This is a genomic window from Neoroseomonas alkaliterrae, from assembly GCF_014199195.1.
GTDB classification, from domain to species: domain Bacteria; phylum Pseudomonadota; class Alphaproteobacteria; order Acetobacterales; family Acetobacteraceae; genus Neoroseomonas; species Neoroseomonas alkaliterrae.
This window is the reverse complement of sequence record NZ_JACIJE010000003.1, coordinates 1-441923: the sequence shown is the minus strand read 5'-3', so window position 1 is coordinate 441923 and position 441923 is coordinate 1. Positions and strand designations below refer to the sequence as shown.

At 73.2% G+C, this 441923-nt stretch carries 421 protein-coding genes, 3 pseudogenes and 3 riboswitches (1 of these 427 running past the window's edge); of the genes and pseudogenes, 221 read left to right on the top strand and 203 right to left on the bottom strand.

The features are described from left to right. Positions 1-140, bottom strand: partial view of an arylesterase gene (locus FHS88_RS08100; protein WP_338146466.1) — the start only. Its footprint begins 463 nt before the window's first position; only the first 140 of its 603 coding nucleotides appear in the window; its start codon is at positions 138-140; its stop codon lies off the left edge, out of view. A gap of 76 nt (positions 141-216) precedes the next feature. Here FHS88_RS08100 and FHS88_RS08095 point away from each other — a divergent pair, with 76 nt between their 5' ends. Next, complete coding sequence (locus FHS88_RS08095; protein ID WP_184483351.1) at positions 217-945, top strand: ABC transporter ATP-binding protein; 729 nt, start codon at positions 217-219, stop codon at positions 943-945. Between the two features lies 1 nt (position 946). Next, entirely contained in the window at positions 947-3445 is a 2499-nt protein-coding gene (locus tag FHS88_RS08090) for an ABC transporter permease (protein ID WP_184483349.1), read from the top strand. A gap of 37 nt (positions 3446-3482) precedes the next feature. On the opposite strand, the gene FHS88_RS08085 is transcribed toward FHS88_RS08090, so the two are convergent. After that, positions 3483-4022 carry a DUF4329 domain-containing protein gene (locus FHS88_RS08085; protein WP_184483347.1) on the bottom strand — a complete coding sequence of 180 codons (540 nt, stop codon included), beginning with the start codon at positions 4020-4022 and terminating at the stop codon, positions 3483-3485. A gap of 202 nt (positions 4023-4224) precedes the next feature. On the opposite strand from FHS88_RS08085, the gene FHS88_RS08080 reads away from it, so the two are divergent. The 3 genes from FHS88_RS08080 (at position 4225) to FHS88_RS08070 (ending at position 6835) form a co-directional block, all read left to right on the top strand. Next, positions 4225-4827: a hypothetical protein gene (locus FHS88_RS08080; protein ID WP_184483345.1), complete on the top strand. Its 603-nt coding sequence runs from the start codon at positions 4225-4227 to the stop codon at positions 4825-4827. Between the two features lie 226 nt (positions 4828-5053). Next, on the top strand, positions 5054-5842 hold the full coding sequence (locus tag FHS88_RS08075) for a Bax inhibitor-1/YccA family protein (protein WP_184483343.1): 789 nt from the start codon (positions 5054-5056) through the stop codon (positions 5840-5842). A 177-nt stretch (positions 5843-6019) separates the two neighbouring features. Further along, complete coding sequence (locus tag FHS88_RS08070; RefSeq protein ID WP_184483341.1) at positions 6020-6835, top strand: hypothetical protein; 816 nt, start codon at positions 6020-6022, stop codon at positions 6833-6835. 169 nt (positions 6836-7004) lie between these two features. Here FHS88_RS08070 and FHS88_RS20545 read toward each other — a convergent pair whose 3' ends face one another. Further along, a complete protein-coding gene (locus FHS88_RS20545) occupies positions 7005-7634 on the bottom strand; it encodes a CarD family transcriptional regulator (RefSeq protein WP_246419615.1) in 630 nt (209 codons plus the stop codon). Positions 7635-7716: 82 nt separating this feature from the next. On the opposite strand from FHS88_RS20545, the gene FHS88_RS20540 reads away from it, so the two are divergent. Next, positions 7717-8403, top strand: coding sequence for a hypothetical protein (locus FHS88_RS20540; protein ID WP_221244360.1), 687 nt, complete (start codon positions 7717-7719; stop codon positions 8401-8403). 50 nt (positions 8404-8453) lie between these two features. Here FHS88_RS20540 and fdxA read toward each other — a convergent pair whose 3' ends face one another. The 3 genes from fdxA to FHS88_RS08050 form a co-directional block, all read right to left on the bottom strand. Then, the gene (gene fdxA / locus FHS88_RS08060; RefSeq protein ID WP_184483339.1) at positions 8454-8780 is read right to left on the bottom strand and encodes a ferredoxin FdxA; all 327 of its coding nucleotides are present in this window, start codon (positions 8778-8780) and stop codon (positions 8454-8456) included. An 86-nt stretch (positions 8781-8866) separates the two neighbouring features. Next, positions 8867-9163, bottom strand: a complete 297-nt coding sequence (locus FHS88_RS08055) for an RNA-binding S4 domain-containing protein (protein WP_184483337.1) — start codon at positions 9161-9163, stop codon at positions 8867-8869. A 138-nt stretch (positions 9164-9301) separates the two neighbouring features. Beyond that, the gene (locus FHS88_RS08050; RefSeq protein ID WP_184483335.1) at positions 9302-12106 is read right to left on the bottom strand and encodes a helicase-related protein; all 2805 of its coding nucleotides are present in this window, start codon (positions 12104-12106) and stop codon (positions 9302-9304) included. Positions 12107-12195: 89 nt separating this feature from the next. Here FHS88_RS08050 and FHS88_RS08045 point away from each other — a divergent pair, with 89 nt between their 5' ends. After that, on the top strand, positions 12196-13323 hold the full coding sequence (locus FHS88_RS08045; protein WP_184483333.1) for an MFS transporter: 1128 nt from the start codon (positions 12196-12198) through the stop codon (positions 13321-13323). Between the two features lie 109 nt (positions 13324-13432). On the opposite strand, the gene FHS88_RS08040 is transcribed toward FHS88_RS08045, so the two are convergent. Continuing rightward, a complete protein-coding gene (locus FHS88_RS08040; RefSeq protein ID WP_184483331.1) occupies positions 13433-13942 on the bottom strand; it encodes a hypothetical protein in 510 nt (169 codons plus the stop codon). 172 nt (positions 13943-14114) lie between these two features. Beyond that, the gene (gene acnA / locus FHS88_RS08035) at positions 14115-16811 is read right to left on the bottom strand and encodes an aconitate hydratase AcnA (protein ID WP_184483329.1); all 2697 of its coding nucleotides are present in this window, start codon (positions 16809-16811) and stop codon (positions 14115-14117) included. A 120-nt stretch (positions 16812-16931) separates the two neighbouring features. On the opposite strand from acnA, the gene ccmA reads away from it, so the two are divergent. From ccmA to FHS88_RS08015, 4 genes are all read left to right on the top strand, one after another. After that, positions 16932-17525: a heme ABC exporter ATP-binding protein CcmA gene (gene ccmA, locus FHS88_RS20790; protein WP_338146465.1), complete on the top strand. Its 594-nt coding sequence runs from the start codon at positions 16932-16934 to the stop codon at positions 17523-17525. After that, positions 17522-18181, top strand: a complete 660-nt coding sequence (gene ccmB / locus FHS88_RS20785) for a heme exporter protein CcmB (RefSeq protein WP_184483327.1) — start codon at positions 17522-17524, stop codon at positions 18179-18181. The genes ccmA and ccmB overlap by 4 nt, the downstream gene beginning before the upstream one ends. Before the next feature lie 441 nt (positions 18182-18622). After that, positions 18623-21664 carry a Hint domain-containing protein gene (locus FHS88_RS08020; RefSeq protein ID WP_184483325.1) on the top strand — a complete coding sequence of 1014 codons (3042 nt, stop codon included), beginning with the start codon at positions 18623-18625 and terminating at the stop codon, positions 21662-21664. Positions 21665-22035: 371 nt separating this feature from the next. Beyond that, complete coding sequence (locus tag FHS88_RS08015) at positions 22036-22311, top strand: hypothetical protein (protein ID WP_184483323.1); 276 nt, start codon at positions 22036-22038, stop codon at positions 22309-22311. 9 nt (positions 22312-22320) lie between these two features. Here the strand turns inward: FHS88_RS08015 and FHS88_RS08010 are convergent, their stop codons facing one another. From FHS88_RS08010 to tsaD, 3 genes are all read right to left on the bottom strand, one after another. Beyond that, positions 22321-23301 (bottom strand): NAD(P)H-dependent glycerol-3-phosphate dehydrogenase, encoded by a 981-nt coding sequence (locus FHS88_RS08010; RefSeq protein ID WP_184483321.1) that lies wholly within the window; start codon positions 23299-23301, stop codon positions 22321-22323. A gap of 61 nt (positions 23302-23362) precedes the next feature. Continuing rightward, complete coding sequence (locus tag FHS88_RS08005) at positions 23363-24187, bottom strand: 23S rRNA (adenine(2030)-N(6))-methyltransferase RlmJ (protein ID WP_184483319.1); 825 nt, start codon at positions 24185-24187, stop codon at positions 23363-23365. A gap of 111 nt (positions 24188-24298) precedes the next feature. After that, entirely contained in the window at positions 24299-25348 is a 1050-nt protein-coding gene (tsaD, locus tag FHS88_RS08000) for a tRNA (adenosine(37)-N6)-threonylcarbamoyltransferase complex transferase subunit TsaD (RefSeq protein ID WP_184483316.1), read from the bottom strand. 23 nt (positions 25349-25371) lie between these two features. On the opposite strand from tsaD, the gene hemC reads away from it, so the two are divergent. The 7 genes from hemC (at position 25372) to FHS88_RS07965 (ending at position 32782) form a co-directional block, all read left to right on the top strand. Beyond that, positions 25372-26358 (top strand): hydroxymethylbilane synthase, encoded by a 987-nt coding sequence (gene hemC / locus FHS88_RS07995; RefSeq protein ID WP_184483314.1) that lies wholly within the window; start codon positions 25372-25374, stop codon positions 26356-26358. Between the two features lie 32 nt (positions 26359-26390). Continuing rightward, the gene (locus FHS88_RS07990) at positions 26391-27128 is read left to right on the top strand and encodes a uroporphyrinogen-III synthase (protein WP_184483312.1); all 738 of its coding nucleotides are present in this window, start codon (positions 26391-26393) and stop codon (positions 27126-27128) included. Between the two features lie 76 nt (positions 27129-27204). Continuing rightward, positions 27205-28395: a hypothetical protein gene (locus FHS88_RS07985; RefSeq protein WP_184483310.1), complete on the top strand. Its 1191-nt coding sequence runs from the start codon at positions 27205-27207 to the stop codon at positions 28393-28395. 9 nt (positions 28396-28404) lie between these two features. Next, entirely contained in the window at positions 28405-29697 is a 1293-nt protein-coding gene (locus FHS88_RS07980; protein WP_184483308.1) for a heme biosynthesis HemY N-terminal domain-containing protein, read from the top strand. Between the two features lie 406 nt (positions 29698-30103). Then, entirely contained in the window at positions 30104-30616 is a 513-nt protein-coding gene (locus FHS88_RS07975; RefSeq protein ID WP_184483306.1) for a hypothetical protein, read from the top strand. Then, complete coding sequence (locus FHS88_RS07970) at positions 30609-31619, top strand: glycosyltransferase (protein ID WP_184483304.1); 1011 nt, start codon at positions 30609-30611, stop codon at positions 31617-31619. The genes FHS88_RS07975 and FHS88_RS07970 overlap by 8 nt, the downstream gene beginning before the upstream one ends. Next, entirely contained in the window at positions 31616-32782 is a 1167-nt protein-coding gene (locus FHS88_RS07965; protein ID WP_184483302.1) for a glycosyltransferase, read from the top strand. The genes FHS88_RS07970 and FHS88_RS07965 overlap by 4 nt, the downstream gene beginning before the upstream one ends. 273 nt (positions 32783-33055) lie before the next feature. On the opposite strand, the gene FHS88_RS07960 is transcribed toward FHS88_RS07965, so the two are convergent. Together FHS88_RS07960 and katG are read right to left on the bottom strand one after the other, a co-directional pair. Beyond that, positions 33056-33439 carry a hypothetical protein gene (locus tag FHS88_RS07960; RefSeq protein ID WP_184483300.1) on the bottom strand — a complete coding sequence of 128 codons (384 nt, stop codon included), beginning with the start codon at positions 33437-33439 and terminating at the stop codon, positions 33056-33058. 176 nt (positions 33440-33615) lie between these two features. Next, entirely contained in the window at positions 33616-35826 is a 2211-nt protein-coding gene (gene katG, locus FHS88_RS07955) for a catalase/peroxidase HPI (RefSeq protein ID WP_184483299.1), read from the bottom strand. 551 nt (positions 35827-36377) lie between these two features. Between katG and FHS88_RS07950 the strand changes: the two genes are divergently transcribed. From FHS88_RS07950 to FHS88_RS07920, 7 genes are all read left to right on the top strand, one after another. Then, a complete protein-coding gene (locus FHS88_RS07950) occupies positions 36378-37679 on the top strand; it encodes an ABC transporter substrate-binding protein (RefSeq protein ID WP_338146464.1) in 1302 nt (433 codons plus the stop codon). Between the two features lie 60 nt (positions 37680-37739). Further along, complete coding sequence (locus FHS88_RS07945) at positions 37740-38489, top strand: ABC transporter ATP-binding protein (RefSeq protein ID WP_184483297.1); 750 nt, start codon at positions 37740-37742, stop codon at positions 38487-38489. Next, positions 38486-39205, top strand: a complete 720-nt coding sequence (locus tag FHS88_RS07940) for an ABC transporter ATP-binding protein (RefSeq protein WP_246419610.1) — start codon at positions 38486-38488, stop codon at positions 39203-39205. The genes FHS88_RS07945 and FHS88_RS07940 overlap by 4 nt, the downstream gene beginning before the upstream one ends. A gap of 9 nt (positions 39206-39214) precedes the next feature. After that, positions 39215-40072: a branched-chain amino acid ABC transporter permease gene (locus FHS88_RS07935; protein ID WP_184483295.1), complete on the top strand. Its 858-nt coding sequence runs from the start codon at positions 39215-39217 to the stop codon at positions 40070-40072. 11 nt (positions 40073-40083) lie between these two features. Beyond that, positions 40084-41085 carry a branched-chain amino acid ABC transporter permease gene (locus FHS88_RS07930; RefSeq protein ID WP_184483293.1) on the top strand — a complete coding sequence of 334 codons (1002 nt, stop codon included), beginning with the start codon at positions 40084-40086 and terminating at the stop codon, positions 41083-41085. 12 nt (positions 41086-41097) lie between these two features. After that, entirely contained in the window at positions 41098-41853 is a 756-nt protein-coding gene (locus tag FHS88_RS07925; RefSeq protein WP_184483291.1) for an SDR family NAD(P)-dependent oxidoreductase, read from the top strand. A 193-nt stretch (positions 41854-42046) separates the two neighbouring features. Next, on the top strand, positions 42047-43288 hold the full coding sequence (locus FHS88_RS07920) for an MFS transporter (protein WP_184483289.1): 1242 nt from the start codon (positions 42047-42049) through the stop codon (positions 43286-43288). Positions 43289-43443: 155 nt separating this feature from the next. Here FHS88_RS07920 and FHS88_RS07915 read toward each other — a convergent pair whose 3' ends face one another. Beyond that, complete coding sequence (locus tag FHS88_RS07915) at positions 43444-43908, bottom strand: group III truncated hemoglobin (protein ID WP_184483287.1); 465 nt, start codon at positions 43906-43908, stop codon at positions 43444-43446. 73 nt (positions 43909-43981) lie between these two features. Between FHS88_RS07915 and FHS88_RS07910 the strand changes: the two genes are divergently transcribed. From FHS88_RS07910 to FHS88_RS07900, 3 genes and pseudogenes are all read left to right on the top strand, one after another. Continuing rightward, positions 43982-44392: an RrF2 family transcriptional regulator gene (locus FHS88_RS07910; protein WP_184483285.1), complete on the top strand. Its 411-nt coding sequence runs from the start codon at positions 43982-43984 to the stop codon at positions 44390-44392. A 41-nt stretch (positions 44393-44433) separates the two neighbouring features. Further along, the gene (locus FHS88_RS07905; protein ID WP_184483283.1) at positions 44434-45189 is read left to right on the top strand and encodes an SDR family NAD(P)-dependent oxidoreductase; all 756 of its coding nucleotides are present in this window, start codon (positions 44434-44436) and stop codon (positions 45187-45189) included. A 130-nt stretch (positions 45190-45319) separates the two neighbouring features. After that, positions 45320-47083: pseudogene (locus FHS88_RS07900) on the top strand (trigger factor); the annotation flags it as partial. Positions 47084-47224: 141 nt separating this feature from the next. On the opposite strand, the gene FHS88_RS21275 reads toward FHS88_RS07900, so the two are convergent. Both FHS88_RS21275 and FHS88_RS07895 read right to left on the bottom strand, forming a co-directional pair. Beyond that, entirely contained in the window at positions 47225-47734 is a 510-nt protein-coding gene (locus FHS88_RS21275) for a VOC family protein (RefSeq protein WP_408902356.1), read from the bottom strand. Between the two features lie 362 nt (positions 47735-48096). Next, positions 48097-49962 carry a ribonucleoside-diphosphate reductase subunit alpha gene (locus tag FHS88_RS07895; protein WP_184483278.1) on the bottom strand — a complete coding sequence of 622 codons (1866 nt, stop codon included), beginning with the start codon at positions 49960-49962 and terminating at the stop codon, positions 48097-48099. Between the two features lie 333 nt (positions 49963-50295). Here FHS88_RS07895 and FHS88_RS07890 point away from each other — a divergent pair, with 333 nt between their 5' ends. Beyond that, the gene (locus FHS88_RS07890) at positions 50296-51144 is read left to right on the top strand and encodes a universal stress protein (protein WP_184483276.1); all 849 of its coding nucleotides are present in this window, start codon (positions 50296-50298) and stop codon (positions 51142-51144) included. Positions 51145-51263: 119 nt separating this feature from the next. Here FHS88_RS07890 and FHS88_RS07885 read toward each other — a convergent pair whose 3' ends face one another. Further along, positions 51264-52868: an FAD-dependent oxidoreductase gene (locus FHS88_RS07885; protein WP_184483274.1), complete on the bottom strand. Its 1605-nt coding sequence runs from the start codon at positions 52866-52868 to the stop codon at positions 51264-51266. Between the two features lie 149 nt (positions 52869-53017). Here FHS88_RS07885 and FHS88_RS07880 point away from each other — a divergent pair, with 149 nt between their 5' ends. From FHS88_RS07880 to FHS88_RS07865, 4 genes are all read left to right on the top strand, one after another. Then, complete coding sequence (locus tag FHS88_RS07880; protein WP_184483272.1) at positions 53018-53983, top strand: Bug family tripartite tricarboxylate transporter substrate binding protein; 966 nt, start codon at positions 53018-53020, stop codon at positions 53981-53983. A 310-nt stretch (positions 53984-54293) separates the two neighbouring features. Continuing rightward, complete coding sequence (locus tag FHS88_RS07875; protein WP_184483270.1) at positions 54294-55346, top strand: ribonucleotide-diphosphate reductase subunit beta; 1053 nt, start codon at positions 54294-54296, stop codon at positions 55344-55346. 372 nt (positions 55347-55718) lie between these two features. Beyond that, entirely contained in the window at positions 55719-56393 is a 675-nt protein-coding gene (locus tag FHS88_RS07870; RefSeq protein WP_184483268.1) for an SCO family protein, read from the top strand. Positions 56394-56492: 99 nt separating this feature from the next. Continuing rightward, positions 56493-56774: a hypothetical protein gene (locus FHS88_RS07865; RefSeq protein ID WP_184483266.1), complete on the top strand. Its 282-nt coding sequence runs from the start codon at positions 56493-56495 to the stop codon at positions 56772-56774. A gap of 397 nt (positions 56775-57171) precedes the next feature. Here FHS88_RS07865 and FHS88_RS07860 read toward each other — a convergent pair whose 3' ends face one another. Continuing rightward, the gene (locus FHS88_RS07860; RefSeq protein WP_184483264.1) at positions 57172-57921 is read right to left on the bottom strand and encodes a tRNA1(Val) (adenine(37)-N6)-methyltransferase; all 750 of its coding nucleotides are present in this window, start codon (positions 57919-57921) and stop codon (positions 57172-57174) included. Positions 57922-58027: 106 nt separating this feature from the next. Then, a complete protein-coding gene (locus FHS88_RS07855; protein ID WP_184483262.1) occupies positions 58028-58240 on the bottom strand; it encodes a putative signal transducing protein in 213 nt (70 codons plus the stop codon). A gap of 78 nt (positions 58241-58318) precedes the next feature. Between FHS88_RS07855 and FHS88_RS07850 the strand changes: the two genes are divergently transcribed. Beyond that, positions 58319-59341, top strand: coding sequence for a polyprenyl synthetase family protein (locus FHS88_RS07850; RefSeq protein ID WP_338146463.1), 1023 nt, complete (start codon positions 58319-58321; stop codon positions 59339-59341). 20 nt (positions 59342-59361) lie between these two features. Here FHS88_RS07850 and FHS88_RS07845 read toward each other — a convergent pair whose 3' ends face one another. From FHS88_RS07845 to FHS88_RS07820, 6 genes are all read right to left on the bottom strand, one after another. Beyond that, the gene (locus FHS88_RS07845) at positions 59362-60216 is read right to left on the bottom strand and encodes a metallophosphoesterase (RefSeq protein ID WP_211842646.1); all 855 of its coding nucleotides are present in this window, start codon (positions 60214-60216) and stop codon (positions 59362-59364) included. 73 nt (positions 60217-60289) lie between these two features. Next, on the bottom strand, positions 60290-60937 hold the full coding sequence (locus FHS88_RS07840) for a DNA-3-methyladenine glycosylase family protein (RefSeq protein ID WP_184483258.1): 648 nt from the start codon (positions 60935-60937) through the stop codon (positions 60290-60292). After that, a complete protein-coding gene (locus FHS88_RS07835) occupies positions 60934-62211 on the bottom strand; it encodes a TRAP transporter large permease (protein WP_184483256.1) in 1278 nt (425 codons plus the stop codon). Before FHS88_RS07835 ends, FHS88_RS07840 begins: the two co-directional genes overlap by 4 nt. Then, a complete protein-coding gene (locus FHS88_RS07830; RefSeq protein ID WP_184483254.1) occupies positions 62208-62795 on the bottom strand; it encodes a TRAP transporter small permease in 588 nt (195 codons plus the stop codon). The genes FHS88_RS07835 and FHS88_RS07830 overlap by 4 nt, the downstream gene beginning before the upstream one ends. A 69-nt stretch (positions 62796-62864) precedes the next feature. Then, positions 62865-63839 (bottom strand): DctP family TRAP transporter solute-binding subunit, encoded by a 975-nt coding sequence (locus tag FHS88_RS07825; protein ID WP_184483252.1) that lies wholly within the window; start codon positions 63837-63839, stop codon positions 62865-62867. A gap of 138 nt (positions 63840-63977) precedes the next feature. Next, on the bottom strand, positions 63978-64952 hold the full coding sequence (locus FHS88_RS07820; RefSeq protein ID WP_184483250.1) for a DctP family TRAP transporter solute-binding subunit: 975 nt from the start codon (positions 64950-64952) through the stop codon (positions 63978-63980). A 163-nt stretch (positions 64953-65115) separates the two neighbouring features. On the opposite strand from FHS88_RS07820, the pseudogene FHS88_RS07815 reads away from it, so the two are divergent. Beyond that, positions 65116-65730, top strand: a pseudogene (locus FHS88_RS07815) (TerC family protein); the annotation flags it as partial. 323 nt (positions 65731-66053) lie between these two features. On the opposite strand, the gene FHS88_RS21195 reads toward FHS88_RS07815, so the two are convergent. Both FHS88_RS21195 and FHS88_RS07805 read right to left on the bottom strand, forming a co-directional pair. After that, a complete protein-coding gene (locus FHS88_RS21195; protein ID WP_184483245.1) occupies positions 66054-67457 on the bottom strand; it encodes an L-lactate permease in 1404 nt (467 codons plus the stop codon). Next, positions 67454-68437 carry an MBL fold metallo-hydrolase gene (locus tag FHS88_RS07805; protein WP_184483243.1) on the bottom strand — a complete coding sequence of 328 codons (984 nt, stop codon included), beginning with the start codon at positions 68435-68437 and terminating at the stop codon, positions 67454-67456. The genes FHS88_RS21195 and FHS88_RS07805 overlap by 4 nt, the downstream gene beginning before the upstream one ends. Here FHS88_RS07805 and FHS88_RS07800 point away from each other — a divergent pair. After that, positions 68436-68876, top strand: a complete 441-nt coding sequence (locus tag FHS88_RS07800) for a gamma-glutamylcyclotransferase family protein (RefSeq protein ID WP_184483242.1) — start codon at positions 68436-68438, stop codon at positions 68874-68876. The genes FHS88_RS07805 and FHS88_RS07800 overlap by 2 nt on opposite strands. On the opposite strand, the gene FHS88_RS07795 is transcribed toward FHS88_RS07800, so the two are convergent. After that, positions 68848-69714 (bottom strand): DMT family transporter, encoded by an 867-nt coding sequence (locus FHS88_RS07795; RefSeq protein WP_246419608.1) that lies wholly within the window; start codon positions 69712-69714, stop codon positions 68848-68850. The two genes, FHS88_RS07800 and FHS88_RS07795, sit on opposite strands and share 29 nt — an antisense overlap. Before the next feature lie 79 nt (positions 69715-69793). On the opposite strand from FHS88_RS07795, the gene FHS88_RS07790 reads away from it, so the two are divergent. Genes FHS88_RS07790 through FHS88_RS07780 form a run of 3 tightly spaced genes read left to right on the top strand, consistent with a single transcriptional unit; the run spans position 69794 to position 72332 of the window. Continuing rightward, positions 69794-70846, top strand: coding sequence for a ketopantoate reductase family protein (locus FHS88_RS07790; RefSeq protein WP_211842784.1), 1053 nt, complete (start codon positions 69794-69796; stop codon positions 70844-70846). Further along, a complete protein-coding gene (locus FHS88_RS07785; protein WP_184483240.1) occupies positions 70843-71604 on the top strand; it encodes an SDR family NAD(P)-dependent oxidoreductase in 762 nt (253 codons plus the stop codon). The genes FHS88_RS07790 and FHS88_RS07785 overlap by 4 nt, the downstream gene beginning before the upstream one ends. Positions 71605-71645: 41 nt before the next feature. Beyond that, positions 71646-72332 carry a tellurite resistance TerB family protein gene (locus FHS88_RS07780; RefSeq protein ID WP_184483238.1) on the top strand — a complete coding sequence of 229 codons (687 nt, stop codon included), beginning with the start codon at positions 71646-71648 and terminating at the stop codon, positions 72330-72332. Here FHS88_RS07780 and FHS88_RS07775 read toward each other — a convergent pair. Both FHS88_RS07775 and FHS88_RS07770 read right to left on the bottom strand, forming a co-directional pair. Next, positions 72326-72604 carry a hypothetical protein gene (locus FHS88_RS07775; RefSeq protein WP_184483236.1) on the bottom strand — a complete coding sequence of 93 codons (279 nt, stop codon included), beginning with the start codon at positions 72602-72604 and terminating at the stop codon, positions 72326-72328. The genes FHS88_RS07780 and FHS88_RS07775 overlap by 7 nt on opposite strands. Before the next feature lie 120 nt (positions 72605-72724). Beyond that, entirely contained in the window at positions 72725-73870 is a 1146-nt protein-coding gene (locus tag FHS88_RS07770) for a M20/M25/M40 family metallo-hydrolase (RefSeq protein ID WP_184483234.1), read from the bottom strand. A 162-nt stretch (positions 73871-74032) separates the two neighbouring features. On the opposite strand from FHS88_RS07770, the gene FHS88_RS07765 reads away from it, so the two are divergent. The 3 genes from FHS88_RS07765 to FHS88_RS07755 are packed head-to-tail and all read left to right on the top strand — an operon-like array spanning position 74033 to position 77152. Continuing rightward, positions 74033-74914 (top strand): TauD/TfdA family dioxygenase, encoded by an 882-nt coding sequence (locus FHS88_RS07765; protein ID WP_184483232.1) that lies wholly within the window; start codon positions 74033-74035, stop codon positions 74912-74914. Then, positions 74914-75645, top strand: a complete 732-nt coding sequence (locus tag FHS88_RS07760; protein WP_184483230.1) for an aspartate/glutamate racemase family protein — start codon at positions 74914-74916, stop codon at positions 75643-75645. Before FHS88_RS07765 ends, FHS88_RS07760 begins: the two co-directional genes overlap by 1 nt. Positions 75646-75697: 52 nt before the next feature. Beyond that, a complete protein-coding gene (locus FHS88_RS07755; RefSeq protein ID WP_184483228.1) occupies positions 75698-77152 on the top strand; it encodes a M81 family metallopeptidase in 1455 nt (484 codons plus the stop codon). Between the two features lie 78 nt (positions 77153-77230). On the opposite strand, the gene FHS88_RS07750 is transcribed toward FHS88_RS07755, so the two are convergent. Next, entirely contained in the window at positions 77231-78223 is a 993-nt protein-coding gene (locus FHS88_RS07750; protein WP_184483226.1) for a Bug family tripartite tricarboxylate transporter substrate binding protein, read from the bottom strand. A 111-nt stretch (positions 78224-78334) separates the two neighbouring features. Here FHS88_RS07750 and FHS88_RS07745 point away from each other — a divergent pair, with 111 nt between their 5' ends. Next, positions 78335-78691, top strand: a complete 357-nt coding sequence (locus tag FHS88_RS07745; protein ID WP_184483224.1) for a hypothetical protein — start codon at positions 78335-78337, stop codon at positions 78689-78691. A 9-nt stretch (positions 78692-78700) separates the two neighbouring features. On the opposite strand, the gene FHS88_RS07740 is transcribed toward FHS88_RS07745, so the two are convergent. Both FHS88_RS07740 and FHS88_RS07735 read right to left on the bottom strand, forming a co-directional pair. Further along, positions 78701-79693: a Bug family tripartite tricarboxylate transporter substrate binding protein gene (locus FHS88_RS07740; protein ID WP_184483222.1), complete on the bottom strand. Its 993-nt coding sequence runs from the start codon at positions 79691-79693 to the stop codon at positions 78701-78703. A 400-nt stretch (positions 79694-80093) separates the two neighbouring features. Further along, complete coding sequence (locus FHS88_RS07735) at positions 80094-81083, bottom strand: Bug family tripartite tricarboxylate transporter substrate binding protein (protein ID WP_184483220.1); 990 nt, start codon at positions 81081-81083, stop codon at positions 80094-80096. Positions 81084-81238: 155 nt separating this feature from the next. Here FHS88_RS07735 and FHS88_RS07730 point away from each other — a divergent pair, with 155 nt between their 5' ends. The 6 genes from FHS88_RS07730 (at position 81239) to FHS88_RS07705 (ending at position 90368) form a co-directional block, all read left to right on the top strand. After that, positions 81239-83005, top strand: a complete 1767-nt coding sequence (locus FHS88_RS07730) for a glucan ABC transporter ATP-binding protein/ permease (protein ID WP_184483218.1) — start codon at positions 81239-81241, stop codon at positions 83003-83005. 183 nt (positions 83006-83188) lie between these two features. Then, positions 83189-83620, top strand: coding sequence for a CBS domain-containing protein (locus FHS88_RS07725; protein WP_184483216.1), 432 nt, complete (start codon positions 83189-83191; stop codon positions 83618-83620). An 89-nt stretch (positions 83621-83709) separates the two neighbouring features. Continuing rightward, positions 83710-84462: an SDR family oxidoreductase gene (locus FHS88_RS07720; protein WP_184483214.1), complete on the top strand. Its 753-nt coding sequence runs from the start codon at positions 83710-83712 to the stop codon at positions 84460-84462. A 64-nt stretch (positions 84463-84526) separates the two neighbouring features. Beyond that, a complete protein-coding gene (locus FHS88_RS07715) occupies positions 84527-84697 on the top strand; it encodes a hypothetical protein (protein WP_184483211.1) in 171 nt (56 codons plus the stop codon). A gap of 71 nt (positions 84698-84768) precedes the next feature. After that, complete coding sequence (locus tag FHS88_RS07710) at positions 84769-89277, top strand: DUF3320 domain-containing protein (RefSeq protein WP_184483210.1); 4509 nt, start codon at positions 84769-84771, stop codon at positions 89275-89277. Beyond that, a complete protein-coding gene (locus FHS88_RS07705; protein ID WP_184483208.1) occupies positions 89274-90368 on the top strand; it encodes an alpha/beta hydrolase in 1095 nt (364 codons plus the stop codon). Before FHS88_RS07710 ends, FHS88_RS07705 begins: the two co-directional genes overlap by 4 nt. 10 nt (positions 90369-90378) lie before the next feature. Here the strand turns inward: FHS88_RS07705 and mscL are convergent, their stop codons facing one another. Together mscL and FHS88_RS07695 are read right to left on the bottom strand one after the other, a co-directional pair. Beyond that, positions 90379-90879: a large conductance mechanosensitive channel protein MscL gene (gene mscL / locus FHS88_RS07700; protein WP_184483206.1), complete on the bottom strand. Its 501-nt coding sequence runs from the start codon at positions 90877-90879 to the stop codon at positions 90379-90381. A 98-nt stretch (positions 90880-90977) separates the two neighbouring features. Then, on the bottom strand, positions 90978-92312 hold the full coding sequence (locus FHS88_RS07695; protein ID WP_184483204.1) for a TAXI family TRAP transporter solute-binding subunit: 1335 nt from the start codon (positions 92310-92312) through the stop codon (positions 90978-90980). A gap of 78 nt (positions 92313-92390) precedes the next feature. Here FHS88_RS07695 and FHS88_RS07690 point away from each other — a divergent pair, with 78 nt between their 5' ends. Next, positions 92391-92795 (top strand): VOC family protein, encoded by a 405-nt coding sequence (locus tag FHS88_RS07690; RefSeq protein WP_184483202.1) that lies wholly within the window; start codon positions 92391-92393, stop codon positions 92793-92795. A gap of 11 nt (positions 92796-92806) precedes the next feature. On the opposite strand, the gene FHS88_RS07685 is transcribed toward FHS88_RS07690, so the two are convergent. The 6 genes from FHS88_RS07685 to FHS88_RS07660 all read right to left on the bottom strand — a co-directional run bounded on the left by FHS88_RS07685 (position 92807) and on the right by FHS88_RS07660 (position 98797). Then, entirely contained in the window at positions 92807-94138 is a 1332-nt protein-coding gene (locus FHS88_RS07685; RefSeq protein WP_184483200.1) for a TRAP transporter large permease, read from the bottom strand. Continuing rightward, positions 94139-94678, bottom strand: coding sequence for a TRAP transporter small permease (locus tag FHS88_RS07680; protein ID WP_184483198.1), 540 nt, complete (start codon positions 94676-94678; stop codon positions 94139-94141). It abuts the gene before it with no gap. 76 nt (positions 94679-94754) lie between these two features. After that, the gene (locus FHS88_RS07675) at positions 94755-95753 is read right to left on the bottom strand and encodes a TRAP transporter substrate-binding protein (RefSeq protein WP_184483196.1); all 999 of its coding nucleotides are present in this window, start codon (positions 95751-95753) and stop codon (positions 94755-94757) included. 175 nt (positions 95754-95928) lie between these two features. Further along, positions 95929-96912 carry a TRAP transporter substrate-binding protein gene (locus FHS88_RS07670; RefSeq protein ID WP_184483194.1) on the bottom strand — a complete coding sequence of 328 codons (984 nt, stop codon included), beginning with the start codon at positions 96910-96912 and terminating at the stop codon, positions 95929-95931. 105 nt (positions 96913-97017) lie between these two features. Continuing rightward, complete coding sequence (locus FHS88_RS07665; RefSeq protein WP_184483192.1) at positions 97018-97281, bottom strand: hypothetical protein; 264 nt, start codon at positions 97279-97281, stop codon at positions 97018-97020. 94 nt (positions 97282-97375) lie between these two features. After that, positions 97376-98797, bottom strand: a complete 1422-nt coding sequence (locus FHS88_RS07660; RefSeq protein ID WP_184483190.1) for a mannose-1-phosphate guanylyltransferase/mannose-6-phosphate isomerase — start codon at positions 98795-98797, stop codon at positions 97376-97378. A 159-nt stretch (positions 98798-98956) separates the two neighbouring features. Between FHS88_RS07660 and FHS88_RS07655 the strand changes: the two genes are divergently transcribed. Further along, on the top strand, positions 98957-101245 hold the full coding sequence (locus FHS88_RS07655) for a cache domain-containing protein (protein WP_184483188.1): 2289 nt from the start codon (positions 98957-98959) through the stop codon (positions 101243-101245). Positions 101246-101384: 139 nt separating this feature from the next. Here FHS88_RS07655 and FHS88_RS07650 read toward each other — a convergent pair whose 3' ends face one another. Beyond that, positions 101385-101717: a DUF1491 family protein gene (locus tag FHS88_RS07650; protein ID WP_184483186.1), complete on the bottom strand. Its 333-nt coding sequence runs from the start codon at positions 101715-101717 to the stop codon at positions 101385-101387. Positions 101718-101795: 78 nt separating this feature from the next. Here FHS88_RS07650 and FHS88_RS07645 point away from each other — a divergent pair, with 78 nt between their 5' ends. Both FHS88_RS07645 and FHS88_RS07640 read left to right on the top strand, forming a co-directional pair. Beyond that, positions 101796-102011, top strand: coding sequence for a hypothetical protein (locus tag FHS88_RS07645; RefSeq protein WP_184483184.1), 216 nt, complete (start codon positions 101796-101798; stop codon positions 102009-102011). A gap of 451 nt (positions 102012-102462) precedes the next feature. After that, positions 102463-102981, top strand: coding sequence for an OmpA family protein (locus FHS88_RS07640; protein ID WP_184483182.1), 519 nt, complete (start codon positions 102463-102465; stop codon positions 102979-102981). A gap of 144 nt (positions 102982-103125) precedes the next feature. On the opposite strand, the gene galU is transcribed toward FHS88_RS07640, so the two are convergent. After that, on the bottom strand, positions 103126-103998 hold the full coding sequence (galU, locus tag FHS88_RS07635) for a UTP--glucose-1-phosphate uridylyltransferase GalU (protein WP_338146462.1): 873 nt from the start codon (positions 103996-103998) through the stop codon (positions 103126-103128). Between the two features lie 146 nt (positions 103999-104144). Here galU and FHS88_RS07630 point away from each other — a divergent pair, with 146 nt between their 5' ends. From FHS88_RS07630 to FHS88_RS07615, 4 genes are read left to right on the top strand one after another with little or no spacing between them, the layout of a single operon-like run. Next, entirely contained in the window at positions 104145-104849 is a 705-nt protein-coding gene (locus FHS88_RS07630) for an ABC transporter permease (RefSeq protein ID WP_184483178.1), read from the top strand. A 1-nt stretch (position 104850) separates the two neighbouring features. Further along, positions 104851-105576 (top strand): ATP-binding cassette domain-containing protein, encoded by a 726-nt coding sequence (locus FHS88_RS07625; RefSeq protein WP_184483176.1) that lies wholly within the window; start codon positions 104851-104853, stop codon positions 105574-105576. Further along, positions 105573-106421 carry a substrate-binding domain-containing protein gene (locus tag FHS88_RS07620; protein WP_338146461.1) on the top strand — a complete coding sequence of 283 codons (849 nt, stop codon included), beginning with the start codon at positions 105573-105575 and terminating at the stop codon, positions 106419-106421. The genes FHS88_RS07625 and FHS88_RS07620 overlap by 4 nt, the downstream gene beginning before the upstream one ends. Before the next feature lie 42 nt (positions 106422-106463). Further along, positions 106464-108068, top strand: coding sequence for a peptide chain release factor 3 (locus FHS88_RS07615; RefSeq protein WP_184483174.1), 1605 nt, complete (start codon positions 106464-106466; stop codon positions 108066-108068). An 81-nt stretch (positions 108069-108149) separates the two neighbouring features. Here FHS88_RS07615 and FHS88_RS07610 read toward each other — a convergent pair whose 3' ends face one another. Further along, on the bottom strand, positions 108150-109106 hold the full coding sequence (locus FHS88_RS07610; RefSeq protein ID WP_184483172.1) for a LysR family transcriptional regulator: 957 nt from the start codon (positions 109104-109106) through the stop codon (positions 108150-108152). 142 nt (positions 109107-109248) lie between these two features. Here FHS88_RS07610 and FHS88_RS07605 point away from each other — a divergent pair, with 142 nt between their 5' ends. After that, a complete protein-coding gene (locus tag FHS88_RS07605) occupies positions 109249-109623 on the top strand; it encodes a hypothetical protein (protein ID WP_184483170.1) in 375 nt (124 codons plus the stop codon). A gap of 22 nt (positions 109624-109645) precedes the next feature. On the opposite strand, the gene FHS88_RS07600 is transcribed toward FHS88_RS07605, so the two are convergent. From FHS88_RS07600 to FHS88_RS07570, 7 genes are read right to left on the bottom strand one after another with little or no spacing between them, the layout of a single operon-like run. Next, positions 109646-111037 (bottom strand): bifunctional serine/threonine-protein kinase/universal stress protein, encoded by a 1392-nt coding sequence (locus FHS88_RS07600; RefSeq protein ID WP_184483168.1) that lies wholly within the window; start codon positions 111035-111037, stop codon positions 109646-109648. Positions 111038-111040: 3 nt separating this feature from the next. Beyond that, positions 111041-111784, bottom strand: a complete 744-nt coding sequence (locus tag FHS88_RS07595) for a metallophosphoesterase family protein (protein ID WP_184483166.1) — start codon at positions 111782-111784, stop codon at positions 111041-111043. Between the two features lie 4 nt (positions 111785-111788). After that, a complete protein-coding gene (locus FHS88_RS07590; protein ID WP_246419606.1) occupies positions 111789-113621 on the bottom strand; it encodes a polysaccharide biosynthesis/export family protein in 1833 nt (610 codons plus the stop codon). Beyond that, positions 113611-114795 carry a capsule biosynthesis protein gene (locus FHS88_RS07585; protein ID WP_184483164.1) on the bottom strand — a complete coding sequence of 395 codons (1185 nt, stop codon included), beginning with the start codon at positions 114793-114795 and terminating at the stop codon, positions 113611-113613. The genes FHS88_RS07590 and FHS88_RS07585 overlap by 11 nt, the downstream gene beginning before the upstream one ends. After that, positions 114764-115399: an ABC transporter ATP-binding protein gene (locus FHS88_RS07580; protein ID WP_184483162.1), complete on the bottom strand. Its 636-nt coding sequence runs from the start codon at positions 115397-115399 to the stop codon at positions 114764-114766. Before FHS88_RS07580 ends, FHS88_RS07585 begins: the two co-directional genes overlap by 32 nt. 5 nt (positions 115400-115404) lie before the next feature. Next, positions 115405-116205 (bottom strand): ABC transporter permease, encoded by an 801-nt coding sequence (locus FHS88_RS07575; protein ID WP_184483160.1) that lies wholly within the window; start codon positions 116203-116205, stop codon positions 115405-115407. Next, positions 116202-116390 (bottom strand): DVU3141 family protein, encoded by a 189-nt coding sequence (locus tag FHS88_RS07570; protein ID WP_184483158.1) that lies wholly within the window; start codon positions 116388-116390, stop codon positions 116202-116204. Before FHS88_RS07570 ends, FHS88_RS07575 begins: the two co-directional genes overlap by 4 nt. A 1013-nt stretch (positions 116391-117403) precedes the next feature. On the opposite strand from FHS88_RS07570, the pseudogene FHS88_RS07565 reads away from it, so the two are divergent. The 3 genes and pseudogenes from FHS88_RS07565 to FHS88_RS07555 form a co-directional block, all read left to right on the top strand. Next, positions 117404-118108, top strand: a pseudogene (locus tag FHS88_RS07565) (capsular polysaccharide export protein, LipB/KpsS family); the annotation flags it as partial. A gap of 4 nt (positions 118109-118112) precedes the next feature. Continuing rightward, complete coding sequence (locus tag FHS88_RS07560) at positions 118113-118892, top strand: SDR family NAD(P)-dependent oxidoreductase (protein ID WP_338146460.1); 780 nt, start codon at positions 118113-118115, stop codon at positions 118890-118892. Continuing rightward, a complete protein-coding gene (locus FHS88_RS07555) occupies positions 118889-120280 on the top strand; it encodes a sulfatase-like hydrolase/transferase (RefSeq protein WP_184483154.1) in 1392 nt (463 codons plus the stop codon). The genes FHS88_RS07560 and FHS88_RS07555 overlap by 4 nt, the downstream gene beginning before the upstream one ends. Before the next feature lie 26 nt (positions 120281-120306). Here the strand turns inward: FHS88_RS07555 and FHS88_RS07550 are convergent, their stop codons facing one another. The 4 genes from FHS88_RS07550 to FHS88_RS07535 form a co-directional block, all read right to left on the bottom strand. Beyond that, complete coding sequence (locus FHS88_RS07550) at positions 120307-121041, bottom strand: formyltransferase family protein (protein WP_184483152.1); 735 nt, start codon at positions 121039-121041, stop codon at positions 120307-120309. A 68-nt stretch (positions 121042-121109) separates the two neighbouring features. Next, positions 121110-122423 (bottom strand): aminotransferase class I/II-fold pyridoxal phosphate-dependent enzyme, encoded by a 1314-nt coding sequence (locus tag FHS88_RS07545; RefSeq protein WP_184483150.1) that lies wholly within the window; start codon positions 122421-122423, stop codon positions 121110-121112. Further along, positions 122420-129595, bottom strand: a complete 7176-nt coding sequence (locus FHS88_RS07540) for a type I polyketide synthase (RefSeq protein ID WP_184483148.1) — start codon at positions 129593-129595, stop codon at positions 122420-122422. Before FHS88_RS07540 ends, FHS88_RS07545 begins: the two co-directional genes overlap by 4 nt. Before the next feature lie 31 nt (positions 129596-129626). Beyond that, complete coding sequence (locus FHS88_RS07535) at positions 129627-130922, bottom strand: glycosyltransferase (protein WP_184483146.1); 1296 nt, start codon at positions 130920-130922, stop codon at positions 129627-129629. Between the two features lie 230 nt (positions 130923-131152). Here FHS88_RS07535 and FHS88_RS07530 point away from each other — a divergent pair, with 230 nt between their 5' ends. From FHS88_RS07530 to FHS88_RS07480, 11 genes are all read left to right on the top strand, one after another. Further along, entirely contained in the window at positions 131153-131581 is a 429-nt protein-coding gene (locus tag FHS88_RS07530; RefSeq protein WP_184483144.1) for a hotdog fold thioesterase, read from the top strand. A 99-nt stretch (positions 131582-131680) separates the two neighbouring features. Then, the gene (locus FHS88_RS07525; protein WP_184483142.1) at positions 131681-132385 is read left to right on the top strand and encodes a cysteine hydrolase; all 705 of its coding nucleotides are present in this window, start codon (positions 131681-131683) and stop codon (positions 132383-132385) included. Beyond that, complete coding sequence (locus FHS88_RS07520) at positions 132382-133377, top strand: asparaginase (protein WP_184483140.1); 996 nt, start codon at positions 132382-132384, stop codon at positions 133375-133377. The genes FHS88_RS07525 and FHS88_RS07520 overlap by 4 nt, the downstream gene beginning before the upstream one ends. 11 nt (positions 133378-133388) lie before the next feature. Further along, on the top strand, positions 133389-134012 hold the full coding sequence (locus FHS88_RS07515) for a phosphohydrolase (RefSeq protein ID WP_184483138.1): 624 nt from the start codon (positions 133389-133391) through the stop codon (positions 134010-134012). A 50-nt stretch (positions 134013-134062) separates the two neighbouring features. Further along, positions 134063-135247, top strand: a complete 1185-nt coding sequence (locus FHS88_RS07510) for an acyl-CoA dehydrogenase family protein (RefSeq protein WP_338146459.1) — start codon at positions 134063-134065, stop codon at positions 135245-135247. A gap of 16 nt (positions 135248-135263) precedes the next feature. Further along, a complete protein-coding gene (locus tag FHS88_RS07505) occupies positions 135264-136199 on the top strand; it encodes a tripartite tricarboxylate transporter substrate-binding protein (protein WP_184483136.1) in 936 nt (311 codons plus the stop codon). 75 nt (positions 136200-136274) lie between these two features. Continuing rightward, positions 136275-137288, top strand: coding sequence for an NAD-dependent epimerase/dehydratase family protein (locus tag FHS88_RS07500; RefSeq protein ID WP_184483134.1), 1014 nt, complete (start codon positions 136275-136277; stop codon positions 137286-137288). Beyond that, a complete protein-coding gene (locus tag FHS88_RS07495; RefSeq protein WP_184483132.1) occupies positions 137285-138241 on the top strand; it encodes a tripartite tricarboxylate transporter substrate binding protein in 957 nt (318 codons plus the stop codon). The genes FHS88_RS07500 and FHS88_RS07495 overlap by 4 nt, the downstream gene beginning before the upstream one ends. Positions 138242-138249: 8 nt before the next feature. After that, the gene (locus FHS88_RS07490; protein ID WP_184483130.1) at positions 138250-139698 is read left to right on the top strand and encodes a class I adenylate-forming enzyme family protein; all 1449 of its coding nucleotides are present in this window, start codon (positions 138250-138252) and stop codon (positions 139696-139698) included. Between the two features lie 167 nt (positions 139699-139865). Beyond that, positions 139866-140156 carry an acyl carrier protein gene (locus FHS88_RS07485; protein WP_184483128.1) on the top strand — a complete coding sequence of 97 codons (291 nt, stop codon included), beginning with the start codon at positions 139866-139868 and terminating at the stop codon, positions 140154-140156. Next, positions 140156-141037, top strand: a complete 882-nt coding sequence (locus FHS88_RS07480) for a hypothetical protein (protein ID WP_184483126.1) — start codon at positions 140156-140158, stop codon at positions 141035-141037. Before FHS88_RS07485 ends, FHS88_RS07480 begins: the two co-directional genes overlap by 1 nt. Before the next feature lie 15 nt (positions 141038-141052). On the opposite strand, the gene FHS88_RS07475 is transcribed toward FHS88_RS07480, so the two are convergent. The 5 genes from FHS88_RS07475 to FHS88_RS07455 all read right to left on the bottom strand — a co-directional run bounded on the left by FHS88_RS07475 (position 141053) and on the right by FHS88_RS07455 (position 144555). After that, positions 141053-141910: a LysR family transcriptional regulator gene (locus FHS88_RS07475; protein WP_184483124.1), complete on the bottom strand. Its 858-nt coding sequence runs from the start codon at positions 141908-141910 to the stop codon at positions 141053-141055. 122 nt (positions 141911-142032) lie between these two features. After that, on the bottom strand, positions 142033-142755 hold the full coding sequence (locus tag FHS88_RS07470; RefSeq protein ID WP_184483122.1) for a DUF2076 domain-containing protein: 723 nt from the start codon (positions 142753-142755) through the stop codon (positions 142033-142035). Positions 142756-142871: 116 nt separating this feature from the next. Next, the gene (locus FHS88_RS07465) at positions 142872-143300 is read right to left on the bottom strand and encodes a CoA-binding protein (RefSeq protein ID WP_184483120.1); all 429 of its coding nucleotides are present in this window, start codon (positions 143298-143300) and stop codon (positions 142872-142874) included. Then, on the bottom strand, positions 143297-143806 hold the full coding sequence (locus FHS88_RS07460; protein WP_184483118.1) for a GNAT family N-acetyltransferase: 510 nt from the start codon (positions 143804-143806) through the stop codon (positions 143297-143299). The genes FHS88_RS07465 and FHS88_RS07460 overlap by 4 nt, the downstream gene beginning before the upstream one ends. Next, positions 143806-144555 (bottom strand): maleate cis-trans isomerase family protein, encoded by a 750-nt coding sequence (locus FHS88_RS07455; RefSeq protein WP_184483116.1) that lies wholly within the window; start codon positions 144553-144555, stop codon positions 143806-143808. The genes FHS88_RS07460 and FHS88_RS07455 overlap by 1 nt, the downstream gene beginning before the upstream one ends. 125 nt (positions 144556-144680) lie before the next feature. Here FHS88_RS07455 and FHS88_RS07450 point away from each other — a divergent pair, with 125 nt between their 5' ends. Continuing rightward, on the top strand, positions 144681-145655 hold the full coding sequence (locus FHS88_RS07450; protein WP_184483114.1) for a Bug family tripartite tricarboxylate transporter substrate binding protein: 975 nt from the start codon (positions 144681-144683) through the stop codon (positions 145653-145655). Positions 145656-145685: 30 nt separating this feature from the next. Here FHS88_RS07450 and FHS88_RS07445 read toward each other — a convergent pair whose 3' ends face one another. Next, a complete protein-coding gene (locus FHS88_RS07445; RefSeq protein ID WP_184483112.1) occupies positions 145686-146318 on the bottom strand; it encodes an isochorismatase family protein in 633 nt (210 codons plus the stop codon). Then, complete coding sequence (locus tag FHS88_RS07440) at positions 146315-147511, bottom strand: FAD-dependent oxidoreductase (RefSeq protein ID WP_184483110.1); 1197 nt, start codon at positions 147509-147511, stop codon at positions 146315-146317. The genes FHS88_RS07445 and FHS88_RS07440 overlap by 4 nt, the downstream gene beginning before the upstream one ends. A gap of 76 nt (positions 147512-147587) precedes the next feature. On the opposite strand from FHS88_RS07440, the gene FHS88_RS07435 reads away from it, so the two are divergent. Further along, positions 147588-148403 carry a S49 family peptidase gene (locus tag FHS88_RS07435; RefSeq protein WP_184483108.1) on the top strand — a complete coding sequence of 272 codons (816 nt, stop codon included), beginning with the start codon at positions 147588-147590 and terminating at the stop codon, positions 148401-148403. Here FHS88_RS07435 and FHS88_RS07430 read toward each other — a convergent pair. Beyond that, the gene (locus FHS88_RS07430) at positions 148398-149531 is read right to left on the bottom strand and encodes a M20 family metallopeptidase (RefSeq protein ID WP_184483106.1); all 1134 of its coding nucleotides are present in this window, start codon (positions 149529-149531) and stop codon (positions 148398-148400) included. The genes FHS88_RS07435 and FHS88_RS07430 overlap by 6 nt on opposite strands. 2 nt (positions 149532-149533) lie before the next feature. Continuing rightward, the gene (locus FHS88_RS07425) at positions 149534-150316 is read right to left on the bottom strand and encodes an SDR family NAD(P)-dependent oxidoreductase (protein WP_184483104.1); all 783 of its coding nucleotides are present in this window, start codon (positions 150314-150316) and stop codon (positions 149534-149536) included. Positions 150317-150346: 30 nt separating this feature from the next. Between FHS88_RS07425 and FHS88_RS07420 the strand changes: the two genes are divergently transcribed. From FHS88_RS07420 to FHS88_RS21190, 3 genes are read left to right on the top strand one after another with little or no spacing between them, the layout of a single operon-like run. Beyond that, entirely contained in the window at positions 150347-151252 is a 906-nt protein-coding gene (locus FHS88_RS07420; RefSeq protein ID WP_246419602.1) for a YicC/YloC family endoribonuclease, read from the top strand. Further along, positions 151242-151877 carry a guanylate kinase gene (gene gmk, locus FHS88_RS07415; RefSeq protein ID WP_184483102.1) on the top strand — a complete coding sequence of 212 codons (636 nt, stop codon included), beginning with the start codon at positions 151242-151244 and terminating at the stop codon, positions 151875-151877. Before FHS88_RS07420 ends, gmk begins: the two co-directional genes overlap by 11 nt. A 31-nt stretch (positions 151878-151908) precedes the next feature. Next, positions 151909-152832: an AEC family transporter gene (locus FHS88_RS21190; RefSeq protein WP_184483100.1), complete on the top strand. Its 924-nt coding sequence runs from the start codon at positions 151909-151911 to the stop codon at positions 152830-152832. Between the two features lie 60 nt (positions 152833-152892). Here the strand turns inward: FHS88_RS21190 and rsmA are convergent, their stop codons facing one another. The 11 genes from rsmA to FHS88_RS07355 form a co-directional block, all read right to left on the bottom strand. After that, the gene (gene rsmA / locus FHS88_RS07405; RefSeq protein ID WP_184483098.1) at positions 152893-153759 is read right to left on the bottom strand and encodes a 16S rRNA (adenine(1518)-N(6)/adenine(1519)-N(6))-dimethyltransferase RsmA; all 867 of its coding nucleotides are present in this window, start codon (positions 153757-153759) and stop codon (positions 152893-152895) included. 10 nt (positions 153760-153769) lie between these two features. Next, positions 153770-155122 carry a peptidylprolyl isomerase gene (locus FHS88_RS07400; RefSeq protein WP_184483096.1) on the bottom strand — a complete coding sequence of 451 codons (1353 nt, stop codon included), beginning with the start codon at positions 155120-155122 and terminating at the stop codon, positions 153770-153772. Between the two features lie 46 nt (positions 155123-155168). Then, positions 155169-157430, bottom strand: a complete 2262-nt coding sequence (locus FHS88_RS07395; RefSeq protein ID WP_184483094.1) for an LPS-assembly protein LptD — start codon at positions 157428-157430, stop codon at positions 155169-155171. A gap of 6 nt (positions 157431-157436) precedes the next feature. Continuing rightward, on the bottom strand, positions 157437-158561 hold the full coding sequence (lptG, locus tag FHS88_RS07390) for an LPS export ABC transporter permease LptG (protein ID WP_184483092.1): 1125 nt from the start codon (positions 158559-158561) through the stop codon (positions 157437-157439). Further along, complete coding sequence (gene lptF, locus FHS88_RS07385) at positions 158558-159706, bottom strand: LPS export ABC transporter permease LptF (protein ID WP_184483090.1); 1149 nt, start codon at positions 159704-159706, stop codon at positions 158558-158560. Before lptF ends, lptG begins: the two co-directional genes overlap by 4 nt. Positions 159707-159759: 53 nt before the next feature. Next, positions 159760-160629 (bottom strand): glycosyltransferase, encoded by an 870-nt coding sequence (locus FHS88_RS07380; RefSeq protein ID WP_184483088.1) that lies wholly within the window; start codon positions 160627-160629, stop codon positions 159760-159762. An 8-nt stretch (positions 160630-160637) separates the two neighbouring features. After that, positions 160638-162047, bottom strand: a complete 1410-nt coding sequence (locus FHS88_RS07375; protein WP_184483086.1) for an FAD-binding oxidoreductase — start codon at positions 162045-162047, stop codon at positions 160638-160640. A 73-nt stretch (positions 162048-162120) separates the two neighbouring features. Then, positions 162121-163326 (bottom strand): Coenzyme F420 hydrogenase/dehydrogenase, beta subunit C-terminal domain, encoded by a 1206-nt coding sequence (locus FHS88_RS07370; protein WP_338146458.1) that lies wholly within the window; start codon positions 163324-163326, stop codon positions 162121-162123. Beyond that, positions 163323-163847, bottom strand: a complete 525-nt coding sequence (locus FHS88_RS07365; RefSeq protein WP_184483083.1) for a chromate transporter — start codon at positions 163845-163847, stop codon at positions 163323-163325. Before FHS88_RS07365 ends, FHS88_RS07370 begins: the two co-directional genes overlap by 4 nt. Then, a complete protein-coding gene (locus FHS88_RS07360) occupies positions 163844-164404 on the bottom strand; it encodes a chromate transporter (protein ID WP_184483081.1) in 561 nt (186 codons plus the stop codon). Before FHS88_RS07360 ends, FHS88_RS07365 begins: the two co-directional genes overlap by 4 nt. 88 nt (positions 164405-164492) lie before the next feature. Beyond that, positions 164493-166076: an ABC transporter substrate-binding protein gene (locus FHS88_RS07355; protein WP_184483079.1), complete on the bottom strand. Its 1584-nt coding sequence runs from the start codon at positions 166074-166076 to the stop codon at positions 164493-164495. 258 nt (positions 166077-166334) lie between these two features. On the opposite strand from FHS88_RS07355, the gene FHS88_RS07350 reads away from it, so the two are divergent. The 3 genes from FHS88_RS07350 to mltG are packed head-to-tail and all read left to right on the top strand — an operon-like array spanning position 166335 to position 168955. Then, positions 166335-166574, top strand: coding sequence for an acyl carrier protein (locus FHS88_RS07350; RefSeq protein WP_184483077.1), 240 nt, complete (start codon positions 166335-166337; stop codon positions 166572-166574). A gap of 31 nt (positions 166575-166605) precedes the next feature. Next, complete coding sequence (gene fabF / locus FHS88_RS07345; RefSeq protein ID WP_338146457.1) at positions 166606-167889, top strand: beta-ketoacyl-ACP synthase II; 1284 nt, start codon at positions 166606-166608, stop codon at positions 167887-167889. A gap of 13 nt (positions 167890-167902) precedes the next feature. Then, positions 167903-168955, top strand: a complete 1053-nt coding sequence (gene mltG / locus FHS88_RS07340) for an endolytic transglycosylase MltG (protein WP_184483075.1) — start codon at positions 167903-167905, stop codon at positions 168953-168955. On the opposite strand, the gene FHS88_RS07335 is transcribed toward mltG, so the two are convergent. Beyond that, a complete protein-coding gene (locus tag FHS88_RS07335; protein ID WP_184483073.1) occupies positions 168903-169703 on the bottom strand; it encodes a YdcF family protein in 801 nt (266 codons plus the stop codon). The two genes, mltG and FHS88_RS07335, sit on opposite strands and share 53 nt — an antisense overlap. An 83-nt stretch (positions 169704-169786) precedes the next feature. Here FHS88_RS07335 and FHS88_RS07330 point away from each other — a divergent pair, with 83 nt between their 5' ends. Further along, entirely contained in the window at positions 169787-171115 is a 1329-nt protein-coding gene (locus FHS88_RS07330; protein ID WP_184483071.1) for a class I SAM-dependent methyltransferase, read from the top strand. 33 nt (positions 171116-171148) lie between these two features. Here the strand turns inward: FHS88_RS07330 and FHS88_RS07325 are convergent, their stop codons facing one another. From FHS88_RS07325 to FHS88_RS07305, 5 genes are all read right to left on the bottom strand, one after another. Beyond that, on the bottom strand, positions 171149-172411 hold the full coding sequence (locus tag FHS88_RS07325) for a hypothetical protein (protein WP_184483069.1): 1263 nt from the start codon (positions 172409-172411) through the stop codon (positions 171149-171151). Continuing rightward, positions 172408-173349 (bottom strand): FkbM family methyltransferase, encoded by a 942-nt coding sequence (locus tag FHS88_RS07320; RefSeq protein WP_184483067.1) that lies wholly within the window; start codon positions 173347-173349, stop codon positions 172408-172410. Before FHS88_RS07320 ends, FHS88_RS07325 begins: the two co-directional genes overlap by 4 nt. A gap of 84 nt (positions 173350-173433) precedes the next feature. Next, positions 173434-174789 carry a ribosome biogenesis GTPase Der gene (der, locus tag FHS88_RS07315; RefSeq protein ID WP_184483065.1) on the bottom strand — a complete coding sequence of 452 codons (1356 nt, stop codon included), beginning with the start codon at positions 174787-174789 and terminating at the stop codon, positions 173434-173436. Positions 174790-174797: 8 nt separating this feature from the next. Next, a complete protein-coding gene (locus FHS88_RS07310; RefSeq protein WP_246419599.1) occupies positions 174798-176123 on the bottom strand; it encodes an outer membrane protein assembly factor BamB family protein in 1326 nt (441 codons plus the stop codon). 11 nt (positions 176124-176134) lie between these two features. Beyond that, on the bottom strand, positions 176135-176794 hold the full coding sequence (locus FHS88_RS07305) for a tetratricopeptide repeat protein (RefSeq protein ID WP_338146456.1): 660 nt from the start codon (positions 176792-176794) through the stop codon (positions 176135-176137). 98 nt (positions 176795-176892) lie between these two features. On the opposite strand from FHS88_RS07305, the gene FHS88_RS07300 reads away from it, so the two are divergent. Beyond that, positions 176893-177546 carry a hypothetical protein gene (locus FHS88_RS07300; protein WP_184483060.1) on the top strand — a complete coding sequence of 218 codons (654 nt, stop codon included), beginning with the start codon at positions 176893-176895 and terminating at the stop codon, positions 177544-177546. Here the strand turns inward: FHS88_RS07300 and FHS88_RS07295 are convergent. The 4 genes from FHS88_RS07295 to radA all read right to left on the bottom strand — a co-directional run bounded on the left by FHS88_RS07295 (position 177442) and on the right by radA (position 181786). Further along, positions 177442-178158: an SDR family NAD(P)-dependent oxidoreductase gene (locus FHS88_RS07295; protein WP_184483058.1), complete on the bottom strand. Its 717-nt coding sequence runs from the start codon at positions 178156-178158 to the stop codon at positions 177442-177444. The genes FHS88_RS07300 and FHS88_RS07295 overlap by 105 nt on opposite strands. A gap of 155 nt (positions 178159-178313) precedes the next feature. Next, positions 178314-179774, bottom strand: coding sequence for an amidophosphoribosyltransferase (purF, locus tag FHS88_RS07290; RefSeq protein WP_184483056.1), 1461 nt, complete (start codon positions 179772-179774; stop codon positions 178314-178316). An 11-nt stretch (positions 179775-179785) separates the two neighbouring features. After that, positions 179786-180346 (bottom strand): CvpA family protein, encoded by a 561-nt coding sequence (locus FHS88_RS07285; RefSeq protein WP_184483054.1) that lies wholly within the window; start codon positions 180344-180346, stop codon positions 179786-179788. A 33-nt stretch (positions 180347-180379) separates the two neighbouring features. Then, on the bottom strand, positions 180380-181786 hold the full coding sequence (gene radA / locus FHS88_RS07280; RefSeq protein ID WP_184483052.1) for a DNA repair protein RadA: 1407 nt from the start codon (positions 181784-181786) through the stop codon (positions 180380-180382). Between the two features lie 89 nt (positions 181787-181875). Here radA and FHS88_RS07275 point away from each other — a divergent pair, with 89 nt between their 5' ends. Next, positions 181876-182670: a tetratricopeptide repeat protein gene (locus FHS88_RS07275; protein WP_184483050.1), complete on the top strand. Its 795-nt coding sequence runs from the start codon at positions 181876-181878 to the stop codon at positions 182668-182670. 20 nt (positions 182671-182690) lie between these two features. Here the strand turns inward: FHS88_RS07275 and FHS88_RS07270 are convergent, their stop codons facing one another. The 5 genes from FHS88_RS07270 to FHS88_RS07250 all read right to left on the bottom strand — a co-directional run bounded on the left by FHS88_RS07270 (position 182691) and on the right by FHS88_RS07250 (position 187601). Then, entirely contained in the window at positions 182691-182963 is a 273-nt protein-coding gene (locus FHS88_RS07270; RefSeq protein ID WP_184483048.1) for a hypothetical protein, read from the bottom strand. After that, a complete protein-coding gene (asnB, locus tag FHS88_RS07265; protein ID WP_184483046.1) occupies positions 182963-184720 on the bottom strand; it encodes an asparagine synthase (glutamine-hydrolyzing) in 1758 nt (585 codons plus the stop codon). Before asnB ends, FHS88_RS07270 begins: the two co-directional genes overlap by 1 nt. A 4-nt stretch (positions 184721-184724) precedes the next feature. After that, on the bottom strand, positions 184725-185750 hold the full coding sequence (locus tag FHS88_RS07260; protein WP_184483044.1) for a glycosyltransferase: 1026 nt from the start codon (positions 185748-185750) through the stop codon (positions 184725-184727). Further along, positions 185747-186526: a glycosyltransferase family 2 protein gene (locus FHS88_RS07255; protein ID WP_184483041.1), complete on the bottom strand. Its 780-nt coding sequence runs from the start codon at positions 186524-186526 to the stop codon at positions 185747-185749. The genes FHS88_RS07260 and FHS88_RS07255 overlap by 4 nt, the downstream gene beginning before the upstream one ends. A gap of 145 nt (positions 186527-186671) precedes the next feature. After that, positions 186672-187601: a glycosyltransferase family 9 protein gene (locus tag FHS88_RS07250; protein ID WP_184483038.1), complete on the bottom strand. Its 930-nt coding sequence runs from the start codon at positions 187599-187601 to the stop codon at positions 186672-186674. 73 nt (positions 187602-187674) lie between these two features. On the opposite strand from FHS88_RS07250, the gene ygfZ reads away from it, so the two are divergent. The 3 genes from ygfZ to FHS88_RS07235 all read left to right on the top strand — a co-directional run bounded on the left by ygfZ (position 187675) and on the right by FHS88_RS07235 (position 189916). Then, positions 187675-188499 (top strand): CAF17-like 4Fe-4S cluster assembly/insertion protein YgfZ, encoded by an 825-nt coding sequence (gene ygfZ, locus FHS88_RS07245; RefSeq protein ID WP_184483035.1) that lies wholly within the window; start codon positions 187675-187677, stop codon positions 188497-188499. After that, entirely contained in the window at positions 188496-188960 is a 465-nt protein-coding gene (locus tag FHS88_RS07240; protein ID WP_184483031.1) for a methyltransferase family protein, read from the top strand. Before ygfZ ends, FHS88_RS07240 begins: the two co-directional genes overlap by 4 nt. Positions 188961-189103: 143 nt before the next feature. Next, positions 189104-189916, top strand: a complete 813-nt coding sequence (locus FHS88_RS07235) for a hypothetical protein (RefSeq protein ID WP_184483028.1) — start codon at positions 189104-189106, stop codon at positions 189914-189916. Between the two features lie 402 nt (positions 189917-190318). Here the strand turns inward: FHS88_RS07235 and FHS88_RS07230 are convergent, their stop codons facing one another. The 4 genes from FHS88_RS07230 to FHS88_RS07215 all read right to left on the bottom strand — a co-directional run bounded on the left by FHS88_RS07230 (position 190319) and on the right by FHS88_RS07215 (position 191524). Beyond that, positions 190319-190504, bottom strand: a complete 186-nt coding sequence (locus FHS88_RS07230) for a hypothetical protein (RefSeq protein WP_184483026.1) — start codon at positions 190502-190504, stop codon at positions 190319-190321. 56 nt (positions 190505-190560) lie between these two features. Continuing rightward, positions 190561-191028, bottom strand: a complete 468-nt coding sequence (locus tag FHS88_RS07225) for a DUF6481 family protein (RefSeq protein ID WP_184483023.1) — start codon at positions 191026-191028, stop codon at positions 190561-190563. Positions 191029-191076: 48 nt separating this feature from the next. Beyond that, positions 191077-191214: a hypothetical protein gene (locus tag FHS88_RS07220; RefSeq protein ID WP_184483021.1), complete on the bottom strand. Its 138-nt coding sequence runs from the start codon at positions 191212-191214 to the stop codon at positions 191077-191079. A 103-nt stretch (positions 191215-191317) separates the two neighbouring features. Then, entirely contained in the window at positions 191318-191524 is a 207-nt protein-coding gene (locus tag FHS88_RS07215; RefSeq protein ID WP_184483018.1) for a cold-shock protein, read from the bottom strand. Between the two features lie 248 nt (positions 191525-191772). Between FHS88_RS07215 and FHS88_RS07210 the strand changes: the two genes are divergently transcribed. Then, positions 191773-192444 carry an SLOG cluster 4 domain-containing protein gene (locus FHS88_RS07210; RefSeq protein ID WP_184483015.1) on the top strand — a complete coding sequence of 224 codons (672 nt, stop codon included), beginning with the start codon at positions 191773-191775 and terminating at the stop codon, positions 192442-192444. A 396-nt stretch (positions 192445-192840) separates the two neighbouring features. Then, positions 192841-195138 carry a glycosyltransferase gene (locus FHS88_RS07205; protein ID WP_184483012.1) on the top strand — a complete coding sequence of 766 codons (2298 nt, stop codon included), beginning with the start codon at positions 192841-192843 and terminating at the stop codon, positions 195136-195138. Here the strand turns inward: FHS88_RS07205 and FHS88_RS07200 are convergent, their stop codons facing one another. The 3 genes from FHS88_RS07200 to FHS88_RS07190 all read right to left on the bottom strand — a co-directional run bounded on the left by FHS88_RS07200 (position 195139) and on the right by FHS88_RS07190 (position 200261). Further along, positions 195139-196359, bottom strand: a complete 1221-nt coding sequence (locus tag FHS88_RS07200) for a class I SAM-dependent methyltransferase (RefSeq protein ID WP_184483009.1) — start codon at positions 196357-196359, stop codon at positions 195139-195141. Then, the gene (locus tag FHS88_RS07195) at positions 196356-198479 is read right to left on the bottom strand and encodes a glycosyltransferase (protein ID WP_184483007.1); all 2124 of its coding nucleotides are present in this window, start codon (positions 198477-198479) and stop codon (positions 196356-196358) included. The genes FHS88_RS07200 and FHS88_RS07195 overlap by 4 nt, the downstream gene beginning before the upstream one ends. A gap of 219 nt (positions 198480-198698) precedes the next feature. Continuing rightward, on the bottom strand, positions 198699-200261 hold the full coding sequence (locus FHS88_RS07190) for an outer membrane beta-barrel protein (RefSeq protein ID WP_184483003.1): 1563 nt from the start codon (positions 200259-200261) through the stop codon (positions 198699-198701). A gap of 134 nt (positions 200262-200395) precedes the next feature. Here FHS88_RS07190 and FHS88_RS07185 point away from each other — a divergent pair, with 134 nt between their 5' ends. From FHS88_RS07185 to FHS88_RS20530, 6 genes are all read left to right on the top strand, one after another. Further along, the gene (locus tag FHS88_RS07185; protein ID WP_184483000.1) at positions 200396-201184 is read left to right on the top strand and encodes a Crp/Fnr family transcriptional regulator; all 789 of its coding nucleotides are present in this window, start codon (positions 200396-200398) and stop codon (positions 201182-201184) included. 60 nt (positions 201185-201244) lie between these two features. After that, positions 201245-201820, top strand: coding sequence for a hypothetical protein (locus FHS88_RS07180; protein ID WP_184482995.1), 576 nt, complete (start codon positions 201245-201247; stop codon positions 201818-201820). Between the two features lie 29 nt (positions 201821-201849). Further along, positions 201850-202386: a hypothetical protein gene (locus tag FHS88_RS07175; protein WP_184482992.1), complete on the top strand. Its 537-nt coding sequence runs from the start codon at positions 201850-201852 to the stop codon at positions 202384-202386. Between the two features lie 56 nt (positions 202387-202442). Further along, entirely contained in the window at positions 202443-203294 is an 852-nt protein-coding gene (locus FHS88_RS07170) for a hypothetical protein (protein ID WP_184482989.1), read from the top strand. A 195-nt stretch (positions 203295-203489) separates the two neighbouring features. Then, positions 203490-205874, top strand: coding sequence for a glycosyltransferase (locus FHS88_RS07165; RefSeq protein WP_184482986.1), 2385 nt, complete (start codon positions 203490-203492; stop codon positions 205872-205874). A 5-nt stretch (positions 205875-205879) separates the two neighbouring features. Beyond that, positions 205880-206692 (top strand): class I SAM-dependent methyltransferase, encoded by an 813-nt coding sequence (locus tag FHS88_RS20530; protein ID WP_211842389.1) that lies wholly within the window; start codon positions 205880-205882, stop codon positions 206690-206692. Between the two features lie 313 nt (positions 206693-207005). Here the strand turns inward: FHS88_RS20530 and FHS88_RS07155 are convergent, their stop codons facing one another. From FHS88_RS07155 to FHS88_RS07140, 4 genes are read right to left on the bottom strand one after another with little or no spacing between them, the layout of a single operon-like run. Next, positions 207006-208286, bottom strand: a complete 1281-nt coding sequence (locus FHS88_RS07155; protein ID WP_184482984.1) for an extracellular solute-binding protein — start codon at positions 208284-208286, stop codon at positions 207006-207008. 24 nt (positions 208287-208310) lie between these two features. After that, the gene (locus FHS88_RS07150) at positions 208311-209138 is read right to left on the bottom strand and encodes a carbohydrate ABC transporter permease (protein WP_184482981.1); all 828 of its coding nucleotides are present in this window, start codon (positions 209136-209138) and stop codon (positions 208311-208313) included. Then, positions 209135-210022 carry a carbohydrate ABC transporter permease gene (locus tag FHS88_RS07145; RefSeq protein ID WP_184482978.1) on the bottom strand — a complete coding sequence of 296 codons (888 nt, stop codon included), beginning with the start codon at positions 210020-210022 and terminating at the stop codon, positions 209135-209137. Before FHS88_RS07145 ends, FHS88_RS07150 begins: the two co-directional genes overlap by 4 nt. Further along, positions 210019-211194 carry an ATP-binding cassette domain-containing protein gene (locus tag FHS88_RS07140; RefSeq protein ID WP_211842388.1) on the bottom strand — a complete coding sequence of 392 codons (1176 nt, stop codon included), beginning with the start codon at positions 211192-211194 and terminating at the stop codon, positions 210019-210021. Before FHS88_RS07140 ends, FHS88_RS07145 begins: the two co-directional genes overlap by 4 nt. Positions 211195-211340: 146 nt before the next feature. On the opposite strand from FHS88_RS07140, the gene FHS88_RS07135 reads away from it, so the two are divergent. Beyond that, positions 211341-212153 (top strand): DeoR/GlpR family DNA-binding transcription regulator, encoded by an 813-nt coding sequence (locus FHS88_RS07135; protein WP_184482976.1) that lies wholly within the window; start codon positions 211341-211343, stop codon positions 212151-212153. A 6-nt stretch (positions 212154-212159) separates the two neighbouring features. Here FHS88_RS07135 and ppdK read toward each other — a convergent pair whose 3' ends face one another. Genes ppdK through FHS88_RS07120 form a run of 3 tightly spaced genes read right to left on the bottom strand, consistent with a single transcriptional unit; the run spans position 212160 to position 217831 of the window. Next, positions 212160-214832 carry a pyruvate, phosphate dikinase gene (gene ppdK / locus FHS88_RS07130; RefSeq protein ID WP_184482973.1) on the bottom strand — a complete coding sequence of 891 codons (2673 nt, stop codon included), beginning with the start codon at positions 214830-214832 and terminating at the stop codon, positions 212160-212162. A gap of 13 nt (positions 214833-214845) precedes the next feature. Next, entirely contained in the window at positions 214846-216969 is a 2124-nt protein-coding gene (glyS, locus tag FHS88_RS07125) for a glycine--tRNA ligase subunit beta (protein ID WP_184482970.1), read from the bottom strand. After that, positions 216962-217831, bottom strand: a complete 870-nt coding sequence (locus FHS88_RS07120; RefSeq protein WP_184482967.1) for a glycine--tRNA ligase subunit alpha — start codon at positions 217829-217831, stop codon at positions 216962-216964. The genes glyS and FHS88_RS07120 overlap by 8 nt, the downstream gene beginning before the upstream one ends. 78 nt (positions 217832-217909) lie before the next feature. On the opposite strand from FHS88_RS07120, the gene FHS88_RS07115 reads away from it, so the two are divergent. Continuing rightward, positions 217910-218317: a ketosteroid isomerase-related protein gene (locus tag FHS88_RS07115; RefSeq protein ID WP_184482964.1), complete on the top strand. Its 408-nt coding sequence runs from the start codon at positions 217910-217912 to the stop codon at positions 218315-218317. Here the strand turns inward: FHS88_RS07115 and FHS88_RS07110 are convergent. From FHS88_RS07110 to rpsF, 15 genes are all read right to left on the bottom strand, one after another. Continuing rightward, positions 218301-219173 (bottom strand): DMT family transporter, encoded by an 873-nt coding sequence (locus tag FHS88_RS07110; RefSeq protein ID WP_184482961.1) that lies wholly within the window; start codon positions 219171-219173, stop codon positions 218301-218303. The two genes, FHS88_RS07115 and FHS88_RS07110, sit on opposite strands and share 17 nt — an antisense overlap. Positions 219174-219177: 4 nt before the next feature. Beyond that, entirely contained in the window at positions 219178-219864 is a 687-nt protein-coding gene (locus FHS88_RS07105) for a nitroreductase (RefSeq protein ID WP_184482958.1), read from the bottom strand. Beyond that, entirely contained in the window at positions 219864-221195 is a 1332-nt protein-coding gene (locus FHS88_RS07100; RefSeq protein WP_184482954.1) for a dihydroorotase, read from the bottom strand. Before FHS88_RS07100 ends, FHS88_RS07105 begins: the two co-directional genes overlap by 1 nt. Positions 221196-221292: 97 nt before the next feature. Continuing rightward, on the bottom strand, positions 221293-222177 hold the full coding sequence (locus FHS88_RS07095; RefSeq protein ID WP_184482951.1) for a TauD/TfdA dioxygenase family protein: 885 nt from the start codon (positions 222175-222177) through the stop codon (positions 221293-221295). A gap of 82 nt (positions 222178-222259) precedes the next feature. Beyond that, a complete protein-coding gene (locus FHS88_RS07090) occupies positions 222260-223654 on the bottom strand; it encodes an amidase (RefSeq protein ID WP_184482948.1) in 1395 nt (464 codons plus the stop codon). Continuing rightward, entirely contained in the window at positions 223654-223851 is a 198-nt protein-coding gene (locus tag FHS88_RS07085; protein WP_184482946.1) for a hypothetical protein, read from the bottom strand. The genes FHS88_RS07090 and FHS88_RS07085 overlap by 1 nt, the downstream gene beginning before the upstream one ends. Before the next feature lie 94 nt (positions 223852-223945). Continuing rightward, positions 223946-224722 carry an ABC transporter ATP-binding protein gene (locus tag FHS88_RS07080; RefSeq protein WP_184482943.1) on the bottom strand — a complete coding sequence of 259 codons (777 nt, stop codon included), beginning with the start codon at positions 224720-224722 and terminating at the stop codon, positions 223946-223948. Next, on the bottom strand, positions 224719-225504 hold the full coding sequence (locus FHS88_RS07075) for an MlaE family ABC transporter permease (RefSeq protein WP_184482940.1): 786 nt from the start codon (positions 225502-225504) through the stop codon (positions 224719-224721). Before FHS88_RS07075 ends, FHS88_RS07080 begins: the two co-directional genes overlap by 4 nt. Before the next feature lie 5 nt (positions 225505-225509). Beyond that, the gene (gene alr / locus FHS88_RS07070; protein WP_338146455.1) at positions 225510-226601 is read right to left on the bottom strand and encodes an alanine racemase; all 1092 of its coding nucleotides are present in this window, start codon (positions 226599-226601) and stop codon (positions 225510-225512) included. After that, complete coding sequence (locus tag FHS88_RS07065) at positions 226594-228105, bottom strand: replicative DNA helicase (RefSeq protein ID WP_184482937.1); 1512 nt, start codon at positions 228103-228105, stop codon at positions 226594-226596. The genes alr and FHS88_RS07065 overlap by 8 nt, the downstream gene beginning before the upstream one ends. Positions 228106-228226: 121 nt before the next feature. Further along, a complete protein-coding gene (locus FHS88_RS07060) occupies positions 228227-229450 on the bottom strand; it encodes an SAM-dependent methyltransferase (RefSeq protein ID WP_184482934.1) in 1224 nt (407 codons plus the stop codon). Positions 229451-229597: 147 nt separating this feature from the next. Further along, the gene (rplI, locus tag FHS88_RS07055) at positions 229598-230167 is read right to left on the bottom strand and encodes a 50S ribosomal protein L9 (protein ID WP_184482932.1); all 570 of its coding nucleotides are present in this window, start codon (positions 230165-230167) and stop codon (positions 229598-229600) included. Continuing rightward, on the bottom strand, positions 230164-231069 hold the full coding sequence (locus FHS88_RS07050) for a DUF2232 domain-containing protein (RefSeq protein ID WP_184482929.1): 906 nt from the start codon (positions 231067-231069) through the stop codon (positions 230164-230166). Before FHS88_RS07050 ends, rplI begins: the two co-directional genes overlap by 4 nt. A 7-nt stretch (positions 231070-231076) precedes the next feature. Next, positions 231077-231355: a 30S ribosomal protein S18 gene (rpsR, locus tag FHS88_RS07045; RefSeq protein WP_184482926.1), complete on the bottom strand. Its 279-nt coding sequence runs from the start codon at positions 231353-231355 to the stop codon at positions 231077-231079. A gap of 6 nt (positions 231356-231361) precedes the next feature. After that, a complete protein-coding gene (gene rpsF, locus FHS88_RS07040) occupies positions 231362-231829 on the bottom strand; it encodes a 30S ribosomal protein S6 (protein WP_184482923.1) in 468 nt (155 codons plus the stop codon). A gap of 215 nt (positions 231830-232044) precedes the next feature. Between rpsF and fabD the strand changes: the two genes are divergently transcribed. From fabD to FHS88_RS07025, 3 genes are all read left to right on the top strand, one after another. Then, positions 232045-233004, top strand: a complete 960-nt coding sequence (fabD, locus tag FHS88_RS07035; RefSeq protein WP_184482920.1) for an ACP S-malonyltransferase — start codon at positions 232045-232047, stop codon at positions 233002-233004. 12 nt (positions 233005-233016) lie between these two features. Next, a complete protein-coding gene (fabG, locus tag FHS88_RS07030; protein WP_184482917.1) occupies positions 233017-233757 on the top strand; it encodes a 3-oxoacyl-[acyl-carrier-protein] reductase in 741 nt (246 codons plus the stop codon). Between the two features lie 63 nt (positions 233758-233820). Next, positions 233821-234783, top strand: a complete 963-nt coding sequence (locus tag FHS88_RS07025; RefSeq protein ID WP_184482912.1) for an alpha/beta fold hydrolase — start codon at positions 233821-233823, stop codon at positions 234781-234783. 48 nt (positions 234784-234831) lie between these two features. Here FHS88_RS07025 and FHS88_RS07020 read toward each other — a convergent pair whose 3' ends face one another. After that, positions 234832-235803 (bottom strand): L-threonylcarbamoyladenylate synthase, encoded by a 972-nt coding sequence (locus tag FHS88_RS07020; RefSeq protein WP_184482909.1) that lies wholly within the window; start codon positions 235801-235803, stop codon positions 234832-234834. Continuing rightward, the gene (gene cysQ, locus FHS88_RS07015) at positions 235800-236570 is read right to left on the bottom strand and encodes a 3'(2'),5'-bisphosphate nucleotidase CysQ (protein ID WP_184482906.1); all 771 of its coding nucleotides are present in this window, start codon (positions 236568-236570) and stop codon (positions 235800-235802) included. Before cysQ ends, FHS88_RS07020 begins: the two co-directional genes overlap by 4 nt. A 109-nt stretch (positions 236571-236679) precedes the next feature. Between cysQ and FHS88_RS07010 the strand changes: the two genes are divergently transcribed. The 4 genes from FHS88_RS07010 to FHS88_RS06995 all read left to right on the top strand — a co-directional run bounded on the left by FHS88_RS07010 (position 236680) and on the right by FHS88_RS06995 (position 241517). Beyond that, positions 236680-238152: a leucyl aminopeptidase gene (locus FHS88_RS07010; RefSeq protein WP_184482903.1), complete on the top strand. Its 1473-nt coding sequence runs from the start codon at positions 236680-236682 to the stop codon at positions 238150-238152. Between the two features lie 25 nt (positions 238153-238177). Further along, positions 238178-239611, top strand: a complete 1434-nt coding sequence (locus tag FHS88_RS07005; RefSeq protein WP_184482900.1) for a leucyl aminopeptidase family protein — start codon at positions 238178-238180, stop codon at positions 239609-239611. After that, complete coding sequence (locus tag FHS88_RS07000) at positions 239608-240057, top strand: DNA polymerase III subunit chi (protein WP_184482897.1); 450 nt, start codon at positions 239608-239610, stop codon at positions 240055-240057. Before FHS88_RS07005 ends, FHS88_RS07000 begins: the two co-directional genes overlap by 4 nt. A gap of 140 nt (positions 240058-240197) precedes the next feature. Next, positions 240198-241517, top strand: a complete 1320-nt coding sequence (locus FHS88_RS06995) for a Hint domain-containing protein (protein ID WP_184482894.1) — start codon at positions 240198-240200, stop codon at positions 241515-241517. A 250-nt stretch (positions 241518-241767) separates the two neighbouring features. On the opposite strand, the gene FHS88_RS06990 is transcribed toward FHS88_RS06995, so the two are convergent. After that, positions 241768-242733, bottom strand: coding sequence for a Bug family tripartite tricarboxylate transporter substrate binding protein (locus FHS88_RS06990; RefSeq protein ID WP_184482891.1), 966 nt, complete (start codon positions 242731-242733; stop codon positions 241768-241770). A 380-nt stretch (positions 242734-243113) separates the two neighbouring features. Then, on the bottom strand, positions 243114-244979 hold the full coding sequence (locus FHS88_RS06985) for an ABC-F family ATP-binding cassette domain-containing protein (protein WP_184482888.1): 1866 nt from the start codon (positions 244977-244979) through the stop codon (positions 243114-243116). A 121-nt stretch (positions 244980-245100) separates the two neighbouring features. On the opposite strand from FHS88_RS06985, the gene ndk reads away from it, so the two are divergent. Further along, on the top strand, positions 245101-245523 hold the full coding sequence (ndk, locus tag FHS88_RS06980; protein WP_184482885.1) for a nucleoside-diphosphate kinase: 423 nt from the start codon (positions 245101-245103) through the stop codon (positions 245521-245523). A 251-nt stretch (positions 245524-245774) separates the two neighbouring features. Continuing rightward, positions 245775-246572, top strand: coding sequence for an EAL domain-containing protein (locus FHS88_RS06975; RefSeq protein WP_184482882.1), 798 nt, complete (start codon positions 245775-245777; stop codon positions 246570-246572). On the opposite strand, the gene FHS88_RS06970 is transcribed toward FHS88_RS06975, so the two are convergent. The 3 genes from FHS88_RS06970 to purM are packed head-to-tail and all read right to left on the bottom strand — an operon-like array spanning position 246554 to position 248486. Beyond that, positions 246554-246709 carry an aa3-type cytochrome c oxidase subunit IV gene (locus FHS88_RS06970; RefSeq protein WP_184482879.1) on the bottom strand — a complete coding sequence of 52 codons (156 nt, stop codon included), beginning with the start codon at positions 246707-246709 and terminating at the stop codon, positions 246554-246556. The two genes, FHS88_RS06975 and FHS88_RS06970, sit on opposite strands and share 19 nt — an antisense overlap. A gap of 50 nt (positions 246710-246759) precedes the next feature. Continuing rightward, on the bottom strand, positions 246760-247413 hold the full coding sequence (gene purN / locus FHS88_RS06965; protein ID WP_184482875.1) for a phosphoribosylglycinamide formyltransferase: 654 nt from the start codon (positions 247411-247413) through the stop codon (positions 246760-246762). Continuing rightward, positions 247410-248486: a phosphoribosylformylglycinamidine cyclo-ligase gene (gene purM / locus FHS88_RS06960; RefSeq protein WP_408902354.1), complete on the bottom strand. Its 1077-nt coding sequence runs from the start codon at positions 248484-248486 to the stop codon at positions 247410-247412. Before purM ends, purN begins: the two co-directional genes overlap by 4 nt. Before the next feature lie 97 nt (positions 248487-248583). Between purM and FHS88_RS06955 the strand changes: the two genes are divergently transcribed. The 6 genes from FHS88_RS06955 to FHS88_RS06930 are packed head-to-tail and all read left to right on the top strand — an operon-like array spanning position 248584 to position 255528. Continuing rightward, entirely contained in the window at positions 248584-249312 is a 729-nt protein-coding gene (locus FHS88_RS06955; RefSeq protein ID WP_184482869.1) for a hypothetical protein, read from the top strand. Further along, on the top strand, positions 249296-249901 hold the full coding sequence (locus FHS88_RS06950) for a CDP-alcohol phosphatidyltransferase family protein (protein WP_246419591.1): 606 nt from the start codon (positions 249296-249298) through the stop codon (positions 249899-249901). The genes FHS88_RS06955 and FHS88_RS06950 overlap by 17 nt, the downstream gene beginning before the upstream one ends. Next, positions 249898-251076, top strand: a complete 1179-nt coding sequence (locus FHS88_RS06945; RefSeq protein WP_338146454.1) for an AI-2E family transporter — start codon at positions 249898-249900, stop codon at positions 251074-251076. The genes FHS88_RS06950 and FHS88_RS06945 overlap by 4 nt, the downstream gene beginning before the upstream one ends. Positions 251077-251078: 2 nt before the next feature. Beyond that, complete coding sequence (locus FHS88_RS06940; RefSeq protein WP_184482863.1) at positions 251079-251828, top strand: HdaA/DnaA family protein; 750 nt, start codon at positions 251079-251081, stop codon at positions 251826-251828. Positions 251829-251837: 9 nt separating this feature from the next. Then, positions 251838-254003, top strand: a complete 2166-nt coding sequence (locus FHS88_RS06935; RefSeq protein ID WP_184482860.1) for an RNA degradosome polyphosphate kinase — start codon at positions 251838-251840, stop codon at positions 254001-254003. Between the two features lie 4 nt (positions 254004-254007). Continuing rightward, entirely contained in the window at positions 254008-255528 is a 1521-nt protein-coding gene (locus FHS88_RS06930; protein WP_246419589.1) for a Ppx/GppA phosphatase family protein, read from the top strand. Positions 255529-255693: 165 nt separating this feature from the next. On the opposite strand, the gene rnd is transcribed toward FHS88_RS06930, so the two are convergent. Then, positions 255694-256881, bottom strand: coding sequence for a ribonuclease D (rnd, locus tag FHS88_RS06925; RefSeq protein ID WP_184482856.1), 1188 nt, complete (start codon positions 256879-256881; stop codon positions 255694-255696). Between the two features lie 100 nt (positions 256882-256981). On the opposite strand from rnd, the gene FHS88_RS06920 reads away from it, so the two are divergent. The 4 genes from FHS88_RS06920 to FHS88_RS06905 all read left to right on the top strand — a co-directional run bounded on the left by FHS88_RS06920 (position 256982) and on the right by FHS88_RS06905 (position 261018). After that, a complete protein-coding gene (locus FHS88_RS06920; RefSeq protein WP_184482854.1) occupies positions 256982-257932 on the top strand; it encodes an aldo/keto reductase in 951 nt (316 codons plus the stop codon). A gap of 179 nt (positions 257933-258111) precedes the next feature. After that, positions 258112-259914: an aspartate--tRNA ligase gene (gene aspS, locus FHS88_RS06915; protein ID WP_184482851.1), complete on the top strand. Its 1803-nt coding sequence runs from the start codon at positions 258112-258114 to the stop codon at positions 259912-259914. Positions 259915-259945: 31 nt separating this feature from the next. Continuing rightward, positions 259946-260806 carry an EipB family protein gene (locus FHS88_RS06910; protein ID WP_184482848.1) on the top strand — a complete coding sequence of 287 codons (861 nt, stop codon included), beginning with the start codon at positions 259946-259948 and terminating at the stop codon, positions 260804-260806. 11 nt (positions 260807-260817) lie between these two features. Then, positions 260818-261018 (top strand): hypothetical protein, encoded by a 201-nt coding sequence (locus FHS88_RS06905; RefSeq protein ID WP_184482845.1) that lies wholly within the window; start codon positions 260818-260820, stop codon positions 261016-261018. Between the two features lie 17 nt (positions 261019-261035). Here the strand turns inward: FHS88_RS06905 and FHS88_RS06900 are convergent, their stop codons facing one another. Continuing rightward, a complete protein-coding gene (locus FHS88_RS06900; protein ID WP_184482842.1) occupies positions 261036-262616 on the bottom strand; it encodes an ABC transporter substrate-binding protein in 1581 nt (526 codons plus the stop codon). A gap of 81 nt (positions 262617-262697) precedes the next feature. Then, positions 262698-262805: riboswitch (TPP riboswitch) on the bottom strand. A 95-nt stretch (positions 262806-262900) separates the two neighbouring features. Here FHS88_RS06900 and FHS88_RS06895 point away from each other — a divergent pair. Together FHS88_RS06895 and FHS88_RS06890 are read left to right on the top strand one after the other, a co-directional pair. Continuing rightward, complete coding sequence (locus FHS88_RS06895; protein ID WP_184482839.1) at positions 262901-264436, top strand: UxaA family hydrolase; 1536 nt, start codon at positions 262901-262903, stop codon at positions 264434-264436. A 100-nt stretch (positions 264437-264536) separates the two neighbouring features. Continuing rightward, positions 264537-265433, top strand: coding sequence for an FkbM family methyltransferase (locus tag FHS88_RS06890; protein WP_184482836.1), 897 nt, complete (start codon positions 264537-264539; stop codon positions 265431-265433). A gap of 130 nt (positions 265434-265563) precedes the next feature. Here the strand turns inward: FHS88_RS06890 and FHS88_RS06885 are convergent, their stop codons facing one another. The 7 genes from FHS88_RS06885 to FHS88_RS06855 form a co-directional block, all read right to left on the bottom strand. Continuing rightward, the gene (locus FHS88_RS06885; RefSeq protein ID WP_184482833.1) at positions 265564-265878 is read right to left on the bottom strand and encodes a monooxygenase; all 315 of its coding nucleotides are present in this window, start codon (positions 265876-265878) and stop codon (positions 265564-265566) included. Next, entirely contained in the window at positions 265875-266330 is a 456-nt protein-coding gene (locus FHS88_RS06880) for a lysozyme inhibitor LprI family protein (protein WP_184482830.1), read from the bottom strand. Before FHS88_RS06880 ends, FHS88_RS06885 begins: the two co-directional genes overlap by 4 nt. Next, positions 266330-267178, bottom strand: coding sequence for a fumarylacetoacetate hydrolase family protein (locus FHS88_RS06875; protein ID WP_184482827.1), 849 nt, complete (start codon positions 267176-267178; stop codon positions 266330-266332). The genes FHS88_RS06880 and FHS88_RS06875 overlap by 1 nt, the downstream gene beginning before the upstream one ends. An 81-nt stretch (positions 267179-267259) precedes the next feature. After that, the gene (locus FHS88_RS06870; RefSeq protein WP_184482824.1) at positions 267260-267499 is read right to left on the bottom strand and encodes a hypothetical protein; all 240 of its coding nucleotides are present in this window, start codon (positions 267497-267499) and stop codon (positions 267260-267262) included. A gap of 33 nt (positions 267500-267532) precedes the next feature. After that, a complete protein-coding gene (locus tag FHS88_RS06865; RefSeq protein WP_184482822.1) occupies positions 267533-268282 on the bottom strand; it encodes an SDR family oxidoreductase in 750 nt (249 codons plus the stop codon). A 1-nt stretch (position 268283) separates the two neighbouring features. Next, a complete protein-coding gene (locus FHS88_RS06860; RefSeq protein WP_184482819.1) occupies positions 268284-270074 on the bottom strand; it encodes an IlvD/Edd family dehydratase in 1791 nt (596 codons plus the stop codon). Positions 270075-270354: 280 nt separating this feature from the next. Then, complete coding sequence (locus tag FHS88_RS06855) at positions 270355-271398, bottom strand: alpha/beta hydrolase (protein WP_184482816.1); 1044 nt, start codon at positions 271396-271398, stop codon at positions 270355-270357. Positions 271399-271476: 78 nt separating this feature from the next. Here FHS88_RS06855 and FHS88_RS06850 point away from each other — a divergent pair, with 78 nt between their 5' ends. After that, the gene (locus tag FHS88_RS06850; protein WP_184482813.1) at positions 271477-272856 is read left to right on the top strand and encodes an MATE family efflux transporter; all 1380 of its coding nucleotides are present in this window, start codon (positions 271477-271479) and stop codon (positions 272854-272856) included. On the opposite strand, the gene FHS88_RS06845 is transcribed toward FHS88_RS06850, so the two are convergent. Further along, a complete protein-coding gene (locus FHS88_RS06845; RefSeq protein ID WP_211842825.1) occupies positions 272848-274038 on the bottom strand; it encodes an acyl-CoA dehydrogenase family protein in 1191 nt (396 codons plus the stop codon). The two genes, FHS88_RS06850 and FHS88_RS06845, sit on opposite strands and share 9 nt — an antisense overlap. A gap of 75 nt (positions 274039-274113) precedes the next feature. Beyond that, the gene (locus FHS88_RS06840; RefSeq protein WP_338146453.1) at positions 274114-275124 is read right to left on the bottom strand and encodes a C-terminal binding protein; all 1011 of its coding nucleotides are present in this window, start codon (positions 275122-275124) and stop codon (positions 274114-274116) included. Positions 275125-275228: 104 nt separating this feature from the next. Between FHS88_RS06840 and FHS88_RS06835 the strand changes: the two genes are divergently transcribed. Both FHS88_RS06835 and FHS88_RS06830 read left to right on the top strand, forming a co-directional pair. Next, a complete protein-coding gene (locus FHS88_RS06835; RefSeq protein WP_184482811.1) occupies positions 275229-275978 on the top strand; it encodes an SDR family NAD(P)-dependent oxidoreductase in 750 nt (249 codons plus the stop codon). Beyond that, positions 275975-277237 (top strand): c-type cytochrome, encoded by a 1263-nt coding sequence (locus tag FHS88_RS06830; RefSeq protein WP_184482808.1) that lies wholly within the window; start codon positions 275975-275977, stop codon positions 277235-277237. The genes FHS88_RS06835 and FHS88_RS06830 overlap by 4 nt, the downstream gene beginning before the upstream one ends. Here FHS88_RS06830 and FHS88_RS06825 read toward each other — a convergent pair. Continuing rightward, a complete protein-coding gene (locus FHS88_RS06825; protein ID WP_184482805.1) occupies positions 277234-277875 on the bottom strand; it encodes a 50S ribosomal protein L11 methyltransferase in 642 nt (213 codons plus the stop codon). The genes FHS88_RS06830 and FHS88_RS06825 overlap by 4 nt on opposite strands. Then, positions 277872-278771 carry a 4-hydroxybenzoate octaprenyltransferase gene (gene ubiA, locus FHS88_RS06820; protein WP_408902345.1) on the bottom strand — a complete coding sequence of 300 codons (900 nt, stop codon included), beginning with the start codon at positions 278769-278771 and terminating at the stop codon, positions 277872-277874. The genes FHS88_RS06825 and ubiA overlap by 4 nt, the downstream gene beginning before the upstream one ends. Positions 278772-278800: 29 nt before the next feature. Here ubiA and FHS88_RS06815 point away from each other — a divergent pair, with 29 nt between their 5' ends. The 3 genes from FHS88_RS06815 (at position 278801) to FHS88_RS06805 (ending at position 282029) form a co-directional block, all read left to right on the top strand. Beyond that, the gene (locus FHS88_RS06815; protein ID WP_184482798.1) at positions 278801-279526 is read left to right on the top strand and encodes a 16S rRNA (uracil(1498)-N(3))-methyltransferase; all 726 of its coding nucleotides are present in this window, start codon (positions 278801-278803) and stop codon (positions 279524-279526) included. A gap of 36 nt (positions 279527-279562) precedes the next feature. Next, positions 279563-280906, top strand: a complete 1344-nt coding sequence (locus FHS88_RS06810; RefSeq protein ID WP_184482795.1) for a glutamate--cysteine ligase — start codon at positions 279563-279565, stop codon at positions 280904-280906. A 139-nt stretch (positions 280907-281045) separates the two neighbouring features. After that, complete coding sequence (locus FHS88_RS06805) at positions 281046-282029, top strand: cyclase family protein (RefSeq protein ID WP_211842544.1); 984 nt, start codon at positions 281046-281048, stop codon at positions 282027-282029. A gap of 161 nt (positions 282030-282190) precedes the next feature. On the opposite strand, the gene FHS88_RS06800 is transcribed toward FHS88_RS06805, so the two are convergent. From FHS88_RS06800 to FHS88_RS06785, 4 genes are all read right to left on the bottom strand, one after another. Further along, on the bottom strand, positions 282191-282466 hold the full coding sequence (locus tag FHS88_RS06800) for a hypothetical protein (protein ID WP_184482792.1): 276 nt from the start codon (positions 282464-282466) through the stop codon (positions 282191-282193). Positions 282467-282695: 229 nt separating this feature from the next. Continuing rightward, the gene (gene tldD / locus FHS88_RS06795; RefSeq protein WP_184482789.1) at positions 282696-284126 is read right to left on the bottom strand and encodes a metalloprotease TldD; all 1431 of its coding nucleotides are present in this window, start codon (positions 284124-284126) and stop codon (positions 282696-282698) included. Beyond that, positions 284123-286765: a PAS-domain containing protein gene (locus FHS88_RS06790; protein WP_184482786.1), complete on the bottom strand. Its 2643-nt coding sequence runs from the start codon at positions 286763-286765 to the stop codon at positions 284123-284125. Before FHS88_RS06790 ends, tldD begins: the two co-directional genes overlap by 4 nt. Beyond that, the gene (locus FHS88_RS06785; protein WP_184482783.1) at positions 286762-287862 is read right to left on the bottom strand and encodes a COX15/CtaA family protein; all 1101 of its coding nucleotides are present in this window, start codon (positions 287860-287862) and stop codon (positions 286762-286764) included. Before FHS88_RS06785 ends, FHS88_RS06790 begins: the two co-directional genes overlap by 4 nt. A gap of 275 nt (positions 287863-288137) precedes the next feature. Between FHS88_RS06785 and FHS88_RS06780 the strand changes: the two genes are divergently transcribed. From FHS88_RS06780 to ubiM, 3 genes are all read left to right on the top strand, one after another. After that, a complete protein-coding gene (locus tag FHS88_RS06780) occupies positions 288138-288926 on the top strand; it encodes a glycosyltransferase family 2 protein (protein ID WP_184482781.1) in 789 nt (262 codons plus the stop codon). Next, the gene (locus FHS88_RS06775; protein WP_184482778.1) at positions 288923-289630 is read left to right on the top strand and encodes a TVP38/TMEM64 family protein; all 708 of its coding nucleotides are present in this window, start codon (positions 288923-288925) and stop codon (positions 289628-289630) included. The genes FHS88_RS06780 and FHS88_RS06775 overlap by 4 nt, the downstream gene beginning before the upstream one ends. A gap of 125 nt (positions 289631-289755) precedes the next feature. Next, entirely contained in the window at positions 289756-290946 is a 1191-nt protein-coding gene (gene ubiM, locus FHS88_RS06770) for a 5-demethoxyubiquinol-8 5-hydroxylase UbiM (RefSeq protein ID WP_184482776.1), read from the top strand. 80 nt (positions 290947-291026) lie between these two features. Here ubiM and FHS88_RS06765 read toward each other — a convergent pair whose 3' ends face one another. Continuing rightward, positions 291027-291305: an usg protein gene (locus FHS88_RS06765; RefSeq protein ID WP_184482773.1), complete on the bottom strand. Its 279-nt coding sequence runs from the start codon at positions 291303-291305 to the stop codon at positions 291027-291029. Positions 291306-291607: 302 nt separating this feature from the next. On the opposite strand from FHS88_RS06765, the gene groES reads away from it, so the two are divergent. The 6 genes from groES (at position 291608) to FHS88_RS06735 (ending at position 297003) form a co-directional block, all read left to right on the top strand. Beyond that, on the top strand, positions 291608-291922 hold the full coding sequence (groES, locus tag FHS88_RS06760) for a co-chaperone GroES (protein ID WP_184482770.1): 315 nt from the start codon (positions 291608-291610) through the stop codon (positions 291920-291922). 54 nt (positions 291923-291976) lie between these two features. After that, positions 291977-293611, top strand: a complete 1635-nt coding sequence (gene groL / locus FHS88_RS06755) for a chaperonin GroEL (protein WP_184482767.1) — start codon at positions 291977-291979, stop codon at positions 293609-293611. Between the two features lie 252 nt (positions 293612-293863). Further along, on the top strand, positions 293864-294067 hold the full coding sequence (locus tag FHS88_RS06750) for a cold-shock protein (RefSeq protein WP_184482764.1): 204 nt from the start codon (positions 293864-293866) through the stop codon (positions 294065-294067). A 20-nt stretch (positions 294068-294087) separates the two neighbouring features. Then, positions 294088-295047, top strand: coding sequence for a threonine dehydratase (locus tag FHS88_RS06745; protein ID WP_184482761.1), 960 nt, complete (start codon positions 294088-294090; stop codon positions 295045-295047). 34 nt (positions 295048-295081) lie between these two features. Continuing rightward, a complete protein-coding gene (locus FHS88_RS06740; RefSeq protein ID WP_184482758.1) occupies positions 295082-296269 on the top strand; it encodes an amidohydrolase family protein in 1188 nt (395 codons plus the stop codon). 11 nt (positions 296270-296280) lie between these two features. After that, a complete protein-coding gene (locus tag FHS88_RS06735) occupies positions 296281-297003 on the top strand; it encodes an enoyl-CoA hydratase/isomerase family protein (RefSeq protein WP_221244356.1) in 723 nt (240 codons plus the stop codon). 84 nt (positions 297004-297087) lie between these two features. Here the strand turns inward: FHS88_RS06735 and FHS88_RS06730 are convergent, their stop codons facing one another. The 3 genes from FHS88_RS06730 to FHS88_RS06720 all read right to left on the bottom strand — a co-directional run bounded on the left by FHS88_RS06730 (position 297088) and on the right by FHS88_RS06720 (position 301658). Further along, on the bottom strand, positions 297088-297600 hold the full coding sequence (locus tag FHS88_RS06730; RefSeq protein WP_184482753.1) for a cupin domain-containing protein: 513 nt from the start codon (positions 297598-297600) through the stop codon (positions 297088-297090). Positions 297601-297665: 65 nt separating this feature from the next. Next, positions 297666-300449 (bottom strand): ATP-dependent DNA helicase, encoded by a 2784-nt coding sequence (locus FHS88_RS06725; RefSeq protein WP_184482751.1) that lies wholly within the window; start codon positions 300447-300449, stop codon positions 297666-297668. Positions 300450-300644: 195 nt separating this feature from the next. Continuing rightward, positions 300645-301658: an aspartate-semialdehyde dehydrogenase gene (locus FHS88_RS06720; RefSeq protein WP_184482748.1), complete on the bottom strand. Its 1014-nt coding sequence runs from the start codon at positions 301656-301658 to the stop codon at positions 300645-300647. Positions 301659-301838: 180 nt separating this feature from the next. On the opposite strand from FHS88_RS06720, the gene FHS88_RS06715 reads away from it, so the two are divergent. From FHS88_RS06715 to FHS88_RS06690, 6 genes are all read left to right on the top strand, one after another. Then, positions 301839-303464 carry a lysine--tRNA ligase gene (locus FHS88_RS06715; RefSeq protein ID WP_338146451.1) on the top strand — a complete coding sequence of 542 codons (1626 nt, stop codon included), beginning with the start codon at positions 301839-301841 and terminating at the stop codon, positions 303462-303464. Continuing rightward, on the top strand, positions 303461-305419 hold the full coding sequence (locus tag FHS88_RS06710) for a lysylphosphatidylglycerol synthase domain-containing protein (RefSeq protein WP_184482743.1): 1959 nt from the start codon (positions 303461-303463) through the stop codon (positions 305417-305419). Before FHS88_RS06715 ends, FHS88_RS06710 begins: the two co-directional genes overlap by 4 nt. A 66-nt stretch (positions 305420-305485) precedes the next feature. Next, positions 305486-306790 (top strand): UDP-glucose dehydrogenase family protein, encoded by a 1305-nt coding sequence (locus tag FHS88_RS06705; RefSeq protein WP_184482740.1) that lies wholly within the window; start codon positions 305486-305488, stop codon positions 306788-306790. Positions 306791-306800: 10 nt separating this feature from the next. Beyond that, a complete protein-coding gene (pgmG, locus tag FHS88_RS06700) occupies positions 306801-308213 on the top strand; it encodes a phosphoglucomutase/phosphomannomutase PgmG (RefSeq protein WP_184482737.1) in 1413 nt (470 codons plus the stop codon). A 205-nt stretch (positions 308214-308418) separates the two neighbouring features. Beyond that, positions 308419-309399: a Bug family tripartite tricarboxylate transporter substrate binding protein gene (locus tag FHS88_RS06695; RefSeq protein WP_184482734.1), complete on the top strand. Its 981-nt coding sequence runs from the start codon at positions 308419-308421 to the stop codon at positions 309397-309399. Beyond that, positions 309396-309815 carry a gamma-glutamylcyclotransferase gene (locus tag FHS88_RS06690; RefSeq protein WP_184482732.1) on the top strand — a complete coding sequence of 140 codons (420 nt, stop codon included), beginning with the start codon at positions 309396-309398 and terminating at the stop codon, positions 309813-309815. Before FHS88_RS06695 ends, FHS88_RS06690 begins: the two co-directional genes overlap by 4 nt. Here FHS88_RS06690 and FHS88_RS06685 read toward each other — a convergent pair. Then, positions 309781-311031 (bottom strand): flavin monoamine oxidase family protein, encoded by a 1251-nt coding sequence (locus FHS88_RS06685; protein WP_184482729.1) that lies wholly within the window; start codon positions 311029-311031, stop codon positions 309781-309783. The genes FHS88_RS06690 and FHS88_RS06685 overlap by 35 nt on opposite strands. Before the next feature lie 37 nt (positions 311032-311068). Here FHS88_RS06685 and FHS88_RS06680 point away from each other — a divergent pair, with 37 nt between their 5' ends. Beyond that, a complete protein-coding gene (locus FHS88_RS06680; protein WP_184482727.1) occupies positions 311069-312175 on the top strand; it encodes a DSD1 family PLP-dependent enzyme in 1107 nt (368 codons plus the stop codon). A 7-nt stretch (positions 312176-312182) separates the two neighbouring features. On the opposite strand, the gene FHS88_RS06675 is transcribed toward FHS88_RS06680, so the two are convergent. Next, positions 312183-312833: a S24 family peptidase gene (locus FHS88_RS06675; protein ID WP_184482724.1), complete on the bottom strand. Its 651-nt coding sequence runs from the start codon at positions 312831-312833 to the stop codon at positions 312183-312185. A gap of 180 nt (positions 312834-313013) precedes the next feature. On the opposite strand from FHS88_RS06675, the gene FHS88_RS06670 reads away from it, so the two are divergent. From FHS88_RS06670 to terL, 12 genes are all read left to right on the top strand, one after another. After that, entirely contained in the window at positions 313014-313388 is a 375-nt protein-coding gene (locus tag FHS88_RS06670) for a hypothetical protein (protein ID WP_184482721.1), read from the top strand. Continuing rightward, the gene (locus tag FHS88_RS06665; protein ID WP_338146450.1) at positions 313385-313819 is read left to right on the top strand and encodes a hypothetical protein; all 435 of its coding nucleotides are present in this window, start codon (positions 313385-313387) and stop codon (positions 313817-313819) included. Before FHS88_RS06670 ends, FHS88_RS06665 begins: the two co-directional genes overlap by 4 nt. A gap of 175 nt (positions 313820-313994) precedes the next feature. Continuing rightward, a complete protein-coding gene (locus tag FHS88_RS06660) occupies positions 313995-314231 on the top strand; it encodes a hypothetical protein (RefSeq protein WP_184482715.1) in 237 nt (78 codons plus the stop codon). A 4-nt stretch (positions 314232-314235) separates the two neighbouring features. Further along, the gene (locus tag FHS88_RS06655; protein ID WP_184482712.1) at positions 314236-315639 is read left to right on the top strand and encodes a portal protein; all 1404 of its coding nucleotides are present in this window, start codon (positions 314236-314238) and stop codon (positions 315637-315639) included. 7 nt (positions 315640-315646) lie between these two features. Then, complete coding sequence (locus tag FHS88_RS06650; RefSeq protein WP_184482710.1) at positions 315647-316384, top strand: capsid assembly protein; 738 nt, start codon at positions 315647-315649, stop codon at positions 316382-316384. Between the two features lie 243 nt (positions 316385-316627). Then, entirely contained in the window at positions 316628-317461 is an 834-nt protein-coding gene (locus FHS88_RS06645; protein WP_184482707.1) for a phage capsid protein, read from the top strand. Between the two features lie 75 nt (positions 317462-317536). Next, positions 317537-318106 (top strand): hypothetical protein, encoded by a 570-nt coding sequence (locus tag FHS88_RS06640; RefSeq protein ID WP_184482704.1) that lies wholly within the window; start codon positions 317537-317539, stop codon positions 318104-318106. A gap of 3 nt (positions 318107-318109) precedes the next feature. Further along, complete coding sequence (locus FHS88_RS06635) at positions 318110-319987, top strand: hypothetical protein (protein ID WP_184482701.1); 1878 nt, start codon at positions 318110-318112, stop codon at positions 319985-319987. After that, the gene (locus tag FHS88_RS06630) at positions 319987-320427 is read left to right on the top strand and encodes a hypothetical protein (RefSeq protein WP_184482698.1); all 441 of its coding nucleotides are present in this window, start codon (positions 319987-319989) and stop codon (positions 320425-320427) included. Before FHS88_RS06635 ends, FHS88_RS06630 begins: the two co-directional genes overlap by 1 nt. A gap of 43 nt (positions 320428-320470) precedes the next feature. Further along, positions 320471-322750, top strand: a complete 2280-nt coding sequence (locus tag FHS88_RS06625; protein ID WP_184482695.1) for a glycosyl hydrolase family 28-related protein — start codon at positions 320471-320473, stop codon at positions 322748-322750. Continuing rightward, positions 322747-323061, top strand: coding sequence for a hypothetical protein (locus tag FHS88_RS06620; protein WP_338146449.1), 315 nt, complete (start codon positions 322747-322749; stop codon positions 323059-323061). Before FHS88_RS06625 ends, FHS88_RS06620 begins: the two co-directional genes overlap by 4 nt. Next, complete coding sequence (terL, locus tag FHS88_RS06615) at positions 323039-324481, top strand: phage terminase large subunit (RefSeq protein WP_184482692.1); 1443 nt, start codon at positions 323039-323041, stop codon at positions 324479-324481. Before FHS88_RS06620 ends, terL begins: the two co-directional genes overlap by 23 nt. Here the strand turns inward: terL and FHS88_RS06610 are convergent. Next, entirely contained in the window at positions 324478-324699 is a 222-nt protein-coding gene (locus FHS88_RS06610; protein WP_184482690.1) for a hypothetical protein, read from the bottom strand. The genes terL and FHS88_RS06610 overlap by 4 nt on opposite strands. Before the next feature lie 88 nt (positions 324700-324787). Here FHS88_RS06610 and FHS88_RS06605 point away from each other — a divergent pair, with 88 nt between their 5' ends. Genes FHS88_RS06605 through FHS88_RS06595 form a run of 3 tightly spaced genes read left to right on the top strand, consistent with a single transcriptional unit; the run spans position 324788 to position 325937 of the window. Then, a complete protein-coding gene (locus FHS88_RS06605) occupies positions 324788-325123 on the top strand; it encodes a hypothetical protein (RefSeq protein WP_184482688.1) in 336 nt (111 codons plus the stop codon). Next, a complete protein-coding gene (locus tag FHS88_RS06600) occupies positions 325120-325554 on the top strand; it encodes a cell wall hydrolase (RefSeq protein WP_184482685.1) in 435 nt (144 codons plus the stop codon). Before FHS88_RS06605 ends, FHS88_RS06600 begins: the two co-directional genes overlap by 4 nt. A 26-nt stretch (positions 325555-325580) precedes the next feature. After that, positions 325581-325937 carry a DUF952 domain-containing protein gene (locus FHS88_RS06595; protein WP_184482682.1) on the top strand — a complete coding sequence of 119 codons (357 nt, stop codon included), beginning with the start codon at positions 325581-325583 and terminating at the stop codon, positions 325935-325937. Here FHS88_RS06595 and FHS88_RS06590 read toward each other — a convergent pair. Beyond that, entirely contained in the window at positions 325910-326782 is an 873-nt protein-coding gene (locus FHS88_RS06590) for a DMT family transporter (RefSeq protein WP_338146448.1), read from the bottom strand. The two genes, FHS88_RS06595 and FHS88_RS06590, sit on opposite strands and share 28 nt — an antisense overlap. 104 nt (positions 326783-326886) lie before the next feature. Here FHS88_RS06590 and FHS88_RS06585 point away from each other — a divergent pair, with 104 nt between their 5' ends. From FHS88_RS06585 to FHS88_RS06575, 3 genes are read left to right on the top strand one after another with little or no spacing between them, the layout of a single operon-like run. Beyond that, positions 326887-327942 (top strand): quinone-dependent dihydroorotate dehydrogenase, encoded by a 1056-nt coding sequence (locus FHS88_RS06585; protein WP_184482679.1) that lies wholly within the window; start codon positions 326887-326889, stop codon positions 327940-327942. Continuing rightward, positions 327942-328802 (top strand): TIGR01459 family HAD-type hydrolase, encoded by an 861-nt coding sequence (locus tag FHS88_RS06580; protein ID WP_184482676.1) that lies wholly within the window; start codon positions 327942-327944, stop codon positions 328800-328802. The genes FHS88_RS06585 and FHS88_RS06580 overlap by 1 nt, the downstream gene beginning before the upstream one ends. A gap of 46 nt (positions 328803-328848) precedes the next feature. Beyond that, the gene (locus tag FHS88_RS06575) at positions 328849-329646 is read left to right on the top strand and encodes a putative nucleotide-diphospho-sugar transferase (RefSeq protein ID WP_184482672.1); all 798 of its coding nucleotides are present in this window, start codon (positions 328849-328851) and stop codon (positions 329644-329646) included. 90 nt (positions 329647-329736) lie between these two features. Here the strand turns inward: FHS88_RS06575 and FHS88_RS06570 are convergent, their stop codons facing one another. Then, positions 329737-330324 carry a YqgE/AlgH family protein gene (locus tag FHS88_RS06570; RefSeq protein WP_184483406.1) on the bottom strand — a complete coding sequence of 196 codons (588 nt, stop codon included), beginning with the start codon at positions 330322-330324 and terminating at the stop codon, positions 329737-329739. 99 nt (positions 330325-330423) lie between these two features. On the opposite strand from FHS88_RS06570, the gene FHS88_RS06565 reads away from it, so the two are divergent. Then, positions 330424-330906 carry a peroxiredoxin gene (locus FHS88_RS06565; RefSeq protein ID WP_184482669.1) on the top strand — a complete coding sequence of 161 codons (483 nt, stop codon included), beginning with the start codon at positions 330424-330426 and terminating at the stop codon, positions 330904-330906. 46 nt (positions 330907-330952) lie between these two features. Here FHS88_RS06565 and FHS88_RS06560 read toward each other — a convergent pair whose 3' ends face one another. Next, positions 330953-332932, bottom strand: a complete 1980-nt coding sequence (locus tag FHS88_RS06560; protein ID WP_184482666.1) for a VWA domain-containing protein — start codon at positions 332930-332932, stop codon at positions 330953-330955. Positions 332933-333095: 163 nt separating this feature from the next. Between FHS88_RS06560 and FHS88_RS06555 the strand changes: the two genes are divergently transcribed. From FHS88_RS06555 to FHS88_RS06545, 3 genes are read left to right on the top strand one after another with little or no spacing between them, the layout of a single operon-like run. After that, positions 333096-333659 carry a GbsR/MarR family transcriptional regulator gene (locus FHS88_RS06555; protein ID WP_184482663.1) on the top strand — a complete coding sequence of 188 codons (564 nt, stop codon included), beginning with the start codon at positions 333096-333098 and terminating at the stop codon, positions 333657-333659. Between the two features lie 4 nt (positions 333660-333663). Further along, positions 333664-335010: a cytochrome ubiquinol oxidase subunit I gene (locus tag FHS88_RS06550; protein ID WP_184482660.1), complete on the top strand. Its 1347-nt coding sequence runs from the start codon at positions 333664-333666 to the stop codon at positions 335008-335010. Further along, a complete protein-coding gene (locus FHS88_RS06545; RefSeq protein ID WP_184482657.1) occupies positions 335007-336020 on the top strand; it encodes a cytochrome d ubiquinol oxidase subunit II in 1014 nt (337 codons plus the stop codon). The genes FHS88_RS06550 and FHS88_RS06545 overlap by 4 nt, the downstream gene beginning before the upstream one ends. Before the next feature lie 178 nt (positions 336021-336198). On the opposite strand, the gene rnhA is transcribed toward FHS88_RS06545, so the two are convergent. From rnhA to ispH, 3 genes are read right to left on the bottom strand one after another with little or no spacing between them, the layout of a single operon-like run. After that, positions 336199-336654: a ribonuclease HI gene (rnhA, locus tag FHS88_RS06540; RefSeq protein WP_184482654.1), complete on the bottom strand. Its 456-nt coding sequence runs from the start codon at positions 336652-336654 to the stop codon at positions 336199-336201. Next, positions 336651-337631, bottom strand: a complete 981-nt coding sequence (locus tag FHS88_RS06535) for a homoserine kinase (protein WP_184482651.1) — start codon at positions 337629-337631, stop codon at positions 336651-336653. The genes rnhA and FHS88_RS06535 overlap by 4 nt, the downstream gene beginning before the upstream one ends. Continuing rightward, complete coding sequence (gene ispH, locus FHS88_RS06530; protein ID WP_184482648.1) at positions 337631-338587, bottom strand: 4-hydroxy-3-methylbut-2-enyl diphosphate reductase; 957 nt, start codon at positions 338585-338587, stop codon at positions 337631-337633. The genes FHS88_RS06535 and ispH overlap by 1 nt, the downstream gene beginning before the upstream one ends. 109 nt (positions 338588-338696) lie before the next feature. On the opposite strand from ispH, the gene FHS88_RS06525 reads away from it, so the two are divergent. The 5 genes from FHS88_RS06525 (at position 338697) to FHS88_RS06505 (ending at position 344492) form a co-directional block, all read left to right on the top strand. Then, positions 338697-339236, top strand: a complete 540-nt coding sequence (locus FHS88_RS06525) for a hypothetical protein (RefSeq protein WP_184482645.1) — start codon at positions 338697-338699, stop codon at positions 339234-339236. A gap of 65 nt (positions 339237-339301) precedes the next feature. Further along, positions 339302-339393, top strand: a riboswitch (glycine riboswitch). A 3-nt stretch (positions 339394-339396) separates the two neighbouring features. Continuing rightward, a riboswitch (glycine riboswitch) is annotated at positions 339397-339488 on the top strand. Between the two features lie 47 nt (positions 339489-339535). Beyond that, entirely contained in the window at positions 339536-340645 is a 1110-nt protein-coding gene (gcvT, locus tag FHS88_RS06520; protein WP_338146445.1) for a glycine cleavage system aminomethyltransferase GcvT, read from the top strand. Positions 340646-340657: 12 nt separating this feature from the next. Continuing rightward, a complete protein-coding gene (gcvH, locus tag FHS88_RS06515) occupies positions 340658-341035 on the top strand; it encodes a glycine cleavage system protein GcvH (RefSeq protein ID WP_184482642.1) in 378 nt (125 codons plus the stop codon). After that, positions 341032-343932 carry an aminomethyl-transferring glycine dehydrogenase gene (gene gcvP, locus FHS88_RS06510; RefSeq protein ID WP_184482639.1) on the top strand — a complete coding sequence of 967 codons (2901 nt, stop codon included), beginning with the start codon at positions 341032-341034 and terminating at the stop codon, positions 343930-343932. The genes gcvH and gcvP overlap by 4 nt, the downstream gene beginning before the upstream one ends. Further along, complete coding sequence (locus tag FHS88_RS06505) at positions 343929-344492, top strand: NUDIX hydrolase (RefSeq protein ID WP_184482636.1); 564 nt, start codon at positions 343929-343931, stop codon at positions 344490-344492. The genes gcvP and FHS88_RS06505 overlap by 4 nt, the downstream gene beginning before the upstream one ends. 74 nt (positions 344493-344566) lie before the next feature. Here the strand turns inward: FHS88_RS06505 and fliP are convergent, their stop codons facing one another. The 3 genes from fliP to FHS88_RS06490 are packed head-to-tail and all read right to left on the bottom strand — an operon-like array spanning position 344567 to position 345891. Then, positions 344567-345301, bottom strand: coding sequence for a flagellar type III secretion system pore protein FliP (gene fliP, locus FHS88_RS06500; protein WP_408902342.1), 735 nt, complete (start codon positions 345299-345301; stop codon positions 344567-344569). Next, positions 345298-345564, bottom strand: a complete 267-nt coding sequence (locus tag FHS88_RS06495) for a flagellar biosynthetic protein FliO (protein ID WP_184482630.1) — start codon at positions 345562-345564, stop codon at positions 345298-345300. Before FHS88_RS06495 ends, fliP begins: the two co-directional genes overlap by 4 nt. A 36-nt stretch (positions 345565-345600) precedes the next feature. After that, positions 345601-345891: a hypothetical protein gene (locus FHS88_RS06490; RefSeq protein WP_184482627.1), complete on the bottom strand. Its 291-nt coding sequence runs from the start codon at positions 345889-345891 to the stop codon at positions 345601-345603. A 72-nt stretch (positions 345892-345963) separates the two neighbouring features. On the opposite strand from FHS88_RS06490, the gene FHS88_RS06485 reads away from it, so the two are divergent. The 8 genes from FHS88_RS06485 to recA all read left to right on the top strand — a co-directional run bounded on the left by FHS88_RS06485 (position 345964) and on the right by recA (position 352017). Then, the gene (locus tag FHS88_RS06485) at positions 345964-346347 is read left to right on the top strand and encodes a flagellar basal body rod protein FlgB (protein WP_184482624.1); all 384 of its coding nucleotides are present in this window, start codon (positions 345964-345966) and stop codon (positions 346345-346347) included. A gap of 13 nt (positions 346348-346360) precedes the next feature. After that, complete coding sequence (gene flgC / locus FHS88_RS06480) at positions 346361-346768, top strand: flagellar basal body rod protein FlgC (RefSeq protein WP_184482620.1); 408 nt, start codon at positions 346361-346363, stop codon at positions 346766-346768. Further along, on the top strand, positions 346768-347076 hold the full coding sequence (locus tag FHS88_RS06475) for a flagellar hook-basal body complex protein FliE (RefSeq protein ID WP_184482616.1): 309 nt from the start codon (positions 346768-346770) through the stop codon (positions 347074-347076). The genes flgC and FHS88_RS06475 overlap by 1 nt, the downstream gene beginning before the upstream one ends. Positions 347077-347124: 48 nt before the next feature. Then, positions 347125-347394 (top strand): flagellar biosynthetic protein FliQ, encoded by a 270-nt coding sequence (locus tag FHS88_RS06470; protein ID WP_184482613.1) that lies wholly within the window; start codon positions 347125-347127, stop codon positions 347392-347394. Further along, on the top strand, positions 347394-348170 hold the full coding sequence (locus FHS88_RS06465; protein WP_184482610.1) for a flagellar biosynthetic protein FliR: 777 nt from the start codon (positions 347394-347396) through the stop codon (positions 348168-348170). Before FHS88_RS06470 ends, FHS88_RS06465 begins: the two co-directional genes overlap by 1 nt. Positions 348171-348173: 3 nt before the next feature. Beyond that, entirely contained in the window at positions 348174-349232 is a 1059-nt protein-coding gene (locus tag FHS88_RS06460; RefSeq protein ID WP_184482607.1) for an EscU/YscU/HrcU family type III secretion system export apparatus switch protein, read from the top strand. Continuing rightward, complete coding sequence (locus tag FHS88_RS06455) at positions 349229-350758, top strand: ATP-binding protein (RefSeq protein WP_184482604.1); 1530 nt, start codon at positions 349229-349231, stop codon at positions 350756-350758. Before FHS88_RS06460 ends, FHS88_RS06455 begins: the two co-directional genes overlap by 4 nt. 209 nt (positions 350759-350967) lie before the next feature. Then, the gene (recA, locus tag FHS88_RS06450) at positions 350968-352017 is read left to right on the top strand and encodes a recombinase RecA (protein ID WP_184482601.1); all 1050 of its coding nucleotides are present in this window, start codon (positions 350968-350970) and stop codon (positions 352015-352017) included. 157 nt (positions 352018-352174) lie between these two features. Here recA and FHS88_RS06445 read toward each other — a convergent pair whose 3' ends face one another. Both FHS88_RS06445 and FHS88_RS06440 read right to left on the bottom strand, forming a co-directional pair. Continuing rightward, positions 352175-352450 carry a PepSY domain-containing protein gene (locus tag FHS88_RS06445; RefSeq protein ID WP_184482599.1) on the bottom strand — a complete coding sequence of 92 codons (276 nt, stop codon included), beginning with the start codon at positions 352448-352450 and terminating at the stop codon, positions 352175-352177. A gap of 74 nt (positions 352451-352524) precedes the next feature. Continuing rightward, positions 352525-352662 (bottom strand): hypothetical protein, encoded by a 138-nt coding sequence (locus tag FHS88_RS06440; RefSeq protein WP_184482596.1) that lies wholly within the window; start codon positions 352660-352662, stop codon positions 352525-352527. Positions 352663-352902: 240 nt separating this feature from the next. Here FHS88_RS06440 and alaS point away from each other — a divergent pair, with 240 nt between their 5' ends. The 3 genes from alaS to FHS88_RS06425 are packed head-to-tail and all read left to right on the top strand — an operon-like array spanning position 352903 to position 357271. After that, entirely contained in the window at positions 352903-355563 is a 2661-nt protein-coding gene (alaS, locus tag FHS88_RS06435) for an alanine--tRNA ligase (RefSeq protein ID WP_184482593.1), read from the top strand. Next, positions 355560-356660, top strand: coding sequence for a DmpA family aminopeptidase (locus FHS88_RS06430; protein WP_184482590.1), 1101 nt, complete (start codon positions 355560-355562; stop codon positions 356658-356660). The genes alaS and FHS88_RS06430 overlap by 4 nt, the downstream gene beginning before the upstream one ends. Continuing rightward, the gene (locus tag FHS88_RS06425; RefSeq protein ID WP_184482588.1) at positions 356657-357271 is read left to right on the top strand and encodes a hypothetical protein; all 615 of its coding nucleotides are present in this window, start codon (positions 356657-356659) and stop codon (positions 357269-357271) included. Before FHS88_RS06430 ends, FHS88_RS06425 begins: the two co-directional genes overlap by 4 nt. Before the next feature lie 4 nt (positions 357272-357275). On the opposite strand, the gene FHS88_RS06420 is transcribed toward FHS88_RS06425, so the two are convergent. The 3 genes from FHS88_RS06420 to FHS88_RS06410 all read right to left on the bottom strand — a co-directional run bounded on the left by FHS88_RS06420 (position 357276) and on the right by FHS88_RS06410 (position 360138). After that, entirely contained in the window at positions 357276-357947 is a 672-nt protein-coding gene (locus FHS88_RS06420; RefSeq protein ID WP_184482586.1) for a DUF599 domain-containing protein, read from the bottom strand. A gap of 108 nt (positions 357948-358055) precedes the next feature. Continuing rightward, positions 358056-358748: a hypothetical protein gene (locus tag FHS88_RS06415; RefSeq protein WP_184482584.1), complete on the bottom strand. Its 693-nt coding sequence runs from the start codon at positions 358746-358748 to the stop codon at positions 358056-358058. A 172-nt stretch (positions 358749-358920) separates the two neighbouring features. Continuing rightward, positions 358921-360138 carry an NADP-dependent isocitrate dehydrogenase gene (locus FHS88_RS06410; protein ID WP_184482582.1) on the bottom strand — a complete coding sequence of 406 codons (1218 nt, stop codon included), beginning with the start codon at positions 360136-360138 and terminating at the stop codon, positions 358921-358923. 150 nt (positions 360139-360288) lie between these two features. Here FHS88_RS06410 and FHS88_RS06405 point away from each other — a divergent pair, with 150 nt between their 5' ends. Next, positions 360289-360489, top strand: coding sequence for a hypothetical protein (locus FHS88_RS06405; protein ID WP_184482580.1), 201 nt, complete (start codon positions 360289-360291; stop codon positions 360487-360489). A gap of 48 nt (positions 360490-360537) precedes the next feature. Here the strand turns inward: FHS88_RS06405 and FHS88_RS06400 are convergent, their stop codons facing one another. After that, positions 360538-361527, bottom strand: coding sequence for an MBL fold metallo-hydrolase (locus tag FHS88_RS06400; RefSeq protein ID WP_184482578.1), 990 nt, complete (start codon positions 361525-361527; stop codon positions 360538-360540). Positions 361528-361660: 133 nt separating this feature from the next. On the opposite strand from FHS88_RS06400, the gene FHS88_RS06395 reads away from it, so the two are divergent. Next, entirely contained in the window at positions 361661-361834 is a 174-nt protein-coding gene (locus FHS88_RS06395; protein ID WP_184482576.1) for a hypothetical protein, read from the top strand. A gap of 12 nt (positions 361835-361846) precedes the next feature. Next, entirely contained in the window at positions 361847-363058 is a 1212-nt protein-coding gene (locus tag FHS88_RS06390) for a flavin-dependent oxidoreductase (protein ID WP_184482574.1), read from the top strand. Between the two features lie 6 nt (positions 363059-363064). Here the strand turns inward: FHS88_RS06390 and FHS88_RS06385 are convergent, their stop codons facing one another. After that, positions 363065-364345, bottom strand: coding sequence for a zinc metalloprotease (locus FHS88_RS06385; protein ID WP_184482572.1), 1281 nt, complete (start codon positions 364343-364345; stop codon positions 363065-363067). 124 nt (positions 364346-364469) lie between these two features. Here FHS88_RS06385 and FHS88_RS06380 point away from each other — a divergent pair, with 124 nt between their 5' ends. After that, complete coding sequence (locus tag FHS88_RS06380; protein ID WP_184482570.1) at positions 364470-365246, top strand: enoyl-CoA hydratase; 777 nt, start codon at positions 364470-364472, stop codon at positions 365244-365246. Between the two features lie 18 nt (positions 365247-365264). On the opposite strand, the gene FHS88_RS06375 is transcribed toward FHS88_RS06380, so the two are convergent. Genes FHS88_RS06375 through FHS88_RS06345 form a run of 7 tightly spaced genes read right to left on the bottom strand, consistent with a single transcriptional unit; the run spans position 365265 to position 371075 of the window. Next, positions 365265-365708 (bottom strand): cupin domain-containing protein, encoded by a 444-nt coding sequence (locus FHS88_RS06375; RefSeq protein ID WP_184482568.1) that lies wholly within the window; start codon positions 365706-365708, stop codon positions 365265-365267. A 15-nt stretch (positions 365709-365723) separates the two neighbouring features. Continuing rightward, positions 365724-366425 carry an ABC transporter ATP-binding protein gene (locus FHS88_RS06370; protein ID WP_184482566.1) on the bottom strand — a complete coding sequence of 234 codons (702 nt, stop codon included), beginning with the start codon at positions 366423-366425 and terminating at the stop codon, positions 365724-365726. Then, entirely contained in the window at positions 366425-367177 is a 753-nt protein-coding gene (locus FHS88_RS06365; protein ID WP_184482564.1) for an ABC transporter ATP-binding protein, read from the bottom strand. The genes FHS88_RS06370 and FHS88_RS06365 overlap by 1 nt, the downstream gene beginning before the upstream one ends. After that, the gene (locus tag FHS88_RS06360; RefSeq protein WP_184482562.1) at positions 367170-368093 is read right to left on the bottom strand and encodes a branched-chain amino acid ABC transporter permease; all 924 of its coding nucleotides are present in this window, start codon (positions 368091-368093) and stop codon (positions 367170-367172) included. Before FHS88_RS06360 ends, FHS88_RS06365 begins: the two co-directional genes overlap by 8 nt. A 5-nt stretch (positions 368094-368098) precedes the next feature. Beyond that, the gene (locus tag FHS88_RS06355; protein WP_184482560.1) at positions 368099-369022 is read right to left on the bottom strand and encodes an ABC transporter permease subunit; all 924 of its coding nucleotides are present in this window, start codon (positions 369020-369022) and stop codon (positions 368099-368101) included. A gap of 7 nt (positions 369023-369029) precedes the next feature. Continuing rightward, positions 369030-370211 (bottom strand): ABC transporter substrate-binding protein, encoded by a 1182-nt coding sequence (locus tag FHS88_RS06350; RefSeq protein WP_184482558.1) that lies wholly within the window; start codon positions 370209-370211, stop codon positions 369030-369032. Positions 370212-370259: 48 nt separating this feature from the next. Beyond that, on the bottom strand, positions 370260-371075 hold the full coding sequence (locus FHS88_RS06345; RefSeq protein ID WP_184482556.1) for an alpha/beta hydrolase: 816 nt from the start codon (positions 371073-371075) through the stop codon (positions 370260-370262). Between the two features lie 52 nt (positions 371076-371127). Between FHS88_RS06345 and FHS88_RS06340 the strand changes: the two genes are divergently transcribed. Then, positions 371128-371688, top strand: a complete 561-nt coding sequence (locus FHS88_RS06340; protein ID WP_184482554.1) for a nucleoside 2-deoxyribosyltransferase — start codon at positions 371128-371130, stop codon at positions 371686-371688. 6 nt (positions 371689-371694) lie between these two features. Continuing rightward, positions 371695-373305: a Na/Pi symporter gene (locus FHS88_RS06335; RefSeq protein WP_184482553.1), complete on the top strand. Its 1611-nt coding sequence runs from the start codon at positions 371695-371697 to the stop codon at positions 373303-373305. On the opposite strand, the gene phoB is transcribed toward FHS88_RS06335, so the two are convergent. The 7 genes from phoB to FHS88_RS06300 form a co-directional block, all read right to left on the bottom strand. Continuing rightward, positions 373299-374015 carry a phosphate regulon transcriptional regulator PhoB gene (gene phoB / locus FHS88_RS06330; RefSeq protein WP_184482551.1) on the bottom strand — a complete coding sequence of 239 codons (717 nt, stop codon included), beginning with the start codon at positions 374013-374015 and terminating at the stop codon, positions 373299-373301. The genes FHS88_RS06335 and phoB overlap by 7 nt on opposite strands. 17 nt (positions 374016-374032) lie before the next feature. Further along, on the bottom strand, positions 374033-374761 hold the full coding sequence (phoU, locus tag FHS88_RS06325) for a phosphate signaling complex protein PhoU (protein WP_184482548.1): 729 nt from the start codon (positions 374759-374761) through the stop codon (positions 374033-374035). Between the two features lie 19 nt (positions 374762-374780). Beyond that, complete coding sequence (gene pstB / locus FHS88_RS06320; protein ID WP_184482545.1) at positions 374781-375614, bottom strand: phosphate ABC transporter ATP-binding protein PstB; 834 nt, start codon at positions 375612-375614, stop codon at positions 374781-374783. 17 nt (positions 375615-375631) lie between these two features. Next, complete coding sequence (gene pstA / locus FHS88_RS06315; protein WP_184482542.1) at positions 375632-376525, bottom strand: phosphate ABC transporter permease PstA; 894 nt, start codon at positions 376523-376525, stop codon at positions 375632-375634. A 4-nt stretch (positions 376526-376529) separates the two neighbouring features. Beyond that, a complete protein-coding gene (gene pstC, locus FHS88_RS06310; RefSeq protein WP_184482539.1) occupies positions 376530-377501 on the bottom strand; it encodes a phosphate ABC transporter permease subunit PstC in 972 nt (323 codons plus the stop codon). A 71-nt stretch (positions 377502-377572) separates the two neighbouring features. Then, complete coding sequence (gene pstS, locus FHS88_RS06305; protein ID WP_184482536.1) at positions 377573-378604, bottom strand: phosphate ABC transporter substrate-binding protein PstS; 1032 nt, start codon at positions 378602-378604, stop codon at positions 377573-377575. Positions 378605-378779: 175 nt separating this feature from the next. Further along, positions 378780-379565, bottom strand: a complete 786-nt coding sequence (locus FHS88_RS06300; RefSeq protein ID WP_184482533.1) for an enoyl-CoA hydratase-related protein — start codon at positions 379563-379565, stop codon at positions 378780-378782. Positions 379566-379682: 117 nt separating this feature from the next. On the opposite strand from FHS88_RS06300, the gene FHS88_RS06295 reads away from it, so the two are divergent. The 3 genes from FHS88_RS06295 (at position 379683) to FHS88_RS06285 (ending at position 382781) form a co-directional block, all read left to right on the top strand. After that, complete coding sequence (locus tag FHS88_RS06295; protein ID WP_184482530.1) at positions 379683-381386, top strand: gamma-glutamyltransferase family protein; 1704 nt, start codon at positions 379683-379685, stop codon at positions 381384-381386. Positions 381387-381495: 109 nt separating this feature from the next. Next, positions 381496-382188 (top strand): DUF1194 domain-containing protein, encoded by a 693-nt coding sequence (locus tag FHS88_RS06290; protein ID WP_184482528.1) that lies wholly within the window; start codon positions 381496-381498, stop codon positions 382186-382188. Further along, positions 382185-382781, top strand: a complete 597-nt coding sequence (locus FHS88_RS06285) for a histidine phosphatase family protein (RefSeq protein ID WP_184482525.1) — start codon at positions 382185-382187, stop codon at positions 382779-382781. The genes FHS88_RS06290 and FHS88_RS06285 overlap by 4 nt, the downstream gene beginning before the upstream one ends. Here the strand turns inward: FHS88_RS06285 and FHS88_RS06280 are convergent. Then, positions 382772-383908 (bottom strand): mandelate racemase/muconate lactonizing enzyme family protein, encoded by a 1137-nt coding sequence (locus tag FHS88_RS06280; RefSeq protein WP_184482522.1) that lies wholly within the window; start codon positions 383906-383908, stop codon positions 382772-382774. The genes FHS88_RS06285 and FHS88_RS06280 overlap by 10 nt on opposite strands. 103 nt (positions 383909-384011) lie before the next feature. Here FHS88_RS06280 and FHS88_RS06275 point away from each other — a divergent pair, with 103 nt between their 5' ends. Continuing rightward, complete coding sequence (locus FHS88_RS06275; RefSeq protein WP_184482519.1) at positions 384012-384218, top strand: hypothetical protein; 207 nt, start codon at positions 384012-384014, stop codon at positions 384216-384218. Continuing rightward, positions 384215-385624: an amidase gene (locus FHS88_RS06270; protein ID WP_184482516.1), complete on the top strand. Its 1410-nt coding sequence runs from the start codon at positions 384215-384217 to the stop codon at positions 385622-385624. The genes FHS88_RS06275 and FHS88_RS06270 overlap by 4 nt, the downstream gene beginning before the upstream one ends. On the opposite strand, the gene FHS88_RS06265 is transcribed toward FHS88_RS06270, so the two are convergent. Then, entirely contained in the window at positions 385625-387253 is a 1629-nt protein-coding gene (locus FHS88_RS06265) for a thiamine pyrophosphate-dependent enzyme (protein WP_184482513.1), read from the bottom strand. It abuts the gene before it with no gap. Positions 387254-387473: 220 nt separating this feature from the next. On the opposite strand from FHS88_RS06265, the gene FHS88_RS06260 reads away from it, so the two are divergent. The 4 genes from FHS88_RS06260 to FHS88_RS06245 all read left to right on the top strand — a co-directional run bounded on the left by FHS88_RS06260 (position 387474) and on the right by FHS88_RS06245 (position 391649). Beyond that, positions 387474-388916: a circularly permuted type 2 ATP-grasp protein gene (locus FHS88_RS06260; protein ID WP_184482510.1), complete on the top strand. Its 1443-nt coding sequence runs from the start codon at positions 387474-387476 to the stop codon at positions 388914-388916. Continuing rightward, entirely contained in the window at positions 388910-389851 is a 942-nt protein-coding gene (locus FHS88_RS06255; RefSeq protein ID WP_184482507.1) for an alpha-E domain-containing protein, read from the top strand. The genes FHS88_RS06260 and FHS88_RS06255 overlap by 7 nt, the downstream gene beginning before the upstream one ends. Before the next feature lie 21 nt (positions 389852-389872). After that, positions 389873-390610 carry a proteasome-type protease gene (locus FHS88_RS06250; RefSeq protein ID WP_184482504.1) on the top strand — a complete coding sequence of 246 codons (738 nt, stop codon included), beginning with the start codon at positions 389873-389875 and terminating at the stop codon, positions 390608-390610. A 73-nt stretch (positions 390611-390683) separates the two neighbouring features. After that, positions 390684-391649 (top strand): tripartite tricarboxylate transporter substrate binding protein, encoded by a 966-nt coding sequence (locus FHS88_RS06245; RefSeq protein WP_184482501.1) that lies wholly within the window; start codon positions 390684-390686, stop codon positions 391647-391649. 25 nt (positions 391650-391674) lie between these two features. On the opposite strand, the gene FHS88_RS06240 is transcribed toward FHS88_RS06245, so the two are convergent. From FHS88_RS06240 to FHS88_RS06205, 8 genes are read right to left on the bottom strand one after another with little or no spacing between them, the layout of a single operon-like run. Further along, the gene (locus FHS88_RS06240) at positions 391675-392334 is read right to left on the bottom strand and encodes a type 1 glutamine amidotransferase (protein WP_184482498.1); all 660 of its coding nucleotides are present in this window, start codon (positions 392332-392334) and stop codon (positions 391675-391677) included. Next, positions 392331-392888: a VUT family protein gene (locus tag FHS88_RS06235; RefSeq protein ID WP_184482495.1), complete on the bottom strand. Its 558-nt coding sequence runs from the start codon at positions 392886-392888 to the stop codon at positions 392331-392333. The genes FHS88_RS06240 and FHS88_RS06235 overlap by 4 nt, the downstream gene beginning before the upstream one ends. Beyond that, positions 392885-393589 (bottom strand): 7-cyano-7-deazaguanine synthase QueC, encoded by a 705-nt coding sequence (gene queC, locus FHS88_RS06230; RefSeq protein WP_184482492.1) that lies wholly within the window; start codon positions 393587-393589, stop codon positions 392885-392887. The genes FHS88_RS06235 and queC overlap by 4 nt, the downstream gene beginning before the upstream one ends. Then, positions 393586-394701, bottom strand: coding sequence for a tRNA epoxyqueuosine(34) reductase QueG (gene queG / locus FHS88_RS06225; protein ID WP_408902339.1), 1116 nt, complete (start codon positions 394699-394701; stop codon positions 393586-393588). Before queG ends, queC begins: the two co-directional genes overlap by 4 nt. After that, a complete protein-coding gene (queF, locus tag FHS88_RS06220) occupies positions 394688-395161 on the bottom strand; it encodes a preQ(1) synthase (protein WP_184482486.1) in 474 nt (157 codons plus the stop codon). The genes queG and queF overlap by 14 nt, the downstream gene beginning before the upstream one ends. Next, complete coding sequence (gene tgt / locus FHS88_RS06215; RefSeq protein WP_184482483.1) at positions 395158-396285, bottom strand: tRNA guanosine(34) transglycosylase Tgt; 1128 nt, start codon at positions 396283-396285, stop codon at positions 395158-395160. The genes queF and tgt overlap by 4 nt, the downstream gene beginning before the upstream one ends. Further along, positions 396282-397343: a tRNA preQ1(34) S-adenosylmethionine ribosyltransferase-isomerase QueA gene (gene queA, locus FHS88_RS06210; RefSeq protein WP_184482480.1), complete on the bottom strand. Its 1062-nt coding sequence runs from the start codon at positions 397341-397343 to the stop codon at positions 396282-396284. Before queA ends, tgt begins: the two co-directional genes overlap by 4 nt. Before the next feature lie 50 nt (positions 397344-397393). Next, on the bottom strand, positions 397394-397756 hold the full coding sequence (locus FHS88_RS06205; protein ID WP_184482477.1) for a hypothetical protein: 363 nt from the start codon (positions 397754-397756) through the stop codon (positions 397394-397396). Between the two features lie 348 nt (positions 397757-398104). Between FHS88_RS06205 and FHS88_RS06200 the strand changes: the two genes are divergently transcribed. Beyond that, the gene (locus FHS88_RS06200; protein WP_184482474.1) at positions 398105-398584 is read left to right on the top strand and encodes a MaoC family dehydratase; all 480 of its coding nucleotides are present in this window, start codon (positions 398105-398107) and stop codon (positions 398582-398584) included. A gap of 25 nt (positions 398585-398609) precedes the next feature. After that, positions 398610-399143 (top strand): carboxymuconolactone decarboxylase family protein, encoded by a 534-nt coding sequence (locus tag FHS88_RS06195; protein ID WP_184482471.1) that lies wholly within the window; start codon positions 398610-398612, stop codon positions 399141-399143. Between the two features lie 2 nt (positions 399144-399145). On the opposite strand, the gene FHS88_RS06190 is transcribed toward FHS88_RS06195, so the two are convergent. Together FHS88_RS06190 and FHS88_RS06185 are read right to left on the bottom strand one after the other, a co-directional pair. Further along, on the bottom strand, positions 399146-400078 hold the full coding sequence (locus FHS88_RS06190) for a Bug family tripartite tricarboxylate transporter substrate binding protein (protein WP_184482468.1): 933 nt from the start codon (positions 400076-400078) through the stop codon (positions 399146-399148). Between the two features lie 130 nt (positions 400079-400208). Beyond that, positions 400209-400418, bottom strand: coding sequence for a hypothetical protein (locus FHS88_RS06185; RefSeq protein WP_184482465.1), 210 nt, complete (start codon positions 400416-400418; stop codon positions 400209-400211). Positions 400419-400558: 140 nt separating this feature from the next. On the opposite strand from FHS88_RS06185, the gene FHS88_RS06180 reads away from it, so the two are divergent. After that, the gene (locus FHS88_RS06180; protein ID WP_184482461.1) at positions 400559-401761 is read left to right on the top strand and encodes a Zn-dependent hydrolase; all 1203 of its coding nucleotides are present in this window, start codon (positions 400559-400561) and stop codon (positions 401759-401761) included. 14 nt (positions 401762-401775) lie between these two features. Here FHS88_RS06180 and pdeM read toward each other — a convergent pair whose 3' ends face one another. Both pdeM and FHS88_RS06170 read right to left on the bottom strand, forming a co-directional pair. Next, positions 401776-402465, bottom strand: coding sequence for a ligase-associated DNA damage response endonuclease PdeM (gene pdeM, locus FHS88_RS06175; RefSeq protein WP_184482458.1), 690 nt, complete (start codon positions 402463-402465; stop codon positions 401776-401778). After that, positions 402462-405005 (bottom strand): ligase-associated DNA damage response DEXH box helicase, encoded by a 2544-nt coding sequence (locus FHS88_RS06170; RefSeq protein WP_184482455.1) that lies wholly within the window; start codon positions 405003-405005, stop codon positions 402462-402464. Before FHS88_RS06170 ends, pdeM begins: the two co-directional genes overlap by 4 nt. 56 nt (positions 405006-405061) lie before the next feature. Between FHS88_RS06170 and FHS88_RS06165 the strand changes: the two genes are divergently transcribed. The 7 genes from FHS88_RS06165 (at position 405062) to bfr (ending at position 411018) form a co-directional block, all read left to right on the top strand. Continuing rightward, the gene (locus tag FHS88_RS06165; protein WP_338146439.1) at positions 405062-406105 is read left to right on the top strand and encodes a ligase-associated DNA damage response exonuclease; all 1044 of its coding nucleotides are present in this window, start codon (positions 405062-405064) and stop codon (positions 406103-406105) included. Next, positions 406102-407709 (top strand): cisplatin damage response ATP-dependent DNA ligase, encoded by a 1608-nt coding sequence (locus FHS88_RS06160; RefSeq protein WP_184482449.1) that lies wholly within the window; start codon positions 406102-406104, stop codon positions 407707-407709. The genes FHS88_RS06165 and FHS88_RS06160 overlap by 4 nt, the downstream gene beginning before the upstream one ends. 35 nt (positions 407710-407744) lie before the next feature. Then, positions 407745-408185, top strand: coding sequence for a RidA family protein (locus FHS88_RS06155; protein ID WP_184482446.1), 441 nt, complete (start codon positions 407745-407747; stop codon positions 408183-408185). An 82-nt stretch (positions 408186-408267) separates the two neighbouring features. Further along, positions 408268-409053: an HpcH/HpaI aldolase family protein gene (locus FHS88_RS06150; protein WP_184482443.1), complete on the top strand. Its 786-nt coding sequence runs from the start codon at positions 408268-408270 to the stop codon at positions 409051-409053. Between the two features lie 129 nt (positions 409054-409182). Further along, positions 409183-410217: an extracellular solute-binding protein gene (locus FHS88_RS06145; protein ID WP_184483402.1), complete on the top strand. Its 1035-nt coding sequence runs from the start codon at positions 409183-409185 to the stop codon at positions 410215-410217. A gap of 11 nt (positions 410218-410228) precedes the next feature. After that, positions 410229-410408: a (2Fe-2S)-binding protein gene (locus FHS88_RS06140; protein ID WP_184482440.1), complete on the top strand. Its 180-nt coding sequence runs from the start codon at positions 410229-410231 to the stop codon at positions 410406-410408. A gap of 121 nt (positions 410409-410529) precedes the next feature. After that, positions 410530-411018, top strand: coding sequence for a bacterioferritin (bfr, locus tag FHS88_RS06135; RefSeq protein WP_184482437.1), 489 nt, complete (start codon positions 410530-410532; stop codon positions 411016-411018). Here bfr and FHS88_RS06130 read toward each other — a convergent pair. From FHS88_RS06130 to FHS88_RS06120, 3 genes are all read right to left on the bottom strand, one after another. Beyond that, positions 410984-412516, bottom strand: a complete 1533-nt coding sequence (locus FHS88_RS06130) for a GH3 family domain-containing protein (RefSeq protein WP_211842323.1) — start codon at positions 412514-412516, stop codon at positions 410984-410986. The genes bfr and FHS88_RS06130 overlap by 35 nt on opposite strands. Next, entirely contained in the window at positions 412513-414771 is a 2259-nt protein-coding gene (locus tag FHS88_RS06125; RefSeq protein WP_184482434.1) for a penicillin acylase family protein, read from the bottom strand. Before FHS88_RS06125 ends, FHS88_RS06130 begins: the two co-directional genes overlap by 4 nt. A 175-nt stretch (positions 414772-414946) precedes the next feature. After that, positions 414947-416608, bottom strand: a complete 1662-nt coding sequence (locus FHS88_RS06120) for an ABC transporter permease (RefSeq protein ID WP_184482431.1) — start codon at positions 416606-416608, stop codon at positions 414947-414949. 101 nt (positions 416609-416709) lie between these two features. Between FHS88_RS06120 and glcF the strand changes: the two genes are divergently transcribed. From glcF to FHS88_RS06090, 6 genes are all read left to right on the top strand, one after another. After that, entirely contained in the window at positions 416710-418026 is a 1317-nt protein-coding gene (gene glcF / locus FHS88_RS06115; RefSeq protein ID WP_184482428.1) for a glycolate oxidase subunit GlcF, read from the top strand. Next, the gene (locus tag FHS88_RS06110) at positions 418023-418319 is read left to right on the top strand and encodes a hypothetical protein (RefSeq protein ID WP_184482426.1); all 297 of its coding nucleotides are present in this window, start codon (positions 418023-418025) and stop codon (positions 418317-418319) included. Before glcF ends, FHS88_RS06110 begins: the two co-directional genes overlap by 4 nt. A gap of 47 nt (positions 418320-418366) precedes the next feature. Beyond that, the gene (locus FHS88_RS06105) at positions 418367-418942 is read left to right on the top strand and encodes a tetratricopeptide repeat protein (RefSeq protein WP_184482424.1); all 576 of its coding nucleotides are present in this window, start codon (positions 418367-418369) and stop codon (positions 418940-418942) included. 89 nt (positions 418943-419031) lie between these two features. Further along, entirely contained in the window at positions 419032-420099 is a 1068-nt protein-coding gene (gene ada / locus FHS88_RS06100; protein ID WP_184482421.1) for a bifunctional DNA-binding transcriptional regulator/O6-methylguanine-DNA methyltransferase Ada, read from the top strand. Positions 420100-420251: 152 nt separating this feature from the next. Next, positions 420252-420983: an Npun_F0296 family exosortase-dependent surface protein gene (locus FHS88_RS06095; RefSeq protein WP_184482418.1), complete on the top strand. Its 732-nt coding sequence runs from the start codon at positions 420252-420254 to the stop codon at positions 420981-420983. Between the two features lie 167 nt (positions 420984-421150). Further along, positions 421151-422134, top strand: a complete 984-nt coding sequence (locus FHS88_RS06090; protein WP_184482415.1) for a Bug family tripartite tricarboxylate transporter substrate binding protein — start codon at positions 421151-421153, stop codon at positions 422132-422134. Positions 422135-422182: 48 nt separating this feature from the next. On the opposite strand, the gene pyk is transcribed toward FHS88_RS06090, so the two are convergent. Next, positions 422183-423616 carry a pyruvate kinase gene (gene pyk, locus FHS88_RS06085; RefSeq protein WP_184483398.1) on the bottom strand — a complete coding sequence of 478 codons (1434 nt, stop codon included), beginning with the start codon at positions 423614-423616 and terminating at the stop codon, positions 422183-422185. A gap of 287 nt (positions 423617-423903) precedes the next feature. Further along, complete coding sequence (locus tag FHS88_RS06080) at positions 423904-425184, bottom strand: glycerate kinase type-2 family protein (RefSeq protein ID WP_184482412.1); 1281 nt, start codon at positions 425182-425184, stop codon at positions 423904-423906. 147 nt (positions 425185-425331) lie between these two features. On the opposite strand from FHS88_RS06080, the gene FHS88_RS06075 reads away from it, so the two are divergent. The 3 genes from FHS88_RS06075 (at position 425332) to FHS88_RS06065 (ending at position 427121) form a co-directional block, all read left to right on the top strand. Further along, entirely contained in the window at positions 425332-425679 is a 348-nt protein-coding gene (locus FHS88_RS06075) for a DUF1244 domain-containing protein (protein ID WP_184482409.1), read from the top strand. Between the two features lie 64 nt (positions 425680-425743). Further along, positions 425744-426013: a DUF2312 domain-containing protein gene (locus tag FHS88_RS06070; protein ID WP_184483396.1), complete on the top strand. Its 270-nt coding sequence runs from the start codon at positions 425744-425746 to the stop codon at positions 426011-426013. A 142-nt stretch (positions 426014-426155) separates the two neighbouring features. After that, positions 426156-427121: an endonuclease/exonuclease/phosphatase family protein gene (locus FHS88_RS06065; RefSeq protein WP_184482407.1), complete on the top strand. Its 966-nt coding sequence runs from the start codon at positions 426156-426158 to the stop codon at positions 427119-427121. Between the two features lie 56 nt (positions 427122-427177). Here FHS88_RS06065 and FHS88_RS06060 read toward each other — a convergent pair whose 3' ends face one another. Both FHS88_RS06060 and FHS88_RS06055 read right to left on the bottom strand, forming a co-directional pair. Beyond that, the gene (locus tag FHS88_RS06060; protein WP_184482404.1) at positions 427178-428569 is read right to left on the bottom strand and encodes a CoA transferase; all 1392 of its coding nucleotides are present in this window, start codon (positions 428567-428569) and stop codon (positions 427178-427180) included. 271 nt (positions 428570-428840) lie between these two features. Next, entirely contained in the window at positions 428841-430565 is a 1725-nt protein-coding gene (locus FHS88_RS06055) for an AMP-dependent synthetase/ligase (protein ID WP_184482401.1), read from the bottom strand. 77 nt (positions 430566-430642) lie between these two features. On the opposite strand from FHS88_RS06055, the gene FHS88_RS06050 reads away from it, so the two are divergent. The 7 genes from FHS88_RS06050 (at position 430643) to FHS88_RS06020 (ending at position 437871) form a co-directional block, all read left to right on the top strand. Continuing rightward, positions 430643-432478, top strand: a complete 1836-nt coding sequence (locus tag FHS88_RS06050; protein ID WP_184482398.1) for a M3 family oligoendopeptidase — start codon at positions 430643-430645, stop codon at positions 432476-432478. Continuing rightward, positions 432471-433853: an ABC1 kinase family protein gene (locus tag FHS88_RS06045; RefSeq protein WP_184482395.1), complete on the top strand. Its 1383-nt coding sequence runs from the start codon at positions 432471-432473 to the stop codon at positions 433851-433853. Before FHS88_RS06050 ends, FHS88_RS06045 begins: the two co-directional genes overlap by 8 nt. Before the next feature lie 141 nt (positions 433854-433994). Continuing rightward, the gene (locus tag FHS88_RS06040; protein WP_184482392.1) at positions 433995-435128 is read left to right on the top strand and encodes a Re/Si-specific NAD(P)(+) transhydrogenase subunit alpha; all 1134 of its coding nucleotides are present in this window, start codon (positions 433995-433997) and stop codon (positions 435126-435128) included. A gap of 13 nt (positions 435129-435141) precedes the next feature. Next, entirely contained in the window at positions 435142-435579 is a 438-nt protein-coding gene (locus tag FHS88_RS06035; protein WP_184482389.1) for an NAD(P) transhydrogenase subunit alpha, read from the top strand. A gap of 4 nt (positions 435580-435583) precedes the next feature. Further along, positions 435584-436987, top strand: coding sequence for an NAD(P)(+) transhydrogenase (Re/Si-specific) subunit beta (locus tag FHS88_RS06030; RefSeq protein ID WP_184482386.1), 1404 nt, complete (start codon positions 435584-435586; stop codon positions 436985-436987). A 177-nt stretch (positions 436988-437164) separates the two neighbouring features. Next, positions 437165-437587, top strand: coding sequence for a TSUP family transporter (locus FHS88_RS06025; RefSeq protein WP_184482383.1), 423 nt, complete (start codon positions 437165-437167; stop codon positions 437585-437587). Then, entirely contained in the window at positions 437584-437871 is a 288-nt protein-coding gene (locus FHS88_RS06020) for a hypothetical protein (protein WP_184482381.1), read from the top strand. The genes FHS88_RS06025 and FHS88_RS06020 overlap by 4 nt, the downstream gene beginning before the upstream one ends. 105 nt (positions 437872-437976) lie before the next feature. Here the strand turns inward: FHS88_RS06020 and rpsU are convergent, their stop codons facing one another. After that, positions 437977-438180, bottom strand: a complete 204-nt coding sequence (gene rpsU / locus FHS88_RS06015) for a 30S ribosomal protein S21 (protein WP_019459559.1) — start codon at positions 438178-438180, stop codon at positions 437977-437979. 181 nt (positions 438181-438361) lie between these two features. Between rpsU and def the strand changes: the two genes are divergently transcribed. From def to FHS88_RS06000, 3 genes are all read left to right on the top strand, one after another. Further along, positions 438362-438880: a peptide deformylase gene (gene def / locus FHS88_RS06010; RefSeq protein ID WP_184482377.1), complete on the top strand. Its 519-nt coding sequence runs from the start codon at positions 438362-438364 to the stop codon at positions 438878-438880. Then, positions 438877-439479, top strand: a complete 603-nt coding sequence (locus FHS88_RS06005) for a COQ9 family protein (RefSeq protein WP_184482374.1) — start codon at positions 438877-438879, stop codon at positions 439477-439479. Before def ends, FHS88_RS06005 begins: the two co-directional genes overlap by 4 nt. Positions 439480-439666: 187 nt before the next feature. Continuing rightward, positions 439667-440182, top strand: a complete 516-nt coding sequence (locus FHS88_RS06000) for a hypothetical protein (protein ID WP_184482371.1) — start codon at positions 439667-439669, stop codon at positions 440180-440182. A gap of 368 nt (positions 440183-440550) precedes the next feature. Here FHS88_RS06000 and FHS88_RS05995 read toward each other — a convergent pair whose 3' ends face one another. After that, positions 440551-441690 carry an OmpA family protein gene (locus FHS88_RS05995; protein WP_338146436.1) on the bottom strand — a complete coding sequence of 380 codons (1140 nt, stop codon included), beginning with the start codon at positions 441688-441690 and terminating at the stop codon, positions 440551-440553. Positions 441691-441923 lie beyond the last annotated feature (233 nt).

Genomic DNA, 441923 nt, shown 5'->3' with positions numbered 1-441923 from the left:
CGCGCGCGCAGCGCGGCCTCGAGGCGCACGGGCAGCGCCTCGCCGCGCGGCAGGCCGTAGCCGGCGGTGATGGAATCGCCCAGCATCATCAGCCGGATCTCGCGCGCGCGCGCCGGACCGGCGGCGAGCAGCGGCAACACTCCGAAACAGCCCGGGAGTTTGCGGATCAGGCTGCGGCGCCCATATCGGGCCGGAAGCCGCGGACACGAAAACGACATGGATGCCCTTCCACAGCCCGCCCCGCCTGCCGCGGGACGAGACGCCGGGACGAAGCTGATCCTCGCCACCGACCTGCACTTCAAGGTGAGGGCCGATGCCGGCGAGATCAATATCCTGCACGGCGTGGACCTCGCGGTCGGCGCGGGCGAGGCGGTGGGCATCGTCGGCCCCTCTGGCTCGGGCAAGACCTCGCTGCTGATGCTGCTCGCCGGGCTCGACCGGCCCACCGGCGGGACGCTCAGCGTCGCCGGGCACGACCTGACGCGCATGGACGAGGACGCGCTCGCGGTGTTCCGGCGCGAGCATGTCGGCATCGTCTTCCAGGCCTTCCATCTGGTGCCGACCATGACGGCGATGGAGAACGTGGCGGTGCCGCTCGAGTTCGCCGGCCGCGCCGACGCCTTCGACCGCGCCGAGGCCGCGCTGCGCAGCGTCGGCCTCGGGCACCGGCTGCGGCATTATCCGGGGCAGCTCTCGGGCGGGGAGCAGCAGCGCGTGGCGCTCGCGCGCGCCTTCGTCGCCGGGCCGAAGCTGCTGCTGGCCGACGAGCCGACCGGCAATCTCGACCGCGCCACCGGCGCGCAGGTGATGGACCTGCTGTTCGGCCTGCGCGAGCAATTCGGCACGACGCTGCTGCTCATCACCCACGATCCGCTGCTGGCCGAGCGCTGCGGCCGGCAGGTGCGGATCGAGGACGGGCGCATCGTCTCGGACGGCAAGCGCTGAGATGCGGACGCTGCTGCTCGCGTTGCGCTTCGCGCGGCGGGACCTGCGCGGGGGCGTGAAGGGCCTGCGTATCGTGCTCGCCTGCCTCGCGCTCGGCGTCGCGGCCATCACCGCGGTGGGGACGCTGCGCGCGGGCATCGAGGCGGGAATCCGCGCCGATGGCGCGCGCATCCTCGGCGGCGACATCGAGGTGGCCTCGCAGAACGGCCCGCTGCCGCAGGCGGCGCAGGAATGGATGGCCGCGCGCAGCGCGCGCCTCTCGCGCGTCACCGCGATGCGCGCCATGGCCGTGGCGCCCGATGGCGAGCGGACGCTCGTGGAACTGAAGGCGGTGGACGAGGCCTATCCGCTGTTCGGCGAACTGGTGCTCGACCCGCCCGGCCGGCTTGCGCCAGGCGAGATCGTGGTGGAGCGCGTGGTGGCCGACCGGCTCGGCCTGCGGCCGGGGGACGGGATCCGCATCGGCGATGCGCGCTTCACCCTGCGCGGCGTCATCCTCGCCGAACCCGACAAGGTGACGAGCCCTGCCATCCTCGGCCCGCGCGCGATGATCGCGTTGGCCGACCTGCCGGCGACCGGGCTGGTGCAGCCGGGAAGCCTCGTCACCTGGGAATACCGCATGGCGCTGCCCGAGGGCGCGGACCGCCGCGCGGTGGCGGCCGCGCTGCGCGAGGCCTTCCCGCAGAACGGCTGGCGCATCCGCACCTCGGACGCGGCGGCGCCCGCGGTCAACCGCTTCGTGGACCGCGCCGCCTTCTTCCTCACCCTCGCGAGCCTGACGGCGCTGCTCGTCGGCGGCATCGGCGTCGCGACGGGCGTGCGCTCCTGGCTCGACCAGCGGGCGCGGACCATCGCGACGCTGCGCTGCCTCGGCGCCGCGCCGGGGGTGATCTTCGCGACCTATCTCGTGCAGGTGGTCGCGCTGGCGCTGGCCGGCATCGTGGCCGGGCTGGCGGCGGGCTACGGGCTGACGGTGGCCGGCGCGGCGGCGCTCGCGGATGCGCTGCCGGTGCCGCCGCGCATCGGCCTCTACCCCGAGGTGCTGGGGCTTGCCTCGCTCTACGGGCTGCTGACGGCGCTCGCCTTCGCGCTCTGGCCGCTCGGCCGCGCGATGGAGATCCCCGGCGCGGCGCTGTTCCGCGACGCGCTGCAGCCTTCGGGCGCGCGCCCGCGGGCGATGCTGGTGGCCGCGACCGTCGCGGCCGGCGCGGCGCTGGCGGCGCTGATCGTCGGCACGGCGGAGAACCGCGCCTTCGCGCTCGTCTTCGTCGGCGGGGCGCTCGTCACGCTCTCGCTGTTCCGCTTCGGCGCCTTCGGGCTGATGGCGGTGGCGCGGCGCTTCCGCGGGGTGCGGCGGCCGGCGCTGCGGCTGGGGCTTGCCAACCTGCACCGGCCGGGCGCGCCGACGCCGCTGATCCTCGTCTCGCTCGGCATCGGGCTGACCACGCTCGCCGCCGTCGCGCTGATCGAGGGCAACCTGCGGCGGCAGATCTCGGAGCAACTGCCGGAGGCGGCGCCGAACTTCTACTTCATCGACATCCAGTCCGACCAGGCGCGCGACTTCGACCGCGTGGCGGCGGCGCAGCCGACGGTGAGCGAGGTCAAGCGCGTGCCCTCGCTGCGCGCGCGCATCGTCGCGGTGAACGGCGTGCCGGCCGAACAGGTCCGCACCACGCCCGAGACCGCCTGGGCGCTGCGCGGCGACCGCGGCCTGACCTATGCCGCGAGCCCGCCCGAAGGCACCCGCGTGGTCGAGGGCGCATGGTGGCCGGCGGATCACCGCGGCGAGCAGCTCGTCTCCTTCGACGCCAACCTCGCGCGCGGCTGGGGGATCGGCGTGGGGGACACGCTCAAGGTCAACGTGCTCGGGCGCGACATCCCGATGCGCATCGCGAACCTGCGCGACATCGAGTGGCGCGGGCTCGGCATGAACTTCGTGCTGGTCGCCTCCCCGGGCATGCTGGAGGCCGCGCCGCACACCCACATCGCCACCGTCCGCTCCGAGGCGGCGCAGGAGGGGGCGGTGCTGCGCGCGATCAGCGAGGCCTTCCCGAATGTCTCGGGCATCCGGGTGCGCGATGCGCTGGAGCAGGTGGCCGCACTGCTCTCGCGCATCGGCGCGGCGCTGTCGGCCACGGCCTCGCTCACGCTGGCCGCCGGTGCGCTGGTGCTCGCCGGCGCGGTGGCGGCGGGGCAGCGGCGGCGGGTGCGCGATGCGGTGGTGCTCAAGACCGTGGGTGCGACGCGCGCGCAGATCCGCCGCGCCTTCCTGGTGGAGTTCGGGCTGCTCGGCGCCACCGCCGGCGTCATCGCCGCCGCGGCGGGCACGGCGGCGGCCTGGGGCGTGGTGCGATTCATCATGCGCGCCGACTGGGTCTTCCTGCCGGGCACGCTGGCGCTGACGGTGCTCGCCTGCACGGCGCTGACGCTCGCCTTCGGCTATGCGGGCACGGCGCTGGCGCTGCGCGCGCGGGCCGCACCGCTGCTCCGCAACGAGTGAGGGCCGGCGCGACGCCGCGCGAGGGATCGGTGGCGGGCTATCGCTTCGCCTTGGTCGCCACCTTGAGGTTGAGCAGCACCGGCTCCTTTGCCTGCCTCGCGTCGGATTCGTCCTGCAGGGTGCGCACGCCATTGAGGAAGAACACGCGGACCGGCGGGCTGTAGCGCCACATGCTCCCGTCGCGCTGCGCGATGTAGGCGATCAGCCCGTAGTCGCGCGCGATGTCCTTGTCGTCGTCGCTGAAGTCGCTCGCCACGCGCGCTCCCGGGACGGCCGTCTGGCCGCCGGCCTCGGAGGGGTGGGTGTGGTAGTAGGCGACGGGGACGGTGCGTTCCGGGCAGCCGCAATTGGGTTCGTAGGTCGGCACCGCGACGGTGTGCTTCGTCTCGCCGGTCCGGACCGGCGTGGTGGAGAGTTTGCCGGAACAGGGGTCGCGGCAGATCACCGCGCCCTTCTCCATGCCGGTGGCGATGGATTCGGGCAGGATCTCGTCGAGCCGCGCCTTGGCGTAACGGTCGAGCGTCGCGAGCTCGAAGTCGGAGGCCTTGTCGAGGCAGAGGTCCGCGTCGTCGGGCATGGCGCCCCCCTGGCATGATGATCGCGCCCGGCGGCCCAGCATGGCGGGACCGCGCCGGGCGGCGTCAAGCGCCGCATCGGGCGCGGCGGGGCATCCGGGGGCTGTGCGGGGCGTGCCGCGCCCGGCGCGCGCCGTTCCGTGCCGGGCCGATCCGGCCTAACCTCCGTGAGCCCGGGCGCCACCACCCCACGAGGAAACCGCCATGCCGTCATCCACCCGCTCGCATCTCCTGCGGGCTGCCTGCGTCGCCCTGCCGCTTTTCGCCCTCGGCGCCTGCGCCTCGGCGCCGCCGGAGCCCGTGGCGCCGCCGGCACCGACCGTCGTCTCGACGGCGAAGGAGGCGGTCGGCGTGGTGCAGCGGGTGAACCCGCGCACGCGCCAGGTGACGATCCGCACGCCGAGCGAGGGCCTGGTGACCGTGACGGTCGGGCCCGAGGTGCAGAACTTCTCCCGGATCCGCCGAGGCGACCGGGTTCGCGTCCGCTTCGAGGAGGCGGTCGCGGTCCAGATCGCGCCCCGCGGCACGCGCCTGCCGGCCGAACTCGACATCGGCGCGGCGCGGGCCCCGGCGGGCGAGCGCCCGGCCGGCGCAATGGTGGCCACGGTGCGCGACACCGTGACGGTGAACGCGGTGGACACCGCGAACAACACCGTGACCTTCACCACCAGCCGCGGCGTGCGCCGGATGCTGCCCGTCCGCACGCCGGAGATGCAGGCCTTCATCCGCTCCATCCGCCCGGGCCAGCGGGTGAATGTGGCGATTGCCGAGGCCATGGCCATTTCGGTCGAGCCGGCCGAACGCTGATTGCCGTCCGGGGATGCGCCCGGTGGCCCATCCCCGGGTCCCCAGGCGGCGCTCCCCGCCGCGACGGAATCCGGGACCTGGCGCGATCGCCGGACATCCCGGGCCCGGCCTCGGCCGGCCCCGCTTTCGCCCGTCGGCCGAGGCACCCCCGTTGATCCGCATGAAGAAATCTCCATATTTGCGGCCGACGGGGGAATCACCCCCCGCTGGAGGAGTCTTCAACGTCATGGCCTTTGGTCCCGACACTCGATTCACGACGGGTGCGCCAGGCTGGGGTCGCACTGCGGCCGCCGACGCGGCCGCCGTCGATGCCGGGCTGCGGTCCTACATGCTCCGGGTCTACAACTGGATGGCCTCGGGGCTGCTGCTGACGGGCATCGTCGCCTACGTCATCGCCTCCACGCCGGAGCTGATGAACCTGTTCTGGCAGGTGGGCCGCACGCCGTCGGGCGCGCGGGTGGTCACGCCGACCATCCTCGGCTGGGCCGCGATGCTCTCCCCGCTCGCCTTCGTGCTGGTGCTGTCCTTCGGCATCAACCGCATGAGCAAGGGCACGGCGCAGCTCCTGTTCTGGCTGTTCGCCGCGGCGATGGGCGCGAGCCTTTCCAACATCTTCATGCGCTACACCGGCCAGTCCATCGCCAGCACCTTCTTCGTCTGCTCGGCGATGTTCGCGGGCATCAGCCTCTACGGCTACACCACGAAGGCCGACCTGACGCGCATGGGCTCGTTCATGATGATGGGCCTGATCGGCATCATCATCGCGATGCTGGTGAACCTGTTCCTGCAGTCGCCGGCGATGATGTTCGCCATCGCCGTCATCGGCGTGGTGGTGTTCGTCGGCCTGACCGCCTGGGACACCCAGCGCATCAAGAACGACTACATCCAGTACGCCTATGCCGAGGGCACGGAGATCGCCGGCAAGCGGAGCGTGATGGACGCGCTGGCGCTCTACCTGAACTTCATCAACCTGTTCCAGCTGCTCCTGTACTTCATGGGCAACCGGCAGGAGTGATGCGCCGCCGCCCGCGGGCGGGACGGCCGGGGCCCCGGGGATCGCTCCCCGGGGCCTTTCATTTGCGCGCGTGCCGGGCCGCGGGACGGCTTCCGCCGCCGACCGGCGCGCCGCCTCCGCGCGCCGTGGCCGGGGGGCGGCAGGGCAGGGCCTTCGTCCGCTGATAGGATCGGCGCCATGGCCGCACCCCTGCTCGTCACCATCGCCACCCAGCGCAGCGGCACGAAGTTCCTCGCCGCCTGCCTGAACGGCGGCGCGGCCGTCCGTTCCTTCGGCGAGCCCTTCAAGCCGGGGCCGCCGGACAGCCCCTTCCCGGCCTTCGCGATCGGCTGGATGGGCGCGCGGCCGGGCTTCGCCTTCCGCAATGCCGAGATGGCCGCGCTGCTGGAGGCCTTCCTCGACAGCCTCGCGGCGCGCGCGGCGGCGGAGGGGCGCATCGCGCATCTCGACGTGATGTACAACAACCTCGGCGCCTTCACCGGGGCCTGGACCCTGCCGGTGAACCCGGAGGGCGAGAGCCCGCTCTGCCGCGTGCTGCGCGCCCGCGGCGCCGGGGTGATCCACCTGGTGCGGGAGAGCCTCGCGGCCTGCGTCGCGAGCACGCTGATCGCCGGGCGGAGGGGCTATCACCGCACGACGCCGCTCGGCGCGGACGAGGCCGGGCTGCGGCTCAGCGCCGACCTCGCGGCGGCGGAGCGACAGATGCGCGGGATCCTGGCAGCGAGGGCCTTCGTGCGTCGGGCCTTCCGGCGCCACCCGGCCTATGCCGAGCTCACATATCCGGACTTCATCGAAGGCCAGGGGCTGGCGCCGGCCGCGCTCGCGGCGCTGCGGCGCCTGCCGGGTCTCGATGGCGCCGCGACGCTGGCCGGCGCCGCCGCGCTGCGCCCGACCGCGCCCGACCGGGAGGCGGTGGTGACGAACTGGACGGCGCTGGTGGCGCTCGAGGCGCGGGTCAGGGCTGAGACGGAGGCGGCGGGCGGCAGCCCTTGATCGCCCGCGCGGCCGCTCCTGCGGCGCGCGCGAAACCGTCGGGTAAGCCTTGCCCTTTCGCCCGCTGCCCTGCGGTCCGTCGGTGGTGGGCCGCGCCATGACCGGCTGGCAGGCAGCCCTGGCGGGCCGGCGGCGCCGGCCCGGGCGAAAGCCGCGTCCTCGGCGCGGCCTATTCGGCCGCCGCCTCGATCGCGTCGGCCTTGTCCTCCTTCGCGCCCTTCTCGGCCTTGCCGAGATAGGTCATCAGCTTCTCGACGGCCTTGGCCTTGTCGGTGCCGTCGATCGCCGCGACCTCGGCTGCCAGGCGGTCGAGTGCCTGTTCGTAGATCTGGCGCTCGGAGAAGGACTGGTCGGGCTGGCCCGCGTTGCGGTGCAGGTCGCGCACCACCTCGGCGATCTGGATCGGATCGCCGGAGTTGATCTTGGCCTCGTATTCCTGGGCGCGGCGGGACCACATGGTGCGCTTGATGCGCGCCCGGCCCTTCAGCGTGTCGAGCGCCTGCTGCATCATCGCCCCGGCGGCGAGCTTGCGCAGCCCCGAGGAGGCGGCCTTGTTGACCGGGACGCGCAGCGTCATCCGGTTCTCCTCGAAGGTCACGACGATGACCTGCAGCGCGTAGCCCGCGGCCTCGATCGTCTCGATGCCCTGCACCTGCCCCACGCCATGGGTCGGATACACGACGTAGTCGCCGGCCTTGAACTCCTCCTTGGGCCGCGGCGCGGCCTTCGAGGCGGCGGCGACGGTCGCCGGCGCGGCGGAGGGTCGGTGCGGCGGGCGCTGCGGCGGTCCTGGCATCATGCGCGGGGGTGGCGGGGAGACGGGGCGGCCCGCGGCGGGCGCGGGCGGTGGCGGAGGCTGAGGCTGCGCCGGCCGTGCGACGGTGGCGGCGGGCGCGGGCGGCGGCACCGGGGCCGGGGCGGGTGGCGGGCTCGCTGCCACCGCGGGGGGCGGCGCTGCGGGCTTCGGGGCCGGCGGCTTCTGCGGCGCGGCGGCCTTCGGTGCGGCGGCGGGCTTGGCCGCCTCGGCCGGCCGGGGCGCGGCCGGCTTCGCGGGCGCGTGCGCGGGCGGCTTCGGCGGGGTGGCGGCCTTGGCCGTCGCGGTCTGCTTCGGCGCAGGCGCCTTGGCCGGCGCGGCGGGCTTGGCCGCCTTGACCGCCGGCTTCGCGGCGGGCCTGGCGGCGGGCTTCGCCGCGGCCTTCGGGGCGGGCTTGGGCACCGCCTTGGCGGCGGGCTTCGCCGCGGCCTTCACCGGCGCCTTCACCGCCTTGGCCTTCGCCGTGGCTTTGGCGGGGGCCGGCTTCTTCGCCGTCTTGACGGCCACCTTCACCGCCTTGGCCGCGGCCTTGGGCTTGGAGGCCGGCTTGGCCTTCGCGGCCGGCTTCGCCTTCGCGGCAGCACGGGACTTGGTCGGCGCCTTGGCGCGGGCCGATGATTTCATCCGGGAAACGCTCCTGTCCCCGCGGCCCCTGCGGGCATCGCGATCATCCCCAAGCGTGGCGGGCGCCCGGGCCGGGGCGCCCCTGGCAGGTTCCGCCGCCTGTCCGGGCGCGGAAACGCCATCCATTTGAAACCATAGCAGAAAATTCGCGGGGCGTCACCCCGCCCCGCCGGCCGCCCCTCAGCCGGGGTTCGGGCTGAACAGGGCCTTCTTGCCGGGCTTGTCCTTCCATTCGTCGGCATCGGCCGGCGCCTCGCCCTTGCGGGTGATGTTGGGCCATTGCGCCGCATAGGTGCGGTTCAGCTCCAGCCAGTCGGCGGCCTTGTCGTCGCTGTCCGGGACGATCGCCTCGGCCGGGCATTCCGGTTCGCAGACGCCGCAGTCGATGCATTCATCCGGATGGATGACCAGCATGTTCTCGCCCACGTAGAAGCAGTCCACCGGACAGACCTCCACGCAGTCCATGTACTTGCACTTGATGCAGTTCTCGGTGACGACATAGGTCACGGGCGGCGCGCCCCCGGGCAGGATGTTGCAGCGCCCGCAACATGGCCAAGCCATGCCGCCGCCGCAAGCCGCGTGCAGCACATGGCTCAGTCGCCCGCCATGCCGTCCGGGAGTTCCTCGTAGAGCCGCCGCGCCTCGGCCGGCGGGCCGCGGCGCTCGGCCAGGGCGAGCACGCGCCAGACCGCGATGCGCCCGTGTTCCCCGCTGCCCTGCGCGATGGTCAGGACATCGCCGGGCCGTACGCGCGCATGGGGCTTGTCGGTGGGCTGGCGGTTGATACGCACGGCCCCCGTCGCGACGAGGGCGGCGCAATCGGCGCGGGTCCGCCGCAGGCGGGCGCACCAGAGCCAGGCATCGAGGCGCTGGGCCGTCTCAGCCGCCATGGCAGGGGTTGGACCGGCCGGCGCCCTTCCCGCTCACCCTGTCAGGGGCGGAAGGGGCATCGCAAGGCGCCTGCCGGCGAGCGGAAGCCGAACGGCCCGGGGGCGGCGGCGCAAGGGAGCAGGCGGGACGGGCCCGCATCAGCCCTTCTTGAGCAGGTTCGCCAGCACCGCGAAGGGGCTGTCCGGTCGCGGCATGGGGGGCAGCGACACGCGCTCCTCGCGCGGGCGGCGCGGGCCGCGGTCCCGGTCGCCACCCGGCGGGCCGCCCTTGCCGCCCTGGCCGTGGCGCGGGCGCTGGTCGCGGTGCGGGCGCTGGTCCTGGCGCGGCGGGCGGGGCGCATCCGTGCCGGCGGGCGGCTGCTCGCCTGCGGCGGCGGGGGCATCGGCCGGGCGGTCCTGGCGCGGCGGGCGGCGATCCTCCCGCCGCGGGCCGCGATTCTGGTCCTGGCGCGGGCCGTCGCGGCGCGGGCCGCGATGGTGCTCCTGGCGCGGCGGGCGGGCATGGGCGATGCGGGCCGGGCATGGCGGGCCGAAGACGCCCTCCTCCAGCGTCTCGGCGGGCACGAGGCGGAAGCCCATGGCGTCCAGCACCTGGCCGAGCACCTCCGCCTTCACGCCGAGGCGGCTCGCGAGGTCGCCCGGCAGCATCGCCGGCGCCTTGCGGGTCAGATGGCCGAGCTCCCCGGCGATGCGCTCCGCGACATCGAGGCGCAGCAGCACGGCGCCCGCGGGCAGCCAGCCCATGGTCTCGGCGAAGCCGCGCGGCCAGTCCTCGGGCGGCGGGATGGCGATCAGGCCGCCGCCGGGCAGTTTCGGCGTCTCGATGCCGCGCAGCAGGGACCAGAGCTGGGCGCGCAGCGCCATCGCGCGCGGCTTCATCGCCTCGGGCACGAAGAGGGCGTAGCGCCCGGCGCGGATGCCGATGCCCTTGAGCTTCTGCCGCAGGTCGGGGCGGATCTCGGGAACGGTGCGGCCCATCGCGAGGCCGAGTTCCTCGCGCAGCCGGAAGGCCGGGCCGCGCAGGGTGTTGTCCTCGGCGGCCTTGGCCTCGGCGGCGAAGACGGCGCCGAGCTCGCGCTTGATGTGGTTCTCGAGCCAGGTCGCCAGCCGCTCGCGGATGCGCTCACGCTGCGCGCCGTCGAGGAACTCGGAGGGCAGCACCTCGACCTGCGGCTTCGCGGGCTCGGGGCCGGGCTTGAGACGCGCCACCTCGGCGATGTCGCCGAGGCCCGCGGGCATGTTGGGCGCGTGGGAATAGGCCCAGGTGATCCTGTGGTTCGGCGTCAGGGCGAAGGCCTCGTCCTTCGCCGCTTCCAGCATCGCCACGCGGCGCGGAATCTCGGCGCCCAGCGCCCGGCGGGCGGCGCGCAGCACGACGCGGCGCTCCTCCTCCTCCACCGCGCCGGGGTCGGGCTCGAAGCTGAAGCCCTTCACATGGCCGACGGGGTGGCCTTCGACCACCACCTCGCCCCGGCGGGTGACGGCGGAGAGCAGTTCCTCCTCGCTCTCGTCCATCTTGCGGATGAGATGCGCGGCGCGGCGGTCCACGAAGCGGGCGGTCAGCGTCTCGTGCAGCGCGTCGGAGATCAGGTCCTCGACGCGGCGCGCCTCGGCCTGCAGGGAGGCGGCGTCCTCCAGCCAGTCGGCGCGCGCGGCGATGTAGGCCCAGACGCGGATCGCCGTGATGCGCGCCATCAGCGTGTCGAGGTCGCCATCCGTGCGTTCCAGCACGGTGATGGCATTCGCCACCCAGTCGCGCGGCAGCCGGCCTTCGCGGGCCAGATGGGTGAAGATCTTGGCGCAGAGCTTGGTGTGGCTGTCGTCCGCGAGCTTGCGGAAATCCGGCACCTGGCAGGATTCCCACAGCAGCCGCACGCGCGACATCGTGTCCGCGAGGCCGCGCACCTCCGGATCGCGCGAGAGCGCTTCCAGCGTGATGTGGTCCACCGCGTCATGGCCCTTGGCGAGGCCGGGGGCGGGCGGAGGCGCGGCGAGGCTGCCGAGCAGCGCATCAACGCTGGTGAAGTCGAGGTCCGAATTGCGCCAGGCGAGCGCCTGCAGGGGTTCGAAGGCGTGGGTCTCGACCGCCTCGACGATCTCCTCCGGCATGGGCGGGCATTCGGCGGTGGTGCCGAAGGAGCCGTCCTTCATGCCGCGCCCGGCGCGGCCGGCGATCTGCGCCACCTCCTGTGCCGTCAGGGGCCGCGCGTGCTGGCCGTCGAACTTGGACAGCGCGGCGAAGGCGACATGGTCCACATCCATGTTCAGGCCCATGCCGATCGCGTCGGTGGCGACGAGGAAATCCACCTCGCGGTTCTGGTAGAGCGCGACCTGCGCGTTGCGCGTGCGCGGGGAGAGGCGCCCCATCACCACCGCGCAGCCGCCGCGGCGCCGGCGCACGGCTTCCGCGATCGCATAGACCTCCTGCGCCGAGAAGGCGACGATGGCCGAGCGCGGGGGCAGGCGCGTGAGCTTCGCCGGCCCGGCATAGGTGAGCTGGGAGAGGCGCGGGCGCGTCTCGATCTCGGCGCGCGGCACCAGGCGGCGCAGCAGCGGCGCGATGGTCTCCGCGCCGAGGAACATCGTCTCGACCATGCCGCGCGCATGCAGCAGGCGGTCGGTGAAGACGTGGCCGCGGTCGGGGTCGGCGCAGAGCTGGATCTCATCGACCGCCAGGAACTCGACCGGGCGGTCGAGCGGCATGGCTTCCACCGTGCAGGCGAACCACTTGGCCTCGGCCGGGACGATCTTCTCCTCGCCGGTGATCAGCGCGACCTGGCGCTCGCCCTTGATCGCCACCATGCGGTCGTAGTTCTCGCGCGCGAGCAGGCGCAGCGGGAAGCCGATGATGCCGGAGGCATGCGCGAGCAGGCGCTCAATCGCGAGATGCGTCTTGCCGGTGTTGGTGGGGCCGAGGACGGCGCGGACCCGGGGTTCGAACATGCGCGCGGACGTTCCAAGGTGGCGGGCGCGCTTCCGTGGCACGCGGCGCGGCACTTGTCCATGGCGGGGGGCTTCGGCATGGCTGTCGCGTGACATCTTCCGCGCTTCGTTTCGCCCTGCTCTTCGCCGCCCAATTCGCGGCGGTGGGGGTGATGCTGCCCTTCATCCCGCCGCTGATGGCGGCCGCCGGGCTGAGCGCGGCCGAGGTCGGCACCATCCTGACCATCGGCGCGGCGCTGCGGCTCGTTTCCGGTCCGCTGGGCGGGCGGGCGGCGGATGCGCTGGGCCGGCCGAGGGCGGTGATGGCGGCGGGCGCGGCGGTCGCGGCGGTGGCGGCGTGCCTCTACGGCCTCGCGCAGGGCTTCGCGGGGCTGCTGGCGGCGAACCTGCTCTTCGCGCTGGCATTCGCCTGCGTCGTGCCGCTCGGCGATGCCATGGCGCTGCGCGCGGCGCGGGCCGAGGGCTGGGATTACGGGCGCGTGCGCGCGGTGGGCTCGGCGGCCTTCATCCTCGCCGCCGGGATCGCGGGCTGGGTGGCGGATCGCGCGGGGGCCGCCAGCATCGCCTGGCTGCTGGCCGGCGCGCTGGCGGCGGCCGGCCTCGCGGCGCTGGCGCTGCCGCCGGGCGAGGCGGTGGCGCGGCGCGCGGGCGGCGGCTTCCGCGCGGTGCTCGCGATGCCCGCCTTCCGGCGGCTGCTGGCGGTGGCCGCGCTGGTGCAGGGCAGCCACGCCGCCTACTACGCCTTCGGCTCCATCCACTGGGCGGCCTCGGGCGTGGCCTCGAGCGTGATCGGGCTGCTCTGGGCCTGGTCGGTGGTGGCGGAGGTGGCGCTCTTCGCCTGGGGCAAGGGTGTCGCGGACAGGCTCGGCGCGCGCGGGCTGGTGCTGGTCGCGGCCGGGGCGGGGATGCTGCGCTGGGGAATCACGGCCGGGACGGTGGCGCTGCCGGCGCTGGTGCTGGCGCAGGCGCTGCACGCGCTGACCTTCGGGGCGATGCATCTCGCCACCATGCGGGTGATGCAGCAGACGGTGCCGGCGGCGGTGGCGGGGACGGCGCAGACCCTGCTCGCGGCCGGGATCGGCGCGGCGATGATGGCCGGGACGCTGGCCGCGGGGTGGTTCTACGCGGCGCTCGGCGGGGCGGTGTTCTGGGGGATGGCCGCGACGTGCGCGCTGGCGCTGGCCCTTGTGCTCGGCCGCCGCGCGGGCGGAGGCTGACAGCCTGAGGGCATGGGTTCCGGCTGGCCGTCAGCCCCGGCCCGTGCGCGATGCCGCCCAACCGGATGGGCGGAGCGTGGCGGCGAGGGCGGCGGCAGGGCGCTGCTGATCACGGGCCGACATCGGGCGGCGGGCCCATCGGCACGAGGCGCTGGGCCCCGCGGCCGCGTATGGAGATGTTGCGCATCAGCTCGTAGAGCCGGCCGGGCGTCCAGGGAACGAGCGGGGCGAAGAACTCGGTCTGGAAGCGGGCGCCGCCGCCATCCTCGCGGACCAGGCCGGCGATGACGTCGCAGCAATTGTGCCGCAGCGCGGCGTAGCGCGGCTGCTCGCGCTTGATGCGCGCCCAGCCGGCGAGGATGCCCGCCTCGTCCAGCTCGTCCGTGCGGCCGAAGTTGAAGATGAAGTCGTGGTTGGGCTCGCGCCCCTCGAGGTCGCAGTCGCTGCGCCAGGTGTTCGCCCCCGGGGCGCATCCGGCGAACGGGTTCTGCCCCGCGCAGGCGATGACGCGCGGCCAGAAGGAGATGTAGCGCCGCTCGCCCGTCGCCTCGTTGTGGACGTACATCGCCGCGTGGCCCCAGGCGCCCTCGCGCGCCGTCCAGATGTAGATGTCGATCATCGTCGCCGCTTTCGTTCAGGCCGGGCCGGGAGACTACAGCAGGCCCCGGCTGACCCGGGAGCCTCGCGTGGCGCCGCGTCGCGCGCGCTGCAATGCTTCAGGCCATGAAGAAGGGCGCGGCCCCTTCGCGGAACCGCGCCCTTGCCTCGAAACTCCGGTGTTGCCGGCCTGCTTACGCCGCCTTGGCCATCCCGCGCAGCACGTAGTGCAGGATGCCGCCGTTGCGGTAGTACTCGACCTCGTCGGCGGTATCGACGCGGCAGAGCACCTGCGTCTTGACCTGGCTGCCGTCGGCGCGGGTGATGACGAGGTCCATCATCATGCGCGGCGAGAGGTTCTCCACGCCCAGGATGTCGATGGTCTCGTCGCCCTTCAGGCCGAGGGTGTGGCGGTTCTCGCCTTCCTTGAACACCAGCGGCAGCACGCCCATGCCGACCAGGTTCGAGCGGTGGATGCGCTCGAAGGATTCCGCGATGACCGCCTTCACGCCGAGCAGGAAGGTTCCCTTCGCCGCCCAGTCGCGGGAGGAGCCGGTGCCGTATTCCTTGCCGCCGATGACGACGAGCGGCACGCCTTCGCGCTTGTAGCGCATCGCCACGTCGTAGATCGGCGCCACCTCGCCCGAGGGGTAGTGCTTCGAGATGCCGCCTTCGACGCCGGGCACCATCTCGTTCTTGATGCGGATGTTGGCGAAGGTGCCGCGCATCATGACTTCATGGTTGCCGCGGCGCGCGCCGTAGGAGTTGAAGTCCGCCTGCCGAACCTGGTGCTGCAGCAGGTATTCGCCCGCGGGCGAGGCCTTCTTGATCGAGCCGGCCGGGGAGATGTGGTCGGTCGTGATCGAATCCCCGAGCTGGGCGAGGATGCGCGCGCCCTTGATCGAGGAGACGGCGCCCGGCTCCATCGTCATGCCCTCGAAATAGGGCGGGTTCTGCACGTAGGTGGAGCCCGAGTTCCAGCGATAGGTGTCGCTGTCCGCATCCACGCGGATGGCCTGCCACTGCGGCGGGCCCTTGAACACGTCGCCGTATTTCGCGCGGAACATCTCGCGCGTCACGACGCCATGCACCGTGTCCGAGACTTCCTTCTGGGTCGGCCAGATGTCCTTCAGGAACACCGGCTGGCCGTCCTTGCCGGTGCCGATCGGCTCCTTCGTCAGGTCCTTCTTCACCGTGCCGGCGAGCGCATAGGCGACCACCAGCGGCGGGGAGGCGAGGTAGTTCGCGCGCACATTGGCATGCACGCGCCCTTCGAAGTTGCGGTTGCCCGAGAGCACCGAGGTCACGACGAGCTTGTTGTTCTCGATCGCATCCACGATGGGATCGGCGAGCGGGCCGGAATTGCCGATGCAGGTGGTGCAGCCATAGCCGACGGTCTGGAAGCCCAGGGCGTCGAGATGCGCCTGCAGCCCCGACTTCGTCAGGTATTCCGTGACCACCTGGGAGCCCGGGGCGAGCGAGGTCTTGACCCAGGGCTTGGCCGTCAGCCCCTTCTCGACCGCCTTCTTCGCCACGAGGCCGGCGGCGACCAGCACATAGGGGTTGGAGGTGTTGGTGCAGGAGGTGATGGCCGCGATCACCACATCCCCGTGCCCGAGGTCGTAGTTGGCACCCGCCACCGGCACGCGCAGATCGGCCTTGTCGCCCGGCACGCCCATGGTGCCCGCCGCGAGGTCCTTGGCGAAGGCGGAGGCGACATTGCCCAGCGCCACCCGGTCCTGCGGACGCTTCGGCCCGGCCATGGAGGGCTCGACGGAGGAGAGGTCCAGTTCCAGCGTGTCGGTGAAGACCGGGTCGGGGCTGCCGGCCTCGCGGAACATGCCCTGCGCCTTGAGGTACTCGCGCGTCAGGTTGATGCGGTGCTCGTCGCGGCCCGAGAGGCGCAGGTAGTCGAGCGTCGTCTCGTCCACCGGGAAGAAGCCGCAGGTCGCGCCGTATTCGGGGGCCATGTTGCCGATGGTCGCGCGGTCGGCGAGCGGCAGGTGGGCAAGGCCGGGGCCGAAGAACTCCACGAACTTGCCGACCACGCCCTTCTTGCGGAGCATCTGCGTCACCGTCAGCACGAGGTCGGTCGCGGTGACGCCCTCGCGCAGCGAGCCGGTCAGCCGGAAGCCGATCACGTCCGGGATCAGCATGGCGATGGGCTGGCCGAGCATCGCCGCCTCGGCCTCGATGCCGCCCACGCCCCAGCCGAGCACGCCGAGGCCGTTGACCATGGTGGTGTGGCTGTCGGTGCCGTAGCAGGAATCGGGGAAGGCGAAGGTGTCGCCCGCGTCGGTCGAGGTCCAGACCACCTGCGCGAGGTATTCGAGGTTCACCTGGTGGCAGATGCCCGTGCCGGGGGGCACGACGCGGAAGTTGTTGAACGCCTCCTGGCCCCAGCGGAGGAACTCGTAGCGCTCGCCGTTGCGCTCGAACTCGATGTCCACGTTCTTCTTGAGCGCATCCGGCGTGCCGGAGACATCAACCATCACCGAGTGGTCGATCACGAGGTCCACCGGCACCAGCGGGTTCACCTTGCGCGGATCGCCGCCCAGGCGCAGCAGCGCGTCGCGCATCGCCGCGAGGTCCACCACCGCGGGCACGCCGGTGAAGTCCTGCAGCAGGATGCGGGCGGGGCGGAACGGCACTTCCTTGGTCGAGCGGCCCTCCTTCACCCATTCGGCGATCTTCTTCGCGTCGTCCACGGTGTAGGAGCGCCCGTCCTCGAAGCGCAGCACGTTCTCGAGCAGCACCTTGAGGCTGTAGGGCAGGCGGGAGATGTCGCCGATGCTCTTGGCCGCCTCGGGCAGGCTGAAGTAGTGATAGGTCTTGCCGTCCACGCTGAGGGTACGGCGGGTCTTCAGGCTGTCCTGCCCGATCATCCGCATTGCTGGGTGCCCTTCCTTGCTTCAAGGGCGGCCTTGCGCGGCCGCGGTTCGCGGCGCCTTTAAGCATGGCGGCCGGCGGCGGTCCATGGAGCGGGGGCGGGTTTGGCGGGTTCCGGCGGAGTGGTGCTCGAGGCGCGCGACCTCGCCTGCCTGCGCGGCGAGCGGGCGGTCTTCGCCGGGCTGTCCTTCGGCCTGCCCGCCGGTGCGGCGCTGCTGCTGACCGGCGCCAATGGCGCGGGCAAGTCCACCCTGCTGCGCATCCTGGCCGGGCTGCTGCCCCCGGCCGAGGGCGCGGTGCTGTGGCGGGGCGAGGATGTCGGCGCCGAGCCCTCCGCCCATGCCGCGCGGCTACGCTACGTCTCGCACCAGGATGCGCTGAAGCCGGCGCTGACGGTGGCCGAAAATCTCGCCCTCTTCGCCCGGCTGTGGGGCGGGGCGGTGATGCCCGCGCTCGAGGCGCTGGCGCTCGCGCCGCTGGCCGACCTGCCGGCGCGGGTGCTGTCGGCGGGGCAGCGGCGGCGGCTCGCCCTCGCGCGGCTCGTGCTGGCCCCGGTGCCGCTCTGGCTGCTCGACGAGCCGACCACGGGGCTCGATGCCGCCTCGGTCGAGCGGCTCGGGCCGATCCTTGCGGACCATCGCGCGCGCGGCGGCATCGTGGTGGCGGCGACGCATCTGCCGCTGCCGCTGCCCGATGCGCGGGAACTGCGGCTGTGAGCGGCTTCCTGGCGCTGCTCGGGCGCGAGGTGCGGCTCGCGCTGCGCCACAAGGCGGACACTCTGGCGGCGGTGATGTTCTTCGTCCTGGTCTGCGCGCTGTTCCCCTTCGGCGTGGGGCCGGCGCCGGAACTGCTCGCGCGGATCGCCCCGGGGGCGCTCTTGGCCGCCGCACTGCTCGCCGCGCTGCTGCCGCTCGACCGGCTGTTCGGCGCCGATGCCGAGGACGGGACGCTCGATCAGCTCCTGCTCTCGGGCCTGCCGCGCGGCGTGATCGCGGCGGCCAAGGCGCTCGGGCACTGGATCACCACCGGCCTGCCGCTGATCGCCGCGAGCCCGGTGGCCGCGGCGCTGCTCAACCTGCCGGTCGAGGCCTGGGGCGCGGCGGTGGCGGCGCTCGCCCTCGCCACCGCGCTGCTCTCGCTGCTCGGCACGGTGGGGGCGGCGCTGACGCTGGGCGCGCGGCGGGGCGGCGTGCTGCTGCCGCTGCTGGTGCTGCCGCTTGCCATCCCGGCGGTGATCTTCGGCGCGGCGGCGATCGAGGCGGCCGCCTCGGGCCTCTCGCCGGCGCCCTTCCTGCTGCTGCTCGGGGCCGGACTCGCGCTCGCCGCCCCGCTGGCGCCGGTCGCGGCCGGCGCGGCGCTGACGGCGGAATAGGGTCAGGGCGCGGACGCGGCGCCGGCACGATCGGGCGCGCGGGAATGGGGGCGGCAGCGGTGCGAGCGAAGGGCGGTGCGCACGCCGCGCCTTCGCCCGACAGATGCAACCGGCGGGGCGTCCGGCGCGCATGAATTGCAATACGAAAGATTAATATTCTCGAGGGCCTTGCACCGAGGAAAACTCCTGGCGAGCATTCGTTCCGGGCGGTAATTGGCAACGCTCATCGTTCGAATCGTTGGATCTTTTCACGAATTCGAGAGGTTGCGTTGCCGTCCCGAGTCTGCCCGTTCCCGCCAGCCCTGACGGAGCCCCGGGTCATGCCGGGCGTGGAAGGCTGCGACCGCGGCATCACGACGACCCCGCCTGCGCGGCGTGCCGCGAACCTCTCCGCCACCCCTTCCCGCCGCCGCGCGGCGCACGACGCCTGAGGAGAACGCCATGTCCTGGTCTGCTGGCGGTCCGAGCAACAACGCAGACACCTTCATCGGCGGAGCGGGCGGCGATTCGCCCGCCGGCGCCCAAGGCGGCAACGACTCGCTCGTCGGCAATGCGGGCAATGATTCGCTGCGTGGCGAGAGCGGCAACGACACCATCCGCGGCGGCGACGACAACGACACGCTGATCGGCGGCAGCGGCCTCGACTGGCTGTTCGGCGATACCGGCGATGACAGCCTGGTCGGCGCCACCATCGGCAGCACCAACACCAACCCCGATACGCTCGACGGCGGCGAGGGGAACGACACCATCGTCGGCGCCGGCGGTGCCGATTCGATCCTGGGCGGCGGCGGCAACGACAGCATCCTCGCCGGCGGCGGCAACGACACGGTGGATGCCGGGGCCGGGACCGACTTCGTCAATGCGGGGGCGGGCAATGACTCCGTCCTTGGCGGCGAAGGCGCCGACACGCTGCTCGGCGATGCCGGCAACGACACCCTGCTCGGCGGCGCCGGCAATGATTCGCTGAGCGGCGGCGCGGACAACGACTGGATCGAGGGCGGCGCGGGCGCGGACACCTTCGTCGATTCCGGCGGCACCGACACCCTCTCCTACGCCTCGGACACCGTGGGCGTGACGGTGGACCTCGCGACCGGCTTCGTCGCGGGCGGGCATGCGCAGGGGGACAGTTTCGGCGCCAACGTGTTCGAGCACCTGATCGGCGGCGCGGGCAACGACTCGCTGCTGGGGAGCTCGAACTTCGACAACTCGATCCTCGGCGGCGAGGGCAACGACACCATCGTCACCACGCTCGGCGACAGCGCCTTCGGGCAGGGCGGTGACGACCTCATCATCGGGAGCAGCGGCACCGCCGCGAGCGACGCCGACTTCCTCGATGGCGGCGACGGCAACGACACGATCGACGGCTCGGGCGGCATCGACACGATCCTGGGCGGCGCGGGCAATGACAGCCTGCTCGGCGGCGCGCAGAACGAGACGATCGACGCCGGCGCCGGCGACGACACGGTGGTTGGCACGGCGGGCAACGACAGCCTGGCCGGCGGCGGCGGAACCGACTGGCTCGACTATCGCACCGTCACCGCCGGGGTGACGGCCAACCTCGCGGCCGAGACGGCGAGCGGCGGCGCGGGCACGGACACGATCCGCGCCTTCGAGAACGTGCTCGGCACCGCGGCCAATGATTCCGTGCTCGGCAGCGCGGCCGACAACTTCATCGACGGCGGTGCCGGCAACGACACCCTGACCGGCGCGACGGGCAACGACACGCTGATCGGCGGCGCGGGAGCGGACAGCCTTTCGGGCGGCGCGGACAGCGACACGATCTCGGGCGGCGATGGCAACGACACGCTCGACGGCGGCGACGGCAACGACACGCTGTCCGGCGGGGCGGGCAATGACAGCCTGATCGGCGGCACGGGCACCGATGTCGCCGACTATCGCGACGCGACCAGCAACCTCACCGTCGCGCTCAACGATGCGGGCAATGGCACCGGCGCCGGGGGCGCCGATGCCGGCAATGACAGCCTGGTCAGCATCGAGAACGTGCTGGGCGGTTCGGGCAACGACCTCATCACCGGCGGGCCGGGCGGCGGACCCAACCTGTTCGACGGCGGCGCGGGCGACGACACGCTCAATGGCGGCGGCGGCAACGACACGCTGATCGGCGGGGTGGGGAGCGACTGGGCCTCCTACGCGGGTGCGGCGTCGGGTGTGACGGTGGCGCTGGATGCGGCGGGCAACGGCACGGCGGGCGGCGGGGCGGGCAATGACAGCCTGGTCAGCGTCGAGAACGTGCTGGGCAGCGCGAACGCGGATTCGCTGGTGGGTGGGGCCGGGGCGAATGTCCTCGACGGTGGTGCGGGCAACGACACGATCGTCGGCGGTGGCGGTGCGGACACGCTGCTGGGCGGGGACGGCAACGACAGCCTGATCGGCAGCGCCGATGCCGAGACGATCAACGGCGGGGACGGCAACGACACCGTCATCGGCTCGGCCGGCAATGACAGCCTCGCCGGCGGCGCGGGGGTGGACAGCCTCGACTACAGCGGTTCGCCCGGCCCCGTCTTCCTGAACCTCGACGACGACACCGTCGCCGACGGCCATGGCGGCACGGACACGATCAGCGGCTTCGAGTCCTACGTCCTGACCTCGGGCGCGGACACCGTCGTCTCGGGTGCGGGGGCGGACAGCATCGACCTCGGCGGCGGCGACGACAGCTTCGTCTGGAACGACGGCGACGGGAACGACACCATCAATCTCGGCCCGGGCGCCGACACGCTCGACCTGCAGGGATGGAACCCGGGCAACAACCCCTGGACCGTGATCCCGCCGGGCGTGCCGGGCGGGCCGACGCTGTTCGTGCGCGGCGCCGACACGCTGACCGTCTTCGGCTACGACCCGGCCGATGACAACGTGGTCTGCTTCGCGGAAGGCACGCGCATCGCGACCGCGTGGGGGGAGGTGCCGGTCGAGCGGCTGCGCGCCGGCGACCTGGTCGTCACCCTGCATGGCGGCGCGCCGCTGCGGCCGCTGCGCTGGGTCGGCCACACGCGCATCGACCTGACCCGCCAGCGCGACCCGGCCCGGGTGGCGCCGGTCTGCATCCGGGCCGGTGCGCTCGGGGACGGCATGCCGCACCGCGACCTGCGCGTCAGCCCGGACCACGCGCTGTTCCTCGATGGGCGGCTGGTGCCTGCGAAGCTGCTGGTGAACGGCACGACCATCGTGCAGGAGATCTGGGCGCGCAGCGTCACCTATTGGCATGTCGAGCTCGAGGAGCACGGCCTGCTGCTGTCCGAGGGCGCGGTGACCGAGAGCTACCTCGACGACGGCAACCGGCACCTCTTCGGCAATGGCGCGGTCACGGCGCTGACCGCGGATTTCGCGGCGTACAGGAGCAACGGAATTTACGCCGCCCGCGCCTGCGCACCGGTGGTTGCGGAAGGCGATGCCGCCCTGGCCCGGATTCGCGCGCGGATCGCCGCGCGCGCGGGCATGCAACCCCTTTCAATCCGGGCGCGATGAGAAGCGTGGGCGCGAAAAAATAATGCGGGCGCGCGATGTCTCGAAATGCGAGACAGCGCATCCTTTCCGTGGTTTCCCGCTCACGCGACAACTGAGCCAAACCACGCCAACCATCTGAAAAACAGCCAGAATTTATCGGCTCCCGGGATCGTGAACCCTTCCCTGACGCGCCATCGCCCCCGGACCGCGCTGCCTGGGCCGGAACGACGCTACCGCTGGTCGCTGGCCCGGCCCGGGCGCGGAGATATTGTGTGAGTCGGTTCGATGACCGCCATGCCGCAGTGATGCGCCGCGGCGGCCGGAGAGCCAGCGGTGGCCGCCAGGAAGGCGGCGCCGTGTCCTGACCCCCCACTGCGAGGACACGACGCCCAATGGCTGAGACGCAGGACCATCCGCAGCCGGATGACGTGATCATCACGCTCCGCCCTGTGGCCGGTGGTGCCAGCACGATCGAGATCGACCGTCTGAGCGACGGTTCCTATCGCGCGACCCAGCGCGGCGGGCCGCTGTCGCTCGAACTGTGCCGCACCGACGACCTCGAACGCCTGCTGCGCCAATTGAACGAGGCGCTGATCAGCGGGACGCAATCCGCCTATGTCGCGGCGGTGCGGAACCTGCACGACCAGGAACTCGCGCGCAGCGCCTGATCCGGCCCGCTACTCGCTGCGCTGCGGCCGCGCGAGCAGCCGCGCCATCGCATCCGCCACCGTGATCCGCCCGGCGAGCAGTTCCGCGACCGCGGCGCAGATCGGCAGTTCCACGGCGACCGATGCGGCGCGGGCGACGAGGGCCGGCGCGGTCGCCACGCCCTCGGTCACGCCGGCGCGGCCGGCCAGCGCGCCGTCCAGCGTCTCACCCCGCCCCAGCGCCAGCCCGAGCGACATGTTGCGGCTGCCCGGCCCCGCGCAGGTCAGAACCAGGTCCCCGAGGCCCGAGAGGCCGGCCGCCGTCTCCGCCCGCCCGCCCAGCGCGACGGCAAGCCGCGAGAGTTCCGCAAGCCCGCGCGTGACGAGGGCGGCGCGCGCATTCTCCCCAAGGCCCGCGCCGATCACCGCCCCGGCGGCGATGGCGATCACGTTCTTCGCCGCGCCGCCGACCTGCGCGCCGACCGGATCCTCCCCCGCATAGAGCCGGAAGCCGGGCGAGCCGAGCAGCGCCAGCCCCGCCTCGCGCAGCGCCGGGTCGGCCGCCGCCACCACCGCCGCGGCGGGAAGGCCCCGCGCGACCTCATGCGCGAAATTCGGGCCCGAGAGCACCCCCGCAACCGTGCCTGGGCGGACGGCCTCGACCACCTCCAGAGGCAGGCGCAGCGTCCCGGCCTCGACACCCTTGGCGCAGACGAGCAGCGGCGCATCGAGCCGCGGCAGACCGGCCAGCACCGGCCCCAGCCCCTGGGCGGGCACCACGGCGAGCACCAGCGCCGCGCCGGCCAGGGCTTCCTCGGCATCCGCGGTGATCCGCAGCCCCTCGGGCAGCACGGCGCCGGGCAGGTAGCGCTCATTCGCCCGCGCCGCGGCCATCGCGGCGGCGCGCGCCGCATCGCGCGCCCAGAGCGCCACCTCCCGCCCGGCGCGATGCGCCTGGATGGCGAGCGCCGTGCCCCAGGCGCCGGCGCCGAGAACCGCGACGCGGCTCATGCCCGCCGCGCCCGGCGCGCGCGGCACCCCGCGCCCGGTCCCGGTCCCTTCGCGCCGGGCCTCATTCGGGCACCACGGTCGTGACGGCCGAGCCCGCGCCGGGCTCGCTCGCCAGCGCGCGCGTCAGCGCCGCGAGGACATCGGCCGCCGCCGCCGCGAAGCCGAAGGGCGGGTTGACGACGAGCAGCCCGCTGCCGTTCAGGCGGCGCGGGTCGGTCGGCTCCCGCAGCCACATCTCGGCGGCCAGCACGTCGCGCAGGCCGGAGGCGCGCAGCGCATCGTGGAAGTCGCGCACCGGCGCGCGGTGCTTCACCGGATACCAGGCCGCGACGATCGCGGCGCGGAAGCGGCGGTTCAGGCCGGCGATTGCGGCGACGAGGCGCGCGAACTCCTCCTCCTGCTCGAAGGGCGGGTCCATGAGGACGAGGCCCCGCTTCTCGGGGAAGGGCGTCAGCGCGCGGATCGCCTCCCAGGCGTCCCGGCGATGCACGGCCACCTGCGGGTCGCGCGCGAACAGGGCGCGCAGCGCGGCATGGTCCTCGGGGTGCAACTCGCAGCAGAGGAGCCGGTCGCCCGGGCGCAGCGCGGCGCGGATGAGCATGGGCGAGCCTGGATAGCGCGCCGGGAAGCCCTGCGCGCGCAGCGCCTCGATGAAGGGCAGCAGCGGGCCGTCCCGCAGATCGGCAAGACGCAGCGCGCCGCGCGCGGCCTCCCCCGTGCGCGCGGCCTCGCTGGCCGACAGGTCGTAGAGGCCGCGCCCGGCATGGGTGTCGAGCACGGCGAAGGGCGCCTCCTTGCGGCGCAGCGCGCCGAGGAGCAGCAGCAGCAGGGCGTGCTTCAGGCAATCGGCGTGATTGCCGGCATGGAAGGCGTGGCGGTAGTTCATCCGCGGCGGTCATGGCGCGGGGCGCGGCGTGGCGCAACCGGGAGGGCGCCGCCCTCCCGGAGCCTCCGGCCAAAGGCCGAAAGGCCTTTGGGAACCGATACGAAAGGATGGTCATGCACCGGCGAGGTCCGCGAGCGGCCAGCGCGGGCGCGGGGCGTGGTCGAGCCCGTCGCTCAGCCCGGCACGCAGGCGCTCGATGCCGGCCCAGGCCACCATCACGGCATTGTCGGTGCACAGCCGCAGCGGCGGCGCCAGCATCGGCACGCCGGCCATCCCCGCCACACCGGACAGCGCGGCGCGCACCGCCTGGTTCGCGGCAACACCGCCGGCGACGACGAGCGCCGTCGCCTCCGGCAGCATCGCGAGCGCGTTGCGCGCGCGGTCGGCCAGCACCGCGGCGACGGCGGCCTGGAAGCCGGCGGCGATGTCGGCATGCGATGCGGCGCCCTGCGCCACCGCGCGCGCGACCGCGGTCTTGAGGCCGGAGAAGGAGAAGTCGCAGCCCGGCCGGCCGAGCAGCGGACGCGGCAGCGGCACGGCGCCCGGATCGCCCTGCGAAGCCAGGCGTTCGAGATGCGGCCCGCCAGGCCAGGGCAGGCCCATCAGCTTCGCCGCCTTGTCGAAGGCCTCGCCCACCGCGTCGTCGAGCGTGGTGCCGAGCCGCCGGTAGCGCCCGAGCCCCTCCACCGCCACGCATTGGCAATGCCCGCCCGAGACCAGCAGCAGCAGATAGGGGAAGGACGGCGCGCCCCGCTCCAGCAGCCCCGGCAGCCGCGCCGTCAGCGCATGGGCCTCGAGGTGGTTCACCGCCACGAAGGGCAGGCCATGGGCGATGGCCACGCCCTTGCCGAAGCAGGCGCCGACGATCAGCCCGCCGATCAGCCCGGGGCCGGAGGTGGCGGCCACCGCGCCGAGATCCGCGAAGCCGATGCCGGCACGGGCGAGCACCCTCTCCGCCAGCCCCGGCAGGGCGGCGAGATGCGCGCGGGCGGCGATCTCGGGCACCACGCCGCCGAAGGCCGCGTGTTCCCTCTCCTGGCTCAGCACGCCCTCGGCCAGGATGCGCCCGTCCGCGGCGAGCACGGCGGCGGCCGTCTCGTCGCAGCTCGATTCCAGCCCCAGCACGGGGCCGCGCAGCGTGATGCCACCTTCCGCGTCCATGGGCGCGGTTCTATGACGCCGCGATGCCGCCTGCCCACCCCGCTTCCGTGCCGCAGCACCGCCGGCCCCTGCCGCTGCGCGTCGGCACCCGCGCCTCGCCGCTCGCGCTCTGGCAGACGCGGGACTTCCTGGCGCGGGTGACGCGCTTCTGCCCCGTGCTGCGCGACGCCAAGGCCTTCGAGGAGCACCAGCTCCTGACCTCCGGCGACCGCATCCAGGACCGGCGCCTCGCCGAGATCGGCGGCAAGGGGCTCTTCGCGAAGGAGATCCACGAGGCGCTGCTCGACCGGCGCATCGACTTCGCGGTGCATTCGCTCAAGGATCTCGAGACCGAGATGCCGCCCGGCATCGTGCTCGCCTGCACGCTGAAGCGGGAGGATGCGCGGGACGTGCTGGTCCCGGGCCCCGCGCTCGCTGCGCCGGACCCCGCCGATCCGCTGGCCGCGCTGCCGCGCGGGGCGGTGATCGGCACCTCCTCGGTGCGGCGGCAGTCGCAACTGCTGCACCGCCGCCCCGACCTCTCGGTCGTCATGTTCCGCGGCAATGTGCAGACGCGGCTGCGCAAGCTGGCCGAGGGCGAGGCGGCGGCGACCATGCTCGCGCTCGCCGGGCTGAAGCGCCTCGCCCTCGCCCCGCCCGGCGCGGTGGCCCTCGACCCCGAGGTGATGGTGCCGGCCGCCGGGCAGGGCATCGTCGGGGTCACGGTGCGCGCGGACGACACCGAACTGCGCGAGCTGCTGGCCGCGATCGAGGACCCCGAGGCGCGGGCCGTCTCCGCGGCCGAGCGCGCGCTGCTCGCCGCGCTGGACGGGTCCTGCCGCACGCCGATCGGCGGCCATGCGCGGCTGCTCGCCGATGGCAGGCTGCGCCTGACCGGCCTCGTCGCCCGTGCCGATGGCGGCTTCCTGCTGCGCCGCACACTGGAGGGCGATGCCGCCGAGGCGGCGCGCCTCGGCGCGGAACTCGGCGCCTCGCTGCGCCGCGACGCGCCGGCGGACCTTTTCGCATGACGGATGGGCGCGCGCCGCGCCGGCGCGCCCTGGTGACGGCCAGGAAAGGGAAGGGCGCCGGTGCGTCCCGACCCCGGCATGTCCTGGTCACCCGCCCCGAGCCCGGCGCCGCCGAGACCGCCGCCGCGGTCGCCGCCCTGGGCTGGCGGCCCGTGCTTGCCCCCGCCCTGGTCCTGCGCGGCTGCGCCCCGCCGCGCCTGCCGCGCGCCCAGGCGCTGCTGCTGCCCTCCCGCGCCGCCGCGCGGGCGCTGGCGCCGATGGGCCTGCCCGTGCTCGCCGTGGGCGAGGGCACGGCGGCGGAGGCGCGGGCGCGCGGCTTCGCCGATGTGCGCGCGGCGGCCGGGGATGCCGCCTCGCTCGCCGCCTTCGCGGCGGGCAGCCTCGATCCGGCGGCGGGGCCGCTGCTGCTCGCGGCGGGGCGGGGATACGGGGCGGACCTCGCGGCGGCGCTGCGCGCCCGGGGCTTCCGGGTGCTCCGCCGCGTTGTCTATCGCGCCGTGCCCGCCGCCGCGCTGCCGCCCGACGCCGAAGCCGCGCTGCGCGGCGGCCGCGTCGCCGCGGCGCTGTTCACGTCGCCGCGGGGGGTGCGGACGGTGCTCGCGCTGATGCGGCGCGCGGGCCTCGAAGGCGCCGCGCCGGGCATCCGCGCGCTCGCGATCAGCCCGCGCATCGCCGAGGCGCTGCGCGCGCTGCCCTGGGCCGGGATCGCGGTGACGGAGCGGCCCGATCCGGCGCTGCTGCCCGCGCTGCTCGGCCCGGCGGCGGATTGACGCCCACGCGGGGGCGCGCCGCGCGCGGCCGGTGCTATACAGCGCCCCGCCCTTGCGGCGCAGCACGAGGATTGGAATGCCCGAGACACCGACGCCCCCCCTTCGCCGCTTCCTCGACCCGGCGGCGCTGCCGCTGCTGGTGGGCGGGCTGGTGCTGGTGCTGGCGGCGGCCTGGCTGTGGGTGACGCCGCGCCCGGCGCGGGCGCCGCATCCGGCCGCGGCGGCGCTCGCCGAGATGGAGGGGCGCGTGGCCGCGCTCGAGGCGCTGCAGGCGCGGCTCGCCGCGCTGGAGGCGCGCCCCGCGCCCGACCTCGCGCCGCTCGACCGCCGCATCGCCGCGCTCGAGGGCAGGCCGCCGCCGGACCTCTCGGGCCTCGTGCGACGGATCGAGTCGCTGCCGCCGCCGCCCGACCTGCAGCCGCTCGAGGCGCGGATCGCGGCGGCCGAGGCGCGGCTCGCGGAGGTGGCGGGCCGGCCGGTGCTCGACCCCGCCGCGGTGGCGCCGCGCGCCGCGCTCGAGACCTTGGCCACGCGGGCGGACCGGCTCTCGGAGCGGCTGGACGCGGTGGCGGCGCGGCAGCAGGCCGGCGATGCCGAGGCGATCCGCCGCACCGAGGATCTCGCGCGCAGCATGGGCGAGCGGCTCGCCGCCGCCGATCGCGCGCAGGCCGATCGCATCGCCGCCGCCGGCGCGGCGCTGGAGCGGCGGCTGCTCGGGGCGGAATCCGCGCTGGTCGCGCGCATCGCGGCGCTCGAGCAGGCGCAGGCACGCGTCGCCGCGCTGGAGGCGCGCGCCACGCGCCTTGCCGCCTTCGACGCGCTGCGGCTGCGGCTGGAGGCGGGGCTGCCGCTCGGCCCCGCGCTGGCCGCGCTGCCCGATGCCCAGCCCGCGCTGACCCGCTACGCCGCCAGCCCGCCGCCGACCGAGGCGGCGCTGCGCCTCGCCTTCGAGCCGGCGGCGCGCGCCGCCGCCGCCGCCGCGGCGAGCGAGCCCGCCCAGGCCGGGCAGGGGGTGCTGCAGGGCGCGGCGGCGCGGCTTTCGGGCCTCGTGACCGTGCGCCGGGGCGAGGAGGTGGTCTGGGGCGATGCCGCCGCGGGCGAGATCGAGCGTGCCCGCCGCGCGCTCGCCGCCGGGGACTTCGAGGCGGCGCTGGCGCGGCTCGAGCGCCTGCCGCCGGCCGCGCGCGCGGCCATGGCCGAATGGGTGGCCGAAGCGCGCGCGCTGCTCGAGGCTCGCGCCGCGCTCGCCGCGCTGCTGGCCGGCTGAGGCGCCGCGATGCGTCGCGCATTGGTGCTGCTGGCCGCGCTCGCGGCCGTCACCGCCCTGGCCTACTGGCTGGCCGATACGGGCGGCATGATCGAGGTGCAGGTCGGGGAGACCTGGATCGGCATCGGCGTGCCGGTCGCCGTGGTGCTCGCGGTGGCCGGCTTCCTTCTGCTGCATGGGCTGCTGAACGGCATCGCCTGGCTGCTCGGCATACCGGCGCGGCGGCGCGCGGCGCGCGCGGCGCGGCGGCGGGCCGAGGGCGACACGGCGGTGACACGCGCGCTGGTCGCGCTGGCGGCGGGCACCGCGGACCAGGCGCGGATCGAGGCGCGGCGCGCGCGCGCGCTGCTTGGCGACACGCCGCAGACGCTGCTGCTGGCCGCCGAGGCCGAGCGCGCGGCCGGGCGCGAGGACGGCGCGGCGGCGGTGTTCAAGGCGCTGGCCGAGCGCGAGGATGCGCGCTTCCTCGGCCTGCGCGGGCTGCTGCGCCAGGCGATCCAGCGCCAGGACTGGGCGGCGGCGCAGCGTCTGGCCCGGGAGGCCGAGGCGCTGCAGCCCGGCGCCGCCTGGCTGCGCGAGGAGCGCCAGGTGGTCGCGGTGCGGATGCGTGACTGGCGCGAGGCCTTCGCGCTGGCCCCGCCCGGCGCGCCGCGCGCGGCGCTGGCGCTCGCCGCCGCCGAGCAGGAACCCGACCCCGCGCGCGCGGCCGAATACGAGAAGCAGGCGGTCGCGGCCGATCCCGCCTTCGTCCCGGCGGCGCTGGCCTATGCGCGGCGGCTGGCCGAGGCGGGCAGCACGCGGCGGGCGCGCGGCGTGCTCGAGCAATGCTGGATCGCCGCGCCGCATCCCGATGTGGGCCAGGCCTGGATCGCGGGCACGCCGGACCGACTGGCCCGGGTGAAGGCCGTGGAGGACCTGATCCACCGCAATCCCGACCACCCGGAAAGCCGGCTGCTGATGGCGCGCGTGGCGCTGGATGCGGGGCTGACCGGGCGCGCGCGCACGGAACTCGAGGCGCTGGTCGGATCGGGCGCGGCGGATCGCCGGGCCTATCTGCTGCTCGCGGAACTGGAACAGGCCGAGCATGGGGACACCGCCGACGCCCGCGCGGCGCAGGCGCGCTGGCTGCGCGGGGCGGCGAACGCGCCGGGCGCGCCGCGCTGGCGCTGCGCCGCCTGCGGGGCGGAACATGCGGCCTGGAAGGCGGTCTGCGCGGGCTGCGACAGCGTCGGCCGGATCGGCTGGTCGGCGCCGGGTTCGGTGCCGGCGCGGGCCTCGGGGCCGGGCGCGGGCGGCGCATAGGCGGCCGGGAGGTCCGTTGCGTCGCGCGGTTTCCGGCCGCGCGGCGGGCCGCGATCGGCTCGCCGGCATCGGCCTTTCGCGTCGGGCCGTGGCGCCGGGGGCCAGCGGTTGAAGGATGGCGGCATCCTTGGCCTCCGGGGCGACTTTCCGAGGCGTGCGTGGGCGAGCGAATGCGGGCAGTGCCCGGCGGTGTTCCCGCGCCGGACGCGCGACGCCGTTGCGGATATCGACAGGCGCGCCCGGCGCCTTCTATAGACCCGCCCGGCTACCGGGCAGGTGCGAGGGGAGCGTCGGTGCGCGGCGATTCTGTGGGGTCCCTTGGCATGCGCGCGGGTCGCCTCGCCGTATCCGCCTTGCCACAGCCCATCTCGACGCCATGCGGTACGAGCCCGCCGCGGAACCGGCCATGACCACCATCATCGCCCCCCGCGGCCCGCAGCCCATGGTGGACATCGCCTGGCGCGAGCCGGGCGGCGGGCCGGAGGGGGCGGCCGTCGCCTTCCGCCTCGTCGGCTCGGGCCAGGACGTGCTGCTCTGCCTGCGTCCGGCCAGCCTGCCCTGGCTGCCGCGCGCCGCGATCGCCGCGGCGGACGGGGAGGGGATGGTGATCCTGCGCCTTGGCGAATTCGCCAAGGGCCTCGCCGCGCTGCTGCCGGACAGCGCCGACCGGCATCGGCTGCTCGATGCCCTGCGGCGGAGCCTCGAGGACTGGCCGCCGCCCCCGGCCGCCTCGCCGCCGGGAAGGCTGCGGGCCGCCCTGCAGCGCGCCCTGGCCGAGACTTCCCCCGCAGGCGCACCGCCCCCGCCGGCTCGGCACGCGCCGCGCGGCGCGACCGGCACGCGCGCGGACGAGACATCCCTCGAGGCGCTCTACCGCGCGCTGCATTTCTGCCGCCAGCGGGCCGACGGCCATGCGTGAGCGCGTCGCCTTCATCGACCACGGCTACCACAGCCGGACGCTCTCCTCCCGCTTCATGATCGAGCATATCGGCCGCACGCGGGAGGTCGCGCTGCATCTGGACGAAAGCTGGGTGGACAAGGCGGCCGCACTCGACATCGAGGCGCTTGCGGCCGGCGGCTATGCCGAGATCCATGTCTGGCAGCTCGAGCGCGTCGCGCGCCGCCTTGCCGCCATGGATCTGCCTTGCCCGGTCTTCTTCTACCCCATGTACGACAGTTGCCGGGCGCTCGGGGACGAGTACTGGCTCGCGCTCAAGGGCCGCATCCTCGTCGTCTGCTTCTGCCGCCACCTGCATGAGCGCCTGCGCCGGCTCGGCCTCACGAGCCTCTGGCTCCAGTACTGGCCGGAGGTGGCGGAGGAGGAGGCCGCCCACGACGCGCTGCGCGTCTTCTGGTGGCGCCGCCGCCGCGACCTCGCCTGGGAGACGCTGAAGGCGCTGATCGGCGACTGGCCCGTGGCGCGGCTGCATCTGCACGAGGCGCCGGACCCGACCTACGCCGACCCGGAGCGGCTGCCGCCGGCCGATGCCGCGCGCTTCAACCTCACCCGCTCGGGCTGGTTCGAGGACCGCGCGGCCTTCGAGCGCATGGCCGCGGGCTTCAACGTCTTCGTCGCCCCGCGCCGCTTCGAGGGGATCGGCCTCTCCTTCCTCGAGGCCATGGCGCGCGGCCAGGTGGTGATCGCCGAGAACAACCCGACGATGAACGAATACATCGTCCATGAGGTGAACGGCCTGCTCTACGAGCCCGACCGCCCCGCCCTGTGGCGGAGCGCGCTGACGCCCGCGCGGGCCGGGGCGATCGGCCGGCGCGCGCGGCTTTCCTGCGCCGCGGGCCGGGCGCGATGGCAGCGCGACCTCGCGCGGCTCGATGCCTATGTCCGCGCGCGCGGCGCGGTGCCGGAGGCGCTGCTGGAGCCCGCGGGCGCGGCGGCGCGCGACTGGATCCCGGCGCGCGCATGAGCCCGCGCATCTCGGTCGCGGTCGTCACGCGCAATGCCGAGGCCTCCGTCGCGGGCACGCTGCGCTCGATCCTCGCGCAGACCGTGCCCGTCGAGCTGGTGGTGGTGGATGGTGCTTCCACCGACGGCACGCTCGCCGCCTGCGCGCCCTTCCGCGCGCGCATCGCCACGCTGGTCTCCGAGCCCGATGCCGGGCCCTATGACGCGATGAACAAGGCGGCGCGGCTCGCGACCGGCGAGTTCATCCTCTACATGAACGCGGGCGACTGCTTCGTCTCGGAGGAGGCGCTGGCCGACCTGTTCCGCCATGCGCCGCCGGGGGCGGATTTCGTCTACGGCCACCATTTCTACCTGCGCGACGACGGCTCGCTCGAATGGCACCGCGCGGCGGATCTGGGCTTCATTCGCCGGCAGGCGCTCTCGGGGCAGGTGGATTTCCACACCATCGCGGGCATGCCCTGCCACCAGGCCTCGGCCACGCGGCGCGCCATCCTGGCCGCGCAGGGCTACGACCTCTCCTACCGGATCGCGGCCGACCACGCGCGCATCCACCGCATGCTCGCCGAGGGGCTCGACTACCACCACGCGGATGTGGATGTCGCGGTCTATGTGCAGGGCGGCCTCTCGGCGCGGCAGGAGGCGCTGTGCTTCCACGAATGGTACCGGATGCTCGCCGCGGTGGCGGGCGAGAACGCGCCCGCGGTCCATCGCTTCTTCGCCGAGCATGTCCGGCCTGGCATCGCCGACCCGCCCGAGGCCATCGCGCGCCAGGTCGCGCTGCTCCGCGAGAGCGGGCTGTTCATGGAAGGCTGGTACCGCAGCGTCTATCGCATCCCCGAGCGGGTGGACCCGATCGAGCACTATCTCTATGGCGGCGCGCGGGCGCTCGCCTGGCCCAATCCCTTCTTCGACACTGCCCATTACCTGGAGCGCAACGCCGATGTCCGGCGCGCCGGGATGAACCCGCTGCTGCACTACGTGCTGCATGGCGCGAAGCAGCGCCGCATCACCTACCCGTGGGAATCCTCGCGCGGCTGGGTGCGCGGCCTGCTCGCGATATTCGACCCGCATCGCGAGGCGCTGGACGTGCTGCTCGACCGCGTGGCGCGGCTGACGCCGGCGGAGGTCGCGGAGCTGGAACGCCGGGCCATTGCCGAAGGCTGACGCGCGAGGCCTGCCGGCCTGTGCTGCGATCGGGCATGCGTGACACGCGCGGCCTCGCTCATGGTCTCAGTGGAACCGGGTCGAAGCGATGGTGCGGGAACGCGGACGGCTCCGGGTGCAGCCGCGCGAATTGAGCATGCTGGCGCAAGATACCGCCTCCGTTGCCGGGCGGCTTTCGTGGAAACCTCGTGCGCCGGACGACCGTGCCTCACGCGTTGCGGGCGGCGAGGGCGCCAGGACGCCTCCGCAATGGTGCGGCCGGCAGCAGCCCCGTCAGTCCCGGGCCGGCTTCGGCCGCGTCGGGGGCGGGAGGTCGGCGCTGCCCGAGACCTCCGTGCTGCGCCCGTGCAGCATCCGGTCCTCCTCGAGGTAGCGGCGATAGGCGTCGTTGGTCGCCGCGATCACCTTCCGCAGCTCGGGCAGGTGATGCGCCACCACGTCGTCGATGGAGCTGACCATCTCCATCGTCGCGAGCAGGAAGTGCACATCGCGCTTGCGCCGGTAGGAATGCACCCGCCAGGCATTGGCGAACATCTCCTTCCACTGCGGCGTCGGCGTGCCGGAGAGGCGCAGGACCACAAGATGCCGTTCGCCGGTCCCGACGGGGCGGGATGCCTCGGCGTCGATCTCGACGATCCTGATGTCCTCGAACCTCACGCGGCAGTCGCTCCGTCCCGGCTATCCATCTCCGCCTTCTTCATCGTGTGCGGCGGGGCGCAAGACAAGATGGATGCCGGACGAAAACGAAAGGCCGGCCACGGGCGTCCCCCGCGACCGGCCTCGCGCCGTGCCGGGCCGCATCGCGGCCCGGCTGTGTCGCCATCGCCTCGCGATCAGGCGAGGTCGAAGCGGTCCAGCTCCATCACCTTCGCCCAGGCCTTCACGAAGTCCTTCACGAACTTCCCCTGGTTGTCGGACTGGGCATAGACCTCGGAGAGCGCGCGCAGCTCGGAGTTCGAGCCGAACACGAGGTCCACCCGCGTCGCCGTCCACTTCACCGTGCCGGTGGCGCGGTCGCGGCCCTGGAACTCCTCCTCGGTCTCGTCGGTCGGCGCCCAGGCGGTGGCCATGTCGAGCAGGTTGACGAAGAAGTCGTTCGTCAGCTTGCCCGGGCGGCTGGTCAGCACGCCATGCGGCGAACCGGCGTAGTTGGCGCCGAGTGCGCGCATGCCGCCGACCAGCACGGTCATCTCCGGCGCGGTCAGGGTCAGCAGCTGCGCCTTGTCCACGAGCTGCTCCTCGGCCGAGACGGTGTAGCGGGCCTTGCGGTAGTTGCGGAACCCGTCCGCCTCCGGCTCCAGCACGGCGAAGGAGGCCGCGTCGGTCTGCTCGGCGGTGGCATCCGTCCGCCCCGGCCGGAAGGGCACCGTCACGTCATGGCCGGCATCCTTCGCCGCCTTCTCGATGGCCGCGCAGCCGCCGAGCACGATCAGATCGGCGAGCGAGACCTGCTTGCCGTCCTTCGCCGCGGCGTTGAACGCCTTCTGCACGCCCTCGAGCTTGCCGAGCACCTCGGCGAGCTGCGCGGGCTGGTTCACCTCCCAGTCCTTCTGCGGCGCGAGGCGGATGCGCGCGCCATTGGCCCCGCCGCGGCGGTCGGAGCCGCGGAAGGTCGAGGCCGCGGACCAGGCGGTGTAGACGAGCTGCTGCACCGTCAGGCCGGTGGCCAGGATCTGCGCCTTGAGCGCGGCGATGTCGGCCGCGTCCACCAGCTTGTGCGTGACCGGCGGGACGGGATCCTGCCAGATCAGGTCCTCCTTGGGCACCAGCGGGCCGCGGTAGCGCGCCTTCGGGCCCATGTCGCGATGCGTCAGCTTGAACCAGGCGCGGGCGAAGGCGTCCTGGAAGGCGGCCGGATCCTTGTGGAAGCGCTCCGAGATCTTGCGGTACTCGGGGTCCATCTTCATCGCCATGTCCGCCGTGGTCATCATCGGCGGATGGCGCTTGGTCGGGTCGTGCGCGTCCGGCACGAGCGTCCAGGCGGAGCGGTCCTTCGGGTGCCACTGATGCGCGCCGGCGGGCGACTTGTGCAGCTCCCATTCGTAGCCGAGCAGCATGTCGAAATAGCCCATGTCCCACTTGGTGGGGTTGGGCTTCCAGGCGCCCTCGATGCCGGAGGTGATGGCGTCGCCCGCCTTGCCCGACTTCCAGGTGCTGATCCAGCCGAGGCCCATCTGGTGCATCGGCGCGCCCTCGGGCTCGCGGCCGACATGCTCGGCCGGGCCTGCGCCATGGGCCTTGCCGAAGGTGTGGCCGCCGGCGGTCAGCGCCACCGTCTCCTCGTCGTTCATGGCCATCCGCGCGAAGGTCTCGCGGATGTCGCGGGCCGAGGCGACGGGGTCCGGGTTGCCGTTCGGCCCTTCCGGGTTGACGTAGATGAGGCCCATCTGAACGGCGGCCAGCGGGTTCTCGAGCTGGCGGTCGCCGCTGTAGCGCCTGTCGCCGAGCCAGGTGTCCTCAGAGCCCCAGTAGATGTCCTGCTCGGGCTCCCAGATGTCCTCGCGGCCGAAGGCGAAGCCGAAGGTCTTGAGGCCCATCGACTCCATCGCGACGGTGCCGGCATAGACCATCAGGTCGGCCCAGGAGAGGCGGTTGCCGTATTTCTGCTTGATCGGCCAGAGCAGGCGGCGCGCCTTGTCGAGATTGGCGTTGTCGGGCCAGGAGTTCTCGGGCGCGAAGCGATGCGCGCCGGTGGAGGCGCCGCCGCGGCCGTCAGCGGTGCGGTAGGTGCCCGCCGCATGCCAGGACATGCGCACGAAGAGCGGGCCGTAATGCCCGTAGTCGGCCGGCCACCAGTCCTGGCTGACCGTCATCAGCGCGATGAGGTCCTTGCGCAGCGCCTCGACGTCGAGCTTCTCGACCTCCTTGGCGTAGTTGAAGTCCGGATCCATCGGGTTGGACTTCGCGGATTGCTGGCTGAGGATGCGCAGGTTCAGCGCATTGGGCCACCAGTCGCGGTTCGACCGCGTCGAGAAGCGCGCGGCGGTGGGCCTGCCGTGCATCACCGGGCACTTGCCGGCGCTGGCGCCAGTGTTTCCGTCCATTGTCCTTCTCCGTCCTTCGCTATGGTTTCCGGCCCGTCCGCAGCGTCTCGCGCAGGGCAGGGCCGGGTGGCTTGGCCCGACGGCGCCGAGCGGGATGGACCCGGGCGCCGGTCAGGCCGTCGTGGCGCCGCGCCCGGCCGCAAGTGGCCTGCACGCCGCGCCGTCGAACCCGATGCGTGCCGAGCGGGCTTGCTGGTCGCTCCCTCGGCCCTTCCTTTGGCGCGGCACGCTAGCGGCATCGGCGCGATGAAAGAAGCCCCCGAGGTCAAAGGCTCCGATAGATGCGGACTATCATGCCTGCCGAGCCCGGTGCATGTCGCGTCCCGCCGGTGGCCCGCCAGCCGGGAGCGGATGAAACGCGTCGCTCCGGTCCCTTGCGGGGTAGCGATGCGGCTGCCTCCAGGCGTCGCCATCGGGCGGTGCGATCCGCTGCGTGTCTGCGCCAACCCCAAGGGGCGTCGCGAGGCTTGGCGGTTGACAGGCGCATGATGCGCCTTCTCAATCGCCGCAAGCGGTCCAGAGGGCCGCGCGCAAACCGGAGGGAGGTCGTCGTGAGCCTGACTGCCACGCGTCGCGCAATCCTGGGCGGCGCCGGTGCGCTGCCCTTCGCCACCGGCGCCTTCGCGCAGCAGCGCGAGATCCGCATCGGCGTCATCTACGACTACACGGGCCCCTTCGCCGCGGGCGGATCGCTCGCCGCGGCGCTCGGCACCAAGCACGCGATCGAGCTGATGAACGAGCGTGGCGGGGTCGAAGGGCATCGCATCCACGCGATCTATGCCGACGCCCAGTCGCGCACGGAAGTGGCCATCAACGAGATGACCCGCCTGCTCGAGCAGGAGCGGGTGGATCTCATCATGGGCGTCTTCTCCAGCGCGCATTGCGTGCCGATGGCCCAGCGCGTCAACCAGCAGCGGCGCTTCATGTGGGCCAATGTCTGCGTCGCCTCCTCGGTGTTCAAGGACCGCAACCTCGAATACGTCTTCCGCGCCCAGGTCCACAGCGACCAGTTCGGCGAGGCCTCCTGCCGCTTCGTCCACGAGGTGGCCGAGGAGCGGCTGCGCAAGCGCCCGGCCGATGTGCGCATCGCCATCATCTACGAGGACGGCCCTTACGGCGCAGGCGTGGCGGCGGGCAACGAGGCGATGACGCGCGAGCTCGGCATGCGGCTCGTGCTCAAGGAAGGCTACGCCGCCACCGCGCCGGACCTGTCCTCGCTGGTCACGAAACTGCGGCGCGAGAGGCCGGATGTCATCCTGCACACCGGCTACAATCCCGACATCACGCTCTTCCTGCGCCAGTCGCGCGAGCTTGGGCTGCGCTGGCGCGCGCTGATCGGTCACGGGGCGGGCTACGGGCAGATCGACCGCCTCAACCAGACCTTCGGCCGCGACGCGAACTTCATCTTCAACGTGGACCCGGTCGCGGCGCAGCTTCTCAACCCGGCCTCGCTCGCGCCCGGCATGGGCGAGCTGACGAACGAGATGGTCCGCCGCTACCGCGCCGAGACCAACGCCCAGGAGGTGCCGCCGCACACCTCGATGGGCTTCAACCAGACCTGGATCTTCCTCAGCGACGTGCTGCCGCGCGCCATCCGCAACCACGGCGGCTTCACGCCCGATGCGCTGCGCCAGGCGGCACTCGCCACCGACATCCCCGATGGCGGCACGATCCAGGGCTACGGCGTGCGCTTCAACCCGCCGGGCCACCCGATGGCGGGGCAGAATTCTCGCTCGACGCCGGTGGTGATGCAGTATGTGGACGCGCAGACCAAGATCGTCTGGCCGCGCGCCATCAAGACCGCCGATCCGGTCATCCCGCTGCCGCCCGACCATCCGTATGCCGCCCGCTGAGGCCGGCGCGACCCCCGGCGCATCGGCGCCGGGGGCTCAGGGGGGAATGCCGGGCATCGCATGCTGAAAGTCACTGACCTGACCAAGCGGTTCGGCGGCTTCACCGCCGTCAACCGGGTGTCCTTCTCGCTCGAGAAGGGCGAGATCCTCGGCCTGATCGGGCCCAACGGGTCGGGCAAGAGCACGACCTTCAACATGATCGCCGGCATGCTGCGCCCGACCAGCGGCTCGATCGAGTTCGACGGGCGGGAGATCGGCGGCCTCCCGCCGATCGAGATCTGCCACCGCGGGATCGGCCGCACCTTCCAGATCCCGCGACCCTTCCGCAACCTGACGATCCTCGAGAACGTCGTCACCGCCGCCTTCTTCGGCCAGAGCGGGCACGTCAGCCGGAGCAAGGCCCATGCCCAGGCGGAGGAGGCGCTCGCGCTGGTCGGGCTGCCCACGGACCCGCGGGCCGAGGTGGCCTCGCTCGGCGCGGCCGGGCTCAAGAAGCTCGAGCTCGCCCGCGCCATCGCGACGCAGCCGCGCCTGCTGCTGGCCGATGAGAGCCTCGGCGGCCTCGACGAGACGGAGATGAACCAGGCCGCCGACATGCTCGATCACATCAGGCGCGAGAAGGACATCACCATCATCTGGGTCGAGCACATCATGGGCGTGCTGATGCGCGTCGTGGACCGCGCCATCGTGCTCGACCACGGCGAGAAGATCTTCGAGGGCCTGCCGCGCGAGGTCGCGAAGGACCCCAAGGTGATCGAGATCTACCTCGGCACGGAGAAGATCAGCTTCGACGAGGCCCCCGCGACATGAGCGCCGCACCGATGCTGGAGGTGCGCGGCGTCTCGGCCGGCTACGGAACCTTCCGCGCCCTGTTCGACGTCAGCCTCGAGGTCCGCGCCGGCGAGGCGGTGGCGGTGATCGGGCCGAACGGCGCGGGCAAGACCACGCTGCTGCGCGTGATCTCGAAGATCATCGCCCCGACCGCGGGCGATGTCGTGATGGAGGGCACACCGCTCGGCCCCGTGCCCGCGCATCGCGTGGTCGAGCTCGGCATCGCGCATGTCCCCGAGCACCGCCGCCTCTTCCCCCGCCTGACGGTGGAGGAGAACCTCCGCATGGGCGCCTTCCACCCCGCGGCGCGGGCGAAGTTCCGCGAGAGGCTCGACTTCGTCTACGAGCTGTTCCCCCGCATGAAGGAGCGGCGCAACCAGGCCGCGGGCACCATGTCGGGCGGCGAGCAGCAGATGTGCGCCATCGGCCGCGCGCTGATGAGCGGGCCGAAGCTGCTGCTGATGGACGAGCCCTCGGCGGGCCTCGCCCCGGTCATCGTCCAGCAGGTCTTCAACCTCGTGAAGCGCATCCGCGCCGAGGGCTACACCGTGCTGATCGTCGAGCAGAACATCCAGCAGGTGCTGCAGGTCGTGGACCGCGCCTACCTGCTCGAGGTCGGCACCATCAAGCAGTCCGGCAGCTCGGCCGAGCTGCTCGCCTCGCCGGAGATCCGGCGCGCCTATCTCGGCCTCTGAGGGGCACGCATGTTCGACACCTTCCTGCTCGAATCCGTCATCAACGGGATCCTGCTCGGCGGCGTGCTGGCGCTGCTGGCGCTCGGGCTGAACCTGATCTTCGGCGTCATCGACGTGGTCTGGATCTGCTATGCCGAGCTCGTGATGATCGGCATGTACGCGATCTGGTGGCTGCATGTGTATTACGGCGTGCCGCTGCCGGGCGCGATCGTCTCCGCCGTCATGGTCGTCGCGCTGATGGGCGTGCTGCTCCACCGCCTGGTGATCGAGCCCGTGCTCGGCAAGCCGCCGATCAACCAGCTCCTGGTCACCGGCGGCGTGCTGTTCTTCCTGCAGGCCGCGGCGACGCTCGCCTTCGGCATCGAGTTCCGCAACCTCGGCCTGCGGATGCCGGTGGTCGAGTTCGGCGACATGTTCTTCTCCTTCGCGCGGCTGCTCGCCTTCGGCACGGCGCTGGCGGGGGTGCTGCTGCTGTGGCTGTTCCTCACGCGCAGCTACCTCGGCACGGCGATCCGGGCCATCAGCCAGGACCGCGAGATCATGCCGCTGATGGGCGTCGATCCGCGACGGATCTACCTCATCACCTCGGCGATCGGCGGCGGCATGGCCGGCGTGGCGGCAAGCCTGCTGGTGCTGCAATACGACGTGCATCCGGCGATCGGCCTCTCCTTCGGCCCGATCACCTTCATGATCTGCGTCATGGGCGGGCTCGGGAACATGCTGGGCGGCTTCCTCGCCGCCTTCGTCTTCGCGCAGTTCATCTCGGTCGGCGGCTACTTCTTCCAGATCGAGTGGGGCTACGTGATCGCCTTCGCCTTCTTCATCGCGATGATGTTCATCAGGCCCAAGGGCCTGTTCAGCCGCTGAGGAGGCGGGGCATGGACAAGCGCATCCCCGCGGTGATCGGCATCGCCGCCCTTGCCGCGGTGCCGCAGCTCGGCCTCGGCAACTACCACCTGCACTTGCTGATCACCGTGCTGATCTGGGGCTTCGTCTACACGAGCTGGTCGGTCATGGGCCGCTTCGGCATGGTCTCGCTCGGCCACGGCGCGTTCCTCGGCGTCGGCGCCTATGTCGTGACCATGCTGTGGAACAGCTACGGCCTCACGCCATGGCTCGGCATCCCGGCCGCGGTCGCGATGTCCATGGTGATGGCGCTGCTGGTCGGCTATCCCTGCTTCCGCTTCCGCATCGTCGGCCACTATTTCGCGCTGGTCACGCTCGCGCTGGGCGAGGTCGTGCGCCTGACCATCGTCGGCCTGCGCGACCAGACGGGCGGCTCGCTCGGCATGACCGTCACCGCGGTGCCCGACGGGACCTCGCTCCTCGCGCTGCAGTTCGGCGAGCGCACCGTGTTCTTCTATGTCGCGCTTCTCGTCTGGCTGTTCGGCCTCTGGGTCTGGCGGGTCGTGGACCGGTCCATGCTCCGCTACGCGCTGGAGGCCTCCTCGGAGGATGAGGACGCCGCCGCCTCGGTCGGCGTCAACGTCACCCGCGCCAAGCTCGCGATCACCATGCTGAGTGCGGCGATGACGACGCTCGGCGGCGCGCTCTACGCGCAGTACCAGATGTACATCAACCCCGAGACGGTCTCGGGCATCGGCATATCGCTGCAGATCGTCTTCGCCGTCATCGCGGGCGGTCTGTTCACGCAGCTGGGGCCGACGGTGGGGGCGATGTTCACCCTGCTTCTGGCCGAGACGCTGCGCGTCTCCTTCGGCCATGACATCCACGGGCTGGACGGCACGGTCTATGGGCTGCTGCTCGTGCTTTTCATCATCTACATGCCGAAGGGGATCACCGGCTCGCTGGCGGCGCTGCTCACGCGGGGCCGCGCCGAGCCGGGCGCGCCTGCCGCCGGCCTCGCGCCGTCCCGCTGAGGGCGCGCGGCGATGGGCGCGCTGACGGGACGGCTGGCGCTGGTCACCGGCGGCAATGGCGGGCTCGGGCAGCGCATCTGCCATGCGCTCGCGCGCGAGGGCGCCGACATCGCCGTGATGTGCGCGCGCAGCCGCGACCAGGCCGAAGCCGTCGCCCGCGACCTTGCCGGTGCGCACGGCGTCCAGGCCGCGGCCTTCGCCTGCGACATCACCGACGGCGCGGCGGTCGAGGCTCTGGTCCGCGACGTGACGGCCCGCTTCGGCCGCCTCGACATCCTGGTGAACGACGCCGCCACGAATGTCGCGATCCCCTTCCAGGACCTCGACAGCCTGACGATGGAGGTCTGGGACCGCATCCTGGCGGTGAACCTGACCGGGCCGATGCGGCTGACCAAGGCCGTGGCGCCGCTCATGAAGGCCGGGGGCTGGGGGCGGATCGTGAACATCGCCTCGGTCGCCGGTCTCGGCCCCAGCGGCTCCTCCATCGCCTATGCCGTGTCCAAGGCGGGGCTGATCCATCTGACGCGCTGCATGGCGGTCGCGCTCGCGCCCGAGGTGCTGGTGAACTGCGTCGCGCCCGGCCTGCTCGAGGGCACGCGCGCCACCGCCAATCTCCGCCCCGAGCAGATCGAGCGTTCCGCCGCGACCGCGCTGCTCAAGAAGCCCGCCGACAAGGACGACTGCGCGGAGATGGTCGCGACCATGTGCCGGACCTCCACCATGACCGGGCAGACGGTGGTGATCGACGCCGGCCGCGTCTTCCACTGAAGCCCGCCTCGGCAGGGTCTCCGCGCGGCGGGCCGACCATGGCCACGCCACCCACGGGGCAGACGGGCGGCATGCCCCGCCCTTCGCCCGCGGCGATGGCCTGCGTCCGACCGGCGATTCCCGTCCGGCGCATGCCTGCCCCTGCGCGGCAGCCCCTTTCCCTGGCGCGCGTCCGGCGGCATGGATTTTCTCCATGACCCACGCATCCGAGCAGGATCAGCGCCTCGACCGCCGCGCCAGGGCGAACCTGCTGCTCCTGGCTGCCTGCCAGGCGCTCGGCCAGGCGTGCAACACCATGATGTTCGCGGCGACGGCGCTCTCGATCATCACCTTCTACCCGGACCGGCACCTCGCCACCCTGCCGGTCACGCTGCAGCACCTCGGCATCATGCTCTGGGTCTTTCCCGCCGCGCTGCTGATGCAGCGCCAGGGGCGGCGTTTCGGCTTCCGCGTCGGCTCCGTCTTCGGCATGGCGGGCGCGGCCATCGTCGGCAGCGGGCTCTACTTCGCGAGCTTCATCACCATGTGCCTGGGCGGGCTCGTGCTCGGCTATGCGGTCGCCTGTCTCCACCAGTATCGCTTCGCGGCGGTGGAGCTGGTCCCGGCGCCCTACCGGGCCAAGGCCATCTCCTGGGTCACCGCGGGCGGCGTCGTCGCGGGCATCATCGGCCCGAGCCTCGTGCGCTGGACGCACGACCAATGGGTGCCGATCTACCTCGCGACCTATGCGGCGATGTTCCTGCTGCACGCGGCGGTCTTCGTGCTGCTCTCCTTCATCCGCTTCCCCGCCGCCAGCGCCGCCGCCGCCACCGCAGCGGGCGCCGCGAAGCCGCCGGAGCCGCCGCGCCCGCTGCTGCGCATCGCCGCCCAGCCGCGTTTCGTCGCCGCGGTGGTCTCGGGCATGCTGGCCTTCGGCGTCATGTCCTTCCTGATGAGCGCCTCGCCGCTCGCCATCGTCGCCTGCGGCCTGCCGCATACCGAGGCGCACTGGGTCATCTTCATGCATGTGATGGGCATGTTCGTGCCCGCCTTCTTCACCGGCAACCTGATCGCGCGCTACGGCACGACGCCGGTGATGACGGCCGGCATCGCGCTGCTGCTGGGCGGCGTCGCGGCGGGGCTGTCCGGCCTCACGGACTGGCATTTCCGTATTGCGCTGACGCTGAACGGCATCGGCTGGAACTTCCTCTTCGTCGGCGCGACGACGCTGGTGACCACCTGCTACCGCCCGAACGAGCGCGGCAAGGTGCAGGCGCTGAACGACTTCCTGGTCTTCGGCACCACCGCGGCGGCGAGCTTCCTCGCCGGCTACCTGCAGGCCCGCCTGGGCTGGTTCATGCTGAACTGGTTCTCGCTGGTGCTGCTCGCCGTCGCCGCGGCCGCCGTGGCGTGGCTGTGGCAGCAGGACCGCGGGGCGCGCGCCGCGCAGGCCTGACGGGTCCGTCCTACGGCTTGGGAGACGCGGCCCGCCCGAAGCCGCCCCGCGACGGCGGCGCGTTCGCGCGATGTCAGCGCCCCGCGACCGTGCCTGAGAACCGCGACGGCGAGGCGGATGCGACGCGGGCCTTGCCGTCGCCGAACGCAGCGGCGTCAGGGATGGGCGATCTCCTCCGCGTGCCCCCGCCTGGCGGGGAGCGGCAGCGGCGTCAGGCCCATCTCCAGGCTGCGGGCGATGCGGCGGGCGCGTTCGAGCATGTGCTCGGCCCCCTCGGGCGGGAAATGCGCGCGCGCGGTGCGCTCGAACAGCGCGAGCCAGGCCGCGAAATGCTCCGGCCCGAGCCTGAGCGGCATGTGCGCGCGCATCGGCTGGCCGTGATAGCGCCCGGTCATCAACGCCACCGAGGACCAGAACTCCGTCAAGGTGGCGATGTGGCGCTCCCAGTCCGCAACACCCGCGAAGGCGGGACCAAGGACCGGATCCCGCCGGGCGGCGCCGTAGAAGGCGCGCAGGAACCGCTCCAGCGCGGCCTCCGTCAGGCCGGTGCGCTCCATGATCGCCGCGGTGATGGCTGCGCGGCGCTCGGGGCCTTCGGGGATGGCGGGGGAGGGCTGCATTCTGGTATCTCCCATACGAATTCGATAATCCCGCGAATTCGCATCGTCAATACCAATTGAGCGGAGGTCCGCCTTGCGCCTCCTCGCCGCCACCGACTTCGCCCTGCGCGTGCTGATGCGCCTCGGCGCCGAACCGGACCGCCGCCGCAGCACGGAGGACCTCGCGCGCGATGTCGGCGTGCCGCGCAACCACCTCCACAAGATCGTGCAGGACATGGCGGAGGCCGGCTTCGTGCGGACCTGGCGCGGTGCGGGCGGCGGCGTCGCGCTGGCGATGCCGCCCGGCGCGATCAGCATCGGCGCGGTGGTGCGCCGCTTCGAGGCGGGGCAGGCGCTCGTCGAATGCTTCCGCCCCGATGGCGGCGCCTGCTGCCTCTCGCCCGAATGCCGGCTGCGCGGCGTGCTCGCGCAGGCGCGCGAAGCCTTCCTCGCGCGCCTCGACGCCACCACCCTCGCGGATTGCGTGGCGGTGCCTGCCGCCTGAGCGCGGCCCGTGCTATCGCCCGGCGAGGCTGGAGGACAGGAATGGCCGGGACACTCGCAGGCAAGGTCGCGCTCGTGACGGGCGCGGGGAAGAACATCGGGCGCGCCATCGCGCTCACCCTGGCGCGGGACGGGGCGAAGGTCGTCGTCAACGGGCGCTCGGATACGGAGGCGCTCGAGGCCGTGGCGGCCGAGATCCGCGCCGGCGGCGGCGAGGCCCTGGTGCAGCGCGCCGATGTCTCGGAGGAGACGGCGGTCGCGGCGATGGCGGCCGAGGTGGCGGCGCGGCTCGGCGGCGTGGACATCCTGGTCTGCAATGCGGGGCTGCGGCGACAGACGCCGTTCCTCGAGATGTCCTTCGCCGAATGGCGGGAGATCCTCTCCGTCGCGCTCGACGGCGCCTTCCTCCTCGCGCGCGCCTTCGCGCCGCAGATGGCCGCGCGGGGCGGCGGGGCGATCGTCGCGCTCTCGGGCATCTCGACGCATCTCGGCACGCCCAACCGCGCCCATGTCTCGGCCTCGAAATCGGGCCTCGAGGGGCTGATCCGCGCGCTTGCCGTGGAACTCGCCCCGCTCGGCATCCGCGCCAACTGCGTCGCGCCCGGCGCGGTGGACACCGCGCGCGGCGCGAGCGCCGGCGCCATGCCGCAGAGCCTCGGCCGCGACGAGGGCATCCCGCTCCGCCGCAAGGCGAGCGTGCAGGAGATCGCCGACGTGGTGCGCCTGCTCGCCGGCCCCGAGGGCGGCTACGTGACCGGCCAGACCATCCATGTGAATGGCGGGGCCTTCCTGACCTGACCTCCGCGCGCTTGGATTGTCCGGATCGCTGGGCTACACGCGGTCACCGGCCGCGCGTGGCGCCGCAGCGCCGGGCATCCTGCTCCCGGCGCCGTCGGGCGCGCCGGTGCAGCCGCAGCAATCCTCCGCGATGGACGTGACCGAGGCTGTCGAGGACGGGCTGCTCCGCAGCTACCGCGTCCGCATTCCCGCCGCGCAGGTCATCGCCTTGCGCGACCGGCGCCTCGCCGAGATCGCCGGGACCGTTCCCATGCCGGGCTTCCGCCCGGGCGAGGCGCCCTGGCCGGCGGTGCTGCAGCGCTACGGCGCGTCGGTCCTGTCCGAGGTGATCGAGCAGCAGGTCGCCGAGGCCGCCGCGCGCCTGATCGCCGAGCGCGGCCTGACGCCCGCCCAGCAGCCGCGCATCGCCGTCGAATCCTTCGCCGAGGATCGCGGCCTCCTCTTCCGCGTGACCTTCGAGGCGCTTCCCGCGATCAGCCTGCCCGAACTGCCGCGCCTGAGCCTCGAACGCCTGCGCGCCGAGCCTGGCGAGGCCGACATCGCCGCCGCGCTCGCGGCGCTCGCCGCCGAGCATGGCACCTTCGAGGAGGTGGCGCCGCGACCCGCCGCCCCGGGCGATACGCTGCTGTGCGACATCGTCGGCCGGCTGCCGCCGGACCTGCTGCCGAACGGTCCGGGCCGCGGCGCCCAGGCCGGCATGCCCGGCCTGCCGCCCACGACATGGACGCTCGACTGCTCGGCCGGGCTGGTGCGGGAGATCCTCTCCACCGGGGCCGAGGATGGCCGCCCCTTCTTCGACCTTGCGCTGCGCGGCACCGCGCAGGCGGGCGGGCATCTGCGCGTGTTCTTCGCGCCGGCGGATGCGGTGCGGGCCGGGCCGGGCGAGGCGATGTCGGTCTGCGTCCATGCGCGCGCCATCGCCGGCGCGCTGCCGGCGGGCGCCTCGCTCCGCCTCGGCTTCAACGAGCGCTCGGCGACCGGCCTCCTGCGCGCCTCGCGCGCCATGCTGGCCTTCGGCACGGCGGAACTGTGCGCGAGCCTGAGGCTGTGCGACGACCCCGCACTCGCCCATGCGCGCCCGCTGCTCGAGATCGCCTTCGCCGCGGCCGCGCCGGTGGATCTCGTGCTGCGGATCGGGCCCGCGCGCGTCTTCGGCGGCGCCGAGGAGCCCGATGCGCCCGTCTTTCCGGGCGGCACCTTCCAGCGCCTCGACGTGCCCGTCGGGGGCGAGGCCATCGCCCCCGGCTTCACCCGGCAGCTCGTCGGCATCACGCCCGGGGAGACGCGCGAGCTCGATCTCGTCTATCCCGCCGAGCACCCCGCGCCGGAACTCGCCGGGCAGCGCGCGCGCTTTGCCGTCACCGCGCTCGCCATCCGGCAGCGCCGCCCGCGGCCGGTGGATGACGCGCTGGCCCGCAGCCTCGGCCATGCCGACCGCGCCGCGCTGGAGGCGGCGGTGCTCGCGCGCCTGCGCCGGGACTGCGAGGCGCGCGCGCGCGCCCTGCTCAGGCGAGCGGTGCTCGATGCGCTGGCTTCGATCGCGCGCTTCGCCGTGCCGTCGGGACTGGTGGAGGCGGAGTTCCGCCGCATCTGGTCGCGACGGGACGCCGAGCGCCGCGCCGGCCGCGAAGCGCCCGGCGAAGCGGGCAGGCCCGAGGCCGCGCTGCGCGCCGAGTATCGCGCCGTCGCGGAGCGCCGCGTGCGCCTGCGCCTGCTGCTGGCCGAGATCGCGCGCGCCGAAGGTCTCACGGTCAGCGAGGAGGAACTCGCCCGCGCCATCCGCCGGGAGGCGGCGCGCCATCCCGGCCAGGAGGACCGGGTGCTCGAGCACTTCCGCCGCACGCCGGCGGCGGTGGATGCGCTGCGCGCCCCGCTGCTGGAGCAGAAGGTGGTGGAGCTGATGCTCGCGCGCGCGCCGCAATCTCCGAGCGCCTCGTCAGCCCGGCCGAGCTGCTGCGCGGCTGATGCCGCGCGATCGCGCCATTGTCCGGCACGCGACGCGGCAGGCGGAGGGTGGCCCCCGCGCGTGGCTCCGTCAGCCGGCCTCGGCGAGGAGCGCGCCGAGGTCCAGCCGCTTGGTGTGCATCGCGAGCCTGCCCGCGGCGTCGCGCGGCCATTCGGCCTCGGGGCGGTCGCGGTAGAGTTCCACCCCGTTGCCGTCCGGGTCGCGGAGATAGAGCGCCTCAGACACCCCGTGGTCCGAGGCGCCTTCCAGCGGCCAGCCGGCATCGAGCAGGCGCTTCAGCGCCGCGGCCAGCGCCGCGCGGCTGGGGTAGAGGAGCGCCACGTGGAACAGCCCGGTCGTGCCCGGCGGCGGCCAGGCCCCGCCCTTGCTCTCCCATGTGTTGAGCGCGATGTGGTGGTGGTAGCCGCCGGCCGAGAGGAACACCGCCTGATCGCCGTAGCGCTGCTGCTCCTCGAGGCCGATCACGTCGCGCCAGAAGCCGAGCGCGCGCTCGATATCCGCCACCTTGAGGTGGACATGGCCGATGCGGGTGCCGGGGTGGATCGCGGCGGCGGTGCGTTCGGGGCTGGTGTCGGGCATGGCTGGGACCTCCATGCCGGCTGATGTGCGCGCAAGCGCGCGGCGGCGCCAATGGGTTCGCGGCATCATCGTCATTCGCCGCGCCCATGCCCGGCGCCGTCCGCGAGGCCGCGCCATGGGCCACCGCGATCGCGCACCGGGCCCGGCGGCCGGGCCGCGCGCGAAGGCGAGGCACCGCGCATGGCGGGCACGGACTGATCCCCTTTCCGTCGCGCCTCTCACCGACGGGAGGGGCGGGCCGGGCGGCCGCGCGACGTCAAAGGCTGATGCCCCGCCGACAAGGGCCTCGCCCATGTCCGCCGGGCGTCAGCGCATGACAGAGGCTCGCGCTCGGTGCGGGCGGGGCGCGGCCTCGCCGCGCCTCACTGGCAGGCGAGGCATTCCTCGTAGTTGTTGGCGTTGCCGGCCGGCTGCGCCGCCGCGGCGAGCGGGATCTGCACCGGGGCCGCGTCGTTCGCGGCGGCGCCGAGCGCGACCTGCGGGGCGACCTTCTCGCTGATCGTGTCGGCGCGCTGGATCGAGAGCGAGCGGCAGTAGTAGAGCGACTTCACGCCCTTCTTCCACGCCATCATGTGGATCTGGTGCAGGTCGCGCTTGTGGACGTTGGCCGGCAGGAAGAGGTTCACCGACTGCGACTGGCAGATATAGGGCGTGCGGTCGGCCGCGTGCTCGATCACCCAGCGCTGGTCGAGCTCGAAGGCGGTCTTGAACACGGCCTTCTCCTGCTCGGTCAGGAAGTCGAGGTGCTGCACCGAGCCCTTGGTCACGGTGATCGAGGTCCAGGTCTCCTCGTCGTCGCGCCCGTGCTTCTCCAGCACCTTCTGCAGATACGGGTTGCGCACGATGAACGAGCCCGAGAGCGTCTTGTGGTTGTAGACATTGGCCGCGATCGGCTCGATTCCCGGGCTCGCGCCGCCGCAGATGATGGAGATCGAGGCCGTCGGCGCGATCGCCATCTTGTTGGAGAAGCGCTCCATGATGCCGTACTCGGCGGCATCGGGGCACGGGCCCCGCTCCTCGGCCAGCATCCGGGAGGCCGCGTCGGCCTGCTCGCGGATGTGCTTGAACATCCGCTTGTTCCACACCTTCGCGACGACGGACTCGAAGGGCACGTTCATCTTCTGCAGGAAGGAGTGGAAGCCCATCACGCCGAGGCCGACCGAGCGCTCGCGCATGGCGGAATACTTCGCCCGCGCCATCGAATCGGGGGCGGTGTCGATGAAGGACTGCAGCACGTTGTCGAGGAAGCGCATGACATCCGGGATGAAGTCCGGATTGTCCTTCCACTCGAACCAGGTCTCGCAGTTGAGCGAGGAGAGGCAGCACACCGCCGTCCGCTCCTGCCCGTGGTGGTCGAGGCCGGTGGGCAGCGTGATCTCGGAGCAGAGGTTGGAGGTCTTGACCTCGAGCCCGGCGAGCTTGTGGTGCTCGGGCTGCGCGCGGTTCACGTGGTCGGAGAAGATGATGTAGGGCTCGCCGGTCTCGATCCGCGCCGTCAGGATGCGGATCCAGAGGCTGCGCGCGGAGACCTTGCGCATCACCGCCCCGTCCTTGGGCGAGAGCAGGGCCCATTCCTCGTCGTTCTCCACCGCGCGCATGAAGGCGTCGGGGATCAGGATGCCGTGATGGAGGTTGAGCGCCTTGCGGTTCGGGTCGCCGCCCGTGGGGCGGCGCATCTCGAGGAACTCCTCGATCTCCGGATGGTGCACCGGCAGGTAGCAGGCCGCCGAGCCGCGCCGCAGCGAGCCCTGGGAGATGGCGAGCGTCAGGCTGTCCATCACCCGGATGAAGGGGATGACGCCCGAGGTCTTGCCGTTCTTGCCGACCTTCTCGCCGATGCCGCGCAGGTTGCCCCAGTAGGAGCCGATGCCGCCCCCCTTGGCCGCGAGCCAGACATTCTCGTTCCACAGCCCGACGATCCCCTCGAGGCTGTCGGAGGCCTCGTTCAGGAAGCAGGAGATGGGCAGGCCGCGGGTCGTGCCGCCATTGGAGAGCACGGGCGTCGCCGGCATGAACCACAGGCGGGAGATGTAATCGTAGATTCTCTGGGCATGGGCGGCGTCGTCGCCGTAGGCCGAGGCCACCCGGGCGAAGAGGTCCTGATACGATTCGCCGGGCAGCAGGTAGCGGTCGTCGAGCGTCGCCTTGCCGAAATCGGTCAGCAGCGCGTCGCGCGAGCGGTCCACGCGGACCTGGCCATGGCCTTCAAGCTGAACGGCATCGAACACGGTCAACCACCCCCCGGAACTGCAAAATCCCCTGAGCCCGCATCCTGCCGTCGCCCGGGCATGGATCACAAGATGTAGTCTTGCCACACTCGGCGCAACACCAGATCAGGTGGGCAAGAGACCTCTTGCCAAGACCCGCCCGGCCGTTTCAGCCGGCCTCAAGTTCCCGTTTCGTTCATGATTCCGCGACCCGCCGCGCCGGGCAAGCCCGCGGTTTTCCACAGCCCGCGGGCCCGCCGGGCGCCGCCCATCCGTCTTGCGCCCCATCAAGATGCGGGGGCAGGGTCGGGCGCTAAGGTTTTTCATCACAGCGCCAAACACGGGAGTCGGGCGATGCCGTTCAAGGACATCCTGGTCCATCTCGATGCCACGCCCCAGTCGGGCAGCCGGCTCGATGTCGCCGTCAGCCTCGCGCAGCGCCACGGGGCGCATCTGAGCGCGCTGCATGTCGTGGACCTCGCCATCCCGCTCTTCGCCAGCGGCGATCCCGGCGGCGGCGCGGCGATGGCGCAGATCATGACCCAGGTGCGGAACGAGGCCCTGGCAAGCGCCGCCGCCATCGAGGCCGGCTTCCGCGACCGCATGCGGCGCGAGGGGATCGCGGGCGAATGGCGCCAGGCCGAGGGGCCGCTCGCCGAAACCATCGCGCTGCACGCCCGCTACGCCGACCTCGCCATCATCGGCCAGGACGATCCCGACGCGGCGCAGCCCGGCGCGACGGGGCTCGCGGGCGATGTGCTCTTCGCTGCCGGGCGGCCGGTGCTCGTCGTGCCCTATGCCGGGCATTTCGCCGAGATCGGTAGGCGCGTCCTGGTCGGCTGGAATGCCAGCCGCGAGGCCGCGCGCGCGGTCAACGACGCGCTGCCGCTGCTCACCGCGGCCGAGACGGTGCATGTGCTCGCCGCCAATCCGCACCGCGGGCCGGACGGGCATGGCGACGTGCCCGGGGCGGACATCGCGCTGCATCTCGCCCGCCACGGGGTGAAGGTCACGGCCGAGCATCGCGTTGCGCCCGACATCCCGAACGCCGCCGACCTGCTGCTGAACGAGGCGGCGGACATGTCGGCGGACCTGCTCGTGGTCGGCGCCTATGGCCATTCGCGGCTGCGCGAGTTCATTCTCGGCGGTGTGACCCGCACGCTGATGCAGCAGATGACCGTGCCGGTGCTGATGTCCCACTGAATCGCCGCGGGCGGAGGCTCGGCCCGTTCGCGGCTCCGGGCCCGCGACCTGTGGCGGTCCGCCGCCATGCCCGCCCGCATGGCATCCGACCGATGCGGGCCGCGCCGGTCGGGGGCGGCTCAGTTCCGCTGCGCCAGCCGCCGCCCCGCGATGTAGCCCCAGGTCATGTTCGGCCCGATCGTGGTGCCGGTGCCCACATTGCGGGTGCCGATCGGGTTCGCCATCGCAAGGCCCGCGGCGAAGAGGCCGGGGATGACGCTGCCGTCCGGGCGCAGAACCTCGGCATGCTCGTTGGTCCGCGCGCCGCCCTTGGTGCCGAGGATCGAGCGGCTGAAGGGCATGGCGAGGAAGGGCGGCGTCGCGATCGGCTCGATGCCCGCGCGGCGGCGGCGGTCGGCCGCAGCGGCGGGGTCGGGCCGGGCGGGGCGGCCGAAATCCGCGTCGTGGCCCGCCTCCGCCGCGGCGTTGAAACGGGCGAGGCTCGCCGCCAGCGCCACGGCCGGCACCCCGATCAGCCCGGCCAGCGCCGCGATGTCCGGGGCCCGGCGCAGCCAGGACGGGTCGGCCTTCGCCGCCCAGCGCACCGGCGGGACGCGATCGAGCATCCGCGCATCGGTGATGATCCAGGCGGGAAGATGCAGCGGCTCGCCGCTGGCCGGGTTCCGCGCGTCCAGCGCCTCGCCGATGTTGAAGGTGAGTTCGTTGACGAAGCGCAGCCCGTGACGGTTCACCAGCATGGCGTTGGGCTCGGTGTGGAAGGGCACCGGCTGAGCCAGGATACGGCCCTCGTAGCGCGTCGGGACCGAGGGCGTGATGGTCGCCTGGTCCATGCGCTCGAGCGCGGCGCCGGCGGCGGCGGCCATGCGCTGGCCGTCCCCCTCATGCGCCGCCGGGCTGCCGCGGTAGTCGAGCGGGCCGGGGAAATGGCGCGCCATCAGCGCGGCATCCCATTCGAAGCCGCCGGTCGCGAGCACCACGCCGCGCCGCGCCGTCCAGGCCTCGCGTGCGCCGTTGCGTTCGACGGTCGCGCCCGTCACCGCGCCGTCGGCATCCTGCGTGAGCGCCACGGCGCGGGCGTTCAGCAGCACCTCGACCCCGGCATCGAGGCAGCCGCGCAGCAGGCCCGTGACCAGCGCCGTGCCCTTGCCTCGGGTGTTGGTGAGCAGCCGCCAGAGCAGCCGCGGCCAGAGCGCCAGCGCCGTCCGGTAGGGGCGGTGATAGAGGTCGGTCGTCACCGCCTCGTGGTAGGTGAAGATCTCGGGGATGGTGGAGCGGCGGATGCGGAAGGCGAAGCGCCCGGCCCGCCAGCGGCTGAGCGGCAGGGGCGAGAGCATCCGCCCGCGCGCCTTGGCCCCGGGCAGGTCGCGCAGCGGGTCGGGCTCGGGCGTCAGCGCGAAGCGCAGCGGCGTCTCGGCCTCGACGAAGCGCAGCATCTCGGGGGCGGCGGCGACGAAGGCGCGCCACAGCGCGTCCTCGGCCTCGGCCCAGCCCTCTGGCGCGGCGGCGCGGATATAGGCGAGCGCCTCCTCCGCGCTGTCGGCGATGCCGGCGGCGGCGGCGTGGTGGTTGGCGGGGATCCAGGTGCCGGCCCCGGACATCGCCGTGGTGCCGCCCAGGCGGTCGGTCTTCTCCAGCACCGTGACCGAGAGGCCGCGCCGCGCCGCCGTCAGCGCCGCCACCAGCCCGGCCGAGCCCGAGCCCAGCACCAGCACATCCGTCCGCATGGCGGCCTCATGCCGCGCGGCGGCGGGCCGGGCAAGCGGCCGGGTGCCACGGCTTGCGTCGCGCAGGCTGCGCCTCGACGCCCGCGCGCGCGGCAGGCTAGCCTCGCGCGAGGCCCGGCAAGGAGATCAGGGCCGCGGGAGGATGGTTCATGCTGAAGCGAAGGCACCTTGCCCTTCTGGGGGCGTCCTCGGTCATCGCGAGCGGCGCGCGCGCCCAGTCGAACTGGCCGGAGCGGCCGGTCCGCGTCATCATCGGCTATCCCGCCGGCGGCCCGACGGATTTCGGCGGCCGGCTGCTGCAGGACCCGCTGAGCCGCCTCTGGGGCCAGCCCATCGTCATCGAGAACCGCGCAGGGGCGAGCCAGATCATCGCCTCCGAGGTGGTCGCGCGCGCCCCGGCCGACGGCTACACGCTGTTCCTCGCCGCCAGCACGCATGCGAGCAACGCGGCCGTCCATGCGCGGCTGCCCTACGACACGCTCAACGACTTCACGCCCATCGTGAACCTCTATGCCTCGCCGACCGTGCTGTTCGTCGGGCGGAACTCGCCCTTCCGCAGCGCGGAGGAGCTGGTGGCGGCGGCGCGGCGGCAGCCGGGGATGAGCTTCGCGACCTCGGGCAATGGCGCCTCCGGGCACTTCGCCACCGAGATGTTCCGCCGCAAGGTCGGCATCGAGGTCACCGTCGTCGCCTTCCGCGGCGCCGCCCCGGCGCTGCAGGAGGTCGTCGCCGGGCGGGTGGAGGCGACCTTCAGCACGCTCTCGGGCGCGATCGGGCTCGCGCGGGACGGGCAGTTGCGCCCGCTCGCCATCGGCGGGCCGCGCCGGGCCGAGGTGCTGCCCGGCGTGCCCACGCTCGACGAACTCGGCATGGGCATACCGGACACCAGCCCCTGGTACGGCTTCATCGGGCCGAAGGGCCTGCCGCGGCCGATCGTGGAGCGCGTCGCGCGCGACGTGATCGGGCTGCTGCAGGACCCGGCCATCGCCCGGCGGATCGTGGACACCGGCGGCGTCATCCTGGCCGAGGGGCCCGAGGCCTTCGACCGGCGCATCCGCGCAGAGCTCGCGGAGAACATGGTGGTTGCGCGCGAGGCGGGCATCCGCGTGGAGTAATACCAGCGGGCGAAGGGTTTGACCTTTCGCCCGCTGGTATGGCGCGCGGGGCTGGTGGGGCGGCCGCGCGCGGAACCAAAACCTAATGCCCTGCGGACAAAGGTCGATCTTTTGTCCGCAGGGCATAAGGCCGGCGGGCGACGGTTCCGACCGTCCGCCCGCTGCGCTCGCGCGCGCGGCCTGGCCGCGAGTCGCCGCGCGCCCCTTGCGGCCTTGCCATGCCCCACAAGATCTAGCGGCGGATGATTGCCGGGGCCACCAGACATGGTAGGTTCCGCGTCCAGCAGCACCGATCCTGGGGGAGTGGCTCATGGCCGATGGCATCGCGACCGACGAACTGCCGGTGAAGTTCGACCTTCTCACCTCCAACCCGGTCTACAAGCCCTTCCGCTACCCCTGGGCCTATGACGCCTGGCTGACCCAGCAGCGCCTGCACTGGCTGCCGGAAGAAGTGCCGATGGCCGATGACGTGAAGGACTGGCAGAAGAACCTGACCGAGGCCGAGCGGAACCTGCTGACGCAGATCTTCCGTTTCTTCACCCAGGCCGATGTCGAGGTGAACAACTGCTACATGAAGCACTATTCCCAGGTGTTCAAGCCGACGGAAGTGCTCATGATGCTGTCGGCCTTCAGCAACATCGAGACGGTGCACATCGCGGCCTACTCCCACCTCCTTGATACCATCGGGATGCCGGAGATCGAGTACACGGCGTTCCTGAAGTACAAGGAGATGAAGGACAAGTACGACTACATGCAGACCTTCTCGGTCGATTCCAAGACCGAGATCGCCAAGACGCTCGCCGCCTTCGGCGCCTTCACCGAGGGGCTGCAGCTCTTCGCCTCCTTCGCGATCCTGATGAACTTCCCGCGCTTCAACAAGATGAAGGGCATGGGGCAGATCGTTTCCTGGTCGGTGCGCGACGAGACGCTGCACTGCCTCTCCGTCATCCGGCTCTTCCGCACCTTCGTGCAGGAGAACCCGGAGATCTGGACCGAGGAGCTGCGCCGCGACCTCTACCTGATCTGCGCGACCATCGTGGAGCACGAGGACGCGTTCATCGACCTCGCCTTCGAGCTCGGCGGCGTGCAGGGCCTCGATGCGGAGCAGACCAAGCGCTACATCCGCTTCATCGCCGACCGGCGGCTGCAGCAGCTCGGCCTCGAGCCGCTCTACCACATCGAGAAGAATCCGCTGCCCTGGCTCGACGAGATGCTGAACGCGGTCGAGCACACCAACTTCTTCGAGAACCGCGCGACCGAATACTCCAAGGCCAGCACCTCCGGCACCTGGGAGGAGGCCTTCGCCGATTCCGTCTTCACCTCGCCCCAGCCCGAGGGCGCGATCGAGGGCGTGCGCCACTGATCCGGCGCGGGCGAAGGGTCTGACCTTTCGCCCCTTCGTCCCGCGGGCGGGGCCGGAGCGGCCGCCATCCGCGGCATGAAGGGCTGATGCCCGCCGCGCGCGGGCTGTCCCGGGCCCGGCTGTTCTCCGCTCCCGGTCCGCCGGACGGCGGCGCCGCCAGACCCGCGCGAACGACCCGGCGCTTAGCCTGCCGGTGCGGTTCGCCGCCGATCCCGGCGGCCGGGGGGCCGCTGCCTTGGGCTGCCGGGTCGGTTCCCGCGCCGCCGCCTCCCTTCACCCCGCCTCGACGACAAGCCGGGGCCGCCGGTCGTGCCAGCCATGCGCCGGGCAGCCTTGCGCGCCGTATCGGGCGGCCCGTATCTGCGCCGCACCATGACCCGCGCCATCCGCATCGTCTCCCTCGTCCTCGTCCTGCTGCTCGGCGGGGTCTGGGCCACGGCCTGGTTCGGCCGCGCGCCGGGAGAATCCGTCGCCGACGCCTTCCTGCGCCGCATCGCCGCGCTGACCGGGGCGGAGATGCCCGCGCCCTCGGCCGGCGGCGTCCAGCTCGCGCAGGGCGTGATGCTCGGCGGGCCCTTCACGCTCGTGGACCATACCGGCCGCACGGTCACCGAGCGCGACTTCGCCGGCCGCCCGCTGCTGGTCTATTTCGGCTTCACCTATTGCCCCGATGTCTGCCCGACCGAGCTCGGGACCATTGCCGCCGCCCTCGACGCCATGGGCCCGGCGGGGGAGCGCGTCACCCCGGTCTTCATCAGCATCGACCCCGAGCGCGACACGCCGGAGGCGATGGCGGACTATGTCTCCCGCTTCCACCCGCGCATGATCGGCCTGACCGGCAGCGCCGAGCAGGTCGCGGCCGCCGCGCGCGCCTATCGCGTGTATTACGCCAAGGTCAGGCCGCGCGATTCGACCGACTACCTGATGGATCACTCCTCATTCATCTATTTCGTGGGACCTGACGGTCGCGTGAGGAGCCTTTTTCGCCCCGAGACCACGCCTGAGGCGATTGCCGCCGCGGTCAGCGCGCAACTTCGCGCTTTATGAGACACGGGGTTCCGCAACCGGCGCCGGATCGGTATTCTCTGCATCGTCCGATCGCGCCGGCCCGGGCGGCCGCGGCGGTCTGGACCGTGGAGGTGGACCATGGCGTTCGATGACCAGGGCAGCGCCGGCGAGAACGGGCGCGGTGCGGCGACCGCGCCGCGCCACACCCGCCGCCTGTCCGACAAGATCCTGATCGCCTTCCACCACGCCTGCGACCAGTCGGATTTCGAGGTGGCCGAGGAACTGCTGCGCATCCTCGAGATGATGCTGACGCGCCGCCCGTCCTCGCCCGACGCCAATCGCCGCAAGAACCTCGAGAGCCTGGTTGCGGCGCATGAGCGGCTGTGGCTGCTGCGCCATCCCGAGGTGAAGGACCAGTAGCGGCGCCTTCGCCGGGATCGGTCTCGGCGGGCTTGGCCGGCCCGATGGTTCGCGCTGCTGCTCCGGTGCGCTGTTCCGATCCGGTCGCGGAGGCCGAGCCATCCGTGTGCCTTGTCGTGCTGGCGCGCGTCCCGCCCTGCCCGCGCATGAGGGCGCGCCGGCGACGATCCCCGCCCAACCATACGTGCCGTCCTCTCCCGGCGGATGGGCGGCCGTGGATGCTGGCAAGCCCCAGGCGACGCCGCCCAGGCCCCGTTCCATGGGCGGCCTGCACCTTGCGCGATGTCGGGGTCCATCGCCTTAGCGCGCCATTCCCGGCGCACTCCGTGGGGTCACGCCTCGCAAGGCCCGGGCCTGACGCTCTATGGAGCAGGGATCGTCTCGCGCCCGCCGGGCATCAGCCGGCCGCCAGCCCCGCGGCGTCCCGCAGGACGGCCTCGGCCTCCGGGGTGAACCCGCCATCCTCCCGATGCAGCACGAAGGCCGGCAGGATCCGCCCGGGTCCCCGCCCGCCCTTGCGGGCGCGCAGCAGGACCCGCTTCGCCTCGGCCCCCGCGCGCGGCGCGAGCGGCAGCAGCACCATGCTGCCGCAGCCCGCCTCCCGCAGCGCCGCGGCGCCGGCATCGAAGCGCGCGGCGGGCAGCACGAGGCTCACCGTGCCGCCCGGCTTCACCCGTGACGCCAGGAAGCGCGCCCAGGCCGCAAGCGCTGCGCCGCCCTCATGGGTTGCGGCCCGGCGCAGGCCCCCCGGCGGCGGCGTGCCGCCCGGCCAGTAGGGCGGGTTGGCGAAGCCGTGGTCGCAGGGCGGCAGGCCGGCCGCCGCGGCCGGGTCGGCGATGTCCGCCTCGACCACATTCGCCGCGCAGCCATTCGCCGCGGCATTGCCGCGGGCGAGCGCCGCCATCGCCGCCTCGCGCTCGACCGCGGTGACCGCAAGCCCCGGCACGCGCGCGGCGAGGCAGAGGAAGGCCGCGCCGCTCCCGCAGCCGGCCTCGATCACCCGCTGACCCTCACGGGCGGGAACGAAGGCGGCGAGCAGCACCGCGTCGAGCCCGGCGCGGAAGCCCCGCTTCGGCTGCCGCAGCAGGACGCGCCCGCCGAGCAGCCGGTCCTCGGTGGTCGCGTCGCTGCCGGGTCCATCCGCCATGGCAACGGGGCCGCTCCCTTGCGGGATGCTCATGCCAAGCGCGCCGCCGGGAAGCGCGCGGCGGCGCGATCGCGCCGCCCGTGCGCGCCGGGGATGCGCCGCGGCATCATGCCTCCGCCTCGCCCGCCTCGGCGAGCACCGCGCGCGCCCGCGCCTCGTCCTCGGTCGCGACGGCGAGGCGCCGGGGGAAGGCGCCGATGCCGCCCTCCACCGCGCTGATATGCGCGTCCAGCACGACCGTCTCGATCCGCGCATCGGCCAGCAGCGCGCGCAGGAAGGACAGCCTGACCGGGTCCGTGGTGATCGCGATGACGCGCATGATTCCCTTGATTTTCCTGCACTTGCCGCCCTGGCGGGCGGTCATTATGGTGCGCGCCGCAAGAGGAGAAGAGCAAGCGTGAGCGCATCGGCCAGGCCGCGCGACACCGCCCCGGGAAAGGCCGAGGACGCGCTCTCCGCGCTCACGGCGCTGGTGCGCGACGACCTGGAGGCCTGCAACCGCGTCATCATCGAGCGGATGCAGAGCGAGGTCGCGCTGATCCCGCAACTCGCCGCGCATATCGTGGCCGCGGGCGGCAAGCGGCTGCGGCCGCTGCTGACGCTCGCCGCCGCGCGGCTCTGCGGCTATCGCGGCCAGCGGCACATCGGGCTCGCCGCCTGCGTCGAGTTCATCCACACCGCGACGCTGCTGCACGACGACGTGGTGGACGAGAGCGCGCTGCGCCGCGGCCAGGCCAGCGCCAACGCGCTGTTCGGCAACAAGCCATCGGTGCTTGTCGGGGACTTCCTGTTCTCCCGCGCCTTCCAGCTCATGACCGCCGATGGCAGCCTCGAGGTGCTGCGCATCCTCTCCGACGCCTCCGCCATCATCGCGGAGGGCGAGGTGCTGCAGCTGATGACGCAGAACGACACCTCGACCACCGAGGCACAGTATCTGCAGGTCATCGAGGGCAAGACCGCAGCGCTCTTCGCCGCCGCGACCGAGGTCGGCGCCGTCGTCGCCGAGCAGCCGCCCGCCGCGCAGGCGCGGCTGCGGGCGTTCGGCATGGCCCTCGGCGTCGCCTTCCAGCTGGTGGACGACGCGCTCGACTACAGCGCCGACCAGGCCGCGCTGGGCAAGACGGTCGGGGACGATTTCCGCGAGGGCAAGATCACGCTGCCCGTCCTGCTCGCCTTCGCGCGCGGCGACGAGGCCGAGCGCGCCTTCTGGCGACGTACGCTCGAGGAGCGGGAGCAGACCGAGGCCGATCTCGCCGAGGCGCAGGCGCTGATGCGGCGGCACGGCGCGCTTGCCGACACCATCGCCCGTGCGCGGCTCTATGGCGACCAGGCGCAGGCGGCGCTCGCCCCCTTCCCGGACGGGCCGGAGAAGCGCGCCCTCTCGGCGGTGGTGGAATTCTGCATCGAGCGCGCGCGCTGACGCGCCCGCGGCGCCGCGCGTCAGGCGCCGAGTTCGACCAGCGTGATCTCGGGCGGCACGCCGAACCGCACCGGCAGCGTCGAGATGCCGAGCCCGCCCGAGACCACGAGATCGCGCCCGCCTTCGCGCACATGGCCCCAGGCATAGCGGTTGCCGTGGCGCGAGGGCACGCGCGGCGACCAGCCGAGGATCCGCACCTGCCCGCCATGGGTGTGCCCCGCCAGCGTGAGCGCCGCGCGCGGGATGCCGGCGGCGAAGATGTCGGGCTCGTGCGTGAGGAGGATGAGCGGCGCATCCCCCGTGACCTGCCCGAGCAGGCGCGGCAGGTCCGCCGCACCGCGCCCGACGCCGAGGGCCCAGGAACTCTCGAGCCCGCCGAGGATCACCGGCCCCGCGCGCAGCACGGTGTTGCGCAGCACCGGGATGCCGGCCGCCTCCAGCGCCCGCGTGACCGCCGGCACGGCGCCGCGGCCGCGCATCATCGCCTCGCCGTCCTCCCACCAGTCGTGGTTGCCGTTGACCGCGAAGACGCCGAGGCGCGCGCGCAGCGCGCCGAGCCGGCGCGCGACATCGGCATGCGGCAGCACGCGCGCGACGAAGCGCGAGGACGGCCCGAGATCCCCGAGCACCACGGCGATGTCCGGCGCCAGCGCATTGGCGGCCGCGACGATGCGTTCGATCCGCGCCTCGTCCATCAGCGGCGCGCCCGCGTGCAGGTCGGCCAGCGCCACGATCCTGAGCAGCAGCCCGGCGGGCCAGCCCGCAGGCGTGAGGCGATGGCGCTGGACCACGAGGCGCCAATGCGGCTCGATGCCGAAGCCCCAGGCGGCAAGCCCCGCCCCGCCCGCGGCCATCGCCCCGGCCCCGATCAGCATGCCGCGCCGCCCGATCATGGGCGGAAGGCAGCACGCCATCGTGGCGCGAGGGCGGCGCGATGCGGCGCGGCCCTCACAGCGCCTGCGGTGGCCTGAAGCGGCCTTCCTTCGCGAGGTCCGCCGCCCGCCAAAGATACCAGGCGGCGGTGGTGCGGTAGGGGGCCCAGGCGAGGCCGATCTCCGCCAGCGCCTTCGGCCGCGGCTGTTCCGGCAGGCCGGCGGCGAGGCGATAGCCCTCCCGCACGCCGAAATCGTCCACCGGCAGCACGTCCGGCCGCCCCAGGGTGAAGATCAGCAGCATCTCGACCGTCCAGCGCCCGACGCCGCGCAACGGCAGGAGGCGCTCGATCAGCGCCTCGTCGCTCAGCCGCCGTGCGGCCGCACGGCTGGGCACGATGCCGGCGGCCGCCTTCTCGGCGATGTCGCGGATGGCGAGCACCTTGTTGGCCGAGAGCCCGCAGCCGCGCATCGTCTCGGGGCTGAGGGCGAGAACGGCCTCCGGCGCGGGGAAGCCGGGGCCGGGGCAGCAGGCGAGGAAGCGGCCGAGGATGGCCTCCGCAGCGCGGCCATGGACCTGCTGGTGGGCGATGGCGCGCACCAGCGCCTCGTAGGGCTGGCGGCGCGCCGGCTTCAGCGTGCAAGGGCCGACCTGCCGGATCACGCGCTTCAGCGCCGGGTCCCGGCGCAGGTGGCTGAGCGCCTCCGGCGTGCCGAGGCTCATCGGAACACGAGGTGCGGCAGCGTCAGCGAGATCGCCGGCACATAGGTGATGGTCAGCAGGCAGGCGATGATGACGAGGATGAAGACGCCGAGGTAGCGCATCATCGCCTCCACCCCGCAGCCCGCGACCTGCGCCGCGGCGAAGAGGTTCACGCCAAAGGGCGGCGTGATCATGCCGAGGGCGAGGTTCACCACCATGATCGTGCCGAAATGCACCCCGTCCACGCCGACGCGCTGGGCGGCCTCCTGCAGGATCGGCGCGAGCACGATGATCGAGGCCGAGGTCTCGACGAACATGCCGACGACGAAGAGGAAGGCGTTGACCACGAGCAGGTAGAGCCCGGCGCTGTCGAAGGAGGTGGCGAGCCAGGCGGCGGCGGCGTCCGGCACGCCTTGGCGGTTCAGCAGCCAGGAGAACACCGCCGCGCAGGCGATGATGAACAGGATCACCGCGCTGCTGATGACCGACTTGCGGAAGATGGGCAGCAGGTCGCGCAGCCCGATCTCGCGGTGGATGAAGATGCCGACGATCAGGGCATAGACCACGGCGACGACCGAGGCCTCGGTCGGCGTGGTGATGCCGCCGTAGATGCCGCCGAGCACGACCACCGGCATCACCAGCGCGAAGCCGGCCTGCCGCGTCGCGGCCAGGAAGCCGAGGCGCCCGACCCCGTCCTGCTTGCCCCAGCCCTTGATGCGGCACCAGACGAGCACGGTCGCGATCAGCGCGCCGCCGATCAGGATGCCGGGCCCGAAGCCCGCGATGAACATCTCCGGGATCGAGACCTGCGTCGTCACGCCGTAGAGGATCATCGGGATCGAGGGCGGGATGACGACGCCGAGCTCGGCCGAGGTGGCCTGCAGCGCCGCCGCGAAGCCCACCGGGTAGCCCGCGCGCACCAGCGCGGGGATCATGATGGCGCCGATCGCGAAGGTGGTGGCGACGGAGCTGCCGCTGATGGCCGCGAAGATCATGCAGGTGACCACGCAGGTCGCGGGCAGCCCGCCCTGGATGCCGCCGACGATCGAGCGCGCGAACTCCACGAGGCGGCGGGAGATGCCGCCCACCTCCATCAGGTTGCCCGCGAGGATGAAGAAGGGGATGGCCGCGAGCGGGAACTTGTCCAGCGCGACGAAGAGCTGCTGCGCGGCGACGATCAGCGGGAAGTTCGTGTAGCCGGCGATGCCGACGATCGCGGCGATGCCGATGCCGATGGCGACCGGGACGCTGATGGCGAAGAGCACCAGCATCACCGTGAGCATGGTCCCGCTCATGTCGCGTTCTCCAGCTCGGACACACGCCGGTCGAGGAAATGCGCGACCGCGCCGATCATCGCGAAGACCGCGCCGACCGGAATGGCGGCGTAGCCCCAGGACATCGAGACCTCGAGTCCCGCCATCTCCTGGAACTTCACCCGCTCGGCCATCATCCAGCCGAACCAGAACATCACCCCCAGCATGGAGAGCACGGCGGCGAGGGAGGCCGCCTCCAGCGCGCGCCGCAGCGCGCCGCTCGTGTAGCGGTGGGCGACGTCGATCGAGACGAGCGCGCCCGCGCGCAGCGCGACCGCGACGCCGATGAAGGCCATCCAGATCAGCGCCGTGCGCACCAGCGCCTCGGACCAGATGGAGGGGGTGTTGGTGGCGAAGCGCGCGACGACCTGCCAGGCGCCGGCCGCGACCGCGAGGATCAGGGCGAAGCTCGCGACCAGCGTCGCGACGCCGGTCGCGTAGCGGTCGAGCACCAGCACGGCGCGCCGGATCGCGGCCCGCGCGCCATCGCCCGAGCCCGCCCAGAGCGCGAGGCCGACCGTGGCGAGCGTGGCCGCCCCGGTGACCTGCAGCGGCAGCAGGTTCATCGCATTCATCGCATCCCCCAGGGATTCGCGCGGCGCGGCTGCCAGCCCCGCCGCGCGGTCAGGCCGGCCTCAGTTCGGCCGCCAGTCGCGGATGCGCCGCAGCAGGGCGGCATCCATGGTGCGCTCCCACTCGGCGAAGGCCGGCGCCAGAGCCTGCTGGAAGGCGGCGGTGTCCACCTGCGTGACCACCGTCATGCCGCGGCGACGCAGTTCCTCGACGCCGTTCGTGTCGTCCGCGGTGACGCGCGCGCGGTTCGCCTGCTGCGCGGCCCGCGCCGCCTCCATGAACAGCGCCCGGTCGGCCGCGGAGAGGCGCTGCACCGTGGCCGGATTGCAGATCATGACCGAGGGCGAATAGACGTGGTTGGTCAGCGTCATGAAGCGCTGCACCTGGTTCAGGTTGTTGCCCAGGATGACCGAGATCGGATTCTCCTGCCCGTCCACCGTGCCCTGCTGCAGCGCCGGAACCAGTTCGCTGAAGGCCATCGGTGTGGGCAGCGCGCCCAGTTCGCGGAAGGCGCGCATGTGCACCTGGTTCTCCATGGTGCGCAGCTTGAGGCCGCGCACATCGGCGGGGTTGTTCACCTCGCGCCGCGAGTTGGTCAGGTGGCGGAAGCCGTTCTCGGTCCAGATCACGCCGTAGAGGCCGCGCGCCTGGAAGCGGGCGAGGACCTGCTGGCCGATCTCGGAATCGAGCACGCCGCGCGCATGGGCGGCGTCGCGGAAGAGGAAGGGCACGTCGAAGATGCGGACTTCCGGCACGAAGTTGCCGACCGGTCCGGTGGAGGTGAAGGTGCAGTCGATGGTGCCGATCTGCACGCTCTCGATCATCTCGCGCTCGTTGTCGTTGCGCTGCGTGACGACCCGGTAGCGCCCGCCGGTCAGCCGCTCGAAGGCTTCCTTGAAGGCCGCCGCGCCGGCGCCGGTGTGGCTGTTGACCGGCAGCGCGTGCTGGACGGTGATGGTGGGCTGCGCCAGGGCGGGTGCTGCGGCAAGCGGCGCCGCGAAAGCAGCGGCGAGCGCCAGCCGTCGGGTCATGGTCATGGTGTCGTGTTCCCTCCGTGTTGATTGGGGGGCGCAGTTAGCCGGGCGCCGGCGCCGCTGGCAATCGTGCCTGCGGTGCCGGGCCCTCTGTGCCTCGTTGTTGTGCGGAACGCCGCGATTATGGCCAGGAAGCCGGGATCAGTTCGGCCGCCAGTCGCGGATGCGGCGCAGCAGGGCGCCGTCGAGCTCGCGCTCATACTGCTGGAAGGCGGCGGCGAGGGCGGTCTGGAAGGCGGCGGTGTCCACCTGCGTCACCACCTGCATGCCGCGGCGGCGCAGCTCCTCGACGCCCGAGGCCTCGTCGGCGCTCACCTTCTCGCGGTTGGCGCGCTGCGCGGCGCGGGCGGCTTCCTGGAAATGCGCGCGGTCGGCGGCCGAGAGGCGGCCGAGCGTGCCCGGGTTGCAGATCAGCACGGCCGGCGAATAGACGTGGCCGGTCAGCGTCAGGAAGCGCTGCACCTGGTTGAGGTTGTTGGCCACGATCACCGGGATCGGGTTCTCCTGCCCGTCCACCGTGCCCTGCTGCAGCGCCGGGACCAGTTCGCTGAAGGCCATCGGCGTCGGCAGCGCGCCGAGCGTCTGGAAGGCGCGCATGTGCACCTGGTTCTCCATCGTGCGCACCTTCAGCCCGCGCACATCGGCGGGGCTGTTCACCTCCCGCCGCGAGTTGGTGAGGTGGCGGAAGCCGTTCTCCATCCAGATCACGCCGGCGAGGCCGCGGGCGCTGAACTGCTGGAGGAGCCCCTGGCCGATCTCGCTGTCGAGAACGCCGCGGGCATGGGGGTAGTCGCGGAACAGGAAGGGCACGTCCACCACGCGCACGGCGGGAACGAAGTTGCCCACCGGCCCGGTCGAGGTGATGGTGCAGTCGATCGTGCCGATCTGCACGCTCTCGATCATCTCGCGCTCGTTGTCGTTGCGCTGCACGGTCACGCGCAGGCGGTTGTTCGTCAGCCGCTCGAGCGTTTCCTTGAACGCGGCCGCGCCGGCACCGTAATGGCTGGTGGCGGGCAGCGCGTGCTGGAGCGTGATCGTGGTCTGCGCGAGCGCGGGCCCCGCCGCCAGCGGGGCGGCGAGCGCGGCGGCGAGGGCAAGCCGGCGGGTCATGGTCATGGGCGTTGATCCTCCGTTCGGGGGTTGCGCGGGAGATAGCGGCCCCTTGCGCGGACGGCAACGCCGCCGGCATCGGGGTGGGGTTGCCTGCCCGCCCTCCCGCCTGATATCCCCACCACAAAAGAAAGCCGGGCAAGCCAGCCGCTGACGAGGCCGCCGCCCGATGCTCGAACTCCTGCCCGAATGGCTCCAGCCGCTTGCGATGGTGCTGTTCATCGATGTCGTCCTGGCCGGCGACAATGCCGTGGTGGTCGGAATGGCTGCGGCGGGCCTGCCGGATGACCAGCGGCGCCGGGCCATCATCTGGGGCATCGGCGCGGCCACCGTCCTGCGCATCGCCTTCGCTTCCGTCACCGTCCAGCTGCTCCAGGTCGTCGGCATCGTGCTCGCGGGCGGCGTGCTGCTGCTCTGGGTCTGCTGGAAGATGTACCGCGAACTGCGAGAGGGCGGCGGCCACGACGAGGCGGAGGCCGCCGCGCCGGATGGCGAGGCGGATGCGGCGGCCGCGCCGCGCAAGACCCTGCGGCAGGCCATCACGCAGATCGTGGTCGCCGATGTCTCCATGAGCCTCGACAACGTGCTCGCGGTGGCCGGCGCGGCGAAGGAGCATCCGATCATCCTCGCCATCGGCCTTGCCATCTCGGTGGTGCTGATGGGCGTGGCGGCGAGCTTCATCGCCCGGCTGCTCGACCAGCACCGCTGGATCGGCTGGTTCGGGCTGCTCATCATCCTCTATGTCGCTCTGAAGATGATCTACGAGGGCACGCATCAGGTCGCCCATGCGGTGCCGGAGGCCTATGCCTACCTGTTCCTGCCCCTCGGCTTCCTGGTGCCGGCGATCGCGGGCGTCTTCCCGGTCTGGCTCTGGGTGCTCGCGAGCGTCCTGCAGGTGGCGCTCTATTCCGCCATAGCCGCGGCGGTCGGTGGGGCGGTGCGCGACGCCACGCGGCGGGGCGCGGCCTGACGCGCCGCCGCATGCCAGCGGGCGAAAGGTTCGGCCTTTCACCCGCCGGTATGGCGCGCGGGGCTCGTGGGGCGGCCGCGCGCGGAAGCAGATCCTGACACCCTGCGCACCAAGGATCGACCTTTGTCCGCCGGGTATCAGCGCAGCAGCAGCACCGCCGCCCAGCCCAGGGCGAGCACCGCCGCCATGGAGGGCAGCAGCAGCCTCCAGACCTGCGGCGGCCGCGTGCCATCGGCGAGCAGCCCGCAGACCAGCGCCGTAACGCCGAAGGACATGCCGGCCCCGGCCGCGCCTGCGAAATTGTGCACCGACGGCGCGAGAAGCGCCGGCATCCCCGCCGCCAGCCCGAGCGCCTGCTGTACCGGCATCATCGCGGCGTTGGAGCCGACATTGCTGCCGGTCACCATGCCCGCGACGAGCCCGAGCACCGGCACCGCATAGGGCGCCGCGCCGCCCAGCGCCGCCGCGAAGGCGTGGGCCAGCGCCGCCGTCGCGCCGCTGCCCGCCATGACGCGCGCCAGCAGCACGTAGAGCAGCAGCACCAGCGCCGGCCGCCCGGCGCGCGCGAGCGCCCCGCGCGTGCGCGCGAGCGCGTCGGCGCGGAGCAGCATCAGCCCCGCCGAGACCGCCGCCAGCACCACCGCGACATGCGTGAGCGGGAAGGGCGGCAGGTTGGCGTAGGGTGCGAAGGCGGGCGGATCGGGCACTGCGCGGGCGGCGAGCAGCGCGGCGGTGAGCAGGAGGTAGGGCGCCATCGCCCGCCCCGCCCGGCGCCAGCCACCCGCGTCGCGCGGCGGATCGGCGCGCCACAGCGCATAGAGCAGCGGCGCGCCCGCGGCGAGGATGCCGAGGATCTCGAAGGGCAGCACGCGGTGGCCCAGCACCAGGATCCCCGCCATCGCCCCGAGCATCGCCGCCTGCGCGAGCCGCTCCGCCGGCGGGACAGGCACGCCCGCCGCGGCGCAGAGGCGCCAGCAGACCGGCCCGAGCAGCATGACCCAGGCGGCATTGGGCAGCGCCGTCATCGCCGCGATCTCCTGCGCCGGCAGCCCGACCAGCGCGGCGCCGAGCGCGGTTCCGGGGCCGAGCCCGCCCCAGGGGATCAGGCACAGCGAGAGCAGCGCCAGCGCCGCCGCCGGCGGCCCGCCGAGGCCCATGCCGCGCAGCGCCGCGAGCGCGAAGACCGCGCCGACGGCGAAGCCCGTCACGCTCTCCATGAAGACGCCCATCAGCAGCGTCGCGGTGAAGATGGCGCGCGGCTCGGGCGTGCGCGGCGCGGCATCCGCGCGGCGATCCTCGACCGCGGCGTGGAACAGCAGGCCGCCGAGCACGACGGCCGCGGGCTGGCTGGCGAGGAAGGCGCCGCGCAGCGCCTCCGCCGCGACGAAGCCGCCCAAGCCCGTCCCGGCGGGCAGCGAGACGAAGGCCGCGACGAGCGAGGCCGCGAGCGCGGCCAGCACCGCCCCGAGCGGCCCCGCGCGCCCCGTGAGCAGCAGGCCGAGCAGCACCAGCAGCGGTGCCGCCTGGAGAAGGAGAGTCACGCCTCGAGCAGGAAGGTCTTGCCGACCGCGCCGGGCACCACCACCGCCTCCCCATAGGCGCGCTCGAGCGCGTTCAGCGCGCGCCAGCCCGTGCAATGGGAGGGGAACATCCAGGTCAGCCCGAAGCCGCCGAGATCGGCGACGGTCTCGGGGATGATGCGTTCATTGGCGCCCGAGAGATGGAAGCCGCCCATCACCGCGAGCAGCGGGATGCCGGGCATCAGCCGCCGCGCCTCGTGCAGCACGTTGACGATGCCGCAATGCGAGCAGGCGGAGAACACCACGAGCCCCTTGCCGCGCAGGTGCACGGCGATGAAGCGCTCGTCCTCCAGCCATTCGTCCGCGGTCCAGGGCGCCTCCTCGGCGCTGCGCGTCACCTGGCCCGGCAGGCCCGTCTCGTAGGCCGTCACGCGCGGGATCTCGCCGCTGACCAGCACATGCCCGGCGATGACGAGCGGCTGGGTGGTGACGATCGGCTCCGCCCCCATCGCGGCCCAGCCCTCGGGCGCGGGCACGCGGTCCATCGGCAGCACGCCGCCATCGGGCTGGCGCGAGCCGCGCTCGCGCGGCATCCCGGGATGCAGGCAGAGCGGCACTGCGCGCCCGCCATTGGCCGCGCGCACCATCTCGATCGCCTTGGGCAGCCCGCCGGCGTGGTCCCAGTGGCCGTGCGAGAGCACCATCGCCTCGATGGCGCCGAACGGCACGCCGAGCCGCGTGCCGTTGCGCTCCACCGCGTAGTCCACCGGCCCGCCGTCGAAGAGGATGGTGCGGCGCTCGCCGCCCGCCTCCACCGCGATGACGAGCGAGAGCCCGTGATTGGCGCAGCAGATCGCCCCGCCCGAGCTGCGCTTCATCCCCATGCGCTGCAGCCGCGTCCATTCCCGCGTCACGAAGGGCGGCGTGGAGGAGAGCGTGTCCGTGACGTTGTCCACGAGGACGGTTATCTCGATCCGGTCCACCGGCGGGGGCGCCTGCATGCCTGAGTATCTCCCTGAACCCTACGCAGCCTATGGCAGCAACCTCTGGCACGACCAGATGCGACGGCGCTGCCCCGATGCGGTGGTCGCGGGCAGCCTGCTCCTGCCCGGCTGGCGCCTCGTGCTGCGGCGCTTCGCCCTGATCGAGCGCGCCGCCGACGCCGCCTGCCCGGTCGGGCTCTGGCGCGTCACGGCGGCCGACCTCGCGGCGCTGGACGGCCATGAGGGGCCGCACACCTACGAGCGCACGCGCATCGCGCTGCCCGATGGCCGCATGGCCTGGACCTACATGGAGATCCGCCGCCGCCCCGGCCCGCCCGCGGCCGAATACGTGCAGCGCCTGCGCGACGGCTATCGCGACTTCGCCTTCGACCTCGCGCCGCTCGAGGCGGCCATCGCGGCCTCGGGCTTCAGCGGCGGCGCGCCTCCGCGATCGTGACCACCACGGCGCCGCCGAGGATCACCGCCGCGCCGAGCCAAGTCCAGCCATCCGGCACCTCGTGGAACACCGCCCAGCCGAAGAGCGCGACCACGATCAGCCGCAGATACTGGAAGGGCGCGATGGCCGAGGCCTCGCCGTGCCGGTAGGCGCTCGTGATCAGCCAGATGATGCCCGGCGCGAAGCCAGCGACCGCGAGCAGCATCGCGATCTCCGGCAGGCCGAGCGGCACCCAGGCCGCGATGGCGAAGGGCAGGGAGCCGGCGGTCGTCACCAGCCCCACCCAGGCCATGATGGTCGTGTTGCGGTCGATCTGCGCCAGCACGCGCGAGGAGAGGGTGATGCCGCACCAGGTGATCGCCGAGGCGAGCGCGAGCGCGACGCCGAAGGCCGAGACCGTGGTGCCCGGCCGCAGCATCACCGCGACCCCGATGAAGCCCGCGATGGTGCCGGCCCAGCGCCAGCGGTCCACCCGCTCGCCCAGCACGGGCCCCGCGAGCAGTGTGGTGAACATTACGTTGGTGAAGGAGAGCACCGTCGCGGTGGCGAGGTCGAGCGGCCCGAAGGAGGCGTAGTAGAACCCCCAGGTCAGCAGCGAGGAGGCGCCGCGCAGCAGGTGCAGCCCAGGCCGCGCCGTGCGGAACACGGCAAGCCCGCTCGCCGCGATCATCGGCGCCACCCAGAACAACTGGCCGAGGGAGCGGAAGAAGACCTGCACCTCGACCGGCACGCCGCGCGCGGTCATCCAGCGGATCGCCAGCGCCTCGGCGGCGAAGAGCACCGCCGCGGCCGCCATCAGCGCGCCGCCGCGGAGATTGCCGGACAGTCCCGAGAGCATTGACGAAAGGTGCCTCCGGCGTAGCGTGCGCCGATGGTGCGGCGGGGCGGCCGCGCCGTCCAGGCGGGAAGGGCGGGCGATGGAGCGGACGGATCATGCGGCGGCGGTGGACCGCGGCCCCATCCTGGTCTGGGGCGCGGGGGCGATCGGCGGCACGATCGGCGCCGCGCTGGTGCGCGCGCGGCACGCGGTGGTCTTCGTGGACATCGAGGCCGATCACGTCGCCGCCATCGCCGACCCGGCGCGCGGGCTCGTTATCGAAGGCCCGGTGGACCCGCACCGCATCGTCGCACCCGCCTTCACGCCGGCGACGGTGAAGGGCACCTACCGCCGGATCTTCCTCTGCGTGAAGGCGCACCATACGGAGGAGGCGTGCCGCGCCCTGCTGCCGCACCTCGCCGGCGACGGCTATGTGCTCTCGCTGCAGAACGGTCTGTGCGAGAGCATCATCGCCCCCATCGTCGGGCGCGAGCGCACCATGGGCTGCTTCGTGAACTTCTCCGCCGACTGGCACGGGCCCGGGCGGATCATGTATGGCGGGCGCGGCGCTCTGGTGCTGGGCGAACTCGACGGCGCCACCACGCCGCGCCTTGCCGCGCTGCAAACGCTGCTGCGCGACGCCTTCGAGCCGAACGCCATCGTCACCGACAACATCTGGGGCTATCTCTGGGGCAAGCTCGGCTACGGGGCGATGCTCTTCGCCCAGGCGCTGGGGGAAAAGGGCATCGCGGACTGCCTCGCGCGCCCGGAACTGCTCCCGCTGTGGCGCGCCCTGGGCGGGGAGGCGATCGCGGTCGCGCGCGCGGAAGGCGTGACGCCGCTCGGCTTCAACGGCTTCGACCCCGCGGCCTTCTCGCCCGGCGCGACCGAGGCGCAGGCGGCGGCCTCCGTCGCCGCCATGGTCGCGTTCAACCGCCCCAACGCCAAGACGCATTCCGGCGTGTGGCGGGATCTCTGGGTGCGCAGGCGCCGCACCGAGGTGGATGTGCAGATCGCGCCCATCGCGGCGATCGGCGCGAGGCGCGGCATCGCCTGCCCGGCGACGGCGCGCCTCGTCGCCATGATCCACGAATGCGAGGCCGGCACGCGCCCGATGTCGGACGCCAACCTGACGGAGCTGATGGCGCCATGAGGGATTACGACTTCACCGGCACGACGGTTGCCGTGACCGGGGCGGGCCACGGCTTCGGCCGCGCCATCGCGCAGTCCTTCGCCGCGCTCGGCGCGCAGGTCTTCGCCTGCGACCTCTCGGCCGCGGAGCTCGAGGAGACCGCGGACCATCCCGGCGCCATCCACACCAGCGCCTTCGACCTGACCGCGCCCGGCGCGGCGAGGGGCTGGATCAGGGAGATCGAGGCGAAGGCCGAGGGCCCCGTCGGCGTGCTGGTCTGCAATGCCGGCGGCGTGCGCGGGCAGGTCGGCCGGCCCATCGAGGAGGTGCCCGAGGCCGACTGGCACGCCATCCTCGACATCAACCTCCATGCCGCCTTCGCGCTGTGCCAGGCGGTGGTGCCGGGCATGAAGCGCGCGGGCGCGGGGCGGATCGTGACCATCAGCAGCGGCGCGGGGCTGCAGCCCTCGCGCACCGGCATCCAGGCCTATGCCAGCGCCAAGCACGGCCTGATCGGCCTGACGCGGCAACTCGGCCACGAGCTCGGCCAGTTCGGCATCACCGTGAACAGCGTCGCGCCGGGCTTCGTCCTGTCGAATCCGGCGACGGAGCGGCAATGGGCCGCCTATGGTCCGGAGGGCCAGGCGCGCCTGCTCGCCTCGATCGCGCTGCGCCGGCTGGGCGAGGTGCAGGACATCGCCAATGCCGTGCTGTTCCTCGCCTCGCCGATGGCGAGCTACATCAACGGGCAGGTGATCAGCGTGGACGGCGGCAAGTAGCCGGCCTTGAAGCGGGCGCGGCGCGTCACGACCTGCCGCGCATGGATCCGAAAGCCCTTCTCGACCGCTTCCTCGGCCCCGATGCGGCCGCCGGCGCGGGCAACCTCGCCGATCGCGCGCGCGGCGCGCTCGGCGGCAGTACCGGCGCCATGCTCGGCGGCGCGGCCGCGGGCGGGCTGCTCGCGCTGCTGCTCGGGAGCAAGAAGGTCCGCAGGATGGCCGGCGGCGCCATCGGCTATGGCGGCGCGGCCGCGCTCGGCGCGCTGGCCTACCGGGCCTGGCAGGGCTGGCAGCAGGGCACGCCGCCCGCCGCGGCGCCCGCGGCCGCCGGGCCGCCCGCGCTGCCGCCGCCCGCCTTCGCCGCGACGGCGCCCGAGTTCCAGCTCGCGCTGATCCGCGCCATGGCCGGCGCCGCGATGGCGGATGGCCATGTGGATGCGGCCGAGCGCGCGACGATCTTCGCGCAGGTGGACCGCCTCGGCCTCGATGCCGAGGCGAAGGGCTTCATCTTCGAGCTGCTGCAGCGCCCGCCGAGCTTCGACGAGATCGCCGCCGGCGCCGCCACGCAGGAACAGGCGGCGGAGCTCTACCTCGCCGCGCGCCTCGCCATCGACCCCGACCACCCGGCCGAGCGCGCCTGGCTCGAGGCGCTGGCGCACCGGCTGCGGCTGCCGTCGGGGCTGGTGGCGCAACTCGACGAGCAGGCCGCGGCGGCGCTCGGTCAGTAGTACTGCCAGCGGCAGACGCGCTGCGGCACGTAGCGGTAGACCGCCCGGCCGTAGCGGTCGTAGCCGACGAAGGCGCGGCTCTGCTGCGTCCAGCACACCTGCCGCCGGCGCGGCGGCGGCCTTCCGTAATGCGGTCGCGGCGCATAATGGGGGCGCTCCGGCACGAATTGCGCCAGCGTCAACCCGGCTTCCGCCCGCGCGGCGGGCGCGCCCGTGATGCAGGCCCCGAGGGCCGCGAGCGCGCCCAGCAGGATGGTCCGGCGTGGTGCCATCTCGGCATTCTCCCGTTGTTGCACCGCGCCTTCGTCGCGGCTTGGCCAGCCTCCAGCCATTCGATGGCGCGGGCAAGGCAGGGTTTCACACCTCGGCCCCTTCCATCGCCGCGCCGCCGCTCAATCGAGCGTGCTGAGCAGCCCCGCCATCAGCTTCGCGCGCGGCACCAGGCTGTCGATCAGCACATGCTCCTCGAGCGTATGCGCCATGCCGCCCTGCACGCCGAGCCCGTCAAGCGTCGTGACGCCCATCGCGCCGGTGAAGTTGCCGTCCGATCCGCCGCCGCTCGATTGCGGGTTGATGTCGAAGCCGATGCTGTTCGCGATTCGCCGCGCGCGCTCGAACAGCGCCATGCCGTTCGCATCCGGCTCCCACACCGGCCGCGTCACGCCCCGCGTCACCTCGAATTGCACGTCGTTGGAGGTGGAGCGCAGCGCGAGCATCTTCGCAACCCCCGCATCGAGATCCTCCTGCCGCTTGGCCATGGACAGCGCCTCGGCCTCGCAGGTCGTGGTGACGCAGTTCACCCATTGCCCGCCATGGATGACGCCGACCGAGAAGGTGCAGTCCTCCGTCGTCATCTCCTCGATGGCGAGGATCTGCTTCGCCATTTCGCGGATCGCGCTGCGGCCTTCCGACAGCCGCGATCCGGCGTGGGACGGCCGCCCGGTCGTGCGGAGGTTGAAGCGGGCGATGGCGTAGCGCCCCGTCACGACGCCGCCATCGGGGCGCGCGGGTTCGGGCACCAGCACGTATCGGCTGCGCGCCGCCTCGGCCTCGATGAGGTCGCGCGTCGAGGGGCTGCCGATCTCCTCGTCGCTGGTGAGCAGGAAGGTGACGGGCAGCTTCGTGCGGATGCCGGCGGCGAGGATCTGCCGCATCGCCTCGAGGCTCGTCACCGTGCCGCCCTTCATGTCGAAGATGCCCGGCCCGTAGCACCGGTTGCCCTCGCGCCGGATCGGCAGCTTCGCCAGCGTGCCGACCGGATGCACGGTGTCGAGATGCGCCATGACGCAGATGCCCGGGGCGTCATCGCCCATCGGATGGGCGAAGCGCGCGCGCACGCAGTCCCCGAGGCCCATCCGCCCCGGAATGCGGTCTATGCGCGCGCCGAGCAGCGCGAAATCCCGCGAGGCGAGGTCCATCATCCGGTTCACCGCCGCCGCGTCGAAGGTCGGGCTCTCGCAGGCGGCCCAGCGCATCAGCCGCGCGAGGATCTCCTCGGCGTCGAAGGGCAGGGCGGTGGCGGGGAACTCCGTGCTCATGGGCGCGTCTCCGGCATGGCTGGAGGGCCAGCCTCGCCCCGCCCCGGGCATCCGGCAAGCCCGCCACGCGCAAACGGCATGGGAGCCCCGCTTCCGCCCCACCGGCCGCGCCGTGCTACCGTGGCGTGCATGACCATACCGACACGCCCGCGCCCCAGGCCCGTGCCGCAGACCGGCCCCGCCGTCTGGACCGCGGCCGACCTCACCGCCGCCGACTGGATGATCCCGGTCGGCGCGGAGGAGGCGGCGGAGCTCGACGCCGTGCTGACGGCGACCGAGGCCGCCGCGCCCGCGCCGCCGCTGAGCCGCCTCGCGCCCATCCTCTCCGCCGTGACGGCGCGGCTCGACACCGGCCACGGCTTCTGCCTGCTGCGCGGCCTGCCCTTCGACCGCCACGGCGCGGAGGCGGCCGAGGCGGTGCTGGTCGCGCTCGGCGCGCAGCTCGGCAAGCGGCTCTCGGGCGAGGGCGCGCCGGTCGCGCGCCTGATCGGCCCGCCGCCGGAGGGTCCGGCCTCCGGCCCGCCGCGCTTCCACAGCGAGGCCTGCGATGCCATCGCGCTGCTCTGCCTTGCCAATGCGCCCGACGCGCCGCCGCATGTGCTCGTCTCGGCCGGCGCCGTGCACAACGAGGTGATGCGGCGCGACCGCGCGCTGCTCGCCGTGCTCTACGAGCCCGCGCCGCTGATCGAGGATGGCGCGGAGACCGAGCGGGCCGTCTTCACGATGACCGGCGGCGCCTTCGCCGCGCGCTACACCCGCCCCGCGGTGGAGGCCGCGGCCAGCACGCCCCGCCCCGGCGCCGCGCCCCCCCCGCCCGAGCAGCGCGCCGCCTTCGACCTGCTGGACGCGGTCTGCGCCGAGCCGACCCTCGCGCTGAAGATCGAGCCGCGCCCCGGCGACCTGCTGCTGTTCAATCCGCAGCTCGTGTGGAAGCGCCGCACCCTGGCCGAGGTGCCGCCGGACGCGCCCCCGGCGCCGCAGGAATTCCTGCGCCTGCGCCTGACCATGGCGCATTCGCGCCGCACCGTGGCGGAGCCCGCCTGATGCGCCTGCTCGTCGCCAACGCCAACACCACCCAGGCGATCACCGATGCCTGCGCGGCCGCCGCGCGCGCCGCCGCCTCGGCGGGGACCGAGATCATCGCCGCGACGCCGCGCTTCGGCCCGGCGGTGATCGCCTCCCGCGCCGAGAACGTCATCGCGGGGCATGCGCTGCTCGAACTGCTGGCCGGGCATGCGGGCCGCGTGGATGCCTGCCTGCTCGCCGTCAGCCACGACACCGCGCTCGAGGCGGCGAAGCAGATGATGCCCTGCCCGGTGATCGGCATGACCGAGGCGGCCTGCCTGACGGCCTGCCTGCATGGCGGGCGCTTCGGCCTCGTCACCTTCGGCGGGGTCGAGACCTATCGCGAGCTGGTGGCCCGCCATGGCCTGTCGGCGCGCCTCGCGGCGCTGGCCGGGGTGGATGCGACACCGCCCGAGGCGGTGGCCGACCCGGAAGGCGTCGGCGCGAAGGTGCTCGCCGCGGTCGAGGGGCTCGCCGCGCAAGGGGCGGAGTCCGTCGTGCTCGCCGGGGCGGCGCTCGCCGGCTTCGACCGCCGCCTGCAGGCCCGCGCGCCGGTCGCGCTGCTCGACGGCATGGCCTGCGGCGTGCGCATGGCCGAGATGATGGTCGCACTCGGGCTGCCCCGGCCGCGTGCCGGCTCCTACGCGCCCTGCTCGGGGCGCGCGAGCCTCGGCCTCTCGCCCGCGCTCGCGGCGCTGCTCGCGCGCTGAGGCGGCCGCGCCTCCCCTGGCGAGGCGCAGGGCACGCGGCTAGCCTCCCGCCATGCCGCACATCGCCGTCGCCCGCCTGTGGTTCGAAGGCAATTCCTTCACACCGGTCCCAACGCCCCGCAGCGCCTTCGAATCGCGCGAATGGGGCAGCGGGGAGGGACACCTCGCGCGCTATGGCGGCACCGCGACGGAACTCGGCGCGCTGCACGCCTTCCTCGCCGCGCGACCGGACTGGCGGGCCACCATCCTGCCCTGCATCGCCGCCCAGCCGGGCGGGCCGATGGCCGACGAGGCGATGCGCGCCTGGCGCGGCGAGGTCGAGGCGGCGCTGAAGGCCGGCCGCTTCGACGGCGTCTATCTCTCGCTGCACGGCGCCTGCGTCACCGAATCCGACCCCGAGGCGGATGCCACCACGCTGCACCGCCTGCGCGCCATCATCGGGCCGGAGGTGCCGATGACCGCTTCCTTCGACTTCCACGCCAACATGGCGCCCGAGATCGCCGGGCTGCTCGACGGCGCCTCGGCCTATCGCACCTACCCGCATGTGGACATGGACGCCGCCGCGATGCGCGCGCTGGCCCAGCTCGAACGCCGCATCGGCGGCGCGCCGCGCGCGCATGGCCACATCGCGAAGCGGCCGATGGTGCTGCACAGCTTCCACATGCGCCACGAGCAGGGCCCCATGGCCGAGGTCTGGGCGGAGGCCGCGGCGGCGGAGCGCGCGCCGGTCCTCGACGCCTCGATCTTCGGCGGCTTCGCCTGGGGCGACAGCCCCCATGCCGGCCCCTCCGCGATGGTCTATGCCGAGGATGCCGGCATGGCGCGCGACCTCGCGGAGCGGCTCGCCGGCGCCATCGCCGCGCGCCGCGCCCGCTTCGCCGTGAGCCTGCCCGACCCCGCCACCGCGCTGCGCCAGGCGCTCGCCGCGCCGCCCGGGCTGGTCGCGCTGCTCGACCCGGCGGACAATCCGCTCTCGGGCGGCATCGCGGACACGCCGGAGCTGCTCCGCACGCTGCTCGCGGCCCGGCTCGATGTGCCCGCCGTCTTCGCCTTCCTGCACGACCCCGATTCCGTCGCGGCGGCGCAGGAGGCCGGCATCGGCGCGACCCTCACGCGGCATCTCGGCGCGCGGATCACCGAGGCCTTCGGCCCGCCGGTCATCGCCGAGGTGGTGGTGGAGCGCCTGACCGAGGGCCGCTTCGTCAACGAGGGGCCGATGGAGCGCGGCGCGCCGGTCGATCTCGGCCCGACCTGCGTGCTGCGCGCGGGAAGCCTGCGCGTGATCTGCACGAGCCGGAAGGAATCCGCGGTGGATCCCGCCTTCTTCGCGCTGCATGGCGTGGATCTCGGGCGGACGCGGCTGCTCGCGAACAAGGGCAAGAACCACTTCCGCGCAGCCTTCCGGGAGCGATGCAGCGCGATCGTCGAATGCGACGCGCCGGGACCGGCGGCGCTCGACCTCGCGGGCCTGCCCTGGCGGCATGTGCCGATGGAATGGCTCGGCTGAGAACGGGCGCCCGCGGCGCCTCCCGCCACCGGAGGCCGCAAGGGCCCTCCGGACAGCGGGGCCGCGCGGCGCCGCCGCTCAGTCTATGCGGGCGCCCGAGGCGCGCACGACCTCGGCCCATTTCTCGATCTCGGCCTTGATGAAGGCCTCGAAGGCGGCGGGCGAGGTCCCGCCATCGGGCGTGAGGTTCGGCGGGTCGGCGCCGAGGGCGGCAAGGCGCGCGCGCACCTCCGGCTCCTTGCCGATGGCGTCGATCTCCGCGCCCAGCCGCTCGATGATGGCGCGCGGCGTGCGCGCGGGCGCCTGCATGCCGAACCAGGCCGTCGCCTCGAAGCCGGGCAGCACCGTCTCGGCGAGCGTCGGCACATCGGGCAGCACCGCGCTGCGCACATGGCCGGTGACGGCGAGCGCGCGCAGGCGCCCCTCGCGGATATGCCCGAGGCTCGAGGGGATGTTGTCCACCGAGACCTCGAGCCGCCCGCCCACCGCCTCGATCAGCATCGGCCCGGCGCCGCGGAAGGGCACATGCGTGATCTGCAGCCCGCCCGCGCGCAGCTTGAACATCTCCATGGACATGTGCGGCGAGCCGCCGCTGCCCGCACTCCCGTAGTTCAGCGCGCCGGGCCGCGCCCTCGCCGCCTCCACAAGGTCCTGGATGGTCCGCATCGGCTGGGCGGGATGGACCATGATCACGTTCGGGACGCGCAGATAGAGCCCGACCGCCGCAAGATCCTCGGGCCTGTAGGGCATGCGCGCGCCGAACAGCGCGTAGTTGATCGCCGCGGGCGAAACCGCGGTGGTCAGCACCGTGTAGCCGTCGGGTGCGGCGCGCGCGACCGCCTCGGCGCCGATATTGCCCGTGGCGCCGGCGCGGTTCTCGACCGGCACCGGCTGGCCGAGGCGCGCCTGCAGGCGCTCGGCGAAGATGCGACCGGCGATGTCGGTGGTGCCGCCGGGCGGGAAGTTCACGATCATGCGGATCGGCCGCGTGGGCCAGGGCGCGTCCTGCGCGCGGGCGATCGCCGGCAGCGCGAGCAGGCCGGCGACGAGGGGACGACGCGGGAGTGTCATGGGTGAACGCCTCCTCCGGGTTGTGAAGTCCTTCGCTGCCGCATCGCGGGGCATGGGCCAGACCTGCCGTCGCGCCGGCGCGTTGCCGCCGCATGACGAAGGGGGGATCCGATGGGCGTGCTGGCGTATGCGGCGGCCATCGCGGTGGCGCTGGCGGGCATCGCGCTCGCCCTCTGGTTCGGCGCGGTCGCGAAGGGGCTTTCCACCGTGCGGGGCGTGTTCGAGGGATTCCTCGCCGACGACAGCCCGCGCGGCGCGCGGGAGCTCAGCGCCGCCGCGGCGGAGCGCATCCGCAACCCGCTGCTGCGGCGCATCGTCACGCGGCGCGTCGCGCAGATGGCCGGGACCATGCTCGTCCGGCAGGTCGTGACCCGGCTGGAGGAGCAGATCCGCGCCGCCTGGATCACCGCGGCTGCAGGGGTCGCGCTGGTCGTCTTCGCCTTCTTCGTGCCGGGGCTTCTGCGGTAGCGGGCCGCGCTATTCGACGCGGACATTGGCGCGCGTCACCACATCGGCCCATCTGGCGATCTCGGCGCGCAGGAAGGCGGCGAAGGTCTCCGGGCTCGATCCGCCATCGGGCGTGAGCCCGGCCGGATCCGCGCCGACGGCCGCGAGCCTCTCGCGGAACACCGGATCCTTGCCCACCGCGTCGAGCTCGCGGCCCAGCAGCGCGATGACTGGCGCGGGTGTGGCCGCCGGGGCCAGCACGCCGAACCAGGCCGTTGCCTCGAAATCCGGCAGCCCCTGCTCGGCGATGGTCGGCACGTCGGGCAGGGAGGCGTTGCGCCGCGCGCTGGTGACGCCGAGGGCGCGGATCCGGCCGTCGCGGATGAAGGGCAGGGCGGAGGGGATGTTGTCCATGCCGAGCTCGATCCGCTCGGCCACCAGCTCGGTCAGCATCGGCCCCGAGCCGCGATAGGGGACATGCGTGATGTCGATGCCGGTCGCGAGGCGGAGCTGCTCGATCACCACATGCGGCGAGGTCGCGATGCCCGCCGTGCCGTAGTTCAGCCGCCCCGGCGCGGCCCGCGCCTCGCGCACCATGTCCGCGAGGCTGCGGATGTTGGTGCGGTTCGCGGCCATCAGCACGTTCGGCACGCGCGTCATCAGCGCGACCGCGGCGAGGTCCTCCGGCCGGTAGGGCATGCGCTCGCGGAAGACGGCGAAGTTGATCGCGCCGGTGCCGATGGTGGTCAGCAGCAGCGTGTGCCCGTCGGGCTCGCTGCGCGCGACGAACTCCGCGCCGACATTGCCCGAGGCCCCGGGGCGGTTGTCCACCACGACCTGGTGGTTCAGCCGCCGGCCGAGGATCTCGGCGGTCAGCCGCGCCACGAGGTCGGTGGTGCCGGCGGGCGTGAAGGGCACGACGATGCGGATGGGGCGGGTCGGATAGGCCTGGCCCCACGCGATGCGCGGCGCGGCAAGGGCGGCGGTCAGGGCAGCGAGCACGCCGCGGCGGGCGATGGTCATGCGTGTTTCCTTCCCTGGCGTCTTTCCTTCCCTGGCGTCCGGCAGGTCGTGCCTGCCCTTGTTGTCGTCAGGGCATGAGAGCCCAGGCCCGCGGCAGCGGCAAGCGCAGAGTCGCGCGCCTCACGGAGCCGGCGCCCGATGCCGGGACGGACCCTCAGCGATCGAGAATGCCCGCATGAGCATGGAAGCGATCCGGCGGTTCGCGGCCGCGCGCAGTGTCGAAGGGATGCAGCGGTAGCCGGGGCCGCGAGCGCGGCGACGCCGGCACGCCAAGACCGCCGCAGGCCGCGGGCAGGCATCCGGCGGAACCCCCGCGCGCCGCGCGCGGCCCCGCCGGCTCACCGCGTCAGCAGCCGCCCGTGACGGCATGCATCGCGGGCGGCGCAGGACGTTCGTGCTCTCAGTCCACCGTGATGTTGCCGCGGCGGACCACCTCGGTCCATTTCGCGATCTCGGCATCGATGAAGCGCTGGAAGGTTTCGGGCGAGGACAGGCCATCCGGCGTCAGCCCCGGCTTCATGCCGCCGAGATCCTCGAAGCGCCGCCACACGGCCGGGTTGGCGAGCACCGCGTTGATCTCGGTGTTCAGCCGCGTGACGATCTCGCGCGGCGTGCGCGCCGGGGCGGTGACGCCGAACCAGGCCGTCGCCTCCACGGTCGGGAAGCCGGCCTCGGCCGTGGTCGGCACGTCGGGCAGCGCGGGCGTGCGCGTGTCCACGGTCACCGCAAGCGGCCGCAGCCGCCCCTCGCGCAGATGCCCGATGACGGAGGGCAGGTTGTCCACCGCCACCTCGATGCGCCCGGCGATCACCTCCTGCAGCATCGGACCCGCGCCGCGGAAGGGCACGTGCGTCATCTCGAGGCCCGCGGCCTGCTTGAGCAGCTCGCCCGTCATGTGCAGCGAAGTGCCGACGCCGGAGGAGCCGATGTTCAGCCGGCCCGGCCGCGCCTTCACGTAGTCCACCAGCTCGCGCAGCGTGCGCACCGGCAGGGCGTTGGTGACGAAGATGGCGTTGGGCACCTTCACCACCAGCGCCACCGCGGTCATGGCATCCGGGCGGTGCGGCATGCGCGCGCCATAGAGGCCGTGGTTGATCGCCCCCGAGGAGACGGTCTGCATCAGGATCGTGTAGCCGTCCGGGTCCGCCTTCGCGACCACGTCGGCCCCGATGTTGCCGCCCGCGCCGCCCGGCCGGTTCTCGACCACCACGTTCTGGCCGAGGCGCTGGCTCAGCGGCTCGATCAGGATGCGCGCCGCGATGTCCGTGGTGCCGCCCGGCGGGAAGCCGACCACGAGGCGGATGGGCCGCGCGGGCCAGGCCTGCGCGTAGGCGGGGGCGGCAAGCGTGCCGGCGGCGATGCCGCCCAAAAGGGCGCGGCGTTCGATCATTCCAGGGTCCTCCTCCCGGCTGCCCCTGTGCGGGGCGTTGACGACACGGCCCGCAAACTGGGTGATGATCGCTCCGGGATCAACCTCGCGCGGCCGAAGGGGCCGGACGGATGCCGCGCAGGCCCGACGGGACGAGTCAGGGGGTTCGCTGCGCGATGGGTTTCCTCACGCTCTATGGCCGCGTGCTGTGGCTGCTCGGCGCCGACCGGCCGATGGCCGCGGGCCTCGCCGTCGCGGCGCTGGCGCTGGCTGGCCTGCAGTTCCTCGAACCCGTGCTGTTCGGCCGGGTGGTGGACCTGCTTGCGCGTTCCGACCGGCTGGAGCAGGGCGCGCTCTGGGCTGAGGCGACGGTGCTGCTCGGCATCTGGGGCCTGGTCGGGGCCGCGGGCATCGCCGCCAATGTCGCCGTCGGCCTCTTCGCCGACCGGATGGCCCACCGCAACCGCCTCAAGGTGATGCACGACTATTTCCAGCACGTGCTCGCGCTGCCGCTCTCCTTCCACGGGGACACGCAGTCGGGCCGGCTGATGAAGATCATGCTGGTCGGCACCGACAACCTGTTCGGCCTCTGGCTCGGCTTCTTCCGCGAGCACATCGTCACCTTCGTCTCGCTGGTGGTGCTGCTGCCCCTCACGCTGGTCATGAACTGGCGGCTCGGGCTCCTGCTGATCCTGCTGGTGGCGGTCTTCGCCGTCGTCTCGGCCTTCGTCATCCGCCGCACGCAGGACGCGCAGGCGAAGGTCGAGCAGTTCCATTCCGCGCTCGCGGGCAGCGCGCAGGATGCGCTGTCCAACGTGGTCGTGGTGCAGTCCTTCACGCGGCTGTCCTCCGAGGCGCGGCTGTTCGGCGACATCGTGCGCCAGGTGCTCGACCACCAGTTCCCGGTGCTGAACTGGTGGGCGATCGTCGCGGTGCTGACGCGCGCGGCCTCGACCATCTGCGTCATCGCGATCTTCGTCTTCGGCACCGTGCTGCATGTGCGCGGCCAGGCGAGCGTGGGCGAGATCGTCTCCTTCATGGGTTTCGCGACGCTGCTGATCGGCCGGCTCGAGAGCGCGGTCGCCTTCGTCTCCCACATGGTCTTCGTCAAGCCGCGCATCGAGGAGCTCTTCGCGGTGCTCGACGCGCGCTCGAGCGTGCCGGAGGCCCCGGATGCGGTGGATATCGGCCGCGCCGAGGGCCATGTCGCCTTCGAGGGCGTCGGCTTCGCCTATCCCGGCGGGCCGCCCATCCTGCGCGACGTCTCCTTCAGCGCCTCGCCCGGGCGGACCATCGCCCTGGTCGGGCAGACGGGCGCGGGCAAATCCACCGCCATGGCGCTGCTGCAGCGCCTGTGGGACCCCTCGGAGGGGCGCATCACCCTGGACGGGCACGACCTGCGCTCCATCACGCTGGAATCCCTTCGCCGGAACATCGGCGTGGTGTTCCAGGAATCCATGCTGTTCAGCCGCACCATCCGCGAGAACCTGCTGGTGGGCCGCCCCGACGCCACGCAGGAGGAGATCGAGGCCGCCTGCCGCCAGGCCGAGGCGCACGACTTCATCCTGCGCCAGCCCCAGGGCTACGACACGATGGTGGGCGAGCGCGGCGCGAACCTCTCGGGTGGCCAGCGCCAGCGCCTCGCCATCGCGCGCGCGCTCATCAAGAACCCGCCGGTGCTGATCCTGGACGAGGCCACCTCGGCGCTCGACGCGGCGACGGAGGCGCGCGTGCAGAAGGCGCTCGCCGCGCTGATGGCCGGGCGCACCACCTTCATCATCGCCCATCGCCTGTCCACGGTGCGCGAGGCGGACGAGATCCTGGTCTTTGATGCCGGCCGCATCGTCGAGCGCGGGCCCTTCGCCGCGCTCGTCGCCATGGATGGGCGCTTCGCGGAACTGGTGCGCACGCAGCTCGCCGGGGGTGCGGCGGCGCAGCATTGAGCGCATGCCGCGCACAACCGCGCGCGCGGGTGCGGTTCCTGCTTGCATCGCGACGCCCCGCTTTGGCACGCTCCACTCACGGTTGCGCGGACAGGGCGCCGGTCCCTCGCCTCGCCACACATCCGGCGCCCCCGCCGCGTTCCGCCGGCCCTCCGGCCGGCGAGGAAACGGGAGGGATCGCACGTGACAATCGAGAGCATCCTGCGCGGCAAGGGCAGCGACGTGTTCTCCGTCGGCCCCGGCATGGACGCGATCGCGATCGCCGAGGCGCTCGCGCAGCACCGCATCGGCGCCGTGCTGGTCCGCGATGCGGACGGCGCGGTGCTCGGCATCGTCAGCGAGCGCGACATCGTGCGCGCCATCGCCCGGTCGCAGACCGCCGCGCTCGCGCAGACCGCGCGCGAACTGATGACCGCCGAGCTCGTCACCGTCTCGCCTGCGACCACGGTGGCCGAGGCCTTCGCGCTCATGACCAACCACCGCTGCCGTCACCTGCCGGTGATGCAGGATGGCCGCCTGCTGGGCATGGTCTCGATCGGGGATCTCGTGAAGGCCCGCATCGCGGAGGCGGAGCAGGAGGCGGAATCGCTGCGCGCCTTCGTCACCGCGGCCTGAAGCCCCCCGGGCCGTGCTGCGCCCGAGCATCGCGGCGCGCGGCCGGCCGTGCCAGACTCCGCCCGAGCGGAAGCATCGGAGCGCGGAGCATGGATCTGCAACTGACCGGCAAGGTCGCCCTCGTCACCGGCGCCTCGGCCGGCATCGGCCGCGCCATCGCCAGGGTCCTGGCGGCCGAGGGCTGCCGTCTGGCCATCCTCGCGCGCCGGCGGGCCCTGCTCGAGGAACTCGCGGCCGAACTGCCGGCCTCGGCGGCGCCGCTCGTCATCGAGCAGGACATCACCGCCGCGGACGCCGCCCCGCGCATCCGCGACGCGGTGCTCGGGCATTTCGGCCATTGCGACATCCTGGTGAACAATGCCGGCGGGTCCCGCCCGCAGGCCGATCTCGGCAGCGACGAGGTCTGGGCCGAGGCGATGCTGCTCAACTTCGAGGCCGGCCGCCGCATCACCCACGCGCTGATCCCCGCCATGCGGGCGCGGAAATGGGGGCGCATCGTCAGCCTCACCGGCACGGACGAGCCCTTCTCGATCAACCCTGCCAATGCGCCGAACGGCGCGGTCCATATCTGGTCCAAGGCGCTCTCGCGCGTGCTCGGGCGGGATGGCATCACGGTGAACTGCGTCCCGCCCGGGCGGATCCATTCCGAGCAGATCGACACCCGCATCCTGCCCACGAAGGAGGCGCAGGAGGACTGGGCCGCCCGCGAGGTCCCGGTCGGCTACATCGGGGAGCCGGAGGACCTCGCCGTGCTCGTCGCCTTCCTCTGCTCCCCGCTCGCTCGCTACATCACCGGCCAGGTGATCCATGTGGACGGCGGCACGCTGCGGTCGAGCCATTGAGCCGCCGCGCGGGCCGCGCCACCCTGGTGCGATCCGCCCTGGCCAGAGAAAGCCCAACCCGCCCATGATCAACCTCGCCGTGCGCATCGTGCTGGCCGCCGGCGGCGCCCTCGCCGCCCTGTTCGTCGCGCGCGACAGCCCGAATTTCGGCGTCGTGCAGGGCATGCTCTCGACCGTCGTGCTGGTCTGCGTCATCGGCCTGATCGTGCTCTGGCGCTGGAGGAAGGACGAGTAGCAGCGCCCGCCGCGCCGCTCTGGTATCCCTCGGACCGCATTCGCCCCGCCCGCCACGCACCAGGACCGGACATGACGGATCTTCGCCAGGCCCTCGAGGATGCCCGACGCGCGCTGCTCGACCTCTCCACGCGCAACCGCCTGCTCTCCCTGCCGAAGCCCGGGCGTTCGCGCGGAGTCCTCATCCTGGACGACGAGGATGCGGATTTCGTCCTCGGCGCGCTCGCCGCCGGCCGCGCCTTCGGCTTCGAGGCGGCCGGGGAGGAGGCGCCGCCCGCCGGTCCGGCCGCGCCCGCGCGGCCGCGCCGCTCCACCCGCGCCGCCAAGGCCGATGGCGTCGCCCGCGCCGACGGCACGGCGAGCCGCGAGCAGTGGCAGCGCGACGACCGGCTGCGCGTGCGCTTGCCCGCCGCCGACCTCGCCCGCCGCCTGCGCGACCTGATGACCGATGCACGCACCGCGCGCGAGGAAACCGGCGTGCCGACGCTCTACCTCGCCCTTGGCGCGCTGTCCTGGCGCGACCCCGCCACGCCCGAGACCGAGCGCCGCGCGCCGCTCGCGCTGCTGCCGGTCGTGCTCGAACGCGAGGGCGTCTCCCAGACCTTCCGCCTGCGCGCGGGCAATGACGAGCCGGCCGAGAACCTCTCCCTGCGCGAGATGCTGAAGGTCAATTTCGGCACCGCGCTGCCCGATTTCGACGCGGAGGCCTACAACCCGACCGCCTGGGCGGATGCGGTCGCGGCCGCGGTCAAGGACCGCCCGGACTGGACGGTGGAGGCGGACGCGCTCGCCCTCGGCCTGTTCTCCTTCGCCAAGTTCCTGATGTGGCGCGACCTGGGGCCGGAGGAGAATCCGGGCCTTGCCGACCATCCCCTGGTCCGCGCCCTGGTCGGCGGGGAGGCGCTGGCTACGCAGCCCACATTCCCCGACGACGCCGACGTGGATGCCGAGATTCCGGTCGAGCGTCTCGATCACGTCGTGGACATGGACGGATCCCAGGCGCTGGCGGCCGAATCGGTGCGGCGCGGCGGTCATGTGGTGATCCAGGGGCCGCCGGGCACCGGCAAGTCGCAGACCATCGCGACCATCCTCGCCCAGGCCATCCTCGATGGCCGCACCGTGCTGTTCGTGGCCGAGAAGCTGGCCGCGCTGGAGGTGGTCAAGCGGCGGCTCGAGAATATCGGCCTCGGCGCCGCCTGCCTCGAACTGCATTCCGAGAAGCAGTCCAAGCGCGCGGTGCTCGACGAGCTGCGCGCGACGCTCGCCTTGCCGCCGCCGCCCCGGCCCAACCGCGCCGCGGTCATCGAGCGCCTGGCGACGATACGCTCGCGCCTCAACCGCCATGCCGCGGCGATGCGCGCGCCCGCCGGCGCCTCCGGCATCCCGCTGCATGACGTGATCGGCACGCTGGTTGGCTTGCGCCGGCGCGGCGTGCCCGTGCCCGACTTCTCCCTCGACGCAGCCGGCTGGGACGGCGCAATGATCGCGGCGAAGCGCGACGCGGTGCGCGACCTCGCCGCCCGCGCCGCGGAGGCGAATGGCGCGGCGAATCCGTGGCGCGGCGTGACGGCCGATCTCGGCCCGGCCGATGCCGACCGGCTGATGGCCCGCCTGCCCGGCTGGATCCGCGCCTTCGCCGCCGCCGGCGCGGCCGCAGGCGGCACGGCGGGCCCGGCCGGGATCGCCGCGCGGCTGCGCGCCGCCCAGGCGCTGCGCGAGGCCCCCCCGCACGACAAGGAGGCGATGCGCAGCGCCGCCTGGCGCGCCGACCCCGCGCCGCTGGTCGCGCTGACCGAGGCGGTGGCCAAGCTCGCCATCGCCAAGCGGGATGCCCGACTGAAGCCAGGCGCGCTCGACGTGCCGGGGCTGCAGGAGGCGCGGGCCGCGCTCGCCGCATCGGGCGGCTTCTTCGGCTTCCTCAATGCCGGCCGCCGCGCGGCGCAGGAGGTTGCCGCGCGGGTCGCGCGCGACGGGGCGGATCCGCTCGCGGCACTCGATGCCGCCATCGCCGGGCAGGCGGCGCGCGAGCGCGTGCGCGCAGGCCATGCGCTGGGCTCGGCCGCCTTCGGGCGCCTGTGGCGCGGCGAGGAAACCGACCCCTCCGCCATGTCGGCGCTGATCCTCTGGCGCCAGAAGCACGGCGCCGAGGCCGCCGCCGCGCTCGCCGCCGAGGAGCCGGCCGGCGACGGCGCGGTGCTCGAAGCCGGCGCGGCCGCCTGGGCCGAGTTGCAGCAGGCGACCGGCCTCGATCCCGTCGCCGCCTTCGGCTCGCGCGAGCCGAGCTTCGCCATGCTCGCCGATCGCCTGGGTGAATGGGCCGCTCATCCCGAGGCGCTTCCGCTCTGGCAGGGCTGGCGCCGAGCGCTGGCCGAGGCACGCGGCATCGAGCCGATTATCGAGCGCCTGCAGGACGGGCGCCTCGCGCCCGAGGCGGCCGAGGACGCCTTCACCCACGCCCTGCACGAGGGGCTGCTGCGCGCGGCGAGTGCCGCGCATCCCGACCTCGCCGCCTTCGACGCCGCCGCCTATGACCGGCTGGTGGCCGAGTTCCGCGAGGCCGACGCGGCGCGCATCGCGCTGACCCGGGCCGAGGCCGCGCGCATCCATGCCGACCGCGTGAAGCAGGTGCGCGACGGCGCGCCGGGGATGCAGGTGATCCGCGGCGAGATGGAGAAGAAGCGCGGCCACCTGCCGGTGCGCGAGTTGCTGCTGCGCGCCGCATCCGCTGTGCAACAGATCAAGCCGGTCTTCATGATGAGCCCGCTGTCGGTCGCGCAATTCCTCGCGCCCCCGCACGGGCTGCGTCCGGGCCTCTCCTTCGACCTGCTGGTGATCGACGAGGCCTCGCAGGTCGAGCCCGTGGACGCGCTCGGCGCCATCGCGCGCTGCCGCCAGGTGGTGGTGGTCGGCGACGACCGGCAGATGCCGCCCACCCGCTTCTTCCAGCGCATGACCGGCGAGGAGGAGGAGACGGCGCCCGAGGATGCGCCGGATGCGGTGGCGGCGCGCGACGTCGAATCCATCCTCGGCCTGTGCAATGCGCGCGGCGTGCCCCGCGCGATGCTGCGCTGGCACTACCGCTCGCGGCACGAGAGCCTGATCGCCACCTCCAACGCCGAGTTCTACGAGAACCGGCTGCTGGTGCTGCCCTCGCCGCGCCCGCGCTCGGCGGAACTCGGCCTGTCGCTCGTGCGCGTGGACGGCGCCTGGGAGACGGGGGAGGGCGTCAACCGCGCCGAGGCCGAGGCCGTCGCGCAGGCGGTGATGCGCCACGCGAAGGAGACGCCCGGCGACACGCTCGGCGTCGCCGCCTTCTCCATCCGCCAGCGCGACGCGATCATGGACGCGATCGAGGCCGCGCGCCGCGCCGACCCCTCCGCCGACGCCTTCTTCGGCGCGCATCCGGACGAGCCCTTCTTCGTCAAGAACCTCGAGAACGTGCAGGGCGACGAGCGGGACGCGATCCTGATCTCGGTCGGCTACGGGCGCGACAGGAACGGGCGGCTGGCCATGCGCTTCGGCCCGCTCTCCGCCGAGGGCGGGGAGCGCCGGCTCAACGTGCTGATCACGCGGGCGAAGAAGCGCTGCATCGTCTTCTCGGGCATCGGGGCCGAGGACATCGACCTCGCCCGCGCCTCGGGCCGGGGCGTGGCCGCGCTCAAGGCCTTCCTCGCCTTCGCCGCCGCGCCGCCCGATGCGCCGCGCGCCGGCGGCGGCGCGACCGGGAGCCCGATCGCCGAGGCCATCGCCGAGGCGGTGCGCGCCGCCGGCAAGGAGCCCGTGCCGCATGTCGGCCTCGCGGGCCTCTTCCTCGATGTCGCCGCGCGCGGCGAGCAGGGCTACGAACTCGGCATCGAGGCCGATGCCGGGGACTGGGCGGCGCTGCGCTGCGCGCGGGACCGCGAGCGCGGCCGCCCCGCCGCCTTGCAGATGATGGGCTGGAAACTGGTTCGCGCCTGGTCGCTCGCCTGGTATGCGCGCCCCGAGGCCGAGGCCGCGCGCATCGCCGCCGCCCTCGGCGCCGCGCCGGCCGCCGCACCAGCCCCCGCCGCGCCCCCGCCGCCCGAGCCCGGCCTCGCCGAGGCCTACCGCGAGGCCGCGCCCGACCTGCCGCGCGGCGCGCTCGACGCCCTGCCCCGCGCCAGCCTCGCCGCCGCGATCGCCGAGGTGGTGGCGACCGAGGCGCCGATCACCGCGGACAGCCTGCACGAGCGCCTGCGCCTCGCCGCCGGCCGCGACGCGCTGAGCACGGCCGAGCGCAACGCGATCCGCGAGGCGCTCGCCATCGCCCGCGCGCAGCACGGCGTCCTGGAGGCTTCGGGCCTTCTCACCACCGCCGATGCGAAGCCGGTGCCGCGCGACCGCCGCGCCGCCGCGGCGCATCTGCGGCGCGCCGCCGCCGTGCCGCCGGCCGAGATCGCCGCCGCCGCCGAGGCGCTGCTCGCGCGCCGGCCGGCGATGACCGAGGCGGAACTGGCCAAGGGCGTGCACGCCCTGCTCGGCCTGGATGCGGCGGCGGAGGTCGCCATCGCCGCGCGCATCGCCGCGCTGGTCGGCGCCGGCACGATCCGCCTGTCATGAGCGGCGACGGGCAGGCCATGGCCGGCCTGCTCGCGGCGCTGCTGCCGGCGCTCGATGCGCTGGGCCATGCGGCGCGGCATGCCGCGCCGGGCACGATCGAGGCGCTTGCCGCGGCAGCCATGCCGCTGGCCGCGACGCTCGAGGCGGCGCGTGCGGACTTCGCCGCCCATTCCTGGCCGGAGCGCCTGCTGCCGGTGCGCGACTGCCTCGATGCCTCCGCCGGGCTCGCGTGCGATGCCTTCGCCGCGCTCGGCGCGGCGGCCGAGGCGCCGCATCCGATGCGCGGCGCCTTCGCCGCGCTGCGCGCCCTGCCGCGCGCCGAGGATGCGCTCTACCCGCTCGCCACCTTCCTGCCTGCGGTCAGCCGGCATTTCCTCGACGGCGCGGAGCGGATGGACGAGGGGCTGATCGCGCGCCTCGCCGCCGCGCCGCCGGGGCGCGAGGGGCGCGGCGTGATGCATCTCGGCGGCCCGCCCGGCACGCGCGGCGGGGCGAGCCTCTATGTCCCGGAAACGCTCGACGGCACGGAAGCGGCGCCGCTCGCCGTCGCGCTGCATGGCGGCGGCGGCACCGGCGCGCATTTCCTGTGGTCCATGCTGCGCGCGGCGCGGGCGCGCGGGGTGGTGCTGCTCGCGCCGACCTCGCGCGGCCGCACCTGGGACCTGCACGCGCCGGAGGCGGACCTCGCCGCCATCGCGGATGCGCTGGCCGTGGCGGACGGGATCCATCCCCTCGCGCCGGATCGCCGCCTGCTGCTCGGCATGAGCGATGGCGGCACCTTCGCCACCATCGCCGCGCTGCGCGGCGCGCCGGGCTTCACGCACGCCGCGCCGGTCGCCGCCTCCTTCAGCCCGCTGATGATCGCGCTCGCCGATCCCGCCGCGCTGCGCGGCCTGCCGGTCCGCCTCACCCACGGCGGGCGCGACTGGATGTTCCCGGTCGAGACGGCGCGCGAGGCCGCCGCCGCCCTGCGCGCGGCCGGCGCGGCGCTGGCCTGGCGCGAGATCCCCGACCTCGCCCATGCCTGGCCGCGCGAGGAGGCGGGTGCGATCCTCGACTGGTTCCTCTCTACGCCGCCTCGGGCGGCGTGACGCGCCCGGCCTATTCGGTCTTCGGTGCGGGGGCGGGCGCGCCGCCGCGCTGGGCGCGCAGCTCGTCGCGGATCTCGGCCAGCAGCGCCTCGGTCGGCGTGGGCCCGGCCGGCTTCGGCGCCTCCTTCGGCCCGTGCAGGCGGTTGATGATCTTGACCAGCCAGAACACCGCGAAGCCGACGATCAGGAACTTGATCACCGCATTGAGGAAGGCGCCGATGGCCAGCACCGAGGCCCCGCCCTGGCGCGTCGCCTCGAGCGAGGCGCGCCGCTCGCCGAACAGGACGAGGAACAGGTTCGAGAAGTCGATCCCGCCCATCAGGATGCCGATGATGGGGTTGATCAGGTCGGTCACGACCGAGTTCACGATCGCCGTGAAGGCGGCGCCGATCACCACGCCGACGGCGAGGTCGATCACGTTGCCGCGCATGATGAAGGCCTTGAACTCCTTCATCCAGGCCGGTTCCTTGATCGGGATCTGGCTGCCGATCTTGTTCGCGAGGTCGCTCATGGGCGGTGGGCTCCGTTCGGCGCAGGCGCGAATCGCCTGCGTGACCGGGGCCGATCATCCGGCGAAACGATCCGCCGTTCCAGCATGACGGAGCGCCATCAGCCCGCGGCGGTTGCGTCCGCGGGCGCGTAGCCATCCTCGCCCGGGGCAGCGGCGAGCTTGGCCCGGACATAGGCGATGTCGCGCCGCAGGGCGAAGATGTGCCGCCGGTAGCTCGCCGGCAGGGCCAGCCGGGCGACCAGCCCCTCGAGCGTCTCAAGCCTGTCGCGCAGCGCCTGGCGCGCCGCGCCGTCGGGTGCGGCCGCGGCCTCGGCCTCGATGCGCCGGAGCGTGTCGTAGTGCCGCCACACCCGTGTCTCCATGTGGCGCGCATAGATCGCCGGGCCGAAGCGAATCAGCGGCAGCGCGATGCCGAGCACGGGCAGCAGGATGGTGAACAGCCGCTCGGCCCAGACCGCCACCCAGAACGGCAGCCAGCGCTGCAGCACGGTCTGGCCGTGCGCGTAGTAGCGCTCGGCATCCGCGTTCACCCGCAGGTCTTGCGTCAGCGTGTTCGGGAAGCTGGCCTCGGGGGCGAAGGGCGTCCGCGCGCGATGGACCTCGCGCATGATGGAGACGAGCAGGCTGACCACCTGCGGATGCGTCCCTTCGCGCACCACCACCGAGGCCACCGGGGCGAGCAGCGTCATCGGCCGCGGCGGCAGGTCGTCCGCGAGCGAAAGCCCGCCGCGCGGCAGCCGCACCGGCACCAGGAAGGGCAGCTGCGCCGCATAGGCATCGGCGTGGTCGGTCAGGTCCGCGAGCGCCACCTCGGGCCCGGCGCGCATCAGCGCGGCGATCGTGCCCTCGACCCGCGCCGAGACCAGGATGGCCGCATCGGCCGTTCCCGCCCGCAGCGCCGCGGCCGCCTCCGGCCCGCCGAGGGGCAGGGCCTCGAAGCCCTCGGGGCCGATGCCGTTGGCGGCGAGCATGGCGAGTGCGAGCACCCGCGTGCCGCTGCCTTCGGGTCCGATGGCCACCCGCTTCCCGCGCAGGTCAGCCAGCCGCGCGAGGCCGCGATCGGCGCGCAGGAAGGCCCAGACCGGCTCGTGGAACACCGCGCCGAGGGATTCGAGCCCGGCATCGCGGTCGCGCCCGGCGATGCCGCCCTGCACCAGCGCGACATCCACCGCCCCTTCGCGCAGCAGTCGCAGATTCTCGACCGAGCCGGCCGTCGGCACCTTGCTCACGCGGAAGCGCGTGGCCTCGAGCCGTGCCGCATAGGCTTCGGCGGCGAGGGTGTAGGCGGAATCCGGGGCCGCGCCCACGGCGAGCCGGATCTCCCGCGGCGGGGCCGGCGCGGCGAGCGAATAGCCGAGCGCCGCGCACGCGATCAGCAGCGCCGCGGTGGTCAGGACCCAGTGGCGGATGGCCCAGGCGAGAAGTCCCTGCATCGCCGCCGACCATGCGACGGCGCGCGCGCCGCGGCAATCGCCCTGGCCTGCCGGCGCGCCGCCTGCGATGATCGCGCCATGTCCGCGCCCTTCGACCAGCACGTCACCTTCCTCTATGCCGAGGATCCGGCCCCCTCATGGCGCTTCTACGAGGAGGTGCTCGGCCTGCCGCTGGCGCAGGACCAGGGCACCTGCCGCATCTACGCGGTCGCGCCCGGGGCGCGCGCCTTCCTCGGCGTGTGCCGCGCGCGCGGACCGCGCGTGACCGATAACCCGCGCGTCCAGGGCGGTGCGGTCATCACCTTCGTCGCGCAGGATGTCGAAGGCTGGCATGCGCGCCTGAAGGCCGCGGGCGTCGAGATCGCCGCCGCACCGGCCTTCTCGGAGACCTACCGCGTCACCTCCTTCTTCTTCCGCGACCCGGCGGGCTACACGCTCGAGATCCAGCGCTTCGAGCGCCCCGACTGGCCCGCCCCGGTCTGAGCCCGCGCGCCCTATCGCGCGAGCATCGTCTGCGGCAGCCAGGTGACGATCTGCGGGAAGACCGTCACGATCGCGACCGCCGTCACCATCAGCAGGAAGAAGGGCAGGGTGTAGCGCGCCACCTCGAAGATGCTGCGCCCGGTCAGGCCCTGCAGAACGAAGAGGTTGAAGCCGACGGGCGGCGTGATCTGCGCCATCTCCACCACCAGCACGATGAAGATGCCGAACCAGAGCAGGTCGAAGCCCGTCGCCTGGATGATCGGCAGCACGACCGAGGCGGTCAGCACGATCATGCTGATCCCGTCGATGAAGCAGCCGAGAACGAGGTAGATCAGCGTCAGGCAGGCGATGATGACATAGGGGCTGAAGCCCTGGCTGCCGACCCAGGCCGCCATCGCCGCCGGGATGCCGGAATAGGCCATGGCCTGCGTGAGGAAGGCCGCGCCGGCGAGGATCAGGTTGATCATGCAGGACAGGCGCACCGCGCCCATCAGGCTGTCCACGAAGGATTTTCGCGTGAGCGTGCCGCCCCAGGCCGAGAGCGCGAGCGCGCCCGCCACGCCGAACACCGCCGCCTCCGTCGCGGTGGCCCAGCCGAAGTAGATGCTGCCCATCACGAACAGGATCAGCCCGACGATGGGCAGCAGGCTCGCGCTCTCCCGCAGGCGCTGGCGCAGCGGCACGGGCGGGTCGCGCGGCGGCGTGCGCGAGGGATTGAGCAGCGACCACGCCGCGATGTAGCCCGAGAACAGCACCATCAGCAGCAGCCCCGGCAGCACGCCGGCGATGAACAGCCGCACGATCGAGACCTCGGCCGCCACGCCATAGACGATCATCACGATCGAGGGCGGGATCAGCAGCCCGAGCGTGCCCGCGCCGGCGAGGCTGCCGATCGCCATCGGCACGTGGTAGCCGCGCTGCGTCAGCGCGGGCAGCGACATCTTGCCCACCGTCGCCGTCGTGGCGGCGGAGGAGCCGGACACCGCGGCGAAGATGCCGCAACCGATCACGTTCACATGCATCAGCCGCCCCGGCAGCCGCTGCACCCAGGGGGCGAGGCCCTTGAACATGTCCTCGCTCAGCCTGGTGCGGAACAGGATCTCCCCCATCCAGATGAAGAGCGGCAGCGCGGCGAGCGTCCAGGAGGCGAGCGACTGCCAGATCGCCGTGCCCATCACCTTCTCGGGCGGCATGGAGGGCATGGAGGGGATGAGCATCGGCAGCACCACCACGCCGGTCAGCCCGACCAGGGCGAGCGCGAGGCCGATCCACACCCCGAGGCCGAGGAAGACGAAGAGCAGGCCGAGCATGAGCAGCCCGGCCTCGGTCTGGGCGAGTTCCATCTAGAGTTCCTCCGCCGCGCGTTCGAGCGCCGAGGCTTCCGCCGCGCGCCGGTAGGACGGCGTGCCGCCCGCCAGATGCACCACGAGGTCGTCGATCAGGCAGAGGGCGAAGAGCGCCGTGCCGAGGCCCACCAGCCCCTGCGGCACCCAGAGCTTCCAGGCGACCGAGCCCTGCGCCACGTCGTCGAACTCGAAACTGTCGGTGGCGAGGTCGATCATGGAATAGGCGAAGACGGCGCAGAGCCCCGCCGCGAGCAGCAGCGCCACCGCCTCCACGGCGAAGCGCGGCGCCCCGCGCAGCCGGCCGACGATCAGGTCCACGCGGATATGCGCGCCGTGGCGGAAGGCGTGGGCGAGCGGCAGCGTCGCCGAGGCCGCGACCGAGAAGGCCGTCAGGTCGTCCGCGCCGAGCACGGTGGCGCCGAACTGCCGCCCGATCACCTGTGCCGCGATGATGCAGCCGATCGCGGCGAGCGCGACCGCGCCGAGGATGCCGCCGGCGAGATAGAGCGCGTCGAGCGCACGTCGAAGAAGGGTCATGTCATCCGGAGCGTCATGCGGCGTTCGTCTCTCCCGCTCGTGGAAGGGCCCGCCCTGCGGCGGGCCCCGGTGCCGCTCACGCGACGGCGGCGCGATAGGCGTCGATCAGGCGCCTGCCTTCGTCCCCGGCCTTGGCCACCCATTCATCGGCCTGGATGCGCCCGATGCGCGCGAGCCCCTCCATCAGCGCGGGCGTCGGCGTGCCGATGGTCATGCCGCGCTGCTGGAGCACGTTCTGCTGGTTCACCGTCTCGGTGTCCGAAGCGGCCCAGCCGCGCGCCTCGGCCGCCGCGGCGGCGGCGCGGATCGCGGCCTGGGCCTCGGCGGGCAGGGCGGCGAGGTCGCGCTGGCGGACGAAGATCGCGTTCTTGGTCCGCGTGAAGCCGATCGGCGTGAAATGGCGGCAGAAATCCCAGGCCTGCACGTCCACCCCGGTCGCCGCCGAGGTCACCATGGCGTTGACCACGCCGGTGGCGAAGGCCTGCGGCACCTCGGCCTGCTGCACGAGGGTCGGCGTCGCGCCGGCCAGCGTCGCGAAGCGGTTGGTCAGCGCGTTGAAGGTGCGCATTTTCAGCCCGCGCAGCGTCTCCACGCTCTCGACCGGGACATTGGTGTAGAGGCCCGAGGGCGGCCAGGGCACCCAGTAGAGCAGCGAGAGGCCCTGGCGGTTGAAGCGCGCCTCGACATAGGGCCGCTGCAGCTCGGCGAGCTTGCGCGCCTGTGCCGTCGAGGTGACGAGCTGCGGCACGCTGTCCACCTCGAAGAACGGATCCTCGTTGCCGTAGGCCGAGAGCAGGATCTCGCCCATCTGCACCTGGCCGGTCTGCACGCCGCGCTTGATCTCGGGCATGCGCAGCAGCGAGGCGTTGGAATGCAGCTGGATCTGCAGCCGCCCGCCCGAGGCCTGCTGCGCCTCCTCGACGAAGGCGCGCAGGTTGCGGGTGTGGAAATTGCCGTCCGGATAGGCGGTGGCGACCTGCCAGCGCGTCTGCGCTTCGGCTGCGCGCGGGGCGAGTGCCGCGGCGGCAAGCCCGCCGGAAGCCGCGAGAAGACCGCGGCGACGGATCGAGGTCATGCTGAAGCCCCCTTTCTCGTTCTTGGCGGGGCGCATCTTCGGCGCGCCTCCCCCGGACCGGCAAGGGGGATGCGCCGCGCCATCGCGCACCCCCGGCCATGGCTGCCCGCCGGTTGGGCGCGCCCGCCGCGCGCTGCGCGCATCGCGTGCAGGGCGCGGCGTGGCCCCTGCGGCGTCAGCCCGCCGCGCGATACTGCTCGAGAAGCCGGCGCCCGTCCTCGCCCGCGCGCTGGACCCATTCATCGGCCATGGTCCGGCCGACGCGCGCGAGGTCGTCGAGCAGCTGCTGCGAGGCGGGCGCGACCTGCATGCCGCGGGCGGCGAGCGTCGCCTCGGTCTCGCGCATCGCGGCCTCGGAGAGCTCGTAGCCGCGCTGCTCGGCGCGCTGCGCGGCGGCGCGGATCGCCTCCTGCAGGTCGCGCGGCAGGCCCTCGAGGGCGCGGCGGGAGACCAGCACGGCGTTCTTCGTCATGGAGAAGCCTAGCGGCGTGAAGTGTCGCGCATAGTCCCAGGCCTGGGTGTCCACGCCGGTCGCGGCGGAGGTGATCTGCGCCTGCACCACCCCGGTGGCGAAGGCCTGCGCGAGTTCGGCCGACTGCACCAGCGTCGGCTGCGCCCCGATGAGCTGCGCGAAGCGGTTCGTCATCGGCGAGAAGGTGCGGAAGCGGCTGCCGCGGAGCTGCTCGAGGCTCGTCACCGGCTGCTGCGAATAGAGCCCGGCGGGCGGCCAGGGCACCATGTAGAGCAGGCTGAGCCCCTGCCGGCCGAGCCGCGCCTCGATGAAGGGCCTCTGCAGGTCGGCCAGCCGCTTCGCCTGCTGGTAGTTCGTCACGAGCTGCGGCAGCGCGTCGGCGTCGAAGAGCGGGTCCTCGTTGGCATAGGCGGTGAGCAGGATCTCGCCCATCTGCACCTGGCCGGTCTGCACGCCGCGCTTGATCTCGGGCATGCGCAGCAGCGAGCCGTTGGAATGGATCTGGATCGAGAGGCGCCCGCCCGCGGCCTGCTCGATCTCCTGCACGAAGCTGCGGATGTTGCGGGTGTGGAAGTTGCCGTCGGCGTAGGGTGTCGCCATCTGCCAGCGCGTCTGGGCGCGCGCCCCGGCAGGCGCGAGTGCGGCGAGGCTGGCGGCACCCAGAAGGGCGCGGCGCGGGAAGCTCATGGCGTCATCCTCTCGATCGGCGGGGCGGGGTGCCGCCCGGCATGGCTGATCGAGGATACTGCCTGGACGGCGCCGGCAATCAAGCCGCCCGGCGCCGCCGCCGGCTCAGGCCGGATACTGCGCCGGGTCCACACCCGCCGCGGCGAGGAAGTTGCGGATCTGCACGACCTCGTCCTTGGAGAGGCTGTGCCGCGCATCGTGGAATGCATGGGCCTGGCCGTTCAGCTTCACCGCGACGCGGCCCGAGCCGTTGTGCGACACCTCGGCCCCGAGTTCCTCGAGGACGGCATGCACGGCCTTGGGGTCGATGTTCGCGCTGACGGGATGGGCGAAGAGCGCCTGCAGGACCTTGCGGTGGCGGTGGTTCATCGTCTGGCCTTTCGTGCCGTGATGGCTTGAAGGCCATTCTCCGCCGCGGGCGGCGCGGCGCCTTGACCAGGATCAAGGCGCCGCCGTGCCGGCTTCAGGCCCGCCCGTAGGTGTCCTCGAAGCGCACGATGTCGTCCTCGCCGAGATAGGAGCCGGACTGCACTTCGATCAGCACCAGCGGGATGATCCCGGGGTTCTCCATCCGGTGCACGCAACCGAGCGGCAGATAGACGCTCTCGTTCTCGCGCAGCAGGATCTCCTCGGCGTCGCGCCGCACGATGGCGGTGCCCGAGACGACGACCCAGTGCTCGGCGCGGTGGAAGTGCTTCTGCAGGGACAGTTTCGCGCCCGGCCGCACCAGGATCTTCTTCACCTGGAAGCGGTCGCCCATGATCAGGCCCTCGTAATGGCCCCAGGGGCGATAGGCGCGGCGGTGCTCGGTCGCCTCCTTGCGGCCCTTGGCCTTGAGCGCGTCCACGAGCGTCTTCACATCCTGTGCGCGGTCGCGGTGCATCGCGAGCACCGCGTCGTCGGTCACCACCACCACCGCATCCTGAAGGCCGATCACGCCGGTGAGGATGCCCTCGCTGCGCACGTAGCAGTTGCGGCTGTCGATGATCTCGGCCGGGCCGGCCGCGACATTGCCCTGCGCGTCCTTGCCGCTGATCTCCCACAACGCGGCCCAGGAGCCGATGTCGGACCAGCCGATCGCCGCCGGCACCACCGCGGCGTGCTGCGTCCGCTCCATCACGGCGTAGTCGATGCTGATCGAGGGCGCCGCGGCGAAGGCGGCGGCGTCGAGGCGCACGAAATCCATGTCGCGCTTCGCACCCGCCACCGCGGCGCGCACCTGCGCGAGCAGCGCCGGCTCGTGCCGCTCGAACTCGGCAAGCAGCGTCGCGGCGGTGGCGACGAACATCCCCGAGTTCCACAGATGCCGCCCGCCGGCGACGAATTCCGCCGCGCGCGCCGCGTCCGGCTTCTCGACGAAGCGCGCGATGGCCCGCACGCCGTCGAGCCCGGGCAGCGCCTCGCCGGCCTCGATGTAGCCGTAGCCCGTCTCGGGCGCGGTCGGCTTCATGCCGAAGGTGACGATCCGCCCGGCCCGCGCCGCCGCCGCCGCGCGCGCGAGCGCGGCATGCAGCGCCGGCACGTCCTGCACCGCCGAATCGGCGGCCATGATCCACATCACGGTCCCCGGGGCCGCTTCCTCGGCCAGCAGGGCGGCGGCCGCGATCGCCGGGCCGCTGTTGCGCCCGGCCGGCTCCAGCACGATGCGCGCCCCGCGCCCGCGGAGCTGCTCCGCGACGAGGAAGCGGTGCGCCTCGTTGCAGACCACGGTCGGCGGCAGGAAGCCCGGCCCCTCGGCCCGCGCGGCGGTCTCCTCGAGCATCGGCCGGGCCGAGGCCAGCGGCCAGAACTGCTTCGGATAGCCCTCGCGCGAGAGCGGCCACAGGCGCGTGCCGGTCCCGCCGCTGAGGATGACGGGAAGGATGTCGGTCGGTGTCGTGCTCATGGCGTCCGGGGCAAGGGTCTCGGGTGCGGGCGGTCATGCAACGCAATGGCGGCAAATGGAAGGCGGCCCCCGGCGGCCGAGCCATCCGCGAAGCGCGGGGCGGCGAAAGGCTTCCGTAAGGATGCCCCTTCATCCTCCGCCCCCGAGGAGGATTCGCCGATGCCCCTGTCCCATGCCCTGCGCCGTGCGCGCGGGGCTTCCCTGCGCACGAGCCTCGCGCTCGCCTTCGTCTCCCTCGTTCTCGTCGCGGGCCTCGCCGCCTTCGGCGCGGCGGAGTTCGCGCAGGGCCGCCTCGCGGAGGAGACGGTGCGGCGCGAGAGCGCCAGCCTGCGCCAGGCCGTGACCCTCATGGTCGAGGCCGAATCCGCCCGTGCGGCGGGTCTGGCCGCCGCCGTCGCCGCCGCGCCCGAGGTGGTCGAGGCCTTCGGCCGTGGCGACCGCGCGCGGCTGCTCGCCCTCACCGCGCCGGTGCAGGAGGCGCTGCGGCGCGAGAGCGTGGCGGTGGAGCAGTTCCAGTTCCACACCCCGCCCGCGACCTCCTTCCTGCGCGTCCATCAGCCCGGCCGGTTCGGGGACGATCTTTCGGGCTTCCGCGCCACGGTGGTGGCGGCCAATGCCGGGCCGCGGCCGATCCGCGGCCTGGAAGGGGGCGTGGCCGGGCTCGGCTTCCGCGGCGTGCAGCCCATCGCGCGGGAGGGGCGGCATCTCGGCACGGTGGAGTTCGGCCTCTCCCTCGGCAGGCCCTTCCTCGAGGCCATGCAGGCGCGGCTGCAGGTGCAGGCGGCGCTCTACGCCCCCCGGCGGGATGGGACGATGGCCCGGCTGGCCACCACCGCCGAGACGCTGCCGGCGCCCCCGCAATCCGCCCTGACCGCCCCGGCCGAGGGCGCGATCCGCCCCTGGTCCGGCCGCCCGCATCTGATGCTCGAGGTGCCGCTGGCCGATTTCTCGGGCCGCCCGGTGGCGGTGCTGCTGGTCGCCTCCGATGCCTCTGGCATCGTGGCGCTGCGGAGCGAGGCGCGGCTGCTGATGGCCGGGCTGCTGCTCGCGCTGCTCCTGGCCGCGGGTGGGGCGGGGCTTCTGCTGGCGCGGCGGCTGGCAGCGCCCATCACCGGCCTTGCCGCGGCCACCGCACGGATCGCCGAGGGCCGGTTCGACACCGCGGTCGCGGGCGGGGAGCGGAGGGACGAGGTCGGCGCGCTCGCCCGGGCGCTGGACGGCTTCCGCCGCGCCCTGGCCGAGAAGGCCGCGCAGGAGGCCGAGCTGGCGGAGGAGCGCGCGCGGCGCGAACGCCGCCAGGCCGGGCTGCTCGCCGCGATCGGGGAGTTCGGCGGCTCGGTCAGCGGCCTGCTGCACGAATTGCGCGGCGCCTCGGAGGGGATGCAGGCGACCTCGGCCACGATGCGCCGCGTCGCCGAGGCGGTGAAGGCCGAGGCCGAGGGCACCCATCGCGCCTCGGGCGAGGCGGCGCAGGAGCTCGGCGCCGCGGCCGCGGCCACCGAGCAGCTCTCCGCCGCCGCGCGCGAGGTCGGCCGCCAGGCCGAGGAGGCCGCCGCCACGACCCGCGGCGCGGTGGCAAGGGCCGAGGCGGTGGACCGCGTGGTCGCGAGCCTCGCCGCCACGGCGGGCGAGATCGGTTCGGTGGTGCGGGTGATCGAGGGCATCGCCGGGCAGACCAACCTGCTCGCCCTCAACGCCACCATCGAGGCGGCGCGCGCCGGGGAGGCCGGCAAGGGCTTCGCCGTGGTGGCGCAGGAGGTGAAGTCGCTCGCCCAGCAGACGACGAGCGGCACCGCCGAGATCGCCGAGCGGATCGAGGCGGTGCGCCGCGCCACCGCCGAGGCGGTCGAGGGCCTGCGCGAGATGCTCGCCGTGGTGCAGGCGATGGACACGGTCGCGGCCGGCATCACCGAGGCGGTCGAGCAGCAGGGCGCGGCGACGCAGGAGATCACCGGCGTGATCGGCCGGGTCGCGGCCCATATGCGCCAGGTGGCCGAGCGCGCCGGGGCGCTCTCCGCCCAGGCCCAGGAGGCCGGCGGCGCGGCGGAGTCGGTGCAGGCGGCTTCGAACACGCTGGCCGGCGATGCCGCGGCGATCGACCGGGAGGTGGCGCAGTTCCTCGCCTCGCTGCGCCGCGACGGGGATGCGCGCCGGTTCGAGCGCATCCCGGCCGACCTCGCCGTGACGGTCGAGGCCGGGCAGCGCCGGCTCGCGGGGCGGAGCCTCGATCTCTGCGAGGGCGGGATCGGCCTCAGCCTGCCGCCGCCCATCGCGCTGCGCGCGGGCGAGGCGGTGACGATCCTGGTCGGCGGCCACCGCCTGTCCGGCCGCGTGGCGCATGTGGAGGCCGAGCGGGTCGGCGTGGCGCTGAGCACGGAAGCCGCCACCGCCGATGCGGTGCGCGCGCTGCTGGCCGGGCTCGCCGCGCCGGCGCGGCGGGCCGCCTGACGCCAGCGGGCCGGGACCGCCGGTCCTGGCGCGTGGCCGGCGCGCGCCGCCTGGGGCGACATGGCCGGCCGCAGCGTTGTGGCGGCCGCGAACGGCCGTGGCAGCGCCGCCTCCCGGCCGGGCCGGGCGCGGCGCGCCATCAGAGGATCCGCGCCTCGAAGGGCGGCATCAGGTCGGGGGCTTCGAACTCGACCACCCAGAGGTCGGGGTCGCGCTTCACCTGGCGCTCCACATAGGCGGTCGCCGTCTCCTCGGGCACCGGGGCGGGGCCGGTGCCGCGGATCCAGGCTGGCCGGCCCTCGGCATCGCGCGCCTGGGACAGCACGACCCAGCCCTCCCGCCCGCGCAGCACCGCGAGGATGCCGCCCGAATCGGGGTCGCCCTTCCGCAGCACGGCGGCCGGCCGGCCGGCCATGTCGGACAGGCGGATCGCCATCGAGACCCAGATGCCGGCCTTCACTTTCGCTTCCATGCCGCGACCCTGGCATGGGCGGCCCCTTGCCGGAAGCCGCGCGGCGCGCCATTCACCCGCCACCCCGGAGGTCGTGGCATGAGCGAGCGGAAGATGACGGAGGCGCAGCGCGCCTATGAGGCGAAGCGCGCGGCCAAGGCAGGCATGAGCCTCGAGAAGTGGCTTGCGAGCAAGGAGCGCCGCGCCGCCGAGGAGGCCCGCGCCGCCGCGCAGGCCGCGCCCAAGCCCCCGGCGCCGGCGAAGAAGCCCGGCTTCTTCGGCCGCCTGCTGGAGAAGGCGCAGAAGCCGCTTTGATACCCTGCGGACAAAGGATCGACCTTTGTCCGCAGGGTATCAGGATCTCGGTTCCGCGCGCGGCCGCCCCACCAGCCCCGCGCGCCATGCCAGCGGGGGAAAGGTCAATCCTTTCGCCCGCTGGTATGACACCTGGCGGCATCGGCGCGCCGGATGCGGGACCGGTTTCCGCGCGCGACCGCCCGCCCGGCCCGCGCGCTCGCAGCGGACGACTTCTGCGGTGATCTTTTCAGGCCATCCTGACGACCGCGTGCTCGCAGCGGACCAAAGATCAAACCCTTCCTTCCCTGGATCGCCTTTCGGCGGACGCAAGCGCCGCCCCTTGCGCCGCGGCGGGCTTTCGCGCGCTGTCGTCCCGCCAGCCCATTCGGGATGCGGGGCAGTCCAGGCTCCGGCCCTGCCGGCCACCGCCACGCCTGACCGCCGGCCGGCCCGGGTGTAGCATCCGGGCATGTGGCGCCTGCCGGCCGGGATGCTGGGCGTGGTCGCGCTTGCCCCCCTGGCCGGCGCGCAGGGCCTCGTGCCCGAACGCACCACCGTCCTCTTCGCCCCCGGCAGCGCCGAGGTCAGCGTCGAGGCGCGCGAGGTCGTGCTCGCCTTCCTGCGCCAGCCGCGCCCGCCCGGCCTCGCCGGGCATTGCCTGCGCGGCCATGCCGACCGCGGCCCGGCGGCGGAGGCGCTGGCCCTTGCCCGGGTGCGTGCCGTCGCCGCGGTGCTGGCGCGGCAGGGGGTTGATCCGGCGGATGTCGAGGTGGAGGCGGCGGGGGACAGCCTGCCGGTGCGGCTCGCGCCGCCCGGTCAGCCGGAGCCGATGAACGACCGCGTGGAGATGATCCCGTGTCCCGGGCCGCGCGGGCGGACGCGCGACCGGCGCGGGCGCCTCATGCCGGCGGGAGAAGGTTCTGACCTTTCACCCGCAGGCATGGCGCGCGGGGCTGGCGGGGCGACCGCGCGGGAAACCAAATCCTGATACGCTGCGAACAAAGGCCGATCCGTTGTTCGAAGGGTATCATGGCCGGCGGGCGGGAAGCCTGACGCTTCGCCCGGCCGCATCGCGCGGGAAGCCGGCAGGCGAGACGCGGCCGGCGGGAGGTGATCCTCTGCCCGGCGGGTATCAGGCGTAGGCCTTGAGGATGGCGCGCATCGCGGGGGCGAGGTCCGGCCGGCGCAGCGCGAAGGCCACCTGCGCCTCCAGGAAGCCCGCCTTGTCGCCGCAATCGAAGCGCTTGCCCTCGTAGCGCAGGCCGTGGAAGGGCTGCATGCCGATCAGCTTCGCCATGGAATCGGTGAGCTGCACCTCGCCCCCCGCGCCCTTCTCGAGCCGGTTGAGGAAGCCCATCACCTCCGGCATCAGCACGTAGCGGCCGATGATGGTCAGGTTCGAGGGCGCCTTCTCGACCGGCGGCTTCTCGACCAGGCCCTTCACCGAGACCAGCCGTCCCTTGTCCTCGGCCACGTCGAGCACGCCATAGCGGTTGACGCGCTCCATCGGCACTTCCTCGATGGCGACGACATTGCCCTCGGTCTCGCGATAGGCGTCCGCGAGCTGCCGCATGCAGGGCGTGTCGCACAGCATCAGGTCGTCGGGCAGCAGGATGGCGAAGGGGTCGTCGCCGACGAAGGCGCGGGCGCACCAGATGGCGTGGCCGAGGCCCATCGGCACCTGCTGGCGCACCGTCACGATGGCGCCCGGCGTCATCGCCTGCGCGCGCAGCGCCTCGAGCTCGGCGGTCTTGTTGCGCTCGGCGAGCGTGCGCTCGAGCTCGTAGGCCACGTCGAAATGCTCGACGATGGCGGTCTTGCCGCGGCCGGTGATGAAGCAGAACTGCTCGATGCCGGCCGCGCGCGCCTCCTCGACCGCGTACTGGATCAGGGGCTTGTCCACCACCGGCAGCATCTCCTTGGCCATCGCCTTGGTGGCGGGCAGGAAGCGGGTGCCGAGGCCGGCGACGGGCAGGACGGCCTTCTTGAGTGGCTTCAGGGGCACGAGCGGCGATTCCTTGTCCTGTCCGGCTGCGAATCCAGGAGCATAGGATCGCAGCAAGGCGGCCGGGCGGGAATAGGCCCGATCGGCGTCGTGACCGGTCCCCGCTTGCCGCCGGACGCAGGCCCGACGCATGGTCTGCCCCGCCGATGTCCGACTTCCAAGACGCCCTGTCCGCCGCCTTCGCGCTGGTCGCCGGCCAGGATCCGGCGCTGGCGGAGATCGTGGGGCTGAGCCTGCGCGTCTCGCTCATGGCGCTGGCCCTGGCCGCGCTTGTCGGCTTGCCGCTTGGCGCGCTGCTGGCGGTGGCGCGCTTCCCGGGGCGGCACCTCATCATCGTCGGGATGAACGCGCTGATGGGGCTGCCGCCGGTGGTTGCGGGACTGGTCATCTATCTGCTGCTCTCGCGGGCCGGACCGTTCGGGCATTTCGGCCTGCTGTTCACGCCCTCGGCCATGGTCATCGCGCAGGCCGTGCTGATCGCCCCGATCCTCGCCGCGCTGACCCGCGAAGTGCTGGAGGGGATGTGGGAGGAATACCGCGAGCAGCTTCACTCCTTCGGCGTTTCCTCCTGGCGGGCGGTGCCGACCCTGCTGCGCGACGGCCGCCTCGCGCTGGTCACCGTGCTGCTGGCCGGCTTCGGTCGGGCCAGCGCCGAGGTCGGGGCCGTCATGGTGGTTGGCGGCAACATCGAGGGCTTCACGCGTGTCATGACCACCGCCATCGCGCTCGAAACCAGCAAGGGCGACCTGCCGCTCGCGCTCGGGCTCGGCATGGTGCTGATGGCGATCGTCCTGGCGGTGAACGGCGCGGCCCACCTGCTGCGGGAGCGCGTGGCGCGGATGTCCGGCTGAGATGCGAGCGGGATCCGGCCTCCTGCCGCTGCAGGTCGAAGGGCTCGGCTTCGTCGCCGGCGGCGTGCCAATCCTTCAGGATGTCAGCTTCCGCCTCGAGGCCGGCCCGCCGAGCGTGCTGATCGGCCCCAACGGCGCAGGCAAATCGACGCTGCTGCGGCTGTTGCACGGCCTTCTCCCGCCGAGCGGCGGTGTCATCCGGTGGGCGCTGCTGCCGGCAGAGGTCGCCCGCCGCCGCCAGGCCATGGTGTTCCAGCGCCCGGTGATGCTTCGCCGCAGCGCGCTGGCCAATGTGGAGTACCCGCTGCGGCTCGCCGGCCTGCCCGGGCCCGAGCGCCGGGCACGGGCGCAGGCGGTGCTTGGCGAATTCGGCCTCGGCGATCTCGCCCACCGACCGGCGCGGCGGCTCTCGGGCGGGGAGCAGCAGCGCATCGCGCTGGCCCGGGCCGCGGCGATGGACCCGGCGATGCTGTTCCTCGACGAGCCCTCCGCCAATCTCGACCCGGCCGCCACCCGCGCGGTGGAGGAGATCGTCACCGCCATTGCGGCACGGGGAACGAAGGTGCTGATGACGACGCACGACCTCGGCCAGGCGAGGCGCCTGGCAGGGGACATCCTGTTCCTCCATCGCGGCAGGGTGGTCGAGCATGCGCCGGCGGCGCGGTTCTTCGCCGCGCCCGCGGCGCCGGAGGCTGCTGCATTCCTCAAGGGTGAGCTCCTGTGGTGAACGCCCCGTTGCGGGCGTTGCGCTCAGGCCGGCGCGCCCTGCCGGCCGCGCTGGCGGCCCTTCTTTCGCCGCCGGTGGCGGCGCAGCGGCGCGCGATCATCCTGGCCTCCACCACCTCGACCGAACAGACGGGATTGTTCGGCCACATCCTGCCGATCTTCACGCGGCAGGCCGGCATCGTGGTGCGCGTCGTCGCGCTCGGAACAGGCCAGGCGCTGGATGTCGGGCGGCGCGGCGATGCGGACGTGGTCCTCGTGCATGACCGCGCCGCGGAGGAACGTTTCGTGGCGGAAGGCTTCGGAGGCCCGCGCCGGCCGGTGATGTACAACGATTTCGTCCTCGTCGGCCCAGCCGACGACCCGGCCGGGATCGGCGGCAACGCGGATATCGCCTTCGCCCTCGCGCAGATCGCCGCGGCGCGGGCGCGCTTCGTCTCGCGCGGGGACCGCAGCGGCACCCATGCCGCCGAGTTGCGGCTGTGGCTGGCCGCCGGCGTCGATCCCGCGCGGGGGCGCGGAACCTGGTATCGCGAAGTCGGCCAGGGCATGGGCCCCGCGCTGAACACGGCAGCGGCGCAGAATGCCTATCTGATTGCAGATCGGGGGAGTTGGATCGCCTTCCGGAACCGGCAAGGCATGCGCGTCCTGGTCGAGGGTGACCGGCGCCTGCTCAACCAGTATGGGGTCATGCTCGTGAGTCCGCAGCGCCATCCGCATGTGCGGGCGGCGGATGGCCAGAGGTTCGTGGACTGGATCACCTCGGCGGAGGGCCAGGGAGCGATCGCGGGCTTCAGGATCGGCGGCGAGCAGCTCTTCTTCCCCAACGCGACGGAACCGGGGGCCTGACGGCTGGCGCCGCGGACCGCGCGCCACTAGGTTCCCCCCGCCATGGACATGCCCCTTCCCGCGGACCCCCGCGTGGCCGCCGAGGCCGCGCGGCGCCGCTCCTTCGCCATCATCGCCCACCCCGACGCCGGCAAGACGACGCTGACGGAAAAGCTGCTGCTGAAAGGCGGCGCCATCCAGCTCGCGGGCCAGGTGCGCGCCAAGGGCAATGCGCGCCGCACGCGATCCGACTGGATGAAGATCGAGCAGGAGCGCGGCATCTCCGTCGCCACCTCGGTCATGACCTTCGAGAAGGACGGCGTGGTCTTCAACCTGCTGGATACGCCGGGCCATGAGGATTTCTCCGAGGACACCTACCGCACGCTGACCGCCGTGGACGCCGCGGTGATGGTGCTCGACGCCGCCAAGGGCATCGAGAGCCAGACGCGCAAGCTGTTCGAGGTCTGCCGCCTGCGCGACATCCCGATCATCACCTTCGTCAACAAGATGGACCGCGAGGGGCGCGACCCCTTCGACCTGCTGGACGAGATCGAGAAGACGCTCGCGCTCGAAGCCAGCCCGGTCGCCTGGCCGGTGGGGCAGGGGGCGGACCTGCGCGGGGTCTATGACATCCTCCATCCCTCCCTGCGCATGGTGGATTCGGATGAGGTCATTCCCCTGACCGGCCTTGACGACCCCGCGATCGAGGCCCGCGTGCCGGGCGACCGCGCGGCCACGCTGCGCGAGCAGGCCGAGCTCGCGGCCGGCGCCTGCGCAACCTTCGACCTCGCGAAGTTCCTCGAAGGCTCGCTGACGCCGGTCTATTTCGGCTCGGCGCTGCGTGATTTCGGCGTGGCCCATCTGCTCGAAGGGCTCGCGCGCTTCGCGCCCCCGCCGCGCCCGCGCCCGGCGGATGCGCGCATCGTGCGGCCGGAGGAGCCGAAGCTCTCGGGCTTCGTGTTCAAGATCCAGGCGAACATGGACCCGCAGCACCGCGACCGCGTGGCCTTCCTGCGCATCTGCTCGGGCCGGCTCGAGAAGGGCATGCGGCTGCGCCAGGTCCGCACCGGCCGCCAGGTGCCGGTCAACGCGCCGCTCTTCTTCTTCGCCAAGGACCGCCAGGTGGCCGAGGAGGCCTGGCCGGGCGACGTGGTCGGCATCGCGACGCATGGCGGCATCCGCATCGGCGACACGCTGACGGAGGGCGATGCACTCAACTTCCAGGGCGTCCCGTCCTTCGCGCCGGAGCACCTGCGGCGGGTGCGGCTCGACGACCCGATGCTCGCCAAGAAGCTGCGCAAGGCGCTGGACGAGCTGGCGGACGAGGGCGTGGTGCAGCTCTTCCGCCCGCTCGACGGCTCGCAGCCGATCGTGGGCGTGGTGGGGCTGCTGCAGCTCGACGTGCTGCAGTCCCGCCTGCGCGCGGAATACGGCGTGCCGGCCTCCTTCGAGGCCGCGCCCTGGACCACGATGCGCTGGATGGCGAGCGAGGACCGCGGTGCGATCGAACGCTTCGCCGCGGCCAACCGCATGGACATGGCCGAGGACCATGACGGCGAGCAGGTCGCCTTCTTCACCTCCGACTGGCGCCGCCGGCGTGCCGAGGAGGAGTTCCCGATGATCCGCTTCCTGCCGGTGCGCGAGCAGCACGGGCTTGCGCCGGCCTGATACCCTGCGGGCAAAGGACCGACCTTTGTCCGCAAGGTAGCAGATTTGGTTTCGCGCGCGGCCGCGCCACCAGCCCCGCGCCTACTGCGCGGCGGCGGCCAGCGGCGGCACGAGGCCCTGTTCGGCGGCGGCCTGCACCATCTCCCGCGCCACCAGCCCGCGCAGCCAGGCATGGCCCGCATCGCGCCGCCGCGCCTCGTGCCAGACGAGCCAGATCGGGATGCGGATGGGCGGGCCGGGCACGTCCATCACGATCATGCGGAACTCCCTCTCCGCCACCTGGGCCATGCTGCGCGGCAGGACGCCGAGATAGTCGGTGCGGGAGATGACATAGGGCACTTCGAGGTATTCGCTGACCGTCAGGCGGCTCTCGGCCATCAGGTCCCACAGCTTGCCCTGGAGCGCGCGGGGGCGGCGTTCCGGCGCGCGGCGGTGGCAGCGCACGAACTCCTCCTGCGCGAGGTCGCGCCAGCCCATGCCCTTGCGCGCGCGCGGATGGCCGCCGCGCGCGGCGATCACGAGCCCGTCCTCGAACAGGCGGCGATTCACGAAACGGTCGTCCTCGGCGGGGATCCAGTCCACCGCGAGGTCGAGCAGCCCCTCGCGCATCAGCGCGGGCGCGTCGTCGGCGAGGGTGCGCGTGTCGAAGCGCAGCCGCACGCCCGGCGCCTCGGCGGCCGCGGCGTCGCGCAGGCGCAGCGCGTAGTCCGGGCCCATCGGGTGGGGCATGGCGATCTCGAAGCGCCGCGTGCTGGTCGCGGGGTCGAAGCCGCGCGCCTCCTCGACCGAATGGCGCAGCGAATCGAGGGCCTGGTGGATCTCGGGGTAGATGCGGTTGGCGACAGGGGTGGGCGTCATGCCCGTGGCCCCGCGCAGGAACAGCTCGTCCCGGCAGGCCTCGCGCAGCCGCCCGAGCGCATGGCTCGTCGCCGACTGGCTGAGGCCGAGCCTCGCCCCGGCGCGGCTGACCGAGCGCGTCTCGTAGAGCGCCTCGAAGACCAGCAGCAGGTTCAGGTCCATGCCCCGGAGGCTGTTCATCGGCTGCTTTCCCGAAACCCGGGGGCGGCGCGTGCCGGATGCACCGCCTCGATCCGGGACATGCAATCCCTTCGCTCGGTCTGCCGGCGCGGAGGGCCTATGGCACCGCTCCCGAACAGGAATGATTTGGAGCCAGACCATCATGTTCTTCAAGACCAGGATGCGGCGCGTGCTGCGCCGCATCCTCGCCGCCGCGCGGGCCGAAGGGGGCGACCCGGTGAGCCTGCCGCCCACAGCCGCCTATCTCGAAGGGCAGGCGGCGGCGCGCGGCCTCTCCTGGCGCGGGCTGTCGCCGGCCGAGGCCGCGCTGCTCATCGCCCATGAGGCGCGTCTCGCGATGGGCGCGGGCAGCGCGGGCGCGGCCCGGCTCGAACGGGCCGCGCGCCGCGAGGCCGAGGCGCGCGGCCTCGGGCCGTTCTGGGCGACGCTCGAACACGAGGCCTGGCGCGCCGCCCGCGAGGCCGCGCTGCGCCGCGACGGCCATCCGCCGGCGAGCGCGGCCTTCGCCGTCCTGTAGCCGTGCAAGCCCCGCCCCGGGCTCAGCCCGCCGCCGCCCCGCCGCGCCGGCGCACCACCGTCACGCTGCACGGCGCCTCGGCCGCCACCTTGCCCGAGACGCTGCCGAGCAGCCGGCGCGAGAGCGAATTCGCCCGCGCCCCGAGCACGATGTGGTCCACCCGGTTCGCCCGCGCATAGGCGAGCAGGGCCTCCGCGACATCCGCCCCCTCCAGCACGTGGAAGGTGACGCGCCCTTCTGCGAGGCGGAGCGGCCGCGCCCAGTGGCGCAGTTCCACCAGCCGCTGGACATGGCGGTTCAGCCCCTGCTCGTCATGCGCCGCCCCGCCGCCGAGCCGCCCGGCGCCCATCACGTTGAGGCAGGCGAGGCGCGCATCCGGCCGGCCCGCGAGCAGCTTCTGCATCTGGTTGCGCAGCATCGCCTCGAGCGCGGGATCGGTGCGGCCGAGGTCGATCGCGACCGCGAAGATGGGCGCGGTGCGGAGCTGGGCGAAGGCGCCGGCCGCGGGCGGCGGCGGCTCGGCGCGGCGCAGGCGGCGGCGCAGCACGGCGAGCGGCCCGTCGCGCCGCCGCCGCTCGGCCCGTGCGGTCAGCGCCACCTGGTCGGGGTGGCGCAGGTCGAAGGCGAGTTGCGCGGCGGTGGGGTAGCGGCGGGCCGGCTCGACCTCGAGGCAGCGCAGGATCGCCTCCTGCAGCCAGGGCGGGATGTCGGGGCGGCGGCGGCGCGGCGGCACCGGATCGCGCCACAGCCGGCGCTTCACGCCGGCGAGGTGCTGCGGCTCGCCGAAGGGCAGGTCGCCGGTCGCGAGCTGGTAGAGCACCGCGCCGAGGGCGAAGATGTCGCTGCGCGGGTCGCTGCGCCGGCCGAGCGCCTGCTCGGGCGCCATGTAGGCGGTGGTGCCGTAGGGCAGGCGGAACTCCTCGGCGATCAGGTCCGGCAACTGCTCGTGGTGGGCGAGGCCGAAATCGAGCAGCACCGCCTCTCCATCCGGGCGGAAGCGGATGTTGCCCGGCTTCACGTCGAGATGGACGACATGCTGGTTGTGCAGGTCGTCCAGCGCATCGGCGATGGCCGCGCCGACCGCCGCGACCTCCTCGGCCGGCAACGGCACCTCGCGCAGCCGGTCGGACAGCGCGGGGCCCTCGATGCGCTCCATCACGATGTAGGGCTGGGCCTCGAGCCCGCCCATCGCGATCACGCGCGGCACATGCGGCCCGGACAGGCGCGGCATGATCATCTGCTCCATCTCGAAGGAGACGATCGCCGCCGGGTCCTCGCCCGGGCGCAGGCGCGGCACCTTCATCAGCAGGGGCGGATCCCCGGGGCCGCCCTCGCGGGTGACGCGGTAGAGAACGGCCATGCCGCCCTCGTGCAGGACCTCGCCGACGGTGAAGCCGTCGATCCGCCCGCGCATGGCTCAGCGGCCGAGGAAGAGGCGGTCGGCGAGGCGCGGCGGCAGCCCGGCCTCGCGGATCTTCCGCGCGGCGGTGGCGATGTCGTAGGGCACGCGCTGCCAGGTCGCGGTCAGCGGCTGGGTGTCGAGCAGCAGGTAGCTCGCGGCCGGGTTGCCGTCGCGCGGCTGGCCCACCGCGCCGAGCACGCAGAGCCAGGAGCGCCCCTGCGCGAGCGGCACCGGCGCGCCGGCGACGGGGGTGAAGGCGACGAGCGTGCCGCTCGGGCTGAGGCTGTAGAGGGCTGGGCGATGGACATGGCCGCAGAAGGTGACATGCGCCTCGCTCGCCTCGAGGCAGCGGCGCGCGGCCTCGGCATCGCTGACGTAGCGCCAGCGCCCGGGCGCGGAGGCCTCGGCATGGACATAGAGGCGCCCCTCCTCCCGCGCGGTCAGGGGCAAGGCGGCGAGGAAGGCGCGGTCCTCGGCATCGAGGCGCGCGCGCGTCCAGGCGATGGCGGCCGCGGCGGCGTCGGTCATGCCGGTCGGGCCGCCGAGGGCGGCCGCCTCGTCGTGGTTGCCGAGCACGGCGAGCGCGCCCTCGGCGGCGAGGCCGCGCACGATCCGCAGCACCGCCACCGGATCCGCCCCGTAACCCACGAGATCGCCGAGCAGGATGTAGCGCACCGCGCCCTGCGCCCTCGCGTGCTCCAGGCAGGCCTGGAAGGCTTCCAGGTTGCCGTGGATGTCCGCGAGCAGCGCGATCAGCACCGCCTCAGTCCCGGAACACGCGGGCGGCGAGGGCGACCTGGAACAGCGCGGTCACGAGGTCGGTCGCGAACTGCCAGACCTTCGGGTCGAGATAGGGCAGCACGATCAGCTCGTCGCCGGGGCGCGGCGCCTGCTGCGGGTTGAGGATGGCCTGCCCCGAGGGGCGGCGCAGCATCAGCGTGGACATCCGCCCGCGCGGGGTCAGGCCGCCCGCGGCCTCGATGAACTGGGCGGCGGACCAGCCCTCACGCCAGACCACGGCCTGCGGGAAGTTCACCTCGCCCTGCACGAAGACGGTCTGCGAGCGTTCGGGGATGACGATGATGTCCCCGTTCTCGAGCCTGAGCGGGCTGCAGCGGCCATCGGGGCCCATCACCACGAGCCGGCCCTCGGGCTGGGTGCGGCGGGCGCGCGAGATGTACTGCGTGATCATCTGCGCTTCCTGCGCACGCGCATCGGCCACCCGCGTGGTCGCCGCCGGGGCGAGGAAGAGCTGGCGTTCGAGCCGGTCGAGCGCCTCGTCGATCGCGCGCTTCTGGCTCTGCGCGAGGGAGGGGCGGAGCAGGAAGACGCCCTCGGTGTCCGCAAGCGCGGGGTCCACCGCGATGTGGTCGAGGATCTGGCACAGCGTCATGTCGCGGTCGGCCACCAGCACCGAGGGGTAGAGGCGGCTGCCCTCGACCGTGACGCGCATGGTCCGCGCGGCGACGTCGGCGACGAAGGTGACGGTGTCCTGGTCGAGCAGCGTCTGGGAGGCGAGCTCGGCCACCGACATGTAGCGCGAGAAGGGCTGCGCGTTGCGCACGCCGCGCACCACGGCATTGGTCGCGGCGGGCAGCGGGCGGGCGAGCTCGATCAGCTCGCGCCCGGTCAGCGAGGCGCGGGAGGTGCTCTCGAACAGGTAGTTGTTCCGTACCGCACCGTCGGCGCCGACCATGGCGCGCTGGCGCCCGACCACGATGGTGTCGCCCTCCTGCAGGCGGAGCTGCGGCAGCGTGCCGTCGAGGAGGAAGCGGTAGAGGTCCACCGAGGCGACGGTCGCATTGCCCCGGCGCAGCGTGATCTCCCGGTGCGAGCCGCGGCCCGGATCCACACCGCCCGCGCGCACCAGGAAATCGAGGATCGAATCCGAGGCCACGCCCGCATAGCGCCCGGGCTGGCGGACGAAGCCGGTGACGAAGACGCCGATGCGCTGCGTCGAGAGCGTGGTCGCATAGACCTGCACCTGCGCCGTGTAGACCTTGCGGATCTCGGCCTCGACCACCGATTGCAGGTCGCCCACGCGCACCCCGGCGAGCGGGATCGGCCCGATATTGGGCAGGAACAGGTTCCCCGCCGGGTCGATGACGCCGACGATCTCCGATTCCACCGCCCCCCAGGCGCGCACCGAGACGCGGTCCCCCGGCGCCAGCACGTAGTTCGGGTTGGGCGCATCGGAGGAGGATTGCGGCTGGCCGGTGAAGAGCGAGGCGCCGAACACCGCCGTCGCCGGCCCCGAGACGCGCGCCTGGTCGCCGAGCGGGGCGACGAGGGAGGGCCCGCCCTCGGCCTGGGTGGGGCTGCCCAGCCGCTCGATCCCGCGCTGCTGGCCCGGGATGTCGGCGAGGCTGCGGCGGTCGAAGACCGGCGGCGGCTGCGTCGCGGGCGTGCCCACGGGCGGCGCGCCGCCCATTGTGCCGGGGCCCGGCGGGGCGCTGGTGAAGCCGGGCAGCCCGCCCGGCACGCCGCCGATCCCCGGCGGCAGCCCCCCGCGATTGGCCTGCGCCAGCGCACCGCCCGCGGCCAGCAGCAGCATCGCCCCGGCCAGCGCGACCACGCGCCGGAAGTCAGGCCGCATGTTCGCGCATGCCCGCGACGAGCAGCCAGCCGATGCCGAAGGCGACCGAGAGACCGAGGAAGATGCTGCCGACACTGATCAGTTTCCGTGGATAGAGCGGGTGGACGGCGAGGTTGGGCGCGACCACGCGCGCGAGGTAGAGCTGCTGGCGCTGCGCCTCCATCCGCGCCGTCTCGAGGCTCGCCGTCGCTGAGGCGAGCTGGCGGTCGGCGAATTCGCGCTCGAGCATCAGGCGCTCGAAGGCCGCGAGCTGCTGGGAGAGCGCGCCGTCGCCCTGGGTGCGGCGGGCGCGTTCGGCCGCGATCTGGCGTTCGAGGGCGGCGATGCGGTTGCGTGTGGACTGCAGCGCCGGGTTGTCTGGGCGCATGAAGGCCATGCGCTCGCGCAGCTCGGCCTGGGCGGCGGTGAGCGCGCCCTCGAGCTGCGCGATGGTCTGCACCGCGGCCTGGGCGGAGCCGGCGCTGTCGAGGTCCTGCTGCTGCTCGCGGAAACGCGTCAGCGCCTCGCGGCTCGCGACGACGCGGCGCTCGGCGATCGCCACCTCCTCGCGCGCGACGCGCAGCGCATCCTCGCGCGCGCGCTCCGAGAGGCTGTTCACGAGCGTCTCGGAGAGGGCGAGCAGCGTGTCCGCGATGGCCTTGGAATCCTCGGGGCGGAAGCTGCGCACGCGCAGCGTCACCACCGCGGTGGTGCTGTCGTAGGAGGCCGAGACCATGCCGTTGTAGTAGCGGGTCAGGCGCTCGGGGTCGTCGTGGCGCAGGCGCGCGACGAAATCCGCCTCCTCCCGCTGCCAGATCTCGACGAGGTTCAGCCTTTCATGCGTGCGCATCACCGCGTCGTGGGAGGTGAGGAAGTCGCGCACGCTGTGGCCTTCGTTGGACGCGCTGCCGCCCACCGCGCCCGTGAGCACGGCGCCAAGCGAGAGCTGCGGCGCATCGGCGCGCGAGCGCACCACGAAGCGCGCCTCGCTGACATATTGCGGGCTCGCGATGCCGTAGAAATAGGTCGCGGCGATCAGCGTCGGCAGCAGCACCCACCAGGTGTAGGGGTGGCGCAGGAAGCGCCGCAGACGGGATCGCGGCCGGGGCGGCGGCTCGGGCGGGGCCGGGCTCCAGGCGGGGACCGCCTCGGCGGCCGGGCCGTCAAAGGCTGTTGTAGGTGGCGAGAGCTTCATCGAGGTCTTCGTAGAAGGTGAGGGTGCCCTGATCCAGCACCGCGGCCCGGGTGCAGAGCTGGCGGACGAGGGAGGGCTGGTGCGTGACGAGGATGAGGCCCGCACGCTGCAGCCGCGCGCCGAAGGCCCGGCCGAACCTGGTGTCGCCGACGGCCAGCGCCTCGTCCACCAGGAAGCAGTCGAACTCGACCGCGAGCGAGATGGCGAGGCCGAGCCGCGAGCGCATGCCCGAGGAATAGGTGTGGACCGGCATGCGCAGGTATTCGCCGAGCTCGGCGAAGCTCTCGACGAATTCGACCGTCTCCTTCACCGGGCGGTCGTAGATGCGCGCGATGAAGCGGGTATTGTCCGCCCCGGAGAGCGCGGTCTGGAAGCCCGCCGCCATGCCGATCGGCCAGGAGACGGACATCGAGCGCCGCACCGTGCCCCGCGTCGGCGCCTCGACCCCGCCGAGGATGCGCACCAGGGTGGACTTGCCCGAGCCGTTGCGGCCGAGCACGCCGACGCGCTCGCCCTTGCGGAAGGTGGCGTTGACGCCGCGCAGCACATGCTTGCGCCCGGCCAGCATGCGGTAGGATTTGTGGACGTCGAGCAGTTCGAGCATGGCGCCTACTCGAGCCCGATGCGCTGGCGCGCGAGCCTCAGCCCCGCGAGGCCGAGCAGATGCGGCACCAGGATCCAGCCGGCGACGTAGCCGAGGTCGTAGGTCGCCTTCACCTTGTCCCCGAACTGGCCCTCGCGCAGGAACTCGAAGATGTGCACGGTCGGGATCCAGAGCACGATCTCGCGCATCCATTCGGGCAGCCACTCGACCATGAAGAAGACGCCGCAGAAGGGCAGCATCACGTAGGAGAAGGCGTGGACGAAGCGGTCCAGCCCCTCCCATTCCGTGGTCGCCGCGCCGATCATCAGCGCGAGCCCCTGCGAGAGCAGCAGCATCAGCCCGAGTGCGACGATCATCTGCATGGGCGAATCCGGCGCATCGCCACCAAGCGCCACCGCGGCGATGACGAAGACGATCAGCACGCCCGTGCACGCCACCGCCTCGATGATGTGGCGGGCGTAGAACAGGTCCGGCAGCGTCACCTGCCGGTGGTAGAGCAGGCCGCGATTGGCGCTGATGGTCGTGGCCGCGCGGTTGATGATGCCGCGGAACTTGAAGAACAGGATGTAGCCGATGGCGAAGAACTCGAAGGTCGCGCGCATCGTCTCGCCGCTGAAGCGCCCGCGCGAGCCGTGGATCAGCGCGATCATCGCCCCGAGCAGCAGGGGTTCGAGGAACACCCAGAGATAGCCCAGGCGCCGCCGCCCGAAGCGCGTGTGCATCTCGCGGATGATGAGCGCGCCGATGACGCGCAGCTGCTGCCGCGCGCAGTCGATGAGCAGGGGGCGGGCCGAGGCCCCGCTCACGGCCTGCCCGTGCCGGCGGTGATGAGCGGCCGCGCCTCGCGCCAGCCCTCGCCCGCGCGGCAGAGCAGGCGGGAGGTGCCGCCGCCGCCGGTGCCGACCAGCACCTCGCGGCATTCGCGGCCGCTCGCCGCGGCGTAGGCGCGCACGAGGCGCACCCGCGCGGTCTGGCCGGTGGCGGGCAGCACGACCGTGTCATCGGCGCCGGGGGAGGGATGCCAAGGCGAATCTGAAGACTGATTATCAACCCGGGCGTCAGGCGCGCGATCGCAGCGATCCACGGGCCTACACCGCGGGGCAGAACATCAGGCGCTGCGAACGGCACGCGATGATAGGCGCGGATGGGCTTTGTCTGACGCTTCCACACCATTCCGCCCAAATCCATGGCCGGGGCAGCGCGCTGTCACCAATGAGCACCTCGCGTCGCGGTGAGCGATTCATGCCGTTCGCACTCATCGAAAGCGGCCATCCTCGATCCCACTCTACTAGCGCCACCGCGACGCGCGCTAGGATCATACACAAGTCAAGAAATAAGTTGGCATTGCCGTTCGCGCCCGCTGCTGGGCATTTGCGTCCGCTTTCGCCTCGCTCGCCCGCAAACGCTTTCTCGGTAGGGATTTTTTTAGACCTCGCCCGCTTCTGCCAACCTCGTCTCACGTCGCAGCACTTTCTGGAATGCTCCTGCGCCTCGCGGCTACCATTAGGGCTTCATCAAGCCGACCTGAAAGCAAACGCTCTCAGCATGCCAGCGGTTGCAATCAAGACTTGGACGGCCTCGTGGTGCCCTTCCTCGTGAGCGAAGGCAGAGTGCTCCTCAAGGCTTCGGATGGCGTTCATGAGGTGTTTGTAGTGCTCCGGCAACTTGGCGTGATCGGCGAACGTGATGCCGACCGATGGGGTATGACCCAAAAATGCGCAATTCATGCGGAACGATCTCCTTTCTGGGATATGCGCATGGCAAACGATACGCGAAACGCGTGCGCGTGCCTAGCGCAATAAAACCCCTGATTGATAACGTCGGCAGGCAGAAAAATCCAACAACTAATTGATAGAAAACGAAAAACTTGCATCATGAGTATATCCGAAACCACGTAATAACGCAGAAATAACGCATTCGGGAGGTCGCTTTTTTGAGACTATTCGATCCATTATCGCTTATCGATAAGCGCATAAGCATCAGGCCGGCTACGTCTCGCACTGGCGCACGCACCGCGCCTGGAACCCGTTCCACGAATATGCCGGCTGGCTCGGGCGGGGCGCGCTGCGGCCGCTCAGGCGCAGCCTCGCCTGGCGGCGCGTCGGCATCCTGCGCGCCTGGCCGGGGCCGGTCTTCGTGATGCCGCTGCAACTGGAGGGCGACTTCCAATTGCGGCTGCATTCCGACTTCGCCGGGCTGGGGGAGGCGATCCGCCTCGTGCTGCGCTCCTTCGCCGCGCATGCGCCGGCCGAGGCGCTGCTCGCGCTGAAGGGCCACCCGCTCGACAACGGTCTGACCGACTGGGGGCGCCTCGCGCGGCGCGAGGCCGAGGCGCTCGGCGTGGCGGGGCGGCTGCTCTGGCTGCCCGAACTGCCCTTCGGCCCGGTGCTGGCGCCGGCGGCGGGCGTGGTGACCATCAACAGCACCGCCGGGCTGCAGGCGCTGCGCGAGGGCAAGCCCGTCGTGGTGCTCGGCCGCGCGCACTACGACATGCCGGGGCTCACCTTCCAGGGCGGGCTCGATCGCTTCTGGACCGCCGCCGCGCCGCCCGACCCGGCGCTGGTGGACGCGCTGCGCCGCGTGCTCGCCGCGCATTGCCTGATCCGCGGCGGCTTCTTCAGCGAGGCCGGCATCGCCGAGGCGGTGGCCAATGCCGTGGCGCGGCTCGAGGCGGCGGCGCCGGATCTCGCGCGCCTCGCCGCGGAATAGCGCCGTGCAGCCGCCGCGCCGCATCGTGATCTCGGGCGCCTCGCGCGGGCTCGGCGCGGCGCTGGCCGGGCGCTTCGCAGGCCCGGGCGTCTCGCTCTGCCTGCTCGCGCGCGGGGCTGAGGGCCTCGCGCGCACCGCCGCATCCTGCGCCGCGCGCGGGGCGGCGGTGGAGACGGCCGTGCTCGACGTGCGCGACGCGGCCGCGCTCGCCGCCCGCCTCGCCGCCTGGGATGCCGAGCGCGCGGTGGATTGCGTGGTGGCCAATGCCGGCATCTCGCGCGGCGTGACCCCCGACGGCGCCTGGGAAGGCCTGGCCGGCGCGACCGATCAGGTGGCGGTGAACCTCGCCGGCGCGATGCACCTGATCGAGCCGCTGCTGCCTGCGATGCGCGCGCGGGGCGCGGGGCGGATCGCGCTGATCGCCTCGCTCGCCGCCTATCGCGGCCTGCCGGATGCGCCGGGCTACGCGGCCTCCAAGGCCGGGCTGCGCGCCTATGGGGAAGGGCTGCGCGCGGCGCTGGCCGGGCAGGGAATCGCGGTGACGGTGGCGCTGCCGGGCTTCTTCGACAGCGCGATGGGGCAGCGCTGGATCGGGCCGCGGCCGCTCGCGCTCGGGCTGGAAGCGGCGGCGGCGCGCATCCATGCGGCGATCCTGCGCGGGCGCGGGCGCTGCGCCTTCCCGCTGCCGCTCGCCGCGCTGCTGCGCCTGCTCGATGCGCTGCCCGCCGGCGTCTCGGACTGGGCGGTGCGGCGGATGCGCTTCCGCATCGCGCCCGAGGCGTGAGCGCGGCGGCGCATCTGCTCGCCGGCCTCGCGCCGGCGCTGGCGGCATGGCTGTGGCTGCGGCGCGGCGCGCGGGCGGACCGCTTCCTCCTGCTGGACGCGCTGCCCGTCGCGGCGGGTTTCCTCGCGCTGCTCGCGCTGACGGCGCGGCCGCTGCTGGCGGGCGGTATCGTCGCCGCCGCCGGCGTGTTCCTCGGCGTCGCCGACCGCGCCAAGCGCGCGACGCTGAACGAGCCGCTGGTCTTCACCGATGGCGGCCTGCTCTGGCAGGTCTTCGCCCATCCGCGCTTCTACCTGCCCTTCGTGCCGAGGCCCGTGCTCGCGGGCGGGATCGGCGCCGGCGCTGCGGCCCTTGCCGCGGCCCTGGCCTTCGAGCCTGCCCTGGCGATCGGGGCCGCGGCGCGGGGCGCGATGCTGGCGGCGGCGGCGGGCTGCGTCCTCGTGCTGCTGCGCCCGCTCGCGCTGCTGGGCGGCGCCGCGGTCGCGCGCGATCCGGTGGCCGATGCGGCGCGCTTCGGGCCGCTCGCGACCTTCGCCATCCATGCGCGCCTCGCCGCCACCGAGCGGGGCGCGCGCCGCGCCGCGCATCCGCCCGAGGCGGCGCGCCTGCCCCAAGACGCGGTGCCGCCGCATCTCGTGCTGCTGCAGCTCGAGAGTTTCTGCGACCCGCGCCGCTTCGGGCTCGCGGCCGCGCTGCCGCATTGGGACGCGCTGGCGGCGGAGGCGCTGCTGCATGGCCGGCTCCATGTGCCCGGCTTCGGCGCCAACACCATGCGCACCGAATGCGCCGTGCTGACGGGCCTGACGGACGAGGCGATGGGGCTCGACCGGCTGAACCCCTATTTCCGCTTCGCGCGCGCGCCCGTCGCCTCGCTCGCCTGGGCGCTGCGCGGCGCGGGCTACGACACCGCCTGCCTGCATCCGCATGACCGGCGCTTCTTCGGCCGCGACCGCGTGCTGCCCGCGCTCGGCTTCCGTCGCTTCCTCGGCGCGGAGGCTTTCGCCGATGCGCCGCGCGAGCGCGGCCTGGTCACCGACGCCGCGCTCGGTGCGCGCGTGGTCGCGGACCTCGCCGCCGCGCAGGGGCCCGCCTTCCTCTACGCGATCACTGTCGCGGCGCATGGCCCGTGGGCGGATGCGGCGGACTGGGCGGCGCGCATGGTGGCGACGGATGGGATGCTCGGCGCCGTCGCCGCGGCGGCGCGTGGCTGCACCCGCCCGGTGGTGATCGCCGCCTTCGGGGACCACCGCCCGGCGCTGCCGGAGGCGCGCGGCGGGACGGACACGGACATGCTGGTCTGGCGCAGCGACAGGCCCGGTGGCGGCCCGCCCTGCACGCTCGACGCGGCGGGGCTGCACCGGGCGCTGCGCGCGGCGGTCGCGGGCTGACGCGCGGCGCCCGGGCGGGGCCCGCCCTATGCCAGCGTGCCGCCGAGCGACCGTGCCGCGAGGAAATCCCGCCAGCCGGTCAGGCGCACGCCGCGCCGCGCGGCGGCGGCGAGGCTCGCGCGGTCGGGAAAGCCGCGATAGGGCAGGGGCGGCGTCTCCACGCCGCGGTCGCGGTCGGCGGCGATGTCGTCCAGCACCTGCAGCAGCAGCTCCGCCCCGGCATCGTGCAGCGCGCGCGCGATGGCCGAGACGCTCGCGCGCGGGGGCGGCGAGACCGCGCGCTGCGCCAGCACCGCGCCGGCGTCTATGCGCGGCACCAGCCGGTGCACCGAGACGCCGAAGGCGCCATTGCCCTCGAAGGCCGCCCAGAAGCAGGGCATCGGCCCGCGATGCAGCGGCAGCAGCGATGGATGCAGGTTGACGCCGCCGAGCCGCGCCGTCGCGATCGTCGCGGGCTCGAGGATCTGGTCGAAATGGCAGGTCACGATGAGGTCGGGCGCGAGTTGCTTGAGCCTTTCCTGCATCAGCGTCGCGTTGATGTCGGCAACGCGCGTCGCCGCGATGCCGTGCGCGAGCGCGGCCGCGCCGACCGGCCCGACGCGGCCGCGGCGCAGCAGGCGCGGCGCGGCGAACTCGACGAAGAGCCACGGCATCAGGCGCGGGCCGGACTGCCGCCAGTGGCGCCCGAGCCGCGACCGCCATGCGGCGAAGGCGTCCGAGACGCCGAGGAACACCACGTCGTGCCGCGTCTCGCGCAACACGCGCGCGGCGGCGGCGGCGCTGGCGGTGCTTTCCAGCGTCAGCAGCGCGATGCGGAGCCGCGGCGCGCTCAGCCTGCGGCCTCCGCGGCGCGCGCGCCGGCCACGGCCTCGGCGAGTGCTGCGACGGCGGCGCGGATCTGCCCCTCCTCATGCGCGGCGGAGAGGAAGAAGCGCAGCCGGGCCGAGGAGTCCGGCACCGCCGGGTAGAGGATGGGCTGCACGTTGACGCCGCGCTCGAACAGCGCCTGCGAAAGACGCGCGGCGGCGACCGAGGAGCCGACGATCACCGGCACGATCGCGAGCCCCGCCGAGGCGCCCGTATCGAGCCCCGCCTCCTTCGCCAGCCGCAGGAACAGCGAGGCATTCTGCCGCAGGCGGTGCACGCGCTCCGGCTCGGCATGCAGGATGCGCAGTGCCTCGGCCGAGGCGGCGGCGAGCGCGGGGGGCATGCCGACCGAATAGACGAAGCCCGGGGCGGAATGGCGCAGCCAGGCGATGAGGTCCGCATTGCCCGCGATGATGCCGCCGCAGCCGCACAGCGCCTTGGACAGCGTGCCCATCCAGATGTCCACCTCGCGCGCATCCACGCCCCAATGTTCGTGGATGCCGCGCCCCGTGGGGCCGAGGACGCCCATCGCATGCGCCTCGTCCACCATCAGCCAGGCATCGTGGCGGCGGGCGATGGCGATGAAGCGCGGCAGGTCCGGGATGTCGCCGTCCATCGAGTAGTGGCCCTCGATGACGATGAGCGCGCGGCGCGCGCCGCGGCGATGGGCGGCGAGTTCCCGCTCCGCCGCCTGCCAGTCGTTGTGGGGGAAGGCGATGCGCCGCGCGCCGGACAGGCGCGCCCCCTCGGCGCAGGAATTGTGGATCGCGGCGTCGTGCAGGATGAGGTCGCGCGGCCCCATCAGGTGGCCGAGCACGGTGACGTTGGTTGCATGGCCCGAGACGAAGGCGAGCGCCGCATCCACCCCGTAATGCGCGGCGATCGCCGCCTCCAGCGCGGCATGGACGGGCCGCTCGCCGGAGACCATGCGCGAGGCGGAGGCCGAGACGCCATGGCGGCGCAGCGCCGCCTCGGCCGCGGCGATGACGCGCGGGTCGCCGTTCAGGCCGAGATAGTCGTAGGAGCCGAAATTCAGCACCTCCCGCCCGCCGATCACCGTGGTGGCGCCGGCGATGCCCTCATGGGCGCGGAAGAAGGGGTTCTCGAGGCCGAGCGCGCCCGCCGCCTCGCGGATGAGATCCATGTCGCGCTGGCCGGGCAGTTCGCGGAAGGCGCGCGCGGCGGCCTCGGGCGGCGCGCGGTCCTCCTTCCGCTGCGCGAGGCGGCGCAGCAGCGCGAGCCGGGCCGCGGCGGAAAGGCCGAAGCCCTGCGTCACCCCGCCGGCTCCGCGGCCGGTTCATAGGCCTGCATCAGCACCTCCAGGGCCTGCTCCTCGCGCTCCTCCAGCACCACGCCTGCGATGCGCGCGGCGAGGATGGCAAGGGTGAGGTCCTCCGTCACCGCCGCGAGCGGCACCTGCACGCCGAGCCGGCGTTCCAGCGCCATGCGCAGTTCGAGCCCGCCGAGGGAATCGAGGCCGAGCCCGGCGACCGGCGCCTCGGCCGGGACGGCATCGGCCGGCAGGCGGAGGATCCGCCCGGCCTCCTCCTGCGCCAGCCGCGTCAGCCGCGCCCGCGCCTCGTGCGGCGGCAGGGCGCGCAGGGCGGCGCGCAGTTCCGCGCCCTCGGCGCCGTCCTGCCGCGCGGTGCGCACCGCGGCATAGGCGGGCTCGGCGAGGATGGGCAGGCCGGCGGTCAGCTGCGCCCAGCCGATGCGCGCGAGATGCACCACCGGAACGCCCGCCGCGAGCAGCGCGGGCAGGGCGGCGAGCGCCTCGGCCGCCGGCATGGGCGCGACGCCGGTGCGGCGTTCCAGCGCCTCGGCGGTCGCGGCCTCGCGCGCGAGCAGGCCGGCATCGGCGATCGGCCCCCATCCCACCGCGAGCGCCGGGCGCCCTTCGGCGTGGCGCCGCCGCGCGATCGCCTCGATCGCCGCATTGGCCGCGACGTAGTTGGCCTGGCCCGGATTGCCGAAGGCCGTGGTGGCCGAGGAGAAGAGCAGGAAGAGATGCAGCGGGTCTTCCGCGGTGAGCCGGTCGAGCGCCTCGGCCGCGGCGAGTTTCGGCCCGAGCGCGGCGGCGAAGCGCGCGGCGTCCATTCCCGATGCCGCGCCGTCGGCATAGGCGGCGGCGGCGTGGACGACGCCGCGGAGGGGCGGGCCCTCGCGCCGCAGCCGCGCGAGCAGGGCGGCGAGCGCGTCCTCCTCCGCCGCGTCGCACGCGTGGATGCGGGTGCGCGCGCCGAGGGCGGCGAGGGTGCGCAGCGCCGCCTCCGCCCCCGGCGCCTCGCCGCCGCGGCGCGAGACCAGCACGAGATGCGCCGCGCCCTCCGCCGCGAGCCACTTCGCGCATTCCAGGCCGAAGCCCTGGGTGCCGCCCACCACGAGATAGGTCCCGCCGGGATCGGGCCTCCAGGCCTCGGGCGCTGCCTGCGCGTCCGCGGGCGGGCGGATGACGAGCTTGCCGATATGGCCCGAGGCCTGCAGCGTGCGGAAGGCGGTCTCGGCCTCCTCGGCGGCGAAGACGGCGTGCGGCAGCGGCAGCAGCGCGCCCTCGGCGAGCCGCGCGGCGAGGTCGGCCAGCAGCGCCTGGGCGAGGTCCGGCTTCGCGCGCGGCAGCGCATCCGCATCCACCGCGAAATACGAGGCGTTGCGCCGCAAGGGGCGCAGCGGCGCGCGGCGGTTCTCCACGAAGTCGCGCTTGCCCAGCTCGACGAACCGCCCGAAGGGCGCGAGCAGGCCGAGGCTGCGCTCCATCGCCTCGCCCGCGAGCGAATTCAGCACCACCTCCACGCCCCCGGGCCAGGCGGCGCGCAGCGCGTCAGCGAAGCCGGCGTCGCGGCTGTCGAGCACGAGCTCCGCGCCGGCGAGGCGGAGGAAGGCGCGCTTCGCCTCGCTCCCGGCAGTGGCCGCGACCCGCGCCCCCGCCGCGCGCGCGACCTGCAGGGCGGCGAGCCCCACGCCGCCCGCCCCGCCATGGATCAGCACCCGCTCGCCGGGGCGGATGCGCGCGAGCGTCTCCAGCGCATAGGCGGCGGTCAGGAAGGCGACCGGGATGGTCGCTGCGGCCTCGGGCGCGAGGCCCGGGGGCAGGGGAACGAGGGCCTCGGCGCGCGTCAGCGCATGGGTGGCAAGGGCCGCCGGGGCGAAGCCGAACACCGCCTGGCCGGGGCGCAGCGCGACGCCGGGGCCGGCCTCCTCGACCACGCCTGCGCATTCCATGCCGAGGCCGGGGCCGGCGAAGCCGTCGAGCAGCGCCTCCTCCGGCAGCAGGCCCTGGGCCCACAGGAGGTCGCGGAAATTGAGCCCGGCGGCGGTGACGCGCAGCCGCACCTCGCCCGGGCCGGGCGCGGGCAGGCCGGAGAGCCCGGTCCAGCCGAGGCTGCCGATCTGCCCCGGCTGGCCGGTGACGAGCCGGCGCGGGCCGCCCCGCGGCGCCGGCAGGCCCGGCAGCAGCGCCGGCACGCGCCGGCCATCCGGGCCGAGCGTGACCTCCGGCGCATCCCCGGCGAGCTCGGCGGCGAGGCGGCGCGCGGCGGCCTCGGGCGCGAGGCCGGCGGCGAGGGTGATGCGGCGCGTCCGCAGCCCCGGCGCCTCGTTCGCGAGCACGCGGCCGAGGCCGGCCAGCGCGGCCGCCGGCGCCGCGCCGCCGGCGCCGACCAGGACGAGGCCCTCGGCCGCGCCCTCGGCGGCGCGGGCGAGCGCGGTGGCGGCGGCGAGGCTCCCGGCGAGCCCGCCCGCGCCATCGGCGAGCAGCACCAAGCCGGCGCCGCGCATCGCGCGCGGGGAGGGGGGATCCGCACCGCCGCGCGCGGCCTCGTGGCCCTCCGCCCGCAGCGCGGCCTCCAGCAGGGCGGCGAGGCGCGCGCAGCCCGGCTCGGCGAGGAGCAGGAAGCGCCGCCGCGCCGCCGGGCGGGGCAGCGCCACCGCCGGGGCGCGCGCGGCGAGCAGCAGGGCGGGCCAGGGCGCGGCGGCAAGGGGCAGCGCCTCCGGCGTCTCGAACCCCGCGGCGGCGAGCGCGGCGCGCCAGGCGGCAGCGCCGGGCAGCGCGGCTTCGCCGCCCTCCCACCAGGCGGGGTCCTGGCCGCAGGCGAAATCCCACAGCCGGCCGGGCGCGGGCTCGGCGAGCAGCAGCACCGCCCCCGGCGCGCAGGCCGGGCGCAGCGCCGCCGCGAGCGCCGTGCCCGACCGCCCCCGCGCCGCCGCGCCGAGGCCGATCACGAGATCCGCCGGTTCCGGCACCGCCCCGGCGGCGAGCGGGTCCGGGCCCGTGAAGGCGAAGGCGATGCGCTCGGCGGCGGGCGGGGCGGCGCCGGGCCGGGCCTCGCCCGCCGCGCGATACGCGACATGGCGGCCACTCGCGGCGAGGGTGGCGACCGCGCGCCGGGTCAGCGGGCCGCCGCCCGAGAGATCGAGCACGCGCAGCAGCCGCCCCTCGGGCCAGGCGGCCGCAAGCGCGGCGATGGCCGCTTCGAGCACGGCGGCGAGGCGGGCGAAGCCGCCGCTCTCGGGCGGGGGTGGCGGGGCGGGGCAGGCCTCGCCCGCGAGCGCGGCGGGCAGGCGCTCGGCGGCTTCGGCGATCCAGGCGAGGTCGAGCGCGAGGCCGGGCTGTTCGGCCAGCACCTCGCGCCAGATTTCGGACGCGGGCGGCAGGGCGGCATCCTCGGCGACGCGCCAGCCGGCGGCGGTCTCCTCGGCGAGGCCGGAATCCGCCAGCTCCTGCCACAGCGCGCGGCGATAGGGCGTGGCGAGCGGCGGGGCGGCAGGCAGGGCGGCGAGCGCGGCGGCGGCGGCGAAGCCTTCCAGCAGCAGCGCCGGTTCCGCGAGGCTGGCCGCGGCATCGGCGGCGCGCAGGGCCGCGAGCGCCGCCTCGAGGGGCAGCGGCGCGGGCTCGGCCGGCAGCGGTGCCGCGGGCAGGGGATCGAGGCGGAAGGCATGCGCCTCCGCCTTCTGCCGCCCGGGCAGCGGGACGCGCTGCAGCCAGACATCGGAGCCGATGGCGACGGCGGCACCGGCGGCATCGCGCAGTACGAGATCGGCGGCGAGGAAGCGCTCGCCACGGCGGGTCGGGCGGATCTCCGCGATCACGGGCTGGCCCGCGCCGCGCCGCCAGGCCAGCCGGCCGATGCGCACCGGCACCAGGGACTGCCCCTCCGCCCGCCCGGCCAGCAGCGCCACCAGCCCCTGCAGGGCGCCGTCGAGCAGCACGGGATGGAGGTGGAACCCCTCGGCGGGCGGGGCCTCGCCGGGCAGGGCGAGGCTGACCCGCGCCCCCTCCGCGCCGAGCGTCACCTCCCGCACCGGGCGGAAGGCGGGCCCGTAGTCGAGGCCGGCGCGGGCGGCGAGCGCCACGACCTCCGCCCCGCCCATGCGGCGCCCATCCGCGGGCATGGGCGGCGGTGCGGCGGGCAGGCGCGGCAGCGCGGCGGCGCGGCCCCGGGCGGCGAGCGCCCAGGGCTCCTCGGCGAGGCGCCGCCGGCTTTCGAGGACGAAGGCGCCGTCGCCGGCAAGGCTCGCGCGCAGGCTGCGCGCCCGCCCGGCCTCGAAGGAGATGGCGCGGAGGATGTCGAGATCCGTCACCTCCAGCGCCGCCGCCTCGGGGTGGCGGGCGGCGGCGGCGGCGAGCGCCATCTCCGCCATCGCCGCGGCCGGCAGCACCGCCTCGCCGAACAGGCGGTGGTCGGCGAGCCAGGGCGCGATGTCGGTGTCGAGCCACGCTGACCAGGCGACGGGCTCCTCGGTGCTGCGCGCGCCGAGCAGCGGGTGGTCGCGCGGCGGGCTGACGAGCGGCACCGCCTCGTTCGAGCGCCCGAACCAGATGCGGCGGCGCGCGAAGGGGGTGCGCGGCAGGCCGGCGCGCTCGGCGCGGCCCTGGAAGGCCGGGGCGCCGCGCGGGTCGGCACCGCGTGCGACGGCGCGGTCGGCGATGGCGGGGAAGGGGTCGCCGGCCGGGTCGCGGCGCGTCAGGCTGGGCAGGATGGCGGCCTCGGCGCCGTCCTCGCGCAGGCTCTCGCGCAGGTAGGATTGCAGCACGGGGGCGGGGCCGATCTCGAGGAAGACCCGGGCGCCGAGCCGCCCGGCCTCCCGCGCCGCGTCGCGGAAGCGGACGGGTTCGCGGAGGTTCCGCCACCAGTATTCCGGGCCGGCCGCCTCCCCCGGCAGCACCGCGCCGGTCACGCTGGACACCAACGGGATGCCGCCCGGCCGCGGCGCCAGCGCCGCGAGGTCGGCAAGCAGCCCCTCGCGCACCGGCTCCATCGCCGCGGCGTGGAAGGCGTAGTCGAGGTCGAGCGGCACGGCGGGGATGCGCGCACCCTCGGCCGCCGCGCAGAGGCGCGCCACCGCCTCGGCCGGCCCGGCGACGGTGATCGCGGCCGGCCCGTTGAACGCGGCGATCTCGAGCCCCGGCCCGCAGGCTTCGAGCAGCGGGGCGGCGGCCTCCGGCGCGCAGCCGATCGCCGCCATGCGGCCTGCGCCCCTGGTCCGGTGCTGGTGGCGGGAGCGGGCGACGATCAGCCGCGCCGCCTCATCGAGCGGGAGCACGCCCGCGCACCAGGCCGCCGCCACCTCCCCCACCGAATGGCCGAGCACCAGCGCGGGACGGATGCCCTGCGCGGCGAGCGCGCCGACGATGCCGACCTGCACGGCGAAGAGCAGCGGCTGGGCGATGTCGGTGCCGGCCAGTTCATCGGCCCCGACGCCGCGGCGCAGCAGCGCGAGCGGCGAGAAGCCGGCCAGCGGCGCGAGCACGGCATCGGCCTCGGCGAGGGCGCGGCGGAAAGGCGCGGAGCGGCGCAGCGCCTCGCGCGCCATGCCCTCGTGCTGGGCGCCGTTGCCGGAGAAGACGAAGGCGAGCCCGCCATGCGCCGCGATGCCGGCCTCGCCCCCCGCGCCGCCGCCCTCCCAGGAGGCGATGGCGGTGGCGAGCGCATTGCCATCGGCCCCGCGCAGCACGAGCCGGTGCTGCGCGAGCGTGCGGTGCCGCGCGACGCCGCGGGCGAGTGCCGCGGCCTCCTCCGCGCCCGTGCCGCGCAGCCTTTCGCGCCAGCGCGCGGCGAGCAGGCGCAGCCCCGCCTCGGACCGCGCCGAGAGCACGAGCGGCGGCATGGCGCGGCCGCGCGCGGCGGGGGCCGCACGCGCGGGCGGGGCGCGGCCGAGCAGCGCCGTCGCATTGGTGCCGCCGAAGCCGAAGGAATTGACGCCCACCACCGCATCCGCGCCGGCCGCCACCGGCAACAGGCGCGACGGCACCTGCAGGTTCAGCCCGGCGAAGTCGATCTCGGGATTGGGCTCGGCGCAATGCAGCGAGGCCGGGACGGCGCCGGTCTCGAGCATCAGCATCGCCTTGAGCAGCCCGGCCATGCCGGAGGCGGGCTCGAGATGCCCGACATTGGTCTTGACCGAGCCGATGGGCAGCGGCGCGGCGCGCGCCTGCGCGATGGCGGTGCCGATCGCCCAGGCCTCGGCCGGGTCGCCCACGCGGGTGCCGGTGCCATGCGCCTCGAAGGCGAGGAAGCGGTCGGGCGCGACGCCGGCGCGGGCGATGACGCGCGCGATCAGCGCCGCCTGCGCCTCGCGGTCGGGGAGCGAGAGGCCGATCGTCCGCCCCGCCGCGTTCACGCCCGAGCCGAGCAGCAGCGCGCGCACCCGATCGCCCGCGGCGCGCGCGTCGGCCAGGCGCCTGAGCACCACCACCCCCGCGCCCTCGGCCCGCACATAGCCGTCCGCCGCCGCGGCGAAGGCGCGGCAGCGGCCGGTGGGCGAGAGCATCCCCGCGCGCGAGAAGCCGAGGAAGGCGAAGGGCGAGAGCAGCATGTTCACGCCGCCCACCACCGCCGCCTCCAGCCCGGGGTCGTCCTGCAGCGCGCGTGCGGCGAGGTGCAGCGCGACGAGGGAGGAGGAGCAGGCCGTGTCCACCGTCTGCGCCGCGCCCCGCAGGTCGAAGACGTTGCCGATGCGGTTGGCGAGGATCGAAAGCGCGTTGCCGGTCATGAAGTAGCGGTCGCCCGCCGCCGGGTCCTCGAGGCGCAGCTCCGCGTAATCGGTCGAGGAGCCGCCGACGAAGACGGCGACGGCGCGGCCGGCGAGGCGGTCGGCGGGCCAGCCGGCATCCTCGAAGGCATGGGCGGCGACTTCGAGCAGCAGGCGCTGCTGCGGGTCCATCTCCGCCGCCTCGCGCGGGGAGAGGCCGAAGGCCTGGGGGTCGAAGCCGGCGGCGTCGCCGATGGTGCCGGCGGCGAAGGTGTAGCTGCGGCCCGGCTCGCCGCGGCGCGGATGCAGCCAGCGCGCCTGGTCGAAGCGCTCGGCGGGGACGGTGCCGACGGCGTCGCCGCCTTCCTCGAGCAGCCGGCGGAAGGCGTCGAGGTCGGGCGCGCCGGGCAGGCGGCAGGCCGCACCGACGATGGCGAGCGGGGCCTCGGCGCCGCGGCGCGGGCCGGGCTTCAGGCGCATCGGCGTTCGGCGCCCCCGGCCTGCCGGCGCATCAGCGCAGGCCCTCCCGCGCATCGGCCAGGACGGCCGCGGCGGAGAGGGGCGGGTTCTCGGCGGGCGCTGCGGCGCGGTGGCGCGCGGCGACCCTGGCCAGCAGCCCGTCCACCGCCGCGAAATGCGCATCCCAGCGCGGCGCGGACCAGCCGCGCAGGCGCGCGATCTGCGCGGCGCGGTTGCGGCTCTCCGGCGCGGCGTAGTCGAGGATCATCCGCCGCCAGCCCGCGCCATCCACCGGGTCGAGGTATTCCGGCACCTGGCCGCCGACCTCGCGCAGCGCCGGCAGGTCCGAGCAGATGGCGGGCGTGCCGCAGGCCAGCGCCTCGGCGAGCGGCAGGCCGTAGCCCTCGGCGAAGGAGGGGAAGAGCAGCGCGCGGGCGCCGCGCAGCAGTGCCGCGACATCCGCATCCGGCAGCGCGCCGGCCTCGGTGACGAGGCCGCGCAGCAGGGCGCAGCGTTCGAGCAGGTCCACGACGTTCTCGTTCTCCCACCCGCGGCGGCCGACCAGCACCAGGCGCGGCGCCGCGGGCCCCCAGCGCGCGGCGAAGTCGCGCCAGAGATGGAGCAGCAGCAGGTGGTTCTTGCGCGGCTCGATGGTGCCGATGGCGACGAAGTAGGGATCGGTGGGCAGGGGACGGCGGCCCGCCGGCGCATCGGCGAGCTCGATGCCGAGGGGCGCGACGACGAGCGGCGGCGCGCCGTCCTGCGCGACGAGATGCGGGCGCAGCACCGCGGCCGTCGCGGCCGAGTTCACGATCACGCCATCGGCCATGGAGGCCACGGTGTCGAGCCGCCGCAGGTGCTGCATCGCCACGCCGGGACGCGCGTATTCGGGATGCGTCACCGGGATCAGGTCGTGGACGAGCGGGACGAAGGCCGCGCCCGCGGCGCGAAGTGCCGCGATCGGCTCGGGCCTTTCCATCAGCCGGTGCGAGACGAGCAGGAACAGCGCGCGGCCTTCGCGCGCCAGCACCTCGCGCAGCCGCTGCCGGCCGCGGCCGACGGCGAGGCGGAGGTCGGACAGCCGGCCGATGCGCAGCGCGGCGCGGCGCGCGGCCTCGGCCCCGGTCCCGCCGGCCCAGGCGGCGGCCAGCGCGGCGGCCGCATCGGCCACCATGCCGCGCGGCACGGCGGCATAGCCGCCCCAGGGCGCGCGGGCGCAGAAGGTCACGGAAGCGGCCGGCGCGGCGAGCCATCGGGCGACATAGGCGGCCTCGACGCGGTCGATGCCCGATGGCGCGCGACGGCGCGCGCAGGCGAGGAACCGGGACACGTCCAGGACCACGTGCACGGCTGCTGCTCGCCTCCTCCGCTCAGGCTGGTGGATCCGCGGTCCGCACCCGGGCGACGGCTCTTCGCCGCGATCCCCGGGGGCGCATGACGCGGCCCCGGGGCGGCATCCGCGGGTGGCGCTCCTATCCCGCGCGGGCGGGGCATCGTCAACCGTCGTGTGCCGGCCCTGGCCGCGCCGGGGCTTCCGCGCCAGGATCGGCCGGACCGCTGACGGAGACGTGAAGGACCATGGCCATCTGGAAGCGCCGCGCCGATGCGGCGGAGATGCAGGCGCGGTTCGAGGGCAGCCTGCCCGGCCTGTTCGGCATCCGCATCATCGAGGTGGGCGAGGACTTCATCCGCGCCGAGATGCCGGTGGACGAGCGCCATGTGCAGCCCTTCGGCATCCTGCATGGCGGCGCCTCCGTCGTGCTCGCCGAGACGATCGGCAGCATGGCGAGCACCCTGACGCTCGAGGAGGGGCGCCGCGCCGTCGGGCTCGAGATCAACGCCAACCACATGGCCGGCGTGCCGAAGGGCGAGGTGGTGACGGCGACCTGCCGGCCGCTGCATCTCGGCCGCACCACCCAGGTCTGGCAGACCGAGATCCGCCGCTCCGACGGGCGGCTCGCCTGCGTCTCGCGCCTGACCACGGCGGTGGTCGAGCCGCGCGGCTGAGCGCCGGGTTGCCGCCCCCCGGGGCCGCCGCTAGCCTCGCGGCCGAGGAAACGCGGAGCGTCGCCGGCGCCATCGCCAGCCGCCGAGGAGACCGCCCTGATGCACCCCCTCTCCATCCCGCCCGAGATCGTGGAGCGCGTGATCGCGCGCTGCGGCCGCGCCCATCCCTTCGAGGAGCTGGTGCCGGAGCGGACCGCCTTCGTCGTGATCGACCTCCAGGTCGGCTTCATGGACCCCGCGATCAGCCATGCCTATTGCCCGATGGCCGAGCGCATCGTGCCCGCGGTGAACCGGCTCGCCGCGGCGGTGCGCGAGACCGGCGGGGGCGTGTTCTGGGTGCAGAACACGCATGACGAATCCTGCGACACGGAGTGGTCGGTGATGCAGCGCATGGCAACGCCCGAGGCCCGCGCGCGCCGCGTCGCGGCGATGAGCGAGGGCGCGCCCGGCCATGCGCTGTGGCCGGGTCTCGATGTGCGGGCGGAGGATGAGCGCGTGCTCAAGCGCCGCTTCAGCGCCTTCATCCAGGGATCCTCCGACCTCGCGGAAAGGCTGCGCGCGCGCGGCTTCGACACGGTGCTGATCGGCGGCACGGTGACCAATGTGTGCTGCGAGAGCAGCGCACGCGATGCGATGATGCTCGATTTCCGCGCCGTCATGGTCGCGGACTGCAACGCGGCGAACACGGACGCCGAGCACAACGCCTCGCTCGCCGCCTTCTGGAACATCTTCGGCGATGTCATGACGAGCGGGCACGTGATCGAAAGGCTGCGCGCGGGCGCGGCGGGGCGGCAGGCGGCATGAGCGGCAAGCCGAAGGTGGCCGTCATCGGGACGGGCGGCACCATCTCCTCCATGGGCCGCGGGCCGCTCGAACTGATCGACTACGGCGCGGCGGGGCGGGTTCTCGACGTGCATGGCGTGCTCGCGCGCGTGCCGGAACTGGCGGAGGTGGCGGAGGTGGTCCCGGTGCCCTTCCGCGCCATCCCCTCCACCGCGCTCGCCTGGCCCGAGTGGAAGGAATTGCTGCTGATCTGCGACCGTCTGGCGGGCGAGCATCCCGACCTCGCCGGCATCGTCGTCACCCATGGCACGGCGACGCTGGAGGAGACGGCCTATTTCCTCTCCCTCACGCTGAAGGTCGCGCTGCCGGTGGTGGTGGTGGGCGCGCAGCGGCCGGCCTCGGCGCTGGCCGCCGACGGGCCGATGAACCTGCTCAATGCCTGCCGCGTGGCGGCCGATCCGGGCGCGCGCGGCCTCGGCGCGCTGGTGCTGCTGAACGACGAGATCCAGGCGGCGCGCGAGGTGACCAAGACCTCGACCCTGCGGCTGCAGACCTTCCGCACGCCGGATTTCGGCTGCCTCGGCCATGCCGATGCGGATGCCATCGCCTGGTATCGCCGCCCGCTGCGCCGCATGGCGCCCGACACCGAGTTCGACATGCGCGGGATGGAGGCGCTGCCGCGGGTGGACATCGCCTATGCCTATGCCGGGGCCGATGGCGCGGCGATCGAGGCCTTCGTCGCCGCCGGGGCGAAGGGCATCGTCGTCGCCGGCTTCGCGCCGGGCTACGTGACGCCGGCGATGTCGGAGGCGATGGCGGCGGCGGTGAAGCAGGGGGTGGCGGTGGTGACCTCCTCGCGCGCCGGGTCGGGGCGGGCGGCGCGCACCACGAAGAACGCCGCGCTCGGCTTCGTCACCGCCGACAACCTGACGCCGCAGAAGGCGCGCGTGCTGCTCGCGCCCGCGCTCGCGCACGGCATCACCGACCTGGAGCGCGTGTTTGCCACCTACTAGGGCCGCGCGGCATGGCTGAGCGCGCCTGGGTGCGGCTGCCCTCGGGGCGGAGGCTCGACCTGCTGGCGCCGACGCCGCTCGACTGGACCGATGCCGACCTCGCGACGGGGCTCGCGCGCACCTTCCGCTGGGGCGGGCATTCCGCCTGGCCTGAGCCGCTCTCGGTCGCGCAGCATTCGCTCGCGGTGCTCGCGCTGCGCCGCGCGCGCACGCGCCATCGCCTGACGCCAGCGCAGGAACTGCGCGAACTGCTGCACGACGCCGACGAAGGCCTGATCAATTTCGACTGCATCTCGCCGCTCAAGCCCTTCCTCGGCCCTGCCTTCGCGGAGCTGCAGGCGCGGCTGCTCGCGGTCGTCGCCGCGCGCTACCGCCTGCCGCCCTGGACCGCCGAGGAGAAGCGCGCACACAAGGCGGCCGATGTCGCGGTGGCGGCGGCCGAGGCGGTGCATGTCGTCGGCTGGACGGCGCAGGAGGTGCGCGAGACGCTCGGCATCCGCGCCGCCGTGCTGGAGAAGGATCCCCTTGCTGTGCGTTATGGCGAGCGGCCCTGGATGCCCTGGGCGCCGGACGTGGCGGCGCAGCGCTTCCTCGATGAACTGACCTCGCTCCAGGCGCGCGCCGAGCGCGATTGACAGCGCCGCGACCGCGCACCTAGCGTCGCCGGAAAGGGAGGAGGCGGCGGGTGGACGACGTGCTGACGCCGTCGGCGGCGGAGTTCGAATCCTATCTCGACTCGGTGCGCCGCCTGGTGCGCGAGGTGCTGATCCCCGCCGAGCCCCGGCTCGAGGGCCAGGAGACCCTGCCCGAGGACCTGACCGACCGGCTGCGCGCCATCGGCCTGTTCGGCATCTCGATCCCGACCGCCCATGGCGGGCTCGGCCTGAGCATGGAACAGCAGGTGCGGGTGATGTTCGAGGTGACGCGCGCCTCGGCGGTCTATCGCGCGCGCTTCTCGACCACCATCGGGCTCGGCAGCCAGCCCATCCTCTACAACGGCACCGAGGCGCAGCGGCGCGAATGGCTGCCGCGCATGGCCTCTGGCGCCTGCACCGCCGCCTTCGCCCTGACCGAGCCCGAGGCCGGCAGCGACGCCGGCGGGCTGCGCACGACGGCGCGGCGCGAGGGCGAGGCGTACGTCATCAACGGCACCAAGCGCTACATCACCAACGCCCGCCAGGCGGATGTGTTCATCGTCATGGCGCGCACCGCCGCCGGCACGCGCGACGCCGCGGGCATCTCGGCCTTCATCGTGCCGGCCGGCAGCCCGGGCCTCGCCTGCGGCCCGGCCGACCGCAAGATGGGCCAGGACGGCTCTGCCACCAGCGAGGTGTTCTTCGACGATGTCCGCATCCCCGCCGCCAACCTGATCGGCGGGCGGGAGGGCGGCGGCTTCAAGACCGCCATGCGCGGCATCAACCATGCCCGGCTGCATGTCGCCGTCACCTGCGTGGGCCAGGCGCAGCGGCTGATCGAGGAGAGCCTCGCGCATGTGAAGGCGCGCCGGCAGTTCGGCCAGGCGCTGGCCGAGTTCCAGCTCGTGCAGGCGCATCTGGCCGATGCCCGCGCCGAGCTGCTGGCCGCGCGCAGCATGATCCTCGAGACCGCGCGCGCCTTCGACGCGGCGGGAGAGGCGCAGGGCGGCATCATCGCCGACATCGCCTGCTGCAAGCTCTTCGCCTCCGAGATGCTCGGCCGCGTCGCGGACCGCGCGGTGCAGCTCCATGGCGGGGCGGGCTACATGCGCGGCACCGTCGTCGAGCAGTTCTTCCGCGACGCGCGCCTGTTCCGCATCTTCGAGGGCGCCTCGGACATCCAGCGCCTGCTGATCGGCCGCTCCATGCTGCGCGAGGCCGCCGACACCACCTGAGCACGGGAGGTTGACCATGCGCCGACGCCTTCTCCTCGCCGGTCTCGCGCTGCCCGCGCTGGCGCGGGCGCAGCCGCAGCAGATGCGCATCGTCAGCCCCTATACGCCGGGCGGCGCCTCCGACCTGCTCTCGCGCTTCGCCGCTCAGGCGCTGACCGAGGCGCTGGGTGGCACCGTGGTGGTCGAGAACCGCCCCGGCGCGGGCGGCAACATCGGCGCGGAATACGTGGCGCGCGCGCCGGCCGACGGTTCGGTCTGGCTGACCGCGGCGGCGGCCCATGCGGCCAATGCCACGCTCTATCCCCGCCTGCCCTTCGACATCCTGCGCGACTTCGTCCCGGTCTGCGTGATCGGGCTGGTGCCCAACCTTCTCAGCGTCCATCCCGCGGTGCCGGTGCGCGACTTCCCGGGCTTCCTGGCCTGGGCGCGGGCGCAGCCGCAGGGCGTGAGCTACGGCAGCGCGGGCATCGGCACGCTGCCGCACCTCGTGATGGAACTCATCCGGCACCGCGCCGGCTTCCAGGCGGTGCATGTGCCCTTCCGCGGCAGCGCGCCGACCATCACGGAACTGGTCGCCGGGCGCATCCAGGCGGCCTTCGAGAACCTGCCCCCCAGCGCGGCGCAGGCGCGCGCGGGCGCGATCCGGCCCATCGCCATGTCCACCGCCCAGCGCCTGCCCGACTGGCCCGAGGTGCCGACCGTCGCCGAGACCTGGCCCGGCTTCGAGGCGGTGGCCTGGCAGGCGCTGCTCGCCCCCGCGGGCACGCCGATGCCCGTGGTGCGCCGGGTGGCCGAGGTGGTGCTGGCCGCCGTGCAAGCGCAGGCCGCGCGGCTGCGCGGCATGGGCGTGGAGCCGGGGGCCATCGGCCCCGACGCCTTCCCGGCCTTCCTGCAGGCCGAGGTGGCGAAATGGGCCGAGGCGGTGCGCCTCTCGGGCGCGCGCGTCGAATAGCGCGCCGGCCGGTCTTTGCCGGCGCGGCCGGACGGGTGATCATGTGCGCGGGAAACGCCAGGGGAAGATCCGCGCATGTCCGCATCCGTGCCGATTGCCGGCAACAGGTTCATCATCGTGGGCGGGGCGAGCCTGGTCGGCTCCGCCACCGCCGCCGGGCTGCTCGATGCCGGCGCATCGGAAGTCGTGCTGTTCGACAATTTCTCGATGGGCTCCGAGGCCGCCGTCGCGCATCTGAAGGACAACCCCCGCCTGCGCCTGGTGCGCGGCGACGTGATGCGCCTGCCGGACCTGCTGCGCGCCATGGAGGGCTGCCAGGGCGCGCTGCTGCTCGCCGCCTACATGACGCTGAACATGGACCGCGACCCCTGGGGCGGGCTCGACGTCAACATCCGCGGCGTGCAGAACGCGCTGGAGGCCGCGCGCGCCACGGGGGTGCGGAAGGTGGTCTTCGCCTCCTCCAACGCCGTCTATGGCTACGGCCCCGGCGTGAAGGGCGAGCTGGTGGAGGACACGCCCTTCCATTCGGCGGGCGCGCCGCCGGCCGCCATCCTCTACGGCGCGACCAAGATCATCGGCGAGCAGCTCTGCCGCGACTACAAGCGGCGCTTCGGCCTCGACTACGTGGTGCTGCGCTATTCCACCGTCTATGGCGAGCGGCAGCACTATCGCGCGGCGAATGCGCTCTACATCATCGAGACCTGGGACAGGGTGAAGCGCGGCGAGCGCCCGCAGGTCTATGGCGACGGCAGCGAGACCAAGCACTTCGTCTATGTCGGCGACCTCGCCCGCGCCAACCGCATGGCCTTCGAGGCGGAGGCGACCGATGTCGCGGTGAACACCTCCGGCCCCGCGCCGGTGACCACGCTCGAGCTGGTGCGGATGGTCACGAAGCTCGCCGGCTCCGACATCGAGCCCGAATTCGTCGGCGACACGCCGGGCAAGGTGCGGCTGACCTCCGGCGGCGCCTTCCGCATCGCGCATGAGGAAGCGTTCCGCGCGATCGGTTGGAAGCCGCAGGTCGGCATGGAGGAAGGCCTGCGCCGCCTTATGGCCTGGATCGAAAGCAACGAGGGAAGGACGTCATGACACTCACGCGAAGGACGCTGCTCGGCGCCGCCGGCGCCACCATCGCGGCCCCGGCGCTGGCGCAGCCGCGCTGGCCCGAGCGGCCGATCGAGATCGTCGTCGGCTTCGTGCCCGGCGGCGCGACCGACCTCGACGCGCGCGCCGTCGCGCCGCTGCTGGAAAAGCGCATCGGCGGCTCGGTGGTGGTGGTGAACCGGCCCGGCGCGGGGGGCGAGGTGGCGCTCGCCTCGGTGGCGCGCGCGCGGCCTGACGGGCATGTGCTCGGCACCACCAACATGCCCGGCCTGCTCACCATCCCGATCGAGCGGCGCGCGCAGTTCAGGCTCGAGGACTTCGCCGGCATCGCCAACATGGTCACCGACCCGACCGCGATCACGGTGCACGAGGACAGCCCCTTCAAGACGCTGGACGACCTGCTGGCCGCTGCCCGGGCGCGGCCGGAGACCATCACCTATGCCTCGCCCGGCACGGGCACGGACGATCACCTGCAACTCGTGCTGCTGCAGGCGCATACCGGCACCCGCTTCGTGCATGTGGTGTTCCAGGGCGACCCGCAGCTGCGTGCGGCGGTGCTCGCCCGGCAGGTGGATTCGACGGGCCTCAACCTCGGCCCCGTCTCGGCCAACCGGGAGAAGCTGCGGACGCTCGCCATGGCGGGGGCCGAGCGCAGCCCCTTCCGCCCCGACGTGCCGACGCTCAAGGAACTCGGGCATCCCGTGGAGATGGCCTCCGAGCGCGGCCTCGTCGCCCCCGCCGGCACGCCGCCCGCCATCCTTCAGCGCCTGCGCGAGGCGATGGCCGATGTCATCCAGGACCCGGAATTCGTCCGCGTGATGCGCGGCCGCTTCACCGAACCGCGCTACGAGGAAGGTGCGGCCTGGTTCACGCGCCTCGCCGGGCTGCAGGACCGCTACCGCGAGCTCTGGCAGCGCACGCCCTGGTCGCAGCGCTAGGCGCGGGCATGACCGCCTCCGTCGTCGGCGGCATCGCGGCGGTGGCGGCCCGCGATCCGGCGCGCGTCGCGGTGGTGGATGCCGGCCGCGGCATCGCCTATGCCACGCTCGCCGCGCATGCACGGCGCCTGGCCGGCTGGCTGCGGCGGCAGGGGATCGGGCCCGGGGACACGGTCGGGCTGACGCTGCGCGAGGAGTATCCGCATCTGCTCGCGACGCTCGCGCTGCTCGCGCTCGGCTGCCGGCAGGTGACGCTCGGCAGCCGGGATCCGCCGGCGATGCGCGCGGATCTCGCGGCGCGGCTTCGCGTCGCCGCCGTGCTCGGCGAGCGGGAGGCGGATGCGCTGCCCGGCATGCCGCTTCTGCGCCCCGATATCCGCGCCATCGCGGCGGAGGGGGCGGAGGATGCGCCTGCGCCGCCCCTGGCCGGCGGCGGGACGCTGGTGATCACCAGTTCCGGCACCACCGGCAAGCCCAAGCTCATCGCGCTGCCGGAAGCCGCGCTGGCGATGCAGGGGATGATGACGGCCGATCTCGGCACCGTGCGCTTCCGCAGCATCGGCAATGAGTTCAACAACGCCAAGCGGCTGCAGCTGCACACCCTCGCCGCCGGCGGGACGGAGGTGCTCGCCAACAACGGCGCCGGCGCCGAGGTGGCGGAGGTCTGCGCGCGCCACGGCGTGACGCGGCTCAACATCGCGCCGGTGAAGGCGGAGGCGCTGCTCGCGGCGATGGCGCGGCCGGGCGCGCCGCCCTGGCCGCCGCAGACCGGCATCACGCTGGCGGGCGGGCCGGTATCGGCCTCGCTGCGCCGGCGGCTGATGGCGGCGCTGACGCCCGATGTCTGCGTGCTCTACGGCACGAGCGAGACCGGCCCCGTCACCATCGCCCGGCCCGCGCATCACGACGAGCACCCCGACACGGTGGGCCCACCCGTGCCGGGCGTCATGGTCGAGGTGGTGGACGAGGATGGGCGCGTCCTGCCACCGGGCGAGCGCGGCCTCGTGCGCATACGCAGTGCCGCGGCGGCGACGGCCTATCTCGACGACCCGGAGGCGACGGCGCGCGCCTTCCGCGACGGATGGTTCCACCCCGGCGATGCCGGGTGGCTGACGCAAGGCGGGGCGCTGGTGCTCGCCGGCCGCGCGGACGACATGATGAACCTCGGCACCATCAAGATCTTTCCTGCCGAGATCGAGGCCGCCGCGGCGGGCTTCCCCGGCCTCGTGGAATGCGCGGCCTTCGCGCTGCGCTCGGCCGAGCATGGCGACATCCCGCTGCTCGCCGTGGTCGCGCGGGAGGGGATGGACACCGCCGCGCTGCTCGCGGCCTGCCGGGAGAGGCTCGGGCTGCGCGCGCCGCGGCGGATCGTCGCGCTCGATGCGCTGCCGCGCAACGCCGCGGGCAAGGTTCTGCGGCGGGACCTCGCGCGCCTCGCGGGACTGTCCCGGGACTGATCTCCGGCGGCGATGGATCAGGCCCTTGACGGCCGGGCGTCAGCGCTTGATCCCGCGCGCGGTGCCATCGGGCGAAACCTCGGCCGTCTCGCCTGCTGGCATGCGGCGGCGCTTGCCCCTGGGGCCTCGCCTCGTCAGATTGCCCATAAAGGAAGCCTGCCAGACCGATGGACCTGCCGCCCGCCCCATCCACGCGCGATCGTGCCGCGCTGCGCGCCCTGATCGCCGAGGGCGTGCGTCAGAACCCGGTCGTCACCGTGACCGATCCGGACCTGCGCGCGCTGCTCGACGACCCGGCGGCGGAATGCAGCTTCGAGGCGCTGGGTTTCGATTCCCTCGCCCGCATGGAGCTGTGCATCTGGCTGCAGCTCGAAGCCGGCATCGAGGTGAGCGAGGCGGCGCTGCTCGACCATCCCGGCGTGGCCGCGCTCGCCGCGCATCTGGCCGTGCGCGGCTGATGGATGCCCTCGCGGCGCTGGCCGCCTCGGCGACGACCGCCGATCTCTACCGCGCGCAGATCGAGGCGGAGAACCGCCTGACGCCCGCCGAGGTGACGGCGCTCGCCGCCGGCGCCGATGCGCTGCCCGAGGCGGCGCGGCCCTGGATCGCGCGGCTCGATGGACTCGTGCGGCGCGTGCGGCCCGAGCCCGAGCCCTTCCGCCGCCGCGACATCGCCCCGGGCGTGACGCTGTTCGAGGCCGAGGGCGCGCCCGGTTCGCGGCGCGAGCTCGTCATCGGCTTCTGCGGCGTGGCGCACCGGCTGATGATGCCCGTCGCGCCTGTCCTGCAGGCCTTTCCCGCCGCGCGATGCGACGTGCTGGTGCTCGCCGACGCCTCGCAGGCGAGTTTCCTGCGCGGCATTCCGGGCTACGCGGCCGATCCGGTCGCGCTCGCGACGCGGCTCGGGCGGGATCTGCCGCTGTCGCGCTATGCCGCGCTGCGCTGCTTCGGCACCAGCGCGGGCGGGGCGGCGGCGCTCGCCTATGGCGCCGGGCTCGGCGCGCGCGTGGCGATGAGCCTCGGCGGCGCGCATCCGCTGGCCATGAGCGGGCGGCGCAGCGAGGGGCGGGAGCTCGACCGCCGCGCCTTCGACCGCATCATCGCGGCGGCGCCGGGCCGCACGCGCCTGCTCTGCGTGCATGGGCGCGGGCATGCGCGGGACGCGGTGCGCACGCGGCTGCACAGCATCGCGCTGCCGGGCAGCCGCGCCATCGCGGTGGAGGGCGTCGCGCATCACGGCGTCATCGCCGGGCTGTTCCTGCGCGATGCGATGGTGCGCTTCTTCGAGGAGCTGCTGCTCTCGGACACGCCGCCCGAAGGCTCGGTCTGGTTGCCTTAGCGCGCGCCGTCCGGATCATCCGGCGGGCGCGGCGACGCTGTCGCGGATGAAGCCGATCAGCGGCTCGACCAGCGCGGAACGGCCCTCGGCGTCGCCGAAGAGGCACATCTCCGCCGTGCCGCAGCCTGGCAGGTCGGGCAGTTCCAGAAGGCCCGGCGGCAGTCCCGTGCGGCCGAGCACCGTCACCGCGAAGCCGGCCTGCGCGGCGGCCGCGACGCCGGTGAGGGAGGCCGAGGTGAAGACCACCTCGAAGGCGATCCCCGCCCGCGCCAGGGCGGCGAGCGCCCGGTCGCGGAACATGCAGCCCTGCGGCAGCATCGCGATGGGCAGCGGGCGGCCTTCGGGGGGTTCCCAGCCGGGGGCGGCGACCCAGACGATGGTCTCGGTGAAGATCGGCCGGCCTTCCGTCTCGCCGTCGCGCCGCTTGCCGAGCACGAGGTCGAGCGCGCCGTCGGCCATCGCCGCGCGCAACTCGTGGCTGCGGCCGACCTCCACCTCGAGATGCACGTCCGGGTAGGTGCGGGCGAAGCGCGCCAGGACGGGCGCGAGGTTGCGCGGGATGAAGTGGTCCGCGACGCCGAGGCGCAGCCGCCCGGCCACCGGGGGTGCGACCATGCGCCGCACCGCCTCGTCGTTCAGCGCGAGGATGCGGCGGGCATAGGCGAGCAGCGTCTCGCCCTCCCGCGTCAGCGCCACGCCGCGGCCGCCGCGCTCCAGCACGCGCTTGCCGAGGATGTCCTCGAGCCGCTTCACCTTCAGGCTGATCGCCGATTGCGTCAGGCCGAGCGCGACGCCGGCGGCGGTGAAGCCGCCGCGCTCGGCGACCGTCACGAAGCCGCGCAGCAGGTCGAGGTCGAGGTCGGGAACGCGCATGACGGATGAGAAATCATCATGCGGCGAGGGCAGTCAATCACGAAGCGAAATGCGAACGGGGAGGGCGCCGCCCTCCCCGGACCCCTCCCGCCAAAGGCCGAAGGGCCTTCGGGAACCGGGATTCAGAATTCCTCGTCGCCGCCCCAGTCGCCGCCGTCATCGGCCGCGGCGGCGTCCTCGCCCCAGTCGGAGGCCGCGGGGGCCTTCTCCCCGCCCCAGCCGCCGGCCGAGGCCGGGTCCGTCCAGGGGGAGGAGACCGGCGAGGCATCCGCGCCGAAGGGGCTCGCCGCCTGCGCCGCACCGCCGCCGAAGGCGCTCATCAGCATGTTCCCGAGCAGCATGCCGCCGGCCACACCGGCCGCTGCGGCGGCCGCGGTGCCGAGGAAGCCCATCCCGCCGCGCGACTGCTGCGCCAGCGCCTGCGGGTTGTAGCCGGGCGGATACTGCGGCTGCGGCCGGGGCGGCATGGGCGGGGGCATCTGCGCCGCCTGGCGGCCGCCGAACAGACCGCCGAACATCCCGCCCCCCCCGGCCTGCGCGGCCTGGGCCTGGGCCTGGCGGCGGGCGTTCTCCACCTCCCACTCCAGCTGCTGGATGCGGTTGTTCGCCTCGATCAGCGCCGCCTCCTGCACGAAGGCGGCCTGGGTGATGCGGTAGCGCGCCTCGGGGTGGCGGGCGAACAGATCCGCGATGAGGCGGTCGGCCTCCGGATCCACCGGCGGCAGGTTCGGCTTCTGGGCCGGCGCCGTCGCGCCCCAGGGGCCGCTCGGGGGGCCAGCCACCGGCACCGCGCCGCTCATGCGCTCGACGAAGGCGGTGATGATGCGCCGTTCCTCGTCCGTCATCCCTCGATCATCCTCTCCCGACATGGGCCGGGGGCGCAGCCGTGCGGCGGCCCGCTGTCCCGACCGCGGGCGACATGGCCCAGGGCCGCGGCGCTTTCAAGCCGCGGCGGGCGGAGTCACGGGACTGTCGCGATCCGCGGCGGCAGGCCGAGCCGGCGCCATTCGATCGCCGGGCAGCGGTCCATCACGAAGGCGATGCCCGCCTCGCGCGCGCGCCTCGCCGCCGCCTCGTCCACCACGCCGAGCTGGAGCCAGACCGAGCGCGCGCCGAGCCGGATCGCCTCCTCCACCACGGCGCCGGCCTCGGCACTGCGGCGGAACACGTCCACCATGTCGAGCGGCCGGGCCTCGGCCAGCGTCGCGACCGCGCGGACGCCATGCACCGCGCGGCCCGCCAGCGCCGGGTTCACGGGCATGGCGTCGTAGCCGCGGTCGAGCAGGAAGCGGAAGACGCCGTTGCTCGGCCGGTCGGGACGGTCCGAGGCGCCGACCACGGCGATGCGGCGCGTGCGCAGCAGCAGGGCGCGGATCTCCTCATCCGTCATCGCGGCGCTCCCGGTGCGTCGAGGAATTTCTGCATCAGTTCGAGATCCAGCCACCGGCCGAACTTGCGCCCGACCTCCCGCAGCACCGCGCCGCGCGCGAAGCCGAGCCGCTCATGCATGCGGATCGAGCCCGCATTCGCCGCGTCGACGCCCGCGATCATCACATGCTTGCCCAGCGCGCGGGCGGGCTCGAACAGCGCGGCGACGAGTGCGGTGCCGATGCCGCGCCCGCGCGCCCCGTCGCGCACATGCACCGAATGCTCGACCGTGTGGCGGAAGCCCGGCCAGGCGCGGAATTCCCCGAAGGACGCCAGGCCGAGCACCTCGCCATCCTCCTCAGCCACCAGCACCGGATAGCCCGCGGCGCGGCGCTGCGCGAACCAGGCGCGGCGGTCCTCCTCGGTGAAGGGATCATCGGCGTAGATCGCGGTGGAGGTCGCGATGACCTCGTTGAAGATGGCGGTGATGGCGGGGATGTCGGCCTCGGTGGCGGGGCGGATCGGCATCAGAATTCCTCGAGCAGCCGCCCGCATCCGGCGACCTTGTCCATGATCCCGTTGGCGCGCAGCGCGTGCCAGTAGGTGGCGGCGTTGATGGCGATGACCGGCTTGCCGAGCCACAGCTCCGCCATCGCCGCGAGGCGCACCATGGAAAGGTTGGTGCCGACCTGCACGATCGCGTCCACGTCGTCGCCATCGAGCTTCTTCAGCGCCGCGACGCATTCAGCCGGCGTGACCTGCGCGATGCCGGTCCAGGAGCGGCATTGCAGGGCGATGTCGCGCACCACGGTGAAGCCCATGTCGCCGAAATAGCGCGCCACTTCGGTGTTCATCGCCGGCCAGTAGGGCGAGAGCACCGCGAGCCGCTTCACCCCGCCATAGGCGTTCAGCGCCGCCGTGCAGGCATGGCTGCCGACCGAGATGTCGAGGCCCGACACCTCCTTCACCTGCGCGATGAAGCGGTCCGCACCCTTCGCGCCATCGAAGAAGGTGACGGCCGACATGCCCATGACCAGGTAGTCCGGGTTGCAGGTCATGACCGAGCGCACGGCGTCGAGCGTGTTCGCCCCGATCAGTTCCGCGCCGGCGCGGAAGGTCTCGTTGGAGACGGCGTCGGCATTGGGCGTGAAGATGCGCGAATAGTGGTTGGTGACGCCGGCCGGGCGCATCATGTCGAAATCCGGCTGCACGACGGTGTTGGTGGACGGCCCCATCACGCCGAACAGCCTCCGCCAGCCCAGAACGTCCCTGCCCATCGCAACCCTCCTTCACGCCGGCCCCGGCGTCCCGAGCCTGCCACAGGCGCGCGGGCGCGCCAGCCCTTGCATGCGGCGCGCGCAGGCGGAAGGATCGCGGGTCTTCACGTCGGAGAACCAGGACCATGATCCGGACCAGCCGCCGCCCGCTGTTGCTCGCCGCCCCCGCGCTGCTGCTGCCGCGCGCGGCCGGCGCGCAGGGCTCATGGCCCGACCGTCCGATCCGCTGGATCAATCCCGGCCCGGCCGGCGGGGCGGGGGATGTGATCTCGCGTCTGGTCGGCGACCGGCTCTCGGCGCGGCTCGGCCAGCCGGTGGTGGTGGAGAACCGGCCGGGGGCCGGGACGAATATCGGCATGACCGCGCTCGCGCGCAGTGCGCCGGACGGCTACACGGTCGGCCTCGCCTCCATCGCCTCCCACGCCGCGAACCGCTGGCTGCACGACACCATGCCCTTCGATGCCGAGCGCGACTTCGCCGCCGTCGGGCTGATCGCGCTGGTGCCGAACATCGTGGTGGTGCCGCCGCAGAACCCGCCGCGCGACCTGCAATCCTTCATCGCCTGGGCGCGCGGGCTCGGGCGGCCGCTGAATTTCGGCTCGGTGGGCATCGGCTCCTCGCAGCATCTCGCCGCCGCGCAGTTCGGGCAGATCACGGGCATCGAGATCACCCACGCGCCCTACAACCAGGCCGGGCAGATGAACACGGACCTGATCGAGGGGCGGCTCGACGTGCTGTTCCAGTCCATCTCCGCCGTCGCGGCGATGGCGCAGGGCGGACGGATGCGCCCGATCGCCGTCAGCGGCCCGGAGCGCGTGCCCGCCTTCCCCGACCTGCCCACCATGCGCGAGCAGGGCGTGGACGTGACCACCACGGGCTGGTTCGGCCTCGCCACGCCCGCGGGCGTACCGGAGCCGATCCTCGCGCGGCTCGACGAGGCGCTTGCCGCGTCCTTGCAGGAGCCGGACCTGCGCGAGCGCATCATCGCCGGCGGCTCGGTGCCGCGGGTGATGCGCCGCGCGGAGTTCGCCGCCTTCATGCGGGCCGAGAGCGAGAAGGTGGGCGCGATCGTGCGCGCGACCGGCGCGCGCCGCGGATAGCCGCGCCGACATGCGGCTGCGGGTGCTGTGCTATCCCGGCGCCCTCCAGGCGGCCTCGAGTTCCGCGCGCGTCATCAGGTCGGCGTATTTCTGGCCGATGTCGAAGAGGTTCGCCTCGTGCGGCCCGATCGCGCGGTCGCCGACGCAGTCCGTCACGCAGATGGTGCGGAGATTGTGCTGCATCGCGTCCACCACGGTCGCGCGCACGCAACCCGATGTGGTGCAGCCCGCCACCGCCACCGTGTCCACGCGCCGGAAGGCGAGCCATCCGGCGAGGTTGGTCTCGAAGAAGCCCGAGGCGCCCTGCTTGCGCACCACCAGCTCGCCCGGCAGTGGCGCGAGTTCCGGGACGATCTGCGACAGCGGGCTGGTTTCCGTCAGCTTGCGCAGCGAGGGCGCCTTCAGCGTGAAGACGCCGGCATCCGAGCCGTCCTCGGCATAGACGACGCGGGTATGCGCGACGGGCCAGCCGTGCCGGCGCGCGAAGGCGAGGAGATGCACCGTCTGCGCGATCGCCGGGGCGATGTTGCCGCCGCCGAAATGCGCCGGGTCTGCGAAGCCCACGACGAAATCCACGATGACCAGCGCCGGCGCCTGCCCGAGCCCGGCGCGGTTGCCCATGCCCTGGCGGTGGTAGATGTCGGCCTCGGGGTGTCCGCTCATGCCACCTGCTCCAGATCCCGCAGCGACTGGATCATCGAGGTGCGCAGCAGGAAGGCGCGGTGCTTCGCCGGGTCGGCGGCGGTCGCGCGCAGCTCGTCGTGGTAGGCGCGCCGCACCTCGGGGTCGCGCTGGTTCAGGATCTGGCGGTTGCGCAGCGCCGTCGCCTGCACCGTCTCGAGCGCGACCTTCCGCCGCTGGCGCGAGTAGCGTTCCATCAGCGCCGGATCGGCCCCGCGCCAGACCTCAGCGAGCTTCTCCGCGAGGTTGAAGGCGTCGTGCACGCCCCCGTTCATGCCCATGCCGCCGAGCGGATTGTTGATGTGCGCCGCATCGCCGGCGAGGAAGCAGCGGCCCTTCGCATAGGTGTCCGCCACGCGCTCATGCACGCGATAGGCGGTGCGATGGCGCAGCTCGTAGCCGGCGGGGTTAGGCGCCACCGCCTGCAGCCGTTGCTCGATGCGCGCCGGGTCCATCATGCGCGCCTCCGTCTCCTCGGGGTCGGTCGGGAAGAGCACGCGCCAGAGGGATGCGGTGCGCAGCAGCACGAACCATTCCTCGGGGTCCGAGATGTAGGCGATGTTGGCGAGGTCCTCGATCGCCTCGTGGAAGGGAAACGGGGTTGAGAGGGTGAGGAAGATCTCGGGGATGGTCATGCCCTCGAAGCCGATGCCGAGCGACTTGCGCACCGCCGAGGAGGCGCCGTCCGCGCCGATCAGGAAGCGGCCGCGCAGCGGCTCCCGCGAGCCGTCGGGCCGCTCGATGGTCAGCGTCACGCCGTCGGCGTCCTGCGCCACCTCCACCGCCTTCGCATCGTAGAGGAAGGCGACGGCGGGATTGGCCGCGAGGCGGTCGCGCAGCATGCGCGTCAGGCGCCACTGCTCGCATTGCAGCCGGTAGGGGTGGCGCGTGTCGTCCTTCAGATGGCCGAGGTCGAAGGTCGCGATCACGCCGGCATGCCGGTCGCGGAACTGCCAGGTCGGGCAGATAAGGCCCTGCGCGATCATCGCCTCCGTCACGCCGAAGCGGTCGAGCATGTCGAGGGTCGGCGGGTGGAAGGTGGAGGCGCGCAGGTCGTCCGGCAGGTCGCGCGCCTGCTCGACGATCAGGACGGGGATGCCTTCCTCGGCCAGGGCGGCGGCGGCGACGAGGCCGGCAGGGCCGGCGCCGGCGATCAGGACGCGGTTCTCGGTCATCCGGCGATTGCAGCGCGGCGCGTCGCGCCCTGCAAGGGCGCTTGATGCCGGCCGCGCGGGCCGCATCTACTGGGCCATGGTGTTCTCCTTCCTCGACCGCGCGCCGCGCGTCGCGCTGCTGCGTTTGACCGGCCTGATCGCGGCGCGTCCCGACCCTTTCGGCGGTGGGCTCTCGGCGGCGGGGATCGGCCCGCTGCTCGAGCGCGCCTTCTCCATCCGCCGGCTCGCGGCGGTGATGCTGGTGATCAACTCGCCCGGCGGCTCGCCGGTGCAGTCCTCGCTGATCGCCGCGCGCATCCGCCGGCTCGCCGAGGAGAAGAAGGTGCCGACCATCGCCGTGGTCGAGGATGCCGCGGCCTCGGGCGGCTACTGGGTCGCCACGGCGGCGGACGAGATCGTGGCCGACCCGGCCTCCATCCTGGGTTCGATCGGCGTCATCAGCGCAGGCTTCGGCTTCACCGAGGCGATCGCGCGGCTCGGCATCGAGCGCCGGCTGCGCACGGCGGGGGAGGAGAAGTCCTTCCTCGACCCCTTCCGCCCCGAGCGCGGCGAGGATGTGGCGCGCCTCGAGGAACTCCTCGCTCGGCTGCACGAGGAGTTCAAGGACTGGGTGCGGATGCGGCGTGGCGCGCGGCTCAAGGCGCCGGAGGAGACGCTCTTCAGCGGCCGCTTCTGGCTGGGGCGAGAGGCGCTCGCCCTCGGCCTCGCCGACGCGCTCGGCGATGCGGAAGGCGAGGCGAAGCGCCGCTTCGGGGAGAAGGTGCGGATCATCCGCCTTGGCCAGCGGCGCCGGCCCTTCCCCTGGCGCCTGATCCCGGGGGCGCGGGAGGGCGTCGAGGCGCTGACCCATGCGCTGGAGGAACGCGCGGCCTGGGCGCGGCTCGGCCTATAGGCCGGCCACACCGGCCCCCAGCGTCTCGAACAGCCGCGCGAGCATCCGCGTGCGTGGCAGCAGGCAGCGCAACTCGACATATTCCTCCCGCGTATGCGGCCCGCCGCCGATCACGCCGAGGCCATCGAGCGTCGGCACGCCGAGCGCGCCGGTGAAGTTGCCGTCCGAGCCGCCGCCGGCGACGCGCTCCCCGGCCGAGGGCAGGCCGCATTCCGCGGCCAGCATCGCCGCATGGTCGTAGAGCGCCTGGATGGCCGGCGTCTTGACGAAGGGCGGGCGGCCGAGGCCGGGCGAGACCTCGGTGCGCACATCCGCATCATGCCGCGGCAGCGCCTGCACGGCGGCGCGCAGTTCCGCCTCCTCGGCCGCGGTCGGCACCAGCGCGTAGCAGATCGCGTTGCATTCGGCGGGCACCATGTTTTCATGCGTGCCGCCCTGCACGATGCCGATGTTGACGAAGAAGTTGCGGGGATGGTCGGTCAGCGCCTCGAGCGCGAGGATGTGGTGCGCCATTTCCCGCACCGCGGAGCGGCCCTCGGCGTGATAGGCCCCGGCATGGGCGGGCCGGCCGATGGTGCGGATGTGCCAGCGCGCGATGCCGTGCCGCGCGACGGTGAACTTCCCGCCCTCGCCGGAGGGTTCCACCACCAGCGCGGCGCGATGCCTCAAGGCTTCTGCCTCGATGGCGGCGCGCGAGGACGGGCTGCCCACTTCCTCGTCCGGGATCATCATCACGCTGACCGGCAGGCGCGGGCGGCGGCCCTGCGCGTGCAGGTGCTGCAGCGCCGCGACCGCCATCGCATTGCCGCCCTTCATGTCGTAGATGCCCGGGCCGTAGGCGCGCTCGCCCTCGGCGCGGAAGCCGAAGGTCCCGCGCTGATGCACCGTGTCCATGTGGCCGAGCAGCAGCAGGCCTGGGCCGTCCTCGGTGCCCTGCACGCGGCCGATCAGGATGTCGCCGTAGCCGTCGCGGCCCGGCGTGCGCTCGATGGCGGCGCCGATCCCGCGCAGCAGGCCTTCCGCGTGGTCGGCCACGCGGTTGACGCCGGCGGCGTCGTTGGTCGGGCTCTCGATCTCCACCCAGGCCCGCACGGCATCGAGCAGCCCCTCGGTCGTCAGGTCGCGCATGCTCATCCTCCCGCGGGCTTGTCCGGCATCCGCGCGAAGATCCGCGCGATCAGGCCGGGCGGCAAGGCGCCGAGAAGGCGCGCCATGGCGTAGGTCGGCCAGGGATAGGCGATGCGCGTGCGCCCGCGCGCGATGCCGGCGAGCGTCCGCCGCGCCGCCTCCCCGGCATCCATCAGCAGGGGCATGGGGAAGGGGTTGCGCGCGGTCATCGGCGTGCGGACATAGCCGGGGCAGACGGCATGCAGGCGGATGCCGCGCCGGCGCTCGCTCGCGTCCAGAGCCTCGGCCCAGCGCTGCACCGCCGCCTTGGTCGCGCAATAGGCCGGCGCACCGGGGGCGGCGAGGAAGGCGGCGAGGGAGGCGATCACCGCGACCCGCCCGCGGATGCCGTCCGGCCCCGGCGCCTGTTCCGCCATGGCGGCGATGGCGGGCAGGGCGGTGTTGAGCACGCCGGTCACGTTGGTCTCGAAGATCCGTCGCGCCTGCCCGGCCGGTTCCGTCGCCCCGCCGGTGCCCGCCGAGACGCCCGCATTGGCGATGACGAGATCGAGCCGCCCCGCGCCGCCGATCCAGGCCTCCATCGCCGCGGCGTCGCGCACGTCCAGCACGCGGGCGCGGACCTCGGCGCCACGGGCGGCGCAGGCTGCGGCGGCGGCATCGAGCCGCGCCGCGTCGCGCCCGGAGAGGTGCAGCATCGCCCCGGGCCGCGCGCAGGCCTCGGCGAGCGCGCGCCCCAGCCCCGAGGAGGCGCCGGTGATCAGCACATGGTTCCAGCCCGCTTGCATCCGGCCCCTCCGCGGGGGAGAAGCGGCGCCATGGCCGCACACTCCCTTTCCTCGATGACCGGCTTCGCCCGCGAGGGCGGCGCGCTGCCGGACGGTTCCTCCTTCCAGTGGGAATTGCGCAGCGTCAACGGCCGCGGCCTCGATGTACGGCTGCGCCTGCCCGGCGGCTACGACGCGCTGGAAGCCCCGCTGAAGGAGATGGCGGGCCGCGTTCTCAAGCGCGGCAATGTCTCGGCGACGCTGAGCGTGAAGCGGGAGGACCGCCCCGCCGCGCGGCTCACGCCCGACCCCGTCGCGCTCGAGCAGGCGCTGCGCATCGCGCTCGACCTCGCCGCGCGCATCCCCGGCGCGCCGCCGCCGCGCGCCGAGGCGCTGCTCGCCCTGCCCGGCGTGCTGCGCGCCGAGGCGCGCGAGCCCGACGAGGCCGAGGAGGAGGCCGCGCGCGCGGCCATCGCGGCAGCCTTCGCGCGGGCGCTGGAGGGCCTCGTCGCCTCGCGCCGCGCCGAGGGCGCGAAGCTCGCGGAGATCCTGGGCGTGCTGCTCGACGAGATCGCCGCCCTGCGCGACCTCGCGGAGAGGGAGGCCGCGGACCAGCCCGCGCTGCACATGGCGCGGCTGCGCGAGAGCCTCGCCGCGCTGCTCGAGGGCGAGCGCCGCGTCCCCGAGGACCGGCTCGCCGTCGAGGTCGCGCTGCTCGCCGGCAAGTCCGACGTGCGCGAGGAGCTCGACCGCCTCTCCGCCCATATCGCCGAGGCGCGGCGGATGCTCGGCAGCGGCGAGGCGATCGGGCGCAAGCTCGACTTCCTCACGCAGGAATTCGTGCGCGAGGCGAACACGCTGTGCAGCAAGTCCGCGAGCACGGCGCTGACGCGCATCGGCCTGGAACTGAAGGCGGCGATCGAGCGGCTGAAGGAGCAATCGGCCAATGTCGAATGAGGGCATCGCCCGGCGCGGCCTGTGCCTCGTGCTCGCGGCCGCGCCCGGTGCGGGCAAGACCTCCGTCTCGCGCGCGCTGCTCGCCACCGAGCCCGCGCTGTCGCTTTCCGTCAGCGCCACCACCCGCGCGCCGCGCCCGGCCGAGCAGGAGGGCGTGCACTACTTCTTCAAGACCGAGGCCGAGTTCGACGCCATGGCCGCGCGCGGCGAGTTCCTCGAACATGCGCGCTTCCTCGGCCGCGCCTACGGCACGCCGCGCGGGCCGGTGGAGGCGGCGCTGGCGGCCGGGCGCGACGTGCTGTTCGACATCGAATGGCAGGGCCATCGCCAGATGAAGGCGGCGTTGCCGGAGGACGTGGTCGGCGTCTTCCTCCTGCCGCCCTCGCTGCCCGACCTCGAGGCGCGGCTGCGCGGCCGCGGGCAGGACAGCGAGGTCGAGATCGCCCGCCGCATGGCCGCCGCGCGCGAGGAGATCGCGCACTGGGACGAGTTCGACCACGTCGTGGTCAACCGCGACTTCGACGCGACGGTGGCGCAGGTGCGCGCCATCCTGCACGCCGCGCGCAGCGAGCGGCGGCGGCAGACCGGCATGTCGGCCTTCATCGCGGCGCTGCTCGCCGGATGAGCGGGCGCGGCGCGGCTTCCGGGATGCGCGCGTGACCGCCATCCTCGACATCGTCGCGCCGGTCTTCCTCATCGTCGCGCTGGGCTGGGGTGCGGCGGTGCGCGGCTTCGTGGATGAGGCCGGCTTCCGCGTCCTGATCGGGTTCACCTTCGGCGTCGCCTCGCCGGCGCTGCTCTTCGCCGGCGGCACCTCGGGCCATGGCGGGGGCGGGCCGGCGGCCTTCGCCTTCTTCCTCGCCGCGCTCGTCGTCTATGCGTTCGCGATGTGGCTCGGCGCGCGGCGGCTCGGCATGCCGCTCGGCGAGGCCGGGCTGTTCGGACTGAACGCCACCTTCGGCAACACGGTGATGATGGGCATTCCCCTCGTCGCCGCCGCCTATGAGGAGGCGGGGCTCGCGGTGCTGCTCGCCATCATCGCGCTGCATTCGATGGTGCTGCTGAGCCTCGGGACGGTGGTGGTGGAGATCGGGCTGCACCGGCACGCGCCGCCGCTCCGCGTGCTGCGCGCCACGCTCGGGGGCGTGGTGCGCAACCCGATCGTGATGGCGGTGCTGCTCGCGCTGGTGTGGAACGCGCTGCACCTGCCGGTGCCGGGCGCGGCGCGGCGGACGCTCGAACTGCTCGGCGCGGCGAGCCCGCCGCTCGCGCTGTTCTGCCTCGGCGGCTCGCTCGCCTCCTTCCGGGTGGCGGGCGCGATGGGGGAGGTGGCCTGGAGCCTCGCGCTCAAGCTCGCAGTGCTGCCGCTGCTGGTCTGGGGCATCTGCCTCGCGATGGGGCTCGGCGCGCTGGAGACGGCGGTCGCCGTGACCTCGGCCGCGCTGCCGACCGGCGCCAATGCCTTCATGCTGGCGCGGCGCTACCGCACGGGGGCGGAGCGGTCCGGGGCGACGGTGCTGGTCTCGACCGTGATCTCGGTGTTCACCCTGGCGGCGGTCCTGGCCTGGTTCCGCCCCTAAAGCGGATCCCGACCGGATGGGATCATCGGGTCGGGTGAAGATGCTCGCGAAAACAATGGGCTAGATTCGTTTCGGTGAGCCAATGCGATCGGAAACGGCTCTCGTCTCGCGCGCCAGCAGGCAGGAAGCGAGGCGGTGGAACTCGGCAATGCCCAGCGTCTCGGCACGGCGGGCGCCGTCTATGCCGGCGGCGGCGAGCAGCGCCTCCGCCTCGCCGAGCGGCCTCAGCGCGCCGCGCAGCATCTTCCGCCGCTGGCCGAACGCCGCCGCGGTGACGCGCTCCATGGCGGCGAACAGCGCGGGGCCGGGATCCTCGGCGTGCGGCGTGAAGCCGACCACGGCCGAGAAGACCTTGGGGGGGGGGCTGAAGGCGCCGGGCGGCAGGCGCAGCAGCATCGCGCAGCGGCAGCGCCACTGCGCGAGCACGGAGAGCCGCCCATAGGCCTCGGTGTCCGGCGCGGCGCAGATGCGTTCGGCGACCTCCTGCTGGAACATCAGCGTCATGCCCTCGAGGCTGGCGGCGCCGCGCAGCCAGCGCACCAGCAGCGGCGAGGCGACGTTGTAGGGCAGGTTGGCGACGATGCGCCGCGGCGCGGGAACCAGCGCCGCCGGGTCGGCCTTCAGCGCATCCCCCTCGATCACGCGCAGCCGGCCGGGATGGGCGGCGGCGAGTTCGGCCAGCGCGGCGACCGCGCGGCGGTCGAGTTCCAGCGCCACCACCTCCGCCGCTTCCGTGGCGAGCAGCGCGCGGGTCAGCCCGCCGGGGCCGGGCCCGACCTCGATGACATGCCGCCCCGCGAGGTCGCCCGCCAGCGCGGCGATGCGCGCGCAGAGCGCGGGGTCGAGCAGGAAATGCTGGCCGAGCGACTTGCGCGCATCGAGCCCGTGCCGCGCGACCGTCTCGCGCAGGCTCGGCAGGTCTGCCATGCCGGGCGCGTCAGCCGCCGCGCCGGGCGGGTGCCTGGCCGGCGGCGGGGGTCGCGCCGGCGCCGATCCGGATTTCGATCTGCGCGCGCCGCTGCAGGTCGCGCAGCACCTGGCGGGAGACGAGCTCCACCCGCTCCCGCAGCAGGCTGTCGCGCGCCATCTCGGGCGTGATCTCGGCGAGGTTGCGCGTCTCGCGCGAGCAGACCGCAATCACCATCACGCCATCGGGGGTGACGATGGGCTGCGACGGCCGTCCGACCGGCAGGCTGCCGAGCAGCTCGCGCAGTTCCGGCGGGTTGATGCTGTCCAGGCGCAGCGGGCCCGGATCGGCGACGCGCGCGCCGGTGCGCGCCGCGGCCTCCAGCCCCTCGCAGGAGCGGGCGGATTCCGAAAGCCGCTGGGCCGCCTCCACCTGGCGGAGCTGCTGCAGCGTCGGCGCGGCGGGGTTCACCTGTCCCTCGAAGGGCAGCACGGCCTGGCGCAGCGTCAGCATGGTCGCCATGTCCCGCCCCGCTGTGCGCTTCTGGCGCAGGGTGACGATCTGGAAGCCGCCCGGCACGCGGATCGGGTTGGAGACCGCGCCCTCGGGCATCTGGCGGACGACGGCCGCCACTTCGGGATCGAGGCGCTCGGTCTGGATCCAGCCGAGATCGCCGCCGAGCAGGGCCGACTGCGCCTGGCTGAACTGCGTCGCCACCATCGGGAAGGGCGCGCCCTGGCGCAGGCGCGCGATGATGTCGGCGACGAAGCGCTGCACCTCGGCCTCCTGGGCCGGGTTGGTGAGCGGGATGAAGATCTCGGAAACGAGGTATTCGGGCTGGCCGATGCGCGCGCGCGCGGCGGCGAGGTATTCGTTGATCTCGGCCTCGGAGATGCTCGCCTGCTGGCCGAGCAGCGCCCGCAGCAGCCGGTTCCAGCCGAGCTGCGCGCGGATCTGGTCGTAGAGCACGCGCGGGTCTATGCCGCCGCGGCGGAGGTTCTCCCTGAGGCCGCCGGGGGGCAGGCCGTTGCGGCTCTCGATCTCGGCGACCGCGTCGGCGATGTCCTGGTCGGTGACGGGTATGCGGCGGCGCGCGACCTCCTGCATGCGCAGGCGCTCGTCGATCAGCAGGCGCAGGATCTGGTCGTTGGCGCGGCCCGCGCTTTCGCCGGTGATGCCGGCGGAGAGCGCCAGCAGCCGCCGGCGGCTCTCGACCTCGGCGAGCGTCACCACGTCGCCGTTCACCACCGCGGCGATGCGGTTCACGCGGGGCGCCTGCGCCGTGGCGGGGCTGGCGAAGGCGATGGCGCCGGCGATCGCCGCGACGGCGCAGAGCGCGAAGCGGAAGCGGCGCCGGGCGGGGGTTTGCGTCGCGGCTGTCATGGCGGGGTCTTCATAGAGCCTCGGGCCGGTCGGGGCTACCGTCGCGTCAGATCGCGCGGAAACCGATGTCGCCGATCGTCTTGAGGCCGATCCGGAACAGCAGGATGGTGTTCGCCGGATACTGCGCCCCGGTCGCGGGGTCTTCGGCAAAGCGGCGCAGGAAGCGGGCCTCGAGCAGGAAGCATTCATCCTCATAGGCGGCGGAGGCGCTGAGCGTCACGCCGCGGTTGAGGTCGAGGTCGTAGCGCCCATAGGCTGCGAAGCGCCAGTGGCCGATCTGCTGGGTGATTCCGAGCGCCACCTCGTCCCGGTTGCGCACCGGCGTCAGGTAGGGTGCGGCGGGGGTGTAGAGATAGCCGGCGGTGATCGTCGTGCGGGTGGGCAGGCTGACCGAGGTCGAGAGGTCGAGGAAGCGCATGTTCCCGTCCTCCTGGTCGAAGCGCCCGCGGCCGAGGAATTCGAGCCAGGAGACCGGCATGATCCGCGCCCGCGCCACATAGTCCGAGGCGCGGTTCTCGAGCCCGCTGCCCGCGAAGAAGGGCCCGCCGTCGCGCTGGAAGCGGTAGGAGGCCCCGGCCAGCCCCTCGATCATCCCGCCGTTCGGGAAGTGCCAGGCGGCGCGCAGCGCATAGTCCACGCGGGTGCCGCCCTCCTGCCGGTCGCGGCCCGAGAAGCGGTTCAGCCGGAACAGGTTGGCATCGGTGAATTCGAGGTCGATGCTGTCCTCGTTCGGGATGCGCGCCTGCGCGCCCGTCACCGGGCCGGTCACGATCTGCACCCGCGGCTCGACGATCTGGTGGCCGTATTCTCCGGCCTGGCGGATGAAGGGCATCCGCCAGTCGAGGCCGGCGCGGATATTGGCCTGGACCGCGCTGCCGTTGTCGGCCGCGGTCGAGAAGTTCGGCGGACCGGCGAGGTCGGTGTAGCCATAGGCCGCGAGATCGGCCTGCGCGCGCAGCGTCCAGAGCCCGCCGATGGCGTCGGTTGCCGGCAGCACGTAGCCGATGCGGCTCGATGCCCGCTGGGTGCTGGTGCCGGTGCGGCGGAACACCGCGAAGTTCCAGGTGTCGATGGTGAAGGTGCCGCCGAGGGGATCGACCGGCGAGCGCCAGTCCCAGTAGATGTTCGGCAGCACCACCGGGATGCGGGAATTGTCGTCCGTCCGGCGCAGGCCCTGGAAGCCGCGCCCGTCCACCCGCGCGTAGGAATCCGGGCCCCAGAAGCCCTCGGTGAAGACCTGCGTGGAGAGCAGGCGCCGCGCGCCGTAGCGGTATATGCGGAGGTAGTCCTCCGAGGTCGCGAGGTTGAGGTCGAAGCCGGCGCGCCAGGTTTCGTCCAGGCTGAAGCGCCCGCGCGAGAAGATGTGGCCGCCGAAGCCGCGCTCGGTGTTGTCCGAGCCGTCGAGATAGCCGAGCGAGCCCTCCGCCTCGATCTCGCCGAAGTTGAAGCGGCGACGGTATTCGAGGCCCAGATTGGGCACCGCGCTGGTGGCGATCTGCGGGCGCAGCACCAGTTCCTGGCTCTCGTCGATCGCCCAGTAGTAGGGCGCCTCCACGAAGGCGCCGAGGAAGCGCGTGATGCCGAAGGTGGGGCTGAGGAAGCCCGACTGGCGCGGCGCGTCGCCCGCCGGATGCTGCAGGTAGGGCGTCCAGAACAGCGGCACGCCGCCGAACTCCACCACCGCGTCGCGGTAGCGCGCCTGGCGCGCCTGCTGGTCGAGCGTCGCCGTGCGCGCGCGCAGCTGCCAGATCGGCGGGGCGAGCGGGTCGTCGCGGCAGGGATCGCAGGCCGAATAGACGACGCGCGAGAGGTCGAAGACGGTCCCGCCCGTGCGCCGCGCCCCGGCGGCCGCGACGCGCCCATTCTGCGCGAGCAGCCCGCGCAGCCCCTCGAGCACGCCGTCGCGGAACTGGTTCTCGAGCACCACGCTGTCGGCGAAGACGACCTGCCCATCCCCCTCGATCAGTTGGACATTGCCGCGCGCGGTGGCGACGCCGGTGTTGCGGTCGTAGGTGAACTCGTCCGCGCGGAGCACGCGATTGCCCTGCCACGCCTCGACCCGGCCGCGGGCCACGACCAGGGCGCGGTTCTGGTCGTATTCCACCTCCTCGGCGGTGAAGGTGACGGGCTGGTCTTCTCCGCGCGCGGGGGCAGCCGGCGCGGGGGCGGGCGCCGGCGCGCCGGGCAGCACGGGGGCGATGGGCGTGGGCGCGACGATCGGCGGCTGCACCACGGCCTGCCCGAAGGCGGGCGCGGCGAGCAGCGCGAGCAGGGCGGCGAGCGGCGCCTCGCGTGAGGTTCGGGCCATCGGGTCTCAGCCGTCCTCGAGATGCAGCAGCAGCGCGGTCGCGAGCAGGAAGCCCGCGCCCGCCGGCGCCCAGGCGGCGAAGGCGACCGGCAGCGTGCCGGCCTCCCCGAATTCGCCGGTCACCTTGTCGATCACGAACAGGGCGAAGCCTGCGGCGACGCCGCCGCCGATCATCTGCGCGACGCCGCCGCGGCGGGAGGAGCGCATCGAGAACCCGGCGGCGAGCAGCGCCATCGCCGCGGCGAGCAGCGGCAGCGCCAGCAGCGACTGGAAGTGCAGCCGGTGCCGCACCGCCGAGAAGCCCGCATTCTCCAGCACCTGGATGAAGCCGGGCAGCGCCCAGAAGGAGAGGGTGTCGGGGCTCGCGAAGGAATCCTGGATGCGCTCCGGTGTGAGTTCCGTCGGCAGCACCAGCCGCTGCGCGGGGGAGGGCTGGCGGTCATTGCCGAAGGAGATGGCGCCCTCGATCACCCAGCGCCCCGGCGTGAGCACGGCCGAGGGGGCCTCGACCCGCGCAAGCGGGCGGTCCTCGGCCGAGAGGCGCCAGATGGTCACCGCGTCGAGGCGGAAGGCCTCCCCCGGGCGGAGGTCGCGCAACGGCACCGGCCGGCCGGACAGGATGGCGACCCCGCGCGGGTCGAGCCCGGGGTCCGACTGGCGCAGCCACAGCCGCCCGCCGGCCAGCGCGGTGATGCCCGAGACGTTGCGCAGGTATTGCGCGTCCAGCCGCTCCGCGCGCGCGAGCATGGCCGAGGAGATCGGCGAGACCATCGTCGTCGCCAGCGCGCCGAGCAGCACCGCGACCGCGACCGGGCCGCTGAGGAAGCCCCAGGCCGAGACGCCGGCCGCCCGCGCCACCACCAGTTCGGAGGAGCGCGTCAGGCGCCAGAAGGCTGCGATGCCGCCGAGCAGGATGGCGAAGGGCAGGATCTGCATCGCGACGAAGGGCAGGCGCAGCGCGGCGATCTGCGAGACGAGGCCGAAGGTCGCTTCCTGGCGCGTCGCCGCGCGGCGCAGCAGCTCGATCAGGTCGAACAGCGCCACGAGGCCCGCCAGCGCGGCGAGCATCGCGAGCGTCATGGCGGCGAAGCGCCGCGAGACGTAGAGCGTGAGGGTCTTGGCGATCGTCATGGCGCGGCCACCGCGGGCGGCGCCTGTCTCGGCCAGCCCGGCGCGCCGCCGAGCCACCAGGCCGCGATCATGCCCGGCAGCACCGCCTGCAGCCAGATCAGCGGCACCCAGCCATTGTCGCGCGCCGCGAGATTGCCGCCCGTCAGGCCGAAGGCGAGCAGGCCGACCACGATGCCGATGCCGATCGCGATCCTGAGCCCGCCGCCATGGCGCCGGAACTCCCCGGTCAGCGCCACCGCGAGCCCGACCAGGGCGAAGCTGAGCGTGGTCAGCGGGCCGGCCAGGCGCTGATGCGCCTCGGCGTAGTAGCGGCGGATCTCGCGCTCGCGCAGCCCCTCGGCCGGGTCGGGGTAGAGCAGCTCGGCCACCGTGCGTTCGCGCGCATCGCGCGAGCGGGCCTCGTCGCCGCGCGTCGCGCGGGCGAGGTCGATGCTGTTCTCGCTGAAGGTCAGCACATTGAGGCGCAGCGGCGGCAGGCCCGGCGCGGCATTGGCAGGCGCGCGCTCGACCTGCTGGCGCACGCCGTTGAGCAGCGTGACGCGCGGCCCGGTCGGCGTGGTGGTGATGCGGCCCTGCTCGGCGAGGATGGTCACCGGCGCGCCCGGGTCGCGCTGGTCATGCACCAGGATGCCGCGCAGCGTGCCATCCGGGTCGCGGTAGCGGGCATAGACCGTGAGATCCTCGCCCACCTGGCTGAACACGCCCTCCTGCAGGAGCACGCCGACGAGCTGGTTGCGGATCTCGAACTGCCACTGGCGGAAGGCCGCATGGCTCAGCGGCACGAGCCACAGGTTGAGCAGCACGCAGAGCGCCGTCGCGATCATGGCGAGCAGGATGGCGGGCCGCGCCAGGCGCCATTGCGATAGCCCCGCCGCGCGCATCACCACCAGCTCGCGGTCGCTCGCGAGCCGGACATAGACGAACAGCACCACGATGAAGGTCGTGATCGGCAGGATGACGGCGAAGAAGGAGGGCAGCATCAGGCTCGTCAGCTCGACGAAGACGAGCAGGGAGAGGCCGCGGTCGAGCACCAGCTCGATGAAGCGCAGCGACTGCGTGAGCCAGACAAGCGCAGCCAGCCCGACCGTCACGGCGATCAGGGCGAGCGAGAGCTGACGGAACAGGTAGCGGTCGATGCGGGTCATGGGGAAGAGGACAACCTAGAGGTTTGCCGCCCCCGCCGGAAGCCTCGCAGCCATCACCGCCCCGTGCGGCGCCGCCGCAGCCAGGCCAGCGTGCCGGCGAATCCGGCCGCATCCTCGATCAGCCGGCCCCAGCGCAGGCCGAGTGCATGGCCGAGCGCCTTGCCCGCATGGTGGGCGAGCCGCGCCCCGGCATCCCCGCCACCATGCCGGGCGCGGAAGATCTGGCGCGACAGGGCCATGTGGAAGGCCTTGCGCCAGCGGATCCGCGCCGACGGCGCCGAGGAGCGCCCCCCGGCATGGGTCACCACCGCCGAGGGCACATAGACCACGGCCTTGCCGCGGGCGCGCGCGGCGGCGCAGATCTCGTCATCCTCGTAGAAGAGGAACAGCGATTCGTCGAAGCGCAGGCCATCGGCGCTGCGCAGCAGCATCGCCGCGCCGGAGACGAACTCCACGCAGGCCGGCCCCTCGGGCCAGGGCTCGGCGCCGCGCCGCCGCGGCAGCAGGCGCCGGCGCTGCTGGGCGGCGTCGTAGGAGCGCACCGGCGCCCCGTCCTCGCCCCGGATCGCCGGGGCGATGATGGCGGCATCGGGCCAGGCATCGGCGGCGGCGACCAGCGCCTCGACCGCGCCGGGCGCCAGCCGCGCGTCGGGGTTGAGAAGCAGGGCGAATTCGCTGCCCACGAGGTCGAGCCCCGCATTGCACCCCGCGCCGAAGCCGCGGTTCTCCGGATTGCGGACCAGCCGGGCCTGCGGGGCGGCGGCGGCGATCCGCTCGGCCGTGCCGTCGCCGCTGGCATTGTCCACGACGATCAGCGGCAGGCCCGGCGGCAGGGCGGCGAGGAAGCCCTCCATCGCCGCGGCGCTGCGGTAGGTGACGGTGACGACGGTGACGCGCGCGGCGCCTGCGCCCGGCCCGTCCACGCCGCGCCTCAGGGCAGGACCTTGCCGGGATTCATGATGCCGGTGGGATCGAGCGCGGCCTTGATCCGCCTCATCGCATCGAGTTCGGCCCCGCCGCGCCAGGATTCCATCATGTCGGTCTTGAGCCGGCCGATGCCGTGCTCGGCGCTGAAGGAGCCGTCGAGCTCGCGCACCACCGCGTTCACCGTCTCCATGATGTCGTGGCTGCGCGCGAGGAAGGCCGCCGGGTCCATGCCCTCGGGCTGTTCGAGGTTCATGTGGATGTTGCCATCCCCCATGTGGCCGAAGGGCACGGGGCGGATGCCGGGGATCAGCCGCCCGCAGGCGGCCGAGGCGCGGCGGATCAGTTCCGGCACCTTCGAGACGGGCACCGAGACGTCGTTCTTCACGCTCGCGCCCTCCTTGCGTTGTGCCTCCGGGTGCTCCTCGCGGATGCGCCACAGCGCGGCGCGGCGCGCCTCCGACCCGCCGATCACCGCATCGAGCACCTCGCCCGCCTCCATCGCCGCACCCAGCACCTGCTCGGCGAGGCCCTGCAGGTCGGCATCGGCGCGGGTGGAGGCAAGGTCGACCAGGATGTAGTGGTCCGCGCGTTGCGCGAGCGGCAGCGCCACGCCGGGGATGTGCTTCACCGCGAAATCGACGCCGAGGCCGGACATGTATTCGAAGGCGCGGATCGCGGTCTCGTCCGCCTCGCGGAAGCGGCGGAAGACCGCGAGCGCGGCATCCTCGTCGGCCACCGAGCAGAACAGCACCTCGCTCGCGCGCGGGCGGGCGAAGAGGCGCAGCGTCGCGGCGGTGATGATGCCGAGCGTGCCCTCCGCGCCGACGAAGAGATGGCGCAGCGCATAGCCCGTGTTGTCCTTTCGCAGCCGGCGCAGCCCGTTCCAGACCTGCCCGTCGGGCAGCACGACCTCGAGGCCGAGCATCAGTTCGCGCGCATTGCCGTAGCGCACCGTGGTGTTGCCGCCGGCATTGGTGGAGAGGATGCCGCCGATCATCGCCGTGCCCTCGCCCCCGAAGGAGAGCGGGAAGAGGCAGTTCGCCTCGGCCGCGGCGTCCTGCGCCGCCTTCACCACCACGCCGGCCTCGGCGGTCATGGTCATGTCCACGGCGTCGATGTCGCGGATGCGGTTCATGCGCGCGAGCGACAGCACGACCGAGCGGCCATTCCCCTCCGGCGTCGCGCCGCCGACCATCGAGGTGTTACCGCCCTGCGGGACGATGGCGATGCCCGCTTCGGCGCAGATCCGCACGCAGTCCGCGACCTGCTGCGTGCTGGCCGGGCGCAGCACCGCGAGTGCCGCGCCGCGATACAGCCCGCGCCAGTCCGACAGCGCGGGGGCGATGTCGGCGGGGTCGGTCAGCAGCCCGGCGGGGCCGAGCAGGGTGGCGAGGGCGTCGGGCAGGTCGGACATGGCGGCGATGTGCCGCGCATGGCGGCCCGCGGTCAATCTCCGGGGCCGGTCGCCGAAGCCCGGCATGGGCCGGTCAGCGCGTTTCGTCCGGGCCGGGCTTCAGGCCGTAGCGCGCAACCAGCGCCCAGACATGGCGCGGGATCATGTTGCGCATCATGGCCGGCTTCTGGCGGCGCAGGCGCAGCACCGTCTCGATCGCCTTCATCTCGACCCGCGCGCGGGCGAATTCCAGGCCGCGCGGGCCGATCCGCGGCTGCAGCCAGGCGACGATCGGGCGCGCCCAACCCGGCATGCGCCGCAGCGGCAGCCCGCCCGCCGCGCGCTCGGTATTCGCCATGAAGCCGCGCACGGCGGCGGTGCGGCGACCGGCGCTGCGCGGCGTCTCCACCAGCACCTCCTCGCCCAGCAGCGAGAGCAGCGCCTCGCCCTTCGCGTTGCGCACGATCAGCCATTGCGCGCCGGTGCCGCCCATGTAGCCCACCGTGATGTCGGCCAGCACGTTGGTGTAGTCCACGCAGGTTCGGCAGGTGAGCGGGAAGAAATCCCCCGGCAGGTCGGCCAGCGGCAGCATCAGGAACGGGATCTCCCGCCTGCGCCCGTCCTGGTGGCGGATCTCGACATGGTAGTCGGCGCGGAATTCCAGGTAGGTGACGGTCGCCGGCGAGGGGTCCACCAGGGCGAGGAATCTGTGGAAGTTCCCGGTCGTGGTGTTGTCGGAACACGGCGTGCCGATGACGAACACCTCCTCGAAGCCGAGGCGGTCCTGCAGCGCGCGCAGCGCATAGACCTGGCAGGGGATTCCCACCACCGCGATGCGCCGGTGCCCCGCCGCCGCGGCCGGTTCCAGCAGCGCCAGCAGCGGCGCGTAGCCCATGCGCATGCCGCGGCATTGCGCGAGGTCATCCGCCCGTGTCACCAGCACCGGCACGGGCTTCCAGCGATCCTCCGGGTCGGGCGCCATGGTCAGCACGGCGGTCACCGCGCCGGTTTCCAGCAGGCGCTCGGCGATGCGCGTGGTGATGCCGGTCCATTGTGCGCCCTCGGCGGGGCGCCTCAGCGCCGCGCGCAGCATGCGGCGGAAGGGGCCGAAATGCGCCTCGTCCGGGCGCGCCAGGTCGCGCGCGCGGCCATGCGCCTTCGCCTCCAGCGCGGCATAGTCCGGCCTGATGAACTGGCACGCCACCCCGCAGGCCTTGGGCTCCGCCATGCGCGAGACGCCGCAATCGGTGCAGAGGCCCCGGGGCTGCGGTTCGCGCAGCGGCGGCGCCTGCAGGCTCACAGCAGCAGCAGCCCGACCACCGCGCCCGCCCCGAGCACCCACAGCGGCGAGTAGTCCGTCCGCCAGACGAACAGTGTCGAGGCCGCCGTCACCGCCACGGGGATCCAGCCGCTCGCCGTGCCGCGCGCGAGAATGAGGCCCGAGGCCGCGATCAGCCCCACCGCGATCGGCACCAGCCCGCGCTCGATGGTCTTGAGCCACATCCGCCCCGCGAGCCGTGCCCTGAGGCGCGAGAAGCCGAAGGCCATGAAGGAGGTGGGCAGGGTCATCGCCAGCACGGCGGTCAGCATCCCGCCGACACCGCCGACATGCCAGCCGAACAGCCCGACCACCAGCACATTCGGCCCCGGCGCCGCCTGGGCGAGCGCGAATCGCCGCGCGAAGTCGGCGCTGTCCATCCAGCCATGCACCTCCACCACCAGGCGGTGCATCTCGGGCAGCACGGCGATGCCGCCGCCGATCGAGACCAGGGAGATCGCCCCGAAGCCGAGGGCGAGCTGCCAGAAGATCGCCCAGGTCATGGCCGGCGCATCGCCCGCCAGGCGGCCCAGATGCCGAAGGGCGCGAGGCCGAAGACGGTCAGGGGCAGCGGCACGCGCAGGATGCCCGCGGCGGCGAAGGCCATCAGGCCGACCGCAAGCAGGGCCGGCGGCGGCCTCAGCTTCTCGGTCATCTTCGCCGCCGTGCCGAGCACCATCCCCGCCGCCGCCGCGCCGACGCCGGCGAGCAGCGCGCGCATGGTCGGCAACTCGCCATAGGCGTCGTAGAGCATGGCGAGGCCGGCGAGCAGGATCAGCGGGCCGCCGAACATGGCCGAAGGCGCGGCGATGGCCCCGGCCGTGCCGTGGAACCGGTCGCCCACCATTATGGCGGCGTTGAGCGCGTTCGGCCCGGGCAGCACCTGCCCCAGGCCGAGCGTCTCGGCGTATTCCTGGTCGGTCAGCCAGCGCTTCTCCTCGACCAGCACGCGCCGGGCCCAGGCATTGATGCCGCCGAAGCCGATCAGGCCGATCTTGCCGTAGGTGAGGAAAAGGTCGGCGAGCGTCGGGACGGGACGCGGCGGTGGATCGTCGGTCATGCCCGGGAAAGGGACCGCGCCGCCGCGCCGGGATCAATCCCCCTCGCGCGCAGGGCCGGCGCGCGTCGGCGCCGGCCCTGGCGGTGCGTCACGTCTTGCGCACGTTCCACATGAACGGCACCGGGGAGGGCAGGATGTCATGCACGTTCCGCCGGAAGGCGGTGGGCTGCCACATCTGCCCGACCGTGACATAGGGCACGACCTCGAAGGCGCGCCTCTGGATCTCGACCGCGATGCGCTTCTGCTCGTCCGGCGTCGGCGCCGAGAGGAACTGGTTGCGCAGCTCCTCCATCCGCTCATCGGTCGGCCAGCCGGGCCAGGCGGCGGCGCCGTGGGTGCGCAGCGGGGCGTGCAGCGCCGGATTCGCGAGGTCTGGGCCCACCCACCAGGTGTGGAAGATGGACCAGCCGCCCTGCGCCGGGGCGTTGCGGCTGGCGCGGCGGGCGAGCACCGTGCCCCAGTCGGTCGCCACGAACTCGACATTCATGCCGAGTCGCCGCAGCAGATCCTGCGTCACCAGCCCCTGGGCGTGGTTCGCCGGGATGTCGGTCGGGCTGATGATGACCACCGGCTCATTGGCGTAGCCGGCCTCGCGCAGCATGGCCCGCGCGCGGTCGAGGTTGCCGCCGATCGCCGCCGTCCCCTCGTCGGAGGCGAGCGGCGTGCCGCAGGAGAAGAAGGACTTGCATTCGCGGAAGTAGCGCGGGTTGCCCACCACCGCCTGCAGGTAGTCCGTCTGGTTCACCGCCATCTGCACCGCGCGCCGGATGGCCGGGTTGTTGAACGGCGGATGGAGGTGGTTGAACCGCATCATCAGGATGGAGCCGACCGGGTCGATCTGCTCGATTCGCACGTCGCGCGCGCGCTGCAGAAGTGGCAGCAGGTCGAAGGCGGGCTGCTCGTACCAGTCCACCTCGCCGGTCTGCAGCGCCGCGGCGGCGGTGGAGGGGTCGGGGATGATGCGCCATTCCACGCGCTCGACATGCACGCGCTTGCCGCCCGCGGCCGAGGAGGCGGGCTCGTTGCGCGGCACATAGCCCGTGAACCGCTCATAGACCGCCTGGCTGCCCGGCACCCACTGGTCGCGGATGAAGCGGAACGGGCCGGAGCCGATCGCCTCCGGCACCGGGGTGTTCGGGTCCAGCGTGGCGTGCCGCTCATGCATGATGAAGGGCACCTGGGAGGAGAGCTTGCCGATCGCGTCGATCAGCAGCGGGAAGGGGCGGCTCAGACGGATGCGGAAGGTGCGGTCGTCCACCACCTGCATCTCGCCCACCGCGGCCATCAGGGTCTGGCCGAAGGAATCGCGCGCCCCCCAGCGGCGCAGGCTCGGCACCACGTCGTTGGCGCGGACCGGTTCGTTGTCGTGGAAGCGAAGGCCCTCGCGCAGGCGGAAGGTCCAGGTCAGGTCGGTGCCCGAGCCCTCCCAGGATTCGACCATCTGCGGCTTGATGGCGAAGTCGGCGTCGGTCGCGAACAGCGTGTCGTAGACCATGTAGCCGTGGTTGCGCACGATGTAGCCGGTGGTGCCCACCGGGTCGATCGAGGCGAGGTTGGAATGGGGGATGAAGCGCAGCACGTTGCGCGCGGCCCCCTGCGCGACGGCAGGCGCGGAAAGCCCCGCGGATGCGACGGCGGCGCCGGCCGCGAGGGCGGAGCGACGGGTGATCATGGGGACGATGGCCTCCTCTTGGGGGGTGTTGCCCGGGCGCTACATCAGCCCGCCGGGGGGCGGCCCGCAAGGCCCGCCCGCCGCCCCCCGCGCGCCTGCCCCTTGACCGGCCCCGCCCGGAGCGCCTAGGCCCCGCCGCGCTTCCATGATAAGCGCCCGCTACCCTGGTGGCGCGGGCGATGGGTCCGGCCGCCGCCGGGCGGAACGCAGTCGGCATTTGGCACGGGTTCGGCCCGGCAGAACGGAGAGAGTACCGCGATGAGCGACACCGCCGAGAAGGTGAAGAAGATCGTCGTCGAGCACCTCGGCGTCGAGGAGGCGAAGGTCACGCCGGAGGCGTCCTTCATCGACGACCTCGGCGCGGACAGCCTCGACACGGTCGAGCTGGTCATGGCCTTCGAGGAGGCCTTCGGCGTCGAGATCCCGGACGACGCGGCCGAGAAGATCACGACCGTCAAGGACGCCATCGACTACATCGAGAAGCAGAAGGGCGGCTGAAGCCCGCACGAGGGTCCGGGGAGGGTAGAGCGTGTTCCAGAACGGGTTTGCGCCGCGACGCGTCGTCGTGACCGGCATGGGCATCGCCTGCCCGCTCGGCCTCGGGATCGAGCATGTCTGGAAGCGCATGCTCAATGCCGAATCGGGCATCGGGAGCATCCAGTCCTTCGACACCTCGGCCCTTCCCGCCAAGATCGCCGGGCAGGTCCCGGCGGGCACGAAGGCCGAGGGCGGGCTCGACATCTCCGAATGGATCCCGGTCAAGGACCAGAAGAAGATGGACCGCTTCATCCAGCTCGCGCTCGTCGCGGCGGAGGAAGCGGTCGAGGACGCCGGCTGGCGCCCCGAGGACGAGGAATCGCGCTGCCGCACCGGCGTCATGATCGGCTCGGGCATCGGCGGGCTCGAGACCATCCACGAGGCCGCGACCCTCGCCGTCCAGGGCAAGATCAAGCGCATCTCGCCCTTCTTCATCCCCTCGGCGCTGATCAACCTCGCCTCGGGCCAGGTCTCGATCCGCTACGGCTTCAAGGGGCCGAACCATTCGGTGGTCACGGCCTGCGCCACGGGCGTTCATGCGCTGGGCGACGCGGCGCGGCTGATCGCGCTCGGCGATGCCGACGTGATGATCGCGGGCGGGGCCGAGGCCGCGGTGTGCGAACTCGGCGTGGCCGGCTTCTGCGCCGCGCGCGCGCTGTCCACCGGCTTCAACGACACGCCCACAAAGGCCTCCCGCCCGTGGGACGAGGGCCGCGACGGCTTCGTGATGGGCGAGGGCGCGGGCGTGATGGTGCTCGAGGAATACGAGCACGCGAAGGCGCGCGGCGCGAAGATCTATGCCGAGGTGATCGGCTACGGCATGTCGGGCGACGCCTACCACATCACCGCCCCGGCCGAGGGCCACGAGGGCGCCTACCGCGCGATGAAGGCCGCGCTCGCCAGCGCCAAGGTCACCCCGGCCGAGGTGCAGTACGTCAACGCGCACGGCACCTCGACCCCGCTCGGCGACGACCTCGAACTCGAGGCGGTGGAGCGGCTCTGGGGCGATGCGGGCAAGGGCCTCGCCATGTCCTCGACCAAGTCGGCGGTCGGCCATCTGCTCGGCGCGGCGGGGGCGGTGGAGGGGATCTTCTCGATCCTAGCGATCCGCGACAAGGTCGCGCCGCCCACGCTGAACCTCGAGAAGCCCTCGCGCGAGAGCGTGATCGACCGCGTCGCGCTGCACGCCCAGGAGCGGAAGATCGAGGTCGCGCTGTCGAACTCCTTCGGGTTCGGCGGCACCAACGCGAGCATCGTGTTCCGCGCGGCGCCCTGAGCCGCGCCACGGCATGAGCAGCCCCGAGGCGCCGCGCCGCCGGCTGCGCGGCGCCGCGCTCGCGCTCGGCCTGCTGCTCGGCCTGCTCGCGCTGGCCGCGGGCGGGGCGGCCTTCGCCCTCCGCACCTATCGCGCCCCGGGGCCGCTCGCCGAGCCGGTGCAGATCGTCATCCCGCGCGGCGGCACCGAACGCATCGCCGAGGTGCTGGCCGAGCGCGGCGTGGTGCGCGACCCGCGCGCCTTCGGCATCGCCGCCTGGCTGACCCGCGGGCGCGGGCCGCTGCGCGCGGCGGAATTCGCCTTCCCCGCCGGCGCCTCCATCGCCGAGGTGCTGCACATCCTGCGCGAGGCGCGGCCGGTGCAGCGCCGCCTGACCATCGCGGAGGGGCTGACGGCGCACCAGATCCGCGCGCTCCTCGAACGCGCCGAGGGGCTGAGCGGCGAGCTGCCGGCCTTCGCCGAGGGCGAGCTGCTGCCCGAGACCTACGCCTTCGAATGGGGCGAGAGCCGCGCCGCGATCGCCCGCCGCGCGGCGGCGGCGATGGAGCGCGCGCTGGCCGAGGCCTGGGCCAGCCGCGCGCCCGACCTGCCGCTCGCGACCGCGCGCGAGGCGCTCATCCTGGCTTCCATCGTCGAGCGGGAGACCGGCAGGCCCGAGGAGCGCCCGCTGGTCGCCGGCGTCTTCGTCAACCGCCTGCGGCGCGGCATGCCGCTGCAATCCGACCCCACCGTCGCCTATGCCGCGACCGGCGGCGCGCCGATGGACAGGCCGATCAGCCGCGCCGACCTCGAGCGCGAGCACCCCTACAACACCTACCGCGTGCGCGGCCTGCCGCCCGGGCCGATCGCGAGCCCGGGGCGCGCCGCGCTCCTCGCCGCGACGCGGCCGGAGGCGACCGACTACCTCTATTTCGTCGCCGATGGCACCGGCGGCCACGCCTTCGGCCGGACGCTCGAGGAGCACAACCGCAACGTCGCCCGCTGGCGGGCGATCGAGCGCGAACGCGGCGCGGCTACGGCGCCGGCAGCACGCTCTCCGTCCGCCCCATCAGGCGGTAGGCCATGAGCCCGATCCATTCCCGGAAGGCCCATTCGAACTGGCCCAGGCGTTCGGGGAAGGGCGCATCGTACCAGGCCTGCCAGGTGTGCCCGCTGCGGTAGTTGACCGGCCAGGGCACGATGTCCCGCCAGCCCGCCGCGCGGAACACGCCGACCGAGCGCGGCATGTGCGAGGCCGAGGTGACAAGCAGCCACACCTCGCCCGGCTTGGGCTCCACGAGGCGGCGGGTGAAGACCGCGTTCTCGTGCGTGTTGCGCGCCTGGTCCTCGTAGATCACGCGCTCGGGCGTGATGCCCATCGCGGTCCAGAGCTGCCGCGCGACATCGGCCTCGGTCACGGAACCATGCACGAAGGAGCCCTGGCCGCCGGTGAAGACGATGCGCGCCCCGGGGTAGCGATTGGCGAGCACCACGCCCTCGGTCATGCGCTCCGCCGCGCCGTTGAGGGAGGGGATGCCCCGCGCCTCGGTGATGTTCTGGTCCACCGCGCCGCCGAGCACGATGATGCCGTCCACCCGCTCGGGCACCGCGGCGGGGCGCGGGAAGCGGTCCTCGAGCGGCAGCAGCAGCCACTGGTTCACGGGTGTCGCCACCAGCATCAGGAAGAAGCCGAGGCTCGCCAGCACGAGCCAGCGCCCGGAGCGCCGCCCGCGCCAGACGAGCAGCAGGCCGAGGAAGCCGACGATCAGCGCGAAATGCCCGGGCCGCGCCGGGAACCACAGGATCTTCGAGAGTGCGAAGAGGATGTCGGTCATGGTGCGGCGACATAGCACGGGCGCCGGCTTGGACCCCAGGCGTGCCTCGCGCATAGTCCCGCCGTCGCGCGGAGGAGACCGGATTGACCGATGACGCCCTGCTGAGCGCGCTTGCCGCCCATGGACGGATCGGCGAGGCGCTGCAGAAGATCTGCGACGCCGAGGACTGGGCCGATCCGCGCTTCCGCATCGCGGTGCGGCTCGGCCTCGGCCGCGCCCCGCGCATCCATCCGCGGCAGTGGGAGATGACGGCCGCGCTGCTCGCGCTCGCCGAGGCGGGCGCGCTCAGGCCCGATGCGCGCGGCATCGCCTTCGGCTCGGGGCGGGAGCCGCTGACCTTCGCCGTCGCCTCGCGCGTGGCGCATCTGACCGCGACCGACCTCTATGACGCCGGCACCGCCTGGGCGGTCGCGCGCACCGCCGACCCGCGCGCCTTCGTCATGGCCGGCGCGCCGCCCGGCTTCGACGGGTCGCGCCTTTCGGTGCAGGCGATGGACATGCGCCGCATCGCCTTCCCCGATGCCGCCTTCGACTTCGCCTATTCCATCTCCGCCTTCGAGCATATCGGCGACGACCCCGATTTCCTCGCCCATCTGGCCGAGGTGCGGCGCATCCTGCGCCCGGGCGGGCTCTATGCGCTGACGACCGAGCTGCTGCTCGGCGAGGAGAGCCGGCGCAGCCGCGGCAACTACGCCTTCGCCGCGGCACATCTGCTGCGCCTGTTCGCCGAGGCGGGGCTGCAGGCCGCGCCGGTGCTGCACATGGGCATCTCCGACTGGCAGGAGAATGCGCCGCGGCCGATGCAGGTGGTGCTGCACGAGGACCCGGCCGACCCGCTGATGCAGTGCCTGACGCTGCGCGAACTCGGCGGCGTCGTCTCCGGCCCGGCGCTGTTCCTGCTGCGCGCGGCCGAGGGCGCGCCGCGTCCTGTCGAGATCCGCGGTCGGGAGGCGGCCGAGCGCCAGGCCGAGGCTCAGCGGCGGCATCTGCGGCGGATGCGCTTCGGGGACTGGGTGCGTCTCAACCCCTTCGCGCAGCGCCCGGGGCGGGCGCGGCAGGTGCTCGATCTCTGGGCCGCCGAGCCGCTCGCGGCCGGGCCGCAGCCGGTGCTCGCGACACCCTTCCTCGAGCCTGGGGAGGGGCGGCTCGAGGTGCAGGTCACGCTCGCGCCCTCCGCCCATTCCGCGGTTGCCGGGCGCTTCGCGCTGCGGGCCATGGCGCGGCGCGGCGGGGAGGCGGCGCGCGAGGTCCACGCCGCCCTGCTCGCGGTCAACGAGCCGGCGGGCGCGGCGGTATCGCATCGCTTCGCCGTGCCGGTGGCCGAGGGCGAGGCGGTGGCGCTGTTCGGCCATCTGCGCGAGGGCGGGATGCTGCTCGCGAGCCTGGACGTGCAGGCGCGCCGGACCGCATGAGAAGGCCCGCGCCGGGCGCGGGCGCCGGCGCGGTCAGTCCTCCAGCGGCTCGATGGTGAAGCGCCGCACCGCGAAGCTGCGCAGCCGGTGGTCCGCCGTGGCGGGGTCGAGCTCCGCGAAGGTCGCCGAGCGCGGCCCGGCGAGCTCGATCACCGCCGTCCGGCGATGGCGCGCGAAGGTCGCGGCGTCGATGCGGAAGCTGACCTCGGCGCCGGGCTCGGCGGGTGCCGTCTCGGTCTTCAGCAGGCGGTTGCCCAGGATGACGCGGATGCGCGCGGGATCGAAGCCGAGCGTCTCGACCACATGCATCCCGATGCGCAGGCCACGGCCCGAGGCGGAGGCGAGGACGATGCGCGCGCGGTCCTCGGTCCACCAGTATTGCGCGCCGTCGCGCGGCTCGCCGACCCAGCCCTGCGGGTGCCAGCCCTCGAGGAAGGACAGCGCCGCATCCCCGGCACGGGCCGCGACCCAGGGCATGGCGGCCGCGCCCTTGAGGCCCTGCAGCAGTGCGCCGCGCGCCTGCGCCGCGCGGCGCGTGGCGAACCACTTCTCCAGCCGCTCCTCGGCCTCCCGCCGCAGCAGGAAATCGGCCCCGAGGCGCATCAGGAACTCGTCGCGGCGCAGCACCGCCTCCGTCGCCTCCACCTCGTCGCGGCTCGCCTTGCCCTCGTTGAGGCGGGCGGGCGGAAAGTTCGGCAGCGCATAGTGCTCGGACAGCGCCGTGAGGCTGTCCTGCATGCGTTCGGTCACGCCGACGAAGTCGAAATGCTCGAGCGCGGCGAGCGCCTGCTCGGACACCTCCTGGTGCACGCCGGGCCGGCGCAGGCCGAGCGCGAGCGTCAGGTAGCGCGTCTGCGGATTGGTCCCGTAGGAGGGGTAGCGGCGCAGGAAATCCGCGATGCCGAGCGCCTTCGCCGCCTGGTGCATCGGCAGCTCGGGCATGTGGCGGAAATAGAGGTAGTGCGAGGCCACGAGCCGCACCGGATGGCGCACGAAGGTCACGAGGCGCAGCCGCTCGAGCGGCAGCAGGCCGGTCAGCGTCACGCGGACATGGCCGTGCAGGAAGCGCAGCCCCGGCAGCCGCTCGCGCGCGGTGGCGAAATCCCCGTCGAGCAGCGTGAGCTGCGGCGGCGGCGGAAAGACCTGCTCGACCGGCAGGAAGGCCAGGAAATGCGAGATGACCGTGTTGCCGCCCGTCTTCGGCGTGTGGATGAAGAAGATCGGGCGGTCGGCGGGCGCGAGTCCGGCGGCCTCGGCGCCGGCCGGCGTGGCGGCATCCATGGGCTCGTCGCTCACGCCGGCGCCGTGCGGGCGACGAGGATGTTCCGGATGCCCGCCGTCTCCGCCGCCAGCCCGTCCCAGCCGGCGGGCGCGAGCGCGCCGTCCTCGCCGATCGTCCAGGCGTTGAGGCCGAAGCCGCGCAGCAGGGCGACGACCTCGGGCGCCGGCACGCCGGCGCGGGCCATCATCTCGGGGGCGAATTCCATCATGATGCGGACATCAGGCGCGCGCGCGAGGATGCCCTGCATACCGCGCAGCACGCGCCCCTCGTGGCCCTCCACGTCCATCTTCACCACATCGGGGCGGAAGGCGGGGTCGGGGAACATCTCGTCGAGCACGACGAGGCGGCAATCCACGCCGGGATGCGCGGCGGCGTCGGCGCCCGTGGCGACCGCGCCGCCGCCCGAGAAGGCATCGAGGAAGACCAGCCGCGCCGTGCCGGCGGCGTCGGACGCGCCCACGCCATGCACCTCGGCCCAGCCGCCGAACCCGTTCAGCCTGAGCGAGAGGTCCACGAGATGTGCCAGGCGCGGATTGGGCTCGAAGGCGTGCACGCGCCCCCCGGGCCCGACCGCCTGCGCGGCGAGCAGCGCATAGACGCCGTGATTGGCGCCGAGGTCGAGCACCGTCTGCCCCGGCGCGAGCAGCCGCGTGAACAGCGTGGTGTAGGGCGTCTCCCACCGCCCGAGCGTCAGCAGGTGGATGCCGATGTCGATGCTGCGCGTGTCCACCAGGATGCGGATGCCGTTCTCGAGGAAGGTCACCGCCGTATGGTCGCCGAGATAGGTGGACTGGCTGTCCATCGTGCGGTTGGCGCGCAGGGCGAAATAGGCGATCGCCTCCTCGAGGCGGCGCTCGATGCGCTCGAGCCGCTCCTCCATCCGCTCGAGCCGCGCGGCGAGGCGGTTGCGCCCCATCAGCGTGTCGATGAATTGGCCTGGCTGGTCGTTCATGAAGGGCGCCGTCGTGTCCTCGGTCGGGGCGCGCGGGACGATACAATGGCGCGGCAGGCGGCACCATGGCGGCCGCCCCGCGCCTCACGCCTCCGCGGCATAGGGGTTGCGCGTGCCGCGGCATTGCAGGCGGATCGGCACGCCCGGCATGTCGAAGGCCTCGCGGAAGGCGTTGACGAGGTAGCGCCGGTAGTCCTCGGGCAGGTCCTCGGCGCGCGTGCCGAAGACCGCGATGGTCGGCGGCCGCGCCTTGGGCATGGTGGCGTAGCGCAGCTTGATGCGCCGCCCGTCCACCAGCGGCGGGGGGTGGCGGGCGATCACGCCCTCGAACCAGCGGTTCAGCTCGCCCGTGCCGATGCGGCGGTTCCACAGCGCATGGGCCGCGCGCACGGCGGGCATGAGCTTGTCCACGCCGCGCCCGGTCAGCGCGGCGAGCGGCACCACGGCGATGCCCTTGAGCTGGGCGAGCGAGGATGCGAGCACGTCGTCGAGCCTGCGCCGCGCCGCGGCGCGGTCCTCGACCGCGTCCCACTTGTTGAAGGCGATGACGACGGCGCGGCCCTCGCGCTCGGCCAGGCGCGCGATGCGCAGGTCCTGCTCGTCCATGCCGAGCAGCGCGTCCACCACCAGCACCACCACCTCGGCCTCCTTCAGCGCCCCGAGGGTGGCCGCGACCGACATCTGCTCCAGCCGGTCCTCGATGCGCGCCTTCTTGCGCATGCCCGCCGTGTCCACGAGGCGCACGCGGCCGCCGGTCGAATCCCGCCACTGCACCGCCACGGCATCGCGCGTCAGGCCGGGCTCGGGGCCGGTGATCATGCGCTTCTCGCCGAGCAGGGCGTTGAGCAGGGTGGACTTGCCGGCATTCGGCCGGCCCACGATGGCAAGGCGCAGCGGGCGCTCGGGGTCGTCGGTGTCCTCCGGCTCCTCCTCCGCGGGCGGCGCCTCGCCCAGCGCCTCGGCCACCGCCTCGTGCAGCGCGCCCAGGCCCTCGTTGTGCTCGGCGCTGACGGCGATCGGCTCGCCGAGGCCGAGCTCGAAGGCCTCCATCGCCGCGGCCGCGCCGCCGCGGCCCTCGGCCTTGTTCGCCACCACCAGCACCGGCACGTCGGCCCGCCGCAGCCAGGCGGCGAAGGCGCGGTCGGCGGGCGTCAGGCCGGCCCGCGCATCCACCACGAACAGCACGAGGTCGGCCGCACGCAGCGCGGCCTCGGAACTCGCGCGCATGCGCCCGGCCACGGTGTCTGGCGGCGCCTCCTCGAGCCCGGCGGTGTCCACCAGCACCACGTCGCGCCCGCCGATCACCGCCGGCGCCTCCTTGCGGTCGCGCGTGACGCCGGGCCGGTCGTCCACGATGGCGATCCGCCGCTGCGCGAGGCGGTTGAACAGCGTGGACTTGCCGACATTGGGCCGGCCGAGGATCACGACGGTCGGCGCCATGGCGCGGTTCAGCCGCCCGAGAAGGCCAGCAGCGTCGCGTCGTCGGTGGCGGCCAGCAGCAGCCCGCCCGCCACGGCCATCGGCAGCGTCAGCCCGCCGGGCAGGGCGGTGCGGCCGGTGACCTCCCCGTTCTCGGGGTTGAGCGCGAGCAGCTCGCCCCGGCTCGTGCCGACGAACAGCCGCCCGCCCGCGAGGATGGGGGCGGAGAGCGCGATGCGCTCGGGCGGCCGGCTGCCGCGCGGGGGCGGGCGCAGGGAGACGGCCCAGCGCACCTGCCCGCTGTCGCGCCCGATCGCGACCGCCTGGCCGGCATCGGTGGTCATGAACACCCAGTCCCCGGCCACCCAGGCGGGTTCGGTGCCGCCGGCCTCCTGTTCCCACAGCCGCCGGCCGGAGCGCAGATCCACGCAGATGGACAGCCGCCCCATGCCGACCGCGACGACCCGCCCGCCCGAGACGGAGGGGTGCGCGCGCACCGCCGCGATGTCGGACAGCGTGACCGTGCCGGCGGCGGCGAGGCTCTCGCTCCAGATCACGCGGCCATCGCCGGCGCGCAGCGCGAAGAGTTCGCCCGAGGGGAAGCCCGCGACGACCGTGTCGCCCTCGACCGCCGGGGCGCCAAGGCCGAGGGGGATGGTGGCGATCTGCGTCGCGCGATGGGCCCAGAGCCGCGAGCCGTCCTCGGCCGAGAGGGCGACGAGTTCGCTCGCGAGCGTAGGCACGAAGACCCGCCCGCCCGCGACCGTCGGCGCGCCGCGCGCCGGGGCGGGCAGGTTGACCCGCCAGCGCACCGAGCCGTCGGCGGCGTTCAGCGCCAGCAGTTCGGCAAGCCCCGTCGCGACGAAGACCGTCTCGCCGGCGAAGGCGACGCCAGTGCCGCCCGCGCCCGTGCTCTCCCGCGCGCGCGCCGTGCCCGCGCGCCAGCGGCGCCCGCCGGTGGCGAGGTCGAAGGCCGAGACATCGCCGAAGGCATCCGCGACGAAGGCGCTGCCGCCGCCGGCCACCGGCCCCGCCACGAGCCGCCGGCGCTGGCCGGTGCCGCTGCCGAAGCCGCTGCGCCAGGACTGGCCGAGGCCCGGCCCGAAGGCGACATGGCCGCCGGATTTCGGCGCATCGCCCCCGGCGAGCGGCCAGTCGGGGCGTGGGGCGGGGGCGGGCAGCACCACGGGCGTGCCGCGCGCGGCCTCGTCGGCGCTCAATGTCCGGTCGGGCAGGTCGAGGACGGGGATGCGTTCGCCGTCGAAGCGCTGGCGGCGTTCCCCGAACCAATCGTCGAAGGTCTCGCAGCCGCCGAGCAGGGCGGCGGCGCCGAGCAGCGCGCCGCGGCGGGTCATGGGCGCGCGCATCAGCCGGCGAGCCCCTGGGCGATGCGCCCGGCGCGTTCGCGGATGCCGCGCGGGGCGGTGACGTCGGCGGCCAGCGCCTCGAGCTGGCGGCGCGCCTCCGCCCGGTCCCCGGCCTTGAGCGACACCAGCGCGGCGAGCTCGCGCGCCGAGGCGCTCCAGGGCGCGCCCGGCCGCGCCAGCGGGGCGATGCGCGCGGCGAGGGTGGCGGGGTCGCCGCTGTCGAGCGAGCGCAGCACCCACATCAGCGAGGCGAGGTCGCGATAGAGCGGGTCGGCCCCGGAATCGCCCGCGAGCCGGTCGTAGAGCGCGAGCGCGCCCTCGCGGTCGCCCGCCTCGGCCTTGAGCGCGGCCGCGCGCAGCAGCGCGATGGTGCGGTAGCCGGCGGGCGCCGAGGCGGCGAGCGCCTCGAAGCGCTCGGCCATGGCGGCGAGGTCCGCCCCCTGCGCCTCGGTGGCGCGGCTGACCTCGAGGAAGGCGGTGGCGGCGGCCTCCTGCTGGCGGTTCTCGTACCAGCGCCAGGCCTGCCAGCCGCCCACGCCCGCGACGACCAGCAGCAGCGCGCCGAGGATGGGCACGCCGAAGCGCTGCCAGAACTTCCTGGCGCGTTCGGCGCGGAGATCCTCCTCGACCTCGTCGAAGATGTCGGGCAAGTGCGGCACCCCTGCATGGCAGGCCGGCGGAACCGGCCCTGGAAAAGGGGCCGGAACATAGCCGCCCGTTGGCGGGGCGTTAAGCCCGGGCGGTGTCTGATCGGCCCATGAGGCGATGCGCGGCGATCCTGCTGCTCCTGCTCGGCGGCTGCCAGGCCGGCCTTGGCCCGGGGGCGCCGCTGCTCGCCGTGCCGGCCGTGATCGAGGGCGTGTCCCTGCGCGCCTTCGGCCGCACCACCGGCGATGCCATCGTCTCCCTGGTGACCGGGGAGGATTGCTCCATCGCCCGGATCGGCCGGGGCGAGGCCTATTGCGGCCGCGACGACCCGCCGGCGCCGCCGCCGCTGTGCACGCGCAGCCTCGGCGCCGTGGATTGCTGGACCGTTCCGCCCGCGGCCTGGCCGGCCCATCGCGGCGTGGCGGACGGGCCCGCGGCGCTGAACGAGGCGCAGGAAAACCATCGCATCGGCTGGACCGGGCGGATCGCCCGGGCCATGCGCCCCGCCCCGGGCGAGGCCACTGCCCCCCCGGGTGGGGAGCCCGCGCCCGGGGCAGCCCCGGTCCCGGTCATCGAGCCCGGCCCCGGCACGCCCGCCCCGGTGGCGGTGCCGACGGTGGCCGAGGATGCGGCGCGCCGGGCGCTGACCGCCCCGCCGCTACCCGAGGGCGCCCAGCCGGACAATCGTACCGTGCCGCCGCTCTTCCGGCCCGCAGAGGTCGGCGATGGCCGGGGCGACATCCGCCGGCTTCTGGAGCCCTGAGGGGTCCTCGCCCGGCATCGCGATGGCGCGCATCCGCGTCGCCACCACCCCGGGGTCGAGCAGATTGGCGCGGATGGCGGTGCTGGCGACCTCCTGCGCCCAGGTCAGGACGAGGTGCTCCATCCCCGCCTTGGTCGCGCCATAGGCGCCCCAATAGGCCTTGGGCGCGGCCACCCGGCCGGTGGTCAGGAACACCGCGCGGCCAGCCGGGGCGGCGCGCAGCGGCGGTTCGCAGGTGCGGATCAGGCGCCAGGTGGCGGTGAGGTTCACCCCGACCGTCTCGGTCCACTCCCGCGGCATGATGTGCGAGACCGGCGTCAGCGCGCCCAGCGCGCCCGCGGCATGGACCAGGATGTCCAGCCGGCCGAAGCGTTCCATGATGGAGGGGCCGAGCACGTCGATCTTGTCGGCCTGCTTCACGAGGTCGAGCGGCAGCAGCGTCGCCTCGGCGCCGAACGCGCGGATGGCGTCGTCCGTTTCCTCGAGCCCGCCCTGGGTGCGGGCGACGAGGACGCAGCGCGCCCCGCGGCGGGCGAGCTCGACCGCGACGGCGGCGCCGATCCCGCGGGATGCCCCGGTGACGAGGGCGACTTGGCCGGTGAGGGAGGTCATGGCTGGTCCTGGTGGAGAGATAAAGGTCGGGGGAGGGGAACCTCCCCCGAACCCCCTGCCGTCTCTGTCACCCGGCGCCGCCCATGGCGGTCAGTCCCCGGGTGCCAAAGAAGGTTGAGGGGGGTCCGGGGTGAGAAGTTCCCTTCTCCCCCCGCCTACTGCCCCGCTGGCTGGAGAAGCGAAAGCTGCCGGTCCGCGTTGTCCTGCCAGTCCGTCAGCGGGATGGCGTAGTCGCCGGTGAAGCAGGCGTCGCAGAAGCCGGGCTTGGCCGCGTCGCGCCCCGGCTGGCCGAGCGCGCGGTAGAGCCCGTCGAGCGAGATGAAGGCGAGGCTGTCGGCGCCGATGATGCGCGCCATCTCCGCCACGTCGTGCTTCGCCGCCATCAGCTCCGCGCGTTCCGGCGTGTCGATGCCGTAGTAGCAGGAATGCGTCGTGGGCGGGGAGGAGATGCGCATGTGCACCTCCTTCGCGCCGGCATGGCGGACCATCTCGACGATCTTGCGGGAGGTGGTGCCGCGCACGATCGAATCATCCACCAGCACGACGCGCCTGCCTTCCAGCATGGGGCGGTTGGCCGAATGCTTCAGCTTCACGCCGAGATGGCGGATCTGGTCGGTCGGCTCGATGAAGGTGCGCCCGACATAGTGGTTGCGGATGATGCCGAGTTCGAAGGGGATGCCCGCTTCGGCGGCATAGCCCATGGCCGCCGGCACGCCGGAATCCGGCACCGGCACCACCACATCCGCCGGCACGCCGGATTCGCGCGCGAGTTCCGCGCCGATCCGCTTGCGCGTCTCGTAGACCGGCGTGCCTTCCATCACCGAATCCGGACGCGCGAAGTAGATGTACTCGAAGATGCAGAAGCGCCCCGCGTGGCGGCCGAAGGGTTTGACGCTGCGCACGCCCTCGTCGTTGATGACGACGATCTCGCCAGCCTCGATGTCGCGCACGAACTCGGCGCCCACGATGTCGAGCGCGCAGGTCTCCGAGGCCAGGACGTAGCCGCCATTGGCCAGCCGCCCGAGCACCAGCGGCCGCACGCCGAGCGGATCGCGCGCCCCGATCAGCGCGCCGTCATGCAGCGCGACCAGCGAATAGGCGCCCTGCACCTGCTTCAGCGCGTCGATCAGCCGGTCGAGCACCGTCGAATAGAGGCTGATGGCGATGAGGTGGATGAACACCTCGGAATCGGTGGTGGACTGGAACAGGCAGCCGCGGCGCACCAGGGCGCGCTTCAGCGCATGGGCGTTGGTCAGGTTGCCGTTGTGGGCCACCGCGAAGCCGCCGAACTCGAAATCGGCGTAGAGCGGCTGGACGTTGCGCAGCGCCGTCTCGCCCGTGGTCGCATAGCGGTTGTGCCCGACCGCGGCCGAGCCGCGCAGGGAGGCGATGACCTTCGCCTCGCCGAAATTGTCGCCCACCAGACCGAGGCCCTTGTGGGCATGGAAGCGCCCGCCCTCGTCGAGGCTGACGATGCCCGCCGCCTCCTGGCCCCTGTGCTGCAGGGCATGCAGGCCGAGCGCGGTGAGCGCCGCGGCATCGCCGCCGTTCCACACGCCGAACACGCCGCATTCCTCGTGCGGCTTGTCGTCGTCCCAGGGCAGGGTGGCGTTCATCCGGGGGGTCCTCAGTTTCGGCTGCGGGCCGGGGGGCGCAGCAGGTCTTCGACATTGGGTCCGCCCGGGCCGGGCGGCTCGACCAGCCGCGGGCGATAGGCGTCGGGGATGAGTTCCACGGTGCGGCGGGCCGCCTCGGCCACGATGGGAAGGCCGCGCGCCTCCTTCACCGCGGCGGGCCAGCTCGCCGTCTCGGGGACGAACATCCCGGCCAGGATATAGGCGAGCACCAGCAGCGCCGCACCCCGCACCGCGCCGAAGGCGAGGCCGAGCACGCGGTCCACCCCGCCGATCGCGGAATCCTGCACGCGGTCCGCGATCAGGTTGGTGAGGAGCTTCAGCACGACCAGCACCAGGATGAAGACGGCGCCGGTGCCCACGATGTCGGCGAGTATGGGCGGCTCGATCCAGGCCGAGACATGCGGCAGCAGGTGCGGCCGGGCGAGGAAGGCCGCCGCGGCGGCGCCGATCCAGGCGCCGAGGCTCAGCACTTCCCGGACCAGCCCACGAAAGAAGGCGATGATCGCGGAGAGCGCGACCACCGCCAGCAGCACGGCGTCAACCCAGGTCATCACCGCCCCCTATAGCGGCGGGGGCGGGCGGCGTCACGCGCCGCCCCGGCGGGGCGCCACGCTCCGCTCGGCGAAGACGGCGACGAGGTCGGCGAGGTGGCCGATCTCGGCAAGGCCGAGCCCCTCGGGTGCCGCCGGGGCCTTGCCGCCGCGGGCGAGCCGCCGGGGCAGGGTGGCCGCCCCGAAGCCGAGTTTCGCCGCCTCCCGCAGCCGCGCCTCCGCCTGGGCGACCTGCCGGACCTCCCCCGAGAGGCCGACCTCCCCGAAATAGACGCGGTCGGCGTCCGTCGGCCGGTCGGTCGCGGCGGAAACGAGCGCCGCCGCCACCGCGAGATCCGCCGCCGGCTCGTTGATGCGCAGGCCGCCGGCGATGTTCAGGTAGACGTCGTTCTGCCCGAGGCTCATGCCGCAGCGGCTTTCCAGCACCGCGAGCAGCATGGACAGCCGCCCCGAATCCCAGCCCACCACCTGTCGCCGCGGGGAACCGCCGGAGGAGGGCGATAGCAGCGCCTGCACCTCCACCAGCACCGGCCGCGTGCCCTCGATTCCCGCGAACACCGCCGAGCCCGAGACATTGCCCCGCCGTTCGGCGAGGAACAGGGCCGAGGGGTTGGCGACCTCGACCAGCCCGGTGCCGGTCATCTCGAAGACGCCGATCTCGTCGGTGGCGCCGAAGCGGTTCTTGACCGCGCGCAGGATGCGGAACTGGTGGCCGCGATCGCCTTCGAAATAGAGCGTCGCATCCACCATGTGCTCGAGCACGCGGGGGCCGGCGAGCGTGCCCTCCTTCGTCACATGCCCCACCAGCACCAGGGCGAAGCCGCGCGATTTCGCCAGCCGGATGAGCTCGGCCGCGCAGGCGCGCACCTGCGCGACCGTCCCCGGCGCGGAATCGAGCGCGTCGAGCCAGACGGTCTGGATGGAATCCATCACCACCAGCGCGGCATCGGCCTCGTCCTCGAGCGAGGCGGCGATGTCGCGCAGCGCCGTCGCGGCGGCGAGCGCGAGGGGGCTCTCGGTCAGGCCGAGGCGGGCGGCGCGCAGGCGCACCTGTTCAACCGCCTCCTCGCCCGAGATGTAGAGCACCCGCCGCCCCGCCGCGGCGATGCGCGCGGCCGCCTGCAGCAGGATGGTGGACTTGCCGATCCCCGGATCCCCGCCCACCAGCACGGCCGAGGCCGGAACGAGGCCGCCGCCCAGCACGCGGTCCAGCTCCGCGATGCCGGTGGCGATGCGCGGCGGCGGCGCGCTCTCGCCCTTCAGGCCGACGAACGCGACGCGCCGCCCGCCGCCGGCCTTGGCCGCGGGGCCGGGGCCGCGCGGGGCCGGGGCCTCCTCGGCGAGCGTGTTCCACTCCCCGCAGGCGTCGCAGCGGCCCTGCCATTTCGGGTGGACGGCGCCGCAGGCCTGGCAGACGAAGCGGGTCTTCTCGCGCGCCATGGCGACTCCGTGGGGTCGGGCTAGGATCGCCTTCGGAGTAACGGCCTTCGCGGCGGCGCGAAACCGCCTGATCGTCCCGGGAGCAAGCCATGGCCCGCAAGCCCACCGCGCGCGCGTTGCGTGCCCTCGATGACGCGCAGGAGGTCGTCCATGCGGCCTGGGATGCCTCCGGCGCTCGCCGGCGCGCCCTTGCCGAGCGCGCCCTGGCGCTGAGCCCGCTCTGCGCCGACGCCCATGTGATCCTCGCGATGGCGGAGCCGGCCGGATCGGAGGGCGCACTCGCGCATTGGCGCGCGGGGGTCGCGGCGGGGGAGGCGGCGATCGGCGCGGCCGGGTTCCGCGAGATGGAGGGGATGTTCTGGGGCTTCCTTGAAACCCGCCCCTACATGCGGGCGCGCCACGGCCTCGCCCACGCCTTGTGGGCGGCGGGCGAGAAGGCCGAGGCGATCGGCCATCTGGAGGCCATGCTGCGGCTCAATCCGAACGACAACCAGGGCGTGCGCTACGAGCTCATCGGCTGGCTGCTTGCCGAGGGGCGGGACGCGGCGGCGGCCGCGCTGCTCGACACCTATCCCGAGGAAGGCATGGCCGTCTGGCCCTGGGCCGCGGCGCTGCTCGCCTTCCGGCGGGCGGGCGCCGAAGCCGCGCGCGCGCCGCTTGCGGCGGCGATGAAGGCCAACCCCCATGTCGCGCCGCTGCTGGCCGGGACGAAGCGGATGCCCAAGCGCTCCCCTGCCTTCTATGGCTGGGGCGACGCCAACGAGGCGGTGGTCGCGGCCGAAGAGCTCGGCGCCGCCTGGGCGGCCACCCCGGGCGCGGCAGCCTGGCTGCGCGCGGCGCTGCCGCCGGCCCGGGCGGCGCGCCGCCCCAAGGCGGATCGCTGATCCGCGACCCCGGCCGCGCCTCAGCGCCGCGACCGCTCCACCAGATAGTCCAGGATGGCGGGCTTCGCGTCGTCGCAGTGGCAGGGGTGGCGGTCCATGAAGGCGGCGATCCAGGCCCGGCGCTCCTCGTCGCTGCCGCGCGGGATGGCGCGGATCACCCGCGCCTCCGAGCGGTGGCAGCCGCCGCCGCAGCCGCGCTCGTAGGCCTCGGCGCCGGTCGGCGAGGGTGGCTGCGCCGCGGCGGGCGCGATGCTGGCGAGCAGGGCCAGGAAGGCGATCAGCCGCATGGTCATCATCCCCTGGCCAGGAAGGCGAAGACATCGCCCTCGGCCCGCGCGCCCTCGACATGGCGGCGGTGCCAAAGAGCGTAGAAGAGGAGGTGCCAGGCGGCGAAGCCCTCGCGCTTGCCGCCCGCGGCGCGGAAAAGCGGCAGGATGCGGTCGGGCTTGGCGACCGCGGCGACGCCGGGCTGCGCCGCCACCAGCGGGGCGAGGCGCTCCGCCTCCTCCGCGATCCAGGCGCCGATCGGCACGGTGAAGCCCTGCTTGCGGCGGAACGGCTCGCTCGCCGGGAAGTGCCGCGCGAGCCATTGCCGAAGGATCCACTTGCCCTGCCTCTCGCGCACCTTCATCGCGTCGGGCAGGCGGAAGGCGGCCGCCGCCACGGCGGGGTCGAGGAAGGGCGTGCGCCCCTCCACGCCATGGGCCATCAGGCAGCGGTCGAGTTTCGCGAGCAGGTCGTTCGGCAGCCAGTCCGCGACATCGAGCGCCTGCGCCGCCTGCAGCCGGGTCCGCCCGGGCGTGGCGGCGGCGGCCGAGGCGGCCTCGATCCCGTCCCGCCAGAAGCGCGGCGGGGCGCGCAGCACGTCCAGCCGGTCGAAGGCGCCGTGGGCGCGCATCGCCTTGCCGCCCAGCCACCAGGGCTTCATCGCCGAGCGGTAGCGGCCATAGCCGCCGAAGATCTCGTCCCCGCCCTCACCCGAGAGCACGACCTTCACCTCCTCCCGCGCCCGGCGGGCGAGGAACCAGGTGGGGATGATGGCGTAATCCGCCGCCGGGTCGTCCATGCAGGCGACGATCTCCGGCAGGTGGGCGAAGACTTGCTGCCGCGTCACGTCGAGCGTGACGTGCCGCGCCCCGGCGGCGCGCGCGGCATGGGCGGCGGCCTCCCGCTCGTCGGCCGCGCCGGGGATGTCGAAGCCGGCGGTGAAGGCGAGGACGGGGCGGTCGTTGAGGCGCGCCATCAGAGCCAGCACGGCGGCCGAATCCGTGCCGCCCGAGAGGAACATGCCGTAGGGCACGTCGCTGCGCTGGTGCAGCTCCACGCTCTCCTGCAGGGCGGCGTCGAGGCGGGCGAGCGCCGCCTCCTCCGCGATCTCCTCGGGGCCGCCATCGGGCAGCGCGGCGCGGCGGCGGCGCTCGACGACCGCGCCATCGGCGATGACGAGGCTCTCGCCGGGCAGCAGGCGCGTGATGCCCTCGAAGATCGTCTCGGCGCCGGTGGTGAACTGCAGTTGCAGCAACTCGTGCAGTGCCGCCTCGCGCAGGCGCGGCGCGACGAGGCCCGCGGCGATCAGCGCCTGCGGCTCGGAGGCGAAGGCGATGCCCTGGGCGGTCTCGGCGAGGTAGAGCGGCTTGATGCCGAAGGGGTCGCGCGCCAGCACCACCTGCCTTGCGGCGCGGTCGTGGATGGCGAGCGCGTACATGCCGCGCAGATGCTCCGCGAAGCCCGCGCCGTCGCGGCGGAAGAGGTGCAGCGGCGGCTCGCAGTCCGAGCCGGTGGCGCAGGCGAGGCCGTGCTCGGCGCGCAATTCGCGGTAGTTGTAGATCTCGCCATTGGCCACGAGGCTCGCCGGCCCGGCATGCAGCGGCTGGTCCCCGGTCGCGAGGTCGATGATGGCAAGCCGCGTATGCGCGAGCGCGACATTGCCCTGCACATGGTGGCCATGCCCGTCCGGGCCGCGATGGGCGAGGGCGCGGGTCAGCGCCTCCAGCACGGCGGGCTCGGGTGTCGCGCCAGGTTTCAGGACGAGGCCGGCGATGCCGCACATCGCCTCAGGCCGCCTGCCGCTTCGGCGCCACGGCGGCGAGGAAGCCGCGCCAGCGCGCGAGCACCGCCGCCTCGGTGAAGTCGCGCGCAAAGGCCGCGCGCCCGGCGGCGGCGAGGCGCGCGGCGCGCTGCGGGTCGTCGAGCAGGCCGCGGATGGCGGCGGCGAGCGCCTCCGGCGCATCCACAGGCACGAGCACCCCGGTCTCGCCATCGGCGATCAGTTCGCTCGGCCCCTCAGCCGCCGCGGCGACCACGGGGCGCGAGGCGGACCACGCCTCGAGCACGATGTTGCCGAGCGGCTCGTGGCGCGAGGAGCAGACGAAGACATCGCAGGCCGCGAGCAGCGCGCCGACATCGCTCCGCCAGCCGAGGAAGGCGACGCGCCCGGCCACGCCCGCCTCGCGCGCCAGGGCTTCGAGCGCCGCGCGCTCCGGCCCTTCGCCGGCGATGGCGAGATGCGCCCGGGGCACCAGCGCCAGCGCGCGGATGGCGATGTCGAAGCCCTTGTTCGGATGCAGCCGCCCCATCGCGAGCAGGCGCGGCGCGGCACCCGGCAGCGCGGCCGGCGATGCGCCGGCGAGGTCGGCGACGAAGTTCGGCAGGTGGTGCGCGCGCGCCTCGGGCCAGCCCTGGGCGACGATCCAGCGCGTGATGTCGCGCGTATTGCCCACCAGATGGTCGCAGCGCCGGTAGTATTTCAGGTCATAGTAGCCGCCGAGCCTTCCCACCAACGTCCATGGCCCCTTCGGCGCGAAGCGCGCGGCGCGGTTCATCCAGGCCACGGTGACATCGGGCGCGAAGCCCTCCAGCACGCGCCGCAGCCGCGGGCCGGTCAGCAGGTCGAGCGCGCCGCCGAAGCCGAGCTCGACCGGGGCGAGCCCGCCCGCGCGCAGCCGCGCGGCGCGCTCGGGATCGCGGCGGATGACGGGCAGCACCTCCTCCCCCGCCGCATGGAGCGCGAGGCAGAGGCGTTCGTAGAAGCCTTCCGCGCCGCCGTGCCGCGCGCCGGCCATGACCTGCGCGAGCCTCATCGCCCGCCCCCGTGCTTCTCGGGCTCGAGCTTCGCCTTGAGGTAGGAGAGCAGCGGGAAGGCGCCGGTGCACAGCGCGAGCAGCACGCCCCAGCCGCCTTCCTTGTAGCCCTTGCGCGAGACGTAGGACTTGAACCCGCGCGAGAAGAAGCGCCGCAGATTGGCGGCGAGCGAGCCGATATCGCCGCTTGCGATCAGGTCCGCCGCCTTGGCCGAGGAATACTTGTCGAGCCGGCGCAGCATGTCCGAGATGTCGCGGTCCACCAGATGGATCAGCGCGCCGCGGGTGATGCGCGGCCCTTCCTCGCCCGTCCAGTCGAGGCCGGGATGCACGCGCTGCGCGCGCCAGCGCTTCGCGCCGCGACGGAACAGGCGCGGCACGGAGGTGGTGCCGAAACTCCCCGCCCAGCCATGGCGGATCAGCCGGCCGCCCACGTAGTTGTCCACCGGCACCTGGTGCCAGGCGAAGCGGCTCGTCGCGATGGTCTCGCGGATGGCCTCGGCGAGGGCGGCATCCACCCGCTCGTCCGCGTCCACTTCCAGGATCCAGTCGCCGGTGCAGGCGGCGATGCCGGTGTTGCGGCGCTCGCCCTCGAGTTCCCAGGCCCCCTCGATGACGCGCGCGCCGGCCGCGTGGGCGATCTCCGCGCTGGCATCCGTGCTGCGGTCGAGGACGACCACCACCTCGTCGGCGAAGGCGAGGGAGGCGAGGCACTCGGGCAGGCGCTCCTGCTCGTTGCGGGCGACGACGAGGGCGGACAGGCGCGGGGCGGTCATGGGAGGCCGACGCGATGGGTTGCGCCCCTGATCGAGCCCGTCCGCCGGATGCCCGTCCGAACCACTGGTTTCCAAAGGCCTTTCGGCCTTTGGTGGGGAGAGGTCCGGAGAGGGGCAAAGCCCCTCTCCGGGGCATCCGCGCGCGTCACGCCGCCGCCTCCGTCGCCACCGGCCGTGCCAGCAGCGCCGCCGCCTGTTCGGCGACGCGGGTCGCGCTCAGCGCCCCCATCGGCGCCGCGCCGGGCGGTCCCTTGGCCAGCACCGCGAGCGCCCGCGCGCCGACGGGCGCGTATTCCGAGGCCGGGGTGGGCCCGAACAGGCCGATGGTCGGCGTGCCGGTGGCGGCCGAGAGGTGCATCAGCCCCGAATCATTGCCCACGAACAGCGCGCAGCGGGCCAGCACCGCCGCCGCTTCCGGCAGGTCGAGCCGGCCCACGAGGTCGAGCGCCCCCGGCAGGCCGGCGAGGACCGGCGCGGCCATGGCGCGCTCCTGCTCGCCGGGGCCGCCGAGCACGGCGATGCGCGCGCCTTCGAGCGCGCCGCCCGGCCCGGTCAGCAGGCGGGCGAGGGTGAGGAAGCGGTCCGCCGGCCAGACCTTGCGCGCCCAGTTGGCGGTGGGGCCGAGCGCCAGGACCGGGGCGCCGGCGGGCAGGAGGGTCTCGGCGCGGGCTTCCTCCTCGGGGCCGAACCAGGCGACCGGCCGCGGCGCGGGGCTGAGGCCGAGGGTCTCGGCGATGTGCAGGATGCGGTGCCCGGGGCGGCGGCCGCCGCGCATCACCGCCCGCCGCCGCGCCGGCAGCAGCCAGGCGATGGCCGAGCCGCGCAGGTCCACCACCAGGTCCCAGCGGCGGAAGGCGACCTGCGCCCAGAGGCCCAGCCAGTGCAGCCCGTAGCGCTTCTTCTCGATCGGGATGATGCGCTCGAGCGCGGGCATGCGGCGGAACACGCCCTCCGCCACGCGGCCCACCGCCACGGTGAAGCGCGCCTCGGGATGGGCCTGCATCAGGTGATCCAGCAGCCCGGTCGAGAGCACGGCATCGCCGATCCGGGTCGAGGTGATGAAGAGGATGCGCACCGCGCGCGCTTACCACGCCCGGCCCGCGCGGGGGAGGTTGCAGCGGCGGCCGGGCCGGCACACTTCTCGGGGCATGAGTCTCGCATACCTGCCGGAACGGGGCGTGCTGGAGGTTTCGGGCCCGGACCGGGTCGGCTTCCTGCAGGGCCTCGTCTCCAACGACGTGTCCGACATCCCGGGCGGGCAGGCCGTCTGGGCGGCGCTGCTGACGCCGCAGGGCAAGTGGCTGGCGGATTTCTTCGTCATGGCCGGCGGCGAAAGCCTGCTGCTCGATGCCGAGCGGGAGCAGGTGCCGATGCTCGCGCAGCGCCTCGCGCGGTTCCGGCTGCGCGCCAGGGTCGCGCTGCGGGATGCCTCCGCGGAGTGGCACGTCCATGCCGCCTGGGGTCCGGGCACGCCACCGGAAGGCCTCGTCGCGCGCGACCCCCGGCTGCCGGAGGCGGGATGGCGCGTGCTGTCGCCCGCGCCGCTCGCGGGGCCGGAGACGGCCGCGGATTACGATCGCCACCGCCTCGCCCTCGGCCTGCCGGACGGGTCGCGGGACATGGAGGCGGAGAAGTCCGTGCTGCTCGAAGCCGGCTTCGACGAGCTGAACGGGGTGTCTTGGACCAAGGGCTGCTACATGGGCCAGGAGCTGACGGCGCGCACGCGCTATCGCGGCCTTATCAAGCGGCGGCTCGTGCCGGTGGCGGTGGAGGGCGCGCTGCCGCCGCGCGGCACGCCGGTCACGGACGGGGCCGGCACCGAGGTTGGCGAGATGCGCTCCGGCCGCGACGGGCTCGCGCTCGCGCTGCTCAGGATCGAGGCGCTGGACCGCGCCCCGCTGCGCGCCGCGGGCGCGGTGCTGACCCCGCGCATCCCCGCCTGGATGCGCCTTCCGGCGCGCGAGCAGGCATGAGCGAGGCACCCGACCACGGCCCGGGCGTGCGCGTCCCGCCCCCCGTCATGGTGGGGCTGGTGCTGGCGGCGGCGTGGCTGCTGCAGCGCGTGGCGCCGGTGCCGCTCGGCCCGCCGCTGCCCGAGCCGGGCGCGCTGGTGATCTTCGCCGCGCTGGGCCTGATCGGCTGGGCGGTGCTGGTGCTGGTCAGGGCGGGCAACGACCCCCGGCCCGACAAGCCGGATGCGGCGCTGGTCGAGTCCGGGCCGTTCCGCTTCAGCCGCAACCCGATCTATCTCGGCTTCCTGCTCGCGGTGGCGGGCTTCGCGCTGCGCTGGGGGGATCTCTGGGGCTGGATCGCGCTGGCGGTCAGCCATCTGCTGCTCGACCGGCTGGTGGTGGCGCGCGAGGAGGCCTATCTCGCGACCCGCTTCGGCGCGGCCTATGCGGCCTACCGGGGCCGGGTGCGGCGCTGGCTGTGATGCCGGCGGGCCAGGCATTCGATCCCTCGCCGGCGGGGCGGCGGCCGCGCGAGCGCAGGCGCTGACAGGCTGATCCTTCGCGCGCCGGCCATGCCGCGCCTCTTTACCGGTGGTTGACGCCTCGTCGCCAGGATGGGCCGGCCATGACGAGCCCGACCGCCGCCCCCCGACCGGCCGCGCCGCCATCCGCGCCCGTCGCGCGCACCGCCAAGCACCGGGACTTCAAGCCGGCGCTGGCGCGCGCCACGCCGGCGGCCACGCCCACGCCGAGGCCGGTCGTGCAGCCCGCCGTCGCGCGCGGCCCCGCGCCGGCGGCGGTGCCGGTGGTGGCGCGGCCAGCCCTGCCTGCCGCGTTGCAGCCGCCCGGCCTGCGCCCCTGGGAGGCGCAGACCAACGCCACCTTCCGCCAACGCATCGCCGAGGCCGAGCGCAGCGCCGAACACCAGCGCGACGGCTACGGGCTGCGCAACCCCTCCTCCGGCGCGCTCGGGCGCTACCAGTTCCTGCCCGTCGCGCTGCGCGACATCGGCTGGATGGACGAATCGGGCGGGTGGACCGCGGCGGCCGCACGCCACGGCGCGACCGACGAGGCGGCCTTCCTCGCGAGCCCCGAGGCGCAGGAGGCGGCGATGACCGCCTATCTCGCGCGGCAGGAGACGATCCTGGACCGGATGGGCATGCTCGGCGCCGCGGGGACGACCATCACCGGCCTGGACGGCCAGCCGATCGCGCTGAGCGAGAGCGCGCTCGTGGCCGCCGCGCACCGGCGCGGGGCGGGGACGCTCGCGCGCTACCTCGCGCACCGCACCGGAACGCCCGATGCGCCGCTGACGCCCGCGCAGCGCGCCGCCTTCGCGAGCATCGAGCACAGGCTGCGGGGCTTCGCCGATGTCGCCTACACCAGCGAAAGGCCGGGCAACCGGATGATCGCGCGCGGCGCCACGCCCGCGGCCTGAAGCCGCCGGTCCCTGACAGGATCGAGGCGCGATCGGGCGGAGGCTGGCTGCGCGGAAATCGGTGGCGGACGACGCCTGCGGCGGACGCCGACGGGATCCGCGCCGGGGCAGCCCCTTCACTCTGGTCCGCTGCCGCGAGCACGGCCGCTCCTGGCCGCGAGGACGCCGCGCGCGATCATGGTGTTCGGCGTTCGGGCCAGCCACTGCCGCGCGCCCCGGCTCACGCCAGCGACGCCTGTCCCCGATCTTCCGGCGGCGCCGTCATCCTGCCGCGTGCTCCCACCCGGCCGGGACCCGCGCCAGCGCCATTCGCTCACGCCCCGTGTCGCGGAGACGCCTTCCGCCCCGCGCCTTCACGAGCATCTTTCCCCGATCAGCGGTTCGTCCTGATCGGGATCCGCGCTACCGGCGCGCCTTGCCCTTGGCGATCTCGCGCTCGATCGAGGCGCGCTCGGTCGCGCCGGAGCGGCGCATGATCTCCCGCACGATCGCGGGCGAGACGCGGTGGCGCTTCGCGAGCAGGGCGATCTCGGCGTCCCTCTCCGCCTCGGTCGGCGGCGGGGCGGCCTCGGCATTCGTGCGTGTCATCGTCGTGTCCCTGGTGGCGGGCCGCGCCCGGCGCGCCCGCCCCTGTGTTGATGGCGCTACTTGTTCCGCGCCTTGCGCGCGGCATAGCGCGCATCGCGGCGCGCCTTCTGCTCGGCGGCGAGCGCCAGCGCGCGGGCCTTCTTCTCGGCATCGAGCAGCGCGGCGCGCTCGGCCAGTTCCATCGCGGCCGCGGCGGCCTCGCGCGCGGCCTCGGCCTCGCGCCGCGCCTGCTCGGCGGCCTCGCGCGCGGCCTCGGCCTGGCGCGCGGCCTCCTCGGCGGCGAGGCGCTTGGCCTCCTCGGCGGCGGCGATGCGCGCGGCCTCGGCGGCGGCGGCGCGGGCGGCCTCACGTTCGGCGCGGCGCTTCTCGCGCTCCTCGGCGGCGGCGCGCTGCGCGGCGAGGCGCGCCTGCACGGCCGGGTCGTTCGGCCCCGGCAGGGCGCGGAAGCGGTCCTGGATCTCCTTGCGGGCGCGTTCCGCGGCCTCGCGGCGGGCGTTGAAATCGTCGCGCTTGCTGAACTGCATCGTTGGTCGCTGCTGTCCCTTGGCTCGGGTGGTTGTGGGGCCGTCGCGTCACCCGAGGATGTCGAGGACGATCTGGCGGATCTCGGCTTGCGTGAGGCTGGTGCCGAGGGGCTGAGGCGCGGCCGCGCTCGCGGCCGGGATGCTGCGCGCGGGGATGGCCCGCGGGCTGCGGTTGCGAATGGTCATGGCTCGAGTTTCTTCGTTCTTGGCGAAGCCGCCCTGCCGGGCGGTCGCGCATCGGTGGTCAAGGCGGGCGGCTGTTGCGCCGCGCCGCGCCGGGGAGGGGCCGTCAGGCCCTGCGGATGTTGGTGGCCGAGGTGCGGCCCTGCTGGCCGCGCTGCAGGTCGTAGGCGAGCCTGTCGCCTTCCTGCGGCGTGCCGATGCCGGAGCGCTCGACGTCGGAGATGTGGAGGAAGACGTCCTTCGAGCCGTCCTCGGGTTGGATGAAGCCGTAGCCCTTGGTGGCGTTGAACCACTTGATGGTGCCGTTCGACATGGGAAGTTCCGATCAAACACGTGTGCCGGCCGCGCCTGATGACGCGACGGATCAATCTTCGGCTGAGGGCGGGTGGCGGGACCGGCACTGCGATGAGGCCGATGGGCGCGCAACAGGACAAGAGCGAAAGTGATAAGGCCGTATAGGCCATCACGCCGCGCAATGGAAGGAGGAGTTTCGCGCGCCGCAACCGCCCGCGGCTCGTGCCGCGCTTCCGGGCGCGGCGGCGGCGGGCTAGTGGTCGCCTCATGCAAGATGATCTTCTCCTGGCCGATGCCGTGCTCTGGCGCGGCGACGGCGCGATGCTCGATCCCCTGACGCTGCGCTGGCAGGAAAGGCCATCCAGGCCGACCGGCAAGGCGCGGCCCGTCTCCGCGACCGAGGCGGCGCGCTGGGTGCTGACGCAGGGCGGCGGACGGCGCCTGCCGGTGGCGATCATCGGCCCGCGCGAGCCGACGCCGCGCGCGCTTGCGGATGCCGAGGCGGTGGGGCGGGCGCTGGCCTTGCTTGGCTTCCCGCTGATCTGCGGCGGCCGGGGCGGGGCGATGGAGGCGGCCTCGCGCGGCTGCGCGGCGGCGGGCGGGCTGATGATCGGCATCCTGCCCTCGGAGGATTGGCGGGAGGCCAATCCGCATGTCGCCATCCCGCTCGCCACCGGCATCGGGGAGGCGCGCAACGCCATCATCGCCACCGCGGCCTTCGCGCTGGTCTCGGTCGGCGGCCGCGAGGAGCCGGTGAGCTACGGCACGATCAGCGAGATGGCCTTCGGTCTGCGCCACGGCCGGCTCGTGATCGGCATGGAGGAGGCGCCCGACCTGCCCGGCGTGGTGCGCTGCGCCACGGCGGAGGAGGCGGCGGCGCGGGTGGCGGCGCGGTATCTCGGGCTCGCTCCGCCATCGCGGGCGCCGGCGGCCGGCTGAAGGCCGCGCGCCGCGGTCCCCGCTGCGGCAACGGCATCCGCCAGAGGGGGGCTCGCGCAGCGGATCGGTCATGCCGCCGGTCGCCTGCCGGTCCTCCATTCGCCGCCGCCGCGGATGGCCCATCCGTCGCACCGGGCGGGCAGATGCGGTTGCGCCGGGACCGGCGCGAGGCCCTTCGCCCGCCGCTGTTCGGCCGGATGAGTCGGGCCCCCATCCTCGCGCCGATCCGGCGCAGGCCCCGAGGCGGATGCATCCGCCCGCTGCCGCGGTTATGCGAGGCGCGTGCACGCATATCCCCTACAAGGGCATCGAGCCGACGCCTCCGACTCCGCGTCCGCGGCACGGCCAGGATGCCGCGCCGGCAGCCCTTTCCGGCGTCCGGCACGAAGGATTGAAATGCTCTCGACGACTGTCTGCCTGATCTCGCCCGGCGACGCCGCGGATCCCGTGACGCACCACGCCCTTCTGCGCATCGGCAGGGTTCTCGCCGATGCCGGGCGGGATGTGTCCATCGCCGTGGCGGGCGGCAGCGATCGTGCAGCGGGCCCCTCCGATCCCGCGGTCCCCGTCAATCCCATTCCGCCGATATCCGGGTTCCAGGCATCCGAGGCAGTCCTGCGCAGCCTTGCCGTGCTCCGGCATCTGCGCGAGCGGCCAGCGGGCCTCGTGATCGCGCCGGAATCCGGCGGCATGGCGTTCCATGTGGCCCTTGCCCGCCGGCTCGGCCTCGCGTTCCAGGGCACGCGCCTCTTGATGCTCTGCCTCGGCCCGCGCGCGATGCGGGCCGCGTTGGACGGCCGGCTGCCCGCCGGCCGGGAGGATCTCGCGCTCGATCATCTCGAGCGCTGCTCGGTCGCCTGGGCCGACGCCGCGGTCTCGCCCTGCGGCACGGTCTTCGATTGGATGGAGGGCGAAGGATGGACGATGCCTGAGTGCCGGTCCGTCCTGCCTCCACCCTTCCCGGAGCCAGAGGCCGGCGGCGTCGCGCCGGAGCCCGGCAAGGAGATCCTGTTCGTCGGCGACCTTCGCCGCGCCGACGGCCTGCCGCTCTTCGTCCAGGCGCTGCAGCGCCTCGCGCCGGAGCGTCTGGGCGGCTGGCGCGTGACGCTGCTCGGCGAGCGCGGTCGCGATGCCTGGTCCTGGGATCCGTCGGCATGGCTCGCGCAGGCGATGCCGGCAGGCCTGCCCTGGTGCATCGAGGCGCGGCCCGATGCCGGGGGGCTCGCGGCGCGGCTGTCGAGGCCCGGCGCGGTGGTCGTGCTGCCCGCATGCGGGCCGGTGCCCGAGGCCGCGCGGATCTGCCTCGCGCATGGCATCCCCTTCATCGGCCTGGATCTGCCCGCGCTCAGGGCGCTGGTGCCCGAGGAGCGGCGGGCCGCCCTGGCGGCGCCCAACCCGGGTGCGCTCGCCGCCGCGATCGCGGCGGCGCTGCGGGAGCCAACCGTCCCCTGCCCGCGCCAGGCCGCGGCCTTCGCCGCAGCCGGCGCCTGGCGGGATCTCATCGCGGGCATTCCCGGCCCGGCCGGCGCGGCAGAGCGGCGCGCCGCTGGTTCCGCCCTTTCGGTGGTGCTGGTGCATCGCAACCGGCCAGCCCTGCTCGCCCAGGCGCTCGACGGCCTGCGGGGGCAGACGCTCGAGGGCTTCGAGGTCGTGCTGGTGGATGACGGGTCCGACCAGCCGGACGCCCTGGCCGCGCTCGACCGGCTCGAACCGGACTTCGCCGGCCGCGGCTGGCGCATCCTCCGCGGGCCCAACCGGGGTCTCGGCGGCGCGCGCAATGCCGGATGGCGGGCGGCGCGCGGTCGCTTCGTCCTGTTCCACGACGACGACAACATCGCCCTTCCCCGACAGCTTGAGACGCTGCTCGCCGCCGCATGCCATTCGGGCGCGGCCGTGCTCACCAGCTTCTTCGAAACCTTCACGGGCGAGGAACCGGACGGGGATGCTGGCGGGCCGTCCCGGGGCGTTCTCGCGATGCTCGGCGGGGCGCTCTCCCTGGGCCTGTTCGAGAACTGCTTCGGCGACGCGCATGCCCTCGTGCGTCGCGACGTGCTCGAGGCGCTCGGCGGCTTTTCCGAACACGTCGGTCTCGGTCACGAGGACTGGGAATTCTTCGCGCGTGCCGCGATCGCGGGCCATGAGATCCTCGCGGTCCCCGAGGTGCTGTTCCGCTATCGCATCGCCCAGGATTCCATGATCCGCGCGAGGCCGGACGTGGAGCCCGACTACCGGCGCAATCTCTCGGCATACGAAGCCCTGGTGCCCGAACCGGTTCGGGCCGCGCTGCAGCTGGGCTTCGCCGACACCCATCGGCTGGCGGCGGCGGCCGACAGGCTGGCGAGCGTGGAAGCCACGAGACACCAGGCAGAGGCCGCCGCGGCCGCGGCGCGAGGGGAGACCGCGGCGCTGCTCGAGAGGCTCGAGCGGACGCGCCGTGAGCGCGATGCGGCCGAGGCCGAACTGCTCCGCATCGCGGCGGAGGCGCGCGCCATGGCCGGCGCGGTTGCGACATCGGCCTCGTTCCGCGCCCTTGGCAGGCTGCGCCGCCTGCTCGGCCGCCCGGCGACGGACCCGCCGGCCGATCTTCAGCCCGCGGGGGAGGAGGTTGCGCGGCTCCTGCGGCTGCTGGATTCGGCGGGCTGGGACGCCACCGGCCCGCTGCGCCTGCTTGGCCGGCTGCTCGGGCGCCGGTGATCAGCGGCGGCGCAGCGCCCTGACCACGCGCCCGGCGGCGCCGCGCAGCGTGCGCAGCGGCGGACCGAGGAGGGGCGCCTCGTAGAGCCGCGCATAAGCGCGCAGAACACGCCAGCCGCGGGAGGCCCGAATGGTCGCGAGTTCCGCCTCACGCGCCGCCAGAGCGGCGCGCAGCGCGCTGGTGTCGGCGGGCGACGGCGCGCGATCCGGGTGGCGGAGGCGGATCGCGTCGCGCTCGGCGGCGGCCCGCGCCGCCGCGGCCCGCGCGTCGGCAAGCGCGGCCCGCGCCGTTTCCAGCCGTTGCGCGTCGAGCAGCGCCGCGCGCTGGCAATCGGCGAGGCGCTCGGCCCATTCCTGCGGTGCGGGAGGCGCGGCGGATTGCGCGGCGGCGAGTTCGCGCAGCAGGCGCGCATTCTCGGCGCGCAGCCATTCGACGGCACGCCAGGTCGAGACCCATGCCTCGAACGCGACCGGCGCCGCCGCGACGGTCGCGACGGCCGGCACCCCCCAGGCCGCGACAGCGAAGGACGCAAGGCCCGCATCCACCCGGTGCGCCCGCTGCGCGGGCAACAGATGCGCGGCACCGGCCGGCGCGCCGTCCAGCATCGCGTCCAGCCCCTCGCGGTCGGTGCCGCAGAGCGGCGAACCCTCGGGCAGGATGGCGAAGCCCTGCAGGGGCATGCCGAGCCAGAACCCGTCGGCGGGGCCGAGCACCGCTTCCGTCACCGCGCGGAAAGTCTCCGGCTTATAGGCATGGCGATGGAAGGGGTTGGTGGATGCGCGCCCGTCCTGGCCCTCGTTGGGCGCGCTGATCAGGATGCCGCCGCCGGGGGCGAGCAGGGCGCGCAGCCCCTCCAGGAAAGGCCGCGGATCCGTGAGGTGCTCGATGGTCTCGAAACTCACGATCAGGTCGAAGGGCGCCTGATCGGCCAGCAGGCGGGGGAGGTCCGCGGCGTCGCCGGCGCGGAACGCCACGCCCTCCCGGCCGAACCGGGCGCGCGCGAGAGCGACCGCCTCCTCCGCGATGTCCACGCCCACAACCTGCGCCGCGCCGGCGGCGGCCAGCATCGCGCTGCCGTAGCCCTCGCCGCAGGCGACATCGAGCACCCGCCGCCCGCGGCACAAGCCGGCGGCGAAGGCGTAGCGGACGACATGCTCGGCGGCGAGCATGGAGTCGTAGGCCATGGCGCCGGGCGCCAGATGGAGCCGCTCCACCGTCATGCGGCATCCCCCTCCCTGCCGTACAGCGCGGCCACATGCGCGACGTGGGCGGCGGGCGCATGGCGGTGCTCCAGCCGCCGCAGCGCCTCGGTGGCGAGGCGGCAGCGCAGCGCCGGGTCGCCGACCAGGCGCAGGATGGCCTCCGCATAGGCCTCCGCCGCCGCGTCCTCGTCCGCGATCGGCGGCAGCAGGATGCCGCTCACGCCGTCCTCCACGATCTCGCCGATGCCGCCGACATCGGGCGCGATGACGGGAAGCCCGGCGGCGATCGCCTCCATCACCGCATTGGGCATGCCGTCGTACCAGGAGGTGTAGATGAAGGCGTCGTGTGCCGCCGCGTCCAGTTCCCCGAACGCCGCGTAGCCGCCGTGCCAGGCGAGGTTCGGCCTGCCTTCCAGGAGCGCCGTGTCGAAGGCGCCGAGCACGGCGCGGCCGTGCATCTCGATGCGCAGGGCGGGATCGCGCGCGGCGAGACGGTCGGCGATGCGCGGGACGAGTTCGGGCCGCTTCTCGGGATCGAGGCGCGAGGCCCACAGCACGCGGCGCCGGGTGACGCGGCTCGCCGCAGCGATGGCCGCGGCGTCGGTCGCCGGCGCCCGCCGGCCCGGCAGGCAGGTGAAGCGCTCCGGCCAAAGCCCGATGCGTTCCCGGTCGCGCGCGGCAAGCCGTTCGGTGTCGGTCACCACGCGCGCGAGGTCGGGGATGTGCTCGGACACGAAGGTGAAGCCGGTTGCCTGCACGAAGAGGTCGCCATCATCGCGCAGCGTCGCATCGCTGAAGCGGTAGAACCACGTCTGATGGGAGCCCAGCACGGCGCGGTAGGCCCGAAAGAAGTCGCAGGCGAAGGCGGAATCGCGGAGGTGGAGCCGCGCCTGCGGTGCGCGCGCCTCGACAAGGCGCAGGGCGATCAGCGATCGGTCAGCCATCGGAAGGTCCGGCCACCGCCGGCCGATGTCGAGCGTCACCGTCGCGGGAAGCCGGGGCGCCGGCCCGCCGCCGTCCGGCGGGGTCTCGCCGAACAGCACCAGCCGCCGGCGCCGGGGGAAGGCCTCGGCCAGCGCCTCGAGAAGATTGGCGAAGTAGAGTTCCGCGCCGCCGGTGCCGGCGAAGGGCAGCAGGAAGACATCGTCGAAGGGGGCTTCGCCGGCCAGCGCCTCGCAGGCTTCGAACCACGCGCGTCCGGCCGCGATGGCGCGCTCGGTGACGTTGCCCAGGAATGCCCCGCAGCCGCGCAGCGCCGCGATGTCCACCTCCGGGTCTATGGCGTTGGCCGCGCGGATCAGCGCGCGCAGCACCGGCCGGTCGAGATCCGCGGGGCGGGCGGCGTGGTCCGCATGGCGGAAGGCCCAGGGCAGGGCGCCGGTCCGTGCATGGGCTTCGCGGCCAAGACGGAGGATCGTGGCGGGTTCGTGCAGCGGGTTGGGCGGGATCTGATCCACCGAGAGCGTCACGGCCTGGCGCAGCAGGCTGCCTGCCCTCTGGCGATAGAACAGCACCGTGTCGCGCGCGATGCGGATGTCATGGCCGCGCGCGACGCAGGCCGCGTTGAAGTCCCAATCCTCATAGGCATAGCCCGTCGTCACGCGGAGGTCGCGATAGGGCGTCTCGAGGAACGCCTCGCGCCGCGCGAAGGCCCGCGAGGTGTAGGGATGCAGCTGCAGGAAGGCGAGCGGGGTGACGCGTTCGAGCGGATGGTAGCGCACCACATGGGCGCGCGCGCCGAAGGCCATCAGCCATTCCGGGAAATGGAGGCAGCGCGGCGGCGCGGCGCGCGCGCAGCGCAGCATGTCGGCCAGCATGTTGAAGGAGACGAGGTCGTCCCCGTCGCAGATCGCCACGAACTCGCCGGAGGCGGCGGCGATGCCGTCGTTGCGCGACGGGCCGAGGGAGCCGTTGTCCACCTCGATCACGCGCATCGCCTCGAAGGCATCGGGCGCGAAGCCCGCCAGCGCGGCGCGGGTCGCGTCATCGGCACGGTCGAGCACGGCGACGAGTTCGGTGCGCACGCCGAAGCGGCGGGCGTAGCGATCCGCCTCCGCGAGCGAGCGCAGCGTCCGGTGCACCAGCGGGCCTTCGCGATGCAGGGTGAGGATCAGGGAGATGTCAGGCCGCGCAGTCATGCTCGGCGCGCGGGATGCCATGTTCGCAGCAAGCCGCGCCGTGAGGCTCCGGCCGGGCCGAGTGATGCGCCTCGGGCGGTCTCGGCCTCGCGGCGCCTGCCCTCTCCGCCGCGCGCGATGGGCGCGGGCGCCGGCACCGGGCGGGCTCGGGCAACCGCGCAAGGATGAGAGGGCTGCCCGCCCGTCACGGGCGGGCGCCGTGCGGAAGGAAGCCGGAACCTAGTAGTAGAAGCCGGCACGCAGGAAGATCTGGTGGCGGCTGAAATCCGCGAAGTCCACGTTGGAATCGCGCCGCGTGAAGCGGTAGTCGAGCCCGAGGGCGATGTTCTGCGTGAGGCGGTAGCGCAGGCCGGCCGAGGCATCGATGTAGTCGTCGGTGCGCGCCACGCCCTCGAAGTCGCTGCGCCCCCAGGAGGCGCGAAGGATGCCGGTGAGGTTCGGCACGATCTGCTGCTCGAAGCGGGCGCCGATCACGGAATAGACATAGGCGGGCGCGCCGGGCTGTGTCGTCTCCTCGATCGAGCGATCCACATAGACGACCAGCATCGTCTCGCGCTGCGGGCGCCAGCGCAGCGTCAGGTTGAAGGCGGGCGTCGTGACCGTGCTGAAGCGCGGATCGTCGTAGTTCTGCTGCATGACGCCGGCGAAGACCTCGCCGGTCAGGCTCGCATCGAGCCGGTAGCGGGCGCCGATGCCGGCACGCCAGCCGGAGGAGGAACGCTGGTAGCCGAAATCGTCGAACGTGTCGTCGTAGCTGCGGAAATCGCCGAGCACCTCGACGAAGGGCTGCACGAAGCGGTTCGCGTCGTAGCGGGCGAGGGCGCCGACAGTCACGCGGTTGCGGTCACGGTCGGAGTTGTTGATGCTGCCGAAGGGCGTGCGGCTGTCCTCGAACTCCAGGCGCTCGAGCGCGGCGCCCGCGCGCAGGACGACATCGCCGATGCGCTGGCTGACGCCGCCATAGGCCCGGTAGTCGTAGTAGGCGAGCGGCTCCTCGCCGAAGATCGAGGAATCGGGCGAGCCGCGATCCTCATGGTCGCGCGCCGCGAGCGCGCCGAGGAAGATCTGCGTCGTGTCCGTCACGTCGAGCCGCGCTTCCCCGTCCACGCGCCAGTCGAGCGTGTTCTCGCTCGTGTAGGAGGCGTAGTTGGTCCAGTCGAGGCCGGCATTGAGCGCGACCCAATGGCGATCCCAGTTCGATTGCAGCGACAGGCGGGGGGAGACCACGGTCGCGAGGTCGGCGCGCGGGGAACGCCGCGTCGCATAGACGTTGCTGTCGTGGAAGGCCGCCGTGTCCACCGACGGGTAGAGCGTGAAGTCGCCGAGCCGCACCCCCTGGAGCGCGCCGGGGGCGCCGGGGGCGGCACCCGGCGCAGGCCCGCTCGGCGGGGGCGTGGCGGTCTGCGCATCGGCGCGGACGAAGCCCTCGACCTCCCGCGTCACCGCCGCCTCGACCGCCGGGCGCACGGCTTCCGGCGCCGCGGCCGTGATGGTGCGGGTGATCGAACGATAGACCGGCAGGTTGTTGCCGACGAAACCGGAAACCTGCTGCGAGGCGGCGCGCGCGAGGCCGGCCGCCGCGTCGGGCGTCGCGACCAGGGAGGGGTTGCGCCGGATCGCCTCGTTCAGCGCGCGGAGCAGGCCACCCGGGCCATCGGCGGCGCCGCGCCGCAGCGCGGCGCTGACCGCCGCCGGTGGCTCGACCTGGGCGGCAGCCGGCAAGGGCGCCCCCGCAAGCAGGGCGGCGCAGGCGGTGATCACGGCGAGGCGGCTCGACTTCACGGCGTATCGTCCCTTTGGGTGCTCGGATCGCGAAGCGGACACTGTTCGGAATTCACCATGCGTGTTCATTTATGAAGCGCTGCCGCGGTATCGGGACAGGGCTTGGCGCGACTGATCTCAAGAAGGGAGGGCGCATGTTGCCCGGGGACCACAGCGTAGGGATTCAGTTGTCCCAGATTCACGGCATTGGCCGGCCGCCGCGGCATTGCAGCGACTGCCCCATCCGCAGGCTGGCCCTTTTTCACCCTTTCGCCGACGACGCTCTCGAGCGGCTGAACCGGCTCCGGGAGGGCTCGCGTGTGGTGCCCGCCGGCGCGCCGATCACCAGCCCGGGGATGGCGGATGGCTATCTTTACACGCTGTTCCGCGGATGGGCGTTCAGCTACCGCCTGCATGCCGATGGCCGCCGGCAGATCCTGGACTTCCATCTCGCCGGCGATCTGCTGGGCACGCTGACCCTCGGGGCGCCGAGCACGGATGTGGGCCACGAGGCGCTGACGCCGGTCCTGCTCTGCGCGTTCCGTCGCGACATGATGGAGGCTGCCGCGCGCGAGCACCCGAACCTCGGCCACGCCCTGTCCTGGATGGCGGCGCGCGAGGAGGCGACGCTCGCCGAGCATCTGGTCTCGATCGGCCGCCGCAGCGCGGAGGAACGGGTGGCCCATCTGCTGATGGAGTTGTGGACGCGCGCGCGATGGCGCGGCGGCGACGAAAGCGATGCCTGCGATTTTCCGCCGACGCAGCGTCATCTTGCCGATGCGCTGGGCCTGACGCCCGAACGGGTGAACCGCGCCATGGCGGCGCTGCGCGCCGGCGGCCTCATCGAGACCGGCGGACGCCGGCTGCGGGTGATGAACCCCCGGCGCCTCGCCGAGATAGGGGAGTGGACCGACACCTATCTCGCGCCTCGCCCGTTGCTGTAACCACTCCAGCACACAGGCCGATACGGCCGGGAATGTCATTGATCCTGATCATATCCAGCCATGCGTTCCTCGCGTGGCGAGGGGATGATTTCGTATCGGCGGATTGCTCTGGATCAATGGTTCGAGGGTTTCTTATGTTTAGAAAACCCAAATATGAAAGGCATCTCCGCGGCATGGCCCAACGCACGGACAGCGACCACGCTGTCGCTCGGCGGTGCGGCCGTCCTCATGGTGGTGCTGGCCTCCTGTGCGCCCGCGGCGCCGTCCTTGACGGCTGCTGCCTGGTGCGACGGTTTCGAGCAGGAGCGCCTCGGCCTCACGGCCCGGCTTGAAGGGAAGAACCTGACCCGGCTGCGCGCCGCGGAAAGCGTGGTCGCGCCCGCCGTCGGCCGCACACGCGCCGTCAGCGGCATCTCCCTGCTCGGCGGGTACCAGGAAGCATTGCAGGCACAGCGCCCGGACCTGACGGGCGCGGCGATGTACCTGGCCGCGGCCAGCGGCAGGCCAGTGACCGAACAACTGGTGCGCGAGGTGAATGCGCTGCTCTGCGTCGCGACGACGCCGGCGCAGGTGCGGACCATCGCAACCGAGGCGCAGGCCGCATGGCAGGGCATGCAGGCCCGGGCCCGCTCATGAGACACGGAGGTAAGACGCGCATGACGGGAATGGACGAGACGCCGCGGAGGCGCCGCGCGATCGCGGCGACCCTCGGGGCACTGGGTCTGGCCGCCTTGATCCCTGGTGGCGTCGTGCTCGCCAGTGAGGGTGGCGGTGGTGGCGGCGGCCATTCCGGCGGCGGTGGTGGCGGCGGCCATTCCGGCGGCGGCGGTGGCGGCGGTGGCCATGCCGGCGGTGGCGGTGGCGGTGGCGGTGGCGGTGGCCACGGCGGCGGCGGTCGAGGCCAGGGTGGCCGGCACGCCGAGCGCGGCGGGCGGCGCTACGGCGGCGGGCGCGGGCGCGGCGAGGATCGCGAGACCGATCACGGTTCCGGCCACGAGGGGGGGCACGACAGTGGTGGCGACGGTGGCCACGAGACGGGCGGTCACGGAACCGTCGTCGCGGCGCCGACCGTGACCACCACCCCGACGAGCCCATCCGGTGGGCTGCTGCCCGGCGTCGTCGGCGGTGACGGCGGCGGCGAACAGTTCGTCAAGACGGGCCGCGGCTCCTGGGCCGTGGACAACAGCGTGCTCCGGCGGTGAGCGGTCGCGACGCCGCCGGAGTGCTTCAGCATTCCTCCATTGGGAAGGAACAGGACATGAGCAAGAGCATCAGGAACCAACTCGCGACCGGTGTCGCGGCGGCCGCGCTCGCGGTGGGAATCTTCGCGGCTGCGCCGCTGGTGACCGACCTCGCGGCCTCGCAGGCCTGGGCGCAGGGCCAGGGTCAGGGCGGACGCGGCGGCCCGGCGGAATCGCGCGGTCAGGGCGCGGCCGGCGGCGGTTCGGCCGTTGGCGGCGCGCCTGCCGGCCGGGGCCACGGCCAGCCGACGACGACCGGTGCGCCGGAGGGGCGTGGCGGCGATCGTGGGCAGCGCGGCCCGTCCGCGGACAGTGACGGCACGCCGCACCGCGGCCAGCCGCTGCCGGGTGAGCGCGGCGGCCGACCGGTGTGGGCCGGCGACGGGGCGATCCCGGTGGTCGAGCTCGGCCGCCTGAACGTCGCGCGCGCGCCCGCGCGCGTGCTCGAGGCGCGCTATGCCGAACTGCTCGCCAACTGGGCGACGATCGGCGTCACCAGCATGACCCTCGGTGGCGTGACCTACACCGTCGCCGAGCTCTACAGCCTGCCGGCGGCCCAGTTCGCCGCCTTGCTCGCAGCGTACTACGACCAGATCACGCGCATCGACTCGCCGCTCGAGAATCTCGGCCTGCTGCGGACGCTCTACCTGAACCCGAGCAACATGCTGCCCGGCGTGACGCCCGCCTCGACCAACGACCTCGCGGCGATCGCGATCGCCAGCGCCTCGGACAAGACCATCCCGGTCACGAACGAGACGGTGATCGCGCTGAGCACCATCCTCGGCCTGAACATCCTGGCGTCGGATGTCCCGACGATCGCGGCGGCGGCGGAACTCGTCCGCCAGGCGATCGTGGCGGGCCACGGCTGAGGTGAGGAGCTCCGGCGGCAATGACGCCGGGCTGATGGCCAGAATGCCGGGCGCATGGGGTTTGCCGTGCGCCCGGACCTTTTCCGCAACCGCTCCTGCTCATCCGGCCCGCAGGTCCGGCCATGGCTCGCCGGCGGTCCGCAAGGCCAAGGCGCCGGATGTCGCATTGGGCGGGTCATGCTGAGGAATACGGTTGTGCCACCTGCAAGCGGGAGAGACGATCCGCGCCTCTCGCAGCTCGAGGCCGAGGTCGCCATGCTGCGCGCGCAATGCGCCGCGCAGGATCACGCGCTCGCCGCCATGCGCGCGAGCACCGCCGAGATCGAAGCCCTTCGCGCCCGGACCGCGGATGCCGAGCTGCGCCTCAACGCCATCCTGCAGAGCACGACCTGGAGGGCGACCGAACGGGTGCGGCAGGTTCTTGAGGCCAATCCCGCCCTGCGGCGTCTGGCGCGACGGACGGTGAAGCTCGCCTGGTGGACGGTCACGCTGCAACTGCCGAGGCGCTATGCCGAGTGGCGCCAGGCGGCCGGCAGGCTGGCGCAGCCCGCGGCGCCGCCGCCGATCCCGCCCGCGCCCCGGAACATGGTGGCCCCGGCGGAAGCCCGCGCGACCGCGTCCCGATGGTATGACGAGGCGGCACCGAAGGTTTCCATCATCGTCCTGAATCACAACGGCGCGGCACTGACGCGCGCCTGCCTGGAAAGCATCTGGGCCCACACGACCGGCGTGCGCTACGAGATCATCGTCGCGGACAACGGATCCTCCGCCGCCGATCGCGCGGCGCTGGCCGCCATCGAGGGGCCGCGCCGGCTCGTGCAGATCGGCGTGAACCGCCAGTTCGGCGAAGGCAACAGCATCGCCGCCGAACGCGCGACGGGCGAGTTCCTGGTGTTCCTCAACAACGACACCGAAGTGACGGAGGGCTGGCTCGCCGCCATGCTCGACACCTATGCGCGGCACGAGCCCTGCGGCGCGGTCGGCGCGCGGCTGCTCTTCGCGGATGGGCGGCTGCAGGAAGCGGGCGCGATCGTGCTGCCGGACGGCGTCGTGCGCCAGACGGGACGCGGCGAGCGCCCCGGCCAGCCATGCCACGGCACGGAGCGGGCGGTGCACTATGTCTCGGCCTGCTGCATGCTGATTCGGCGGCAGGATTTCCTCGATCTCGGCGGCTTCGACCATGTGTTCGAGCCGGCCTATTACGAGGACACCGACCTCTGCTTCCGTCTGCGCGCGGCGGGGCGCTCGATCGTCTACTGCCCGGCGGCGACGGTGGTGCATCACGGCGGCGTGTCGCAGGGCCAGGTTCCGGGCATCCAGGCGATCATCGAGGGCAACCGGCAGAAATTCGTCGCCCGGTGGCGTGCGGGCGGCCCCCCGGCTCCAGGGCCACGCAAGGCGCCGCGTCCGGCGGTGGACGGGAACCGGCCGCGCGTGCTGCTGCACAGCCCCTATCCCCTGATCGTCGGCGGCGGGGAGCGGTATCTCCTCACGATCGCCGAACGCCTATCGCGCCGCTTCCGGGTCTGCTTCGTGCCCGGCGCGGCTTACAGCCGGCTGCGCTTCGATGCGGTCGCCGAGGCTCTCGGCCTCGACCTCTCTGCCGTCGAACTGCTGGAAGGGATCACGACGGCCGCAGGGTATGGCGCTGATGTGTTCATCGCCATGGGCAACGTGATTGCTCCTCCGTGGGAGAATGTCGCGGCCCGCGGCGTCTTCATCTGCCAGTTCCCCTTTCCGGCCGATCAGGCGACCACTGCATCCGCCCGCCATCTCCTGCGGCGATATGACCGCATCGTCGCGTATTCGGACTTCGCGCGCCGGCATGTGCGCGCTGCCGCGCGGGCCGCGGGTGCCATTCCGCCCCCGATCGAGGTCATCTCGCCGCCGGTTCCCGCCGTTGTTCGCGGGCCGGCGCCGCGCCCTCCCGGCGCGCCGCTGCGCATCCTCAATGTCGGGCGCTTCTTCACCGGCGGGCATTGCAAGCGCCAGGACGAACTCATCCGCGCCTTCAGGCTGGTGCATGGCCGCGTGGGCCGGGCCGTCGAGCTTCATCTCGTCGGCGCGACGCATGGGGAAGCGGAGCACCAGGCCTATCTCGCCCGCTGCCGCGAACTCGCATCGGGGCTACCGGTGTTCTTCCACCTCGATGTGCCGAATGACGAGATGGAGCGCCTGCTTCCGACGGCGGATCTCTACTGGCACGGGACGGGGATCGGCGTTGACCGCATCGCCGAACCCTGGGCGCTGGAGCATTTCGGCATTGCGATCGCCGAGGCCATGGCCCGTGGCGCGCTCGCCTTCGCCCTGGATGCGGGCGGCCCGGCCGAGATCATCGAGGATGGCGTCACCGGCTGCCTGTTCCGCGATGTCGAGGAGCTGGCCGCGCGGAGCCTTGCGGCGATCAGCGACTGGGACTCCGAAGCGGTGCAGGGGATACGCAGGAGGGGTGCCGCCTCCGTCGAGCGCTTCGCCCCGGACGTGTTCGGGGCGGCATGGATCGGGCTTGTTGATGCGCTGCTCACGCTCGATGCGCGCGACACGGCCCTCCGCGAACCAGAGATGGCGACTGCCGGGTGAGCACCATGCGGAACGCTGCCATTGATCCCGACACGGTGCTGCGGTTCCGCTGCAACATCTGCGGACAGCAGAACGAGGAAGTGGCGGGCCGGTTCCACCGCGAACTCGCCCCCTGCGCCACCTGCGGCGCGAATGTGCGCTTCCGCGGCATCGTGCACGCGCTGACGGAAGGCCTCTACGGGGCGTCGCGCGTGCTGCGCGAGCTCCCGCCGGATGAGCCGACCACGGGACTCGGCTTCAGTGACGATCGTTGCTATGCCAGCCTGCTCGAGAGCCGGTTCGCCTATCTGAACACCGAGCTCGACGCCGCGCCTGTCCTCGACATCACGAAGGATGACGATGTCGCCCGGTACATGCAGGCGGACTTCGTGATCTGCAGCGACGTTCTCGAGCATGTGGCGCCGCCGGTGGATCGAGCCTTCCGCAACCTCGCCGCGCTGCTCCGGCCCGGCGGCCTGCTGGTCTTTTCCGTTCCGAGCTTCGACATGCCGGAGACGGTGGAACATTACCCGCGTTTCCATGACGCAAGCATCGTGGAGCTTGGCGGCGAGAAGGTGCTGTTGAACCGGACGGCCGAGGGGGAACTGGAGACCTTCAGGAACCTCGTCTTTCACGGCGGGGCGGGCTCGACGCTCGAGATGCGGCTCTTCGCCGAGAGCGACGTGGTCACTCGCCTGAAGAACGCCGGCTTCCACCGGATCCGCGCGCTCGACACGCCGGTGCTCCCCATCGGATACTACTGGCTCCAGGCGCCCGGCGAAGCACGGGGCGGTTTCGAGCCGAGGGGTTACGTCCTCAGCGCACGTCGCATGGACTGAGGCGCGTTCGCCGCGGCCCTCAAGCGCCGGGACGTTGGAGCGATGGGGGCGAAGGCGTTGGTTGCGCCCTGCTCGCCTGGGATTCGCGGGCATCCGGCGCCGGACAACGGCAGCGATCACACCTCGCAACGGCTGGCGATCACCGTAAAGATCGTCTGCACGAGGAGCCACCGGCCGATGCCCGGTTGCCGGCAAGACGCTGAGGCAGAGAGGTCACGCCGCAGGCCGCGTGAACCGTGCCGGACCGCCCCAGGCGAATCCGGCGCGGTTCAGGTTCGGGGGGGGGAGAAGCTTCCCTCTCCCCCCGCCCCGCTCAGCCGCGCATCAGCGCCGCGGTCTGCGCCACCATCCGCTCAAGCCCCGCGGGCGGCGCGATGTCGCCGCGCATGACCGCCGTCAGCACCTCCTGCTGCATGCGGTGGATGCGCGGCCCGTTGGCGCCGTAGTCCTCCCACGGCAGCGACTTGTCCGCCTGCATCGCGGCCGAGCGCGCATTCGGATTCTCCCGGTACCAGGCGCCGAGGAACTCCTCGGCGGTCGCGCGGCGATTGGTGGGCAGGTAGCCGGTCATCTCGACCGCGATCTTCTGCGCCTCGGGACCGGCGGAGAACTTCACGTAGCGCCAGGCGGCGGCACGCTTGGCCGGATCGCGCGTGGTGATCACCGCGGCATTGCCGCCGGTGGGCACGCCGCCGCGCGCTTGGTCGGTGATGGGGAAGGGCGCGGTGCGCAGCGGGAAGCGCCCGCCGACGAGGCCGGTGATGACCGAGAGCCGCGCCGGGCTGTCGAAGATGATGCCGGTGCCGCCGGTGGCGAATTGCTGGCGGTTCTGGTCGGCGCCGATCAGACCCATGCCGGCATCCGTGACGAAGCGGCGCGCGAGCGCGATGGCCGCCTGGCCGGCGGCATCGCCGAAGGCGGGCGCGTTGCCGGCCGCGTTGAGCATCCGCCCGCCGCCCTGCTGCACCAGCGCCTGCCACAGCCAGTCGCTGTCGAAGGAGTTGATGTAGTAGGACACGCCCATCGCCTGCGGGACCGCAGCCTTGATGCGGCCGCCGAGCGCGACCACCGCCTCCCAGGAGGTGGGGAAGGCATCGGGGTTGCCGCCGCCGCGCGCCACCAGTTCCGGGTTGTAGTAGGCGATGGGCGAGGAGGCATTGAAGGGCATGCCGTACTGCTTCCCGTCCACCTGGCCGAGCGCGAGCATCCGGTCGGCGAAGTTCTCCGCCTTCCAGGCCGCGCCCTCCTCGGCGATCAGCGGCCCGAGATCGAGGATCTGGTTGCGCTGGGCCAGCGTACGGGCGAGCTCGGGCAGGCGGTTGAAGCCGGGGAAGGTCACATCCGGGAGCTGGTTCGTCAGAGCGCCGCGCAGCAGCGCCTGGTGCTGCTCGTCGTAGTTGGGTGCGGGCTGGCGGAAGGCGATGCGCACATCGGGGTTGGCGCGCTGGAAGGCCTCCGCGATCGGGTTGAAGAACCGCGCGAAGGACGGGTTTGCGAAGAGCACGTCGAGCGTGACGGCGGCCTGCGCGCGCGGCAGCGCTGGGGCTGCGAGCACGCCGGTGCCGGCGAGAAGGGTGGTACGGCGGGTGAGCATGGGGGGTCTCCTTTCGCTTCGGGTTCAGCGCAGGCCTGTCATCGTGATCCCGCGCAGGAAGGCGCGCCGCGCAACGAGGAAGGCGAGGACGAGCGGCGCGGTGACGAGGGCGGCGCCGGCCATCAGCGCGCCGTAGTTGCCGCCCGATTCCGTGTCCCGGAACGCCAGGATGCCGAGCGGCGGCGTCGCGAGTTCCGAGGAGGTGACGACGATCAGCGGCCAGTAGAGGTCGTTCCAGTGCGCCACCACCGAGAACACCGAGAAGGCGGCGATGGCGGGCAGCGCCGCCGGCGTGGCGAGGCGCCAGACGATCTCGAACTCGCCCATGCCGTCGAGGCGCGCGGCATCCAGCACCTCGTCCGGATAGGCGCGGAAGAACTGGCGGAACAGGAACATGCCGAAGACGGTGAGGAAGAAGGGCGCCATCAGCGCGAAATAGGTGTCGAGCAGCCCGGCATGGGCGAGGCCGAGATAGAGCGGCAGCGCCGGCACCTGGATCGGCACGCAGAGGCCGAACAGTACCAGGCCGAAGAGCATGCCCCGCCCGCGGAAGCGCAGCTTGGCGAGCGCGAATGAGGCCGGGATGGCCGCGAGGAGCTGCACCGCGAGGATGCCGAGGCAGACGATCGCCCCGTTCAGCATCGCCCTCGGCAGGTTGCCCTCGTTCCAGGCGCGCGCGTAGTTCTCGGGAGCGGCGAAGCGGCCCGGGATGGGGTTGAAGACGGCGCCGAACACCTCCTCGGCCGGGCGGATGGAGGTCAGCAGCATCCAGACGAAGGGCGCGAGCATCACCACCGCGCCGAGCAACAGCACGGCGTGGGCGAGCAGGCGGGGAACCAGGCCGCGCCTCATGCGTAGTGCACCTTCCGGTCGATCACCCGTGCCTGCAGGATCGAGAGCAGCACGAGGAAGGCGAGCAGCACCACCGTCATCGCCGCCGCGTAGCCCGTGCGGAAGTACTGGAACCCCTCGAGATACAGCACGTAGAGCAGCGTCTCGGTCGAGCCGAGCGGCCCGCCGCGCGTCAGCACCACCACCGTGTCGAACACCTTGAAGGCGGTGATGGTGCTGGTGATGGTGACGAACATCGTCGTCGGCCCGAGCATCGGCCAGGTGACGCGCAGGAAGCGGTCCGGCCCCGAGCGCGCCCCGTCGAGCGCCGCCGCCTCGTAGAGATCGCGCGGGATGGCCGAGAGGCCTGCGAGGAACAGCACCATGTTGAAGCCGATCACCTGCCACAGGCCGATCAGCGCGAGCGTGCCGAGGGCCAGCGAGGGATCGTTCAGCAGGTCCACGTCACCGAAGCCCAAGGCCCGGAGCAGGGCGCTGACCGGCCCGAGCGAGGGGTGCAGCATGAACTGCCAGACGGTGGCCATCGCCACCAGCGTCGCGGTCACGGGCAGGAAGTAGGCGACCTCGTAGAAGGCGCGGCTGCGCCTGCGCGCATGGACCAGCAGCGCGACGCCGAGCCCGCCGAAGACCGCCCCGGGCAGCACGAAGGCGACATAGAGGAAGGTGTTGCGCAGCGAGCGCTGGAACACCTCGTCCGCGAACAGCGCGGCGTAGTTGTCGAGGCCGACGAGCCGCACCGCCATCGCCCCGAGCCGGTAGTCGGTCACCGACAGCGCGAGCAGGGCGGCGAGCGGGGCGAGCAGCAGCGCGAGGATCAGCGCGAAGGCGGGCAGGGCGAAGGCCGCTCCGGCGCGGGCTTCGGCGCGCTGTCGGGGGGCGGTCATGCCGGCGCCTCCACCGCCGCCTCCACGGCGACGCGCCGGCCATCGGGGCCGAAGAGATGCACGCCGGCCCGACTGGCCGAGAGATGCAGCACCTGGCCGATCAGCGCGTCGGCCGCGGCGTGCTCGGCGGCGGTCATGCGGATGGCGAGCGGCGCCCCCTCCTCGGTTTCGGCGTGCAGCAGCCATTCGGCGCCGAGATTCTCCGCCCGCCGCAGCCGAGCCGCAAGCAGGCCGGGCGCGGCGCGCCCGAGATGCAGCGCCTCCGGCCGGATGCCGATCGTGTAGCGCCCCGGCCCGGGCGCGCGCAGCGCAAGCCCCGCCATGCGGATGACGCCCCCGGCCGAGGCCTCCACCTCGAGCAGGTTGATCGGCGGGCTGCCGATGAAGCGCGCCACCGTCACATCCGCCGGCGTGTCGTAGAGCTCGGAGGGCGTGCCGAGCTGCAGGATGCGGCCCTTGTCCATGAGCGCCACGCGGTCGGACATCGTCATCGCCTCGATCTGGTCGTGCGTGACGTAGACGAAGGTCGCGCCGAGCCTGGCATGCAGCTCGGCGAGTTCGGTGCGCATGTGCACGCGCAGCTTGGCGTCGAGGTTGGAGAGCGGCTCGTCCATCAGGAAGGCGGCGGGGCGCCGCACCATCGCGCGGCCGAGCGCGACGCGCTGGCGCTGCCCGCCCGAGAGCTGCGCGGGCCGGCGATCGAGCAGGCCCTCGAGCTGGAGCTGCCCGGCCATGGCGCGGACCTCGGTCATGATCTCGCGCATCACCCGCGGGCGGCGCGGCGAGAGCCAGCGCAGCAGGGGCAGCCTTTCGAACAGGCTCAGCCGGCGCAGTTCGAGCGGGCTCGCGATGTTCGCCGCGACGCTCATGTGCGGGTAGAGCGCGTAGGACTGGAACACCATGGCGACATCGCGCTCGGAGGGCGGCAGTGCATCCACGCTGCGCCCGCCGATGGTCACGCTGCCGGCGCTCTGCGCCTCCAGCCCCGCGATGATCCGCAGCAGGGTGGACTTGCCGCAGCCCGACGGGCCGACGAGGGTGAGGAACTCTCCGGGGCGGATGTCGAGATCCACGCCGTCGAGCACGCGCGTCGGGCCGAAATGCTTGACGATGCCGCGCAGCGTCAGGCCTGCGGCCCGCGCCTCGCTCGTCGGGGTCTGCTGCTGCTTCACGGGGGCATCCTAATCGTTTTCCGACAGCCTGGCGGCAAATGATCGTTTGGTGACACGGCCCTGCGGCGGGCCCGCATGGCCGCGGGATCGGTTAAAGTCGTGCCTGCGGCAACCATCGCCCGCGCAGGTGCTGTAGGATATCTTACATGCCGACGAGTTCCGCAGGCGAGACCGGCCTCGCCCCACGACAGGACGCCCTGCTGCGGCTGGTGGGCGAGCGCGGCTTCGGCACGGTCGAGGGCCTCGCCCGCCATTTCGGCGTCTCCACCCAGACCATCCGGCGCGACATCATCGCCCTGACCGAACGCGGCCTGCTGCAACGCTTCCATGGCGGCGCGGGACCGGCGGGCGCGGTGCGGCTGGGCCATGCGGAGAAAGCCGTGCGCCAGCGCGACGCCAAGGCGCGCATCGCCGCGTTGGCGCTGCAGGAGATCCCGCGCGGCGCGGCGATCTTCCTTGATGTCGGCACGACGGCCGAGGCGATCGCGGCCGCACTCGCAACGCGCGGGGATGTCCGCGTCTTCACCAACAACATGCTCGCCGCACTGCGCCTCGCGCGGCCCGGGGCGCCGCCGTTGCGCGTCCTCGGCGGGATGGTGCGCGGCTCGGACGGTTCGCTGGTCGGCGGGGAGGCGGTGCGCGCGCTGGCGGGGCTCAGCCTCGATGTCGCGGTGATCGCCTGCTCGGGCTTCGACGCGTCCGGCGCGCCGTCGGATTTCGACGGCGAGAAGATCGCGCTCAAGCGCGCCGCGATCGCCGCCGCGCGCCGCGCCGTGCTGGTCGCGGACAGCAGCAAGTTCGGCCGGCAGGCGCTCGAACGCATCGCGCCGGCCGGGGCCTTCGCGGTGCTCGTCACCGATGCGCCGCCGGGCGGCGGCCTGCTCGCGGCGCTGCGTTCGGCGGGCGTGGCGCTGCGCTGCGGCGAGGATATGCCCCTCGCCGCCCCGATGAAGGGCTGAGCGCCGCTACGCCGTGCGGTCGCCCCCGCCGCCCGCGAGCGCCGCCTGCGCTGCGGCGAGCCGCGCCACCGGCACGCGGTAGGGCGAGCAGGAGACGTAGTCGAGCCCGACGCTCTCGCAGAAATGGATCGAGGACGGGTCGCCGCCGTGCTCGCCGCAGATGCCGAGCTTGATGTCCGCCTTCACCCGCCGCCCCTTCTCCGAGGCGATCTTCACGAGCGCGCCGACGCCGTCCGGGTCGATCGATACGAAGGGATCCTTCGGGAAGATGCCCTTCTCGACGTAGAGCGGCAGGAACTTGCCGGCATCGTCGCGCGACAGGCCGAAGGTCGTCTGCGTCAGGTCGTTGGTGCCGAAGGAGAAGAAGTCGGCGCTTTCGGCGATGGCATCGGCGGTCAGCGCGGCGCGCGGCAGTTCGATCATCGTGCCGACGCTGTATTCGACATGGTAGCCGGTCTCGGCGAAGACCTCCTGCGCCACGCGGTCCACGAGCGCGCGCGTGATCTCGAGCTCGCGCCGGGTTGCGACCAGCGGGATCATGATCTCGGGGTGCGGCGCCTTGTGCGTCTCCTTGCCGATGGCGCAGGCGGCCTCGAAGATGGCGCGGGCCTGCATCTCATAGATCTCGGGGAAGGAGATGCCGAGGCGGCAGCCGCGATGGCCGAGCATCGGGTTGGCTTCCGACAGTTCCTGCGCGCGGCGGCGCATCTCCTCCACATTGGCGCCGAGCGACTGCGCGACCTCGGCGATCTCGTACTCGCTGTGCGGGAGGAACTCGTGCAGCGGCGGGTCGAGCAGGCGGATCGTGACCGGCAGCCCCGCCATGATGCGGAACAGGTCCACGAAATCCTGCCGCTGGAAGGGCAGCAGGCGCGCGAGCGCGATGCGGCGCCCGGCCTCGGTCTCGGCCATGATCATCTGCCGCACGGCGCCGATGCGCTCGGGGTCGAAGAACATATGCTCGGTGCGGCAGAGGCCGATGCCCTCGGCGCCGAACTTGCGCGCCGTCTCGGCATCGAGCGGCGTCTCGGCATTGGCGCGTACCTTCAGCCGCCGCACCTCGTCCGCCCAGCCCATCAGCGTGGCGAAATCGCCCGAGAGCTGCGGCTCGATCATGGCGACGGAGCCGACAAACACCTCGCCGGTGCCGCCGTCGATCGTCAGCACCTCGCCGCCGCGCACCTGCACGCCACCTGAGGAGAGGACCTGGCTGTTGTAGTCCACGCTGATCCCGCCGCAGCCGGCGACACAGGGCCGGCCCATGCCGCGCGCGACAACCGCCGCGTGGCTCGTCATGCCGCCGCGCGTGGTCAGGATGCCCTTGGCGGCGTGCATGCCGTGGATGTCCTCGGGGGAGGTCTCGATGCGCACCAGGATGACGGATTCGCCCTTCTGCGCCCGCGCCTCGGCCTCGTCCGCGCTGAACACGACGATGCCGGATGCCGCGCCCGGCGAGGCCGGCAGCCCCTTGGCCAGCAGCCTGCGCGGCGCCTTGGGGTCGAGCGTGGGGTGCAGAAGCTGGTCGAGTGCGGCGGGGTTCACGCGCCTGACGGCCTCGGCGTGGTCGATCAGCCCCTCGCGCGCCATGTCCACGGCGATCTTGAGGCTCGCGGCCGCGGTGCGCTTCCCGTTGCGCGTCTGCAGCATATAGAGCTTGTTGCTCTGCACCGTGAACTCGATGTCCTGCATGTCGCGGTAGTGGCGCTCGAGCGTCTCGCGCACCTTCACGAGCTCCGCGTAGGCCTGCGGCATGGCCTCTTCCATGCTGCGCTCGCCGGGCTTGGCGCGCGCCTTGGACATGGGCTGCGGGGTGCGGATGCCGGCCACCACGTCCTCGCCCTGCGCGTTGATGAGATACTCGCCGTAGAAGATGTTCTCGCCGGTCGAAGGATCGCGGGTGAAGCAGACGCCGGTGGCGCAGTCCTCGCCCATGTTGCCGAAGACCATGGCCTGCACGTTCACCGCCGTGCCCCATTCGGCGGGGATGTCGTGCAGGCGGCGGTACGTCACCGCGCGCTGGTTCATCCAGGAGCCGAACACCGCCCCGATCGCGCCCCAGAGCTGGTCCCACGGATCCTGCGGGAAGGGCCGGCCGGTGACTTCGCGCACCATCTCCTTGTAGCCGTCCACCACGCGGTGCCATTCGGGCGCGGTGAGCTCGGTGTCCTCGACCTTGCCGGTGTCGAGCTTCACATGCTCGATGATCTCCTCGAAGCGGTGATGGTCCACGCCGAGCACCACCGAGCCGTACATCTGGATGAAGCGGCGGTAGGAATCCCAGGCGAAGCGCGCATCGCCCGATGCCGCGACGAGGCCCTCGACGGTCGCGTCGTTCAGGCCGAGGTTCAGCACCGTGTCCATCATCCCCGGCATGGAGACGCGCGCGCCGGAGCGGACGGAGACGAGCAGCGGCCTGTGCGTGTCACCGAAGGCGGTGCCGACGGCGGCCTCGATATGCTTCAGCCCGGCCTTCACCTGCGCCTCGAGGTCGGCGGGGTACTGTCGTTCGTGCTGGTAGTACCAGGTGCAGACTTCGGTCGTGATGGTGAAGCCCGGCGGCACGGGCAGGCCGATCGAGGCCATCTCGGCGAGGTTGGCGCCCTTGCCGCCGAGCAGGTTGCGCATCTCCGCGCGTCCCTCGTTGCGGCCGGCGCCGAAGCAATAGACCCACTGCGTCATCGGGGGCTCCCCCTCAGGCTTCGATCTTCGAAAAATCCGCCACCGCGTCCATCGTGGCGCGCAGGCGGGCGAGCAGTCTCAGGCGGTTGCGCCGCAGCTCCGGCGTGGGGTCGTTCACGATCACCCGGTCGAAGAAGGCGTCCACCGGCGCGCGCAGCGTGGCCATGGCCTCCATGGCGCGTTCGAAATCCTCGGCGTCGAGGTCGAGGGCGATGCGCTTCGCCGCGGCTTCCAGCGCTTCGGCGAGCGCCTCCTCCTCATGCGCCTTGAGCAGATGGCGCTCGTAGCCGGCATCGTAGGCATGGCCGTCGCGCTTCTCCTCGATGCGGAGGATGTTGGCGGCGCGGCGATGGGCTGCGAGGAGATTGGCGCCTGCCTCGGATTCGACGAAGGCGCGAACGGCATCGGCGCGGCGGAGCAGGCGGTTCAGGTCGTCGTCGGGGGTGGCGCCGAGCACGGCGGTGACGACATCGTGCCGCGTGCCCTCGGCGCGGAGCTGGACGCGCAGGCGGTCGGTGAGGAAGTCGATGATCTCGATCGCCACCGCCTCGACCCGCTGGCCGCCCTGGCCGAAGGGATGCTTCACATGCGCGTAGGGCGCCCCGCTGGCGGCGCCGATATCCGCCGCCAGGGGCACCATGGCCGCATCCAGGACCGGCACGAGCGCAAGGCGCAGCCTGTTCTCCCGCACGATCCGGATCACCCCCAGCGCCGCCCGCCGCAGCGCGAAGGGGTCGCCCGAGCCCGTCGGCTTCTCCCCCACCGCGAAGAACCCCGCGAGCTGGTCGAGCTTGTCCGCCAGCGCGACGCAGATCGCCACCGGCTCGGCCGGGACCGCATCCCCCGGCCCGAGCGGCCGGTAATGCGCGCCGATCGCCTCCGCCACGTCGCCGGGCTCGCCCTGATGCAGCGCGTAGTAGCGCCCCATCACGCCCTGCAGTTCGGGGAACTCGCCCACCATGCCGGAGGCGAGATCCGCCTTCGCCAGCCGCGCCGCCCGCGCGGCCAGGGCCGGATCGGCGCCGATACGCTCGGCGATGAAACGCGCGAGGCGCTCGAGCCGAGCGACGCGCTGCCCCTGCGTGCCGAGCTTCGCGTGGAACACCACGGCGTCGAGCTTCGGCAGGAAATCCTCGAGCCGCTGCCTGCGGTCGAGATCCCAGAAGAACCGCGCATCCGCGAGCCGCGCGCGCAGCACGCGCTCATTGCCCGCGACGATCGCGGCACCGCCGTCAGGCGCCTCGATGTTCGCCACCAGCGCGAAGCGTGGCGCGGCGGAACCGTCCGCGCGCCGCAGCGCGAAATAGCGCTGGTTCACGCGCATCGTCGTGCGCATCACCTCGGGCGGCAGGTCCATGAAGGCGTCGTCGATGCGCCCGATGAGCGGCACCGGCCATTCCACGAGGCCCGCGACCTCGGCCACCAGCCCCTCGTCCGGCACCACGGAAAGCCCCTCGGCGGCGGCCAGCGCCGCGATGCCGTCGCGGATCAGCGCCGCGCGCTCGGCCGCATCCAGCACCACCTTCCGCGCGCGCAGCCCGGCCGCGTAATCCTCGAAGCCGCGCACCGCGAAGGCGCCCGGGGCCATGATGCGATGGCCTTCGGTCTCGTCGCCGGCGGCGAGGCCATGGCCGTCATCCTCGCCCGCGCGCAGGTCGAAGGGCACCGTCACGCCGTCGAGCAGGCACAGCACGCGCTTGAGCGGCCGCACCCAGACCAGCGCGGAGGTGCCGCCCCAGCGCATGGATTTCGGCCAGGGAAAGCCGCGGATGATGGCCGGCACGGCAGCCGCGACCAGGGCGCGCGCCTCGATCGTCTCGCCGGGCCTCGCCAGGATCCAGAACTGGCCTTCCTGCTTCAGCGCCTCGCGCGTCGCGCCATGCTTGCGCAGGAAGCCCTCGAGCGCGGCATCGGGCGCGCCGATGCGCGGGCCGCGCTCCTCCTTGCCCTCGGTCGTCGCGCTGGCGCGCAGCGTGGCGGCGAGCCCGATCCGGCGGGGCCCATGGAAGATGCGCGGCGGCGCCTCGATCAGCGCGGCGCAGCGTTCGGTGAAGAGGCGCGCGAGATCCTCCGCCGCGCGCGCCTGCATCCGGGCGGGGATCTCCTCCGAGAACAGTTCCAGCAGCAGTTCAGGCACCGGCCGTCTCCCCCGCGAGCCAGGCCTCGCAGCAGCCCTTGGCCAGCGCCCGCACGCGGGCGATGTAGGCCGCACGCTCGGTCACGCTGATCGCGCCGCGCGCATCGAGCAGGTTGAAGCGGTGGCTCGCCTTGATGCACTGGTCATAGGCCGGCAGCGCGAGGCCACGTTCGAGCAGCGCCGCGCACTCCTTCTCGGCGTCCTCGAAATGGCGGAACAGCATAGCGACGTCGGCGTGCTCGAAATTGTGAGCGGAATATTCGCGCTCGGCGCGCAGGAAGACATCGCCGTATCGCACGCCGTCGTCGTTGAAGGCGAGGTCGTAGACGTTCTCCACGCCCTGGATGTACATCGCCAGCCGTTCGAGGCCGTAGGTCAGTTCCGCGCTCGGCTTCTCGCAGGCGATGCCGCCGACCTGCTGGAAATAGGTGAACTGCGTCACCTCCATCCCGTCGCACCACACCTCCCAGCCCAGGCCCCAGGCGCCCAGCGTCGGGCTTTCCCAGTCGTCCTCGACGAAGCGGATGTCGTGCAGCGCGGGGTCTATGCCGAGCGCGCGGTAGGATTCGATCAGCAGCCCCTGCGGGTCGGCGGGGGAGGGCTTCAGGATCACCTGGTACTGGTAGTAGTGCTGCAGACGGTTCGGGTTCTCGCCGTATCGCCCGTCGGAGGGGCGGCGGGAGGGCTGGACATAGGCCGCCTTCCAGGGCTTGGGGCCCAGCGCGCGCAGCGTGGTCGCCGGGTGGAAGGTGCCCGCGCCGACCTCCATGTCGTAGGGCTGCAGGATCACGCAGCCCTGTCCGGACCAGAAGCGGTGCAGGCGGAGAATGATGTCCTGGAAGCTCGGGGGCCTCTGCGGCATGGGGAATCCGGGCTGGCGCGGCACGTTGTTGCGGCGCACCTATAGGCTCCAGACCCAGAACCGGCAAGGAATCCGCCCATGGACGCCAGCGCCCTGATCCACGCCTATCTCGACGCCTTCAACCGCGGGGACCGCCCCGCCATGCTGGCGCTGCTGACCGAGGACGTGGCCCATGACATCAACCAGGGCGGGCGGGAGGTCGGCCGCGAGGCCTTCGCCGCCTTCATGGCCCGGATGGACCGCGCCTATCGCGAAAGGCTCACGGACATCGTCGTCATGACCTCCCCGGACGGGACGCGGGCGGCCGCCGAGTTCGTCGTCCACGGCGAATACGTCGCGACCGAGGAGGGCCTGCCCGAGGCGCGCGGCCAGACCTACGTCCTGCCCGCCGGCGCCTTCTACGGCATCCGCGACGGCCGCATCGCGCGGGTGACGATGCACTACAACCTGAAGGACTGGATCGCGCAGGTCAGCGCCGCGTCGTGACCAGCGCGACGGCGGACAGTACGACCAGACCGCCGAGCAGCACGCGCGGCTCCGGCACCTCGCCGAGCCAGGCCGCGGCGATGATGGTCGCGAAGACGGGCTGGAGGTAGCCAACCATCGCGGCGTCCGCGGCCCGCGCGCGGCTGACGAGGTGCAGGAACATCGTCAGCGGCACGGCGGTGGCGAAGATCGCGAGCACCACCGCCACCAGCCACACTTCGGGCGGCTGGACGAGCGCGCCCGGCCCGTCCACCGCGAACGCCAGGCTGCCAGAGATGACGGCCGAGGCCGCCTGCTGGCCGAGCGCGAGCGCTGCCGCCGGCCCGCGCGGCTTCATGCGCACCCAGACCGTGCTCAGCGCATAGGAGAAAGTGGCGCCGAGCACGAGCAGGGCGCCGGTGCCGCTGCCGCCCTCGAACCCGCCGGGCCCGATCACCAGCGCGATGCCGGCGAAGCCCAGCGCCACGCCGCCCAGCATCCGCAGCGTCGGCTTCTCCGCCGGCAGCACGAGGCCGGCGAGCAGCGTCACCATCAGCGGCCCCGCCGCCTGCACGAGCGAGGCTGGCGCCGCCTCCATCCGTGTCAGCGCCATCGGGATCAGCGTGTTCGGAACGACGCCCGAAAGCGTGCCCAGCACCAGCGCCGCGAGCAGGACGCCGCGCCCGATGCCGCCGAGCTCGCGGCGGAACCACAGGAAGGCGAAGACCGCGACGGCGGCCAGCGCCCCGCGCACGCCGGCCAGCGCGAAGGGCGGCAGATGCGCCGCGAGCCAGCGGATCAGCGGGAAGGCCGCGCCCCACAGCGCCCCGATGGTCGCGAGCCGCAGCCACAGCGCCGCCCCGCTGAGCGGCGGCATGTGCTCAGCCCCAGCCGAGGAAGCGGCAGAACTCGCGCGCCGGCACGCGCTCCGTCACCAGGGCGTTCTCCGGCGCCGCCGGGTCGGCATGGCCGAGCGCCATGCCGCAGACCACCACCTCCTCTTCCGGGATCGGCAGGTGCTCGCGGATGGTGCGGTGATGCGGCGCGAAGGCGGCCTGCGGGCAGGTGTCGAGGCCCATCCCCCGCGCCGCCGTCATGACGTTGCCGAGGAAGATGCCGTAGTCGAGCCAGGAGCCGATCTCGAGCCGGCGATGGATGGTGAAGATGATGCCGACCGGCGCGCCGAAGAAGGTGTAGTTGCGCGCGTGCTGGCGCTTCATCTTCTCGGTCTCGCCCTTGGCGATGCCGAGCAGACCGTAGAGATCCCAGCCCACCTTGCGGCGGCGGGAGAGGTAGGGCTCGAAGAAAGCCTCGGGATAGTAGCGGTATTCGCCCTCGACGGGCGTTCCGGCCATGGCCTCGGCGACGAGCGCGTCCGAGAGGCGGCGCAGCGGCTCGCCCGTCAGCACGTAGCCGCGCCAGGGCTGCATGTTGGTGCCCGAGGGCGCGCGCGCGGCGATGTCGAGGATTCGCTCCACCGTCTCGCGCGGCACGGGCGTGCCGAGGAAGGCGCGGACGGAACGGCGCGAGGTGATCGCCGCCGCGACAGGATCGGCCGTGCCGTGCATCAGCCGCGCCCCGTATCCGCGAAGGCGACCGGCCGGCCGATCGGCGTGCCGAGCACCTCGTCCTCGCGCATCACGACGTTGCCGCGGATGATCGTCATCATCGGCCAGCCGGTGCAGCGGTGCCCGGCGAAAGGTGTCCAGCCGCAGGGCGAGACGATCCAGGAATCCTCGATGGTGCGCGTGCGCTTCATGTCCACCACGGTCACGTCGCCGTCGTAGCCGACCGCGAGCCGCCCCTTGTTCAGCGCGCCATAGACCCGCGCGGGGCCGGTGCCCATCAGGTCTGCGAGGCGCGGCAGGGAAAGCCGACCGGCGCTCACATGGTCGAGCATGAGCGGCACGATGGTCTGCACGCCGGTCAGACCGGCGGCGGTGTTCGGCCAGGGCCGTTCCTTGGCCTCGCGCGAATGGGGCGCATGGTCGGACCCGACGCAATCCACCCGCCCGTCGCGCACCGCCGCCCAGGCCGCCTCGAGGTGCCGCACGTCGCGGATCGGCGGGTTCATCACGGCGTAGCCGCCGAGGCGCTCATAGGCCTCGTCGGTCTGCGTCAGGTGGTTCAGCAGCACCTCGCAGGTCGCGATGTCGCGGTAGTCGGAGAGGTAGTCCAGTTCCTCCGCCGTCGAGACGTGCAGGATATGCGCCGGGCGGCCGGTGCGGCGGGCGAGCGCCATCAGCCGCCGCGTGCCGAGCAGCGCCGTCTCCACGTCGCGCCATTCCATGTGATTGCGGTGCGGCATGCCGGTGGTGAACATCGGCTTGCGCGCCTGCAGGCGGTATTCGTCCTCGGAATGGTAGCAGATGCGCCGGCGGCCGGAGCGCATCACCGCTTCCAGGCTCTCGTCGTCCTCGACCAGGAGGTCGCCGGTGGAGGAGCCGGCGAAGACCTTGATGGCGCAGACATTGGGCTGCCGTTCGAGATCGGCCAGCGCGGCGATGTTCGACTTGGTCGCGCCGACATAGAGGCCGACATCGCACCAGGCCGCGCCGGCGAGCCCCGCGCGCTTGGCGTCGAGCCGCGCCGCATCGGTGATGGGCGGCGCCGTGTTGGGCATGTCGAACACCGCGGTCAGGCCGCCGAGCACGGCCGCGCGCGTGCCGGTCGGGATGGTCTCCACCGCCGGGTCGCCGGGGTCGCGCAGATGCACATGCGGGTCGATCAGCCCGGGCATCAGGTGCAGGCCGCGGCAGTCCACCACTTCGGCCGCCTCGGCGGTGCGCAGGTCGCCGATGGCGGCGATGCGCCCGCCGCGGATGGCGAGGTCGGCCTCCTCCACGCCCCAGGGCATGACGACATGCCCGCCCTTCAGGATGAGATCGAACCGGTTCATGGCGGCGCCTCCGCGACTGCGTCGCGCCTATGTCGCATCAAGGCGCGGCGCGGGGAAGCCACCGGGCGGGGAGGGCGGGCGCCTCCCCGTCAGGCCCTCAGGCCGCCGCCTGTTCGAGCGTCGGCGCCACGTCCTGCAGCGTCACGCGGCGCATGTCGCGCGGATAGGTGGTGTCCTCGAAGGGCCGCGCGCGGTGCAGCGTGCAGCGATTGTCCCACATCACCAGGTCGTGCTGCGTCCAGTGATGGCGATAGACGAACTCGCGCTGCGTCGCGTGCTCCATCAGGTCGCGGATCAGCGCCATCCCTTCGGGCACCGGCATGCCCTCGACACGGCCGATATGGGAGGAGAGGTAGAGCGCGACGCGCCCCGATCCCGGATGGCGCCGCACCAGGCGCTGCGGCACCGGGGCGAAGGCCTTCTTCTCCTCCTCGGTGTAGGCGTCGAAGCCGAGCTGCGCGCGCGAGTAGATCAACGAATGCCAGCAGACGAGGTCCTTCACCTTCGCCTTGGTCCTCTCGGGCAGCGCGTCCCAGGCGGCGCGCATGTCGGCGAACTCGGTCTCCCCGCCCTCGGGCGGGACCACGCGCGCATGCAGCATGGAATAGAGCGCGGGCGTCGCCTTGAAGGAGGAATCGCTGTGCCACAGCCGGTTGCCCAGGGCGAACATCCGCCGCCGGTCGTCGGCGGGCAGCAGCGAGCCGTCGGTGTCGAGGTTGGAGATGTCGTTCATCTCCCGGTGCTTCAGCCGGTGCTTGTGGGCGTCCACCACCGCGCGCGTCGGCTCGAGCGGGCCGAGGGCGCGGCCGAATGCCATCTGCTGGTCGTCGTCCAGCGCCTGGCCGGGGAAGACCAGCACCGCGTAGCGGTCCATCGCGCGGTGGATCTCCTCGGCCATGCCGGGCGGGAGCGGCTCGCGGAGGTCCACGCCGGTCGCCTCGGCGACGAAGAGCGGATGCAGCGGCTTGAGCGTGAGCGGCATGGCGGACGTCCTTCCTCGCGCCCGGTCCGCGGCCGGCGGCCGGGCTTTCCCGCGAGAGCGTCGCGCCGCCCGCCACGCGCGGTCAAGCGGGCAGCGGCGGGCGCCTCTCCCACCAGCCCGCCGCGCGTTCATAGGCATGGGCGATGCGGAACAGGCGCGCCTCGTCGAAGGCGGCGCCGACGAAGGAGAGGGAAAGCGGCATCCCGCCCTCCCCGAAGCCGCAGGGCAGGACGATGGCGGGATGCCCGGTGGCGTTGAAGGCGCTGGTCATCGGGTGCGCCTTGCGGAAGGGGCCTTCGTCCACCTCCTCGACGAGCGGTGCTGCGGCGGGGCTGCCGGCGCAGAGGATGGCGTCGCACGCACCGAGCACCGCATCCACCTCGGCCGTGACGAGGCGGCGCAGCCGCTGCGCCTGGACGTAGTCGGCGCCGGAGACGAAGGCGCCCATCATCAGCCGCTCGCGCGTGACGCGGCCGTATTCCGCCGCGCGGTGGCGCAGCCATTCCGCATGGATGGCGAAGCCCTCGGCGAGCAGGATGGTCTGCGCGACGGCATCCGTCCGCCGCCGCGCCGGCAGCGTCACCTCGACCACCCGCGCGCCGAGGGATTCCAGGAGCGCGCAGGCGGCGTCGAGCGCCGCCAGCGTCTCCTCCGCCACGCCCGACTCGATGTCGAAGGCCCGCGCCCGCCCGATCGTCATGCCCGCCACGCCATCCGCGATGCCGGCGAGGTAGTCGGGCACCGGCTCCTCCGCCGAACCCGGGTCGAGCGGGTCATGGCCCGCCAGCGCCTGCATGGCCAGGGCGCAGTCCTCGACCGTGCGTGCGAGCGGCCCGGCATGGTCGAGCGTGAAGGAGAGCGGGAAGACGCCGCGCCGGCTCACGCGCCCGTAGGTCGGCTTCAGCCCCACGATGCCGCAATAGGATGCCGGCAGCCGGATGGAACCGGCCGTGTCGCTGCCGAGCGCGAGCCCGACCATGCCCGCCGCCACCGCGACGCCGGAACCGGAGGACGAGCCGCCCGCGAAGCGCGCCGGATCCCAGGGGTTTCGCGCATTCGGGAAGGGCAGTTCGTCGGTCGGCCCGCCGCGCGCGAATTCATGCGTCGAGAGCTTGCCGATCAGCACCATGCCGGCGGCTTCGAGGCGGCGTGTCGTCTCGGCGTCCTCGCCCGCCATGGTCTGCAGCATCAGCCGCGAATGGCAGGTCGTGGGCAGGCCCGCGGCGTCATAGATGTCCTTGAGCGCATAGGGGATGCCGTGCAGCGGCCCGCGCCGCCGGCCGGCGCGGATCTCCGCCTCGGCCGCGCGCGCGGCGGCCAGCGCGCGCTCCTTCGCCACGGTGATGAAGGCATGCAGCGCAGTATCGAGCGCGGCGATGCGCGCCAGCGCCGCCTCGGTGAGCGCGACCGGGGAGAGGCTGCCCGCCGCGATGGCGCGCGAGGCCTCGGCAAGCGAAGGGACGGGGCCGCCCGTCATCACCGCCCCGGCGTCCGCTTCTGGCGCAGCCCGAAGGCAGGCTCGGTGGCGGGCGGCAGCGGTTCCTCGAGCGTCGCGCGCATGACGCGCCAGGCGAGGAAGCCCTCGAACATGGCCGCGCGCCGCTCGGGCGGCAGGCTCAGCCCGGCACGGGCGAGGGCGATGTCGAATTCGGTCTCGGGGTCGGGGATGGGCACGCGGCGCCTCCGGCCTTGATCCGCCGTGCGCCGACCGCCTGCTCCCCTTCCCGCAGGCTGGACCCGCGGCGCTGCGCGGTCAAGCGCCCCGCTGCTACCGGCGCAGCTCCATCTGGATGGGGCCTTCGCGCTCGCCGCGCGCGAACTGGTCCACCATGGCATTGCCGGTCGCGCCCAGCGTGGATGCCGGGCCGGTCCAGACGATGCGGCCCTTGTGCAGCATCGCGGCATCGTCGCCAATGCGCCGCGCGCTCGCCATGTCGTGGGTGATGCTGACGGCGGTCGCGCCGAGGCGCTTGACCACGTCCACGATCAGCCCGTCGATCACCGCGCCCATGATGGGGTCGAGGCCGGTGGTGGGCTCGTCGAAGAAGATGATGTCCGGCTGCGCGGCGATGGCGCGGGCGAGGCCCACGCGCTTCTGCATCCCGCCCGAAAGCTCGGCCGGGGAGAGGTCCCCCACGCTTGCGGCGAGCCCGACCTGCGCCAGCACCTCCGCCGCCTTGTCGCGGGCCTTGGCGCGCGTGATGCGCTTCTGCGCCAGCAGCTTGAAGCAGACATTCTCCCAGACCGGCAGGCTGTCGAACAGGGCGCCGTTCTGGAACAGCATGCCGATGCGGTCGTTCAGTTCCTCGCGCTCGCGCCGCTTCATCGAGAGCACGTCGCGGCCATCCACCTCGATGCGGCCGGCATCGGGCGTGATGAGGCCGAGCACGCACTTGATCGTGACCGACTTGCCCGAGCCCGAGCCGCCCAGGATGACCATGCCGTGGCCCGCGCGGATGTCGAGGTCCACGCCGTCGAGCACCTTCTTCTCGCCGAAGGCCTTCGCGAGGCCGCGCAGGCGGATCTTCGGGACCTCGCCGCTCATGTGCCGAAGAACATCTCGGTGATGATGTAGTCGAGCGCGAGGATCAGGATCGAGGAGGCGACCACGGCCGTGGTGGTCGCAGCACCCACGCCCTGCGCGCCGCCCCGGCTGGTGTAGCCGCACCAGCAGCCCATCAGCGTGATGACGAAGCCGAACACCGCCGCCTTCACGAGGCCCGAAACCACGTCCATCACCTCGAGGAAATCCATCGTCGCCTTGAGGTAGCCGCCCGAGGAGAAGCCGAGCTTGGTGGTGCCGATCAGCCAGCCGCCCATCACGCCGAGGATGTCGGCGACCAGCACCAGGAAGGGCATCGCGATCAGGCCCGCGAGCAGGCGCGGGGCGACCAGATACTTCATGGGATTGGTGGAGAGCGTCGTCAGCGCGTCGATCTGGTCGGTCACGCGCATGGTCCCGATCTCGGCCGCGAAGGAGGCGCCGATGCGCCCGGCCACCATCAGCGAGGCGATCACGGGCCCGAGTTCGCGCGTGATGGAGAGCACCACGACGTTCGCCACCGCGCCCTCGGCGTTGAAGCGCGCGAAGCCGGTATAGGATTGCAGCGCCAGCACCATGCCGGTGAACACCGCGGTGAGCGCCACCACGGGCAGGGAGAAGTAGGCGATCTCGGCCAGGTGCTTGAGGAACAGGCGCCCGTAGAAGGGCGGCCGCAGCAGGTGCGACACGCCTTCGAGCGCGAAGAGCGCGACCGCGCCCACCGTCCGGCAGGCTGCCAGCACGGCGCGCCCGATCGCGGCGACGGGGTTCAGCACGAGGTCCAAGGCGCTCAGACCCCGATATGGCGGCGGGCGTAGCGCGAGCCGAGGGAGGTGAGGATCTCGTAGCCGATCGTGCCCGCGCGCGCCGCCACCTCGTCGGGCGAGCAGCCCGGCCCGCCGATCAGCGTCAGGCTGTCACCTGCGGAGATCCCGGGCAGGTCGGTGACGTCGAAGGTGGTGAGATCCATGGACACCCGTGCAACGAGAGGAACCGGCTGGCCGCGGAACGCCGCGACCGCACGGCCGGAGAGGCTTCTCAGGTAGCCATCCGCGTAGCCCGCCGCAACCGTGGCGATGCGCGACGGCCGCGCGGCGGTCCAGCTCGCGCCGTAGCCGACGCTGGCGCCGGCGGGAATCTCGCGCACCTGCAGAACCGGTGCATCGAGCCGGAGCACCTGGCGCATCGGGTTCGCCGCCTGCGGCGTCGGGTTGATGCCATAGAGCGCGCAGCCCGGCCGCGCGAGGTCGGAGGCGAAGCCGGGGCCGAGGAACAGCCCCGAGGAATTGGCGAAGGACCGCCGCGCGGGCGGCAGCGCCGCGCAGGCCGCTGCGAAGCGCTCGGCCTGCAGGGCGTTGAGCGGATGCTCCGGCTCGTCCGCGCAGGCGAGGTGGGTCATGACGTAGAGCAGCTCCACCCCGGCCAGCATCGCGTGATCGGCGGCGAGCGCGGCGAGTTCCCGCGCATCGAGGCCGAGCCTCGCCATGCCCGTGTCCACATGCAGGATCGCCCGCCGCGCCACGCCGCAGGCGCGGCCCGCCGCGGCATGGGCCTCTACCTCGGCGAGGCTGTTCATCACCGGCACCAGCGCCGCATCGCCATCCGCGCCGGGCGGGAAGCCTTCGAGCACCGCGATCATCGGCCGCGGGCCGAGGATGCCGCGCAGCGCGAGGCCCTCGGTCAGGCAGGCGACGAAGAAATGCCGGCAGCCGGCATCGCGCAGGGCCGGCGCGACCGCCGCCATGCCGAGGCCGTAGGCATCCGCCTTCACCACCGCCGCGACCGCCCCGGGCGCGCCGCGCGCGGCGAGGTCGCGCCAGTTCGCCACGATCGCGGCCAGATCCACCGTCAGCAGCGGCTGGCCGAAGAGCGGCTCAGCCACGCTGGGACTCGTCGTGATGGGTGTCGAGATCGCCGAAGCGCGTGAACTCGGCCTCGAAGAACAGCTTGATGGTCCCGGTCGGGCCGTGGCGCTGCTTGGCGATGATCAGCTCCGCCTTGTTGTGCGCCAGCTCCATGTCCTTCTGCCACTTCTCGACCGCCTCGTGGAACTTCTCGGGGTTGTCGTAGGCGAGTTCCTTCGGCGCGCGCTGGGCGAGGTAGTAGTCGTCGCGATAGACGAACATCACCACGTCGGCGTCCTGCTCGATCGAGCCGGATTCGCGCAGGTCGGAGAGCTGCGGCCGCTTGTCCTCGCGGCTCTCGACCTGGCGCGAGAGCTGCGAGAGCGCGATCACCGGCACCGAGAGCTCCTTCGCGATCGCCTTCAGCCCCTGGGTGATCATCGAGATCTCTAGCACGCGGTTCTCCGCCCGCGTTCCCGCCGCGGGGCGCATGAGCTGGAGGTAGTCCACCACCACGAGGTCGAGCCCGCGCGTGCGCTTGAGCCGCCGGCAGCGCGTGCGCAGCGCCGAGATGGTGATGGCCGGCGTGTCGTCGATGAAGATCGGCAGGGAGGCGAGCTCGCGGCTGACCTCAACGAAACGGTCGAAGTCGCGCTGGCCGATCTCCCCGCGGCGGATGCGGTCGCCGGAGATGCGCGCCTCCTCCGACAGCAGGCGGGTGGCGAGCTGGTCGGCGCTCATTTCGAGCGAGAAGATGGCCACACCGCCCCTGGGCACGGCGTTCGGGTCCGTCTCGCGCGCCTCGCGCAGGATGGCCTTGGCCGCGCCGAAGGCGATCTTGGTCGCGAGCGCGGTCTTGCCCATGCCCGGCCGCCCCGCGACGATCAGCAGGTCGGACGGGTGCAGCCCGCCCATCTTGGCGTCGAGGTCGCGCAGACCCGTCGGCAGGCCGGAGACGCCGCCCGGCGTGGAGAAGGCCTTGGCGGCCATCTCGACCGCCGCGACCAGCGCGCGCTCGAAGGCGATCGGCCCGCCCTGGGCGCCGGCCCCGTCCTTCGAGAGGTCGAACAGTGCCTGCTCCGCCGCCTCGAGCTGGCCGGCCGCATCGAGCCCGGGCTCGGCCCCGAAGGCGCGGTTGACCACCACCTCCCCGAGGTCGATGAGCTGGCGGCGCAGCCAGGCGTCATGGATGACGCGCCCGTATTCCCCGGCATTGATGATGCCGACCATGGCCGAGAGGAGCTGCGCGAGATAGGCCGGCCCGCCGACCTCGTCGAGCAGGCCGGAATGCTCGAACTCGGCGCGCAGGGTGACGACATCCGCGAGCTGGCCGGCCTCGATCCGCCGCTGGATCGCCTCGTAGATCCGGCCATGGACCGGGTCGGCGAAGTGCTCGGGCGCGAGGAACTCCGAGACGCGCTCATAGGCCTTGTTGTTGGCGAGCAGCGCGCCGAGCAGCGCCTGCTCCGCCGCGAGGTTGGAGGGAGGCAGGCGCTGCGACAGGCCGAGCAGGCCGCCCGTGCCGGATTCGATCTCGTACATGGGCGCAGTCTAGACGCTTCCGCTCCCGCCCGCGCCGTGTGGAAGCTGTGGAACCTGTGGATCATGCGCCGCCGCCGCGCGCGCCGGCCATCACGCGGCGGTGAACGGCGCCGGGGCGGCCTTACGCCGATTCCGCGACCCGGCCCGGGGCCTCCGCGGCCGCGATGTAGTCGCGCGTGAGCGGCACCGCGTCCTGCCGCCGGGCGAGCTGCATCTGCCAGACCATGTGCCCGCCGCGGCGGAAGGCGAGCTCGCAGCCGGCGAGGTAGAACTCGAACATGCGGCAGAAGCGCTCGTCGTAGAGGCTCGCGATGGCGTCGCGGTTGCCCGCGAAGCGCGCGCGCCACTCGGCCAGCGTCCGCGCGTAGTGCAGGCGCAGGATCTCGATGTCGGTGACGAAGAGCCGCGCCTTCTCGACCGCCGGCAGCACCTCCGACAGCGCCGGCGAATAGCCGCCGGGGAAGATGTATTTCGCGAGCCAGGGATTCGTCGCCCCCGGCCCGTCGGAGCGCCCGATGGCATGGATCAGCGCCACGCCGTCCTCCTTCAGCGCGGCGCGGACGGTCGTGAAGAAGCGGCGGTAGTGGTCGATGCCGACATGCTCGAACATGCCGACCGAGACGATGCGGTCCACGGGGCGCGTCCAGGCGCGGTAGTCCATCAGCTCGAAGCGCACGCGCCCGGAAAGGCCCGCCTCCGCCGCCCGCCGGCGCGCGGCGGCGAGCTGTTCCTCCGACAGGGTGATGCCGGTGACGCGCGCGCCGTGATCGCGCGCGAGCGTGATCGCCATCCCCCCCCAGCCGCAGCCGATGTCGAGCACCTCGAGCCCCGGCCGGTCGAGCAGCAGCTTGGCCGCGATGTGGCGCTTCTTGGCCGCCTGCGCCTCCTCGAGGCTCTCCCGCCCGGTGCGGAAATACGCGCAGGAATACTGCATGTCCCGGTCGAGGAAGAGCGCGTAGAGCCGGCCGTTCAGGTCGTAGTGGTGCGCGACGTTGCGCCGCGCCCGCCGCGCGGGGTTGAGCTGGTCGAGCCGGCGCCGCGCCATCCGCCACAGCTCCATCACGCGCTCGCCCGGATGCGTGCCGCCGGCCTCGAGGTTCATCACCAGCAGGTCGAGCAGCGCGAAGAGGCTGCAGCCCTCGGGCGCGATCTCCCCGTCCATGTAGCCTTCACCCAGCGCCAGCGCGGGATTGAAGGTCATGCCGCGCAGCGCGCGGGCGGTGCGGATGCTCATGGCGGCAGCGGGTTCGCCGCCGGTGCCGTAGCGGCGTTCGGTGCCGTCAGGGTAGCGCACGGTGAGCGTGCCGTGCCGGATCAGGCGCCTGAGCGCGAGGTGGAGCAGCATGCGGTCTCCTCCCTTTGGCGGGAGGAGCATCGCAAACCACGCATCTTCAAGGGAAGGGGCGTGTTGCGCCCCGCAGGCGCGAGGGCAGGGCCACCCCCTGCCCGCAGGCCGGGCCCGCGCCGGGCGGCGCGGCCCCGGCCCGGCGGCTCAGCGCGCGGCCTCGGCCTGGCCGGCGGCCAGTTCGGCGGCGAGCTCGGCCTCGAGGCTCGCGGCTTCCGCCTCGGCCTCGGCCTCCACGCGCTCGCCGCGCGCCTGCTTCTCGGCTTCTTCCGGAGAACGGGCGACGTTCACCACCACCGGGATCGAGACCTCCGGGTGCAGCGCGACCTGCACGGTCACGAGGCCGACCGCCTTGATCGGCTGGCCGAGCAGCACCTGGTCGCGCGCGACGGTGAGGCCCGCCGCGGTGCAGGCCTCGGCGATGTCGCGGGTGGAGACGGAGCCGTAGAGCGCGCCGCTCTCGCCCGCCTGGCGGATGATGACGACCGAGAGGCCGGCCACGCGCTCGGCGACGCGCTCGGCCTCCTCGCGGCGCTTGAGGTTCTGCGCCTCGAGCTGCGCGCGCTGGGCCTCGAAGCGTTCGAGGTTCGCCTTGGTCGCGCGGATCGCCTTGCCGCTGGGCAGCAGGAAGTTGCGCGCGTAGCCGGGGCGGACCTTCACCACCTCGCCCATCTGGCCGAGCTTGTCCACGCGCTGCATCAGGATGAGTTCGATCATGTCGTGCCTCCGGGCGGGCTCGTGCGCCGCCCCCATTGCTCGTAGAAACCGAAGGCCGTCACCGCGATCGCGGCCGGCACGCTGAGGATGACCAGCCCGGCGTAGAAGGCGCCGAGCATGAAGCCGCGGCCCGGCCGCCCGGCCGAGCGGCGATGCACCGCGGCGATGCCCTGCAGGAAGACCGGCAGCAGCAGCACCAGGAGGACCGAGAGGGCGACCACGTTGCCCTCGCCGCCGAAGGCGAGCCAGAAGGCCGCGCCCGCGCCGGGCAGGGCGGGGTACCAGCCGGGCAGGCGCACCTCGCTCCAGCGCGGCGTGGGCGCGAGCGCGAGGCCCGAGCGCGCCAGCGCCGACTGCGCCGCCGCCCCGTTGACCGAGAGCGAGACCGCCGACCAGAAGCCGAGCGCGGCCGCCATCACCTGCGCGAGCTCGTCCACCGGCATCTGCCCCGGCGCCGTGCCCATGCGGGCCAGTCCCTGGGTGATCGCCTGGCGCATCGCGCCCTCGAGCCCGCCGGGCGTGCCCGAGAAGGCGACGGCCGAGCCGATGATGACCACCGCCGGCCAGATGCCGAGCACCGCGAGCGGCAGCCCGGGGTCGATCCGCCCCTGGCGGAAGCCGAGGGAGACCAGCAGCAGCGCCGGCACCGCGAAGGCGACGAGGAAGACGACCGTGGGCAGGAAGCCCGCCACCGCGAGGTGGATCGCCGCGGCGAGGCTCGCGGCCGCGGCCATCGCCCCCGGCCCGAAGCCGAGCCCGGCGCCGAAGAGCGGCAGCGGCGTCAGCCAGAAGGCGGCGAAGCCGAGCGGCAGCCCGCGCATGGCCCAGAGCGAGAGCACGGCGGCCGCAAGGCCCGCCGCCGCTCCCGCCAGCCAGCGCGGATTGCTCAGCAGCCCGCCCATGGCCTGCTCAGTCGTTGATCACGTAGGGCAGCAGGGCCAGGAAGCGGGCGCGCTTGATGGCCTGGGCCAGCTCGCGCTGCTTCTTGCCGGAGACCGCCGTGATGCGGGACGGGACGATCTTGCCGCGCTCGCTGAGGAAGCGGGAGAGCAGGCGGACGTCCTTGTAGTCGATCTTCGGCGCCTGCGGCCCGGAGAAGGGGCAGGACTTCTTGCGCCGGTAGAACGGGCGGCGGGCGCCCACGGCGGGGCGGCGGGCGGCCGGGGAGAGGTCGATGCTGTCGGACATGATGGCTTACTCCTCGCCGCCCTGAAGGCCCTCGGCCTCGTCGCGCGGACGGGCCCGGAATTCCTCGCGGTCGTCGCCGCGCTCGCGGCCGCGGCCGGAACCGAAGCGGCCGGCCGGGCGGGGGCCGCGGAAGCCGCGCTCGCGGTCGTCGCCGCGCTTGGCGAGCACCGCGGAGGGCGCCTCGTCGATCGCCTCGACGCGCACGGTCAGGCTGCGCAGCACGTCCTCGTTCAGGCCGAGCTGGCGCTCGACCTCCGGCAGCGCCGCGGCGGGCGCGTCGATGCCGAGGAGCATGTAGTGCCCCTTGCGGTTCTTCTTGATCTTGTAGGCGAGGCCGCGCAGGCCCCAGTACTCGCGCTTCTTCACCTCGCCGCCGCCTTCGGCGACCAGGCCCGCGACCTGATCGGCGATCGCCTCGACCTGCTGCTGGGTGACATCGTTGCGCGCGATGAACACGCATTCGTAGAGCGGCATGTGATCTCCCTGTGGCTGTCTCAGCCCTGGCCCCGGGACGGGGCACGCAAACGGGCATAGCCGGGCGCGTGCCTCGCACCCGGCAGGGGAGGGCGGCGTAAAGCACGGGCGGCAAGCGAAAGCAACCCCGAAGGCCCGCCGCGGTTGACAAGCGGGCGAGCGGGCCGCATCCCGCGCGCCCTGAACGCCGAAACAACCAACGGAACCCGCAGGACATGGCCATCGCCTTCGTCTTTCCCGGCCAGGGCAGCCAGGCCGTCGGCATGGGCCGCGACCTCGCCGACGCCTTCCCCGCCGCCCGCCACGTCTTCCAGGAGGTGGACGACGCGCTCTCTCAGAAGCTCTCGAAGCTGATGTGGGAAGGCCCGCAGGAGGAGCTGACGCTGACCGCCAATACCCAGCCCGCGCTGATGGCCCATTCGCTGGCCGTGGTGCGCGCCCTCGAGGCCGAGGGCGGCTTCCGCCTCGCCGAGCGCGTCGCGCTGGTGGCCGGCCATTCGCTCGGCGAATACAGCGCGCTCACCGCCGCCGGCGCCTTCGACATCGCCACCGCCGCGCGCCTGCTGCGCCTGCGCGGGGAGGCGATGCAGAAGGCGACCCCGCCCGGCACCGGGGCCATGGCCGCGCTGCTGGGTGCCGAGATCGACCTCGCGCGCGAGATTTGCGCCGCCGCCGCCCCCGACCCCGAGACCGGCCGCGCCGAGGTCGTCGAGGCCGCCAACGACAATGGCGGCGGGCAGGTGGTGATCTCCGGCGCCAAGGCCGCGGTCGAGCGCGCCATCGAGGTGGCGAAGGAGCGCGGGGTGAAGCGCGCGATGCTGCTGCCCGTCTCCGCCCCCTTCCACTGCGCGCTGATGGCCCCGGCCGCCGATGCGATGGCCGAGGCGCTCGCCAAGGCCGATCTGCGCGCCCCGGCCGTGCCGGTCGTCGCCAACGTCACCGCCGCCAAGGCGACCGACCCGGCCGGGATCCGCGACCTGCTGGTCAAGCAGGTGACCGGCACGGTGCGCTGGCGCGAATGCGTCGCCGCCATGGCCGCGATGGGCTGCGACCGCTTCGTCGAGGTGGGCGCGGGCAAGGTGCTCACCGGCCTGATGAAGCGCAACGCCCCCGAGGCCACGGCGCTGTCCATCGGCACGCCCGCCGAAGTCGAAGCCTTTCTGAAGTCGCTCTGAGGAGACGCGCGCATGTTCGACCTGACCGGCAAGACCGCGCTCGTCACCGGCGCCACCGGCGGAATCGGGGAGGCCATCGCCACCGCCCTGCACCGCCAGGGGGCGACGGTCGCCATCACCGGGCGGCGCGAGGCGGAACTCGCCCGCGTGGCCGAGGCACTGGGCGGGGCGCGCGTGATCGTCGCGCCGGCCGACCTCGCCGATCCGGCCGCGCCCGCCGCGCTTGTCGAGAAGATCGAGGCCGAGGCCGGCGGACCCGACATCCTGGTGAACAATGCCGGCTTCACCCGCGACATGCTGGCGCTGCGCATGGGCGACGCCGACTGGAACGCGGTGCTGGAGGTGGACCTGACGGCGCCCTTCCGCCTCGCCCGCGCCGCCCTGCGCGGGATGATGAAGAAGCGCCACGGGCGAATCGTCTCCATCGCCTCGATCGTCGGCGTGACCGGCAATGCGGGACAGGCGAACTACGCCGCGGCCAAGGCGGGGCTGATCGGCATGTCGAAGTCTCTGGCGCAGGAAGTCGCGACGCGCGGCGTGACGGTGAACGTGGTCGCCCCGGGCTTCGTGAAGACCGCGATGACCGATGCGCTGAACGAGCAGCAGAAGGCCGCGCTGCTCGCCCGCATCCCGACCCAGCGCATGGGCACGCCCGAGGACATCGCCGCGGCGGTGGTTTTCCTTGCGTCCGAGGAGGCGGGCTGGATCACTGGCCAGACCATCCACGTCAATGGCGGGATGGCGATGATCTGACGCAGCGCGGGAGGCCCCCGCTCCCGCCCGGCCCGCCCGCCCCTGCCCGAGGTGCCCGTCTGCATGAGCAACCCGCCCGTCGCCCTCGCCCGCTGGGGCTCCTTCCATGTCGGCGGGCGGGAGGTGCGCGTGGCCGGAGAGCCGCCGCGCGAGGTGCTGTTCACCCCCGGCAGCGCGCCGGCGCTCCTCGACCCCAACGGCACCTACCTGGTCGGCGCGATGTATGCGCAGGTCATGGAACCGGCGCCCAGGCGCGGCACGGTGCCGCTGATGCTCTGGCACGGCGGCGGGCTGACCGGCGCCTGCTGGGAGACAACGCCGGACGGGCGCGAGGGCTGGCAGCATTTCTTCCTCCGCCAGGGCTGGGAGGTGGTGGTCGGCGACGCGGTGGAACGCGGCCGTTCGGGCTGGACGCGCATCCCGGAGGAGACGGGCGGCGTGCCGGTCACGCTGACGGTCGAGAATCCCTGGCAGCGCTTCCGCATCGGCCCCGGCACGCCGCAGGAGGGGCGGGTCTTCCCCGGCCAGCAGTTCCCCGCCGATGCGCAGTCCTGGCGCAACTTCATCCGCGGCTGCGTGCCGCGCTTCACCACCACCGACGAGTTGACCCTCGCGGCCTATGGCGCGCTGCTCGGCCGCATCGGGCCCTCCGTCGTGGTGGCGCACAGCCAGGGCGGCTTCTTCGCCTGGCGCGCGGCGCAGGAATGGCCGGAGAAGGTGCGGGCGCTGGTGCTGGTGGAACCCGCCTCGACCGGCCTCGCCGGGAAGGTGGCGGCGCTCGCCGACATCCCGGTGCTGATGATCTACGGCGACTACATCGAAGGCGATCCGCGCTGGCCGGCGATCCGCGCCCGCGGCCTCGCCTTCGCCGAGGCGGTGCGCGCGGCGGGCGGGCAGGTGGAGGTGGTGGACCTGCCCGCGATCGGCATCACCGGCAACAGCCACATGATCATGATGGACCGCAACAGTGACGCAGTGGCGGGGCTGGTGCAGGAATGGCTGGCGCGGCGGGGTCTCCACGCGTGACCATCGGGTTGCGGAGGCCCGGACGGCCGGCGCCCCTCCGCTGGCCGCTCAGCGCGGCGCGGCCGCCCGTTCCAGCCGGTCGTTGATCGCCGCGCCCAGCCCCTCCGCCGGGACCGGCATCACGGCGATGCGTTTGAGCCCCCGCCGCCGCCCTTCCGCATCCAGCCAGCGCAGCCCGGCGAACAGCCGCGCGGCCGCCTCGCGCAGGTCGCGCGCTTCGCTCATCTGCCAGGTCGCCCCCGCGCCAGGCAGGGCCGGGCCGAAGGCGAGCAGCGCCTCGTCCGGCGCGACATCCCGCGCCTCGAGCCGCACCGGCAGCGACGGCGCGTAGTGCGAGAGCATCATCCCCGGCGAGCGCAGCGTGCGCGTCGCTTCGGCGGCAGCGAGCGGCACGGGCCGCGAGACGCGGCCGATCACGGCCTCGATCGCCTCGGCCGGCACCCCGCCGGGCCGCAGCAGCGCCGCCCCTCCGGCCGCGAGGTCGAGCACGGTGCTCTCCACCCCCACCGCGCAGGGCCCGCCATCGAGCACCGCGGCGATGCGCCCGCCGAGCCCATCCAGCACATGCTCCGCCGTGGTCGGGCTCACCTGGCCCGAGCGGTTGGCCGATGGCCCGGCCACCGGCACCGCGGCCGCGCGCAGCAGCGCGAGCGCCAGCGGATGCGCCGGCACCCGCACCGCGAGCGTGTCGAGGCCCGCGCCCGCCAGCAGGTCGATCTGGCACCCCGGGCGGCGCGGCAGCACCAGCGTCAGCGGCCCGGGCCAGAAGCGTTCCGCCAGCGCCCGCGCGCGCTCGTCCGCCAGGACCTCCTCGAAGGCCGCCGCGGCATCGGGGAAATGGCAGATCAGCGGGTTGAAGTGCGGCCTGCCCTTGGCCTCGAACACCGCGGCGACGGCCCGCCCGTTCCGCGCATCGGCGCCGAGGCCATAGACCGTCTCGGTCGGGAAGGCGACGAGCTCGCCCGCGCGCAGCAGGGCTGCGGCGCGATCCACCTCGCCCGGGCCGAGCAGCAGCGTCACGCCCGCCCGCCCTCGCAGACGAAGCCGGGATTGGCCCAGCCCGGCTTGCCGTAGGTCAGCGGCCCGCCCCCTTCCAGCAGGCGGATGCTGCCGCCCGCGGCCTCGAGCACGGCCTGCGGCCCGGCGGTGTCCCATTCCATGGTCCGGCCGAAGCGCGGATAGAGGTCGGCCGTGCCCTCCGCGACGCGGCAGACCTTCTCGGCCGAGCCGATATTGACCACCTTCGCGACGCGCCGCCCGGCGAGGAAGCGGTCCATGCGCGGGTCGTCCCGGTAGTGGTGGCTGCCCATCACGACGAGGCCCTCCGGCGGCGCGGGGCGCACGGCGATGGCGCGGGTGCCGGCGGCATCGCGCTTGAAGGCCCCGGCGCCGGGGCGGCCCCAGAAGACCTCCTCCGTTGCGGGGATGGCGACGGCGCCGAGCACCGCGCGGCCATCCTCCACGAGGCCGATATTGACCGTGAAGTTGTCGCGCCCGGCGGCGAATTCCCGCGTGCCGTCGAGCGGGTCCACCAGCCAGAAGCGCCGCCCGGGATCGGCCGGCGCGGTGCCGGCCTCGATCTCCTCCTCCGCGATCACGGGGATGCCGGGCGCGGCGGCGCGCAACCCTTCCACGATCAGCGCCTCGGCGATGCGGTCCGCCTCGGTGACCGGCGAGCGGTCGGATTTGCGCTCCACCGCGAAGCCCGCCGCGCGCACGGCGTTGATCGCATGGGCGGCCTTGCCGGCGAGGTCGGCGGCGAGCGCGAGCAGGTCGTCATGGGTCATGGGGCGCGGGTGTGGCCCCCTCAGGCGCGCCCGGCAAGCCCCGGCCCTGGCCGGGGGGCGGTGCGCTGCGTAAGGTGCGCCGTCACACGGTTGCCGCCACGGAGTCCCCATGCCCGACATCGCCTTCGTCAAGCCCGCCCTGCCGCGCGCCGGCGCGCTCGTGCTGCCCGTCGCCGAGGACGCCGCGCTCACGGGCCTTGGCAAGCAGGCGGACGAGGCGACAGGCGGGGCGATCGCGCGCGGCCTCGACGCGGCGAAGTTCAAGGGCCGCAAGGGCCAGAGCGCGACGCTCTGGGCGCCCGGCGCGGGTTTCACGAAGGTCGTCGCGGTCGGGCTCGGCAAGGCGGCCGATCTCGCCGCGACCGGCGCCGAGGCGGCCGGCGGGGCGATCGCCGCGGCCATCGCCCAGGAGCGCGAGGCCACCATCGCCGCCGAGGGCCTCGCGCCCGGCCTCGCCGCCTCGCTCGCCCTGGGGCTGAGGCTGCGCGCCTACCGCTTCGACCGCTACCGCACCACCGAGAAGGAGGAGGACAAGCCGAAGCTCGAGCGCGTGGCCGTCGCCGCCTCCGACGTGGCCAAGGCCAAGGCCGCCTTCGCGCCGATGCAGGCGGTGGCCGACGGCGTCTTCCTCACCCGCGACCTCGTGAGCGAGCCGCCCAACGTCCTGACCCCGGCCGAATGCGCCGAGCGCTGCAAGGCGCTGACCAGGCTCGGCGTCGAGGTCGAGATCCTCGGCCCGAAGGAGATGAAGAAGCACGGCTTCGGCGCGCTGCTCGGCGTCGCGCAGGGCAGCGCCAACGAGCCGCGCATGGTGGTGATGAAGTGGTCCGGCGCGCCCAAGGGCAAGAAGGGCAAGCCGCTCGCCTTCATCGGCAAGGGTGTCACCTTCGACACCGGCGGCATCTCCATCAAGCCGGCGGCGGGGATGGAGGACATGAAGTGGGACATGGCCGGCGCCGGCACGGTGATCGGCCTGATGGCGGCACTCGCCGGGCGCAAGGCGCGCGCGGACGTGGTCGGCATCGTCGGGCTGGTGGAGAACATGCCGTCGGGCACCGCGCAGCGGCCGGGCGATGTCGTGACCACGGCCTCCGGCCAGACGGTCGAGGTGATCAACACCGACGCCGAGGGCCGGCTCGTGCTGGCCGATGTCATCCACTACTGCATCGAGAAGCACGACCCGCGCTTCATGGTGGACCTCGCCACGCTGACGGGTGCCATCATCATCGCCCTCGGCCACGAGCATGCCGGGCTGTTCAGCAACGACGACACGCTCGCCCAGCGCATCGAGGCCGCGGGCAAGGCCGTCGGCGAGGCGGCCTGGCGGATGCCGCTCGGCGAGGCCTACGACAAGCAACTGAAGTCCGACATCGCGGACATGAAGAACGTGGGCGGGCGTCCCGGCGGCGCGATCACCGCGGCGCAGTTCATCCAGCGCTTCGTGCAGGGCAAGCCGTGGGCGCATCTCGACATCGCCGGCACCGCCTGGGCCACCAAGGACCAGCCCACCGTGCCGAAGGGCGCCACCGCCTATGGGGTGCGGATGCTCGACCGGCTGGTGGCCGACCACTACGAGGGGTGAGCCGCCGCCCGCGCCGCGCGCCCGCATGATCGAGGTCCGCTTCCGCCAGGGACCGCCCGGCGAGGGCCTGCCCTGCATCGTGCCGGTCGCCCCCGCCGCGCCGCCGCGCGCCGTTGCCAAGGCCATCGCCGCCGCGCGCTTCAACGGGCGGCCCGAGGAGGTGCTCGACCTCGCGGGGCCGCCGCGGCGCATCCTGGTGGGGCTCGGGGCGGCGCGCACGCCGGCGGGCTTCGAGCGCGCCGGCGCGGCAGCGGCGCTCGCGGCGGGGGAGGCGACGGGCCTCGCCCTCGATGCGGGCGAACTCGGCCCGGAGGAGGCGGCGGCGATGGCCGCGGGGGTGGCCCTCGCCTGCTGGCGCTTCGAGGCGCTGAGGACGCGGCCGACGCCGAAGGCGCCGCGCCGCCTCGTGGTCCATGCGCGCGACGCCGCGGCGGCCGAGGCGGCCTTCGCGCCGCGCGCGGCGGGCGTGGCCGGCTGCCTGTTCGCCCGCGACCTGGTGGCCGAGCCGGCGAACCGCCTGACGACGCGCCGCTTCGCCGAACGCCTCGCGGCGCTGGAGGCCGACGGGCTCGACGTCACGATCCACGGCCGCGGCTGGCTGAAGCGGCACGGCTTCGGCGCGCTGCTTGCCGTCGGCGGGGCGAGCGCCGAGCCGCCGCGCCTCGCGGTGCTGCGCTGGCGCGGCGTGCTGCCTGTCCCGCCCGTGGCCTTCGTGGGCAAGGGGATCGTGTTCGACACCGGGGGAATCTCGATCAAGCCCGCGGAGGGGATGGAGGCGATGCGCGCGGACATGGCCGGTGCCGCCGCCTGCGCCGGGGCGATGCTGGCGCTCGCGCGCCGCCGTTCGCCCGCCCCGGCGGTCGCGGTGCTGGCCATCGCGGAGAACGCCACCGGCGCCGCCGCCTTCCGGCCCGGCGACGTGATCCGCACCGCCTCGCGCCGCACGGTCGAGGTGGTGGACACCGACGCCGAAGGGCGCCTCGTGCTCGCCGACGCCCTGCACCATGCCGTCACCGCCTTCCGCCCCGGGGCGGTGATCGACCTCGCGACGCTGACCGGGGCGATCGTGACCGCCCTCGGCCATCATCGCGCCGGGCTGTTCGGCACGGATGCCGCGCTGCTCGCCGCCGTGGCCGCGGCGGGGGAGGAGGTGGGCGAGCCCGTCTGGCCCATGCCCATCGGCGACCGGCACCGCGAGGATCTGCGCTCGGAGATCGCGGATCTGCGGCAATGCGTGCCTGCGGGCAGCGGCGCCTTCGGCGGGCGGCTGATCCCCGATGCCTGCCATGCCGCGGCCTTCCTGCGGGAGTTCGCGGGGCCGGCGCCCTGGGCGCATCTCGACATCGCCGGGCTCGATACGATGGAGGCCGCCCATGCGCTCGGACCCGCCGGGCCGAGCGGCTTCGGCGCCCGGTTGCTCGACCGACTGGTGGCCATGCGCTTCGAGGCGGAGCCGTGACCGAGATCGGCTTCTACCACCTCACCCGCACGCCGCTCGCGGCCGCACTGCCGCGGCTGCTCGGCCGCGTCCTGGCATCGGGCGGCCGCGCCTTCGTGCTGTGCGGGGAGGCGGAGCGGGCCAGCGCGCTCGACGCCGCGCTCTGGACATGCCCCGAGCCCGACTGGCTGCCGCACGGCCTCGCGGGCGGGGAGAACGACGCCCTGCAGCCGGTGCTGATCGGCACCGAGGACGTGCCGGCGGCGAATGGCGCGCGCTTCCTCTTCCTGGTGGAAGGCGCGGCCAGCGCGCGGCTGAGCGACTACGACCGGGTGTTCGACCTCTTCGACGGCAGCGACGAGGCCGCGGTGTCCGCCGCGCGCGGCCGCTGGTCCGCCGCGAAGGCCGCCGGCCACGCCCTCACCTACTGGCAGCAGGGCGCGGGCGGCTGGGAGAAGCGGGGGTGAACCTCGCGGAACGGGGGCCGTTTGCACCGCAAAGTGACGCTCCGCATCCCGCCGCTTGCTGCTAGGCTGATGGCGTCGCGGCAACGGCTACCGGGAGCCCCGTCCGTCGCGCGCCCCTTGGCCAAGGATGGAGCCCCCGCATGCCCGAGACGTCCCTCACCGGCGGCGACGACCTCTTCTCCGCGCCCGGCGCACAGGCCGACATCATCTTTGGCCTGGGCGGCAACGACACGATCCTCGGCAACGACGCAGATGATTCGATCCTCGGCGGCGACGGGAACGACCTCCTTGATGGCGGCAGCCAGAACGACACGCTGCGGGGCGAGGCCGGGGACGACACGCTCGTCTCGAGCAGCGGCAACAACCTTCTCGACGGCGGCACCGGCGACGATTCCATCCTCGGCGGCCCGCAGGAGGAGACGCTGCTCGGCGGCGACGGGAACGACACCATCATCGGCGCGGGTGCGGCCGACCTGATCGAGGGCGGGGCGGGGGACGACAGCCTCGTCGCCGGCAATTTCGGCGCGACCACGCTGATCGGCGGCGCCGGGAATGACGTGCTGGTGGCCAATGGCGACATCACGATCATGTTCGGCGGCGGCGGGGACGACACCTTCACCGCCCTGACCGGCAACTACGGCGACAAGTACATCTCGGGCGGCGGCGGCGCCGATGTCGCGGTGTTCGGTGGCACCTACGATCCGGCCAACTGGGTGGTCGAGCAGGGCACATTCCAGGGCCTGCCCTACGAGGCCTACTACCAGATCCCGTTCAGCTACCGCGTGTACTTCCACCAGTTCGAAGGGGATCTCATCTTCGACGACGGCCGCTTCCCGGTCGTTGTGCCCTGCTTCGCGGAAGGCACGATGATCCTCACCGCCGCGGGCGAGCGGCCGGTCGAGACCCTGCGCGCGGGCGATCTGGTGGCGACCGCCTCGGGGCGCGGCGCGCCGTTCAAGCCGGTCCGCTGGATCGGGCGGCGGCGGGTGGACCTCGCCGCGCATCCGCGCCCGGCTTCGGTCGCGCCGGTGCTCGTGATGCCGGGGGCGCTCGGCGAGGGCACGCCGCACCGCCCGCTCAGGCTTTCGCCCGACCATGCGGTGCGGGTGGGGGGCGCGCTGGTGCCGGTGGGGCTGCTGACCGACGGGCGCGGCATCGTCCAGGATATCGCCTGCCGGACGGTCACGAATTTCCATGTCGAGTTGTTCGCGCACGACCTGCTGGTCAGCGACGGCGCCGTGACCGAATCCTTCGTCGCGGCCGGCAACCGGCAGGCCTTCGAGAATGCCGGCACGATGGCCGTGCTGCACGCCGATTTCGCGCCGGCGCCCGGCACCGCCCCGGCCATGCCGCGCTGCCTGCCGCTGGTGACGGAGGGGCTGGCGCTCGAGGCGGCGCGCGCGAGCCTGGCGCGACGCGCGGCCGCGATGAACCCGCGCGGCCGCCTGAGCGCCGCCTGACGCCGCGGCGAAGCCGCACTCGCGCGCGGCCCCCGGCACGGCGGGCATGGGATGGTCGGCTGCCCGCCGCGTATCGCTCCCGATAACCGGCGGGCAACGGCACAATCCGTGGCCTGCGAGTGTCGCGACCCGGCTTGGCGCGCCGCCGCCCTCGGCGGCGCCGCGCGCGATGCCGGCGGAGGAGGAGATTCAGCCCTTCGCCTGCCGGGTTCGCCTCCAGCCCGGACGGCCGCGCCCTCTCCCGCCGGGTTCAGCCCTGCAGCCTGATCCCCGTGATCTCGACCATCCGCCGCCAGCGCTCGACCTCCTCGCGCTGGAAGGCGGCGAATGCCGCCGCCGGCATCGGCGCGGCGACGAAGCCCTGGCCGGTCAGGCGCTCGCGCATCGCGGGCTGGTTCAGGATGCCGACCAGCGTGTCGGACAGGCGCGCGACGATCTCGGCCGGGGTGCGCGCCGGCGCCCAGAGGCCGAACCACGCATCCACCGCGAGGTCCTGCGCGTTCAGTTCCGCGAAGGTCGGCACATCGGGCGTCTCGGGCAGGCGGGCCGGCGCGCCGATGCCGAGCGCGCGCAGCCGCCCCTCCCGCACCAGCGCCACCACCTGCGGCCAGGTCGAGACGAAGAAATCCACCGTGCCGGCCACCGTGTCCGTCGTCGCCGCCGCGCCGCCGCGATAGGGCACATGCGTCGCCTCCATCCGCTCGCGGCGGACGAAGGTCTCGGCGATGACGTGGCTCGCCGAGCCGACGCCGGAGGAGGCGTAGGTCACGCGCCCGCCGCCCCGCCCCTTCGCCGCCAGTTCGGCAAGGCTGCGCGGGCCGTTCGCCGGCACCACGATGGCGTGGTGCACGGCCGCGAGCCGCGCGATGGGCGCGAAATCGGCCACCGGGTCGAAGGGCAGGGAGGGCAGCATGGCGGCATTGGCCGCATGCGTCTGGTTGTTGCCGAGGGCGAGGGTGTAGCCATCCGGCGCCGCCTGCGCGACCGCCTGGGTTCCGACGACGGCGGCCCCGCCCGGGCGGTTGTCCACCACGAAGGTGCCGCCCGGGATCGCCTCGGCCAGCGCGGCGGCGAGCGTGCGGGCCAGCACGTCGGTCGAGCCCCCCGGCGGATAGGCGACGACGATGCGCACCGGGCGCGCGGGCCATGCCTGGGCATGGGCGGCGACGGGCAGGGCGAGGGCAGGGGTCGCGAGCAGGGCGCGGCGACGGATCATGGCGGTCTCCTCCGGGCGGCGCGTCCGGCGCCGGCTCTGTCACCCTGTTCGCCCATCCCGCCCGGCGGGTCCAGAGCACCCGGTCTGTCACGCGATGTCACACAACCGTTCGTTGCGGCGGCCGGCGCCGATGGCCTAGCCTTTCCTTTACCGACGACAGGAGGGGCGTGATGCGACACACCGACCTGCCTCGGTCGCCTGTCCAGGCGGCCCGGACTGCCACGAGGGAGCAGCCCGGCCTCCAGGAACCGCCCACCGGGCGGGCCCTGTGGCCGACCTTCATGCGGCGGACCCTGGAGGACGAGAATGTGCGCCCGGCGCGGCCGCCGAGGCCGGGCGAACGGCCGCTCGCCGCGGCGCGCTGAGCCCCGCGCCGGACCTCAGGCCGCGTCGAGACGGGCTGCGATCTCGAGCCACTCCTCCTCGAGCGCGGCTGTCTCGCGCGCGATGGCGGCGCGGCGGCTGTTCGCCCAGGCGATGTCCTCCGGCTTGAAGCGCGCATAGGTCGCGGGGTCCGCGAGGCGCTTCTCGATCAGACCGTCCTCGCGCGAGAGTTTCTCCAGGCTGGCCTCGATCTCGCGGATGCGCGCGCGCAGCGGCGCGGCGGCGCTGCGCGCATCCGCCCTCTCGCGCCGCGCCCCGGCCCGGGCGCCGCCGGGCTCGGCGCGCGCCGCGCCGCGCGCCCGTTCGGCGAGCAGCGCGCGATAGTCGTCGAGATCGCCCTCGAAGGGCGTGACCGTGCCGTCCGCGACCAGCCAGAGCCTGTCCGCGACCAGTTCCACCAGATGCGGGTCGTGACTGATCAGCACCACCGCGCCGCCGAACTCCGCCAGCGCCTTCACCAGCGCCTCGCGCGCGTCGATGTCGAGGTGGTTGGTCGGCTCGTCGAGGATGAGCAGGTGCGGCGCCTCGCGCGTGGTCAGCGCGAGCAGCAGCCGCGCCTTCTCCCCGCCCGAGAGCGCGGTGATGCGCGTCTCCGCGCGGTCGGCGTCGAGGCCGAAGCGGGCGAGCTGCGCGCGGCATTGGGTTTCGCTCGCCTTGGGCAATGCGGCCTGCATGTGGCTCAGCGGCGTGCCGCCGAGATCCAGCTCGTCCGCCTGGTGCTGCGCGAAATAGCCGACGCGCAGGGACCGCGTGCGGAAGGCCGTGCCGCCCTCGGGCTGCAGCCGCCCGGCGAGCAGCTTCGCCAGCGTGGACTTGCCGTTGCCGTTCGCGCCCAGCAGCGCGATGCGGTCGTCCTGGTCGAGCCGCAGGTTCAGGTTGCGCAGAACGGGTGGGCCGCCATAGCCGACCGCACACCCGCTCAGCGAGAGGATGGGCGGGGCGAGTTCCTCGGGCGCGGGGAAGGCGAAGCGCACGGGCGTGTCCTCGACCACCGCCTCGACCGGCGGCAGGCGTTCGAGCGCCTTGAGCCGCGACTGCGCCTGCCGCGCCTTGGTCGCCTTGGCGCGGAAGCGGTCCACGAAGGACTGGATGCGCGCGCGCTCGGCGGCGATGCGCGCGTTCTGCGCCGCCTGCTGCGCCTGGCGCTCGGCCCGGATGCGGACGAAATCCGCGAAGTTGCCCGGATAGAGCGTGATGCCGCCGCGATCGAGATGCGCGATCGCGTCCACGCAGCGTTCGAGCAGCCCGCGGTCGTGGCTGACCACGATCGCCGCGCCGGCGAAGCGCTGCAGCCAGGTTTCCAGCCACATCGTCGCTTCGAGGTCGAGGTGGTTGGTCGGCTCGTCGAGCAGCAGCAGGTCGGGCTCGACGAAGAGGGCGCGGGCCAGCGCCACGCGCATCCGCCAGCCGCCCGAGAACTCCCGCGAGGGCCGCACCTGGGCCGCGGCGTCGAAGCCGAGGCCCGAGAGGATGGCCCCCGCGCGCGCCGGCGCGCTGTCGGCGCGGATGGCGATCAGGCGCTCGTGGATCTCGGCCAGGCGCGCGGGCTCGGGATGCGCCTCGGCCTCGGCGAGCAGCGCCGCGCGCTCGGTGTCGGCGGCGAGCACGACATCGAGCAGGCTCTCCTCGCCCCCCGGCGCCTCCTGCGCGACATGGCCGAGGCGCGCGCGCGCGGCGAGGCGGATCTCCCCGCCATCGGGCTGGAGGTCGCCCGTGATGGCGCGCAGCAGCGTGGACTTGCCCGCGCCGTTGCGCCCGACGAGGCCGACCTTGCGGCCGGTGTCGATCTGCAGGGACGCGCCATCGAGCAGCGGCCGGCCGGCGATGCGGATGGTCAGGTCGCGGATGGCGAGGACGGTCATGCGACGCGCCTTCTAGCCGCGCCGCGCGGCGCTGTCAGGCGCCGCCGCGCAGGGGGGTTGCGCGCGGCCCGCTTCCCGCCTATGCGCCCGCCCGATCGCAGAACGACCGAGGACAGCCGCCATGGCCATCGAACGCACCTTCTCCATCATCAAGCCCGACGCCACGCGGCGGAACCTGACCGGCGCCATCAACGCCATCTTCGAGAAGAACGGCCTGCGCATCGTCGCCCAGAAGCGCATCTGGATGTCGCGCGCCCAGGCGAAGGAGTTCTACAAGGTCCACGCCGCGCGGCCCTTCTACAACGACCTGGTGGACTTCATGGTCTCCGGCCCGGTCGTGGTCCAGGTGCTCGAGGGCGAGAACGCGGTGGCGAAGAACCGCGAGCTGATGGGTGCGACCAACCCGGCCAATGCCGCCGAGGGCACCATCCGCAAGCTCTACGCCGAAAGCATCGAGGCGAACTCGGTGCACGGCTCCGATAGCCCGGAGAACGCGGCGATCGAGATCGCCTATTTCTTCGCCGGCTGCGAGATCGTCGGCTGATACCCTGCGGACAAGGGGTCGCTCTTTGTCCGCAGCGCCTCAGGATCTGGTTCCGCGCGGGGCCGCCCGACCAGCCCCGCGCGCCATGCGAGCGAGCGCATGCTCAAGCCTCGCGCCCGCTGGCAGGAGACCGCGCCGCGCCCCGGCACGGCATTGATACGGCGCCGCGGCGCCCGGTTTCCGGGGCTTCGCTCACCGGCGTTTAACGCGACCCGCCCTTTCATGCCCGCGCCAGAGAGGCGGAGCGGCGCATGGGCGGGATGGTGGCGGAAAGCGGCGAGGTCACGGGGCTCGGGGCGGAACTCGCCGCGACGCTGGCGGCGGGCGGGGCGGGCCTGCGGCTCGACCTGCAGCCGGTCTGCGCGGCCGCGAGCCTCGTCCCCGTGGGCTACGAGGCGCTGCTGCGCTGGGACCATCCCGACCTCGGGCCGCTCGGCGCGCTCGACGTGCTCGCCGCGGCGGAGGCCGCCGGGCGCGGGGTCGCGCTCGATGCCTGGGTGATGGTCAATGCCTTCCGCCTGCGCGCGGCCTGGCCGCGCGGCGGGCCCTGGCTCGCCGTGAACGTCTCGGCGTCGGGCATCCTGGGCGGCCATGCGGCGCCGATGGTGCGCGCCGCGCTGCAGGCCACCGGGGTGGATCCGCGCGGCCTCGTGCTCGAACTGCCGGAGGCTGCGGTGGTGCGCGACCTCGGCGCGGCCCGGGCGCTGGCGGCGCATCTGCGCGCCTTCGGCATCGCGGTGGCGCTGGATGATTTCGGCGGCGCGCTGGGCCCGGCCCGCGCGCTGCGCGACATTCCCTTCGCCTCGGTCAAGCTGGACCCGGCCCTGACCGCCGATCTCGAAGGCGAGGGGCCGGTCGCGGCGCGGGCGCGGGCGGCGGTGGCGGCGGTGGTGGACCTCGCCCACGCCATGGGCGCGATCGCGGTCGCCGAGGGCGTGGAATGCGCGGGCCAGATGCAGGCGCTGCGGGCCGCGGGATGCGACGCGCTGCAGGGCTGGCTGCTGGGCCGGCCGGGCGCCGGCCCGCTGCCTCAGCCCCAGATCAGGTAGAGCAGGATCAGCGCGATCGCGACCGCGGCCGTGGACCAGGTGATGAAGGTGGTGAACCCGCCCCAGGCGGCCTGGCGCTCCGCGAGGATGTCGGTCGCCTTCACCTCGACGAATTCATAGCTCTGCTGTTCGGCCACGGAACGTCCTCGCGCGCTGTGTTCGTTGAGCGTTTAGGAAGCGCGGCGCCTCAGGGCAAGGGGTTGAGCAGCGCCCCGGATGCGCCCGCCGCGCCGTCCACCACGGCCCGCCCGCCCTCCAGCCGCACGCGCCCGGCGGCGAGCCAGGCGAGCGCGGCGGGGTAGAGGCGATGCTCCTCGGCCAGCACCCGCGCCGCGAGGCTCGCCTCGGTGTCCCCGGGCAGCACCGGCACGGCGGCCTGGGCCAGGATCGGCCCCTCATCCACCCCCGCGGTCACCAGATGCACCGTGCAGCCATGCAGCCGCACCCCGGCGGCGAGCGCGCGGGCATGGGTATCGAGCCCCGGGAAGGCCGGCAGCAGGGAGGGATGGATGTTGATCATCCGCCCGTCCCAGCGGGCCACGAATCCCTCCGTCAGCACCCGCATGAAGCCGGCGAGCGCGATGATCTCCGCACCGTGGCGCGCGATCTCGGCCTGCATCGCCGCCTCGAACCCGGCCCGGTCGCCCTTGAAGGCGCGGCTTTCCACCACCGCCGTCGGCACGCCGCGTGCGGCGGCATGGGCAAGGCCCGGCGCCTCGGCGCGGTTCGAGAGCACCAGCGCGATTTCGGCCGGATAGGCCGGGTCCTCGGCCGCCGCGAGCAGCGCCGCCATGTTGGACCCGCGGCCGGAGATCAGCACCGCGACGCGGCGGCGGCTCATGCCGGCCAGGCGGGGCCGAGGTTGCCGATCCGCACGCCGGCCGCGCCCTCCCCGGATTCGAGATGGCCGATGCGGCAGACCGCCTCTCCATGCTCGGCGAGCAGCGCCGCCGCGGCCTCGGCGTCCCTGGCCGCCACCACCAGCGCCATGCCGATGCCGCAGTTGAAGACGCGCAGCATCTCCTGCGGCGCCACGCCACCGGTTTGCGCGAGCCAGGCGAAGACCGGCGGCGGCGTCCAGGCGCGGGCATCGAGCGCCGCGACCGTGCCCGCGGGCAGCACGCGCGGCAGGTTGCCGGGCAGCCCGCCGCCGGTGATGTGCGCGGCGGCCTTGAGCAGGCCCGCGCGATGCAGCGCGAGCAGGGGCTTCACGTAGATCCGCGTCGGTTCCAGCAGCGCCTCGCCGAGCGAGCGGCCGGGCGCGAAGGGCGCCGGGGCGGCAAGGCCCACGCCCGCGCGTTCGAGGATGCGGCGGACCAGCGAGAAGCCGTTGGAGTGCACGCCCGAGGCCGCGAGACCCAGCACCACGTCGCCGGGGCCCACATCCCCGCGCGGCAGCAGCGCGCCGCGTTCGGCCGCGCCCACCGAGAAGCCCGCGAGGTCGTAGTCGCCCTTCGCATACATGCCAGGCATCTCGGCGGTCTCGCCGCCGACCAGCGCGCAGCCGGCGATGCGGCAGCCCTCCGCGATGCCCGCCACCACCTCCCGCGCCGCGGCCACATCGAGCGCGCCGGTCGCGAAATAGTCGAGGAAGAACAGCGGCTCGGCGCCCTGCACCACGAGGTCGTTCACGCACATCGCCACGAGGTCCACACCCACCGTCGCGTGGATGCCGGCCTCGATCGCCACGCGCAGCTTGGTGCCGACGCCATCGGTGGAGGAGACCAGGATCGGGTCGCGGAACCCGGCGGCCTTGAGGTCGAACAGCGCGCCGAAGCCGCCGAGGCCCCCCATGGTGCCGGGGCGGTCGGTGGATTTCGCGAGCGGCTTGATCGCGTCCACCAGCGCATCGCCGGCCTCGATGTCCACGCCAGCGGCGCGGTAGGTGAGGGGGGAAGACGGGGAACTGGTCAGGGCAGCCTCCGATCGGGTATTGGCTGGCAAGCAAGGGCCGCGCGAAGCGGCACGTCACCGCCGGCCCCGGGCCGGCCTTGAAGGGGTTGGGGGCGCGATGCCGGACAGGTCCCGCACCGCGCGGGCGCGCGGAAAGAACCATGCGGCGGCGCTGATCGCAACCGCCCTGCTCGTCCTCGCCCCCGCGCCGGTGCCGGCGCAGGACGCACCCGCCGCCGTCTCCTTCACGCAGCGTGGCGTGCCGGCCGAGGCCACGGCCGAGAACGCGGTGATCGCGCGCGAGCGGGCGCTCGCGGCCGGAAGGCGCGCCGCCTGGGAGCGCATCGCGGCGGCGACCGGCGCCTCGCGCACCCTCTCGGACGCGCAGATCGAGGCGATGGTCTCCTCCATCATCATCGAGGAGGAGCGCACCACGCCGACGCGCTATGCCGGGCGCATCACCGTCAACTTCAACCCAGCCCGCGCCCGCGCCATGACCGGCGGCGCCGGCGTGGCCGAGGGCGGCGCTGCGCCTCCGGGCGCGCCGGCGGGCGAGGGCACCGCCCAGCCGCGCCCGCCAGCCGCCGGCCCCGCCGTGGCCACCGTCGAGGCGGTGGCCCTTTACGGCTCGCTCGAGGAATGGCTGGAACTGCGGCGCCGCCTGCGCGGCGGGGCGGCGCGGATCGAGGTGATCGCCATCTCGACCGACCGGGCGCGGCTGCGGCTCGGCCTGCGGACGGCACCGGGCGCGGCGGCGGAGGATTTCGCCCGGCAGGGCGTCTCCTTCGTGCCGGGGTCCGGGGCGCCCGGGGATGCCTGGCGCGTGGGCCTTGCCGGACGCTCCTGACCGCCTGCGGCGGCCGCTCCCCCCCTCGGCCGATGTCGAGGCGGGGCTGTTCACGCTGCCGAACCTCATCACGCTGGCGCGGCTCTGCGCCGTGCCGGCGGCGGTGTGGCTGATCCTGCAGCACCGGCTGGACCTCGCCTTCCTGGTCTTCGTCGGCGCCGGCGTCTCGGATGCGCTGGACGGCTGGCTCGCCAGGGTGCGCAACGCGCGATCGGCGCTCGGCGCGCTGCTCGACCCGCTGGCGGACAAGGCGCTGCTGGTCTCGGTCTATGTCACGCTCGCCGCGATCGGGGTGCTGCCGGACTGGCTCGCCATCATGGTGGTCTTCCGCGACCTGCTGATCGTGGGCGGCGTGCTGTTCCTCTGGGTGCTGGGCTTCCCGGCGCGGATCCGGCCGCTCCTGGTCTCGAAGGCGAACACGGCGGCGCAGATCGGCCTCGCCGCGCTCGCGCTGCTGCTCAAGGGCTTCGGCCTCGCCGCGCCCAGCCTGCTCGAGGCGATGATCTGGCTGGTGGCGGCGACCACCCTCGCCTCCGGCGCGGCCTATGTGGTCCAGGCCGCGCGCATGACCGGGGAAGGTGCCGGGTGAACGAGGCGCCGCGCCCGCCCGCCCGCCCCGATCCCGGCGCGCGCCCGGTCGTGCCGGCGCCGGCGGCGCCGCGCTTCCCGCCGCCGGCAGCACCGCGCACCGCCACGCCGCGCCAGCGCGTCGCGCTGATGCTCGGCCTCGGCGGCGCGCTGCTCTTCGCGCTGTGGCTGTTCCAGGGGATCCTGACGCCCTTCGTGCTGGCCGCGGTCATCGCCTATTTCCTCGACCCGCCGGCGACGCGGCTCGCCCGGCTCGGCGTGCGGCGCGGGCTCGGCGCCTTCTTCCTCATCTTCCTGCTGATGGCGTTCTCGCTGCTGGCGGTGCTGCTGTTCTACCCGCTGATCCTCGCCCAGCTCGGGATCCTGCTGCAGCGGCTGCCGAGCTACGTCGCCACCCTCGCCGCGCTGCTGCGCGACGGCCTCATCCGCCTCGAGGAGACGCTGGGGCCGGAGATGGTGGACCAGCGGCTGCGCGAGCTCGCCATCGGGCAGGTCGGGCCGATGATGGCCTGGGTCGGCACCGCCGTGACGCGGCTGGTCGGCAGCGGGCTCGCGCTGTTCCAGGTCTTCACCTTCGTCGTCGTGGTGCCGGTGGTCGCCTTCTACCTGCTGCGCGACTGGCCCGTGCTGCTCGGGCGGATCGAGAGCTGGCTGCCGCGGCGCAACGCGGCGGTGCTGCGCCAGCTCGCGCGCGACACGGACCGTGTGCTCTCGGCGTGGCTGCGCGGGCAGCTCCTGTGCTGCGCGGGGCTCGGCGTGTTCTATGCCGTCGCGCTGCAGCTCGCGGGGCTCGAGCTCGGGCTGACGGTGGGGCTGATGGCCGGGATCCTCTCCTTCATCCCCTATGTCGGCTCGCTGACCGGCTTCCTGACGGCGGTGCTGCTGGCGATGGGCCAGTTCGGTACCTGGAACGAGGTGCTCGTGATCGTCGCCATCTTCGTGGTCGGGCAGACGATCGAGGGCTACGTGATCTATCCCTACCTGCTCGGCGACCGGGTGGGGCTGCATGCGGTGTGGGTGATCTTCGCGCTCTTCGCCGGCGGGGTGGCCTTCGGCTTCCTCGGCGTGCTGCTCGCGGTGCCGATGGCCGCGGCGGTCGGCGTCGTGGCGCGCTACTGGCTGCGGCGATACCTCGAAAGCCCGCTCTACCTCGACCCGCCGCGGACGGGGGGCTGAGCATGGCCGCGCCCGTCCGGGGGGGGCGGCAATTCGCCCTGCCGCTGTCGCTTCCCGCCTCCTCCGCGCGCGCGGATTTCCTCGAGGATGCCTCGAATGCCGAGGCGCTCGCCTGGCTCGACCGGCCAGGGGAATGGCCGCTCGGCCGTCTTGCCCTGTTCGGCCCGGCCGGGGTGGGCAAGTCCCACATCGCCCGCGCGACGGCTGCCGCGCAGGGCTGGCGCTTCCTCGAAGGCCCGGCCCTGCGCGGCCTGCCGCCGCCCGGACCCGGCGGCACCGTGCTCGACGACGCCGATGCCGTGGCCGAGGAGCGGGCGCTGTTGCACCTGATCAACCTCTGCGCCGAGCGGGGGGAGCGGCTGCTGCTGGTGGGGCGCGAGCCGCCGGCGCGCTGGCCGGTCGGCCTGCCCGATCTCGGCAGCCGGCTGCGCGCCACCGCCTCGGCCGGGATCGGGCGGCCGGAGGATGCGCTGCTCGGTGCGCTGCTGGCGAAACTCTTCGCCGACCGCCAGCTCCGCGTCGCGCCCGATGTCCGCGCCTGGCTGCTGCAGAGGCTCGCCCGCGACGCCGGGACGCTGGCCGAGGCCGCCGCGCGGCTCGACCGTGCGGCGCTGGCCGCGCGCGCGCCGGTCACGCGCAGCCTCGCCCGCGCGGTCCTCGCCGGTTGGGAAGGCTTCGGCGAGGCGGCCGATGATGACGCTTCGGAGACGTTTGCGGAGGCGGCCTCGCCCGGCACGGCCGCGCTGCTGTAGTCTGCGGCCATGACCGATGCCCCTCCAGCCACGGCCGAGGACGCCGAGGCGCTGCTGTCGAGCCCCGCGCGCTTCATCAACCGGGAGCTCTCCTGGCTCGCCTTCAACCAGCGCGTGCTGGAGGAGGCGGCGAACCCGCGCCACCCGCTGCTCGAGAGGCTGCGCTTCGTCGCGATCTCGGCCTCCAACCTCGACGAGTTCTATTCCGTGCGCGTCGCCGGCCTGGTCGGCCAGGAGCGCGCCGGCATCACCAAGCTGAGCAATGACGGGCGGACGCCGGCGCAGCAGCTCGTCGCCATCCACGACCGGGCGCAGGCGCTGATCCAGGGCCAGCAGGCGGCCTGGAGGGAGCTGCGCGGCCTGCTGCGGGAGGCGGGGGTCATCGTCTGCGACCTGGGCGAGCTCGACGCCGCCGACCGCGAATGGCTGCACGGCTACTTCATGGACCGCGTCTTCCCGGTGCTGACGCCGCTCGCGGTGGACCCGGCGCATCCCTTCCCCTTCATCGCCAACCTCTCGCTCTGCATGGTGCTGAAGCTGGTGCGGGAGGAGGATGGCGGCACCATGCGCGCGCTGCTGCCGCTGAGCCCGCAGGTGCAGCGCTTCGTCCGCCTGCCGCCGCGCGAGGGTGCGGCGGGCATCCGCTTCGTGCAGCTCGAGGATCTGATCCTGCTGTTCCTCGACCGGCTCTTCCCCGGCTTCATCCCCGCCGAGACCGGCCTGTTCCGCCTGATCCGCGACACCGACGTGGAGTTCGAGGAGGAGGCCGAGGACCTCGTGCGCTCCTACGAGACGGCGCTGAAGCGCCGCCGCCGCGGCCGCCCGATCCGCCTTTCCGTCACCGCCGCGACGCCGGCGGACATGATGGACTTCGTGGCCGACGAGCTGGAGGCGCCGCGCTCGGAGCTGTTCATCGTGGACGGGCTGCTGGGGCTTTCGGACCTCACGCAGCTCATCGTGGACGACCGGCCGGACCTGCTCTTCACCCCCTACACGCCGCGCTTCCCCGAGCGCATCCTCGATTATGGCGGGGATTGCTTCGCGGCGATCCGGGCCAAGGACATCGTGGTCCACCACCCCTATGAATCCTTCGACGTGGTGGTGCAGTTCCTCCGCCAGGCGGCGCGCGACCCCAACGTGGTCGCGATCAAGCAGACGCTCTACCGCACCACGCGGGACAGCCCGATCGCCAAGGCGCTGATCGAGGCGGCGGAGGCGGGCAAGTCCGTGACCGGCATCGTCGAGCTGAAGGCGCGCTTCGACGAGGAGCGCAACATCGCCCTCGCGCGCGAGCTGGAAGCGGCCGGCGTGCAGGTCGTCTTCGGCTTCGTCGAGCTCAAGACCCACGCCAAGGTCAGCCTGGTGGTGCGGCGCGAGGGGCAGCACCTGCGCTCCTACGCGCATTTCGGCACGGGCAACTACCACCCCGTCACCGCGCGCATCTACACCGACCTCTCCTACTTCACCGCCGACCCGGCGCTGACGCGCGACGCGGCGAAGCTGTTCAACTTCATGACCGGCTATGCGCGGCCCGAGAGCATGGAAAAGCTCGCCTTCTCGCCCCTGACCATCCGCCCCACGCTGCTCGCGCTGATCGGCCAGGAGATCGCCTTCGCGAAGGAGGGCAAGCCGGCCGCGATCTGGCTCAAGATGAACTCGCTGGTGGACGAGGCGCTGATCGACGCGCTCTACGCCGCCTCCCGCGCGGGGGTGAAGGTGGATGCGGTGGTGCGCGGCATCTGCTGCCTCAGGCCCGGGGTGAAGGGCATGAGCGAGAACATCCGCGTCAAGTCCATCGTCGGCCGCTTCCTCGAGCATTCGCGCGTCGCGGTCTTCGGCAACGGGCACCGGCTGCCCTCGCGCCGCGCCAAGGTGTTCATCAGCAGCGCGGACTGGATGGCGCGCAACATGGACTGGCGCGTCGAGACCATGGTGCCGGTCGAGAACCCGACCGTGCACGCGCAGGTTCTCGACCAGATCATGGTGGTGAACCTCAAGGACACGATGCAGTCCTGGCAGCTCGGCCCCGAGGGCGACTGGAGGCGGCTCGATCCGGGGGATAAGCCGGTCTCGGCGCACGAATACTTCATGACCAACCCCTCGCTGTCCGGCCGCGGCAGCGCGCTCAAGGGCAGCGCGCGGCGGCCGCGGCAGGACCGCGTGCTGCAGGACTGACGCCTTGAGCCAACTCACCCGTGAAAGGCCGGCCCCGGCCGAGGCCGGGCTGCGCCAGCCGCGAGCGGCGGTGGTGGATCTCGGTTCTAACTCCGTCCGCCTCGTGGTGTTCGAGGGGCGGGCGCGCAACCCGCTGACCATCTTCAACGAGAAGGCGGTGCTCGGCCTCGGCCGCGGCCTCGTGACCACGGGCCGGCTGAACGAGGAGGCGGTGGAACAGGCCGTCACGGTGATGGTGCGCTACCACACCGTCGCGCGCGCCATGGGCGCGGAGCCGGTCGAGGTGCTCGCCACCGCGGCCGTGCGCGACGCGGCGAACGGCCCGGCCTTCGTCGAGGCGCTGCGCGCGCGGCTGCCCGACCTCACGATCCGCATCCTGACCGGTCAGCAGGAGGCGATGCTCTCGGCCGAGGGCGTGTTGCTCGGCTTCCCCGATGCGGACGGCGTGCTGGGCGACATCGGCGGCGGTTCGCTCGAACTGGTGGAACTCGCCCATGGCCGCGCGGGGCGCTCGGCCAGCCTGCCGCTCGGGGCCATCCGCCTCGCCGAACGCGCGGGCGGGGAGATCCAGCGCGGGCGGGCCATCGCCACCGAGGAACTCGGCCGCATCGCCTGGCTGCCGGAGGGGCAGGGGCGGGATCTCTACCTCGTCGGAGGGGCGTGGCGCGCGCTCGCGCGCATGCACATCGCCCAGACCGCCTATCCGCTCTCGATCGTGCACCACTACGTGCTGTCGCGGGAGGAGGCGCGCGACCTCGCCGGCGTGGTGATGGCCGCGACCCGCCGCACGCTCGAACGCATGCCCGGCGCGCCGACCAAGCGCCTGCAGGACCTGCCCTGGGCGGCGATGGTGATGCGCCGGCTGATCCGCGCCTCGGGCGCGCGGCGCGTGGTGTTCAGCGCCAACGGGCTGCGCGAGGGCTGGTATGCCCGCCAGATCGCCGCCGAGGAGCGCCGGCGCGAGCCGCTGCTCGCCGCCGCGCAGGACCTTGCCGCCCGCTTCGGCCGCGACCCGCGCCTGCCGCCCGCCCTCGCGCAATGGACCGCCGGGCTTTTCGAGCGCGAGGGCGTGGCCGAAGCCGCGCTGCGCGCCGCCGCCTGCTGGGTGAGCGACATCGGCAGCCACGACCACCCGGACTACCGCGCCGAGCACGCCTATTTCCGCGTGCTGCGCCAGCCGGGCGTGGGGCTCGACCACCATGCGCGCGCCTTCCTCGCGCTCGCGGTGGCGCTGCGCTACGAGGCCGGCGCGGATGCGCCCTTCCTGCAGGCCGCGCGCGTGCTGCTCGATGTCGCGGCGGTGCGGCGGGCGGAAATCCTGGGGGCGGCGCTGCGGCTCGCCTACACGCTGTCGGGCGGCACGCCCGAGCTGCTGGCGGGCACGGCGCTCGACCGCAGCGGCGGGCGGCTCGTGCTCAGGCTGGTGGAAGGCAGCGGCGTCTTCGCGGGCGAGAGCGTGCTGCGGCGGGTCGAGGCGCTGGCGGCGACGCTGGGGCTGGAGGCTGTGGTGGAACTCGCGGGCTGAGTATGGGTCCGGAGAGGGGCTTTGCCCCTCTCCGGGCCTCTCCCCACCAGAGGCCGAAGGGCCTCTGGACACCATCACCGGGAGCCGCACCGTGGGGATACCCCGTCCGCGTGGGCTGCGCCGGAAGCCGATGGTCCGAACGTCCCGCGCCCCCGGCGATGGGCCTCACCCCGCCCGGATCAGCTTCACCCGCTTCCCGTCCACCCCGAGCGCCAGCCGCCCGGCCTTCAGCGCCAGCGCCGCCTCGCCGAACACCTCGCGCCGCCAGCCATGCAGCGCCGGCACGTCGGCGGCCTCGCCCGCCGCCAGCCGGTCGAGGTCCTCGCTGCTCGCGAGCAGTTTCGGCGCGACGTGGTGCTCCTCGCTCTTCGCGGCCAGCAGCACCTTCAGCAGCGCCACCAGCGCGGGGGAGACGGGCGGGCCGGCGCGGTCGCGCGGGGCCTCGGGCAGTTCGGCCTCCGGCAGCTCCTTGCCCGCCTTCACCGCGGCCAGCAGCCCCGCGCCCGAGCGGCCCTTGGCGAAACCCTCCGAGATGCCGCGCGCGCGGCTGAGGTCCGCGACCGTCTCGGGCATGGTCGCGGCGATCTCGAGCAGCGTCTCGTCCTTCACCAGCCGCTGGCGCGGGATGTTGATCCGCTGCGCCTCGCGCTCCCGCCAGGCGGCGACCGAGCGCAGCACGCCGAGGAAGCGCCGGTTGCCCGTGCGCGGGCGCAGCCTTTCCCATGCCGTCTCGGGGTCCAGCCGGTAGGTCGCGGGGTCGGTCAGCGCGGCCATCTCCTCGGCCACCCAGGCGAGGCGCCCCTCCCGCCGCAGCTTCTCGTCGAGCGCGCGATAGATCCGCCGCAGATGCGTCACGTCGGCCGCGGCATAGGCCATCTGCGCGGCCGAGAGCGGGCGCGCCGACCAGTCGCTGAAGCGGTGCGCCTTGTCGATCTGCGTCCCGGCGAGCGAGCGGCACAGGCCGTCATAGGAGACCTGGTCCCCATAGCCCGCGACCATGGCCGCGACCTGCGTGTCGAACAGCGGCGCGGGCACCGCGCCGAACTTCAGCAGGAAGATCTCCACGTCCTGGCGCGCGGCATGGAACACCTTGAGCACGGCGGGGTCCGCCAGCAGCGCGCCGAGCGGGGCGAGGTCGAGTCCTGGGGCGAGCGTGTCCACGAGCGCCACCTCGGCATCCGAGGCGAGCTGCACGAGGCAGAGCTCGGGCCAGTAGGTCCGTTCGCGCATGAACTCGGTGTCCACGGTCACGAAGGTCTCGGTCCTGAGCCGCTCGCAGAGCGCGGCAAGGGCCTCGGTCTCGGTGATCAGGACGGGCGGGGACTCGGCGGCGGCGGCGGGACGGCGGCTCATTGCGTCGCGTCATAAACCCGGCGCAGGGCCAGGGAAAGCCGGGGCTGGCCGGCCCGCCGGCCGGGGCGCATGCTGGACGCGAAGCACAGGAGGATGGCTCATGCAGATGCGCGCCCTGGGGCGGTCGGGGCTTTCGGTCCCGCCGGTGGTGTTCGGCGGCAATGTCTTCGGCTGGACGGCGGACCGGGCGATGTCCTTCCGCCTGCTCGATGCCTGCCTCGAACGCGGCCTCGTCGCGATCGACACGGCCGATGTCTATTCGGCCTGGGCGCCCGGCCATTCGGGCGGCGAATCGGAAACCATCATCGGCGAATGGCTCAAGGCCCGGCCCGGGGCGCGGGAGAAGGTGCTGATCCTGACCAAGTGCGGCATGGAGATGCCGGGGCAGGGCAAGGGCCTCTCCCCCGCCTGGATCGCGACGGCCTGCGAGGCCTCGCTCCGCCGTCTCGGCATCGAGCGCATAGACCTCTACCAGGCGCACAAGGACGACGAGAGCGTTCCGCTCGCCGAGACCCTCGGCGCATTCGCCCGGCTGATCGAGGCCGGCAAGGTGCGCGCGATCGGTTCCTCCAACTACACGGCGGCGCGGCTGAAGGCGGCGCTCGACCTTTCCGCCGCGCAGGGCCTGCCGCGCTTCGAGAGCCACCAGCCCGTCTACAACCTGATGGACCGCGGCATCGAGGCCGATCTGCTGCCACTCTGCCGGGCCGAGGGCGTCGGGGTCATCACCTATTCGGCCCTGGCCTCGGGCTTCCTGACGGGCAAGTACCGCTCGGAGGCGGATCTCGGGAAATCGGTGCGCGGGCCGCGCAGCGTGGCGAAGCACATGGGGCCGAAGGGGGAGCGGGTGCTGGCCGCCCTCGACGCCGCAGCCAGGCGCCACGGGGTGGGGCCGGCGGCGATCGCGCTGGCCTGGCAGATCGCCCGGCCGGGGATCACGGCGCCGATCGCGTCCGCGACCAGCCCGGAACAACTGGCGGAACTGGCCAGGGCGGCGGATGTCGCGCTGGGGGCGGAGGAGATGGCGGCGCTCGACGCGGCCAGCGCCTGAGACGGCACGGGGGATGGCGCCGCCCTCCCCCGGAACCTCCGCCCGCCAAGGGCCGCAGGGCCTTGGGAGACCGGGCTTCGGTGGGCGGCAAGCATGGCGGGGGCGGGCCTGCTTGACAGCCCGGCCCCTCTCGGTCCCTCTGCGCCGCCTTCCTTCACCGACGATCACGGTCATCCGCCATGCACGCCTACCGCACCCATACCTGCGCCGCGCTGCGCGCCGCCGACGCCGGCAAGACCGTCCGCCTTTCCGGCTGGGTGCACCGCAAGCGCGACCATGGCGGGCTGCTCTTCGTGGACCTGCGCGACCATTACGGCATGACGCAATGCGTGGTCGCCGCCGGCTCGCCCATGCTTGCCACGCTCGAGGAGGTGCGGCCCGAGAGCGTCATCACCGTGACCGGCGAGGTGGTGCTGCGCGAGCCCGGCACGGTGAACCCGAAACTGCCCACCGGCGAGATCGAGCTGCGCGTGCGCGAGGTGGTGGTGCAGTCCGCCGCCGAGATGCTGCCCATCCAGGTCGCGGGCGAGCAGGAATTCCCCGAGGATCTGCGCCTGCGCTACCGCTTCCTCGACCTGCGGCGCGAACGCCAGCACCGCAACATCATGCTGCGCGCGAACGTGATCGCCTCGATCCGCCGTCGCATGATCGAGCAGGGCTTCACCGAGTTCCAGACGCCGATCCTGACGGCCTCCTCCCCCGAGGGCGCGCGCGACTTCCTCGTGCCCTCCCGCCTGCATCCGGGCAAGTTCTACGCGCTGCCGCAGGCGCCGCAGCAGTTCAAGCAGCTCTGCATGGTCGCGGGCTTCGACCGCTACTTCCAGATCGCGCCCTGCTTCCGCGACGAGGCCTCCCGCGCCGACCGCTCGCCCGGCGAGTTCTACCAGCTCGACTTCGAGATGAGCTTCGTCACGCAGGAGGACGTCTTCGCCGCCATCGAGCCGGTGATCGCGGGCGTCTTCGAGGAGTTCGCCAACGGGCGGAAGGTGTTCGGCGCGCCCTTCCCGCGCATTCCCTATGACGAGGCCATGCTCGTCTATGGCTCGGACAAGCCGGACCTGCGCAACCCGCTGAAGATCGCGGATGTCACCGAGCACTTCGCCGGCTCGGGCTTCGGGCTGTTCGCGAAGATCGCGGCCGCGGGCGGCGTGGTCCGCGCCATCCCCGCGCCGGGCGCGGCCGACAAGCCGCGCGGCTTCTTCGACAAGCTGAACGAATGGGCGCGCGCCGAGGGCGCGGGCGGGCTCGGCTACATCCAGTTCGCCGCCGACGGGCCGAAGGGGCCGATCGCGAAGAACCTCGAGGCCGACCGCGTGGAGGCGATCCGCGCCGCCTGCGGGCTGAACGCGGGCGATGCCGTCTTCTTCGCCGCCGGCAAGAAGGACGAGGCGCCGAAATTCGCCGGCAAGGTCCGCACGCGGCTTGGCGAGGAACTCGACCTCATCGCGACCGACGAGTTCCGCTTCTGCTGGATCGTCGATTTCCCGATGTACGAGCTGAACGAGGAAACCGGGCAGATCGACTTCAGCCATAACCCGTTCAGCATGCCGCAGGGCGGGCTCGAGGCGCTGAACACGATGAACCCCTTGGACATCAAGGCGTTCCAGTACGACATCGTGTGCAACGGGGTGGAACTCTCCAGCGGCGCGATCCGCAACCACCGCCCGGACATCATGATCCGCGCCTTCGAGATCGCGGGCTACACGGCGCAGGATGTCGAGGACCGCTTCGGCGGCATGCTCAACGCCTTCCGCTACGGCGCGCCGCCGCATGGCGGCTCGGCCCCGGGCATCGACCGCATCGTGATGCTTCTGGCCGACGAGCCGAACATCCGCGAGGTGATCCTCTTCCCCCTCAACCAGCAGGGCGAGGATCTGATGATGCAGGCCCCGGCGCGCGTGCCGCCCGAGAGGCTCAAGGAACTGCATATCCGCCTCGATCTGCCGCCGCCCAAGGGTGCGCCGGCGCCCAAGGCACCCTAAATTCGGCTCGTCCCCGGATCTGGAGCCCGCGATGCGGTTGCGCCTGCTGATTGCCGTCCTTCTCGCGGGCCTCGCCGCGGGCCACGCCGCCCGCGCCCAGGCCCCGGCCGCCGCGCCGGCGGCCTCCGTGCCGCAGGGTCAGCCGATCGAGGCGCGGCACCTCGCCCCGCACCGGGCCGCCTACCGGCTCTCCCTGGCCCGCGTGCGGGAGACGGCGAACATCGCCCGCGCCGAGGGCGCGATGCTCTACGAGATCGTGGATGCCTGCGACGGCTGGGCGACGCGCCAGCGCTTCTCCCTCACGCTCACCGACGGCGACGGGACCGAGATGGAGACAGCCTCGGACTACGCGACCTGGGAGACGAAGGACGGCCGCCGGCTGCGCTTCACCCTGACGCAGATGACCCAGGGCGCCGTGACCCAGCGCATCGCGGGCGAGGCGGAGATCGGCCCCGACGGCAGCGGCATCGCCCGCTACACCGAGCCCGAGGCGAAGGAGGAACGCCTGCCGCCCGGCACGCTGCTGCCCAACATGCACACCATCCTCGCGCTGAACGCGGTGCGAGAGGGGCGGCGGCTGCTGGTCGCGCCCCTCTTCGACGGCACCTCCGCTGAAGGGGCGCAGGACACCACTTCGGTCTTCTCGCCCTGGGACGCGCCGCGCGAGGTGGCAGGGTTCCCCGCGCTCTCCCCGCTCGGCTCGGCGCGGATGCGCATCGCCTTCTTCGACCGCGAGGCCCAGCAGCAGGGCGGCGGCGCGACCACGCCGTCCTACGAGGTCTCGCTGCGCTACTGGGAGAACGGCGTGGCGGACGAGCTGATGATGGATTTCAGGGAGTTCGTCGTCGCCGGGCAGCTCATCCGGCTGGAGCCTGTGCCCGGCGGGTGCTGAACGAGCCGGCCATGCGCGCGGCGCTGGAGCGCGCCTGGCGCCGCGGCCAGGAGGAGATGCACGCGGCGTCGGTGGATGCGGCGCGCATCGTCGCGATGACGGCGGGCGAGGAGAAGGGCGCCATCGGCGCCGCGCGGGCGGAGGGCGCGCTGCGTGCGGCGGCCGCGATCCGCCGCCTGCCCGTCCGGCCCTTCGACGCGGAGAGCGCCTGACACGCCGGCCGCCCGCGCTACCCGCGGCGGAGGTTCCACACGAAGGGGTTCGGCCCCTGCAGCACGCCAGTGATCTCCCGCCGGAAGGCGGTGCGCAGGCGGAACAGGCCGGTCGGCGCGAAGGGCACGGCATCCCAGGCGAGTTCCTGCAGCCGGCGCATGGCCCGCGCCTGGGCCTCGGCGTCGGCGGCCATGATCCAGGCCTCGACCTGTTCCTCCACCGCTGCGTCGGTCGGCCAGCCGGGCCAGGCGCGCTCCCCGTTCATGCGGATGACGAAGGAGACGGCCGGGTTGGCGATGGTCGCGGCCGGGCCGTTGGTGTTGTGCAGGTTCCAGCCTCCCTGCGTCGGCGGGGTGCGGTTGTTGCGGCGGGCGAGGATGGAGGCCCAGTCGCTCTCCACCGGCTGGATGTTCACCCCGAGCCGGCGCATCAGCTCCACCGTCAGCCGCCCCTGCTGCGTCACGGCCGGGAAGTCGGAGGGGTTGATGTGCACGATCGGCTCGCCGTTGTACCCGGCCTCGCGCAGCGCGGCGCGGGCGCGCTCCATCGCCGCCGCGCCGCGCGGGGCGGGGGGGAACTCGATCACGCCGGGCAGGCCGCAGGGGAACATGGCGTGGCATTCCTGCCAGTCGCCCTCGAGCGCCACAGCCGACATGAAATCGGACTGCACGATCACGTCGCGGATGGCGCGGCGCACCCGCACATCGCTGAAGGGCGGATGGAGGTGGTTGAAGCGCAGGAAGCCGAGGAAGCCGTTCGGGTCGTAGATCTGCGTGCGCGTGTTGCGGTCGCGCTCGAGCAGCGGCACGAGGTCGGGCAGCGGGTATTCGATCCAGTCGATCTCTCCGGTGCGCAGCGCGGCCGCCGCCGTGCCGCCATCGGGGATCCAGATCAGTTCCAGACGGTCGAAATGCACGCGCTTGCCGCCCGCGGCCGCCTCGGCCGGTTCCTCGCGCGGGACATAGGCCTCGTTGCGCAGATAGACGCTGCGGCTGCCCTGCACGTATTCGGCGCCGACAAAGCGCCAGGGGCCGGAACCGACCATGTGCTCCACGCCGAGCGGGCGGTCGGCGGGCAGGTTCGCGATGCGCTCGGGCATCATGAAGCAGGGCGAGGCGCCAGGCTTGGCGAGCGCGTCGAAGAGCGCGGGGAAGGGCCGGTGCAGGCGGAAGCGGATGGTGCGGTCGTCCTCGGCGGCGAGCTCGGCGGTGGCACGCATCAGCACCTGGCCGAAGGCGTCGCGGCTGCCCCAGCGCTTGATCGAGGCGACGCAATCGGCCGCGCGCACCGGCTCCCCGTCGTGCCAGCGCAAGCCGTCGCGCAGGCGGATGCGCACCGTGCGGCCGTCATCCTCGATCGCGTGGCCCTCGGCCATCTGCGGTCGCGGGCGCAGCGCGCGGTCGGCGCCGTAGAGCGTGTCGAACACGCAATAGGCATGGGTGGTGATGATGGTGCTCGGGCTGAACACCGGGTCGAGCGAGGCGAGGGCGGCCTGCGGCATGAAGCGCAGCACGCGCGAGCGGGCGGGCTGGGCATGGGCGGCGCGCGCCAAGGGCAGGGCGGCGGCGGCGGCGAGCAGCGAGCGGCGGTTGAGCATCGTCCCCTCCATGGCCGGGATGGGGAGCGGAGGCCCGGTCGCGGCCGCGCGTCGCCCCGCGAGCGGGGAGGGAACGCGCGGACGAACGGGTGGCACCGTTCCCTTCGCCGGTCCGAACCGGATCAGGTTCCATGGGTCGCGGGTGAAGCCCGCCTCTCAGCCCCCGACGGGGCTCCCCAAGGTGTCCTCGCCTTGGATGCACCGCTTCGCGCCGCCGCGCAAGGGCGGGGATGCGCGGCCCGGCCGCTCGGCTAGGATGGCGGCGAGCGATGGAGGATTGCGCGATGACGACGACCACCCTGCCGCCGGTGATCCGCCTGCACCCCGACGACGGGGTGGTGATCGCCCGCACGGTGCTGCCGCCGGGCACCGAGGTGGCCCCCGGCATCAGCGTGGGCGAGCGACGCATCCCGGCCGGCCACAAGGTGGCAGTCCGCCCCCATGCGAAGGGCGAGCCGATCCGCCGCTACGGCCAGATCATCGGCTTCGCGACGGATGCGATCGAGCCGGGTGCCTGGGTTCACACCCACAATTGCGAGATGGGGGATTTCGCCCGCGACTACGCCTGGGGCGCGGATGCAAAGCCTACGGACTACGTCGCTGCGCCGGCGACTTTCATGGGCATTCGCCGCGCCGACGGGCGCGCGGCGACGCGCAACTACATCGGCATCATCACTTCCGTGAACTGTTCGGCGCATGTGGCCGAACTCATTGCCCGGCAGTTCGAGCGCAACCCGATCACCGGCCATGATCCGCTGGCAGCCTGGCCGAATGTGGACGGGGTGGTGGCGCTGACGCACAAGACCGGCTGCGGCATGACGATGGATGAGCCACTGCGCGTGCTGCGCCGCACGCTCGCGGGCTTCGCGCGGCATGCGAACTTCTCCCACGTCATCGCCATCGGCCTCGGCTGCGAGGTGAACCAGCTCGGCCCGATGCTCGAGGAGCAGAAGCTGACCGGCCGGCTGCGCAGCATGGACATCCAGGACAGCGGCGGCTCGCGCGCGACCGTGCTGAAGGGCATGGACTTCGTGAAGGAGGTGCTGGCGGAATCGAACGCCGTCACGCGCGTGCCTGTGCCGGCCAGCGAACTCTGCGTCGCGCTGCAATGCGGTGGCTCTGACGGGTATTCGGGCATCACGGCGAACCCGGCGCTGGGCGCGGCGAGCGACCTCGTGGTGCGGCATGGCGGCACGGTGATCCTCTCCGAATCCCCCGAGACCTATGGCGCGGAACACCTGCTGACGCGCCGCGCCGTCTCGCGCGAGGTCGGGCAGAAGCTCGTGGACGTGATGAAGTGGTGGGAGGACTACACCGCCCGCGAGGGGGCAGAGATGAACGCCAACCCCTCCCCCGGCAACAAGGCGGGCGGGCTGACGACCATCCTGGAGAAGTCGCTCGGCGCCATGGCCAAGGCCGGGACGACCAACCTGGTCGAGGTCTATCGCTATGCCGAGCCGGTCACCGCCAAGGGCTTCGTCTTCATGGACACGCCGGGCTACGACCCGGTGGGCGCGACGGGCCAGGTGGCGGGCGGGGCGAACCTCGTCTGCTTCACGACGGGGCGCGGCTCGGTGTTCGGGATGAAGCCGGCGCCGTCCATCAAGCTCGCGACGAACACGCCGATGTATGAGCGCCTTTCCGAGGACATGGACATCAATTGCGGGGAGATCGTCAGCGGCGGGGAGAGCGTGGAGGAATGCGGACAGCGCATCTTCGACCTGATGCTGCGCGTGGCCTCGGGCGAGAGGACGAAGAGCGAGGCGATGGGCTTCGGCGCGCAGGAATTCGCGCCCTGGGTGCTCGGGGCGACGATGTGACGGGTGCTGCCGGGCAGGCGGTCGGCTGCGCCTTCGCCGCATGATCGCAGCCTGGAGCCCGCCGCGGAGTCAACACACAGCCATGAACGGAGTTGCCTGAATGTCGCTCGTCTCCAGGGCCGCCGGCGGTGCGACCCATGCCAGCATCCAGATGCTGGCGCGTGCGCTGGCGCGGCTGTCCAGGGGCGAACGGAGCTGGCTCGCCCGCCGGATCATGCAGGACCGCTACGCCGAGGATGCGCGCATCCTGGCCGGCTTTTTCGAGGAGGCGCTCTCCGCCTGGAAGAACCGCCAGTATGACGTCGCCCTCAATGGCGAAGCCGCCTTGCTGCGGCGGCTCGCGCGCTTCGCGCCCGCGGTGCTGTTCGATGTGGGCGCGAATGCCGGGGACTGGTGCCTCGCGGTGCGCGAGGCCATGCCCGATGCCGCGCTGCACGCCTTCGAGATAGACCCCGATACCGCCGCGCTGTTCGCCGAGCGCCTGAAGGATGCGCCGGGACTCATCCTGAATCCGATCGGGCTGGCCGATGTGGAGGGCGAGGTCCGCATCTTTGTGCGGCCCGAGGAGAACACCGCGACCACCATGCTGGATGCGGGCGCGGAGGGCCGTGTCGAGAAGACCGTGAAGGTGACGACGGGTGATGCCTATGTCGCGAAGCATGGGCTCGCCCGCATCGATCTGCTGAAGATCGACGTCGAAGGCGCGGAGCCGCGCGTTCTCGAGGGCTTCGCAGGCTGCTTCGCGCGCGGGATGATCACCATGGTCCAGTTCGAATACGGGCCTGCGAACCTCCAGACGCGCTTCCTGCTCGGGGATTTCCACCGCTTCTTCGAGGAACGGGGCTTCGTCCTGGGCAAGATCTTCCCCGAGGGCGTGACCTTTGGGCCCTACATGCCGCAGGACGAGGACTTCCGCGGCCCCAACTTCCTGGCCTGCCGGTCGGATCGGCAGGACATCATCGAGGCGCTGCGCTGCGAACGGCTCGAACCGCTTTGATGCCCTGCGCACACAGGATCGACCTTGGTCCGCAAGGCTGCAGGATTTGCCTTCGCGCGCGGCCGCCCCCACAAGCCCCGCGCGCCATACCAGCGGGCGAAAGGTCAAACCATTCGCCCGCTGGTGTGAGCTATCCGAGCGGGGCGCGGGTCACCCGGCTCAGCGTCTCGTTCACGTCGCGATAGGTCGCCTCGATTTCGGTGATGCCGGCCTTCGCGAGGCGGGCGGCGTGCCTGGCGTGATACGCCTCGGCCGCGGCGCGGGATCGGAAGAGGTAGACGCCTCCGGCGCGCTTCTCCTCCGCCGATTCCGTCCAGATCTTCCACAGCAGGCCGGGTTCGGCGGCGATGTCCTTGGCCAGGGCGCGCAATGCGGCAACCTGCTCCGGCCCGCCGGGCGGGCGGGCGGGGAAGTCGAAGATGAGAAGTGTCGGCCCTTCCGTCACCGGCGCTGCTGCTGCTGGCGGGGTGGCGGCGGCGGTTCAAGCAGGCGCTCGATCTCCATGACGCGGCCGAGGTCGAACTGCAGGTAGCAGGCGGCGCGGTCGGCGGCGGCGTCGGCGCCGCGTTCCGGGTTGGTGCCGGCGAAGTCGCACCGCTTGTCGCGATAGGTCACCCAGGCCGCCTGCACATCGGCCAGCGCCGCGCGCCGGGCCGGGTCCTGCTGCGTCGCGAGCAGCCGTTCCACCGCGCGCTCAAGCCGCGGCGCCACCGCTGCGCGCTGCCCCTCCATGCAGCGGGCGGCGAGCGCCGTGTCCTGCGAATTGCCCATGCAGGTGCGCATGTTGCGATCAACCTGCTGGGCGAGGTCGTCCTGCCGCGGCTGCTGCTGGCGCTGCTGCTGCGCCGCGGCGAGGCCGGGCGCGAGCAGGACCAGGGCGAGGGCTGCCGCGCGCATCATGCCGAGGCAACGAGCCGCTGCTGCTGCTCGCCCAGCCCCTGGATGCCGAGGCGCATCACCTGCCCCGGCTTGAGGAAGACCGGCGTCGGCTTCTTGCCGAGCCCCACGCCGGGCGGCGTGCCGGTGAAGATCACGTCGCCCGGGTTCAGCGTGATGCACTGGCTGACATAGGCGATGATCTGCTTGACGCCGAAGATCATGGTGCGCGTCGAGCCGTCCTGCTGGCGCACGCCGTCCACATCGCAGAACATCGAGAGGTTCTGCGGGTCCGGGATCTCGTCCTTCGTGACCAGCCAGGGGCCGAGCGGGCCGAAGGTGTCGAAGCCCTTGCCCTTGTCCCAGGCGCCGCCGCGCTCGGCCTGCCATTCGCGCTCGCTCACGTCGTTGCCGACGGCATAGCCGGCCACGTGGTCGAGAGCGTTCTCCTCGCTCACGTATTTCGCGCGGGTGCCGATGATGACCGCGAGCTCCACCTCCCAGTCCGTCTTCACGCTGCCGCGCGGGATGATGACGTCGTCGTTCGGGCCGCTCAGCGCGTTCAGCGACTTGAGGAAGACGATCGGTTCCTTGGGGATGGGCGCGCCAGTCTCGGCCGCGTGGTCGGCGTAGTTCAGCCCGATGCAGACGAGGTTCTTCATGCCCGTCACCGGCGGGCCGAGGCGCGGATTGCCCTCGACCCTGGGCAGCGAGGCCGGGTCGAGGGCCGCGAGCCGTGCGAGGGAGGCCGGGGAGAGTGCATCGCCCGTCAGGTCGGGGATGACGCCCGAAAGGTCGCGGATGCCGCCGTCGGAATCCAGAAGGCCGGGCTTCTCCTGCCCGGCGGGTCCGTAGCGCAGCAGCTTCATGGGTGTGGTCCTGCCTGATTCTTCGGGACCGACACCATGCCAGGGGAAGGCGGCGGCCGGAAGGGCCGCCCCCGCGCCGGATCAGACGCGGCGCGGCGCGCCACGGACATGGCCGAACAGCGCGAAGCCGGCGGCGACGAAGCCGAGGGCGATGGCCTGCTGCGGCGGCATCTGGATGGTGCCGTTCCAGATCAGGAGCGCGACCAGCATGCAGAGGCTGCCCAGCGTCATGAAGGCCGGCATCGCCGCCTCGTCCACCATGCCGGCAAGCACCACCGCGCCCATCATGGCGAGGAGGGGGACCGCGAGTTCAAAGCCCATGTGATGCCTCCTTCCTGTCGTTCCGGATCATGGTCACAACGTCCAGCCGCCGTCTATGACGATGGCCTGGCCGGTGACGAAGGCGCTCTCGTCGGCCGCGAGATAGACGACGAGCGCTGCCATTTCCTCCGGCGTGGCGAGCCGGCCCATGGCCTGCCGCGCGACGAAGGCCGCGCGCGCCGCCTCCACCGAGCCCGCCGCGGCGGCATTGGCCGCGATGCGCTCATGCAGGGACGGCGTGTCCACCGTTCCGGGGCAGAGGCAGTTGCAGCGAATGCCCTGCGTCACGTAGTCGGTGGCGATGGATTTCGTCATCCCCACTACCGCCGCCTTGGTGGTGCCGTAGAGGAAGCGGTTGGGCGCGCCCTTCACCGAGGAACAGGCGCTCGACATGTTGATGATCGAGCCCGCCTTGCGTTCGAGCATCCCGGGGATGAAGGCGCGCGCCACCTTCCACATGGCGCGCACGTTCAGCGCGAAGCCGAAGTCCCATTCCTCGTCGGTGCAGGTCAGCACGTTGTTCTGGTGGACGAAGCCCGCGCAGTTGAACAGCACGTCGATCGGCCCGGCTTCCCGCGCGACGCGCTCCACCGCCGCATCGTCGAGCACGTCGAGCGGCACATGCGTGATGCCGCGCGCGCCGAGGTCGCCGACCTTGTGCGCGTCCTTGTCGGTGGCGATCACGGTCGCCCCTTCCGCCGCCATGGCGAGGGCGGCCGCACGGCCGATGCCCTGGCCCGCGGCGGTGACGAAGCAGCGCTTGCCGGAAAGACGTCCGCTCATGTCAGTGGTTGTGCCGGCTTTCGCCGCGCGTCTCCAGGATGTTGAGGAAAAGGGTGGCGGGTTCGAGGCAGCCGCCGGTGCCGAGGCTGCCGACCATGGAGCGGTAGATCTCCTCCCACGGCGTCTTGTTCACGATCTCGGGCGCCTTCCAGGCGGCGCGGCGGGCGGCCAGTTCCTCGGCGGGGATCAGCACGTCCACCTTGCGCGCCTTGAGGTCGATGCGGATCGGGTCGCCGTCCTTGAGCAGCGCGAGGCCGCCGCCGACCGCGGCTTCCGGCGAGACGTTGAGGATCGAGGGCGAGCCCGAGGTGCCCGACTGCCGCCCGTCGCCCATGGTGGGCAGCGCGGTGATCCCGCGTTTGATCAGCGCGGCGGGCGGCTGCATGTTCACCACCTCCGCAGCACCCGGATAGCCCACGGGGCCGCAGTTGCGGATCACCAGGACCGTCTTCTCGTCGATGCCGAGGGCGGGGTCCTCGATGCGCGCGTGGTAGTCCTCGGGGCCTTCGAAGACCGCGACCTTGCCCTCGAACACGTCGGGCGGGTCGGAGAGAAAGCGCTCGCGGAAGGCCTTGTCGATCACGCTGATCTTCATCACCGCGTTGTCGAACAGGTTGCCCGAGAGCACGACGAAGCCCGCGCGCTCCTTCATCGGCTTCGACAGCGGGCGGATGACCTCCGGGTCCGGGTCGGGGATGTTGGCGACGTTCTCGGCGAGCGTGCGGCCGGTGACCGTCATCACGTCGCCATGCAGCAGGCCGGCGTCGAGCAGTTGTTTCATCACCGCCGGCACGCCGCCGGCACGATAGAAGGCCTCGCCGAGGAACCGGCCGGCGGGCTGGCAATCCACCAGCAGCGGGATGTCGGCGCCGACGCGCTGCCAGTCCTCGACCGTGTGGTCCACGCCCATGTGGCGGGCGATGGCGACCATGTGGATCGGGCAGTTGGAGGAAGCGCCTATCGCCGAGGCCACCGCCACCGCGTTCTCGAAGGCCTTCTTCGTCATGATGTCGGAGGGGCGGAGCCTCTCCTCCACCATGCGCACGATGCGCTTGCCGGTCTCGTAGGCGATCTGCCCGCGCTGGCGATAGGGGCCGGGGATGGCGGCGCAGCCGGTCAGCGACATGCCCACCGCCTCGGCCAGCGAGTTCATCGAAAGCGCCGTGCCCATGGTCGAGCAATGGCCGACGCTCGTCGCGCTCGCGGCCACCATCTCGATGAAGGTGTCGTTGTCGATCTCCCCGGCGGCGAGCATCTTGCGCGCTTCCCACACGATGGTGCCGGAGCCCGCGAGCCGCCCCTTCCAGTAGCCGTCCAGCATCGGCCCCCCCGAGAGGCCGATCGCGGGGATGTTCACCGTCGCCGCGGCCATGAGCTGCGCGGGCGTCGTCTTGTCGCAGCCGAGTGTCAGCACCACCCCGTCCATCGGGTAGCCGTGCAGGATCTCGACCAGCGAGAGGTATTGCAGGTTGCGGTCCAGCGAGGCGGTGGGGCGCTTCAGCGTCTCCTGGATCGGGTGGATCGGGAACTCGAGCGGCACGCCGCCGGCGTCGCGGATGCCCGCCTTCACGCGCTCGGCCAGCGCGATGTGGTGGCGGTTGCAGGGGGCGATGTCGGATCCGGTCTGGGCGATGCCGATGATCGGGCGGCCGGACTGCAGCTCCCCGCGCGTCATGCCGAAATTGAGCATGCGCTCGATGTAGAGCGAGGTCATGCCCGGGTCGGTCGGGTCGTCGAACCAGCGCTGGCTGCGCAGCTTGAATGGCCGTTTCGTCTGGTCTTCAGCAGCCATCGCGTTTCCCCTCGGCACCGTTGTCGGGCAAAGCCTGGGCGGGCGCCGCGGGGGCTGTCAATCGGCGCCCATGCCCGCGCGCGGGGCTGGTGGAGCGGCCGGGCCCGAGGTTTCGGACCACCGCCGCGTCCAGGATGGCGGCGCGGAGAATCGCCGCCGATGCGGGCGTGCCGCGATGAATGAGGATGCGGGCCACGGACAGGGTGGCGGCCGCCCTGCACCGCCACTGCGGCGACGGATCACGGCAGCGCGACCACGCCACCCGCCGCGATGAACCGCGTCAGGCCGCGGCGGCCTCCTCGAGGAAGCCCTGCACGGTCTGGAACAGCAGGCCGCGGTTGCGTTCCATCAGGATGGTGTGCGTGCCCTCCCCGAGCATGACGAGCCGCTTGCCGGGGCTGTTCGTCAGCAGCGGGAAGATCGCCGCGGCCATGGAGGGCGGCGTGTCGCGGTCCCATTCCGCGACGACGAGCAGCGTCGGCGCGGTGACCTTCGCCGGATCCCAATAGGGCCGGCCGGCCTGGGCGTATTCGCGGCTGTCGAGCAGCACGCCGTTCGGGGCGCGCAGCACGGGCGGGTTGCGGCGCAGCCCCTCGGGGTCGGTCGCCCAGGTCACGCCGGCCCAGTGCTCGAACCAGCCGGGCGGGATCAGGCCGGCGCGCTTGGCCTCCGGCACGCCGTTCAGCCAGCGCTCGCGCGCCTGGGCCTGCGTCACGGCGCGCCAGGCGCCGAGCGTCGCGCCCGCGCCGGCCGCGGCGGGGCTCGCGCCCTCGCGCAGCCAGGGCGGTGCGAACAAAACCAGGCGCTCGACCGCGGCCGGGTTGTCCGCGGCGAAGCGGCCCATCAGCGTCGCCCCCCAGGACCAGCCCATGTGGACGATGCGCGGCAGGCCCCGGTGGGCGCGGATGAAGGCGGCGACCGCTGAGATGTCGGCGACCGCCGTGTCCCCGCGCACGATCGGCGGATTGGCCTCGGGCGGCTGGGCCATCTCGGGCGGGCGGGTGCTGCGGCCATAGCCGCGGATGTCCATGCACCACACGTCGAAGCCGCGCGAGGCGATGTAGTCCATCCAGGAAAGCCCGCCGAGGGGCAGGTCGAAGGCGGTATGGGCCGGATAGGTCGCGCCATGCACGAAGAGCAGCGTGCGCGAGGGCGCGAAGGCGGTCAGCGATTCGGGGCGCTTGTTGCGGACGAAGAGTTCGATGCCCGGGTCGCCCGCGGGCAGCATGTATTCCTCCGTCACCAGGCTCGGCGTCTGGGCGGCGGCCGCGCCGGCGAGCAGCGGCGCGGCGATGGGGGCGGCGATCAGGGCGCGTCGGTTCATGGCGGCCTCGTTGCGTCTCGGCGCCGAAGATAGCGCGCCGGGTGGCGTCGCGCACGGTCCCGGCCTAGACGGGGGCGGATGGACGCCGGGACAACGCTGCCGGCACGGCCGGGCTGGGCGGCCGAGGCCCGCGCGACCGCGGCCCTCGCCGGCCCGATCGTGCTGACGAACCTGTCGCAGATCGCGCTCGCGCTGACCGAGACGCTGATGCTCGGCCGGCTGGGCACGCGGGAACTGGCGGCGGGGATGCTCGCCGTCAGCCTGCAGTTCGCCCTGCTGGCGCCGGGCTTCGGGCTGGCGCTGGCGGCAGCGCCGCTGCAGGCCCAGGCGCGCGGCGCCGGGCGGCTGGGCGGCGGGGCGGGGCGCGGCTGGGTGCGCGCGATGCGGCGGGCGAGCCGGGCGGCGCTGTGGGCGGCCGCGATCGCGCTGCTGCCGGCCTGGATCCTGCTGTGGGAGGCGGCGGCGGTGCTGCGCGCGCTGGGCCAGGAGCCGGCGCTCGCCGCGCTCGCGCAGGACTACACCCGCGCCGCGCTGTTCGGCATGCCCGCCTTCTGCGGCTTCGTGGTGCTGCGCGGCTTCCTCGCGGCGATGGAGCGGCCGGCGGCGGCGATGTGGATCTCCTTCGGCGCGGTCGCGCTGAACGTGCCGCTCGCCTGGGCGCTGATCTTCCCGGCCGGGCTCGGCGTGTTCGGGGCGGGGCTCTCCATCGCGATCGCCAATGGCGGGATGCTCGCCGCGCTGGTGCTTGTGGTGCTGCGCGACAGGGTGTTCCGTCGCTTCGCGCTGCTCGGCCGGCTGTGGCGGCCCGACTGGCCGCGCATCCGCGAGGTTTTCGTCGTGGGCCTGCCGATCTCCGGCGTCCTGGTGCTCGAGATCGGCGTCTTCTCGGCGGCGGCGCTGGCGATGGGCTGGTTCGGCGCGGTGGCGGTGGCCGCCCATGCGATCGCGATCCAGGCCGCCTCGGCGACCTTCATGGTGCCGATGGGGATCGGCCAGGCGGCGACGGCGCGGGTGGGGCTTGCGATCGGCGGCGGCGACCGCGCCGGCGCGGCGCGGGCCGGCTGGTCGGCGGTGGCCCTCGGCGCCGCATTCATGGCGAGCATGGCGGTGACGCTGGTGCTCGCCTCGCCGTTCATCGCCTGGGCCTTCCTCGACGCGACGGATCCGCGGGCGGCGGAGGTCGCGGCGCTGGGCGCGACGCTGCTCGTCATCGCCGGCTTCTTCCAGCTCGGGGACGGCGTCCAGGTGGTCGCCGCCGGCGCGCTGCGCGGGCTCAAGGACACGCGCGTGCCGATGCTGTTCGCGGCGCTGGGCTACTGGGTGCTGGGGCTGCCGGTCGGGCTGGCGCTGGCCCATCCGGCAGGGTTCGGGCCGCCGGGCATCTGGGTCGGGCTCGGCGTCGGCCTCGCCATCGTCGCGGGGCTGATGCTGCTGCGCTGGCGGCGCCTTTCAGGCTGAGAGCAGCCCGCGCGCGACGACGAGGCGCTGGATCTCGGAGGTGCCGTCGAGGATGCGCAGCACGCGCGCGTCGCGATAGAGCCGCTCCACCGCGCTGCCCTGCATGTAGCCCTCCCCGCCATGGGCCTGCAGCACGCGGTCGGCGACGCGGCCGAGCGCCTCGGTGGCGAAGAGCTTGGCCGCCGCCGCCTCGGCCGGGCGGAGCCGGCCTTCATCCCGCGCGCGGGCGAGTTCGAGGGCCATGCAGCGCGCGGCGAGCGCCTCGGCCGCGCTGTCGGCGAGCAGCGCCATGATCGCGGGCTGTTCCGCAAGCGGCCTGCCGAACTGCGTGCGGCGCAGCGCATGGGCGCGGCCCTCCTCGATCAGCCGCTCCATCAGCCCGGCGGAGAGTGCGGCGAGGTGCAGGCGCACCTTGTCGAGCCCGGCGAGCGCGAGCTTCAGCCCCTCGCCCTCGGCGCCGACCAGCGCATCGGCGGGAATGCGCGCCTTCTCGAACAGGATGTCGGCGACGCGGGCGCTGCGCATGCCCATCTTCGGCTGGTCGGGCAGGACATGGACGCCGGGCGTGGCGGGGTCGAGCGCGAAGGCCGATATGCCGCGCGCGCCCTCGCCGCCGGTGCGGGCCATGACCATCAGCATGCCGGCTTCGGGCGCGTTCGTGACCCATCGCTTGTGCCCGTCGAGCACCCAGCCGTCGCCGTCGCGCCGGGCGGTGGTGGCCAGCGCGGCGGCATCCGAGCCGGCGCCGGGCTCGGAGAGGCAGAAGCAGGCGATCCGCTCCCCCGACGCAAGCCACGGCAGCCAGCGCCGCTTCTGCGCCTCGGTGCCGGCGCGCAGCAGGATCTGCGCCGCGCCGCCGGAGTTCAGCGCATAGACGGCGCGGAAGCCGGGCGCGGCGCGGCCGAGCACGAGCATCAGCTCCGCCTCCTCCTCCATCGTCAGGCCGAGGCCGCCATGCGTCTCGGGGATGGAAATGCCGAAGAGGCCGTGGGCGCGCAGCGCCGCGCGGGCTTCGTCGGGCAGGCGGTCCTCGGCGTCCATGCGCGCCTCGGCGGGGATCAGAACGGTGTCCACGAGGGCGCGGGCGGCGGCGAGGCGGGCGGCGTGGGTCTCGGGGTTGCGGATCATCCTGCCTCCATCGCGCGTGCCGAAATCCCCCGCCCCCATCCGGGCAAGCGCCATGCACGGTATCGGTTCCCAAAGGCCTTTCGGCCTTTGGTGGGGTGGCTTGGAGGGGCAAGGCCCCTCCAAAGGCCATCAGTCGCTATCGGGCGGAATGACGTTGGTGTTCAGCCCTTCCACCAGCACGTCGCGCATCGTCTCGGCGCTCTTCAGCCGGATGTCGTCCCAGGCTTGCGGCGTGTGGAAAGCGATGTGCGGCGTGACGATGAGGCGCCCGTTCAGCCACTCCTCGCGGTCGCGATAGGCGCGCAGCAGGGCGGGGACGGGCTCGGCCGGGGGTTCGACCGGCAGCACGTCGAGCCCCGCCGCGGCGACATGGCCTTCCCGCATCACGCGCTCCAGCGCCTCGATGTCGAGGATGGGCCCGCGCGCGGTGTTGATGACCACCGCGTCCTGCGGCAGCAGGCGCAGCTCGCGCTCGCCGATCAGGCCGCGCGTGTTGCGCGTGAGCGGGCAGTGGATGGAGAGCACGTCCGACTTCGCCAGCAGCTCGTCGAGCGTGCGGCAGCGCGTCACGCCGATGGCGCGGTCGGCTCCGTTCGGCAGCGCGGGGTCGAAGAAGGCGACGCGGTAGCCGAACGCCTTGGCGCGCAGCGCCGCCGCCGTGCCGATGCGGCCCATGCCGAGGATGCCGAAGGTCTGCACCTCCTGCCGGCGCACGGCGGGGTGCGGCATCACGCCCCAGCGCGCCGGGGAGGGGTCGCGCTGGGTGTCGTGGTAGAGGGTGAGGCCGCGGCGCAGCGCGAGCGCCATCAGCACGGCGAATTCCGCGACCTCCTGCGTGCCGTAATCGGGCACGTTGCAGACCTTGATGCCGCGCGCGGCCGCCGCGGCGCGGTCCACGCGGTCGTAGCCGACGCCCATGCGGAGGATGACGCGCAGCTTCGGGAAGCGCGCGATCTGCTCGGCGGGCACGGCCATGCGCAGCGTCATCAGCGCGTCGGCCTGTTCGCAGAGTGCGTCGGGGAGCTCGGCGAGCGAGGCCTTGCACGCCCCCTGCAGGATGCGGACGGAAGGGCCCATGATCCGCTGCTCGAGCGAGGTGTCGGGATAGAGCCCCTCGGGCTCGAGCACGGTCAGCGTCACGACGGTTCCTCCGGGCGGTGGCGCGGCGGAGGATGCGGCGTCGCCTGGTGGCTGTCCATCGGCGCCCTGGTATGATGGGCGTGTCAGCCGAGAGGACAGGGGCGATGGCGGAACGCAGGGTGCTGGTCACCGGCGCGGCGAGCGGCATCGGCGCGGCCTGCTGCCGGGCACTCGCCGGGCCGGATGCGGCGATCGTCGTGCATACGCGCGGCAACCGCGAAGGCGCGGCCCGGACCGCCGAGGCGGTGCGCGCGAAAGGCGGCGAGGCCTTCGAGATCTTCTGCGACCTCGCCGAGCCCGGCGCGCCGGAGCGCGCGGTGCAGGAGGCGGCGGGGCTGCTCGGCGGGCTCGACGTGGTGGTCTCCAATGCCGGCTTCGCGGACCGCACGCCGGTCGCCTCGCTCACGGATGCGGCCTTCGCGCGCAGCCATGACGCGATCGCGCTCGCCTTCCTGCGCCTCGCGCGCGAGGCGGGGCCGATCCTGCGCGAGGGGCGCGATCCGCGGCTGATCGCCGTCTCTTCCTTCGTCGCGCACCTCTTCCGCAACGACGCCACCATCTTCCCGGCCTCGGCCGCGGCGAAGGCCGCAGTCGAGGCGCTGGTCAAGGCGCTGGCGCTGGAATGGGCGCCGGCGGTGACGGTCAACGCCGTGGCGCCGGGCTACACGCAGAAGGACCCCGGCGCGCATGCCGCGCTCGATCCGGCGCAGTGGGAGGCCATCACGGCGCGCATCCCGATGCGGCGGCTCGGCCGGCCGGAGGACGTGGCGGCGGCCGTGGCCTTCCTCGCCTCGCCCGGCGCGGGCTACGTCACCGGGCAAGTGATCCATGTGAGCGGCGGGGTGGTGGTGTGATCCTTCGCCTTATCGCCCTGCTTGCGCTGCTCGCCGCGCCGGCGGCGGCGCAGGACCAGGCGGCAGTGCATGGCGGGCCGGTGCGCGCGCTGGCACTCGCGCCCGAGGGCGGGGCGCTGGCCTCGGCGGGCTTCGACCAGTCGGTGATCTTCTGGGATCTCGCCGCCGGGCGGGCGCGGGCGGTGGCGCGCTGGCATGCGGGGGCGGTGAACGCGCTGGCGGCGCTGCCCGATGGCGCCGTCGCCTCGGGCGGGGAGGACGGGCGCATCGCCATCTGGCCGCGCGGGACCGAGGGGCGCGCGCCCGCGCGCGTGCTCGAAGGCCATGAGGGGCCGGTCGCGGCGCTTGCCGCGCGCGGCGGCGCCATCGCCTCGGCGGCCTGGGACGAGACGGTGCGACTCTGGTCGCCGGACGGTGCGGCGCGGGTGCTGCGGGGGCACCGCGGCAACGTCAACGCGGTGGTCTTCCGCGCCGATGGCGTGGTGGTGAGCGCGGGCTTCGACGGCACGGTGCGGGCCTGGGGCGCCGATGGCGTCCCGGACGTCATCGCGGAGTTCGGCCTGCCGCAGAACGCCCTCGCCGCCCTGCCGGATGGCGCGCTGGCGGTGGGCGGGGTGGATGGCACGGTGAGGCTGCTCTCCGCCAATGGCGAGGCGCGCGAGGTCCATGCCGGCAGCCGGCCGGTGGTGGCGCTCGCGGCGAATGCGCGCGGCACGCTGCTGGCGGCCGCAGGGCTGGGCGGCAGTGTCGCGATCCTCGGCCTGCCGGAGGGGCGCCTGCTGCAAACCTTGCAGGGTCCGGGCACGCCCGTCTGGTCCGTGGCCTTCGATGCGGATGGGCGAACGCTGTGGACCGGCGGCGCGGATCGCCGCGTGCGGCGCTGGGATACGCTGGCCGGGCGAGCGATCGGCCCGGTGGGCGAGGCGGTGGAGGAGGCGCTGCCCGCCGGCCTCGACCCGCACGGCGCGCGGGTCTTCCGCGCCTGCGCGGCCTGCCATGCGCTGCGGCCGGATGCGGGCAACATGGCCGGGCCGCACCTGCATGGGCTGTTCGGCCGGCGCATGGGCTCCGTCGCGGGCTATGCCTATTCCGAGCGGCTGGCGCGCGGGGACATCGTCTGGACGCCCGAGACGGTGGCGGACCTCTTCACCCGCGGGCCGGACGTGGTGACGCCAGGGACCAAGATGCCGGTGCAGCGCGTCGAGAACCCGGAGGACATGGCGGCGCTGCTGCGGTTCCTCGAGCAGGCGACGCGCTAGGGCAGGAGGCGATAGAGCACCACCTCGCGCAGCGTGCGGTCCTCGAGTTCCAGCGTGGTCGGGACGGCATGGCGCGCGAGTGGCTCGAGCCCTTCGCGCGGGAGGTAGGCGCGGCCCGGATCGGCGAGCAGCACCTCGGCGCCGGACGCTGCCATGGCGCGCAGCCAGGGCAGGATATGCGCCGTCATCGGCGCCTCGTAGCAGACATCGCCGGCGAGGATGACGTCCCAGCGGCAGGGCGCGCCCACGATGTCGCCTTCCGGCGTTTCCACGCGCACGCCGTTCAGCGCGGCGTTCAGCCGCACGGCGGCGAGCGCCAGCGGGTCGATCTCGGCGGCCTCGACCAGCGCGGCGCCGGCACGCGCGGCGGCGATGGCGGCGATGCCGCAGCCGGCCGCGAAATCGAGCACGCGCCGGCCGGCGACGCGCGCCGGTTCATCGAGCAGCAACCGCGCCGTGGCCTGCCCGCCGGGCCAGGCGAAGGCCCAGAAGGGCGGCTCGATGTTGCGTTCCGCGAGCCACGCCTCGGTGGCCTGCCAGATGGGCGTGATCTCGCTGGCGAGGTGCAGCGCGATCTCGGGCACCAGCGGCGCATGCCCGACGGCGGTGTGGGCGCGGACGAACTCCTCGGCCGTCACAGCCGGCCGATCAGGAACGCCGCCGCGACGGCCAGGCCGACATCGCGGTTCGCCTTGAACAGGCGCAGGCACAGTGCGGGGTCGCGGATGTCGAGCCGCACGACCTGGCGGGCGAGCAGTGCCGCGGGCAGCAGCAGCGCCGGCGCGAACCACCAGGACAGGCCGGCCAGCACGCCAGCGAGCAGCAGCAGCGCGAGGGTCACGGCATAGCAGGCGGCGAGAAAGGGCCGCGTGCGCTCGCCGAATTTGAGCGCGGTGGAGCGGATGCCGACCAGCGCATCGTCCTCGCGGTCCTGGTGCGCGTAGATCGTGTCGTAGCCCAGGATCCAGAAGAAGCCCGCCGCCCAGAGGGCGAAGGCCGCCGCGTCGAGCCCGCCCGTCGCCGCCGCGTAGCCGGTCGGCGCGGCCCAGGAAAACACCAGCCCAAGCACCGCCTGCGGCCAGTCCGTCACGCGCTTGGCCAGTGGATAGAGCACGATCGGCACCAGCGAGAGCACGCCGAGCAGGATCGCCGCCCAGGGCAACTGGATCAGGATGAGGAAGGAGACGGCCAGCAGCACCAGAAGGAAGGCCAGCGCCTGCTTCGGCGTGACCATGCCCGAGGCGAGCGGCCGCCCCGCCGTGCGCTCGACCTGGCGGTCGAGGTCGCGGTCCCACAGGTCGTTCACCACGCAGCCCGCGCCGCGCATCAGCACGGCGCCGAGGCCGAACAGCGCCGCGAGCCACAGCCCACGCCCCCAGGAGGGTGCGGCCATGGCGAAGGCCCAGAAGCCCGGCAGCACCAGCAGCCAGGAGCCGATCGGCCGGTCGAGGCGCATCAGCAGCGCATAGGGGCGCCAGGCTTCGGGCAGGCGCGCCACCCAGCCGCCGGCGCGGATGTCGGTGTATCCGCTCACGCGCCGTATAAGGGGCATGGAGACCCGCCATGTCCACCCCGCGACTCTTCCTCGACGACGCGCTGGCCGAAGGCGCGGAACGGCACGGAACGGCGGCGCAGGCGCACCACCTCGGCACTGTGCTGCGGCGCGGCGTGGGGGAGGCCGTGCGCGTGTTCAATGCGCGCGATGGCGAGTTCGCCGCGACCATCGCCCATCTGCGCAAGGACCGCTGCGCCTTCGCGCTCGGGCCGCGGCTGCGCGCGCCCGGCCCCGAGCCCGACCTGCGCCTCGTGGTCGCCGCGCTGAAGCGTGATGCGCTCGACTGGGTGGTGGAGAAGGCGACCGAACTCGGCGTCTCGGTCATCCAGCCCGTCCTCACGCGGCGCACGGTGGCCGAGCGGGTGAACACCGAGCGCCTCTCGGCCATCGCGCGCGGCGCGGCCGAGCAGTGCGAGAGGCTATCCGTGCCCGCGCTGCGGCCCGCCATGCCGTTGCATCGCGCGCTTGATGGATGGGACGGAGCGCCGCTGCTGGTCGCGGCCGAGCGCCGCGGCGCCGCTCCGGTCGCGAGCGTTGCGTCGGGCCTGCGCCTGCCCTGCGGCTGGCTCGTGGGCCCGGAGGGTGGTTTCGAGGGCGCCGAACTTGACGACGCGACGCGACGTGCCTTTGTTACCGCGGTCGCCCTCGGCCCCCGCATCCTGCGGGCGGAGACGGCGGCGGTCGCGGGCCTTGCGGTGCTCCAGGCGCTGGCGGGGGACTGGACCGCGACCTGACCGCGCCGTGTCCTGCGGCGTCCGAGGAAGGGCTGCATGTCGAATCCCGGCGAGTCGGATCCCACGCCGATCACCTCGGCGCGACAGCTTGCCGAGTGGTTCGCCGCCGGCAGCAAGCCGCGCGAGCGCTGGCGCATCGGCACCGAGCACGAGAAGTTCGGCTTCCGCCGCGCGGACCTCGCCCCGCCGCCCTACGAGCCCGGCGGCATCCGCGCCATGCTCGAAGGGCTGATGCGCTTCGGCTGGGAGCCCATCCTCGACCGCGGCAATCCGATCGGGCTCAAGCGCGGGGAGGCGTCGGTCTCGCTCGAGCCGGGAGGGCAGTTCGAACTCTCCGGCGCGCCGCTCGCGAGCCTGCAGGAGACGCGCGACGAGATCGCCGACCATCTGCGCGAGGTGCGGGAGGTCGCCGGACCGCTCGGCCTCGGCTTCGCGCCGCTCGGCTTCCATCCGCTGGCCAGGCGGGAGGACATGCCCTGGATGCCCAAGGGCCGCTACGCCATCATGCGGCAATACATGCCGCGCGTGGGCTCCATGGGCCTCGACATGATGCTGCGCACCTGCACGGTGCAGGTGAACCTCGATTTCGGCGACGAGGCCGACATGGTCGAGAAGCTGCGCGTCAGCCTCGCGCTGCAGCCGCTCGCCACCGCGCTCTTCGCCAATTCGCCGTTCTCCGAAGGCAGGCCGAACGGCTACCGCAGCCTGCGCGCCAAGGTCTGGACCGACACCGATCCCGACCGCACCGGCATCCCGGCCGTGGTGTTCGAGGACGGCTTCGGCTTCGAGCGCTTCGCGGACTGGGTTCTCGACGTGCCGATGTACTTCATCATGCGCGAGGGGCAGTGGATCGACGCGGCGGGCATGTCCTTCCGCGCCTTCCTCGAGGGGCGGGCGGAGAAGCTCAAGGGCCACGCCGCCACGATGGGCGACTGGGCGGACCACGTCACGACGGTCTTCACCGATGTGCGGCTCAAGCGCTTCCTCGAGATGCGCGGGGCGGATGCGGGCGCGCCGGCCTTCCTGACCGCGCTGCCCGCCTTCTGGGTGGGGCTGATCTACGACGACGCGGCGCAGAAGGCGGCCCGCGCCCTGACCCGGGAGTGGTCGGTGGCGGAGATCGTCGCGCTGCGCAACGCCGTTCCCGAGCAGGCGCTCGAGGCGAGCATCCGCGGGCGGCGGCTGCGGGATGTGGCGCGCGACGTGCTCGCGATCGCGCGCGACGGGCTCAAGGCGCGCGGGCTCGGGGAGGAGATGTTCCTCGACCCGCTCGATGCCGTGGTCGCGACCGGACAGACCCAGGCGGACCGCTGGCTGGAGCGCTGCGCCACGGCCTGGGGCGGCGATGTCGCGCGCATCTTCTCGGAGGCGGCGATCTGACCGTCTGCACGTGGTGATTGTATAACGCCGCCTGGATTCGCCACCCTTCCGTCCGCCGGCGGCACGACCGGCGAGACGGGAGGGAAGCGACATGCGAATGATGCGGCGTTTGCAGTCCGGCCCGGCCGAGGCCGGCGGGATGACACGGCGTGGCCTGATGGGCGCGGCCTGCGCCGGATGCGTCGCGATCCAGGCCGGTTCGGGCGTCAGGCTCGCGCAGGCCCAGGCGCCGGCCGCAGGCGCGGCCGGAGGCAACTGGTTCCCTTCCCGCTGGGGGCCGGATGACCAGCTGGGCGCGGCCAACCTGCTGACGCCGGCCAAGGTGCAGGAGGCGACGCGGCTGGTGCGGGAGGGCAAGACCTACCGCATGGGGATCGCGGTGGACCGCAGCACGCCGGCCTTCCCGCCGCGCAACTTCAGCGTCACGGTCTTCATGCCGGGCCAGGAGGACGGGCAGACCTTCGGCGCCAACCGCATGTCGTATGTGGACGACATGGTGAATGGCTGGCTCGGCGTCGGCACGCAGATCGACAGCCTGGCGCATCTCGGCATCGACAACGTCTTCTACAACGGCAACCGCGCGCGCGACTTCGTGCGCACCACGGGAGTGACGAAGCTCGGCATCGAGAACATCCCGCCCTTCGTCACCCGCGGCGTGCTGGTGGACCTCGCGCGGTTCAAGGGCAAGCCGCGCCTTGACGGCGGCGAGCTCGTCACGGCGGACGAACTGCGCCAGGCCATGGCGCAGCAGAATGTGCGCGTGACGCCGGGCGATGTGGTGGTTCTGCACACGGGCTGGCTCTCGGTGCTGACGGAGAATCCCCAGCTCTTCGGCAGCCAGGAGCCGGGGATCGACGGGCCGGGGGCGGAATACCTCGCCTCGCTGCAGCCGCTGGCGGTCGGCGCCGACACCTGGGGGGTCGAGGCGGTGCCCTTCAGGAACCCGAACGTGGTCTGGCAGGGGCACCAGGTCCTGCTCGCGCGCAACGGGATCTACATCCTCGAGAACCTCGACACGCGCGGGCTGGTGGCGGACGGGGCGAGCGAGTTCATGTTCGTGCTCGGCCAGCCGCTCTATCGCGGCGCGGTGCAGGCGATCATCAACCCGGTCGCGATCCGCTGAGGCCGGTTCGCCGTCCGGGACCAGCGGAGACGGGCCGTTCCCGTCTCCGCCGCGCGTGCGGCGGCGCCGTCATGCCAGCGGGCAGGTCTGGTGGGGCGGCCGCGCGCGGACCCAGATCCTGATACCCTGCGGACAAGGGGCGATCCTTTGTCCGCAGGGCATCAGAGGTCGGCGACGCCGCTGACGATGCCGCCGATCACCTCGAGCGACACCTTGGCGACCGCGGCGCCGGCCTGGACGGTCGCGCTCGCGGCATCGAGCGCGGCATCGGCTGCCGTGACGGCGAGGTCGAGCGCGCCATGCGCGACGAGATCGAGCGCGGTGCCGACGCCGTCCGCAACGCCATCCGCGCCGCCGGCCTCGCTCGCGCGGCGGGCTTCCTCCCGCTGCGCCTCCTCGGCGGACGGGTCGGGGGTCGGGGGCGGGATCTCGCTCATGCGGGCCTCCTCGGAAGCGCGATCGTTCTTATCGCGCAACGCGATCCCGCGCCATGAAGCCGTTCATGGCGCGGGGCCGGGAGAGGGGCCGCCGCGGGCCGTCAGGCCAGCGGTCGAAGGGGCTGACATATCGCCCGATGGTATGGCGCGCGGGGCTCATGGGGCGGCCGCGCGCGGAACCAAATCCTGATACCCTGCAGACAAAGGATCGACCTGTGTCAGCAGGGTATCAGGCCAGCGCGGTGCCGCCCACCGTCAGGCCGGTCATCTTGAGGGTCGGCTGGCCGACGCCCACGGGCACGCCCTGGCCCTGCTTGCCGCAGGTGCCGATCCCGGGGTCGAGCGCCATGTCGTTGGCCACCATCGCCACCTTGGTCAGCGCATCGGGGCCGTTGCCGATCAGCGTCGCGCCCTTGACCGGCGGGCCGATCCTGCCGTCCTCGATCAGGTAGGCCTCGGAGGCGCTGAACACGAACTTGCCCGAGGTGATGTCCACCTGCCCGCCGCCGAAGTTGACGGCGTAGAGGCCGCGCCTGACGCTCGCGATCACCTCCTCCGGCGTGTGGCTGCCGCCGAGCATCACCGTGTTGGTCATGCGCGGCATCGGGATATGCGCGTGCGACTGGCGGCGGCCATTGCCGGTGGGGGCGACGCCCATCAGCCGCGCGTTCTGCCGGTCCTGGAGGAAGCCCGTCAGGATCCCGTCCTCGATCAGCACGGTGCGGCCGGTCGGCGTGCCCTCGTCGTCCACGGTGAGCGAGCCGCGGCGGTCGGGGATGGTGCCGTCATCCACCACCGTCACGCCGGGGGCGGCGATGCGGCTTCCGAGCAGCCCGGCGAAGGCCGAGGTCTTCTTGCGGTTGAAGTCGCCCTCCAGCCCGTGCCCGATCGCCTCATGCAGGAGGATGCCGGGCCAGCCGGGGCCGAGCACCACCTCCATCTCGCCGGCCGGGGCGGGGATGCTCTCGAGGTTCACGAGCGCCTGGCGCAGGGCCTCCGTCACCCCGGCCTTCCAGGCGCCGCCGGCGAGGATGCGGGCGTAGTCGAAACGCCCGCCGGTACCGAAGGTGCCGCTCTCGCGCCTTCCGTCCTTCTCCACCACCACCGAGACGGAGAAGCGCACCAGCGGGCGGAGATCCGCCACGCGCTGGCCGTCCGGGCGCAGGATCTGCACCGCCTGCCATTCGCCGGTGATGGAGGCCATCACCTGCACCACGCGCGGGTCGGCGGCGCGGGCGAAGGCGTCGATCTCCTGCAGCAGCGCGGTCTTGGCGGCGAAATCCATCTGCGCGAGCGGGTTGGCGTCGGTGTAGAGCCGGGCGTTGGTCGCGCGCGGGCCGGCTTCCAGCGTCCCGGAGCGGCCCTGGCGGACGGCCTTCACCGCCTCCGCCGCGCGGGCGAGGGCGGCGTCGGAGAGTTCGCCGGCATGGGCGTAGCCGGCCGCCTCCCCGCTCACGGCGCGCAGGCCGAATCCGCGCGTGGCGTCGTAGGAGGCCGAGCGGATGCGCCCGTCGTCGATCGCGATCGCCTCGCTCTCCCGGTATTCGAGGAAGAGCTCCCCGTCCTCGCAGCCGGCGGTGGCCTCGCGCAGGCGGCGCGCGGCGGCGTCGCGGTCGAGCAGGCCGAAGAACAGGGCGTCGGTGGTGGCAAGGGCGGTCATGCAGTCTCCTCGGGCGCCTCTTGCGCCGAGATGGTGATGCCGGGCGGCAGGCGAAGGGTGGCGATGGTGCCCCGGCCGGGCGCGCTCTCCAATGCGAGATCGGCCCGAATCGCCTGGGCGAGCAGCCGGGCGAGGTGCAGGCCGAGGCCGGAGCCGGCGTAGCGCCGCGCCCTCGAGCCGTCGAGCTGGGTGAAGGGCTCGAAGGCGCGGGGAATGTCCTCGCCTGCCATGCCGATGCCGGTGTCGGAGACGGTGAAGACGAGGCCGCCGGCCTGATCCGCCGCGGCGGCAAGGCGCACCGTGCCGCCCGCGGGTGTGAACTTCAGCGCATTGTCGAGCAGCGCGCGCAGGATGCGGCGCAGGCGGCGCTCGTCGCTGCGCAGCGGCGGCAGGGCGGGGGCGGCTGTGGCCTCGAACGCGATGCCCGCGGCCTTCGCCGCCTCGCCATGGGCGGCGGCGAGGCTCGCGACCAGCGCGGCCGGGTCGAGGAGGGTCTCGCCCGCGCCTGCCTCCGGCCCGCCGGCGCGCGCGACTTCGAGGATGTCCTCGATCAGGGCCAGCAGGTGCCGCCCGGCATCGCGCACCTCGCCGGCATAGGTGGCGACGCGCCCGGGCTCGGTCTCGGCGAGGATCGCCTCGGCGAAGCCGATCACGGCCGAGAGCGGCGTGCGCAGCTCGTGGCTCATGGTGGCGAGGAAGCGGGACTTCGCCTCGCTCGCCGCCCCGGCGGCGGCGCGCGCGCGTTCCAGCTCGTCGCGGATGCGGCGGTCCTCGGTGACGTCGGTGTAGGTGCGCACGAAGCCGCCATCGGGGGTGGGGTCCGTGGTGATCTCGAGCATCGTCCCGTCGGGGCGGCGGCGCGTGTAGCGGTCCGGCCCGCGCCAGGGCTCCTCGCTGCGCGCCCCGACGAAGCGCGCCGCCGCGGCGGGGTCGCCGAACTCCCCGGCGGCGATCTGCTCGTCGCGGACATCGAGCAGGTGGCGGCCCGGAGCCATCTGCTCGGGCGCGAGGCCGCACATGCGCGCGGCGAGTGCGTTCACCGCCACGATGTGCCCGGTGGCATCGAAGAGGCAGATGCCGTGCCGCGTGTTGTCGAGCATCACGCGCAGGATCCCGGCCCGCGCCTGGGCCTCGGCCTCCGCGGCCGCGAGGGCGGTGACGTCCACATGCGTCACGACGAAGCCGCCATCGGGCGTGGGGTCGGAGGCGATCTCGAGCACCTGCCCCTCTTCGGTGCGGCGGCGCATCCGGTGCGGGCGCGTGCGGTCGAGCGCGATGGCGGCGGCGGCGATCGCCTCGGCCTCCTCGCCCGAGCCGAGGGCGCCGGAGGCGACCTGCTCGCGCACCACCTCCTCGAAGCGGCGGCCGGGGGCGAGGGCGCCGGGGCTGAGGCCCCCGAGGCGCTCGGCCAGCGCATTCGCCACCACGACACGCGATGCGGCGTCGTAGAGGGTGAAGCCGTGGCGCATCGAGGCGAGCGCGGTCTCGAGCAGCATCGCCCGGCGGCGCGCCTCCTCCTCGGCCTTCCACAGCGCCGTGACGTCGGTGACGACCGAGACATGCCCGCCATCGGGCAGCGGCGCGGTCCGCACGTCGAGCGCGGTGCCGTTGGCGCGGCGCCGGCGGCGCTCCTGCGGGACGGAGAGGTCGCGCGCCATCTCCCGCGCATAGACCGCGGCGGCCTCGCCGGGCCCGTATTCGCCGGCCTCGGCGCGGCGGCGGATCACCTCCTCGAGCGTGTCGCCGACCTGCAGCGGCGCGCCTTCCATCAGCCTGAGATAGGCGTCGTTGAACAGCGCCACCCGGCGGTCCGGGCCCCAGACGCAGATGCCGTGCGGCAGCGCCTCCAGCACGCCGTCGAGGATGGCCGCGCGGCGGCGCGCCTCGGCCTCGGCGCGGCGGAGGTCGGTGACGTCCTCGGTCTCGAGCAGGAAGCCGCCATCGGGGGAGGGCGTGCTGGTGAAGCGGACCACCGTGCCGTCGGCGCGCTCGCGTTCGGACTGGCGCGGCCGGCTGCGGTCGGCGGCGAGCACCGCGCGCAGGTGGCCCCGGTCGCGCAGGGCGTGGAACTCGCCCGCGCGCTCGAGCCCCTCGAGGATGTCGCCCAGCGCGGGCCGGCCGGCGAGGAGCTCCGCCGTCGCGCCGGAATGCCGGCGGTAGGACGCATTGTGGAGGACGAGGCGGCGCTCGGCGTCGAACAGCGCGATGCCGCTGCGCTGCGCGTTCAGCACGCGTTCGAGCAGCGCGGCGCGGCTGCGCGCGGTGGCCTCGGCGCGGTTGAGGGCGGTGATGTCCACCGCGCAGAGCACGAAGCCGCCGCCAGGCAGGGGGAAGGTGGTCACTTCCGACAGTCGGGCGCCATCGGCGCTGCGGCGGTGGCGGACCTGCAGGATCGAGCGGTCCTCGGCCAGCGCCGCCTCGGCCAGCGCGGCGGGGTCGCCGGGGCCGAGCATGCCGCGGAAGGCCAAGAGCCGCATCAGGTCGCGCAGCGGCGTGCCGGGCGGAAAGCGGGCGGGATCGGCGCCGGCCTCGCCCCACAGGGCGGCATTGGCGATGACGAGCCGGTCCTGCCCGTCGGCCACCATCATCGCATGGGGCAGGGCCTCGAAGGCGCGGAGGGCTGCCTCCCCGGGGGTCACACCGGCGCGGCCCTTGCGGCGGCCGGCGGCCGGGCGGGCCGGCGCAGCGCATGCATGGCGAACAGCGCGCCGGTCAGCACGAGGACGGCCACGGCCTGATGGAGCGTCCCGAGCCAGACCGGCACCACCGCGAGCAGCGTCGCGACGCCGAGCGCGTATTGCAGCGCGACCGCGGCGGCGAGGCCCATGACGGCGCCGCGCAGCCTGCCGCGCGGCAGCGAGCGCCAGGCGAGCCAGGCGGCCCAGCCGGCGGAGAGCAGGGCCAGGGTCGCGAGAAGCCGGTGGTTGAACTGCACCGCCGGGATATTGGCGGTGAAGTTCGTCCAGGCGGGGGAGAGGTCCCAGTAGCCCTCCGGCACCAGCCGCCCGTCCATCAGCGGGAAGGTGTTGTACGAGAAGCCGGCCTTGATCCCGGCAACGAAGCCGCCGGCGAGCATGGCGAGGATGGCAAGGCCCGCCGCCGCATGGGTCCAGCGGCGGATCGCCACCGGGGGCGGCTCGGCCGGCGCGGGGCGCAGCAGCGAGAGCGCGGTCCAGACCAGCATGGCGTAGAGCAGGAAGGCCATGCCGAGATGCAGCACGAGCCGGTAGGGCGAGACGGCGGTGCGGTCAGCCTCGAAGCCCGAGGCGACCATGAACCAGCCGATCGCCCCCTGCAGCCCGCCCAGGGCGAGCAGCAGCAACAGCCGCGGCTTGAGCCCGGCAGGAATGCGGCCGCTGGCCCAGAACCAGGCGAGGCCGGCGACATAGGCGAGGCCGATCAGCCGCCCCCAGAAGCGGTGGATCCATTCCAGCCAGAAGATCTGCTTGAAGCCCTCCATCCCGAATCCCTGGTTCACGAGCTGATACTGGGGGATGGTGCGATACAGATCGTAAAGCCTCTGCCACTCGGCATCGCTCAGGGGCGGAAGGATCCCGGCGATCGGCGCCCATTCCATGATGGACAGGCCCGAGCCGGTCAGCCGGGTGGCGCCGCCGATGGCCACCATGATCCAGACCAGGGCGGCGACGAGCAGCAGCCAGCGGGCGACGGCGCGGGCGTCGCGCGTGGCGGTTCCGGTGGTCTGCGGGGGGAGGGTGCGGGCATCGAAGGGCATGGCGGCGATATAGGGGAGAGGGCGGCCCCGCGCACCCGCCGCGCCGGCCGGGGCGCGCCCACGCGTGTCCGGCCTTGCTGGAGAGGCGACGCGCCGCACCCACGCGAGGCGGGGCGCAGCCCTGCGCGCCGGAGCGGCGGCGGCAGCGAGTCTTCAAGGCGGATGCTGGCGGGGGCGGACCCGGGCGCGCGGGCGGCGCATGATCCGGCCGGGCGGGCCAGGGCCGCGCCCCATACGCTTGCCCCGCCGGGGCGGGGCTGCTACCCGCCCGCGCCATGCCCGCCGCACCCCGCGACGGAACCGGGGCCGCCGCGGCGGGACCTGGGACCGCCGCGCCACCGATCCTCTCCGTCGTCATCCCGGTCCGCAACGAGGCGCCGAACATCGCGCCGCTGGTCGCGGAGATCGAGGCCGCGCTCGGCGCCCTGCCGCACGAGATCGTCTATGTGGACGACGGCTCCAGCGACGGGACGGCAGACGCGCTGCGCGCGGCGCGGGCGGCGGGCGCGCCGGTGCGGGTGCTGCGGCACGCTTCCTCCTGCGGGCAGTCCGCGGCGATCGTGACCGGGGTGAAGGCGGCGCGCGGGCGCTGGATCGCGACACTCGACGGGGACGGGCAGAACGACCCGGCCGACATCCCGCGCCTGTTCGCCCGCGCCGAGGCCGAGGCGGCGGCCGGGCGGCGCACCCTGGTGGCGGGGCATCGCGTCAGCCGCAAGGACAGCGGCGTGAAGCGGGTCACGAGCCGCATCGCCAACGCCGTGCGCGCCTGGGCCCTGCGCGATGCGACGCCCGATACGGGGTGCGGCCTCAAGGTCTTCCCGCGTGACCTGTTCCTCGACTTCCCGCATTTCGACCACATGCACCGCTACCTGCCGGCGCTGACGCTGCGCGCGGGCGGGCATGTGGTCAGCGAGCCGGTGAACCACCGGCCGCGGGTGCGCGGCGCCTCGAACTACGGGACGCTGGACAGGCTGCTGGTGGGCATCTTCGACCTGGTGGGCGTGGCCTGGCTGCAGCGCCGGGGGCGCCGCCCGGCGGTCGAGGAGGATGCCGGCCCATGACCGCGCGGACCGCGCCGCCCGCGGCCGCGGCGGGGCGGCGGCGGCGGGCGGTGCTGAAGCTGGCCCTGCTCGGGGCGGGCCTCGCGGCGGCGGGGCTGCTGCTGCGCAGCGTGGGCTTCGCGCCGGGCACCGAATGGGTGGATCGCTGGGTGCTCGGCCAGGGGCTGGCAGGGGATCTCGCCTTCGTCGCCATGGGCGCGGCGGCGACGGCGGCGGGCGCGCCTCGGCAGGGGGTGGCCTTCCTCGGCGGATACGCCTTCGGCGCGCTGCAGGGCAGCCTGCTCGCGCTCGCGGCGCAGGTGGCCGGATGCGCGCTCTCCTATGCCTGGGCGCGGGCGGTCGGGCGGTCCTGGGCGGAGCGGCGGCTCGCCGGGCGGTTCGGGCACCGGTTGCGGCCGCTGCGCGACGTGCTCGCGGTCAGCCCCTTCGGCGCCACCCTGGCGCTGCGGCTGCTGCCGGTGGGCAACAACCTCGCGCTCAACCTGCTGGCGGGGATGGCGGGGATCCGCCTGCTGCCCTTCCTGGCCGCCTCGGCCATCGGCTACCTGCCGCAGACCGTGGTCTTCGCGCTGCTGGGCAAGGGCATACGGGTGGATGGCGCGTGGCAGCTCGGCCTCGCGGTGGCGCTGTTCGTCGTCTCGGCGGGGATCGGGCTGATGCTGCTGCGCCGGCACCAGGCGGGCCGGGCGCTGGACGAGGACTAGGACGGCGACCGTTCCGGGGGGCGGAGGCTCGCGATACCGCCGGGCGCGGACACCGCCGCGGGGCCGGGCGGCGGCCTTGCGCTTCGTCATGGACGCCAGCCGCGGGCCGGGGCAGGAGGGACGGCATGGACACGGATGTCGCGATCATCGGGGCGGGGCCGGCCGGGCTGGCGCTCGCCTGCGCGCTCAGGGGCAGCGGCGTTGCCGTCACCCTGTTCGAGAAGGCGCCGGAAGCGGCCATCGCCGAACCGGGCTTCGACGGGCGGGAGATCGCGCTGACCCATCGCTCCCAGGCGATCCTGCGGGATCTCGGGGCCTGGGCGCGCATCCCGGCGGGGGAGACGGCGCCGCTGCGCGAGGCGCGGGTGCTGAATGGCGCCTCGCCGCTCGCGCTGCGCTTCGCGCCGGGCGGCGGCGGGGAGCCGCTCGGGCGGCTGGTGCCGAACCACATGATCCGCCGGGCGCTGTTCGAGACGATGGCGGAGGCGGGCGAGGCGCGGCTGGTCGCCGGCCGGGCGGTGGCGGGCCTCGTGCTCGAGGCCGCGGGCGCGCGGCTCGTGCTCGATGACGGGCGGCAACTCCGCGCCCGGCTGGTGGTGGCGGCCGATTCGCGCTTCTCCGAGGCGCGGCGTCGGGCCGGCATCGGGGCGCAGATGCTCGATTTCGGGCGCACCATGATCGTCGCGCGCCTCGCGCATGAGCGGCCGCATGGCGGCGTGGCGACGGAATGGTTCGCCCATGGCCAGACCATCGCGATGCTGCCGCTGCCGGGCGATGTCTCCTCCGTGGTGCTGACGGTCCCGCCGGCCGCGGCCGAGCGGCTGATGGCCATGGCGGCGGAGGATTTCGCCGCCGAGGTGACGCGGCGTTACGAGGGGCGGCTCGGCGCGATGCGGGCGGCGGGGACGCGGCATGCCTATCCGCTGGTCGCGACCTATGCGCACCGCTTCGCGGGGCGGCGATTCGCGCTGCTCGGGGATGCGGCGGTGGGGATGCATCCCGTGACCGCGCATGGCTTCAATTTCGGCCTGCTGGGGGCGGAGATGCTGGCGGGCCTCGTCCGCCGGGCGGCCGATCCGGGCGAGGCGGCGCCGCTGGCGCGCTACGGCGCCGCGCTGCGGCGGGCGACGCTGCCCCTGTTCCTCGCGACCAATGCGGTGGCGCGGCTCTATTCCGATGACCGGGCGCCGGCGCGGCTGGCGCGCGCGGCGCTGATCGGCGCGGGGGCCGTGCTCGCGCCGGTGCGGCGGGCGATCGTGGCGCATCTGATGGACGCGCCCGGCCCGGCCGCTGCGCCCTCAAGGCTGCGGGCCTGACCGCGAGCCCGGCAGCGGTTCCCGAAGGCCCTTCGGCCTTCGGCGGGGAGAGGGGCGGCGCCCCTCTCCGGCTCCCGTTCTCAGTGCAGGGTGAAGACGCCGTTGGCGTAGCGCAGTTCCGCCGGCCGGGTCAGGGCGGCGGTGGCGACGCGCACGGAGTGGAGGGGGCCGTCGATCTCGCGGCGCCAGAACTCGAGGAAGCGCGTCAGTTCCGGGAAGTCCGGCGCGTGGTCGATCTTCTGCCAGACATAGGCCTGCAGGACGTGGGGGTGGTCCGGCATGTGGTAGAGGAGTTCGGCGGTGGTCATCCGCCAGTCGCGGATGCGGATGATCGGTTCCAGTCCCTGCAGCACCGTCATTCTGTCCCTTCCCTGGCTGGGTTGAGCCCTGCGGTTTCGACCGGGCGGGGCCGCGCAAGGGCCCGTCGCCGTCATCAGGATGACATGTGCGGTGCAGCGCATGGCAAGAAAAATTGTTGAGGATCAAGATGTTAGCACTCGCGCTTCGCGAGTGCTGCCGGATCGCTTGACGATCGGGCAGGCGGGCTCTAGATCGCTGGCACTCCTCTGGGGGGAGTGCTAACGGCCGGGGCGTTCCGGCGACCGGCCAGGCTTCCCAGGGCGAGCCGTCACCAACCCGAGGCTCAGGAGAGGACATCCCGATGAAGTTCCGTCCCCTGCACGACCGCGTTCTCGTCCGCCGCATCGAGGCGGAGGAGAAGACGCGCGGCGGCATCATCATCCCGGACACCGCGAAGGAGAAGCCGCAGGAGGGCGAGGTGATCGCCGTCGGCGCCGGCACGATCAACGAGAAGGGCGAGGTGCGCCCGCTCGACGTGAAGCCCGGCGACCGCATCCTGTTCGGCAAGTGGTCGGGCACCGAGGTGAAGCTCGATGGCGAGGAGCTCCTGATCATGAAGGAGAGCGACATCATGGGCATCCTCGAGGTCACCGCCGAGGCGAAGAAGGCTGCCTGAGGCGCCGCTTCCGCCTTCCCCGATCCATCCAGAGTTTTCGAGAGGTAGACAGCAATGGCTGCTAAGGACGTGAAGTTCGGCGCCACGGCGCGCGACAAGATGCTGCGCGGCGTTGACATCCTGGCCGACGCCGTGAAGGTGACGCTGGGCCCGAAGGGCCGCAACGTCGTGATCGACAAGTCCTTCGGTGCCCCGCGCATCACGAAGGACGGCGTGACGGTCGCGAAGGAGATCGAGCTCGCCGACAAGTTCGAGAACATGGGCGCGCAGATGGTGCGCGAGGTGGCCTCGAAGACCAACGACCTCGCCGGTGACGGCACCACCACCGCGACCGTGCTGGCCCAGGCCATCGTCCGCGAGGGCGCGAAGGCGGTCGCCGCGGGCATGAACCCGATGGACCTCAAGCGCGGCATCGACAAGGCGGTCGCCGAGGTCGTGAAGGAGCTCGAGGCCCGCACCCGCAAGATCACCACCTCCGCCGAGGTCGCCCAGGTCGGCACCCTCTCCGCCAATGGCGAGAAGGAAATCGGCGAGATGATCGCCAAGGCCATGGAGAAGGTGGGCAACGAGGGCGTCATCACGGTCGAGGAGGCGAAGTCCATCCAGACCGAGCTCGACGTCGTCGAGGGCATGCAGTTCGACCGCGGCTACGTCTCGCCCTACTTCATCACCAACGCCGAGAAGATGATCGCGGAGCTGGATGACCCCTACATCCTGATCCACGAGAAGAAGCTCTCGGGCCTGCAGCCCATGCTGCCGCTGCTCGAATCGGTCGTGCAGTCCGGCCGCCCGCTGGTGATCGTGGCCGAGGACGTCGAGGGCGAGGCGCTGGCCACCCTCGTGGTCAACAAGCTGCGCGGCGGCCTGAAGGTCGCGGCGGTGAAGGCGCCTGGCTTCGGCGATCGCCGCAAGGCGATGCTCGAGGACATCGCCATCCTGACCGGCGGTGAGGTCATCTCCGAGGATCTCGGCATCAAGCTCGAGAACGTGACGCTCAACATGCTCGGCCGCGCGAAGAAGGTGCGGATCGAGAAGGAGAACACCACGATCGTCGAGGGTGCCGGCAAGAAGGAGGACATCAAGGGCCGCTGCGAGCAGATCAAGGCGCAGATCGAGGAGACCACCTCGGACTACGACCGCGAGAAGCTGCAGGAGCGCCTGGCGAAGCTCGCCGGCGGTGTCGCCGTGATCCGCGTCGGCGGCTCGACCGAGGTCGAGGTGAAGGAGCGCAAGGACCGCGTGGACGACGCGCTGCACGCGACCCGCGCCGCGGTCGAGGAAGGCATCGTGCCGGGCGGCGGCGTCGCGCTGGCGCGCGCCTCGCAGAAGCTCGCGGCCCTGAAGGGCGAGAACCACGACCAGCAGGTCGGCATCGACCTGGTGCGCCGCGCCATCCAGGCGCCGCTGCGCCAGATCGCCGAGAACGCCGGCAAGGACGGCGCGGTGGTCGCGGGCGAGGTGCTGCGCACCGACAAGTACGAGTTCGGCTACGACGCGCAGACCGACGAGTACAAGGACCTGGTGGCCGCCGGCATCATCGACCCGACCAAGGTCGTGCGCACGGCGCTGCAGGATGCGGCCTCGGTCGCCTCGCTGCTGATCACCACCGAGGCGATGGTCGCCGAGCGTCCGGAGAAGAAGGCCGCCCCGGCGGCCCCGGGCGGCGGCATGGGCGACATGGACTTCTGATCGGCGCCAGCCGGTCGGAGCCGGGGCGGGGCGGTCCTTCGGGGCCGCCCCGTTTCCGTTTCGCGGCTGCGCGGAGCAGCGGGACGCTTCGGTTGACGTGGCTGTCATGATCTGCGTGTCATCTACGCACCCATCGCGCCTTGCCTCGCCTTGCCGTGCCTCCGGATGCCCGGGCGCCTCCAAGCCGATCCCGGGCACGGCTGGGCGATCCCGGCGCATCCCGCGCGCCGGCAAGGCAAGGAGGCCCGCCGCATGGCGATCGGTACCGTGAAGTGGTTCAACGCGACCAAGGGCTACGGGTTCATCGTGCCGCAGGACGGCGGCAAGGATGTCTTCGTGCACATCACCGCCGTGCAGAAGGCGGGGCTGACCGGGCTGAACGAGAACCAGAAGGTCAGCTACGACGTGGCGACGGAGCGCGGCAAGGCGGCCGCGGTCAACCTCAAGACCATCTGAGGGCGCGCGCCGCCTCGCCGATGTTCACGCTGGACGCGCTCGAGGAAGCGGCGCGCCTCGTCCACCGGGCCTTCGCGCCGACGCCGCAGGTCGCCTGGCCGCTCCTCGCGGCGCGGACCGGCGCGGAGGTCTGGGTCAAGCACGAGAACCACACGCCGACCGGCGCCTTCAAGCTGCGCGGCGGCCTGGTCTACATGGAACGCCTGAAGCGCGAGCGGCCGCAGGTGCGCGGCGTGGTCAGCGCGACGCGCGGCAATCACGGCCAGTCGCTGGCCTATGCCGGCAGGCTGCATGGCGTGCCGGTGACGATCCTGGTCCCGCACGGCAACAGCGCGGAGAAGAACGCGGCGATGCGCGCCTTCGGGGCGCGCCTCGTGGAGCACGGCGCGGATTTCGACGCCGCGCGCGAGGAGGCGGCGCGCCTCGCTGCCGCCGAGGGGCTGGAGTTCGCGCCCTCCTTCGCGCCCGACCTCGTGCTGGGTGTGGCGACCTATGCGCTGGAGTTCTTCCGCGGCAGCCCGCCGCTCGATGTGCTGTATGTGCCGATCGGCATGGGTTCGGGCATCTGCGGCTGCATCCTGGCGCGCGACCTTCTCGGCCTCGGCACCGAGATCATCGGCGTGCAGAGCGCGGGCGCGCCGTCCTACGCGCTGTCCTTCGCGGCCGGGCATGTGGTGACGACGCCGAAGGCCGAGACGCGCGCGGACGGGATGGCGACGCGCGTGCCGGATGCCGAGGCGCTCGCGATCATCCGCCGCGGCGCCGCGCGCATCGTGACGGTGACGGATGAGGAGGTCGCCGCGGCGATCCGCGCCTATTGGCAGGACACGCACAACCTTGCGGAAGGGGCGGGTGCGGCGCCGCTCGCGGCGCTGATGCAGGAACGCGCCGCGATGCGCGGCCGGCGCGTCGGGCTCGTGCTGTGCGGGGGCAATATCGACCTCGACCTGTTCCGCGACTGGGTGATGGCGGCGGCCTGATCCCGCCCGCCGCGACGACGGGAAGGATCCGCCCATGACGACCTGGCATCTGACGAATGTCCGCCCCATGGGCGGCGCGGCGGCGACGGTGTCGATCACGGGCGGGCGGATCGCCGCCATCGCGCCCGCCGCGCCGCCGGCCGGGGAGCCGAGCGAGGACGGGCGCGGCATGCTGTTGCTGCCCGGCTTCGTCGAGGGGCACACCCATCTCGACAAGACGACCATCCACCTGCCGGACTGGCTGGTGAACGCGGTCGGGCCGCGCATCGAGGACAAGATCGACACCGAGCGCGAATGGCGCGCGCGCACCGGGCATGATGCCGGGGCTGCCTCGCTGGCGCTGGCGCGCGCCTTCCTCGCGGCGGGGACGACACGCATCCGCAGCCATGTGGACGTGGATACGGTGGGCGGGACGCGCCATGTCGCGCGCGTGCTGGAAACCCGCGAGGCGATGCGCGGGCTGCAGGAGATCCAGATCGTCGCCTTCCCGCAATCGGGCATCCTCGCCCGGCAGGGGACGGAGAGGCTGCTCGATGCGGCGCTGGCGATGGGGGCGGACATCGTCGGCGGGCTCGATCCCTGCGCCATCGAGCGCGATCCGGTGCGGCACCTCGATATCGTGTTCGGGCTGGCGGAGAGGCACGGCAAGCCGGTGGACATCCATCTGCACGAGCCGGGGACGATGGGGGCCTTCTCGCTCGACCTCATTCTCGAACGCACGCGCGCGCTCGGCATGGAGGGCAAGGTGGTGGTGAGCCACGCCTTCTGCCTGGGCGACATCGCCGAACGCGAGCGCGATGCGCTGCTGGCGCGCATGGCGCAGCTCGGCGTCGCCATCGCGACGACGGCGCCGGCCTCGCGCCCCGTGCCGCCTGTCGCCGCCTGCCGCGCGGCGGGGGTGACGATCTTCGGCGGCAATGACGGCATCCGCGATACCTGGACGCCCTATGGCTCGCCCGACATGCTCGAGCGCGCGATGCTCATCGGCCTGCGCAACAACTTCCGGCGGGATGACGAGGTGGCGCTGGCCTTCGATTGCGTCAGCGCGGCGGGGGCGCAGGGGTGCGGATTTTCCGACCACGGCCTCCTGCCCGGCGCGCGCGCCGATCTCGTGCTGGTCGAGGCGCGGACGCTGGCCGAGGCGGTGGTGGCGCGCCCTGTTCGCCGCCTTGTCGTCTCGGCCGGGCGCGTCGTCGCGCGGGACGGGGTGCTGTCGGCATGACGGAGGAGGTGTTGAGCAGGCTCGATGGCGCGATCGCGACCATCACCCTCGCGCGTCCTGAGCGGGGCAACGCGCTGGGGCCGGGGATGGTGGCGGGGATCGAGGCGGCGCTCGATGCCGCCGAGGCGGCGGGCGCGCGCTGCATCGTGCTGCGCGGGGAGGGGCGCAATTTCTGCACCGGGCTCGACCTGTCGGGCCTTGCGGAGACGAGCGAGGGCGACCTCGCGCTGCGCATCCTGCGCATCGAGATCCTGCTGCAGCGGATCCATGCCTTGCCGGTGACGACCGTCGCGGTGGCGGGCGGGCGGGTCTTCGGCGCGGGGGCGGACCTTTTCGCCGCCTGCGACCATCGCATCGCGCTGGAAGGGGCGTCCTTCGCCTTCCCCGGGCCGGGCTTCGGGTTGGTGCTCGGGACGGGCCGGCTGGCCGGGCTGGTGGGGGATGGAACGGCGCGGCGCCTGCTCCTGGCGGGCGCGAGCGTCGGCGCCGCGCGGGCGCTCGCGATCGGCCTCGCGACGGCGGTGGTCGCGGATGCGGCGGAGGCGGTGGCCGCGGCGGCGGAGGCGGCCACGCGCCTCGATGCCGCGACGGTGGCCGCGCTGCATGCGCGCACGCGGCGGGCCGATGATGCGGGCGATCTCGCGGCGCTGGCGCGCTCGGTCGCGCGGCCCGGCCTCAAGGCGCGGGTGGAGGCATACCGGGCGCAGGCGACGGCGCAGCGCGGGCGCGGCTGATCCGTACGAAGGCGTGCGGCAGCAGGGCCCGTCACCCGGCGGGCAGAGGCTGGTCCTTCGCCCGCCGGGTCCGGCCCGGCGGCCTCAGGCCGCGGCGTCCACCGGCTGGTAGGGCAGGCGCTTCACCCGGTCCATGTTCATGCCCTCGATCCGCAGCAGGCGCGTGGGGCCGTCGCGGCGCGGGGAATGCAGCACGCCGGGCTCGTAGAGATAGGCGTCGCCCGGCTTCATGGCGTAGTCGCGGATGCGCCTGGCCTTGCCCGGCGTGGTCTCGGTCGGGCGGGCGAGGCATTCCCAGTCGGTCATGATGGTCTCGCCCGCGGCCTGGCCGTAGATCGCCCAGGAGGGGCCGTGGTCGTGCGGGCCGGTGGTCTTGGCGTCCTTGTAGGCATGGGCGAGGACGGTGAAGCCGAGTTCGGGATCCTCGTAGAGCACCTTGCGCTCGGGCGTCGCGTCGTTGATGTGCGCGGCAACGAAGGCGGGGTCCTTCAGGGCCTCGCGCACGAGGTCGCAGACCATCCGGCGGCCTTCGGTGCCGGGGTGGTCCTTCAGCGCGGCGCGGGCGCGGCTGACGAAATCATCGAGCGTCATGGGCATGGGCATTCTCCTCCCGCCTCGGTCCGGAGAGGAGATTGCTCCCCGCCGCGCGCGGAAGGAAGGGGTCAGGTTTCGGCCAGGAAGGCGCGCGTCTCGGCCACCGCCTGCGCGAGGCCGAGGCGGCGGATCAGCACGCCCGGCGGCAGGCCGTGCAGCAGGCGCGAGGGGCAGCGGGCGTCGAGCATGACGAAGACGCCGCGGTCGTCGGCGCGGCGAACCAGCCGGCCGAAGGCCTGGCGCAGCCGGTGGCGGGCCACCCGGTCGTCGTAGTCCTTCGGCCGCCCGCCCGAGAGGTGCAGCCGGCGCTCGCGGTGCAGGATGGTCGGGCGCGGCCAGGGCACGCGGTCGAAGACCAGCAGGCGCAGCGCCCGGCCGGGCACGTCCACGCCGTCCCTCATGGCATCGGTGCCGAGCAGGCAGGCATGCTCCTCGGCGCGGAAGACATCCACGAGCGTCGCATTGTCCATTGCGTCCACATGCTGGGCGTAGAGCGGGATGCCGGCATTCTCGAGCGGGGCCGCGATGCGGGCATGGACCTCGCGCAGGCGGCGGATGGCGGTGAACAGGCCGAGCGCGCCGCCGCCTGCGGCCAGGAACAGCGCCTGGAAGGCGGCGGCGACCTGGGCGGGTTCCTCCTTCGCCACATCGGTCACGACGAGGCAGCGCGTCTGCGCGGCGTAGTCGAAGGGGGAGGGGACGGCGGCGCGGATCGCCGGGCTCGGCAGGTGGATCGCGCCGGTGCGGGCCTCGGCCTCGTGCCAGGCGGATTCGGGGTCGGCGCCGGTCTCGGCCTCGTCGCGCAGGGTGGCGGAGGTGATCAGCAGCCCGTGCGCCGGGGCCGCGACGGCGCGGGCGAAGGGCTCGGTCGGGTCGAGGTGGTGGCGGTGCATCCCGGCATCGGTATCCGCGCCGCCGCGGCGTTCGAGGGAGAGCCAGTCCACGAAGGCGGGGCGCTCGCCGGGTTCGGGCGGAGCGGCCTGGATGGTGGCGAGCATGCCCTGCCAGGCCTCGCAGGGCATGAGAACGCGGCGCTCGATGGCGCGGCAGGCGGCCTCGATGCGGATGCGATCGCCGGTTTCGAGGTCCGCCGCCTCCTCCTCCAGCCGGGCGGTGAGACGGTCGCGCAGCGCGCGAGCCGGCTGTTCGAGGCGGGCGAGCGCGCGGGCGAGGGCCTCGGCGGCGGGCGGCAGCGCCTCCGTCACGGGAAACAGGTCGCATTCGGAATCGTAGAGGCCGGCGTCGCGGCGCTCGCGGGTGCGGGCGAGCACCTGCTCGCGCACGGCGCGGAGGAAGGCTTCCGCCGGGTTGGGTGCCTCCTCGGGGCGCGCCACGGCTCCGCCGCCGAGGCGGGAGGGCCAGCCGGGGACGGGCAGGGCGCGCGCGGCCTGCAGGGCTGCATCCAGTTGCGCGGCGAGGTCCGGGCGGTCGGCGATCAGTTCCTCCAGCCGCCGGCGCAGGCCGCGGGCACGGGAGCGGCCGCCTTCCGCGCCCAGCAGCCAGCGGCGCATCTCGGCCATCTCGGCGCCGGTGAGGTCGGCGGAGAAGGCGGAATCGGCGGCGTCGAAGAGGTGGTGGCCCTCGTCGAAGACGAGGCGCAGCGGCGGGCCGTCCTCCCCGCCGCCGAGCGCGGCCTGGACCATGACCAGCGCGTGGTTGGCGACGACGATCCGCGCCGATTTCGCGCGGCGGACGGAATGCTCGACGAAGCATGTCTTGTAGTGCGGGCAGGCGGAATGGATGCATTCGCCGCGCCGGTCGGCGAGCGGCAGGACAGCGGCAGGGCCGAAGAGTTCCGCGATCCAGCCGGGGAAGTCGCCGCCGAGCAGGTCCCCGTCGCGCGTGAACAGCGCCCAGCGCGCGACGAGGCCGAGCGGGATGGCGAGGTGCGGCGCGGGGATGGCGGCCGTCAGGTCATCGAGGTTCAGCAGGCAGAGGTAGTTCTCGCGGCCCTTGCGGAGCACCACGCGGCGGCGGCGCTCCTCCGGGTCCGGGAAGAGGCGGGCGGTCTCCTGGTCGATCTGGCGCTGCAGGTTGCGGGTGTAGGTGCTGATCCAGACCGGCGCGCCGTTCCTCTCGGCCCAGAGGCTGGCGGGCGCGACATAGCCGAGCGTCTTGCCCGTGCCGGTCCCCGCTTCGGCCAGGACCAGCGCGGGGGCGCCGGGATGGGCGCGAGGGGCGAAGGCGGCGGCGGCGGCGGAGGCGTAGTCGGCCTGCTGCGGGCGCTGCTCGGCGCCGGGGCCCAGGATCTCGGCGAGGCGGCGGCGGGCCTCGGCCGGCTCCACGGCGAAGGTAGCGGGCGGTGGGGGCGGGGCGGTGTCCTCCCATTCGGGGAGGCGGCGCCAGACCTTGTAGGCGCGCGCATCGGGCTTTGCCCCGGGCTCGCCGAGGGCGGCGAGGACCGAGGGCGCCCAGGGCCAGCCCGCCTCCCCCATGCGGGCGGCCAAGCCCGGGGCGTCGCGGTTGCGGGGGTGTTCGCGCGTGTCGGCCAGGTGGCGCAGCAGGTGGGTGGCGATCTCCGGCAGCAGGGCGACGGCGGCTTCGTCGTCGGGCGGCTGCGGCAGATCGAGCGCGAGGGCGAGGCCACGCGGGGTGGGGGCGCAGGGTTCGGCCGGGCGGCAGAAGGCGAAGAGGTCGAGGAGGTCATGCGCTGCGTCGAAGCCCGGCAGGCCGAGGCGGCGGGCGGTGGCGGGGGCGTGGACGAGAAGGGGGGCGGTGTCCCGCACAGCCTTCGCGGCCGCCTCGCTGTCGAGGATCTCGATCTCGCCGTCGGTGGTGAGCAGGACGGCGCGGCCGAAGCCCGCGACGAGCGAAGGCACGCCGGGGAGGAGGAGTCGCGGGGCCGAGGGCATGAGGCAGCCTAGCAGGGGCAGGCGTGGCCGGAGAGGGGCGCTGCCCCTCTCCGCACCTCTCTCCGCCAAAGGCCGAAAGGCCTTTGGGAACCTGGAGATCGGGTTCCCCGGGCACAGGGTTGGCGCCAGATGATGGTTTGCAAAGGCCCTTCGGCCTTTGCCGGGGAGGCCTGGAGGGGCGGCGCCCCTCCAGCGTCACGCCGCCTTGCGAGCCACCATCGGCAGACGCTCGGCGATCTGCACCGCGTTCAGCGCCGCGCCCTTCAGGAGCTGGTCCCCGCAGAGGAAGAAATCGAGCCCGTGATCGCCGAAGACCGGGTTTGCGCGGATGCGCCCGGCCTCGACATCGTCCTGGCCGGTCGCGGTGAGCGGCATCGGGTAGAGGCCGTTCGCCGGGTCGTCCACCACCTTCACGCCATGGGCGCGGCGCAGCACCTCGCGCGCGGCCTCGGGCGTGACGGGGCGCTCGGTCTCGATGGTTACGGCCTCGGCGTGCACGCGCATCGTCGGGATGCGGACGGCGGTGCAGGAGATGGGCAGGTCGGGCAGGCCCATGATCTTCCGGCTCTCCCACACGACCTTCATCTCTTCCTTCGTGTAGCCATTGGGCTGGAAGACATCGATCTGCGGGATGACGTTGAAGGCGAGCGGCCAGCGGAAGACCTCGGCCTGCGGCTTCGCACCCTCGACCAGGACGCGGCGGGTCTCGCGCTCGAGTTCCGCCATGCCTTCGGCGCCGGCGCCCGAGGCGGCCTGATACGTCGAGACGATCACGCGCCTGAGGCCGAAGGCCTGGCGGAGCGGCTCGAGCGCCACGACCAGGATCGCGGTGGTGCAGTTGGGATTGGCGATCAGGCGATGGGCGCCGATGGCCGAGGCGTTCACCTCCGGCACCACCAGCGGCACGCCCTCCTGCAGGCGGAAGGCGGAGGAATTGTCGATCACCGTCACGCCGGCCTCGACCATCCGCGGCGCATGGGCCTTGGCGAAGTCCCCGGAGACGGCGAGCAGGGCGAGGTCGAGGTCGCGCACGGCGGCGTCGGAGAACTCCTCGATCGCGACCTCGCCGAAGGGCGTCTTCGTTTTCGTGCCGGCGCTGCGGGCGGAGGCGAAGAGCCTCAGCGAGGTGACCGGGAAGGCCCGGCGCCCCAGGACGTCCACGAGCTCGCGGCCCACCGCACCGGTGGCGCCGACAATACCGACACGCATGTCCCTCTCTGTCCTTTCGACGGCTGGAAGGGGCCGGTTGCATAGCGCAACGGGCGCGCGGGACCAATGCTTTCCGGCGGATGCGGCCCCCGGCGGGCGGCATGGCGGCGCGGCGGGGTCGCATCCGGGCGCGCGGGCACCTATAACGCGCCACCCTCTGCCGTGGATGAGTGCGCGACCGTGACGACCGCCCCGACCGACCTTTCCGCCGTGAAGGCCTGGCCCTTCGAGGAGGCGCGCAAGGTCGCCGCGCGCCTGGAGCGATCCGGCAAGGACGTGGCGCTGTTCGAGACCGGCTACGGCCCCTCAGGCCTGCCGCATATCGGCACCTTCGGGGAGGTGGCGCGCACCACCTGGGTGCGCCGCGCCTTCGAGATGCTGACGGGCAAGCGCTCCCGCCTCGTCGCCTTCAGCGACGACATGGACGGCTTGCGCAAGGTGCCGGACAACGTGCCGAACCGGGAGATGCTGGCGCAGCATCTGGGCCGGCCGGTGACGGCGGTGCCCGACCCCTTCGGCACGCATGAGAGTTTCGGGCACCACAACAACGCCCGGCTGCGCGCCTTCCTCGACGCCTTCGGCTTCGACTACGAGTTCGCGAGTTCCTCCGACTACTACCGGTCCGGCCGGTTCGACGCGGCGCTGCTGCGCATGGCCGAGCGGCACGAGGAGGTGCGCGCGGTCATCCTGCCGACGCTGGGCCCCGAGCGCCGCGCCACCTATTCGCCCTTCCTGCCGATCCATCCGAGGACGGGCGTCGTGATGCAGGTGCCGATGGAGGAGGTGCGGCCCGAGCGCGACGAGCTGATCTGGCGCGACCCCGAAAGCGGCGAACGCTTCGCCACCCGCATCACGGGCGGGCACTGCAAGGCGCAGTGGAAGGCCGACTGGGCGCTGCGCTGGTTCGCCCTCGGCGTGGACTACGAGATGTCGGGCAAGGACCTGATCGATTCCGTGAAGCTCTCCTCCGCGATCTGCCGCGTGCTGGGCGGCGAGCCGCCCGAGAGCTTCACCTACGAGCTGTTCCTCGACGCCGAGGGCCAGAAGATCAGCAAGTCCAAGGGCAACGGGCTGACCATCGAGGAATGGCTGCGCTACGCGCCGCCCGAGAGCCTCGCGCAGTTCATGTTCAACCAGCCGCAGCGGGCCAAGCGGCTCTACTTCGACCAGATCCCGCGCGCGGTGGACGAATACCTGCAGCACCGGGCGCGGCTGCGCGCGGCCGCCGACCCGGCCAACCCGGCCTGGCACATCCATGGCGGGACGGCGCCGAACGACCCGGAGCCGCCGGTCTCCTTCACCATGCTGCTCAACCTCGCCTCGGTCGTGAATGCGGACGACCCGGAGATGCTCTGGGGCTTCCTGCGCCGTTACGCGCCCGGCGCGACGCCGGCCTCGCAGCCGCTGCTCGGCAAGCTGGTGGAGCACGCAGTGCATTACTACCGGGATTTCGTGGCGCCGACGAAGCGCTTCCGCGCCCCCACCGATGCCGAGCGCGAGGCGCTGGCCGCGCTGATGTCCGCCTTGCGCGACCGCGCGGCGGATCTCGAGGCGATGGAACCGGAGGAGCGCGCCAGGGCGATCCAGGACCTGGTCTATGACGCGGGACGCCGCCCGCCCTTCCTGCAGCCGAACAAGGACGGGACGATGGGTGTCTCGCGCGCCTGGTTCAACGCGCTCTATCAGGTGCTGCTCGGGCAGGAGGAAGGTCCGCGCTTCGGCGGCTTCGTCGCGCTCTACGGCATCGCCGGGACGATCGGGCTGATCGAGACGGCGCTCGCGCGCGGGGAGCGGCCGGGCGCGTGAGCGCAGGCGGGCGCGTCCTCGCCGCGCTGAAGCGGCACGGGCCGACGGTGTTCGGCCTGCTGCTGCTCGTGGCCGCGCTCTACGTGGTGCAGCGGGAGTTCCGCAGCCTGTCCTGGCGCGACATCCAGGGCGCGCTCGCCGCGACGCCGGCCTCGGCCCTGTGGGGGGCGGCGGGCTTCACCGTGCTCGCCTACCTGATCCTGACCGCCTATGACCGGCTGGGCTCGGTCTATGCGGGGCATCCGGTGTCCTACCTGCGGACCTCGCTCGCCTCCTTCGTCGCCTATTCGCTGGCGAACAATCTCGGCTTCGCGACGGTCTCCGGCGCGGCGGTGCGCTACCGCTTCTATGCCGCCTGGGGGCTGCCGCCGATCGCGATCGCGAAGGTGGTGGCCTTCACCTCGCTCACCTTCGGGCTCGGCGGGCTCGCGCTGGGCGGGCTCGTGCTGCTCGTGGAGCCCGAGGTGCTGCCCTTCTTCGGGGATGGCGCGCCGCGCTGGCTGATGCAGGCGGCGGGGCTGCTGATGTGGGCGGTGGTCGCTGCCTATGTGCTGCTCGCGCGCTTCGTGCCGCATTTCCGCCTGGCCGGATACCAGATAGACCTGCCGGGCTTCCGCATGGCGCTGACGCAGACGGCGCTGGCCTCGGCCGATGTGGCGGTGACGGCGCTGATCTTCTGGGCGCTGCTGCCGCCGGCCGAGGGGCTGACCTTCCTGCATTTCCTCGGCATCTACGTTCTCGCGCTCTCGGCCGGGATCCTGGCCAACGTGCCGGGCGGGATCGGGGTCTTCGACGGCGCGATGCTGCTCGGGCTTTCGGGCTATCTGCCGGCGCCCGAGGTGTTCGGCGCGATCCTGCTGTTCCGCCTCTACTACTACATCGTGCCGCTGTTCCTCGCGGGCGTGATGTTCGCGGGCTTCGAGATGAGCCAGCGCCGCCACCTCTTCGAACGCTGGGCGCCGGAGCGCGGCGTCGCGATCTCCTTCGAGGTGCCGGCGATGGCCGCGCTCACGGTGCTGGGCGCGATGACACTGATCTTCATCGGCGCGCTGCCGCCCAAGGCAAGCCCGCTCGCCGGCTACTCGGACCTGCTGCACGAGATGTCGAGCCACTTCGCCGCATCCGTCGTCGGCTCGCTGCTGCTGGTCGCAGCCTATGGGCTGATGCGGCGGCTCGCGCTCGCCTGGTGGGCGGGGATCGTGCTGCTGCTCAACGGCGCGCTGGTGGTGTGGCTGCGCGGCGAGCCCTGGTGGCTGACGGGGGGATTCCTGCTGCTGGTCGGGCTGCTCGCGACCGTGCGCCCGGCCTTCTACCGCCGCGCGCGCCTGACGGCCGAGCCGCTGAGCGAGGGCACGGCGGCGGCGCTCGCCGCGCTCGCGGTCTGTGCGCTGACGCTCGCCTCGGTCGCCTATGCCGGACGGTATGCGGAGATGTCGTGGTGGGGCGTCGCGCTGTCGGGCAACACGCCGCACACGCTGCGCTTCGCGGTCGGGGTCGCGGGCGTGCTGCTGCTGGTGGCCGCGGTGCGGCTGCTGCGCCCGGCCCGGCCGCCGGCGGTGCCCTATGACGAGGCGACGCGGCAGCGCCTGGCCGCGCTCGGCGCGCTGGCGCCGCCGCCGGGCGAGGCCGACGGCGCGGTGTTCGGCGAGGCCGGGCGGGCGGGCTTCGCCTTCGTCAAGCGCGACGGCATCTGGCTCGGTCTCGGCGATCCCGCGGGCGAGGCGGCCGACAGGGTTTCCGCCATCTGGCGGTTCCGCGACATCTGCGAGGCGGCGCGCGTGGACCCCGCCTTCTGGCGCGTGGGCCCGGAACTCGCGCGCGTCTATGCCGATATCGGGCTGACGGTGCTGCCGCTGGCCGGTGGTGCTGAGGGCGCGCGCTTCCTCGCCTGCCGTCCCGAGCGCGACCTCGAGGCGCTGCTGCCGCTGCTGCCGGGAGAGCAGGATGCGCCCTGACCGGCTTGCCAGAGCCGCCCCGAAGCGTCATTGCACAGCCGCCTTGATGAGCCACGAGGGACCCTGATGCGCATCGCCATGATCGGCGCCGGCTATGTCGGCCTCGTCTCCGGCGCCTGCTTCGCCGAGTTCGGCGTCGATGTGACCGTGATGGATGTCGATCCCGACCGGATCGCGGGGCTGCGTGCCGGCCGGATGCCGATCTACGAGCCGGGCCTCGACACGCTGGTCGCCGAGAACGTGAAGAACGGCCGCCTTTCCTTCACCACCGACCTTGCCGAGGCAGTGCGCGGGGCGGATGCGGTGTTCCTCGCGGTCGGGACGCCGACCCGGCGCGGCGACGGGCATGCGGACCTCACCTATGTCTACGCCGCGGCCGAGCAGGTGGCGAAGGCGGCCGAGGGGCCGCTCGTGCTGGTCACCAAATCAACCGTGCCGGTGGGCACCGGGCGCGAGGTGCAGGCGATCGTGCGCCGCGTGCGGCCCGATGCAGGCATCAGCGTCGCCTCCAACCCCGAATTCCTGCGCGAGGGCAGCGCGATCGGCGACTTCATGCGCCCGGACCGCGTGGTGATCGGCGTGGACGACGCGCGCGCCGAGGCGGTGCTGAAGCGGCTCTATCGCCCGCTCTATCTGATCGAGACGCCGGTGCTCTCGGTCAGCATCGAGAGCGCGGAGCTGATCAAGTACGCCGCCAACGCCTTCCTCGCGACCAAGATCACCTTCATCAACGAGATCGCCGACCTGTGCGAGAAGGTCGGCGCCGACGTGCACGACGTGGCGCGGGGGATGGGCCTCGACGGGCGGATCGGGCGGAAGTTCCTTCATCCCGGGCCGGGCTATGGCGGCTCCTGCTTCCCGAAGGACACGCTGGCGCTCGCGCGCACCGCGCAGGATGCGGGCAGCCCGGTGCGGCTGGTCGAGACCACCATCGCGGTGAACGAGGCGCGCAAGGCCCGGATGGCCGAGCGCATCCTCGCCGCGCTCGGCCCCGATCCGAAGGGCAAGCGCGTCGCCGTGCTCGGCGTGACCTTCAAGCCCGAGACGGACGACATGCGCGATGCGCCCTCGCTCGTGATCCTGCCGAGGCTGGTCGCCGCCGGCGTCTCGGTCGTCGCCTTCGACCCGCAGCCCGCCCATGCGCGCCAGGCGCTGCCGGCGGCGGTCGGCTTCGCCGAGAGCGCGCTCGGCGCCGCCGAGGGAGCGGATGCGCTGGTGGTGCTGACGGAGTGGAACGAGTTCCGCGCGCTGCCACCGAACCGCCTCAAGGCCGCCATGAAGGGCGACGTGATTCTCGATCTGCGCAATGTGTGGGACCCGGCGGCGATGCGCGCGGCGGGCTTCACCTATTCCTCCATCGGCCGCCCGTGAGGGAGTGACCATGACCGTCTTCCGCCATCGCTTCGACTCCACGGTCCTGCGCGAATACGACATCCGCGGCATCGTGGGGAAAACGCTGAAGCCCGAGGACGCCTTCGCGATCGGCCGCTGCTTCGGCTCCGTCGTGGTGCGCGAGGGCGGGACGCGGGTCGCGGTCGGCTATGACGGGCGGCTGCATTCGCCCGAGCTCGAGGCGCAGCTCGTCGCCGGGCTGCGCGCCTGCGGGCTCGAGGTGATCCGGATCGGCCTCTGCGCGACGCCGATGCTGTATTTCGCCGCCTACGACCAGGAGGCGGACGGCGCGGCGATGGTCACGGGCAGCCACAACCCGCCGGACTACAACGGCTTCAAGATGATGATCGGCAAGAAGCCCTTCTACGGCAGCGCCATCCAGGCGATCGGGCGCATGGCCGCGGAGGGCGACGTGGTGCCGGAGAAGGCCGGGACCGACCGCGCCGTGGACATCGCCGGCCGCTATGCGGACCGCGTGCTGAAGGATTGGGATGGCGGCGAGCGCAAGCTGAAGGTGGTGTGGGACCCGGGCAACGGCTCGGCCGGGCCGATCGTCAAGGCGCTGGCCGCGCGTCTGCCGGGGATGCATTTCGTCATCAACGGCGACGTGGACGGCACCTTCCCCAACCACCATCCCGACCCGACGGTGGCGAAGAACCTCGAGCAGCTCATCGCCGAGGTGAAGCGGGAGAAGGCCGATCTCGGCATCGCCTTCGACGGCGATGGCGACCGCATCGGCGTGGTGGACGACGAGGGCCACATCCTGTTCGGCGACCAGTTGCTGATCGTGCTGGCGCGCGACGTGCTGAAGGCGCGGCCCGGCGCGACGATCATCGCCGACGTGAAGGCCTCCCAGGTGCTGTTCGACGAGGTGGCCAAGGCCGGCGGCCAGCCGCTGATGTGGAAGACCGGCCATTCGCTGATCAAGGCGAAGATGGCCGAGACCGGCAGCCCGCTCGCCGGAGAGATGTCCGGCCACATCTTCTTCGCCGACAAGTGGTACGGCTTCGACGACGCGCCCTATTCCGCCGTGCGGCTGCTCGGCATCGTCGCGCGCATGGCCGAGCCGCTGTCGAAGGTGCGCGCCGCGCTGCCGCAGGTGATCAACACGCCGGAACTGCGCTTCAACTGCGAGGAGGCGCGCAAGTTCGAGGTGGTGCGCGAGGTGAAGGAGCGCCTCGCGGCCGAAGGCGCCAAGGTGCAGGACGTGGACGGCGTGCGCGTGCTGACCGAGGACGGATGGTGGCTGCTGCGCGCCTCCAACACCCAGGCGGTGCTTGTGGCGCGCTGCGAGGCCTCCTCCGAGGCCGGTCTCGAGCGGCTGAAGGCGCAGCTCGTGAAGCAGCTTGTCGCGAGCGGGCTCGAAGCGCCGGATTTCTCGGGCGAGAATGCGGGGCACTGACGCGGCCGGGGACGGCGCAAGCCGTCCGCGGCGCTGTTCGCCGCGTTGATGCCGGGGCCGCGGCGCGCGCGGATCGGGATGATCAGCGGCCGCGTGCCCCACGGTTGCCGCCTGGCGAGCGATCGCGGCTTCTCCCGCCCGCGCGAGACGGTCTAGCCTCTCCCTCCAGCGCCCGGAGAAACGGGGCGCGGGAGGAGATCCGGGAATGACCATCCGACGCCGTTCGCTGCTGCTGTCCGCCGGTGCCACCCTTGCCGCGCCGGGCCTCGCGCGCGCGCAGGACTTCCCGACACGGCCCATCCGCATCGTCGTGCCCTTCCCCGCGGGCGGCACGACCGATCTGCTGGCGCGCCTCTTCGCGCAGCGGATGAGCGAGACGATGGGCCAGTCCGTCGTGGTCGAGAACCGCGGCGGCGGCGGCGGCTCGATCGGCGCCGATGTCGTCGCGAAGGCGGCGCCGGATGGCTACACGCTGCTGATGCACAACATCACCTTCCCGACCACCACGGCGACGATGGCGCTCGCCGGGCGGCCGCCGCACGACATCGAGCGCGACTTCGCGCCCGTCTCGCTCGGCGCCAACGTGCCGCTCATCCTGCTCGCCAATCCCGCCGTGCCGGCGAACGACCTGCGCGGCTTCCTCGACTGGGCGCGGGGCCAGGCGAACCCCGTCTTCTACGGCTCGACCGGCCCTGGCTCCTTCATGAACATGGTCGGCGAGGTGATGAAGCGCGAGACGGGCATCCGCATGGAGCACGTGCCCTTCCGCGGCGCCGCGCCGCTGGTGCAGGAGCTGATCGCGGGGCGGGTGCAGTTCGGCGGCGACCAGATCTCGACCTCGCTCGGCCATGTGCGGTCCGGGGCGCTGAAGGGGCTGGCGAATGTCGCCTCGCGCCGCGCGCCCGTGCTGCCGGACGTGCCGACGGTGCGCGAGCAGGGGCTGCCGGCCCTCGAACTCGAGGGATGGAACGGCTTCTTCGCGCCCGCGCGCACGCCCGCGCCGGTGCTCGCGCGGCTGCAGCGCGAGATCGCCGCCGCCGCGCGCCACCCCGATCTGGTGCGGCGCTGCGAGGAGGTGGGCGCCGAGCCGGTGGGCTCGGATTCCGAGAGCTTCGGCGCGATGGTCCGCGCGCAGGCGGCGAAGATCCGCGATCTCGTGGTCAGCGTGAACCTCAGGCCGGAGTGATCCTGTTCCTCTACGGCACGCTGCTCGATCCCGGCGTGCTCGCGCGCATGGCGGGGGAGCAGACGCTGGCGCGGCGGATGCGTCCGGCACGGCTGGCGGGCTGGCGGCGGGTCTTCCTGCGCGGCACGCCCTATCCGACGCTGCTGCGCGACCCGGCTTCGGCGGTCGAGGGCGCCGTGCTGCGGGCGGGGGAGGCGGCGCGCGCGCGGCTCGCGGCCTATGAGGGCAGCGCCTATGCCCTGGTGCCGGTCACGGTCGCGACGGCGCGCGGCGCGGTGCGCGCGCGTGCCTGGATCGCCGCGCCCTGGCGGGCCGATCCCGCGCGCCCCTGGCCGGTGGCGGAGCGTTGTCCACCATTGGGGTGGCGGCATGCCGCGCGCCTCACGCCAGGTTGCGCGCGGCCTCGGCCCCGCTGAGCCACGCCCCGGCGACCGTCGCCGCATAGCGCGGGTGGCAGGCCTCCCCCGCGAAGACCAGCCGCCCATCCGCGAGCGGCCGGGCGAGCGTTGTGCGCGCCGCCCGCGCGCCCGGTACGGCGTGCGAATAGGCGCCGCGGAAGAGCGGATCCTCCGCCCAGCGCGTGACCACCGCAGGGCCGAGGGCGGCGGCGGCGCGCGCGCCGAAGACTCGGGCGGCTTCCTCCCGCGCCGCGGCCTCGGCGGCGGCGGGGTCGTGCGCGAGTTCCCAGGCGCGGCTGCCGCCGCAGAAGGCGATCATCAGCGGCTCGCCGAAGAGGCGGGAGATCCAGGACATGGGCCGGTCGCCCTCATGCTCGACGGCGCGGCGCAGGCTGTTGAAGGGCGGAAGATCGGGCGCCTCGGGGTGGTCGGCGCGGAAGGCGATCTTGGTCAGCAGGCCGAGGGGCAGGGCGTGGATCGCCTCCTGCGTCTCCACCGGCAGCGGCGGGTCGAAGGCGATGCCGCCGGCGGCCAGCACGCCGGTCGAGACGGTGACGATGGCTGCGCGCGCCGCGAGCGCGCCGAAGGCGCCCTCCGCCGTGACGCCGCGCGGGCCCCAGCGCAGCCGCTCCACGCGCGCGTGCAGGCGGATCGGCAGGCCCTCGGCGAGGCGCGCGACGAGGCCGCCGACGCCGGCGCGCATGACGAGGTTCGGCCCGTCGAGCGCGGTCGCGGCGAGGTCGTGCAGCGAGATGCGGGAGAGTTCCGCGGCGCAGATCTGCGCCCCTTCCCAATGGGCGATGGTGGCGTCCCACGGCCCGCCGCGCGGTGCGGCCTCGGCGGCCGGGCGGTCGGGGGCGCCGTCGGCGGCGGCGGCCTCGATGGCGGCCCAGAAGGCGTCCTCGGCGGCGGCGAAGGCACGGCGTTCCTCGCGCGTCGCGAGGCGCCCATGGGCGGAGAGCAGGCGCTCGCGGAAGCGGTCGTGGTCCAGCGGCGCGAAGCCGAGCGCATGGGCGAAGGGTGTCAGCGGATTGTCGTCCGCCTGGTGCAGCCAGGAGGCGCCGTGGTCGAAGGGCAGGCCGAGGCTTTCGCTCTCCGTCCAGGCGCGCCCCCCGGGGCGCGCGCCGCCTTCCAGCACGATGCAGGAGCGGCCGCGGGCGGCGAGCGCGCGTGCCGCGGCGATGCCGGCGCAGCCCGCGCCGATGACGAGCGCGTCTGGATCGGAAGGGAACATCGCCGCATCATGCCGCGGCAAGGAGAAGGGATGAACCATGCTGCAGCCGCCGCCCGCCGAACCCGGCATGCGCGAGGAGGAGGTGGACACGCCCGCGCTGCTGCTCGACCTCGATGCCTTCGAGCACAACCTCGACACCATGGCCGCGCTGCTGGCGCCCACGGGGGCGAGGCTGCGGGCGCATGCCAAGACGCACAAATCGGCCGTGATCGCGAAGCTGCAGATGGCGCGCGGCGCCGTCGGGCAATGCGTGCAGAAGGTGGCGGAGGCGGAGGCCTTGGCCTGGGGCGGCATTCCGGACGTGCTGGTGACGAACCAGGTGGTGAGCCCGCGCAAGATCGCGCGCCTCGCCGCACTCGCACGGCTGTGCAAGGTGGGGCTGTGCGTGGACGATGCCGAACAGGTCGCGCTTGCCGAGCAGGCGGCGGATGCGGCCGGCGTGCGGCTGCCGGTGCTGGTGGAGATCGATGTCGGCATGGGCCGCGCCGGCGTGGAACACGGCCCGCCCACGGTGGCGCTGGCAGAGCGCATCGCGGCGAGCAGGCACCTCGTCTTCGGCGGGCTGCAGGCCTATCACGGCACCGCGCAGCACATCCGCTCGCCCGAAGGGCGCGCGGCGGCCATCGCGGAAGCAGCAACGCGGGCGCGCCGGACGGTGGAGCAGTTGAAGCAGCGCGGCCTCGAATGCCCGATCGTCGGCGGCGCCGGCACCGGCACCTTCCGCCACGAGGCGGCGAGCGGCGTCTATACCGAGATCCAGGCCGGGTCCTACGCCTTCATGGACATGGACTATGCACGGAACGACGACGCGCCGCCCTTCCGCCACGCGCTGTTCGTGCTGGCGCAGGTGATGAGCCGCGCGACGCCGGGCGTCGCGGTGGTGGATTGCGGGCATAAGGGGGTGGCGGTGGATTCCGGCATGCCCGGCGTGTGGGGGCGGCCGGGGCTGCGCTATGCCGGCGCCTCGGACGAGCACGGCAAGATCCTGATCGAGGACGGCGCACCACCGGCGCTGGGCGAGAAGCTGCGGCTGATCCCCGGGCATTGCGACCCGACGGTGGATCGCTACGACTGGTATGTCGGCGTGCGGAAGGGGCGGGTCGAGTGCCTGTGGCCGGTCTCGGCGCGGGGCGGAATGGCGTAGCGGCGCGCTACTGGCTCGCCCAGACGATGCGGTGCATCCAGGCGATCTCCGGCAGTTCGAAACTGTAGGAGGGATGCGCCGGGTTGAGGCTGGCGAGTTCGATCCGCTTGGCCGACTGGCGCCGCAGTTCCTTGGCCATGACCTCGCCCTTTGCGGTGCGCACCACCACGCGGTCGCCGCGGCGCACCGGGGCGGCGGGGGAGACGATGACGACATCGCCGTCGCGGAAGACCGGCTCCATGCTCTCGCCGGAGATCTCGAGCGCATAGGCGTTGGGGTCGCCGATATCGGGCAGCGAGATCTCGTCCCAGGAGCCGCCGACCGGATAGCCGCCATCATCGAAGTATCCGTCCCCGCCGGCCTGGGCGAGGCCGATCAGCGGGATGCGGCGGCCCGCGCCGGTGCGGCTGCTGCCGCGCGAGAGCGCGGGCACGCCGGAGACGAGGCTCGCGAAGTCGTCGATGCTGCGCCCGACGGCATCGAGCACCTTGGCGATGCTCTCGGTCGAGGGCCAGCGGGCCCGGCCATCGGCGCCGACGCGCTTGGAGGGGTTGAAGGCGGTGGGGTCGAGCCCGGCCTTGCGGGCGAGGCCCGAGGCCGAAAGGCCGTGTTCCGCAGCGAGGGCGTCGAGCGCGCGCCAGATGTCGTCGTGCCGCATGGTTCTGCTGTCCCGATGGGGGCGGGTCAGGACGCGAATCCAGATGCGGTGGGCGTCCTGGGCAGAACATCCTAGGCTTCGTGTCGGAAGGCAATAGGTCTATCTTCCTTTTCCGTCTTGCGCGGCGCAACCCGGGCGGTTAATGTTCTTGTATTGTTCACCCCAGACGCGAGACCGCCCATGCGACCCGCCCCCCGCGCCGCCCACGCCCCCCGTTTCGCCAGCCTCGCCGCCGCCGAGCCCTTCCGCTCGGCCGAGGAGGCCTGGCTCTGGACCATGGCCGCGCTGATCGCCCGGCGGGACGGCGCGCGCGTCGCCGCCGGGCGCGGCGAGAAGCTGCGGCCCTGCGAGCCGGATGACGTGATCAGGTGCCTCGACCGGCTCTATCGCCAGCGGCGCATCGACCTGATCCATGCCCGCGTGATGCGCGTCTGGGGCGAGCGGGGCTGCGCGCCCGACCCGCGCTACCCCGCCGAGCGGCTGGACGCGGCGCAGTGGCGCGAGGCGATGAACCGCCTGGAATGGCCGCTGCGCGTGAAGGGGATCGTGGCGTGACGCCGCGGCTGAGGGCGGCGCGCGGGGCGCCGCAGGAGGTCTGGATCGCCTTCGGAGGCGAGGCCGACCAGCCCTGGCTGCGCCTGCTGCGCCGCGGCTTCCGCCACTGCTTCGCCGCGCTGCGCGACGAGGCGGGCTGGACGGTGGTGGAACCGCTCTCGGGCCGGCTGCTGGTGGCGCGGCTCGCCGTGCCCGCGGGCTACGACCTTCCGGGCTTCTACGCCCGGGCGGGGCTTGCCGTGCTCGGCCCCTTCGCGCCGGGGCCGGTGCGGGCGCGCCGGCTGCCGCCGCTGCTGCCGCAGAGCTGCGTGGGGCTGTGCCGCGCCCTGCTCGGTGCCGGGGCGCCCTTCGCGGTGACGCCCTTCGGGCTGTTCCTCGGGCTTCGGAAGATTCTTCGCGAGGATAGGAAAAAAGTCTTGACGGCGGGCTGAGCCTGCCGTATCAATCCCCTCGCCAAGGGGCGAGGTGCGCCCGGCGGCCTTCCTCCCGTTCCCATCCGAACCTGCCGCGGGCCCGTCCTCCTCACCGGAGGGCGGGCCCGCGGGCTTTTCGGGCTGCGCGAGCGGGAGGGCGTGACCCGAGACAACCGAGAGGAGCCGCGCGCGCATGGGTGGCCTGTTCCGTGCCCCGAAGCCTGTCGTCATCGCGCCCCCGCCGGCGCCGGCGCCCGCGCCGGCCGCCAGCCCGGCGCAGGCCGCCGAGGACGTCGCCGCCGCCTCCCGCGTCGAGGCGCGCGAGCGCGCCCGCCGCGGCCTGGGCGGGACCATCGCCACCTCCGCCCGCGGGCTGCTCGGCGCCAGCGCCGACTTCGCCGCGACGCGCAAGTCGCTGCTGGGGGAGTGAGCCGATGAGCCCCGAGGAGATCCTGGCGCGCCACGCCCGCGCCCTCGATGCCCGCCGCGCCCAGGAGGCGCTGTGGCAGGACTGTTACGACCACGTGCTGCCGCCCGCGACCGGCGGGCGCGTCGCGCTGTTCGACGCCACGGCGGCGGATGCGGCCGAGCAGCTCGCCGCCTCCCTGCTCGCCGAGCTGACCCCGCCCTGGTCGCGCTGGTTCGGCCTTGCCCCCTCGCGCGCTGTGGACGGCGACACGGCCGCCGCCGTGGCGCTCGAGGATGCGGCGGAGGTGCTGCAGGGGCATCTCGACCGCTCCAACTTCGCGCTCGAGATGCATCAGGGCTTCCTCGACCTGGTCGTGGCCGGCACCGGCCTGTTGCTGGTCGAGGAGGCGCCCGTGGGCGAGCCCTCCGCGCTGCGCTTCACCGCCGTGCCGCTGCGCGAGGCGGTGCTCGAGGAGGGCCCCTCGGGCCGGCTCGACACCGTGTTCCGCGCCGCGCGGCTGAGCGATGCGGCGCTGCGCGCGCGCTACCCGGCGGCGCCCGCGCCTGCTGCCGAGGAGAGCGAGGCGCCGCGGCACCGCGTGATCGAGGCGGTCTGGCCCGACCGCGCCGGCTACCGCTTCATGGCCGTCCTCGCCGGGGAGCGCGGGCCGGAGGTGCTCGCCGAGGGCCGCTTCGCCGAAAGCCCCTTCATCGCCTTCCGCTGGCTCAAGGCGCCCGGCGAGGTCTATGGCCGCGGGCCGGTCGCCAAGGCGCTGCCCGACATCCGCACCGCCAACAAGGTGGTGGAGCTGGTGCTCAAGAACGCCTCCATCGCCGCGACGGGCATCTGGCAGGCCGATGACGACGGCGTGCTGAACCCGGCGACGGTGCGGCTCGAACCCGGGGCGATCATCCCCAAGGCGCCGGGATCCTCGGGGCTGACGCCGCTGGCCGCGCCGGGGAATTTCGACGTCTCGCAGCTCGTGCTGAACGACCTGCGCGCGCGCATCCGCGGCGCGCTGCTCGCCGACCGGCTGGGCCCGCAGCGCGAGGACCACATGACGGCGACCGAGGTGCTCGAACGCTCGGCGCAGACCGCGCGGCTGCTGGGTGCGACCTATGGCCGGCTGCAGGCCGAGCTGCTGACGCCGCTGGTGGCGCGCTGCCTCGCCATCCTGCGCCGGCGCGGGGAGATCCCGCCGCTGCTGCTCGACGGGCGCGAGGCGGTGCTGCGCTACCGCAGCCCGCTCGCGCAGGTGCAGGGCCGTGCCGATGCGGCGAACACCCTGCTGTTCCTGCAGGCGGTGCGCGCCATGGGTCCCGAGGCGATCGCCCAGGTGGACCTGCCCGCCGCCGCCCGCTGGCTCGGCCGGACGCTCTCCGCGCCGGCCGAGGTGCTGAACCCCCCCGCAAACCCCGAGAAGGAGTGAGCCCCTCATGCCCGAGGACCTGCTGGAGACCGCGCTGGCCGAGGCCGCCGCGCCGAGGAAGGGTGCGCGCCCGGACGACGTGCCCGAGAAGTTCTGGGACGAGGAGGCGAGCGCGATCCGCGTGGAGGCGCTGCTGAAGTCCTATCGCGAGCTCGAGAAGCGCCTCTCGCAGCGCCTCTCGCCCCCGGGCGAGGACGCGCCGGAGGAGGAGCGCATCCGCTTCCGCCGCGCGATCGGCGTGCCCGACGGCCCCGACGGCTACCGCATCGAGCCGAAGCACGAGCTGTGCGGCGCCGATGACGAGGTGAACCGCCGCCTGCACGAGGCCGGCTTCACCTGCGCCCAGGCGCAGCTCGTCTACGACCTCGCCGCCGAGCGCCTGCTGCCGCTGATCGCCGAGGCCGCCTCGCAGTTCGAGGCCGAGCGCCAGGTCGAGAAGCTGCGCGAGCATTTCGGCGGCGAGGAGCGATTCCGCCGCATCGCCGCGCAGATCGCCGCCTGGGGCCGCGCCAACCTGCCGCCGCCGGTGATGGAGGCGCTCTCCACCACCGCCGAGGGCGTGATCGCGCTGCACCGGATGATGGAGGGCAAGGAGCCGGGCCTCGCCCGCCGCGCCGATGCGCCGTCGGCCGCCGACGAGGCGGAGCTGCGCGCGATGATGCGCGACCCGCGCTATTGGCGCACGCGCGAGCCCGAGTTCGTCCGCCGCGTGACCGACGGCTTCCGCCGCCTGGTCGGCGGCTGATCCGCCTTCCGGCGGGGCTTGAGCGCCTCCCCCTCGGCTCGCCCCGCCGGCGGCCCCGCGCGTGACCGCGCGGAGGCCCGGGGGCGGGCGGCGCGCCGCAGAGAGGCAGCGCCGCCCGCCCCGTCCGTTCCCGCCCGCGCAGAACCGGCCCTCCGGCGCGCGGGCCGCGTCCCCGCCCGGCCCGCTCGCGGCCAACCGGAGCGCGGCGCATCCCCCGCACCCATCGCATGAAAGGAAACCCGCATGTCGGGCACCATCGAGCAGGCCTTCGTGAAGCAGTTCGAGGCCGAGGTCGCCGAGGCCTACCAGCGCCAGGGCAGCAAGCTGCGCCCCACCGTGCGCTCCAAGACGGGCGTCAAGGGCGCCTCCACCATCTTCCCGCGCGTCGGCAAGGGCACGGCCGCGGCCAAGGCGCGCAACGGCGTCGTGCCGGTGATGAACCTCGAATACTCGAACGCCGAGTGCTTCCTGCAGGACTACTACGCGGGCGAGTGGATCGACCGGCTCGACGAGATCAAGTCCAACATCGACGAGCGCACCGTCATCGCCAATGCCGGCGCCTATGCGCTGGGGCGCAAGACGGACGAGCTGATCGTCGCCGCCCTCGACACCGCCACCGCGGAGGCGACCGGCACCGGCACCGGCCTGACCGACAATGACGGGCTGACCCGGCAGAAGGTGCTGATGGCCTTCGAGATGCTCGGCGCGGCCGACGTGCCCGACGACGGCAACCGCTTCGCCGTGGTCGGCTGGAAGCAGTGGAGCGAGCTGCTCTCGATCGACGAGTTCGCGCGCGCCGACTACGTGGGCGACGACGCGCTGCCGTGGAAGGGCACGCAAGCCAAACGCTGGCTCGGCGCGCTGTGGATGCCGCATTCCGGCCTGACCAAGGCGGGCACGCTGCGCTACTGCTACTTCTACCACAAGACGGCGATCGGCCATGCGGTGGCGAGCGAGGTGGTGACCGACATCACCTGGCACGGCGACCGCGCCGCGCACTTCGTGAACAACATGATGTCCCAGGGCGCGGTGATGATCGACCCGGCGGGCGTCGTGCGCATGCGCGCCAAGGAGTGACGGCGCGGCCGGGGGAGGGGCGTCCTCCCCCGGCACACCCTGCCTTCTCCCGCGACAACCAGGAGTTTCCCACCGATGGCGCTCTCCGCCCTCGCGCTCTGCTCGCGCGCGCTGCTCAGGATCGGCGCGCAGCCGGTCGCCTCGCTCGACGAGGGCACGGCCGAGGCCGAAGTCGCGGCCAATCTCTATCCCGGCACCCGCGACGCGCTGCTCTCCGCCCATCCCTGGTCCTTCGCCACCGCGCAGGCGGCGCTGCCGCGCCTCTCGGCCGTGCCGCGCGCGGATTTCGCGCATGCCTTCCAGCTTCCCGCGGGCTTCCTGCGCGCCCTCTCGGCCGGCACGGCGGGGCGCGCGCGCGGCATCGTCTACCGCATCCAGGAGGACCGGCTCTTCACCGACGCCGAATCGGTCGCGCTGACTTACGTGTTCCGCCCGGACGAGAGCGCCTTTCCGCCCTTCTTCGCCTCCGCCCTCGTCGCCCGCCTCGCCGCGGAGTTCTGCATCCCGCTGACCGAGAACTCCTCCCGCGCGGAGATGCTGTTCCGCCTGGCCGAGGCGGAGCTGCGCGTCGCGCGGCAGTCCGACAGCCAGCAGGCGAGCGCGCGCGTGCTCGAGGGCTTCCCGCTCATCAGCGTGCGGGGCTGAGCCATGCCGAGCATCAAGCGCGCCAAGACCAGCTTCGCGGCGGGCGAGCTCGCGCCCGAGCTGCTCGGCCGGCCGGACCTGCGCGCCTTCGAGAACGGCGCGCGGCGCCTGCGCAACGTGTTCATCCAGCCGACCGGCGGCCTGACCCGCCGGCCCGGCCTGCGCCACGTCACGACGCTGCCCGGTCCCGCGCGGCTCATCCCCTTCGAGTTCAACACCGAGCAGACCTACCTGATGGTGCTGAGCGCCGGCGCGCTGCAGGTGTTCCAGGGCGATGCGGTGGTCGCGACCCTGCCCGGCCCCTGGAGCGGGGCGATGCTGCCGCAGATCGGCTTCACCCAGAATGCCGACACGCTGCTGCTCGTCCATCCGGAGATGCCGCCGCAGCGCGTGACGCGCACGCCCTCCGGCTGGACGATCGCGCCCTGGGGGTTCCTGCGCGAGCCGTTCTTCCGCTTCGCCGATCCGGCCGTGAACCTCTGGACCAGCGGCGTCTCGGGCAATGTCGTCGTCAGCGCGGATGCGGCGGTGTTCCTGCCCGGCCATGCGGGGGCGCGGCTGCGCATCGGCGGCCGGCGGCTCGTCATCGGCACCGTCATCGGCGGCACGCAGGTCGCGGCGACGGTGGAGGAGACGCTCACCGGCACCGGCCCCATCACCGACTGGGACGAATCCGCCTTCAGCGCGGCGCGCGGCTGGCCGGTGACCTGCTGCTTCCACCAGGACCGGCTGGTGATCGGCGGCTCGCGCGACCTGCCCAACCGGCTCTGGCTGTCGCGCACCGGGGACCTGTTCAACTTCGACATGGGCACCGGGCTCGACGACGAGGCGATCGAGTTCGGCCTGGTGTCCGACCAGGTGAACGCGATCCGCGGCCTGTTCTCGGGGCGGCACCTGCAGGTCTTCACCTCGGGCGCTGAGTGGATGGTCAGCGGCGATCCGCTGACGCCGGCGAGCATTCAGCTCAACCGGCAGACGCGCGTGGGCTCGCCGGTGGACCGGCTGATCCCGCCTGTGGACGTGGACGGTGCGACCGTCTTCGTCGCGCGCGGCGGGCAGGGCGTGCACGAATTCGCCTATACCGACGTGGCGCAGGCCTACCAGGCGAACGACCTCGCCATCCTCGCGCGGCATCTCGTCAACGGGCCTGTCTCGATGGCCTATGACCAGAAGGAGCGGCTGCTGCACCTGGTCATGGCCGATGGCAGCATCGGCACGCTCACGCTCTATCGCGCCGAGCAGGTCACGGCCTGGACGCGGCAGGAGACGCAGGGCGCGTTCCGCGCGGTGGCGGAATCCGAGGGCACCGTCTGGGTGCTGACCGAGCGCGACGGCGCCTTCGCCCTCGAACGCTTCGAGCCCGGCCTCGCGCTCGATGCCGCGCTGACGGGCAGCGCCGCGTCGCCGCAGGAGAGCTGGAGCGGGCTTGCGCATCTCGAGGGGCGCGAGGTCGGCATCCTGGCTGACGGCGCGCCGCGTGCTCCCGGGACGGTGCTCGACGGGCGCGTCGTGCTCGACCCGCCGGCGGCAAGCGTCGAGATCGGCCTCGCCTTCCGCCACGAGGTCGAGCCGCTGCCGCCCGACCTCGTTTCCGCCACCGCCGCGGCGACAGGGCCGCTGCGCCTCGTGGCGGTCACCTTCCGCCTGCTCGGCACGGCGGCGCTGTCGGTGGATCTCGGGCGAGGGGCCGAGCCCGTCTCCTTCCGCCGGCTCGACACGCCGCTGCTCGATGCGCCGCCGCCGCGCTTCACCGGCGACGTGACGCTGCGCGGCCTCGGCTGGCGGCGCGACCGGCTGCGGCCTCTCTGGCGCATCGAGGGCGAGACGCCGCTGCCCTTCACGCTGCTTTCCGTCACCACCGAGATCAGGATGACCGACTGATGGCCCAGCTCGCCTCCATCGCCTCGCTCGTCGGCACGGGCCTCGCCGTCTATGGCCAGGTCCGGCAGGGCCAGCAGCAGAAGGCGCAGGCCCGCGCCCAGCAGGAGAACCTGCGCCAGCAACAGGCCGCGCAGCAGGAACAGGCCGATCTCCAGGCCGCGGCGAACGAGCGCGAGCGCCAGCAGCGCCTCGCGCGAACCATCGCCGCGGCGCGCGCGCGGCTCGCGGCAGGCGGCGTGGCGCCCGACGAGGGCTCGGCCGCCGCGCTTGCCGCCGGGCTGCGCCAGGATGCGGCGCAGGACGCGCGGGAGGACGCCGCGATCACCGGCGCGCGGCTCGCCGCCGGCCGGCGCTCGCTGCTCGCGCCCGATGGCAGCCTGAACAGCTTCCTGCGTGCCGGGCAGAGCCTCGGCGGCGCCGTGCGCAGCCTGCTCGACTGACCCGCGGCCGCGCCGCCACCCCACACGAACCCGAGGACCACCCATGGCCGAACACATCACGATCGGCGACATCGCGCCGCGCGTGCAGTATGTCGCGGACGGCGTCCTGACCGCCTTCACCTTTCCCTTCCCCATCTTCGCGGAAGGCGACCTCGAGATCCTGCTCGACGGCGCGGCGCTGGCGGGCGGCGCGACGGTCTCGGGTGCCGGCGCGTCCGAAGGCGGGACCGTGACCTTCGCCGAGCCGCCCGCCGCCGGCACGCGCGTGACGCTGCGCCGCCGGCTGAAGATCGCGCGCGCCACCGACTTCCAGGACAACGGCGTGCTGCGCGCGCGCACGCTGAACGACGAGCTCGACTACCAGGTCGCCGCCATCCAGCAGGTGGCCGACGAGGTGGCGGGCGCGGTGCGGCTCGATCCGTCCGACACCGGCGGGCTCGTGCTGCCGCTGCGCGCCGCGCGGGCGAACCGCGTGCTGGGCTTCGATTCCGTGGGCGACCTCACGGTGTTCGACCGCGGCACGGCGACGATCGGCGTGCCCTTTCCCGGCGGCGTGCCGCGCTCGGTCGAGGACAAGCTCGCCGAGCGACTGACGGCGCGCGACTTCGGCGCGACCGGCGACGGCGTGACCGATGACGGCCCCGCGCTCGCCGCCGCCATGGCCGCCGCCGCCGCCTCCGGCCGCGTGCTGGTGATCGGGGAGGGCACCTTCCGCACCACCCAGCCGCTGACGCTGGGCGGGGGTGCCGCGGGGCTGATCATGCACGGCGCCATCCTCTATGCCGGGCCCGCCGGCGCCACCGCGCTGACGATCGGCGACGGCGCCGCGGTGCGCAACGCGACCAAGCGCTACGAGGGGCTGCGCGTGCTGCGCGCGAGCCTTTCCGACTGGGAGAACGAGGCGGATATCGGCCTCGTCCTGCGCAACCTCGATGCCTCGCTGGTCGAGATCCGCCAGGTCGAGGGCTTCACCATCGGAATCCGCACCCTCGGCGTCGAGCGCGGCTTCGAGGACAGCACGCTCATCCTCGGGCGCATCGTCAACAACCGGATCGGGCTCGACGTGCGGACCGAGACGGCGGCGGGCTGGAACACCTCGGTGCGCTACTATGGCGGGCATTTCGCCATCGGCAGCACGGTGCACCCCGAGAAGGACCGCTTCGGCGTGCGCTTCTCGGCCGCGCCCGGCGCCTATGTCGCGCACAACCGGCATGTCTTCGACGGGCCGGGCTTCGAGCTGCAGGCGGCGAACCGGCCGATCAGCGGCATCCCCTTCCTGATCGAGGTGAACAGCCGTTCGGTCTGGGCGCGCGCGCTGCGGATGGAGGGCTGCTCGCCCTTCGTGGCGCGCCACACCGGCGCGGCGCAGGACCATGTCTACGAGGTGGCCTGGGCGAGCCAGGCCTACCTCGTGGACGTGGACTACGCGCCGAGCGCGACGCGCGTCGGCGCCGTGGTGCGCAGCAGCCACCAGGCGGCGGCCTTCCGCGAGGCGACGCGCGAGGTGGCCGCGGTGCCGAACCTGCGCGCCGCGCGCATCCGCTGGTCCAATACCGAATGGGGCTTCGAGCGGCTGGCCTGCCTTTCCTCGAACGTCGCGGGAACGCCGGGCACGCTCGCCGATTTCGCCTTCCCCGCCCTCGACGCCTTCGGCTTCGGCGATGACGGCGTGGTGCTCACCGGCGGGCGCGGCATCGGCTTCGTCGTGGATGCGCGGGGCTGCCGGGAGTTCGCGCTCTCGGTGGATGCCGATGCGCCGCGCCTTGCGGTGATGTGCTTCGACGCGAACCGCGCGCTGCTGACCGATGCCGGCACGCCGCGCGTGCGCGCCTCGGGGCAGTCGCTGGTCTGGAACCCGACCGCGCGCTGGTACCAGGGTGCTGCCGACATGCTCGATGCGACGCTGACGCGCCCGCAGGTCGTCAGGCTCGCGCCCGAGGTTGCCTACGCCATCATCGGCCTCGTGCGCATCGGCGCGGATTACGCGGTGCGCGCGATGCGCCTCGCCTGCGATCCGCTGTTCTCGCCGGCGCTGCTCTACGGCCAGCCGAACCTGCCGATCGGGGTGCGCGAGCTGGTGGCCGAAACCGCCTGGGATCCGCCCTCGATCGCCGCCGGGGGCTCGGCGCAGGTGAACGTGCCGCTGCCCGGCGCCCGGCCCGGCGACTTCGCCTCGGCGTCCTTCTCGCTCTCGACCTCCGGCGTCGTCTTCCTCGCCCAGGTGGGTGCGACGGATGTGGTGACCGTCACCGCCTGGAACCGCAGCGGCGGGGCGATCGACCTCGCGGCCGGGACGGTGCGCGCGCGGGTGGCCAAGGCGTGACGGAGCGGCGGGACGTCTCCATCCGCGGGCCGGACCTGCGCAGCGCCATGGACGTGGTGGCGGAGGAGTATCTCCGCTTCCTGCGCGGCGGGCCCGAGCCGGCGACCGGCGACGACACCAAGGCCTTCGCCGCCCACCACGCCGCCTGCCGCGCCGCCCTCGCGCATCTCGAGCATCTCATCAAGCTCGCCCGCGCGATGGGCAGCACGGGGGCGGAGGTGGAGGAGGCGGCGGTGGTGCTCGTCGAGGCGCGCGAAGCCATCGCCGCATTCAAGGAGGAGGATCTCGATGGCGAGGAGGAGCAGTGCTGACGCAGGCTTCCTCGAATTCGTCTGGGTCTGGAACCGCCGGCACGGCCACGAGACGCCGGCGGTGCACCGCCGCATCGCGCGCTGGCTCGAGGGCCGGCAGCAGGCCGGGGACACGCGCCTGCTGCTGATGGCCTTCCGCGGCTGCGGCAAGTCCACCCTCGTCGGCCTCTGGTGCGCCTGGCTGCTCGCACTTCGGCCCGAGACGCGCATCCTGGTGCTGGCGGCGGACCAGCCGCTCGCGGTGAAGATGGTCGCCTCCGTCCGTCGCATCGTCGAGCGCCATCCGCTCTGCCGGCACCTGCTGCCCGGCGCGGCGGAGGCCTGGGCCGCCGACCGCTTCACCGTGGCGCGGGAGGGTGCGCTGCGCGACCCGTCCATGCTCGCGCAGGGCATCGGCGGCAACGTCACCGGCAGCCGCGCCGAGGTGATCGTCTGCGACGATGTGGAGGTCGCGGGCAATTGCGACACGCCGGGCAAGCGCGCCGAGTTGCGCGAGCGGCTCGCGGAGACCGAGTTCATCCTGGTGCCCGGCGGCACCATCCTCTTCGTCGGCACGCCGCATTGCGAGGACAGCCTCTATCGCCATCCGCGCGAGGAGGGCGCCTTCCTCAAGGGCTACCGGCGCCTCGCGGTGCCGGTGATGAACGCCGCCGGCGCCTCGGCCTGGCCCGAGCGCTTCCCGCGCGAGACCATCGCCGCGCTGCGCGACCGCGTCGGTCCGCTGCAGTTCCAGCGGCAGATGATGCTGCAGCCGGTCGCGGCCTCCGCCGTGCGGCTCGATCCCGCGGCGATCGTGCGCTACGCGGAGGAGCCGGAGTATCGCGAGGCGCAGGGCAGGGGGCTGATGACGCTGCTCGGCCGGCGCCTCGTCTCCGGCGGCGCCTTCTGGGACCCGGCCTATGGGCGGCCCGGTGCGGGCGATGCCTCGGTGCTCGCCTGCACCTATGGCGATGGCGAGGGGCATCACTTTCTCCATCGCCTCGCCTACCTTACGCACGACCCCGCCGCCGCGGCGGATCCCGCCACGCAGCAATGCCGCGCGGTGGCGGCGCTGCTGCGCGAGACGCTGCTGCCGGTGGTGCGCGTCGAGACCAACGGCCTCGGGCGGTTCCTGCCGGAACTGCTCCGGCGCGAACTCGGCCGTGCCGGGGTCGCGGCGACGGTGATCGAGCATGCGAGCACGCGGGCGAAGGAGGAGCGCATCCTCGCCGCCCTCGAGCCCGCGCTCGCCGCGCGCCGCCTCTTCGCGCATGAGAGCGTGATGCGCACGCCCTTCCCCGCGGAGATGGCCGAGTGGCGTCCGGGCGCGGCGGGCGTGCGTGACGACGCGCTCGATGCGGTCGCGGGCTGCCTGCTCGCCGATCCGGCGCGGCTGGTGCGCGCCGCGGCGCCGGCACGGCGGCCGGACTGGCGGGGCTAGGCCGCCTGCCGCTTCAGGATCTCGCTCGCGTGCCGGGCGCGGCCCGCCTCGGTGATCTCGAAGCGGCCATCGGCGCGCGGCTGCGCGAAGCCCATCGTGGTCAGGCGGTTCAGGCAGGGCCCGTCCTTGAGCCCCGGCGGGCGGCCATGCGGCCCCACCAGCGTCAGCCGGTGCAGGGCCGAGCGGCAGCAGGTCTCGAGATAGGGCTCGTTCCACATCGCGGCGCGGCTTCTTCCCCTGGGCAACGGCTCAAGGGTGGGCTGCCGCGCGCATCCCTTCAAGGTTCCAGCAGAGGGCAGGCGAAGAATGCCGATCCAGATCGAACCGACCTGGTGGATCACGGCCGTGGAGGCGCCGATCGTCGCGGCGCTGTTCTGGATGATCCACGGTCTGCGCAAGGACCTCCATGACCGCATCGAGCGCGGCGACCAGCGCGATTCGGACGCGCTGAACCGCACGCGTGAGGATCTCGCGCAGTTCAAGATCGAGGTGGCGCGCACCTATGTGCCGCTCTCGCTGATCCGCGACCTCGATAGGCGCATCAACGACCACCTGCTGCGCATCGAGGAGAAGATCGAGGAGGTCTCGCGCGCCTCGCTCGCCGCCGCCCAGGCCGCGCGCCGCATGGAGGAGCGGGAATGAGCGCCGCGCCGCATCCCGCCGCGCGCGACGCGGCGGCCGAGATCCTGGCGCTGATCCTCTGGGGCGAGGCCGCCCACCGGCCGGTGCGCGCCATCGAGGCGCTGGCCGCGCTTGTGATGAACCGCGCCCGCGCCGGCGTTCCGCATTGGGGGCAGGGCGTGGCGGGCGTCTGCCGCGCGCCGTTCCAGTTCCCGTGCTGGAACCGCAACCACCCGCGCCATGCGCGGCTGCGCGACATCCCCCCCGGCGACGGCGCGCTCGCCATCTGCCGCCGCGTCGCCGCACGCGCGGTCGCGGGCGCGCTGCCCGACCCGACCGGCGGGGCGACGCATTTCCACGATGCGGCAGCCCTGCCCGGCTGGGCGATCGGCCGGCCGGCCTCGGCCGAGATCGGCGGCTTTTGCTTCTACCGCGCGGAGGACCTGACCTGAGCCCTGCGGGGCGCTACACCGCGCCGATGGAACGCTTCATCTACACCCTCGTGCGCGCGGCGGATTGGCGCGCGGCGGAGGCCGCCGGCGCCTATTCCGGCAGCGCCGACGATCTGCGTGACGGCTTCCTGCATTTCTCCACGTCAGCCCAGGTGCGCGCGAGCGCCGCGAAGCACCGCGCGGGCGTGCCCGACCTGCTGCTCATCGAGGCGGATGCCTCCGCGCTCGGCGAGGCGCTGCGCTGGGAGCCGGCCTCGGGCGGGCGGCGGCCGGGGCTCTTCCCGCATCTCTACGCGCCCCTGCCGCTCGCCGCGGTCCGGCGCGTGGTCCCGCTGCCGCTCGGCGCGGATGGGCGTCACGTCTTTCCAGACGGCTTCGCCTGAGCCGCCGTCGCGGCGCGCTGGCTCATCACCAGCGCGAAGATGACGACCACCGAACCGCCCATGGTCCAGGCCGTCGGCCACACGCCCCAGATCGCGAGGTCGAGTGCCAGCGCGAAGACCAGCGCGCTGAACTCCAGCGGCGCCAGGCGCGCCGCCGAATCGTGGCGGAAGGCGATGGCGAGGCAGAGCGTCGCGCCGCCGGCGAGCAGCCCGTTCACCGCGAGCGCCGCGAGATCGAGCGGCCCCGGCGCCACCCAGTTCATCGCCGCGAAGGGTGCGAGCACCAGCAGCCCCGGCAGGGAGGACCACAGGATCAGCACCGCCGCCCCCGTCTCGTGCCGCAGCTTGCGGTTGAGCGTCAGCACCGCGGCGTAGCATCCGGTCGCGAAGAGCGCCCAGAGATAGGCGCCCCAGGGGCCATCGGCGCGCAGCCCCGGCCACATGGCCAGCGCCACGCCCGCGAAGCCGAGGAAGGACCACCCCCAGACCGCGCGCCCCGTGCGCTCGCGCAGCACCAGCGCGGCGAGGCCGAGCGTCATGAAGGGCGCGGTGAAATAGACGAGGTAGCCCTCCGCCAGCGGGATGTGGCGCAACGCGAGGAAGAAGCCCATCCCCGAACCCACCATGAAGCCCGCGCGCATCAGGTGCAGCAGCGGATGCGCGGTGCCGAGCGCCCCGCCGAGGCCCGGCACCACCGCGCGCGCCGCGAAGAGCACCAGCAGCAGCGTGGCGTAGCGCACCGCCACCACCTGGTCGGCCGGGTAGGTGCCCGAGAGCAGTTTCGAATTGGCGTCGAGCAGCCCGAACAGCGCCATCGCCGTGACCAGGTAGACCGGGCCGCGCACCGTCCATCCTTCCGCCGCATGAATGGGGGCTTCTCGCCGGGCGCGTGCCGGCGCGTCAACCGGGCTTTCCCGGCGGCCCGGTCCGGGGCACAAGGGCGGCCGCCATGACCCCCGCCCTCGCTTCCGCCCTGATGCCGCTGCTGCGCGGCCTCGACGCCGAGACCGCGCACGGGATCGCGCTCAAGGCGCTGGCCGCGGGCCTCGCGGGGCGCGATTCCGGGCGCGACGACCCGGTGCTCGCCACCGAGGCCTTCGGCCTCAGCTTCCGCAACCCGATCGGGCTGGCCGCCGGCTTCGACAAGGATGCGGTGGCGGTGCTGCCGCTGATGCGCCTCGGCTTCGGCTTCGTCGAGGCCGGCACCGTCACGCCCCGCCCGCAGCCCGGCAATCCGCGCCCGCGGCTGTTCCGGCTGGTGGAGGATGCCGCGGTCATCAACCGCATGGGCTTCAACAATGGCGGGCTGGACGGCTACCTCGCGCGGCTGCGCGACCTGCCGCGCCCGCTGCCTGCCGTGTTCGGCGCCAATGTCGGCATCAACAAGGACGGCGCGGAGCCCGAGCGCGACTATCCCGCCCTCTACGCGGCCGTCGCGCCCTTCGCGGACTACGTGACGGTCAACATCTCCTCCCCCAACACGCCGGGGCTGCGCGACCTGCAGGGGGAGGAACGCCTCGCCGCCATCCTCGATGCCATCGCCGCGCGGCGCGCGAGCCTGCCGCGCACGCCGCCGCTGCTGGTCAAGATCGCGCCCGACCTCGCAGACGATGCGCTCGGCCCCATCGTCAACACCTGCCTGACGCGCGGCGTGGCGGGGCTGATCGTCTCCAACACCACCATCGCGCGGCCGCCGCTGAAGTCGGCCCATGCGAGGGAGGCGGGCGGGCTGTCCGGCGCGCCGCTGTTCGGCCCCTCCACCGAAATGCTGCGGAAGGTCTTCCGCATCGCGCGCGGGCGGCTCGTGCTCATCGGCGTCGGCGGCATCGCCACGGCCGAGCAGGCCTATGCGAAGATCCGCGCCGGCGCCTCGCTGGTGCAGCTCTATACCGGCTTCGCCTATGCGGGGCCGGTGCTGCCGCGGCGGCTTGCCGATGGCCTCGCCGCGCTGCTGAAGCGCGATGGATTCACTTCGGTCGCCGACGCCGTCGGCAAGGATGCGTGATGGAGATTCTCGACGGCATCGCCTCGCTGGCGGACCGCTACGACGGCTACGTCCTCGACCTCTGGGGCGTGGTGCACAACGGCAAGGCGCTCTATCCCGGCGTCGCGCAGGCGCTCGGCGAGCTCAAGGCGCGCGGCAAGGCGGTGGTGTTCCTGACCAACGCGCCGCGGCGGTCCTGGTTCATCGCGAACATGCTGGACCGCATGGGGCTCGACCGCGCGCTCTATGACGCGATCATCTCCTCGGGCGAGGTGTCGTGGCGGCACCTCAAGCACCGCACCCATCCGTGGTTCGCGCGGCTTGGCCGCACCTGCGTCCATATCGGGCCCGAGCGCGACCTCTCGGTGGTGGAGGACGGCGCGGCGGAGATCGTCGCGGATCCGAAGGAGGCGACCTTCCTGCTGAACACCGGCCCCGACCCGGTGCGCGGGCCGACATCGGTCGAGCCCTACCGCCCTGCGCTCGAGGCCTGCCACGCGGCGGGGCTGCCGATGCTCTGCGTCAACCCCGACCGCGCGGTGATGGTGGGCGAGGAGCGGGTGCTGTGCGCCGGCGCGCTCGCGGATGTGTATCTCGAACTCGGCGGCGCGGTGCTCGAGATCGGCAAGCCAGACCCCGCTGTCTATGACCCGGTGCTGGAGGCGATGGGCAACCCCCCGCGCCATCGCGTGCTCGCGGTGGGCGACACGCCGCACACGGACCTCGCCGGCGCGCAGGCGGCGGGGCTGGATGCGCTGTGGGCGCTGACCGGGCTTGCCGCCCATGCCCATGGCGAGAACCCGGATGCCGCGCGCCTTGCCGAGGTGGCCGCGCGCGAGGGCGTGCGGCCGATCGCGGCGCTGCGTTCGCTGCGGTGGTAGGGGCGGCGATGCATCAGGTCGGTTCGCGGCGCGCAGGTCCGAACTGATGGCCGGTCTGTGCCTCGCGACCTCCTACACGCCCGATTTCGCTGATATCGGCGCCTTCGCCGCGGCTAGCCTTCATCTTTACGGCGCGCGCCACGGGCATTCGGTACATGCCGAATGCCGCCCGGCAGGCGAGCGTCCTCCTGCGTGGCGGAAGATCGAGTTACTTCGCAGCCTCCTTGATCGCGGCCACGAGGCCGTGCTGTGGGTGGATGCGGATGCCGTGATGCTGCGCACCGACGCATACATCGCCGCCGAATTGCGGCCCGGTAAGGATCTCTATCTCGTCCAGCATCGCACGCCGCAATTTCCCGGCCAGCAGGTGCCGAATACTGGGGTCATGCTGGTCCGCGACAGCGAGTGGACGCGCGGCCTGCTCGCGCGCATCTGGGAACGCACGGAATACCTTCACCACCCATGGTGGGAGAATGCCGCGCTCATCGCCGTCATGGGATATGGCAGCCTTCTGAGCGATGCGGCTCATGCGCCCGATCCCGCGGTCATGGCGCGCATCGGGTTCCTCGATGAAGCCTGGAACGCCATTCCAGGGATCAGCGGCTGCGAGAACCCGATCATCTGCCACTATGCGGGCCACCCGCGGGATGTCAGGCGCGCCGAGATGCCGCGTCATGCGGCCTCGATCTTCAGCGCCAGTCCTGGGATTGACCATGCGGAGAGGCTGGCGCGGCTCGAGCGCGACTTGGCTGCAATACGCGGCCCGACCTCCTGGCGGCTCACCGCGCCGTTGCGCGCCCTTGCAGAGGGGCAGCGGCGGTTGATGAGGCGCTTTCGCCGCTGATCCTGCGAGTGGGCCGTCGTTGTGCACGGCTCCGCGTCGGTATGCGCGGGGAGGGGCCTCAGGCAGGGCGCAGGTGAATGTTTGCTGCCCTCAGGCCCGGCCCGCCGCGCCCGACAGCAGCGCCGGGTCCACCTTGAGCTTCGCCAGCGCCGCCTCCCAGGTGCCGCCGGTGTCCTCGCGGAACACCAGCGAGGCATCGGCCGGCACGTTCAGCCAGGCGTTGCGCTGGATCTCGTCCTCGAGCTGCCCGGGCGCCCAGCCGGCATAGCCGAGGGCGAGCACCCCCTCCCGCGGGCCGCCGCCGGTCGCCACCGCCTTGAGGATGTCGAGGCTCGCCGTCAGCGTCAGCCCCGGCATCACCGGCAGGCTGCCTTCGGTCGCCCAGTCGTCGCTGTGCAGCACGAAGCCGCGGCCGCTCTCGACCGGCCCGCCGGAGAGCATCCGCAGCCGCCGCTGCGGCGGCACCGGCTCGATGGAGAGCTGGCGCAGCAGGTCGTCGAAGGCCATCCCGGCGAGCGGGCGGTTCACCACGAGGCCCATCGCGCCCTCGGCCGAATGGGCGCAGAGGCAGACGACGCTGTGGTCGAAGCGCGGGTCCTGCATGCCCGGCATGGCGATCAGGAGGTTGCCCGTGAGGTAGCCGCCGGCCCGCACGGCGCTGGTGGTCGAGGAAACCATGGCGAAATAGGTGGCGCAGCCCGCGCCGTCCCGCAAGGCGCACCCCATGACAGGCCAACCCCGCCGCGCTACATCCGGAACGCAGTCCAGGAGGATGACATGCCGATCAGCGTGGGTGACGCCATTCCGGCCGTGAAGGTCATGCAGGGCGGGCCGGACGGGCCCAAGGAGCTCGACACCGGGGAGTTCTTCAAGGGCCGCACCGTCGTGCTCTTCGGCGTGCCCGGCGCCTTCACGCCGACCTGCTCGGCCAAGCACATGCCCTCCTTCCTCGAGAACCTCGACGCGCTGAAGGCCAAGGGCGTCGATGCGGTGGCCTGCATGGCGGTGAACGACGCCTTCGTCATGGGCGCCTGGGCGAAGGACCAGGGCATCACCGACCAGGTGACGATGATCGCCGACGGCTCGGCGGCCTTCACCAAGGCGATGGGGCTCGAGTTCGACCTCACGGCCCGCGGCCTCGGCGTGCGCTGCCAGCGCTTCGCGCTGGTGGCGAAGGACGGCAAGGTCACGCACATCGCCATCGAGGCGCCGGGCGCCTTCGAGGTCTCCAGCGGCCAGGCGGTCCTCGCCGCCCTCTGATGCGATGCGGCGGGCCCGCCCAGGGCAGGCGGGCCCCCGGCCGGGCTCAGCGCACCGTCAGCGGGCGGCGCGCGATGACCGGGTCCGCAATGCCCGGCGCGCTGCTGACGTAGCGGATCTCGTAGGTTCCGGGCGTCGCGGGCGCGGTGATCTCGCCTTCCTCGCCGCCGGCGCCGAACCATCCCTCGTAGTGGGTGGGCTCGGCGCCGGGCTCGACGATGGTGATGAAATCCCCATCCCCGCGCGGGCCGGTGTAGCGGATGGTCACCGCCTCGCTCGCCGCGACCGCCTCTGGCGCATTGAGCGTCGCCGTGGCCGGCGTCAGCGTGATGGGCCGGCGCGCGATCACCGCGGCCCCGCCCGGCCCCGCCAGCACGAAGCGCAGTTCCAGCCGCCCCGGCGTGCCCGGCAGGCGCAGGTTGCCCTCGCCGCCGTCCGCGTAGAAGTAGGTGATGTAGTGCCCGGCCTCGGCATCCGGCGGGACGGCCGTGACGAAACTGCCCGAGCCCGCCTGCGCCGGGGTGTGGCGCACCGTCACGTGGCTGCCGGCCATCGCCGTCTCGGGCGCCTCGAGGGTCGCGCGCGCCGCGGTCACGCGCAGCGGGCGGGAGGCGAGCACGGTTCCGTCCACGCCCTCGACGAAGCGGATCTCGTAGCGTCCTGGCGCGATCGGCGCCATGAGCGCAAGCGGGTTCTCCGCACCCTCCGCCCAGGCATAGGCGCCGCCGAGATGCTCGGCCGGGCCGCTGCCGGCGGGCGCGATGCCGATCCAGGAGCCGGGCGCGCGCGGGCCGGTCCAGCGGATCTCGACCATCGAGCCCGCGCCCGCCTCCGCCGCGGCGTCGAGGCTCGCCGTGACGGGCGTGACCGTGACCGCCGCGCGGCCGATCGGCCGGCCGGCGCGGTTCAGCACGTAGCGCACCTCATAGGCGCCGGGTGCGGCCGGCACGCGCAGCCGCGCGGGTGAGCCGTCCGCCGTCCAGGCATAGTGGCGCGTCTCCGGCTCCTCGGCGTTCGGCCCGGTGGGGGCGAAGATCAGGTAGTCGCCGGGCTCGTTCGGCCCTTCCCAGGCGACCTCCAGCAGCTCCGTCGCGCCGATGCTCGCCGCGGCGGGGCGGAGGGTGGCGCGCGGCAGGGCGTCGGCGAGGGGGACCACGATCTCCTCGGGGCCGCGCTCGGTCACCTCGGCGGTGACGGTGCCGATGCGATCCTCGGTCGAGCCGGTGACGACATAGCGCCCGGGCGGCAGGGCGAGCCGCGCGGCGGGGCCGTCATGGAGCGGCGTCTCCTCGCCCTCGCGCAGCACGGTGAAGGCGGCGTTCGGCAGGTCGGGCCCGCCCGCGCCGGCGGTGGCGCGCAGGCCGGTCGTGCGCGGCGGGGCGGCCGGCGGCGGGGCGGGGCGCGCCTCCGCTGTGCGGGCCAGCGCATCGGCGAGTTCCGCGGCATTGCCGGCGGCGACGAACGTCCCGCCGGTGCGCTCGGCGATGCAGGCCACCCGGGCGCGCTCGGCCGGGGTGCGGAGGTCGAAGCCGACCACATGGGCGGTGAAGGCGGCGTTGGCGGCCTCGAGTTCGGCCGCCAGTGCGCAGGGGTCCCCGCCACAGGTCTCGATGCCGTCGGTGACCAGGATGATGGTGCCGCCGCGCTCGCCCACGCGCAGGATGCGAGCGGCCTCGCGCACGCTCTCCGTCAGCGGGGTGCGGCCGCGCGCGGTCAGGCGGGAGAGCGTCGCTTCGATGCGGGCGGGCTCGACCGGCCCAGGCGGGACCAGCATCTCGATGTCGCGGCAATCCCCGGTGCGGCGGTGGCCATAGGCCATGAGGCCGACACGGCTGCCCTCGGGGAAGCGGGAGAACATCTCCCGCACCGCCCCGCGGGCGATCTCGAGCTTCGTCTCCTCCCCGATCCGGCCCCACATCGAGCCGGACATGTCGAGGATGACGACGGTCTCGGGCGGCGTCTGGGCGTGGGCGGGCGGGGCGGCGAGCCCCGCGAGCAGGACCGCGGAGAGCAAGAGGCGACGCATCGGCGGGGGCGGCTCCGGCAAGGTTGTGGGGCCGCGGAGGCGCGGCCGGGCGCATAGTGCGGCGTTCCGTCCGCCTGCGGAACCCATGCGGCGCCATCGCTGGGGGTTGATCCAGATCAAATGCGGACATATCTTTCAGAAAATCCTGAAATCACGGAAACCGATGAACCTCCCGCCGCTCGTCCAGTCCTTCGTGCTCCATTTCGGGGAGATGGGCTCCCGCTGGGGCATCAACCGCACGGTGGGGCAGATCTATGCCCTGCTCTATGTCTCGCCGCGTCCGCTCTGCGCCGACGACATCGTGGAGGCGCTCGGCGTCTCGCGATCGAACGTCTCGATGGGGCTGCGCGAGCTGCAGGCCTGGAACCTCGTGCTGCTGCGCCACATCCCCGACGACAGGCGCGACCATTTCACCACGCCCGAGGATGTCTGGCAGATCCTGCGCGTGCTCGCCGAGGAGCGGAAGAAGCGCGAGGTGGACCCGACCCTCTCGGTGCTGCGCGAGTTGCTGATGCAGACCCCCACCAGCGAGGCCGAACGCCACGCCCAGGCCCGCATGGCCGAGATGCACGGCCTGATCGAGCGCCTGACCACCTGGTACGAGGACGTGAAGAAGCTCGAGACCGAGCGGCTCGCAGCCCTGCTCGCGCTCGGCGCCAAGGTGACGAGGCTGCTCGAGGCCAAGGACAGGGTGGTCGGCCTCGTGCGCGGCAGGAAGGAGGGCTGAACCGATGGACGCGCTGATCCTCGCCCGCATCCAGTTCGCGGCGAACATCTCCTTCCACATCCTGTTTCCCACAGTGACGATCGCGCTCGGCTGGGTGCTCGTCTTCTTCAAGCTGCGCTTCAACGCGACGCGCGAGGAGAAGTGGATGGACGCCTACCGCTTCTGGGTGAAGGTCTTCGCGCTGTCCTTCGCGCTCGGCGTCGTCTCGGGCATCACCATGTCCTTCCAGTTCGGCACCAACTGGCCGGGCTTCATGGAGCGCGTGGGCAACATCGCGGGCCCGCTGCTGGCCTACGAGGTGCTGACCGCCTTCTTCCTCGAGGCGACCTTCCTCGGCATCATGCTCTTCGGCTTCCGCCGCGTGCCCGGCTGGCTGCACACGGGCGCCACCGTGCTGGTCGCCGTCGGCACCACGCTCAGCGCCTTCTGGATCCTGGTGCTGAACTCCTGGATGCACACGCCCCAGGGCTTCGAACTGCGCGAGGGCGTCGCGCACGCGACCGACTGGTGGGCGATCGTGTTCAACCCCTCGATGCCCTATCGCCTCGCGCACATGCTGATGGCGAGCGCGCTGACCGTCGCCTTCCTGATGGCGGGCATCTCCGCCTGGCGCTGGCTGCGCGGGGACCGCGCGCCGGCGGTGATGGCGGTGCTGCGCACGGGCATCGTGATGGCCGCGGTGGGCGCGCCGACGCAGCTCCTGCTCGGGGACCTGCACGGGCTGAACACGCTCGAGCACCAGCCCGCCAAGGTCGCGGCCATGGAGGGCAACTGGGAGACGCGCGGGCACGTGCCGCTGCTGCTCTTCGCCATCCCCGACGAGCAGGCTCGGACCAACCGCTTCGAGGTGGCGATCCCCTCCGGCGCCAGCCTGATCCTGACGCACCGCGCCGATGGCGAGGTGCCGGGCCTGAACGACTTCATCGGCGAGCATCCGCCGGTGGCCCCCGTCTTCTACGCCTTCCGCGTGATGGTCGGCACGGGGATGCTGATGATCGCGCTCGGCCTGCTCGGCGCCTTCCTGCTGTGGCGGCGGCGCGAGATCCCGCGCTGGCTGCTGCGCGGCTACGTGGTCATGACCTTCTCGGGCTGGGTGGCCACGCTCGCCGGCTGGTATGTCACCGAGATCGGCCGCCAGCCCTGGCTCGTGCATGGCGTGCTGACCACCGCGCAGGCGGCCGGGCCCGTGCCGGCGGGCAGCATCGCGACGACGCTCGTGATGTATCTCGTGCTCTATGCCCTGCTGCTCGCGGCCTACATCGCGGCCATCTACCGGCTCGCCGCGCATGGCCGCCTCGCCGCCGCGACGCCGCCTGGCGCGGTTCCGCAGGCGAAGGAGAGCGCGGCATGACGCCCTTCATTCCCGCCGAGTGGCTACCCGTGGTCTTCGCCGCGCTGATGGCGGCCTCGATCCTCGCCTATGTGGTGCTCGACGGCTTCGACCTCGGCGTCGGCATCCTGCTGCCGCGCGCGGCGGAGGAGGCCGAGCGCGACCGCATGATCGCCGCCATCGGACCCTTCTGGGACGCCAACGAGACCTGGCTCGTGCTCGGCGTGGGGCTGCTGCTCGTCGCCTTCCCGGTGGCGCACGGCATAATCCTGACCGAGCTCTACCTCGCGGTCGCGCTGATGCTGGTGGGGCTGACGCTGCGCGGCGTCGCCTTCGAGTTCCGCGCCAAGGCGCTGGAGCCCGCGCGCAAGCGGCGCTGGGACCATGCCTTCGTCGGCGGCTCCCTGCTCGCGGCCCTCGCGCAGGGCTGGATGCTCGGGCGCTACGTGCTGGGCTTCGCCGAGGGCTGGGCGGCGGTGGCCTTCGCCGCCATGGCCGCGGTGGGGCTCGCCATCGCCTATGCCTTCATCGGCGCGGCCTGGCTGATCTGGCGCACCGAGGGCGCGCTGCAGCGCCGCGCCATCGCCTGGGCGCGGGCCGCGATCTGGCCGATGGCAGTCGGCATCCTGCTCGTCTCCGCCGTCACGCCGCTGGTCAGCGCGCGGATCTTCGAGCGCTGGTTCACCTTCCCCGAGGTGTTCCTGCTGGCCCCGCTGCCGCTCGCGACGGCGGCACTCCTGCTGGGCCTTGCGAACCTGCTCAAGCACATGCCGCTGCCGGGCGATGCGCTGCGGCGCATCCCCTTCTGGGGGGCGGTGGTGCTGTTCGCGCTGTTCTTCGCCGGCCTCGCCTGGTCCTTCTTCCCCTATGTGGTGCCCGAGCGGCTGACCATCTGGGAGGCGGCGAGCGCGCCCGAAAGCCTGAGCATCATCCTGATCGGAGCGCTGTTCGTGATGCCGATCATCCTCGCCTATACGGTGCTCGCCTGGCGGATCTTCGGGGGCAAGGCGCGCGAACTCAGCTACTACTGAAGGCCTGCGCGCCGCCGGTCAGGCCGGCGGCGCCGCGTGCTGGCGGACCAGCAGGACGCCGACGATGCCGAGCTGGACCACGTTCACCGCGATGCCGGCCCACCAGGCCGTGGCGTAGAAGCCGACGGCGCCGTAGGTCGCCCCCGCGAGCCAGGCGCCGGAGGCGATGCCGGACAGCTCAGCCCGCCGCCGCCCGTTCCCGCGCCGCCGTCGCCAGCGCGTCCGCGCGCTCGTTCATCGGCTCGCCGGCATGTCCGCGCACCCATTTCCACTCGATCTCGTGCGGCCTCGCTGCCGCCAGCAGCCGCTGCCACAGATCGAGGTTCTTCACCGGCTCCTTCGCCGCGTTGCGCCAGTTCGCGCGCACCCAGCCATGGATCCAGCGGCTGATGCCGTTCTTCACGTATTCGCTGTCGGTGTGCAGCACGACACGGCAGGGCTTCTTCAGCGCCTCGAGCGCCATGATGGCGGCGGTGAGCTCCATGCGGTTGTTGGTCGTCTCGGCCTCGCCGCCGGCGAGTTCGCGCTCGTGCCCGCCGAAGCGCAGGATGGCCGCCCATCCGCCCGGCCCCGGGTTCGGCTTGCAGCCGCCATCGGTCCAGATCTCGACGAGCGGGCGGGTATCGGCGCTCACAGACCGAGCGCGCCCGCGCTGTCCGCCTGCGCGAAGAAGCGCAGCTTGCGCAGATATTCCAGCGGGTCCTTGCGCGTCACCAGCGCGCCCTCGGGCGTATGCGTCCAGTCGTAGAGCCGCGTCAGCAGGAAGCGCAGCGCCGCGCCGCGGCAGAGCACCGGCAGCGCCGCGCGCTCCTCGGCCGAGAAGTGGCGCACCGAATCGTAGGCCGAGAGCAGCGCCCGCGCCTTGGTCACGTTGAAGGCATAGTCGGGCTCGAAGCACCAGGCGTTCAGGCACACCGCGACGTCGTAGGCGAGCAGGTCCGTGCAGGCGAAGTAGAAGTCGATCAGGCCCGAGACGCGCGGCCTGCCGCCCTCGCCGGGCAGGAAGAAGACGTTGTCGGGAAAGAGGTCGGCATGGATCTGCCCCGAGGGCAGCGCGCCCGCCTCCGGCCAGGCGGCAAGGATGCCCTTCAGCGCCGCATCCAGTTCCGCGATCAGCCCGGGCTGCACCTCGTCCCCGCGCGCGCGGCAGGCTTCGAGCAGCGGCGCCCAGCCCGCCGGGCCGAGCGCATTGGCCCGCCGCATCGCGAAGCCTTCGCCCGCGCGGTGCATCTCTGCGAGCGCGCGGCCCAGCGGGGCGCAATGCTCCGGCCGCACGCGCCGCGGCCAGACGCCGGGCAGGAAGGTCACGATCGCCGCCGGCCGCCCCGCGAGGCTGCGTAGCGCCTGCCCGTCCCGCCCATGCACCGGCGTGGGGCAGGGCAGCCCGCGCGCGGCGAGATGGTCCATCAGGCCGAGGAAATACGGCAGCTCCGCCGGGTCCACGCGCTTCTCGTAGAGGGTGAGGATGAAATCCCCCGCCTCGGTCTTGAGCGCGTAGTTGGAGTTCTCCACGCCCTCGGCGATGCCGCGATAGGCGAGCAGCTCGCCGAGCGCATAATCGGCGAGGAAGGCGCGCAGCGCCTCGTCCGTGACCTCGGTATAGACCGCCATCAGGCCACGGCGCGCATGCGCGGGGCGCGGAAGGTGACGGTCTCCACCGCGACCGTCACCTCCTCCGTCGTCACCGCGAAGCGTTCGCGCAGCCGCGCGAGCACCTCCTGCACCAGCACCTCGGGGGCGGAGGCGCCGGCGGTGATGCCCACCGTCGCGCAGCCATCGGCGATGGCCGGGTCGAGATCGGCGCCGCGCTGGACCATCACCGCGCGCGGCGCGCCGGCGCGCTCGGCCACCTCGCGCAGCCGCACGGAGTTGGAGGAATTCGGCGCACCGATGACGATGACGAGGTCGCTGCGCGCCGCCACCGCCTTCACCGCTGCCTGGCGGTTGGTGGTGGCGTAGCAGATGTCCTCCTTGCCGGGCCCCTCGATGCCGGGGAAGCGTTCGCGCAGGATGGCGACGATCTCCGCCGTGTCGTCCACCGAGAGCGTGGTCTGCGTGGTGTAGGCGAGCGCCGCGCCGCGGGGCGGGCTGATCCGGCGCGCATCCGCGGCGTCCTCGACCAGCGTGACCGCGCCTTCGGGCAACTGGCCCATGGTGCCGACCACCTCGGGATGGCCGCGATGGCCGATCAGCAGCAGGTGGCGGCCGCGCGCGTGGTGGCGCTCGGCCTCGCGGTGCACCTTGCTCACCAGCGGGCAGGTGGCGTCGAGGGCGTACATCCCGCGCCGCGCCGCCTCGGCCGGGACGGATTTCGGCACGCCATGGGCGGAGAACACGACCGGCCGGCCGTCATCCGGAATCTCGGAGAGTTCCTCGACGAAGACCGCGCCCTCGGCGCGCAGCGCGTCCACCACGTAGCGGTTGTGCACGATCTCGTGCCGCACATAGACCGGCGCGCCGTGGCGTTCGATCGCCTCGCGCACGATGCGGATCGCGCGGTCCACGCCCGCGCAGAAGCCGCGCGGGCCGGCGAGCAGGACATGGAGGCTGGGCTTGTCGGCGGTCATGGTCTCGCGCGATGCAGCGGGCGGAGGGGCCGGTTGCGGCCTGTTCCGGGAGGGCGGCACAGTATAGATCGGGCGCGGGGGTTCAAAGGGGGGTGCGGAGGTGCGAGGCATGCGGCTGACGGCATTGACGGCTCTGGCCGGGGCGGCGCTGCTCGCCGGCTGCGGCGGCGGTTCGGGTTCCGCCGGCCCGCCCGCGCCCTGCCCGCGCGTGACCATCCTCGCCGACGGGGCGGACCTGACGCAGCATCGCCCAGGCGCGGTCGCGGACCTCACCACCATGACCTTCGATGCGCGGCTGCTCGGCTTCCAGGGTGCCTGCGAATACTCCCGCCGCCGCGAATCGGTCGTCGTCACCCTCAGCGCCATCTTCGAGGTTGAGCGCGGGCCGGCGGGCGCCGGCGTCGGCCGCACGACCCTGCCCTGGTTCCTCGCCGTCACCGATGCCGGCGACGGCCAGATCATCGACCGCCAGGAATTCGCGAGCCTTGTCGAGTTCCCGCCCAACGTGAACCGCGTGCGCGTGCAGAGCCGCCCCGTCCGCCTGAACTTCCCCGCCGAGGAGCGGCTGGTGGAGAACCACAACGTGCGGTTGTCCTTCCAGCTCACGCCCGAGCAGCTCGCCCTCAACCGCCGCCGCGGGCCGCGCTGAGTCCCCCGCTCGGCACGAGGGCCGTTGCGCCGGGGCGCCCGATCCGCCATGAAGGCGCACCCCGCAGATCCCGCGCGGGAGAGAGGGGCGGCGACGCCCCCGCCGAAGGCGCAACCGGCCCCCGGAAACGCTCAGGCAGAAGGGCCGCGCGGGGAAGGGGCCTCTGGAAAGCCCGGCGCCGCAAGGCTCCGGCACCGACGGAGTAAGGCCCGGAAGCCCCGCGCCGAATCTCTCAGGTCCATCCGACAGAGGGGGGCCACGGACTGAACCCCACACGCCGCATCCCGGCGGGAGGAACCGTGGCCGATACATCCGACTCGCTGCTCGAAACGCCGCTGGCGGCGCTGCACCGCGCGCTCGGCGGGCGCATGGTGCCATTCGCGGGCTATGCCATGCCCGTGCAGTACCCGGCCGGCATCATGGCCGAGCACCTGCACTGCCGCGCCGCCGCCGCGCTGTTCGACGTCTCCCACATGGGCCAGGCGGAAATCGTGGGCGAGGGCGCGGCCGCCGCGCTCGAGCGCGTCACGCCCGCCGATGTGCAGGGGCTGAAACCGGGCCGCCAGCGCTACGGCCTGCTCACCACGGAATCGGGCGGCATCCTCGACGACTTCATGGTCGCCAACCTCGGCGACCGGCTGTTCCTGGTGGTCAATGCCAGCCGCAAGCATGTGGACCTGCCCGCGATCGAGGCCGCGCTGCCCGCGGGCGTGACGCTCAGGCCACTGCCCGACCGCGCGCTGATCGCGCTGCAGGGGCCTCAGGCCGTCGCGGCCATCGCGACGCTCGCCCCGGGCATCGCGGCGCTCTCCTTCATGGGGGTCGGGGCCTTCGAGATCGCGGGCGTTCCCGCGCTCGTCTCGCGCTCGGGCTACACGGGGGAGGACGGGGTCGAGGTCTCGGTGCCGGCCGAGAAGGCGGAAGCCTTCGCGCGTGCGCTGCTGGCGCTGCCGGGCGTGCAGCCGGCGGGGCTCGGGGCGCGGGATTCGCTGCGGCTCGAGGCCGGGCTCTGCCTCTACGGCAACGACATCGACGAGACCACGAGCCCCGTCGAGGCCGCGCTGACCTGGACCATCGGCAAGCGCCGCCGCACGGAATGGAACTTCCCCGGCGCCGAGCGCGTGCGCGAGGAACTGGCCAGCGGCACGAAGCGCCTGCGCGTCGGCATCCGCCCCGAGGGCCGTCAGCCCGCGCGCGGCCACACGCCGGTGCACGCGCCGGGCGGCGCCGCGATCGGGGAGATCACCTCGGGCGGCTTCGGCCCCTCGCTCAACGGCCCGATGGCCATGGGCTACGTCGCGCGCGAGCACGCCGCGGACGGCACGCCGCTCGAACTGATGGTGCGCGGCAAGGCGATCCCCGCCCGCGTCGCGCCCATGCCCTTCGTCCCCCACCGCTACGCCCGCTGAGGAACCGCTCCGATGTCCGAGACACGCTTCACCAGGGACCATGAATGGGTGCGCCTTGAGGGTGGCATCGCCACCGTCGGCATCACCGACCACGCGCAGAACGCGCTGGGCGACGTGGTGTTCGTGGACCTGCCCGAGGTCGGCCGCGAGGTGAGCGCGGGGGAGGCCGTGGCGGTGGTCGAGAGCGTCAAGGCCGCCTCGGACGTCTATGCCCCGATCGCGGGAAGGATCGTCGAGGTGAATGCGGGCCTTGCCGAGAACCCCGGCACCATCAACGCCGCGCCGACCACCGATGGCTGGTTCTTCCGCATCGAGCCGGCCGACGCCGCCGAGATCGCCGGGCTGATGGACGAGGCCGCCTACGCCGCCTTCGTGGACAGCCAGGCATGAGCGCGCTCGACACCCTCGCCGCGCTGGAGGCGGGCGACGCCTTCGCGCCGCGCCACATCGCCCCGAGCGAGGCCGAGATCGCGGAGATGCTGAAGGTCGTCGGCGCCGCGAGCCTCGATGACCTCACGGCGCGGACCGTGCCGGCGGCGATCCTGGGCATGGACCTCTCGGGGCTGCCGGAACCGGCGACGGAGCTCGAGCTGCTGGCCGAGCTGCGGGCGATGGCGGCGAAGAACCGCGCCGACATCAAGTCGCTGATCGGCATGGGCTATCACGGCACGCACACGCCGCTGGTGATCCGCCGCAACGTGCTCGAGAACCCGGGCTGGTACACGGCCTACACGCCCTATCAGGCGGAGATCGCGCAGGGCCGGCTCGAAGCGCTGGTCAATTTCCAGACCATGATCAGCGACCTGACGGGCCTGCCGGTGGCGAACGCCTCGCTGCTCGATGAGGCGACGGCGGTGGCCGAGGCGATGCACCTCGCGCATGCCGCGACGCGGGCGAAGTCGAACCTCCTGATCGCCGCCGACGACCTGCACCCGCAATCCAAGGCGGTGCTGAGGACGCGCGCCGCGCCGCTCGGCATCGCGGTGCGCTTCGTGCCGGTCGGGGCCGTCGTGGCCGAGGTGACGGAAGCGAAGCCCTTCGCGCTGGTGCTGCAGTATCCCGGCACGACCGGCGCGCTGCGCGACCTCTCGGCCGAGATCGCGGCGGTGCAGGCGGGCGGCGGGCTCGCCATCGTCGCGGCCGACCCGCTCTCGCTCTGCCTGCTGACGCCGCCGGGCGAGATGGGGGCCGATGTCGTCGTCGGCTCGGCCCAGCGCTTCGGCGTGCCGATGGGCTTCGGCGGGCCGCATGCCGGCTACATGGCGGTGAAGGATGCGCACAAGCGGCTGATGCCGGGGCGGCTGGTCGGCGTCTCGGTGGATGCCGCGGGCGCGCCCGCGATGCGCCTCGCGCTGCAGACGCGCGAGCAGCACATCCGGCGCGAGAAGGCGACGTCGAACATCTGCACCGCGCAGGTGCTGCTCGCCGTCATGGCCGGCTTCTATGCCGTCTGGCACGGGCCGGAGGGGCTGAAGCGCATCGCCCGCCGCGTCAACCTGCTGGCGAGGCTGGTGGCGGGGGCGGCGCGGCAGGCGGGCTTCGCGCTGAAGCACGAGGCCTTCTTCGACACGGTGGCCCTCGACGCCGGGGCCAAGGCCCAGGCGCTGATGGATGCGGCGCTGAAGCGCGGCTTCAACCTCGCGCGCCTCGACGCCGCCACCGTCGGGATCGCGCTCGACGAGACGGTGACGCGCGAGGATCTCGACGCGCTGGTCGCCGCGATCGGCGAGGCCGGTGGCAGTCCCGTCGCCGCGGGCACGACGGCGGGCGGCATCCCCGCCGCGCTCGAGCGCCGCTCCGCCTTCTGCACCGCGAGCGTCTTCAACGCGCACCATTCGGAGCACGCGATGCTCCGCTACATGAAGTCGCTCGAGGACAAGGACGTCGCGCTCAACCGCAGCATGATCCCGCTCGGCTCCTGCACCATGAAGCTGAACGCGACGGCCGAGATGGTGCCGGTGACGCTGCCCGGCTTCAGCGTGCTGCATCCCTTCGTGCCGGCCGACCAGGCGAAGGGCTATCGCGAGCTGACCGACCGGCTGTCGGACTGGCTCTGCCGCATCACCGGCTTCGCCGCGGTGTCGCTGCAGCCCAATGCCGGCAGCCAGGGCGAGTATGCCGGGCTGCTCGCGATCCGCGCCTGGCATCTCTCGCGCGGGGAGGGGCATCGCGACATCTGCCTCATTCCCGCCTCCGCCCATGGCACCAACCCGGCCTCGGCGGCGATGGCGGGGATGAAGGTGGTGGTGGTCGGCACCGACCGCGACGGCAGCATCGACATCGCCGACCTGCGCGCCAAGGCCGAGCAGCACGCGGCCAACCTCGCCGCGCTGATGGTCACCTATCCCTCGACCCATGGCGTGTTCGAGGCCTCGATCCGCGAGATCTGCGCCCTGATCCACGAGAAGGGCGGCAAGGTCTACATGGACGGCGCCAACATGAACGCGCAGGTGGGGCTGACCTCGCCGGCCTCGATCGGCGCCGATGTCTGCCACCTCAACCTGCACAAGACCTTCTGCATCCCGCATGGCGGCGGCGGCCCCGGCGTGGGGCCGATCGGCGTCACGGCGGAGCTCGCGCCCTTCCTGCCGGGCCATCCGGTGGTGGATTGCGGCGGCAACCCCGAGATCGTGGTCAGTGCCGCACCCTGGGGCTCGGCCTCGATCCTGCCGATCTCCTACGCCTATATCCGCATGATGGGCGCCGAGGGGCTGAAGCGCGCGACGCAGGTCGCAATCCTCAACGCGAACTACGTGGCGAAGCGGCTCGAGGCGCATTTCCCGGTGCTCTACCGCGGCATGAACGGCATGGTGGCGCATGAATGCATCCTCGACTGCCGCGGCTTCCAGCAAGGGGGCGGCGTGCTGGTCGAGGACATCGCCAAGCGCCTGCAGGACTACGGCTTCCACGCGCCGACCATGTCCTGGCCGGTCGCGGGCACGCTGATGGTCGAGCCGACCGAGAGCGAGCCGAAGGCCGAGCTCGACCGCTTCATCGAGGCGATGGTCGCCATCCGCGCCGAGATCCGCGCGGTCGAGCAGGGCCGCATGGACAAGGCCGACAACCCGCTGAAGAACGCGCCGCACACCGCGGCCGAGATCGCGGCTGAGACCTGGACGCACCCCTATACGCGCGAACAGGCGGCCTTCCCGCTGCCCTTCGTCAAGGCGCGCAAGTACTGGCCGCCGGTCAAGCGCGTGGACAACGTCTATGGCGACCGCAACCTCGTCTGCTCCTGCGCGCCGCTCGAGGCCTACGCGCAGGCGCAGCAGATGGCGGCCGAATGACCCATGGGCTCAAGCCCTGGCGGGTCACCGCCAGCCGCATCGTGCTGGCGGATCGCTGGATCCGCCTGCGCGCGGATTCCTGCATCGCCCCCTCGGGCGACGTGGTGGACCCCTTCTACGTGCTGGAATACCGCGACTGGGTGCATGTCGTCGCGCTGACCGCGGATGACCGGCTGGTGATGAACCGCCAGTATCGCCATGCGGCGGGCGAGGTGCATCTCGAACTGCCCGGCGGGGTGATGGATGAGGCCGATGCCGACCCCGTCGCCGCCGGCCGGCGCGAGTTCCGCGAGGAGACGGGCCACGGTGCCGAGGAATGGCGCCATGTGGTGAGCCTCAGGCCCAATCCCGCGACGCATACCAACCGCGTGCACACGGTGCTCGCCCTGGGGGCGCGGCCGGACGGCGCGCAGTCCTTCGACAATGGCGAGGAGATCGCCGTCGAACTCATCCCGGTGCCCGATGTGCTGCGCCTGATCCGCGAGGGCGAGGTGCAGCAATCGACGCATGTCGCCTCGCTGCTGCTCGCGCTCGCCGCGGCGGGTCGCATCGCCTTCTGACGAGGGGCGGGCGTCCCTCCCCCGGCGTGCCGCGTCGTCGCGGGGTTCCGGCGGATTGCCGTCCCCGGGCTCCCTCAGCCGCCTGCGAAGCCCTGGACCAGCGCGGCCGAGACCAGCCGCCAGCCATCCACCAGCACGAAGAAGATCAGCTTGAAGGGCAGCGCCACGACCGAGGGCGGCAGCATCATCATGCCGAGGGACATCAGGACGCTCGCCACCACCATGTCGATGACGAGGAAGGGCAGGAACAGCAGGAACCCGATCTCGAAGGCGCGCTTCAGCTCGCTGACCATGAAGGCCGGCACCAGCGCGCGCCATGGCGCGGCCTCCGGCGAGGGGGCTGGCGGCAGGTTCGCGAGGTCGAGGAATTGCGCGAGATCCTCCTCGCGCACATTCGCCGCCATGAAGCGGCGGAAGGGCTCGGCGGCGGCCTCCAGCCCCGCGATCTCGCCGAGCCGTCCCTCGGCCATGGGCTGGATGCCCTGCACCCAGGCGGCGTCGAGGACCGGCTGCATCACGAAGAAGGTCAGGAACAGCGCGAGGCCCACCAGCACCGGGTTGGGCGGTATGCCCTGCGCGCCGATCGCGCTGCGCAGCAGGGCGAGCACGATGACGATGCGCGCGAAGGCGGTCGCCATCACCAGCAGCGACGGCGCGAGCGAGAGCAGCCCGATCAGCGCCGTGAGCTGCACGAGGCGCGCCGTGGCGCCAGGCTGGCCCGCCTGCCCGAGATCGATCGCGACGGACTGCGCCCAGGCCGGTTCCGGCAGCAGGAGCAGCAGGGCAAGCAACGCCAGGGCGCGCATCACGCCGCATCCTCCGGCGGCAGCCAGCCGACGACAAGGTCCTGCGCCCCGCCGGTCAGCAGCAGCAGGGCCCGGCCGTCGCAGCGGACCAGCAGCAGGCGCCGCCGCGCATCGAGCGGCAGAACCTCCTCGAGCCTGAGGCGCCCATCGCCCGCTCGCGGGGCGAGCCCGGCGCGGCGGGCAAGCCGCCCGGCTAGCAGGATCAGCGCCACCACCGCGACGAGCGCGGCGGCGGCGGTGAGCCAGGTGTTCGGGTCGAGGGTCATGCCGCGGCCTCCTGCCGGCGGGAAGGGATTGCGGGGTCAGGGCGGCGCGAGGGCGGCGCGCAGCCGGTCATGGGCGCGCAGCAGCGATTCGAGCCGCAGGCGCAGGGCCGGCGCCATGGCCCGCGGCGCGGCGAGGCAGGCGGCGCAGAGCCGGCCGATCTCCCCTTCGAGCCCCGTGAGATCGACCGCGCGCCGCTCGGCCACCAGCGCCTCCGCCACGGCGAGCGTGCCTTCCATCGCCTCCACCGCGGCGAGCAGGATGGCGGCCTGCGATGATTCCGCGCCGGCGGGCGATGGATCGGTGCTGCGCATGCGGTGATGGAACACCGGCGCTGGTTACCGCAGCGTTGCGGCGCGGCATTAACCGATCCTTCGCCGCCGCCGTGCGATCAGCAGGGCATGGACCCGACCCGCACCGGACCGATCGCGCTGGCCGAAAGCAGGATGCGCTGGCTCGACGCGCGCCAGCGCGTGCTCGCGCAGAACATCGCCAATGCCGACACGCCGGGCTACCGCCCCTCGGACATGCGCCCCTTCGCCGAGACGCTGGCGGCGGCGCAGCCCGGGCTGCGCCTCACCCATGCGCGGCACCTCGCGCCATCCCATGACCCGCGCGCGCGCCAGGAACGCCGCACCGTCGAGCGCAGCATGGACGGCAACGGTGTCGCGCTGGACCGCGAGGCGCTGCGCGTGGCCGACACCGAGACGGCCCACGCCCTCGCGGTGGGGCTGCACCGCCGCTATCTCGGCCTGTTCCGCACGGCCCTCGGCCGCAACACCTAGGGGGAATCGCCGCATGGACCTCGATCGCGCGCTGCGCATCTCGGCGGCCGGCATGCAGGCGCAGGCCACGCGGCTGCGCGTGGTGGCCGAGAACCTCGCCAACCGCGACAGCACCGGGCAATCGCCGGGCGCCGATCCCTACCGGCGCAAGACCGTCACCTTCCAGAACCGCATGGACCGCGCCCTCGGCGTGCCGACCGTGCGGGTCGCGCGCATCGGCGCCGCGGGTGGCGAGTTCCCGCTGCGCCACGATCCTTCCCACCCGGCCGCCGATGCGCGCGGCTATGTCCGCATGCCGAATGTGGACAGCCTGATCGAGACGATGGACATGCGCGAGGCGCAGCGCTCCTACGCGGCGAATCTCTCGGTGCTGGAAGTGACGCGCGGGATGCTGACCCGCACCATCGAGGCGCTGCGCTGATGGCGATCCCCCTCGCGCCCGCGGGTGTCGCCGCGGCCTATCGCGCCGCCGATGCGCTGCCGCAGGCGGGCAGCGCCGCGGCAGGCGGCGGGGCGGGCTTCGGTGCCGCGCTCAGCCGCGCCATGGAGCAGGCGGTCGAGGTCGGCCGCGCCGCCGATGCCGCGACGACCAGCGCGCTGACCGGGCAGGGCAGTGTCACCGATGTCGTGCTTGCCGTCGGGCGCGCGGAACTGACGCTGCAGACCGCGGTGGCGGTGCGCGACCGGGTGGTCGCCGCCTACCAGGACGTGATGCGCATGCCGATCTGACGGCGGAGGCCCAGGCGATGGCTGCTCCAGGCCGGGAAAAGCCCGGCCATGAATGAGGTGGCGCTCGCCTCGCGGGAGGCGCTGTGGGTGGCGCTGCAGATCGGCGGGCCGCTGCTGCTGCTGATGCTCGCCGTCGGGCTCGTCGTCGCCGTGCTGCAGGCGCTGACGCAGGTGAACGAGGCGACGCTCGCCTTCCTGCCGAAGGTCGCCGCGCTCGCGCTCGCGCTACTGCTGCTCGGGCCCTTCATCGCCGGGGTGCTGCGCGGCTACGCCGGCGGGCTGTTCCAGGCGGCGATCGAGGTCGGGCTTAAGGGCTGATGGAGGAGGCGGGGCTGCTCGCCGCGCTGCCGGGCATCGCCTTCCAGGCCGTGCTGCTCTTCGCGCGGCTCGGGGCGGCGGTGATGGTGCTGCCCGGCCTCGGGGAGCAGGAGGTGCCCGCGCCTGTGCGGCTCGGCCTCGGCCTCGCGCTGGTGCCGCTGCTGCTGCCGCTGCTCGGCCCCGCCCTGCCGCCCGCGCCCGACAGCGCGGGGGAGGCGGCGCGGCTGCTGGTGCTCGAGGTGCTGGTCGGGCTGTGGCTCGGCGGGCTCGCGCGGCTGGTGGCGATCGCCATGGCGGTGGCGGGCCAGGCGGTCGCGCTGCTGCTCGGCCTCGCGCAGGCGATGGTGCCGGACCCCGATCTCGGCGGGCTCGGCACCGCGACGGGGCGGCTCTTCTCGCTTGCCGCGGCGGTGCTGATCCTCGCGAGCGGGCTCTACGCCATCCCGCTGCGCGCGCTGGTGGAATCCTACGCGCTGCTGCCGGTGGGCGAACCCTTCCCGGCCGGCGCGGGGGCGGAAGCGATGGTCGCGGCGGCCTCGGAGAGCCTCGCGCTCGCGCTCAGGCTCGCCGCGCCCTTCGTCGTCGCCGCGATCGTGATCAATGTCGCGCTCGGCCTGCTCGCGCGCATCGCGCCGCAGGTGCAGGTCTATTTCATCGCCATCCCGGGGCAGGTTCTGGTGGGGCTCGCGCTGCTGGCGCTCGTGCTGCCGCCGCTGCTCGGCACCTTCGCCGAGGCGGCGCGCGCCGCCTTCCTCGGCCTGCCGGGCCTGCGCTGAGCCATGGCCGAGGACAAGGGCGGCGAGGCCGAGGACCGCACGGAACCCGCGACGCCGCGGCGGCTGCAGAAGGCGCGCGAGGATGGCCAGGTCGCGCTCTCGCGGGAGGTGGCGGGCCTCGGCTCGCTGGCCGGCGGGCTGCTGGGGCTGATGCTCGCCGTGCCCTTCGCGGCGGAGATGATGCGCGGCTTCCGCGGCCTGATGGCGCGCGCGCACATGCTCGACCCGGTGGCGGCGGCCGGCGGCTTCGCCTGGCTCGGGGCGTCGGTGGTGCTGCCGGTCGCGCTGCTCGCCGGCGGCGGGGCGGTGGCGGCGACGCTGCTGCAGACGCGCGGCCTCGTCTCGGCCAAGGGGCTGCGGCCGCGGCTCTCGCGCCTCAGCCCGGTCGCCGCGCTCAAGCGCATCTTCGGCGTCGAGGGCGCCATCGAGTTCCTGCGCACCGTGGTCAAGCTCGGGCTGGTGGGGGCGGCGCTGTGGTGGGCGCTGGGCGATGCGGGGCAGTTGCCGGGGCTGATGCAGCTTCCGGCCGCCGGGCTGCTCGCGCGCGCGGGGCAGGCGGCGCTGGACCTCGCACTCGCCGCGCTCGCGGCCTTCGCGGGCATCGCCGCGCTCGACTACCTCGTCGCCCGCCAGCGGCACCTGCACCGCCTGCGCATGAGCCGCCAGGACCTCAAGGAGGAGATGCGCGAGAGCGAGGGCGACCCGCAGGTGAAGGGCCGGCTGCGGCAGATCCGGCAGGCGCGCGCGCGCAGCCGCATGATGGCCGCGGTGCCGAAGGCGGCGGTGGTCATCACCAACCCGACGCACTACGCCGTGGCGCTCGCCTACGAGCAGGGCAGCAGCGCTGCGCCGCGCATCGTGGCCAAGGGCGCCGATGCGATCGCCGCGCGCATCCGCGCCGCGGCCGAGGAGGCGCGCGTGCCCGTCGTCTCCAACCCGCCGCTCGCGCGCGCGCTGTTCCGGCTGGAGCTTGAGACGGAGATTCCGCCCGAACATTATCAGGCGGTGGCCGAGATCATCGCCTATGTCTGGCGGCTCGGCGGCGGGGGACGGGCAGGGTGAGCACGACGCGGCGCCGCATGCCGGAGGCGGAGGCCTTCCGGAAGCTGTTCGAGGCCGAGGAATCGGTCGGGCTTGCGGTGCTCGACGCCGCGGGCCGCATCCGCTTCGCCAACGACGCGCTGGCGCGGCTCTGCGGCGGGGGCGCCGCGCCGCTGCCCGGCACGCCGGCCGAAGCTCTGTTCTCGGCCCAGACCCGCGGCGCGGTCGCGGAGGTGGTGCGCGCCGCCCTTGCCGCCCCGCCCGCGCCGGGGCCGGTCGTCGCGAGCCTCGCCGATCCGGCGGCGCCGCCGGACGCGGCCGCCGAGGTCCAATGCCGCCCCCTGCGCGGGGAGGCCGGCGCGCTGCTGCGCGTCACCGACATCACCGCCCGCCGGCGCATCGAGGCGCAGATGGAGGAGGGGGCGCGGCTGCAATCCGTCGGCCGGCTCGCGGGCGGCGTGGCGCATGATTTCAACAACCTGCTCGCCGCCATCTCCGGCGCGGCGGAGGCTGCGCTCGCCCGCGCGCCCGACCCCGCGACGGCCGAGGATCTGCGCCAGATCCTCGACAGCGCCGGGCGCGGGGCGCGGCTCGTGCGGCAACTCCTGGCCTTCGCGAGCCGCCAGACGCTTGCCCCGCGCGTCGTGCCGCTCGGCCATGCGGTGGCGCAGATGGCGCCGCTGCTGCGGCGGCTGCTCGGCGGGCGGCATGCGCTGGCGCTGGAGCGGGCGGAGCCCTCGCCGCGCGTGCGGGTGGACCCCTCCCAGCTCGACCAGGCGCTGCTGAACCTCGTGGTCAACGCCCGGGATGCGATGGATGCGGGCGGGACGATCCGCATCGCCGTCGGGGCGGAAAGGCTCGCGGAGCCGCGCGCGGAGACCGGGGCGGTGGTGCCGCCCGGCGACTGGGCGGTGGTCACGGTCAGCGACACCGGCCGCGGCATCCCGCCCGAGGCGCTGCCCCGCATCTTCGAGCCCTTCTTCACGACGAAGCGCGACGAGGGGGGCACCGGGCTCGGCCTCTCCACCGTGCTCGGCATCCTGCGCCAGTCGGGCGGGCATGTGACGGTGGCCTCGCGGCCGGGGGAGGGCACGACCTTTCGCCTGTGGTTCCCCGCCGTGGCGGAGGCGCCTGCCACCGAGGCGCCCGCGTCGGCGGCGCCTGCCGTCGCCCCGCGCGCCGCGCGCCGCGTCCTGCTGGTCGAGGACGAGGCGCCGCTGCGGCGGCTCGCCCAGCGCGCCCTCTCCGCCGCCGGCCACGAGGTGGTCGAGGCCGAGGACGCCGAGGCGGCGCTGGAGGTGGTGGCGGAGGGCTTCACCCCGGAGGTGCTGGTCTCGGACGTGACCATGCCGGGGGAGATGGACGGCGTGGCGCTGGCCGAGGCGCTGCGCGCGCGCCTGCCGGGCCTGCCGGTGGTGCTCGCATCCGGCTATGCCGAGACGGCGGTGGGCGAGGGGCTGGCCGGGCGCGGCCTGCGCTTCCTGGAGAAGCCCTTCCGCATGGCGGAACTCGTCGCCGCGGTGGCCGAGGCGGGGGTGGGGGACTGACGCGCCCCGGGCGGAGTTGTTCTTAATTTGTTCTTGCGATCGGCGGCGGATCGGCGCATCTTTCGCTTGCGCCGACTCGCGCCCGCATGTGCGGGTGCGGCACGGCCCGGCGGGTCGAGCCGGCCTGTCGGTTCGCCACGTATGGGCGATGGACGCAGTGGAGATATCGCCCTATGGTTGATAAATCGCCGCCGGATCGGGGGAAGGGCATGGACAAGGGAAAGGCGCTCGACGCCGCGCTGAGCCAGATCGAACGGGCCTTCGGCAAGGGCTCGATCATGCGCCTTGGCGCCCGGCAGCAGCAGGACGGGGCGATCGAGGTCGTCTCGACCGGTTCGCTCGGCCTTGACCTCGCGCTCGGCATCGGCGGGCTGCCGAAGGGGCGCATCGTCGAGATCTACGGCCCCGAATCCTCGGGCAAGACCACGCTGGCACTGCACTGCATCGCCGAGGCCCAGAAGAAGGGCGGCACCTGCGCCTTCGTGGATGCCGAGCATGCGCTCGATCCCGGCTATGCGAAGAAGCTCGGCGTGGATGTGGACAACCTGCTGATCAGCCAGCCCGATGCCGGCGAGCAGGCGCTCGAGATCGCGGATACGCTGGTGCGTTCGGGCGCGATCGACGTGCTGGTGGTGGATTCCGTCGCCGCGCTGGTGCCGCGCGCCGAACTGGAAGGCGAGATGGGCGACAGCCATGTCGGCCTGCACGCCCGGCTGATGTCCCAGGCGCTGCGCAAGCTGACGGGCTCGGTCTCGCGCTCGAACTGCCTGCTGATCTTCCTGAACCAGATCCGGCTCAAGATCGGCGTGATGTTCGGCAACCCGGAGACCACCACCGGCGGCAACGCGCTGAAGTTCTACGCGAGCGTGCGCATGGAGATCCGGCGCATCGGCGCGATCAAGGAGCGCGACGAGGTCACCGGCAACCACACCCGCGTCAAGGTGGTGAAGAACAAGATGGCCCCGCCGTTCCGCGAGGTCGAGTTCGACATCATGTATGGCGAGGGCATCTCCAAGGTCGGCGAGTTGATCGACCTCGGCGTCAAGGCGAACATCGTCGAGAAGTCGGGCGCCTGGTTCTCCTGCGACAGCCAGCGCATCGGCCAAGGGCGGGAGAACGCGAAGCAGTTCCTGCGCGACCATCCCGACATGGCCGCCGCGATCGAGCAGCGCATCCGCAGCCAGGCCGGGCTGCTCGCCGAGCAGATGCTCTCGGGCGAGAGCGGCCCGGAGGATGACGAGGCCCTGGCGGCGGAGTGAAGCCGCGCCCCGCCGGGGAGTGGCCCGGCGGGGCAGTGCCCCGCGGAGCCCCTCGCCGGTTCCGCGGCGTGTGCGGACCGGCGCAAGGCCGCGGGATCTCCGCCCCGGACGGCGGGGGGCCGGCGGCTGTGCGGGGCCGCGCGGCCCCCCCGCCGCGTCAGTCGCGCTCGACCTTGATGATGCGGCCGGTGCGCGGGTCCACCTCGACCTCGATCTCGCGCCCGGCCGCGTCGCGGCCTTCGACCTCCCACTTGCCGTCGTCGCATTCCAGTTGCGTCACGCGCACGAGGCCGGCGGTGCGGGCGATGCGGATGGCCTCCTCGGCCGAGACCGGGCCGGCGCAGCGATCGGCGAAGGCGGGCGTCGCGGTGGCGAGTATGCCGAGGCCGATGGCCAGCATCGCGGACCGGATCAGGATGGTGCGTGTCGTCATGGGTGACTCCCTTCGCTGGTGATGAGGGGGCGGCGCATCGGGGATGCCGCGCGCGGCGGCCCGTCCGGCCGGCCCTATGGCAGGGGCTGCGAGAGGCCGGCCCCCGCGGCGGAGAGCGCGGCGAGGGCCACCGCCAGGATCGCGGTGCGGAGCGACGGCTCGTTCCCGCCACGGCTGCGTTCCGCAGGCCGCCGCGCGTCGAGGGCGGCCATCGCGGCCAGGATACTGGTCAACAGGGGTGGCGCAACCCGGCGTTCCATGAGGTCCTGCTCCTTTCGCAGCCGCCGGCGCGGGGGATGGCCGGCGCGAACACTGCCTGAACGCAGCCCGGGCCGGCCCTCTTCCCGCCTTTCGCCGCCCCTTCACGCCCCGCCCCCCGCGCGCTACCTCTCCGCCCCTTGGGACAACGCCTTGCCGGCGCCCGGGTTTCCGGGGCTCGCTACGGATCGGACATGACGAGCAGCAACGACATCCGCGCCACCTTCCTCGACTACTTCCGCCGCAACGGGCACGAGGTGGTGGAGTCCTCGCCGCTCGTGCCGCGCAACGACCCGACGCTGATGTTCGCGAACTCCGGCATGGTGCAGTTCAAGAACGTCTTCACCGGGCAGGAGAAGCGCCCCTACAAGCGCGCCACCACGGCGCAGAAATCCGTGCGCGCGGGCGGCAAGCACAACGACCTCGACAATGTCGGCTACACCGCGCGCCACCACACCTTCTTCGAGATGCTGGGGAACTTCTCCTTCGGCGACTACTTCAAGGAAGCCGCCATCCCCTATGCGTGGGAGCTGCTGACGAAGGATTTCGCGCTGCCGAAGGACCGCCTGCTGGTCACCGTATATTCCGAGGACGACGAGGCGGCGGCGATTTGGAAGAAGGTCGCGGGCCTGCCGGACAGCCGCATCATCCGCATCCCGACCTCCGACAATTTCTGGCGCATGGGCGACACCGGCCCCTGCGGCCCGTGCTCCGAGATCTTCTTCGACCATGGCGACAAGATCCCCGGCGGCCCGCCCGGTTCCCCGGACGCGGATGGCGACCGGTTCATCGAGATCTGGAACCTGGTCTTCATGCAGTTCCTCGAGGATCCGCCGGGCGTGCGCAACCCGCTGCCCAAGCCCTCGATCGACACCGGCATGGGGCTCGAACGCTTCGCCGCCATCCTGCAGGGCAAGCACGACAACTACGACACCGACACGCTGCGCGCGATCATCCTCGCCTCCGCCGAGGCCACGGGGCAGGAACCCGACGGCCCGTTCCGCGTGAGCCACCGCGTGGTCGCCGACCATCTGCGCGCCGGCGCCTTCCTGATCGCCGACGGCGTGCTGCCCTCGAACGAGGGGCGCGGCTATGTGCTGCGCCGCATCCTGAGGCGCGCCATGCGCCACGCGCACATGATGGGCTCGCGCGAGCCGCTGATGCACCGGCTGCTGCCCGCGCTGGTGCGGCAGATGGGCGCGGCCTATCCGGAACTGGTGCGTGCCGAGGCGCTGATCAGCGAGACGCTGCGCCTCGAGGAGACGCGCTTCCGCTCGCTGCTCGAGCGCGGCCTGCATCTGCTGGCCGAGGAGACGGCGAAACTCGGCAGCGGCCAGACCCTGCCCGGCGATGTCGCCTTCCGCCTCTACGACACCTACGGCTTCCCCCTCGACCTCACGCAGGACGCGCTGCGCGCCGAGGGCCGGGCGGTGGATGTGGAGGGCTTCAACGCGGCGATGGCCGAGCAGAAGCGCCGCGCCCGCGCCGCCTGGGCGGGCTCGGGCGAGGCGGCGACCGAGGGCGTCTGGTTCGATCTCAAGGAGAAGGTCGGTGCGACCGAGTTCCTCGGCTACACGACCGAGACCGCCGAGGGCGAGATCGTCGCCATCGTGAAGGACGGCAAGCCGGTGGACTCCGCGGCGGTCGGCGCCGAGGTCGCGGTGCTGCTGAACCAGACGCCCTTCTACGCGGAATCCGGCGGCCAGGTCGGAGACACCGGCATCATCCAGGCGGGTCCGGCCTGCCGGATCGAGGTGCGCGACACGCAGAAGAAGCTCGGCGCGCTGCACGTCCATATCGGCACGGTGGTGCACGGGGAGGCGCGGGTCGGGCTCGCGGTCCAGGCGGAGGTGGATCACGACCGCCGTTCGAGGATCCGCGCGCACCACTCCGCGACCCACCTGCTGCATGAGGCGCTGCGCCGCCGCCTCGGCACCCATGTCGCGCAGAAGGGTTCGCTGAACGCGCCGGACCGGCTGCGCTTCGACGTCTCCCAGCCCACGCCGATGACCGAGGAGGACCTGCACTGGGTCGAGGCCGAGGTGAACGCCCGCATCCGCGAGAACGCCGAGGTCACGACGCGCCTGATGACGCCCGAGGCCGCCGTCGAGGCCGGCGCCATGGCCCTGTTCGGCGAGAAGTATGGCGAGGAGGTCCGCGTCGTCGGCATGGGCCATGACCCGGCGGCGGTGGAGAAGCACGGCGTCTATTCGCTGGAGCTCTGCGGCGGCACGCATGTGCGGCGCACGGGCGACATCGGGCTGTTCAAGATCGTCTCCGAGGGCGCGGTCTCGGCCGGCATCCGCCGCGTCGAGGCCGTCACCGGCGATGCCGCGCTCGCCTACATCGCCGAGATGGAGGAGAGCCTGACGGCCGCCGCCGCGGTGCTGAAGGCGCAGCCGGGCGAGCTCGCCTCCCGCATCGCCGCGCTGGTCGAGGAACGGCGCAAGCTGGAGCGCGAGGTGGCGGAGCTGCGCAAGAAGCTCGCCACCGGCGGCGCCGGCGCGGAGGTCGAGACCGTGGCCGGGCTGCGCGTGGCGCTGCGCGATCTTGGCGAGGTCCCGCCGCGCGACCTCAAGGGCCTGGCCGAAGCCATCCTCAAGGGCGGCACGGCGGATGTGGTGGCGCTGGTCAGCACGGCGGAGGGCAAGGCTTCCATCGTGGTCGCGACCGGCGAGGCCGCGAAGGGCAAGGCCGATGCCGTGTCGCTGGTGCGCGCGGCCTCGGCGGCGGTCGGCGGCAAGGGCGGCGGCGGGCGGCCGGACATGGCGCAGGCCGGCGGGCCGGACGGCAGCCGGGCGGCCGAGGCACTGGCGGCGGTGCGGGAGACGCTCGCGCACGGCGTCGCGGCATGACGGCGGGCGGCGCGGATGCACGGCTCCGCGCCCGCGACCTTGGCCTCGCCCCCGGCATCTTCCGCCCCGGCGCGCTCAATGCCATCACCGATGTGGCCGGCCTGCGCGTCGGCCATGTCACGCTGATCGAGGGCGAGGGCACGCGCACCGGCGTGACCGCCATCCTGCCGCATCCGGGCAATCCCTTCGCCGATCGGGTGCCGGCGGGGCTTTCGGTGATGAACGGCTTCGGCAAGCTCGCCGGCGCGACGCAACTCGCCGAACTCGGCGAGATCGAGACGCCCATCGTGCTGACCAACACGCTCGCTGTCGGGCGCGCGGTGGAGGCGCTGGTGGACTGGACGCTCGCCCGCAACCCGGAGGCGGTGTCGGTCAATGCCGTGGTCGGCGAGACCAATGACGGGCGGCTGAACGACATCCGGGCCCGCGGCGTGACGCGCGAGCATGTCCTCGCCGCGCTGGACGGCGCCGCCGGCGGCCCCGTCGCCGAGGGCAGCGTCGGCGCCGGGACGGGCACCGTCGCCTTCGGCTTCAAGGGCGGTATCGGCACCGCCTCGCGCCTGCTGCCGCCGCCGCTCGGCGGCTGGACGCTCGGCGCGCTGGTGCAGGCGAACTACGGCGGCGCGCTGACGATGGACGGCATCCCCGTCGGCCGCGAACTCAGCAGATGGTATCTGAAGGAGCATACCGACCGCGGCGATGCCGATGGTTCCGTCATGGTGGTGATCGCCACTGATGCGCCGCTGTCCGACCGCAACCTCTCGCGCCTTGCCGCGCGCGCGATGGCCGGGCTCGCCCGCACGGGGGCGGCCTTCAGCGACGGCTCGGGCGACTACGCCATCGCCTTCGCCACCCATCCGGGCGTGCGGCGCACGGCGGAACGGCGCGCCCACCAGGCCATCATCGCCGACTGGCCGAATGATCGCATGTCGCCCCTCTTCGTCGCGGCGGCGGAGGCGGTGGAGGAAGCGGTGCTGAACGCCATGACCATGGCCACGACCATCACCGGCCGCGATGGCCGGACGGGCCGGCGCGCGAAGGTGGAGGCGCTCGATCTCGCCGCGCTGCGCGCCGTGCTGGCGCGGCACGGGCGATGAGGTGCCGCGCGCTGGCCCTGCTCGCGCTGCTGGCCTTCGCCGGGACGGCGGCGGAAGCGACGCGGGCGACGCTGCGCGCGAGCCGGCCCGGCGCCCCGCCGCTGGTGCTGCAGGCCGTCGCGGTCGGGGATCGCTGGACCATCCTGGTGCAGGAAGGCGGGGTCGAGGCGCAGCGCATCGAGGTCGAATCCGACTTGCCGGAGGTGCGCCCGAGGCTCGCCGATGCGAATGGCGACCGCGCCGCGGATCTCTGGGTTCCGGTGATCGGCGGCAACGTCAACACCGCCTGGGACCTTTGGCTGATGCGGCCGGAGGAGGCCCGCTTCCGCCGGGCGGGCGAGCTCAGCGGCCTCGGCTTCTCGCGCGACGGGGCGGGGCGGCTGGTCGCGCTCGCCCGCGACGGCTGCTGCGCCATGTCCTACCTGTTCCACGACTTCGACGCCGAGGGGCGGCTGCGCGAGCTGTTTGCGATCGAGCGGCGGCTCGACACGCCGGGAAGGGGCGCCTGCACCGGCCAGCCGATTGCCATCGCGCCGCCGGCGTCCGCGCTGCGCGAGACCTGCGCGCTGACCGCGGGCGCCCTGCCGGGCCGGCGGCTCGCTGTGCCCTGACGGCCTAGTGCGGCGTGAGCGCGTCGCGCGCGGCGGAGCGGAACTCGCGCCGGTGCAGCTCACGCAGCACGAGCAGGCTCGCGACCATCAGCGCGATGGGATGGACGATCCAGGCGAGGGCGGCGAGGCCGAAATAGTAGGAGCGCAGCCCGGTGTTGAAATGCCGCGCCGCGCGGTTGGCGAGCCGCGCCGCCGCCTCGGCATGGCGCAGCGCCTGCGCATCCTGCGGCATCGCCATCACCAGGGTGCAGGTGTAGTTGAACTGGCGCAGCGCCCAGGTCAGTTCGAAGAAGGCGTTGACGAAGATCAGCAGCAGCAGGCCGATCTTCACCTCCCACATCATGTCGTCCGGCACCGCGCCCCAGGGAAGGGCCGCGACCACGCGCCGCCCGATGTCCGGCGCGGCCAGCATCGCGACGAGCCCGCCCAGGATCAGGATCGAGGTGGTGGCGAGGAAGGAGACCGAGGACATCAGGTTGCCGATCGCCGCGATGTCGGCGATGCGGTTCTCGCGCGGCAGGGCGGCGATCATCCAGCGCCGCCGGTGCTCGTCCATCGCCGCGATCACGCTGCGCGCGCGGATGGCCGGCACGCGGTCCACCACCAGCGCATAGACCACCCAGCAGGCGACAAAGACGCCGAGCGCGATCCAGTCGAGGATGGAAGGGAAGGCCATGGACGAATCCTGGACCAGATCGCGCCCGGGTGGAAACGCCGGATCGGGTGGCGAAGCGCGCGAAGGCGAGGGGGGCCTTTCCGAGAGCCGGGGCGAGCGCGAAGGATGCTAGGCGCGCGTCGCCGGCGCGGCGAGGGATTCGAGCGGCAGCCCGAAGCGCTGGGCGAAGCCGCGTGCCGCGCGCTCGGCCCCGGGGCCGGCGAAATCCCCGAAATGCGCCCAGACCGGCAGCGACCGCTCGGGATCGGGATGGACGAGTTCCACCCACCACAGCGTCTCCCGTTCGAAGAGCGCGTAGGTCGTGCCCGCCTGGATCCGGCGGTTCACGTTCGACGTGTGGTTCGTGCCGCGGACGGCGAAGCCCGGGCGCTTGCGCACCGCGACCGCGCTGAACGCCGCGATCGGGGTCGTCCAGGTGCCGCCCGGGCCTTCCACCTTGGCCTCCTCGCGCGAGAGGCTGATCCGCACCCATTCGGGCTGCCGCCTGCGCCACAACTGGAGCAGCCCGGCCAGGAGAAGCAGGCCGCCGGGCAGGAGCATCCAGTCGCTGAGGGCGAGATCGGCGAGATGGAGAAGGTAGTCCGACAGCGGCTCCTCCTCGTTCATCGCGAAGCCCCAGTCGGCCCAGGCGATGTAGACCAGCACCGCCAGCGAAAGCGCCGCGGCGGCGAGGGCGAGGCGGACGAAGCGGCCGATCTCGGCCGCGGGCCGCAACTCGGCCGTCGCCGGCAGCGCCTCGAGAATGGAAGGCTTGCCGAGGCGCGCGAGCATCAGCGCGCGCGCGACGGCGCGGCGCCGCACGCGCCGGGACAGCGGCCGGCCGGTATCAGCGGCCGGCGCGTCCATGAGGGCTGGCGCGGGAAGGGGCCATGGCCCGAGTGTAGGGCGTGGCGCCGGCCGGCGCCACGACCCGCGGGCGCGGGCCGGGGCGAGTTCGGTCCGGCCGGGCTTGGTGACCCGGCCGGGCTGGCGCTCAGCCCATCTTCTTCTTCAGGTTCTCGTCCAGCTTGGCGAGGAAGGCCTGGGTGTTGAGCCAGGGCTGGTCCTTGCTGATCAGGATCGCGAGGTCCTTGGTCATGTAGCCGCTCTCGACCGTCTCGATGCAGACCTGCTCGAGCGTCTCGGCGAAGCGGACGACATCGGGCGTGTCGTCGAACTTGCCGCGATAGGCGAGGCCGCGCGTCCAGGCGAAGATCGAGGCGATCGGGTTCGTGCTGGTCTCGCGGCCCTTCTGGTGCTCGCGGTAGTGGCGCGTCACCGTGCCGTGCGCCGCCTCGGATTCCACGGTCTTGCCGTCGGGGGAGAGCAGCACCGAGGTCATCAGGCCGAGCGAGCCGAAGCCCTGCGCCACGATGTCGGACTGCACGTCGCCGTCGTAGTTCTTGCACGCCCAGACATAGCCGCCTTCCCACTTCAGCGCGCAGGCCACCATGTCGTCGATCAGGCGGTCCTCGTAGGTCAGGCCGGCGGCCTTGTACTTGTCGGCGAATTCCTCGTCGAACACCCTGCGGAAGATGTCCTTGAACTCGCCGTCATAGGCCTTGAGGATCGTGTTCTTGTGCGAGAGGTACACCGGGTAGCCGCGCGCGAGGCCGTAGTTGAGGCAGGCGCGGGCGAAGCCGGTGATGGACTTGCGGGTGTTGTGCATGCCCATCAGCACGCCGCCGCCCTCGGGGAAGTTCGTCACTTCCATCGTGATCGGCTCGCCGCCGCCGGCCGGCGTCCAGGTCAGGGTCGCGGTGCCGGGGCCGGGGATCTTGGTCTCGGCGGCGCGGTAGATGTCGCCATAGGCGTGGCGGCCGACGACGATCGGCTTCGACCAGTGCGGCACCAGGCGCGGCACATTCTTGCAGATGATCGGCTCGCGGAAGATCGTGCCGTCGAGGATGTTGCGGATGGTCCCGTTGGGGGACTTCCACATCTTCTTGAGGCCGAACTCCTTCACGCGGGCCTCGTCCGGCGTGATGGTGGCGCATTTCACGGCCACGCCGTACTGCTTGGTCGCGTTGGCCGCATCGACCGTGATCTGGTCGTCCGTCTCGTCGCGCTTCTGGATGCCGAGGTCGAAATACTTCAGGTCGATGTCGAGGTAGGGCAGGATCAGCTTGTCCTTGATGAACCCCCAGATGATGCGGGTCATCTCGTCCCCGTCCATCTCGACGACGGGGGTCTTCACCTTGATCTTGGCCATGCCTGTCCTCTACCGCGCGAAGGGATGCGGGCCGCGCCCGCAGGGGGGGCGGCCGGAGCGGCCGGACCTTGCACCGGCGGGGCCGGTGCGGCAAGCCCGGGCGGGGCGGAAAGGCGCGGGATCGCGGCCCTCGCACCCGGGAAAAGACCCATGAACGACCCGACACGCGGCATCGCCGCCCGCCTGAGCCGCAGCATGGAGGCCGCGAGCGGCGAGGGCTACCGCCTCGGCTACGAGATCGCCCGCGACGAGGCTGCCTTCCTGGCGCTGGAGGCGGGGCGCCCGGACATTGCCGAACGCATCCGCGCCCTGCGGCCGCTGCCCGACAGGAAGACCCGGCCGCAGGGCTGACGACCGGTGGGGAGGGCGTCGCCAGCCCCCCCGGCGCCGGTGCGCCCTTCAGCCTAGGCTGGTCACGTCCATCGGCGCCTGCAGCCAGGCGTAGCCCTGCCCCTCCTTCACCACATGGCCGAGGCCGGGCCAGGGGAAGTGGTAGGACATCACGAGCGGAAGGTCGGTCGCGAAGCGGTCGAGCAGCCGCGCGCGCGTCTGCGCGGATTGCTTCGGGTCGGTGTCGAAGGCGAATTCGAGCAGCGGGCGCCGCAGCAGCAGCACGTGGTGATGCGCGAGGTCGCCCGTATAGACCATCACGCGCGGGCCTGAGGAGACCGCGAAGATGGTGTGGCCGACCGTATGGCCGGGGGCTGAGATGGCGGTCACGCCGGGCACCACCTCCTGCCCGTCGCGGAGCATCACCATCCGGTCGCGATAGGCGTTGAGGTTCTTCTGCGCGCCGCGGATGAAGGGCTCCATGAAGGCCGGGCCGCGGATGTTCGCGTCGTTGGTCCAGTAGTTCAGGTCGGCCTCGGAGATGGCGACCTGCGCGTTGGGGAAGTTGCGGTTGCCGTTGGCGTCCACCAGCGCCCAGCAATGGTCGCAATGCCCGTGGGAGACCACGACGAGGTCGATCTGCGCAGGATCGATGCCCGCCTGCCGCAGGTTGCGCAGCAGCCGCCCGGTGGTGGGGCCGAACATCTGGCTGGCCGGGCCCATGCTGTCGCCCATGCCGGTGTCGAAGAGGATCAGGTGCCGCCCCGTGTTGAGCACGAGCGCGTTCTGCTCGAGCAACGCATTGGAGGGGTCGAGCATGGCCGCGCGCATCATCGCGTTCACCTCGCCGGGTGCCGCGCCGACGAAGGAATCCTCGGCCTTGCCGAGCGGCAGCGCGCCGTCCGAGACGATCGTCGCCTCGTACTCGCCGAAGCGGAAGCGGTACCAGGCGGGCGCGCCGCGGCCGATGAAGGGGGCGGCGGCCTCGGCGCGGCCAAGGAAAGGAAGCGTGGCGGCAGCAAGACCGGCGCCAAGCAGGGCGCGGCGTTGGGTGCTCATGTCTGGTTCCTCCCAAGGGATGGCGCTACAGCAGGTGCGGCGCCGCGGCGGAGGCTAAGGTCTGCCCCCGCCGGGCGCCAGTGTAGCGTGTGTAATGCGCATTCATGCCCGCATGGCGGGTAAGGGGGGCGTGATGATCCTTCGTCTGGCAATGGCCGGGATGGCCGGCGCCGCGCTTGCAGGCGCGGCCGCCGTCGCCACGGGGCTCGGCGTCGCGGCGCTGGCCTGCGCGGTGAAGCGGCGGGCGGAGGCGCGCGCCGCCTGGCCCGAGGAATCCGCCGCGCCGGCCGACGGGGCGCAGGACTGACGGAGAAGGCTGATGGAGGTCCTGATCGCCGGGGGCGGGATCGGCGGGCTCACGCTCGCGCTCTCGCTGCATGAGCGCGGCATCGCCTGCCGGGTCTTCGAGGCGGCGGAGCGTGTCCGCCCGCTCGGCGTCGGCATCAACACGCTGCCGCACGCCATCCGCGAACTCGCCGCGCTCGGCCTCTTGCCGGCGCTTGACGCGGTGGCGGTGCGCACGCGCGAACTGCGCTACCTGAACCGCTTCGGCCAGGAGATCTGGGTCGAGAAGCGCGGCACCTGGGCCGGGCACGAGGTGCCGCAATTCTCCATCCATCGCGGCCATCTGCACGAGGTGCTGTGGCAGGCCGCGCGTGAGAGGCTGGGGCCGGAGGCGCTGGTGACCGGCGCGCGCCTCGCGGGCTTCGAGCAGGACGGGTCCGGCGTGACGGCGCGCTTCGCCGACGGCCGCTCGGCCCATGGCGAGGTGCTGGTGGGCGCGGACGGCATCCATTCGGTGGTGCGCGCCACGCTGCACCCCGATGACGGCGGCATCCGCTGGAACGGCATCCAGATGTGGCGCGGCGCCGTCGAATGGCCCGAATACGAGGGCGGCGACACCATGATCGTCGCCGGCGACATGCGCGAGAAGCTGGTGCTGTATCCGATCGCGCGCGGCTCGCGGCCGGGGATGATGCTCACCAACTGGGTGGTCTGCGCGCAGATCGGCGACGCGACGCGCCCGCCGCCGCGGCGCGAGGACTGGTCGCGCCTCGGCCGGCTCGAGGAGGTGCTGCCGCATGTGGCGCGCTTCCGCATCCCCTTCCTCGACGTGGAATCCCTGGTGCGCGCCACGCCCGAGTTCTGGGAATACCCGATGTGCGACCGCGACCCGCTGCCCTGGTGGACGAAGGGCCGCGTGACGCTGCTCGGCGATGCGGCGCATCCGATGTACCCGGTGGGATCGAACGGCGCCTCGCAGGCGGTGCTGGATGCGCGCTGCCTCGCCGCGCTGCTGGCCGAACGGCCGCTGGCCGAGGCGCTTGCCGCCTACGAGGCCGAGCGCCTGCCGCGGACCGCCGAGATCGTGCGCAGCAACCGCCGCGGCGGGCCGGAGCGCGTGGTGGATGTGGTGAGCGAGCGCGCGCCCGAGGGCTTCGCGCGGCTCGAGGACGTGATCGCGCGCGAGGAACTGGCGGCGATCGCGGGCGGCTATGCGGCGATGGCAGGCTTCGCCGCGCCGCGCTGATCCGCGCTATCCGGCAAAGGGCCCGCGGACCAGGGCGCGGGCATGCCCGGTGAAGCCGGTTTCGGCGGCGAGCACGGCCATCAGCCCCGCGAGCAGCGCCACGAGTCCGAGCGTGATCATCACGAGCCCGGCCGCGTGCCGCCGCGCGAGCGCCTCCCGCGCGGCCTGCGCCGCCGGCGTGGGGCGAAGCAGGGAGAAGGCGAGCATCACGGCGAAGAGGCCGATCAGGATCGGATCGCCCCGCCACGCCGCGATGCCGAGCCCCACCGCGATGAGGCCGCTGCCCACGCGCTGCAGCGCCGCCTCCGGCAGGAAGGGCCGCAGGGAGAGCATGGTGAGCTGCCCGCCGTCGAGCGGCGGCACGGGCGCCATGTTGATCAGGTTGATCAGCGCGAAGAAGTAGCCGCAGGCGAGCAGGAAGGGCTCGTCCAGCAGCCAGCCGAGGAGCGCCGCGCCCAGCGCCGAGGCGAGGCCCGCCGCCGGCCCGCCCAGCACCATCGCCGCATGCTGCCAGTCCTGCGCGTGCGGCATGCGCCCGATCGCCACCCCGCCCAGGAAGGGGATGAAGTAGAAGGCGCTGGAACGGTCGCCGAAGGCGCGCATCACCGCCACGTGCCCCGCTTCGTGCAGCACCAGCCCGGCGACCAGCGCGAGGGTCAGCCACGGCCCGAAGGACCAGGCCCACCAGCCGCAGGCGATCGCGGCGAGCGCCAGCGCCGTCCAGGACAGCCGCATCCCGAGCACGCTCGGTGCGGCCTGCGCCGGGCCGTGCTCGGCCTCGTAGCGATCGAAGGCCCCGGCCTTGCGCAGGGCGCCGGCGATGCCGGCCCGCACCGTGAGATGCAGCAGCGGGCGCAGCAGCGAATCCAGCAGCAGGGACGGGCCGAGCGGGCCGATCCGCTCGAAGGCAATGTCCATCACGAGGCGCGCGCCGCCCGGATCCGGCCGCACCGCGAAGCGGCAGAGCATGCGCTGGGCCGGCTCGCCGCGCTCGTTCAGCACGATCAGTTCCTGGTCGCCCTCCATGCTCTCGGGCCGCAGGGCCTGACGAAAGCGCGCGCGCCGGCCGCCGCGGTAGTGGATGGTCGCCTCGGTGTCCGACCACGGGCGCCATTCGTAGCGCTCGATGGCGTCCATCAGGTTGGGCCGGGACGGATGGGGTGCGGCGACACGCCAGAGATCCTCCGCGCTCACGCGATGGACCTGATCGAGGCGGATCCGCCCACGCGGCCAGAACACGACAAGGAGGAGGGCGAGAACGAGAAGCCCGATCGTGAGCGAGGACACAGCGCGAGACTCTTCCGGATGCGTTCCGGCGGTCATTGGCCAAGGTGGCGCCGCCGGTCAACGGTGCGTCCGCCCTTTGCCCGGTCTGCCGCGTGGCGCAGGATGGGCGGAAGGAGGACGAGACATGGCAGGCCGAATCGCGGTGCGCCGCACGCATGAGGGACGCGTCGCCGAGATCGTCGTGGACCACGACGCCAAGCTGAACACGCTGAATCCGCCGCTGATGGAGGAGTTCGCCGCCGCCTTCGCCGCGCTCGGCCAGGATCCGGCGCTGCGCGCGGTGGTGCTGGCCGGCGCGGGGCCGCGCGCCTTCATCGGCGGGGCTGACATCTCCGTGATGGCGGCCATTCCCGGCGAGGAGGAGGCGCAGGCCTTCATCCGCCTCGTCCATGGATGCTGCCGCGCGGTGCGCGACTGCCCGGTGCCGGTGATCGCGCGCATCCACGGCTGGTGCCTCGGCGCGGGGCTGGAGGTGGCGGCCTCCTGCGACCTTCGCATCGCGTCGCAGTCCGCGAAGTTCGGCATGCCGGAGGTGCGCGTCGGCATCCCCTCGGTGGTCGAGGCCGCGCTGCTGCCCGGGCTGATCGGCTGGGGCCGCACGCGGCGGCTGCTACTGCTCGCCGAGACGATCGGCGCGGCGGAGGCCGAGGCGTGGGGCCTCGTCGAGCGCGTGGTGCCGGATGCGGAGCTCGCTGCAGCGGTCGAGGCGTGGCTGCGCCTTCTGCTGGAGGCCGGCCCCCAGGCCATCCGCGCGCAGAAGGCGCTGATCCGCCGCTGGGAGGACAGCAGCACGACCCAGGGCATTGCCGCGGGCATCGAGGCCTTCGGCGCGTCCTGGCGTAGCGACGAGCCGGCGCGGATGCTCGGCGGGTTCCTCGCGGCGAAGCGCAGGAGGGACTGACGCTTCGCCGCCGGCCCCTCAGCCCGGCGGCGGCAGGAACTCCACCTCGTGCTCGGCGGCGATGCGGATGACCTCCGCCGGGTCGGGCACGTTGTGTATGCGGCGGAACAGCGTCTCGAGACTGCGCGCGGGGCTGACCCAGAACAGCGCCCGCACCGGCGCCTCGGACTTGTTCCAGATGCCGTGCATGATGTTCATCGGCATGCGGATCAGGTCGCCTGCCTTGGCCACCACCGGCTTGCCGTCCAGCACCAGGTCGAAGCGGCCCTCGAGGACGCGGATGAACTCGTCCTGCGTGGTGTGGATGTGCGGCGGCACGAAGGTGCCGGGCGGGAAGAAGGTGTCGAAGGCGAAGCAGGAATCGCAGGAGGCGACGGGCTTGTAGGTCTGGCCGAGGATGTTCCAGACGATGCCGTCGAGCCCTTCGCCTGCGGGCGTGATGCCGGCGCTCAGTGCGGTCATGGTCGCTGCCTCCCTTCAGACATGCAGGTAGGTGTCGCGCACTTCCGGCGCGGCGGAAAGGGCCTCGCTCGTGCCGGTCCAGACGACCCGGCCCTTCTCGATCACGACATGCCGGTCGGCAAGCCGCGTCAGCGCGGCGAGGTTCTTGTCGATCAGCAGGATCGCCTGCCCCTCGGCGCGCAGGCGCGCGAGCACGGCCCAGATCTCGGCGCGGATGATGGGCGCGAGGCCTTCCGTCGCCTCGTCGAGGATCAGCAGGCGCGGATTGGTCATCAGCGCGCGCCCGATGGCGAGCATCTGCTGCTCGCCGCCAGAAAGCCGCGCACCCGGCGCGCGGCGGCGTTCGGCAAGGCGCGGGAAGAGCGCGAGCACCTCGGGCAGCGTCCAGCGCGGCGCACCGCCCGCGCGGTTGGCGGCGGTGGCGACGAGGTTCTCCTCCACTGTCAGCGTCGGGAACACCTGCCGCCCCTCGGGCACCAGGCCGATGCCGCGGCTCGCGATGCGGTGCGGCGGCAGCCCGGTGACGTCGGCGCCCGCGAAGGCGATGCGCCCGGCCGTGGGCGGCACCAGGCCCATGATCGCGCGCACCGTCGTCGTCTTGCCCATGCCGTTGCGGCCGAGCAGCGTGACCACCTCGCCCGCCCCGACCGCGAAGGAGATGCCGTGCAGCACGCGGCTGCCCTGATAGCCCGCGACCAGGTTCTCGACCGCGAGCATCACGCCTCGTCCTCGCCGAGATAGGCCGCGCGCACCTCAGGGTTGCCGCGGATCTCCTCGACCGTGCCGGTGGCGATGAGGCGGCCATAGACCAGCACCGAGACGCGGTCGGCCAGCGCGAAGACCGCCTGCATGTCGTGCTCGACCAGCAGGATGGTGTAGGCCGATTTCAGCCGCGTCAGGAGGGCGATGAGGCGTTCCGTCTCCTCCGGCCCGGCGCCGGCCAGCGGCTCGTCGAGCAGCAGCAGCCGCGGGCGCGTCGCGAGCGCGATGGCGAGTTCGAGGGCGCGCTTCTCGCCATGGCTCAGCGCGCCGGCCGGCACCGCGGCGCGGTCGGCGAGGCCGACCTCGGCGAGGGCCGCCATCGCCGCCTCGTTCAGCGCGGCCTCGGCGGCGGCGGGGCGGAGGAAGCGGAAGGAGGATCCGGCGCGCGCCTGCGCCGCCAGCGCGACATTCTCGAGCGCCGAGAAGCCCGGCACCACGCTGGTGATCTGGAAGGTCCGCGCGAGGCCCGCGCGCACGCGGCGCGGCAGGGACAGGCGCGTGATGTCCTGCCCGGCGAACAGCACGCGCCCCGAATCCGGCGCGACAAGGCCCGTGATCTCGTGGATCAGCGTCGTCTTGCCCGCGCCATTGGGGCCGATGACGGCGTGGATCTCGCCCGGCAGCACATCGAGGCTGACGCCGTCCGTCACGGCGAGCCCGCCATAGTGCTTGCGCAGGGCATCGAGGCGCAGCAGCGGCTCAACCATGGCGGCGCGCCACCACGCCCGCGAGGCCGCCGCGCAGGAACAGCACGGCGAGGATCAGCATCGGCCCGAACACGAGTTTCCAGTGCTGCATCTGCTGCGCGAGCCAGGTCTCGAGCACGACGAAGACCAACGCGCCGAGGATCGCGCCCCAGAGCCGCCCGACGCCACCGAGGATGACCATGAACAGCAGCTCCCCCGAGCGCTGCCAGGAGAGCGTGGCGGGGGAGACGAACTCGGTCGCGTTCGCCAGCAGGAAGCCGGCGAGGCCGCCGATCGCGCCGGCGATGACATAGCCGGTGAGGCGGAACGGATAGGGCGCGAGGCCCACCGCCTCGACCCGCTGCGCGTTCTCCCGCGCCGCGCGCAGCACGCGGCCGAAGCGCGAGGCGAGCAGCATCGCCGAGGCGGCCCAGGTGAGCGCGAGCAGGCCGAGGCAGAGGTAGTGGAAGGCGAGCCGGTCCTCGAGCAGCCGCGTGCCGAGCACCTCCGTCCGGCTGTAGAGCGTGTAGCCGTCATCCCCGCCATAGGCGGCGAGCGAGGAGGCGGTGAAGAAGGCCATCTGCCCGAAGGCGAGCGTGATCATGATGAAATGCACGCCCGAGGTGCGGATGGCGATCGCGCCCGTGGCGAGCGAGAACAGCGCCGCCGCGCCGATCGCCACCGGCAGCACGCGCGCCGCCTCGGTCACGCCATGGGCGTCGAGGATCGCCACCGCATAGGCCCCGACGCCGACCGTGGCCGCATGGCCGAGGCTGACCAGCCCCGCCCCGCCGACGAGGAAGGCAAGTGAGACGGCGGCGATGGCAAGGATCATCGCGCGCGCCATCAGCGTGGTCTCGTAGGATCCGCCGAAGCCCGCGAGCGGCGCGAGGCCGAGCGCGAGCAGCACCGCGAGCGGCAGCCAGGCCTCGCGCATCGCCCTCAGCCGGTCCGGACGGGAAACAGGCCCGCCGGTCGGAAGGCGAGGATCGCCGCCATCGCGACATAGACGAGCATCGAGGCGAGCGCGGCGCCCGCCTGGCGCGCGGCGGAGGGGTCGAGGAACAGCCGCATCAGGTCCGGCATCAGCGACTTGCCGAGCGTGTCCACCAGCCCGACCAGCAGCGCCGCGACGAAGGCGCCGCGGATCGAGCCGATGCCCCCGATCACGATGACGACGAAGGCGAGGATCAGAACGTTGTCGCCCATGCCCGGCTCGACCGAGAAGATCGGCCCCGCCAGCACGCCCGCGAAACCCGCGAGCATGGCCCCGAAGGCGAAGACCAGCGTGAACAGCCGCCCGATATCCACCCCCAGCGCAGAGACCATGGGCGCATTCGTGGCGCCGGCGCGCACCAGCATGCCCGCGCGCGTGCGCTCGACCAGCCACCACAGGCCGAGCGCGGTGGCGATGCCGGCGGCCAGCACCGCCACGCGATAGAGCGGGTATTGCAGCCCGGGCATGATCTCGATGCCGCCTTCGAGCAGCGCGGGCACGGGCACCTGCAGCGGCGCCGCGCCCCAGACCACCTTCACGCCCTCGTTGACGAAGAGGATCACGCCGAAGGTCGCGAGCACCTGGCTGAGGTGGTCGCGTGCGTAGAGGTGCCGGAAAACCAGCACCTCGAGCAGCAGCCCCGCGGCGAGTGCTGCCGGCAGGGCGAGCAGCAGCGCCCACCAGAAGGAGCCGGTCGCGGCGGCGAAGGCCGCGCCGAGATAGGCGCCGAGCATGTACTGCACGCCATGGGCGAGGTTGATGAAGTCCATCACCCCGAACACCAGCGTCAGCCCCGCAGCGACCAGGAACAGGAGGATGCCGAGCTGCAGGCCGTTCAGCGCCTGCACCAGCAGCAGTTGCGTGGTCACGCCGGGATCAACGCATCCGGCATTCGGCCGCCCAGGGGTCCACGTCGTTCTCGAAGACCTTGCGCACCGTCTCGGTCTGGAACTTGCCGTCCGCCCGGCGGGCGACCCGCAGAAGCCAGAAATCCTGCACCGGGTAGTGGTTCGCGCCGAAGCGGAAGTTGCCGCGCACCGAGCGGAAATCGGCCGCGCGGATCGCCGCGCGCAGCGCGTCCTTGTCGCGCAGATTGCCCCCCACCCGCCGGATCGCGGAATCGAGCAGCATCGCGCCATCATAGGCCTGCGCGGCGTAGGTGGCGGGCACGTAGTTGTACTGCGCCTCGAAGTCGCGCACGAAGCGCTGGTTCTGGGCGTTGTCCATGTTCGGCGCCCAGGAGGCGGCGGAGAAGAAGCCCTCCGCGGCCGCGCCCTGCGCGGGCAGCGTCGCCTCGTCCACCGTGAAGGTGGAGAGGAAGGGAATGTTCGCGAGCCCGGCCTGGCGGTACTGCCGCACCAGGTTCACGCCGAGCCCGCCCGGCATGAAGGTGAAGATCGCATCCGGCCGCGCCGCGGCGATCTTCGCGAGCTCGGCCGAGAAGTCGAGCTGCGTGAGCGGCACATAGACCTCGTCCACCACCTCGCCGCGGAACTTCGACTTGAAGCCCGCCATGGCGTCGCGCCCGGCCTGGTAGTTTGGCGTCATCAGGAACACGCGGCGGTAGCCGTTGTCCTGCGACACCTGGCCCATCACCGCATGGACCTGGTCGTTGTTGTAGGAGGTGGTGAAGAAGAACGGGTTGCACCCGCGCCCGGCGAAGGTGGAGGGGCCGGCATTGGTGCTGATGAGGAAGGTGTTCGCTTCCGTCACCGGCCGCATGATGGCGCCGAGGATGTGGGAGAAGACGACGCCCACGATGAAGTCCACCCGGTCGCGCTCGAGTGCCGCGCGCACCTTGGTGACCGCGACCTCGGGGCGGAGCTCGTCGTCGATCACGATCGTCTCGGCGGAGAGCCCGCCAAGCCGGCCATCGAGATGGCGCAGCCCGAGCGCGAAGCCGTCCTTCAGCTGGTTGCCGAGCGCCGCCTGCGGGCCGGTCTGCACGGCGACGAGGCCGATCTTCACCCCGCCCGCCGGCTGCGCGTGCAGGATGCCGGGCGCGGCGAGAAGCCCCGTCGTGCCCGCGAGAAGTCCGCGCCGTCCGATCCCGATCATGGAAGCCCCCCTTGGTGTCGCTCTCCGGCCCCTGTTAAGCGCGAAGCCTCACAGGGACGCAAGCCGCCGGGCCATCGCCGCCGCCCTGAGGGTCAGCGGATGGGCCGGATCGGTCAGCGGGTCCAGCACGGTGAAGTGGTTCGCGCCGGGGATCTCCTCGGCCGTGCCGGACCATGCGGCGGCGAAGTCGCGTGTCTGGCGGCGGAACTCGTCGCTTTCGGCGCCTCCCACCACGGCATGGACCTCCCCGCCCGGCGGCGGCAGGAAGCGGGGCGAGAGGGCGCGCGCCTCCGCGGCCGTCAGGTCCAGCGCGCGGGCGATCGTGGTCGGCAGCAGCGGCTCCAGTTCGAAGACGCCGGAGACCGGCAGGATCGCGGGCACCACGTCTTCCCTGAGGCCGGGGGCGAAGTCCGGCCAGTCGGTCGCGCGCAGCATGGCGGCGAGGTGGCCGCCCGCCGAATGGCCGACCGCGAGCATGCGCTGGTGCGTCGTCACGCACAGCACCGCCGCGGCGCGGCGGATCTGCTCGACGATGGTGCGGAGGGAATAGGCGGGGCAGAGCCCGTAGGAGGGCACCGCCACCGCCACCCCGTTCAGCAACAACCCCCGCGCGAAATGGCTGACCGCGCTGCGGGAGAGCGCCTGCCAATAGCCGCCATGGATGAAGAGCGCGAGCGGGCAGGGCCCCTCGGCTTCGGGCAGGAACAGATCGAGCCGTTCCGGCTCGGCATCGCCATAGCGGATGTCCAGGCGCTTGCGCGTCCAGGTTGTGCGGAAGGCCTCCGCATCCCGCATCCAGGTTGCGATGATCTCCGCGCTGCCCGGCACGCGGGCGCGGTTGTTGTATTCCGCCTCGGCATCCATGGCCCGCATTGCGCATGGCGCGGGGCGGGGGCGCAAGGCAGGATCGGCGGCCATGCGAATCTACCTCGCCGGCCCCGAGGTCTTCCTGCCCGACGCGCTCGAGATCGCGGCGGCGAAGAAGCGCCTCTGCGCCGCGTACGGGCTCGAGGGCGTCTTCCCGCTCGACCCGCCGCCCGCCGCGCCGCCGGCCGAACGGCCCTACTGGATGCGCATCTACCTCGGCAACGAGGCGCATATCCGCTCCTGCGGCGCGCTGATCGCCAATCTCACGCCGTTCCGCGGCCCTTCGGCCGATCCCGGGACCGTCTTCGAACTGGGCTTCATGCGCGCCCTCGGCCGGCCGGTGCTCGGCTACACCAATGCGGGGGCGGATTTCCTCGACCGCACGCGGGCGTTCCTCGGCCCGGCCGCGCGCCGACGCGCCGATGGCGGCTGGGAGGACGCGGAGGGGCTGGGCCTCGAGGATTTCGGCCTCACCGACAACCTGATGATCGACGGCGCCATCGCAGCCGCCGGCGGCGTGCTCGAACGGCATGACGCCGAGGGTGACCGCTGGCGCGACCTCACGGCCTTCGCGCGCTGCGTCGCGCGGCTGGCCGGCGGCGGCGGATAGGCCGGCGTGGCGGCGGCATCGGCGCTGCTCGGCGGCCTCGGCCTCTTCCTGCTCGGCACCTGGCTGATGACGGAGGGGCTGAAGCAGGCCGCAGGCGCGGCGTTGCGCGACATCCTCGAACGCTGGACCAACACGCCGTTGCGCGGGCTGCTCGCCGGCATGCTGGTGACGGCGCTGGTGCGATCGTCGAGCGCCGTCACGGTCGCCGCCGTCGGCTTCGTCAATGCCGGGCTGCTGACGCTGACCCAGGCGGTCTGGGTGGTGTTCGGCACCAATGTCGGCACCACCACGACGGCATGGCTCGTCGCCTTCGCCGGCATCGGCATCGACATCGCGGCCTATGCGATGCCGCTGCTCGGGATCGGCATGGGCCTGCGGCTGTTCGCCGCGCAGCGCGTGCGGCTCGCGGGCATCGGCCAGGCGCTGGCGGGCTTCGGCGCCTTCTTCCTCGGCATCGAGGTGCTGCAGCAGGGCTTCGCGGGGCTGGCGCCGCGCCTCGCGGGCCTCGACCTGCCCGAGGGCGGGCTGCTCGCGATCCTCGGCTTCGTGCTGCTCGGCACGGCGCTCACGCTGCTCACCCAGGCGTCGTCTGCGGCCATCGCCATCGTGCTGACGGCGACGGCGGGCGGGGCCGTGCCGCTGGACCTCGCCGCCGCGGCGGTGATCGGGACGAACATCGGCACCACCTCGACCGCCCTGCTCGCGGCGATCGGCGCGACCGCACCGGCGCGGCGCGTCGCGGCGGCGCACATCGTCTTCAACCTGATGACCGGCGCCGTGGCGCTCGTGCTGCTGGCGCCGCTGGTGGCTGGCAGCCGCTGGATCGCGGGCGCGGTGGGGGCGGGGCAGGACATGCCCACGGTGCTGGCCGTGTTCCACACCGTCTTCAACCTGCTCGGCGTCGCCCTGATCTGGCCCTTCGCGCGCCGCCTGATCGCGTGGCTGTCGCGGCGCTTCGCGCGGGCCGAGGATGCGCTCGGCCGGGCGCGCCACCTCGACGAGACGCTGATGCCAGTGCCCGACCTGGCCGTCCGCGCCGTGGGGCGGGAGGTCGCGCGCATGATGGCGATCGCGGCCTCGATCGCCGCGCCGGGCGGCGGGGGGCAGGCGGAGGCGGAAGCGCGCGCGCGGGCGGTCGCCTCGCTCGGGCGCGAGATACGGGCCTTCGTCGCGCGCCTGCATGCCCAGCCGCTGCCCGAGGCGGTGGTCCATGCCCTGCCGAACCTGCTGCGCGCCGTGCAGCATGCCGAGGTTGTGGCGGCCGAGGCGGCGCGGCTGTGGGAAGCGGATGCGGCCGCGCGGCACGCCGGCGGCGCGGACCTCGCCCTTCTCGAATCCGCCATGGGCGAGGCGCTGCGCAGCGGCGACCCCGATGCGGCGATGGCCGCCGCGGCCGGCGCCGAGGCGGCCTACCAGGCGGTGAAGCAGCGCCTGCTCGCGGCCGCGGCCGAGGGCACGGTGCCTGTCGCGACGATGGATGCCGCGCTGCTGCATGCGCAGCGCCTGCGCCACATCGCCGCAGGCATCGCAAAGGGGCGGCGGCGCCTCGCCGCGGCGCGCAGCGGCGAGGCCTTCGAGGAGGATGCGGCCGGGAACGGGCGCGCCGCGGTTCAGTGATCCCCGGCGTCGAGCGCGTAGCCCGCCGAGCGTACGGTGCGCACGAGGTCCACCTCGTTCTCGCCATTGATCGCCTTGCGCAGCCGGCGGATGTGCACGTCAACCGTGCGCGGCTCGACGTGGATGTCGCGCCCCCAGACCGCGTCCAGCAACTGCTCGCGCGTGAAGACGCGGCCCGGATGCTGCAGGAAGAACTCGAGCAGCCGGTACTCGGTGGGGCCGAGATGCAGGGAACGCCCGGCACGGCTGACGCGATGCGCGTCCTGGTCCATCGTCAGGTCGCGGTAGGTGAGCGTGCCCTTGGTCGCGACCCCGCCGGAGCGGCGCAGCAGCGCGCGGATGCGCGCGAGCAGCGAATCCATCACGAAGGGCTTGGCGATGTAGTCGTCCGCGCCGGTGTCGAGCGCGCGCACCGCGTCCTGGTCCTCGGTGCGCGCGGTGACCATGATGATGGGCAGGTCGCGCGTGTTCGGACGGCGGCGGAGCTGGCGGCAGACCTCGATGCCCGAGAGCGCGGGGAGCATCCAGTCGAGCAGCACGAGGTCTGGCTTGGCCTCGGCGACGCGCAGCAGCGCCTCCTGCCCGTCGGCGGCCTCCTCGACCTTGAAGCCCTGCTTCTCAAGATTGTAGCGCAGCAGGGTCATCAGCGGCGCCTCGTCCTCGACGACGAGGATGGTCGGCTTCGCCAGCGTCGAATAGGCCTCGGCCATGGCGGGCTCCCGCTCGGTTACTCGCCCGCCGGGCGCACGACGGCATAGGCCGACTGGTCGGCCTTCGGGCGCTCCTCGGGCAGGGTGTCGCCGCGCACCGCGTAGTAGATTCGTTCGGCGATGTTCGTGGTGTGGTCGCCGATGCGCTCTAGGTTCTTCGCGATGAACAGCATGTGGGTGGCCGCGGTGATGTTGCGCGGATCCTCCATCATGAAGGTCAGCAGCTCGCGGAAGATGCCGTTGTAGATGGCGTCCACCGGTTCGTCGGCCTCCCATACGGCGCGGGCGGCCTCGGCGTCGTCGGTGACGAAGGCGTCCATCGCGGCCTTGAGGTTCTCCTGCACCAGCTGCGCCATGCGCTCGAATCCGGCGAGGCTGCCGATCGCGGGAAGCGAGGCGAGCACGATGGCCCGCTTGGCGGCGTTGCGCGCGTAATCGCCGATCCGCTCGAGGTCGTTCGAGGCCTTCATCGCCGCGATGATGACGCGCAGATCCTGCGCCATGGGCTGGCGCAGCGCGATCAGGCGCACGCAGAAGCTCTCGATCTCGCGCTCGAGTGCGTCGATCTGCGCATCGCGCTGGACCACCTCGGTGGCGAGCTCGGTGTCGCGGCGCACCAGCGCGCGGGTGGCGTCCGCGACCTGGCGCTCGGCAAGGCCACCCATCCGCGCGGTCATGTCGCGCAGGTGGCGCAGATCCTCGTCGTAGGACTTGACGATGTGCTCGGGAAGGGTCTCGGTGGGCATGGCGGTGTCCTTCCCCGGCTCAGCCGAAGCGGCCGGTGATGTATTCCTGGGTCTTGGCGTGCTTCGGCGCGGTGAACATCTGAGCCGCCGGCGCCACCTCGATCAGCTCGCCGAGGTAGAAGAACGCCACCTGGTCGGCGCAGCGCGCGGCCTGCTGCATGTTGTGGGTGACGATCACGATGGTGAAGTCGCGCTTGAGCTCGTCGATCAGCTCCTCGATCTTCAGCGTCGAGATCGGGTCGAGGGCGGAGGTCGGCTCGTCGAACAGGATGACTTCGGGGCGCACCGCGATGGTGCGCGCGATGCACAGGCGCTGCTGCTGCCCGCCCGAGAGGCCAAGGGCGGAGGTGTCGAGCCGGTCCTTCACCTCCTCCCAGATCGCCGCGCGCGTCAGCGCCCATTCCACGCGCTCGTCCATCTGCGCCTTGGACAGCTTCTCGTGCAGGCGCACGCCGAAGGCGATGTTCTCGTAGATCGTCATCGGGAAGGGGGTCGGCTTCTGGAACACCATGCCGACCTTGGCGCGCAGCGCGTTGAGGTCGCAGTCCGGGGCGACGATGTTCATGCCGTCGAGCATCGCCTCGCCCGTGGCGCGCTGGCCCGGATAGAGGCTGTACATGCGGTTCAGCACGCGCAGCAGGGTGGACTTGCCGCAGCCCGACGGCCCGATCATGCCGGTCACCTGTCGGTCCGGGATGTCGAAGTCGATCGCCTTGAGCGCGCGGTTGTCGCCGTAGAAGAAGTCGAGGTTGCGGATGGCGATGCGCGGCGCGTTCAGCACCGCCTCGGAGCGCGCCTGCACGCCCCCGAAGCCTTGCGTGGCCGCCGCCTGGGTGTCGGTGGTGGTGGACATGGTGCCGATCCTTCCGGTCAGGTGCGGTTGCGCAGCAGCGTGCGCGCCAGGATGTTGAGGCCGAGCACGCCGAGCGTGATCAGCAGCGCGCCGGCCCAGGCCAGCGCGATCCAGTCCTCGAAGGGGGAGGCGGCGAAGGCGTAGATCGTCACGGGCAGGCTCGACATGGGCTTCATCAGGTCGGTGGACCAGGTGTTGTTGCCGAGCGAGGTGAAGAGCAGCGGCGCCGTCTCCCCCGCGACGCGCGCGACGGCCAGCAGGACGCCGGTGATGATGCCCGCGCGCGCCGATTTCCAGCACACGAAAACGATCATCTTCCACTTCGGCGCGCCGAGGCCCATCACCGCCTCGCGCAGCGTGTTCGGGATCAGGGTCAGCATGTCCTCGGTGGTGCGCACCACGACCGGGATCACGATGATCGCGAGCGCGACCACCCCCGCCCATCCCGAGAAGCCGCCCATCGGCAGCACGATGATGGTGTAGACGAAAAGCCCGATCAGGATCGAGGGCGCCGAGAGCAGGATGTCCGAGACGAAACGCACGAGGTTGCCGAGCTTCGATCCGCGCGCGTATTCCGCGAGGTAGGTGCCGACCAGCATGCCGATCGGCGTTCCGATCATCGTCCCGAGGGTCGCCTGAATCAGGCTGCCCACGATGGCGTTCAGCAGCCCGCCATCGGAGCCCGGCGCGGCCGTGACATGGGTGAAGACGCGCAGGCTCATCGCCTCGAAGCCGCGATAGGTGAGTGTCACCAGGATCGAGGCAAGGAAGGCGAGGCCGATCAGCGTCGCCGCGACGCAGAGCACCTTGACGATCAGGTTCACCCGCTTGCGGCGCCGGCCGAGGGCGGCCGCCACCGAAGGGTCCTTGCGCGGGCCGGGCACCGCCCCGGCGGTGAGGGATAGGCTCATGGGTTCAGCCCTTCAGCCTGGAACGGAGCAGGTAGCGCGAAGTCGCGAGCACGATGAAGGAGAGGAAGAACAGGATGAAGCCGAGCGCCAGCAGCGATGCGAGCTTCAGGCTGCCGATCTCGCTCTCCCCGAACTCGAGCGCGATGAGCGAGGCGATGGTGTTGCCTGGCCCGAAGAGGCTGGTCGAGATACGGTTCGCGTTGCCGATGACGAAGGTGACCGCCATCGTCTCCCCCAGCGCGCGGCCGAGGCCGAGCATGATGCCGCCCACCACCGAGACGCGCGTGTAGGGGATGACGACGCCCTTCATCACCTCCCAGGTCGTCGCCCCGAGGCCATAGGCACTCTCCTTGTAGACCGGCGGCACCTGTTCGAACACGTCGCGCATGGTGGCGGCGATGAAGGGCAGGATCATGATGGCGAGGATGAAGGCGGCCATGAAGATGCCGGTGCCGAAGGGCGGGCCCTGGAACAGCGCGCCGATGAACGGCAACTCGCCCAGCGTGTCGATCAGGAAGGGCTGGATGTTCTGCGCGAAGAAGGGGACGATGACGAAGAAGCCCCACATGCCGTAGATGATGGAGGGCACGGCGGCCAGCAGCTCGATCGCCGTCCCGACCGGGCGGCGCAGCCAGACCGGGGCGAGTTCCGTCAGGTAGAAGGCGGCCCCGAAGGCGAGCGGCACGGCGAGCACGATGGCGAGCACCGCCGTCACGACAGTGCCGTAGATCGAGACGCCGGCGCCGAACACCTCCTGCACCGGGTCCCAGTCCGTCGAGGTCAGGAAGCCGACGCCGAAGGCCCGGAAGGCGGGCCAGCCGGCGATGAACAGCTCCACGATGATGGCGCCGAGCAGCAGCAGGACGAAGATGCCCGCGCCCTTGCAGGCCCATTCGAAGGCGATGTCGCCGAGATTGCCCGCCCGGCGCGCCACGCGCTCGGGGGCCGGAGGGGAGGCGGTCGCGGCCTGGCTCACTGTCTCTGCCCGTCAGGAGGGATGGGGGTGGGGAGCCGGCCTCGGCCGGCCCCCCGGCTGGTCCGGCCCGATCAGGCGCCGAACTGGCGCGACCAGGCCGCGCGCACCGCGTCCTTGGTCGCCTGCGGCAGCGGGATGTATTCCAGCTCCTGCGCGAGCGCATCGCCATTGGCGAAGGCCCAGTCGAAGAAGCGGCGCACATTGGCGCTGCGCGTCGCATCCGTCGGGTTGGTCGGCAGCAGGATGAAGGTCGGCGCCACGATCGGCCAGGACTTGGGGCCGGCCGTGTTGATCACGTTCGCCGCGAAGCCCGGCACGGACCAGTCGGCCGCGCTCGCGGCGGCCATGAAGCTCTCGTGCTCCGGCTTCACGAAGTTGCCGTCCTTGTTCTGGATCTGCGTCGTCACCAGGCGGTTGGTGATGGCGTAGGCGTTCTCGACATAGCCGATCGCACCGCGCACCTGGCGCACCGTGCCGGCAACACCCTCATTGCCGCGCGCGCCGGTGCCGGCGGGGAAGCGGACCGAGGTCCCCACGCCCACGCGCGTCTTCCACTCCTCGGACACATCCGCGAGGTAGGACACCCACACGAAGGTCGTGCCCGAGCCGTCCGCGCGGTAGGCCGGCGCGATGGCGAGGTTGGGCAGGTTGAGCCCCGGGTTGATCGCGGTGATGCGCTGGTCGTTCCAGCGGGTGATCTTGCCGAGGTAGATGTCGGCCAGGATCGGGCCGGTCAGCCGGAGCTGGTCATTCTCGATGCCCGGGATGTTCACGATGGCGACGAGCGAGCCCATCACGGTCGGGAACTGCAGCAGGTTGCCCTCGGTGAGCTGCTGCTGGTTCAGCGGCGCGTCGGAGGCACCGAAGTCCACCGTGCGGTTGCGGATCTGGTTGATGCCCGCGCCCGAGCCGACGGACTGGTAGTTCACCTGGATGCCGATCGCGGCGCGGGCGGCCTCGGCCCACTTCTGGTAGATCGGGTTGGGGAAGGTCGCGCCGGCGCCGGTGATCTGCGCGGTCTGGGCGCGCACGGCGAGAGGAAGGGTCAGCGCCGCACCGGCGCCGAGAAGGATGGACCGCCTGTTCACGAGCGTCGTCTCCATGTCGGTTGCACGGGCGCCGGTCCCGGCCGGGCGGCACCACCGCCGGGGCTTCTAGGCGCCGCGAAAGACCTCCCGATTGCAGTTTGATGAAGGTTCGATGACAGAGGCGGCGACAACCGCCCCGATCATCCCTCCATGGCGGGGAGGGGCGGGGCCTGAACCCCGCTCCTCGGCCCTATCTGTACCAGGCCGGCCGGCGCTTCTCGCGGAAGGCGGCGAGCCCCTCCTTCCCCTCCGCCGAAGCCCTCTGCATCCAGGATTCGTGGGCGAGCAGCGCCATCTCCCGCGCCGAGAGCTTCAGCCCGTTGGCGCCCAGGAACGAATCCTTGGTCACGGCGATGGCGCTGGGCGCGGAGAGCATGGTCTGGTCGATGATCTCGGCGAGTCGCGCCTCGGCCTTGTCGGCCGGCACCACCTCGTGGACCAGGCCGATCCGCAGCGCCTCGGCGGCGTCGAAACGTTCGCCGGTCAGCGCATAGCGGCGGGTGTGCCTGAGGCCCATGGCATGGACCATGTGCGTGCTGATCGGCGTCGGCGCCACGCCGACGCGCACTTCCGTCAGGCCGAAGATCGCCTCGGGCGTCGCGATGGCCACGTCCACGCAGCACACCACGCCGCAGCCGCCACCGAAGCAGGCGCCATGCACCAGCGCGAAGGTGGGCTTGGGGAACTCGTTCAGCTTCTGCATCGCGGTGGTGGTCGCCATGGAGGCGGCGAAGGCCTGTTCCGGCCCGTAGGTCGCGGCCTTGGCCAGCCAGTCGAGATCCGCCCCGGCCTGGAAATGCTTGCCCGCGCCGCGGATGACGAGGGCGCGCACCGCGGCATCGTCCCGCAGCCGGTCCAGGCCGGCGATCAGCGCGCCGAGCAGCTCCTCGTCATAGGCATTGCCCTTGGCGGGCTTGTTCAGCGTGGCGGTGGCGATGCCGCGGGCATCCACCGAGAGCAGGACGGGGTCGGCCATGGCGCGTCTCCTCTGTGCGAAGGGCCGCATCCTTGCCCCCGGCCCGCGCCGCGCCAAGCCGCGGTTGACGCATGGCCGCACCGCGCCGAGGCTCCCCGCCCGACCGGGAGACCCGCCATGACCGCCACCCGACCGACGCTCTCCGGCCCGCGCCACGCCGTCTCGGCCGGGCACTACCTCGCCTCCACCGCCGCCATCGCGGTGCTGGAGGCCGGGGGCAATGCGGTGGATGCGGGCTGCGCGGCCGGCATGGCGCTCGGCGTCCTGCTGCCCGATCTCGTGAATGTCGGGGGCGTGGCACCCATCATGATCCGCATGGCGGACGGCACGGTGGAGACCATCGCCGGCCTCGGCCACTGGCCGCGCGCCCTGCCGCCCGATGTCTTCATGCGCGAGCATGGCGGGCGGATCCCGGACGGGGTGCGCCGGACGGTGGTGCCGGCCGCCCCGGATGCCTGGATCACCGCGCTCGAGCGCCACGGCACCATGGGTTTCGCCGATGTCGCGCAGTTCGCGATCCGCTATGCGGGCGAGGGCTTCGCCGTCCATCCGCTGCTGGCCGAGACGGTGGCGGCGCATGCGGCCGAATATGCGCGCTATCCGTCCAACGCGGCGATCTTCCTGCCCGGCGGGGAGCCTCCGCAGGTGGGCGCGCGGTTCGTGCAGGCCGACCTCGCGCGCAGCCTCGCCTTCATGGCCGAGGAGGACCGCCGCGCCGCGGCGAAGGGCGGGCGCATGGCCGGCCTCGCCGCCGCCCATGCCGCTTTCTACCGCGGCGATATCGCGCGCGAGATCGTCCGCTTCATCCAGGCCGAAGGCGGGTTCCTCTCCATGGAGGACATGGCGGGCTTCCGCTCCCGCCTCGAGCCCGCCGTCGCGTGCGCCTGGCGCGGGCATACGCTGCTGACCTGCGGCCCATGGTGCCAGGGGCCGGCGCTGGCCCAGGCGCTCCTGCTGATGGAACGCGCCGGCTTCGGGGGCATGGCGCACAACTCGGCCGACTACCTGCACCTGCTGACCGAATGCGTGAAGGCCGCCATGGCCGACCGCGAATACCATTTCGGCGACCCGCTGTTCACGCCGGTGCCGCTCGATGCGCTGCTCTCGCCACAGCATCTCGATGCCCGCCTTCGCCAGATCGACCCGCAGCGCGCGCATCCGGCGATGTACGGGCCGCTGCTCGGCCAGGGCGAGCCGGCGCAGGGCCCGCAGCGCGCCGATCTGCCGAAGGTGGAGGCCGATACCTCCTACGTCGCGGTGGTGGATCGCTGGGGCAATGCGTTCAGCGCCACGCCGTCGGACGGGTCGTGGAACTCGCCGGTGGTGCCGGGGCTCGGGCTGATCCCGTCCAACCGCGGCAGCCAGTCGCGGCCGGACCCGGCGCATCCCTCGGGCGTCGCGCCGGGCAAGCGCCCGCGCCTGACGCCCAATCCGGCGATGCTGGTGACGGCGGAGGGTGGCGTGATGCCCTTCGGCACGCCGGGCGGGGATGTGCAGATCCAGGCCATGCTGCAGGTGCTGCTCAACGTCTTCCACTTCGGGATGGAGCTGCAGGACGCAATCGAGGCGCCGCGCCTCGCCTCCTACGCCTTCCCGTCCTCCTTCGCGCCCTTCGACTATTTCCCCGCGCGCGTGGCCATCGAGGCCCGCGTGCCGCAGGTGGTGCGCGATGATCTCGCGGCACGCGGCCACGAGGTGAAGGACTGGCCGGAGATGACCTGGCTCGCGGGCAGCGTGGAGGCGGTGCTGTCTGACCCGCAGGCCGGGCTGGTGCGTGCCGGGGCGGATCCGCGCCGACCGGCCTACGCCGTCGCGGGGTAGCGCCGGTCCCGGTGTCCAGAGGCCTTTCGGCCTCTGGCGGGGAGGTGCGGAGGGGCGGCGCCCCTCCGCGCTGCCTTGCCTGCCCCGATCTGCTCCCCATTCTCCCACCATGCGTGTACCCCGCCGCGCCCTCGCCGCCTTGCCCGCGACGATGCTGCCCGCCAGGCTTGCGGCGCAGCCCGCGCCGGTGGTGGATCTGCTGCTCGTCCTTGCCATGGACGCCTCGGGCTCGATCGACGCCGACGAGTTCCGCCTGCAGCGCGAGGGGCTCGCGGAGTCGGTGAGCCACCCCGCCGTCGTTGCCGCCATCGCTTCCAAGCCGCGCGGCGCCATCGCGGTGGCGATGACCGAATGGGGCAGCCCCGGCGGCGCGGCGACGGTGGTGGAGTGGATGGCGGTGCGCGACGCATCCTCGGCCCGCGCGCTGGCCGAGGCGATCCGCGCCGCGCCCCGCTCGCGGCACTCCTACAACGCCATCGGCGATGCCATCGCGCATGCGGATGCGCTGATCGCCGCCGCCCCCTTCCGTGCCGAGGATCGCGTGATCGACGTGGCCGGCGACGGGCCGGACATGCGCTCCATCCTGCCCGCCCCCGAGGCGCGCGACGCGGCGGTGGCGCGCGGCATCACCATCAACGCGCTGGCCATCGAGGTATCGCCCGTCACCCGCTTCGGCGAACCGCTGCGCGCGCATTACGAGCGCCAGGTGATCGGCGGCCCGGGCGCCTTCGTGATGGTGGCCGAGACGCGCATGGACTTCGCCCGCGCCATGCGCGCGAAACTGATCCGGGAGATCGCATGAGGATCGCGCGCCGCGCCCTGCCCGCGCTCCTGCTCGCCGGGCCGGCCCTGGCGCGCACGCCCGCCTGGGTGCCGACGCTGCGCGAGGGCGGATACGTCCTCTACATGCGCCATGCCATCACCGACCGCACCCAGGTGGATACCGGCCGGCTCGGCGACCGTGCAGGCCAGCGCAACCTCTCGGCGGCGGGCATCGCCCAGGCGGAGGCGCTGTCCGATGCGATGGCGCGGCTGCGCATCCCGCTGCGCCCGATCCGCTCGAGCCCGGTCTTCCGCGCCTCCGACACCGCCGCGATCATGGCGCGCGGCGGGCCGGTGGATGTCACGATGGATCTGGTGGCCGACGACTACACGGCGGACGTGCCGGGCGCCATCGCCTCGGCCCGGCGCGCCATGGGCACGCCGCCGCCCGCGGGCAGCAATGCGCTGCTGGTCGGGCACATCCATGTCTTCGGCCCGGCGATCTTCGGGCGGATGCTCTCCCAGGCCGAGTTCCCCGAAGGCGCCTTCGGCGTGATCGCACCCGAGGCCGCCGGGCCGCGCTTCGTCAGCGTGCTGATGCCCGAGGCCGTGATCGCCGCGGCTCAGACATAGCCCGGCCCCTCGATGGCCGGGTTGGCCTTGAGGAAGCCCTCATCCACCTCGACGCCGATGCCCGGCGCGCTGTTCGGCAGCACCGTCCCATCGGCCTGGATGCGCCAGGGCTCGCTGCCGAGCTCGTCGCGGAAGCGGTTGGCCTTCGAGATGTCGGCCTCGAAGTAGCCGCCATTCTCGATGGCGGCGAGGAAGTGGATCGAGGCCGCCTGGTTCACCCCGGTCATCGAGGAATGCGGGTGGATCGGGATCTTGAAGGCGCTCGCCATGCCCGCGATGCGCAGCGCCTCGGTGATGCCGCCGCATTTCGAGAGGTCCGGCTGCCAGATGGTGATGACGCCATCCTCCAGCACGCGGGTGAACTCGAAGCGGGTGAAGTGGTTCTCCCCGGCGGCGAGCGGTGTGGCGCCATAGCCGCGCGCCTGGGCGTAGAGATGGTGGTCGTGGGCGGGGAAGGGCTCCTCCAGCCAGCCGATGTTGAGCCGGTCCATCTCCGGCATCACCTGGCGCACCTGCTGGATCGAATAGCCGATGTTCGCATCGGTCAGGATCGCGAGATCCTTGCCGAAGGCGTCGCGCACCGCCTCCATGCGCGCGATGTCGTCCTTCACCGTGTCGCCGACGCGCAGCTTCACGGCCCGGTATCCGGCCTCGATGTGCGGGCTGGCCTCGTCGATCAGCGCCGCCGGTTCCTGGTAGCCGAGCGCGACACCGCCGGCATAGGCCGGCACCGCCCGGCGCGCGCCGCCCAGCAGCTTGTAGAGCGGCAGGTTCAGCGCCTTGCCCTTGGCGTCCCAAAGCGCCATGTCGATGCCCGACATCGCCATGGCGCAGGCCGCGCCCATGCCGTGCGAGGCGAGCTGGTACCTGTAGATGCGCGCATTGATGCCGGTGGTGTCGAAGGCATCCATGCCGAGGATGAGGCCGCGCAGCGTCGTCTCGATCAGTTTCGCGATGGCGGTGTGCGCGCGGCCGTGATGGCTTTCGCCCCAGCCGACGATGCCGTCCTCGGTGGTCACCTTCACCATCACCGCGTCGCGCTTGACCGCCTGCCCGATGCCGAGCCGCGGTCCGCCCTGCGGCAGCGGGAAGGAGGTGGGGAAGGCTTTGACGTCCACGATCTTCATGCGGCGTTTCCCTCGCGTGCCGGGCGAAGGCTGCCAGCCGGGCACGGGGTTTGCAAACTCCCCCGGCGCGGCGAGGATGACGCCGCGCAGAGGAGATCCCCGCATGCCCGACGACCCGATGGACCAGGCCCAGGCGGCGATCCGCCTCTGGACCGGCGTGGAATGCCCAAATGCGGCGGGTCGCCGCGCGCTCGACGACTTCCCCGCGCTGATCGCCGAGTTCGCCGCGCTGCGCGGCGGCCTCGCCTTCGAGGACGAGCCCTCGGCCTTCGAGGCCGTGCTGCGCGAGGAGAAGGAGCCGGAGGCATGAGCGACCTCGCGCTGCTTTCCGTGACCGAGGCCGCGGGCGCCTTCGCCAAGGGCGAGGCGAGCGCCGAGGCCATGGTCCGCGCCTGCCTTGCGCGCATCGAGGCGCACGACGGCAGGATCAACGCGGTGGTGCGCCTCGACCGCGAGGAGGCGCTCGCCGCCGCCGCCGCGCTCGACCGGGCGCGCGCGGGCAATGCGAAGCTCGGCCCGCTCGCCGGCGTGCCGATGATGCACAAGGACATGTACTACCGCGCGGGCAAGGTCAGCGGCTGCGGCTCGGCCATCCGCCGCGACTTCCGCCCCAAGGCGACCGCGACGGTGCTCGAACGCCTCGACGCGGCGGGCGCGATCGACATGGGCACGCTGAACATGGCCGAGTTCGCCCAGAACCCGACCGGCCACAACCGCCACCATGGCGACTGCCACAACCCCTGGAACCTGCCCTATTGCACGGGCGGGTCATCCTCCGGTTCAGGGGCGGGCGTGGCGGCGCGCTTCTTCGCCGCCGCGCTCGGTTCGGACACCGGCGGCTCGATCCGCCTGCCCGCGAGCATCTGCGGCGTGACCGGCATCAAGGGCACGCAGACGCGCGTCTCGCGCGCCGGGGCGATGCCGCTCTCCTTCTCCATGGACAATGTCGGGCCGCTGACGCGCACGGCGCGCGACGCCGCGCGCATCATGCGCGTGATCGCGGGGAAGGATCCGCGCGACCCCACCAGCGCCGCCGAGCCCGTGCCGGACTACGAGGCCGCGCTGACCGGCGACCTCAGGGGGCTGTCCGTCGCCGTTCCGCGCGAATGGTTCTTCGACGGCGCGGAGGAGGCCGTGGTGAAGGCCTTCGAGGCGGCGCTCGAGGTGCTGAAGGCGCGCGGCGCGACGGTGACGCGCGTCTCGGCGCCGTCGCTGCACGCGGTCGGCACCTACGTCTCTGTCGTCAGCCGCGTCGAGGGCGCGACGATCCACGCCGAATGGATGCGCGAGCGGGCGGGCGACTACGCCACCCATCTCTCGGGCCGGCTCTACGGCGGCTACGCGATCCCGGCGACCTGGTATGTCGAGGCGCTGTCGCGGCGCGGGCCGTTGCTGCGGCAGTTCTGCCGCGAGGCCTTCGCCGGCCACCACGTCGTCGCCACGCCGACGCTGCGCATGCGCGTCCCGACCCTCGCCGAGACCGACATCGACGCGAGCCCGGACAACTGGGCGCGGCACATGGCGGTCTCGGCCAATACGCGGCCCTTCAACTATCTCGGCCTGCCGACCGTCAGCATCCCCTGCGGCTTCGACGATCGCGGCCTGCCGATCGGCCTGCAGATCGCCGCGCGGCCCTTCGCCGAGGCGCGCGCGCTGATGGTCGCCGATGCCTTCCAGCGCGACACCGACTGGCATGCGTGCGTGCCCGCGCTCTGACTACCCGCGCAGCGCCTTGATCTGCGCGGGGTAGCCCGAGGGGTCCACCGCCACGTCCACCAGCACGGGGCCGGTCGCGGCGCAGGCGGTGGCGATCGCCTCGGCGAGTTCCGCCTCGCTGTGCGCGGAGAGGCCGATGCCGCCCACCGCGCGCATCGCCGCCGCGAGGTCGGCGCGGGGCCAGCCCAGCGCGCCCTCGGGCAGGTCGCGCGCCTCCTTCTTGATGTCGATGAGGGAGAGGCTCGAATCGTTGAAGGCGACGACGACCAGCCGCACGCCGAGCGTCGCCGCCGTCGCGAGTTCGCCGAGGCCCATCAGCAGCCCGCCATCGCCCGTGAAGGCCAGCGCGCCGCGCCGCGGGTCGTGCAGGGCGGCGGCGATCCCGGCGGGCAGGGCGAAGCCCATGGTCGCGAGTCCGTTCGAGATCAGCAGGTCGCCCGGCCGCTCGCATGCCCAGAAGGTGGTCGCAGGGAACATGTGCGCGCCGGCATCCACCGCGACGCGCGGATCGAATCCCGCCGCGCGGCAGGCCTGCTGCGTGATCTCGACGACGCGCTGCGGCCCGATGCCGCGCCCGCTGCGCGGGTCGTTCGCCAGCGCCGCGCGCCAGCCCTCGCGCAGCGCCGCGATCTCGTCCGGGCTCCAGGCCGAGCGCGCCGCGCCGGCGGCCAGGGCCTCGAGGGCCGGCCCCAGCGCGCCGCTCACCGCCGCGGCCGGCGCGACATAGGGCAGGGCGCGCGGCGCCGTCGCGACCTCGATCACCGGTACCGTCCAGCGCCAGGGCCGCGCGATGAACTCCACCGGGTCCGCGCCCGCCATGACCACCGCATCGGCGCGGTCGAGCAGCGGGCCTTCCGCCGCGCCGCAGGTGAAGACGCCGGCGAAGAGCGGATCGCCGTCCGCGACCACGCCCTTGGCCTTGTAGGTCACGAGCACGGGGCAGCCGAGCGCCGCGGCCAGCGCGCGCACGGGACCGGCGGCCTCCGTCGCCTCCAGCCCGGCGATGATGACCGGCCGCCTCGCCGCCGCCAGCACGCGCCGCGCCGCCGCGATTGCCGCCGCATCCGGTGCCGGCGGGCCGGCGGTCGCGAGGGCGGGCGGCGGCGCGGCGGGCTGCCGTGCTGCGCTGCCCGACAACTCGACCAGCGCCGCGCCGCGCGGCGCGGCCATGGCGGCGCCGATCGCGCGCACCGCGGCCTCGCCCGCCGCCATCTGTCCCACCGAGAACTGCGCCTTGGTCACCGGGCCGAGCATCGCGGCCTGGTCGAAATACTGGTGCGTGGCGAAGGCGCGCTCGGCCGGCGCGAAGCCGTCGGCGACCAGCACCACCGGCGCGCGGTCGAGCGCCGCATGCGCGACACCGTTCGCCGCATTGCCCACGCCCGGGCCGCGCGTGCACAGGGCAAGGCCCGGCGCGCCCGAGAGTTCCGCCTCGGTCGCCGCCATGATCACCGCCGCGCTCTCGTGCCGCGCCAGCACGAAGTCGAGCCCCTGTGCCTTCGCCGCGGCGATCAGGTCGAGGCTCGATCCGCCCCCCGGCACGCCATAGACGCGCTTCGTCCCGGCGGCGGCGAAGGCCGAGACCAGCGCCTCGGCGGCAGTGGCGGCGGGTGCGGGTGTCGCGTCCATGCGGTCTCTCCGGCAGCGGGGCAGGGAGGATAGGGCGATGCGGCGATGCTGCCCATAAGCGGGCAGGCCGCGCCCGCTCCTTGGGCATTTTCCGAGCGTGTCTCGTGCGGGCCGCGCCCCGGAGGCGCAGCGCGGGCTTGCGTCGGGCCCATCCGACCGGCAAGGCTCGGGACCGGAGGACCGAACGCCGGTGACAGGACCAAGCAAAGCCTTCGACGAGATGTCCGCCGACGGCATCATCCGCGGCCCCTATGCGGAGATCGCGCGCTGGCTCGCCGCCATCCCGCGCGAGGCCCTGCAGCGCCGCAGCCGCGAGGCGGAGCTGCTGTTCAAGCGCATCGGCATCACCTTCGCCGTCTATGGCGAGGGCGGCGATCCGGAACGCCTGATCCCCTTCGACATCATCCCGCGCATCCTCGCGCGCGCGGAGTGGGAGGCGCTGTCGCGCGGCCTGGTGCAGCGGGTGCGGGCGCTGAACCTGTTCCTGCTCGATGTCTATGGCGCGCAGGAGATCCTGCGGGCCGGGCGCATTCCCGCTGCCCTCGTCCGCGACAACGAGGCCTTCCGCCCCGAGATGAAGGGCTTCGTCCCGCCCGGCGGCGTCTATACCCACATCGCCGGAATCGACGTGGTGCGCACCGGGGCGAACGACTTCTGGGTGCTCGAGGACAATTGCCGCACGCCCTCGGGCGTCTCCTACATGCTGGAGGGGCGGGAGGCGATGCTGCGCCTCTTCCCCGAGCTCTGCGGCGCCCACCGCATCCTGCCCGTCGGCCATTACCCCGAGGAACTGCTTGAGACGCTGAAATCCGTCGCGCCGCCGAACTGCCGCGGCGTGCCGCGCGTCGTGATCCTGACGCCCGGCTCCTACAACAGCGCCTACTACGAGCACTGCTTCCTCGCCGACGAGATGGGCGTCGAGGTGGTGGAAGGGCCCGACCTCTTCGTCGAGGAGGACGTGGTCTTCATGCGCACCACGACGGGCCCGCGGCGGGTGGACGTGATCTATCGCCGCATCGACGACGACTACCTCGACCCCCGCGTGTTCCGCCCCGAGAGCGTGCTCGGCGTGCCCGGCCTGATGGCCGCCTACAAGGCGGGCAATGTCGCGCTGGCCAATGCGCCCGGCGCGGGCATCGCCGACGACAAGGCCGTCTATCCCTACGTGCCGGAGATGATCCGCTTCTACCTCGGCGAGGAGCCGCTGCTGCAGAACGTGCCGACCTACCTCTGCGAGCGGGATGAGGACCGCGCCTATGTCCTCGCCCATCTCGACAAGCTGGTGGTCAAGCTGACCAAGGGCTCGGGCGGCTACGGCATGCTGGTCGGCCCGCACAGCACGGCCGGGGAACGCGCCGAGTTCGCCGCGCGCATCAAGGCGAAGCCCGCCGACTACATCGCGCAGCCCACGCTCGCCCTCTCCACCGTGCCGACGCTGACCGAGACCGGCATCGCGCCGCGCCACGTGGACCTGCGCCCCTTCGTGCTCTGCGGCAAGGAGGTGCGCATCGTGCCCGGCGGGCTGACGCGCGTCGCCCTGCGGGAGGGCTCGCTGGTCGTCAACTCCTCCCAGGGCGGCGGCACCAAGGACACCTGGGTGCTGGAGGACGACCCGGCCGACATTCCCGCGCCGCAGGCGGTGCAGGGGCAGGCGCAATGCTGAGCCGTACCGCCGACAGCCTCTACTGGCTCGGCCGCTACATCGAGCGCGCCGGCAACAACGCGCGCGGCCTGCAGGTGGCGCTGCGCATGGCCTCGCTGATGCGCGGCGTCGAGCAGCGCAGCAACGCCTGGCGCGCGCTCTTGATCGCCTCGGGCTGCGAGCCGGGCTTCCGCGCCAAGGCGCTCGAGCCGACGCCCGAGGCCATCGTCCGCTACCTCGCCGCCGATCTCGAGAATCCCTCCTCCATCCTCTCCTGCATCGAGGCGGCGCGCCGCAATGCGCGCGCCGTGCGCACCGCGCTGACAGTGGACATGTGGGAGGCGGTGAACGAAACCTGGTCCGAGGCGCGGCGCACCACCACCGCCACCTTCGCGCCCGACAACCTGCCGGCCTTCCTCGACTGGGTGAAGAGCCGCACCGTGCTCTTCAACGGCGCCTATGCGGACACGATGCTGCGCGACGAGGCCTGGCGCTTCGTCCGCCTCGGCACCATGCTCGAACGCGCCGACAACACGGCGCGCGTGCTCGACGTGCATCACCACGCGATCGCCGACACGGAAGGCGACGGCGCCGTCGCCTATGTGCAGTGGCAGGCGATCCTGCGCTCGGTTTCGGCGCTGCGCGCCTATCACTGGGTCTATCATGCGCGGCTCGAACCGCGGCGCATCGCCGAGCTGCTCATCCTGCGCCCCGAACTGCCGCGCTCCATGATCGCCTGCTACGCCCGCATCGAGGAGACGCTCGAAGGGCTTGCCGTCTCGCATGGCGGGCGGCGCGGGGAATGCCACCGCCTCGCCGGCGAGATGCACGCCCGGCTGCGCTTCGGCCGCATCGCCGACATCATGGCTGGCGGTCTGCACGACTTCCTGACCGCGACCATCGACCGCAATGTCGAGCTCGGCCGCCAGATCCAGGATTTCTACCTGCAGGCCTGAGTAGGCCCGGAGGCGCGAGCCATGACCTATTGCGTCGGTCTCTATCTGCGCGAGGGCCTCGTGATGCTCTCGGACACGCGCACCAATGCGGGCGTGGATCACATCTCGACCTTCTGCAAGATGCATGTCGAGGACGTGCCTGGCGAGCGGATGATGTGCCTCCTGACCGCGGGCAACCTCGCCATCAGCCAGGCGGTCTGGAACCGGTTGCAGGAAGGGTTGCTGGTGGATGGGCAGGTCCACACGCTGCGCGACGTGCCGACCATGTTCCGCGCCGCGCAGCTGGCCGGCGCCGCGGTGCGCGCGGTGTTCGAGGCCGACGGCCCGACGCTGCGCGCGCAGGGCATCGCCTTCGATGTCGCGCTGCTGCTCGGCGGGCAGATCGGCGGGCAGGCGCAGCGGCTGTTCATGATCTACGCCGCCGGCAACTTCATCGAGGCGACGGAGGACACGCCCTTCCTGCAGATCGGCGAGCACAAATACGGCAAGCCGATCCTCGACCGCGCCCTCACCTTCGACACGCGGCTGGTGGATGGGGTGAAGCTCGCGCTGGTCAGCATGGATTCCACGCTGCGCTCCAACCTCACGGTCGGCCTGCCGCTCGACCTGCTCGTCTATCGGGAAGGCACGCAGCGCGTCGGGCTGCGCAAGCGCATCACCGAGGAGGAGCCCTATTTCCGCGCCCTGCGCGAAGGCTGGTCCACCGCGCTGCGCGAGGCCTACCGCGCCATGCCGGTGCCGGACTGGGTCGCGGGCTGAGGCGGCCGGCGGGCGGGGCTTGCCACGGCTCCGCGCGCGGCCCATCAACCGGCGACGCAACCGGGAGAACGCCATGACCCGACTGACCCGCCGCGCCTCGCTCGCCGCGGCCGCCGCCATCCTCGCCGCGCCTGCCGTCCGCGCGCAGGCCGCGACCATCCGCATCGTCGTGCCCTTCGCGCCCGGCGGCTCCACCGATGCGGTGGCCCGCCTCGTCGCGCCGGGGCTGACGCAGCGCCTCGGCGCGACCGTGATCGTGGAGAACCGGGGCGGGGCCGCCGGCTCCATCGGCACGGATGTGGTCGCCAAGGCGCGCCCGGACGGGCTCACCTGGCTGCTCACCTTCGACAGCCACGCCACGCTCAAGGCCCTGCTGCCGCAGCTTCCCTTCGACCCCGAGCGCGACCTCGATCCGGTGATGCAGATCGGCGGCGCGCCCTACGTGCTCGCCTGCCGGCCCGACAAGCCCTTCCGCTCGATCACCGAGGTGGTGGACGCGGCCAGGGCGCGCCCCGATGCGGTCTCCTTCGCCTCCACCGGCAACGGCACGATCGGCCACCTGACGATGGTGCTGCTGCAGAACCGCACCCGCACGCGCATGACGCATTTACCCTATCGCAGCGGCGGCCTCGCGGTGAACGACACGGTGGCGGGCCATACGGACATGATGATCGGCTCGGCCGCGGTGGTGCATCCGCATGTGCGCGGCGGAACGCTGCGCACCTTCGCGCAGTTCGGTCCCGAGCGCCTGCCCGCGCTGGCCGACCTGCCGACGGTGGCCGAGGCCGGCATCCAGGGCCTCGAGGCCGAGGCGTGGTGGGGCGTGCTGGCCCCGCGCGGCACGCCGGCCGAGGCGATCGCGCGCATGAATGCCGCGCTGAAGGAATCGCTCTCCGACGCCCAGGTGCGGCGCACGATGGAGGAGGTGCAGCAGGCGCGCCTCGTGATGTCGAGCCCCGCCGAGTTCGGCGCCTTCCTCGCGCGCGAGGTGGCGAAGTGGGGCGAGGTGGTCCGGGCGAACAACATCCGCGCGGACTGACCCGCGCGGCCGTGGCGGCCGGGCGTCAGCCCGGCGCCAGCACCTCGCGGACCATCCGCGCATAGACCGGGGCCTGCGGGGGCATGGCCGCCGCGGCGGCGAGCACCGCCGGCCCGTCCACGCGGTCCGCGTAGCGTTCCACCCAGCCCGCGACGATGCCGGGCGTCGCCTCGGGGTGGAACTGCACGCCGAGGCGGTTCGCCTGCCGGAACACCTGCACCGTCCCGCCGTCGCGCGCGAGCACCTCGGCGCCGGGCGGGGGCGTGATGTGGTCGCCGTGCCACCGCACGAAGGGGCCTTGCCAGACCGGCTCGGCCGCCTCCGCATTGTCGAAGACGCCGAGGAAGGCGCGCCCCTGACCGATCGGCGCAGCATCGCCGCCGGTCGCCGCCGCCAGCATCTGTGCGCCGAAGCAGATGCCGATGATGGGCCGGCCCGCCTCGGCGAGCCGCGCGACGATGCCGCGCTGCGCCGCGATCCAGGGGATGTCCGTCTCGTAGACCCCATGCGGGGAGCCGAGCAGCACGACGAGGTCCGCGGCGCGCGCCGCATCCTCCTGCGCGGGCAGGGCCTCGCCGCTGACCACCATCAGGCGCGCACCGCCCTCGGCGAGCCAGGCGCCGAAGGCGCCCTCCGGCGCCGTCTCGGAATTGCGGACGATCAGCACCCGGCGGCCGGCGATCATGCCGGCTGGATCCCGAGCCTCTCGTCCCGCCGCCGCAGCGCCTGCACGAAGGGCAGCGCCAGCAGCACCATCCACGCCTTGCCGATCACCTGCCCGGCGAGGAAGTCGAGGCTGCCGAAGGCGAGCCAGAGGAACACCACGCTGTCCACGACCAGCCCCACCGCCCCGCTCGCCGCGACCGCCAGCACGAGGCGCCGTCGCTGCAGCGGCGTGTAGACGGCGAGGTCGGCGAACTCGCTCAGCAGGAACGCCACCGCGGAGGCGACGACCAGCGCCGGCGGGGCGAGAAAGGCCGAGAGCGCCGCCCCGGCGAGCACCGCGCCCGCCGCCCAGCCCACGCCGAGGCGCCGCTGCACGAGGTCCCGCAGCACCAGCGCGAGCCCGATCATCAGCACGCCCGAAGGCGCCATCACCCCGGGCGCGACCGGCACGAGGCAGGGTCCGCCCGGCACGCAGACCGTCCCGGCATGGCCGATCAGCCAGTTCGCCGCCGGGATGCAGAGGCCGAAGCCGATCAGCGCGAGCACGCCTTCCGCGCGCGGGGTGAGGGTCATAGCCGCTCCGACACAAAGGCCGCCCAGCCCTTGGCGCGCAGGTCGCAGGCCGGGCAGGTGCCGCAGCCGAAGCCCCAGGGATGGCGATGGGATCGGTCGCCGAGATAGCAGGAATGGGTGTGCTCGACCACCGCGGCCACCAGCGCCTGGCCGCCGAGGGCTTCCGCCAGGCGCCAGGTCGCGCCCTTGTCGAGCCACATCAGGGGGGTCTCCAGCACGAAGCGCCGCTCCATGCCGAGGTTGAGCGCCACCTGCATGGCCTTGATCGTGTCGTCGCGGCAATCGGGGTAGCCGGAGTAGTCCGTCTCGCAGACGCCGGCGACGATGCGGCGGAGGCCGCGCCGGTAGGCGAGCGCCGCGGCGAAGGCGAGGAAGACCAGGTTGCGGCCCGGAACGAAGGTGGTCGGCAGGCCATCCGCGCCCAGGGCGATCTCCGCCTCGCGCGTCAGCGCCGTCTCCGAGACCGCGCCCAGCGCATCGAGGCGCAGCAGGTGGTCGGGTCCCAGCCGTGCGCCCCATTCGGGGCTGATCGCGGGGATGGCGGCGCGGAAGGCCAGGCGGCAGTCGAGTTCCACGCGGTGCCGCTGGCCGTAGTCGAAGCCGATGGTCTCGACGCGCGCGAAGCGGTCGAGCGCCCAGGCGAGGCAGGTGGCGGAATCCTGCCCGCCGGAGAAGAGCACCAGCGCCGCCTCGTCCGTCATCGCTGTTCCTCCAGCCGTTCCGCAGCCCAGCGCGCGGCCTCGGCCACCACCGGGTCGGCATCCTCGCACAGCGCCTGGGCCGTGGCGCGCAGCGAGGCGTCGGCCGAGTTGCCGATGGCGATCATCACGTTGCGCACGAAGCGGCCGCGCCCGATGCGCTTGACGGGGCTGCCCGAGAACAGCGTGCGGAAGCCCGCATCGTCCAGTGCCGCGAGCGCGGCCAGCCGCGGCGCATCGAGCGCGGCGCGCGGCGCGAAGGCGGGTTCCTGATGCGCGCGGGCGAACTTGTTCCACGGGCAGACGGCGAGGCAGTCGTCGCAGCCATAGATGCGGTTGCCCATCAGCGGCCGCAGGTCGGGCTCGATCGGCCCGCGATGCTCGATCGTCAGGTAGGAGATGCAGCGCCGCGCATCGAGTTCGTAGGGCGCGGGGAAGGCCGCGGTCGGGCAGGCGTCGAGGCAGGCGCGGCAGGATCCGCAATGGTCCGTCTCCGCCGCGTCGGCGCCGAGGTCGAGGGTGGTGAAGACCTCGCCGAGAAACAGCCACGACCCGTATGCACGCGAGACGAGGTTGGTGTGCTTGCCCTGCCAGCCGAGCCCCGCGGCCTGGGCGAGCGGCTTCTCCATCACCGGCGCGGTGTCCACGAAGACCTTGATGCCCGTGCCCGGCCAACGCTCGGCCATCCAGCGCCCGAGCGCCTTCAGCCGCGACTTGAGCACGTCGTGGTAGTCGCGGTTGCGGGCATAGACGCTGATGGTGGCGCGGTCGCGCAGCGCGAGGGTGGCGAGCGGGTCCTCTTCGGGCGCGTAGTTCACCCCGAGCGCGATAACCGAGACGGCATCGGGCCAGAGCGCGCGGGGATGGGCGCGCTGCTCCGCGCGCTCGGCCATCCATCCCATGGAGCCGTGCCGCCCTTCGGCGAGGAAGCGCATCAGCCGCTCGCGCGCCTGCGGGGCGAGATGCGCTTTCGCGAACCCCACCGCATCGAAGCCCAGCGCGAGCGCGTGCTGCCTGACGGCATCCCGTGGCTCGAGGTTCCCAAAGGCTTTTCGGCCTTTGGCGGGGAGGTCGGCAGGGGCGGCGCCCCTCCGGGATGCGTCAGCCGCGCCCACGATACGGCTGCACATCCTGCGCCGGTATCCACACGCCTTCGGGTGGCGGGCCCGACTGCCAGAACACGTCGATCGGGATGCCGCCGCGCGGATACCAGTAGCCGCCGATGCGCAGCCAGACGGGCGAGAGCAACCCCACCAGCCGCTGCGCGATATCCAGCGTGCAGGACTCGTGGAACGCCCCGTGGTTGCGGAAGGATGCGAGGTATTGCTTGAGCGACTTGCTCTCGACGATCCATTCGCCCGGCACGTAGTCGATCACCAGATGCGCGAAGTCGGGCTGGCCGGTCAGCGGGCAGAGCGAGGTGAATTCCGGCGCGGTGAAGCGCACGCAGTAGTGCAGCCCCTTGTGCGGCGCGGGCACGCGCTCCAGCACCGCCTCGGCCGGGTTGACGGGCAGGGCGGTCTGGCGGCCGAGCTGCGTCAGACCGTGATACTCGTGGTCGGGGGCGCCGCTCATGCCGCCTTCTCCTCCTCGCCTGCGCGCCAGCCGGCCTCGATGCGCTGGGCGGCCTCCTCGAAGGTGCCCGACAGGATGGCGGCGCGCAGCTCCGCCATCAGGTCCTGATAGTACTGGATGTTGTGCCAGGTCAGCAGCATCGGCCCGAGCATCTCCCCCGCCTTGAACAGGTGATGCAGATAGGCGCGGGAATGCCGCCGGCAGGCCGGGCAGCCGCAATCGGGGTCGAGCGGGCCGTCGTCATCGGCATGCCGCGCGTTGCGGATGTTGAGCACGCCGCGCCGCGTATAGGCCCGCCCCGTGCGCCCCGAGCGCGTCGGCATCACGCAGTCGAACATGTCGATGCCGCGCCGCACGGCGCCCACGAGGTCCGACGGCGTGCCGACGCCCATCAGGTAGCGCGCGCGATCCTTGGGCAGCAGCGGCACGGTGGCATCGAGGACGGAGAACATCATCTCCTGCCCCTCGCCGACCGCGAGGCCGCCGACGGCATAGCCCTCGAAGCCGATGCGCGTCAGCGCCTCCACGCTCTCCGCGCGCAGGTCGGGATAGGTGCTGCCCTGCACGATGCCGAACAGGCCGTGGCCTTCGCGTTCCACGAAGGCGTCGCGGCAGCGCGCCGCCCAGCGCATGGACAGGCGCATGGACTCCGCCGCCTGCTTCTCGGTGGCCGGGAAGGGCGTGCATTCGTCGAGGCACATCGTCACGTCGGCGCCGAGCAGGCGCTGGATCTCGACGCTGCGCTCCGGCGTCAGGCGGTGCTTCGACCCGTCCACATGGCTCCGGAAGGTGACGCCCTGCTCGTCCATCTTGCGGAGGCCGGCGAGCGACATGACCTGGAAGCCGCCGGAATCCGTCAGGATCGGCCCGTGCCAGTCCATCATGCGGTGCAGCCCGCCGAGCCGCGCCACGCGCTCCGCCCCCGGGCGCAGCATCAGGTGATAGGTGTTGCCGAGGACCATGCGCGCACCCGTGGCGCGCACCGCGTCGGCCGTCATCGCCTTCACCGTCCCGGCGGTGCCGACGGGCATGAAGACGGGCGTCGGCACCTCGCCATGGGCGGTGTGCAGCACGCCCGCGCGCGCCGCGCCATCCCGCGCCGCGAGGCTCCAGTGCAGGCTCACGCCGCGCGCTCCAGCAGCGTGGCGTCGCCGTAGGAGTAGAAGCGGTAGCCCGCCGCGATGGCGTGGGCATAGGCGGCCTTCATCCGCTCCGTGCCGGCGAAGGCGCAGACCAGCATGAAGAGCGTGCTCCGCGGCAGGTGGAAATTGGTCATCAGGAGGTCCGCGCTGCGGAAGCGGTGGCCGGGCAGCAGGTAGATGTCGGTCAGGCCGCGGAAGGGATGGATCCTTCCCGCCTCGTCCACCGCGCTTTCCAGCAGCCGCAGCGCGGTGGTGCCGACGGCGAGGATGCGCCCGCCGGCCTCCCGCGCGGCGTTGATCGCGCCGGCGGCCCCGGCGCCGACCTCCCCCCATTCCGCGTGCAGCCGATGCGCGCGCGGGTTCTCGCTACGCAGCGGCAGGAAGGTGCCGGCGCCGACATGCAGCGTGACGGTGGCGCGCGTCACGCCGCGCGCGGCGATGGCGGCGAGCAGCGCCTCCGTGAAGTGCAGGCTGGCCGTGGGCGCGGCGACGGCGCCGGGGCGCGCGGCGAAGACCGGCTGGTAGTCCTCCGCATCCTCGGGCCGCGGCCCGTCCGGGCGTGCGATGTAGGGCGGCAGGGGGACTTCCCCGGCCTTCTCCAGGGCGGCGGCCAGCGCGGCCTGATCCGGCCCGAATTCGAGGCGCACGGCCCCGCCCTCCGGCGCCTCGAGCACGGTGGCGGTGCAGTCCTCGGCGCCTTCGATGGCGATGCGGTCGCCCGCGCGCAGGCGGCGCGCGTTGCGCACCAGCGCGTGCCAGACGCCGCCGCCCTCGGCGCGGTTGAGCATGATCTCGAGCCGCGCCTCCCCGCGCCGGGCGCGCAGGCGGGCGGGAATGACGCGGGTGTCGTTCACCACCATCACGTCCCCGGGCGCGAGCAGGCCCGGCAGGTCGCGCACCCCGGCATCGCGCGGCCCGCCCGGCCCGACGACCAGCATCCGCGCGGCATCGCGCGGCCGCGCCGGGGCCTGGGCGATCAGCCGCTCGGGCAGGGCGAAGTCGAAGTCGGCGGTGCGAAGGGGAGGGGGGCTGCCGGTCACGGGGGCGGCGGGTAGCCCGGCCGCTCACCGGGCGCAACCGCCGCGGCCCTTCACCCGCGCACGAACCGCCAGGCGCGCTCGCAGGAGGGGTGGGAGAAGGTCGCGGCCATGCCGCGCTCGGTGAAGCGGCCGGCGAAGCGGGACTGGCCGGAAACGATGGAGAAGCCCCCATCGGCGGCGACCGGCCCCTCGAAGCGGATGCCCGCCTGCGGGCTGTAGAGGATGCTCAGGCGCCCGCCCTGCACGGTGAGGCGGTTGTTCACCGTCTCCGGTCCGCAATCCGTGCCGCGGCCCCGGTTGGCCGTCAGCGTGCCGCGACCGACCCAGGTGCCGTCGAAGGGGCCGGCGGTCTGCGCCTCGGCGGCGATGCCGGGCAGGAGACCGAGACCAAGGGCAAGCAGGACGTTCCGCATGGCACACCTTCCTGTCGCTCGCCCGGCACGGCGATCCTAGGCGCTGCCGGTGCCATCGCGCAACGATCCGCCTTCCGCGCCGCTTGCGCGCGCCCCGCTCTCGACTAGCCTGCGCGAGGCAACGGCGGGATGCTCGATGGGCGGGATTTTCGGCGGGCAACCGCGGCGGGCCGCGGCCGGCAATGGCGGCGGTGTTCCGCACCCGCAGATCAGCGATGCGCGCGCGGCCCGTCCGCGCGCCTGCGCGCCGCCAGCCGGGCCCGGGAAAGGCGCAACCGGGGGCCGTGGCGATCCTCCGCACGGCATGACCGTCGCCGATCCGGCGCGCGAGAGGGAGTTCGGCCGCCCATGAGCACCTTCGACCCCGCATCGCACCGCCTGGTGCCCGACCAGCGCTGGTTCGAGGACTTCGCCCTGGGCGAACGCTTCGTGCTGCCGAGCCGGACCATGACCGAGGCGATCTTCCTCGCCTTCCAGGCCGCCTCCGGCGACAACCATCCGGTCCATTACGATGCGGAATACTGCCGCGCGCGCGGCATGCCGCAGATGCTCGCCCATGGCTTCCAGATCGTGATCCAGACCGCGGCCGGCGCGGGGCTTTTCCCGCACATGGTCGAGGAGAGCCTCAAGGGCTTTCTCGACCAGTCGAGCCGCTTCCTGCACCCGGTCTTTGCCGGCGACACGCTCTACCCGGCGCTCGAAGTGGACGAGCTGACGCCCCAGCGCACGACTGGCGTGCTCGGCTTGCGCAGCACCGTGCACAACCAGAGGGGCGTGCTGGTGATGGATGGCCGCCAGCGCTACCTGCTGCGCCGCCGCCCCGCCTGAACCCCGCTCCGCCACGGAGGACCCCATGGCCCGCATTCCCTATGCCGATCCCGCCCTGCCCGAGCATCGCGAGGCGGCCGAGACCATCCGCGCCTCGCGCAAGCGGATCGGCCATCTGCACCGGATGCTGCTGCACGCCCCGCCCATCGCGCAGGGCTGGATCGCCCTGTTCGACGCGGTGCGCTGGAAATCCACCCTGCCGGGCAAGATCCGCGAGCTGATGATGTGCCGCGTCGCGGCGATCAACGACGCGCCCTATGAATGGGAGGCCCACGCCCCGCTGGCCCTGCAGGAGGGCGCGACCCAGGCGCAGCTCGACGCGCTGCGGGACTGGGAGGCGAGCGACGCCTTCGACCCGACGGAACGCGCGGCGCTCGCCTATTGCGACGCGATGACGCGGGAGGTGCATGTCCCGGAGGCCATCGCCCAAGCGGTGCGGGACGCCTTCCCGCCGCGCCAGCTGGTGGAGCTGACCGTCACCATCGCCGGCTACAACTGCGTCTCCCGCGTGCTCGAAGCCCTCGACATCAAGGGCTCCGACCCGCTGCCCGAAGGCTGAGGTCAGTCGGCGGCGCGCAGCCCGGCCGCCTCGATCAGGGCGCGGAACTTCTCGCTCTCGGCCCGCGAGAAGGCGGCGAAGTCGGCGCGGTTGCGGTAGAGGATGGGCTGCGCGACGCGCGTCATGCCGGCCACCACATCGGGATGGCGCATCGTCCGGTCGCAGGCCGCCTCGAGCCGCGCGAGCACCGGCTCGGGCGTGCCCGCGGGCGCATAGAGGCCGGACCAGATCGTGTAGACGAGGTCGTAGCCCGCCTCCCGCATCGTCGGCACATCGGGGAAGTCCGGGTTGCGCGTCTCGGTCAGGAAGGCGATGGGGTGCAGCTCGTACTGGCGGATCAGCAGCGTCTGGTCGGTGAAGAGCTGCACCTGCCCCTGCTGGAAGGCGAGCATCACCTCGCCCGATCCGCGATAGGGGATGTGGTTCAGCTCCACATTCGCAAGCCGCATCAGCCCGACCATGGCGATGTGCGGGATGGTGCCGTGGCCGGTCGAGGCGAAGGGGAAGCCCTGGCCCTCCCGCCGCGCGCGCGCGATCACGTCCGCGACCGTCCGCAGGCCGGAGTTCCGCGGCGTCATCATCACCACCGGGCTCGAGGCCACCTGGCAGATCGCCTCGAAGCTCTGCAGCGAATAGGACAGGTTGCGCCTGTAATGCGGCTGGATCGCCACCGGACCGACGGGCGAGAACAGGATGGTCTGCCCGTCCGGCCGTGCCCGCGCCGCTTCCGCCGTGCCGATGGTGCCCGCCGCGCCGGCGACGTTGCGCACCACGACGGGCTGGCCGAGCGCGGCCGCCATCTCGGTCTGCATCAGGCGGCCGACGATGTCCGTCGGCCCGCCGGCGGCGAAGTTCACGATCATCTGCACCTGAGCCTGGGCAGGCAGCACGGGCAGCATCACGGCCGCGGCGAGCGCGGTCAGCATCGTCCTCATGCGCGTCCTCCATCGCCCCGCTTCTCGGTGCGGGTTCCGGGGGAAGGCTAGACGCGATGAGGCGGGCGCGGAAGCGATATGGGCGGGCGAGCCGTCGCCCGCCCGGCGCGAGACGCCTTGCGGCTTACGCTCAGGCGCCCTTGGCGGCGAGGGCGCCGAGGGTGCCGGCCATCATCGCGAGCGCGGCGAGCCCCCGCAGATGGTCGGCATCGCCGAGCGGAACGCGCATCAGCGTGCCGGACTGGCTGCGCAGATGCAGCTCGGCGCCGCGGGCGGATTCGAGGAGGGCCACCGAGGACACATCCTCGGGGCGGCGACGGTTGGCAGCCAGATCGGACATGTTTTTCGGCCTTTCCGACAGGTTCGCCGCGGTTTGCGGGCACCGCTACGAAAGCGCATCGGCCTTTCCGGGCGGTTAACGCGGCTTGTCGTCGCCTGTTCCGCGCCGCAGCATGGCGGGACGACGAAAGGACCATGCCCATGCCCCGGATCGACGCCGAACGCTTCCTCCGCGACCTCAACGACCTCCGGCAGATCGGCGCCTACAAGACCGGCGTGCATCGCCCGACCTACTCCCCGCAGGACATGGAATCGCGCCGCTGGCTGATGGAGCGCATGGCCGAGATCGGCCTCGAACCCAGCATCGACGGCATCGGCAACGTCTATGGCCGCCACAAGGGGCCGGGGCCGCATCTGCTCGTCGGCAGCCATATCGAGAGCCAGAACTACGCCGGCTGGCTGGACGGCGCGCTCGGCGTCGTCGCGGGCCTCGCGCTCGCGCGGGCCGGGCTGCCGGTGGATGTCTGCGCCTTCGCCGACGAGGAAGGCCATTTCGAGGGCGGCTTCCTCGGCTCCCGCTCGATCATCGGCGAACTGAGCGAGGAGGAGATCGACCGCAGCCGCAGCCGCAACGACGGCACGCCGCTGCGCGAGGCGCTCGCCGCCGCGGGGCTTGCCGGCAAGCCGCGCATGACGCTCGAACCCGGCCGCCACAAGGGCTTCTTCGAGATGCACATCGAGCAGGGCCGCGTCCTCGAGAGCAGCGGCCTGCGCATTGGCGTCGTCACCGGCATCGTCGCGATCTGGCAGTATCGCATCGTCTTCGAGGGCCAGCAGAACCACGCCGGCACCACGACCATGGCCGAGCGGCGCGACGCCGGCCTCTCGGCCATCCGCCTGCTGGCGCGGATAGACGAGGAGTTCCCGCGCGTCGCCGCCGAGCGCAGCGTCTGGACGGCGGGGCGCATCACGCTCGATCCCGGCGCCCCCTCGATCATCCCCGGGCGTGCGGAGGTGCTGTTCCAGTTCCGCGATGTCTCGCCCGAGGTGCTGGAACGGATGGACGCGGCGCTGCGCGCCCTGGTGCGCGAGAGCAACCGCCGCGAGAAATGCCCCGCCACCATCGAGCAGATGAGCCGCGCCACGCCCGCGCTGTGCGATCCGGCGATGATGGCCGCCCTCGACGCCGCCGCCGAGGAGGAGGCGCCCGGCGCCTGGAGCCGCATGCCCTCGGGCGCGGGCCACGACGCGCAGTACATCGCCAAGCGCATGCCGGTGGCGATGCTCTTCCCGCCCTCGATCGGCGGCATCAGCCATCACTGGACCGAGGACACGAAGCCCGAGGATCTCGCGCTGGCCTGCCAGGTGCTCGCGAACGGGGCGGCGCGCTTCCTCGCCGCCTGACGGGCGGGGCGGCGCTAGGCGGCCGGCGCGCCCGCGCGGCGCAGCGCCGCGGGGAAGGAATAGAGGCGCTCGGCGCCGAGCAGGAATACGCGCGCCCCGCGCGGGAAGAGCCCGGCGACCGCCGGATCGCCGACATCGAGCCCGCCCGTGAAGGCGCCGAAGGCGGGCAGCAGCAGCCGCCGCCCGTCCGAGACGAAGCACGGGCGCACCACGCCCCCCGCGCGCGTCGGCGCCGCCGCCTTGGGGTGCAGATGGCCCGCCACCTCGCCCGTCGCGCGCGCCTGCGGCACGTGGCGGAACACCAGCGGGCCGTCGGCGTGTTCCGCCACCGCGACACCCGGCAGGCCGGCGGGCGGGGAGGGATCGTGGTTGCCCGCGACCCAGACCGCCTCCATCCCCGCCAGCGCCTGCACCAGCGCCGCCCGCTCCGCCGCGCCGAGCCGCCCCGCGCCGGCATCGTCGTGGAAACTGTCGCCGAGGAACACCACACGCTGCGGCCGGTAGCGGCGCAGCAGCGGGAACAGCCGGCCGAGCGTCTCCCGCGTGTCGTAGGGCGGCAGCAGGCGCCCGCGCGCGGCGAAGGCGCTGCCCTTCTCGAGATGCAGGTCGGCCACGCAGAGCAGCCGCCGCGCCGGCCAGTGCAGCACGCCGGCGGGGTCGAGCATCAGCCGCTCGCCGGCGATGTGGAGGGGGGCGGCGCTCATCGGCCCGTCACCATGCGCGGGGCGCTGCGCACCCAGTGCGAGCGCCGCCGCGCGCGTTCCTTCTCCCGCGTCACCGAGGTTCCGCGCGGCGCGACCTTCCCGGTCACCTCGGCGAGCACCTCGGCGAAATGCTCGGCGCCGTCCGTCGCCTCCTCCACCAGCGCGGCGGCTTCGGCGAGCAGCGCCTCCTCCGCCCCGCCCGCCACCCATTCGCGCCCTTCCTCGATCAGCACCGGCACGGCGAGCGGCGAGACGCGGTCGAGCACGCGATGCCGGATGCGGCCCTTCACGCGCGCGAGCAGGGCGGCGATGCGCGCGACGTCCGTCAGCCCCTGCGCGGCCTCGGCGCGCGTCGCGCGCAGCAGGATGTGGTCCGGCTCATGCCGGCGCAGCACGTCGTAGATCAGGTCGGCATTCATCGTCATCTGGCGGCCCGACTTCTCCTGGCCCGGGTGGGTCTTCTCGATCAGCCCGGCGATGGTCGCGACATGGCGGAAGGTCCGCCGCAGCATGGAGGATTCCGCCAGCCATTCCTCCATCTCGTCGCCCAGGATGTCCTCGGCGAAGAGGTCGTCCATGCCGGCCGGCTCGAAGGCCGACCAGATGGTCAGCGCGTAGTCCGTGCCGACATAGCCGAGCGGCCCGAAACCGCGGCGCTCCATCCGCTTCGTCACCAGGAGCCCGAGCGTCTGGTGGGCGAGCCGCCCCTCGAAGGTGTAGGCCACCAGGAACCACTTGCCGCCGCGCGGGAAGGTCTCGACCAGCAGCCCCTCGCGCGGCGGCAGTTCGGATCTCATCCGCTGCAGCCGCAGCCATTCGCGCACCGGCTCGGGAAGATGCCGCCAGCGCCTCGGATCGGAGAGGATGGCGCGCACCCGCGCCGCGAGCCAGGTGGTCAGCGGCATGCGCGTGCCGGCATAGACGGGCACGCGCGGCTCGCCCTCGCCGCCGCGCGAGACGATGACGGCGCCGGGATCGAGCCTTTCGTAGCGCAGCACCTGCCCGCCGAAGAGGAAGCAGTCGCCGGGCTCGAGCGTGGAGACGAACCACTCCTCCACCTCGCCCAGCACCCCGCCGCCGCGGATGCGCACCTTGACCATCGGCGTCTCGACGATGGTGCCGAGGTTCATCCGCAGCTGCCGCGCCACCGCCGTGCCACGCACATGCACCTTCCCCTCGGCATCGCGGAACAGCTTGCGGAAGCGGTCATAGGCCTGAAGCGCGTAGCCGCCATCCTCGACGAAGCGCAGCACGTCGTCGAAGTCGCGACGCGGCAGCGCGGCATAGGGGCCGGCGCTGGTGACCTCGGCATAGAGAGCATCCGGGTGGAAGGGCGCGCTGCACGCCATGGCCAGCACATGCTGCGCCAGCACGTCGAGCCCGCCGGGCCGCGGCGGCTCGCCGTCCAGCTCCCCCGCCGCCACGGCTTCGGTCGCGGCGACGCATTCGACCACCTCGAAGCGGTTGGCCGGCACCAGCACGGCGCGGGAGGGCTCGTCCATGCGGTGGTTGGCTCGCCCCACCCGTTGCAGCAGACGCGAGACACCCTTCGGCGCGCCGACCTGGATCACCTGGTCCACATCGCCCCAGTCGATGCCGAGGTCGAGCGAGGCGGTGGCCACCACCGCGCGCAGCCGCCCCTCGGCCATCGCGGCCTCGACCTTGCGGCGCAGGCCGATCTCGAGGCTGCCATGGTGCATGGCGATGGGCAGCGCGGCCTCGTTCAGCCGCCACAGCGCGGCGAAGATGAGTTCCGCCTGGGCGCGGGTGTTGACGAAGACGATCGTCACCCGCGCGGCCGCGATCCGGCGGTAGATCTCCGGCGCCGAGGCGAGGCCCATATGCCCGCCCCAGGGCAGGCGCCCCTCCGGCAGTTGCAGGTCGAAGACCGGCGCGGCGCCGCCGCGCGTCTCGATCAGGCGCACATCCTCCGCCCGCGCGCTGGGCGAAAGCCAGGCGCGGAGCGCCCCGGGGTGCGCGACCGTGGCCGAAAGCCCGACGCGCCGCGCCGCGGGCGCGAGCCGCGCCAGCCGCGCCATGCCCAGTGCCAGCTGGTCCCCGCGCTTGGTGCCCGCGAGCGCATGCGCCTCGTCCACGATGATGGCGCAAAGGCCTTCGAACATCGCCGGCGCATCGGGCAGGGAGAGCAGCAGCGTCAGGCTTTCCGGCGTGGTCAGCAGCATCTGCGGCGGGCGCTCGCGCTGCCGCTGCCGCCGGTTCGCGGGCGTGTCGCCGGTGCGCGTCTCGATGCGGATGGCAAGGCGCATCTCGGCGACAGGCGCGGTCAGGTTGCGCGCGATGTCCACCGCCAGCGCCTTGAGCGGCGAGACATAGAGCGTGTGCAGCCCCTCCCGCGGCGCGCGCGCGAGATCCACGAGCGAGGGCAGGAAGCCCGCGAGCGTCTTGCCGCCCCCGGTCGGCGCGAGCAGCAGGGCATGCTCGCCGCGCCGTGCCGCCTCCAGCAGCGCCAGCTGGTGCGGCCGCGGCGTCCAGCCGCGCGCGGCGAACCAGCCGGCGAAGGGTTCTGGCAATGTTCTCATCGGCGGGCCAATATGGCGGCGGTTCCCCGAGCCGGGAAGCCGCCCATATGCGCCCCGTGACAGCACCCCACCCCGAGACCTGGCTGAAGGTGACGCCCGCCGGCCTGTTCTGCGAGCCCGGCGGCTTCTTCATCGACCCGACGCGCGCGGTGGACCGCGCCGTGATCAGCCACGGCCATTCGGACCACGCCCGGCCCGGCCATGCGCATGTACTCGCGACAGCCGAGACGCTCGCCATCATGAGCGCGCGCATGGGCGAGGGCAGGGCGGGGGTGAGCCAGCAGGCGCTGCGCTTCGGCGAGACGCTCGATGTCAACGGCGTCAGGCTCTGGCTGCGCCCGGCGGGGCATGTGCTGGGCTCGGCGCAGGTCTGCCTCGAATGGCGCGGGGCGCGCGTGGTCGTCTCGGGCGACTACAAGCGCCGGCCCGACCCCACCGCCGCGGGCTTCGAGCCCGAGCCCTGCGACGTCTTCGTCACCGAGGCGACCTTCGCCCTCCCGGTCTTCCGCCACCCGCCGCCCGAGGCGGAGATCGCGCGCCTGCTGCGCTCGGTGGCGCTGTTCCCCGAGCGGACGCATGTCGTCGGCTGCTACTCGCTCGGCAAATGCCAGCGCCTTGCCGCGATGCTGCGGCAGGCGGGCTGGGAGGCGCCGATCCACCTGCACGGCGCCCATGTCGCGCTGTGCCGCACCTACGAGGCGCTCGGCATCCCCCTCGGCCCGCTGCGCACCGCGACGGTGGCGAAGAAGGAGGACCTCAAGGGCGCGATCGTGCTCGCGCCGCCCTCGGCCATCGCCGACCGCTGGGCGCGGCGCCTTGCCGAGCCGGTGGTCTGCAACGCCTCGGGCTGGATGCGGGTGCGCCAGCGCGCGAAGCAGGGCGGGGTGGAGCTGCCGCTCGTCATCTCCGACCATGCCGACTGGGACGAGCTGCTCGCCACCGCGGAGGAGGTCCAGGCGCCCGAGGTCTGGGTGACGCATGGGCGCGAGGATGCGCTCATCCATGCGCTGGGCCAGCGCGGCATCCGCGGCCGCGCGCTGCACCTCGTCGGCCGCGGGGAGGAGGACGAGGGCGAAGCCCCCGGCGAGGCCGCCGCATGAGCCTCTCCGCCTTCGCGGCCCTGCTCGAGCGCCTGGTCTTCACGCCCGGGCGGAATGCGAAACTCGCCCTGCTCCGGCAGTGGTTCGCCGAGCAGCCCGACCCCGAGCGCGGCATCGGCCTTGCCGCGCTGACCGAGGAGCTGCGCCTCTCCGCCGCCAGGCCCGCGATGATCCGCGAGCTGGTGATGACGTGCACGGATCCCGAGCTCTGGCGCCTCTCCTACGACTATGTCGGCGACATGGCCGAGACGGTGGCGCTGATCTGGCAGCCGCGCGCGGGCGTCAACGCGCCGCCGCCGGCGCTCTCGGATGTCGTCGCCGCGCTGGAGGCGGCGCCGAAGGCGGAGATCCCGGCGCTGATCGCCGGCTGGCTAGACACGCTCGATGCCGGCGGGCGGCTCGCGCTCATCAAGCTGGTCACGGGGGGGTTGCGCGTCGGCGTCTCGGCCCGCCTCGCGCGCGTTGCGCTCGCCGAATGGTCCGGCCGGCCGGTCGAGGAGATCGAGGAGGTCTGGCACGGCGTCAGCCTGCCCTATGCGCCGCTGTTCCGCTGGCTGGACGGCACGGGGCCGCGCCCGGACCCGCGCGAGGCCCCCGTCTTCCGCCCGCTGATGCTCGCCCATCCGCTGGAAGCCGCAGATCTCGCCGCCCTGCGCGCCGAGGAGTGGCGCGCCGAGTGGAAATGGGACGGCATCCGCGTCCAGCTCGTCGCCGGCCCCGGCGGGCGGCGGCTCTTCTCGCGCGGGGGCGAGGACATCTCCGCCGCCTTCCCCGAGATCCTCGCCGCGATGGATTTCCATGCCGTCCTCGACGGCGAGCTGCTCGTCATCCGCGACGGCGAGGTCGCACCCTTCGCCGATCTGCAGCAGCGCCTGAATCGCAAGACCGTCACGGCGAAGATGCAGCGCGACCATCCGGCGGCGGTGCGGCTCTACGATCTGCTCTTCGACGCAGAGGAGGATCTGCGCCCGCTGCCCTTCGACGCGCGGCGCGCGCGCCTCGAATCCTGGCACGCGCGCGCGGCACCGGCGCGCATGGACCTCTCGGCCCTCGTTCCCTTCGACAGCCTCGATGCGCTCGCCCGGCTGCGCGAGGGTGCGCGCGCCGCCGCGATCGAGGGGCTGATGCTCAAGCGCGCCGATGCGCCCTATGTGTCGGGGCGCGTGAAGGGGCTGTGGTGGAAGTGGAAGCGGGAGCCTCTCACGGTGGATGCGGTGCTGATGTACGCCCAGCGCGGCCACGGCAGGCGCAGCAGCTTCTATTCCGACTACACCTTCGGCGTCTGGCGCGAGGACGGCGAGCTCGTGCCGATCGGCAAGGCCTATTCCGGCTACACGGACGAGGAGCTCGCCTGGCTCGACCGCTGGATCCGCAACAACACGGTCAACCGCTTCGGCCCCGTGCGGGAGGTGGAGCGCGGCCTGGTGCTGGAAGTGGCCTTCGACGCGGTGCAGCGCAGCAGCCGGCACAAGTCGGGCGTGGCGCTGCGCTTTCCGCGCATCGCGCGCATCCGGCGCGACAAGCCGGCGGAGGAGGCGGACCGCCTCGCGACGGTCGAGGCGATGATCGCCTCCGCGCTTGCGGAAGGGGAGCGGCCCGGGTGACCCTCGGCCGGCCACCAGCCGGCCAGGAGACCGCCATGATCCGCCTTCCCGCCCTCGCCGCCCTCGCGCTGCTGCTGCCCCTCGCCGCGACCGCCCAGGACCGCGTCATCGCCACCCGCAACGCGCCGGAGGCGATCGGCCCCTACAGCCAGGCGATCCGCGTGGGCAACACGCTCTACCTCGCGGGCCAGATCGCGCTCGACCCGCGGACCAACCAGATGATCGCCGACCGCAGCATCGAGGCCGAGACGCGCCAGGTGCTCGACAACCTGCGCGCGGTGGTCGAGGCGGCGGGCTTCTCCATGTCCGACATCGTCTCGACCACCGTGTTCATGGCCGACCTGAACGAGTTCGCGCGCATGAACGCCGTCTATGCCACCTACTTCCCGACCAATCCGCCGGCGCGCGCCACCGTGCAGGCCGCCCGGCTGCCGCGCGACGTGAGGATCGAGATCGCCGCCATCGCGGCGCGCTGAGCGGGCCGCGGCGCCCGCCGATTGACCGCCCCGGGCCTGCGTGGTGCCCTGCGCGCCACGCAACCCCGGGGGAAACGCCGCCATGCCCATCGCACCCAACCTGGCCCGCCGCCGCCTCGAAGCCGGCGAACTCGCCCTCGGCTTCGGCGTGCATCACCTGCGCACGCCCGCCGTCGGCATGATCGCCGCCGCCTCCGGCTTCGACTGGCTGTTCATCGACATGGAGCACGGCGCGATGAGCGTGGACGATGCCACGCGCATGGCGATGGCCGCGCTCAGCCAAGGTGTCACGCCGATCGTGCGCGTGTGCAAGGACGCGCTGTTCGAGGGCACGCGCTGCCTCGACAACGGCGCGATGGGCGTGGTGGTGCCGCATGTGGACACGGCCGAGGAAGCCGCCGCCGTGGTCCGCGCCTTCCGCTACCCGCCGCTCGGCGAGCGCTCCTGGGGCGGCCCGCCGGCGCAATACGGCTTCGTCGTCGCCGACACCGCCGCCGCGCAGCGCGAACTCAACGCCGAGATCCTGGTCTGCGTGATGATCGAGACGCCGGAGGCGGTCGCGAATGCCGATGCCATCGCCGCCGTGCCCGGGGTGGACAGCCTGATGATCGGCACCTCCGACCTCACGGCCTCGATGGGCATCGCGGGGCAGATCGGCCATCCGGATGTGCGCGCCGCCTATGCGAAGGTCGCCGCGGCCTGCAAGGCGCATGGCAAGCACATGGGCATGGGCGGCGTCTATGACGAGACGGTTGCGCCGGACTACATCGCGCTCGGCGCGCGCTTCCTGCTCTCCGGTTCCGACCATGCCTTCCTGATGGCTGGCGGCGGCGCGCGGGCGCGCTTCCTGCGTGGCCTCCAGGCCTGACCCGGCCGCGGGGCGGGGGCCGGGAACCCCCGCCTGGCGCTTCTGTAACTGAGATGCGTTCGCAATTGCACTTGCGAGCGTTTCTCATTTGCAGTAGGAATCCGCCCGCCAGCCATTCGGGGTTCCGTGATGCGTCGTCGCCAGCTTCTTGCCGTTCCCGCCCTCGCCGCCGCCGGCGCGCTCGCACGCCCGGCGCTCGCGCAGGAACGCACGCTGAATCTCTATTCGTCCCGCCACTACGATACCGACCGCGCCCTCTATGACGGCTTCACGGCCGAGACCGGGATGCGCATCCGCCTCATCGAGGGCGATGCCGACCAGCTCATCGCCCGCATCCAGTCCGAGGGCGCCAACACGCCGGCCGACGTGCTGATCACCGTGGACGGCGCGCGCCTCGCCCGCGCCTCGGCGGCCAACATCCTCGCGCCGACGCGCAGCGAGATCCTGAACGGCCGCGTCCCCGCGAGCCTCCGCCACCCCGAGGGCGAGTGGTACGGCGTCTCGCGCCGCGCCCGCGTCATCATGTTCGACAAGACGAAGGGCCGCCCCGCCGGGCTCGACCGCTACGAGGACCTCGCCAGGCCGGAGTTCCGCGGCCAGATCCTCGTCCGCGCCGCGGCCCATCCCTACAACACCTCGCTGATGGCGAGCATCATGGTCGCCAACGGCGAACAGGCCGCCGAGGCCTGGGCGCGCGGCGTCGCGCAGAACATGGCCCGCCCGCCGCAGGGCGGGGACACGCCGCAGTTCCAGGCGGTCGCGGCCGGCGTCGGCGGGCTTGCCATTGCCAACACCTACTACCTCGCGCGCTTCGGCGCCTCGAGCAACGCCGAGCAGAGGGCCCTCTACGACAGGATCGGCGTGATCTTCCCCAACCAAGCCGAGGGCGATCGCGGCGCGCATGTGAATGTCTCGGGCGCGGGCGTGGTGCGTTCCTCCTCGAACAGGGAGATGGCGCTGAAGTTCATCGAATACCTGACCGGCCCGCGCGCGCAGGAGATGTTCGCCAACGGCAACTTCGAATACCCGGTCGTGGCCGATGTGCCGCCGCATCCTGCGCTCGCCGCCCTCGGCACCTTCCGCGCCGACGAGCTGAACGCGCAGCGCTACGGCGCGCTCGCCCCGCAGGCGCTGCAGATCATGCAGCGCGCGGGCTGGCGCTGAGGCCCTCCGCGATGGTCGTCTGCCACTGCAACCGCCTGACGGATGCGCAGATCGCCGCGGCCATCGCCGCCGGGGCGTCCCGCCCCGCCGAGGTCTATGCGGGCTGCGGCTGCGGCGCGCAATGCGGCTGCTGCTGCAAGACCATCCTCGGCATGCTGCGCTCCGGCTCGGGTGATTCCGCGCCGAAGTGAGAATGCGCCTCAGGCGCATTATCCAGCAAAATCAGTTGCTTGCTTGACTTCACCGTGCGCCTGCGTCGTCATCGCGGGCAGGCGGCGCGGCGGCCCGCGCCGCAGCGCCGGAGGCTGACCCATGCTGCGCGACCCGAAGGTCATCGAGCATCTCAACACCCAGCTCACCAACGAGCTGACCGCCATCAACCAGTACTTCCTGCACGCGCGGATGCTGAAGCATTGGGGCGTCACCAAGCTCGGCAAGCACGAATACGAGGAATCCATCGAGGAGATGAAGCACGCGGATGCGCTGATCGACCGCATCCTCTTCCTCGGCGGCCATCCCAACGTGCAGCGCCTCAACCCGGTGCTGATCGGCGAGGGCGTGCGCGAGGTCCTCGAATGCGATCAGAAGCTCGAGCAGAAGGCCATCGCCGACCTGCGCGAGGCCATCGCCTATTGCGAATCGGTGCGCGACTACGTCTCGCGCGACCTCTTCCTCTCCATCCTGCGCGACGAGGAGAAGCACGCCGACTTCGTGGACACCCAGTTCGACCTGATCGCGCGCATCGGCATCGAGCGCTACACGCTGCTCAACTCGGACGCGGCGCCCGACCAGGATCACTGAGGGCGGCGGCCATCGCCGCGAAACGCGCGGGGTCGGCGACCACCCGCGGCACCTTGTGCTGGCCGCCGAGCTTGCCCTCGGCGCGCATCCAGGCGGCGAAGGCGCCTTGCGGCACCAGCACGACCTCGGGCGCGGCCAGTTGCGCGCCGTCTCGGTGCGCGGCGTAGTCGTCGTTCTCCGCCCGCAGCGCGGCGTCGAGCAGGGCCGCGAGGTGCCGCGCCGCATCGGCGGGCGCGGGCGCCTGCGTCTCCACGCACCAGCGATGCCGGCCACGGCTGCCCGCGAACTCGGGCCCGACCGCATATTCCGCGACGCGCAGCCCCGCCTGCGCGGCGGCGGCGAGCAGCGCCGCCTCGATCTCCTCCCCCGCCAGGTGCTCGCCGAAGGCCGAGAGCATCCAGGAGGTGCGCCCCGTGACCAGCAGCCGCGGCGGGGCGCGGTCCAGGAAGCGCACCGTGTCGCCGATCACGTAGCCGAACAGCCCGGCGCAGGAGGAGACGACGACGGCATACTCCACCCCCGTCTCGATCGTGCCGGCCCAGTGGCGCGTCGGCGCCGCGGAATCGAGCTCGCCCACCGGCACGAACTCGAAGAAGCAGCCGCGGTCGAGGCAGAGCCGCATGCCCTCGCCCTCGCCGCGGTCGGCGATGGCGATGAAGCCCTCGCTCGCCGGATAGACCTCGCGCGTCACGCAGCCCGGCGGCAGGAAGGGCGCGATGCGCTCGCGATAGGGCGCCCAGGCGACGCCGCCATGGATCAGCAGTTCGAGTGCGGGCAGCGGCGGGCAGCCGTGCAGCGCCGCCAGCCGCTCGAACAGCACCAGCAGCCAGGACGGCGTGCCGGACAGCGCGCGGATCGCGCCGACCGGCGCCTCGCGCGCCAGCGCATCGAGCTTGGCGTCCCAGTCCGCCATCAGCGCGACGCGCTCGGGCGGCCAGGACCAGGCGCGCAGGAAGGCCGGGACCTCATGCGTCGCGATGCCCGACAGGTCGCCCTGGCGGACGCCCGGCGCCACCTCCTCGAGCGCGGTCGAGCCACCGAGCATGAAGGACAGGCCGCCGAAGGGCCGCGCCCCCGGCTGTGCGGCGAGATGCCACACCAGGACATCGAGCGCCGCGCCGCGATTGGCCCGCACCATCTCCCGGCTCACCGGGATGTGCTTGGTGCGCCCGGAGGTGGTGCCCGAGGTCAGCGCGAGATAGGGCGTGCGCCCCGGCCACACCACGCCATCGAGCACCGACAGGGCGGGCGCGAGATACTCGGCATGCAGCGCCTCGTAGCGCCGCAGCGGCACCGCGCGCTGGAAATCGGCGACCGAGCCGATGTCCGCGAAGCCGTGATCGCGCCCGAAGCGCGTGCCCGCGGCGCGGCGCAGAAGGCCGAGCAGCAGCGCCTCCTGCGTCGCCGCCGGGTCCATCGCCTGCAACTGCCGCAGCCGCCGCGCGGCGACGAGGCGCAGGCAGGGCGTCGCATCGAAGGGAACGCCCGCCCCGATCACCGCCGCGGCTCGATGCGCGTGACGAGCGGGAATTCGCGCGTCACCGTCTCGGCGCGCAGCGGGATGCGGATGCTGCGCCTCTCGAGCCAGAGCGGCACCTGGTCGGCGAAGGCGGCGGAGCCCAGCCAGCCATCCTGCCCGCCCCACAGCGTGAACCAGTTGGCATCGGGGTCCGCCATGTCGCTCACATGCCGCGCCATCGAGCCGAAGGCGGTGTTGTGCCGCGCGGTCACCAGGCCGTGGCTGGTCTTCATCGGCGTCTCGCGTGAGCCGCCGATGGGGTGGTCGCCGTATCGGAAGGCCTCGCCCACCACCGGCAGGTTCACCAGCGCATGGGCCAGCGGCAGGCGATGCATCTCGCCCCAGGTGGTCAGCCGCGCCATGTCCGCGGCGGCCTGGCGCGCGGCCTCGCGCAGCGCCGCCTCGCGCCGCGCGGGCGGCAGGGCATCGAGGTCGGGCAGCAGGAAGGCGGTGATGAAGTTCCACTGGCTCTCCGGCGCGCGCCGGCTCTCGGTCGCGCCCTGGCGTTCCTCGGGCTGCAGCAGCGGCACGAGGCGCGCGAGCAGCACCTCGAAGGCGACCGGCGCGCGCGCATCGGCGCGATAGTCGCCATCCCAGCCGCGCAGCGCGGCAAGCAGCGGCGCGGCCTCGGCGATGCCCTCGAGGCGCTCCGCCAGCGCCGCGGCGATCCGCCCCGCGCGCGGCGAGCGCGTATCGGCCTGGATCGCCATGATGTCCGCCGGCGTGGCGCGCGGCAGCGCGGCCAGCATCTCGCGCAGGCGTTCCACGCGGTCGCTGTCGGAGAAGAAGAAGCCGAGCGGAGGCGGCGACCGCCCGCCCAGCGCCTCGGGCCTGTTGTTGGCGCTGGCGAGGAAGCCCTCGCGCGGGTTGACCACGAAGGGCAGGTCGGGCGTGCGCAGCAGGCGCCGCCACGGCGCCGTCGCGGCCGGATCGCGCGCGTCGAGCACCGGATCCTCCGACGGGAAGCCCGCGCGCGCGGGGATGGTCGTGGCGTAGAACTGCCCGATGCTGCCGTCCCGCGCCGCCCAGGTCATGGTCTGGGCCGAGACGCCGAAGCGCGCGAAGGCGGCGCGGAACTGCGCGCCGTCGCGCGCGCGGGCCGCGCCCAGCAGCGCCGTCACCTCGTCGGTCGGCTCGTGCCCGACCCAGCGCAGCGCGAGCACGTCGCCCGGCCGGCGCGGCAGCACCGAGGCATCGGTGATGACCGGCCCGTGCTCCGTCCGCCGCACCGTGCGTTCGGCGCTGAACCACAGGCGCTGACGGATCCGCACGCGCTCGGTCGTGAAGGCCCCGGGCGGCAGCGCGGAGACGTCGAACAGGTCGGAGGAGGCCGCGCGCAGGTTGGTCCCGCCCCAGCCGATCTCGGGGTTGCGCCCGAGGCCGAGCAGCGGCAGCCCGGGCAGCATGAGCCCGACCGCGTGGAAGGAGGGCGAGCGCATCCCGGCCGCGAGCCACGCATTGGGCTGCGTCAGGCCGAGATGCGGGTCGGAGCCGATCAGCGCCCCGCCGCTTGCCGAGCGCCGCCCGGCCACCGCGACCGTGTTCGACCCGCTCCGCGAGGCCCCGGCCAGGATGTCCCCGATCACCGCGAGGCGCCGCCCCGCGAGCGCGGCCTCCGGCGCGGAGGAGCCGGCGGCGACGGTGCGCTCCCACAGCCGCGCGAAGCCCGGCGTGCCGCGCGCCGGCAGCAGCGCGAAATAGCCGAGCCAGTTCACGTCGGTCCCCGCCAGCCGGCCGATGGCGAGCAGGTCGTCCTCGGTGAAGGGCTCGCGCGAGAGGCCGAGCAGGCCGAACTCGGGCGGCGGGGGGGTGTTCATCACCGCATGGTTCAGCCCCGCAGTGTAGGCCGCCATCAGCCGGCGCGTCTCCTCCGGCCAGGCGGCGCGGATCGCCGGCGCGGCGCGGCCGAAATCGAGGATGCGCAGCGCGTGGTCGATCTCGGTGGCGAAGGGCCCCGCCGCCTCGGAGAGCCGGCCGCGCGCCGCGAGCCGCAGCAGCGCGACCTGCGCCCCGCGCAGGTGCCCCTGGATCATGCCGAGCGCGTAGAACAGGTCGCGATCGGTCTCCGCCTCCACCCAGGGCACCATGTGCGCGTTCCAGCGGATGGTGACCGGGCGCTCGAGGTCCGCGCCGGCGGCGGGGAAGGCGGCGATGCGCTGCTCGACGCCGACGGGGCGGGGACTCAGCGCCGCGCAGCCGGGCAGCAGGAGCAGGGCGGCGATCAGCGCGCGCATGCGCCACCCCCGGCGCATCACGCGGCCCGCCCGCCGGCGTGGCCGGGTGCGGGGCAGGGGCGGCTTCGTCGTCCGGGCAGTGTCATGCGGGCGGGAAACCTCGATGATGCGGACCGAGCATGGCGACGGCCCGCAAGTCGGCAAGGGCGCGGGCCTGTCGCGAAATGTATCGCGCTCAGTCCTGCCGGCGCATCGCCCGCGTCAGCGCCGCCACCGGCAGCAGCCCGACCAGGACGATCAGCAGCGCGGCGGTGGAGGCCTCGGCCAGCCTCTCATCGGAGGCGAGGTTGTAGACGCGGACCGCCAGCGTATCGAGGTCGAAGGGCCGCACGATCAGCGTCGCGGGCAGTTCCTTCATGGTGTCCACGAAGACCAGCACGGCGGCGGTGAGCAGCGCGCCGCGGGCGAGCGGCAGCTCGACCTCCCGCACCGCCTGGCCCGGCGTGCGCCCGAGCACCCGCGCGGCCGCGAACAGGGACGGTTTGAGCCGCGCCAGCCCCGATTCCACCGAGGACAGCGCCACCGCGAGGAAGCGCACGAGATAGGCGAAGACCAGCGCCGCCATCGTCCCTGAGAGCAGCAGGCCGGTGGAGACGCCGAACCTCTCCCGCATGAAGGCATCGAGCGCGTTGTCGAACAGGCCGAAGGGCACCAGCGTGCCCACCGCGATCACCGAGCCCGGCAGCGCATAGCCCATCGCCGCGATGCGGTTCGCCATCACCCGCGCCGGGGAGGGATGCATCCGCGCCGCCCAGGCCATCAGCGCCGCGATGGCCACCGCGATCGCGGCCGTGATGCCCGACAGCGTCAGGGAGTTCAGCGCGAAGGGCAGGAAGCGCTGCGGCGCGAGCGGATCGCCCGAGGTCACGGCGAGCCAGGCGAGCGCCCCGGCCGGCACGCCGAAGCCGAGCAGCACCGGCGCCCCGCAGGCGAGGATCGCCGCCGCCTCCCGCCAGCCATGCAGGGGGTGCGCGCGCAGCGGCGGATGCCGGGTGGTGGTCGGGTGGAAGCGCCGGTCCCCGCGCGAGATCCGCTCCAGCGCCAGCAGCAGGAAGACGCAGCCGAGCAGCGCGACCGAGAGCTGCGCGGCCGCCCCGCGGTCGTCCATGCCGAACCAGGCCTCGTAGATGCCGGTGGTGAAGGTGCGCACGCCGAAATGCTGGACCGTGCCGAAATCCGCGAGCGTCTCCATCAGCGCGAGCGCGATGCCGGCGGCAAGCGCCGGCCGCGCGAGCGGCAGCGCGACATGGAGGAAGGTGCGCGGCAGCCCGTGGCCGAGGGTGCGGCTCGCCTCCACGAGGCAGACGCTCTGCTGCAGGAAGGCCGCGCGGCAAAGCAGATAGACATAGGGGTAGAGCACCATCGCGAGCATCAGCGCCGCCCCGGGCAGGGAGCGGATCTCGGGCGCCCAGTACTCGCCGTAGCGCAGCCCGGTCAGGTCGCGGAAACCCTGCTGCACCGGCCCCGCCACGTCGAACAGCCACGTGTAGACGTAGCCGTTGAGGTAGGCGGGCATGGCAAGCGGCAGCAGCAGCGCCACTTCCAGCACCCGCCGGAAGCGGAACTCGCAGGTCGAGACGATCCAGGCCGAGATCGCCCCGGCCGAGCCCGCCATCAGCGCCACCAGCAGCACCAGCAGCGCGGAGTTGGCGAGCATCTCCGGCAGGGTGGTGGTGGCGATGTGCAGGAAGCTCGCGCCTGGCCGTGTCGCCGCGGTCACCGCCACGGCGAGCAGCGGCGCCGCGATGCAGGCCGCGACCAGGAAGGAGGCCCAGGCCCAGGCCGGCACGCGCCTGCGGGGCGGGGCGGGCAGGGCGGGCGAGAGGATGCGAGTCATTCGCAAGAGCAGCTAGCACAACCCCCGCCGCCCGGCGACCCCCCCCCCCCCTTTACCGCCCCGCCCTGGCGGGCCTGTCCGGGCCTCCCTAGACTGAGGACATGCAGACCAGCTTCTCGGCCGCGCAACTGGCCGACCCGGACATCGCGGAGAGCAACCGCATCCTGCGCACCTGCGTCCATTGCGGGATGTGCACCGCGACCTGCCCGACCTTCCTGCTGCTGGGCGACGAGCTCGATTCGCCCCGCGGCCGCATCTACCTCATCAAGGACATGCTGGAATCCGGGCGCCCGGCCACCGAGGCGGTGGTCCGCCACGTGGACCGCTGCCTCTCCTGCCTCTCCTGCATGACGACCTGCCCCTCGGGCGTGCACTACATGCACCTCGTGGACCACGCCCGGGCCTATATCGAGCGGACCTACCGCCGCCCCTGGCCGGAGCGCGCGCTGCGCCGGGTGCTCTCCTTCGTGCTGCCCCATCCCGCGCGCTTCCGCCTCGCGCTGATCGGCGCCTGGTTCGCCCGGCCCTTCGCGCGGCTGGTGCCCGGCACCTCCATGACGGCCGAGCGGCTGCGCGCCATGCTGCGCCTTGCGCCCGCCTCGGTGCCCTCGCCCTCGGATGTCGAACGACCGCGCATCCACCCCGCGCAAGGCGCACGGCGCGGCCGCGTCGGCATCCTGATGGGCTGCGCGCAGCAGGTGCTCAGCCCCTCGATCAACGAGGCGACGATCCGCCTGCTCACCCGCATGGGGATCGAGGTGGTGGTGACGAAGGGGCAGGGCTGCTGCGGCGCGCTCGACCACCACATGGGCCACCACGACGCCGCGATGCGCCTCGCGCGCCGCAACATCGCCGCCTGGACGGCCGAGATCGAGGGCGAGGGGCTGGACGCGATCGTGGTCAACGCCTCGGGCTGCGGCACCACGCTCAAGGACTACGGCTTCATGTTCCGCGAGGAGAAGGACGCCGCGCAGGCCGCGAAGGTTGCCGCCCTCGCCGCCGACATCAGCGAGGTGCTGACCCGCTTCGGCTACGCGGCCACGCGCCCACCGCCCGGGATCACGGTCGCCTACCACGCCGCCTGCTCGCTCCAGCACGGCCAGAAGATCACGCAGGAGCCCAAGGCGCTGCTGCGCGCCGCCGGCTTCATCGTGAAGGAACCGGCCGAGAGCCACATCTGTTGCGGCTCGGCCGGCACCTACAACCTGCTGCAGCCCGCCATCGCGGGGCAGTTGAAGGCGCGCAAGCAGGCCAACATCGCGCGCACGGGCGCGGCGCTGATCGCCTCGGGCAATATCGGCTGCCTGACGCAGCTCGGCGACGGCGCGATCCCCGCGGTGCACACCGTCGAGCTGCTCGACTGGATGGCGGGCGGCCCGGAGCCGGCGGCGGTGGCGCGCGCCCGCGCCGCGGCATGATCCTGCTGCGCCTCTGGCGCGGCGAATTGCCGCTCGCCGAGGCGTTCTGGACCTGGGCGGTGCTGGTCGCGCTCGTGGTCAACCTGTTCACCACCATCGGCTTCTACTGGCTGGTGATGGCGGAACGGACCACGGCGGCCATCATCGTCGGCTACGTCATCTCGGTGGCCTACAACATCCTCGCCGGGGTGGGCGCCTGGCGTTCGGCCGGCCGGCCGGACGCCGATCCGCGCTGGTCCGGGCCGGCGAGGCTTGCCGTCGTCATCGGCATGACCATCCTCAGCCTGACATGAGCGGCGCCTGCTTGCGCCGCCCGCCACGCCTGACGGAACATGAGGCCATGCGCGCCGCCCTGTTCGCCCTGCCGCTGCTGGTCCTGCCCGCCCTGGCCGAGGCCCAGGCGCCGCGCCCGCCCGGCCGCGCCGAGGAGAACCGCCGCGCCGAACTCGACAGCCTGTTCGAGGGCCTGAAGGCCGCGCCCGACGATGCCGCCGCCGCGATGATGGAGGCGCGCATCCGCGCCCTCTGGATCGAGGGCGCCTCCCCGGCCGCGGTGCTGCTGCTGCGCCGGGGCGTGCGCAACCTCGCCGCGCGCACCCATGACGAGGCGCTCGAGGATTTCGACGCCGCGCTGATCCTTGCCCCCCAATCGGCCGAGGCCTGGCACCAGCGGGCCCAGGCCCATGCGGCGATGGGCGATGCGGCGGCCGCCGCGCGCGACCTGCAGGAGACGCTGCGCCTCGAGCCGCGGCATTTCGGCGCGCTCGTCACCCTCTCGATGCTGCAGGAACAGGCGGGCGACGCCGCCGCCGCGCTGCGCAGCATGGAGGCGGCGCTCGCGCTGCATCCGCGCCTGCGCGGCGGGCGGGAGCGGCTGCGCGAACTCCGCCGCAAGGCCGAGGGCGACGCGACCTGAGCCGGGAGGCCCCGCCGCGCGCCGCAGTGGCGCATGCCGGCGCAACGCGCGGATGGCGCCCGGGCGGCGGCGCATGGAACAACCGGGCCATGCCTGACGCCCTTCCTCCTGCCGACGACCTCCGCTGGCAAGCCGTGCTCGCGCGCGACCCCGCGCCCACCTGCGGGCCGTTCCTCTATGCCGTGACGACACAGGGCGTGTTCTGCCGGCCGGGCTGCCCCTCGCGCCCGCCGCTCAGGCGGAACACGCGCTTCTTCAGCGACGCGGCCGCCGCCGAGGCCGCCGGCTTCCGCGCCTGCCGCCGCTGCGACCCGAAGGGCGAGCGCGCCGCGCTGCATGCCGCGGCGATCCGCGCCGCCTGCGCCATGATCGAGGCGAGCGAGGCGATCCCCTCGCTCGCGGTGCTGGCGGCGCGGGCGGGGTATGCGCGGCACCATTTCCTGCGCCTGTTCCGCGACATCACGGGGGTGACGCCGCGCTCCTATGCCGAGAGCGTGCGGGCGCGGCGGCTCGCTGCGGCACTCGCCGGCGGCGCGCGGGTGGCCGATGCGGTGGCCGGGGCCGGCTTCGGCAGCGAGAGCCGGGTCTACGAGGACAAGGGCCGCGTCCTCGGCATGACGCCCGGGGCGGCCAGGCGCGGCGGGGCGGGGGAGGTGATCCGCGTCGCACTCGCCGAGAGCGCGCTGGGCCCGCTGATGGTCGGCGCGACCGGGGCGGGGGTCTGCTTCATCGGCTTCGGCGAGGATGGGCAGGCCTTGCTCGGGGACGTGATGGCGCGCTTCCCCAAGGCGCGCATCGAGGAGGCGCCGGAGGCGCTGGCCGGGACGGTGCGCCGGGTGGTGGCCCATGTCGCGGAGCCGAAGGCGGCGCTCGACCTGCCGCTCGACCTCCGGGGCACGGCCTTCCAGCGGCGGGTGTGGGAGGCGCTGCGCGCGATCCCCTTCGGCGAGACGCGCAGCTATTCCGCCCTCGCGGCCGGGATGGGCATGCCGGCGGCGACGCGCGCGGTGGCGCGGGCCTGCGCGCAGAACAAGGTCTCGATCGCCGTGCCGTGCCACCGGGTGGTGGGCAAGGATGGGGACCTGACCGGGTATCGCTGGGGGGTGGCGCGCAAGCGGGCGCTGCTTGCTGGCGAGAAGGCCGGGCGCGGGGGCTGAGGGGCGCGCGGCGGCGTCGGCCGACTTTACACCGCTGCCGGCGCGGATCGAATGCCCGCCGCCAACCCCCTGGGCGGACACGCCTTTTCGTGGTGGCACGCTTCATGCTGCTTCACGGATCGAGATGTAGCCCTTTGGCTTGGAGAATGCTGATGACGCGGTTCGGCAAGGCGGTTCTGGCGGGTGTGGCGGCCATCGGGCTCGGGATGTCCTCGGCGCAGGCCGCGCTGAGCGTCAGCGGCTCGGTCGGTGGCGCCCCCACCGGCACGATCCGCTTCAACTTCGACGACCTGCCGCTGGGCACGGCGGGCGGCGCCTCCACCGCCGTCAACAGCACCGACCAGATCATCGTGAACATCACCACGAACGGCCAGGCGGTGCAGGGCAGCGCGACCGGCGTCTATGCCGCCCCGTTCCTCTCGGGCGGCAACGGCACGGGCTTCGGCCTGGGCGGCAGCAACCAGGCCGATGGCGTGAATGCGACGACCTACCTCACCAGCGGCTCCACCGGATCGGTGGCGGCGGCGCAGGTGGAACTCGTCCTGCCCTTCAGCGCGACCTATTTCGGCATCCTCTGGGGCTCGGTGGACAGCTACAATACGCTGTTCTTCTACGACGGCGCCACGCTGGTCGGCTCCGTGACCGGCAGCGACGTGACCGCGAGCCCGAACGGCAACCAGGGCGTGAACGGCACGCTCTACGTGAACATCGAGTCCACCCTCGGCTTCAACCGCGTCGTGGCGCGCTCGAGTTCCTTCGCCTTCGAGTTCGACAACGTGGCGCTCAGCGCCGCGCCCATCCCGGCGCCGGCGAGCCTCGCGCTGCTCGGCCTCGGGCTGCTGGGCCTCGGCGCTGTGCGCCGGGGCCGGCGCGCGCGCGCCTAGACGCCGGACCGTCCGCGACAGCGGCAGGCGGCGCGCCGGATCCCCGGCGCGCCGTTTTCGTGCGCGCGCCCCACCGGTCGTGTCGCTGCGCTGGAAGAAGGCCCCCGGCCGCGGCTAGGCTCGCCCCGCCAGGGCGTCGTGACGAGCGCCCGCACCAGGGAGGCCCCATGCCGCTTGACCGACGCCGTCTGCTGGCGGCCGCGACGACGACCCTGCTCGCACCCGCCGCCGCCCGGGCGCAGGCACCCGCCGGATGGCGCCCGAGCCGGCCCATCCGCGCCATCGTCCCCTTCGCCGCCGGCGGCCCCACGGATCTGCTGACGCGCATGCTGGCCGAGCCGGTCGGCGCTGCGCTCGGCCAGCCTCTGGTGGTCGAGAATCGCACCGGCGCGGGCGGGGCGATCGGCGCCGAACTCGTGGCGAAGGCGCCGCCCGACGGCCACACCATCCTCGTCCATGACAGCGCCCATGCCGTGGCCCCGGCCCTTGTCGCGCGGCTGCCCTTCGACCCGGTGACCGACTTCTCGGGCATCGGCGTCCTGGTCTTCGCGCCGCTCGTGCTCTCGGTGAACCCCCGCGTTCCGGCGCGCAGCCTCGACGAGCTGCTCGCGCTGCTGCGCGCCAATCCCGGCCGCTTCAACATGGCGACCTCGGGCGTTGGCGGGCCGGTGCACATCGCCGCCGAGATCCTGCGCACCGCGGCGAATGTCCAGATGGAGATGGTCCATTACCGCGGCGGCGCGCCGGCCGCGACGGCGATCGTCGGCGGCGAGGCGCAGATGACCATCCTCAGCATCGCCGCGAGCCTCGAATTCATCCGCGCCGGCACGATGCGCCCGATCGTGCTGACGGTGCGGGAACGCCATCCGCTCCTGCCCGACGTGCCGACCTCGGCCGAGGCCGGGCTGCCGAACTTCTTCTACGAGAACTGGCGGGCCGCCCTTGCCCCCGCCGCCACGCCGCCGGCCGCGCTCGCCGCGCTCAGCGCCGCCTTCCAGGCCGGGCTCAGGCAGATCGAGCCGCGCCTGCGCGAGGTTGCCGAACAGCCGCGCCCCGGCTTCGACACCTCCGCCGCCGTGATGGCCTTCATCCGCCGCGAGATGGAGAACTACACCGCCGTGCTGCGCGCCGCCGGGGTGCGGCCCGAATAGCGCGCGCCGTGCCGGCGGGCGGTGGGGCAGACCCGCCGCCCGCGCGCATCACTTCACCACCGCCACCCGCAGCGCGTTCGTCGTCCCCGGCGTGCCGAAGGGAACGCCGGCCGTGACCACCACCTCGTCGCCATGGGTGGCGAAGCCTTCGGTCTGCGCCGCGCGCACCGCGCGGGCGACCATCTCGGTCATGGAGTGGATCTCGCTGACCTCCAGCGGATGCACGCCCCAGATCACGGCCATGCGGCGCGCCGTCGCACCGCTCGCGGTCAGGCCGAGGATCGGGCAGTTGGGGCGTTCCCGCGCCACCCGCAGCGTGGTCGAGCCGGTGGAGGAGAAGGTCGCGATGACCTCCGCATCGATCGTCTCGGCCACCTGGCGGGCGGCGGTGGCGATGGCGCCGGCGCTGGTGCGCTCGGGCGCGGGGCGGGAGGCGTCGGTCAGGCGCCGCCAGTCCGGGTCCTGCTCCACCCGCGCGACGATGCGGTCCATCATGTTGACCGCCTCGTAGGGATACTGGCCGGCGGCGGTCTCGGCCGAGAGCATCACCGCATCGGCGCCGTCGAAGACCGCGGTGCCGACATCGCTGACCTCGGCGCGCGTCGGGCTCGGCGCCGTGATCATGGATTCGAGCATCTGCGTCGCGACCACCACCGGCTTGCCGAGCGCGCGCGCGGTGCGGACGATGCGCTTCTGCGCCAGCGGCACTTCCTCGGGCGGGAGTTCCACGCCGAGATCACCGCGCGCGACCATCACGCAGTCGGTCAGCGCGAGGATGCCATCGAGGTTCTCGAGCGCCTGGGGCTTCTCCATCTTCACCATGACCCAGGCGCGCCCGTCGGCGATGCGCTTCGTCTCGGCCACGTCCTCCGGCCGCTGGACGAAGGAGAGGCCGATGTACTCGATGCCGAGCGGCAGCACGAAGTCGAGATCGGCGCGGTCCTTCTCGGTGAGGGCGGGGATGGGCAGCACCACGTCGGGCACGTTCACGCCCTTGCGGTCCGAGAGCGGGCCGCCGGTGACGACCTCGGTCTCCAGGTGGTCGGGGCGGACGCGGGCGACGCGCAGGCGCAGCTTGCCGTCGTCGAGCAGCAGCGTGGTGCCGATCTGCGCGGCGCGGATGATCTCGGGATGGGGGAGGTTGACGCGGCGCGCATCCCCCGGCGTGGGGTTGAGATCGAGGCGGAATGTCTGGCCCGTCTGGAGCTGGACGCGGCCGGCCTGGAAGCGCCCGACCCGCAGCTTCGGCCCCTGCACGTCGGCGAGGATGCCGATGGGCCGGCCGACCTTGCGCTCGACCGCGCGGATCATGGCGATGCGCGCGGCGTGGTCCTCGTGGCTGCCATGGGAGAAGTTGAGGCGGAAGACGTCGGCCCCGCCGCGGTAGAGGCGTTCGATGATCTCGGGCGTGGAGGAGGAGGGGCCGAGCGTCGCGATGATCTTCGTGCGCCGGCGGCGGCGGAGTGCGGTGCGGCTGGCCATGCGGAGCGGCCCTTCCGGTTTCGGCGGCGGGGGGGAGGCGAGGTCCGGGCGCAGGGCCTTCGGGTCCATCCCGAGGATGCGGGCGACGTCGAGCACCCGCTCATCGGGCACGCGGCGCCATTGCGAGACGGCGGCGGTGGAGATGCCGAGTTCGGTGGCGATGCGGGTGATCGCGCCGCGGCGGGCGAAGATCTCTTCCAGGATCGGGTCGCGCATGGCGCACCCTTACCACGAGTAAGCATGCGCGTCCGAGACGCTTTCGTGACTTACGAAATGTAAGTTCATCGTCAGGCGACCAGCAGGGCCCGGAAATCGTTGACGTTGGTCAGCGTCGGTCCGGTTCGCACCAGGTCGTCCAGCGTGGCGAAAAGGCGGTGGCTGTCATGGGCGGCGAGCAGGGCGCGCGCGTCGAGGCCGGCGGCGTGCGCGCGGGCCAGCGTATCGGGCGTGGCGATGGCCCCGGCATTGTCCTCGGAGCCGTCAATCCCGTCGGTATCGGCCATCAGGGCCCAGATGCCGGAGGCACCCGAGAGCGCCAGCGTGCAGCCGAGCAGGCATTCGGCGTTGCGGCCGCCGCGCCCGGGCTTCTCCGCCCGGATGGTCACGGTGCTCTCCCCGCCCGAGAGCAGCACGCAGGGGGCGGGCAGCGGGTGGCCATGGGCGCGGGCCGAGAGCGCGATTCCGGCCAGCGCGGTGCCGAGTTCGCGCGCCTCGCCTTCCAGCGCATCGCCGAGGATGAGGGGCGTGAGGCCGAGCCCGCGCGCATGCGCCGCCGCGGCCTCGAGTGCCATCAGCGGCGTGGCGATGAAGCGGTAGTCGGTCGTTGCGAGGCGAGGGTCGCCGGGCTTGGGGCTTTCCTCGGCGGCGGCGGCGAGATGCGCGGTGACGGCGGGCGGCAGCGCCATCCGGTAATGCGCGACAAGGGCGCGGGCCTGCGCGAAGGTCGAGGGGTCGGGGACGGTGGGGCCGGAGGCGATGACGGTGGGATCGTCCCCCGGCACGTCGGAGATGGCGAGCGTGACGACGCGGGCCGGATGCGCCGCCGCCGCGAGCCTGCCGCCCGAGAAGGCGGAGAGGTGCCGGCGGATGCAGTTCATCTCGTGGATGGTCGCGCCCGAGGCGAGCAGCGCCTTGTTGACCGCGACGAGATCCGCGAGCGAGAGCCCCGGCGCGGGCAGGGTGGTGAGCGAGGAGCCGCCGCCCGAGACGAGGAACAGCACCAGATCCTCCGGCCCCGCGGCCTCGGCCAGTGCGAGCATCCGCCGCGCGGCCTCGGCGCCGGCCTCGTCCGGCACCGGGTGGGAGGCCTCGGCGACCTCGATCAGCCGCGTGGGGTGGCCGTGGCCGTAGCGCGTGACGACGAGGCCCCGCATCGGCACATCGGGCCAGGCATCCTCCAGCGCCGCCGCCATGACCGCGGCGGATTTCCCGGCGCCGAGCACGAGCACGCGGCCGGACGGGCGCTCGGGCAGGTGGCGGGCGAGCACGCGGCGCGGGTCGGCCGCGGCGACGGCGGCATCGAAGAGGGCACGGAGCGCGGTGCGGGCGGCGGCGTCGGTCATCGTCATGCGGCGGCGATACTCCCTCGGGCCAGGGTGGGACAGGGTGTGCGCAGCGGCAAGCCGGGCGGGTCCGCCCCGGCGATGCCGCGCCGCGCTTGATCGCGCCGCGCGAGGGCGCATCTTGGCGGCGTGAGACGCGCAGGAGAGGATCCCATGCCCGCACCCCAGCCCGAAGCCGACCTCGCCCTCGGCGCTGCCGCCGGCCTCGACCCGGCCGAGCGCGACCGCATCGAGGCCGCGGCCTTCCGCAAGCTCGTGCAGCATCTGCGCGCGCGCACCGACGTGCAGAACATCGACATGATGAACCTCGCCGGGTTCTGCCGGAACTGCCTCTCCCGCTGGTACCAGGAGGCGGCGGCCGAGCGCGGCCTGGCGCTCGAGACGCCGGCGGCGCGCGAGATCGTCTACGGCATGCCCTACAAGGAGTGGCAGGCGAAGTTCCAGACCGAGGCCTCGGCCGAGCAGAAGGCCGCCTTCGCTGCCGCCAATCCCGGGCATTGAGGGGGCGTTGATGGCGCGCAGGCCCAAGGCTAAACCCGCCTCCCTCCAGACCACGGGCAGGACGATGGCGCAGGCGGCGGCGAAGAACGACGACACCGAGGTGGGCGGGATCGCGGCCGACCGGCTGCGCTCGATCATCGAGCGGATCGAGCGGCTCGAGGAGGAGAAGAAGGCGCTCTCCTCCGACATCAAGGACATCATGGCGGAAGCGAAGTCGGCCGGCTTCGACGTCAAGGTGATCCGCCAGGTGCTGCGCATCCGCAAGCAGGAGCCCGCCGAGGTGGAGGAGCAGGAGACGCTGCTCGACCTCTACCGCCGCGCCCTCGGCATGTGAGAAGCGGCGCGCGGCCCTCGCCCCGCGAGCGGCCCTGCGCGGCCTGTGCGCTGCCTCATGGCGCCCGGCGCCGGCTGCGCCGAGCATCCCGCCGCCCGGCACCCGCGATCCCCGCGGGCCGGCACCGGGCCGGGAGGGGCGCATGTTCCACGGCAATGTCAGCCTCGAGATCGCGGAGGGGCTGAAGGCGCTTCGCGCGCGCATCGCGAAGGCGGGGATCCCGTCGTCGAAACTCGACGAGACGGTCAACATCGCCACCTGGAACATCCGCGAGTTCGGCAAGCGGCGCCGCAGCCAGGCGGCGATCCACTACATCGCGGAGATCCTCGGCCAGTTCGACCTCATCGGCGTGGTCGAGCTGCGCGACGACCTCACGGATCTCGGGCGCGTGCTCGAGATCCTCGGGCCCTATTGGGACGTGGTCTATTCGGATGCCATCCTCGATGCGGGCGGCAACCGCGAGCGCGTCTGCTACGTCTTCGACGAGCGCGCGGTCTGCTTCAACGGCCTCGCGGCGGAGGCGAGCCCGCCGCGGCGCAAGTCCGGCACGGAGTACATCTCCGAGGCGAGCTGGTGGCGCGCCCCCTATGTCGCCTCCTTCAAGGCAGGCAATTTCGACTTCGTCGCCTTCACCACCCATGTCCGCTGGGGCAGCAGCGCCGAGGCGCGCATCGCCGAGCTGCAGGGGCTCGCCAACTGGATCGGGGCGAAGTCGCGCGAGAAGTACAAGGAGGACCGCGACATCATCGCCATGGGCGACTTCAACGTGCCCGACACGAAGGGGCCGATGTTCCAGGCCATCACCTCGACCGGGCTGATGCTGCCCAAGCCCCTGGCGCGGGGCGCGTTCGGCACCAACCTCGCGCGCAACAAGCGCTACGACCAGATCCTGCACATGCCGCACTTCCCCGAGAACTTCTGCAATGCGGGCGGCGTGCTGGACTTCTATGCGCGCGACCACCGGCCGCTGTTCCCGACGCTGACCAAGGAGCAGTTCACCTACGAGCTGTCGGACCACCTGCCGCTCTGGATCCAGGTCAATACCGACCAGGACGGCGCGCGGCTCGACCAGCTCATCCAGCGCAAGCGGGCCGGGCGGCGCGGCTGATCGCCGCGTCGTCGCCGCGAAAAGCGCCGCGGAAAGCCGGAAGCCCCCGGCGCCCGTCACCAGCAGGCGGGATGCGTGCCGAGCGGGACCGCGGGCAGGCTCCAATGCGCGGGTGTCGCCGAGAGTATCGCGCTGTGGCGCACGGCGCGCATCGGGCCGAAGCCGCTCGGGCCGTCCTCCATCGCCGCCGCGATCTCGGCCTCGCCGATGCCCGGGGCCGCGAGCCCGCCTTCCACGCGGCCCAGCCGCTTGATCCATTCGCCCGTGGAGGCGAGCGAGACGCGCACCAGCCACGAACCGCCCTCCTCCGCGCGGCGCAGCAGCGCGGCCATGGCGCCGAAGGCGAGCAGATAGCCCGAGGCATGATCGAGCGCCTGGCAGGGCAGGGGGCGCGGCCTCTCCTCGCCCGCCGCCTCGCGCTCGGCCTCGTTCATGCCGTTGGCGTTCTGCACCAGGGAATCGAAGCCCCGCCGCCCCGACCACGGGCCGCGATGGCCATAGGCGGAGAGCGAGACGCAGACGATTCCGGGCCGGATCGCGGCCAGCGCCTCCGGCCCGAAGCCGCGCCCGGCGATCGCACCGGGGCGGTAGCCCTGGAGGAAGATGTCGGCGCCCGCGGCGAGGCCGCGCAGTCGCGCGCGGTCCTCCTCCCGCCGCAGGTCGAGCGCGGCGCAGCGCTTGCCGCGGCCGGTATCCATCACCAGCGCGGGGATGGAGGGCAGATGCGCGCCGCTGATGTGCAGCACCTCGGCCCCGTGGGCGGCGAGCGTCCGCCCCGCGACCGGGCCGGCGATGACGCGGGTGAGGTCGAGCACGCGGATGCCCGCGAGCGGGCGCGCGGCGAGCGGCGGCAGCGGCGTGGGCGGGGCATCGCCGATGCGCTCGATGGTCAGCGCGGGCAGGCTAGCCGCGGCCTCGCCCTGCGGATGGGCCTCCCACTCGGCGAGGCTGCGGGTCATGGTCGCGACGAGGCCGGCCTCGGCGGCGGCGGTCTCCAGCGCCTCGGCCTGCCAGGATTGCAGCGCGCGGCCCACCGCGTCGCGGTCGTAGTCGCAGCCGAGCAGGCGCAGCATGCCCTCGCGGTGATGCGGCAGGTTGGTGTGCAGCCGCACCCAGCGGCCGTCGCCGCAGCGGTGCAGCCCGGCGATGCGGTCCCAGCCTTCGTGCACGGGTTCGCCGTTCACGCGCAGATGGCGTTCGGAATGGAACTCGATCAGGGCGTGCGCGATGCCGACCGCGACGCGCTGCGCCGGCCCGCCGCGCGCGCGGTGGATCGCCGCCGCCGCCGCGCCGCAGGCGCCGATGGAGGCGAGCGCCGCCGTGCCGAGCGCGTAGGTCGAGGGCTGCACCGGGTCGGCGCCGTCGAGCACGGTTTCCGGCATGGCCCCGGGCGGGAGGCCGGCGAGGCGCCAGAGGGCGGCGAAGGCGTCGGGGGGCGGCACTGGCATGGCGCGAGCCTCGCGCCGGTCGCGGCCGGCGTCCAGCGGGGCGCGGGATGCCGCCGGCCGGCGGGCGCGGGTTCACGGCCAGGCAGCGGACGGCGCCCCCGTCGTCCTGTGGCAATGCGTGGCGGACGAGGGGCGATCCGTCGCCCTCCGGCCCTCGTGCCGGCGGGCCAAAGGCTGGACCCGTCGCCTGCCGGCATGGGCCGCGGGGCTGATGGTGCTGCCGAGCGCCTGATTCCCGGCGGACAGAGGGTGTCCCCTCGCCCGCGGGGCATCAGTCCCAGAGCGCCTCGATCTCCGCCGCCCGCGCCTCGACCGCGGCGCGGCGCTTGACCTTCATCGTCGGGGTGAGAAGGCCGTTCTCGATCGTGAAGGGCTCCGTCTCGGCGAAGTGGCGGATGCGTTCGATGGTCGGCAGTTTCGCGTTCACCCGGCGCACCGCCTCGCCCGTCCTGCCCGCCATGCCCTCCGCCGGGACGATGAGGGCGACGAGCGCGGGCCGGCCCTCGCCCGCGATCACCGCCTGGTGGATCTCGGGCTCGGCCATCAGCAGGCTCTCGATCTTCGCGGGGCTGACCATGTCGCCGCCAAGCGTCTTGATGAAGTCCTTCTTGCGGTCGGTGATGCGGAGGTAGCCCTCCTCCATCACCCCGACATCGCCGGTGTGCAGCCAGGGGCGGTTCTCGCCCGAGGCGGGGACGAGCGCGGCGGCGGTGGCTTCCGGGTTGTTCCAGTAGCCCGTCATCACGAGGTCGCCGCGGATCAGCACCTCGCCATCCTCGGCGATGCGGCATTCGACGCCCTTGAGCGGCGGCCCCACGGTGTGGCGGCGATTGGCCCAGGGCAGGTTGACGCTGACCACCGGCCCGGCCTCGGTCTGGCCGTAGCCCTGCAGCACCGGCAGGCCGAGCGCCATGAAGAAGCCCGAGAGTTCGGGATCGAGCCGCGCCCCGCCCGAGACCATGGCCTGCAGGCGCCCGCCGAAGCGCGCGCGCGTCTTCTCGCGCACCAGCCGGTCGAGCACGGCATCCTGCAGGCGTTCCAGCAGGCCGAGCGGCGGGCCGTCCAGCCTGCGCAGGCCGAGCGCGACGGCGCGCTCGAAAAGGGCGCGCTTCCAGGCCTTCTCCTTCTCGAGCCCGGCGAGGATGCGGCCGCGCAGCACCTCGAACAGGCGCGGCACGGCGGTGATCACCGCCGGCCTGATCTCCGCGAATTCCTGGCTGAGCCGGTCGGCGCCGCGCGAATAGACCACCTCCATTCCGATCGAGGGCAGCAGGAAGCCGCCGACCGTGTGCTCGTAGGAATGGGAGAGCGGCAGGAAGGAGAGGTAGGGCTTGCCCGCGAGGCCGAGGCGCTCGGCGAGCGGCAGCACCCCCGTGCGGTTCGCGAGCAGCGCGCGGTGCGGCAACATCACCCCCTTGGGCAGCCCGCCGGTGCCGGAGGTGTAGATCAGGCAGGCGAGGCTCTCGGCCGAGGCCTGCTCGGCCGCGGCGCGCAGGGCCGCGACATCGCCCCGCGCGGCCAGCGCCTCGGCCCAGCCATGGGCGGCGAGGCCGGGGGCGGAGGGCGGATCCTCGGCGCAGACCAGCAGGTCGAGCCCGCCGGCGAGCGCCGCGCCTTCCAGCACGCGCTCGGCGAGCCGGCGCGTCGAGACGATCGCCGCGCGTGCCCCGCTGTCGCGCAGGATATGCGCGTGGTCGGCCGCGAGGTTGGTGGTGTAGGTCGGCACGGTGATCGCGCCGATCGCCATGATGGCGGTGTCGGCGATCGGGAATTCCGGGCGGTTCTCGCTGACCAGCAGCACGCGGTCCCCGGGCGCGACGCCGCGGGCGCGCAGGAAGGCGGCGACGGCGGCGACCTGCATCGCGAACGCGCCCCAGGGCACGGAGCGCCAGGCGCCGTCCTGCCAGTGGCGGAACAGCGGCCGGTCGGCCCATTCGGCCGCGCGCGTCAGCATCATGGCGGGCAGCGTCGGCCAGCCTCCCGGCGAATAGGGCATCCGGTTTCCGTGCCTCCCCTGGCTGGCGGGAATGTTGGCGGGGCCGGGCTGCTTGGCCAAGCCCGGGATTGGCCTATATGGGCGCTGTGACCCGCACCGCCCTTCCCGCCCCCGCCTTCGCCCCCCTGGACGCCGCCGGCCCGGATGCCGCGCTGCCCGTCTGGGATCTCTCGGACCTCTATGCCGGGACGGACGACCCGCGCCTCGCGGCCGATCTCGACCGCGCCGAATCGGAGGCGCGCGCCTTCGAGACACGCCTCGCCGGCCGGCTCGCGGGCCTCGCGGGGGATGCGCTGGCGCAGGCGATCGCCGAATACGAGGCGATCTGGGAGCGGCTCGGCCGCGTCACCTCCTACGCCGGTCTGGTGTTCAGCGGCGATGCCCAGGACCCGGCGAATGGCCGCTTCTACCAGACCATGCAGGAGCGGGTGACGGCGATCTCCTCGCACCTGATCTTCTTCACGCTCGAGATCAACCGCCTCGAGGACCATGCGCTGGAGGCGAAGCTCGGCGCCTCTGCCGCGCTCGCCCGCTGGCGGCCCTGGCTGCGCGACCTGCGCGTGTTCCGCCCGCACCAGCTCTCGGACGAGGCGGAGAAGCTGCTGCACGAGAAGGAGGTCGCCGGGCGCTCGGCCTGGGTGCGGCTGTTCGACGAGACCATCGCCAACATGAAGGTGCAGGTGGCCGGGGAGGGGCTGACCGTCTCCGCCGCGCTGAACCTTCTCTCGGACCGCGACCGGGGCCGGCGGGCCGCCGCGGCCGAGGGCATCTCCGCCGCCTTCGGGGAGCGGGTGCGGCTGTTCTCGCTGATCACCAACGTCCTCGCGAAGGACAAGGAGATCGAGGACAACTGGCGCCACTACCCGCGCCCGGGCTCCTACCGGAACCGCTCCAACATGGTCGAGGACGAGGTGGTGGATGCCCTCGTCTCGGCCGTCACCGCGAACTACGGGCGGCTGTCGCACCGCTACTATGCGATGAAGGCGAAGTGGCTGGGTCTGCCGAAGCTGCAACACTGGGACCGCAACGCGCCGCTGCCCGACGAGGACGACCGGAAGATCCCCTGGCCGGAGGCGGTGGAGCGCGTCCTCTCCTCCTACGCCGCCTTCAGCCCTGAACTCGCGGCGATCGGGCGGCGCTTCTTCGACAAGCCCTGGATCGACGCGGCGCTGCGGCCGGGCAAGGCCTCGGGCGCCTTCGCGCACCCGACCGTGCCCTCGGCGCATCCCTATCTGCTGCTGAACTACCACGGCAAGGCGCGCGACGTGATGACGCTCGCGCACGAGCTCGGCCACGGGGTGCACCAGGTGTTGGCGGGCGCGCAGGGATACCTGCTCTCCTCCACGCCGCTGACGCTTGCCGAGACCGCCTCCGTCTTCGGCGAGATGCTCACCTTCCGCGCCGTGCTCGACGCCGAGACCGACCCGCGCCGGCGGCGTGCCATGCTCGCCGGCAAGGTCGAGGACATGCTGAACACGGTGGTGCGGCAGATCGCCTTCTACCGCTTCGAGACGCTGCTGCACGACGAGCGCCGCCGCGGCGAGCTGAGCCACGAGCGCATCGGCGAGCTGTGGATGCAGGTGCAGACCGAAAGCCTCGGCCCGGCCTTCGAGTTCAGCCCGGACTACGCGGTCTATTGGGCCTACATCCCGCATTTCGTGCACTCGCCCTTCTATGTCTATGCCTATGCCTTCGGGGATTGCCTCGTGAACGCGCTCTACGGGGTCTATCGCGACGGCGGGGTGAAGGATTTCGAGGGCAAGTATCTCGCGATGCTGCGCGCCGGCGGGACCAAGCGGCACAAGGAACTGCTCGCGCCCTTCGGGCTCAACGCCGCCGACCCGGCCTTCTGGACGCGCGGGCTCGACGTGATCGCGGGCTTCATCGACGAGCTGGAAGCCGGCGATGGCTGAGCGCGAGGGCAGCACGCTGTTCGGCGAGGCGCGGCGGATGCTGCGCACCTCCGGCGCGGTTGGCGGCATCGCCGCGCGCTATGCCGGGCAGAAACTGTTCGGCGTGAAGAGCGACAAGGCCGCCCATGCCGAGGACCTCAAGGCCGTGCTCGGCGGCCTCAAGGGCCCGATGATGAAGGTGGCGCAGTTCCTCTCGACCGTGCCGGACGCGCTGCCGCCCGAATACGCGAAGGAACTGGCCACGCTGCAGGCCAATGCGCCTCCCATGGGCTGGCCCTTCGTGCGCCGGCGCATGGCGAGCGAGCTCGGCCCCGACTGGGAGAGCCGCTTCGCCTCCTTCGAGCGGGAGGCCGCGGCCGCCGCCTCGCTCGGCCAGGTGCACCGGGCGGTGCTGCCCGATGGCAGGCGCGTGGCCTGCAAGCTGCAGTACCCGGACATGGCGAGCGTGGTGGAGGCCGATCTCCGGCAACTCAAGATCGCCATGGCGATCTATCGCCGCATGGACAGCACGCTCGAGAACGAGGAGGCCTATGTCGAGCTGTCCGAGCGGCTGCGCGAGGAGCTCGACTACCTGCGCGAGGCGGCCCAGCAGCGCCTTTACGGGCGGATGCTCGCCGGCGTGCCGGGCATCCGCGTGCCCGAGCCGATCGAGGGCTACTGCACGAAGCGGTTGCTCACCATGACCTGGCTCGATGGCCGGGCCATCCAGGCGCGCATCGACGAGGACCCGCCCGAGGAGGAGCGCGCCGCCTACGCCCGCGCGCTGTTCCGCGCCTGGTATGTGCCGCTCTACGGCTATGGCGTGATCCATGGCGACCCGCATCTGGGCAACTACCAGGTGCGCTCGGACGCGCCGGAGAATGGCGGCTGGGGGATCAACCTGCTCGATTTCGGGGTGGTGCGGATCTTCCCCCCGGCCTTCATCGGCGGCGTGATCATGCTGTTCGAGGCGATCCGCGACGGGGATTTCGACAAGGCGGCCGAGGCCTACCGCATCTGGGGCTTCAAGAACCTCAAGCGCGAGACGATCGAGGTCCTGAACATCTGGGCGAAGTTCCTCTACGAGCCGCTGCTCGACGACCGCGTGCGGCCGATCCAGGTGAACGACGACCCGCAATACGGCCGCAGGATCGCCGAGGAGGTCCATGCGGGGCTCAAGCGCACCGGCGGGGTGCGGGTGCCGCGGGAGTTCCCGCTGATGGACCGCGCGGCGATCGGGCTGGGCTCGGTCTTCCTGCGCCTCGGCGCGAAGCTGAACTGGCATAATCTGTTCCAGGAACTGATCCAGGGCTTCGACGCCGAGGTGCTGGCGCGGCGGCAGCGCGAGGCCCTCGCCCAGGCCGGCCTGCCGGACCCGCACCCGCCCGGGGCTTGAAAATCCGGCGACCATCCCCTGCTCGTCGCGGCCGGTCGGTTTCGCGGCCCTTGCGGCCCGCCCGTCACGGCTCGGCGCTGGACACCCCGGCGCGATGTGGCTAGGTGCGCCGGTTCCTGTGGCGCGAGGGGGAGTACCCGGATGCGTTTGGCGGTGTTGAAGGAGCGGCGGAGCGGGGAAACCCGCGTCGCCGCCACACCCGAGACTGCGAAGAAGTTCGTGGGGATGGGGCTGGAGGTGGCCATCGAGGCCGGCGCCGGCCTTGCCTCGGGCATCACGGACGAGGCCTATGCCGCGGCCGGCGCCTCGGTAGTGCCCGATGCCGCCGCCGCGCTGGCAGGGGCGGCGATCGTGCTCAAGGTCCGCGCGCCGGAGGAGGAGGAACTCGCCGCCATCCCGCGCGGGGCGCTGCTGATCGGCACGCTCGGCGCCGATGCCGAGGCCGCCGCGCGCTACGCGGCCGCCGGCATCGACGCCTGCGCCATGGAACTGCTGCCGCGCATCACCCGCGCGCAGTCCATGGACGTGCTCTCCTCCCAGGCCAACCTCGCTGGCTACCGCGCGGTGATCGAGGGGGCGGCGGCCTATGACAAGGGCTTCCCGATGATGATGACGGCGGCCGGCACGGTGCCGGCGGCCAATGTCTTCGTCATGGGCGCGGGGGTGGCGGGGCTGCAGGCCATCGCCACCGCGCGGCGGCTCGGCGGGCGCGTCTCGGCGACCGATGTGCGCCCGGCGGCGAAGGAGGAGATCAAGTCCCTCGGCGCCTCCTTCGTGGGCTACGAGGATGAGGAGAGCCGCCAGGCGCAGACCGCGGGCGGCTACGCGAAGCAGCTCTCGGCCGAGTTCTACGCCAGGCAGGCCGAGGTGGTCGCCGCCCACATCGCCAAGCAGGATGTCGTGGTCTGCACCGCGCTGGTGCAGGGCCGGCGCGCGCCGACGCTGGTCACCGAGGCGATGGTGGCCTCGATGAAGCCGGGCTCGGTGATCGTGGACATCGCCGCCGATGCGGGCGGCAACTGCGCGCTGACGAAGCCGGGCGAGATGGTGGTCACCGCCAATGGCGTGAAGGTGCTCGGCTTCACCAACTGGCCGGGGCGTCTGCCCGCGGCGGCCTCCGCGCTCTATGCGCGCAACCTCCACACCTTCCTCTCGACCTTCTGGGACAAGGAGGCGAAGACGCCGAAGCTGCCGGAGGAGGACGAGATCGTGAAGGGTGTCACGCTGACGCGCGGCGGCGCGGTGGTCCATCCGCTGATGAACCCGGCGGCTTGAGGGGGGCAGGACGATGAATCCGACGGATCTCGCCAACCAGGCGCAGGACTCGGCGCGCCGCGCGCTCGACCTCGCCGGGCAGGCGCAGGGCAGCGCCAACCGGGCGCTGGAACTCGCCGAGCAGGCGCGCCAGGCGCTCGAGGCCATGGCGCCGGTGGCCGCGGCGGCCGAGCCCTTCCTCTACCTGCTGACGATCTTCCTGCTCGCCTGCTTCGTCGGCTACCACGTGGTGTGGTCGGTCACGCCGGCGCTGCACTCGCCCCTGATGGGCGTGACCAACGCCATCTCCTCGGTCATCGTGGTGGGCGCCATCCTGGCCGCCGGCACGGCCGACGGGTTCGTGGCGCGGATGTTCGGCTTCCTCGCGGTCACGCTCGCGGCGGTGAACATCTTCGGCGGCTTCCTCGTGACCCGACGGATGCTCTCCATGTTCAAGAAGAAGGGGGGCTGAGGGGATGGGCAGCACCTTCTCGACGCTCGCCTATCTGGTCGCGTCCGTCCTGTTCATCCTGGCGCTGAAGGGCCTCTCGCACCCCGAGACGAGCCGGCGCGGCAACCTCTACGGCATGATCGGCATGGGCATCGCGATCGTCGCGACGCTCTTCACCAAGGGGATGGGCTTCGGCGGGATCGTGCTGATCATCGCCGGCCTCGCCGTCGGCGGCACCATCGGCACCATCATCGCCCAGCGCATCCAGATGACGGCGCTGCCGCAGCTCGTCGCGGCCTTCCACTCGCTGGTCGGCATGGCGGCGGTGTTCGTCGCGGCGGCCGCCTTCTACGCGCCGGAGAGCTTCGGCATCGGCACGCGGGGCAACATCAAGGCGGCCTCGCTGATCGAGATGTCGCTCGGCCTCGCCATCGGCGCCATCACCTTCTCCGGCTCCGTCATCGCCTTCGCCAAGCTCGCGGGGAAGATGTCGGGCGCGCCGATCACCTTCCAGGGGCAGCACTGGCTGAACCTCGGCCTCGGGCTGCTGCTGCTGCTGCTGATCGTCCTCTTCGTCGCGACCGGCAACGGGCTGCTGTTCTGGCTGATCGCGATCCTCTCCTTCGCGCTCGGCTTCCTGCTGATCATCCCGATCGGCGGGGCGGACATGCCGGTCGTGGTGTCCATGCTGAACAGCTACTCGGGCTGGGCGGCGGCGGGCATCGGCTTCACCATCGGCAACCTGCTGCTGATCATCACCGGCGCGCTGGTCGGCGCCTCGGGCGCCATCCTTTCCTACATCATGTGCAAGGGGATGAACCGCAGCATCGTCAACGTGCTGCTGGGCGGCTTCGGCTCCGAGGGCGGCACGGCCGGCGCCGGCGAGGCGGGCGACCGCCCGCCGGTCAAGGCCGGCAGCCCCGAGGATGCGGCCTACATGATGAAGAACGCGCAGAAGATCATCATCGTGCCGGGCTACGGCATGGCGGTGGCGCAGGCCCAGCAGGTGCTGCGCGAGATGGCCGACCTGCTGAAGAAGGAAGGCGCGGAGATCAAGTACGCGATCCACCCCGTGGCGGGCCGCATGCCGGGGCACATGAACGTGCTGCTGGCCGAGGCCAACGTGCCCTATGACGAGGTGTTCGAGCTCGAGGAGATCAACCCCGAATTCGCCGACGCCGACGTCGCCTTCGTCATCGGCGCCAACGACGTGACCAACCCGGCGGCCAAGACGGACAAGTCGAGCCCCATCTACGGCATGCCGATCCTGGACGTGGAGCGCGCCAAGACGGTGTTCTTCGTCAAGCGCGGCATGTCCTCGGGCTATGCCGGGGTGGAGAACGAGCTGTTCTACCGGCCGAACACGCTGATGCTGTTCGGCGACGCCAAGAAGGTGACGCAGGAGATCGTGCAGGCGCTGCAGCGGTAGCGCACCCGCGCCGGGCCCGCCGCGCGCCGCGCATCGTGCGTGGCGCGCGGCGGGGCGGTGCGCCTAGGCTTGGTTCCGAGGAAGCGTCGCCCGCGCGCGGCGCGTGACGCCGGGCGTGCTCCCGAACCGCGGAGCTGCGCGCTGACCCAGGACCTGATCGGCTTCCGCGGATAGCTCGTGGATGGTGCGATCGGCATCGCCCATGGCCTGACCGCGACCTCGGCTCCGCTGTTCCAGGGCGCGCCCCCGGTCGTCGCCTCGGCCGGGGCCCATGCCGCAGAGGTCGCCACCGCCGGGCTTTCCGGCCTCGCCCATTGGCCCCTGGGGCATGTGCTGCCCCGGGTGATGTTGCGCCTTGCTCTGGCCGGCGCGCTGGGTGGCGTGGCCGGGGCAATGCTGGCGGTTCATCTGCCGATGGCGGTGCTGCGGCCGCTGGTCAGCGCGTATCTTCTGCTCATGGGGATGCTGGTGCTGCGCCGGGCCTGGCGGAGCGTGTCGGTCCCAGTCTCGGGGCCCGGTTTGCCGGATGTCCGCCCGCTCGGCTTCGGCGGGGGGGCCTGGACGCGGCGGGCGGCGGCGGCTGGGGGGGGGCGATCGTGACCTGCACCCTGATTGCGCGCGGCATGGAGCCGAAACTCGCCATCGGCACCTCCAGCGCGGCGGAGCTCTTCGTCACCAGCGCGGTGACGGTGGCCTTCCTCACGGGCATCGGCCTCGGCATCTGGCCGGTGGTGGCGGGGCTGGTGCTGAGCGGTGCGCTTGCCGCGCCCTTCGCGGCGCTGGCGACGCGAGCGATCCCGGCACGGCGCCTGATGGCGGTGGTCGGGCTGGCGATCGTGGTGCTCGCAGGCTCGACGCTGCTGCGGCAGGCGGGGCTGGCCTGAGGCGTCCAAAGCGAAAGCCGCGGGCCACGGGGAGTATCCCGTGCCGCGGCTTGCGGACCCGTTCCGGATTGATCCGCCGCGCGCCGGGGCGCGGCGGGCAGGGGCTCAGAAGCCCTCGCGCTCCAGGCGCTTGCGCTCGACCTTGCGGGCGCGGCGGACGGCCTCGGCGGCCTCGCGCGCGCGGCGCTCGGACGGCTTCTCGTAATGACGGCGAAGCTTCATCTCGCGGAACACGCCTTCCCGCTGCAGCTTCTTCTTCAGCGCCTTCAGCGCCTGATCCACATTGTTGTCCCGAACGACGACTTGCACGCGGCGCAACCTCCTGCGCGAAAAGGGTTGTCAGAAAGCACGAAAGGCAGCGCGACCGGTCGCCCGGTCCGCTTCGGCGCAGCGTGTAGCACGGATTCGCCGCGCGCCGGAAGCCCTCCCATGCCGGCCGATGCCCCTATATGTGTGGCGGCGCAGCCCTTTTCCACGCGCCCGGAGCGCCATGGCCATCCTCAAGATCGCCCGCATGGGCCACCCCATCCTTCTCGGCGTGGCCGAGCCGGTCGCCGACCCGACCGCGCCCGAGATCCGGCGCCTCGTCGCCGACATGGCCGAGACCATGGAGGATGCCGGCGGCGTCGGCCTCGCCGCGCCGCAGGTGCATGTCCCGCTCAGGATCTTCGTCTGGCGCACCGGGGCGGGCGGCGTCTCGGCGCTGATCAACCCCGAGATCGAGCCGGTCGGCGAGGAGACGGAGACCGCCTGGGAAGGCTGCCTCTCCATCCCCGGCCTGCGCGGCGCGGTGCGGCGGGCGGCGCGGCTGCGCTTCCGCGGCCTCGACATCGCCGGCAACGCGATCGAGGGCGAGGCCTCGGGCCTCGTCGCGCGCGTCATGCAGCACGAGACCGACCATCTCGACGGCATCCTCTACCCGATGCGGATGGAGGACCTCTCGCAGTTCGGCTTCAACGAGGAACTCGCCCGCGCCGCGGCGCGGGCGGCGGCGAAGGAGGAAGCATGAGCACCGAGGAGGATCCCGACCGCGCGCTGCGCGACGGCGCGGTGCGCGCCATCCTGGCCCGCGTGCCCGCCACCGGCTGGACGCGGCGGAGCATCGCCGATGCCCTCCGCGCCGAGGGCCTGCCCGAGGACGAGGCGACCTTCCTGTTCCCGCGCGGCGTAATCTCGGCCATCGAGGCGTGGCTCGACCTCGCGGACCGGGAGATGGCCGAGCAGGCGGGGGATCTTTCCGCCTTGCGCACGCCCGACCGCATCCGCACGCTGATCGCCACGCGCCTGCGCCTCGCCGCACCGCACAAGGAGGCGGTGCGCCAGGCGCTCGCGGTGCAGGCAATGCCGTGGAACGCGCCCTCGGCGCTGCGCACCGCCGCGCGGACGGCGAGCGCGATGTGGTATGCGGCCGGCGACCGTTCGGCGGATTTCTCCTGGTACACGCGAAGGGTGAGCCTCGCGGCGATCTACGGCGCGACGCTCGCCTTCTGGCTGCGCGACGATTCGGAGGATCTCGGGCCGACGCTCGACTTCCTCGACCGGCGGCTGGCCGATCTCGCGCGTCTGACCAGGTGCCGCCGCAAGGGGGCTGCGGCGCGCGCGGCGTGATCTTGCCGCGGCATCTTCAGCCCGATGCGTAACCCGTTGGATCGGCGGGGTATTGAAACAAAAAAGCGGTTCCCTCCCGGCGCGGGTGCCGCTAAGGAGCGAGGAGCGGCGATTCGGCCTGCCCGCCATCGGGCGAAGGGCGGCGCGGATGCCGCGACCGATCCATGCAGGGGAGCGCACGGCGCCCATGATCAAGTCCCGCACCGTCCTCGCCGCCCTGGGCGGCCTTCTGATCGCCGGCCCCGCGCTGGCCAATGCCTGCCTGCGGCCCGAGGAGCGCAACGCGCTCGAGGTCCGCGCCCTGCAGTCCTACCTGATGGTCAGCGCCCTCTCCTGCCAGCGCGGGGAGAGCTACAACCAGTTCGTCCAGCGCTTCGGCAACGAGCTCGGCGTCGCCGCGCGCACCACCAGCGCCTATTTCCAGCGCGCCCATGGCGGGCAGGGGCGCACGCGCTTCGACGCGCACAACACCAACCTCGCCAACGAGCATTCGGAGGACGGCATCCGCGCCGGCTCCTTCTTCTGCCGCGACGCGGAGTCGCTGTTCCGCCAGGCGCTGGCGACGCCCGGGCCGCAGCTCGCGCAGTTCGCCGTGCAGCGCAACATCCCGCAGACCCTGGCGGCGGACGACTGCCCGGCCGGCGGCACTGCTGCTGCCCCGGCCCGGCGCGCCGCGGCCACGCGCGCGGCGGCGCGGCGCTGAAGGCACGGCGCCGGCGCGTGCCGGCGCGGCCCATGGCTGGATGATGGGGCGGCCTCCGGGCCGCCCCTTTCGCGTTTGGGCATGGCCGATGGCTGCTGGCTGGGGCCATATCCGGCGGCCTGGAGTGAAGGACACGGCTGGCGAGGGTTCCGCCCGCCCGACGGGATCGCGGAAGCCGGGGTGGTTCCCGATGCGATAGGGGCGCCTGACCGGGAGATGATGCGCCTTGCAATCGGGGGCATGGGCGTTGTCACGCTCCCTGGAGACGTGACACTGCTCTCCGGACCCCGTTCGCCCGGGAACTGGCGAAGGATGGTGCGAACCATGCACGCGGACCTCGGACTGCGCCGGCGCCCGCCGGGCGGCCCTCAGCGCAGGACGATCTCCACGCGCCGGTTCTGCGGCTCGCGCACATCGTCGGCGGTCGGGACCAGGGGCTGGGTCTCGCCGAGCGCGGTGACGACGATCTCCTCCCGCGCGATCCCGAGGCGCACCAGTTCCGCCGCGACCGTCTCGGCCCGGCGGCGCGAGAGCGCCTGGTTGTACTGCACCGTGCCGGAGCGGTCGGCATGGCCGGCGACCTCGATGCGCGTGGTGCGCTGGCTGCGCGCGTTCTGCGCGGCATCGGCGATGATCTGCCGCGCGCGGTCGGTCAGGTCGGCGCGGTTCCAGTCGAAGAAGACGATGAAGCTGCGCTGCGGCTGCGGCGCCGCTGCGGGCGCCGGCGCGGCTGGCGGCGCCGCACGGAAGGCGTAGCGCAGGCCGAGCAGCAGCGAATGATTGAAGGCGTCCGGTTCCACCGTGCCGCGGGCCACGGGGGCGCCGGTCGCGGGGTTGTCGTAGCGCACCTGCAGCCGCGGCTGGAGCACGCCGAGGAAGCGGTATTCGGCCGTCACCGCGAGGCCCGGCGCGAAGGAGAGCGGGAAGGCGAGGCCGGCAATCCCCTGGTAGGCGAAGCGCCCGTCGCTGTCGTCCACGCGCATGCGCAGCGCGCCATCGGCCGAGAGGCTGCGCACGCCCGCCCAGTCCGTCGTGACGTAGCCGAGGCCGACCCCGACATAGGGCACGACCGGCCCGATCACGGCGAGGTCGAGCAGCAGGTTGCCCATCACCCCCCAGGAATCCTGCCGCCCGCCCGGGGAAGGCCCGCGGGCCGAGCCGGCGGCGCCGGAGATGCTGTCCACGTCGTTGCTGCGCCAGGATCCTTCGATCTCGGCGCGCAGGCCGTTGCCGAAGCCCCAGCCGAGGCTGAGCACGGTGCCGAAGCCGGGCACGAATCCGGCCGAGCCGCGGGCGCCATACCCCGCCGCGCCAAGCCCCAGGGTGGCGCTGCGGTCGAGGTTGAGGTCGGTGTCGGGAACGAGGTTGAGCCCGGCTCCGCCGGCGACATAGGGCCCCTCCACGAACTGCGCGGAGGCCGGCGCCGCCAGCAGGGACGCGGCCAGCAGGGCCGGCGCCAGGGCGGAGCACAGCCCTCCGCGCGCGATCTCCGGCAGGCGCGCAGCCACGGCTCCGCGCGGCTCTCCATCGGGGCGGGGCGTCGCGGGCAAGGGGCGGGCGGGGGCGGGGCGGGTCATCAGTCGAATCATGGCAGTCGCGACATGGACAACGACTCTGGACGAGCGTCGCCGTCGCCGCAATGCAGAAAGGGGCGCCTTTCGGCGCCCCTTCGCGGTTCGTGTCGCCTCTGGCGACCGCTTAGCGGAGGATGATCTCCACGCGGCGGTTCTGCGGCTCGCGG

Excerpts from the sequence above, each read along its gene's own strand:
- FHS88_RS08095 (WP_184483351.1), top strand. The coding sequence starts at position 217 with ATGGATGCCCTTCCACAGCCCGCCCCGCCTGCCGCGGGACGAGACGCC.
- FHS88_RS08090 (WP_184483349.1), top strand. The coding sequence starts at position 947 with ATGCGGACGCTGCTGCTCGCGTTGCGCTTCGCGCGGCGGGACCTGCGC.
- FHS88_RS08085 (WP_184483347.1), bottom strand. The coding sequence starts at position 4,022 with ATGCCCGACGACGCGGACCTCTGCCTCGACAAGGCCTCCGACTTCGAG.
- FHS88_RS08080 (WP_184483345.1), top strand. The coding sequence starts at position 4,225 with ATGCCGTCATCCACCCGCTCGCATCTCCTGCGGGCTGCCTGCGTCGCC.
- FHS88_RS08075 (WP_184483343.1), top strand. The coding sequence starts at position 5,054 with ATGGCCTTTGGTCCCGACACTCGATTCACGACGGGTGCGCCAGGCTGG.
- FHS88_RS08070 (WP_184483341.1), top strand. The coding sequence starts at position 6,020 with ATGGCCGCACCCCTGCTCGTCACCATCGCCACCCAGCGCAGCGGCACG.
- FHS88_RS20545 (WP_246419615.1), bottom strand. The coding sequence starts at position 7,634 with ATGATGCCAGGACCGCCGCAGCGCCCGCCGCACCGACCCTCCGCCGCG.
- FHS88_RS08055 (WP_184483337.1), bottom strand. The coding sequence starts at position 9,163 with ATGGCGGCTGAGACGGCCCAGCGCCTCGATGCCTGGCTCTGGTGCGCC.
- FHS88_RS08050 (WP_184483335.1), bottom strand. The coding sequence starts at position 12,106 with ATGTTCGAACCCCGGGTCCGCGCCGTCCTCGGCCCCACCAACACCGGC.
- FHS88_RS08040 (WP_184483331.1), bottom strand. The coding sequence starts at position 13,942 with ATGATCGACATCTACATCTGGACGGCGCGCGAGGGCGCCTGGGGCCAC.
- acnA (WP_184483329.1), bottom strand. The coding sequence starts at position 16,811 with ATGCGGATGATCGGGCAGGACAGCCTGAAGACCCGCCGTACCCTCAGC.
- FHS88_RS08020 (WP_184483325.1), top strand. The coding sequence starts at position 18,623 with ATGTCCTGGTCTGCTGGCGGTCCGAGCAACAACGCAGACACCTTCATC.
- FHS88_RS08015 (WP_184483323.1), top strand. The coding sequence starts at position 22,036 with ATGGCTGAGACGCAGGACCATCCGCAGCCGGATGACGTGATCATCACG.
- FHS88_RS08010 (WP_184483321.1), bottom strand. The coding sequence starts at position 23,301 with ATGAGCCGCGTCGCGGTTCTCGGCGCCGGCGCCTGGGGCACGGCGCTC.
- FHS88_RS08005 (WP_184483319.1), bottom strand. The coding sequence starts at position 24,187 with ATGAACTACCGCCACGCCTTCCATGCCGGCAATCACGCCGATTGCCTG.
- tsaD (WP_184483316.1), bottom strand. The coding sequence starts at position 25,348 with ATGGACGCGGAAGGTGGCATCACGCTGCGCGGCCCCGTGCTGGGGCTG.
- hemC (WP_184483314.1), top strand. The coding sequence starts at position 25,372 with ATGCCGCCTGCCCACCCCGCTTCCGTGCCGCAGCACCGCCGGCCCCTG.
- FHS88_RS07985 (WP_184483310.1), top strand. The coding sequence starts at position 27,205 with ATGCCCGAGACACCGACGCCCCCCCTTCGCCGCTTCCTCGACCCGGCG.
- FHS88_RS07980 (WP_184483308.1), top strand. The coding sequence starts at position 28,405 with ATGCGTCGCGCATTGGTGCTGCTGGCCGCGCTCGCGGCCGTCACCGCC.
- FHS88_RS07975 (WP_184483306.1), top strand. The coding sequence starts at position 30,104 with ATGACCACCATCATCGCCCCCCGCGGCCCGCAGCCCATGGTGGACATC.
- FHS88_RS07970 (WP_184483304.1), top strand. The coding sequence starts at position 30,609 with ATGCGTGAGCGCGTCGCCTTCATCGACCACGGCTACCACAGCCGGACG.
- FHS88_RS07965 (WP_184483302.1), top strand. The coding sequence starts at position 31,616 with ATGAGCCCGCGCATCTCGGTCGCGGTCGTCACGCGCAATGCCGAGGCC.
- katG (WP_184483299.1), bottom strand. The coding sequence starts at position 35,826 with ATGGACGGAAACACTGGCGCCAGCGCCGGCAAGTGCCCGGTGATGCAC.
- FHS88_RS07945 (WP_184483297.1), top strand. The coding sequence starts at position 37,740 with ATGCTGAAAGTCACTGACCTGACCAAGCGGTTCGGCGGCTTCACCGCC.
- FHS88_RS07940 (WP_246419610.1), top strand. The coding sequence starts at position 38,486 with ATGAGCGCCGCACCGATGCTGGAGGTGCGCGGCGTCTCGGCCGGCTAC.
- FHS88_RS07935 (WP_184483295.1), top strand. The coding sequence starts at position 39,215 with ATGTTCGACACCTTCCTGCTCGAATCCGTCATCAACGGGATCCTGCTC.
- FHS88_RS07930 (WP_184483293.1), top strand. The coding sequence starts at position 40,084 with ATGGACAAGCGCATCCCCGCGGTGATCGGCATCGCCGCCCTTGCCGCG.
- FHS88_RS07925 (WP_184483291.1), top strand. The coding sequence starts at position 41,098 with ATGGGCGCGCTGACGGGACGGCTGGCGCTGGTCACCGGCGGCAATGGC.
- FHS88_RS07920 (WP_184483289.1), top strand. The coding sequence starts at position 42,047 with ATGACCCACGCATCCGAGCAGGATCAGCGCCTCGACCGCCGCGCCAGG.
- FHS88_RS07915 (WP_184483287.1), bottom strand. The coding sequence starts at position 43,908 with ATGCAGCCCTCCCCCGCCATCCCCGAAGGCCCCGAGCGCCGCGCAGCC.
- FHS88_RS07905 (WP_184483283.1), top strand. The coding sequence starts at position 44,434 with ATGGCCGGGACACTCGCAGGCAAGGTCGCGCTCGTGACGGGCGCGGGG.
- FHS88_RS21275 (WP_408902356.1), bottom strand. The coding sequence starts at position 47,734 with ATGCCCGACACCAGCCCCGAACGCACCGCCGCCGCGATCCACCCCGGC.
- FHS88_RS07890 (WP_184483276.1), top strand. The coding sequence starts at position 50,296 with ATGCCGTTCAAGGACATCCTGGTCCATCTCGATGCCACGCCCCAGTCG.
- FHS88_RS07885 (WP_184483274.1), bottom strand. The coding sequence starts at position 52,868 with ATGCGGACGGATGTGCTGGTGCTGGGCTCGGGCTCGGCCGGGCTGGTG.
- FHS88_RS07880 (WP_184483272.1), top strand. The coding sequence starts at position 53,018 with ATGCTGAAGCGAAGGCACCTTGCCCTTCTGGGGGCGTCCTCGGTCATC.
- FHS88_RS07875 (WP_184483270.1), top strand. The coding sequence starts at position 54,294 with ATGGCCGATGGCATCGCGACCGACGAACTGCCGGTGAAGTTCGACCTT.
- FHS88_RS07870 (WP_184483268.1), top strand. The coding sequence starts at position 55,719 with ATGACCCGCGCCATCCGCATCGTCTCCCTCGTCCTCGTCCTGCTGCTC.
- FHS88_RS07865 (WP_184483266.1), top strand. The coding sequence starts at position 56,493 with ATGGCGTTCGATGACCAGGGCAGCGCCGGCGAGAACGGGCGCGGTGCG.
- FHS88_RS07860 (WP_184483264.1), bottom strand. The coding sequence starts at position 57,921 with ATGGCGGATGGACCCGGCAGCGACGCGACCACCGAGGACCGGCTGCTC.
- FHS88_RS07855 (WP_184483262.1), bottom strand. The coding sequence starts at position 58,240 with ATGCGCGTCATCGCGATCACCACGGACCCGGTCAGGCTGTCCTTCCTG.
- FHS88_RS07845 (WP_211842646.1), bottom strand. The coding sequence starts at position 60,216 with ATGCTGATCGGGGCCGGGGCGATGGCCGCGGGCGGGGCGGGGCTTGCC.
- FHS88_RS07840 (WP_184483258.1), bottom strand. The coding sequence starts at position 60,937 with ATGAGCCTCGGCACGCCGGAGGCGCTCAGCCACCTGCGCCGGGACCCG.
- FHS88_RS07835 (WP_184483256.1), bottom strand. The coding sequence starts at position 62,211 with ATGAGCGGGACCATGCTCACGGTGATGCTGGTGCTCTTCGCCATCAGC.
- FHS88_RS07830 (WP_184483254.1), bottom strand. The coding sequence starts at position 62,795 with ATGAACCTGCTGCCGCTGCAGGTCACCGGGGCGGCCACGCTCGCCACG.
- FHS88_RS07825 (WP_184483252.1), bottom strand. The coding sequence starts at position 63,839 with ATGACCATGACCCGACGGCTGGCGCTCGCCGCTGCTTTCGCGGCGCCG.
- FHS88_RS07820 (WP_184483250.1), bottom strand. The coding sequence starts at position 64,952 with ATGACCATGACCCGCCGGCTTGCCCTCGCCGCCGCGCTCGCCGCCCCG.
- FHS88_RS07800 (WP_184483242.1), top strand. The coding sequence starts at position 68,436 with ATGCCTGAGTATCTCCCTGAACCCTACGCAGCCTATGGCAGCAACCTC.
- FHS88_RS07805 (WP_184483243.1), bottom strand. The coding sequence starts at position 68,437 with ATGCAGGCGCCCCCGCCGGTGGACCGGATCGAGATAACCGTCCTCGTG.
- FHS88_RS07795 (WP_246419608.1), bottom strand. The coding sequence starts at position 69,714 with ATGCTCTCGGGACTGTCCGGCAATCTCCGCGGCGGCGCGCTGATGGCG.
- FHS88_RS07790 (WP_211842784.1), top strand. The coding sequence starts at position 69,794 with ATGGAGCGGACGGATCATGCGGCGGCGGTGGACCGCGGCCCCATCCTG.
- FHS88_RS07785 (WP_184483240.1), top strand. The coding sequence starts at position 70,843 with ATGAGGGATTACGACTTCACCGGCACGACGGTTGCCGTGACCGGGGCG.
- FHS88_RS07780 (WP_184483238.1), top strand. The coding sequence starts at position 71,646 with ATGGATCCGAAAGCCCTTCTCGACCGCTTCCTCGGCCCCGATGCGGCC.
- FHS88_RS07775 (WP_184483236.1), bottom strand. The coding sequence starts at position 72,604 with ATGGCACCACGCCGGACCATCCTGCTGGGCGCGCTCGCGGCCCTCGGG.
- FHS88_RS07770 (WP_184483234.1), bottom strand. The coding sequence starts at position 73,870 with ATGAGCACGGAGTTCCCCGCCACCGCCCTGCCCTTCGACGCCGAGGAG.
- FHS88_RS07760 (WP_184483230.1), top strand. The coding sequence starts at position 74,914 with ATGCGCCTGCTCGTCGCCAACGCCAACACCACCCAGGCGATCACCGAT.
- FHS88_RS07755 (WP_184483228.1), top strand. The coding sequence starts at position 75,698 with ATGCCGCACATCGCCGTCGCCCGCCTGTGGTTCGAAGGCAATTCCTTC.
- FHS88_RS07750 (WP_184483226.1), bottom strand. The coding sequence starts at position 78,223 with ATGACACTCCCGCGTCGTCCCCTCGTCGCCGGCCTGCTCGCGCTGCCG.
- FHS88_RS07745 (WP_184483224.1), top strand. The coding sequence starts at position 78,335 with ATGGGCGTGCTGGCGTATGCGGCGGCCATCGCGGTGGCGCTGGCGGGC.
- FHS88_RS07740 (WP_184483222.1), bottom strand. The coding sequence starts at position 79,693 with ATGACCATCGCCCGCCGCGGCGTGCTCGCTGCCCTGACCGCCGCCCTT.
- FHS88_RS07735 (WP_184483220.1), bottom strand. The coding sequence starts at position 81,083 with ATGATCGAACGCCGCGCCCTTTTGGGCGGCATCGCCGCCGGCACGCTT.
- FHS88_RS07730 (WP_184483218.1), top strand. The coding sequence starts at position 81,239 with ATGGGTTTCCTCACGCTCTATGGCCGCGTGCTGTGGCTGCTCGGCGCC.
- FHS88_RS07720 (WP_184483214.1), top strand. The coding sequence starts at position 83,710 with ATGGATCTGCAACTGACCGGCAAGGTCGCCCTCGTCACCGGCGCCTCG.
- FHS88_RS07715 (WP_184483211.1), top strand. The coding sequence starts at position 84,527 with ATGATCAACCTCGCCGTGCGCATCGTGCTGGCCGCCGGCGGCGCCCTC.
- FHS88_RS07710 (WP_184483210.1), top strand. The coding sequence starts at position 84,769 with ATGACGGATCTTCGCCAGGCCCTCGAGGATGCCCGACGCGCGCTGCTC.
- FHS88_RS07705 (WP_184483208.1), top strand. The coding sequence starts at position 89,274 with ATGAGCGGCGACGGGCAGGCCATGGCCGGCCTGCTCGCGGCGCTGCTG.
- mscL (WP_184483206.1), bottom strand. The coding sequence starts at position 90,879 with ATGAGCGACCTCGCGAACAAGATCGGCAGCCAGATCCCGATCAAGGAA.
- FHS88_RS07695 (WP_184483204.1), bottom strand. The coding sequence starts at position 92,312 with ATGCAGGGACTTCTCGCCTGGGCCATCCGCCACTGGGTCCTGACCACC.
- FHS88_RS07690 (WP_184483202.1), top strand. The coding sequence starts at position 92,391 with ATGTCCGCGCCCTTCGACCAGCACGTCACCTTCCTCTATGCCGAGGAT.
- FHS88_RS07685 (WP_184483200.1), bottom strand. The coding sequence starts at position 94,138 with ATGGAACTCGCCCAGACCGAGGCCGGGCTGCTCATGCTCGGCCTGCTC.
- FHS88_RS07680 (WP_184483198.1), bottom strand. The coding sequence starts at position 94,678 with ATGACCCTTCTTCGACGTGCGCTCGACGCGCTCTATCTCGCCGGCGGC.
- FHS88_RS07675 (WP_184483196.1), bottom strand. The coding sequence starts at position 95,753 with ATGACCTCGATCCGTCGCCGCGGTCTTCTCGCGGCTTCCGGCGGGCTT.
- FHS88_RS07670 (WP_184483194.1), bottom strand. The coding sequence starts at position 96,912 with ATGAGCTTCCCGCGCCGCGCCCTTCTGGGTGCCGCCAGCCTCGCCGCA.
- FHS88_RS07665 (WP_184483192.1), bottom strand. The coding sequence starts at position 97,281 with ATGAACCACCGCCACCGCAAGGTCCTGCAGGCGCTCTTCGCCCATCCC.
- FHS88_RS07660 (WP_184483190.1), bottom strand. The coding sequence starts at position 98,797 with ATGAGCACGACACCGACCGACATCCTTCCCGTCATCCTCAGCGGCGGG.
- FHS88_RS07655 (WP_184483188.1), top strand. The coding sequence starts at position 98,957 with ATGCCCCTGTCCCATGCCCTGCGCCGTGCGCGCGGGGCTTCCCTGCGC.
- FHS88_RS07650 (WP_184483186.1), bottom strand. The coding sequence starts at position 101,717 with ATGGAAGCGAAAGTGAAGGCCGGCATCTGGGTCTCGATGGCGATCCGC.
- FHS88_RS07645 (WP_184483184.1), top strand. The coding sequence starts at position 101,796 with ATGAGCGAGCGGAAGATGACGGAGGCGCAGCGCGCCTATGAGGCGAAG.
- FHS88_RS07640 (WP_184483182.1), top strand. The coding sequence starts at position 102,463 with ATGTGGCGCCTGCCGGCCGGGATGCTGGGCGTGGTCGCGCTTGCCCCC.
- FHS88_RS07630 (WP_184483178.1), top strand. The coding sequence starts at position 104,145 with ATGTCCGACTTCCAAGACGCCCTGTCCGCCGCCTTCGCGCTGGTCGCC.
- FHS88_RS07625 (WP_184483176.1), top strand. The coding sequence starts at position 104,851 with ATGCGAGCGGGATCCGGCCTCCTGCCGCTGCAGGTCGAAGGGCTCGGC.
- FHS88_RS07615 (WP_184483174.1), top strand. The coding sequence starts at position 106,464 with ATGGACATGCCCCTTCCCGCGGACCCCCGCGTGGCCGCCGAGGCCGCG.
- FHS88_RS07610 (WP_184483172.1), bottom strand. The coding sequence starts at position 109,106 with ATGAACAGCCTCCGGGGCATGGACCTGAACCTGCTGCTGGTCTTCGAG.
- FHS88_RS07605 (WP_184483170.1), top strand. The coding sequence starts at position 109,249 with ATGTTCTTCAAGACCAGGATGCGGCGCGTGCTGCGCCGCATCCTCGCC.
- FHS88_RS07600 (WP_184483168.1), bottom strand. The coding sequence starts at position 111,037 with ATGCGCGGGCGGATCGACGGCTTCACCGTCGGCGAGGTCCTGCACGAG.
- FHS88_RS07590 (WP_246419606.1), bottom strand. The coding sequence starts at position 113,621 with ATGCGGCCTGACTTCCGGCGCGTGGTCGCGCTGGCCGGGGCGATGCTG.
- FHS88_RS07585 (WP_184483164.1), bottom strand. The coding sequence starts at position 114,795 with ATGAAGCTCTCGCCACCTACAACAGCCTTTGACGGCCCGGCCGCCGAG.
- FHS88_RS07580 (WP_184483162.1), bottom strand. The coding sequence starts at position 115,399 with ATGCTCGAACTGCTCGACGTCCACAAATCCTACCGCATGCTGGCCGGG.
- FHS88_RS07540 (WP_184483148.1), bottom strand. The coding sequence starts at position 129,595 with ATGCGCCTGAAGCCCGGCCCGCGCCGCGGCGCCGAGGCCCCGCTCGCC.
- FHS88_RS07530 (WP_184483144.1), top strand. The coding sequence starts at position 131,153 with ATGGCCATCTGGAAGCGCCGCGCCGATGCGGCGGAGATGCAGGCGCGG.
- FHS88_RS07525 (WP_184483142.1), top strand. The coding sequence starts at position 131,681 with ATGCACCCCCTCTCCATCCCGCCCGAGATCGTGGAGCGCGTGATCGCG.
- FHS88_RS07520 (WP_184483140.1), top strand. The coding sequence starts at position 132,382 with ATGAGCGGCAAGCCGAAGGTGGCCGTCATCGGGACGGGCGGCACCATC.
- FHS88_RS07515 (WP_184483138.1), top strand. The coding sequence starts at position 133,389 with ATGGCTGAGCGCGCCTGGGTGCGGCTGCCCTCGGGGCGGAGGCTCGAC.
- FHS88_RS07505 (WP_184483136.1), top strand. The coding sequence starts at position 135,264 with ATGCGCCGACGCCTTCTCCTCGCCGGTCTCGCGCTGCCCGCGCTGGCG.
- FHS88_RS07500 (WP_184483134.1), top strand. The coding sequence starts at position 136,275 with ATGTCCGCATCCGTGCCGATTGCCGGCAACAGGTTCATCATCGTGGGC.
- FHS88_RS07495 (WP_184483132.1), top strand. The coding sequence starts at position 137,285 with ATGACACTCACGCGAAGGACGCTGCTCGGCGCCGCCGGCGCCACCATC.
- FHS88_RS07490 (WP_184483130.1), top strand. The coding sequence starts at position 138,250 with ATGACCGCCTCCGTCGTCGGCGGCATCGCGGCGGTGGCGGCCCGCGAT.
- FHS88_RS07485 (WP_184483128.1), top strand. The coding sequence starts at position 139,866 with ATGGACCTGCCGCCCGCCCCATCCACGCGCGATCGTGCCGCGCTGCGC.
- FHS88_RS07480 (WP_184483126.1), top strand. The coding sequence starts at position 140,156 with ATGGATGCCCTCGCGGCGCTGGCCGCCTCGGCGACGACCGCCGATCTC.
- FHS88_RS07475 (WP_184483124.1), bottom strand. The coding sequence starts at position 141,910 with ATGCGCGTTCCCGACCTCGACCTCGACCTGCTGCGCGGCTTCGTGACG.
- FHS88_RS07470 (WP_184483122.1), bottom strand. The coding sequence starts at position 142,755 with ATGACGGACGAGGAACGGCGCATCATCACCGCCTTCGTCGAGCGCATG.
- FHS88_RS07465 (WP_184483120.1), bottom strand. The coding sequence starts at position 143,300 with ATGACGGATGAGGAGATCCGCGCCCTGCTGCTGCGCACGCGCCGCATC.
- FHS88_RS07460 (WP_184483118.1), bottom strand. The coding sequence starts at position 143,806 with ATGCCGATCCGCCCCGCCACCGAGGCCGACATCCCCGCCATCACCGCC.
- FHS88_RS07455 (WP_184483116.1), bottom strand. The coding sequence starts at position 144,555 with ATGGGCAGGGACGTTCTGGGCTGGCGGAGGCTGTTCGGCGTGATGGGG.
- FHS88_RS07450 (WP_184483114.1), top strand. The coding sequence starts at position 144,681 with ATGATCCGGACCAGCCGCCGCCCGCTGTTGCTCGCCGCCCCCGCGCTG.
- FHS88_RS07445 (WP_184483112.1), bottom strand. The coding sequence starts at position 146,318 with ATGAGCGGACACCCCGAGGCCGACATCTACCACCGCCAGGGCATGGGC.
- FHS88_RS07440 (WP_184483110.1), bottom strand. The coding sequence starts at position 147,511 with ATGACCGAGAACCGCGTCCTGATCGCCGGCGCCGGCCCTGCCGGCCTC.
- FHS88_RS07435 (WP_184483108.1), top strand. The coding sequence starts at position 147,588 with ATGGTGTTCTCCTTCCTCGACCGCGCGCCGCGCGTCGCGCTGCTGCGT.
- FHS88_RS07430 (WP_184483106.1), bottom strand. The coding sequence starts at position 149,531 with ATGCGCGACCTGACGACCGAGGGGCTGCTCGATGCCGTGCGGGCCTGG.
- FHS88_RS07425 (WP_184483104.1), bottom strand. The coding sequence starts at position 150,316 with ATGCAAGCGGGCTGGAACCATGTGCTGATCACCGGCGCCTCCTCGGGG.
- FHS88_RS07420 (WP_246419602.1), top strand. The coding sequence starts at position 150,347 with ATGGCCGCACACTCCCTTTCCTCGATGACCGGCTTCGCCCGCGAGGGC.
- gmk (WP_184483102.1), top strand. The coding sequence starts at position 151,242 with ATGTCGAATGAGGGCATCGCCCGGCGCGGCCTGTGCCTCGTGCTCGCG.
- rsmA (WP_184483098.1), bottom strand. The coding sequence starts at position 153,759 with ATGGCAGACCTGCCGAGCCTGCGCGAGACGGTCGCGCGGCACGGGCTC.
- FHS88_RS07400 (WP_184483096.1), bottom strand. The coding sequence starts at position 155,122 with ATGACAGCCGCGACGCAAACCCCCGCCCGGCGCCGCTTCCGCTTCGCG.
- FHS88_RS07395 (WP_184483094.1), bottom strand. The coding sequence starts at position 157,430 with ATGGCCCGAACCTCACGCGAGGCGCCGCTCGCCGCCCTGCTCGCGCTG.
- lptG (WP_184483092.1), bottom strand. The coding sequence starts at position 158,561 with ATGACGATCGCCAAGACCCTCACGCTCTACGTCTCGCGGCGCTTCGCC.
- lptF (WP_184483090.1), bottom strand. The coding sequence starts at position 159,706 with ATGACCCGCATCGACCGCTACCTGTTCCGTCAGCTCTCGCTCGCCCTG.
- FHS88_RS07375 (WP_184483086.1), bottom strand. The coding sequence starts at position 162,047 with ATGTCCGACCTGCCCGACGCCCTCGCCACCCTGCTCGGCCCCGCCGGG.
- FHS88_RS07365 (WP_184483083.1), bottom strand. The coding sequence starts at position 163,847 with ATGACCTGGGCGATCTTCTGGCAGCTCGCCCTCGGCTTCGGGGCGATC.
- FHS88_RS07360 (WP_184483081.1), bottom strand. The coding sequence starts at position 164,404 with ATGACCGACGATCCACCGCCGCGTCCCGTCCCGACGCTCGCCGACCTT.
- FHS88_RS07355 (WP_184483079.1), bottom strand. The coding sequence starts at position 166,076 with ATGATCACCCGTCGCTCCGCCCTCGCGGCCGGCGCCGCCGTCGCATCC.
- FHS88_RS07350 (WP_184483077.1), top strand. The coding sequence starts at position 166,335 with ATGAGCGACACCGCCGAGAAGGTGAAGAAGATCGTCGTCGAGCACCTC.
- mltG (WP_184483075.1), top strand. The coding sequence starts at position 167,903 with ATGAGCAGCCCCGAGGCGCCGCGCCGCCGGCTGCGCGGCGCCGCGCTC.
- FHS88_RS07335 (WP_184483073.1), bottom strand. The coding sequence starts at position 169,703 with ATGACCGACATCCTCTTCGCACTCTCGAAGATCCTGTGGTTCCCGGCG.
- FHS88_RS07320 (WP_184483067.1), bottom strand. The coding sequence starts at position 173,349 with ATGAACGACCAGCCAGGCCAATTCATCGACACGCTGATGGGGCGCAAC.
- der (WP_184483065.1), bottom strand. The coding sequence starts at position 174,789 with ATGGCGCCGACCGTCGTGATCCTCGGCCGGCCCAATGTCGGCAAGTCC.
- FHS88_RS07310 (WP_246419599.1), bottom strand. The coding sequence starts at position 176,123 with ATGACCCGCCGCGGCGCGCTGCTCGGCGCCGCCGCCCTGCTCGGCGGC.
- FHS88_RS07300 (WP_184483060.1), top strand. The coding sequence starts at position 176,893 with ATGAGGCGATGCGCGGCGATCCTGCTGCTCCTGCTCGGCGGCTGCCAG.
- FHS88_RS07295 (WP_184483058.1), bottom strand. The coding sequence starts at position 178,158 with ATGACCTCCCTCACCGGCCAAGTCGCCCTCGTCACCGGGGCATCCCGC.
- purF (WP_184483056.1), bottom strand. The coding sequence starts at position 179,774 with ATGAACGCCACCCTGCCCTGGGACGACGACAAGCCGCACGAGGAATGC.
- FHS88_RS07285 (WP_184483054.1), bottom strand. The coding sequence starts at position 180,346 with ATGACCTGGGTTGACGCCGTGCTGCTGGCGGTGGTCGCGCTCTCCGCG.
- radA (WP_184483052.1), bottom strand. The coding sequence starts at position 181,786 with ATGGCGCGCGAGAAGACCCGCTTCGTCTGCCAGGCCTGCGGCGCCGTC.
- FHS88_RS07275 (WP_184483050.1), top strand. The coding sequence starts at position 181,876 with ATGGCCCGCAAGCCCACCGCGCGCGCGTTGCGTGCCCTCGATGACGCG.
- FHS88_RS07270 (WP_184483048.1), bottom strand. The coding sequence starts at position 182,963 with ATGACCATGCGGCTGATCGCCTTCCTGGCCCTGCTCGCCAGCATCGCG.
- asnB (WP_184483046.1), bottom strand. The coding sequence starts at position 184,720 with ATGTGCGGCATCGCCGGCCTCGTCCTGAAACCTGGCGCGACACCCGAG.
- FHS88_RS07260 (WP_184483044.1), bottom strand. The coding sequence starts at position 185,750 with ATGAGGCTCGCGCAGGTCATGGCCGGCGCGCGGCACGGCGGCGCGGAA.
- FHS88_RS07255 (WP_184483041.1), bottom strand. The coding sequence starts at position 186,526 with ATGACCGCCCCGCGCCTGTCCGCCCTCGTCGTCGCCCGCAACGAGCAG.
- ygfZ (WP_184483035.1), top strand. The coding sequence starts at position 187,675 with ATGAGTCTCGCATACCTGCCGGAACGGGGCGTGCTGGAGGTTTCGGGC.
- FHS88_RS07240 (WP_184483031.1), top strand. The coding sequence starts at position 188,496 with ATGAGCGAGGCACCCGACCACGGCCCGGGCGTGCGCGTCCCGCCCCCC.
- FHS88_RS07235 (WP_184483028.1), top strand. The coding sequence starts at position 189,104 with ATGACGAGCCCGACCGCCGCCCCCCGACCGGCCGCGCCGCCATCCGCG.
- FHS88_RS07230 (WP_184483026.1), bottom strand. The coding sequence starts at position 190,504 with ATGACACGCACGAATGCCGAGGCCGCCCCGCCGCCGACCGAGGCGGAG.
- FHS88_RS07225 (WP_184483023.1), bottom strand. The coding sequence starts at position 191,028 with ATGCAGTTCAGCAAGCGCGACGATTTCAACGCCCGCCGCGAGGCCGCG.
- FHS88_RS07220 (WP_184483021.1), bottom strand. The coding sequence starts at position 191,214 with ATGACCATTCGCAACCGCAGCCCGCGGGCCATCCCCGCGCGCAGCATC.
- FHS88_RS07215 (WP_184483018.1), bottom strand. The coding sequence starts at position 191,524 with ATGTCGAACGGCACCATCAAGTGGTTCAACGCCACCAAGGGCTACGGC.
- FHS88_RS07210 (WP_184483015.1), top strand. The coding sequence starts at position 191,773 with ATGCAAGATGATCTTCTCCTGGCCGATGCCGTGCTCTGGCGCGGCGAC.
- FHS88_RS07205 (WP_184483012.1), top strand. The coding sequence starts at position 192,841 with ATGCTCTCGACGACTGTCTGCCTGATCTCGCCCGGCGACGCCGCGGAT.
- FHS88_RS07200 (WP_184483009.1), bottom strand. The coding sequence starts at position 196,359 with ATGACGGTGGAGCGGCTCCATCTGGCGCCCGGCGCCATGGCCTACGAC.
- FHS88_RS07195 (WP_184483007.1), bottom strand. The coding sequence starts at position 198,479 with ATGACTGCGCGGCCTGACATCTCCCTGATCCTCACCCTGCATCGCGAA.
- FHS88_RS07185 (WP_184483000.1), top strand. The coding sequence starts at position 200,396 with ATGTTGCCCGGGGACCACAGCGTAGGGATTCAGTTGTCCCAGATTCAC.
- FHS88_RS07180 (WP_184482995.1), top strand. The coding sequence starts at position 201,245 with ATGCGTTCCTCGCGTGGCGAGGGGATGATTTCGTATCGGCGGATTGCT.
- FHS88_RS07175 (WP_184482992.1), top strand. The coding sequence starts at position 201,850 with ATGGACGAGACGCCGCGGAGGCGCCGCGCGATCGCGGCGACCCTCGGG.
- FHS88_RS07170 (WP_184482989.1), top strand. The coding sequence starts at position 202,443 with ATGAGCAAGAGCATCAGGAACCAACTCGCGACCGGTGTCGCGGCGGCC.
- FHS88_RS20530 (WP_211842389.1), top strand. The coding sequence starts at position 205,880 with ATGCGGAACGCTGCCATTGATCCCGACACGGTGCTGCGGTTCCGCTGC.
- FHS88_RS07155 (WP_184482984.1), bottom strand. The coding sequence starts at position 208,286 with ATGCTCACCCGCCGTACCACCCTTCTCGCCGGCACCGGCGTGCTCGCA.
- FHS88_RS07150 (WP_184482981.1), bottom strand. The coding sequence starts at position 209,138 with ATGAGGCGCGGCCTGGTTCCCCGCCTGCTCGCCCACGCCGTGCTGTTG.
- FHS88_RS07145 (WP_184482978.1), bottom strand. The coding sequence starts at position 210,022 with ATGACCGCCCCCCGACAGCGCGCCGAAGCCCGCGCCGGAGCGGCCTTC.
- FHS88_RS07135 (WP_184482976.1), top strand. The coding sequence starts at position 211,341 with ATGCCGACGAGTTCCGCAGGCGAGACCGGCCTCGCCCCACGACAGGAC.
- ppdK (WP_184482973.1), bottom strand. The coding sequence starts at position 214,832 with ATGACGCAGTGGGTCTATTGCTTCGGCGCCGGCCGCAACGAGGGACGC.
- FHS88_RS07120 (WP_184482967.1), bottom strand. The coding sequence starts at position 217,831 with ATGCCGCAGAGGCCCCCGAGCTTCCAGGACATCATTCTCCGCCTGCAC.
- FHS88_RS07115 (WP_184482964.1), top strand. The coding sequence starts at position 217,910 with ATGGACGCCAGCGCCCTGATCCACGCCTATCTCGACGCCTTCAACCGC.
- FHS88_RS07110 (WP_184482961.1), bottom strand. The coding sequence starts at position 219,173 with ATGCCGCCGCTCAGCGGGGCGGCGCTGTGGCTGCGGCTCGCGACCATC.
- FHS88_RS07105 (WP_184482958.1), bottom strand. The coding sequence starts at position 219,864 with ATGCACGGCACGGCCGATCCTGTCGCGGCGGCGATCACCTCGCGCCGT.
- FHS88_RS07100 (WP_184482954.1), bottom strand. The coding sequence starts at position 221,195 with ATGAACCGGTTCGATCTCATCCTGAAGGGCGGGCATGTCGTCATGCCC.
- FHS88_RS07095 (WP_184482951.1), bottom strand. The coding sequence starts at position 222,177 with ATGCCGCTCACGCTCAAGCCGCTGCATCCGCTCTTCGTCGCCGAGGCG.
- FHS88_RS07090 (WP_184482948.1), bottom strand. The coding sequence starts at position 223,654 with ATGACGGGCGGCCCCGTCCCTTCGCTTGCCGAGGCCTCGCGCGCCATC.
- FHS88_RS07080 (WP_184482943.1), bottom strand. The coding sequence starts at position 224,722 with ATGAGCGGCGAGGTCCCGAAGATCCGCCTGCGCGGCCTCGCGAAGGCC.
- FHS88_RS07065 (WP_184482937.1), bottom strand. The coding sequence starts at position 228,105 with ATGTACGAGATCGAATCCGGCACGGGCGGCCTGCTCGGCCTGTCGCAG.
- FHS88_RS07060 (WP_184482934.1), bottom strand. The coding sequence starts at position 229,450 with ATGCTGCTCCACCTCGCGCTCAGGCGCCTGATCCGGCACGGCACGCTC.
- rplI (WP_184482932.1), bottom strand. The coding sequence starts at position 230,167 with ATGATCGAACTCATCCTGATGCAGCGCGTGGACAAGCTCGGCCAGATG.
- FHS88_RS07050 (WP_184482929.1), bottom strand. The coding sequence starts at position 231,069 with ATGGGCGGGCTGCTGAGCAATCCGCGCTGGCTGGCGGGAGCGGCGGCG.
- rpsR (WP_184482926.1), bottom strand. The coding sequence starts at position 231,355 with ATGTCCGACAGCATCGACCTCTCCCCGGCCGCCCGCCGCCCCGCCGTG.
- rpsF (WP_184482923.1), bottom strand. The coding sequence starts at position 231,829 with ATGCCGCTCTACGAATGCGTGTTCATCGCGCGCAACGATGTCACCCAG.
- fabD (WP_184482920.1), top strand. The coding sequence starts at position 232,045 with ATGGCCATCGCCTTCGTCTTTCCCGGCCAGGGCAGCCAGGCCGTCGGC.
- fabG (WP_184482917.1), top strand. The coding sequence starts at position 233,017 with ATGTTCGACCTGACCGGCAAGACCGCGCTCGTCACCGGCGCCACCGGC.
- FHS88_RS07025 (WP_184482912.1), top strand. The coding sequence starts at position 233,821 with ATGAGCAACCCGCCCGTCGCCCTCGCCCGCTGGGGCTCCTTCCATGTC.
- cysQ (WP_184482906.1), bottom strand. The coding sequence starts at position 236,570 with ATGACCCATGACGACCTGCTCGCGCTCGCCGCCGACCTCGCCGGCAAG.
- FHS88_RS07010 (WP_184482903.1), top strand. The coding sequence starts at position 236,680 with ATGCCCGACATCGCCTTCGTCAAGCCCGCCCTGCCGCGCGCCGGCGCG.
- FHS88_RS07005 (WP_184482900.1), top strand. The coding sequence starts at position 238,178 with ATGATCGAGGTCCGCTTCCGCCAGGGACCGCCCGGCGAGGGCCTGCCC.
- FHS88_RS06995 (WP_184482894.1), top strand. The coding sequence starts at position 240,198 with ATGCCCGAGACGTCCCTCACCGGCGGCGACGACCTCTTCTCCGCGCCC.
- FHS88_RS06990 (WP_184482891.1), bottom strand. The coding sequence starts at position 242,733 with ATGATCCGTCGCCGCGCCCTGCTCGCGACCCCTGCCCTCGCCCTGCCC.
- FHS88_RS06985 (WP_184482888.1), bottom strand. The coding sequence starts at position 244,979 with ATGACCGTCCTCGCCATCCGCGACCTGACCATCCGCATCGCCGGCCGG.
- ndk (WP_184482885.1), top strand. The coding sequence starts at position 245,101 with ATGGCCATCGAACGCACCTTCTCCATCATCAAGCCCGACGCCACGCGG.
- FHS88_RS06975 (WP_184482882.1), top strand. The coding sequence starts at position 245,775 with ATGGGCGGGATGGTGGCGGAAAGCGGCGAGGTCACGGGGCTCGGGGCG.
- purN (WP_184482875.1), bottom strand. The coding sequence starts at position 247,413 with ATGAGCCGCCGCCGCGTCGCGGTGCTGATCTCCGGCCGCGGGTCCAAC.
- FHS88_RS06955 (WP_184482869.1), top strand. The coding sequence starts at position 248,584 with ATGCCGGACAGGTCCCGCACCGCGCGGGCGCGCGGAAAGAACCATGCG.
- FHS88_RS06940 (WP_184482863.1), top strand. The coding sequence starts at position 251,079 with ATGGCCGCGCCCGTCCGGGGGGGGCGGCAATTCGCCCTGCCGCTGTCG.
- FHS88_RS06935 (WP_184482860.1), top strand. The coding sequence starts at position 251,838 with ATGACCGATGCCCCTCCAGCCACGGCCGAGGACGCCGAGGCGCTGCTG.
- rnd (WP_184482856.1), bottom strand. The coding sequence starts at position 256,881 with ATGAGCCGCCGTCCCGCCGCCGCCGCCGAGTCCCCGCCCGTCCTGATC.
- FHS88_RS06920 (WP_184482854.1), top strand. The coding sequence starts at position 256,982 with ATGCAGATGCGCGCCCTGGGGCGGTCGGGGCTTTCGGTCCCGCCGGTG.
- aspS (WP_184482851.1), top strand. The coding sequence starts at position 258,112 with ATGCACGCCTACCGCACCCATACCTGCGCCGCGCTGCGCGCCGCCGAC.
- FHS88_RS06910 (WP_184482848.1), top strand. The coding sequence starts at position 259,946 with ATGCGGTTGCGCCTGCTGATTGCCGTCCTTCTCGCGGGCCTCGCCGCG.
- FHS88_RS06905 (WP_184482845.1), top strand. The coding sequence starts at position 260,818 with ATGCGCGCGGCGCTGGAGCGCGCCTGGCGCCGCGGCCAGGAGGAGATG.
- FHS88_RS06900 (WP_184482842.1), bottom strand. The coding sequence starts at position 262,616 with ATGCTCAACCGCCGCTCGCTGCTCGCCGCCGCCGCCGCCCTGCCCTTG.
- FHS88_RS06895 (WP_184482839.1), top strand. The coding sequence starts at position 262,901 with ATGACGACGACCACCCTGCCGCCGGTGATCCGCCTGCACCCCGACGAC.
- FHS88_RS06890 (WP_184482836.1), top strand. The coding sequence starts at position 264,537 with ATGTCGCTCGTCTCCAGGGCCGCCGGCGGTGCGACCCATGCCAGCATC.
- FHS88_RS06880 (WP_184482830.1), bottom strand. The coding sequence starts at position 266,330 with ATGCGCGCGGCAGCCCTCGCCCTGGTCCTGCTCGCGCCCGGCCTCGCC.
- FHS88_RS06875 (WP_184482827.1), bottom strand. The coding sequence starts at position 267,178 with ATGAAGCTGCTGCGCTACGGACCCGCCGGGCAGGAGAAGCCCGGCCTT.
- FHS88_RS06870 (WP_184482824.1), bottom strand. The coding sequence starts at position 267,499 with ATGGGCTTTGAACTCGCGGTCCCCCTCCTCGCCATGATGGGCGCGGTG.
- FHS88_RS06865 (WP_184482822.1), bottom strand. The coding sequence starts at position 268,282 with ATGAGCGGACGTCTTTCCGGCAAGCGCTGCTTCGTCACCGCCGCGGGC.
- FHS88_RS06860 (WP_184482819.1), bottom strand. The coding sequence starts at position 270,074 with ATGGCTGCTGAAGACCAGACGAAACGGCCATTCAAGCTGCGCAGCCAG.
- FHS88_RS06855 (WP_184482816.1), bottom strand. The coding sequence starts at position 271,398 with ATGAACCGACGCGCCCTGATCGCCGCCCCCATCGCCGCGCCGCTGCTC.
- FHS88_RS06850 (WP_184482813.1), top strand. The coding sequence starts at position 271,477 with ATGGACGCCGGGACAACGCTGCCGGCACGGCCGGGCTGGGCGGCCGAG.
- FHS88_RS06845 (WP_211842825.1), bottom strand. The coding sequence starts at position 274,038 with ATGGCGCTTGCCCGGATGGGGGCGGGGGATTTCGGCACGCGCGATGGA.
- FHS88_RS06835 (WP_184482811.1), top strand. The coding sequence starts at position 275,229 with ATGGCGGAACGCAGGGTGCTGGTCACCGGCGCGGCGAGCGGCATCGGC.
- FHS88_RS06815 (WP_184482798.1), top strand. The coding sequence starts at position 278,801 with ATGTCCACCCCGCGACTCTTCCTCGACGACGCGCTGGCCGAAGGCGCG.
- FHS88_RS06810 (WP_184482795.1), top strand. The coding sequence starts at position 279,563 with ATGTCGAATCCCGGCGAGTCGGATCCCACGCCGATCACCTCGGCGCGA.
- FHS88_RS06805 (WP_211842544.1), top strand. The coding sequence starts at position 281,046 with ATGACACGGCGTGGCCTGATGGGCGCGGCCTGCGCCGGATGCGTCGCG.
- FHS88_RS06800 (WP_184482792.1), bottom strand. The coding sequence starts at position 282,466 with ATGAGCGAGATCCCGCCCCCGACCCCCGACCCGTCCGCCGAGGAGGCG.
- tldD (WP_184482789.1), bottom strand. The coding sequence starts at position 284,126 with ATGACCGCCCTTGCCACCACCGACGCCCTGTTCTTCGGCCTGCTCGAC.
- FHS88_RS06785 (WP_184482783.1), bottom strand. The coding sequence starts at position 287,862 with ATGCCCTTCGATGCCCGCACCCTCCCCCCGCAGACCACCGGAACCGCC.
- FHS88_RS06780 (WP_184482781.1), top strand. The coding sequence starts at position 288,138 with ATGCCCGCCGCACCCCGCGACGGAACCGGGGCCGCCGCGGCGGGACCT.
- FHS88_RS06775 (WP_184482778.1), top strand. The coding sequence starts at position 288,923 with ATGACCGCGCGGACCGCGCCGCCCGCGGCCGCGGCGGGGCGGCGGCGG.
- ubiM (WP_184482776.1), top strand. The coding sequence starts at position 289,756 with ATGGACACGGATGTCGCGATCATCGGGGCGGGGCCGGCCGGGCTGGCG.
- FHS88_RS06765 (WP_184482773.1), bottom strand. The coding sequence starts at position 291,305 with ATGACGGTGCTGCAGGGACTGGAACCGATCATCCGCATCCGCGACTGG.
- groES (WP_184482770.1), top strand. The coding sequence starts at position 291,608 with ATGAAGTTCCGTCCCCTGCACGACCGCGTTCTCGTCCGCCGCATCGAG.
- groL (WP_184482767.1), top strand. The coding sequence starts at position 291,977 with ATGGCTGCTAAGGACGTGAAGTTCGGCGCCACGGCGCGCGACAAGATG.
- FHS88_RS06750 (WP_184482764.1), top strand. The coding sequence starts at position 293,864 with ATGGCGATCGGTACCGTGAAGTGGTTCAACGCGACCAAGGGCTACGGG.
- FHS88_RS06745 (WP_184482761.1), top strand. The coding sequence starts at position 294,088 with ATGTTCACGCTGGACGCGCTCGAGGAAGCGGCGCGCCTCGTCCACCGG.
- FHS88_RS06740 (WP_184482758.1), top strand. The coding sequence starts at position 295,082 with ATGACGACCTGGCATCTGACGAATGTCCGCCCCATGGGCGGCGCGGCG.
- FHS88_RS06730 (WP_184482753.1), bottom strand. The coding sequence starts at position 297,600 with ATGCCCATGACGCTCGATGATTTCGTCAGCCGCGCCCGCGCCGCGCTG.
- FHS88_RS06725 (WP_184482751.1), bottom strand. The coding sequence starts at position 300,449 with ATGCCCTCGGCCCCGCGACTCCTCCTCCCCGGCGTGCCTTCGCTCGTC.
- FHS88_RS06720 (WP_184482748.1), bottom strand. The coding sequence starts at position 301,658 with ATGCGTGTCGGTATTGTCGGCGCCACCGGTGCGGTGGGCCGCGAGCTC.
- FHS88_RS06705 (WP_184482740.1), top strand. The coding sequence starts at position 305,486 with ATGCGCATCGCCATGATCGGCGCCGGCTATGTCGGCCTCGTCTCCGGC.
- pgmG (WP_184482737.1), top strand. The coding sequence starts at position 306,801 with ATGACCGTCTTCCGCCATCGCTTCGACTCCACGGTCCTGCGCGAATAC.
- FHS88_RS06695 (WP_184482734.1), top strand. The coding sequence starts at position 308,419 with ATGACCATCCGACGCCGTTCGCTGCTGCTGTCCGCCGGTGCCACCCTT.
- FHS88_RS06685 (WP_184482729.1), bottom strand. The coding sequence starts at position 311,031 with ATGTTCCCTTCCGATCCAGACGCGCTCGTCATCGGCGCGGGCTGCGCC.
- FHS88_RS06680 (WP_184482727.1), top strand. The coding sequence starts at position 311,069 with ATGCTGCAGCCGCCGCCCGCCGAACCCGGCATGCGCGAGGAGGAGGTG.
- FHS88_RS06675 (WP_184482724.1), bottom strand. The coding sequence starts at position 312,833 with ATGCGGCACGACGACATCTGGCGCGCGCTCGACGCCCTCGCTGCGGAA.
- FHS88_RS06670 (WP_184482721.1), top strand. The coding sequence starts at position 313,014 with ATGCGACCCGCCCCCCGCGCCGCCCACGCCCCCCGTTTCGCCAGCCTC.
- FHS88_RS06660 (WP_184482715.1), top strand. The coding sequence starts at position 313,995 with ATGGGTGGCCTGTTCCGTGCCCCGAAGCCTGTCGTCATCGCGCCCCCG.
- FHS88_RS06655 (WP_184482712.1), top strand. The coding sequence starts at position 314,236 with ATGAGCCCCGAGGAGATCCTGGCGCGCCACGCCCGCGCCCTCGATGCC.
- FHS88_RS06650 (WP_184482710.1), top strand. The coding sequence starts at position 315,647 with ATGCCCGAGGACCTGCTGGAGACCGCGCTGGCCGAGGCCGCCGCGCCG.
- FHS88_RS06645 (WP_184482707.1), top strand. The coding sequence starts at position 316,628 with ATGTCGGGCACCATCGAGCAGGCCTTCGTGAAGCAGTTCGAGGCCGAG.
- FHS88_RS06640 (WP_184482704.1), top strand. The coding sequence starts at position 317,537 with ATGGCGCTCTCCGCCCTCGCGCTCTGCTCGCGCGCGCTGCTCAGGATC.
- FHS88_RS06635 (WP_184482701.1), top strand. The coding sequence starts at position 318,110 with ATGCCGAGCATCAAGCGCGCCAAGACCAGCTTCGCGGCGGGCGAGCTC.
- FHS88_RS06630 (WP_184482698.1), top strand. The coding sequence starts at position 319,987 with ATGGCCCAGCTCGCCTCCATCGCCTCGCTCGTCGGCACGGGCCTCGCC.
- FHS88_RS06625 (WP_184482695.1), top strand. The coding sequence starts at position 320,471 with ATGGCCGAACACATCACGATCGGCGACATCGCGCCGCGCGTGCAGTAT.
- terL (WP_184482692.1), top strand. The coding sequence starts at position 323,039 with ATGGCGAGGAGGAGCAGTGCTGACGCAGGCTTCCTCGAATTCGTCTGG.
- FHS88_RS06610 (WP_184482690.1), bottom strand. The coding sequence starts at position 324,699 with ATGTGGAACGAGCCCTATCTCGAGACCTGCTGCCGCTCGGCCCTGCAC.
- FHS88_RS06605 (WP_184482688.1), top strand. The coding sequence starts at position 324,788 with ATGCCGATCCAGATCGAACCGACCTGGTGGATCACGGCCGTGGAGGCG.
- FHS88_RS06600 (WP_184482685.1), top strand. The coding sequence starts at position 325,120 with ATGAGCGCCGCGCCGCATCCCGCCGCGCGCGACGCGGCGGCCGAGATC.
- FHS88_RS06595 (WP_184482682.1), top strand. The coding sequence starts at position 325,581 with ATGGAACGCTTCATCTACACCCTCGTGCGCGCGGCGGATTGGCGCGCG.
- FHS88_RS06585 (WP_184482679.1), top strand. The coding sequence starts at position 326,887 with ATGACCCCCGCCCTCGCTTCCGCCCTGATGCCGCTGCTGCGCGGCCTC.
- FHS88_RS06580 (WP_184482676.1), top strand. The coding sequence starts at position 327,942 with ATGGAGATTCTCGACGGCATCGCCTCGCTGGCGGACCGCTACGACGGC.
- FHS88_RS06575 (WP_184482672.1), top strand. The coding sequence starts at position 328,849 with ATGGCCGGTCTGTGCCTCGCGACCTCCTACACGCCCGATTTCGCTGAT.
- FHS88_RS06570 (WP_184483406.1), bottom strand. The coding sequence starts at position 330,324 with ATGGTTTCCTCGACCACCAGCGCCGTGCGGGCCGGCGGCTACCTCACG.
- FHS88_RS06565 (WP_184482669.1), top strand. The coding sequence starts at position 330,424 with ATGCCGATCAGCGTGGGTGACGCCATTCCGGCCGTGAAGGTCATGCAG.
- FHS88_RS06560 (WP_184482666.1), bottom strand. The coding sequence starts at position 332,932 with ATGCGTCGCCTCTTGCTCTCCGCGGTCCTGCTCGCGGGGCTCGCCGCC.
- FHS88_RS06555 (WP_184482663.1), top strand. The coding sequence starts at position 333,096 with ATGAACCTCCCGCCGCTCGTCCAGTCCTTCGTGCTCCATTTCGGGGAG.
- FHS88_RS06550 (WP_184482660.1), top strand. The coding sequence starts at position 333,664 with ATGGACGCGCTGATCCTCGCCCGCATCCAGTTCGCGGCGAACATCTCC.
- FHS88_RS06545 (WP_184482657.1), top strand. The coding sequence starts at position 335,007 with ATGACGCCCTTCATTCCCGCCGAGTGGCTACCCGTGGTCTTCGCCGCG.
- FHS88_RS06535 (WP_184482651.1), bottom strand. The coding sequence starts at position 337,631 with ATGGCGGTCTATACCGAGGTCACGGACGAGGCGCTGCGCGCCTTCCTC.
- ispH (WP_184482648.1), bottom strand. The coding sequence starts at position 338,587 with ATGACCGCCGACAAGCCCAGCCTCCATGTCCTGCTCGCCGGCCCGCGC.
- FHS88_RS06525 (WP_184482645.1), top strand. The coding sequence starts at position 338,697 with ATGCGGCTGACGGCATTGACGGCTCTGGCCGGGGCGGCGCTGCTCGCC.
- gcvH (WP_184482642.1), top strand. The coding sequence starts at position 340,658 with ATGTCCGAGACACGCTTCACCAGGGACCATGAATGGGTGCGCCTTGAG.
- gcvP (WP_184482639.1), top strand. The coding sequence starts at position 341,032 with ATGAGCGCGCTCGACACCCTCGCCGCGCTGGAGGCGGGCGACGCCTTC.
- FHS88_RS06505 (WP_184482636.1), top strand. The coding sequence starts at position 343,929 with ATGACCCATGGGCTCAAGCCCTGGCGGGTCACCGCCAGCCGCATCGTG.
- FHS88_RS06495 (WP_184482630.1), bottom strand. The coding sequence starts at position 345,564 with ATGACCCTCGACCCGAACACCTGGCTCACCGCCGCCGCCGCGCTCGTC.
- FHS88_RS06485 (WP_184482624.1), top strand. The coding sequence starts at position 345,964 with ATGGACCCGACCCGCACCGGACCGATCGCGCTGGCCGAAAGCAGGATG.
- flgC (WP_184482620.1), top strand. The coding sequence starts at position 346,361 with ATGGACCTCGATCGCGCGCTGCGCATCTCGGCGGCCGGCATGCAGGCG.
- FHS88_RS06475 (WP_184482616.1), top strand. The coding sequence starts at position 346,768 with ATGGCGATCCCCCTCGCGCCCGCGGGTGTCGCCGCGGCCTATCGCGCC.
- FHS88_RS06470 (WP_184482613.1), top strand. The coding sequence starts at position 347,125 with ATGAATGAGGTGGCGCTCGCCTCGCGGGAGGCGCTGTGGGTGGCGCTG.
- FHS88_RS06465 (WP_184482610.1), top strand. The coding sequence starts at position 347,394 with ATGGAGGAGGCGGGGCTGCTCGCCGCGCTGCCGGGCATCGCCTTCCAG.
- FHS88_RS06460 (WP_184482607.1), top strand. The coding sequence starts at position 348,174 with ATGGCCGAGGACAAGGGCGGCGAGGCCGAGGACCGCACGGAACCCGCG.
- recA (WP_184482601.1), top strand. The coding sequence starts at position 350,968 with ATGGACAAGGGAAAGGCGCTCGACGCCGCGCTGAGCCAGATCGAACGG.
- FHS88_RS06445 (WP_184482599.1), bottom strand. The coding sequence starts at position 352,450 with ATGACGACACGCACCATCCTGATCCGGTCCGCGATGCTGGCCATCGGC.
- FHS88_RS06440 (WP_184482596.1), bottom strand. The coding sequence starts at position 352,662 with ATGGCCGCCCTCGACGCGCGGCGGCCTGCGGAACGCAGCCGTGGCGGG.
- alaS (WP_184482593.1), top strand. The coding sequence starts at position 352,903 with ATGACGAGCAGCAACGACATCCGCGCCACCTTCCTCGACTACTTCCGC.
- FHS88_RS06430 (WP_184482590.1), top strand. The coding sequence starts at position 355,560 with ATGACGGCGGGCGGCGCGGATGCACGGCTCCGCGCCCGCGACCTTGGC.
- FHS88_RS06425 (WP_184482588.1), top strand. The coding sequence starts at position 356,657 with ATGAGGTGCCGCGCGCTGGCCCTGCTCGCGCTGCTGGCCTTCGCCGGG.
- FHS88_RS06420 (WP_184482586.1), bottom strand. The coding sequence starts at position 357,947 with ATGGCCTTCCCTTCCATCCTCGACTGGATCGCGCTCGGCGTCTTTGTC.
- FHS88_RS06410 (WP_184482582.1), bottom strand. The coding sequence starts at position 360,138 with ATGGCCAAGATCAAGGTGAAGACCCCCGTCGTCGAGATGGACGGGGAC.
- FHS88_RS06405 (WP_184482580.1), top strand. The coding sequence starts at position 360,289 with ATGAACGACCCGACACGCGGCATCGCCGCCCGCCTGAGCCGCAGCATG.
- FHS88_RS06400 (WP_184482578.1), bottom strand. The coding sequence starts at position 361,527 with ATGAGCACCCAACGCCGCGCCCTGCTTGGCGCCGGTCTTGCTGCCGCC.
- FHS88_RS06395 (WP_184482576.1), top strand. The coding sequence starts at position 361,661 with ATGATCCTTCGTCTGGCAATGGCCGGGATGGCCGGCGCCGCGCTTGCA.
- FHS88_RS06390 (WP_184482574.1), top strand. The coding sequence starts at position 361,847 with ATGGAGGTCCTGATCGCCGGGGGCGGGATCGGCGGGCTCACGCTCGCG.
- FHS88_RS06380 (WP_184482570.1), top strand. The coding sequence starts at position 364,470 with ATGGCAGGCCGAATCGCGGTGCGCCGCACGCATGAGGGACGCGTCGCC.
- FHS88_RS06375 (WP_184482568.1), bottom strand. The coding sequence starts at position 365,708 with ATGACCGCACTGAGCGCCGGCATCACGCCCGCAGGCGAAGGGCTCGAC.
- FHS88_RS06370 (WP_184482566.1), bottom strand. The coding sequence starts at position 366,425 with ATGCTCGCGGTCGAGAACCTGGTCGCGGGCTATCAGGGCAGCCGCGTG.
- FHS88_RS06365 (WP_184482564.1), bottom strand. The coding sequence starts at position 367,177 with ATGGTTGAGCCGCTGCTGCGCCTCGATGCCCTGCGCAAGCACTATGGC.
- FHS88_RS06360 (WP_184482562.1), bottom strand. The coding sequence starts at position 368,093 with ATGCGCGAGGCCTGGCTGCCGCTCGCGGTGCTGCTCGCGCTCGGCCTC.
- FHS88_RS06350 (WP_184482558.1), bottom strand. The coding sequence starts at position 370,211 with ATGATCGGGATCGGACGGCGCGGACTTCTCGCGGGCACGACGGGGCTT.
- FHS88_RS06345 (WP_184482556.1), bottom strand. The coding sequence starts at position 371,075 with ATGGATGCCGAGGCGGAATACAACAACCGCGCCCGCGTGCCGGGCAGC.
- FHS88_RS06340 (WP_184482554.1), top strand. The coding sequence starts at position 371,128 with ATGCGAATCTACCTCGCCGGCCCCGAGGTCTTCCTGCCCGACGCGCTC.
- phoB (WP_184482551.1), bottom strand. The coding sequence starts at position 374,015 with ATGGCCGAGGCCTATTCGACGCTGGCGAAGCCGACCATCCTCGTCGTC.
- phoU (WP_184482548.1), bottom strand. The coding sequence starts at position 374,761 with ATGCCCACCGAGACCCTTCCCGAGCACATCGTCAAGTCCTACGACGAG.
- pstB (WP_184482545.1), bottom strand. The coding sequence starts at position 375,614 with ATGTCCACCACCACCGACACCCAGGCGGCGGCCACGCAAGGCTTCGGG.
- pstA (WP_184482542.1), bottom strand. The coding sequence starts at position 376,525 with ATGAGCCTATCCCTCACCGCCGGGGCGGTGCCCGGCCCGCGCAAGGAC.
- pstS (WP_184482536.1), bottom strand. The coding sequence starts at position 378,604 with ATGGAGACGACGCTCGTGAACAGGCGGTCCATCCTTCTCGGCGCCGGT.
- FHS88_RS06300 (WP_184482533.1), bottom strand. The coding sequence starts at position 379,565 with ATGGCCGACCCCGTCCTGCTCTCGGTGGATGCCCGCGGCATCGCCACC.
- FHS88_RS06295 (WP_184482530.1), top strand. The coding sequence starts at position 379,683 with ATGACCGCCACCCGACCGACGCTCTCCGGCCCGCGCCACGCCGTCTCG.
- FHS88_RS06290 (WP_184482528.1), top strand. The coding sequence starts at position 381,496 with ATGCGTGTACCCCGCCGCGCCCTCGCCGCCTTGCCCGCGACGATGCTG.
- FHS88_RS06285 (WP_184482525.1), top strand. The coding sequence starts at position 382,185 with ATGAGGATCGCGCGCCGCGCCCTGCCCGCGCTCCTGCTCGCCGGGCCG.
- FHS88_RS06280 (WP_184482522.1), bottom strand. The coding sequence starts at position 383,908 with ATGAAGATCGTGGACGTCAAAGCCTTCCCCACCTCCTTCCCGCTGCCG.
- FHS88_RS06275 (WP_184482519.1), top strand. The coding sequence starts at position 384,012 with ATGCCCGACGACCCGATGGACCAGGCCCAGGCGGCGATCCGCCTCTGG.
- FHS88_RS06270 (WP_184482516.1), top strand. The coding sequence starts at position 384,215 with ATGAGCGACCTCGCGCTGCTTTCCGTGACCGAGGCCGCGGGCGCCTTC.
- FHS88_RS06265 (WP_184482513.1), bottom strand. The coding sequence starts at position 387,253 with ATGGACGCGACACCCGCACCCGCCGCCACTGCCGCCGAGGCGCTGGTC.
- FHS88_RS06260 (WP_184482510.1), top strand. The coding sequence starts at position 387,474 with ATGTCCGCCGACGGCATCATCCGCGGCCCCTATGCGGAGATCGCGCGC.
- FHS88_RS06255 (WP_184482507.1), top strand. The coding sequence starts at position 388,910 with ATGCTGAGCCGTACCGCCGACAGCCTCTACTGGCTCGGCCGCTACATC.
- FHS88_RS06250 (WP_184482504.1), top strand. The coding sequence starts at position 389,873 with ATGACCTATTGCGTCGGTCTCTATCTGCGCGAGGGCCTCGTGATGCTC.
- FHS88_RS06245 (WP_184482501.1), top strand. The coding sequence starts at position 390,684 with ATGACCCGACTGACCCGCCGCGCCTCGCTCGCCGCGGCCGCCGCCATC.
- FHS88_RS06240 (WP_184482498.1), bottom strand. The coding sequence starts at position 392,334 with ATGATCGCCGGCCGCCGGGTGCTGATCGTCCGCAATTCCGAGACGGCG.
- FHS88_RS06235 (WP_184482495.1), bottom strand. The coding sequence starts at position 392,888 with ATGACCCTCACCCCGCGCGCGGAAGGCGTGCTCGCGCTGATCGGCTTC.
- queC (WP_184482492.1), bottom strand. The coding sequence starts at position 393,589 with ATGACGGACGAGGCGGCGCTGGTGCTCTTCTCCGGCGGGCAGGATTCC.
- queF (WP_184482486.1), bottom strand. The coding sequence starts at position 395,161 with ATGAGCGGCGCCCCCGACCACGAGTATCACGGTCTGACGCAGCTCGGC.
- FHS88_RS06205 (WP_184482477.1), bottom strand. The coding sequence starts at position 397,756 with ATGCGGAACGTCCTGCTTGCCCTTGGTCTCGGTCTCCTGCCCGGCATC.
- FHS88_RS06200 (WP_184482474.1), top strand. The coding sequence starts at position 398,105 with ATGAGCACCTTCGACCCCGCATCGCACCGCCTGGTGCCCGACCAGCGC.
- FHS88_RS06195 (WP_184482471.1), top strand. The coding sequence starts at position 398,610 with ATGGCCCGCATTCCCTATGCCGATCCCGCCCTGCCCGAGCATCGCGAG.
- FHS88_RS06190 (WP_184482468.1), bottom strand. The coding sequence starts at position 400,078 with ATGAGGACGATGCTGACCGCGCTCGCCGCGGCCGTGATGCTGCCCGTG.
- FHS88_RS06185 (WP_184482465.1), bottom strand. The coding sequence starts at position 400,418 with ATGTCCGATCTGGCTGCCAACCGTCGCCGCCCCGAGGATGTGTCCTCG.
- FHS88_RS06180 (WP_184482461.1), top strand. The coding sequence starts at position 400,559 with ATGCCCCGGATCGACGCCGAACGCTTCCTCCGCGACCTCAACGACCTC.
- pdeM (WP_184482458.1), bottom strand. The coding sequence starts at position 402,465 with ATGAGCGCCGCCCCCCTCCACATCGCCGGCGAGCGGCTGATGCTCGAC.
- FHS88_RS06170 (WP_184482455.1), bottom strand. The coding sequence starts at position 405,005 with ATGAGAACATTGCCAGAACCCTTCGCCGGCTGGTTCGCCGCGCGCGGC.
- FHS88_RS06160 (WP_184482449.1), top strand. The coding sequence starts at position 406,102 with ATGAGCCTCTCCGCCTTCGCGGCCCTGCTCGAGCGCCTGGTCTTCACG.
- FHS88_RS06155 (WP_184482446.1), top strand. The coding sequence starts at position 407,745 with ATGATCCGCCTTCCCGCCCTCGCCGCCCTCGCGCTGCTGCTGCCCCTC.
- FHS88_RS06150 (WP_184482443.1), top strand. The coding sequence starts at position 408,268 with ATGCCCATCGCACCCAACCTGGCCCGCCGCCGCCTCGAAGCCGGCGAA.
- FHS88_RS06145 (WP_184483402.1), top strand. The coding sequence starts at position 409,183 with ATGCGTCGTCGCCAGCTTCTTGCCGTTCCCGCCCTCGCCGCCGCCGGC.
- FHS88_RS06140 (WP_184482440.1), top strand. The coding sequence starts at position 410,229 with ATGGTCGTCTGCCACTGCAACCGCCTGACGGATGCGCAGATCGCCGCG.
- bfr (WP_184482437.1), top strand. The coding sequence starts at position 410,530 with ATGCTGCGCGACCCGAAGGTCATCGAGCATCTCAACACCCAGCTCACC.
- FHS88_RS06125 (WP_184482434.1), bottom strand. The coding sequence starts at position 414,771 with ATGCGCGCGCTGATCGCCGCCCTGCTCCTGCTGCCCGGCTGCGCGGCG.
- FHS88_RS06120 (WP_184482431.1), bottom strand. The coding sequence starts at position 416,608 with ATGACTCGCATCCTCTCGCCCGCCCTGCCCGCCCCGCCCCGCAGGCGC.
- glcF (WP_184482428.1), top strand. The coding sequence starts at position 416,710 with ATGCAGACCAGCTTCTCGGCCGCGCAACTGGCCGACCCGGACATCGCG.
- FHS88_RS06110 (WP_184482426.1), top strand. The coding sequence starts at position 418,023 with ATGATCCTGCTGCGCCTCTGGCGCGGCGAATTGCCGCTCGCCGAGGCG.
- FHS88_RS06105 (WP_184482424.1), top strand. The coding sequence starts at position 418,367 with ATGCGCGCCGCCCTGTTCGCCCTGCCGCTGCTGGTCCTGCCCGCCCTG.
- ada (WP_184482421.1), top strand. The coding sequence starts at position 419,032 with ATGCCTGACGCCCTTCCTCCTGCCGACGACCTCCGCTGGCAAGCCGTG.
- FHS88_RS06095 (WP_184482418.1), top strand. The coding sequence starts at position 420,252 with ATGACGCGGTTCGGCAAGGCGGTTCTGGCGGGTGTGGCGGCCATCGGG.
- FHS88_RS06090 (WP_184482415.1), top strand. The coding sequence starts at position 421,151 with ATGCCGCTTGACCGACGCCGTCTGCTGGCGGCCGCGACGACGACCCTG.
- pyk (WP_184483398.1), bottom strand. The coding sequence starts at position 423,616 with ATGGCCAGCCGCACCGCACTCCGCCGCCGCCGGCGCACGAAGATCATC.
- FHS88_RS06080 (WP_184482412.1), bottom strand. The coding sequence starts at position 425,184 with ATGACGATGACCGACGCCGCCGCCCGCACCGCGCTCCGTGCCCTCTTC.
- FHS88_RS06075 (WP_184482409.1), top strand. The coding sequence starts at position 425,332 with ATGCCCGCACCCCAGCCCGAAGCCGACCTCGCCCTCGGCGCTGCCGCC.
- FHS88_RS06070 (WP_184483396.1), top strand. The coding sequence starts at position 425,744 with ATGGCGCAGGCGGCGGCGAAGAACGACGACACCGAGGTGGGCGGGATC.
- FHS88_RS06065 (WP_184482407.1), top strand. The coding sequence starts at position 426,156 with ATGTTCCACGGCAATGTCAGCCTCGAGATCGCGGAGGGGCTGAAGGCG.
- FHS88_RS06060 (WP_184482404.1), bottom strand. The coding sequence starts at position 428,569 with ATGCCAGTGCCGCCCCCCGACGCCTTCGCCGCCCTCTGGCGCCTCGCC.
- FHS88_RS06055 (WP_184482401.1), bottom strand. The coding sequence starts at position 430,565 with ATGCCCTATTCGCCGGGAGGCTGGCCGACGCTGCCCGCCATGATGCTG.
- FHS88_RS06050 (WP_184482398.1), top strand. The coding sequence starts at position 430,643 with ATGGGCGCTGTGACCCGCACCGCCCTTCCCGCCCCCGCCTTCGCCCCC.
- FHS88_RS06045 (WP_184482395.1), top strand. The coding sequence starts at position 432,471 with ATGGCTGAGCGCGAGGGCAGCACGCTGTTCGGCGAGGCGCGGCGGATG.
- FHS88_RS06040 (WP_184482392.1), top strand. The coding sequence starts at position 433,995 with ATGCGTTTGGCGGTGTTGAAGGAGCGGCGGAGCGGGGAAACCCGCGTC.
- FHS88_RS06035 (WP_184482389.1), top strand. The coding sequence starts at position 435,142 with ATGAATCCGACGGATCTCGCCAACCAGGCGCAGGACTCGGCGCGCCGC.
- FHS88_RS06030 (WP_184482386.1), top strand. The coding sequence starts at position 435,584 with ATGGGCAGCACCTTCTCGACGCTCGCCTATCTGGTCGCGTCCGTCCTG.
- def (WP_184482377.1), top strand. The coding sequence starts at position 438,362 with ATGGCCATCCTCAAGATCGCCCGCATGGGCCACCCCATCCTTCTCGGC.
- FHS88_RS06005 (WP_184482374.1), top strand. The coding sequence starts at position 438,877 with ATGAGCACCGAGGAGGATCCCGACCGCGCGCTGCGCGACGGCGCGGTG.
- FHS88_RS06000 (WP_184482371.1), top strand. The coding sequence starts at position 439,667 with ATGATCAAGTCCCGCACCGTCCTCGCCGCCCTGGGCGGCCTTCTGATC.